Origin of the sequence: Leptolyngbya sp. BL0902 (genome assembly GCF_016403105.1) — a bacterium.
Taxonomy (GTDB): domain Bacteria; phylum Cyanobacteriota; class Cyanobacteriia; order Phormidesmidales; family Phormidesmidaceae; genus Nodosilinea.
Genome location: NZ_CP046155.1, coordinates 684,632 through 1,146,004 on the forward strand (window position 1 = coordinate 684,632; position 461,373 = coordinate 1,146,004).

407 protein-coding genes, 6 tRNA genes, 3 rRNA genes, 1 other RNA gene, 1 CRISPR repeat array and 1 riboswitch (2 of these 419 only partly in view) are annotated in these 461,373 nt (G+C 57.4%); of the genes, 210 read left to right on the top strand and 207 right to left on the bottom strand.

All coding sequences use genetic code 11. The annotated features are described in order from the left end of the window. On the top strand, positions 1-194 hold the end of the coding sequence (locus tag GFS31_RS03055) for a CPBP family intramembrane glutamic endopeptidase (protein ID WP_317135065.1). Its footprint begins 394 nt before the window's first position; the window shows 194 of its 588 coding nt (coding positions 395-588); its start codon lies off the left edge, out of view; its stop codon occupies positions 192-194. 14 nt (positions 195-208) lie between these two features. Here GFS31_RS03055 and GFS31_RS03060 read toward each other — a convergent pair whose 3' ends face one another. Continuing rightward, entirely contained in the window at positions 209-1,204 is a 996-nt protein-coding gene (locus GFS31_RS03060; RefSeq protein WP_198806814.1) for an ABC transporter ATP-binding protein, read from the bottom strand. 98 nt (positions 1,205-1,302) lie between these two features. On the opposite strand from GFS31_RS03060, the gene GFS31_RS03065 reads away from it, so the two are divergent. The 6 genes from GFS31_RS03065 (at position 1,303) to GFS31_RS03090 (ending at position 6,677) form a co-directional block, all read left to right on the top strand. After that, on the top strand, positions 1,303-1,452 hold the full coding sequence (locus GFS31_RS03065) for a hypothetical protein (RefSeq protein WP_198806815.1): 150 nt from the start codon (positions 1,303-1,305) through the stop codon (positions 1,450-1,452). A gap of 330 nt (positions 1,453-1,782) precedes the next feature. Beyond that, complete coding sequence (locus tag GFS31_RS03070) at positions 1,783-2,484, top strand: aldehyde oxygenase (deformylating) (RefSeq protein ID WP_263974891.1); 702 nt, start codon at positions 1,783-1,785, stop codon at positions 2,482-2,484. 277 nt (positions 2,485-2,761) lie between these two features. Next, complete coding sequence (locus GFS31_RS03075; protein ID WP_198806816.1) at positions 2,762-3,814, top strand: long-chain acyl-[acyl-carrier-protein] reductase; 1,053 nt, start codon at positions 2,762-2,764, stop codon at positions 3,812-3,814. A gap of 4 nt (positions 3,815-3,818) precedes the next feature. Next, a complete protein-coding gene (locus GFS31_RS03080; RefSeq protein ID WP_225907548.1) occupies positions 3,819-4,733 on the top strand; it encodes a lysophospholipid acyltransferase family protein in 915 nt (304 codons plus the stop codon). A 78-nt stretch (positions 4,734-4,811) separates the two neighbouring features. Next, positions 4,812-5,723: an alpha/beta hydrolase gene (locus tag GFS31_RS03085; RefSeq protein ID WP_198806817.1), complete on the top strand. Its 912-nt coding sequence runs from the start codon at positions 4,812-4,814 to the stop codon at positions 5,721-5,723. A gap of 252 nt (positions 5,724-5,975) precedes the next feature. After that, positions 5,976-6,677 carry a nuclease-related domain-containing protein gene (locus GFS31_RS03090; RefSeq protein WP_198806818.1) on the top strand — a complete coding sequence of 234 codons (702 nt, stop codon included), beginning with the start codon at positions 5,976-5,978 and terminating at the stop codon, positions 6,675-6,677. A gap of 119 nt (positions 6,678-6,796) precedes the next feature. On the opposite strand, the gene GFS31_RS03095 is transcribed toward GFS31_RS03090, so the two are convergent. Continuing rightward, positions 6,797-9,397 carry a chloride channel protein gene (locus GFS31_RS03095; protein ID WP_198806819.1) on the bottom strand — a complete coding sequence of 867 codons (2,601 nt, stop codon included), beginning with the start codon at positions 9,395-9,397 and terminating at the stop codon, positions 6,797-6,799. A gap of 168 nt (positions 9,398-9,565) precedes the next feature. Between GFS31_RS03095 and GFS31_RS03100 the strand changes: the two genes are divergently transcribed. From GFS31_RS03100 to GFS31_RS03160, 13 genes are all read left to right on the top strand, one after another. Further along, positions 9,566-9,961, top strand: coding sequence for a resolvase (locus GFS31_RS03100; protein WP_225907549.1), 396 nt, complete (start codon positions 9,566-9,568; stop codon positions 9,959-9,961). Between the two features lie 197 nt (positions 9,962-10,158). Further along, positions 10,159-11,862: a SulP family inorganic anion transporter gene (locus GFS31_RS03105; protein WP_198806820.1), complete on the top strand. Its 1,704-nt coding sequence runs from the start codon at positions 10,159-10,161 to the stop codon at positions 11,860-11,862. 131 nt (positions 11,863-11,993) lie between these two features. Then, positions 11,994-13,409 (top strand): cation:proton antiporter, encoded by a 1,416-nt coding sequence (locus GFS31_RS03110; protein WP_198806821.1) that lies wholly within the window; start codon positions 11,994-11,996, stop codon positions 13,407-13,409. 242 nt (positions 13,410-13,651) lie between these two features. After that, the gene (locus tag GFS31_RS03115) at positions 13,652-14,662 is read left to right on the top strand and encodes a hypothetical protein (protein ID WP_198806822.1); all 1,011 of its coding nucleotides are present in this window, start codon (positions 13,652-13,654) and stop codon (positions 14,660-14,662) included. A 196-nt stretch (positions 14,663-14,858) separates the two neighbouring features. Next, on the top strand, positions 14,859-15,215 hold the full coding sequence (locus GFS31_RS03120) for a cation:proton antiporter subunit C (RefSeq protein ID WP_263974892.1): 357 nt from the start codon (positions 14,859-14,861) through the stop codon (positions 15,213-15,215). Continuing rightward, positions 15,212-16,699 carry a cation:proton antiporter gene (locus tag GFS31_RS03125; RefSeq protein WP_263974893.1) on the top strand — a complete coding sequence of 496 codons (1,488 nt, stop codon included), beginning with the start codon at positions 15,212-15,214 and terminating at the stop codon, positions 16,697-16,699. Before GFS31_RS03120 ends, GFS31_RS03125 begins: the two co-directional genes overlap by 4 nt. A 73-nt stretch (positions 16,700-16,772) precedes the next feature. Beyond that, complete coding sequence (locus GFS31_RS03130) at positions 16,773-18,227, top strand: cation:proton antiporter (protein WP_198806823.1); 1,455 nt, start codon at positions 16,773-16,775, stop codon at positions 18,225-18,227. Further along, positions 18,212-18,601: a Na+/H+ antiporter subunit E gene (locus GFS31_RS03135; RefSeq protein ID WP_198806824.1), complete on the top strand. Its 390-nt coding sequence runs from the start codon at positions 18,212-18,214 to the stop codon at positions 18,599-18,601. Before GFS31_RS03130 ends, GFS31_RS03135 begins: the two co-directional genes overlap by 16 nt. Then, positions 18,598-18,879, top strand: coding sequence for a hypothetical protein (locus GFS31_RS03140; RefSeq protein ID WP_317135066.1), 282 nt, complete (start codon positions 18,598-18,600; stop codon positions 18,877-18,879). The genes GFS31_RS03135 and GFS31_RS03140 overlap by 4 nt, the downstream gene beginning before the upstream one ends. A 100-nt stretch (positions 18,880-18,979) precedes the next feature. After that, positions 18,980-20,149 carry a radical SAM/SPASM domain-containing protein gene (locus GFS31_RS03145; RefSeq protein WP_198806825.1) on the top strand — a complete coding sequence of 390 codons (1,170 nt, stop codon included), beginning with the start codon at positions 18,980-18,982 and terminating at the stop codon, positions 20,147-20,149. Positions 20,150-20,363: 214 nt separating this feature from the next. Next, the gene (locus tag GFS31_RS03150; protein WP_198806826.1) at positions 20,364-21,269 is read left to right on the top strand and encodes a hypothetical protein; all 906 of its coding nucleotides are present in this window, start codon (positions 20,364-20,366) and stop codon (positions 21,267-21,269) included. Between the two features lie 73 nt (positions 21,270-21,342). After that, complete coding sequence (locus tag GFS31_RS03155; protein ID WP_198806827.1) at positions 21,343-21,687, top strand: hypothetical protein; 345 nt, start codon at positions 21,343-21,345, stop codon at positions 21,685-21,687. Between the two features lie 361 nt (positions 21,688-22,048). Continuing rightward, positions 22,049-22,846 (top strand): hypothetical protein, encoded by a 798-nt coding sequence (locus GFS31_RS03160; RefSeq protein ID WP_410503854.1) that lies wholly within the window; start codon positions 22,049-22,051, stop codon positions 22,844-22,846. 29 nt (positions 22,847-22,875) lie between these two features. On the opposite strand, the gene GFS31_RS03165 is transcribed toward GFS31_RS03160, so the two are convergent. From GFS31_RS03165 to GFS31_RS03185, 5 genes are all read right to left on the bottom strand, one after another. Then, a complete protein-coding gene (locus GFS31_RS03165) occupies positions 22,876-24,135 on the bottom strand; it encodes a hypothetical protein (protein WP_198806829.1) in 1,260 nt (419 codons plus the stop codon). Positions 24,136-24,289: 154 nt separating this feature from the next. Next, complete coding sequence (locus GFS31_RS03170; protein WP_198806830.1) at positions 24,290-25,063, bottom strand: precorrin-2 C(20)-methyltransferase; 774 nt, start codon at positions 25,061-25,063, stop codon at positions 24,290-24,292. A gap of 4 nt (positions 25,064-25,067) precedes the next feature. After that, positions 25,068-26,132 (bottom strand): 3-deoxy-7-phosphoheptulonate synthase, encoded by a 1,065-nt coding sequence (locus tag GFS31_RS03175; protein WP_198806831.1) that lies wholly within the window; start codon positions 26,130-26,132, stop codon positions 25,068-25,070. Between the two features lie 255 nt (positions 26,133-26,387). Further along, positions 26,388-26,882, bottom strand: coding sequence for a GNAT family N-acetyltransferase (locus tag GFS31_RS03180; protein ID WP_198806832.1), 495 nt, complete (start codon positions 26,880-26,882; stop codon positions 26,388-26,390). Positions 26,883-27,286: 404 nt separating this feature from the next. Further along, positions 27,287-27,772, bottom strand: coding sequence for a DUF4079 domain-containing protein (locus tag GFS31_RS03185; RefSeq protein WP_198806833.1), 486 nt, complete (start codon positions 27,770-27,772; stop codon positions 27,287-27,289). A 177-nt stretch (positions 27,773-27,949) separates the two neighbouring features. Between GFS31_RS03185 and GFS31_RS03190 the strand changes: the two genes are divergently transcribed. After that, positions 27,950-28,867, top strand: a complete 918-nt coding sequence (locus tag GFS31_RS03190) for an ATP adenylyltransferase family protein (protein WP_198806834.1) — start codon at positions 27,950-27,952, stop codon at positions 28,865-28,867. Here the strand turns inward: GFS31_RS03190 and purN are convergent. From purN to minD, 6 genes are all read right to left on the bottom strand, one after another. Continuing rightward, positions 28,864-29,487 carry a phosphoribosylglycinamide formyltransferase gene (purN, locus tag GFS31_RS03195; RefSeq protein ID WP_263974895.1) on the bottom strand — a complete coding sequence of 208 codons (624 nt, stop codon included), beginning with the start codon at positions 29,485-29,487 and terminating at the stop codon, positions 28,864-28,866. The genes GFS31_RS03190 and purN overlap by 4 nt on opposite strands. 139 nt (positions 29,488-29,626) lie before the next feature. Continuing rightward, positions 29,627-29,767 (bottom strand): DUF2256 domain-containing protein, encoded by a 141-nt coding sequence (locus tag GFS31_RS03200; RefSeq protein ID WP_198806835.1) that lies wholly within the window; start codon positions 29,765-29,767, stop codon positions 29,627-29,629. 3 nt (positions 29,768-29,770) lie between these two features. Further along, positions 29,771-30,478 (bottom strand): GUN4 domain-containing protein, encoded by a 708-nt coding sequence (locus GFS31_RS03205; protein ID WP_198806836.1) that lies wholly within the window; start codon positions 30,476-30,478, stop codon positions 29,771-29,773. A 76-nt stretch (positions 30,479-30,554) separates the two neighbouring features. Next, positions 30,555-30,992: a (2Fe-2S) ferredoxin domain-containing protein gene (locus GFS31_RS03210; RefSeq protein ID WP_225907550.1), complete on the bottom strand. Its 438-nt coding sequence runs from the start codon at positions 30,990-30,992 to the stop codon at positions 30,555-30,557. After that, positions 30,985-31,563, bottom strand: a complete 579-nt coding sequence (gene minE, locus GFS31_RS21560) for a cell division topological specificity factor MinE (protein ID WP_263974896.1) — start codon at positions 31,561-31,563, stop codon at positions 30,985-30,987. Before minE ends, GFS31_RS03210 begins: the two co-directional genes overlap by 8 nt. Before the next feature lie 144 nt (positions 31,564-31,707). Beyond that, entirely contained in the window at positions 31,708-32,505 is a 798-nt protein-coding gene (gene minD / locus GFS31_RS03220) for a septum site-determining protein MinD (protein ID WP_198806837.1), read from the bottom strand. Between the two features lie 328 nt (positions 32,506-32,833). On the opposite strand from minD, the gene GFS31_RS03225 reads away from it, so the two are divergent. Both GFS31_RS03225 and GFS31_RS03230 read left to right on the top strand, forming a co-directional pair. Beyond that, entirely contained in the window at positions 32,834-33,430 is a 597-nt protein-coding gene (locus GFS31_RS03225) for an SRPBCC family protein (protein ID WP_198806838.1), read from the top strand. Next, positions 33,417-33,782 (top strand): hypothetical protein, encoded by a 366-nt coding sequence (locus tag GFS31_RS03230; protein WP_198806839.1) that lies wholly within the window; start codon positions 33,417-33,419, stop codon positions 33,780-33,782. The genes GFS31_RS03225 and GFS31_RS03230 overlap by 14 nt, the downstream gene beginning before the upstream one ends. Here the strand turns inward: GFS31_RS03230 and GFS31_RS03235 are convergent. From GFS31_RS03235 to GFS31_RS03250, 4 genes are all read right to left on the bottom strand, one after another. Beyond that, entirely contained in the window at positions 33,779-33,970 is a 192-nt protein-coding gene (locus tag GFS31_RS03235) for a hypothetical protein (protein ID WP_198806840.1), read from the bottom strand. The two genes, GFS31_RS03230 and GFS31_RS03235, sit on opposite strands and share 4 nt — an antisense overlap. Before the next feature lie 184 nt (positions 33,971-34,154). Continuing rightward, positions 34,155-34,466 carry a carbon dioxide-concentrating mechanism protein CcmK gene (locus tag GFS31_RS03240; protein WP_198806841.1) on the bottom strand — a complete coding sequence of 104 codons (312 nt, stop codon included), beginning with the start codon at positions 34,464-34,466 and terminating at the stop codon, positions 34,155-34,157. 61 nt (positions 34,467-34,527) lie between these two features. Continuing rightward, on the bottom strand, positions 34,528-35,115 hold the full coding sequence (locus tag GFS31_RS03245) for a hypothetical protein (RefSeq protein WP_198806842.1): 588 nt from the start codon (positions 35,113-35,115) through the stop codon (positions 34,528-34,530). Positions 35,116-35,308: 193 nt separating this feature from the next. Next, positions 35,309-36,244, bottom strand: a complete 936-nt coding sequence (locus GFS31_RS03250) for a nucleoside hydrolase (RefSeq protein WP_198806843.1) — start codon at positions 36,242-36,244, stop codon at positions 35,309-35,311. 164 nt (positions 36,245-36,408) lie between these two features. Here GFS31_RS03250 and GFS31_RS03255 point away from each other — a divergent pair, with 164 nt between their 5' ends. Beyond that, positions 36,409-37,401 (top strand): S-layer homology domain-containing protein, encoded by a 993-nt coding sequence (locus GFS31_RS03255; protein ID WP_225907730.1) that lies wholly within the window; start codon positions 36,409-36,411, stop codon positions 37,399-37,401. A 172-nt stretch (positions 37,402-37,573) separates the two neighbouring features. On the opposite strand, the gene psaK (GFS31_RS03260) is transcribed toward GFS31_RS03255, so the two are convergent. Beyond that, entirely contained in the window at positions 37,574-37,849 is a 276-nt protein-coding gene (psaK, locus tag GFS31_RS03260; protein WP_198806845.1) for a photosystem I reaction center subunit PsaK, read from the bottom strand. A 202-nt stretch (positions 37,850-38,051) separates the two neighbouring features. Here psaK (GFS31_RS03260) and GFS31_RS03265 point away from each other — a divergent pair, with 202 nt between their 5' ends. The 4 genes from GFS31_RS03265 to thiD all read left to right on the top strand — a co-directional run bounded on the left by GFS31_RS03265 (position 38,052) and on the right by thiD (position 41,945). After that, positions 38,052-38,480, top strand: a complete 429-nt coding sequence (locus tag GFS31_RS03265; RefSeq protein WP_198806846.1) for a hypothetical protein — start codon at positions 38,052-38,054, stop codon at positions 38,478-38,480. Positions 38,481-38,687: 207 nt separating this feature from the next. Further along, a complete protein-coding gene (locus GFS31_RS03270) occupies positions 38,688-39,353 on the top strand; it encodes a cell division protein FtsQ/DivIB (protein ID WP_410503868.1) in 666 nt (221 codons plus the stop codon). A 542-nt stretch (positions 39,354-39,895) separates the two neighbouring features. Continuing rightward, a complete protein-coding gene (ftsZ, locus tag GFS31_RS03275; RefSeq protein ID WP_198808017.1) occupies positions 39,896-41,026 on the top strand; it encodes a cell division protein FtsZ in 1,131 nt (376 codons plus the stop codon). A gap of 91 nt (positions 41,027-41,117) precedes the next feature. Next, positions 41,118-41,945: a bifunctional hydroxymethylpyrimidine kinase/phosphomethylpyrimidine kinase gene (gene thiD, locus GFS31_RS03280; RefSeq protein WP_198806848.1), complete on the top strand. Its 828-nt coding sequence runs from the start codon at positions 41,118-41,120 to the stop codon at positions 41,943-41,945. A gap of 24 nt (positions 41,946-41,969) precedes the next feature. Here thiD and GFS31_RS03285 read toward each other — a convergent pair whose 3' ends face one another. The 3 genes from GFS31_RS03285 to GFS31_RS03295 form a co-directional block, all read right to left on the bottom strand. Beyond that, the gene (locus tag GFS31_RS03285; RefSeq protein WP_198806849.1) at positions 41,970-42,341 is read right to left on the bottom strand and encodes a hypothetical protein; all 372 of its coding nucleotides are present in this window, start codon (positions 42,339-42,341) and stop codon (positions 41,970-41,972) included. Between the two features lie 151 nt (positions 42,342-42,492). Beyond that, complete coding sequence (locus GFS31_RS03290; RefSeq protein WP_198806850.1) at positions 42,493-43,143, bottom strand: DUF3386 domain-containing protein; 651 nt, start codon at positions 43,141-43,143, stop codon at positions 42,493-42,495. Between the two features lie 130 nt (positions 43,144-43,273). After that, complete coding sequence (locus GFS31_RS03295; protein ID WP_198806851.1) at positions 43,274-44,014, bottom strand: WecB/TagA/CpsF family glycosyltransferase; 741 nt, start codon at positions 44,012-44,014, stop codon at positions 43,274-43,276. A 254-nt stretch (positions 44,015-44,268) separates the two neighbouring features. Here GFS31_RS03295 and GFS31_RS03300 point away from each other — a divergent pair, with 254 nt between their 5' ends. The 6 genes from GFS31_RS03300 (at position 44,269) to GFS31_RS03325 (ending at position 51,111) form a co-directional block, all read left to right on the top strand. Further along, positions 44,269-44,631 carry a hypothetical protein gene (locus GFS31_RS03300; RefSeq protein ID WP_198806852.1) on the top strand — a complete coding sequence of 121 codons (363 nt, stop codon included), beginning with the start codon at positions 44,269-44,271 and terminating at the stop codon, positions 44,629-44,631. A 248-nt stretch (positions 44,632-44,879) separates the two neighbouring features. After that, positions 44,880-45,953, top strand: coding sequence for an Mrp/NBP35 family ATP-binding protein (locus tag GFS31_RS03305; protein WP_198806853.1), 1,074 nt, complete (start codon positions 44,880-44,882; stop codon positions 45,951-45,953). 127 nt (positions 45,954-46,080) lie between these two features. After that, positions 46,081-47,337, top strand: a complete 1,257-nt coding sequence (gene rodA / locus GFS31_RS03310; RefSeq protein WP_198806854.1) for a rod shape-determining protein RodA — start codon at positions 46,081-46,083, stop codon at positions 47,335-47,337. A 79-nt stretch (positions 47,338-47,416) separates the two neighbouring features. After that, positions 47,417-49,174 carry a DUF3352 domain-containing protein gene (locus tag GFS31_RS03315; protein ID WP_198806855.1) on the top strand — a complete coding sequence of 586 codons (1,758 nt, stop codon included), beginning with the start codon at positions 47,417-47,419 and terminating at the stop codon, positions 49,172-49,174. Between the two features lie 117 nt (positions 49,175-49,291). Further along, a complete protein-coding gene (ccsB, locus tag GFS31_RS03320) occupies positions 49,292-50,308 on the top strand; it encodes a c-type cytochrome biogenesis protein CcsB (RefSeq protein WP_198806856.1) in 1,017 nt (338 codons plus the stop codon). 125 nt (positions 50,309-50,433) lie between these two features. Then, a complete protein-coding gene (locus GFS31_RS03325; protein ID WP_198806857.1) occupies positions 50,434-51,111 on the top strand; it encodes a hypothetical protein in 678 nt (225 codons plus the stop codon). 153 nt (positions 51,112-51,264) lie between these two features. On the opposite strand, the gene patD is transcribed toward GFS31_RS03325, so the two are convergent. Beyond that, positions 51,265-51,621 carry a heterocyst frequency control protein PatD gene (gene patD, locus GFS31_RS03330; protein WP_198806858.1) on the bottom strand — a complete coding sequence of 119 codons (357 nt, stop codon included), beginning with the start codon at positions 51,619-51,621 and terminating at the stop codon, positions 51,265-51,267. A 114-nt stretch (positions 51,622-51,735) separates the two neighbouring features. Here patD and GFS31_RS03335 point away from each other — a divergent pair, with 114 nt between their 5' ends. From GFS31_RS03335 to GFS31_RS03350, 4 genes are all read left to right on the top strand, one after another. Further along, entirely contained in the window at positions 51,736-52,764 is a 1,029-nt protein-coding gene (locus GFS31_RS03335) for a LysR family transcriptional regulator (RefSeq protein WP_198806859.1), read from the top strand. Between the two features lie 137 nt (positions 52,765-52,901). Continuing rightward, positions 52,902-53,852 (top strand): YihY/virulence factor BrkB family protein, encoded by a 951-nt coding sequence (locus GFS31_RS03340; RefSeq protein ID WP_198806860.1) that lies wholly within the window; start codon positions 52,902-52,904, stop codon positions 53,850-53,852. 388 nt (positions 53,853-54,240) lie between these two features. Next, positions 54,241-54,831 carry a DUF3611 family protein gene (locus tag GFS31_RS03345; protein WP_198806861.1) on the top strand — a complete coding sequence of 197 codons (591 nt, stop codon included), beginning with the start codon at positions 54,241-54,243 and terminating at the stop codon, positions 54,829-54,831. A gap of 277 nt (positions 54,832-55,108) precedes the next feature. Continuing rightward, on the top strand, positions 55,109-55,813 hold the full coding sequence (locus GFS31_RS03350) for a Uma2 family endonuclease (protein WP_198806862.1): 705 nt from the start codon (positions 55,109-55,111) through the stop codon (positions 55,811-55,813). 67 nt (positions 55,814-55,880) lie between these two features. On the opposite strand, the gene GFS31_RS03355 is transcribed toward GFS31_RS03350, so the two are convergent. Beyond that, entirely contained in the window at positions 55,881-56,330 is a 450-nt protein-coding gene (locus GFS31_RS03355) for an SRPBCC domain-containing protein (protein WP_198806863.1), read from the bottom strand. Between the two features lie 271 nt (positions 56,331-56,601). Here GFS31_RS03355 and GFS31_RS03360 point away from each other — a divergent pair, with 271 nt between their 5' ends. The 3 genes from GFS31_RS03360 to GFS31_RS03370 all read left to right on the top strand — a co-directional run bounded on the left by GFS31_RS03360 (position 56,602) and on the right by GFS31_RS03370 (position 60,006). Further along, positions 56,602-57,993: an NAD-dependent malic enzyme gene (locus GFS31_RS03360; protein WP_198806864.1), complete on the top strand. Its 1,392-nt coding sequence runs from the start codon at positions 56,602-56,604 to the stop codon at positions 57,991-57,993. 117 nt (positions 57,994-58,110) lie between these two features. Then, on the top strand, positions 58,111-58,461 hold the full coding sequence (locus tag GFS31_RS03365) for a hypothetical protein (protein ID WP_198806865.1): 351 nt from the start codon (positions 58,111-58,113) through the stop codon (positions 58,459-58,461). A 219-nt stretch (positions 58,462-58,680) separates the two neighbouring features. Then, positions 58,681-60,006, top strand: a complete 1,326-nt coding sequence (locus GFS31_RS03370; protein WP_198805430.1) for an IS4 family transposase — start codon at positions 58,681-58,683, stop codon at positions 60,004-60,006. Positions 60,007-60,146: 140 nt separating this feature from the next. Here GFS31_RS03370 and crtD read toward each other — a convergent pair whose 3' ends face one another. Beyond that, positions 60,147-61,673: a C-3',4' desaturase CrtD gene (gene crtD / locus GFS31_RS03375; RefSeq protein WP_198806866.1), complete on the bottom strand. Its 1,527-nt coding sequence runs from the start codon at positions 61,671-61,673 to the stop codon at positions 60,147-60,149. Between the two features lie 354 nt (positions 61,674-62,027). Here crtD and GFS31_RS03380 point away from each other — a divergent pair, with 354 nt between their 5' ends. Beyond that, positions 62,028-62,867 carry a hypothetical protein gene (locus GFS31_RS03380; RefSeq protein ID WP_198806867.1) on the top strand — a complete coding sequence of 280 codons (840 nt, stop codon included), beginning with the start codon at positions 62,028-62,030 and terminating at the stop codon, positions 62,865-62,867. Positions 62,868-63,296: 429 nt separating this feature from the next. Then, entirely contained in the window at positions 63,297-64,433 is a 1,137-nt protein-coding gene (locus tag GFS31_RS03385; RefSeq protein ID WP_198806868.1) for a hypothetical protein, read from the top strand. On the opposite strand, the gene GFS31_RS03390 is transcribed toward GFS31_RS03385, so the two are convergent. Then, positions 64,434-65,201, bottom strand: coding sequence for a helix-turn-helix transcriptional regulator (locus tag GFS31_RS03390; protein ID WP_315865627.1), 768 nt, complete (start codon positions 65,199-65,201; stop codon positions 64,434-64,436). A gap of 59 nt (positions 65,202-65,260) precedes the next feature. Here GFS31_RS03390 and GFS31_RS03395 point away from each other — a divergent pair, with 59 nt between their 5' ends. The 5 genes from GFS31_RS03395 to GFS31_RS03415 all read left to right on the top strand — a co-directional run bounded on the left by GFS31_RS03395 (position 65,261) and on the right by GFS31_RS03415 (position 70,207). Continuing rightward, entirely contained in the window at positions 65,261-65,809 is a 549-nt protein-coding gene (locus GFS31_RS03395) for a hypothetical protein (RefSeq protein ID WP_198806870.1), read from the top strand. Between the two features lie 154 nt (positions 65,810-65,963). Continuing rightward, a complete protein-coding gene (locus GFS31_RS03400; RefSeq protein ID WP_198806871.1) occupies positions 65,964-66,455 on the top strand; it encodes a hypothetical protein in 492 nt (163 codons plus the stop codon). Positions 66,456-66,550: 95 nt separating this feature from the next. After that, complete coding sequence (locus GFS31_RS03405) at positions 66,551-66,961, top strand: cell division protein SepF (RefSeq protein ID WP_198806872.1); 411 nt, start codon at positions 66,551-66,553, stop codon at positions 66,959-66,961. Positions 66,962-67,166: 205 nt separating this feature from the next. Further along, positions 67,167-69,302 carry an NACHT domain-containing protein gene (locus GFS31_RS03410; protein ID WP_198806873.1) on the top strand — a complete coding sequence of 712 codons (2,136 nt, stop codon included), beginning with the start codon at positions 67,167-67,169 and terminating at the stop codon, positions 69,300-69,302. Next, positions 69,299-70,207 (top strand): hypothetical protein, encoded by a 909-nt coding sequence (locus GFS31_RS03415; protein WP_198806874.1) that lies wholly within the window; start codon positions 69,299-69,301, stop codon positions 70,205-70,207. Before GFS31_RS03410 ends, GFS31_RS03415 begins: the two co-directional genes overlap by 4 nt. A 267-nt stretch (positions 70,208-70,474) precedes the next feature. On the opposite strand, the gene hetR is transcribed toward GFS31_RS03415, so the two are convergent. After that, the gene (gene hetR, locus GFS31_RS03420) at positions 70,475-71,401 is read right to left on the bottom strand and encodes a heterocyst differentiation control protein (RefSeq protein ID WP_198806875.1); all 927 of its coding nucleotides are present in this window, start codon (positions 71,399-71,401) and stop codon (positions 70,475-70,477) included. Between the two features lie 1,056 nt (positions 71,402-72,457). Beyond that, a complete protein-coding gene (locus GFS31_RS03425; protein WP_198806876.1) occupies positions 72,458-72,808 on the bottom strand; it encodes a hypothetical protein in 351 nt (116 codons plus the stop codon). 289 nt (positions 72,809-73,097) lie between these two features. On the opposite strand from GFS31_RS03425, the gene GFS31_RS03430 reads away from it, so the two are divergent. The 3 genes from GFS31_RS03430 (at position 73,098) to GFS31_RS03440 (ending at position 75,613) form a co-directional block, all read left to right on the top strand. Further along, complete coding sequence (locus GFS31_RS03430) at positions 73,098-73,784, top strand: ATP-dependent Clp protease proteolytic subunit (protein ID WP_198806877.1); 687 nt, start codon at positions 73,098-73,100, stop codon at positions 73,782-73,784. Between the two features lie 165 nt (positions 73,785-73,949). Continuing rightward, positions 73,950-74,585: an ATP-dependent Clp protease proteolytic subunit gene (locus tag GFS31_RS03435; protein WP_198806878.1), complete on the top strand. Its 636-nt coding sequence runs from the start codon at positions 73,950-73,952 to the stop codon at positions 74,583-74,585. Positions 74,586-74,878: 293 nt separating this feature from the next. Beyond that, on the top strand, positions 74,879-75,613 hold the full coding sequence (locus GFS31_RS03440; RefSeq protein ID WP_198806879.1) for a J domain-containing protein: 735 nt from the start codon (positions 74,879-74,881) through the stop codon (positions 75,611-75,613). A gap of 43 nt (positions 75,614-75,656) precedes the next feature. On the opposite strand, the gene GFS31_RS03445 is transcribed toward GFS31_RS03440, so the two are convergent. Continuing rightward, entirely contained in the window at positions 75,657-77,312 is a 1,656-nt protein-coding gene (locus tag GFS31_RS03445) for a B12-binding domain-containing radical SAM protein (RefSeq protein ID WP_198806880.1), read from the bottom strand. A 375-nt stretch (positions 77,313-77,687) separates the two neighbouring features. Here GFS31_RS03445 and GFS31_RS03450 point away from each other — a divergent pair, with 375 nt between their 5' ends. The 5 genes from GFS31_RS03450 to GFS31_RS03470 all read left to right on the top strand — a co-directional run bounded on the left by GFS31_RS03450 (position 77,688) and on the right by GFS31_RS03470 (position 83,028). After that, on the top strand, positions 77,688-78,647 hold the full coding sequence (locus tag GFS31_RS03450; protein WP_198806881.1) for a tetratricopeptide repeat protein: 960 nt from the start codon (positions 77,688-77,690) through the stop codon (positions 78,645-78,647). Between the two features lie 228 nt (positions 78,648-78,875). Further along, the gene (locus tag GFS31_RS03455; protein WP_225907551.1) at positions 78,876-80,288 is read left to right on the top strand and encodes a trypsin-like peptidase domain-containing protein; all 1,413 of its coding nucleotides are present in this window, start codon (positions 78,876-78,878) and stop codon (positions 80,286-80,288) included. A 144-nt stretch (positions 80,289-80,432) separates the two neighbouring features. Continuing rightward, positions 80,433-80,975: an LptA/OstA family protein gene (locus GFS31_RS03460; protein WP_198806883.1), complete on the top strand. Its 543-nt coding sequence runs from the start codon at positions 80,433-80,435 to the stop codon at positions 80,973-80,975. 95 nt (positions 80,976-81,070) lie between these two features. Beyond that, positions 81,071-81,799, top strand: a complete 729-nt coding sequence (gene lptB / locus GFS31_RS03465) for an LPS export ABC transporter ATP-binding protein (RefSeq protein WP_198806884.1) — start codon at positions 81,071-81,073, stop codon at positions 81,797-81,799. A gap of 50 nt (positions 81,800-81,849) precedes the next feature. Continuing rightward, positions 81,850-83,028 carry an LptF/LptG family permease gene (locus tag GFS31_RS03470; protein WP_317135067.1) on the top strand — a complete coding sequence of 393 codons (1,179 nt, stop codon included), beginning with the start codon at positions 81,850-81,852 and terminating at the stop codon, positions 83,026-83,028. A gap of 114 nt (positions 83,029-83,142) precedes the next feature. On the opposite strand, the gene GFS31_RS03475 is transcribed toward GFS31_RS03470, so the two are convergent. After that, positions 83,143-84,207 carry a metal ABC transporter solute-binding protein, Zn/Mn family gene (locus GFS31_RS03475; RefSeq protein WP_198806885.1) on the bottom strand — a complete coding sequence of 355 codons (1,065 nt, stop codon included), beginning with the start codon at positions 84,205-84,207 and terminating at the stop codon, positions 83,143-83,145. A 282-nt stretch (positions 84,208-84,489) separates the two neighbouring features. Then, positions 84,490-84,562 (bottom strand) — tRNA-His (locus GFS31_RS03480). Between the two features lie 289 nt (positions 84,563-84,851). Here GFS31_RS03480 and GFS31_RS03485 point away from each other — a divergent pair. Together GFS31_RS03485 and cobA are read left to right on the top strand one after the other, a co-directional pair. Further along, entirely contained in the window at positions 84,852-85,796 is a 945-nt protein-coding gene (locus GFS31_RS03485; protein WP_198806886.1) for a sirohydrochlorin chelatase, read from the top strand. Positions 85,797-85,907: 111 nt separating this feature from the next. Further along, positions 85,908-86,711 (top strand): uroporphyrinogen-III C-methyltransferase, encoded by an 804-nt coding sequence (cobA, locus tag GFS31_RS03490; protein ID WP_225907552.1) that lies wholly within the window; start codon positions 85,908-85,910, stop codon positions 86,709-86,711. A gap of 7 nt (positions 86,712-86,718) precedes the next feature. On the opposite strand, the gene GFS31_RS03495 is transcribed toward cobA, so the two are convergent. Next, positions 86,719-87,114: a response regulator gene (locus tag GFS31_RS03495; RefSeq protein ID WP_198806887.1), complete on the bottom strand. Its 396-nt coding sequence runs from the start codon at positions 87,112-87,114 to the stop codon at positions 86,719-86,721. Positions 87,115-87,467: 353 nt separating this feature from the next. Here GFS31_RS03495 and GFS31_RS03500 point away from each other — a divergent pair, with 353 nt between their 5' ends. Next, complete coding sequence (locus GFS31_RS03500; protein ID WP_198806888.1) at positions 87,468-88,118, top strand: molybdenum cofactor guanylyltransferase; 651 nt, start codon at positions 87,468-87,470, stop codon at positions 88,116-88,118. Positions 88,119-88,226: 108 nt separating this feature from the next. Here the strand turns inward: GFS31_RS03500 and rsmI are convergent, their stop codons facing one another. From rsmI to GFS31_RS03525, 5 genes are all read right to left on the bottom strand, one after another. Then, positions 88,227-89,090 carry a 16S rRNA (cytidine(1402)-2'-O)-methyltransferase gene (gene rsmI / locus GFS31_RS03505; protein WP_198806889.1) on the bottom strand — a complete coding sequence of 288 codons (864 nt, stop codon included), beginning with the start codon at positions 89,088-89,090 and terminating at the stop codon, positions 88,227-88,229. A gap of 219 nt (positions 89,091-89,309) precedes the next feature. Continuing rightward, positions 89,310-90,062, bottom strand: coding sequence for a 3-oxoacyl-[acyl-carrier-protein] reductase (fabG, locus tag GFS31_RS03510; RefSeq protein ID WP_198806890.1), 753 nt, complete (start codon positions 90,060-90,062; stop codon positions 89,310-89,312). Between the two features lie 166 nt (positions 90,063-90,228). Beyond that, positions 90,229-90,471 carry a DUF2283 domain-containing protein gene (locus GFS31_RS03515; RefSeq protein ID WP_198806891.1) on the bottom strand — a complete coding sequence of 81 codons (243 nt, stop codon included), beginning with the start codon at positions 90,469-90,471 and terminating at the stop codon, positions 90,229-90,231. Next, positions 90,462-90,764, bottom strand: a complete 303-nt coding sequence (locus GFS31_RS03520) for a hypothetical protein (protein ID WP_198806892.1) — start codon at positions 90,762-90,764, stop codon at positions 90,462-90,464. The genes GFS31_RS03515 and GFS31_RS03520 overlap by 10 nt, the downstream gene beginning before the upstream one ends. Positions 90,765-90,848: 84 nt before the next feature. Beyond that, positions 90,849-92,051: a DUF4336 domain-containing protein gene (locus GFS31_RS03525; protein WP_198806893.1), complete on the bottom strand. Its 1,203-nt coding sequence runs from the start codon at positions 92,049-92,051 to the stop codon at positions 90,849-90,851. 232 nt (positions 92,052-92,283) lie between these two features. Between GFS31_RS03525 and GFS31_RS03530 the strand changes: the two genes are divergently transcribed. Together GFS31_RS03530 and GFS31_RS03535 are read left to right on the top strand one after the other, a co-directional pair. Then, positions 92,284-95,418, top strand: coding sequence for a UPF0182 family protein (locus GFS31_RS03530; RefSeq protein ID WP_198806894.1), 3,135 nt, complete (start codon positions 92,284-92,286; stop codon positions 95,416-95,418). Positions 95,419-95,655: 237 nt separating this feature from the next. Beyond that, the gene (locus GFS31_RS03535; RefSeq protein ID WP_198806895.1) at positions 95,656-96,795 is read left to right on the top strand and encodes an extracellular solute-binding protein; all 1,140 of its coding nucleotides are present in this window, start codon (positions 95,656-95,658) and stop codon (positions 96,793-96,795) included. 95 nt (positions 96,796-96,890) lie between these two features. Here the strand turns inward: GFS31_RS03535 and GFS31_RS03540 are convergent, their stop codons facing one another. Further along, positions 96,891-97,712, bottom strand: a complete 822-nt coding sequence (locus GFS31_RS03540; protein ID WP_225907553.1) for a DUF3598 family protein — start codon at positions 97,710-97,712, stop codon at positions 96,891-96,893. 685 nt (positions 97,713-98,397) lie between these two features. Between GFS31_RS03540 and GFS31_RS03545 the strand changes: the two genes are divergently transcribed. The 8 genes from GFS31_RS03545 to GFS31_RS03580 all read left to right on the top strand — a co-directional run bounded on the left by GFS31_RS03545 (position 98,398) and on the right by GFS31_RS03580 (position 107,697). Beyond that, a 16S ribosomal RNA gene (locus tag GFS31_RS03545) occupies positions 98,398-99,885 on the top strand. 156 nt (positions 99,886-100,041) lie between these two features. Then, positions 100,042-100,115 (top strand) — tRNA-Ile (locus tag GFS31_RS03550). Between the two features lie 6 nt (positions 100,116-100,121). Then, positions 100,122-100,194: transfer RNA gene (locus GFS31_RS03555), tRNA-Ala, on the top strand. A 198-nt stretch (positions 100,195-100,392) separates the two neighbouring features. After that, positions 100,393-103,276: ribosomal RNA gene (locus GFS31_RS03560) — 23S ribosomal RNA — on the top strand. 95 nt (positions 103,277-103,371) lie between these two features. Beyond that, a 5S ribosomal RNA gene (rrf, locus tag GFS31_RS03565) occupies positions 103,372-103,488 on the top strand. Together the 16S, 23S and 5S rRNA genes with 2 tRNA genes alongside form the textbook arrangement of a ribosomal RNA operon. 159 nt (positions 103,489-103,647) lie before the next feature. Continuing rightward, the gene (locus GFS31_RS03570) at positions 103,648-105,309 is read left to right on the top strand and encodes a Ppx/GppA phosphatase family protein (protein WP_198806896.1); all 1,662 of its coding nucleotides are present in this window, start codon (positions 103,648-103,650) and stop codon (positions 105,307-105,309) included. A gap of 69 nt (positions 105,310-105,378) precedes the next feature. Further along, a complete protein-coding gene (gene leuD / locus GFS31_RS03575; RefSeq protein WP_198806897.1) occupies positions 105,379-105,966 on the top strand; it encodes a 3-isopropylmalate dehydratase small subunit in 588 nt (195 codons plus the stop codon). Positions 105,967-106,116: 150 nt separating this feature from the next. Beyond that, positions 106,117-107,697, top strand: a complete 1,581-nt coding sequence (locus tag GFS31_RS03580; RefSeq protein ID WP_198806898.1) for a hypothetical protein — start codon at positions 106,117-106,119, stop codon at positions 107,695-107,697. Here GFS31_RS03580 and GFS31_RS03585 read toward each other — a convergent pair. From GFS31_RS03585 to GFS31_RS03670, 18 genes are all read right to left on the bottom strand, one after another. Beyond that, entirely contained in the window at positions 107,694-108,410 is a 717-nt protein-coding gene (locus GFS31_RS03585; protein ID WP_198806899.1) for a M15 family metallopeptidase, read from the bottom strand. The genes GFS31_RS03580 and GFS31_RS03585 overlap by 4 nt on opposite strands. A gap of 50 nt (positions 108,411-108,460) precedes the next feature. Continuing rightward, positions 108,461-108,772 (bottom strand): DUF2442 domain-containing protein, encoded by a 312-nt coding sequence (locus tag GFS31_RS03590; protein ID WP_198806900.1) that lies wholly within the window; start codon positions 108,770-108,772, stop codon positions 108,461-108,463. Between the two features lie 79 nt (positions 108,773-108,851). After that, entirely contained in the window at positions 108,852-109,070 is a 219-nt protein-coding gene (locus tag GFS31_RS03595; protein WP_198806901.1) for a type II toxin-antitoxin system HicB family antitoxin, read from the bottom strand. Next, positions 109,067-109,291, bottom strand: coding sequence for a type II toxin-antitoxin system HicA family toxin (locus GFS31_RS03600; protein ID WP_198806902.1), 225 nt, complete (start codon positions 109,289-109,291; stop codon positions 109,067-109,069). The genes GFS31_RS03595 and GFS31_RS03600 overlap by 4 nt, the downstream gene beginning before the upstream one ends. Positions 109,292-109,428: 137 nt before the next feature. After that, the gene (locus tag GFS31_RS03605) at positions 109,429-109,842 is read right to left on the bottom strand and encodes a putative toxin-antitoxin system toxin component, PIN family (protein WP_198806903.1); all 414 of its coding nucleotides are present in this window, start codon (positions 109,840-109,842) and stop codon (positions 109,429-109,431) included. Continuing rightward, positions 109,842-110,081 (bottom strand): hypothetical protein, encoded by a 240-nt coding sequence (locus GFS31_RS03610; protein WP_198806904.1) that lies wholly within the window; start codon positions 110,079-110,081, stop codon positions 109,842-109,844. Before GFS31_RS03610 ends, GFS31_RS03605 begins: the two co-directional genes overlap by 1 nt. 144 nt (positions 110,082-110,225) lie before the next feature. After that, a complete protein-coding gene (locus GFS31_RS03615; protein ID WP_198806905.1) occupies positions 110,226-113,387 on the bottom strand; it encodes an AAA family ATPase in 3,162 nt (1,053 codons plus the stop codon). A gap of 118 nt (positions 113,388-113,505) precedes the next feature. Further along, positions 113,506-114,930 carry a Ni/Fe hydrogenase subunit alpha gene (locus GFS31_RS03620; RefSeq protein WP_198806906.1) on the bottom strand — a complete coding sequence of 475 codons (1,425 nt, stop codon included), beginning with the start codon at positions 114,928-114,930 and terminating at the stop codon, positions 113,506-113,508. A gap of 220 nt (positions 114,931-115,150) precedes the next feature. After that, positions 115,151-115,384 (bottom strand): Calvin cycle protein CP12, encoded by a 234-nt coding sequence (locus GFS31_RS03625; RefSeq protein WP_198806907.1) that lies wholly within the window; start codon positions 115,382-115,384, stop codon positions 115,151-115,153. A gap of 20 nt (positions 115,385-115,404) precedes the next feature. Continuing rightward, positions 115,405-115,956, bottom strand: a complete 552-nt coding sequence (locus GFS31_RS03630; RefSeq protein ID WP_198806908.1) for an oxidoreductase — start codon at positions 115,954-115,956, stop codon at positions 115,405-115,407. Continuing rightward, positions 115,944-116,660 carry a bidirectional hydrogenase complex protein HoxU gene (hoxU, locus tag GFS31_RS03635; protein ID WP_198806909.1) on the bottom strand — a complete coding sequence of 239 codons (717 nt, stop codon included), beginning with the start codon at positions 116,658-116,660 and terminating at the stop codon, positions 115,944-115,946. The genes GFS31_RS03630 and hoxU overlap by 13 nt, the downstream gene beginning before the upstream one ends. Before the next feature lies 1 nt (position 116,661). Then, positions 116,662-117,687 (bottom strand): medium chain dehydrogenase/reductase family protein, encoded by a 1,026-nt coding sequence (locus GFS31_RS03640; RefSeq protein WP_198806910.1) that lies wholly within the window; start codon positions 117,685-117,687, stop codon positions 116,662-116,664. A gap of 166 nt (positions 117,688-117,853) precedes the next feature. Continuing rightward, entirely contained in the window at positions 117,854-119,494 is a 1,641-nt protein-coding gene (locus tag GFS31_RS03645) for a NuoF family protein (protein ID WP_198806911.1), read from the bottom strand. A gap of 155 nt (positions 119,495-119,649) precedes the next feature. Further along, on the bottom strand, positions 119,650-120,180 hold the full coding sequence (gene hoxE / locus GFS31_RS03650; RefSeq protein ID WP_198806912.1) for a bidirectional hydrogenase complex protein HoxE: 531 nt from the start codon (positions 120,178-120,180) through the stop codon (positions 119,650-119,652). Positions 120,181-120,700: 520 nt separating this feature from the next. After that, on the bottom strand, positions 120,701-120,916 hold the full coding sequence (locus GFS31_RS03655; RefSeq protein WP_198806913.1) for a hypothetical protein: 216 nt from the start codon (positions 120,914-120,916) through the stop codon (positions 120,701-120,703). Between the two features lie 232 nt (positions 120,917-121,148). Beyond that, complete coding sequence (locus GFS31_RS03660) at positions 121,149-122,648, bottom strand: DEAD/DEAH box helicase family protein (protein WP_198806914.1); 1,500 nt, start codon at positions 122,646-122,648, stop codon at positions 121,149-121,151. Positions 122,649-122,663: 15 nt separating this feature from the next. Next, on the bottom strand, positions 122,664-123,404 hold the full coding sequence (locus GFS31_RS03665) for a Tic22 family protein (RefSeq protein ID WP_198806915.1): 741 nt from the start codon (positions 123,402-123,404) through the stop codon (positions 122,664-122,666). 223 nt (positions 123,405-123,627) lie between these two features. Beyond that, complete coding sequence (locus tag GFS31_RS03670; protein WP_198806916.1) at positions 123,628-124,635, bottom strand: aspartate carbamoyltransferase catalytic subunit; 1,008 nt, start codon at positions 124,633-124,635, stop codon at positions 123,628-123,630. Between the two features lie 505 nt (positions 124,636-125,140). Between GFS31_RS03670 and GFS31_RS03675 the strand changes: the two genes are divergently transcribed. Genes GFS31_RS03675 through GFS31_RS03685 form a run of 3 tightly spaced genes read left to right on the top strand, consistent with a single transcriptional unit; the run spans position 125,141 to position 128,294 of the window. Continuing rightward, on the top strand, positions 125,141-125,995 hold the full coding sequence (locus tag GFS31_RS03675; RefSeq protein WP_198806917.1) for a hypothetical protein: 855 nt from the start codon (positions 125,141-125,143) through the stop codon (positions 125,993-125,995). 26 nt (positions 125,996-126,021) lie between these two features. Next, positions 126,022-127,686: an NAD(P)H-hydrate dehydratase gene (locus tag GFS31_RS03680; protein ID WP_198806918.1), complete on the top strand. Its 1,665-nt coding sequence runs from the start codon at positions 126,022-126,024 to the stop codon at positions 127,684-127,686. Next, positions 127,686-128,294, top strand: a complete 609-nt coding sequence (locus GFS31_RS03685; RefSeq protein WP_198806919.1) for a rhomboid family intramembrane serine protease — start codon at positions 127,686-127,688, stop codon at positions 128,292-128,294. The genes GFS31_RS03680 and GFS31_RS03685 overlap by 1 nt, the downstream gene beginning before the upstream one ends. A gap of 91 nt (positions 128,295-128,385) precedes the next feature. Here the strand turns inward: GFS31_RS03685 and rppA are convergent, their stop codons facing one another. Together rppA and cax are read right to left on the bottom strand one after the other, a co-directional pair. Next, the gene (rppA, locus tag GFS31_RS03690) at positions 128,386-129,066 is read right to left on the bottom strand and encodes a two-component system response regulator RppA (RefSeq protein WP_198806920.1); all 681 of its coding nucleotides are present in this window, start codon (positions 129,064-129,066) and stop codon (positions 128,386-128,388) included. A gap of 71 nt (positions 129,067-129,137) precedes the next feature. Beyond that, complete coding sequence (gene cax / locus GFS31_RS03695; protein ID WP_198806921.1) at positions 129,138-130,217, bottom strand: calcium/proton exchanger; 1,080 nt, start codon at positions 130,215-130,217, stop codon at positions 129,138-129,140. Positions 130,218-130,418: 201 nt separating this feature from the next. Here cax and rpmI point away from each other — a divergent pair, with 201 nt between their 5' ends. The 5 genes from rpmI to GFS31_RS03720 all read left to right on the top strand — a co-directional run bounded on the left by rpmI (position 130,419) and on the right by GFS31_RS03720 (position 133,037). Continuing rightward, positions 130,419-130,616: a 50S ribosomal protein L35 gene (rpmI, locus tag GFS31_RS03700; RefSeq protein ID WP_190493521.1), complete on the top strand. Its 198-nt coding sequence runs from the start codon at positions 130,419-130,421 to the stop codon at positions 130,614-130,616. 116 nt (positions 130,617-130,732) lie between these two features. Continuing rightward, positions 130,733-131,086 carry a 50S ribosomal protein L20 gene (rplT, locus tag GFS31_RS03705; RefSeq protein ID WP_198806922.1) on the top strand — a complete coding sequence of 118 codons (354 nt, stop codon included), beginning with the start codon at positions 130,733-130,735 and terminating at the stop codon, positions 131,084-131,086. A gap of 119 nt (positions 131,087-131,205) precedes the next feature. Beyond that, positions 131,206-131,922, top strand: a complete 717-nt coding sequence (locus GFS31_RS03710) for a transporter substrate-binding domain-containing protein (protein ID WP_225907554.1) — start codon at positions 131,206-131,208, stop codon at positions 131,920-131,922. 109 nt (positions 131,923-132,031) lie between these two features. Then, complete coding sequence (locus tag GFS31_RS03715) at positions 132,032-132,571, top strand: tetratricopeptide repeat protein (protein ID WP_198806924.1); 540 nt, start codon at positions 132,032-132,034, stop codon at positions 132,569-132,571. A 307-nt stretch (positions 132,572-132,878) separates the two neighbouring features. Beyond that, on the top strand, positions 132,879-133,037 hold the full coding sequence (locus tag GFS31_RS03720; RefSeq protein ID WP_198806925.1) for a hypothetical protein: 159 nt from the start codon (positions 132,879-132,881) through the stop codon (positions 133,035-133,037). Between the two features lie 188 nt (positions 133,038-133,225). Here GFS31_RS03720 and chrA read toward each other — a convergent pair whose 3' ends face one another. From chrA to GFS31_RS03750, 6 genes are all read right to left on the bottom strand, one after another. Next, entirely contained in the window at positions 133,226-134,488 is a 1,263-nt protein-coding gene (gene chrA, locus GFS31_RS03725; protein WP_225907555.1) for a chromate efflux transporter, read from the bottom strand. 191 nt (positions 134,489-134,679) lie between these two features. Further along, positions 134,680-138,459 carry a CAAX protease gene (locus GFS31_RS03730; protein WP_198806927.1) on the bottom strand — a complete coding sequence of 1,260 codons (3,780 nt, stop codon included), beginning with the start codon at positions 138,457-138,459 and terminating at the stop codon, positions 134,680-134,682. Continuing rightward, on the bottom strand, positions 138,449-139,294 hold the full coding sequence (locus GFS31_RS03735) for a PHP domain-containing protein (RefSeq protein ID WP_198806928.1): 846 nt from the start codon (positions 139,292-139,294) through the stop codon (positions 138,449-138,451). Before GFS31_RS03735 ends, GFS31_RS03730 begins: the two co-directional genes overlap by 11 nt. A gap of 42 nt (positions 139,295-139,336) precedes the next feature. Beyond that, positions 139,337-139,819 (bottom strand): hypothetical protein, encoded by a 483-nt coding sequence (locus tag GFS31_RS03740; RefSeq protein ID WP_198806929.1) that lies wholly within the window; start codon positions 139,817-139,819, stop codon positions 139,337-139,339. A 197-nt stretch (positions 139,820-140,016) separates the two neighbouring features. Further along, positions 140,017-140,271 (bottom strand): DUF4327 family protein, encoded by a 255-nt coding sequence (locus tag GFS31_RS03745; RefSeq protein ID WP_198806930.1) that lies wholly within the window; start codon positions 140,269-140,271, stop codon positions 140,017-140,019. A gap of 364 nt (positions 140,272-140,635) precedes the next feature. Then, positions 140,636-140,709: transfer RNA gene (locus tag GFS31_RS03750), tRNA-Pro, on the bottom strand. Between the two features lie 105 nt (positions 140,710-140,814). Between GFS31_RS03750 and GFS31_RS03755 the strand changes: the two genes are divergently transcribed. From GFS31_RS03755 to xisF, 4 genes are all read left to right on the top strand, one after another. After that, positions 140,815-141,216, top strand: coding sequence for a DUF4332 domain-containing protein (locus GFS31_RS03755; RefSeq protein WP_225907556.1), 402 nt, complete (start codon positions 140,815-140,817; stop codon positions 141,214-141,216). A gap of 142 nt (positions 141,217-141,358) precedes the next feature. Continuing rightward, entirely contained in the window at positions 141,359-143,068 is a 1,710-nt protein-coding gene (locus GFS31_RS03760) for an FAD-dependent oxidoreductase (protein WP_198806931.1), read from the top strand. A 279-nt stretch (positions 143,069-143,347) separates the two neighbouring features. Beyond that, the gene (locus GFS31_RS03765) at positions 143,348-144,268 is read left to right on the top strand and encodes a YifB family Mg chelatase-like AAA ATPase (protein ID WP_317135068.1); all 921 of its coding nucleotides are present in this window, start codon (positions 143,348-143,350) and stop codon (positions 144,266-144,268) included. 21 nt (positions 144,269-144,289) lie between these two features. Beyond that, positions 144,290-145,765, top strand: coding sequence for a fdxN element excision recombinase XisF (xisF, locus tag GFS31_RS03770; RefSeq protein WP_198806932.1), 1,476 nt, complete (start codon positions 144,290-144,292; stop codon positions 145,763-145,765). Here xisF and GFS31_RS03775 read toward each other — a convergent pair. From GFS31_RS03775 to GFS31_RS03805, 7 genes are all read right to left on the bottom strand, one after another. Beyond that, complete coding sequence (locus tag GFS31_RS03775) at positions 145,762-146,097, bottom strand: hypothetical protein (protein ID WP_198806933.1); 336 nt, start codon at positions 146,095-146,097, stop codon at positions 145,762-145,764. The genes xisF and GFS31_RS03775 overlap by 4 nt on opposite strands. Before the next feature lie 115 nt (positions 146,098-146,212). Next, complete coding sequence (locus GFS31_RS03780; RefSeq protein WP_198806934.1) at positions 146,213-146,914, bottom strand: hypothetical protein; 702 nt, start codon at positions 146,912-146,914, stop codon at positions 146,213-146,215. Further along, the gene (locus tag GFS31_RS03785; RefSeq protein WP_198806935.1) at positions 146,911-147,249 is read right to left on the bottom strand and encodes an HNH endonuclease; all 339 of its coding nucleotides are present in this window, start codon (positions 147,247-147,249) and stop codon (positions 146,911-146,913) included. The genes GFS31_RS03780 and GFS31_RS03785 overlap by 4 nt, the downstream gene beginning before the upstream one ends. Then, positions 147,236-147,442: a hypothetical protein gene (locus GFS31_RS03790; RefSeq protein WP_198806936.1), complete on the bottom strand. Its 207-nt coding sequence runs from the start codon at positions 147,440-147,442 to the stop codon at positions 147,236-147,238. The genes GFS31_RS03785 and GFS31_RS03790 overlap by 14 nt, the downstream gene beginning before the upstream one ends. Continuing rightward, positions 147,414-147,866 (bottom strand): hypothetical protein, encoded by a 453-nt coding sequence (locus tag GFS31_RS20920; RefSeq protein WP_225907557.1) that lies wholly within the window; start codon positions 147,864-147,866, stop codon positions 147,414-147,416. The genes GFS31_RS03790 and GFS31_RS20920 overlap by 29 nt, the downstream gene beginning before the upstream one ends. 749 nt (positions 147,867-148,615) lie before the next feature. After that, positions 148,616-148,801, bottom strand: a complete 186-nt coding sequence (locus GFS31_RS03800) for a hypothetical protein (protein ID WP_198806938.1) — start codon at positions 148,799-148,801, stop codon at positions 148,616-148,618. Between the two features lie 156 nt (positions 148,802-148,957). Beyond that, positions 148,958-149,122 (bottom strand): toxin-antitoxin system HicB family antitoxin, encoded by a 165-nt coding sequence (locus GFS31_RS03805; protein ID WP_198806939.1) that lies wholly within the window; start codon positions 149,120-149,122, stop codon positions 148,958-148,960. A 238-nt stretch (positions 149,123-149,360) separates the two neighbouring features. Here GFS31_RS03805 and GFS31_RS03810 point away from each other — a divergent pair, with 238 nt between their 5' ends. After that, a complete protein-coding gene (locus GFS31_RS03810; RefSeq protein WP_198806940.1) occupies positions 149,361-149,687 on the top strand; it encodes a helix-turn-helix transcriptional regulator in 327 nt (108 codons plus the stop codon). Between the two features lie 190 nt (positions 149,688-149,877). Here GFS31_RS03810 and GFS31_RS03815 read toward each other — a convergent pair whose 3' ends face one another. From GFS31_RS03815 to GFS31_RS03855, 9 genes are all read right to left on the bottom strand, one after another. Next, positions 149,878-150,162, bottom strand: coding sequence for a hypothetical protein (locus tag GFS31_RS03815; RefSeq protein ID WP_198806941.1), 285 nt, complete (start codon positions 150,160-150,162; stop codon positions 149,878-149,880). 49 nt (positions 150,163-150,211) lie between these two features. Then, a complete protein-coding gene (locus GFS31_RS03820) occupies positions 150,212-152,557 on the bottom strand; it encodes an AAA family ATPase (RefSeq protein ID WP_198806942.1) in 2,346 nt (781 codons plus the stop codon). 31 nt (positions 152,558-152,588) lie between these two features. Further along, positions 152,589-152,777 (bottom strand): hypothetical protein, encoded by a 189-nt coding sequence (locus GFS31_RS03825; protein WP_198806943.1) that lies wholly within the window; start codon positions 152,775-152,777, stop codon positions 152,589-152,591. 58 nt (positions 152,778-152,835) lie between these two features. Next, a complete protein-coding gene (locus GFS31_RS03830; protein ID WP_198806944.1) occupies positions 152,836-153,687 on the bottom strand; it encodes an ATP-binding protein in 852 nt (283 codons plus the stop codon). A 90-nt stretch (positions 153,688-153,777) separates the two neighbouring features. Beyond that, on the bottom strand, positions 153,778-154,224 hold the full coding sequence (locus GFS31_RS03835) for a hypothetical protein (protein WP_198806945.1): 447 nt from the start codon (positions 154,222-154,224) through the stop codon (positions 153,778-153,780). Positions 154,225-154,283: 59 nt separating this feature from the next. Then, positions 154,284-154,556, bottom strand: a complete 273-nt coding sequence (locus GFS31_RS03840; protein WP_198806946.1) for a hypothetical protein — start codon at positions 154,554-154,556, stop codon at positions 154,284-154,286. 102 nt (positions 154,557-154,658) lie between these two features. Further along, the gene (locus GFS31_RS03845) at positions 154,659-155,573 is read right to left on the bottom strand and encodes an ArdC family protein (RefSeq protein WP_198806947.1); all 915 of its coding nucleotides are present in this window, start codon (positions 155,571-155,573) and stop codon (positions 154,659-154,661) included. Between the two features lie 386 nt (positions 155,574-155,959). Next, positions 155,960-156,433 (bottom strand): hypothetical protein, encoded by a 474-nt coding sequence (locus tag GFS31_RS03850; RefSeq protein WP_198806948.1) that lies wholly within the window; start codon positions 156,431-156,433, stop codon positions 155,960-155,962. 89 nt (positions 156,434-156,522) lie between these two features. After that, entirely contained in the window at positions 156,523-157,044 is a 522-nt protein-coding gene (locus GFS31_RS03855) for a hypothetical protein (RefSeq protein WP_198806949.1), read from the bottom strand. A gap of 338 nt (positions 157,045-157,382) precedes the next feature. Between GFS31_RS03855 and GFS31_RS03860 the strand changes: the two genes are divergently transcribed. Both GFS31_RS03860 and GFS31_RS03865 read left to right on the top strand, forming a co-directional pair. Then, positions 157,383-157,541 (top strand): hypothetical protein, encoded by a 159-nt coding sequence (locus tag GFS31_RS03860; protein ID WP_198806950.1) that lies wholly within the window; start codon positions 157,383-157,385, stop codon positions 157,539-157,541. Between the two features lie 1,060 nt (positions 157,542-158,601). Then, positions 158,602-158,937 (top strand): hypothetical protein, encoded by a 336-nt coding sequence (locus GFS31_RS03865; RefSeq protein ID WP_198806951.1) that lies wholly within the window; start codon positions 158,602-158,604, stop codon positions 158,935-158,937. Between the two features lie 49 nt (positions 158,938-158,986). On the opposite strand, the gene GFS31_RS03870 is transcribed toward GFS31_RS03865, so the two are convergent. The 6 genes from GFS31_RS03870 to GFS31_RS03895 form a co-directional block, all read right to left on the bottom strand. Further along, the gene (locus GFS31_RS03870; protein WP_198806952.1) at positions 158,987-159,289 is read right to left on the bottom strand and encodes a hypothetical protein; all 303 of its coding nucleotides are present in this window, start codon (positions 159,287-159,289) and stop codon (positions 158,987-158,989) included. A gap of 212 nt (positions 159,290-159,501) precedes the next feature. Then, complete coding sequence (locus tag GFS31_RS03875) at positions 159,502-159,870, bottom strand: hypothetical protein (RefSeq protein ID WP_198806953.1); 369 nt, start codon at positions 159,868-159,870, stop codon at positions 159,502-159,504. After that, complete coding sequence (locus GFS31_RS03880) at positions 159,867-160,082, bottom strand: hypothetical protein (RefSeq protein WP_198806954.1); 216 nt, start codon at positions 160,080-160,082, stop codon at positions 159,867-159,869. Before GFS31_RS03880 ends, GFS31_RS03875 begins: the two co-directional genes overlap by 4 nt. 85 nt (positions 160,083-160,167) lie before the next feature. Next, complete coding sequence (locus GFS31_RS03885) at positions 160,168-160,866, bottom strand: hypothetical protein (RefSeq protein WP_198806955.1); 699 nt, start codon at positions 160,864-160,866, stop codon at positions 160,168-160,170. A gap of 355 nt (positions 160,867-161,221) precedes the next feature. Further along, a complete protein-coding gene (locus GFS31_RS03890; RefSeq protein WP_198806956.1) occupies positions 161,222-161,536 on the bottom strand; it encodes a hypothetical protein in 315 nt (104 codons plus the stop codon). Positions 161,537-161,634: 98 nt separating this feature from the next. Next, the gene (locus GFS31_RS03895) at positions 161,635-162,264 is read right to left on the bottom strand and encodes a hypothetical protein (RefSeq protein ID WP_198806957.1); all 630 of its coding nucleotides are present in this window, start codon (positions 162,262-162,264) and stop codon (positions 161,635-161,637) included. 236 nt (positions 162,265-162,500) lie between these two features. On the opposite strand from GFS31_RS03895, the gene GFS31_RS03900 reads away from it, so the two are divergent. From GFS31_RS03900 to GFS31_RS03920, 5 genes are all read left to right on the top strand, one after another. Beyond that, on the top strand, positions 162,501-162,656 hold the full coding sequence (locus GFS31_RS03900) for a ribbon-helix-helix domain-containing protein (protein WP_198806958.1): 156 nt from the start codon (positions 162,501-162,503) through the stop codon (positions 162,654-162,656). Between the two features lie 151 nt (positions 162,657-162,807). Then, a complete protein-coding gene (locus GFS31_RS03905) occupies positions 162,808-163,374 on the top strand; it encodes a hypothetical protein (protein ID WP_198806959.1) in 567 nt (188 codons plus the stop codon). Between the two features lie 2 nt (positions 163,375-163,376). Next, complete coding sequence (locus GFS31_RS03910) at positions 163,377-163,628, top strand: DUF4258 domain-containing protein (protein WP_198806960.1); 252 nt, start codon at positions 163,377-163,379, stop codon at positions 163,626-163,628. A gap of 2 nt (positions 163,629-163,630) precedes the next feature. Continuing rightward, on the top strand, positions 163,631-163,837 hold the full coding sequence (locus GFS31_RS03915) for a DUF2283 domain-containing protein (RefSeq protein WP_198806961.1): 207 nt from the start codon (positions 163,631-163,633) through the stop codon (positions 163,835-163,837). 13 nt (positions 163,838-163,850) lie between these two features. Beyond that, positions 163,851-164,171 carry a hypothetical protein gene (locus tag GFS31_RS03920; protein ID WP_198806962.1) on the top strand — a complete coding sequence of 107 codons (321 nt, stop codon included), beginning with the start codon at positions 163,851-163,853 and terminating at the stop codon, positions 164,169-164,171. Here the strand turns inward: GFS31_RS03920 and GFS31_RS03925 are convergent. From GFS31_RS03925 to GFS31_RS03945, 5 genes are all read right to left on the bottom strand, one after another. After that, positions 164,168-164,431: a hypothetical protein gene (locus GFS31_RS03925; protein ID WP_198806963.1), complete on the bottom strand. Its 264-nt coding sequence runs from the start codon at positions 164,429-164,431 to the stop codon at positions 164,168-164,170. The two genes, GFS31_RS03920 and GFS31_RS03925, sit on opposite strands and share 4 nt — an antisense overlap. A gap of 69 nt (positions 164,432-164,500) precedes the next feature. Further along, on the bottom strand, positions 164,501-165,343 hold the full coding sequence (locus tag GFS31_RS03930; protein ID WP_198806964.1) for an endonuclease domain-containing protein: 843 nt from the start codon (positions 165,341-165,343) through the stop codon (positions 164,501-164,503). A 95-nt stretch (positions 165,344-165,438) separates the two neighbouring features. Beyond that, entirely contained in the window at positions 165,439-166,347 is a 909-nt protein-coding gene (locus GFS31_RS03935) for a competence protein CoiA family protein (RefSeq protein WP_198806965.1), read from the bottom strand. A gap of 2 nt (positions 166,348-166,349) precedes the next feature. Beyond that, the gene (locus GFS31_RS03940) at positions 166,350-166,847 is read right to left on the bottom strand and encodes a hypothetical protein (RefSeq protein ID WP_198806966.1); all 498 of its coding nucleotides are present in this window, start codon (positions 166,845-166,847) and stop codon (positions 166,350-166,352) included. Between the two features lie 13 nt (positions 166,848-166,860). Further along, on the bottom strand, positions 166,861-167,433 hold the full coding sequence (locus GFS31_RS03945; protein WP_198806967.1) for a tyrosine-type recombinase/integrase: 573 nt from the start codon (positions 167,431-167,433) through the stop codon (positions 166,861-166,863). A 360-nt stretch (positions 167,434-167,793) separates the two neighbouring features. On the opposite strand from GFS31_RS03945, the gene GFS31_RS03950 reads away from it, so the two are divergent. Continuing rightward, positions 167,794-168,084, top strand: a complete 291-nt coding sequence (locus GFS31_RS03950; RefSeq protein ID WP_198806968.1) for a hypothetical protein — start codon at positions 167,794-167,796, stop codon at positions 168,082-168,084. A gap of 294 nt (positions 168,085-168,378) precedes the next feature. Here GFS31_RS03950 and GFS31_RS03955 read toward each other — a convergent pair whose 3' ends face one another. Next, entirely contained in the window at positions 168,379-169,140 is a 762-nt protein-coding gene (locus GFS31_RS03955; protein ID WP_198806969.1) for a hypothetical protein, read from the bottom strand. A 403-nt stretch (positions 169,141-169,543) separates the two neighbouring features. Between GFS31_RS03955 and GFS31_RS03960 the strand changes: the two genes are divergently transcribed. Beyond that, positions 169,544-170,380 (top strand): thermonuclease family protein, encoded by an 837-nt coding sequence (locus GFS31_RS03960; RefSeq protein WP_198806970.1) that lies wholly within the window; start codon positions 169,544-169,546, stop codon positions 170,378-170,380. Between the two features lie 35 nt (positions 170,381-170,415). Then, positions 170,416-172,520: a CRISPR direct-repeat array (repeat unit 35 nt; unit sequence GTGCTCAACGCCTTACGGCATCAGAGGTTCGGCAC). Positions 172,521-172,769: 249 nt separating this feature from the next. Here GFS31_RS03960 and cas2 read toward each other — a convergent pair. From cas2 to GFS31_RS04005, 9 genes are all read right to left on the bottom strand, one after another. Further along, positions 172,770-173,063, bottom strand: coding sequence for a CRISPR-associated endonuclease Cas2 (gene cas2 / locus GFS31_RS03965; protein ID WP_198806971.1), 294 nt, complete (start codon positions 173,061-173,063; stop codon positions 172,770-172,772). A gap of 4 nt (positions 173,064-173,067) precedes the next feature. Continuing rightward, positions 173,068-174,735, bottom strand: a complete 1,668-nt coding sequence (locus GFS31_RS03970; protein WP_198806972.1) for a type I-MYXAN CRISPR-associated endonuclease Cas4/Cas1 — start codon at positions 174,733-174,735, stop codon at positions 173,068-173,070. A gap of 253 nt (positions 174,736-174,988) precedes the next feature. Further along, the gene (cas5, locus tag GFS31_RS03975; RefSeq protein WP_198806973.1) at positions 174,989-175,660 is read right to left on the bottom strand and encodes a type I-MYXAN CRISPR-associated protein Cas5/Cmx5/DevS; all 672 of its coding nucleotides are present in this window, start codon (positions 175,658-175,660) and stop codon (positions 174,989-174,991) included. Then, complete coding sequence (cas7i, locus tag GFS31_RS03980; RefSeq protein ID WP_198806974.1) at positions 175,660-176,520, bottom strand: type I-B CRISPR-associated protein Cas7/Cst2/DevR; 861 nt, start codon at positions 176,518-176,520, stop codon at positions 175,660-175,662. The genes cas5 and cas7i overlap by 1 nt, the downstream gene beginning before the upstream one ends. Before the next feature lie 34 nt (positions 176,521-176,554). Then, positions 176,555-178,015 carry a type I-MYXAN CRISPR-associated Cas8a1/Cmx1 gene (cas8a1, locus tag GFS31_RS03985; protein ID WP_198806975.1) on the bottom strand — a complete coding sequence of 487 codons (1,461 nt, stop codon included), beginning with the start codon at positions 178,013-178,015 and terminating at the stop codon, positions 176,555-176,557. Between the two features lies 1 nt (position 178,016). Next, complete coding sequence (locus GFS31_RS03990; RefSeq protein ID WP_198806976.1) at positions 178,017-178,292, bottom strand: hypothetical protein; 276 nt, start codon at positions 178,290-178,292, stop codon at positions 178,017-178,019. A 240-nt stretch (positions 178,293-178,532) separates the two neighbouring features. After that, positions 178,533-180,713 (bottom strand): CRISPR-associated helicase Cas3', encoded by a 2,181-nt coding sequence (cas3, locus tag GFS31_RS03995; RefSeq protein ID WP_225907558.1) that lies wholly within the window; start codon positions 180,711-180,713, stop codon positions 178,533-178,535. A gap of 40 nt (positions 180,714-180,753) precedes the next feature. Further along, positions 180,754-181,410, bottom strand: coding sequence for a type I-MYXAN CRISPR-associated protein Cas6/Cmx6 (gene cas6, locus GFS31_RS04000; RefSeq protein WP_198806978.1), 657 nt, complete (start codon positions 181,408-181,410; stop codon positions 180,754-180,756). A 37-nt stretch (positions 181,411-181,447) separates the two neighbouring features. Beyond that, on the bottom strand, positions 181,448-182,437 hold the full coding sequence (locus GFS31_RS04005; RefSeq protein ID WP_198806979.1) for a helix-turn-helix transcriptional regulator: 990 nt from the start codon (positions 182,435-182,437) through the stop codon (positions 181,448-181,450). A gap of 580 nt (positions 182,438-183,017) precedes the next feature. On the opposite strand from GFS31_RS04005, the gene GFS31_RS04010 reads away from it, so the two are divergent. Continuing rightward, positions 183,018-183,653, top strand: coding sequence for a hypothetical protein (locus GFS31_RS04010; protein ID WP_198806980.1), 636 nt, complete (start codon positions 183,018-183,020; stop codon positions 183,651-183,653). Between the two features lie 78 nt (positions 183,654-183,731). Continuing rightward, on the top strand, positions 183,732-185,558 hold the full coding sequence (locus GFS31_RS04015; protein WP_198806981.1) for a hypothetical protein: 1,827 nt from the start codon (positions 183,732-183,734) through the stop codon (positions 185,556-185,558). Positions 185,559-185,677: 119 nt separating this feature from the next. On the opposite strand, the gene GFS31_RS04020 is transcribed toward GFS31_RS04015, so the two are convergent. The 7 genes from GFS31_RS04020 to GFS31_RS04050 form a co-directional block, all read right to left on the bottom strand. After that, the gene (locus GFS31_RS04020; RefSeq protein WP_198806982.1) at positions 185,678-186,958 is read right to left on the bottom strand and encodes a hypothetical protein; all 1,281 of its coding nucleotides are present in this window, start codon (positions 186,956-186,958) and stop codon (positions 185,678-185,680) included. Positions 186,959-187,189: 231 nt separating this feature from the next. Further along, positions 187,190-188,164 (bottom strand): hypothetical protein, encoded by a 975-nt coding sequence (locus tag GFS31_RS04025; protein WP_198806983.1) that lies wholly within the window; start codon positions 188,162-188,164, stop codon positions 187,190-187,192. Continuing rightward, positions 188,064-188,939, bottom strand: a complete 876-nt coding sequence (locus tag GFS31_RS04030; RefSeq protein WP_198806984.1) for a hypothetical protein — start codon at positions 188,937-188,939, stop codon at positions 188,064-188,066. Before GFS31_RS04030 ends, GFS31_RS04025 begins: the two co-directional genes overlap by 101 nt. A gap of 71 nt (positions 188,940-189,010) precedes the next feature. Continuing rightward, entirely contained in the window at positions 189,011-190,033 is a 1,023-nt protein-coding gene (locus GFS31_RS04035) for a metal-dependent hydrolase (protein WP_198806985.1), read from the bottom strand. Beyond that, on the bottom strand, positions 190,030-190,206 hold the full coding sequence (locus tag GFS31_RS04040) for a hypothetical protein (protein WP_198806986.1): 177 nt from the start codon (positions 190,204-190,206) through the stop codon (positions 190,030-190,032). The genes GFS31_RS04035 and GFS31_RS04040 overlap by 4 nt, the downstream gene beginning before the upstream one ends. Next, positions 190,203-191,096 (bottom strand): ATP-binding protein, encoded by an 894-nt coding sequence (locus tag GFS31_RS04045; protein WP_198806987.1) that lies wholly within the window; start codon positions 191,094-191,096, stop codon positions 190,203-190,205. Before GFS31_RS04045 ends, GFS31_RS04040 begins: the two co-directional genes overlap by 4 nt. After that, complete coding sequence (locus GFS31_RS04050) at positions 191,063-191,641, bottom strand: hypothetical protein (RefSeq protein WP_198806988.1); 579 nt, start codon at positions 191,639-191,641, stop codon at positions 191,063-191,065. Before GFS31_RS04050 ends, GFS31_RS04045 begins: the two co-directional genes overlap by 34 nt. Positions 191,642-191,770: 129 nt before the next feature. Here GFS31_RS04050 and GFS31_RS04055 point away from each other — a divergent pair, with 129 nt between their 5' ends. Then, positions 191,771-192,394 carry an ATP-binding protein gene (locus tag GFS31_RS04055; RefSeq protein ID WP_317135069.1) on the top strand — a complete coding sequence of 208 codons (624 nt, stop codon included), beginning with the start codon at positions 191,771-191,773 and terminating at the stop codon, positions 192,392-192,394. Positions 192,395-192,441: 47 nt separating this feature from the next. Here GFS31_RS04055 and GFS31_RS04060 read toward each other — a convergent pair whose 3' ends face one another. Next, the gene (locus GFS31_RS04060) at positions 192,442-193,839 is read right to left on the bottom strand and encodes an IctB family putative bicarbonate transporter (RefSeq protein ID WP_198806989.1); all 1,398 of its coding nucleotides are present in this window, start codon (positions 193,837-193,839) and stop codon (positions 192,442-192,444) included. Positions 193,840-194,063: 224 nt separating this feature from the next. Here GFS31_RS04060 and GFS31_RS04065 point away from each other — a divergent pair, with 224 nt between their 5' ends. Next, complete coding sequence (locus tag GFS31_RS04065; protein ID WP_198806990.1) at positions 194,064-194,312, top strand: hypothetical protein; 249 nt, start codon at positions 194,064-194,066, stop codon at positions 194,310-194,312. Between the two features lie 112 nt (positions 194,313-194,424). Here the strand turns inward: GFS31_RS04065 and GFS31_RS04070 are convergent, their stop codons facing one another. From GFS31_RS04070 to upp, 4 genes are all read right to left on the bottom strand, one after another. Continuing rightward, positions 194,425-194,697 carry a YggT family protein gene (locus tag GFS31_RS04070; protein ID WP_198806991.1) on the bottom strand — a complete coding sequence of 91 codons (273 nt, stop codon included), beginning with the start codon at positions 194,695-194,697 and terminating at the stop codon, positions 194,425-194,427. Positions 194,698-194,830: 133 nt separating this feature from the next. Further along, a complete protein-coding gene (locus GFS31_RS04075) occupies positions 194,831-195,115 on the bottom strand; it encodes a YggT family protein (RefSeq protein ID WP_198806992.1) in 285 nt (94 codons plus the stop codon). Positions 195,116-195,232: 117 nt separating this feature from the next. After that, entirely contained in the window at positions 195,233-195,523 is a 291-nt protein-coding gene (locus GFS31_RS04080) for a hypothetical protein (RefSeq protein WP_198806993.1), read from the bottom strand. A 63-nt stretch (positions 195,524-195,586) separates the two neighbouring features. Continuing rightward, on the bottom strand, positions 195,587-196,237 hold the full coding sequence (gene upp / locus GFS31_RS04085) for a uracil phosphoribosyltransferase (protein WP_198806994.1): 651 nt from the start codon (positions 196,235-196,237) through the stop codon (positions 195,587-195,589). A gap of 209 nt (positions 196,238-196,446) precedes the next feature. On the opposite strand from upp, the gene GFS31_RS04090 reads away from it, so the two are divergent. Continuing rightward, positions 196,447-196,803: a YkvA family protein gene (locus GFS31_RS04090; RefSeq protein WP_263974898.1), complete on the top strand. Its 357-nt coding sequence runs from the start codon at positions 196,447-196,449 to the stop codon at positions 196,801-196,803. Here GFS31_RS04090 and GFS31_RS04095 read toward each other — a convergent pair. The 6 genes from GFS31_RS04095 to GFS31_RS04120 form a co-directional block, all read right to left on the bottom strand. Then, positions 196,778-197,452: a phosphatase PAP2 family protein gene (locus tag GFS31_RS04095; protein ID WP_198806995.1), complete on the bottom strand. Its 675-nt coding sequence runs from the start codon at positions 197,450-197,452 to the stop codon at positions 196,778-196,780. The two genes, GFS31_RS04090 and GFS31_RS04095, sit on opposite strands and share 26 nt — an antisense overlap. Before the next feature lie 39 nt (positions 197,453-197,491). Then, the gene (gene cutA, locus GFS31_RS04100) at positions 197,492-197,851 is read right to left on the bottom strand and encodes a divalent-cation tolerance protein CutA (RefSeq protein ID WP_198806996.1); all 360 of its coding nucleotides are present in this window, start codon (positions 197,849-197,851) and stop codon (positions 197,492-197,494) included. 105 nt (positions 197,852-197,956) lie between these two features. Further along, on the bottom strand, positions 197,957-198,904 hold the full coding sequence (locus tag GFS31_RS04105) for an isoaspartyl peptidase/L-asparaginase (protein ID WP_198806997.1): 948 nt from the start codon (positions 198,902-198,904) through the stop codon (positions 197,957-197,959). Between the two features lie 143 nt (positions 198,905-199,047). After that, a complete protein-coding gene (locus GFS31_RS04110) occupies positions 199,048-201,213 on the bottom strand; it encodes a glycoside hydrolase family 10 protein (protein WP_198806998.1) in 2,166 nt (721 codons plus the stop codon). Between the two features lie 187 nt (positions 201,214-201,400). Beyond that, positions 201,401-201,748: a translation initiation factor gene (locus GFS31_RS04115; RefSeq protein WP_198806999.1), complete on the bottom strand. Its 348-nt coding sequence runs from the start codon at positions 201,746-201,748 to the stop codon at positions 201,401-201,403. Positions 201,749-201,832: 84 nt separating this feature from the next. After that, the gene (locus GFS31_RS04120) at positions 201,833-203,926 is read right to left on the bottom strand and encodes a cation:proton antiporter (protein WP_198807000.1); all 2,094 of its coding nucleotides are present in this window, start codon (positions 203,924-203,926) and stop codon (positions 201,833-201,835) included. Positions 203,927-204,506: 580 nt separating this feature from the next. On the opposite strand from GFS31_RS04120, the gene GFS31_RS04125 reads away from it, so the two are divergent. Continuing rightward, positions 204,507-205,289, top strand: a complete 783-nt coding sequence (locus GFS31_RS04125; RefSeq protein ID WP_198807001.1) for an MOSC domain-containing protein — start codon at positions 204,507-204,509, stop codon at positions 205,287-205,289. Positions 205,290-205,365: 76 nt separating this feature from the next. Here GFS31_RS04125 and GFS31_RS04130 read toward each other — a convergent pair whose 3' ends face one another. Next, entirely contained in the window at positions 205,366-206,550 is a 1,185-nt protein-coding gene (locus GFS31_RS04130) for an aminotransferase class V-fold PLP-dependent enzyme (protein ID WP_198807002.1), read from the bottom strand. 540 nt (positions 206,551-207,090) lie between these two features. Between GFS31_RS04130 and GFS31_RS04135 the strand changes: the two genes are divergently transcribed. Next, positions 207,091-207,564, top strand: a complete 474-nt coding sequence (locus GFS31_RS04135) for an anti-sigma factor family protein (protein ID WP_198807003.1) — start codon at positions 207,091-207,093, stop codon at positions 207,562-207,564. A 161-nt stretch (positions 207,565-207,725) separates the two neighbouring features. Here the strand turns inward: GFS31_RS04135 and GFS31_RS04140 are convergent, their stop codons facing one another. Then, positions 207,726-207,887 carry a hypothetical protein gene (locus GFS31_RS04140; RefSeq protein ID WP_198808023.1) on the bottom strand — a complete coding sequence of 54 codons (162 nt, stop codon included), beginning with the start codon at positions 207,885-207,887 and terminating at the stop codon, positions 207,726-207,728. Positions 207,888-208,188: 301 nt separating this feature from the next. On the opposite strand from GFS31_RS04140, the gene GFS31_RS04145 reads away from it, so the two are divergent. After that, positions 208,189-210,840: a diguanylate cyclase gene (locus GFS31_RS04145; protein WP_198807004.1), complete on the top strand. Its 2,652-nt coding sequence runs from the start codon at positions 208,189-208,191 to the stop codon at positions 210,838-210,840. A 60-nt stretch (positions 210,841-210,900) separates the two neighbouring features. On the opposite strand, the gene GFS31_RS04150 is transcribed toward GFS31_RS04145, so the two are convergent. Then, positions 210,901-214,194, bottom strand: coding sequence for a valine--tRNA ligase (locus GFS31_RS04150; RefSeq protein ID WP_198807005.1), 3,294 nt, complete (start codon positions 214,192-214,194; stop codon positions 210,901-210,903). Positions 214,195-214,635: 441 nt separating this feature from the next. On the opposite strand from GFS31_RS04150, the gene GFS31_RS04155 reads away from it, so the two are divergent. Both GFS31_RS04155 and GFS31_RS04160 read left to right on the top strand, forming a co-directional pair. Then, positions 214,636-215,463: a response regulator gene (locus GFS31_RS04155; protein ID WP_198807006.1), complete on the top strand. Its 828-nt coding sequence runs from the start codon at positions 214,636-214,638 to the stop codon at positions 215,461-215,463. A 263-nt stretch (positions 215,464-215,726) separates the two neighbouring features. After that, positions 215,727-216,035 carry a TIGR03792 family protein gene (locus GFS31_RS04160; RefSeq protein ID WP_198807007.1) on the top strand — a complete coding sequence of 103 codons (309 nt, stop codon included), beginning with the start codon at positions 215,727-215,729 and terminating at the stop codon, positions 216,033-216,035. A gap of 471 nt (positions 216,036-216,506) precedes the next feature. Here the strand turns inward: GFS31_RS04160 and GFS31_RS04170 are convergent, their stop codons facing one another. The 6 genes from GFS31_RS04170 to GFS31_RS04195 form a co-directional block, all read right to left on the bottom strand. Beyond that, positions 216,507-218,117, bottom strand: coding sequence for an NAD(P)H-quinone oxidoreductase subunit 4 (locus GFS31_RS04170; protein WP_198807009.1), 1,611 nt, complete (start codon positions 218,115-218,117; stop codon positions 216,507-216,509). A gap of 585 nt (positions 218,118-218,702) precedes the next feature. Continuing rightward, on the bottom strand, positions 218,703-219,668 hold the full coding sequence (locus tag GFS31_RS04175) for a hypothetical protein (protein WP_198807010.1): 966 nt from the start codon (positions 219,666-219,668) through the stop codon (positions 218,703-218,705). A 235-nt stretch (positions 219,669-219,903) separates the two neighbouring features. Then, on the bottom strand, positions 219,904-220,305 hold the full coding sequence (locus GFS31_RS04180) for a fasciclin domain-containing protein (RefSeq protein ID WP_198807011.1): 402 nt from the start codon (positions 220,303-220,305) through the stop codon (positions 219,904-219,906). A gap of 80 nt (positions 220,306-220,385) precedes the next feature. Further along, entirely contained in the window at positions 220,386-221,681 is a 1,296-nt protein-coding gene (locus tag GFS31_RS04185) for a CO2 hydration protein (protein ID WP_198807012.1), read from the bottom strand. A gap of 39 nt (positions 221,682-221,720) precedes the next feature. Beyond that, positions 221,721-223,307, bottom strand: coding sequence for an NADH-quinone oxidoreductase subunit M (locus tag GFS31_RS04190; RefSeq protein WP_317135070.1), 1,587 nt, complete (start codon positions 223,305-223,307; stop codon positions 221,721-221,723). A 219-nt stretch (positions 223,308-223,526) separates the two neighbouring features. Then, complete coding sequence (locus GFS31_RS04195) at positions 223,527-225,395, bottom strand: NAD(P)H-quinone oxidoreductase subunit F (protein ID WP_198807013.1); 1,869 nt, start codon at positions 225,393-225,395, stop codon at positions 223,527-223,529. A 421-nt stretch (positions 225,396-225,816) separates the two neighbouring features. Here GFS31_RS04195 and GFS31_RS04200 point away from each other — a divergent pair, with 421 nt between their 5' ends. Beyond that, positions 225,817-230,826 (top strand): adenylate/guanylate cyclase domain-containing protein, encoded by a 5,010-nt coding sequence (locus tag GFS31_RS04200; protein ID WP_198807014.1) that lies wholly within the window; start codon positions 225,817-225,819, stop codon positions 230,824-230,826. 137 nt (positions 230,827-230,963) lie between these two features. Here the strand turns inward: GFS31_RS04200 and GFS31_RS04205 are convergent, their stop codons facing one another. Next, entirely contained in the window at positions 230,964-231,620 is a 657-nt protein-coding gene (locus tag GFS31_RS04205; protein ID WP_198807015.1) for an L-threonylcarbamoyladenylate synthase, read from the bottom strand. 137 nt (positions 231,621-231,757) lie between these two features. Here GFS31_RS04205 and larC point away from each other — a divergent pair, with 137 nt between their 5' ends. Next, on the top strand, positions 231,758-233,383 hold the full coding sequence (gene larC, locus GFS31_RS04210) for a nickel pincer cofactor biosynthesis protein LarC (protein WP_198807016.1): 1,626 nt from the start codon (positions 231,758-231,760) through the stop codon (positions 233,381-233,383). Between the two features lie 109 nt (positions 233,384-233,492). On the opposite strand, the gene sigC is transcribed toward larC, so the two are convergent. After that, on the bottom strand, positions 233,493-234,887 hold the full coding sequence (gene sigC / locus GFS31_RS04215; protein ID WP_317135071.1) for an RNA polymerase sigma factor SigC: 1,395 nt from the start codon (positions 234,885-234,887) through the stop codon (positions 233,493-233,495). A 364-nt stretch (positions 234,888-235,251) separates the two neighbouring features. On the opposite strand from sigC, the gene GFS31_RS04220 reads away from it, so the two are divergent. After that, positions 235,252-235,422, top strand: a complete 171-nt coding sequence (locus GFS31_RS04220; protein WP_198807017.1) for a PCP reductase family protein — start codon at positions 235,252-235,254, stop codon at positions 235,420-235,422. 13 nt (positions 235,423-235,435) lie between these two features. Here the strand turns inward: GFS31_RS04220 and GFS31_RS04225 are convergent, their stop codons facing one another. The 6 genes from GFS31_RS04225 to GFS31_RS04250 form a co-directional block, all read right to left on the bottom strand. Continuing rightward, positions 235,436-236,620, bottom strand: coding sequence for a glycosyltransferase family 4 protein (locus GFS31_RS04225; RefSeq protein WP_198807018.1), 1,185 nt, complete (start codon positions 236,618-236,620; stop codon positions 235,436-235,438). Positions 236,621-236,698: 78 nt separating this feature from the next. Next, positions 236,699-237,649 carry a prolyl aminopeptidase gene (gene pip / locus GFS31_RS04230; RefSeq protein ID WP_198807019.1) on the bottom strand — a complete coding sequence of 317 codons (951 nt, stop codon included), beginning with the start codon at positions 237,647-237,649 and terminating at the stop codon, positions 236,699-236,701. A 412-nt stretch (positions 237,650-238,061) separates the two neighbouring features. Beyond that, a complete protein-coding gene (gene prfC / locus GFS31_RS04235) occupies positions 238,062-239,699 on the bottom strand; it encodes a peptide chain release factor 3 (protein WP_198807020.1) in 1,638 nt (545 codons plus the stop codon). 268 nt (positions 239,700-239,967) lie between these two features. Continuing rightward, the gene (gene tgt, locus GFS31_RS04240; RefSeq protein ID WP_198807021.1) at positions 239,968-241,104 is read right to left on the bottom strand and encodes a tRNA guanosine(34) transglycosylase Tgt; all 1,137 of its coding nucleotides are present in this window, start codon (positions 241,102-241,104) and stop codon (positions 239,968-239,970) included. Between the two features lie 378 nt (positions 241,105-241,482). Then, on the bottom strand, positions 241,483-242,655 hold the full coding sequence (locus GFS31_RS04245; protein WP_198807022.1) for a GNAT family N-acetyltransferase: 1,173 nt from the start codon (positions 242,653-242,655) through the stop codon (positions 241,483-241,485). A 195-nt stretch (positions 242,656-242,850) separates the two neighbouring features. Beyond that, positions 242,851-242,924, bottom strand: a tRNA-Pro gene (locus tag GFS31_RS04250). A 143-nt stretch (positions 242,925-243,067) separates the two neighbouring features. On the opposite strand from GFS31_RS04250, the gene GFS31_RS04255 reads away from it, so the two are divergent. The 3 genes from GFS31_RS04255 (at position 243,068) to GFS31_RS04265 (ending at position 246,965) form a co-directional block, all read left to right on the top strand. Beyond that, positions 243,068-244,423: an MATE family efflux transporter gene (locus GFS31_RS04255; RefSeq protein WP_198807023.1), complete on the top strand. Its 1,356-nt coding sequence runs from the start codon at positions 243,068-243,070 to the stop codon at positions 244,421-244,423. Positions 244,424-244,544: 121 nt separating this feature from the next. Beyond that, entirely contained in the window at positions 244,545-245,507 is a 963-nt protein-coding gene (locus GFS31_RS04260) for a histone deacetylase (protein WP_198807024.1), read from the top strand. A 249-nt stretch (positions 245,508-245,756) separates the two neighbouring features. Beyond that, positions 245,757-246,965, top strand: coding sequence for a hypothetical protein (locus tag GFS31_RS04265; protein ID WP_198807025.1), 1,209 nt, complete (start codon positions 245,757-245,759; stop codon positions 246,963-246,965). 105 nt (positions 246,966-247,070) lie between these two features. Here GFS31_RS04265 and GFS31_RS04270 read toward each other — a convergent pair whose 3' ends face one another. Then, entirely contained in the window at positions 247,071-247,547 is a 477-nt protein-coding gene (locus tag GFS31_RS04270) for a CRR6 family NdhI maturation factor (protein ID WP_198807026.1), read from the bottom strand. A gap of 121 nt (positions 247,548-247,668) precedes the next feature. Here GFS31_RS04270 and wecB point away from each other — a divergent pair, with 121 nt between their 5' ends. The 3 genes from wecB to GFS31_RS04285 all read left to right on the top strand — a co-directional run bounded on the left by wecB (position 247,669) and on the right by GFS31_RS04285 (position 250,777). Further along, complete coding sequence (wecB, locus tag GFS31_RS04275) at positions 247,669-248,781, top strand: non-hydrolyzing UDP-N-acetylglucosamine 2-epimerase (protein ID WP_198807027.1); 1,113 nt, start codon at positions 247,669-247,671, stop codon at positions 248,779-248,781. Between the two features lie 170 nt (positions 248,782-248,951). Further along, the gene (locus tag GFS31_RS04280) at positions 248,952-249,731 is read left to right on the top strand and encodes a Uma2 family endonuclease (protein WP_317135072.1); all 780 of its coding nucleotides are present in this window, start codon (positions 248,952-248,954) and stop codon (positions 249,729-249,731) included. A gap of 326 nt (positions 249,732-250,057) precedes the next feature. Beyond that, on the top strand, positions 250,058-250,777 hold the full coding sequence (locus GFS31_RS04285) for a response regulator transcription factor (protein WP_198807028.1): 720 nt from the start codon (positions 250,058-250,060) through the stop codon (positions 250,775-250,777). Between the two features lie 159 nt (positions 250,778-250,936). Here GFS31_RS04285 and GFS31_RS04290 read toward each other — a convergent pair whose 3' ends face one another. Next, positions 250,937-252,193 carry a hypothetical protein gene (locus GFS31_RS04290; protein WP_225907559.1) on the bottom strand — a complete coding sequence of 419 codons (1,257 nt, stop codon included), beginning with the start codon at positions 252,191-252,193 and terminating at the stop codon, positions 250,937-250,939. 692 nt (positions 252,194-252,885) lie between these two features. On the opposite strand from GFS31_RS04290, the gene GFS31_RS04295 reads away from it, so the two are divergent. The 3 genes from GFS31_RS04295 to GFS31_RS04305 all read left to right on the top strand — a co-directional run bounded on the left by GFS31_RS04295 (position 252,886) and on the right by GFS31_RS04305 (position 256,637). Continuing rightward, a complete protein-coding gene (locus tag GFS31_RS04295; protein ID WP_198807029.1) occupies positions 252,886-253,578 on the top strand; it encodes a response regulator in 693 nt (230 codons plus the stop codon). A 51-nt stretch (positions 253,579-253,629) separates the two neighbouring features. Next, positions 253,630-255,354, top strand: coding sequence for a putative bifunctional diguanylate cyclase/phosphodiesterase (locus tag GFS31_RS04300; protein WP_198807030.1), 1,725 nt, complete (start codon positions 253,630-253,632; stop codon positions 255,352-255,354). 146 nt (positions 255,355-255,500) lie between these two features. Further along, positions 255,501-256,637 carry a response regulator gene (locus GFS31_RS04305; protein WP_198807031.1) on the top strand — a complete coding sequence of 379 codons (1,137 nt, stop codon included), beginning with the start codon at positions 255,501-255,503 and terminating at the stop codon, positions 256,635-256,637. Between the two features lie 255 nt (positions 256,638-256,892). Here GFS31_RS04305 and GFS31_RS04310 read toward each other — a convergent pair whose 3' ends face one another. The 3 genes from GFS31_RS04310 to GFS31_RS04320 all read right to left on the bottom strand — a co-directional run bounded on the left by GFS31_RS04310 (position 256,893) and on the right by GFS31_RS04320 (position 260,987). Then, a complete protein-coding gene (locus GFS31_RS04310) occupies positions 256,893-258,794 on the bottom strand; it encodes a transketolase C-terminal domain-containing protein (RefSeq protein ID WP_198807032.1) in 1,902 nt (633 codons plus the stop codon). Between the two features lie 328 nt (positions 258,795-259,122). Then, positions 259,123-259,479 carry a hypothetical protein gene (locus tag GFS31_RS04315; RefSeq protein ID WP_263974899.1) on the bottom strand — a complete coding sequence of 119 codons (357 nt, stop codon included), beginning with the start codon at positions 259,477-259,479 and terminating at the stop codon, positions 259,123-259,125. Between the two features lie 314 nt (positions 259,480-259,793). Continuing rightward, positions 259,794-260,987 carry a ferrochelatase gene (locus tag GFS31_RS04320; RefSeq protein ID WP_198807033.1) on the bottom strand — a complete coding sequence of 398 codons (1,194 nt, stop codon included), beginning with the start codon at positions 260,985-260,987 and terminating at the stop codon, positions 259,794-259,796. A 249-nt stretch (positions 260,988-261,236) separates the two neighbouring features. On the opposite strand from GFS31_RS04320, the gene rpmF reads away from it, so the two are divergent. From rpmF to GFS31_RS04345, 5 genes are all read left to right on the top strand, one after another. Further along, positions 261,237-261,413, top strand: a complete 177-nt coding sequence (rpmF, locus tag GFS31_RS04325; RefSeq protein WP_198807034.1) for a 50S ribosomal protein L32 — start codon at positions 261,237-261,239, stop codon at positions 261,411-261,413. 170 nt (positions 261,414-261,583) lie between these two features. Beyond that, on the top strand, positions 261,584-262,660 hold the full coding sequence (locus GFS31_RS04330) for a YgfZ/GcvT domain-containing protein (RefSeq protein WP_198807035.1): 1,077 nt from the start codon (positions 261,584-261,586) through the stop codon (positions 262,658-262,660). Positions 262,661-262,730: 70 nt separating this feature from the next. Further along, entirely contained in the window at positions 262,731-263,792 is a 1,062-nt protein-coding gene (gene gmd / locus GFS31_RS04335; RefSeq protein ID WP_198807036.1) for a GDP-mannose 4,6-dehydratase, read from the top strand. Between the two features lie 229 nt (positions 263,793-264,021). Further along, the gene (locus GFS31_RS04340; RefSeq protein WP_198807037.1) at positions 264,022-264,480 is read left to right on the top strand and encodes a DUF2996 domain-containing protein; all 459 of its coding nucleotides are present in this window, start codon (positions 264,022-264,024) and stop codon (positions 264,478-264,480) included. A gap of 33 nt (positions 264,481-264,513) precedes the next feature. Beyond that, the gene (locus GFS31_RS04345; protein WP_198807038.1) at positions 264,514-265,299 is read left to right on the top strand and encodes a class I SAM-dependent methyltransferase; all 786 of its coding nucleotides are present in this window, start codon (positions 264,514-264,516) and stop codon (positions 265,297-265,299) included. A 178-nt stretch (positions 265,300-265,477) separates the two neighbouring features. Here GFS31_RS04345 and GFS31_RS04350 read toward each other — a convergent pair whose 3' ends face one another. Continuing rightward, complete coding sequence (locus GFS31_RS04350; RefSeq protein WP_198807039.1) at positions 265,478-266,755, bottom strand: cyclic nucleotide-binding domain-containing protein; 1,278 nt, start codon at positions 266,753-266,755, stop codon at positions 265,478-265,480. A gap of 94 nt (positions 266,756-266,849) precedes the next feature. Between GFS31_RS04350 and GFS31_RS04355 the strand changes: the two genes are divergently transcribed. After that, positions 266,850-267,389, top strand: a complete 540-nt coding sequence (locus GFS31_RS04355) for a hypothetical protein (RefSeq protein WP_198807040.1) — start codon at positions 266,850-266,852, stop codon at positions 267,387-267,389. A 161-nt stretch (positions 267,390-267,550) separates the two neighbouring features. Here GFS31_RS04355 and GFS31_RS04360 read toward each other — a convergent pair whose 3' ends face one another. The 3 genes from GFS31_RS04360 to GFS31_RS04370 form a co-directional block, all read right to left on the bottom strand. Beyond that, the gene (locus GFS31_RS04360; RefSeq protein WP_198807041.1) at positions 267,551-268,294 is read right to left on the bottom strand and encodes a COP23 domain-containing protein; all 744 of its coding nucleotides are present in this window, start codon (positions 268,292-268,294) and stop codon (positions 267,551-267,553) included. A 305-nt stretch (positions 268,295-268,599) separates the two neighbouring features. Next, entirely contained in the window at positions 268,600-272,088 is a 3,489-nt protein-coding gene (locus GFS31_RS04365; protein ID WP_198807042.1) for an AAA-like domain-containing protein, read from the bottom strand. A gap of 327 nt (positions 272,089-272,415) precedes the next feature. Then, complete coding sequence (locus GFS31_RS04370; protein ID WP_198807043.1) at positions 272,416-273,600, bottom strand: NAD(P)H-quinone oxidoreductase subunit H; 1,185 nt, start codon at positions 273,598-273,600, stop codon at positions 272,416-272,418. A gap of 757 nt (positions 273,601-274,357) precedes the next feature. Between GFS31_RS04370 and hpsA the strand changes: the two genes are divergently transcribed. The 4 genes from hpsA (at position 274,358) to GFS31_RS04390 (ending at position 282,146) form a co-directional block, all read left to right on the top strand. Further along, positions 274,358-279,535 carry a hormogonium polysaccharide biosynthesis protein HpsA gene (gene hpsA / locus GFS31_RS04375; protein WP_198807044.1) on the top strand — a complete coding sequence of 1,726 codons (5,178 nt, stop codon included), beginning with the start codon at positions 274,358-274,360 and terminating at the stop codon, positions 279,533-279,535. Between the two features lie 38 nt (positions 279,536-279,573). Further along, positions 279,574-280,371: a prepilin-type N-terminal cleavage/methylation domain-containing protein gene (locus GFS31_RS04380; protein WP_198807045.1), complete on the top strand. Its 798-nt coding sequence runs from the start codon at positions 279,574-279,576 to the stop codon at positions 280,369-280,371. A 96-nt stretch (positions 280,372-280,467) separates the two neighbouring features. Continuing rightward, the gene (locus GFS31_RS04385) at positions 280,468-281,538 is read left to right on the top strand and encodes a type II secretion system protein J (RefSeq protein WP_198807046.1); all 1,071 of its coding nucleotides are present in this window, start codon (positions 280,468-280,470) and stop codon (positions 281,536-281,538) included. A gap of 59 nt (positions 281,539-281,597) precedes the next feature. Then, the gene (locus tag GFS31_RS04390) at positions 281,598-282,146 is read left to right on the top strand and encodes a GspH/FimT family pseudopilin (RefSeq protein ID WP_198807047.1); all 549 of its coding nucleotides are present in this window, start codon (positions 281,598-281,600) and stop codon (positions 282,144-282,146) included. On the opposite strand, the gene GFS31_RS04395 is transcribed toward GFS31_RS04390, so the two are convergent. After that, positions 282,143-282,802, bottom strand: coding sequence for an esterase/lipase family protein (locus GFS31_RS04395; RefSeq protein WP_263974900.1), 660 nt, complete (start codon positions 282,800-282,802; stop codon positions 282,143-282,145). The genes GFS31_RS04390 and GFS31_RS04395 overlap by 4 nt on opposite strands. 62 nt (positions 282,803-282,864) lie before the next feature. On the opposite strand from GFS31_RS04395, the gene GFS31_RS04400 reads away from it, so the two are divergent. From GFS31_RS04400 to GFS31_RS04420, 5 genes are all read left to right on the top strand, one after another. Continuing rightward, positions 282,865-283,518 carry a LysE/ArgO family amino acid transporter gene (locus GFS31_RS04400; RefSeq protein ID WP_225907560.1) on the top strand — a complete coding sequence of 218 codons (654 nt, stop codon included), beginning with the start codon at positions 282,865-282,867 and terminating at the stop codon, positions 283,516-283,518. A 58-nt stretch (positions 283,519-283,576) separates the two neighbouring features. Continuing rightward, on the top strand, positions 283,577-284,803 hold the full coding sequence (locus GFS31_RS04405) for a murein hydrolase activator EnvC family protein (RefSeq protein ID WP_225907561.1): 1,227 nt from the start codon (positions 283,577-283,579) through the stop codon (positions 284,801-284,803). 52 nt (positions 284,804-284,855) lie between these two features. Beyond that, positions 284,856-285,905: an LD-carboxypeptidase gene (locus GFS31_RS04410; protein WP_198807048.1), complete on the top strand. Its 1,050-nt coding sequence runs from the start codon at positions 284,856-284,858 to the stop codon at positions 285,903-285,905. A gap of 182 nt (positions 285,906-286,087) precedes the next feature. Then, entirely contained in the window at positions 286,088-286,735 is a 648-nt protein-coding gene (hisH, locus tag GFS31_RS04415) for an imidazole glycerol phosphate synthase subunit HisH (protein WP_198807049.1), read from the top strand. 202 nt (positions 286,736-286,937) lie between these two features. Further along, positions 286,938-288,950: a hypothetical protein gene (locus tag GFS31_RS04420; RefSeq protein ID WP_198807050.1), complete on the top strand. Its 2,013-nt coding sequence runs from the start codon at positions 286,938-286,940 to the stop codon at positions 288,948-288,950. A gap of 36 nt (positions 288,951-288,986) precedes the next feature. On the opposite strand, the gene GFS31_RS04425 is transcribed toward GFS31_RS04420, so the two are convergent. The 3 genes from GFS31_RS04425 to ftsY form a co-directional block, all read right to left on the bottom strand. Next, positions 288,987-289,259, bottom strand: coding sequence for an HNH endonuclease (locus GFS31_RS04425; protein ID WP_198807051.1), 273 nt, complete (start codon positions 289,257-289,259; stop codon positions 288,987-288,989). A gap of 98 nt (positions 289,260-289,357) precedes the next feature. Continuing rightward, positions 289,358-289,987, bottom strand: coding sequence for a precorrin-8X methylmutase (locus tag GFS31_RS04430; RefSeq protein ID WP_198807052.1), 630 nt, complete (start codon positions 289,985-289,987; stop codon positions 289,358-289,360). A gap of 243 nt (positions 289,988-290,230) precedes the next feature. Further along, positions 290,231-292,129: a signal recognition particle-docking protein FtsY gene (gene ftsY / locus GFS31_RS04435; RefSeq protein WP_198807053.1), complete on the bottom strand. Its 1,899-nt coding sequence runs from the start codon at positions 292,127-292,129 to the stop codon at positions 290,231-290,233. 333 nt (positions 292,130-292,462) lie between these two features. On the opposite strand from ftsY, the gene GFS31_RS04440 reads away from it, so the two are divergent. Continuing rightward, a complete protein-coding gene (locus GFS31_RS04440; protein ID WP_198807054.1) occupies positions 292,463-292,666 on the top strand; it encodes a hypothetical protein in 204 nt (67 codons plus the stop codon). Positions 292,667-292,888: 222 nt separating this feature from the next. Here the strand turns inward: GFS31_RS04440 and GFS31_RS04445 are convergent, their stop codons facing one another. Together GFS31_RS04445 and GFS31_RS04450 are read right to left on the bottom strand one after the other, a co-directional pair. After that, the gene (locus tag GFS31_RS04445; protein ID WP_410503855.1) at positions 292,889-293,320 is read right to left on the bottom strand and encodes a YlqD family protein; all 432 of its coding nucleotides are present in this window, start codon (positions 293,318-293,320) and stop codon (positions 292,889-292,891) included. Between the two features lie 26 nt (positions 293,321-293,346). Beyond that, positions 293,347-295,314 carry a long-chain fatty acid--CoA ligase gene (locus GFS31_RS04450; protein ID WP_198807056.1) on the bottom strand — a complete coding sequence of 656 codons (1,968 nt, stop codon included), beginning with the start codon at positions 295,312-295,314 and terminating at the stop codon, positions 293,347-293,349. Positions 295,315-295,586: 272 nt separating this feature from the next. Between GFS31_RS04450 and GFS31_RS04455 the strand changes: the two genes are divergently transcribed. Beyond that, on the top strand, positions 295,587-296,792 hold the full coding sequence (locus tag GFS31_RS04455) for an argininosuccinate synthase (RefSeq protein ID WP_198807057.1): 1,206 nt from the start codon (positions 295,587-295,589) through the stop codon (positions 296,790-296,792). Positions 296,793-296,851: 59 nt separating this feature from the next. Here GFS31_RS04455 and GFS31_RS04460 read toward each other — a convergent pair whose 3' ends face one another. Further along, a complete protein-coding gene (locus tag GFS31_RS04460; protein ID WP_198807058.1) occupies positions 296,852-298,054 on the bottom strand; it encodes a site-2 protease family protein in 1,203 nt (400 codons plus the stop codon). A gap of 106 nt (positions 298,055-298,160) precedes the next feature. Further along, positions 298,161-298,433, bottom strand: coding sequence for a photosystem I reaction center subunit PsaK (gene psaK / locus GFS31_RS04465; RefSeq protein WP_263974901.1), 273 nt, complete (start codon positions 298,431-298,433; stop codon positions 298,161-298,163). Positions 298,434-298,536: 103 nt separating this feature from the next. Here psaK (GFS31_RS04465) and GFS31_RS04470 point away from each other — a divergent pair, with 103 nt between their 5' ends. Then, positions 298,537-299,205, top strand: coding sequence for a phosphoribosylanthranilate isomerase (locus tag GFS31_RS04470; protein WP_198807059.1), 669 nt, complete (start codon positions 298,537-298,539; stop codon positions 299,203-299,205). A 243-nt stretch (positions 299,206-299,448) separates the two neighbouring features. Here the strand turns inward: GFS31_RS04470 and GFS31_RS04475 are convergent, their stop codons facing one another. After that, positions 299,449-299,592, bottom strand: coding sequence for a chlorophyll a/b-binding protein (locus tag GFS31_RS04475; RefSeq protein WP_198807060.1), 144 nt, complete (start codon positions 299,590-299,592; stop codon positions 299,449-299,451). A gap of 294 nt (positions 299,593-299,886) precedes the next feature. Here GFS31_RS04475 and ilvC point away from each other — a divergent pair, with 294 nt between their 5' ends. Beyond that, complete coding sequence (gene ilvC / locus GFS31_RS04480; RefSeq protein ID WP_198807061.1) at positions 299,887-300,882, top strand: ketol-acid reductoisomerase; 996 nt, start codon at positions 299,887-299,889, stop codon at positions 300,880-300,882. Positions 300,883-301,156: 274 nt separating this feature from the next. Here the strand turns inward: ilvC and acnA are convergent, their stop codons facing one another. Further along, positions 301,157-303,838 (bottom strand): aconitate hydratase AcnA, encoded by a 2,682-nt coding sequence (gene acnA / locus GFS31_RS04485; protein WP_198807062.1) that lies wholly within the window; start codon positions 303,836-303,838, stop codon positions 301,157-301,159. 515 nt (positions 303,839-304,353) lie between these two features. Here acnA and nrdR point away from each other — a divergent pair. From nrdR to trmFO, 8 genes are all read left to right on the top strand, one after another. Beyond that, positions 304,354-304,899 (top strand): transcriptional regulator NrdR, encoded by a 546-nt coding sequence (nrdR, locus tag GFS31_RS04490; RefSeq protein WP_198807063.1) that lies wholly within the window; start codon positions 304,354-304,356, stop codon positions 304,897-304,899. 214 nt (positions 304,900-305,113) lie between these two features. After that, a complete protein-coding gene (locus GFS31_RS04495) occupies positions 305,114-306,085 on the top strand; it encodes a 30S ribosomal protein S1 (protein ID WP_198807064.1) in 972 nt (323 codons plus the stop codon). 15 nt (positions 306,086-306,100) lie between these two features. Next, positions 306,101-306,865, top strand: coding sequence for an HAD family hydrolase (locus GFS31_RS04500; RefSeq protein WP_198807065.1), 765 nt, complete (start codon positions 306,101-306,103; stop codon positions 306,863-306,865). Between the two features lie 190 nt (positions 306,866-307,055). After that, complete coding sequence (locus GFS31_RS04505) at positions 307,056-308,738, top strand: DUF697 domain-containing protein (protein ID WP_198807066.1); 1,683 nt, start codon at positions 307,056-307,058, stop codon at positions 308,736-308,738. A 26-nt stretch (positions 308,739-308,764) separates the two neighbouring features. Continuing rightward, entirely contained in the window at positions 308,765-310,168 is a 1,404-nt protein-coding gene (locus GFS31_RS04510) for a GTP-binding protein (protein WP_198807067.1), read from the top strand. Between the two features lie 122 nt (positions 310,169-310,290). Further along, positions 310,291-315,021 (top strand): EAL domain-containing protein, encoded by a 4,731-nt coding sequence (locus tag GFS31_RS04515; protein WP_198807068.1) that lies wholly within the window; start codon positions 310,291-310,293, stop codon positions 315,019-315,021. 56 nt (positions 315,022-315,077) lie between these two features. After that, on the top strand, positions 315,078-316,505 hold the full coding sequence (pyk, locus tag GFS31_RS04520; RefSeq protein WP_198808032.1) for a pyruvate kinase: 1,428 nt from the start codon (positions 315,078-315,080) through the stop codon (positions 316,503-316,505). 135 nt (positions 316,506-316,640) lie between these two features. Continuing rightward, positions 316,641-318,017: an FADH(2)-oxidizing methylenetetrahydrofolate--tRNA-(uracil(54)-C(5))-methyltransferase TrmFO gene (trmFO, locus tag GFS31_RS04525; protein ID WP_198807069.1), complete on the top strand. Its 1,377-nt coding sequence runs from the start codon at positions 316,641-316,643 to the stop codon at positions 318,015-318,017. Between the two features lie 106 nt (positions 318,018-318,123). Here the strand turns inward: trmFO and GFS31_RS04530 are convergent, their stop codons facing one another. Both GFS31_RS04530 and GFS31_RS04535 read right to left on the bottom strand, forming a co-directional pair. Next, complete coding sequence (locus tag GFS31_RS04530) at positions 318,124-318,423, bottom strand: HigA family addiction module antitoxin (RefSeq protein ID WP_198807070.1); 300 nt, start codon at positions 318,421-318,423, stop codon at positions 318,124-318,126. A gap of 9 nt (positions 318,424-318,432) precedes the next feature. Continuing rightward, the gene (locus tag GFS31_RS04535; RefSeq protein WP_198807071.1) at positions 318,433-318,714 is read right to left on the bottom strand and encodes a type II toxin-antitoxin system RelE/ParE family toxin; all 282 of its coding nucleotides are present in this window, start codon (positions 318,712-318,714) and stop codon (positions 318,433-318,435) included. A 289-nt stretch (positions 318,715-319,003) separates the two neighbouring features. Here GFS31_RS04535 and GFS31_RS04540 point away from each other — a divergent pair, with 289 nt between their 5' ends. The 8 genes from GFS31_RS04540 (at position 319,004) to GFS31_RS04575 (ending at position 328,993) form a co-directional block, all read left to right on the top strand. Then, positions 319,004-319,663: an alpha/beta hydrolase gene (locus GFS31_RS04540; protein WP_198807072.1), complete on the top strand. Its 660-nt coding sequence runs from the start codon at positions 319,004-319,006 to the stop codon at positions 319,661-319,663. A gap of 103 nt (positions 319,664-319,766) precedes the next feature. After that, positions 319,767-319,979 (top strand): DUF2555 domain-containing protein, encoded by a 213-nt coding sequence (locus GFS31_RS04545; protein WP_198807073.1) that lies wholly within the window; start codon positions 319,767-319,769, stop codon positions 319,977-319,979. Beyond that, positions 319,976-321,286 (top strand): bifunctional phosphopantothenoylcysteine decarboxylase/phosphopantothenate--cysteine ligase CoaBC, encoded by a 1,311-nt coding sequence (gene coaBC / locus GFS31_RS04550; protein WP_317135073.1) that lies wholly within the window; start codon positions 319,976-319,978, stop codon positions 321,284-321,286. Before GFS31_RS04545 ends, coaBC begins: the two co-directional genes overlap by 4 nt. Before the next feature lie 374 nt (positions 321,287-321,660). Continuing rightward, positions 321,661-325,476 (top strand): response regulator, encoded by a 3,816-nt coding sequence (locus tag GFS31_RS04555; protein ID WP_198807074.1) that lies wholly within the window; start codon positions 321,661-321,663, stop codon positions 325,474-325,476. Beyond that, positions 325,473-326,600, top strand: coding sequence for a response regulator (locus GFS31_RS04560; protein ID WP_225907562.1), 1,128 nt, complete (start codon positions 325,473-325,475; stop codon positions 326,598-326,600). Before GFS31_RS04555 ends, GFS31_RS04560 begins: the two co-directional genes overlap by 4 nt. Beyond that, complete coding sequence (locus tag GFS31_RS04565; RefSeq protein WP_198807075.1) at positions 326,597-327,691, top strand: two-component system response regulator; 1,095 nt, start codon at positions 326,597-326,599, stop codon at positions 327,689-327,691. Before GFS31_RS04560 ends, GFS31_RS04565 begins: the two co-directional genes overlap by 4 nt. Before the next feature lie 82 nt (positions 327,692-327,773). Continuing rightward, complete coding sequence (locus tag GFS31_RS04570; protein ID WP_198807076.1) at positions 327,774-328,454, top strand: histidine phosphatase family protein; 681 nt, start codon at positions 327,774-327,776, stop codon at positions 328,452-328,454. 77 nt (positions 328,455-328,531) lie between these two features. Beyond that, positions 328,532-328,993, top strand: coding sequence for an OsmC family protein (locus GFS31_RS04575; RefSeq protein ID WP_198807077.1), 462 nt, complete (start codon positions 328,532-328,534; stop codon positions 328,991-328,993). A gap of 24 nt (positions 328,994-329,017) precedes the next feature. Here the strand turns inward: GFS31_RS04575 and grxC are convergent, their stop codons facing one another. Together grxC and radA are read right to left on the bottom strand one after the other, a co-directional pair. Further along, positions 329,018-329,290 (bottom strand): glutaredoxin 3, encoded by a 273-nt coding sequence (gene grxC, locus GFS31_RS04580; RefSeq protein ID WP_198807078.1) that lies wholly within the window; start codon positions 329,288-329,290, stop codon positions 329,018-329,020. A 139-nt stretch (positions 329,291-329,429) separates the two neighbouring features. Then, on the bottom strand, positions 329,430-330,947 hold the full coding sequence (gene radA, locus GFS31_RS04585) for a DNA repair protein RadA (protein ID WP_198808035.1): 1,518 nt from the start codon (positions 330,945-330,947) through the stop codon (positions 329,430-329,432). 254 nt (positions 330,948-331,201) lie between these two features. Here radA and rpaB point away from each other — a divergent pair, with 254 nt between their 5' ends. Together rpaB and GFS31_RS04595 are read left to right on the top strand one after the other, a co-directional pair. Then, entirely contained in the window at positions 331,202-331,930 is a 729-nt protein-coding gene (rpaB, locus tag GFS31_RS04590) for a response regulator transcription factor RpaB (RefSeq protein ID WP_190494548.1), read from the top strand. Between the two features lie 57 nt (positions 331,931-331,987). Further along, entirely contained in the window at positions 331,988-332,545 is a 558-nt protein-coding gene (locus GFS31_RS04595; protein ID WP_198807079.1) for a hypothetical protein, read from the top strand. A gap of 39 nt (positions 332,546-332,584) precedes the next feature. On the opposite strand, the gene GFS31_RS04600 is transcribed toward GFS31_RS04595, so the two are convergent. After that, positions 332,585-332,962, bottom strand: a complete 378-nt coding sequence (locus GFS31_RS04600; RefSeq protein WP_263974902.1) for a DUF433 domain-containing protein — start codon at positions 332,960-332,962, stop codon at positions 332,585-332,587. A gap of 318 nt (positions 332,963-333,280) precedes the next feature. On the opposite strand from GFS31_RS04600, the gene plsX reads away from it, so the two are divergent. Next, positions 333,281-334,315, top strand: a complete 1,035-nt coding sequence (gene plsX / locus GFS31_RS04605; protein WP_198808037.1) for a phosphate acyltransferase PlsX — start codon at positions 333,281-333,283, stop codon at positions 334,313-334,315. Positions 334,316-334,330: 15 nt separating this feature from the next. After that, positions 334,331-335,314: a beta-ketoacyl-ACP synthase III gene (locus GFS31_RS04610; protein ID WP_198807080.1), complete on the top strand. Its 984-nt coding sequence runs from the start codon at positions 334,331-334,333 to the stop codon at positions 335,312-335,314. 119 nt (positions 335,315-335,433) lie between these two features. Here GFS31_RS04610 and GFS31_RS04615 read toward each other — a convergent pair whose 3' ends face one another. After that, the gene (locus GFS31_RS04615; RefSeq protein WP_198807081.1) at positions 335,434-336,525 is read right to left on the bottom strand and encodes a hypothetical protein; all 1,092 of its coding nucleotides are present in this window, start codon (positions 336,523-336,525) and stop codon (positions 335,434-335,436) included. A 269-nt stretch (positions 336,526-336,794) separates the two neighbouring features. Between GFS31_RS04615 and hemW the strand changes: the two genes are divergently transcribed. The 5 genes from hemW to GFS31_RS04640 all read left to right on the top strand — a co-directional run bounded on the left by hemW (position 336,795) and on the right by GFS31_RS04640 (position 344,012). Next, the gene (gene hemW / locus GFS31_RS04620; protein WP_198807082.1) at positions 336,795-338,015 is read left to right on the top strand and encodes a radical SAM family heme chaperone HemW; all 1,221 of its coding nucleotides are present in this window, start codon (positions 336,795-336,797) and stop codon (positions 338,013-338,015) included. Between the two features lie 144 nt (positions 338,016-338,159). Beyond that, positions 338,160-339,740, top strand: coding sequence for a phosphoglycerate dehydrogenase (gene serA / locus GFS31_RS04625; protein ID WP_198807083.1), 1,581 nt, complete (start codon positions 338,160-338,162; stop codon positions 339,738-339,740). Between the two features lie 183 nt (positions 339,741-339,923). Continuing rightward, complete coding sequence (gene prmA / locus GFS31_RS04630; RefSeq protein WP_317135075.1) at positions 339,924-340,856, top strand: 50S ribosomal protein L11 methyltransferase; 933 nt, start codon at positions 339,924-339,926, stop codon at positions 340,854-340,856. Positions 340,857-341,172: 316 nt separating this feature from the next. After that, on the top strand, positions 341,173-341,697 hold the full coding sequence (locus GFS31_RS04635; protein ID WP_198807084.1) for a peptidylprolyl isomerase: 525 nt from the start codon (positions 341,173-341,175) through the stop codon (positions 341,695-341,697). Between the two features lie 284 nt (positions 341,698-341,981). Then, positions 341,982-344,012 carry an elongation factor G gene (locus GFS31_RS04640; protein ID WP_198807085.1) on the top strand — a complete coding sequence of 677 codons (2,031 nt, stop codon included), beginning with the start codon at positions 341,982-341,984 and terminating at the stop codon, positions 344,010-344,012. Between the two features lie 383 nt (positions 344,013-344,395). Here GFS31_RS04640 and GFS31_RS04645 read toward each other — a convergent pair whose 3' ends face one another. Together GFS31_RS04645 and GFS31_RS04650 are read right to left on the bottom strand one after the other, a co-directional pair. Further along, the gene (locus tag GFS31_RS04645; protein ID WP_198807086.1) at positions 344,396-345,334 is read right to left on the bottom strand and encodes a LysR family transcriptional regulator; all 939 of its coding nucleotides are present in this window, start codon (positions 345,332-345,334) and stop codon (positions 344,396-344,398) included. A gap of 4 nt (positions 345,335-345,338) precedes the next feature. Continuing rightward, the gene (locus GFS31_RS04650) at positions 345,339-346,676 is read right to left on the bottom strand and encodes an efflux RND transporter periplasmic adaptor subunit (RefSeq protein WP_198807087.1); all 1,338 of its coding nucleotides are present in this window, start codon (positions 346,674-346,676) and stop codon (positions 345,339-345,341) included. Positions 346,677-346,844: 168 nt separating this feature from the next. Here GFS31_RS04650 and GFS31_RS04655 point away from each other — a divergent pair, with 168 nt between their 5' ends. The 3 genes from GFS31_RS04655 (at position 346,845) to GFS31_RS04665 (ending at position 348,239) form a co-directional block, all read left to right on the top strand. Further along, entirely contained in the window at positions 346,845-347,150 is a 306-nt protein-coding gene (locus GFS31_RS04655; protein ID WP_198807088.1) for a nucleotidyltransferase family protein, read from the top strand. Beyond that, positions 347,147-347,491, top strand: coding sequence for a DUF86 domain-containing protein (locus tag GFS31_RS04660; protein ID WP_198807089.1), 345 nt, complete (start codon positions 347,147-347,149; stop codon positions 347,489-347,491). The genes GFS31_RS04655 and GFS31_RS04660 overlap by 4 nt, the downstream gene beginning before the upstream one ends. Before the next feature lie 277 nt (positions 347,492-347,768). Beyond that, positions 347,769-348,239, top strand: coding sequence for a hypothetical protein (locus tag GFS31_RS04665; RefSeq protein ID WP_198807090.1), 471 nt, complete (start codon positions 347,769-347,771; stop codon positions 348,237-348,239). A gap of 78 nt (positions 348,240-348,317) precedes the next feature. Here GFS31_RS04665 and GFS31_RS04670 read toward each other — a convergent pair whose 3' ends face one another. Further along, the gene (locus GFS31_RS04670; RefSeq protein WP_198807091.1) at positions 348,318-348,470 is read right to left on the bottom strand and encodes a hypothetical protein; all 153 of its coding nucleotides are present in this window, start codon (positions 348,468-348,470) and stop codon (positions 348,318-348,320) included. Between GFS31_RS04670 and GFS31_RS20925 the strand changes: the two genes are divergently transcribed. The 6 genes from GFS31_RS20925 to GFS31_RS04695 all read left to right on the top strand — a co-directional run bounded on the left by GFS31_RS20925 (position 348,469) and on the right by GFS31_RS04695 (position 353,912). After that, positions 348,469-348,612, top strand: coding sequence for a hypothetical protein (locus GFS31_RS20925; RefSeq protein ID WP_225907563.1), 144 nt, complete (start codon positions 348,469-348,471; stop codon positions 348,610-348,612). The genes GFS31_RS04670 and GFS31_RS20925 overlap by 2 nt on opposite strands. After that, a complete protein-coding gene (locus GFS31_RS04675) occupies positions 348,606-348,785 on the top strand; it encodes a hypothetical protein (protein WP_225907564.1) in 180 nt (59 codons plus the stop codon). Before GFS31_RS20925 ends, GFS31_RS04675 begins: the two co-directional genes overlap by 7 nt. 154 nt (positions 348,786-348,939) lie before the next feature. Next, positions 348,940-349,140 carry a hypothetical protein gene (locus GFS31_RS04680; protein ID WP_198807092.1) on the top strand — a complete coding sequence of 67 codons (201 nt, stop codon included), beginning with the start codon at positions 348,940-348,942 and terminating at the stop codon, positions 349,138-349,140. A 240-nt stretch (positions 349,141-349,380) separates the two neighbouring features. Beyond that, positions 349,381-350,472 (top strand): Gfo/Idh/MocA family protein, encoded by a 1,092-nt coding sequence (locus tag GFS31_RS04685; protein ID WP_198807093.1) that lies wholly within the window; start codon positions 349,381-349,383, stop codon positions 350,470-350,472. Between the two features lie 80 nt (positions 350,473-350,552). Beyond that, entirely contained in the window at positions 350,553-351,128 is a 576-nt protein-coding gene (locus GFS31_RS04690) for a hypothetical protein (protein WP_198807094.1), read from the top strand. Between the two features lie 135 nt (positions 351,129-351,263). Then, positions 351,264-353,912: a DEAD/DEAH box helicase gene (locus GFS31_RS04695; protein ID WP_198807095.1), complete on the top strand. Its 2,649-nt coding sequence runs from the start codon at positions 351,264-351,266 to the stop codon at positions 353,910-353,912. Positions 353,913-353,934: 22 nt separating this feature from the next. Here the strand turns inward: GFS31_RS04695 and GFS31_RS04700 are convergent, their stop codons facing one another. From GFS31_RS04700 to GFS31_RS04710, 3 genes are all read right to left on the bottom strand, one after another. Further along, positions 353,935-354,618, bottom strand: coding sequence for a type 1 glutamine amidotransferase domain-containing protein (locus GFS31_RS04700; RefSeq protein WP_198807096.1), 684 nt, complete (start codon positions 354,616-354,618; stop codon positions 353,935-353,937). A 185-nt stretch (positions 354,619-354,803) separates the two neighbouring features. Beyond that, entirely contained in the window at positions 354,804-356,108 is a 1,305-nt protein-coding gene (locus GFS31_RS04705; protein ID WP_198807097.1) for a YegS/Rv2252/BmrU family lipid kinase, read from the bottom strand. Between the two features lie 229 nt (positions 356,109-356,337). Next, positions 356,338-356,661 carry a DUF6679 family protein gene (locus GFS31_RS04710; RefSeq protein WP_198807098.1) on the bottom strand — a complete coding sequence of 108 codons (324 nt, stop codon included), beginning with the start codon at positions 356,659-356,661 and terminating at the stop codon, positions 356,338-356,340. A gap of 122 nt (positions 356,662-356,783) precedes the next feature. Here GFS31_RS04710 and GFS31_RS04715 point away from each other — a divergent pair, with 122 nt between their 5' ends. Next, entirely contained in the window at positions 356,784-357,533 is a 750-nt protein-coding gene (locus GFS31_RS04715) for a creatininase family protein (RefSeq protein WP_198807099.1), read from the top strand. 22 nt (positions 357,534-357,555) lie between these two features. Here the strand turns inward: GFS31_RS04715 and rnc are convergent, their stop codons facing one another. From rnc to mutL, 3 genes are all read right to left on the bottom strand, one after another. Then, positions 357,556-358,305: a ribonuclease III gene (rnc, locus tag GFS31_RS04720; RefSeq protein ID WP_225907565.1), complete on the bottom strand. Its 750-nt coding sequence runs from the start codon at positions 358,303-358,305 to the stop codon at positions 357,556-357,558. A 164-nt stretch (positions 358,306-358,469) separates the two neighbouring features. Beyond that, an RNA gene (gene rnpB / locus GFS31_RS04725) (RNase P RNA component class A) lies at positions 358,470-358,842 on the bottom strand. A gap of 129 nt (positions 358,843-358,971) precedes the next feature. Beyond that, positions 358,972-360,810 (bottom strand): DNA mismatch repair endonuclease MutL, encoded by a 1,839-nt coding sequence (mutL, locus tag GFS31_RS04730; protein WP_410503869.1) that lies wholly within the window; start codon positions 360,808-360,810, stop codon positions 358,972-358,974. Positions 360,811-360,961: 151 nt separating this feature from the next. Here mutL and GFS31_RS04735 point away from each other — a divergent pair, with 151 nt between their 5' ends. Next, positions 360,962-361,336, top strand: a complete 375-nt coding sequence (locus GFS31_RS04735) for a rhodanese-like domain-containing protein (protein WP_198807102.1) — start codon at positions 360,962-360,964, stop codon at positions 361,334-361,336. Positions 361,337-361,386: 50 nt separating this feature from the next. Here the strand turns inward: GFS31_RS04735 and GFS31_RS04740 are convergent, their stop codons facing one another. Next, the gene (locus GFS31_RS04740; protein WP_198807103.1) at positions 361,387-361,626 is read right to left on the bottom strand and encodes a 2Fe-2S iron-sulfur cluster-binding protein; all 240 of its coding nucleotides are present in this window, start codon (positions 361,624-361,626) and stop codon (positions 361,387-361,389) included. 11 nt (positions 361,627-361,637) lie between these two features. Then, positions 361,638-361,928 (bottom strand): DUF2470 domain-containing protein, encoded by a 291-nt coding sequence (locus GFS31_RS04745; protein ID WP_198807104.1) that lies wholly within the window; start codon positions 361,926-361,928, stop codon positions 361,638-361,640. 131 nt (positions 361,929-362,059) lie between these two features. On the opposite strand from GFS31_RS04745, the gene GFS31_RS20935 reads away from it, so the two are divergent. Continuing rightward, positions 362,060-362,551: a hypothetical protein gene (locus GFS31_RS20935; protein ID WP_225907566.1), complete on the top strand. Its 492-nt coding sequence runs from the start codon at positions 362,060-362,062 to the stop codon at positions 362,549-362,551. Between the two features lie 2 nt (positions 362,552-362,553). Further along, positions 362,554-362,648, top strand: a riboswitch (TPP riboswitch). 339 nt (positions 362,649-362,987) lie between these two features. Further along, entirely contained in the window at positions 362,988-364,487 is a 1,500-nt protein-coding gene (locus GFS31_RS04755) for a sodium:solute symporter family transporter (protein WP_198807105.1), read from the top strand. Here the strand turns inward: GFS31_RS04755 and GFS31_RS04760 are convergent. From GFS31_RS04760 to GFS31_RS04785, 6 genes are all read right to left on the bottom strand, one after another. Continuing rightward, positions 364,484-364,945 (bottom strand): hypothetical protein, encoded by a 462-nt coding sequence (locus GFS31_RS04760; RefSeq protein ID WP_198807106.1) that lies wholly within the window; start codon positions 364,943-364,945, stop codon positions 364,484-364,486. The genes GFS31_RS04755 and GFS31_RS04760 overlap by 4 nt on opposite strands. Positions 364,946-364,948: 3 nt before the next feature. Then, positions 364,949-366,334: an alkaline phosphatase family protein gene (locus GFS31_RS04765; protein WP_198807107.1), complete on the bottom strand. Its 1,386-nt coding sequence runs from the start codon at positions 366,332-366,334 to the stop codon at positions 364,949-364,951. Positions 366,335-366,455: 121 nt separating this feature from the next. Continuing rightward, the gene (locus GFS31_RS04770; protein ID WP_198807108.1) at positions 366,456-367,391 is read right to left on the bottom strand and encodes a methyltransferase domain-containing protein; all 936 of its coding nucleotides are present in this window, start codon (positions 367,389-367,391) and stop codon (positions 366,456-366,458) included. Positions 367,392-367,483: 92 nt separating this feature from the next. After that, on the bottom strand, positions 367,484-367,663 hold the full coding sequence (locus GFS31_RS04775; RefSeq protein ID WP_198807109.1) for a hypothetical protein: 180 nt from the start codon (positions 367,661-367,663) through the stop codon (positions 367,484-367,486). A 239-nt stretch (positions 367,664-367,902) separates the two neighbouring features. Further along, on the bottom strand, positions 367,903-368,304 hold the full coding sequence (locus GFS31_RS04780) for a DUF3110 domain-containing protein (RefSeq protein WP_198807110.1): 402 nt from the start codon (positions 368,302-368,304) through the stop codon (positions 367,903-367,905). Between the two features lie 91 nt (positions 368,305-368,395). After that, a complete protein-coding gene (locus tag GFS31_RS04785) occupies positions 368,396-368,902 on the bottom strand; it encodes a hypothetical protein (protein WP_198807111.1) in 507 nt (168 codons plus the stop codon). Positions 368,903-369,089: 187 nt separating this feature from the next. Between GFS31_RS04785 and GFS31_RS04790 the strand changes: the two genes are divergently transcribed. The 7 genes from GFS31_RS04790 (at position 369,090) to GFS31_RS04820 (ending at position 380,551) form a co-directional block, all read left to right on the top strand. Beyond that, complete coding sequence (locus GFS31_RS04790) at positions 369,090-374,765, top strand: translocation/assembly module TamB domain-containing protein (protein ID WP_198807112.1); 5,676 nt, start codon at positions 369,090-369,092, stop codon at positions 374,763-374,765. A gap of 144 nt (positions 374,766-374,909) precedes the next feature. Then, positions 374,910-375,746, top strand: coding sequence for a metallophosphoesterase (locus GFS31_RS04795; RefSeq protein WP_198807113.1), 837 nt, complete (start codon positions 374,910-374,912; stop codon positions 375,744-375,746). Between the two features lie 267 nt (positions 375,747-376,013). After that, a complete protein-coding gene (locus GFS31_RS04800) occupies positions 376,014-376,343 on the top strand; it encodes an RNA recognition motif domain-containing protein (RefSeq protein ID WP_198807114.1) in 330 nt (109 codons plus the stop codon). Positions 376,344-376,730: 387 nt separating this feature from the next. Beyond that, entirely contained in the window at positions 376,731-378,134 is a 1,404-nt protein-coding gene (locus tag GFS31_RS04805) for a sensor histidine kinase (RefSeq protein WP_198807115.1), read from the top strand. 101 nt (positions 378,135-378,235) lie between these two features. After that, on the top strand, positions 378,236-378,781 hold the full coding sequence (pyrR, locus tag GFS31_RS04810; protein ID WP_198807116.1) for a bifunctional pyr operon transcriptional regulator/uracil phosphoribosyltransferase PyrR: 546 nt from the start codon (positions 378,236-378,238) through the stop codon (positions 378,779-378,781). A 137-nt stretch (positions 378,782-378,918) separates the two neighbouring features. Further along, positions 378,919-379,980, top strand: a complete 1,062-nt coding sequence (gene fni, locus GFS31_RS04815; protein WP_225907567.1) for a type 2 isopentenyl-diphosphate Delta-isomerase — start codon at positions 378,919-378,921, stop codon at positions 379,978-379,980. A 16-nt stretch (positions 379,981-379,996) separates the two neighbouring features. Continuing rightward, on the top strand, positions 379,997-380,551 hold the full coding sequence (locus tag GFS31_RS04820) for a GNAT family N-acetyltransferase (protein WP_198807118.1): 555 nt from the start codon (positions 379,997-379,999) through the stop codon (positions 380,549-380,551). Between the two features lie 156 nt (positions 380,552-380,707). Here the strand turns inward: GFS31_RS04820 and GFS31_RS04825 are convergent, their stop codons facing one another. The 8 genes from GFS31_RS04825 to GFS31_RS04860 all read right to left on the bottom strand — a co-directional run bounded on the left by GFS31_RS04825 (position 380,708) and on the right by GFS31_RS04860 (position 392,671). Next, the gene (locus GFS31_RS04825; protein ID WP_198807119.1) at positions 380,708-380,872 is read right to left on the bottom strand and encodes a hypothetical protein; all 165 of its coding nucleotides are present in this window, start codon (positions 380,870-380,872) and stop codon (positions 380,708-380,710) included. Positions 380,873-381,008: 136 nt separating this feature from the next. Continuing rightward, positions 381,009-381,233, bottom strand: coding sequence for a type II toxin-antitoxin system HicB family antitoxin (locus GFS31_RS04830; RefSeq protein ID WP_198807120.1), 225 nt, complete (start codon positions 381,231-381,233; stop codon positions 381,009-381,011). Further along, positions 381,226-381,435 carry a type II toxin-antitoxin system HicA family toxin gene (locus GFS31_RS04835; RefSeq protein ID WP_198807121.1) on the bottom strand — a complete coding sequence of 70 codons (210 nt, stop codon included), beginning with the start codon at positions 381,433-381,435 and terminating at the stop codon, positions 381,226-381,228. The genes GFS31_RS04830 and GFS31_RS04835 overlap by 8 nt, the downstream gene beginning before the upstream one ends. Before the next feature lie 9 nt (positions 381,436-381,444). Continuing rightward, positions 381,445-384,066 carry a M1 family metallopeptidase gene (locus tag GFS31_RS04840; protein WP_198807122.1) on the bottom strand — a complete coding sequence of 874 codons (2,622 nt, stop codon included), beginning with the start codon at positions 384,064-384,066 and terminating at the stop codon, positions 381,445-381,447. Between the two features lie 246 nt (positions 384,067-384,312). After that, the gene (gene aroB, locus GFS31_RS04845) at positions 384,313-385,425 is read right to left on the bottom strand and encodes a 3-dehydroquinate synthase (protein WP_198807123.1); all 1,113 of its coding nucleotides are present in this window, start codon (positions 385,423-385,425) and stop codon (positions 384,313-384,315) included. A 239-nt stretch (positions 385,426-385,664) separates the two neighbouring features. Beyond that, positions 385,665-386,960: an adenylosuccinate lyase gene (purB, locus tag GFS31_RS04850; protein WP_198807124.1), complete on the bottom strand. Its 1,296-nt coding sequence runs from the start codon at positions 386,958-386,960 to the stop codon at positions 385,665-385,667. A 49-nt stretch (positions 386,961-387,009) separates the two neighbouring features. Further along, on the bottom strand, positions 387,010-391,581 hold the full coding sequence (locus tag GFS31_RS04855; protein WP_198807125.1) for a hypothetical protein: 4,572 nt from the start codon (positions 391,579-391,581) through the stop codon (positions 387,010-387,012). 625 nt (positions 391,582-392,206) lie between these two features. Continuing rightward, entirely contained in the window at positions 392,207-392,671 is a 465-nt protein-coding gene (locus GFS31_RS04860) for a peroxiredoxin (RefSeq protein ID WP_225907568.1), read from the bottom strand. Between the two features lie 244 nt (positions 392,672-392,915). Here GFS31_RS04860 and dtd point away from each other — a divergent pair, with 244 nt between their 5' ends. After that, positions 392,916-393,368, top strand: a complete 453-nt coding sequence (dtd, locus tag GFS31_RS04865) for a D-aminoacyl-tRNA deacylase (RefSeq protein WP_198807127.1) — start codon at positions 392,916-392,918, stop codon at positions 393,366-393,368. Positions 393,369-393,400: 32 nt separating this feature from the next. Here the strand turns inward: dtd and GFS31_RS04870 are convergent, their stop codons facing one another. Continuing rightward, complete coding sequence (locus tag GFS31_RS04870) at positions 393,401-394,198, bottom strand: nuclear transport factor 2 family protein (protein WP_198807128.1); 798 nt, start codon at positions 394,196-394,198, stop codon at positions 393,401-393,403. Between the two features lie 213 nt (positions 394,199-394,411). Between GFS31_RS04870 and murG the strand changes: the two genes are divergently transcribed. From murG to GFS31_RS04890, 4 genes are all read left to right on the top strand, one after another. Next, positions 394,412-395,503: an undecaprenyldiphospho-muramoylpentapeptide beta-N-acetylglucosaminyltransferase gene (gene murG / locus GFS31_RS04875; RefSeq protein WP_225907569.1), complete on the top strand. Its 1,092-nt coding sequence runs from the start codon at positions 394,412-394,414 to the stop codon at positions 395,501-395,503. A gap of 273 nt (positions 395,504-395,776) precedes the next feature. After that, the gene (locus GFS31_RS04880; RefSeq protein ID WP_198807129.1) at positions 395,777-396,298 is read left to right on the top strand and encodes a photosystem I assembly protein Ycf3; all 522 of its coding nucleotides are present in this window, start codon (positions 395,777-395,779) and stop codon (positions 396,296-396,298) included. Between the two features lie 130 nt (positions 396,299-396,428). After that, positions 396,429-396,722: an Asp-tRNA(Asn)/Glu-tRNA(Gln) amidotransferase subunit GatC gene (gene gatC, locus GFS31_RS04885; protein ID WP_198807130.1), complete on the top strand. Its 294-nt coding sequence runs from the start codon at positions 396,429-396,431 to the stop codon at positions 396,720-396,722. 90 nt (positions 396,723-396,812) lie between these two features. Then, a complete protein-coding gene (locus tag GFS31_RS04890; protein ID WP_198807131.1) occupies positions 396,813-397,592 on the top strand; it encodes a Uma2 family endonuclease in 780 nt (259 codons plus the stop codon). A gap of 132 nt (positions 397,593-397,724) precedes the next feature. Here GFS31_RS04890 and GFS31_RS04895 read toward each other — a convergent pair whose 3' ends face one another. Beyond that, positions 397,725-398,798, bottom strand: coding sequence for an anthranilate phosphoribosyltransferase family protein (locus GFS31_RS04895; protein WP_198807132.1), 1,074 nt, complete (start codon positions 398,796-398,798; stop codon positions 397,725-397,727). Between the two features lie 108 nt (positions 398,799-398,906). Next, entirely contained in the window at positions 398,907-399,845 is a 939-nt protein-coding gene (locus tag GFS31_RS04900; RefSeq protein ID WP_198807133.1) for a LysR family transcriptional regulator, read from the bottom strand. A 380-nt stretch (positions 399,846-400,225) separates the two neighbouring features. On the opposite strand from GFS31_RS04900, the gene trxA reads away from it, so the two are divergent. Together trxA and GFS31_RS04910 are read left to right on the top strand one after the other, a co-directional pair. After that, positions 400,226-400,576, top strand: a complete 351-nt coding sequence (gene trxA / locus GFS31_RS04905) for a thioredoxin (RefSeq protein WP_198807134.1) — start codon at positions 400,226-400,228, stop codon at positions 400,574-400,576. 130 nt (positions 400,577-400,706) lie between these two features. Beyond that, a complete protein-coding gene (locus GFS31_RS04910) occupies positions 400,707-401,732 on the top strand; it encodes an ABC transporter permease (RefSeq protein ID WP_198807135.1) in 1,026 nt (341 codons plus the stop codon). Positions 401,733-401,837: 105 nt separating this feature from the next. Here the strand turns inward: GFS31_RS04910 and GFS31_RS04915 are convergent, their stop codons facing one another. Both GFS31_RS04915 and GFS31_RS04920 read right to left on the bottom strand, forming a co-directional pair. Then, positions 401,838-402,257, bottom strand: coding sequence for a tetratricopeptide repeat protein (locus tag GFS31_RS04915; protein ID WP_198807136.1), 420 nt, complete (start codon positions 402,255-402,257; stop codon positions 401,838-401,840). 12 nt (positions 402,258-402,269) lie between these two features. Continuing rightward, the gene (locus tag GFS31_RS04920; RefSeq protein WP_198807137.1) at positions 402,270-402,626 is read right to left on the bottom strand and encodes an iron-sulfur cluster assembly accessory protein; all 357 of its coding nucleotides are present in this window, start codon (positions 402,624-402,626) and stop codon (positions 402,270-402,272) included. Positions 402,627-402,964: 338 nt separating this feature from the next. On the opposite strand from GFS31_RS04920, the gene GFS31_RS04925 reads away from it, so the two are divergent. Both GFS31_RS04925 and argJ read left to right on the top strand, forming a co-directional pair. Next, positions 402,965-404,617: a DUF6930 domain-containing protein gene (locus tag GFS31_RS04925; RefSeq protein WP_198807138.1), complete on the top strand. Its 1,653-nt coding sequence runs from the start codon at positions 402,965-402,967 to the stop codon at positions 404,615-404,617. A 94-nt stretch (positions 404,618-404,711) separates the two neighbouring features. Further along, a complete protein-coding gene (gene argJ / locus GFS31_RS04930; RefSeq protein ID WP_198807139.1) occupies positions 404,712-405,953 on the top strand; it encodes a bifunctional ornithine acetyltransferase/N-acetylglutamate synthase in 1,242 nt (413 codons plus the stop codon). A 165-nt stretch (positions 405,954-406,118) separates the two neighbouring features. Here the strand turns inward: argJ and clpB are convergent, their stop codons facing one another. Continuing rightward, entirely contained in the window at positions 406,119-408,821 is a 2,703-nt protein-coding gene (gene clpB / locus GFS31_RS04935) for an ATP-dependent chaperone ClpB (protein WP_198807140.1), read from the bottom strand. 304 nt (positions 408,822-409,125) lie between these two features. Here clpB and GFS31_RS04940 point away from each other — a divergent pair, with 304 nt between their 5' ends. The 3 genes from GFS31_RS04940 to cimA all read left to right on the top strand — a co-directional run bounded on the left by GFS31_RS04940 (position 409,126) and on the right by cimA (position 415,911). After that, positions 409,126-410,277, top strand: a complete 1,152-nt coding sequence (locus tag GFS31_RS04940; protein WP_198807141.1) for a DUF3095 domain-containing protein — start codon at positions 409,126-409,128, stop codon at positions 410,275-410,277. Positions 410,278-410,465: 188 nt separating this feature from the next. Further along, positions 410,466-413,954, top strand: a complete 3,489-nt coding sequence (gene recJ, locus GFS31_RS21565; RefSeq protein WP_317135076.1) for a single-stranded-DNA-specific exonuclease RecJ — start codon at positions 410,466-410,468, stop codon at positions 413,952-413,954. A 211-nt stretch (positions 413,955-414,165) separates the two neighbouring features. Further along, the gene (gene cimA, locus GFS31_RS04950; RefSeq protein ID WP_225907570.1) at positions 414,166-415,911 is read left to right on the top strand and encodes a citramalate synthase; all 1,746 of its coding nucleotides are present in this window, start codon (positions 414,166-414,168) and stop codon (positions 415,909-415,911) included. An 80-nt stretch (positions 415,912-415,991) separates the two neighbouring features. On the opposite strand, the gene GFS31_RS04955 is transcribed toward cimA, so the two are convergent. Then, the gene (locus GFS31_RS04955; protein ID WP_263974903.1) at positions 415,992-419,009 is read right to left on the bottom strand and encodes a glycerol-3-phosphate acyltransferase; all 3,018 of its coding nucleotides are present in this window, start codon (positions 419,007-419,009) and stop codon (positions 415,992-415,994) included. Positions 419,010-419,063: 54 nt separating this feature from the next. After that, positions 419,064-420,527 (bottom strand): DASH family cryptochrome, encoded by a 1,464-nt coding sequence (locus GFS31_RS04960; RefSeq protein ID WP_198807142.1) that lies wholly within the window; start codon positions 420,525-420,527, stop codon positions 419,064-419,066. A 255-nt stretch (positions 420,528-420,782) separates the two neighbouring features. Here GFS31_RS04960 and GFS31_RS04965 point away from each other — a divergent pair, with 255 nt between their 5' ends. The 8 genes from GFS31_RS04965 (at position 420,783) to rsmH (ending at position 426,918) form a co-directional block, all read left to right on the top strand. Continuing rightward, on the top strand, positions 420,783-421,235 hold the full coding sequence (locus GFS31_RS04965; protein ID WP_198807143.1) for a peroxiredoxin: 453 nt from the start codon (positions 420,783-420,785) through the stop codon (positions 421,233-421,235). A gap of 28 nt (positions 421,236-421,263) precedes the next feature. After that, positions 421,264-421,665: a nuclease A inhibitor family protein gene (locus tag GFS31_RS04970; RefSeq protein ID WP_198807144.1), complete on the top strand. Its 402-nt coding sequence runs from the start codon at positions 421,264-421,266 to the stop codon at positions 421,663-421,665. Positions 421,666-421,961: 296 nt separating this feature from the next. Next, complete coding sequence (locus GFS31_RS04975) at positions 421,962-422,105, top strand: hypothetical protein (protein ID WP_198807145.1); 144 nt, start codon at positions 421,962-421,964, stop codon at positions 422,103-422,105. Between the two features lie 188 nt (positions 422,106-422,293). Further along, complete coding sequence (locus tag GFS31_RS04980) at positions 422,294-422,644, top strand: antibiotic biosynthesis monooxygenase (protein ID WP_198807146.1); 351 nt, start codon at positions 422,294-422,296, stop codon at positions 422,642-422,644. 100 nt (positions 422,645-422,744) lie between these two features. Beyond that, on the top strand, positions 422,745-422,987 hold the full coding sequence (locus GFS31_RS04985) for a hypothetical protein (RefSeq protein WP_198807147.1): 243 nt from the start codon (positions 422,745-422,747) through the stop codon (positions 422,985-422,987). A gap of 563 nt (positions 422,988-423,550) precedes the next feature. Continuing rightward, the gene (locus GFS31_RS04990) at positions 423,551-424,867 is read left to right on the top strand and encodes an AAA family ATPase (RefSeq protein ID WP_198807148.1); all 1,317 of its coding nucleotides are present in this window, start codon (positions 423,551-423,553) and stop codon (positions 424,865-424,867) included. Next, on the top strand, positions 424,864-425,721 hold the full coding sequence (locus GFS31_RS04995) for a Rho termination factor N-terminal domain-containing protein (RefSeq protein WP_198807149.1): 858 nt from the start codon (positions 424,864-424,866) through the stop codon (positions 425,719-425,721). Before GFS31_RS04990 ends, GFS31_RS04995 begins: the two co-directional genes overlap by 4 nt. Positions 425,722-425,991: 270 nt before the next feature. Continuing rightward, positions 425,992-426,918: a 16S rRNA (cytosine(1402)-N(4))-methyltransferase RsmH gene (gene rsmH, locus GFS31_RS05000; RefSeq protein ID WP_198807150.1), complete on the top strand. Its 927-nt coding sequence runs from the start codon at positions 425,992-425,994 to the stop codon at positions 426,916-426,918. A 106-nt stretch (positions 426,919-427,024) separates the two neighbouring features. Here the strand turns inward: rsmH and ffh are convergent, their stop codons facing one another. Then, entirely contained in the window at positions 427,025-428,515 is a 1,491-nt protein-coding gene (ffh, locus tag GFS31_RS05005) for a signal recognition particle protein (protein WP_198807151.1), read from the bottom strand. 571 nt (positions 428,516-429,086) lie between these two features. Between ffh and GFS31_RS05010 the strand changes: the two genes are divergently transcribed. Beyond that, entirely contained in the window at positions 429,087-431,486 is a 2,400-nt protein-coding gene (locus tag GFS31_RS05010; protein WP_198807152.1) for a GAF domain-containing protein, read from the top strand. On the opposite strand, the gene cobJ is transcribed toward GFS31_RS05010, so the two are convergent. Then, the gene (gene cobJ / locus GFS31_RS05015; RefSeq protein WP_198807153.1) at positions 431,483-433,339 is read right to left on the bottom strand and encodes a precorrin-3B C(17)-methyltransferase; all 1,857 of its coding nucleotides are present in this window, start codon (positions 433,337-433,339) and stop codon (positions 431,483-431,485) included. The genes GFS31_RS05010 and cobJ overlap by 4 nt on opposite strands. Positions 433,340-433,642: 303 nt before the next feature. Here cobJ and GFS31_RS05020 point away from each other — a divergent pair, with 303 nt between their 5' ends. Next, positions 433,643-433,918 carry a hypothetical protein gene (locus GFS31_RS05020; protein WP_198807154.1) on the top strand — a complete coding sequence of 92 codons (276 nt, stop codon included), beginning with the start codon at positions 433,643-433,645 and terminating at the stop codon, positions 433,916-433,918. 46 nt (positions 433,919-433,964) lie between these two features. On the opposite strand, the gene dacB is transcribed toward GFS31_RS05020, so the two are convergent. Continuing rightward, a complete protein-coding gene (gene dacB, locus GFS31_RS05025; protein WP_198807155.1) occupies positions 433,965-435,446 on the bottom strand; it encodes a D-alanyl-D-alanine carboxypeptidase/D-alanyl-D-alanine-endopeptidase in 1,482 nt (493 codons plus the stop codon). A 153-nt stretch (positions 435,447-435,599) separates the two neighbouring features. Between dacB and GFS31_RS05030 the strand changes: the two genes are divergently transcribed. Together GFS31_RS05030 and GFS31_RS05035 are read left to right on the top strand one after the other, a co-directional pair. Continuing rightward, the gene (locus tag GFS31_RS05030) at positions 435,600-436,448 is read left to right on the top strand and encodes an alpha/beta fold hydrolase (RefSeq protein ID WP_198807156.1); all 849 of its coding nucleotides are present in this window, start codon (positions 435,600-435,602) and stop codon (positions 436,446-436,448) included. A gap of 8 nt (positions 436,449-436,456) precedes the next feature. After that, the gene (locus GFS31_RS05035) at positions 436,457-438,205 is read left to right on the top strand and encodes a CocE/NonD family hydrolase (RefSeq protein WP_198807157.1); all 1,749 of its coding nucleotides are present in this window, start codon (positions 436,457-436,459) and stop codon (positions 438,203-438,205) included. 201 nt (positions 438,206-438,406) lie between these two features. Here the strand turns inward: GFS31_RS05035 and ppk1 are convergent, their stop codons facing one another. Both ppk1 and GFS31_RS05045 read right to left on the bottom strand, forming a co-directional pair. Then, complete coding sequence (ppk1, locus tag GFS31_RS05040; protein ID WP_198807158.1) at positions 438,407-440,605, bottom strand: polyphosphate kinase 1; 2,199 nt, start codon at positions 440,603-440,605, stop codon at positions 438,407-438,409. Positions 440,606-440,676: 71 nt separating this feature from the next. Continuing rightward, positions 440,677-441,423, bottom strand: a complete 747-nt coding sequence (locus GFS31_RS05045) for a DUF3592 domain-containing protein (protein WP_198807159.1) — start codon at positions 441,421-441,423, stop codon at positions 440,677-440,679. Positions 441,424-441,673: 250 nt separating this feature from the next. On the opposite strand from GFS31_RS05045, the gene GFS31_RS05050 reads away from it, so the two are divergent. The 3 genes from GFS31_RS05050 to atpC all read left to right on the top strand — a co-directional run bounded on the left by GFS31_RS05050 (position 441,674) and on the right by atpC (position 444,468). After that, on the top strand, positions 441,674-442,297 hold the full coding sequence (locus GFS31_RS05050) for a Uma2 family endonuclease (protein WP_198807160.1): 624 nt from the start codon (positions 441,674-441,676) through the stop codon (positions 442,295-442,297). A gap of 128 nt (positions 442,298-442,425) precedes the next feature. Then, the gene (gene atpD, locus GFS31_RS05055) at positions 442,426-443,877 is read left to right on the top strand and encodes a F0F1 ATP synthase subunit beta (RefSeq protein ID WP_198807161.1); all 1,452 of its coding nucleotides are present in this window, start codon (positions 442,426-442,428) and stop codon (positions 443,875-443,877) included. A 183-nt stretch (positions 443,878-444,060) separates the two neighbouring features. Further along, positions 444,061-444,468: an ATP synthase F1 subunit epsilon gene (atpC, locus tag GFS31_RS05060; RefSeq protein ID WP_198807162.1), complete on the top strand. Its 408-nt coding sequence runs from the start codon at positions 444,061-444,063 to the stop codon at positions 444,466-444,468. A 314-nt stretch (positions 444,469-444,782) separates the two neighbouring features. On the opposite strand, the gene GFS31_RS05065 is transcribed toward atpC, so the two are convergent. Continuing rightward, on the bottom strand, positions 444,783-445,082 hold the full coding sequence (locus GFS31_RS05065) for a 30S ribosomal protein PSRP-3 (RefSeq protein ID WP_198807163.1): 300 nt from the start codon (positions 445,080-445,082) through the stop codon (positions 444,783-444,785). A gap of 85 nt (positions 445,083-445,167) precedes the next feature. Here GFS31_RS05065 and GFS31_RS05070 point away from each other — a divergent pair, with 85 nt between their 5' ends. Continuing rightward, positions 445,168-445,983 carry a TIGR01548 family HAD-type hydrolase gene (locus GFS31_RS05070; protein WP_198807164.1) on the top strand — a complete coding sequence of 272 codons (816 nt, stop codon included), beginning with the start codon at positions 445,168-445,170 and terminating at the stop codon, positions 445,981-445,983. On the opposite strand, the gene GFS31_RS05075 is transcribed toward GFS31_RS05070, so the two are convergent. From GFS31_RS05075 to GFS31_RS05100, 6 genes are all read right to left on the bottom strand, one after another. Next, positions 445,980-447,569 (bottom strand): ABC transporter ATP-binding protein, encoded by a 1,590-nt coding sequence (locus GFS31_RS05075; protein WP_317135077.1) that lies wholly within the window; start codon positions 447,567-447,569, stop codon positions 445,980-445,982. The two genes, GFS31_RS05070 and GFS31_RS05075, sit on opposite strands and share 4 nt — an antisense overlap. Then, a complete protein-coding gene (cobD, locus tag GFS31_RS05080) occupies positions 447,566-448,765 on the bottom strand; it encodes a threonine-phosphate decarboxylase CobD (protein ID WP_317135078.1) in 1,200 nt (399 codons plus the stop codon). The genes GFS31_RS05075 and cobD overlap by 4 nt, the downstream gene beginning before the upstream one ends. Before the next feature lie 6 nt (positions 448,766-448,771). Then, positions 448,772-449,065, bottom strand: coding sequence for an HU family DNA-binding protein (locus GFS31_RS05085; RefSeq protein ID WP_198807165.1), 294 nt, complete (start codon positions 449,063-449,065; stop codon positions 448,772-448,774). Positions 449,066-449,546: 481 nt separating this feature from the next. Then, positions 449,547-450,131 (bottom strand): NADPH-dependent FMN reductase, encoded by a 585-nt coding sequence (locus GFS31_RS05090; protein WP_198807166.1) that lies wholly within the window; start codon positions 450,129-450,131, stop codon positions 449,547-449,549. A gap of 78 nt (positions 450,132-450,209) precedes the next feature. Beyond that, a complete protein-coding gene (locus GFS31_RS05095) occupies positions 450,210-450,446 on the bottom strand; it encodes a CDGSH iron-sulfur domain-containing protein (protein ID WP_198807167.1) in 237 nt (78 codons plus the stop codon). Positions 450,447-450,591: 145 nt separating this feature from the next. Next, entirely contained in the window at positions 450,592-451,296 is a 705-nt protein-coding gene (locus GFS31_RS05100; RefSeq protein ID WP_198807168.1) for a pirin family protein, read from the bottom strand. Between the two features lie 190 nt (positions 451,297-451,486). Between GFS31_RS05100 and GFS31_RS05105 the strand changes: the two genes are divergently transcribed. The 4 genes from GFS31_RS05105 to GFS31_RS05120 all read left to right on the top strand — a co-directional run bounded on the left by GFS31_RS05105 (position 451,487) and on the right by GFS31_RS05120 (position 458,700). Next, entirely contained in the window at positions 451,487-452,413 is a 927-nt protein-coding gene (locus GFS31_RS05105; RefSeq protein WP_198807169.1) for a LysR family transcriptional regulator, read from the top strand. A gap of 102 nt (positions 452,414-452,515) precedes the next feature. Continuing rightward, positions 452,516-454,105 carry a mercuric reductase gene (locus tag GFS31_RS05110; RefSeq protein ID WP_198807170.1) on the top strand — a complete coding sequence of 530 codons (1,590 nt, stop codon included), beginning with the start codon at positions 452,516-452,518 and terminating at the stop codon, positions 454,103-454,105. An 815-nt stretch (positions 454,106-454,920) separates the two neighbouring features. Continuing rightward, a complete protein-coding gene (locus tag GFS31_RS05115; protein ID WP_225907571.1) occupies positions 454,921-456,177 on the top strand; it encodes a winged helix-turn-helix domain-containing protein in 1,257 nt (418 codons plus the stop codon). After that, complete coding sequence (locus GFS31_RS05120; RefSeq protein ID WP_198807172.1) at positions 456,178-458,700, top strand: PAS domain-containing protein; 2,523 nt, start codon at positions 456,178-456,180, stop codon at positions 458,698-458,700. Positions 458,701-458,768: 68 nt separating this feature from the next. Here GFS31_RS05120 and GFS31_RS05125 read toward each other — a convergent pair whose 3' ends face one another. Beyond that, a complete protein-coding gene (locus tag GFS31_RS05125; protein WP_225907572.1) occupies positions 458,769-460,763 on the bottom strand; it encodes an FAD-dependent oxidoreductase in 1,995 nt (664 codons plus the stop codon). A gap of 164 nt (positions 460,764-460,927) precedes the next feature. Continuing rightward, a tRNA-Arg gene (locus GFS31_RS05130) sits at positions 460,928-461,000 on the bottom strand. A gap of 120 nt (positions 461,001-461,120) precedes the next feature. On the opposite strand from GFS31_RS05130, the gene GFS31_RS05135 reads away from it, so the two are divergent. After that, a protein-coding gene (locus GFS31_RS05135; RefSeq protein WP_198807173.1) for an oxygenase MpaB family protein crosses the window boundary here: on the top strand, positions 461,121-461,373 show its 5' portion. It continues 614 nt past the right edge of the window; only the first 253 of its 867 coding nucleotides appear in the window; it begins with the start codon at positions 461,121-461,123; its stop codon lies beyond the right edge, outside the window.

Here is a 461,373-nt window from a genome sequence, read left to right on the forward strand (position 1 = left end):
CCAGCTTTGGGGTGCTGCACCTCAGCAGTTTGCAACAGTGGCCCTACGTGGCGTGGGCCACTGCCATTGGGGTGTTATTGGCCATCAGTGCCGTGGCAACCGGAAACTTATTGGTGCCCATTGTGGCCCATGTGATGACAAATTTGGTGTCTAGCGTGGTGTGGAAACTGCGCCAGACTGGCCCAACTTTGTAGATGCGACACTGCGCTTAAGGCTGGGGAGAATGGCTGGACGATGCCTGTTTCCGGCGCTGATGAATTTGAGCCATAAAAAATTCCTCTAGGCTAGGGCGGGCCTGCTGTAGAGAAATGAGTTCAGCCCCCATTTGGGCAAGCTGCTGCACAAATGGGTAGGGGTTGCCGCTGAGATGACCATGCCACAGATTTCCCTGCACCTCTAGGTTGTCTAGCCAAGGATCAAGCTGACTGAACTGTCCGCCCCGACCCTTCACCTGATATTGGTCGGCTGTACCGAGCAGGTCACTGAGGTGGCCTACACAGACCAAATTCCCCTGATCCAAAATGGCGATGCGATCACAAATTACCTCCACATCCGACAAAATGTGGCTGTTGAAAAAGATGGTTTTGCCCTCCCGTTTGAGAGCCAAAATAATTTCCCGTACCTGGAAGCGTCCGGTGGGATCAAGGCCCGACATCGGTTCATCTAAGAAAACCAAATCTGGGTCGTTAACAAGGGCTTGGGCAATGCCAATGCGTTGCAGCATCCCTTTGGAATATTGCCGCAGTTGCTTCTTCTTGGCCGCCTCCTGAGATAGTCCAACTAGGTCTAAAAGTTCGACGATGCGCCGCTGACGGGCAGCGGCAGAGAGGCCAAACAGTCCGGCGGTGTACTGCAAAAATTCCCACCCGGTTAAAAAGTCGTAGAAGTAGGGATTTTCGGGGAGATAGCCCAACCGTCGTTTCACGGCTTGATCGCCCAGGGGGTGCCCAAACAACTGAGCCTGCCCTGTGGTGGGGCGAATAATGCCCAGCAGGGTTTTGAGCAGCGTCGTCTTCCCAGCCCCGTTGGGGCCAAGCAGGCCAAAGGTTTCTCCCTGGTAAATGGTGAGGGAACAGTGCTGGAGCGAGGTAATCCGCTGGTTCAGCCAAAACCCGGTGCGATAGGCTTTGCCCAAATCCTGGGTTTCAATTACCACGGCCTGTGGCTGGGAATTGGCCGCAGGAGAGGACACAACGTTGCTCATAAAACCGCCAGCCCAACAAGGACATCAACACCTGTCCTAGAATACACAGACAACCCCCTAGGCGTGCCCCTAGGGGGAAATATCTTGGGAAAACCGCCATGGATCGCTCAAAAATCGTTGCCATTGTTACTGGGGCTGTCTCGCTGCTGCTGGCCGTAGGCTATTTGCTGCTGGTGCAACTGTTAGACTTTCGAGGGGAAATGATTCCCGCCCCGCTGTCTCTGGTGGCTGCTCGACTGATCGGGTAGGGGGTGAGTGACCCAGCCTGCTCATGGCCCTGGGCGTTCCCCATAGAGTCATCTTGGGGAGAACCCCAGCATGAAATCTATCGCCCCCACGGCCTTGAGGATAAATTGACTGAAAACAGCCCCAAGGATTAGAAAAATCTATCTTAGGCTAGAAATCTTGCTCTCATCTCCCAAAGGGCTGAACTGGCTAAGACTAGCGGCGTCTGAGTCCACCATTCTTCTCCGTTAAAGCCATCGCCCAGTTCCAAAACTGCCATCGGGTTAACTTTCCCATAGTATTATTGCGATTAAAATCGAAAAGTTTATTCCTTAGCAAACTAGCAGGACACCATGGCTATGCAATCCTTAGAGACTGAAACCATCTTTGACTATCAGTCTGAGAGCTATAAAGACGCCTACAGCCGCATCAATGCGATTGTGATTGAGGGTGAGCAGGAGGCCTACGACAACTACCGCAAGCTGGCGGAAAGCCTGCCCGACCATGGCGAGGAACTGCTGCGTTTGGCCAAAATGGAAAACCGCCACATGAAGGGCTTCCAAGCCTGTGGCAAGAATCTCGCTGTCACCCCAGATATGGACTTTGCGCGGGAGTTCTTCGCCCAACTGCACCGCAACTTTCAGCAAGCCTGGGCCGAGGGCAAAATTGTCACCTGCCTGCTGATTCAGTCCTTGATTATCGAAACCTTCGCCATTTCGGCCTACAACATCTATATCCCGGTAGCCGACGACTTTGCCCGCAAAATCACCGAGGGCGTGGTGAAGGACGAATACATGCACCTCAACTTTGGCGAAGAGTGGCTGAAGGCCAACTTTGAAGCCTCCAAAGCCGAACTGGAGCAGGCCAACCGCGAGAATCTGCCCCTGGTGTGGGCCATGCTGAACCAAGTGGCCGACGATGCACGGGTGCTGGGCATGGAAAAGGACGCCCTGATCGAAGACTTCATGATCACCTACGGCGAAGCCCTCGCCAACATCGGCTTCTCCAGCCGCGAAGTGATGAAGCTCTCCGCCCAAGGGCTTGCTGCCGCCTAGATCCTACGGTCATGTCACACGCCCTCGCCCTAACTCCCTCTCCCTAAGGGCGAGGGACTTTGAAAACAGTTTCCGGCCCCCCTCTCCTCCCTGGGAGAGGGGCTGGGGGTGAGGGTCACAGAAATTGCATCCCATCCGCCAACCCTACCCCACGGGCTTCTTCCTCCCTGGGGTTTCCGCCGCCTAGTTTCCATTAGGTCGGTGGCGGTTTATTCTAGGTAAATTGATCCCCTGCACCAATTCCCCTGGCGCACCCTACGCAGTAACGTAATTTGCAATGTTTGGCCTAATCGGACACCTTACTAGCCTCGACCATGCCCAATCCGTCGCTCGTGATCTGGGCTACCCAGAATACGCAGACCAGGGAATTGATTTTTGGTGCAGTGCGCCGCCCCAAATTGTAGACACCATCCGCGTCACCAGCGCCACGGGGCAGCAGATCGAAGGCAAGTATGTGGAGTCCTGCTTTTTGCCGGAGATGTTGGCCTCCCGGCGGATCAAAGCGGCCACCCGCAAAATCATCAACGCCATGGCCCACGCCCAAAAGCACGGCATCGACATTACGGCCCTGGGCGGATTTTCCTCGATTATTTTTGAAAACTTCAACCTGAACCAAATTCAGCAGGTGCGAAACGTCACCCTCGAGTTTGAGCGCTTTACCACGGGCAACACCCACACCGCCTACATCATCTGTCAGCAGGTGAAAGCGGCCTCGGCCATGCTGGGGATTAACCTATCCGACGCCACCGTGGCCGTCTGTGGAGCCACCGGAGACATTGGCAGTGCCGTGTGTCGCTGGCTGAATGCCCGCACGGATATCAAGGATCTGCTGCTCGTCGCCCGCAACCAGGAGCGTTTGCAGAACCTCCAAGAGGAACTGGGCCGGGGGACGCCGATGGATTTGGATTCGGCCCTGCCCAAGGCCGACATTGTGGTGTGGGTGGCCAGTATGCCCAAGGGCGTCACCGTTGACCCCACCACCCTGAAGCGCCCCTGCCTGATGATTGACGGCGGCTATCCCAAAAACCTCGATCAGCAGTTCAGCTTCGAGGGCGTCCACGTCCTCAAGGGCGGCATCGTTGAGCACTCCCTCGACATCGACTGGAAGATCATGAGCATCGTCAACATGGATGTGCCCGCCCGCCAGCTCTTTGCCTGCTTTGCCGAGGCCATGCTGCTGGATTTTGAGAAGTGGTACACCAACTTTTCCTGGGGCCGCAACCAAATCACCCTCGACAAAATGGACATGATCGGCCAAGCCTCGGTGAAACACGGTTTCCGGCCCCTGCTGGATCTCAACCGCCAGCCCCTCACCGCCCAAGCCTCCTAGGGTGATGCCCCCAACCCCCCAGACCCGTCTCCACGACCTAGGGCCTGTGTTGGCCACGATGGCGCAGGTGGCCAGGGAAGCCACCCAACAGCCAGCGGGGTCGCTGGATGGTCGTTCCATCGCAGATCGCGACCCGGCTCAAATTGACCGGATGCTGCCCTTCTTCGACTGGGTGTATCACCACTACTTTCGGGTCAAAACCGACGGTTGGGAGCACATCCCCACCCAGGGGCCAATGCTGATCGTGGGCTCCCACAACGGCGGATTGGCTGCGCCCGATACCCTGATGATGACCTACGACTGGCTCCGCCGCTTTGGCAGTCAGCGCCCCTCCTACGCCATCATGGATCCTCGCATTTGGCGCGTTTCCCCCATCCTAGGCCGCATGGGAGCCTGGATGGGCTGCCTGCGGGCCGATTCTCCCGCCGCCGTCCGTGCCCTACGAAAAAAAGCCTCGCTGCTGGTCTACCCCGGTGGCGCAAGGGACGTCTTTCGGCCCCATCGCCTGCGCGACCAAATTTGTTTCTTTGGCCAAAAAGGCTTCATCAAACTGGCCCTGCGGGAAGAAGTCCCCCTTGTGCCCGCCATTTCCTACGGTGCCCACGATACCCTCTGGGTGCTGGAAGACTTCTACGATCTGGCCAACACCTGGCGACAACAACAGGGCTGGAACTGGCCCCTAAACCTCGATCCGGGCACCCTTCCCCTCTACCTCGGCTGGCCTTGGGGTGTCGCCTTTGGCCCCCTGCCCAATCTCCCCTGGCCCAAGTTTCTGCACACCCGCGTCTGCCCCCCCATCACCTTTCCCCGCTATGGCCTCGCCGCCGCCCAGGATGAGGATTACGTGAACACCTGCTACGAGCAAGTCTGCGGCACCATGCAGAAGGAACTTGACCAACTCTTCGCCCTTTACGAATAACCCTATTCCCCACTCCCTATTCCCCACTCCCTATTCCCCACTCCCTATTCCCTACTTCCCACTTCCCACTGCTGACCCATGACCATGACCAACCCCACCCTCCCCACCGCTGCCGCTGGCCTCACCGAAGCCACCTCCGTCGCCATGGCCGAGGCGATTCAGTCCGTTGAAATCCAAACCTCCCTGGCGGAAAATCCCATCCCCACGGCCTATGCCCTAGCGGGAACTGGGGACGCCCCCATCCTGCTGATCCACGGGTTCGATAGTTCTCAACTGGAATTTCGGCGGCTGTGGCCCCTGCTGGCCCAATCTCATCAAACCTGGGCGGTGGATTTGCTGGGGTTTGGCTTTAGCGACCGTGCCCAGTGCCCCCAACTTTCCCCAGCGGCGATTAAGCAACACCTCTACGCCTTCTGGCAGCAGATGATCCGGCGTCCGATGGTGCTGGTGGGAGCCTCCATGGGGGGAGCCGCCGCCATCGACTTTGCCCTCACCTACCCCGATGCCGTGGCCTCCCTGGTGTTGATTGACAGCGCGGGCTTTGCCGCTGGCCCCGCCATGGGCAACCTCATGGTGCCACCCTTGGATAGCCTCGCCACAGGCTTTTTGCGCAGCGCCTGGGTGCGTCGCAGCATCAGCAAATCCGCCTATTTTGATAAAGCCTTCGTTACCCCCGACGCCGAACTCTGCGCTGCCCTGCATCTGGAATGCCCCCGATGGAAAGAAGCCCTAATTGCCTTCACCAAAAGCGGCGGCTACAACTTCCTCGACGACAAAATTGCCCAAATTACCCAGCCGACTCTGGTGATTTGGGGCAAGCAGGATCGGATTTTGGGGACTCGCGATGCAGGGCGTTTCCAGCAAGCTCTCCCCCACAGTCATCTGGTGTGGATCGACGCCTGCGGCCATGTGCCCCACCTCGAAAAACCTCAGGACACCGCTGAAGCCATCCAAACCTTCCTAGCCCGCCTCTGCCCCACCCGCGCCTAGTGTGGGAAGGGCAGAATGAGCCGAGCGTTGGCGCTTATGCCGCGCCTCGGTTTCTTCACACCGTCTTTGTCTGGTAATCGGGATGAGATAGCTCTAGATCATCTAACGGAGAAAACGATACCCTAGAACCTCATGGAATTTTTAAAGACTATCGCATGGAGTATTCATAAAAAATACACTTCAGTAGCACTTTAGTGGTCAATTTATAACTTTGCCTGGTGACGCTGTACCTCAGTCCATAACAGAAAGCTCATGTCGAACCGATCCCGTCGAGCTGGCCAGAACATACGTGAACTTGCCCTAAGGAGGCGCTTTAAGGCGGTAGCATCCTTCATCGGTGCAGGTTTACTCATTACTTTGCCATTTCTCCTAGTTGAAATTTTCAATAACTTCTTCAACCAAATTGCACTTGGCAATCCCGATCAACCACAGACATCGCTTGATATGCCACTTGTTTTCTACTTGGCATTTGTAGTTGCAGCTCTGAGCCTAGTGGTTAATGGCGTCTTCATATGGCAGCAAGCTAATCGTGCTGACCAAGGTGCTAAGGGAGAAGAGGAGATTGGTCGCGAACTATCTTCCTTAGAACATGATGGGTGGAGCATTGAGTATGGAATGCGTTTAGGTAATAAGCTCGGTGATGCTGATATAGTGTGCATCTCACCTCGGGGCAAAGCCTATGTCATTGATTTTAAATCCCATAAAGGTGAGGTTATAGCTGATGGAGATCAGCTCCGTCGTCGCATGGGGAAAGAAAAATATCCCTTTGAAAAGGATTTCATCAATCAGGTGATGAAGCAAGCTCTACAGGTTCGGAAGCAAAAAGACCTGAAATTTGTTACCCCAATCTTAGCCTTCTCCTCAGCTAGGGTATCTGTACCATCAAATAAGTTGCGTAACGTTTATATAGTTGAAAAGGTGAAATTAGTTTCTTTCTTAAGATCTCTAGGTTGATTTTGGCTGGTTATTGAGTTTCCAGAACCGCATGTCAATCGTGAACGAGGAAACTGTTTAATCGAACAATAGTTGTATTAGCTGATGGTGAATTTTTGCAATATCATTGCAAACCTTCTTTACTCGCTCTCGTCCTCTACTTGGCGCAGGAGGATGATGGTGATGTCGGTTTGTTGGGCAATTTCTAGGGGCACGTTGCCTTTTAGCACCTGGCTGAGTAGGTTTTCGCGGGACGCGCCTAGGAGAATTGCGTCGCTTTGGCACTGGTGGGAGAGGTCAATGATGGCCTCAGAAACGGAGGTGTGGGTAACAACGTGGGTACGGACGGGCCGATGCAGAGCGGTTTCGAGGTCGTCGGCCAGAACCGAGAGGTATTGCGGCGTCAGGCACTTGCCCTGTTCGGGGTGGCAGATGGTGCAGAGGTGAATGTCGGGGGTTTTGCCGAGGGTGATCAATCCCGGCAGCAGACGGTGGGCACTTTGGGCATTGGGGCCACCCGCCGTGGGCAGCAGCCAGTGGTTAAAGGTGAGGTTGCGCCCTGGACGGACGACCAGGACTTGGCAAGGGGCTTGGCGAATCAGGGTATCCACCACGCTGTTGATGACGCGACCGGGGGTGAGGGTGGGGTGGTGCCAGCCCATGAGGACAAGGTCGATGTGGCGGTCGCGGATGATTTCCAGCAGGGTGCGGCCAATTTCGTGGGCGGCACGGACTTGGAAATGGACGGATAGGCCGCTGTGTTCGGCGTAGGAGAGGGCCAGTTGGCGCAGGGGTTCCGCCGCTTGCAGGTCTACCTTGGCCTCGGCGGGAGCCACGCTGCGCGGCACCCGCACCACATGGACGCACTCTAGTTCGTAGTGCAATCCGTGGGCGATGGCGGCGGCGATTTTGATGAGATCAGGGGCGGTGTTGGGGTCGGCGAGGGGGACGAGTAAGCGACCCTGCCCGGTGGCCGGAGCCCGTTGTTGGAAAACCACATAGGAGGGTTCGGCCTGGGGGCCAAGTTCTGGCAGGTCGCCGCTGACCTGATCGGACTCGGCCCGGATGATGTCGGCGCGGGTGATGATGCCCACCAGTTTGTTGCCCTCGGTGACGGGCAAACGGCTGAGCTTGAGGCGGTTCAGCAGGTGCAGCACCCTGGGCAGAGGCGCATCGGGGGAAACGGTGACGGGGTGAGGCGTCATCAAATCCTTCAGGGTGAGGTAGGGTTCGAGGCCGCTGGCCTCGCCTAGGTCGCTTTGGGTGACGATGCCCACCAGTCGGCCTTCTTCCAGCACCGGGAAGCCGCGATGGTGGGATCGAGAAAAGGCTTGGACAACTTCCGGCAGAGTGATTTGGCTGGAGAGGGTTTCTACCCGCCGCTGCATCAAGTCCGCCGCTGTGAGGTGCGCCCAGGGGTTGTTGGCCTGGGCCACGGGTTCGAGGTGAATGCCCTTCATTTCTAGCAGGCGATTATATATAGAGCCTTGATTGGCTCGGTCGGCAATCAGGTAGGCGATGCCGGAACCAATCATCAGGGGCAGCACCAGGTTAAAGTTGGCGGTCATCTCAAAGACGATGACGATGGCGGTAATGGGCACCCCCGTCACCGCACTAAAAAACGCGCCCATTCCGGTGAGGGCGTAGGTCGTCGTGCTACCTAGCGCTTCTGGCATGGGCCAAGCCCCGAACCCTGTGTAGGCTGCCTGAGCCAGGAAACTCACTAGGCACCCCAACGCCGCCCCCAGCACCAGGGACGGGGCAAAAATTCCCCCCGCTGCGCCTGATCCGTAGGCCAGCAGCGTCAGCAAAAACTTGACCACAAAGGCCACGGCGATCAACTGCCAACCCGCCGATCCGGTAACGAAAAATTCCTGAAGGCCCGTGTTATCCACCGCCGCCACGGGCACAAACACCCCCACCAGGCCCGTGATCAACCCCGCCAAGCCAATGCGCCCCGGCAAACCCAGGGTTTTGAACTGCCGAAAAAAGGCCAAACTGCCGAAGATACCCCGCCGAAACAGCGACCCCAGCAGTCCGGCCAGCAGCCCCAACACCACCAAAAACGGCAGGTCATAGACCGACAGGCTGACGGGCTTGGCTTCCATCACCAGGTTGAGCCCCTGGCCCCCCAACAGCCGCGACACCACCGCCCCAATAAACGAGGCCAAAATGGCGCTGCCCAGGGTGAGGTCAGAGAAATCCTGGAGCAGTTCCTCCACCACAAACAGCACCCCGGCAATGGGTGCATTGAACCCCGCCGCCAGCCCCGCCGCCGCCCCCGCCGAAATGAGTTGCCGTCGATACTCCGGTGAGGTGGGCACCCAACGGCTGAGCTGCGCCGCTAGGGCCGCTCCAATCTGCACCGTTGGCCCCTGGCGTCCCAAGGATAGGCCCGACCCCAGGGCCAGCAGCGTACTGCCCAGTTTCACTAGAGCCACCCGCAAATTTAGGGGCATTTTGGCAAACCCCAGCGCCGCTTTTACCTGGGGAATGCCGCTGCCCGACGCCTCCGGGGCCAGCCGCTCCACCAGCCAGCCCGACAGGTAGCCGCCACCCAGGCCAATCAACGGCAGCGCCAGCCAGAGCGGTAAGGTGGTGTGGGTGCGCCACAGGGTCAGCCATTCCACCCCCTGCTTTAGCAGCACCGCCGCCAACCCCGACACCAGCCCAATCACGCAGGCTTCGACCACGGCTACGCGCTTTCGACTGAGGAACGGCTCTAGGCGCTTTTGTAACATTACAGATCGGCGGACTGGCCTAATTTTTCTAAGGAAATGCCCTCAAAATAGTAGCCCGTCCTGGCTAGGATGACAGGCCAGAGGACTGTTTTAGCCTTGAGACTCACTTGCCTGAACTCGATACTGAACCTGGTAAAGTAGCCAATGTACGGTTATGGTCTGGCAGCCATGAATGACCCCAATGTTTCTATGAGCGGCTGTTCCACCTTCGCGAGCCCCGATCCAGGAATCTCCTTCTCAACCCCAGAACCAGGGCTCACGATTGACGATGTGCAGCGCCACCTCAACCGCTCGCGGGCCTCGGTTTACCGCTACGCCAACACCGACCCCGCCCTGCTCAACCCGCCCTACAACCCCCAAAAGCTGAATCCTGAACTGCGTCAGAATAAGGACGAACCGCTGCTATTCCGTGCCCAGGAAGTGCGCCGCTTTGCCGAGGAAGTGCTGGGGCTTCAGCCCATCATTCAGGTGCAGCCCGCCCCTGAAACTGCCACCAACGACCTGCTGCGGCAAATTCTGGCGGAACTCAAGGCCATTCGCCAGCACCTAGAGCGGCAAGATTAGGGCCAGAACCAGATCGCCACCGCCTCCATTGGCCCAGGGATAAGGTTATTCAAGCTTTTCACCCCTATCAGGAAAATCAATCGTAAATCTGGTGGGATTTACCGAACAGAGATGTTATCGTTTTATTCATAGACTTTTGTCGATGCAAAAGTTTTCAACATTTATTAACTTCAATAAAAGGATTTACGGTGATGGCGATGGGCATCACGAATCGGATTAGCTTCCGCCACTGGCGGGGCGACTTGTTTGGGGGCGTCACCGCTGCGGTGATTGCGTTGCCGATGGCCCTGGCCTTTGGGGTGGCCTCTGGGGCTGGCCCTGCATCGGGTCTCTATGGGGCCGTGATTGTGGGCTTTTTTGCGGCGTTGTTTGGGGGCACGCCGACCCTGATTTCCGAGCCTACGGGGCCGATGACAGTGGTGTTCACTGCCGTTATCGCTCAACTGGTGGCGGCAAATCCCGAAAACGGCTTGGCGATGGCCTTTACGGTCGCCATGCTGGCGGGTTTCTTCCAGATTATTTTTGGAGTTCTCAAACTGGGGCGCTACGTCACCCTCATGCCCTACCCGGTGATTTCCGGCTTTATGTCGGGGATTGGGGTAATTCTGATTATCCTGCAACTGGGGCCATTTTTGGGCCATGCCACCCCCAAGGGCGGCGTGGTCGGCACCCTCACCAGTTTGCCAGAACTGATCAGCACCCTGGATCCGGCAGAGGTGGCTCTGGGGGTGTTCTCCCTGGCGGTGCTGTTTTTAATGCCGAAGCAGATGAAGCGCTGGGTTCCCCCCCAGTTGCTGGTGCTGGTGGCTGGGACGATTCTGGCGCTCACCGTATTTGCGGGGTCTGACCTGCGGCTGATTGGGGAAATTCCCACTGGATTGCCTATCCTGCAACTGCCCATCTTCAGCGCTGACCAACTGCGGGTGATGCTGGTGGATGGCCTGGTGCTGGGGATGCTGGGCTGTATTGATGCCCTGCTGACGGCGATGATTGCCGACAGCATTACCCGTACCCAAAGCGACCCCAACAAGGAACTGATCGGCCAAGGGATCGGCAACCTGATGTCGGGTCTGTTTGGCGGTATGCCCGGTGCCGGGGCCACCATGGGTACGGTGGTCAACATCCAGGCTGGGGGGCGCACGGCGCTATCGGGGCTGATTCGGGCCGCGATTCTGCTGGTGGTCGTCCTCTGGGCGGCTCCGCTGACCAAGGTGATTCCCCTGGCGGTGCTGGCGGGGATTGCCGTGAAAGTTGGCTTTGACATTCTGGACTGGAGCTTCCTGAAACGGGCGCACCATGTGTCTTGGAAGGGCACCGCCATCATGTATGGGGTGATGTTCCTCACCGTGTTTGTAGACTTGATTGTGGCCGTGGGGGTGGGCGTGTTCATCGCCAATATGCTCACCATCGACCGCCTCAGCAGCCTGCAATCGGAGGGTGTGCGCACCATCACCGACTTTGACGGCGACTTTCCCCTCAACGAGGAAGAAAACGCCCTCATGGATCGGGCCAAGGGTCGGATTCTGCTCTTCCACCTAGATGGCCCCATGATCTTCGGCGTGGCGCGGGCCATTTCCCAAGAGCACACCGCCATGGAAGACCACGATGTGCTGATTGTGGACTTGCAGGATGTGCCTCACCTGGGCGTCACCGCTGCCCTGGCGCTGGAAAACGCCATCCAGGACGCGGCAGATGCCGGACGCCAGGTGTTCCTCGTTGGTGCCAAGGGCAAAACCCTGAAGCGTCTGGAAAAACTGGGTGTGCTGCGGTTTGTTCCCGCTGAGCACCTGGTCCAAACTCGCGCCGAAGCCCTGAAGGCATCTCTCAAGGTGCTGGCGACCATCGACGGCATCGACTCCTCCAGCGACATGGCCGAATCGGAAGTCCCCCGCATGGTCTAGGGTTCCCTCCCAACCTAGGGTGGGCACTAACCACCCTACACTTCCGGCTTCCTTCTCCTGGGGGAAGAGGCGCTGGGGGTGAGCGTCAGCCCGCCAATTTTCAACCATTGTGTTAGAAGGTATCCACACTGATGACTGAGATTCTATCCAGCCTATCCTGGCTATCCTGGGCCGACACGCCCCTGACCTCCACCCTGTCGCCCCTGCTGGCGGCGGCAACCGAAACCGACGCCGAAACCGGGCCGATTGTCCTGGCTGGGGTGTTGCTCAGCCTGGTGGTGATCTACATCGCCAGCAAACTCGGTGGCGAACTGTCTCGCCTGGTAGACCTGCCCCCGGTGTTAGGGGAACTGGTGGCCGGGGTGATTGTGGGAGCCTCCGCCCTACACCTGATTGTCTTCCCCGAAAGCGGGGCCGTTGCGGCAGATTCCCAATTGATGAGCCTGCTGCAATGGCTGGGTGGATTGTCCCCCGAAGCCGTCACCGAGGTGTTCAAAAGCCAGAGCGAAGTGGTCTCGGTGCTGGCAGAACTGGGCGTGATCATTCTGCTGTTTGAAATCGGCCTAGAATCCGACCTGCGCGAATTGCAAAAGGTGGGCTACCAGGCGGCAATTGTGGCCGTTGTGGGTGTGGTTGCTCCCTTTGCTCTGGGCACCGTTGGGCTGATGACTCTGTTCCATGTGCCCACCATTCCCGCCATTTTTGCGGGTGCTGCGTTGACCGCCACCAGCATCGGCATTACCTCCAAGGTGCTGTCGGAAATTGGCCAGCTCAAATCCGCCGAGGGCCAAATTATCGTCGGTGCAGCGGTGATTGACGACGTACTGGGCATCATCGTCCTAGCCGTGGTCGCCAGCTTGGCCAAAACGGGCGAAGTAGACGTGATGAACGTCATCTACCTGATCGCTAGCGCCACCGGGTTCCTGCTAGGCGCTATCTTCCTGGGCAAATTCTTCAACACCTCCTTCGTCGCCATTGCCGACAAACTGCAAACTCGCGGCAACCTGGTGATTCCGGCCCTCACCTTCGCCTTTTTGATGGCCTTCCTCGCCAACGTCATTCACCTAGAAGCCATTCTGGGGGCCTTCGCCGCTGGTCTGGTGCTGGATGAAACCGACAAGCGCAAGGAGCTTGACCTCCAAATCATGCCCATCGCCGACATCCTAGTGCCGATCTTCTTCGTCACCGTGGGGGCCAAGGCCGACCTAGGCGTGCTCAACCCCGCCGTTCCTGCCAACCGCGAAGGTCTGGTCATTGCCCTCTTCCTGCTGGCCGTCGCCATCCTGGGCAAAGTGGTCACGGGCTGGACCACCTTCGGCCAAGCTCAGCTCAACAAGCTGGCCATCGGCATCGGCATGGTGCCTCGCGGCGAGGTAGGCCTGGTGTTTGCGGGCATCGGCTCCGCCAGCGGCGTGCTGTCCAAACCCCTGGAAGCGGCCATCATCATCATGGTGATCGCCACCACCTTCCTGGCTCCGCCCTTCCTCCGCATTGCCTTCAAGGGCTCCGAGGAAGAGACCACGGCCAAAGCCGACCCGGCCTCCTAACCTAGCGCTAGGGCCAACCCGTAGGGGCGAGGTCTCCTCGCCCTGGGCATCCCCCCATCATCCTTACCCTATCGTGGCTCACCTGGTTTCCTAAAACCCAACCCAAAGCGTCAACGCTGAGACGATGGCTCCTACGGTAGGGGCGCTAAACTGACACCATTTCTCTTTGGGCGTTGGCGATGCATCTGTTTCCATTTCGGCGATGGTCTGAGGTGACAGGGAACTTTCCAAAGGCCCTGTCAATGCTATTGATCTTGGGGGCAGGCATTCTCCTACTTAGCCTCAAAGTTGGTCTAAATCAGTGGTCATTGGTACCCCAAGCCTCTCTGAGTCAGCCTGCCGCCCTGCCCACCCAGATCGAGCGAGTAGAAACCGGAATTTTTGCCATCAGCGTTTACGATATTGACCTCACAAGCAACTCGTTTTATGCCGATTTCTATGTGTGGTTTAAGTGGAGAGGAGCCATTGATCCCATTACCTATCTAGAAGTCACCAACAGTATCAGCGATTGGTCAATGATGTCTGTCCCGGCCCACCCTGAACCAGAGCAATTACCCGACGGGCGCTTTTACCAAATCTCACGGGTGGAGGGTCGTTTCCTCCAACCCTTTGACCTCAAACGCTATCCCCTCGATCAGTACAACCTCAGCATTTTCATGGAGAACTCGGCCTACACCACGGATCAACTGGTCTATGTCGCGGATAACGAGGCATCGGGCTATTCCCAGTTTTTGACCATTCCCGGTTGGTCAATTATGGGATCTGCCATCGATAGTCTGGTGCGAACCTACGACACCAACTTTGGCGATCCGCGTCTGTCGAGTCAGTCGGAACATTCGGTGCTGTGCTACTCCCTCAACATTGCCCGCCCCTGGAGCTTTTTTGTTTGGAAACTGCTGTTGCCGCTGTTAATTGTGCTGGCCTCAAGCTGTGCCGCTTTGTTGCTGGCTCCCCAGCACATTGATTCGCGGGTAGCGCTTCCGGTAACGGCTCTGTTGACGGCGGTTTTTCTGCAAGAGACCTACGCAGACGCCCTACCAGACCTAGGCTATCTAGTGCTGATGGATAAAATCTACGTGATTGCCTACATCCTAATTTTTGCCTCCATTGTAGAGGTGATCATCACCGCCTACTGGATGGATAAAAACGATGCCACCTGGACAAAGCGAGTGATGTGGGCAGACTGGGTTCTGCTAGGTTTACAAATCGTTGTGATGACCACTGGATTAACCTGGTTAGTGACACAATCTTAAAAGCATCTGAAGCATGATGAGCGGCCATGGCAGATTCCAATTGATGCAATATTCACAATAACCAAAGGGCTTAGGTGTCCTGTCTCTAGATCGGGGCAATGCCATCTACGGGGATGGCATTCTGGCAAGATAAAGTTAATCTAGAAAGTTATTCAATTGTCATTGAAGAAAGTTATTTGGGGAGGCAAAGAAAAGAATGGAAATCGGGGGAAGTACGATACTCTATGCCTGTGTCTATGCCACCATTTTGATGGGCTTTTTCGGCATCATCTTTAAAGAACACTTGGTCATGAAAATCATCGCCATGGATGTGATGAGTACCGGAGTGGTCGCCCTATTTGTGTTGGTGGCAGCAAGAACTGGGGTACGTACTCCCATTTTGACCGAGGGCGCAAGTTCTAGCTATGCCGATCCGGTGCCCCAGGCGGTAATTTTGACCGCCATTGTGATTGGTTTCTCCATCCAAGCCTTGATGCTGGTGGGGGTGATGAAACTGGCGAGGGATAACCCCACGCTAGAAGCTCGCATTATCGAAAAGGGGTATGAGCCATGACTCCCCTAGCAACACCCCCCTTGACGATGACGCCCTTTACCATCCTGTGGATTACGCTGCCCTTTGCGGTGGGTTTCAGTATTTACCTGCTGCCCCAGGTAGATCGCATTCTCACCCTGGCGGTAACGCTGGTCTCGGTGGCCTACGCGAGTGCGCTGGTTTTTCAGCCTGAAGCCCTCACCATCGATCTGCTAGATAGTTTTGGCGTATCGCTGCTGGCAGATAAACTGAGCGCCTGGTTCATTTTGACCAATGCCCTCGTTACCGCCGCCATTGTGCTGCACGGTTGGGATAGCCCCAAAACCGAGTTTTTCTACACCCAGTTAATTATTCTTCACGGCAGCGTCAATGCCACGTTTATTTGTGCAGATTTAATCAGCCTCTACGTGGCCCTAGAAATGGTTGGGATCACCACGTTTTTGCTGATTAGTTATCCCCGTACCGATAAAACCCTGTGGGTGGGGCTGCGCTATTTATTTGTCAGCAATGTGGCCATGCTGTTTTATCTGATGGGGACGGTGTTGGTCTATCGCACCCATCAGTCCTTTGCCTTTGAGGGGCTGCGGGGTGCCCCCATCGAAGCGCCTGCTCTCATTTTGATGGCCCTATTGGTGAAGGGTGGCATTTTTGTCTCTGGGCTGTGGTTGCCGCAGACCAACGTCGCCGCCGATAGTGCGGTATCCGCCATGATGTCGGGGGCGGTAGAAAAAGCGGGGGTGTTTCCGCTACTCCGTATCGCCCTGACCCTGGAGGAGTTGGAACCTGTGATCCAAACCTTTGGTATGGGGACAGCCCTGCTAGGCGTGACCTATGCCTTGGTCTCCACTGATGCCAAGCGGGTGCTGGCCTGTAGCACGCTGTCCCAACTGGGCTGGCTGCTGGTGGCCCCAGCGGTAGCAGGGTTCTATGCCCTGGCCCATGGGTTGGCCAAGGCAACGATGTTTCTCACCGTGGGGCAGTTGCCCCAGCGAGACCTGGCCCAACTGCGCCAGCGCCCCATCCCCACCGCCCTGTGGATTCCCCTCACGGTGGGGAGTTTGTCCATTTCGGGGGCTCCCTTTCTGGCGGGGTTTGGGGCCAAGGTGCTGACCCTTGATGCCCTACTGCCTTGGCAGGCCACGGTGATGAATACTGCTGCCTTGGGCACAGCGGCCACCTACGCCAAATTTATCTTTTTGCCCCATCGGCCCACCCTGGTGATGGCTGGGGACAATGCCCCTAAAAAGGGATTCTGGCTGGCGATCTGGCTGTTGTTGTGCAGCGTCATTATCGCCAGTGCCGGATACCGGGATGCCTATACCTGGGCCAACGCCCTGAAGGTTCTGGCCTTTTTAGGGGGGGGCTGGCTGGTCTATGGGCTGCTGCGTCGTCATCTGACGATGCCCGTGCCTCGGGCTGCTGAGGAGTTTGAACCGTTAATTGGAGGAATGAGCGTCATGTTAGTGGTGCTGTTTTGGATGGTGTGGTCATGGTCGGTGGCCTAGGGCAAAAACGGGGTAGCCCTATCACCCCAAGGAAAAGCGCGTCCCCAATCTGGCTTGGCCAAGGGGGGTGGCGATGACTCTATTCACCGTTGTGTGGATGGTTCTACCGTTCTTGGTAGGCTTCAGTATCTACCTGCTGCCCCGGCTAGATCGGCCCTTGGCCTTGGGTGTCACCCTGGTGTCTTTGGCCTACGGTATCAGCCTATTTTTTCAGCCCGGTGGTTTTGATATCCGCTTGATGGACAGCTTTGGGGTGACGCTACTCGCGGACAACCTCAGCGCCTGGTTCATCCTCACCAACACCCTGGTGACGGCGGCGGTCGTGATCTACTGCTGGCCTACGGCTAAATCGGCCTTCTTTTATACCCAGGCCATCATTCTCCACGGCAGCATCAACGCCACTTTTATCTGTGCCGACTTCATTAGCCTCTACGTGGCCCTTGAGGTCGTTGGTATTGCGGCCTTTTTGCTGATTGCCTACCCCCGCAGCAACAAAACCCTGTGGGTAGCCTTGCGCTATCTGTTCATCAGCAACACCGCCATGCTGTTCTACCTGATCGGGGCGATTTTGGTCTACCAAACCCACCAGTCCTTTGCCTTTACTGGGCTGCGCGGTGCCCCCGTCGAGGCTGTAACACTGATTATCGGTGGGTTGCTCACCAAGGGCGGTATCTTCGTATCTGGGCTTTGGCTTCCCCTCACCCACTCCGAGGCAGAAAGCCCGGTGTCGGCCCTGCTGTCTGGGGTCGTGGTAAAGGCGGGGGTGTTTCCCCTGGTGCGCTTTGCCCTAATGATGGAGGAACTCACCCCGCTGATGGCTGTGCTGGGGGTAGCCTCTGCCCTGCTAGGGGTGATCTACGCCCTCTGCCAAACCGATGCCAAGCGGGTGTTGGCCTGTAGCACCCTATCCCAACTGGGCTGGATTTTGGCCGTGCCCCCGGCGGCGGGGCTCTTTGCCCTGGCCCATGGGCTGGCTAAGGCAACCCTGTTCCTCACCGTGGGCAACTTGCCCAGCCGCGACCTACCCCGCCTGCGCCAACAGCCGATTCAGACGAGCCTGTGGGTGCCCCTCACCCTGGCCAGTCTCTCCATTTCTGGCTTTCCAGGGCTGGTGGGCTTTGGCTCCAAACTGGCAACCCTCAAAGCGGCCCTGCCCTGGCAACCGCCGCTGCTCAACCTCGCGGCAGTGGGTACGGCGGTGCTCTATGCCCAATTTATTTTTCTACCCCATCAGCGAGACGACAAGGACAACTGGCTGTCGGCCAAGCCAGGATTGTGGTGGGCATTGGGGCTTCTGATTGGGGCGATGGTCGTGGCCAATGGAGCCTATGTTGGAGCCTACACCCTAGCAAACCTAATCAAGGTGCTGGTCATTCTTGGGGTGGGTTGGCTGCTTCAACAATGGCTGTTGGTGCGGATGTCGGTAGGTTTTCCCCGTGGCCTAGAAGCCTTTGAGCACCTAATTGGAGGCATGAGTTTGGCCTTAGTTGCACTGTTTTGGATGGTGGGATCATGGTTGGCAATTTAAATATTCTGCTGCGGCTGACAATCTGGTTTTTGCTGACTGCCGATTTTAGTATTGCGAATATTTTGATTGGCCTTGCTGTAGCTTTCTTGCTGCCCAGGGGCATTCCTCGCCCCAGCAATATTAAGCAGTGGTTGCACGTCCTGGGGGAGGTGATAGTGGCCATTCCCCAGGCTTACAAAGAAGCCATTGAAATCATGATCTTTCCCCACAACCATGAAGTAGTGACGGTAGATCGGGCGAAACGACAGCAAACCCCTAGTCTGTTATTTTTAGATATTTTTCTGATCACCTTCACCCCCAAAACCATCGTCCAGCGCTACCGCGAACAGGGCTGGTACGAAGTCCATCGTGTTACCCGGAGGCCCAACCCATGACCGTACAGCCCATGGTCTTGCTGCTCATTGCGATGATTGGCGCTCTGCTGATCCCGATGATCGAAGCCTTCCTCGATGACGACATTTGGCAGCGAATGCTGGCCTTTGCTAGCATTGCCACTAAAACCTCCGTCATGATTTTGGTGGTGTCCGTCCTGCGCGACGACTGGATGATCGGCGTGGTGGGTATCCTCATCCTCAGCGTGGGCAATGCGGCCCTAATGCTGTTAGCCCAGGTACTCAAGCGCCTGAGTGCGGTCATGGATGGGGAGGGCTGAGGGCAAGCTATCCCAAACGCAAAGACTTATTGAAAAAATCCCACGTCTGGGGAGGGACTACCTACAATAGGCCACAATCCTTTGGTGGTAGCAAGTAGGTATGAGATCCTGGCTGAATCAACTGCGGCTCCGCTGGTTTTTGGCCACAAAATCCCTGGGCTACGGCACAGATTTTGTGGAAGTTCTGTACCGTATTTACCTCAACCACAGCAAAATCATTCACTTTCGGGATGGCTATCCGGTTTACTCGCTTTCTACCCCAGCGCTGTTTAGTAAGCCCGCCGCCCACTTCATCGCCCGCACCCTATACCGAGGCATCCAAAACCGCAACCTGCCCAATTTAATGAGCCTTGCGGTGAACGACACCTGCAATGCCCACTGTGGACACTGTAGCTTTTACGATGGCGTAGACGATCCCCACCGCCAGCCCATGACCCTGTCCCAGTTTGCCCAGGCCATTGCGGCGGCTCAAGACTTGGGGGTTTCGGTGATTAATATTGTCGGCGGTGAGCCCCTACTGCGGCCCGACCTAGCGGGGATTATCCGATCCGTAGACAAGGATCGCTCCACCGTACTACTCTTTACCAACGGCTGGCACCTGGCCGACCGGGCGGCAGAATTGCGGCGGGCTGGACTAGATAGCGTCTACGTCAGCCTGGATGCGGCGGACGCCCAGCGCCATGATATTCTCCGGCAAACCCCTGGATTATTTGAACGGGCCGTATCGGGGCTGAAGGTGGCCCAAAAGTTGGGTTTTTCCATCGGTATTTCCGCCACCCTAACCCCAGAAGCCTACCAATCTGGCGAACTCAAACGCCTGGTAGAACTGGGTAAATCCCTCGGCGTCCATGAAGTTCTTGTCTTCGATGCCCTGCCCAGCGGACGACTTCAGCACCGAGAAGACCTGATCGACAACGGCGACTGGGTGGAGGCCATGATCCAATCGGCGGTGCCCTACAACCAGGATGATCGCTATCCCGGCGTCGTTTTTTCGGCCTATATCAGCAGCCATCGGAGTGTTGGGTGTTCCTGCGGCACTAGCTATTTCTACTTATCACCCTACGGCGATGTGATGTCCTGCGACTTTAACCACGCTATCTTTGGCAACGTGCTAGAAGAACCACTCTGGAAGGTGTGGCAACGATTGAGCAGCAACCCCGATTTTGCCCAGGCCAAGTGGGGCGGATGTAAGGTAAAAGACTCCGACTTTCTACAGAAAGAAACGGTACAGATTGGCAGCAGAGTGCAGCAGGTCTGGCCTGATGATTAACCGCTGGGTTAGACGGGCATTAGAGCAATCTTGCAGAACCCCATAGACTGACGCAGCGTAGCAAGGTTTAGTGTATGAACCAGGATGGGCCATCAAAATGTTAATCAACTCTCTCTGGTTATTGGGCCATTGTGCCTTTGAAAGGACAGCAACCCCAGCGACCTTGATTTTTCAGGCCGTTGTGTTTCTAACGGTAGGATTTGGGCTGTGGTTTTTGAGTAAGGTTCAAACCCAGATTCTAGCCCGCTTCGGCATTATGGCCGTGGGTGTCCTCATTTTTGAACTGTTTACTGCTCCCATGTGGCGAAATGCTCACCTGGGAGAATGGGCCTACCTATACCATGACGTCAGCTGGATTCTGACCATCGGCTGGAGTATTTTGTTTCTCGGCGTCGTCGAAATTGTCGATAAGCTCCTCCCTAGCTGGCGAGAATGGAAACGGTTTTTGACATACTTAGGGGTGCTAATTGTTCTGACCTTACCCCTAGAAATTTGGGTGGTGAACATCGATATTCGCAGCTATGCACCCGAAGTATTAGACTCCCTGAGTGGGCTCACCATGGCTAGTGTTCCCATCGAGCTAATTTACTATGTCCCTGTCTTTGCTGGATTGGTCATTGGCTTTTACAAATACTGGACGTTTGTCCTAGAAGATAAACTGTTGATTCCCCTCAAGAAAATTCGCTGGGCGAGGGGTATTGCCATGACAGCCCTCGCTATCTTCATGTTTGAGGTGATGGTGGAACCTATGGTGGTGAATGCAGGCTTTCCGAGCTGGTCTTTTATTTTCCACGACATTAGCATCATTATGACCGGAATTTGGGTGGGCGTAATTGCGATAACAGCCCTGTTTGTCTATCGCTTTTTTCCCCATTATCCCATTGCCACTCGATACGCCCTTGCGCTCTCTATTTGTACGGCCATAGCACTGCCTATTGAATACTATCTGTTCGTTAACGATATTCGAGTTTATGGGCCTAGTGCCATCGCTAATTTTTCAGGATTCACCATCCCAATTATCAATGCCCCCATCGAAATTGCCTTTGCCATTCCCTGCTATATGGCTTTGGTGATTGCCCTAGTGCGCTACTGGGAAATTGCCCTCGATAATCGCCTGTGAGGATTCTATGACCTTTCCTAAAATTGCTCTGAATACGCTGATAGGTAGTCTTGTGATAGCTGTGGGCTTAGCGATGACTCTCGGCCCTAGTACCGCTGGCATTTTATTCCTCTACTCGATTATTTGCACCCTAGGTATTGGGGCGGTTTTTTGGGCGGCCCTAGCCTTTATCGTTGGCTGGTTAATGACGACCCTTGTGGCGGCAGTTCGGGGAGAACATGCCCCCACCCAGCCTACCTCCAGCCCTCAATCCGATGCCCTCACAGCCTACGTCCGCCGCGCCCTACAAGCGGGGGCCAACGATGACCAACTTCTGCGCCGCCTAGAACGCCAGGGCTGGACAGAGGACGAAATTATCCAGGCGATCCAGCGTGTTCAGGAGATCCCCGATGCGCCCAATGCTTCAGGGGCGGCTTAAAGACTGTCCTAGGGATGCGGCTATGGTAGACGAATCCATTTACCTTGGGGCTGTATGTCGTCAATCTTGCTGAACTATGCCGCCTGATCCCCAGGAAACGAACGCTTTTCCACCACAGCAGCCCAGGGATAGATTCCCTACGCCTACCCCTAGCAATGTAGGTGAACCTAGGGCGAATCTAGGTCTACTTAAACGGTTTTGGATCTACCAAAAAGAACGCTTTCCCCTGGTTAAGCATGGTTTCTTGATAGCTATTTTTAGCGGGTCGGCTGTGGGCTATGGGGCCAGACTTACCAATACTTCCCCAACCTTTGCTTCGGCGCTTGTTGCTTTTTTAAGCACCTTTGCTTTTTTCTGGCAGATGCGAGTTGCCGATGAATTTAAGGATTTGACTGACGATGCCCAATATCGCCCCTATCGTCCGGTGCCGCGAGGCCTGGTGAGTTTGCGGGAGTTGGCTATTGCAGGAGTTATCAGTGCAGTTCTTCAGGCCAGTTTAGCGCTGTGGTTAGCGCCTGCTTTGCTAGGGTTTATGGTGTGCGTTTGGGCCTACTTTGGTCTGATGTGCAAAGAATTTTGGGTGCGAGACTGGCTGAAAACCCGCCCCGTTTTCTACGTCCTCAGCCACATGGTCATTGTGCCAATGATTGGCGGCTATGCCATAGCAGTTCAAACCGTTCCTGCGACAGGAATTGCCCTGAATTGGAACCTGATTCCTTTTCTGCTCACCTGTTTTTGCAATGGTTTAGTGATTGAAATAGGCCGCAAAACTCGCCTCCCTGCCGGAGAAGAAATCGGCGTCGAAACCTATAGTGCTCTGTGGGGCTTGGCGATGGCGGTGCGGCTGTGGCTAGGGGCTGTTGTCTTGACCGCGATCTCTTCGCTGTGGGCCGCTGGACAGATTCAGACCCTAGGGGTGGTGGTTCCCCTCTTGATGGCACTGTTGGGATGGGTGGGGTTTAAGGCATGGCCGTGGCTAGGGGCATCTGCCGCTGGCTTGGCCATGCAACCGTCCTCGCCCTCGTCTGCGACACCGGAGCCGGAGGCAACTGCCAGAACGCCCGCAGCCTATGACCTGCTAGATGGGCCAACAGCCCTGTGGACGCTGGGAGTCTACCTAGGGCTGGGCTGGCTACCGTGGTTCTGGGGAGGGGGGTAGTCGCTGCTGTTACTACGGTGTGGAGAGTATCAATCCTCTGATGTATCCTCTAGCGCTGGTTCAGCGGGCGACCGTTGGGGCGCTGGGGACTGGGGAGCCTCGTCTTCAGCGCGTTTGAGTAGCGTGTCGGTGGCGATGCAGTCATCGTCGCTGTAGAGAACCCTGACCACGGCGCGGTAGAGGGTGCCGGGGGCGAGGGGGGTTTCGGAATTGGCTGCTAGGGTCTGGAGATTTTGGGCCGCGGCCTGGTTGAGGAAGGGATAGCCCGTACTCTTGAGAACGGTGGTGGAAATGTTGAGGGTGTCAGCGTCTTCTCCGGGCAGCAGCACAAAGCCTAGCATCCCGTCGCTGGGCTCAGGTTGAAGGCAGATACGCAGGTCGTAGGGCACCTCCAGGGAAAAGGTTTCCTCGGCCAGGGTGGGAGGTTCGCCAAGGACTTCAGCCACGGTGCGTCGCCATGCGGTGAGGGCCGTTTCGGCTTCGGTGGTTGTGGTGAGGGTAGGACTATACTCCACCCTGGCAATGAGGTCGCGAGCAGACTGCGACGGGCCTAGGTCGGCGGCTTCCTGGCGGGGGCTCCGGGAGGCTGCATCACCCGAACTAGCCGCCACTTCGCCATTTCTGGGTCGCGATGGTTCCTCAGCCCTGGGCGCTGGGTTCTCCCGGCCATTCTGGCTGGTGGGGGTAGAGGCGGCGGTTTCCTCCGAGGGGCTGGCCTCCTCGTCCTCTGCTAGATCGGTTGGGATGGGAAGGTTGGGCCGATTTCCGGGCGTATTGGGAATCACGATGGGACTGCGACTTCCCAAACGGGACGGGAAAGGGCTGACCGTGAGGGGCGCACCTAGCCCAGAGGAGGGAATGCGGGGCAGGGAACTGAGCCCACCGGGCAGGGGCGGCAGCGGAGTAGCGCGGGAGGTGACGGGCGGAAATAGATCGTTGAGATCACGGCCAGCGGAAAAGTCGCCCGATGGGAAATCTCCCGGCAGCCCATCTCCCGGCTGAAAGGAATAGGCGGGGCTGTTGAAATCGGGAAGACGGCTTTGCTCTTCAGCGGAGAGCTCGATGATGGGCACCCGGCGCTCGGCCTCGCGGTTGCCCGGTGCCCCCATCGCCATGCTCTGCAAATTAGCAAAGGATGGCCCCACCGCAAACAGCGCCCCATGGAAACCCACCGAGGCGATGGCGGCGATCCACTGAGGTTGACGCAGGACAGCAGGAATCCCCTTGAGCGCTGCGGGGTTAGGTTTGAGCGCCGCTAGGTTGATGGGTAGCCCTTTCAACAGTTTCATCGTGCTTCTAAATCCCTCACCCATGGGGTGAATTCAGTGTGTGGCGCGTTGGCGATCCCCATCCATGGACGGGGCTCCGGTGGCCAAGTTCCTGCCCTAGCCTAGCGAATCATGCCCCCCTTTGGGGTGGGTTTAGCGGCCAATTAGGCGCTGGCTAGGGGCCAATTAGGGGCCAAGCCTTGCCAACGCGAATTACCATCAGCGAGAAGTAGGGCAGATCTAGGTCGGGATAGGCGGCTAGGTCGCGATAGATGATTTGATCGGGCTGGCTGGCCCGCACCACCACGGAGCTGGTAGATAGCAGATCCCGCTGTTTCAGCACCGCCCACACCGAGGCATAGACAGAACGCACCTTCATCAGCACCACCACATCGGCCCAATCGAGGGTGCGTTCGAGGTCGTCCACGCCGTAGAAGGCAGGTAGCACCGCCAGTTTTTCCGCCTGCACCGTGAGGGGAATCCCCAGGGCACTGACCGCCGCCATGGGGGAACAGACCCCCGGAATCCGGTGAATGGTGACGTCAGAATGGGCGAGACTTAGGGCATCGGCTAGGTAAGTAAAGGTGCCGTAGAAACTAATGTCGCCCTCGCAGGCAAAGACCACATCCTGCCCGGTTTTCAGCACTTCCCACACCTGATCCGCCGCCCGCCGCCATGCTGCCTGGAGCTGGTCATCCTCCACTACAAAGGGGAAGTCTAGGGGCAACTGCCGCTGATGGGCTTGCAGGTGAGGGGTCACAATGCGTTGGGCCACTCCTATTTGTCCCGGTCGCCCCTGGGGAAAGGCCACTACCGGAGCGGCCTGCAATGCCTTCAGGGCCTTGAGGGTAATCAGGTCGGGATCGCCGGGGCCAATGCCCAGACCCGTGAGGGTGCCTAGCTTGGGGGCAAGCCCTTCGGAAGCCAGACCTTCGGGAGCAAACGCCATAGACCTAGGATGCCGCCACCAGGGAAGGCTCTACGGCGCTGGCCAACTGCCGCAGCATGGTGGCCGTGGTCTCGAAGTCCACACAGGCATCGGTGATGCTTTGGCCGTAGGTGAGTTCCCGCAGGTTGTCGGGGATGGGCTGGTTGCCCGCCTTCAGGTGGCTTTCAATCATCACCCCCAGAATGTGGCGGGAGCCACCCCGCACCTGGCTGGCTACGTCCTCCAGCACCGACACCTGGCGGGTGTGGTCTTTGTTGGCGTTGGCGTGGCTGCAATCGATCATCATGCGGTGGTTCAGCTTTAGCTTGGCCATTTCTTCGGCGGCTTTGTCCACGTGGGCTTGGCTGAAGTTGGGGCCACCCTTGCCGCCCCGCAGGACGAGGTGACAGTCGGGGTTGCCCGTGGTGGTGACGATACTGGCCAACCCATGGTGGTTGATGCCCAGGAAATGGTGGGGCTGGCTGGCGGCGACCATGGCATTCTCCGCCGCTTGCAGACTGCCGTCGGTGCTGTTTTTGAAGCCGATGGGCATGGATAGACCGGAGGCCATTTCTCGGTGGGTTTGGCTTTCGGTGGTGCGGGCTCCAATGGCTGTCCAGGCAATCACGTCCGCGATGTACTGGGGCGTGACGGGATCCAGCAATTCCGTGGCCGAGGGCAGACCCAGGTGGGCCAAATCTAGCAGCAGCTTGCGGGCGAGGCGTAGCCCGGTGTTGATGTCGTAGCTGCCGTCGAGGTGGGGATCATTAATCAAGCCCTTCCAGCCCACGTTGGTGCGGGGTTTTTCAAAGTACACCCGCATGATAATTTCGAGCTGGCCCGATAGCTCGTGGCGCAGGTTCACCAGCTTTTGACCATACTCGTAGGCGGCATCCACATCATGGACAGAGCAGGGGCCAACAATCACCAGCAGGCGGCGATCCTCGTTGTAGAGAATGTGGCGAATCCGATCCCTAGCCTCAGACACCAGCGCCGCCGCCTCATTGGTCATCGGTAGCTCGTGGTGCAGCAGGGCTGGGCTAACGAGGGGACGGGTCTCAACAACATGAAGATCTTGGGTTTGCTGCATAGCCATGGCCTAGGGGAACGTGCAACGGAAAACAAATTGAGCCTAACGCACCCAGGGACCTGGAACCGTCGGGCTGATGGAAAGGTTTTTAAATAGTAACGTACGCCACTGGGTCGTCTGAGGGGATCGCTAGGTTCCTGCGGCCCTCACCCTAAATCCCTCTCCCAACTTGGGAGAGGGACTTTGAAGAATCTTCCGGCTCCCCTCTCCTTCCTGGGAGAGGGGTTGGGGGAGAGGGCTCAACCATGGCAGGATCTACTGGGCCGATGAAACTAAGGATGGGGCGGTGACGCTTTCGGGTTGGCCGAGGGCGGGGAGCATTTCTACGGCGGTGTTGTTGAACAGCACCATGGTGGTAGAGGCGTTTTCCTCGAAGCCAATGCGCTGGTAGAAGCCCTGCTGGCGTGTGGTCATCAGATAGACCCGCTCCACCCGGCTCATGTGGGGATGGCTGAGCAGGGTTTCCACCATTTTGCGGCCCAGTCCGCCACCCTGGTAGGCCGGGTCGATCACCACATCCCAGATGGTAGCCCGAAACACGCCGTCGGAGGTGGCCCGCGCAAAGCCCATCAGTACCTCACCATCCCAGGCTGTGACCACCGGAAAGCTGTGGGCAATGGCGGTGGCCATGTCGGCCTCCGTGCGATCCTGCGCCCAAAAGGCCGCTGTCCGAAACAGGCGAATGACCTGGGCCATGTCGGCCTCAGAGAACTGGTCGGCATACTTGAACTGAATGGTGCTGCAATCCATCAGAAACCTGCTGTTCCCGGTACGGGCTATGGGTGGGTAGACGAAAGACTATAGATGGACAGAGAACTGCCAAGGGTCGTTTCCTCAGGGCAAGCCAGGGAGTAGAGAAGATTGGCAGTGGAATCACAGAGGCGGACAGGGGAAAGCTGAGAAACGTGAACTTTCTCTAGTCAGAATAAACAGATTTTCTGAATAGTGGTATACCAAAACGGAAATTTTCTTGACATTGTCAGGGCTTCCTTATATCGACCTGGCATTGCATGGGCTCCTAGATCCCCCAGAGAGGATGGGCTTGGGGTGTAGATGGGTGCTCGCGAACCCAGCCTTGGGAGGAGAAGGCACTCCCGCTAGACGCAGGGCACGGGCGGGAGATGCTGCGGTGAGGCTGATTGTGGGGGAGTAGGTTAGATGGCCAAGCCAAGCTGTAGGCCCAGGAATGCATGGATGAACATGATGCCCAGGGCAACGGTGCCTAGGTAGGCGTGGACGGTGCGGAGAATGGGCTGTCCGCCGCCAAACTTGGTGATGGAGATGGCTCCATTGGTGCCCAGCAGCCCAATGACTAGGGTACCTGTCCAAAAGTGGGCGCTTTCAAACAGGGGTTGACCCTGCATCACCAAGGACAGCACGCCCCCGGTATATCCCAGGGTGATGAAGGTAAACATCCACAGGGCAAGGCGCTTGTGAATGGTGCGCTGCTCGGCCATTTTTTCGGTGTCGCTGCCCAGCCGCCCCTGCCAGCCTGCCCAGGCCGTGTAGGAACCCATCACAAAAATCACAATGCCCATCATCAGGGGGTGGCCCCAGTGAACAATGGGTTCGGGGGTGCCAAATCCGGCAAACCAGTCGGCAATGGGCTGTAAAACGCCGCGAATCGTCTCAACCATCATGGTCTCCTAACTCCTAAACTGCATTCAGTGCATGGTGCAGTGAACTCTCTTACCGTGCCATATTTTGGGGTTGCTAGGGATGATTTGGCCCCCAGGATGGGAACCCTGATGCCCGTGGGAGAGGTCGGGTAGGGCAGGGGTTTGATACAGTCGATACAGACATTCCCCAAGGGTTCTATGGCTGGTTCTGACACGCATTCTTTGGATCCGGGTGTGTTGTGGAGCAAAATCCAGCACCAGACCCGCCACGCCCTGGCCTGTGGGGCACTTCAGCCGATCCACACCGAGTATGAGTTTGTGGAGCAGGGCGGTATGCGGTTTTTGGTGCGGGTGCTGGCTAATTTAAAACTCAAGGAGCAATACAACCGCACCCAAATGGTGCAGCATCGGCAAGGAAAGCCCGTCAATCCGTTTTTGCCCTACGACCCGGATTTGTTTGTGGCGGATTTATCCGATAGCCACCTGTGCCTGTTGAATAAGTACAACGTGGTAGATCACCACATCCTGATTGTGACGCGGGCCTTTGAGGAGCAGGATACCTGGCTCACCTCGGCTGACTTTGAAGCCCTGGCCCTGGGCATGGCGGAAATCGACGGCTTGGCCTTCTACAACGGTGGTCGCCTCGCCGGAGCCAGCCAGCGCCATAAGCACCTGCAACTGGTGCCCCCGCCCCTCTGCCCGGATGGTAGTCCTCTGCCCGTAGACCAGGCTATTGCTCCCCTGCTCTTGGGGGCTAGCGGCGATCCCCAGACCATCGCCGTCTACCAGCATCCCCAATTTCCCTTCCCCCACGCCATTGCCAGACTCGAAGGCCCAACGCCCAACGCCCAAGGGTTGCTGGCCACTTACCATGCCCTGCTCGACCATCTGGGGGCAGACCGCCGCGCCGCCGCGACAGAATTTCCCTACAACCTCCTCGCCACCCGCCGCTGGATGATGGTGGTGAGCCGCCGCCAGGAGCATTACCGATCTATTCCGGTGAATTCCCTAGGATTTGCCGGGTCGCTGCTGGTGAAGAGCCATGAACAACTGGCTCTGCTCAAAACCCTTGGCCCCATGACGATTTTGCAGGGGGTGGCGGCAGCGGCGAATTAGGCCATTTGGCTGGCGGCGAGGGCAATGGCCGCAGGATAGATCCGGTGCTCCTGCACTTGGATGCGGGCCTGGAGGGTGTCTGGGGTATCGTCTGGCAGTACGGGCACTACCGCCTGGATAATAATCGGGCCACTGTCCACCTTCAGTTCGACATGGTGAACCGTGCAGCCCGACACTTTGACCCCCGCCGCTAGGGCTTGATCAACAGCGTGGATACCCGGAAAGCTGGGCAGCAAGCTGGGGTGAATGTTCAACACTTTGCCAGGAAAGGCATCAATCAACACCTGGGTGACGCAGCGCATCCAGCCCGCCATAATCACCCAATCGGCCCCGTGGGCCTGGACGGTGCTGATGATGTCCTGGTCGAGGGCTTCCCGGCTGGGGTAGTGGCGATGGTTGAGCAACACCTTGGGCAGGCCCAGTCGTTCTGCCCGCTCGGCTACCTTAGCCTTGGGGTTGTTGTAGATCACCACCTGCACCTGGGCGTGCAAATCGCCTTGGGCAATGGCCGTAGCGATGGCCTCCAAATTGCTGCCATTGCCCGACGCCAGCACCGCCAGCTTCAGCGGTTCTGAAAAACGAGGCCAGGGCGAGGGCGGCAGCGGGGACAGAAGAGCCAAATCGGGGTCAAGCATCATCAGGGCCTTGGGCGCATGAAAAGTAAGCCATTTACGGCCATCATCCTAGCGGGAATAGGGGCCAGACGCGAGTTTTCTACGGATTCCGGCTAGAAGCAAGCGTTCCGAACGACCGGACGACCTAACGGCGGCGACGACAACGCTCCGAGCAGTATTTCACCTCGTCCCAGCAGTCGGCCCACTTTTTGCGCCAGGTAAAGGGCCGCTGGCAGACGGGGCACAGTTTCGTGGGTAGATCGGCCTTAGCACGCTGTTTTGCCATTGGTTAGCGGTTGTTTTCGTCCCAGGCAGGGTGAGACAGCAGAGAGGCCATCATCCGCACGCCGCGCAGTTGGTTAGACAGGGGCAAGTGGCCATCGGGGGCGCTGAGATCCCAAATAAAGCCGCCGGGATAGCGCGTCCAAATGTTGTCGTCTTTCCAGGCGATACGAGGCCAGAGTTTATCCCAGTTTTGGCCCAGCCCCAGCCACAGGCGACGCTGCACCGAAAAGCCAAACTTGCCTTCGGAATAGATTTGCCAGAGCCGATCAAGGGTCTGCAAGTCTAGGTTGGGGAACATCTCCACTTCGGTGAAGTAGACCCATTTGCGCTTGACGGCGGTGGGGCCAGCCAACTCACACATTTTGACCAGGGTGAGGCGGTCGGCTTCCTGAAAATCTTGGGCGATCAGGCAATCTTGAATGGGGGAATAGTCGATCTCGGCGGCGGAGGGCATAGGTACGCGACCGTCCGGCCAGGTTTCGGCCAAAAAGTCTTGCAGGTCTTCCTGTTGGGTGGCGTAGAGCACCTGCACCATGCGGCCATCCAGCAGGGTGGGCGGCGCGTCTTTGCGGTTTAACAGGGTGGTTTTGAGGGTGTCTAGACCGTCTGCGCCTAGGGCCACCAGTTCGTGAACCGCCGAGAGTTGCCGCTTAAGGGAATCGCCCTGAAGCTGTTGTCGCAAGTCCTCCAATGTGCCGCTTTCCGAAACCATAAATCCTTAAATGCCATGCACTGTGAAACTGCCCTTTTCAATGATATGGCAATATCGGCGGTTTCTGGGGTTGGGCCTAGGGTTGGGGCAGGTCGGGCAGGGGATGGCTGAGGAAGGCGTATTCTTCGACCACTTGGCCACCGATTAGGTGTTCTTGAATGATGCGCTCAATCACCGATGGGGTGGCGCTGTGGTACCACACGCCATCGGGATAAACCAGCAGAATTGGCCCCTTTTGGCACACCCGCAAACAGTGAACCTTGGTGCGAAAGATGCTGGTGGGCCGCTCGGCGGTGGGAATGTCTAGCTTTAGTTCCTTGAGGCGGTTTTTCAGGTAATCCCACGCCTCCAAGCTGGCGGCTTTGTCGCAGCACTTGGGGATGGATTGATCGGCGCAGATCAACACATGGCGCTGAATGCTGGTGAGGGCCAGGGCATCGACACTCTGCTGGAGAACACCTTGCTGGAGGGCCGTTTCCGAGGTTGAGGAAGCGGGGATAGGAGAATTAGTCATCGCGGTTAGGATCGTCGGACGGGATGGGTGATGGGGAATCGTCGGGGGTGGTGGATTCGACGACATCGGAGAGTTCGACAGAGTTCTTGGACTTGGCAGCACTCTCCGAAGGGGCGTCCTTAGTGGCGGACGGGGTCGCCTCTACCGTCGCGGCTTCTGCTTTTGCGTCTACTGCAGCGGAACTGAGGACGGGGGCTGAACCTGAATCGGTCTGAGGTGTGTCGGATTCCTTGGCCGCTGCTTTAGGAGCGGTATCCAGATTTTCGGGCACCACGGGGGAGGTGGGCCGCACCCGACGGATGGGTAGGTTAGCAATCAGGGCGGTCATGCGCTGGTCGCTTTCTAGGTTAAATTCCAGGTGCTCCTGATCCAGTTCCACGTAGCGCGACACCACCTCCAAAATTTCCTGGCGCATTTGCTCTACCAGGTCGGGGCTGAGGTCGGTGCGGTCGTGGGCGAGGACAAACTGAAGCCGTTGCTTGGCCGACTCCCGGCTGGTGGGGGTGCGGTTGCGGTTAAAGAGTTTATCGAGCAGGTCGCTGAGCATGGGGACGGGGGCTGTGAATGACATCGAACACCGAGGGCAGGGGCGGAAGCGGGTTTGTGGGACGTTCTAGATGGGGGAACACTAGACTACAGCTACAGCTTGCAAGCGATGGATTCCAGGGGATGGCCTCTGCGCTACAGGCTCCAAACCTAGGACGATTCCCGGAACTTATCCCCGCAAAAAACGACGAATGCGGCTAAAGATGTCGTCGTGGGTGGCGGTGAGATCGAGCAGGGGCACCTCTTCCCCCAGTAGCCGCCGAGCAATGTTTTGGAAGGCCATCCCCGCCATGGAGAGCTTCTCATCCAGCACCAGGGGTTCGCCCCGGTTGGAGGACACAATCACCCGCTCGTCGTCGGGAATCACCCCCAACAGCGGCACCGCTAGGATATCTAACACATCGCGCACGGACATCATTTGGTCTTCCTGCACCATGGCGGGTTTGAGGCGGTTCACCAGCAGCTTGGTGTATTTCACGTCGCTGGCCTCCAGCAGGCCCACCACGCGGTCGGCATCGCGCACGGCGGACACCTCCGGCGTCGTCACCACAATGGCTTCGTTGGCGGGGGCAATGGCGTTCTGAAACCCCAGCTCAATCCCCGCCGGACAGTCGATGATCACAAAGTCGTACTGGCCCTTCAGCCCCGCCACCAGTTCCTTCATTTGGTCGGGGGTGATGGCTTCTTTGTTGCGGTTTTGGGCCGCTGCCAGCAGGGCCAAGTTGGGCTGGCGCTTGTCTTTTACTAGAGCTTTTTCGATGGTGCAATCCCCTGCCAACACATCCAGGGCGGTGTAGACAATGCGGTTCTCTAGCCCCAGCAGCAGATCGAGGTTCCGCAACCCAAAGTCGGCATCGATTACCACGACCTTTTGGTTGCGCTGCGCCAGGGCCATGCCCAGGTTGGTGGTGCAGGTGGTTTTGCCTACCCCGCCCTTGCCAGAGGTCATTACAATGATGCGCGTCATAGGCTAACCCAGCGTTCTACCGTCTAAACTTTACAACTCCAACGAATTTTACGAGGAATTTACACAACCGAGACATCCGGTTTCAGAATCCTTCGTTGTATGAAGTTTGGCCCCGCGCCTGGGGGAATGTGCGTAAAGGCACCGCAAGAATTGTATCTAAAGGGTTAGATAGCTCAGGAATTTGGGTACACCAAAGGTAGACCCGCTATCCTTAGCCAACGAACAACAGCCAACGAACAACGGCGGCGGTCGGGGGGGGATCCGGGGCCAAAACCAAGGGATAGCCGATCAGCCGTAGTCCATCAACCGTAGGGATCAGGAGTGAAGTATGGTGGTTAGCCTTGATGGAGAGCTTGTTCCTTCTAAATCTCAGGGCGTGGTAGATCTCGCCCGGTTCTCAGCCCACGAACAGCTTGTCCTGCGGCAGGGGGAGGTGTTAATTGTGCCCCAGTCTCGGCCCCAGGAACCCGCAGCGGTGATGGCCCATATGTACGTCCCGCTAGATCGCTCCCACATTTGGCCGCAAATCACCAGCTATCGGCGCTGGACGCAGTTTTTCCCGAATATTACCCACAGTGAAGTGCTGGAGTCCGTCAAAACCGCCGGACAGCGCTACCGCCGCCTGTACCAGGTGGGACGCAAGGGGTTCATGATGATGACGGCCCAGGTGGAAATCTACCTTCAAGTATTTGAAACCGCCTGCGAGCACGTTCAATTTCGCCTAGAGCAAGGCACCTTCTCCTACTTTGACGCCGATCTGCACCTGCAAGACATGGGCGAGGGTACCCTGCTCACCTACCGCGTACAGGCGGCTCCTACCATCCCCGTGCCCACCTTCCTGATCGAGCAGGGCATGAAGATCGACCTACCCGGTAACATGAGACAGATGCGGCAGGTATTGTGTCAGGGCTATGGCGTGGGTTAAGCGGCTACGAGGTACGTTTTGGCTGGGGTTGGGCTACTTGCTGTCGCCCCTCTCCTGGTGGAATGACCTGATTTTTAACTTTCCCTTGGCCTACGGCTTTGCCTATCTAGTAACCTGGGGCCATCGCGATGGGTTTTGGGCGGCCACGGTGGTGGGCTACTGGCTGTCCAACGTGCTGGGCATGGTGATGATGCAGTGGGGCACCACAGATATTCTGTTCACCGACCAGCCCCGCAACTGGAAACGAGGTCTGTGGGTAGGCTTGGCAAGCTCCACCGCCTATACCTTGGCGATTGCAGGGCTGGTGTATTTTCACATCCTCAATCTGCCGGATTTTCTGGCTGTGGACTAGTGGTAGCGTTCCACAAAGGCCCGTCCGGCAGACATGGCCGCACTGCTGGTGGTATAGAAGGTGCCATCGCTGAGGACGTCTAGGGTGGGGTTCACCAGCCAGCATTGGTAGCCGTTATCCTTGGAGTGGCTAACGCCGATGATCCAGCCCGCCATGGCCGATAACTGCACCACTGCCTGGTTGTCCATAGTTGTCTCCTCCGCCCGACCTCGGCCATAGCGCTGTGCGAAGGCTATGGTTCAGACGCTTAGGGCGATTGTGAACTACCCGTATTAAGCCAGGTTTTTGCTTAAACGACCAGGATCGTCTACTTTTATTTGGTTTTATGGGGATATTGGGTTGGATGGGGAGCCTTGCGGAGTCACGTCTGCCCTACACCCGGAAGGGTTCAGATTCGGGGGTAAATTCGATGGGCAGCACCGCTTCCACGTTTTCTTGGGGGTTGGGAATGATGACGTGGGTGGTGACTTCGGCGTAGCCCGGACAGGCACTCGCCGCTTCTAGCCCTGCGGCCACCGCCCGATGCACTTCACCAATGGGGCCGCGCACCGCCACAAACTGCCGCCCACTTTCCGAGCGGTCATACTTGGTCAATGTCACCCGTCCGGCCTTGACCATGGCATCGGCAGCGGCCAGCACCGCCGGAAAGGTTTGGGTTTCAATTACGCCAACCGCAATGGTCATGGGAGGTGTCCTTGGTGGGTAGGTGGATTAACAAAACGGTATACAAACTATACCCTGAGGGCTAGACCTTAATACCGCTGGGTTCTCCGGGGGCGGCGATGATCCGATCACAGCCAGATTCGGGCTTGGCCCAGTCGCAATGGCAGTCCTTGGGATCGCCCCAGCAGAGGGTGAGGTACAACTCTGTTTGCGCCGCCGCTATCTCGGCCCATTCACAGGTCGCTATCAGGGGGTCTACCTGGTCGAGGTCGGTGGGCTGGGGTGGACGCCCCGCCAACCACAGATGTAGGTTGGGGATGGCATTGCGCCAAAATTGGATGATGGCAGGCTTGGCAGCGGTGAGGGCCAGCTTGTCGTCGGGGATGGCAATCAGTTGGGGATGCAACTCTGGTACCCGCAGGCTATGACCCTGGAAATGGCAGGTGTTCCACACTAAACCCGACACGCCATGCTGACGCTGGTAGCTGTGGATCTGCGACCGAAAGTCTTGAATGGCAAACACCTTACTGAGCTTGTCGGCCCCTAGTGCCTTGGCAATCACCGGGTTATCCAGCCGCTCATGGGAAGACAGCACCACCCGCTCCCCTCGCCAGGTGGCCCGCAGTTCTTGATCTAAAAATGCCAGCAGTTGTTCGGTGGTGTAGGTCATGGTTGGCCTTTGCCGTGGTGATACCAGGGGAGCGATCTGCCTCGCTGGGTATGCCCATCCTAACAAGGGATCCAGGGTAGTTTTGTTCTCCTCCTGTTGTTTTGCCTCCGACGTTGGCGGTTCGCACCCCCTGTTTGGCGATCAATCGCTATCTCACCAGCGCCATCCCACCAGCACCCCCTCAAGCTCAGCCCTACAATCGGGCCAGTCGCTCGGTTAACAGCCGATAGACACCATCCCCATGGACGGCTTCGAGAATGGTGGCATTGGCTGGGGTGGACTCGGTGGGGTGGGGGTTGGCCACGGTGCGGCCCAGGCAGAGGGGGCTGTCGGTTTCAATGGCCAGGTGCATGGGGCGACCGGAAAACAAATCGGGATTGAGAAGATAGGCAATCACGCAGGGATCGTGGAGGGGCGCACCTGCAACGCCATTGCCTTCGCCCTCCCGCTGACCGTAGTAGCGCAGCAGCCCAGCGGCAGCTTGGCCCACGGGGGTACCGAGGCTTTCCAGGGCGGCGAGGCGTTCTGGGGTGGTGATCACCTGGTGAGTCACGTCCAGGGGAATCAGGGTGAGGTTGAGCCCCGCTTCTACCACGATCCTGGCGGCGTGGGGGTCGGCATAGAGATTGAATTCGGCGCTGGGGGTGACGTTGCCCCGGCCTAGGGCACCGCCCATGGTGACAACGTGATCGATGGTTTGGGCGATCTCAGGGGCCTGAACCAGCGCCACCGCCAGGTTGGTGAGGGGGCCGAGGGTGGCCAGGGTGATGGGCGCTGGGGCAACTTTGCACTGGTGAATGAGGAAATCAACGGCGTGCTGGGGCAGCAAGGGCTGGGTGGGCTCTGGCAGGGTTGCGCCATCCAGCCCCGTTTGGCCATGGACATGCTCGGCGGTGACGGGGGCACGCAGGATGGGCCGAGGACATCCTGCGTAGATAGGAACCTCCCAGCGCTGGGCCAGTTGGCCAATGCGGCGGGCGTTGTACTGGGTCAGGTGTAGGGGCACGTTTCCCGCCACGGTGGTAATGCCCAGCAGGTCAAACTCATCGGGGCTGGCCAGGGCCAGGAGCAGGGCGATGGCATCGTCAACACCCGGATCGCAGTCAATAATGAGGGGTCGCCGTACCATGGGTTCGCTCCAATGCAGGATGATTGCCCCGTCGGGGAAAGGCGGTCTTCCACCCTCCGCAACGTCGATGGGCGGCTGCTACCGTAAGATAATCCTACGTTGTGTTGGGGGTTGCCTTGGCCCGGTTTGCGTCGTCCCGATTGGTATGGCTTGCGTTGGCGAGTGTGGCTCTAACGGGCTGTGCTGGCGGTTCCTTGGGAAATTCTCTGCAAAAATCCCTGGAAGCGGATCCCCAACTACAAACTCAATTTCCTGCCGACAATGAGGCCGCCCAGGCAGAATCGACCCCCACGATAGATGGGGCTGGCCCCTTGGCGGAGGCAGAACCCAACGCCGCCACAACGGCCCGACCCCAACCGGGGGATACGGCCTTTATTGGCCCTGCTGCCCCCCCAGGAGAGCGTGTGCCCAATGGCAATGGCGCTGCCGCTAGCCCAGGATCACAACCCGCCCAGATCGCCGATGCCAGTACGCTGCTTGACGACGTTCCTGCCGATCTCAAACCCTACGTGCAGGACTGGCTAACCCTAGGGAACACCGCTGGGGAGGGCTTTGCCGACATTCCCTTTCAGCCCAGCCGCACCATTAGCCGGGGGGAATATGCCCACTGGCTCTTTGCCGCCAATAATCAGTTCTACAGCGATCAGCCCACCAAGCGGATACGGCCCGGATCGCCCACCAGCACCCCTGCTTTTCAGGATGTGCCTCCCAGTCATCCCTACTTTGCCGCCATTCAGGGCTTAGCCGAGGCCGGAATCATCCCCAGCGCCCTCAGCGGTAATGCCGTCGCCGTCACCTTTCGCCCCGACGATCCCCTCACCCGCGAAAACCTGCTGCTGTGGAAGGTGCCCCTGGATACTCGCGCTGTTCTGCCCGTGGCCACGGTGGAGGCGGTGCAATCGGCCTGGGGGTTTCAGGATGCCGCCGACATTGAACCTCTGGCCCTGCGGGCGGTGCTAGCGGATCGTCAAACCGGAGACTTTGCCAATGTGCTGCGGGCCTTTGGATTTACCACGCTATTTCAGCCGAAACGGGCTGTATCCCAGGCCGAATCCGCTGCGGTACTCTGGCGCTTTGGCCACCAAACCGAAGGCGTCTCGGTACCGGATGTGATTCGCCGCACTGCCACCGATGCTCCCTCGGAGGCGGCCCGCTAGCCCCTGCATTTATCCCCCATCCACGGGAGCGTTTCGCGTTGCACACCCCACAAAAGAACGAACCTTTCTAACCCTAGGGTTTCCCTAGAAAATGTCAGAAAAGTTCGTTGTGAAATCGTTTTTTAGGAAACAGCTTGCTTGATAAAACTCGGCAAACTAAAGACCCTAGCTATTACAAAGCGCCCAGGTTAGCAAGGCCCAAAATCACCCCGGCTCCTAGCAAGTGGCCAAAGCTGGTGGTGCCTAGCACCGCGCCCACGCCAAAGCCGCCAAACAGGTTGGAGGAGGGCATCGCTGGCCCCACGCTGGGATATTTAATCGTGAATTTGCCAATGGCGATGGCCAAAATATTGCAGACAATCATCACCGCAGCCACCTTGGGGCTCCAGGTGAGGGTGGTGGGAACCACCGCGAGGACAGGGGCCGTTAGAACAGGTAGAAATGCCACAGGAATAACCTCCAAAACACAACCGAGATGAGCAGACGGCGATCACCCAGGGGGGGAAGGCCGATGGGTCAGGGTCGTCTATCCCCGGCTGGCTGGGCTACCAGGGGCATGACCGCTAGGCTTACTTTTCCACGGAGCTATGGATTTCGGTGAAGGGATGTTGCAAGAATTTACAATCTTGGAAAGTACCGACGGTAGATCTATGGAACATGCCTTAACCTGGTTCCCCCTGCTAGGAACGTTTATCTGGCTGGCCTGGGCGGGCTGGAATGAATATCAAAAGGTGCAAACCTACGAAGCCTGGGCCACCGGGGCCGAACGTAGCAAGTACGACATTCGCGCGGTCTTAGCCCAGCGGGGTACCACCCTCACCTGGGGTAAACCCACTCGCCAAGGCCCCATTGATCTGACCAGCGTTGCCCTAGAGAACATCGACACCATTACCCTGCATATCAACGGTGCGCCCGCCCCAGCAAACACCTTCGTTAAACGGGGGCAGCGGATTGAGCTAGCGCTGATTGACCGCCAGGGCACGACCCATCGGGTTCCCTTCATTGAGTTTCCTATGGCCCAACAGTGGAAAAAAGCCTTGCAGGAATCGCTACAGGCGCTAAAATCGGCATCATCTTAATGGCTCTGAGGCGCTGCCGACGCTGCTATGTCTGACGTTTCTTCTGTTTCCCGCGACCAACTTCAGGCCCGTCGTAAAACCCTACGCCGCCGCCGCCGCTTGTCCCTCAGCCAATCCCTTTGGCGCTGGTTGGCCATGGCAGGGCTGACGGGAGCGGCATTTTGGGGAGCTACCCGCCCCATTTGGCTAATCTACGGCCCCCACCAAATCCAGGTCAGCGGCAATGAGCGGCTCAGCGATGAAGCATTGCAGGCCCTAGTTCCCATTGACTATCCCCAGTCGCTCCTGAAGCTAGAGCCCGAGGCCCTGGCCCAGCAACTCCGCCACCGTGCGCCCTTGGTGGAGGTCAAGGTAAGTCGTCAAATGCTGCCGCCTCGGCTCAATGTGCAGGTGCGAGAGCGGGTTCCGGTGGCCGTTGTATTGCCAGCCCTAGGCTCCGAGGGAGAAGCCTCCGAGTATTTGCAGGCGGGCTTGATTGACGCCCAGGGCGCTTGGATGCCCACCTCTAGCTTTGGTTTACAGACCGCCAGCGCCGCCAACCTTCCCACTTTGCGCCTGCGAGGTCTCCAGCCCCACTATCAACGCTACTGGCCCCAGATCTATGCCACCATCCGCACCAGCCCCGTGGCTGTCCAAGAGTTAGACTGGCACGACCCCAGCAACCTGGTGCTCCACACGGATTTAGGTGTGGTCTACCTCGGCTCCTATGGCCCCGATCTTGAGCGCCAACTTGCCACCCTCGACCAAATGCGCCACCTACCAGATCAGGTACCCCCCGCTGAGGTGGCTCATATTGATCTGACAAATCCTGACCGTCCGTCTCTGTCCCTCGCGGCTCCCTCAGAGACCGAACCCAGCCCCGCAACGCCCTAAACGCCACCCAGAAAACAGGTCTAGCAATGAGCCCCAGGATAGACCCTCTACCTGGTGCTCTCGGGACTCGGGGGATCCTGTCTCAATCAGCGAAGATGCGATGGACTGCAACCGTCACAGATTGCATCACAATGACCTGGATCACCATCCCCCTGGATGATTTCGCCCACCGTACCGCCAATAATCTATTGCCTTCGGGGGCTACTTTTAGATTTTCTTTAGAAATTAGACAAAGCGGTCCGATTTTTGATTTCGTTTGTTTTTTTTAACTGAAGTAATCTATAGTTGTCTAGAATCAGCCAGGGTTAGCCAGAGTAGACCTCAGGGCTATTGTTCATCCTCTGTATTCAAAATTGCCTATGATTTTTGAGCCCCCAAGTTCTGGCGATTTTCCCAGTGGCAAACCTCGCTCCCACACCGACAACCACCTTGTCTCTAGCCCCGCCGACGATGGTACTTCGGTCGATGAACAGCCCGATGCTACCGTTCCAGTTTTTCACCCCATTGGAAGCCAGCCTAGTCAACCCAACGATGCTACCGCTATGCCCGGAGATACGCTAAACCACAACACCGCATTGCCCAGTAGCGTTGCTCGTATCAAAGTGATCGGGGTCGGTGGCGGTGGCTGCAATGCCGTCAATCGCATGGTTCACAGTGGGCTGACTGGGATTGAGTTCTGGTCGGTCAACACCGATGCCCAAGCCCTGGACATCGCCGCTGTTTCCAATACCTTGCACATCGGCCAGAAGCTCACCCGTGGGTTAGGGGCGGGTGGCAACCCCGCCATTGGTCAAAAGGCCGCTGAGGAGTCTCGGGAGGAAATCGCCGCTGCCCTCGAAGAGTCTGACCTCGTCTTTATTACCGCTGGTATGGGTGGAGGGACGGGCACCGGGGCCGCTCCCATTGTGGCCGAAATTGCCAAGGAAGCCGGAGCGCTCACCATTGGGGTTGTGACCCGTCCGTTCACCTTTGAAGGTCGGCGACGGATGACCCAGGCTGATGAAGGCATTGCGGCCCTCCAGGGGCGTGTTGACACCTTAATTGTGATCCCCAACGATAAACTTCTCTCCGTTATCTCCGAGCAAACCCCCGTCCAAGAGGCTTTCCGCACCGCCGACGACATTCTGCGCCAGGGGGTACAGGGCATCTCAGACATCATTATGATTCCTGGCCTGGTCAACGTGGACTTTGCCGACGTCCGAGCCGTCATGGCCGATGCGGGCACCGCCCTGATGGGGATTGGCGTGGGTTCCGGCAAGTCGCGGGCCAGGGAAGCAGCCATTGCGGCTATTTCCTCGCCTCTACTGGAAGCCTCCATTGATGGCGCGTCTGGGGCGGTCTTCAACGTGACGGGTGGTTCTGACCTCACCCTCCACGAAGTGAACGCAGCGGCGGAAATCATCTACGAAGGAGTGGATCCAAACGCCAACATCATCTTTGGGGCCGTCATCGACGAACGCCTGCAAGGGGAAGTGAGAATTACCGTCATCGCCACGGGCTTTAATACCCGCCCTGGGGTGCCGCCAGCAGTAGAAGCCGAGCGGGTTACACCCTTTAAGCGCAACCTTACCCCTCCCCCTCCTCCCCCTCCCCCTCCCTCTGGTGGTGGTGGCCTAGGCTCAGGGCTGGATATTCCAGACTTTCTCCAGCGACGACGCCCCAACAACCGCTAGGCGTTCGCCCCCACGAACGCGCCTTCAGAAAAGTAACGCCCCCGTAAACCGTCACGGCTTCTAGACTGTGACCTCGTTGAGCTGTGATCCGATGACTTCGTCTTCTAGGTACCCAGTCGCCCTCACTATCGCGGGTTCCGACAGCGGTGGTGGGGCGGGCATTCAGGCCGATTTGCGAACCTTTGCCTTCCATCGGGTTCACGGTACCAGTGTGCTCACCTGTGTTACCGCCCAAAATACCGTGGGCGTCACCCGAGTGGATGCGCTGTCTCCTGAGGCGGTGGTGGCCCAGATGGAAGCGGTGACGAGCGACATCACGGTGAACGCAATCAAGACGGGAATGCTGCTCAACGATGGCATCATTCACGCCGTGAGTGACCTGATTGGGCAACTCCCGCACCCCATTCCTACGGTGGTGGATCCGGTGATGGTGTCCCGCGCCGGGGCTCAGCTCATTGATGATGCTGCTGTTGCGACACTGACCGAGCGGCTGATCCCCCAGGCCACTATCCTGACCCCCAACCGCTACGAAGCCGAACTGCTGACGGGGCTTACCTTGGCTACCCTAGCTGACATGGAAGCCGCTGCCCGCCAAATTTATCAGCTTGGCCCCCAAGCGGTGCTGGTCAAAGGCGGCGGCATGGCCGACGACCTCAAGGGTACCGATGTGTGGTTTGATGGCCAGACTCTGGAGGTGCTCACCACCGAAATCGTCCACACCCCCAATACCCACGGCACCGGATGCACCCTTTCCGCCGCCATCGCCGCCAACCTGGCCCTGGGAAAACCTGCCCTAGATGCTGTGCGAGCCGCCAAACAATACGTCACCCAGGCTCTACACCATTCCCTCACCATTGGCCAGGGCCAAGGCCCAGTGGGGCACTTCTATCCCTTGCTAAGTCTAGATTCACAATCCTGAAGAGACTGTGAAACGGGAGCTATTCTAGGATGCCTCAACCCCCAACAGCCGCGCCACCACAGTTTCGATAGCGGGGGCGAGGGCTTGCAGCACGGGGGACAATATCACCACCGTACCTGCCGTGATGATGATGGTGCGGGCAATCATCAGGTTATCCCGCGAAAGCTGGAAGAACCGATCATCCCAGCGTTTAATTTCCTCCGCCAACTGCTGATCCCGGCGCTTCCCATCCTCCGTGAGTTGGTTCACATCAGTTGTGAGTTGATTGACATCGGCAGTGATGCGGTTTACATCGGCAGTGATGCGGTCTACTTTGATGCCGATGCGATCAATAGTTTCGCTGTTTTTAGCCACGAGGGCTTCGATGCGGTCTAGGCGGTCGTTGCTTTGGGTCATGGTTAAATCGCAGAAAACCCCGTGCCTACAGTATGCCAAAGGAACCTACGACCGAGGGATGATCCATCCTGGCAGAGGCTCCGACGTGCTTGTCTCGCGGGGCACTGCATGACAAAGACGCTACCGACCAGGATGGCGAACTGGCCCTTGCCTAGGCTTTTTCCATCAGCGCGATGTTGGAGAAGACAAAGTCTTGCACTTGGGGGCCGTTGTCCGTGGTGGTCTCGATGTGGCGGTGGGAGAGGATGTGGTAGCCACCCACGGCGTCGTAGTTGTCCTCGAAGGTGCTGAGGCCACCCTTTTGGGCTCCGGTTTGGGGATCGTGGTAGACAGAATCGTAGCGGTGGGAGAGGTAGCCCGCCCCGGTGTCGTGGCTGCTGAAGGTGTGGATGGTGACGACCACGCCGTGGATATGGCGATGCACCATGGAAACCTCGTTATCGCGGATGTGGTACTTGTCGCCCTCGGCTTTGCCGCCCATCAGGATTTCGATGGATCCATCGGCGAGGGTTTCGCCATAGCGGAAGGTGTTGGCCCCGTGGGTCGCTTCAAAGCTGCGGCGAACCCGGTGAATGGCCACTTCAAAAAGCTGGCCGTGGATGGCTTTTTGGGCGGCTTCATCCTCAATCCCGGTGACTTCCGGTTTTAGATCCGCGCCCACCTTGGCCTTGCCTGTGTAAACCTGGCCGTTGTCGGTAAAGGTGACGTCGGCGGTGTAGCCTGGAAAATCTTGATCCCAGGTGTAGCGGTTTTCGTAGGCGGCGCGAAACAGTTCCTGAGCCGCAATTTGGGTTCCAACCATGAAAAATCTCTCCGGTTAAAGCGTCGGGGCACCTAGGTCTTGAACAACGGTCTTAGCCACCGTTGCCTAGGTGGTGTGTTCCCTTAGCATAGCGAGATTTGCCCCCGGTCGCCGCCGTTGCGCCCTTGGCTTAGCGGCTGGAATAGGTGAGGGAACGCCACGCGAAATGGGGCAGGGCCAACATCCGTCGCCAGCGCCAGGGTTCTTGGTAAAGCCGATAGAGCCACTCTAGGTTGTAGCGGCACATCCAGCCTGGGGCGCGAGTTTTGACGCCTGCCCAAATGTCAAAGCTGCCGCCCACGCCAATCCAAATGCTGTTGGGGCACAGGTGGCGATGGTCGCGGATCCAAAGTTCCTGCCGGGGGACGCCCAAGCCTACCAAAATCACGCTGGGTTGCAAATCCGCCAGCCGTTGCAGAAAAGCGGGCTGTTCTTCGGGGCTGAGGAAGCCGTGCTGGGTGCCCACGATGCGAATTCCCGGTGCCTGACGCTGCCAATACAGGGCGGCGTGATCGGTAATGCCGGGGGCACCGCCATAGAAAAAGGCAGTTTCTGGCGCGGCCAACCGTTGCAACACTTGTCCAGCCATCTCAATGCCGGGGGTGCGCTCGACACGTTTGCCCTTGGCCCGAAAATAGAGGACGACCCCTGCGCCGTCGGGAATGACTAGGTCGGCCCCCAAAATAATCTGGCGGAGGGTTGGGTTGCTATCGGCCTGCATGGCCATTTCAGCGTTGAGGGTGACAACATGGGATCCTTCCCCCGCCCGATACTGGGCTAGCAGCCAATCTGGATAGTCTGCGCCCACATGGACAGGCAGCCCCATCACCTTCAGGGTTTTTACCGCATCCGACCGATTTGCCAGCACCATGGCCCTTTTCCTCACTCTGCCAGTGTTCTTGCCCCAGCCATCGCCCCAACGTCTTCCTAGAAGCGACGGAACCACCCTGGGAACGATGTCGATTAATCAATGTCGATTAACCATAGAGACCATACCTCGGAAGCGATCTGATTTGTTGCATTTCTCAACGATTTCCTGGGAATTTCATCATAGCCCTGCAACGGTGCAAGGTAGGATGAAACTCAACTAGACTCGATCCTCGGTTGGGAGAGGTTTTTAGCGCCATGACAGACCCCCTTGCTCCCCTTCCTATTACTTTGCCCCTGCCCGACGACGCCCAGCAGGAGGGGGAATGGTTGCGCTCGGTGCTGCTGCGGTGGCTGAATGCCGAATATCTGCCCGAACCCGCCAATGAGGCCATTGCCGAACGGGTGGCCCAGGTGTTTACCCGGCAGCGCATGGAGGGCGAAGACGACCTGGGTTCCCTGGTGATGGCCATTTTGACGGAACTGCAAGCCTTTGATTTTTCCCAAAGCTTCTATGGCGAGTTTGCGGTAGCCAATGCGGTGGGAGATTTAATTTGTGACCGCCTGGGCATTGATCGCTGCTGTGGTCGATCCAGCACCCTAGATGTCAACGAGGTTTGAGGCCAAAACCTTACGGAACGACACCGATTCCTCGGTGGTGCATTGCGACTCATCAGTCTCGTCAAGCCCTAACCGAGGCGCGATCTAGCCGCGAGCGCACCCTATAGTTCTGACTGTTGTCACGATAAATCTCACCTTATGCGGGTTGGGGTCTATGGTGCCTCTCGATCAAGACAACGCCCAAATCGGGGACGGTGGCCCTTAAGATAGGTTAGGTAAAAGACTGTTAAGCGCCTGCCATCAACCCCATGAGCCTAACCCTAAGTCCCGATTCCGTGCTAGAGGTGTTGCGTCCGGTTCAAGACCCAGAGCTGCAAAAGAGCCTGGTGGAACTGAACATGATCCGCAATGTGGCCATCCAGGACGGTGAAGTGAGTTTTACCCTGGTGCTTACCACCCCTGCCTGTCCCCTGCGCGAGTTTATTGTGGAGGACTGCGAGAAGGCGGTGAAAACCCTGCCGGGGGTGACGGCGGTGAAGGTGGATGTCACCGCTGAAACGCCTCAGCAAAAATCCCTGCCCGACCGCACGGGCATCGACGGCGTGAAGAATATTGTGGCGGTCTCCAGCGGCAAGGGGGGGGTGGGCAAAAGCACCGTGGCGGTGAACCTGGCCGTTTCCCTCGCCCAGGCCGGGGCCAAGGTGGGCTTGATTGATGCGGATATCTACGGCCCCAACGCGCCGATGATGATGGGCCTGAGCGATGCCAACGTGATGGTGCGCCAAGGGCCGCAGGGAGAAGTCCTCGAACCCGCCTTTAACCATGGGGTGAAGATGGTTTCCATGGGCTTTTTAATCGACCGCGACCAGCCTGTGATTTGGCGCGGCCCCATGCTCAATGGCGTGATTCGCCAGTTTCTCTACCAGGTGCAGTGGGGCGAACTGGATTACCTGATTGTGGATATGCCCCCCGGCACGGGCGATGCCCAACTCACCCTGGCCCAGGCGGTGCCCATGGCGGGGGCGGTAATTGTCTCCACGCCTCAGGATGTGGCGATTTCCGATGCCCGTCGGGGTTTGCGGATGTTCCAGCAGCTTCAGGTGCCTGTCCTGGGCGTGGTGGAAAACATGAGCTATTTCATTCCGCCCGATGCCCCGGAAAAGCGCTACGACATTTTTGGATCTGGCGGGGGCGAGAAAATTGCCGCCGACCTAGGCGTACCACTGCTGGGCTGCGTTCCCCTCGAAACCGCCGTGCGCGAAGGGGGCGATCAGGGGGTGCCGATTGTGGTGCAGTTCCCCGAATCCGCCTCGGCCAAAGCCTTGAAGGCGATCTCCCAACAACTGGCGGCAAAGGTGTCGGTGGCGGCGTTGGCTAGCTAAGGTATGGGGTCTAGCCTGGGAGCCCTAGCCTGTAGGGACTCGGTAGGCATTGCTCACCCTACCCCTCGCCGTTATTTGTCTGTCCTTGTCTTTCCTGTTTCCTACTCCCCACTCCCCACTCCCTTCCATGGTCAATCTGCAATTTTCACGCAACTGGCGGTCTTGGTTCAGCCCTTGGCAGGGGGTGGACTGGATACTGATGGTTTTGGTGGTAGGGCTGACGGGGTTTGGTGCCCTGGTGATCAACAGCACCCAACTGCACCTAGATACCTCCTACGGCCTGAATCACCTGGTACTGGGGGGCATCGGCCTGGGTATTTGCCTGTGGTTTGCCCGCTGCCGCTACGAAAATCTGCTGAACTGGCAGTGGGTGATCTATGGTGCGGTTAACCTGTCCCTGCTGGCGGTAATTTTTATCGGCACCGTGGGCCTGGGGGCGCAGCGCTGGATTACCATCGGTGGGTTCAACATTCAGCCCTCGGAGTTTGCCAAGCTGGGGATGATCATCACCCTCGCCAAACTGCTCAGCCAGCGAGACGCCTCTACCTTGGGGGGCGTGTTCAAGGCCGTGGCCATTACGGCAGTGCCCTGGGCGCTGGTGTTCATTCAGCCCGACCTCGGTACCTCCCTGGTGTTTGGGGTGGTGGTGATGGGGATGCTGTACTGGGCCAACTGCAATCCGGGCTGGCTGGTGCTGTTTATCTCCCCCTTGGTGGCGGCGATTATGTTCCACCTGCTGTTTCCGGGCTGGCTGGTGTGGAGTGTGCTCATGGGGCTGATTGCCTGGAACACCCTGCCCTGGCGCTGGTTTAGCAGCATTTTGGCCACCGCTGTCAACCTCGTTTCGGGCAAGCTGGGGGATATCTTCTGGGGGCTGCTGCAAGACTACCAAAAGGATCGCCTCATCCTGTTCCTCGACCCCGACAAAGACCCCCTCGGCGGCGGCTACCACTTGATCCAGTCTCGCATTGCCATTGGGGCGGGCCAAATTTGGGGCCAAGGGATAGGGGAAGGGAGCCAAACCCAGCTCAACTTCATCCCCGAACAACACACCGACTTTATCTTTTCCGCCGTGGGGGAAGAACTGGGGCTGGTGGGCTGTGCGGCCCTGCTCATTACCTATCTGCTGATCTGCTTTCGGATTTTGATCATCGCCCAAAACGCCAAGGATGATTTTGGATCCTTGATTGCCGTGGGGGTGTTCTCCATGCTGGTGTTCCAAATTTCCATCAACATCGGCATGACCATCGGCCTTGCCCCCATTACCGGGATTCCCCTACCCTGGATGAGCTACGGACGCTCTGCCCTACTGACGAACTTCATGGCCCTGGGCATTGTGCAATCGGTGGCCAACTATCGACACCGCCTGAAATTTACCGATTAGCCCCTGCGCCATCTGGGCGGTTGTTTGCTACAGTGGCAGGGCAAAATTCCGTTCTGGCTGGGCTATGGTGTTTCAGAGGTTGAAGGCAAAGCCGCTGGCGTTAGCCGTGGGGGTTGCCCTGTTTGTGGGGGGCGGGGCACTGGCCTTTTGGGCGCTGGGGCGTCGCAGCAGTCTGATGCAGGGGCTTCCGGCGGGGGCCAATGCCATCCCCAGCAATGCCGTTGTGGTGGCCTCCCTCTCCACCGACGAAGGCCAGTGGCGACGGCTGCGTCAGTTTGGCACCGCCGAAACCCAAGCCCAGTTTGACCAAGCCCTGGTGGACTGGCGAGATCGTCTCCTCACCGACGCAGGGCTGAATTTTAACGCCGATCTTCGCCCTTGGGTGGGGTCAGAAATTACCCTAGCTGTGCTGCCGTCAGATCGCCCTGGGGCCTCTCCCCTCACGGATCTTGAGGGATCCTTGGCCTCTAATGTGGTGGTGGCGCTGCCCATTAATAATGTTGGACAGGCCCAGCAGGGTTTAGGCAATCGCTTGGTGCAGGCGGAGGGCATTGGCGACAACCCCTATCGCGGCATCACCATTCAGCAGATGGAGAGCGGCGAGGGAGAACCGATCTACGGGGCGGTGCTGAGCCCGGAACTAGCCCTGGTTAGCCCCCAAGTGGCGCTACTGCGGCAGTCCATCGATGCTTTTCGGGATAATCAATCGGTGGTGGAACGGCCTGGATTTACGCGGGCCTTTGAGCAGGTGGAACGCTCCCGCGCCCTTGCCCGCCTCTATGTGGATGTGCCCTCGGCGGTGCAGGCGTTGGCCAATACCGCCGATCCCGCCATTCCCGCCAGTCGGCTAGAGGCCCTGCGTACCCCTCGATCCTTGGTGGCGGCGGTGCTGGTGGAAAACCAAGGGGTCGCCATTCAGGCAATTAGCTGGCTGGATCAGGGGCCTGTGGTCTTCAACACCAGCAACCCGGCGGATCAGATGCCCCAGCGCCTCCCGGCCAGCACTCTGATTATGCTGTCCACCGGAAACTTCCAGCAGTTTTGGGAAGATTTCAAGGCGGGAAGACAACTCTCGGCGGCCTTTCCCCTCCGGCCAGAGGAAATTGCCCTAGGCATCCAGTCCAGCACGGGCCTGGTGATGGAGGAAGACCTGGTGCCCTGGATGGGGGGCGAAATGACCCTAGGCATTCTAGAACCGCCAGCCCCCAGCGGCTCGGATGCCCCGGCCATGCCCAATCCGGCCCTGGTGATGATGGTGAAAGCCAGCGACCGAGACGCCGCCACCGCTGCCCTCAATCGACTGAATGCGGTGATGGCCGACCGCTACCGCTACCGCGTGGAAACCGTGGATCAGGGCGGTGTAGCCATCACCCAGTGGGTGGCCCCCTTCGATTCCCTCACCATGGCCCACGGCTGGCTGGAGGGAGATGTGGTCTTTTTCACCATTGGGCAGGGCATCACGGATTTGATTGTGCCCCGGCCCAACCGGGCGTTGGCCACCGCTTCCGCCTTCCAAGCCACCACCGGACGGGCTCCTCGGCCCAACAATGGCCACTTTTTTATCAACCTGCGGGACATGGCCACGGTGGAAAATAGCCTGCTGCTGCCCCCGCTGCCCACCGAAGGCTTGATCAGTGCCGCTGCCCTAGAGGCCATTGGTGTCACCGCCACGGTGCTGAGCGACCGCCAAGTGCGCTACGACATCACCACCACCCTGCGCCGAGGCAACCGCCCAGGGCCACTACCCGCCCCCGCCGGAGCCGCCGCCCCAGAGGTCGAACCCAGCCCAGACCCCGAACCATCCCCAGAACCCGCTCCAGAGGCCAACCCCCAATAACGCCCCCAACCCCAACTTCCCATTCCCGACTCCCCAGTTCGCCATAGACATGACCCCAGGTTTGCAGTCGGCAAAAGTCGGTAGGATAGAAACAGACCCTTCCTTCACAGAACTCCTATGGATTTGATCGCGCTCCAGGGCTGGCTGGATAATGCCTCCTTTGCGGTGCTGTTTGTCACCCTACTGCTCTACTGGTGTGGCGTGGCGTTTCCCCAAGCCCGCCTCTTGCCCAGCCTCGGCACGGCAGGCATGGCCGTAGGCAACCTCACCATCGCCGCCCTGCTGATCGCCCGCTGGATGGAGGGGGGCTACTTCCCCATGAGCAACCTCTACGAGTCGTTGTTTGCTCTGGCCTGGGGTATCACCGCCATGCACCTAGTGGCGGAACGCATGAGCCGCAGCCCCCTGGTGGGGGCCGTCACCGCTCCCATCGCCATGGCCATCACCGCCTTTGCCACCCTCACTCTGCCCGACAATATGCAGGGGTCTGAGCCATTGGTGCCCGCCCTCAAATCCAACTGGCTGATGATGCACGTTAGCGTCATGCTGATTAGCTACGCCGCCCTGTTGGTGGGGTCGTTGCTGGCCATTGCTTTCCTTGTCGTCACCCGTGGCCAAGCGGTGGAACTGAAGGGGAGTTCCGTCGGCACGGGCAGCTTCCGCAACCTCAAGGTGCAGCGGGCCAAGCAAGCCGAGGCCGTTGCCCTGGGCAGCGAGACCGCCAACGATGTTCTCCTGGGCAGCGGTGGCACCGCAGTCATAGAAAAGCCTGCGGTACTCGCCAGCCAGACCGTCACCCTCTCGCCCCAGCGCCTCACCCTGGCCGACACCCTCGACAATATCAGCTATCGCATGATTGGCCTGGGCTTTCCGCTGCTCACCATCGGCATCATCGCCGGGGCCGTGTGGGCCAACGAAGCCTGGGGCTCCTACTGGAGCTGGGATCCCAAAGAAACCTGGGCGCTAATTACCTGGCTGGTGTTCGCCGCCTACCTCCATGCCCGCATCACCAAGGGCTGGCAAGGACGCCGCCCCGCTATCCTTGCTGCTACAGGGTTTGCGGTGGTTTGGATCTGCTACCTGGGGGTGAATATCCTCGGCAAAGGGCTGCACAGCTACGGCTGGTTTTTCTAGGCAGCCTCAATTGTCTGAGCGGTCAGCCAAAGCACCTACAAGATAAACTTTTCCCAAAACTTTGACGTGGCTTAAGGCAGAACCGATAGGCTAATGGCAATCTCCCTAGAAAATGGAGGACTGTCATGAGCAGTTTTAACGCGGATCTTTTGAATCGAGACTACGAAGTGAAAATCGGTGAGTATTTTGGTCGTGGCTGGGCCATCTTTAAAGAATTTGCCTGGGGCTATATTCTATTTACCCTAGTCATCGGGATTATCAGCGGGCTCCTTTCCCAACTGCCATCGCCTCTTGGTATGAGAGCACCTGAAGGTGAACTGGGCGGCGGCAACTTGCTTTTCAGTATTATTTCCCCCGCTTTAGGAGCGGGCTTTTATTTTGTTTCCTTTCAAATTGCCCGTAATCGACCGAAGAACTTCAGTGATTTCTTTGGCGGCTTCAAGAAGTTCTTGCCCCTATTCCTGACTTCCCTGGTCTCAGGCATCCTGATTTTCCTGGGCCTGATTGCTTTAGTTATTCCTGGTATTTACTTAGCCGTTGCCTACATGTTTGCTCAGCTCTTTGTGATTGACAAAAACATGAGCTTTTGGTCAGCCATGGAAACCAGCCGCAAGCTGATTAGTAAGCGATGGTTTTCCTTCCTCATCTTGAGTTTTGCGTTGGGTCTGCTTGTGCTGGCAGGTTTCCTGTTACTGGGAGTTGGGGCGCTAGTGACCATTCCTCTGTCTACCTGTGTGCTAGCCGCTGCCTACGAAGATATTGTGGGGCTGAACTCCGTGTCGGAAGAGAGTTCCTGGAGCTAGCCTACGGCTGATCCAACCTTCGACTTCGGACGCGACAACCGTGTCCCAACCGTCTTGGAATCATGCAGGGGTCAGGTCTCCTGACCCTTTGATAGGTCCGAGTTCTAGCAGGTTTTGTCCGTGAAATGGGAACAAGGACTTGAGCATCGATGTCTAGCCTTGGCCCTGGCTTAGGGTTTGCTGAAGGTTGGTAGTAAAGGCTTCCAGTTGGGTGAGCTTGGTCAGCATTTGGTGCTGGCGCTGGTGGCGGGTATGGGGCTGGCGGGCGGTTTGCAGAAAGGCCACATCCATGGCAATCAGGCGTAGGGTGCGGCTCATCTCGGTTAGAACGGGCTGTAGATTGGGGCCGTTGGGGGCGTCATCGGTGCCGAGGGGGAGAATCTGCTGCTGAAAAAGCTGCTGCACCGTCAGAAAGTGGCCTTGGAGGTCTCTGGGGTTGGGGTTGGCCCGTTGGCAGAGGTCGCTGACGGTGGATAGGTGCGACTGGAAGGCTTGGACAGCGGTAGACATGGCAGAAGTGACAGCGGCTATGGCAAAAATCATAGAATATTTATGGCAAATGGTGATATTTTGATAGAATGAAATCTATAGAAAAGTTCGTGTGCCCACCAGGGAGGCAGAACGTTGATCCACGCCACGCTACACCAGCTCAAAGTCTTTGAAGCCACCGCCCGCCACGGCAGCTTTACCCGCGCTGCGGAAGAACTCTACCTCACCCAGCCTACGGTATCCATTCAGGTGAAGCAACTCACCAAGGCGGTGGGGCTTCCCCTGTTTGAGCAAATTGGTAAGCGTCTCTATCTCACCCAGGCGGGCCAAAAGCTGCTGGAAACCTGCCAAGAAATCTTCAGCGGTCTAGATCAGTTTGAGATGGCCATCTCAGACCTGAAGGGGCTCAAGCAAGGCCAGCTTCGCCTTGCCGTCATTACCACCGCAAAATACTTTGTGCCGCGCCTGCTGGGGCCATTCTGTCAACGCTTCCCCGGCATTGATATCTCCCTCAAGGTGACGAATCACCAAAACATCCAGGAGCGCATGGCCAACAACGATGACGACCTCTACATCATCAGTTCGCCGCCAGAGCAGCCCGACCTGAATATCCATCCCTTTTTAGAGAATCCCCTGGTGGTGATTGGGCCGAAGGATCACCCCTTGGCAGGCAAAACCAAGGTGCCTATTCAGGCCCTCAATGGCGAACAATTCATCATGCGCGAACCTGGTTCTGGCACTCGCCACGCAGTGCAAAAACTGTTTGCCGAGCACAATGTAGACGTGAAAGTGCGCCTAGAACTGGGCAGCAATGAAGCCATTAAGCAGGCGATTGCAGGCGGGCTGGGGGTGTCGGTGTTGTCCCTCCACACCATCATTTCCGAGGGCACCAGGGGCGAATTCACCATCCTCGACATCGAGCATTTCCCCATTGAACGCCATTGGTATGTGGCCAGTTTGGCGGGTAAGCAATTGTCCGTTGTTTCCCAAGCCTTCCTCACCTACCTGATGGAAGAAAGTCATGCCATGGTTGAAAAATGCCTCCCTGGCATCAGCCTCACGGGCCATGCGATTTCTCCCGTCGGTCTTACCCTGCCCGCCAAACTGGAAACGGCCCAAGGACAAGCACGGGATCGCGCCACTGTTCAAGCCACGACAAACTAGGCGTCCTAGAGTAAGCATCTTAGAGTAGGCGTCTTAGATAATGGAGCGACGTTGGGCTGTTGGTTAGTTCGTCCTCAAGCCCTAAACTGGCCTAGCGTCATCTGCTATAACTGGATGCATCTTCCTGTGATGCATCCATGCTTTCCTACGTTAAAACTACGGTTTTCCCCTACTTAAAAAATCAAGTTCTGCCCTCACGGCCTGTTCAGTTATTTCTACAAACGGGGCTGAAGTGGGATCGAGATAATGTGCCTGGCATGGCAGCGGCGCTTTCGTACTATGCCCTCTTCTCAATGTTCCCACTGTTGTTAGTGCTGCTCAGTATCTTTGGTGTGCTGATTGGCCCTAATACGGAGGCTTTCCTGATGATTCAAGACGTTGTTGAGCGCTTTCTGCCCGTAGAAGTCCATGAGTTAATCAAAGAAACTGTCATTGCTCTAAACCGCAATAGTGTTGGTGCTGGTCTCGTCGGATTTGTGCTCTTGCTTTTTATGGCGAGCACAATTTTTGTCATTCTCAAACGCTATGTGAACCAAATTTGGCAATCTCCTAGTCGCGTTACGGAAGTAGGATCACCTGTGAAGATGGTTGCTTTCTTTATCGCTAACAAGCTGTCTGGATTCCTGCTCGTTTTTGGAACAGCACTGCTGTTAGTAGTGTCGCTACTCTCGAATATTATTATCAAAATTATCTTGAAAACCGTAAATGAGTTTCAGGCTCTCTTGCCATTTATTCAGGTGGATGAAATACAGCTTACGCGAGGATTGCAAGTGAGCTCATCCTTCTTTATTCTATCCATTGCCTTTTGTGTTCTGCTAAAAATTTTGCCAACCGTTCGTGTTAGTTGGAATGATGTTTGGCTGGCGGCAATTATCACCGCATCAGCTCTGGTTGGCTTGCAGCAGCTTGTGAGTAATAGCGTCATCTCGATTGGCAGTCGTTTCCTCTCCTATGGCGTCATTGGCAGCGTCATGATTTTGATGCTGTGGATATTTTTGACCTGCCAAATTTTCTTCTTCGGCTGCGAATTTTCCTATGTCTATGCCCATTTATTTGGGAGTCGCCGTTCCCGCTCTCTGAATGAGTAGCGCTCCTGATAACGGCTATCAGTCGGGCACCTGGATTAATTACTTTATTGCGAATTCCTAGGGCCTGAAATCGTTGGAATTTTGTTGCCATTCTCAATAAGATTTGTATTTTTCGAGGTGCCCAGTCACAACTTCACCCCGGCTATCGCTGCCAGATGGCATCCGTAAGTAAGTGGTCACAATTATGGGTAAAACGCATTTTGACTTCGCTCAATGCCCCCCCACAAGGCCGCAAGAGGGTTGAGCGCAGTCGAAACCCGGAGCCAAACTTAATTTGGCTATTCTACTTATCCATTGCCCAAAGTTAACAAATCTTGTCGGATATTCAGGATTGGCTAAGGGGAAATGCTTTAATGCTGGCTACCCCCCATTTTTACCGCTGACACCGATGAGCTTCTTAAATCTGAAATCCACAAACCCCAGCCCCGAAGATATTGCCCGCTGGTGCCGTTGGTTGGGCTGGACGGGCCTGGTGATGCAGGCAATGTTGGGCTTTATTCCGTTGCTGGTGGTGGTCACGCGCATCTTTACGGGGCAACAGATTGGCCGTTTTGGCTGGGGGCTGTGGTTGGCCATGGCGTGCTTGCTCTTGCTGCTGTTCAGCATTTACTGGTGCTTCCGCTATACCCGCATCGCGGCCCGCCTGGTACTAGCCGAGCGGCGTCCCTCCAAGCCAGCGGTGAAGCGTGCCATCAAACTGGGGCTGCTCTCCAACCTCGCCATTGTCACCCTGGCCACCGTCATTGCCCTTTGGCAGGTGAGCGCCATGACCCTGCGCCTGTTATCGGTTCCTCAAGGGGCTACGGTGATTGCGCCCAATGCGGCGGTGCCTGCTGCTGCTGCCCTGATCACGCCCTCCAATATGATCACAATCTATGCCATGATCAGCACGATTGCGGCGGGGTTGGTGGGGTTAATAGTGGCGCTATTGCTGATTTATCTGATTGGTCGTCATCGTGTTTCCCAGGATTCCTTTTAGTTGGGAAAACTTGGGCAAGCTATACCAAGGGGTGAGGGAAAATTATGGAATCAAGTCGTTGGCAAGAGTGGATATTTGTGGCGGGCTATGTCTCTTTTTTGGTGACGGTGACTTGGCTGGTTGTGCGGCCAAGGTCTGAGGATTGAGCTGCGCTATGATGAGCAAGTACCTGCCGAGCACATGAGAAACATTAGATCTGAGAATACAGACCTGAAACGATAGGCGCTACCAACATCGGTTCCGAAGATAAACCTGCTGAACGTAGGGGAGGCACGTAATGGTACTAACTGCTCAGCAACTGGCCGACTTAATGCCAGATGCTACCCAATTAGACAGTGATGAGCCGGAGATGGAAAGTTCGCTACACTACGCCCAATTGGCTTTATTGGTGGCCTGTCTAGAATGGCTTTGGCGAGATCGGGATGACTTTTTTATTGGGGCCAATCTCACCATTTACTTCAGCCGGGAGCAGCTTAAAAATCGGGATTTTCGTGGCCCTGACTTTTTCCTAATTAACCAGACCCAGCGGCATCCCCGTCGATCTTGGGTCGTGTGGGAAGAGGGTGGACAGTATCCTGACTTAATCATTGAGCTACTCTCTCCCGCCACCGCCAAAACTGACCGCAGCCTGAAAAAGCAGCTTTACCAAGATCGCTTTCGCACCCCAGAATATTTCTGGTTCTCCCCAGAAACCCTGGAATTTGAAGGTTATCGGCTGGTTGGCCAACACTACGAACCCATTGCGCCATCCCCCACAGGCCAGCGCTGGAGCGAGGTTTTGGGTCTTTACCTAGGTGTGCGAGATGGCGTGTTGCGCTATTTTTACCCCACTGGTGAGCCAGTTCCTACCCCAGAGGAAGCCGCCGCCGCCGCCATAGCCCAAGCGGAGCAAGCCCAGGTTCAGGCTAGGCAGGCCCAAGAGCGAGTCGCTCGTTTGGCAGAACAATTGCGGGCGCTGGGCATTGAACCGGAGGATGGGTGAGCTCGCCAAATTCCTGCTCTCTACGTCGGCATCCATGGCGGCATCCAGAGAGACACCGGACAACATCTCACCACTGGCGACGATAATCGTGCTCGACATAGCGCTTGATTTGGCGAGTCATGCGGCGGATGCCTTCCTTTTCGTCGCGGCGGATGAAGGGCAGAAAAGCGCGGGAAAGCAGCCCAGAGATGCGTTCTTGGTGGATATATTTGGTACGGTTAGGGCCGATGTCTTCTAGCTCAAAGACGTGCTCGCTACGGAATCCAGGCACTTTGGCAATCCAGCGCAGACAGCGGTTGGGCTGGACTACCAAAATGCGGGGTTGAAATTCGGTTTCGTCTTCCCCTTCTAGGCGGCGCAGGGCCAGAAGGATATCTCCGCCCGGACGGATGGGGCGGCTGGGGTCGCAGTCGTAGAGAAAGGTATTCCAGCGATGCCATTCTTCTTTACGAATCAGGGCATCCCAAACGGCAAACCGGGGCGCGTCAATGGTGACTTCACTGTAGAGGCTGGGCATGGCAAACCGGGAACGAGGCGAACTGGGGAACCGTGCGCCAAAAACGGTAGCTCTATTTTCCCACAGAGGTTTCCCCTTGGTGGATCGGCCACGGAGGGGCGCTTTTGGATAGCTAAAGCGGAGGAAAGGGCTGGATCACGTCAAGAAAGCTTGTGATTGACCGTGTTGGGCGGTGAGATTTTGGTGCGCGGGAGTAAATTCGGCTTAAGATTCCCTACGTAACGCCTTCGTGCATAGCGTTTATACCCAGCGATTGTCTACAGGTTTTGGCATGGCACAACTCACCCCCAACTCTAGCTACAGCCTCAATTTGCGATTGAAAATTCCCAACCGGGCGGGGATGTTGGCCCGCATTACCCAGGCCATTGCCGATGCGGGGGGGAATCTTGGGGACTTAACCCTGATCAGCCGCAGCCGCCACGATGTAGTGCGCGAACTCCATGTGGATGCCTCCGGGGAAGACCATGTGGAAGCCATTGTGCAGGCGGTGAAAGCCGTTGAAGATATTGAAGTTCTAGACATTTGCGACCGCACCTTCCAAATCCACGAGGGCGGCAAAATTAGCGTGGAAAGCAAGCTGGAACTCAACAACCAGGACGACCTCGCCATGGCCTACACCCCTGGGGTGGGGCGGGTGTGCTTAGAAATTGCTGAGCATCCCGACCGTGTGTTTGACCTGACAATTAAGGGCAACACCATTGCCATCGTCACTGACGGTAGTGCCGTGCTGGGCCTGGGCAACCTTGGCCCCGCCGGAGCCCTGCCCGTGATGGAAGGCAAAGCCCTGCTGTTCAAAAAGTTTGCCGGACTGGATGCCTTTCCCATTTGTTTGGATACCCAGGACACCGATGCGATTGTGACCGCTGTGAAGCAGTTGGCCCCGGTGTTTGGCGGCGTCAACCTGGAGGACATCAGCGCTCCCCGCTGCTTTGAAATCGAGGCCCGCTTGCGGAAGGAACTGGATATTCCCGTCTTCCACGACGACCAGCACGGCACCGCCATCGTCACCCTCGCGGCGCTGATGAACGCCCTGAAGCTGGTGAACAAAACCCTGCCCACGGTCAAAGTGGTGATTAACGGGGCCGGAGCCGCCGGGGTGGCCATTGCCAAGCTGCTGCAACGGGCGGGGGCCAGCCGCATCGTCCTGTGCGATTCCAAGGGCATCCTCTCCCACAGTCGCGATGATCTCAATGAGCAAAAGCGGGAGTTTGCCGTTGAAGAATCCGGCACCCTAGCCGACGCCATGGCAGGGGCCGATATCTTCCTGGGCGTGAGTGCGCCGGGGGTAGTCTCGGTGGCGATGGTGGAATCGATGGCTAAGGATCCCATCGTCTTTGCCATGGCCAACCCGATTCCCGAAATCCAGCCGGAACTGGTGGCCGACAAAGTGGCGGTGATGGCCACCGGACGCAGCGACTACCCCAACCAAATCAACAACGTGCTGGCGTTTCCCGGTGTGTTGCGCGGTGCCCTCGACTGCCGCGCCCGCGAAATTACCCCCTCCATGTACCTAGAAGCGGCCTTGGCCATTGCCGATCTGGTCAGCCCCCAAGATCTCAACCGCGAACACATCATTCCCTCGGTGTTTGATGACCGGGTGGCCAATGCGGTGGCTTCTGCCGTCAAACACGCCGCCCGCGTGGATGGGGTGGCCGTTAAGTAGCCTCTAGGGGGCTTCTCGCCTACGATACCTGTCCTGGAGGCAACTCCAGGACGCCTCTCTACTACGGGCAATCGCTTGCCCGTAGGGCGGTTCAGCCTGAAGCTATCCGGTTCTGTCATGAAACTCGCTACCGTCCACCTCACCCATGAATTAGCCCAAACTTCAGCCGATCTGCCTTGGGCAGCGTGTGGCAAAGTGGCGCTTGATTTAGCCCATACGCTAGACATCCAAAGCATTACCTGTAAGGCTTGCCTGAAATCAATAGCAGGAAAGAAACTCCTCGGTGAACCGCTCAAACCTGTCACTGTTCATCTCATTCACGAGTTAGCCCAAACGTCAGATGATCTCCCGTGGATGGCCTGCGGAAAACTTGTGCTCGACGGAAGCCATACTTCAGACATTCGAGACGTTACCTGCAAAGCTTGCCTCAAATCGGTGGCAGGTCAGAAACTTTGGCAGGATGAGTAGATCACAAACGCACTCTTTTGCTACGATCCAGCCCTCACCCTAAATCCCTCTCCCAAGCTGGGCTACTAAGTACACACAAGTCAGGTTGGAGTAGGATGCGGTTAGTAATCGTGGGGGAATTGCGGTGGAAAATCCTATCCTAATTCACGCTGAAGTATCACAGGGCAGTGCTTTTGGGGATCGCCGCCTGGAAAAAAGGGGGCGGCGCTGTATGACTCTATGCGTGAGTCGCTATCGGTGAACATCCGGGCGATGAGCCGCAACCGAGCGGAACAGGTAGGGTACTATCGCTTTCTGGAGAATCAGAATGTGAGCGTCTCAGAACTGGTCAGGAGTGCCGCAGACCACTGCCAGCAACAGGTGGCGGGGCGTCATGTGTTGGCTATCAGCGACAGTAGCGAAATTAACTTGCAGGCTCAGGCGAAGCATCTCAAGCCTGAGGACGTCGGGGTGGTCGGCAATCATCGTGATATCGGGTTTTTCGTCCATCCGACCCTAGTGGCCGATGCGGAGAGTGGCTTTCCCTTGGGCTTGAGTGCGATTCAACGATGGCATCGTGACCCGAAACGACCCGACAAACATCAGCGGCACTATCCTCAGTTGCCGATTGAGGAGAAAGAATCCTATAAGTGGCTGCGCTCTGCCGAGGACAGTCGAGTCCCCTTGATGGCTGGGGATGCTGTGTGTGTGACCCATGTGGGTGACCGTGAGAGCGATATCTACGAAGAGTGGGTTCGGGTGCCTGATGCCCACACGCACCTGTTAGTGCGCGCTTGCCGTAACCGACGACTGCACGATAAGTCCACGATGCTCTACGAGACACTGGCTCAGCAACCCGTTGAGGGCACCTATGCCGTTGAGGTGCTGGCCGACCCTCGTGGTCACCGAGAGTCCCGTGAAGCTTGGCTAGCGGTGCGCTTTACGCCCGTTACCCTTCGCCGCCCCCGGAAGGTCGATGCCCACGACTATCCCGAATTGGTTTCCCTCTATGCCGTGGAGGCCAAAGAGGTCACGCCACCTGCCGGAGTCAAGCCCATTCATTGGCGCTTACTGACGACCCATCCCGTCACGACCGTGGAGCAAGCGTTACAAGTGATTCAGTGGTATCGGTGGCGCTGGCAGATTGAACAGTTCTTTGCGTTGCTTAAGCGAGTCGGCCTTGACCTTGAATCCACCCGCCTGGAGTCGGTTAAGGCCATTGAACGCCTCACCATCCTGGCCTTAATGGTGACCTTGAGGCTGCTCCAACTGAAAACCGGTCGAGCCGATGAATCTCTCTCCGCCTCGGTGACCTTTAGCGAACCGCAACAGCAATGCCTGGAGCAGTTGATGCCGACGTTGCAGGGGCGAACCCGAAAACAGCAGAATCCCTTCTCCCCAGGCTCCCTACCTTGGGCCACTTGGCTCATTGCACGCCTGGGGGGATGGTCGGGCTATCGCTCCCAACCGCCACCCGGCATTCGTACCTTGAGCCAAGGACTTAGAAAATTTGAGGCCATCTTTGAGGGATGGTCACTCGCCCAAAGCTCAGTTGTGTGTACTTAGTAGCCCAGGGAGGAGAGGAACTTTGAAGGATTTTCCGGCTCCCCTCTCCTTCCTGGGAGAGGGGCTGGGGGTGAGGGCCATAAAAGATTTGTGATCTACTGATGGTGCCTATTCCCAAAGGGCTGGGCTAAGTGCTGTGCCTAACTCGCCTCAATTTGCTGTACCACCGTGCGGGCCGAGTAGCTCACCCCAGCGGTACCTTCGCCGGGATGGGTGGAATCGCCCACCAGCCAGAGGCCGTTGATGGGGGTGCGGTTGGCAAAGCCAAAAGGGCCATAGCTGCTGACCCGCATTCCCAGCCCGCCGACGATGCCCTGCTGACGGGCGGTGAAGTGGGCGAAGGTGCGGGGGGTGGCGGCTTCGACGTGGATGATGTGCTTGGGATCTAGATCGAAATAGCTGGAGAGGCGGCGAAGGGCTCCATCGGTGTAGGCTTGCTTGAGGGCGGCGTAGTCCTGGGTTTGCCACCAGGGGCCAACCTCGGTGAAGGTGGAGGCGATAATGGTGGCCTGCCCCGCCGGAGCCCGACCATCCCCAGGATGGCTGACGGAGACAAAGAGGGAGTTGTTTTCGCCGATGGGGCCGTCGTAATTATAGAGAAATTGCAGGTGGGGCGGGCAGTTGGGGGGGATGGCCTCGGCTTCCACGCCCAAGTAAATGACGAAAGCCCCGCTGCTGGGGGGCAGGTTTTTCACCCGACGACGGTAGCCCTGGGGAGCCTGATCGCCCAGAAGTTCCACCAAATTTTGCACCGTGACATTGGCGACGACGTGATCCGCAGGCTCGACCCAGGTTTTGCCGGATTTCTGCTCCTGCACCGTCACCTCTGTAACCCGTCCCCCTTGGGTGTGAACCTGCTGGACGGTGTGGCGCAGTTGCAGCAGTCCACCATCTCGCGCCAGGGATTTTTCTAGGGCATCGCTCAGCGTCTGCATACTGCCCTTGAGGTGAAACAACCCCTGGGGCGCTTGGGACACACTGAGGGCGGTGGCGGCGTAGAGCAGGGCGGTTTCGTCGGCGTTGACCTGGGAATAAAGCTTGAGTTGCAAATCCAAAAAGGTCTTCAGGCGGCGATCCTGGGCCAACCCCAAGGATTGAAGCGCTTGGCCCACGGTGGCAAAGGTGTAGGGCACAGTGCGGAGGGTGTCGGGTCGCAGGGATTGGAGCAATCGGCCCAGATCCCACAGATTACGGGGGGGCAACACCGGATCGCGCCCCTGGAACCGCCAGCTTGGGGCAAACAAATCCCGCAACAACTGCCATAGGGGTTCGCTGCCGGGAAATTGCCGCTGCCGTTCCGCCTGCCATGCGTCGGGATCGCGCCACACCTGGATCGGCTCGGTTTCCCCCGGTAAAAAGACCGCACAGGCCGGATCGCAGAAGGTGGCCTCCGGTAGGGGAAGGTCTAACTCGGTAAAAATTTGGTGATGGATGCCCCCCGGCTCTAGGCCAGCGACTTGGGTGGCTCCCACATCAAAGGTGAAGCCTCGTCGCCGAAAGGTGGAAGCGCAGCCCCCGGATACTAGCGCCTGATCAAACACGCGTACTGCATAGCCCCGTTTGGCCAGCAACGCCGCCGCTGTGAGGCCGCCAATGCCCGCCCCAATCACCACTACACGTTTGCCGTTCGCCGTTGGATTGCCGCCTGCCACCGTGGGGCTTGCCATAGTCGTTACAGTTCTTAACCATTGTTCTCAGTTTACGACCTTGGGGGCCTCCCGAACCCATGGGGCTAGCGGCTATCCATGCAGATCTGTCGATGTCTGGCCTATGGTAATTTTGTACTAAAAAGTGCGATTTCCGTGAGGGCCTATGGGCAATTTGGGGGTGCCAATTGGGCTCTCTGGGCTGCCTTTTGAGGGCAAAAGCTAACCATTCTAATCTTGCTTCTCTAGAAGTCAAGGATTTTCTGCTAAATCGGTCACTTTTGGCCTTGTGCTTTAAGGGCGTCGGTATAGTCCTCTCCATTCAGCCCGCTGAACGAGGGCTGATGCCTACCCATTCAACGAAGAGGACTTGCTATGTCACTGTCATTGTGCTCCCAATGCAAAAACTATTCTGAGGAGGTTTGTCTACTGGGGCAGAGCTATGTCGATGTGTTTGGCACGATTCAGACCATTGTGGACGACCAAGATCGCCAGCGGTTGACCAGCTATCTGGCCAGCTGTGCCTATTGGGAAGAATCAGACCTATCCAAGCTGTTTAGTCAGGATGTGACGCTGAGCTACCACGCCTGGAGCCGTTTGGCCTACATGAAGATCCACAATGGGGATCAGGAGTTGTTCCAAAACCTCATCAAGGCGGCAAGGACGGTGATGGTGCAACAGCGTCAGATGACGGATCCTGTTGGTCAAGATCAGCCCACGCCCAGCGAACTTTTGACGCCCAGCCCCAGCCAGTCCCCAGAACCAGACGCCCTTGAACCAGAAGCTGCGGCGCTTGAAGACCCTCAGCCTACTCCCCTGGAAGACCCTCAGCCTATCCCCCTGGAAGACCTGGCCGAGGATACGGCGATGACCTCCGGTGAGGAGCCGATTGCCCTACCGCCCTTGGTTGAGGTGCCCCCCGTCGAAAGCCTGTCGTCGCTAGTGGTAGCGGAGGTGGGATCGTCGTCACCCACATCGGTGATGCCGCTGCCTGCTCCCGTGGCGCTGCCCTCTGCTCCGCCCGCCTTTCATCCTGAAGTCACTGGCCAGCCTGGGGTTCCCGTTGCTACCCAGCCTGGGGCTGATCCCATTGAAGTAGCCATGCAGGAACTTTGGACCATGGCAACTTCCGGTCATCTGCACCACGGGCAGGGGCTTGGCACCATGGCGGACGCGAATCGCGGTACCGGACGCATTGATCCGCTGACCCGCTAGACAGAAGCGGTAATGGGGTGGGCCAGACCCTACGGTTTTGCCGACGCTAGGACAAAAAGCCCTCTCTGCCAAGGTGCTTTTCCATGGGCGAGGAGTCTATTTTAGGCGACCTCGCTTTTTTGTCGTCGGGTTGAGCCCCAGACTGGCCGTAACCCCAAATGCCCTCGCCCTGGGGTTTTGGGCCTAGAAGCTTGGGGCAGCGACGGCCTCCATCGGTGGCGGGCCTCTGTGTCCATAGGGGGTGAGATACCTGATGCCGTAGAGGGTGAGATACCTGATGCCGTAGAGGGTGAGATACCTGATGAAATGTGTTGTATAGCACCCTTGCTCCGTCCCAGTCCGTCGGCCAAGATGAACCTAGGGCATCCACCAACACCAGCATCAGGGATTGGCCCCAAGGAATTTCCTATCACCATCAAGGAGTGCACTATGCGCCGCCATGAGAAGAGCCAGCGGGTTGACATCGACGAATATTTTCAAGGATTTGAAGATGGGGCAGATTTTCGCGCTATCGAGGCAAGCTTGCCCATGGAAGCCTTCCTGACGGCCCAGCCGTTTAAGGCTATCCTGACAGGCAAAGTGGATCAGGCCTCCTCCGTCTTAGCCCCTTACCATCGCCAAAGCCGTGGGGGCAGTGGGCCTAAATTGCTGAATTCCTTGGAGCTAGAATCTGCCCATCGTGCGGTATTCAGCATCAAAAGCCAGCTCGTTGGCGATCCCGATCCCTCCATACCCACCCAAGTCTATCCTCCCGATGCCTGGGACGTGACCCCGGAGAATAGCTCAGGGGCCGAGGCCGAGGCCACAACTCCGGTGAGTTCAGCATTTGCCAAGTTTTTCCACCTCCGTCCCCACGGGAGGACGCAAGGACTGTCACGCCTTTGGCGAGGCAGCCTGATAACGCTGGCGGGCACCACGGTGGTGGCGATGGCTCTCTATGCCTACAGTCCTGCATACCTCCAACCCTATCTCACCCAGGCGCAAACCCTGAGCCGCCTTTCCCTCGTGCAAGTCCGTCACCTGGGCCGTCAGCTCTTGGCCCAGGCCGACCGCGCCACCGCTAAATCCCCCCTGGGCATTATGGCCCACCGTAGCGAGGATCACGGGGCTATGGCGCAGGCGATGGAACTAGCCTACACCGCCGCAGAGTTGACCCAATCGGCTACTACCCATGAGGACTGGCTACAAGTGATCACCTTTTGGCGGCGGGCCATCGACGAGCTACAGCCCATTCCGGCCCAGAGTCATCTCTTTCCCTCGGCCCAGGCGCGTCGTCAGCTCTACCAAAGCAACCTAGCCTATGCCCAGGGTGAGCTTGAAATGGCTCCCTTTCGGTTAGCGGTAAACGCTGCCGAATCAGCTTCCCAAATGGCCGCCAGCGCCTCCACCTTGGAGGATTGGGCTGACGTAGCAGCCACTTGGCAGGACGCCCTGCGCCATATGGAGTCGGTGTCTACCCAGAGTTCTCGCCACGGGGTAGCTCAGGAAAAACTCGCGGAATACGCCGCCAAGTTTGCCTACTCCCAGGGACGCTACCTCACCCTGCAAGCTCAAGACCTCCGATAGCTAGGCTCTGTAGCTGAGGGCAAAGCACTCTGGCGGCGACTTGGGGCCAATGAGCGTCAATACCCCATAGTCGGTTCTCGAATAGTCGGCATCTTTGTAGTACAACACCACCGCCGATACTTCTGGATTATTCTGCTCAATGGCACCAATGCAGTGCGGATCGGTCAAGTTTTGCTGCTCCACGAAGGCCAGCTTTGGCCCCGTAGCCAAATCCGTAAACACGACAGCCCCTGGGCCATATTCCACAAACCCCTGCCAAGCCAAGGCCAGAATCGGCTGGTAATACTGAGTTAATCGCTGCAACGTCACGGTTGAAACCGCTTTGGGGCTGGGCTGGGTATGCTGCAAAATCACCGCATTAGACGAAGGTTCTTCCCTGACCGTACTTCCTAGAGACTCCTGGCGACGCAAGTGCCCAGACAACGGTTGATCCTCCGCCACCCATTCCAGCAGTTCCCCAGGCTGACAGTTCAGCACCTCACAAATACCCTCTAGGCGCTGGGGCGTGAGCCGAGGCATATCCTCCGCCTTCCGCAAGCGGTAGACAGAGTTTTCAGTGATGTCCAACGCCTCCGCCAGATCCTTGTTGCGAATCCGCCGTCTAGACATGACCTCATGCAGCTTCCATCGGATAGGCATGATTTTCAGGAAGGGAACCGTAGATAGTCTTACCACAAAATCAGAATCTACGTCTCGTGTAGATTTATGGCCCTGAGGTGTTGACTTTAATCTACGTCTCGTGTAGAGTAAAGTCAGGTTGGCAACCATAGCGCCGCTCCACTGTTCCCAGCCCGCTCTACATCTCACCGCTCAGGCAGGTATTGACTATGAACCATCGTGAAATCGCCCCCCGCACCGCCTCGCGTCGATCCAGCTTTACCCCCCTTCGTCCGTCTCAGTCTGAGGGACTGCCCCTCGGCACTCGGTTCTTCCAGGCTGGCCACTGGTGGGAAGTCGATGGCCTCATCCATGGACGAGCCACCAGCTACTACAAATGCAAGCCCGTGTGCGGTGTAGAAAGCCGCTTCTACACCGAATCTGAAATTCGACAAGCTCTAAATACCCAATTAACCGCCATGAACATCAGCCATAACTTCCAAGATTCCGACGGTCGAGGCACTGGGCGCTTTGCCACCGAATCAAGCCACGTCGCTCTCCGGCCTGCCGTTGCAAGACGTCAACTCGGCCCGAGCACGAGACAATCCTCCGCTAAAACAGACACGCTGAAGGTTTTGTTAGTGGGTACCCGAGATGCCGTGAAAAAGGCTATTGCTGCTTTCCATGCAACGGGCTATGCCAACACGGCAGACTGGAGCCCATTTCAAATTCGCCCCAACAGCAAAGAAGTGCTCAGTATTTTAGTGCAGAAGATCTAACGATTACCCAATGTCCTGTCCCAGCTAACGGAAATAGGACTGGATTCTGTGAAAACTTCCTTGCAAAGCAATGCTGAAAGCCATAAATCTATGGGCCTAGATGCATCCTATTAACCCTATCAAGCCTAATTTCAACAGGCTACCGAGAAACGCTATGCGAAAGAATCCGGCTGCTGTTACCTTTGCTTTGCTCATTAACTACAGCTTTGAGCTTGGTGGAACTAATCTAGTCGATCTCATCTATTCCTGGTTGAATTTATATCCCGGTAAATGGGTCATTACCGCTACTGTAGAAGCCATTTATCAGGGACGCTATAAGGTCAACTCTGTATCCAGAATCCTAGAATTTTGGAGTCTTAAGGGATACCCCGTCCACCACTTCGACTATGACTTTGCTGACGTAGTGTGTAAAAAGCTTATCGAGCTAGATGTCAGCGAAACAACACTCTCTACCTTTCAAGGAGCCCTCACCATGGACAGCACCACGACTAAATCTGCCAGCACCTACCCTGTAGCAAAGCCATCTTTGGTTAATTCTGCTGCTGCTCAAGCTAACTCTAAGCCTAAGCATCATGCTGTCGCCATCAATAATGCGAATACCAATATTGATCAGTGTGAGCGACTAGTTGTCCATCTTTCTGCCTAACATCTGTTTGGATTATCTCTCGCTTTCATGACCTTGATGGATGTAATGCCTGTTCTTGCCTCTTCTATCTTTCTTCTTTCAGCACGAGGATCGCCATGAATTTCCAGGCCCCAGCCTTCCACTGCGATACATTTAGCCATTACCCGTCAGATTCATTCTTTTCATCCCCGGTCAATTTGAGTCATCAGCAATCCTATCCCTATAGAACAACTTCTGTCCGAGAAGGCTATATCCAAGCATCAGAAGTTGTCATCCTTGAGCCCCAATCCTTTGAGGAAGTGCCCCCCGCTGTTCAGATTTTACGCAATAACAAAGTAGTCGTTCTGAATCTCGCTCATATGATGAATGCAGAAGCTCAACGATCCATCGACTTCATAGCAGGTGGTGCCTATATGTGCCAAGGTTCCCTAGAGAAAATAGATGCCAATATCTTCTTGCTCACACCTCAAAGCACCAACATTCGCGTTGAAGCAAGTCAGGCTCAAACCGCAACTGACCTGGAGTAAGAATCACTATTTTATAATCCTCAATCTACCTTTCCTATGGCTTGCCTCCCTTGATGATCGATGAATTTTACTTATTCTGAGTTGTGATAATAGGTCATCATCCTAATCGTTCCAATTGCCTAAGGATAAGCACATCAGCTCTATGGCTATCTTCTCTTATCCATGAAGACTTCCTATTAGTTCATTTCATAGCTTAGTGACTGTCATGATTCCAGTTGGTGCTATTCAAGGTATTTCAATCATCATCTTTAAGTCGCTCTGGGAGACAAAGGATGAAGCCTATAAATTACTTAGTCAAAGACTGAGCCATGCAATTTTCTATGCGTCAGAAGAATACAAAGAGAATTTTGTTCTTCGGCATGGCTTCATACGACAGGAAGAGTTTAGACCTTCTGTATCCCTTGAAGATATCTATGTGAATCCTCATTTCACTGATCAGGCAACTTTTCTAGAGAGATCTCAAAAAATAATGTTGCCCTATGAAGAAATCAATTACCTAGTAAACTTAAACTCAGTTTGTGATGGACTAGAGCTAAGTCAGAAATATTCCCATTTAGTAATCAAAGGAGAACAAGGAATTGGCAAAACGACGTTTCTCAAAAAAATTGGCCTATCAGCTCTAGATGACCGGGATTCGTTGCGAATGATGAAGCGACATATTCCCGTTTTCATTCAAATTTCTCAACAATTGAATGAAGACATTAATATCAAATCAATGATCAGCCAGGAATTTCAAGCCTGTGGCTTTCCAGAGCATGAGGAATTCGTTGAGTCAGCCTTGAGAAAAGGAAGACTTCTTATTCTCATTGATGGCCTAGATGCTGCTCCTCCCGAACTTCAGGATCAGCTTTTGCTCAGAATCAAAGATTTTTCTGATAGCTATGCAATGAATCGATTTATTGTTACCTGTCGAACTTTCAGAAAAACTCAAGCTCTCAGTCGATTCCATGAAGCGTTAATTTTAGGGTTTGATCATCAAAGGATTCAGGAATATATTCGCAAGTCTATCAAGGGAAAAAGTCCTGACTTGAAAGATGAAAAAAGAATCTCAAAGTATTTGATCAGTGAATGTAAGGCTACAAAATATGTTATTCATAACCCCTTTGCTTTAAGCATTGCTTTGTCTTTGTATCAACGCAGTGAGAATCGCATTCTAGGTCAAACTTTTTTGTACGATAAAATCCTCTCCAGGCTGATTTCCAATGATGAATCTGTAAAAGTATCTCCTTGCCACACTCAAAACTTTGAAAACTCTTTTAGCCTAAGACTAAAGGTCTTAGCTGAAATGGCTTACCTGTGCTTTAAAAGTGGCAGAAGTAAGTTTCATAAAATGGAAATATACCGCTTATGCAGTGCAATATTTGAGCGGCACTCAATGCTTCGTGATCTAACTCATATTGAGCGATTCAAAGAAGAAAGTTTGTTTGATATTATCGTTGTTTCTGGTGATGTCTGCCAGTTCAAAAATCCCATGATTCAGAAAATACTGATAGCTTACCACTTGATGGAAAGTATAAAGCTTCAGAATGATGTGATTGAGAAGTATTTTCATGAATCTGCCTGGAAGGATGTATTTATCTTTCTGGCAGGGATCCAAGGGACAGATTATTTAATTGACGCTGTTCAACCCCATCTAAGTCGATATCTTTGTACTGCACGGCTTTCTTCTTTTATGCATTTGACTGCTCAGCTTGCTGCAAAAGTAACGCTATCGAGCGATAGAACGATCAATTACTGCCACGTTAATTTTATGATCTTGGATATTGTTTTTCTATTTGGTCATCGCCAATATGAACAGAAGTTGATTGCTAAGGTTCTAAGAAAAATCAGGAAAATTATTGAACTAATAGGACCAGAATCTAAACTTTTATCATCTTCAGAGCATCCTTCTAGTTATAGAGGCGTTTTGGGCGATCAATATCTTATTGATCCTAGAATTGTTCGAGGTTTATCGATAGATAGACTTTTTGATCTGGCGCTTGTTCTAGCAAGTAAAAATAAAGACTATGGATTAATTGAAGATCAGGAGTGCCAAGCTTTGATGTCAACCATATCTCGACTAAAAAAACAATTGAAGAATAAATCAATGTCATCCTATCATCGAAGAGTTTGTGAGAATAATCTCTATAAACTCTGGCTTAAGGCGTTAAAAATTAACGATCAGGATCTCAATTTTACTGTTGATGAATTGCAAGCAATCTTTCTCTACTATCAAAGTGTCTGTTTGATTTTTTATTGTATGAAAGAGGCTTTTTACATTTCAGGTCGAATGTCCAGAGAAGTGAGTGAAATATTTTTGAGTCCTCAGTTGACGGCCAATTGCCCAGTGGCACACCCATGAATGACATTAACCTGCCTGCTCAACCTCCAGTCCAAGATCACGTAGGAGATTTCCAGATGATTGAAAATGATTTGCTTCAGTTGAGTTTTGAACAACTTGAAGAAATTAAAAGTCGAGTTAGTCAGATCATTTTGAATAAGCGATCTGCACGAATTTCTTCGGCAATTAAAGACGTGCTTTGCTTGCTTAATACTCATTATCCAGATGTCAATCTATGGGACTTTCTGAATGAACTAGCGGATGTATATCAGGAGTGTGATCTTACAGAAATTTCTGTAGCAGTAGACTTAGAGAAGAATGACGACCTACAACACGAAGGCAAAAATTCTCAAACGACTAACGACTATATGGCGCCTACCACTGCTAATCCTTTTAAGGATGTCGTTAACCATCAGCAATTTAGTGAAACTCCGCAAATTCAATCAGAGCCTTCTGTCAATCTGCCACTTGATACTGCGAGTTTATTGAATCAGCAACATGATGTCCTTCTTCTTCAGGATCCTGATGCATTTTATGAACGATTGAAAACTATTAGAAGTGAGATTTTACAGCACGAAAATGCTCGTTTGTTGTGGTTAACGAATGATGGCAGCCAAAAAACCTCTAGGGTATCAGGAAAGGCTCTTGCTGATCTGCTGCAAGAAACCCTCAAGAAGCTAGATCGTCTCTGTGATTCTGAGACGGAACTAGATATTGAAACCTTGAACCGAGAGGTGTTGCGAATTAGTGAGTGGAGTGAGTTTCACTTAGGTGTTTCTTTACGCAAAGGAACGCTAACTGTGATTACGCCTTTTGCTACTCGGGAACTTGCCTCCTCAGGACAACCATCTATGCTGACCATTGCTGATATGCAAAAACAGGCTGGCAACGGTGATGTGCATATTCCCTTTTCCTATCATCGCTAGATTGATGATGTCTAGATCTCTGCAAAGAATATCAGAAATATAATCTAGAGAACTTCTTCCTTATTAACCTATAAGGAAGAAGTTTTTAAGTCTTGTTGATAAAGCTAACTCGTATCTTTCCTATTCGAAATATTTACAGCATTATGATTAGAAGAAACTAGCCTTAACTACGATGCTTCTCTTTGCTTGAAAGAAAAGCATCGTAGTCGTATTGCTAAACAGGTACTAGGTATTTAATCCATAAATATCAGTACCTGAACCCAATTCTCAGATTTGTAGAATATCCATGTGGCGAGAAAGTAAAAATTGAAGTGCAACTTGATTAGTTGCACTCTCGGAGTGATACTTGTCTGCCCAGTCTCGCACTAATTGATCGAGTTCCTGAAAAGCAGCATCTTTATTTTCAGGAAGAATTCCCAGGGTTTCAATGCCACGCATAACTTCAGGCTCTTCATCAACCCAGGCATACATTCCCTCGAAATAACGAGTTAAATCCTGAATCATCATATGGATCCGGGCCTGTCGATCACGAGGAGAATAATCTGTCTTAGCTAAGATGTAGGCCGATGGCCCTTGAGCTAATTTGACTTCCTGCACTGTGCCAGATTCTAAAAGCCGAAACTTGGCATGTTCGCCTAGCGCATCACTAAAAGCAATGCGTTTTTCTAAAGGTAAGGAAGCCTGCGACTTTTCATGGAGCTCCTTGATGAGAAAATGTAGGTCTTCCTCCTTAATCGCTAAGCATTTGGGAATATTTGTGGTAATACTAGCCTCTATGATCAGACGCTCACTCATGGTTAAGTTGAAGAGCTTGAGTCTTGACTCCCCCGGATGCATGGGAAATTTTTCAGCCCATATATAAGAAAAACCAATGAGATAGGAAGGCTCTACGCTGCCCAGTAAATGTAGAGTTTCTCCATTTTCAACTAAAGCCTCAAACTCGCTGACAATCTCCTTGACTCGACGAGGCTCAACATGATGAAGAAATCCAGTTCTTCTTAAATTTTTTCCTTCTTCTAAATAGGTTAGATAGACTGTGAACTTGGCAGCCATAGAAACGGCATCAATGACACGGCCATAGCGATGACCTAAATTCTTAATCAAGTTCACCACTAGCACAATCAGCAGAAAGTCAATATCGCTAACCTTCATTGCTTTTGCTAGTTGCTGATGATTAATCTTAATCCCGACCATGATGCAACGAACCTCGAAATCAATAAATGTACCCTGGAGAACTGACGCAATAGGATTCTTTTTTGCCCCTTGAGAAGACGACCGTCACTCAAAGTAGCATTCTCGAACTAGACCAATCACCTAAAATAGATTCAGTGGACTTTAGATGATTAGGAAGAGAGAAAACACTACGTTGTGAGTTTAAGACTGCGATTACTCAAGAGTAAAAGCGATGCTCCTTAAATTATACATCCCTAATAGGATAATTGAATACCTTGCATAACGTTTTCATGGTGTTAGTGATGCTCTTGGAATGGAAATATGAAAGGATGATCAGTGTGATTGGTCTTTTGGGGATGGTCTGAAAAGTTTTAAGCTTCACAAAAATCTTAAGGTTTCTTCCTAAAAGTAGTCTAGGGGGAATAAGCATATCGCAATTCTTCCTTTGCAGAGATCTTTGGCTTGGTGAGACGAGCTCTTGAACATAAGGTATGACTATAATTAAAATCTGAAGCTGAAGCTCTTTTTGTGTCTCAGGGAAATGCTTTCTGTTGCATTATTAAAGGGAAATTATCTGTTGTGACAGTAGGCCACTTGAAGCATATTTCTGATTCTTTCAACTGTTATTTTGCAGAGCAATCGCCGTCAAAATATGTAGAATCAGAAGGATTTTCGGAATTCTGAATTCAGCTATTCTATAAAGCTTATTTGCCCTAAAATCATTTCTTTGAGAGTGTTGATATTTTTCCGGCTCATGAATTATAGTCACTTCAATTAAATTTGAAATGGTCGCGGGATTGCTTCACAAGGTTTGTAGCCGATTAAGCTGTCTTATCCTTGTCGGAAACGACCATAAGGATTCTAGGAAAGTGGGTTTTGAAAATAGGGCGGCAGTCTGTTGACCCAGGGTGAATGACTTTTTGGTGGGTGATGATGAGCCAATTTTTTGCCTAGGCACAACAGAATGTTCAGTCTCGCGGAAAAGCAGGCTATAAGCATCATGTAACTTATATCGTGATCTCAGAGGAGTCTGACGCATTTGTGTGTGGCCTTTGTGAGGTTTCTGAGGTGTCAAGATTATGTATCTATAGTTACTTTTAAGTCTCCCTTTATGCCTTTTTGAGATTGAGAAGTGATGACTGCAAAAAACTGCTTCAAGGTGGGCTGCTGTGGAGTAAGCTTTGGGTAAGTAAGGATGATCTTGATTCCCGATGGAAATGCTTCTGTTGTCATTACGCTTGGATAGCCATGCAGTGTCCTCTGATCTGATCTACCTGATATAGCTTCCGCGCAGGTTGGGTTCGGCGAAGGGAAACCCAGCACTTGTTGAGGGTTTAGGCTATGGTGGGATCTGCCCGTCACATCTTGCCACTCACGAGTCATCGGGCTTTGGCTAACCCTGTCGTTGTCCATCATGTCGTTGTTCATCACGATGTACGGTTTGGACTTGGGCTGGACTGCGGCGGTTCATTTCAGTGACCTAGACCTGCTGAACCCGGGTCGAGCGGTCTGTGCGGATGCCCAAAGGGCTGCCCAGTGAAGCCGCCCATCATAGCTCTAAAGCTTTCTTAGGAGATCGTCGGCTTTCCCAGATTCCCCATGGCCAGATGAGTGACTACGGGAATAGACGGGTGGGGAGATCCGCCATGCCCCAGGTAGAACCCGGTTCGCCAGCGCGTTACACTGTTAAAAACCCGTATTTGGGCAGGTTTGGTCTATGAGTATGGAAATTAAAGCTGTGCAAGCCCCCTACTATGGCGATGCCATGTATCGCACGCCGCCCCCAGATTTGCCCTCTCTGCTGCTGAAGGAGCGAATTGTGTATCTGGGGTTGCCCCTGTTTTCGGGGGACGACATCAAGCAGCAGGTGGGCATCGACGTGACTGAACTGATCATCGCCCAGTTGCTCTACCTGCAATTTGACGACCCCGACAAGCCCATCTTCTTCTATATCAACTCCACGGGCACCTCTTGGTACGACGGCAATATGATTGGCTACGATACCGAAGCCTTTGCCATCTGCGACACCATTAATTACATCAAGCCCCCCGTCCACACCATTTGTATTGGTCAGGCGATGGGCTCGGCGGCGGTGATTTTGGCGGCGGGTACCAAGGGCTATCGAGCCAGTTTGCCCCATGCGCGGATTGTGCTGAACCAGCCCCGCAGCGGTGCCCAAGGCCAAGCCACCGACATCGAAATTCGCGCTAAGGAAGTGATCGACAACAAGCGATCCATGATGGAAATTCTGGCCCGCAGCACCGGTAAATCCATGGATGAGGTGATGCGCGATTCCGACCGGATGTTCTACATGAACCCCCAAGAGGCCAAGGAATACGGCATCATTGACCGGGTGCTAGAAAGTCGCAAAGAACTGCCGAAAATGCCTGCCGGAGTTGCCTAATGGGTGGCTGCTTCTTGATGTATTAGGCTCAGCCACCATGCATCAAAAAATGGTTTGAAATGGGTTACATCGTACTAACTCATCCTACCGAAACCGGACTATCAACATTTTCAAAAGCCTACCAAGCCTACGTTGTTTCTCATTAGTGAAGGTTGCAAAAACGCTATGCCCATCGGTACTCCCAAGGTTCCCTATCGTCTTCCCGGCAGCCAATACAGCCAGTGGGTTGATATCTACACCCGCCTCAACCAAGAGCGCATCATTTTTCTTGGTCAAGAAGTCACCGATACCCTGGCCAACTCTATTGTGGCGGCCATGCTCTATCTCGACTCCGACGACAACAGCAAGCCCATCTACCTCTACATCAACTCCCCCGGCGGCTCGGTGACGGCAGGCATGGCTATCTACGACACCATGCAGTACATCAAGTCCGACGTGGTGACGATTTGCCTGGGTCTGGCCGCTTCCATGGGCGCGTTCCTGCTGGCAGCAGGTAGCCCCGGCAAGCGGTTGGCCTTGCCCCACTCCCGGATTATGATCCACCAGCCCATGGGCGGCACCGGACGGCAACGCCTCCAGGCCAGCGACATCGCCATCGAGGCCAAGGAAATCCTGCGGGTGCGCCAGGAACTGAACGAAATGATGGCTCGCCACACGGGCAAACCCATTGAGCAAATCGAAAAAGACACCGACCGCGACTACTTTATGTCGGCCGAAGAAGCCGCTGCCTACGGCCTCATCGACAAAGTGATTGAAGACCGCAATCAGGAACTTGCCACCGCTGCGGCCTCGACGATTTAGTCTGACGATGACCTAGCCTGATAGGGCTGATTGGTTTTGCGATGGGTCTGCGTTTGTCTCAGCCCACCTATCGTCATCTTGAACTAGGGTGCGCTCCTATCTCAGAAAAAAACTGGCTGTTCTAGCTGTGTTTTTTAGGGGCGCACCTTTTTTGTACCCATTTGCTCCTTTGCCCTAGTAGAAAAAAGTGCGCTATTTCCCCTGAAAGTTGGCAGAATAGGGGCGACCTTCACGACTCTGCGTTCCCTAGGCTAGAATCCAGTCACCGGGGCGATTACCAAAGGTAGGATTCCATGGCGGCGGCACACTACTATCGAATTTTGGGTCTGCGCACCGGGGCCGATTTTGAGGCGGTGAAGCTGGCCTATCGTAATTTGGCGCGGCTATATCACCCTGATGTAAATCCGGGGGATCACCTCGCCAAGGAAAAGTTTGTTCAAATTACCCAGGCCTACCAGGCTATTGTCGATGCGCTGCCCGCCGGGGCGTCTAAGGTTAGGCCGCGAACTGCGGCCACAGCAGACTCTCAAACCTCAAAACCTACTCCCCCATCTGCGGCCACTGCGACCCCCTCAACGCCCAGTGCTGCGGTATCCGGTCGTGGGACGACTACTCGATCAGCGACAACGCCCTCAGCTACGCAGAAGAACACGGCCTCAACGCCACCGCCGCCGCCCATTCAGCAGCCCCCCGGTGGATCTAACGCCGACCAAGATTTGAAACAGAGTAGCTTCATTCAGCTTCAAACGTTCCTGCAAAACCAGCGCTACCCTAGGGCCGTCGCTTTGGTGGAAGGCTTGGCCCATCGTTTCCCCAACGACGTAGAAATTCGTCAGTGGCACGCCATTACCTACTACCGCTGGGGGCAGGCCGTCATCGGCGAGGGCAATTTCACCAAGGCATCGGCCTGTCTGAAAAAGGCGGCGCGGTTAGATCCGCTGAATCGTTCGCTGCAAAAATCCCTTCAGCAGGAATGGCAGCGGTTAGCCGAGGCCAGCCAGCGTCCGGTGGTTGGGGGGCGTCGTTAAGGGGTACGGCAAGGGACTGGGCCGTAAGGTTTGTCGCAAAAGATTAGGCCACGGGCTGGGGAACGGCCATTAGGGACTGAGCTTCCGCCAAGTGTTTGACCAGGGTAGCCTTGGGGATTGGGCCTTGCAGGTGATCCCAGGGCAGGGGCTGGTCGGTGGGCCAGGTGTCGTGGACGTAGAAGTCCAAGGGCGGAAGCTGGCCTTTCATGTCCTTAAAGGCGCGTTTGTAGCTGCCGAGGGAGTCGCCGTAGTGGCGCACCTGCTCCAAAAGCGGGGTGAGGCGGCGATCTCCCCTGGAAATGAGGGCTTGGATCACCGACCAGTTGTAGCTTTCGGGGCGAAAGTCTGCGCCGATTTTGCCCAGTTGTTTTTGCAGAAACTTCAGCCGTTTTTCCGCCTCGCGGTTGATGCCATACCACTGGAAGGGGGTGTGGGCCTTGGGTACAAAGGTGCTGCATCCGAGGGTGAGGCGCAGGCCGGGGGCGGCTTTTTTGAGGCGCTGCATCATGGTGGCGGTTTGTTCTAAATCCTCCATGTCTTCACCAGGAATACCCGCCATGCCGTAGAGCTTGAGGGCACTTAGCCCCCCGGCCTTGGCGTTGATGGCGGCGGCTTCGATCTCCTCCGTGGCCAGCTTTTTGTTGACGATCTGGCGTACCCGTTCCGAGCCACTTTCCACCGCAATGGTGACGGATCGGGTGCCGTGGCGGGTGAGGGTTTCCGCTAGTTTGGGGTTGACGGTGTTGGTGCGTACCGAGGCAATGCTGAGCCGGATGTGATCGAACTGGGGCTGGTTGAGGTAGTCCAGCAGGGTATCAAATTCGGGGTGCTGGGTCACAGACGCGCCCAGCAGGCCCAGGCGGTCCGTCACCGCTAGGCCGCGCTCGATGGCGGGGATGAGGGAGCCCTCTAAACTGGCGGTGCGAAAGGGCAAGGTGAGGTAGCTGGCGAGGCAAAAGCGGCACATTTCCGGGCAGCTTCGCACTACTTCCACCATAAAGATGTTTTCCCAAGCGGCCAGGGGCGTCACCACGGTAGAGGTAGACAGCACATTGCCCCGGTAGGTCTGTTTTTGCACCTGGGCGGGGATGCCATCGTCGATGGGTTCCATCGCCACCATCGGCCCAGTGGGGTCATCGTAAATGGGGCGATACAGCGCAGGCACATACACCCCCGGCATTTGGGCGAGGTGGCGCAGCGTTTCGGAGCGAGAAGCCGTTTTCAAAGCGTTGAGCTGATCAAAAAAATCATCCAGCAGGGTTTCGCCATCCCCCAGCAAAATCACGTCGAAAAAAGCGGCAAAGGGCTCTGGGTTGGCCGTCAGCACTGGGCCACCGCCAAACACTAGGGGATGCGTCTCCTCCCGATCTGCTGCATGGATGGGCACATGCAGGTTCTCTAGGTGGGTCAGCACATTGCCGTAGTCCAATTCCCAGGACAGCGAAAACCCCACCACATCGGGCCGAGCGGGCAACGGTTCCTGGTGATCCATAAACAAACGGCTTACCGTTACATCGGCCCGCCGCGCCAGGGTGGCCCACACCACTTGGTAGCCTAGGCTGGTAATGCCGACGCTGTAGGTATTGGGAAAGGCAAAAATGACGGCGAGGGCGTCCTCCGTGGCGGGAGTGGAATCAAACAGCAGGGTTTCGTCGGAGAAGGGAGAATCAGCCACGGGGTCGGTTAGGGATAGCGCCATTTCCTATAGTAAGGGCTATCGCTGGGGGACGAAGACCGTGACAGCCGCGATACGGTGGGCTAGGGTGAGGGCTTTCAAAGATTTATCTGCCAGGTTTTGTCAGTCAATCAGCCCAAGCCCTACCGCGTCCGGGTGTGATGCCTAGCAAAAACTAGAAAACTTGCTGATAATGGGGGGCGATCTCCGATGATTTTCTGAGCCCAAGCCCTGGCTATTGTGTCGTTAAGATGTGTGGTTGCACGGTGTTCGCGGATAGCTTTGCAAAGCTACGATGAAGGCATCGTCGCTACCCTCAGCTAACGCGAATCTCCAAGCTGGTTGAGGAACACTGTATCGGCAGTCGGCCTGTCTCCACAGCGTCGCTGTGTTTTAGCCATGCAACCCCTGCCCCCGTCTCGGCCCAGGCCCCTCCTCACCATTGAGGACGAAACCCTCCGCATTCCGCAACCTGCGGCCCCGGTTGCGCTGGCCGCTGAGGCAGATCGCCCCCGACTCGCAGCCGTGGCCCATCAATCCCTGCGCCAGGGCCTAGATCGATTTCGGCGGGGCCAGTATCCAGAGGCGCTAACTCGTCTACAGCAAGCCCTAGCTGGGTTTCAGCAAGCGGACGACCAACTCAACAGCGCCAAGGCGTTGCTGGTTTTGGCCAGTGCCTACTACCGTTTGGCGGATTACCTCTGGGCCGCTGACTATGGACGCCAATGCCTTAATTTGGCCGAGAAGATGGGCGACCTGTCGTTGCAGCAGCAGGTTTTAGAGCACTTGGGCAACTGCCATCGCCACCTGGGCGATCCGCAAACGGCCCTAGACTATATGGGCCAAAGTCTGCAACTGGCTAAGGACTTGGAGGACACCCCATCAGAAATGCGGGTGCTCAATAATTTGGCTATGATCTACCGGGCTAAGGGGCTCAATCGCCAAGCGGCCACCCTCTACGAAGCTAGCTGGGTGATGGCCAAAAGCCTAGGAGACAAGAAGGTACAACTGCAAGTGCTGCAAAACCTGGGCAATACCTACCAAACTCTCCACCACTACGCCCAGTCCATCGAGTGCTACGAGCGGTTTTTGCAGCTGTACGAGACGACTCCTGACGATGTGGCCAGCAACCAGACAACGCGCCGTGTGCTAACTCAATTAACCCGCGCCAGCCGCGCCATCCAAGACTACAGCCGCGCCATTGTGTATCTTCAGCGCCACCTCGACTTAGCCTGCACCCTGGGCGATGCCAAGGGGTCAGCCCTGCTCATTGATGAACTGAGCCAGTGCTACATTGCCTTGAACCAGGTGCGATCCTTTCAGTCGCCGCCCATGGTGTCTATGGAGTTTAGCCATTGACGCCCTGCCCCCTCCATATCCGTATCGATATCCATATCCGTCGCCCATGCCATATCCGTCCGATGGAGTTGTGGCTATGGCTCAAACGATACCGAGTTTGGGCGGGGTTAGCTAGGATAAATCCTAGGGGAACTCATGGGGTGGCTGATGCAGTCCTAATTTCCTAGCCGTCCTCGCTGACGGCCCTTTCTTAACAGCATGGCTATGGCACACACGGTTCTAACACGATTGGCTTCAGGATCTCTCATTCTGGGTACTTTGCTGGGGGGGTTGCCCCTCTCGCTGCCAAGGGACGGCGGGCGCGTCCTTGGCCCCCAAGCAGCCCTGGCCCAATCTACGCTGGATGAAGCGACGACGGTGCGGGTCTATGACCGCGTCAGTCCGGCGGTGGTGTCGATTCAGACGCGCACAGGAGGAGGCAGCGGCAGCATTGTGGATGCCGATGGCCTGATTCTCACCAATGCCCACGTAGTCGGGAGTGAACGCGTGGTGACGGTACGCCTGACCGATGGGCGCACCTTTCAGGGCGATGTGGTGGGCTATGGAGCCAACCGACTCGATTTGGCTGCTGTGCGCCTGCGGGGCAATCCTCGTAACCTCCCGACCGTAACGATAGCGCCGCCTAATTCGGTGCGGGTGGGCCAAAGTGCCCTGGCCATTGGCAGCCCCTTTGGCCTCCAGGGTACTCTCACGGTGGGTATCGTCAGCCGCATTGACACTGAGCGCAACCTGATTCAAACCGATGCCGCCATCAACCCCGGCAACTCCGGCGGGCCGCTGCTGAACCGAGACGGCCAACTGATTGGCGTCAACACCTCCATTTTCACCACCGGGCAATCGGGGGGCAACGTGGGGATTGGGTTTGCCATTCCCACCGATGCCGTCCAGCAATTCCTGGCCTCGGTGCGGTCGGGGCAGGCAAGCACCACGGCCCAGGGTGGGCGCACCGACCGAGAGCCTGTCGCCATTGCCCTCAACGGCTCCCCCGTCCAGGGAAGGCTCGACAGCAGCAGCAACATCCTCCCCGACGGCAGCTACTACAACCCCTACAGCTTTCAGGGGCAGGCCGGGCAGCGCATTACCATTGATATGGTCAGCAACGAAATTGACGCCTACCTGATTCTGATCTCCGCTGACCACGACGACTTTTTTGTGCAGGATGACGACAGCGGCGGCAACCTCAATGCCCGTCTGTCGGTGCAGTTGCCCCATACCGGAACCTACGTGATTTTGGCCAACGCCTACGCTGAGGGCGAAACTGGGCGTTACCAACTGCGCCTGAGCAGCCGCGACACCGGGGCCACCCCCAGCGTTCCCCAAGGGAGTGGGGCGATTCTGCGCCAGCAGGGCACCCTAGCCCCCGGCGATGCCACCCTCAGCGATGGGTCTCTGTACCAGGAATATCGCTTCCAGGGGCGAGCGGGCCAAACCGTGCGGATTCAGCTCAACAGCGATGTCTTCGACACCTACCTGATCCTGCTGGATGACCAGGGCAATCGCCTCGGCGAAAACGACGACCGCGCCCCCGGCGACACCAACGCAGAACTGGTGGTTACGCTGCCCCGCAATGGCTCCTATCGGGTCATTGTCAATGCCTTTGACCGCACCGGACAAGGGCCTTTTCTGCTGACGGTAGACTAGAATCCTGTCTCTGGCTGGCCTTTTCCCCCTGGCCCTTGGCTCCCAACCCAGCGGCCTGGGCCAAGGGTGAAGCAGGCTGGGTTAGAGTAGGGAAGCGCCAGAATCCTACGGGGTGGTGATGTGTTTCAAGCGAAGGATAGGGCGATGAGGAATAGCCAAAATCAACGCAGATGGCTGCTGCCTGGAGTGGGCGGCTTGGCCTTGGCGATTAGCCTGGGGTGGGGGCATCCCTGGGTGCAGGCCCAAGATACGATTACCCTGCGATCCGACATCCAGGAAGCCAACACCACCACGGGCATCATCACCGCCCGTGGCAACGTCCAGATTGACTACCCCGCCCAGCAAATTCGGGCCACGGCGGCCCAGGCCAACTACTACAGCAACGAGCGGCGCATCGTCCTGAGTGGAAATGTGTTGGTCAATCAGCAGGGCAACACTCTGCGGGCCGAAGTCGTCACCTATCTCATCGATGAGGGGCGTTTTGTGGCAGCCCCTCGCCCCAGCAACCAGGTTGAAACCATTTACCAAATCCCGGCCTCCCAGGCCCCGGCCCTGGCGATCCCAACGCCCACGCCCCCCCGCGTACCACCGACGCCCCCCGCTGCCGTGCTGGAGGTCAGCCCAGTGGAGCGTGGCCCTGGGGCCGATCCCTCCCTTGAGGTCGATACCTTGCCCCTCGGTCGGTAGCGATGGCGGCTTTGGCCCTACCCTTTGCTCGTGGGGCCTATGGGCCTTTGATACAATCACTCCAGACTGCTTTGCCCTTTACTTGCCTAGGCCCTTTGAAAATCGTTCTAGACAATGTGCAAAAAATCTATGGCAAACGCCAGGTGGTGAACCGAGTCAGTTTGTCGGTGGCCCAGGGAGAAATTGTCGGCCTGCTGGGGCCAAACGGGGCTGGCAAAACCACCACCTTCTACATGGCTACGGGGCTCGAACGGCCTAACTACGGCAAGGTTTGCCTCGACCAGATTGACATTACCGATCTGCCCATGCACCAGCGAGCGCGGTTGGGTATTGGCTACTTGGCCCAGGAGGCCAGCATTTTTCGCAACCTCTCCGTGGCCGATAATATTCGCCTCGTGCTGCAACAAACCCGCGTCCCCGTTGAGGAGCACGAGGAACGGCTGCACCATCTCCTCAAAGAATTTCGGCTGGAGAAGGTTGCCAACACCCTGGGCATTCAGGTCTCTGGGGGTGAGCGGCGACGGACAGAGCTAGCCCGATCCCTAGCTTCGGGAGCCGATGGGCCAAAGTTCCTCTTTTTGGATGAACCCTTTGCTGGGGTCGATCCCATCGCCGTGGCCGAAATCCAAGACATCGTGGCCAAGCTGCGGGATCGAGACATGGGCATTCTGATTACCGACCACAACGTGCGCGAAACCCTGCGAATCATCGACCGAGCCTACATCATGAGTGACGGCCAAATCCTCGCCTCCGGCAATGCCGAAGACCTCTACCAAAACCCCCTCGTGCGCGAGCATTACCTCGGCCAGGATTTTTCCCTCTAGGCCCGCCCCCGCCCTGTCTCCCTTGACTGTCGTTCTACCTTTTCCCTGCCATGGCTACGGTCTCGTCTCCGCCCCAATCCCTTGTTCGGCCTCGGCCCTCCTGGTGGCCCCACATCGCCATCATGGATCGCTACATTGCCAAGGAGCTGACCCTACCCTTTTTGTTTGGGGTGGGAGCCTTTTCCTCCATTGGTATTTCCATTGGGGCGCTGTTCGAGCTAATTCGACGCATCACCGAATCGGGGCTATCCATTACCCTGGCGGCGCAAATTTTCCTGCTGAAGCTGCCGGAATTTGTGGTGCTGGCCTTTCCCATGTCCACCCTGCTCTCCACGATGATGACCTACAGCCGCTTCTCTAGCGACAGCGAGCTGATTGCGCTGCAAGGGGTGGGGGTCAGCATTCGGCGGATTATTGCCCCGGCGGTGGTGCTGAGCTTCTTGGTAACGGGGCTCACCTTTGTGTTCAATGAGTTGATTACCCCCGCCGCCAACTATCGCGCTGCCGTCACCCTTGAGACGGCCCTCAATTCTGAGCGGCCCCCCTTCCAAGAGCGCAACATTTTCTACCAAGAATTTCAGCCCGCCGCCGATGACCCCAGCGCCCAAGAACTCAAACGCCAGTTCTACGCCCGCCGCTTTGACGGCACCACCATGCACGGGCTGACGATTTTAGACTTTTCCCAGCAGGGACTCAACCAGGTCGTTAGTGCTGAAAGCGCCACCTGGGACGTGCAAAATAACGTCTGGACGTTCTACAACGGCACCATCTACGTGGTGGCTCCCGATGGGTCGTTCCGCAATATTGTCACCTTTGAAAGTCAGGCATTACAACTGCCCCGCACTCCCCTCGACTTGGCCAATCGCACCAAAAACGACACCGAAATGAACATTGCCGAGGCCACCGAGCAACTTGAGCTGGTGCGCCAAAGCGGCGATGAACGGAAAATCCGGCGCTGGCAAATTCGGATTCAGCAAAAGTATGCCCTGCCCTTTGTGTGCGTGGTGTTTGGGCTGGTGGGTTCCTCCATTGGCGTGCTGCCCCAGCGCACCAGCCGCGCCACCAGTTTTGGTATCAGCATTGTGATTATCTTTGGCTACTACCTGCTGTCCTTCATCACCAATGCCATGGGCGAAGTGGGCCTAGTGTCGCCCTTCGCCGCCGCCTGGATTCCCACCTTCCTGGGCCTCGCCATCGGCCTATACCTGCTCTTCCGGGCCTCTAAATAAGCCCAGCAGAGCCGCTTAGGAAATCCTCCCCCAAAAAGCCAGGAGCGGCAAAAGTGCTTCAAAGTCCCTCTCCCAAGTTGGGTGAGGGATTGAGGGTGAGGGCAAGTCGTTAGCCTAGGAACTGAGGGGCGAACCCGCCTCATCGCAAGTGCCCCCCAGGGCGTTGACAATGGTGCAGGTGTTGATCACCAGCATGGCCTGGGTCGTAGCCGCAGGGCTATCTGGGCCTTCTGGCCCCTCCACAATGAGGGGAACCTCGGCCACCGTCACCCCCGCGTTGTTGGCCACCGTTTGAATGAGAGCTGGATTGGTGGTGGACTCAGCAAAAATAGCAGGCACCGTGGCGGCTTTGATTTGATCCACCAGGGCCGTCAAGGCTCTGGGTGACGGTTGAGCATCGGTATTGAGGCCACTCAACGCTCCCTTGACCTCAAACCCATAGGCTTCAGCAAAGTAGCGAAAGGCATCATGGGGCGTAACCAACCGCCGATTGGGAGAGGGCACCGTCGCCACCTGGGCCTGAATCCAGGCGTCGATCTCGGTAAACTCGTCGGCCAACTGATCGGCCCTAGCCCGGTAGCGACTGGCCTGATCAGGGCTCACCTCCGAGAGGGCATCAGCAATGACAGCGGCCATAGCGGCGTTGTGACGGGCATTGTGCCACACATGGGGATCGGGCACCGTCTCTTCTGCCACGAACTCTGAGGCTGAGGAATCGCCGTGATCGTGGTCGTGCTCATGGTCGTGGCTGTGATCATGGTCGTGGCCGTGATCATGGTTGTGCCCCGCCCCCAGGATGGGATTCGGTACTGCCAGTTCCAGCACCGCCACCCTTGGAGCCGGATTTTGGCTCGCCATCACCACATTGAATACCGATGGCGCAAAGTTGTAGCCGTCGTACAGCACCAAATCTGCGCTATCCACAGCCTGTCGATCTGAGGGGCGGGCCTGATAGGTGTGGGGGTCTTGCCCCGGAGCTAACAGACAAACCAGGTCTACACTATCCTCGGCGACCTGCTGAGTTAAATCGCACAGCACACGACTGGTGGCCACCACCTGAAGACGATCTCCATCGACCCCACCCCCAGCGCTGTTTTCCCCGCTGCTGGCACAGCCGCCTAGAGCCGCCGCCACTAACGTTAACCCCAGCGCTACAAAACTTCGATACTGCTTCACCATAACGTCTTGAGTGAATGATAATCGTTATCATTCTAGCTGAAGGCTAGCCCTAGTGACGGTGAACGACGGTGATCAATCCGCTAAGCTCAGCCTGAGCGGGATTAGTTTTTCAGTTGGAGGTAAACGGCTGGGATGTAGTGTGACACAGCGCCAACCAACGCTTATTTCTTCTGGGTGAGGTGGCGCGGTGATCGAGCCCCAAAATCCTAAAACCCTCAGCCAACTCAGGGCACTGCTGTGCTACACCCAAGCTACTTTAGAGCAGGATTAGATTGAATACAGGGCGGATGAGGAGACTCGAACTCCCGAATGGTGGAACCACAATCCACTGCCTTAACCACTTGGCTACACCCGCCATATTTGCGTTTCCGCGTTTTTTACTCTAGCACATGGAAGGTCACACTGTAGGGAATATTCAAGGGTAAGTTTTTAGACCCGCTGGATGAGGGTTAGCCCAAGGGGCATCGTTGCTTTGGGTGCAGGAAGCTGTGGATGGGTCGAGAAAGTGGCGGTTGGTGTGAATAACAATGCTGGATTGCTGCATCGGATACCAGTGATTCCTGGCGCAGTTTCTATAATAGGTAAACATTCGTTGCCCTAGGATCTCTAGATTGAAGGTAGCGTGAGCTTAGGAGGTATCTGCGGTGTCCACCAACTTGTTTCCAGCAACGGCCTATCTGCTGGTGTACCACGGCAGTCGCGATCCTCGGCCCGGTCAGGCGGCAGAACGACTGGCCCAGCTCGTGCGTGAACAACTCAACTCTCCCCATGGGACAACGGTTTCTAGCTCACCCCCCCTCCCAGGTACGCCCCTGAGCCCCTTTGAACGCTTGCCTGCCGCAATGTATGGTAGCGGTCTGGCCGCCGCCAGTCAGCCGCGTCGGGCTATGGCAGATCCCATCCTGGTGGGCACCGCTTGCTTGGAAACAGGGGCACTGCCGCTGCACCAGCAAATCGTAAAATTCGGGCGGCGGGCGGCGGCGGCGGGGGCAACGGCGATTCGCATCGTTCCCATCTTTTTGCTGCGAGGGGTGCATGTGCTGCGCGACCTTCCTGCTGAGATGCAGATGGCCCAGCGGTCTCTGCCAGATCTAGCGCTGTCCCTCACGCCTTCCCTGGGTGATCATCCAGGGCTGCGCCATCTGGCACAAGAACGTCTACAGACGACGACGGCAGAGGCGTGGCTGTTGCTAGCCCACGGCAGTCGGCGGCCAGAGGGCAACCGCGCCATTCAAACCCTGGCCCAGTCTTTAGGGGGAGCCGTGGCCTATTGGGCGGTGCCGCCTCACCTAGAGACCCAAATCATTCATCTGATCCAGCAGGGCGTACAGCGGCTGGCTATTTTGCCCTATTTCCTGTTCACGGGCACAACTACCGACGCCATCACCCAGCGCACGGAGGAACTGGCGGAGCGGTTCCCAGGCTTGGGGATTCACCTGCTGCCTCCCCTTGGCCCTTCTCCGGCCCTGGCTCAACTGGTAGCAGACTTAGCCCTAGGACAGGGTGCTGTTGCCCCTGCTCAGCCTGCGGTATCACTCAAGCGGATGGCCCGTCGTTCGCTGTTGCAGCCGTCTTCGATGGTGTCTTAGCGGCTTCCTAGGAGTGTGTTTTGCCCCAATTATCCAGGGCTCAGCAACGATAGATCACATCTATGGAGCTGGCCCGGTTCGGTGGCATGATGAAGGTTCAGTAGTTTGGCGATGACCTTGACACCTTCTTCAATGGATGCGGCCTCGATTCCAGGCAAAGTCTATCTGGTGGGGGCTGGCCCCGGCGATCCGGGGTTGTTTACCCTGAAGGGCAAAAGTTTGCTGGAGTGCGCCGATGTGGTAGTACACGATGCCTTGGTGAGTGCGCCGATTTTAGCCATGATCAACCCCCAGGCGGAGGTGATCAATGCGGGTAAGCGGCAGGGCAGCCATTCCATGCTCCAGCCAGATATTACCCAGCTTTTGATTGACAAGGCCACTGATCACGCCATTGTGGTGCGGCTGAAGGGGGGGGATCCCTTTGTGTTTGGCCGGGGTGGTGAGGAAATGGCTGGGCTGGTGGCGGCGGGCATTGCCGTGGAGGTGGTGCCGGGGATTACCGCTGGAGTGGCGGTGCCTGCCTATGCGGGCATCCCTGTCACCCATCGAGAGGACAGTTCCTCCGTGGCCTTTGTGACGGGGCACGAGTCGGCGGGGAAGTATCGGCCCCAGGTGAACTGGCGGGCCTTGGCCCAGGGCGTGGAAACCCTGGTGATTTATATGGGTATTCGCAATCTGGACACGATTACCGCCGAACTGTTGGCCGCTGACCTCAGACCAGAAACCCCCGTGGCGCTGATTCGCTGGGGCACCCATCCCCAACAAGAAACGTTGCTAGGCACCCTGGCCACCATTGCAGATCGGGTGGAAGCCACGGGGTTTAAGGCTCCAGCCATTGCGGTGATTGGCCAAGTGGTGCGTTGGCAAGCGCAGTTTCAGCACTGCCGCCCAGGGCCTAGGGATTGGGGGAAATGAACCTAGCCTAGGAGGCACCTTTATTGAGGAGCTTCCCCATCACGGCTTTTAACCGCTCTGGCTCGCAGGGCTTGGTCAGATAACCGGAGGCTCCGGCGAGGCGGGCTTCTTCGCGATCTCGCTGGGTATCGCGGGATGTGACCATGACAATCGGGATATTTTTGAACCGGGGCAGGCTGCGCACGGTGCGACACAGCTCAAAGCCATCGATACCGGGCATGGAAATATCTAGCAGGAGGGCTTTGATGGAGGTTTCCTGATAAATCACCGAGAGGGCATCCACGGCATTGTCCGCCAGCAAGACACGGTAGCTGGAGTCCAGCGCGCGCTTAATCATTTGCTGGCTGATCAAACTGTCGTCTACCGATAAAACAGTTTCTTTCGACGCGACATCGGTGGACATGGTGGGCAACCTCTTGGGGCTAACAGACAGACACTGGAGCGCTCAATGCCAGAAAAACTCGTTTTTTGAGCTTTTATGACCAACGACAGAAACGATGCACCCCCTTCCACCTAGATCATTCCCCATTCTATTTTCAGGGACCCTAAATGTTATGGTTTTTAACGCATCGCCCCTAAGAACTCCACATTCTGGCTACCCCTCTATTTTAGGGGAAAGGGCCAAAACCGGAGTTGTCCTACCGATCTGACGCCATCTACCCGGATTTACCCCCGATGGCTCGGAATGGGGTGGGCCAAGCCTGTCTCCGGGCTTGGTCTGTTTGCCCTGACCCGTTGTCATCTGTGGGGGTTGCTGTGAGTTCTGCCTTAGCCACCCTGAAACCGCTTCCTTCTCTCGTGGCGCTGGTGCTGGCGGGGGGGCAGAGCCGCCGGATGGGAACGGACAAGGCGCTGCTTCCGTGGCAGGGAGAGCCATTACTAAGCCGCACCTGTCGGGCCGCGCTGGCCTGTACATCCCAGGTCTATGTGGTCACACCCTGGAGGGAGCAGTACCGATCCATCCTGCCTGCCACGGTGGATCTGTGGCCAGAACCGCCCACCCTGGAGCCGGATGGCAAGCGCCCTGGCCCTTTGATGGCCTTGGCGTCGGTAGTGGCAGAACTGGCGAATTGTGACCTAGCCCATCGCCCCCAATGGGTGCTGGCCCTTGCCTGCGACTTGCCGAACCTGGATGGGACGGCGTTGCAGCGGTGGGCGGAGCATCTGGCAACCTTGTCCCCGTCGGTGATGGCCTACCTACCTCAAAGCCAGGGCCGATGGGAGCCCCTGTGTGGGTTTTACCGTGTGGCCTGTGTTGCCAGTTGGAATGCCTACCTCGCCACCGGAAAACGGTCTTTTCAGGGCTGGCTGCATCAGCAGTCGGTGGCGATGATTCCCGATGTGAATCCGGCCTGGTTGATGAACCTCAACACCCCAGATGACCTGGCTGACGGACAGGGCTCTTAGAGCCCCCCTGGATCGGCATCGACAGAGCCTCTAGATCCTCTGTGAATTGGTGCGGCCCTCTAGCTCTGGTTTGGAGCACGTTTGCCCGTGGTTGTGGGAATGGAGTCGTTACACATCCAGCTCTAGGGAAAGCTGGTAGATTCGCTTTTTGGGTTGCCCAGTGGCTTGGGCCAATTGGCGGCTGGCGTCGGCGCGGGAAAGCCCTTGGCGGATGAGGCGTTCTAGCTCGGTGCGGAGGGCGTCGTCGGTGAGGGTGATTTCGCCCTGGGGGGCACCCTGAATAATCACAGTAAATTCGCCCTTTGGATCCTGGGTTTGGTAGTGGGCGAGGGCTTCTGCCAGGGTGCCGCGCCAAAATTCTTCAAACCGTTTGGTGAGCTCACGACCTAGGGTGATGGGACGAGCTGGGCCGAGACGCTCCTGCAAATCCGCCAGGGTTTTGACCAGTTTGTGGGGCGCTTCGTAGAGAATCACCGTGCGATCTTCCCGCTGGATAGCCTCTAGGCGGGCGGTGCGCCCTGTGCCCTTGAGGGGCAGAAATCCCTCAAACACAAAGCGATCCGTCGGTTGCCCGGAAACACAAAGCGCCGTCATTGCCGCCGTGGGGCCAGGGATCGGCACCACGGGAATATCCGCTTCTACACAGGCTGCGACGAGTTCGTAGCCCGGATCGGAAATTCCGGGCATTCCGGCATCGGAGACCAGCGCCACGGAATGCTGCCGTTCTTGCAGGTGGTGCAGCACTTCCCCCAGACGGCTTTGGCGGTTGTGTTCGTGGTAGCTAATTTGGGGCGTGGTGATCTGAAAATGTTGCAGCAGCTTGCCCGTGTGGCGGGTGTCCTCCGCCGCAATCAAATCCACCGATTGCAGGATACGCACGGCCCGAAAGGTCATGTCCTCCAGGTTGCCGAGGGGCGTCCCCACCACGTAGAGATATCCCGGCTTTGGATCCGATGGTGCGGCGTCAGGCATAGTGTGTGTCGTCTTAGTGCGTTAACAGACCGATTTATCAGAGAATCGCAAAGTTCTTGACGCCCTCACCCTAAATCCCTCTCCCAATTCGGGAGAGGGACTTTGAATCTCTTCTAGCTCCCCTCTCCTTCCTGGGAGAGGGGCTGGGGGTGAGGGCCAGATCGCGCTAAAGGAGAACGTCTGCCATCCGCGAAGTATCCCAGGTTTTCGGGCAGAACCCTAGGCCATCACCATGCCGCCATCGACATTGAAGACCTGCCCGGTGATGTAGGCGGCGGCGGGGTCGGCGGCGAGGAAGCGCACCATGCCTGCGATGTCTTCGGGTTTGCCAAAGCGCCCTAGGGGAATGAACTTGAGGATATCTTCGGTGTTGGGCAGGTCGCCCGTCATGTCGGTTTCAATGAAGCCCGGAGCCACGGCGTTGACGGTGACGCCTCGGCTGGACATCTCCTTAGCCACGGTTTTGGTGAAGCCGATCACCCCGGCCTTGGCGGCACTGTAGTTAGCCTGTCCGGGGTTGCCCATTTGCCCCGCCACCGAAGCAATGTTGATAATCCGCCCAGAGCGCTGCTTCAGCATCCCCTTAGCCACAGCCTTGGTGCAGAGGAACACCCCGGTGAGGTTGAGGTCGATCACCGCCTGCCAGTCCTCTAGCTTCATCCGCAGCAGCAGGGTGTCGCGGGTGATACCTGCGTTGTTCACCAAAATATCAATGCGGCCAAAGGCTTCTAGGGTTTGACTGATCAGCGCATCGACCTGATCGGCCTGGGAGACATCCGCTTGCAGGGCCAGGGCTTGGCCACCCTCAGCGGTAATTTGGGCCACAATTTCCTCGGCGGCGGTGGAGGATCGGGCGTAGTTCACGACTACCTTGGCCCCTTCCGCCGCTAGGGCCAACGCCACGGCGCGACCAATTCCCCGGGATGCCCCCGTGACCAGTGCAACCTGTCCCTCAAGCTGTTGTGCTGCCATCGCCAACTGTCTCCTTCGTCCCTGTAATTCTCATAGGCCTGTTTGGGATCGGTGTGGCCTGAGCCTGGTCGGCCCCAGTGCCGTTGGTATTGCTCCATCGATCCGCCCAATGGTTGTATCACGAAATTGGCCTTGAATAGCCTGGAATAAAGGTTGTGAATAGGACTTACCGCTGACTGGCGTTGAGCACTGTCAGCCCAATGATGGCATTAGCCCCGTTGTAGCGAATTACAATATTTTCGTCAGTTAGCTCACTATCCTCTGCGGATTGGGGGGGGTAATGAAAGTCGATATAAAGCACATCAGCTTCGTCATCATAAACCATAAAAAAGGGCTGTTTAGGCAAATCATGGAGCAGGGGCAAGACATTCAGATAGGATTGCGCCTCTTGATAGCTAGCTACGGCCATAGTTGTTGCCTCCGATTTAGGGAATTGACTTTCCGGGTCGAGAACGCTGTAATCACAAAACCGTCGTTTTCTTCTTCCTTATAGACTACAACTAGCCACTTTCCAGGCTGAATTTCTCGCAGGGCCATCAAGGCTTCTTGGTCGCCAGATATAATCCGAGTGGGTGTAGCAATGGTTTCTAGGAGTTGCTGTTTTGCACTGTCAAGATCAGCATGGCGCTGAATAATATGATTCCAACGCTCATCCGGCAAGCGAATGGCAACGCCGTTGATGGAGATAGCAATACTGACCATGGTGAAAAATTAGACGAAAATTCCCTAACTGAGAGCAATTAAATGAGTTTTCTCAAGCGGTATTTACTCTGAAAAGGGCGAGCATTAGTCGCCTGTCTGAAGCACCTGGCTGGGCCGAGAAATGCCCCGTTGGGTTAGTCCTGCATCAATGTCGCGCAAAAGTTGGGTGTCGGCGTCGCCCATGGGGGAATGGAGAGCAGCACCAGGCCGTAGAAAGTCGAACGCCGCGAGGACTTCCTGCGGATTGGCGGCGATGGGGGCGTCCATGTGGGCCGGAATCACCCGTTCAAACTGCCAGGTGGTGATTTGTTTGGCCCAGTCCATTACTTCCCTTGGCCCTCGGTTAAAAATCAGGGTTTTGAGGATGGGGGCGACGGAGAGTTTGCCTTGGTTGTGCAGGGCGTTGAACGAGGCGGGCCAGTTGGCTTGCCAGCGGAAGGGGTAGAGGCCGAAGTAGTTTTGGCGAGAGCGATCCGGGGCTTGCTTGGCTTCGCGGAACATTTCCCCGGTGGTGGCCACTTCCAAACTGCTGGGCCGAAAGTAGAAGGCGAATAGGGCGATGCGCTGCCAGCCTTTGCGACGGTTTTCCGGCGTATCCACGATGGCATCGGTGGGGCTGTCCTTGGCGTGGAACAGCAGCGGAAAAGGGTTGAGCTGCACAATGGCGGGGGGCTCGGCGGGAATGGACACCAGGGCATCCGTCACCATCAGCGTCCGGCTGGGGCGATGGAAGCAGGCGGTTTCCCCAAAGGGGCCAAGGCCAAGGGGAATGGGGGGCAGAATGGCGCAATCCACCTGGTCGGCAAAGGGCAGACGAGAACAGTCCTGGGGCAAGAGCTGGGTGCGATCCGCAGGCAAACCCAGCCAGGGCAGGGGCAAATTAAGCGGGAAGCTCCACTGGTTGGGGGTGACGTAAACCTGGGCCTGGGGGAAACGGCGGGCAAAGGGGCCAACAAAAACCTTGTGCTCAATCCCCGTCACGGTGGACAAAATAATGTGGCGTACCGGGCCGTGGCGATCCTCCAGTTCCCGCAGCAGGCGAACGCATTCTGCCGTCGGAGCCACTGGAGAATAGACCAGCAGGCCACGGGGATCTAGCCGCACCACCGTCATCCGAATCGGCACCACCACGTAGAAAATGCCCTGGAATTGGTCAAAGGTCCACACCGTATCTTTGACCACCTCGGTACGCAGGGTGGGCCGCTGGCCGTAGGGATAGAGGGGCACCAGGGGCCAAAAGGGCCAAGCGGTGTCATGGGAACGGGACGAAGCAGGAGCGACGGTCATGGACAGGATTTTGATGGACAGTTGATGGTTCGCAAAAATGTTGTGAGGCCGTTTTTGGCCCCTTCTCCTGCCTGGAAGAGGAGCCAGGGGTGGGCGTTAGCGATGGCAAGATAGGCTAGACCTTGTTTATTTTAGGGCTGCTTCCCACTTCCGCCCATCTTCATTCTCCCCGAGCACACCGGGGCTGGGGCGATAGAATTTGGGCAGACCCGCTGTTCATTTTCTAAAAACTATGCTGAAGGATGCAAAACACTGGCTGTCGGCCTACTGGCCTTGGTGCGTCCTATCGATAGCGGGGCTGTTGACCGTGGATGCGGGCATTCGCTTGCTGGCGGAGCATCTGTGGTTTGTGGAGGTGAACTATGTGGAGGTGTTTTGGCTGCGGCTGCGGTCTCAACTGCTGCTGGGACTGGTTCCCATTGGCCTGACGCTGCTCTTTACCTGGGGCAACCTAGCCCTGGCCGACCGGACGACGCCCCTGCCGCCGCCCCCAGAGCGAGCCTCGAAAACCCAAGGATTAGACCTGCGGGGAGTGCTGCTGCTGTCGGGGCTGCTGAGCTTTTTGGTGGGGCTGCAAGTGGTCTATCAAGGGCAACTGGTCGCCAACTTTTGGCGTGAAACCACAACGCTCTACCAATCCAGTTCACCCCTACCCCTGTGGCCCACGCTGCAACTGTTTTGGGTCATCAGCGAAATTTTGCTGACCCAGCCTTGGCTGATTGGGGCACTAGGGATCAGTACGGTGGCCTTCGTGGTCTACCCCCGGCAGTTGGGGCGGCTGGCAGCGGGGCTAATGAGCCTGGGTTGTGGCCTGATTTTGGCCCAGCAGTGGCCGACGGTGCTATTGGCCTTTGATCCTGTGGCTTTCAACGAAACGGAGCCCATTTTTAAGCGGGACATTGGCTTCTACATCTTTCAACTACCGCTGCTGAATTTGGTGGAATTTTGGCTGATTGGGATCCTTTTTTTCACCTTTGTGGTCGTTTGCCTGGTCTATCTCCTGCGGGGAGGAACCCTAAGCCGGGGTCGGTTCTACGGCTTTTCCGCCTCCCAGCAGCAGCATCTCTATACCCTGGCGGGGCTCCTGTTTGTCATTACCAGCTTTAGCCACTGGTTAGGCCGCTACGACATCCTTTATTCCCAGGAGGGCGTAGTTTATGGGGCAGGCTATACCCATGTCCATGTGCTGCTGCCCGTCAACGGGGTGCTGATGCTGCTAACCCTGGGCCTGGGCCTGGTGTTTCTGTGGCGGGGGCTGCTGTGGCGACCCAGCTACTTCAATCCCCTAGGTAAGGTATCGCGACGGCAGAGCCGCATCTGGGGCTGGTTTGATCTGGGCTGCACCAGTTTGCTGGTCAACGGTATTAGCCTGTACCTGGTGCTGGCCCTGGTGGGGTTGGTGTTGGCTCCGGCGGTGGTGCAGCGGTTGGTGGTGCAGCCCAATGAATTGCAGCGGGAACGCCCCTACATTACCAACTCCATCGCCCTGACGCGGGCCGCCTTTGACCTAGAGGCAATTGATTCAGAACCCTTTGACCCCAGCGGCGACCTGACGGTGGAGGATTTAGAACGCAATGATTTGACCCTAGAAAATATTCGCCTGTGGGATACGCGCCCGCTGCTGGAAAGTAACCGCCAGCTTCAGCAAATCCGGCTGTACTACGAGTTTAAAGACGCCGACTTCGACCGCTACAGCATCCTCAACCAAGAGCGCCGCTCGGAACGGCGACAGGTGATGATCTCAGCGCGGGAACTCAACTACGAACGGGTGCCCGACATCGCCAAAACCTGGGTGAACGAGCACCTGGTCTACACCCACGGCTTTGGCTTCACCCTCAGCCCCGTCAACACCGCTGGCCCCGATGGTCTACCTGTCTACTTTGTACGCGGGATTGAAAACATTCCCAGCAGCGAGGAGGTGCGCCAGAGTATCCCCATCGGCGATCCGCGCCTGTATTTTGGGGAACTCACCGACACCTACATCATGACCAACACCAAGGTGCTAGAGCTGGACTACCCCAGCGGCAACGAAAACATCTACACCACCTACCTGGGGCGGGGGGGCATTCCGTTAGATGGCCCCTGGCGACGGCTGCTGTTTGCCCGCTATCTCAAAGATTGGCGGATGCTATTCACCGAAGACTTTACGCCCGATACCCGCCTGCTGTTTCGCCGCAACATTGCTGAACGAGTTCGCACTATCGCTCCGTTCCTGCGGTTTGATACCGACCCTTACCTGGTAACGGTAGATATTGGCGGCCAATCCCGCCAGTGGGGCACCGGAATCGCCCACGGCAGCGCCCCGCCCGAACAGGTCGATCTCCAAGCCTTTCGGGATCGCGATCCCAGCTTTATCCAGTCCAACTTCAATACCCAAACCGGGGAAAACTACCTGTATTGGATCATCGACGCCTACACCGTCAGTAGCCGCTACCCCTACTCCGATCCGGGCGACAAGACCTTCAACTACATCCGCAACTCGGTCAAAGTGGTGGTAGATGCCTTTAACGGATCCGTTTCCTTCTTTGTGGCAGAGCCCGACGACCCCATCATCCAGGCCTGGAGCGGCCTATTGCCCGGTATGTTCGAGCCTCTAACCGCTATGCCGGAGGATCTCCATGCCCACATCCGCTACCCCCAGGACTTATTCTCGGTGCAGGCCGATGCCTTGATGACCTACCATATGACCGACCCCCAGGTGTTCTACAACCGGGAAGATCAGTGGCGTGCCCCCACCGAAATCTACGCCAGCGAAACCCAGCAGGTGGAACCCTACTACCTGATCATGAAACTGCCTGAGGAGGACAACGAAGAATTTATCCTGCTGCGGCTGTTTACCCCGGCCCAGCGCAATAATCTTGTGGCTTGGCTGGCGGCGAGGTCAGATGGCGACCGCTATGGACGACGCCTACTCTATCGCTTCCCCAAACAGGAACTTGTCTTTGGCCCCGAGCAAATCGAAGCCCGCATCAACCAAGACCCAGAAATCTCCCAGCGCATCTCCCTCTGGGATACCCAAGGATCCCGGGCGCAGCAGGGCAACCTCCTCGTCATCCCCATCGAGCAGTCGTTGCTTTACGTCGAACCCCTCTACTTGGTGGCCGAACAAAACCAGCTGCCCACCCTCACGCGGGTGATCATGGTCTACCGCAACCGCATCGCCATGGCCCCCACACTGGCCGATGTGCTGTCCGCCATTTTCCTGGAAGAACCGCCCCCCACCTTGCCCATCCTGCGGGAACTGGAAGAGGAATTACCTGACAATGTTCTCCCCGCTTCGCCCTCAGAGGGAGACGACGCAGGTGCTCTTTCTGTAGAACTACTATCGGCTAATGGTTCCTTGGCCCCCACAGCTCAGCCTCGTTAAGGGCTTACAGATTCACGCCATACAACAGCGATAGGATCCCCTGGCCCTACAGCAGGTTTTGGCTGTGGAGGAAAAAGTAAACTAAGCGGGCCAAACTGAGGCCAATAAATGCCATCAAAATAACCGCCGTGGCTACACTGACGATCTCACGTAGGGTCTTCATCAAAATCGGCCTCGGTAAAGCGCTAAGGTGGACTAGTATTTTCTCGTTTTTGGGGCGATCTCGCTCCTTTTTCCATGCATCGTCGCACGTTCTTGGCGAGTACCGTTGGTGTTACCCTGGCGAGTCTGGCGGCAGGCTGTCAGCGCTGGCCGTCTGGCTCTCTGGTGCTGGCCACGTTGACGGGGTCTGTGCCAGGGCAGTTAGTGCAAGCCTTTCAGCGCCAAATCCAGTCTTCCTCTGGGGATCAAGTCTCGGTGGTGGCTAGAGATTCCCTGTTAGAACTCTATGGCCTGCTGCAAACCTGGCATGGGACGACTCAGGCCAATCCAGCCCCTTCCACGGCCCCTCCCATAGCGGCCCAATGGGTGACGCAGGCCGATACTTGGCTGGCCCCCGCTATTCAGCAGGAATTGATCCAGCCCATCACCACCGACACCCTAGAGCGCTGGCCTCAACTGCCGGATACCTGGCCTGCCCTAGTGCGCCGCAATGCCCAAGGGTTGCCCGATGCCGCAGGTGAGGTGTGGGGGATTCCCTACCGCTGGACCCCGCTGGCTATCCTCTATGACCGTCGTACCCTGGGGGCTAGGGTTGCTCCAGTACAGGGCTGGGCCGATCTTCTGCGCCCAGAGTGGAACCAGCGGTTGATGCTGCCCAACGACGAGCGCCTGGTGATTGGTTTGGCCCTCAAAGCCTTGAACCTCTCGGCCAATACCCTCGATTTGGCAACCATCCCTGAACTAGACGCCTTTCTTACCCAACTCCATCGCCAGGTGCGCTGGTATAACGCCACCCAAAGCCTCAAAGCCTTGATCATAGGAGATGCTGCCGCTATCGTTGGCTGGCTCGATGCCCTGCTGCCCGTAGCCCAGCGCTACCGCCACCTCACCCTAGCCATTCCCACCGAGGGCACCCTCGCCAGCGCCGATCTGTGGGTGCAGCCCAGCGCCGCCCCAGCCCCCAGCCCCCTCGCGATAGACTGGCTCAACTTTTGCCTCAGCGATTCGTTCACTGAGCAAATGGCCATCTACAGCCAAGGACTCACCCCTTGGCACTGGAAGGCAGCGTCCTCGGAACTGCCCCCTGCCTTTCAATCGGCGGCAGACTTGATCCGCAGCCTAGATGGCCTCGCCCAAAGCGAGTTTCTCTCGCCCCTGCCCAACGATGCCCAAGCTCAATACGCCGATCTCTGGCAGCGCCTCAGAACGGGATAGGGACAGCCGCTGGTTTGTGAACGGAATGGAGACTGGCCCCTTGACCTCAACACCTTTGGGTAAAGGCATCCACCTGCGGTCATCTATCCCAACTGCTAACCCAGCTTTTCTTCCATTACCTGGGTCAAACTCACCCATGTCCCGCGCTCGTCATAGGTACGAATCAGGCGCTGCCGTAGGGTGGGGGTAATCAGCCAGCCCACCTCTAGGAAAAACGGCTGTCCCGGCACAATCGCCGTCGGAAACGTTGCCGACGCCCCACTGGGTAGCAGCAGCACCGTCACAGGCTGCCGCCCCTGACTAAACTGAATCGTTGAACCTACCCGCTGGCCCTGACTTTGCAGCGTTGCCCCAGAATCGAGGCTCAGGGTTTGAGTCACAGTGTCGCCGCTATCCGTGATCATTAGGCGGCTGGCCAGTGCCGTCTCCGGCTGATAGTCCGGGTAAACCGTCGTGCCTCGCCCCACCCAAGTCCCCAATAATGAATCCACCGAGAGCGGTGAGCGCAAACTAGGACGTTCCCCCTTCAAATGCTCCCGAATCAGCGTCAGCCGACCCAAGCTCGCCTGCCGAGGAAACACCAGCGCCAGCCGCAGCCGTTCCTGACCATAGATCAACCCCAGCTCCGCCCCAAACTCACTCACCGGGCTCCACTGAATCGACCCTTGGGAAAATGCCCCATCCTCACAGAACAGCACCCCTCGTCCCAGGGAGCGATACTCCAACACCGTCTCTTGTATCGGTTGGCCTGTTGGCCACTTCCGAATCTCCTGACGCATGAGACTGCCCCCGTCCTGGGCCAGCAACGCTACCTCCGTCGGCACATCCTCCAATATCTCCCCCCCTGGAGATACCTGGGTGAACGATCCCACCCATACACCCTGATTTTTCAGCAATCGTTCCCACTGTGACGCCAACGCGATAACTCCCCTACGTCATGCTTCCCCATCTTGCCACGGGCGAAACGCCACCAACCCCCAAGCCTCCATCTCAACTCGGCCCCACATTGTCCCCATCCCTTCTATATAGACGGCATCAATTGTCTGGCCCTCGGAACCGCCCCAAACCCTGATGCCATCAGGGTTTTCCCTCAACGCCAAGAACCGCCCACCGTCCACCACAGCGTAAAGATCAGCTTTTCCAAAAAAATTGAAACAACGGAAAGCCTTGCCAAATAAGGGATTCAGCCCTATTGCTAACGTCTCTTCAAGCCTTCTCGAAGAAAAAAATCAAAAAAAATCTCAACTCAAGCCACTTTTCTCGCCCGCCCAAAGCCCAAAACCCTTGATTTGCGAGGCTTTCAGGGCTCAAAAATATTTTTGAGGAAAACTGTTGACAACCCTATGGAATCTAGCTATATTGATTAAGCGCCTGAGGGAAACGCGCTGAGCGCGCCACTCCCGAGGGAATCGCACTGAACCTCGACAATTACATAGCTTAGAAACAAAGCCAAGGTTCCTGTCAATGAAATTGGACTGATGATAACCTGAGGGTTACTGAAAGTCAAGCAAGACAGAACGGATACTGAGGTATCCGGGATACAAACACCGGACTCTAATTTCACGGAGTCTAATTGAGGCTGGTCTTTCGAGATTAGTCACTAACATGGAGAGTTTGATCCTGGCTCAGGATGAACGCTGGCGGCGTGCTTAACACATGCAAGTCGAACGAAGTCTTCGGACTTAGTGGCGGACGGGTGAGTAACGCGTGAGGATCTGCCCTTAGGTTGGGGATAACTACTGGAAACGGTAGCTAATACCCAATGTGCCGAGAGGTGAAAGGTTTACTGCCTAGGGATGAACTCGCGTCTGATTAGCTAGTTGGTGGGGTAAGGGCTCACCAAGGCGACGATCAGTAGCTGGTCTAAGAGGATGATCAGCCACACTGGGACTGAGACACGGCCCAGACTCCTACGGGAGGCAGCAGTGGGGAATTTTCCGCAATGGGCGAAAGCCTGACGGAGCAACGCCGCGTGAGGGAGGAAGGCCTTAGGGTTGTAAACCTCTTTTCTCTGGGAAGAAGACCTGACGGTACCAGAGGAATAAGCCTCGGCTAACTCCGTGCCAGCAGCCGCGGTAAGACGGAGGAGGCAAGCGTTATCCGGAATTATTGGGCGTAAAGCGTCCGCAGGCGGTTTCTTAAGTCTGTTGTTAAAGCCCACAGCTCAACTGTGGATCGGCAATGGAAACTGGGGAACTTGAGTGTGGTAGGGGTAGAGGGAATTCCCGGTGTAGCGGTGAAATGCGTAGATATCGGGAAGAACACCAGTGGCGAAGGCGCTCTACTGGGCCACAACTGACGCTGAGGGACGAAAGCTAGGGGAGCGAAAGGGATTAGATACCCCTGTAGTCCTAGCTGTAAACGATGGATACTAGGTGTTGCGCGTATCGACCCGTGCAGTACCGTAGCTAACGCGTTAAGTATCCCGCCTGGGGAGTACGCACGCAAGTGTGAAACTCAAAGGAATTGACGGGGGCCCGCACAAGCGGTGGAGGATGTGGTTTAATTCGATGCAACGCGAAGAACCTTACCAAGGCTTGACATGTCGCGAATCTCTTGGAAACGGGAGAGTGCCTTCGGGAACGCGAACACAGGTGGTGCATGGCTGTCGTCAGCTCGTGTCGTGAGATGTTGGGTTAAGTCCCGCAACGAGCGCAACCCTCGTCTTTAGTTGCCAGCATTGAGTTGGGCACTCTAGAGAGACTGCCGTGGACAACACGGAGGAAGGTGGGGACGACGTCAAGTCATCATGCCCCTTACGTCTTGGGCTACACACGTCCTACAATGCTACGGACAGAGGGCAGCAAGCTAGCGATAGCAAGCAAATCCCATAAACCGTGGCTCAGTTCAGATTGCAGGCTGCAACTCGCCTGCATGAAGGCGGAATCGCTAGTAATCGCAGGTCAGCATACTGCGGTGAATACGTTCCCGGGCCTTGTACACACCGCCCGTCACACCATGGGAGTTGGCCACGCCCGAAGTCGTTACTCTAACCGTTCGCGGAGGAGGGCGCCGAAGGCAGGGCTGATGACTGGGGTGAAGTCGTAACAAGGTAGCCGTACCGGAAGGTGTGGCTGGATCACCTCCTTTTAGGGAGACCTACCCTTGATAACTCTGAACACTTTTTATTAGGAGTATCGAGCGGTCACTCTAGGTCGTTCAGGAACTTGAGTGGAATTTCTAAGCTATGGTTGAGGTTTATTTTTCATTGCTCATCTAAGGATGACGTGATGGGATTAAACACACGGGCTATTAGCTCAGGTGGTTAGAGCGCACCCCTGATAAGGGTGAGGTCCCTGGTTCGAGTCCAGGATGGCCCACTGCGTGGGGGTTTAGCTCAGTTGGTAGAGCGCCTGCTTTGCAAGCAGGATGTCAGCGGTTCGAGTCCGCTAACCTCCACTGAGAGCACACATTCAGCACAGTATGTACTGATTTTTGAATCACGTATATAGTCTGCTGGGTGAAAGCCTAGCAAAGAACCTTGAAAACTGCATAGTTAGAGAAGTGTAAGGTAGTACACACAGATATTGAGTCGAGAGAAAAGCGCGATTCCAATCTGTTACCGAGTCTGCAAGGACGAAGTAATGGTGAGGACAAGGTCAAGCTACAACGGGCTCACGGTGGATACCTAGGCACGCAGAGGCGAAGAAGGACGTGGTTACCGACGATACGCCTCGGGGAGCTGGAAGCAAGCATTGATCCGAGGATTTCCGAATGGGGCAACCCTATATACGGCCACCTGAATCCATAGGGTGGCGCGAGCGAACCCAGCGAACTGAAACATCTTAGTAGCTGGAGGAAGAGAAAGAAAACTCGATTCCCATAGTAGCGGCGAGCGAAGTGGGAAGAGCCTAAACCAGGGGTTTTTACTCCTGGGGTTGTGGGACAGCGACATGGATTCGAGCGGCTAGACGAAGCATTGGAATGATGCACCAGAGAAGGTAAAAGTCCTGTAGTCGAAAGCTTAACGATACTAGCTGAATCCCGAGTAGCACGGGGCACGAGAAATCCCGTGTGAATCATCGAGGACCACCTCGAAAGGCTAAATACTCCTGCGTGACCGATAGTGAACCAGTACCGCGAGGGAAAGGTGAAAAGAACCCCGGGAGGGGAGTGAAATAGAACATGAAACCGTGAGCCTACAAGCAGTTAGAGCCCGATTAAACGGGTGATAGCGTGCCTGTTGAAGAATGAGCCGGCGACTTATAGGGTCTGGCAGGTTAAGGCGGGAATGCCGAAGCCAAAGCGAAAGCGAGTCTGAATAGGGCGATAGTCAGATTTTATAGACCCGAACCCGGGTGATCTAACCATGGCCAGGATGAAGCTTGGGTGATACCAAGTGGAGGTCCGAACCGACCACCGTTGAAAAGGTGGCGGATGAGCTGTGGTTAGGGGTGAAATGCCAATCGAACCCGGAGCTAGCTGGTTCTCCTCGAAATGTGTTGAGGCACAGCGGTATCGATTATATACGGGGGGTAAAGCACTGATTCGGTGCGGGCTGCGAGAGCGGTACCAAATCGAGTCAAACTCAGAATACCCGTAGCACACGATGCCAGTCAGACGGTGGGGGATAAGCTTCATCGTCGAAAGGGAAACAGCCCAGACCACCAGCTAAGGTCCCCAAATGGATGCTAAGTGATAAAGGAGGTGGGATTGCAGAGACAACCAGGAGGTTTGCCTAGAAGCAGCCATCCTTAAAAGAGTGCGTAATAGCTCACTGGTCAAGCGATCCTGCGCCGAAAATGAACGGGGCTAAGCATCCTACCGAAGCTGTGGACTTGCTTTATGCAAGTGGTAGAGGAGCGTTCTATGTGAGTTGAAGCGTTAGCGAGAGCAGGCGTGGATTGCATAGAAGTGAGAATGTCGGCTTGAGTAGCGAAAATGTGGGTGAGAATCCCACACCCCGAAATCCCAAGGGTTCCTCCGGAAGGCTCGTCCGCGGAGGGTTAGTCGGGACCTAAGGCGAGGCCGAAAGGCGTAGTCGATGGACAACAGGTTAATATTCCTGTACCTGATTTGGATTGTGGCGGGGGACGGAGAAGGCTAAGACAGCCGGGTAATGGTAGTCCCGGTTTAAGTGTCCGAGGTGATGAGAGACGGCGAAAACGTCTTGAGCTGAGGCACGAGTACGACCCGCTACGGCGGGGAAGTGTCTGACGTCAGGCTTCCAAGAAAAGCCCGAACCACGTTAATTCAAATGAGCCCGTACCCTAAACCGACACAGGTGGGAAGGTAGAGTATACTAAGGGGCGCGAGATAACTCTCTCTAAGGAACTCGGCAAAATGGCCCCGTAACTTCGGGAGAAGGGGTGCCACTGAAAGGTGGCCGCAGTGAAGAGTCCCAGGCGACTGTTTACCAAAAACACAGGTCTCCGCTAAGTCGCAAGACGATGTATGGGGGCTGACGCCTGCCCAGTGCCGGAAGGTTAAGGAAGTTGGTCAGATTCTTCGGAGTTGAAGCTAGCGACTGAAGCCCCGGTGAACGGCGGCCGTAACTATAACGGTCCTAAGGTAGCGAAATTCCTTGTCGGGTAAGTTCCGACCCGCACGAAAGGCGTAACGATCTGGGAGCTGTCTCGGAGAGAGGCTCGGCGAAATAGGAATGTCTGTGAAGATACGGACTACCTGCACCCGGACAGAAAGACCCTATGAAGCTTTACTGTAGCTTGGTATTGGGTTCGGGCTTGTCATGCGCAGGATAGGTGGGAGACTATGAAGCAGTCCTTGTGGGGGTTGTGGAGTCACTGGTGAGATACCACTCTTGACAGGCTAGAATTCTAACGTTGACCCGTTATCCGGGCAGCGGACAGTATCAGGTGGGCAGTTTGACTGGGGCGGTCGCCTCCTAAATGGTAACGGAGGCGCGCAAAGGTTCTCTCAGGCTGGTTGGAAATCAGCCATCGAGTGTAAAGGCATAAGAGAGCTTGACTGCAAGACTGACAAGTCGAGCAGGTACGAAAGTAGGCCTTAGTGATCCGACGGTTCCGCGTGGAAGGGCCGTCGCTCAACGGATAAAAGTTACTCTAGGGATAACAGGCTGATCTCCCCCAAGAGTTCACATCGACGGGGAGGTTTGGCACCTCGATGTCGGCTCATCGCAACCTGGGGCTGTAGTCGGTCCCAAGGGTTGGGCTGTTCGCCCATTAAAGCGGTACGTGAGCTGGGTTCAGAACGTCGTGAGACAGTTCGGTCCATATCCGGTGCAGGCGTAGGAACATTGAGAGGAGTCTTCCTTAGTACGAGAGGACCGGGAAGAACGCACCGCTGGTGTACCTGTTATCGTGCCAACGGTAAACGCAGGGTAGCCAAGTGCGGAGTGGATAACCGCTGAAAGCATCTAAGTGGGAAGCCCACCTCAAGATGAGTGTTCCCATGGCATAAGCCAGTAAGGTCACGGGTAGACCACCCGTTAATAGGTTCTAGATGGAAGTCCAGTAATGGATGCAGTCGAGGAATACTAACAGACCGAGGGCTTGACCTTATCTCATTCGCAGCACTCAGACTCATTCCCTGAGTGTTCAATCAACATCACTTCTCTAACGTGTAGTCCAAGGACACAACCAACATTTCACCTTTCCTGGTGTTTATGGCGGTGTGGAACCACTCTGACCCATCCCGAACTCAGACGTGAAACGCACCTGCGGCGAAGATAGTGAGGGGGTTGCCCCTCGTCAAAATAGCTCAATGCCAGGGTATTACTGAATTCCCCCTGCTTTCCAGAGTGAAAGTGGGGGGAATTTGATATGAAGGCTGTTAAAAAAGTTTCTATATGAATACAAATAAAAGAGTAGGCTATCTCAATCGACAGCGCGGTAGGCGGGTAAGATTGGAGTAGAACGGTTGAGGTCGGCAATGGTGACAACGACAGGCGTGACGAATAACCCTGAGAAGCAGATAACGGCCTTTTCGAGCTTTGCCCCGGAGGAGATTAAGGGAGATCGCATCCTTGCGGCTATCGATGTCGGCACGAACTCAATTCACATGGTGATTGTCAAAATTCAGCCGGATCTGCCAGCTTTCAGCATCATTGACCGGGAAAAAGAGACGGTGCGCCTCGGCAACTTTGATGAAACGACTAAGACCTTAACCTCAGAGGCGATGGATCGGGCGGTGTCGGCCCTGAAGCGCTGTTGTGCTATTGCAGCTAGTCTTCAGGCGGAAGACGTTATTGCGGTGGCGACCAGTGCAGTGCGTGAAGCCACTAATGGGGCAGACTTCATTGACCGGGTTTATCAAGAGGTTGGGCTGACGGTTAATGTTATTTCGGGCACTGAAGAAGCCCGTCGAATTTATTTGGGCGTGCTGTCTGGGATGGAATTTCATAGCCAGCCCCATGCAGTGATTGACATTGGCGGAGGATCTACAGAGTTAATTTTGGGAACAGGGGAACCCCACCGCTGTCTTAGCAGCACTAAGGTAGGTGCGGTGCGGTTAACCGCCCAATTTGTGAAGACTAATCCCATTAGTAACTCAGAATTTATCGCTCTAAGAGCCTATGTGCGGGGGATGTTGGAACTGCCGATTCAAGAACTAAAAGCAAAGCTTGAAAGTCAGGAAACTATTCGCTTAATTGGGACTTCTGGGACGATTGAATGTTTGGCGGCGCTGGTGGCCTATAAGCGCTTAGGCCTGGTGCCCGATCCTCTCAATGGCTATCAAATGACCTATGAGGATTTGTCGAAGCTCGTGGAGGAATTACGGCGGGCTAGCTATAGCGAGCGACTAGCGATGCCGGAAATGTCGCCTCGACGGGCAGAAATTATTGTGGCGGGGGCGGTGATTCTCCACGAAGCCATGGGGCTGCTAGGGGCGAAGTCCATCACAATTTGTGAGCGAGCCCTGCGAGAAGGGGTGGTGGTGGACTGGATGATCACCCATGGTCTAATTGAAGACCGAATGCAGTTTCAAAAGTCTGTCCGTCAGCGTAATGTGCTCAAAACAGCCCATAAGTATAAGGTTCACCTTAACCGGGCGGAGCGAGTTGCTCAGTTTGTGATGGATTTGTTTGATCAAACCTACGGTAGCTTGCACACCTGGGGACCCCTAGAAAAGGAACTGCTTTGGGCCGCAACTATCCTCCACAACTGTGGACACTTTATTAGCCATTCGGCCCACCATAAGCATTCCTATTACCTCATTCGCCATGGGGAACTTTTGGGCTATACAGAAACAGAGCTAGAAGTCATTGCCAACATTGCCCGCTATCATCGCCGCAGTGGGCCTAAGAAAAAACACGATAACTTCCGCAGTTTGCCGACCCGTTATCACCGTCAAATGGTGAGTCAATTAAGCGCATTGCTACGGGTGGCGGTGGCTTTAGACCGACGGGGAATTGGAGCGATAAAAAGTATTCACTGCCATTTTGATAGTGAAGCCCATGCATTGCATTTAGAAGTTTTACCCTCCCATGCGGGGGAAGATTGTGCTTCCGAACTGTGGAATCTGGGCTACAAAAAGCAGTATTTTGAAGAGGTCTTTGAAACCCAACTCATTGCCCGGTTAGTGAGTGGTTAATGATGTTTGTTCGTCTTTGGCGACCGAAAAACTAGGACACCATTGTTGAAATAACGTGAGGATAGCGCGATGTCAAAAATTCAGCATATTGCCGGAACTGGAATCCCCTTGGTTGGCAACGATATTGATACGGATCGGATTATTCCAGCTCGGTTTCTGAAGTGTGTCACCTTTGATGGACTCGGTGAACAGGTGTTTGCGGATGATCGCCTTTCCCTGGCGGGTCGGCATCCTTTTGACCAAGAACCCTATCAAAACGCCTCTATTTTGGTGGTGAACCGCAATTTTGGCTGCGGATCTTCCCGTGAACATGCGCCCCAAGCCATTGCCCGATGGGGAATTCGCGGCATTGTGGGGGAAAGTTTTGCAGAAATTTTCTTTGGTAACTGCGTAGCCATCGGCGTTCCCTGCGTGACGGCAACGGCGGAGGCTGTCACCCAGATGCAGCAAGCGCTAACCGCCGACCCCACCCTTGAGGTGACGCTGGACTTGGATAATCTGCGGGTTCACTATGGCGATCAATCGGTACCTGTGGAAATGCCGGAGGGGGTGCGTCAGGCATTTTTGGCCGGAACCTGGGATGCCTGCGGTCAGTTGGTGGCCAATGCTGAAAAAATCGGGGCAACGGCGCGACAGTTAGCCTACATGACCTGGTAGGGTGCGGCGATCACTTCAGCGGTTGATTCTATCCATGGGTTAATCCCATAGATTTGCTAAGCATTTGTCGCCTTTTGGGGTTCATCTAGGCATTCTCTAGGAGTAGCCCTTTGTGTTGGGGCAATGGTGATTGCGATGGTTGCAACGGTGATGCCTGCCTTATCCCCCTGGCCCCCGACTGGATCCTGGTCTGTGGGGGCCACCGCTGCGCTGCTGCGGCAATCGATTTGTGACCTGTCGCCCCTGACGGGAGAGTTGGCGGCGGCGGCTCCAGATCTGATGCTAGCCTTGGATCAGCTCACTGCCATTGTGATGAAGATGCGGTCGCCCACCGTGGGTTGGCCTGCGGATACCATTCTCACCCCCAATCTTTTGGCCCCCTACATTAGCGAGGAAGTGTGGAATGTGCTGGAGCGCTTGTCTCAGGATGGCCTGGGACAGCGGTTGGCCCCTACCTTGCCGACCACCATGCTGCCGATTCCTTCCCTCATTCCCCGTTTGCTGTGGATGTTAGCCAGCAGCGGCTATGAGGTGATGCACCTGGTTGAGGGGGGACGAGCAACGGTGCGCCGACCGGGGGAAGCAGGGAGCGTGAGCGTTATTCGCCTGGTGCCTGTGCTGACCTTGGCCACCGAGCAGGATACCTACGCCCTAGACTTAGTGACCCAGGCAGATCCCTCCCCCTCCCTCTGGCTCACACCGGAGACCACAATTTCCCTGCTCGATTATGACCTGGATGGGTCTTGGATCTCGATAGAAACCCTAACATCGGGAGTGCTGGAGGTGGTTGCCCAAACCCAGCCCGCCCTTTATGAGGGGCTCACCACAGGATGGCGGGTACAAGCGCTATGCCCGTTCCAGCCCTGGCAAACGGCACTTCTGCGCCTACATTTGTTTGTGGCGGATATGGGCGTCCAAGGGGGAAGAACGGCCCTAGCCACAGATCCCAGTGCGGCCCTGGTGCCCGCAGAAAAGCCGGACTCCACCGCGTTTACCCTCGACGACTTTGCTAATACCCTGATGGATGAGGCTGCTCCTTCCACAGAGGGTATTTTAGGCAACTGGCTCACCTTCACCGATGAAGCCTGGGTGCGGCGGTTTCTCCATAGCCACGCCCAGCGGGTGTTGGTGCAGGGGCTGCCCAAACTCATCTCTAGCGACGAGGCGATTCTCGACGAAGACCGCGAACTTGCCTGTGCCACCTTGGCCTACCAGGCTACCCAGAGCATCGATGGGCCAAAGGCGCTGTTCAAACACACCTTCGTGCGAGTTCCGGTGCTGGTGGCAGATCTGTGGCCTCGGTTCCGCTGGTACTTGGCCCAAAGCTCAGAGCGGGTCATGCAGCTGATGGGAGGACTCCCTGCCCAGGTCTTGTCTCCTGGTCGAGGCTGGCAGCAGGGAATTTTGTCGTTACGACCGCTAATGCAGCTCACCACGTCCTCAAAAACCTGGATTATTGATCTGGGGAGCGGTCGGCTGCTGCCCACCCTGCCGCTAGCTCTGCCGGGGGATGCCGTAATTGAAACCACCCAAGCTGGAGACTGGGCTAACCACCAGACCATTGCGACACTGATTGCCCTAGTGAATCAGGACTTAGCCCAGTATGCGCCCGCGATGGCAGAACTGGCCGAGGGAACTGACGTCCACCTGCGCGATCTCGCTGTGGAGGAAGCGGAATCCCTCGTCCGACTGACCCTACATTGGTGCTTCACCTGGGCCTATGAGAGCTAGGCCCCATCCTCAGCTCGACCGTAGCAGGCAATGGCAGGCTGGCTGGGGTTAGCCTCTCGCTGAAGCCATGCCCAAAGTTGATCGCCCAAGGAAAAATGCCACCATTCCTTGGGATGGCGACAGAAGCCAGCCGTAGTCATCGCCTGGTGAAGAACCTGGCGATGGTGGTGAAAGCGCTGGGCCTCGGGGTCGGCCTTATCTGCAAAAAAGTCGGGCCAAGATCGCTCAGAAATTTCATCAATGGGCGACCCCATGGGGATAGGGTCGCCTGTGGCATCTACGAGACAGATATCAACCGCCGCCCCGGTGCTGTGGGGCGGTGGCGTGCGTGGGTCATTGCTGGGAATCGCCCAAAACTGAATGACCTCAGCCATCAGCGTACGGTGCTGATCCTCGCTAAGAGATGCCTGATTGGGATAGCGCCGCTGCCGCAGTTCCTCTAAGGTGTGGTTAACCATAAACTGCTGCACCGCAATGGGACGGTAGGCGTCAAAAATTTGAATCCGCCACCGGGGCTGTTGCCGCTGAAGCCAGCCTTGGGCATTCTGAAGAGCCCGTAAAACCCCAGCCCTTAATTGATAGGGAGACTGATGGCCGTAGGGTGCCCCAAGCCGCTGGTAGGGGTGAGGATAGACGAGGGCAAAGCTCTCCGGTGGAATCACAACCAGCGGCTCACCGCAGTCCTTGATGGGAATGGCATGATAGGGCTTCATTGAGGGTGAGTGGTAAAAAGCATGGACAGCACAAAATGGGGCAGGTCGCGTTACTCAACCAAGGATTGACGTTGGGTAAGCCACCGTTGCAATGAGGCTTGGCTTTCCTCGGAGGGTTGGCCCAAAATAATGTTTTTAAGGCTGATATCTTCGTCGAGGTGCGGCCAGTGAATGCCTGAACCGTTGCCGATGAGTCGCCAGGTTTGGCGTTCTTCGGGAGAGCTGTGGAGGAGGCGCGGATACCAAGCTAGGGGGACAGTAATGGTACGTCCATCTGAAAGATCGACGGATAGAGAGTCGTCTGTGATTTCAATGGCTTGAATAACGGGGAGATCCATTAGATCAATCGTTAAAGAAGTCATGCCAACCCTCTAATAATTGCTTTTGGTGGGCTTCGACTAGTTTTTGCATTTAGTGCTATCCCGATTTTTGTTTATACACCTAGGCAACTTGCAGGGTTCTAGGTGCTGGAATAGGATCTCCTTCGGCTTGCCATGCTTCTAGGTACATTTCGATGACTTCTTCGCCATTACGGATGGCTTCTTCACGGGTTTTGCCGTGGGTGCAGGGCATGATGACAAGTTCGGCAAATTCTGGGATGGTGACAAGAAAAAGCTGATCTTCGTCTGACCACTGAACAATCATGCTATATCGATTCATGGGTTTTCCTCATTTCTTAGGGTTTCTAGTTCAGCAAGCAGGGTTGTGAGTTGTTTTTCTAGGTAAAGTGGTACGTCGTCGCCGTCTTTGCCGGGTATTGTTAGTGTTTTTCCGAGGAGTGGATGTCGCCAGCGTTCATGGCTTCCTCTTCCTCGTTTGGGCAGGTAGACAAATCCTTCACGAGAAATCTGGGCTTTGAATTCTCGAATTTTTCTAGGCATGGAGTGTTTTCCCTAGGGTTGAAGGATGAGAATGATAGATTCTCTCAAGTCTATCTGCTTTTTCGATGCCATTGTAGAAAAGGGGCTGGTGATGGGGTGTGGGTGGTGTTGTGGGCAATGCCCATCCTACCTACTTTCTAAAGCATATTCGATAAAGCAATGAAATCAGCAGCGTTAACGATTTCGATTGAGTCGTATTTTCCCATTGAGAGGAGATGTTTATCACCAGTGATAATGTGAGTTGCGCTACCAACGACAGCACATTCAACTATCATGTCATCATCTGGATCGGCATCGACTGCTTTTAGGGTTTGCGATATTTTGACTAATCGAGAGAAACTAGGAATTTCTGCAACGGCGGTTTGTGTCATTTCTTGAGAAAACTTGAATTTGACAAGCAATTTATCGGCAAATTCGTCCAGAATTTCTTGACAGGTGACAGACTCAATTTTGCCGATCTTAGCAAGGGCTAGGCAGCGAAATGGATTGCTCCTTGTGGATAGCAGGGCCGATATCAAGATGTTGGTATCGAAAACGACTGTGTATCGCACTAGTTTTCATGCACTAATTGATCAACAAAGGCTTCTCGCTCTTCTTCGGTCATGGTATCCCAGTTATGACCGTGGTCTTGGGCTACACGTCGGACTTTGTCTTCGCCATATTTCGATAACGAGTCCCAGGATGGCCATTGTTGAAGGAGCAAGAACTGGAATACTTCGGTTTGTTGTTCCGCAGGGAGTTGTTTTATCAGTTCTACAACTTGCTCGTTGGTTAGTGTGATGCTTGGCATTACTCACCTCACAGGTGTGACTAATAGAAATTACTCTAGATTCTAGCTCATGCAGTTTAGCCAATAATTTCCATGCCGTTTTAGAAAAGGGGCTAGTGATGGAATGTGGATGGAGTGATAGACAGTACCAAGTTACTTTAACTTTTAGAATCTTCTAAAAAGTGGCGTCCATGAGGATTCTACATTACACCATAATATTGGTAAGGAATTGTTAGGACAAGTATCATAAAAGACAATTAGAAGTTGACCACCATCGAAGCCAAGAGGCTGCTTTTTCTGAATCTTAACGCCATATCTATGTGCAATTTCTTTTGCTTTTTGCCTTTCCGCCTCGTCATCAAAAATTGATGATGCTTCAGTGAAACATCTGTTGGAATCATTAAGCGTATCACACATGTATATTTCAACTTTAAATGGTATTGCCTTTTCAACCTTGCTCTCGACTGCTTCTCTTCCCGACTCAAGGCCACAGATAGTAGAAATAACAACTTTAATGTTTCTCTCTGCAATAGTTTCTCCACATAGCTGGTTCAGTCTTTCAATTCCATCAATAATAGAACCACCCGATGCTATGATGTCGTCAATGAAGACGATTGCAGAAATTCTTCGATCATGGTCTTGTTGAAGACTCTTCGGTATATCTTCTAATGAAGCAACGTTTGTGCTAATTACCTTATTCTCAGATGCATACATGCGTGCGTAAGAAGAGCTGCTCTTCGTTGGCTTATCAAAGCTGCTTAGCAAGATCTCACGGCTATATTTCTCATCGTCTTTAATGAGGAAAGTCATTTGCTTCCTAACATTGTTATGAATGATTTTAAGTTTTTCTCGAACTTTGACCTCGCTATAAAACGTAATATTTTTTAGCAATTTAAACATGAGGCGTCGTTCTAAGTTATTTGGAAACTGATTTAACCAAGCACGTATATTTTCAGCAGTAATCTTATCGGTTCGGTATAGCCCCCAATTTTTCGCTAATTCAGTTATTTCTTGACTAGTTACAAACGCTTTATCTTCCTTATTTTTTAATTCTTCAAGAGCATTAGCATCTGAGAAACTGCTAGTCAACAGTTGACTACCTCTTTGAATAAGCCATTCATCAAAGAGATCAGGCTTTAGACGAAAATATCCTTCTTCATTGATAAGTATGCCTCTGTTGACAAAATTTTCTATCATAGAGTCAGTCGCTACATCAGTTAAAATCCGAGACTGATGTACTTCCTGATACTCTACCTTTCGATTACAGCGCTTGATCTCCGAATACGCTATTAGAAACTTCCTTCTTTGTGTCTGAGTTTGATCTCTTCGCTCAGGTTGATCTTCCCAAATACCATCAGTCCAAAAGTGATTAACATTGACCATATCTAACATTTCAATTGATTCAACTATTGATTCTTTAGCTTCATCAATCGAGATATATGAATCTTTTCTGTCACAAGCCTTTCTAAATAAATGGCCACAAATAAATTTTGTAAAAAATGGATTTCCTTCTGTCAGTTTATATATTTCATCAATAGCCTCATCGCTAAACTCAAGCACATCCTGAACAGGATGTTTTATCAGTTCCCTAAAATCCTCGAAGAATTTTCCTTTGTCGAAGTAGTCAACCTGAAACGGTGAGAAGAGATTTAGTCTATCAGTAGACTGGCGAATAATCTGCATGTTTTCTCCACCGATTAGTATAAAGCCTATCTGAGTACCTTCCTGGCTTAGACTGCGAATATTATGGAAAAATGTATTTCCTATATCAGTATAACGATATAGATCGCTAGGGATTTCATCAAATTCGTCAATTATGATAATGAACTTCAACTTTGGAGAAAGTCTTTTGATACGTTTAAAGTATGTGGCAAGGGGAGGAGATAAAACAGTATCAAAGACTGGTTTTTCAATTCTCATTTGATTAATTTCGTCACAGTAGAGAGTCTCTTCTACAATTGCCTCGCCAAGAGTTTTGACAAAATTTCTCGGAGAGGTTTTATCTAAATCTCCAACCTTTATAAATACAGAAATAAAGTTTTCTTCTTTCTGAATTTTATTTGAAATGGCTTGTGCAATAGATGTCTTTCCGACGCGCTTTTGCCCAAATATTATCACTGACTGAATGGTATCTGAAATCAATTTAGTATATATATTAGCTACCAGTTCTTTGCGACCTACAAGTTCTTCTTCTGTTGTAACAGCTTGCAAGCTATAAGGAGTTCTTAGCTTTAAGTTGTCCCAGTCAACATCTTCTTTCTGAGCTTCAATTTCAAATAGATATTCCTCAGTAGTACAATGGCCATCATAATTCATCCATGAATATTGGATGAGTAAACTCGGAATATTAGTTTTTTGAGATAAAATAGTAACTGGTACAATAATAGCAATTTGCTCAACCTTCATTTCTGTTGCTATAATTTGACTAAAGTCCGAACTTACCCCATCTGAGTCTAAGACTTCGACTTCGACGTTAAATGCATGTCCAGGGCCTTTATTTTCCAGAAGAAATTTTAGTTCGATTGCTTCACCAATCTTATGGAGTGGATACTTTCGACTGGGGTGATCAAAAGTGATATTGGCTGGTTTTATAATGTCGTTATTACCAAAATCATCGCGGATTAATTCATGAATTCTAGAGAATATGTTTTTTAGGCAGATTGATGCAAGCTGCGAATGGCACTGATTGACATCACTTTCATACGCCAAAAAAATGCTGTCTACATTTTCAAAAACTTCTACGCGAGAAATTCCAGATGCTTCATTGTAAGATTGAAGGGCATCAAATAATTCTTTTAGTCTCTCTTCTGAAAGAAAAGAAGAGTTAATAAAATTTCCCAGAAAAAACCTATTCATAGGCTTTCTCAAGGTTTTCATGATTGTCTGTTGATAATCAATTGCAAGGTTTAAATTTTTTAGGTTTGATTTAATGTCGCTAAACTCCCGTATTATTCCCTCTTCGATGCTTTTGAGTTTAGAAAGTTTTTCATGATTTTCTAGCCTCTTGTCAATTTTTAGACTGAGGTAAATCTTATCTTCAAATTGCTCGTCAAAAAGCTCGAAAGTTTTATTGCGAAAATCCATGTCCTCCCATATGACATCTTCATTATGACAAAGCAGTCTTAGTAAACACGCCGTAATAAACTGTTTTTGGTGAGGAGTATTCGTTAGCCTAAATAAAACCTTTGTTGAAAAGTCTGAATTGGAGAGATTTTGAGCTTGAATAATGTTCCGCACATATTCATTTCTTTTTTTGCGCATTTCTTTGCCTTTCAGATTTTCTATTTCTGAAAGTATTTTTTCAAGATCATCAATTATTTTTTCCATAGCTTAAGCCTGATCAAATAGCAATTATGTCTTGCTTTTGACCAAGGCGGATAAAATGACAAACCCGCCTTGGATGATGTAATGCAAGGAGCTAGACGTGAAATTTCTTCACGCTTACCTACCGATACACCTCCCGAATCACGCCCCCATCGGCAGCGACCAACTGCACATGGAGGGGCATTTGCCCTGCGGCGTGGGTGGAGCAGGAGAGGCAGGGGTCGTAGCAGCGGATTCCGGCTTCGACGCGGTTGAGGAAGCCTTCGGGGATATCTTCGCTGTGGATGTAGTGTTTGGCGATTTGGGTGACGGTTTTGTTCATGGCCAGGTTGTTTTGGCCCGTGGCGATGATCAGGTTTACCTTTTCGATCAGGCCGTTGTCGTCTACTTTGTAGTGGTGGAAGAGGGTGCCACGGGGGGCTTCGCTGACGCCGACCGCTTCTAGGGCATTCACTCCGGCGTGGGCGCGGACGCGGGTGGAGAGGATATCGGGGTCATCCATCAGGATTTGGATGTGCTCTAGGCAGGCGAGGATTTCCACCAGGCGGGCGTAGTGGTAGAGGAAAGAGGAGGTGGGTACGCCGCCCGCGTAATCGCGCAGGTTTTGCAGTTCGGCGTCGGCTTGGGGGGTGCCGATGCGGTCGCACACGTTGAGCCGTGCCAGGGGGCCGACGCGGTAGATGCCGTCGGGGTAGCCCATGGGTTTGTAGTAGGGAAACTTGAGGTAAGACCAGCTTTCCACCGCTTCGCCGAGGAAGGTTTGGTAGTCGTCTTCACTCAGGTTATCGGCGACGATGTTGCCGCTGCTGTCGGAGAAGCGCAGGTGGCCGTCGTAGTGTTCCCACAGGCCGTCCTTGCTGACGAGACCCATGAACAGGGAGGGAAATTCGCCGAAGACCTCCACTTCTTCCTTCATGGGGCCGTTGATGAGACCTTTGAAGATGTCCAGGGCTTTGCGGATGGTCTCGAAGGATTCGGGCAGACGGTCTACGATCCAGGCGCGGCCTTCTGCGCTGAGGGGTTCGCGGACGCCACCGGGGACTGTCCAGGCGGCGTGGATTTTGCGACCGCCGAGGATTTCGATCACCTTTTGGCCAAACTGGCGCAGACGAATTCCGGCGCGGGCCAGGTCGGGGTCAGCGGCGATGAGGCCAAAGACGTTGCGTTTGGCGGGGTCGCTATCCCAGCCCAGCAAAAAGTCGGGGCTGCTGAGATGGAAGAAAGAAAGGGCGTGGGACTGGGTGAGTTGGCCCAGGTTCATCAGGCGGCGCAGTTTGTCGGCGGTTTCGGGGATTTTCACCGCCAGGATTTTGTCTCCGGTTTTGGCGGAGCAAATCAGGTGGCTGACGGGGCAAATGCCGCAGATGCGGGCGGTAATTCCGGCCATTTCAGTGTAGGGACGGCCTTCGCAGAACTTTTCAAACCCCCGGTATTCCACCACATGGAACTGGGCATTGGATACGTTGCCCGCATCATCCAAAAAGACCGAAATTTTGGCGTGGCCTTCAATGCGAGTGACGGGGTCGATGACTACGGTTTTTGCCATGGTGGGGTCTCCGGGGAGGGTGAAAGGTGGGTTGTGGCCCTCACCCCCAACCCCTCTCCCCAAGGGAGAGGGGGGCCGAGCCGTTCTCCGGTTTCCTCAGCGTGAGAGGGCTAGGGGGTAGGTTCTCTGGTGTTCTCTATCGGATAGGAGAACGTTAGCGTGAGAGTTTTCCGGTTCCCTCTCCCACGGGGAGAGGGAGAGGGTGAGGGCGAGCAGGGGCTTAGCTGTCGTACATCAAGCCTTCGATGGCATCGGGGTTTTCTTCGAGGTACTTGTCGAAGCCCGTTTGCTTGGGCTTTTGGTGCTGGTGAGACACTTCGGCCCGCATCTCTTCGACGGCATCCCAGGCGGCGGCGGCTTCGGGGGAGGTTTCGCCCTTCTCTGCCGTTACCTGGTGGGCATAGTCGATGGCCTTTTGCAGTTCTTCATTGAACTCTTTGCTGTCAACGCTCATGGTTGTTCCTCCTAATCGAACTATCCGAATTTAATCATTTCGCGTCCTACCATATCGGGCTGTTGCCCGTGGAGTAGCGGTTCAATGGTAGCCCGGATGCGATCGGCAGAGGGAGGACAACCGGGCATAAAGATATCCACGGGGACGATCTCGTGGACGGGGGTGACCCGATCCATCAGTTCCGGCACGATGCCCGGAGCATGGGGAAGCTGGGCGTTTTCGTCCGCCAGTTCCAGGTAGCCGCGCTTGAGCACGCCCTCAGCACTGTTGCGCAGCATATTCCGCATGGCGGGCACGTTGGCCGTTACCGCACAATCCCCAAAGGAGATCAAAACCTTGGTTTTGCGGCGCACTTCGTAGATCAACTCCAGGTTGTCTTCGTTGGCCACCGCCCCTTCTACTAGGCACACATCCACATTGTCGGGATAGTCCTTCAGGTCGCAGCCCACGGGGCTATAGACCACCTCCACCAGGTCGGCCAGGTCAATTAAAAATTCATCCAAATCCAAAAACGACATGTGGCAGCCCGAACAACCCGCCAGCCATACCGTGGCAAACCTTATCTTGTCCATTGATGCTTCTCCCGTGCGGTGGATAGAAATTCGAGCTTCTCGGCGTCGGCCTGTTTTTCGCCCGTGGTGCTGCCTTGCTTAAAGATGGCCCCCGTCGGGCAGGCATCCACGCATTTGCCACAGGAGGTACAGGCGTCCACCTCGCCCCAAGGTTGATCCAACCCGGAGACAATGTAACAAGCCGCGCCCCGATTGCCCACATCCCAAACGTGGGCACCCTCCACCTCGTCGCAAACGCGAACGCAGCGGGTGCAGAGAATACAGCGGTTGTGGTCAATGCCGAAGAGGGGATGGGAGAGATCGACGCCGCGATCCGGGAAACGGTAGGGGAAACGGCTGTGATCCATGCCCACTTCGATGGCCACATCCTGCAATTCGCAGTTGCCATTGGCCACGCAGATGGAGCAAACGTGGTTGCCCTCGGCAAAAATCAGCTCCACCGTCATGCGGCGATACTCTTGCAGCTTGGGCGTTTGGGTGTGGATCACCATGCCCTCCCACACCTCCGTCACGCAGGCGGGCAGCATCTTGTTCATGCCCTCAATTTCCACCAGGCAGAGGCGACAGGCCCCCACCGGAGTCACGCCCTCCAGGTGGCAGAGCTTGGGGATGGCCACGCCAGCTTCCTGGGCGGCATCCAAAATGCTGGTGCCCGCCTCCACGGCAATGTCTTTGCCATCAATATTTAGGGTGTTTACGGCCATATTAAGCTCCTTCGCCAGTACAAACCAAAACCAACTGTCCCGCCACCGCCCCCCGGTCGAGCAACTGGTGAGCCGCCACGGCCTCCCGCAGGGGCAACCGCTGGGCAATCACCGGACGAACGCGCCCCGCCGCCAGCCAGTCCAGCAGAATGGCGAGATCCTGCTTAAACCAGTCGGGATGGGATTGCTTCAGTCCGGTAATGCTGTAAAACGAGACCCGTTTGCCATCGGGCCGAACTTTGAGGGCGGTCATCAACCCAAAGGTCGCGGCAACCATAAGCTGCCGCTGCCGACTCTGCATCGCCGCCGAAAAGCCGTAGCTCAGCAGATGCCCACCGGGGGCCAGGGTTTGGTAGGACGGCCACAGATGCCCGCCGCCAATGCCGTCAAACACCGCATCCACGCCGTTTTGACTGAGGGTACGGACTCGCTCAACAAAGTCCTCGTGCTGGTAATCGATGGGAATGCCCCCTAACTGCCGCACGAGATCGTGCTTAGTGGCAGAGGCCGTCCCGTACATTTCTAGTCCTAGGATTTGGCCGATTTCCAACAGCGCCGTACCCACGCCGCCCCCCGCCCCGTGGATCAGCACCCGCTGTCCTGCTTGCAGTTTGGCGACCCGGTGGATCAACTGATACGCCGTGACGTATTGCAGCACCAAACAGGCCGCTTCGTTGGCATCTACCCCGTCGGGCAGGGGCACCAGTTCGTCCGCCGCCACACAGAGGGATTCGCTATAGCCCCCGGTGACAGTGAGCGCGACGACTCGTTGACCGACGGTAAAGCCCGTGACCGCTTCCCCCAGTTGGTCAATTTCGCCCACCACTTCGTAGCCTGGAGAAAAAGGCGGCTTGGGAATGCCGGGATACATCCCTTCGCGAATCAGCACATCCGTATAGGCCGCACCCACCGCCAACACCCGCAGCCGCACCTGGTCGGGCTGGGGGAAGGGCAATTCGGCCTCCTCGATCAGTTGCAGCACCTCGGCGTTCCCGTGGCGGGGGATGATCACACGCTGATAACTCATGGCGACCTCCTGGTATGGCGAAATGGTTGTTGGCGCAGCTTGGCCCTCACCCCCAGCCCCTCTCCCAGGGAGGAGAGGGGGGCCGGAGTTCTCAAAGTCCCTCTCCCATTTTGGGAGAGGGATTTAGGTGTAGCTTGCTTCCCGCAGGGTGGGCAAAACCCGGACTTCATGCGTTCACCTCTTGGGGCGCTTCCTTGCCGTTGAGGTCGCTGAGGTATTCCGGTTCGATTAGGAGTTCCTCGTACTCTTCCCGGAAGTATTTCAGGGTGCTGAGGACGGGGTTCGGCGCGGTTTGGCCCAGGCCGCAGAGGCTAGTGTCGCGCACCATTTCGCAGAGGGCTTCCATTTTGGCCAGGTCGTCCTTGGTGGCTTGGCGCTTGAGGATTTTGGTCAGCATGGCGTAGAGCTGCACCGTGCCCGTGCGACAGGGAACGCATTTGCCGCAGGTTTCCCCTCGGCAGAACTCCATATAGAACTGGGAAATGCCGACCATGCTAGTGGAATCATCCATCACCACCATGCCGCCCGACCCCATCATGGAGCCGACCTTGCGGAGGGAGTCGTAGTCCACCGGGGTATCCAGCATGGATCGCGGGATGCAGCCGCCGGAGGGGCCACCCGTTTGCACCGCCTTCACCTCGCCATCGGGGACGCCGCCGCCCATTTCCTCCACGATCTGCCGCAGGGAAATGCCCATCGGCACTTCAATCAGGCCGTTGTTGCGGATTTTGCCCGTCAGCGCAAAGATTTTGGTGCCCTTGCTGTTGTCGGTGCCAATGCTGGAATACCAGTCCGCCCCGTTGCGAATAATGGCGGTAATATTGGCCAGGGTTTCCACGTTGTTGATCAGGGTTGGGCAGTCGTACAAGCCCTTTTGGGCCGGATAGGGAGGCCGAGGAATGGGGTTGCCGCGCCCGCCTTCGATAGACTGAATCAGCGCCGTTTCTTCGCCGCAGACAAAGGCCCCCGCCCCAATGCGGATGTCGATTTTAAAGTCGAAGGGGGATTCAAAAATCTGGCTGCCCAACAGGCCGTACTTTTTGGCTTGCTGAATGCCCTTCTGCAACCGGGCAATGGCCAGGGGATATTCCGCCCGCACGTAGATATAGCCGTGGTTGGCACCCACCGCATAGCCCGCAATGGCCATGCCTTCCAGAACGAGATGGGGATCGCTCTCTAGGATGCTGCGATCCATAAATGCCCCCGGATCGCCCTCATCGCCGTTGCAGATGATGTACTTCTGGCCTTCGGGCATCTTCGCCACCGTGGCCCACTTCAGCCCGGTGGGATAGCCGCCGCCGCCCCGCCCTCGCAGGCCGCTCTTAGAAATTTGATCCACCACCTCGGCAGGGGTCATTTCGTAGATCGCCTTGTGCAGGGACTCGTACCCGCCCACGGCAATGTATTCCTCGATCCGTTCCGGGTCGATTTTGCCGCTATACTCCCGCACCACCCGCATTTGCCGCGCAAAGAAGGGATGGTTCACATCCCCCTGAATGGGCTGAGCCGTGCCACCATCCATCGCTTCAATGATGCTGGCCGCTTGGTCGGGGGTCACTTCTTCGTAGAGCAGTTCGTCAGGATCCACCTGCACCAGGGGGCCACGGCCACAAAAGCCCATGCAGCCCACGCCGACGACTTCCACCCGATCCTCCAGGTTGTGATCCGTCACCGCCTGCTTCAAATTGCCGTAGATGCCCATGGCATCCGCCGCCCGACAGCCCGTGGAGGTACAGCAATGCACCCGCACCGACTTTTGGCGTTCCTGTTCCGCCTGGGCGACGGCCTTGAGTTCTTGTAAATCCATGATGTGTCTCCTGTAGGAGGGGCGTTATTCGTTATTTGGGGGGCGTTATTCGTTATTCGTTATTTGGGGGGCGTTATTCGGGGTTAGGTTAGCGGATCAAGGACAGCAATATGGATCCACCCAGTAACCAGTAACCAACAACCAATAACCAAAATTCACCCCTCCCCTTCCCAAACCTTGACCTTGGCGACGGCTTCCTCTGGCGAGAGCTTGCCGCCCACGGTGCCGTCAAACACCACGGCGGGGGCAATGCCACAGGCTCCAAGGCAGCGGGCCGCCATTAGGGACACCTTGCCGTCGGGGGTGGTTTCGCCCAGTTCGATGCCCAGTTCCGCTTGCAGCTTTTCCACCACCTTGTCGCCGCCCTTCACATAGCAGGCGGTACCCATGCAGACCACACAGGTGTGGGCACCATTGGGCTTGAGGGAAAACAGGTGATAAAACGTGGCGACCCCATAGACCTTGCTGAGGGGCAGTTTCAGGCCGTGGGCGACGTATTGCAGCACGTCTTCTTCCAAAAAGCCAAAGGCTTCCTGGGCGACGTGGAGCACCTCAATCAGGGCATCGGGGGCATACTGCTGCCGCTTCATGGTGATATCGAGGCGTTTGAAGCGCAGATCGGGCTTGGCGGCTTTTTCCTTTTTGGCGGTGGGTTCAACGGCGGACGTGGTAGCAGTGGGTGACATGGCACAACCCTTTGTAGAGGTCGGTTATAGCCCTAGAAAGCACTACAACCAAAGTGGCAAACAAAATGGCGAGAAAGAATGGTTTAGTAATCCAAACTTACTTTCAAAATAGTTGGTGTTTGGCAGAAAACAATTTAAGAGAATCTTATGATTTTGGGTAGAGAAGTCTAAGAAATTTCAACGCAAATGGAGAATCGTGGACGCTGGATATCCGTGGATTCAGGTAGGATGAACAGAAGGACACTTAATCGGTCAGTACGCTATCTCAGTCGATGCATTTAACAACATTAGACTTTCAAAAGTCCGCCGATTCAGACCTCTAGCCCAATCTCACGTTATCTGATCCCCCCAGAAAAATCAGGGTTCTATTCACAGATCTACACCATTAGAAATTCCTGGCTTTCTTTCACCTTGCAAATTGTGAATCACTACCGTTAAAGAATAGATTTTCTTAAGCATTCAAGGCCAAGCCCACTGTTTGCGACAGATATTGTTGGCGAGAGATGCGTGGATGCCAAGCCTAAAACAGGGTCAAATCCCATTCCGCATCGCTAAATTGGTCTGGCCCTACTAGTTCAGCTCGGATGGCGAGGTAGCGGCTGCAATAGATCGACGACTGCTTGAAGCGCGGGTTGGGGCGTCCGGCCAGGGCGTCTTGCTCGGCGTAGGCTTCGAGGTATTCTGGGGCAATGGCCTGGGTTTTCACCTGGACAGAATGCGATTCAGGGGCAGACATGGGCTCCTCCCACCGTAATAGCGGATTTTCCTGCCTCTAACGATAATCCCGATGACTGAGAAGTGGGTCAGATTTTCAAAAGGTTTAAGGCGGCGGGTGGTTTGGCAGGGGGTGATGGAGCGGGGCCGCTTCTGGCCTTGGTCGGTGGCTAGCTTGGTATGCGGCTAGCTTGCGATGGGATCCGCCAGAACCTACGAAAGCCCCAGGACTTAGGGCGTGTTAACCGTCCGTGTTAACCGTCCGTGGGGGGGCTATCAGGGTAGGGGGGTGCTGAACCAGGATCGGCCACCTTGGGCAAAGGGCTGTCCTCAACGGCGTAGAGGGGTTGGTTGGGTACCAGTTCGAGTTGCCGGGGACGCCGAGGCTGAACAGCTGCCTGACGGCGTTGGGAGACATTTTCCTCGGTGGTTTCCTCCGCTACCACTTCGTAGAGGATGGCCTGTTTGTGGCCACTGCCCTTGCGAAGGATGCGGCCTAGGCGCTGCACATACTCGCGGGTGGAACCCGTCCCCGACAGCAAAATAGCGATGCGGGCGTCGGGCACGTCTACGCCTTCGTTGAGAACGTGGCTGACGACCAGGGTAGGATAGTCGCCCTGGCGGAAGGCTTGCAGGATGGCGTGGCGTTCCTTCACCGGGGTTTGGTGGGTGATGGCGGGGATGAGAAAGCTTTGGGAAATGCGGTAGACGGTGGCGTTGTCGTTTGTGAATATGAGAGTGCGCTCTGGGTGGTGCTGGGCCAGCAGGTCTTCTAAAACGCGCAGCTTGCCTTCGGTGCCGAGGGCGATGGTTTTGGCTTCTCGGTGCGCCAGCATGGCCCGCCGTCCGGCTTGGGATTGGGCGCTGGCCCGCACAAATCGCTGCCAGCCCTGGGCAGAACTCAGCCAGATGTTAGCCTCCTGCAAAAAGCGGTTGCGCTGGGCGATCCGTTGGTCGTAGCGGTGGCGTTCCTGATGGGAGAGCTTGACCTTAATCGGCACAATCTCAAAGGGGGCGAGGGCGTGGCCGGAGAGATCTGCCGCCGATTTTTCGTAGACCACGGTTCCCAGCAGGTGGGTAAGGTCTTCGTGGCGACCATCGGCGCGGTCGGGGGTGGCGGTGAGGCCCAGGCGATAGGGTGCAATGGAATACTCGGCAATCACCCGGTTAAAGTCGCTGGGCAGGTGGTGGCATTCGTCGCAGATCAGCAGGGCGTATTGGTTGCCCAGACTTTCGGCGTGGATGGCGGCGCTGTCGTAGGTGGCCACCAAAATTGGGGTGCGATCCTTTGATCCACCCCCCAACAGCCCCACCTCCACATCGGGAAACGCCGCTTCCAAATGGGCATACCACTGGTGCATCAAATCCAGGGTCGGCACGGTGATCAAGGTATGGCGCGGCGTGGCCTGCATCGCCATCTGGGCCAGGTAGGTTTTGCCGGAAGCCGTCGGCAGCACCACCACCCCGCGCCAGCGATTTCTCACCCAAGCCGCCAGAGCTTCCTTTTGGTGGGCGTAGGGTTCCATCGTCATCTTGGGGGCCAAATCCAACGGCTGAAACCCCTGGGCTTGGTCGTTAAAGGCCACTTGTTCTGCCCGCAGGGTTTCCACCAGAGCACGATACTGATGGGCCGGAATGCGGAATTTCTCTACCCGGTCGTCCCAGTGGGCAAAGTCCATCCAGCCCTTACCCCGTGGGGGCGGGTGCAAAATCAGCGTGCCCCGGTCGTAGGTGAGGGTGGAGGTGCGGCCCATGGGCGAAAACTGACGCTAGCGCGAGGGTTGGTCTTGCCGCTGGCGGATGGTCTCGATAAATTCCAACACGTCGCTGGAAGGAAAGAGACGAACCTGATTGAATTGGTTATTGGTGGTGGTGTCGTCGCTATCGGCCATGGCTGCCAGCAGCCACTCCAAGGACATCACCTCTACCTCAATGTCCTGGGCTCCGGCGGGGTTGTCCTCAAAGACCCAGTTCACGTAGGTTTGTAGGTCTTCGCGGGAGAAAAACATCGGCAGCGACACCTCATCGCCCTGCACAAAGGGGAGGTAGGAGTTGCTGTTGGCGCGTCGGGGTACAAATAGAGGTACACCCTGAAATTCAGGCTGGATAGCCACCGCCGCCGTCACTTCAGACCGGATAGGGAAGTAGAGGAGGGGAGCGACCCCGTTGCTGTCGGCCATTTCGCGGTAGACACTGCCTAGGTCAACCACTTCAATTTGAGCATCCTGACCGTTCGCTTCCACTTGGTTGAGCACAGCGGCAGCGGTGGGGCCATCCAAAAACACCACTGGGGCTTGAACGTTGGCATCGGTCTCGCTGACGGCCTTGAGGCGTTCTCCCTGGGCATCCAGAATCATAAAGACCGGGATTTGGGTAAGCTTGCTGGCAATTTGTTCGGCGGTGAGAGCCCAAGCCTGCTGGGCCATTCCAACCAGGCTCAACGCCAACCCACCTGCCACCGCCCTAACCACGGAAAGGGAGACGCCCATACCAGGGAACAATTTGCGCATAAAGCCTTCCAAGATTTTTTGAGGGATTCTACCATACCAGGTCTTTATCCTAGCCAGGGTGAGGTGAGCCTCATCGTGCCAGTGTGACAGTCTATGGCTTGGCTATAGGCAAATCTATCGTCCCTGGGGGTGTGCCGCTAGAGCCACGGTGGTTTGAGGGATGGGGGACGCTGCACGAACGCGCCAACGGACGGTCATGGGACGGGCCGCGAGGCGAACTGGCCTACTCGCCCTTGCCTACCCCCATCAGATAGAGAAGCGCCATGCGGACAGCCACGCCGTTGGTGACTTGCTCACTAATCAGGCTGAGGTTGGGGTCATCCATGAGGTCGGAGCTGATTTCTACACCGCGATTGGCGGGGCCGGGGTGCAGCACCTTCACTGTGGGCTGGCAAACTTGCAGTCGGTCGCGGGTAAGGCCGAAGTTCTCGTGGTACTCCCGCAGGCTGGGTAGCCGATGCTGGGTCATGCGTTCCTTTTGGAGGCGCAGGGTCATGACAAAATCGGCCCCTTCTAGGGCGGGGGCGAGGGTGCTGTGCTGCACTACGCGGCGGGGAATACCCAGGGGCGACTGCTGTATAAAGGCTTCGGCAAAGCCCGGTGGCAGCAGGGTGGGCGGGGCGGCGAGGTGCACTTCGGCCCCACAGGCGGTGAGGCTCCAGAGGTTGGAACGGGCTACCCTGGAGTGCAAAATATCCCCCACAATGGCGACTTTCAGCCCCGCTAGGGCTTGGCTGGTGGGTTGTTCTGGGTTGAGGGTCAGGGCCAGGGTAAACAGGTCTAGCAGGGCCTGGGAGGGATGGGCATGGAGCCCGTCGCCGCCGTTCAGCACCCCCACGCCGCTGTGGATGCGATCCATCTCATCGGCAATGGTCTGGGGCACTCCGGCGTCCTGGTGGCGGATTACCATCAGGTTGGTGCCCATGGCCAGGTAGGTTTTGGCCGTATCGAGGATGGTCTCGCCCTTGGTGAGGGAGGAGGTGCCCGGCGCAAAGTTGAGGACATCCGCCGACAGCCGTTTCGCCGCCAGTTCAAAGCTGCTGCGGGTGCGAGTGGAAGGCTCGAAGAACATATTTGTAACCACCACCCCCTGCAAGGCCGGAACCTTGCGCGTACGGCGGGACAGCACATCCCGAAAGCTTACGGCGGTCTGGGTTACGGTCTCCAGGTCTGCCGCCGTAAAATCTGCCAAGGACAATACATGCCGCCGCTCCCAGGTCGCCTCAGTCATGGCCCCGTTCCCTCTATCCCGTTATTGACCAGTCTGCCGTCCTCACCATACCCGGAAGCGTCCCCCTCCTACACCTGTTTTTTAACCTGGGATTAGAGATTGGGGCACAAGGCTGGCGGTGAGGCTGGCGACAACGTTTGGGGAGCGGTTTGAGGCGACATTTTTAGACGCTCTATTGAGACCCTTTCGACGACGGCTTGGGGAGCGGTTCTGGAACGATTTGCAATGATTCACTTTGAATAATCTGCGCTAACATCCACTTGGCTAGGAGCAGTATGGGCCGCAACACCAAGGGCTCCTAGGGGTGCTGGGTTGCCTGTTGGCCCAGGTTTGCGAGACCTGTGATGTGGGCTTGACAACCGAGCCCTGCACACATCAGTCCATGTTGTTGTGATGGGTAGGAGTGGTGAATACCATGCAGCATGATTCCCGATTAGTTCCGAGATTAGGTTGGTTAAGCCCAGGATCTCCTGCGTCTCGTTGCGCTCGCTCCCTGGGCCTTGGGGTGTTGTCGGTCTTAACCCTTGTGTCTTGGGTGGGCCACGGTGCTGCCCAGGGCCAAGACTACGACATTGTGCCGCCCCTGCCCGTTGGCGTGGTTCCGGTGCCCAGCAGCCCCATGCCCCAGGCTCCGAGCAGTGGTCAACAGTTTGTGGTGTTTGTGAATGACACCAGCGAAGCTACCCTGCGTCAGGTGCAGATGATCGAGCCTACGGCCTTTCGGACAACCTTCCAGGGCCGACCTGTGATTCAGGCGGGGCGATTTAACCATTCGGCCAATGCCCAAATGCGGGTCAATGACCTCGCGGGTCGGGGAATTTCGGCCCAGATGAGCGCCGCCCCTGCTGCCCAGCCCGTCTTTGCCCAAACCCCGGCCCTGCCCGGTAATGTCTATGCCGCCGCTGGCACCCTGCCGCCCCTGCCCGGAGTAACCGTGATCCCCCCTGCTGGGGTTGCGCCTCTGCCGATGCCCAGCCAAATGCCCCCGGTCAGCCCGTCTGGCTCCGGCAACGTGGAGTTTGGCCAGCAGTTGTCCTACACGGCCCCCGCTAGCCCTGCCAACAGCTATCCGGTGAATATGCCTCCGCCCAGCGGCACCACGGCCCTGGCTTCCCCGGCGGCATCCCCCACCAGCGCTCCCTTCTATGTGGTGATTCCCACCTCGGCAAACAACCTCCAATCCCTCAGCGCCCAGGTGATTCAGCTCGGCACCCCGCCGGATCGGGTGCAGATGCGGACGGAACCCCGTGGCCCCCATGTGGCCGTTGGCCCCTTTGCCGACCGAGGCTTGGCCAACCAGTGGAACAATTTTTATCGGGATGCGGGCTTTGGCGGCAGCCGCGTTTTCTTTCAGCGCTAGGTTGGCGTTCCTAAGGTAGCGTGGCTATGGGTTCTCCGCTGGGCTCAACGCATTCTGGCGCTGCTGTTGTTGCGGCTCCGTCGCCCGATTGGGTGGTGACAGCGGCCACCATGCAGGCCATCGAAACCGCGATGTTTGAGGCTGGTATGCCCGTCGCCGCCCTGATGGAAAAGGCGGCCCAGCGGCTAGCGGCCTGGGTGATGGCGGAATATCCTAGCGTGGCCTACCCACGGGTAGCGGTGCTGGTTGGCCCTGGGCACAATGGCGGCGATGCCCTGGTGGTGGCGCGGGAGATGGCCCATCGAGGCTATAGCGTTCAGGTGCTTGCCCCCACCGACCGCCACAAAAGCCTCACCGCCGATCACCTACGCTATGTCTGTGCCCTGGGGGTGCCGATTGCCCCAGGGCTGTCCGATGATGCGCCTTCTCAGGCCGTGGATCTCTGGATTGACGGTCTGTTTGGCTTTGGCCTAGAGCGTTCCCTAGAAGGATCCCTTGCCGACTTAGTGGCGGTGGTGAATGCCCACCCGGCTCCGGTGGTGAGTCTGGATTTGCCCTCCGGGCTCCACACCGACACCGGGAACGTCCTAGGTGTGGCTGTTCGGGCTACTCATACCCTTTGCCTGGGGCTGTGGAAGCGGGCCTTTTGCCAGGATGTCGCCCTGCCCTACCTGGGCCATCGCCATCGGATTGATTTTGATATCCCGCCCTTTGCCCTAGCCGCAGGGTTAAATAACTTGCCCCCGGTGCGCCACATCAGCACCTCAGACGCCTTGGCCCGCCTGCCCTTGCCCCGTGCGGCCAATTGCCACAAGTATCAGGTCAGTCACTTGCTGATCGTGGCTGGATCGCGCCAGTATGCCGGGGCGGCGCTGCTGGCAGGATTGGGGGCGAGGGCCAGCGGCGTGGGGATGCTCACCCTGGCGGTGCCGGAATCCCTGCGGTGGATGGTGGTGGCCCAACTGCCCGAAGCCCTGGTGATCGGATGCCCTGAAACCGACGCCGGAGCCATCGCCCAGTTTCCGACGGAATTAGCCCTCAATCGTTACGATGCGATTACCTGTGGCCCTGGCCTTTCGCGGCAGGCGGGGGCGGTGGTAGATGCAGTGTGCGCTACGGATCGCCCCCTCTTGCTGGATGCTGATGCCCTAAACCATCTCGCAGAACGGGATCCGATAGCGACCTTGGCCCAGCGCCCCGCCCCAACCCTGATCACCCCCCACCTCGGCGAGTTTCGGCGGCTGTTTCCTGATTGGTCTGCCCAGCCCTCCGAGCAATCCCTTGATTCCGGCCAATTAGCCCAAGCCGCCGCCGCCCACAGCCAGAGTATCGTCGTGCTAAAGGGAGCCTGTACCGCCATCGCCCACCCCGACGGTCGGCTATGGTTCAACGCTGACAGCACCCCCGGCCTCGCCCGTGGCGGCAGTGGCGATGTGCTGACCGGGCTCATGGGCGGACTCCTAGCCCAAGCCTTTGCCCCGTCCAGTCTTTCCCAACGCCAAGGCGATCCGCCACCCCCCAGTCATACCCTGGATTTAGCTCTAGATGCTGCCCTGGCTGGGGTATGGTGGCACAGTCAGACGGCCAAGGACATGGCAACTCGCCATACTGAACTGGGGGTGGATGGCCCCCGATTGGCTGCGGCCCTCACCGCCACCCTGGCCGCTCGTTCTCCTACCCTAAAGCTTTGATGACCGACTGGTTTGCCCTACCGCCCCTACCCGATGGCTTCCGCCAGGGGATTACCCTATTGACCTACTGGCTGCTGCTGATCTGGGCCTTGGCCATCGCCGATCTCTTCACCGGACGGCAGTTGTGGCGGCATTTAGGCATTCGGCCCCGTCGCCTGGGGGGGCTACCAGGCATCTTGGTTGCGCCCCTGCTGCACCAAGACTTTCGCCACGTCGCCGCCAACTCTGCCCCCCTGGTGATTTTGGGTAGCCTCATTTTGCTCCAAGGGCTGGAGGTGCTGGGACTGGTAACGGCTCTCTGCTGGCTACTCAGCGGCCTAGGTATCTGGATTCTGGGTCGTCGAGGCACCGTCCACCTGGGGGCCAGTGGGGTGGTGTTTGGCTATCTGGGCTTCTTGCTGCTGCGGGGCTATTTTGACCGCAGTCTGCCCGCCATGGCCCTGTCGATTTTTGTCGGGTTGCTTTACGGCGGTGCCCTGTGGGGATTGCTGCCCCTCCAGCGCGGCAAGTCCTGGGTGGGCCACGGCGCAGGATTTTTGGCCGGAGCCTGGGTGGCCCGTGATTTGGATGCCATCCAAACCTGGTGGATGCAGAATTCTGGCTGGTAAGGCAAGCCCCCGCTCCAATCTCTGAGGCTCCAGCCCGATCTCCGTGTCTCCGCGTCCCCACGCCCCCGTATCCCCGCGTCCCTAATCCCCCCTAATCCCCAATCCGATAGCCCTTGCCGTAGATGGTGTGGATCAGGGGTGGGGTGCCCTTGGGCTCAATTTTGCGGCGCAGCAGCCGCATCTGCGCCGCCAGCACATTGCTGCTGGGCAGGTCTTGGTCGCCCCACACGGCTTGGTAAATCTGCTCGTGGGGGAGGACTTGGTTGGGGTGGCGCAGCAGGTAGGCCAGCAGCGCCGTCTCCTTTTCGGATAGTTCGATGGCCTGTCCCCGACGGTAGGCGAGCTGATTGGCCTGATCTAGCTCCAGATCGCCAAAGCTAAACCGGGAGGGGGCTGGAGCAGATTCCAACGTTGCCGCCCGTCGGCCCAAGGCCCGTACCCGCGCCAGCAGTTCCCTCAGTTCAAAGGGTTTCACCAGGTAGTCATCGGCTCCGGCATCGAGGCCATCTACCCGATCATCCAGGGTGTCCTTGGCGGTGAGAAACAGCACCGGGGTTGGATCCTGGCGAGAGCGCACCTGGCGACAAATCTCTAGGCCATTGAGCTTGGGCAGCATCCAGTCCAGAATCAGCAGGTCATAGCCCCCCTGCTCGGCCATGGCGAGGCCCATCTCACCATCGGTGGCCACATCCACCTGATAGCCCTCGCGGGTCAGCAACCGACTGAGGGGGTCGGTGAGTTCCACTTCGTCATCCACTAACAGAATGTGCATGGTTTGCCCCAAGATCGTGATTCCCAGCGCCATGATTCCCAGCGCCATGATTCCCTAGAGTCCGCCGCGCCCTAGACCGGATGGAAGAAAAAGGCGGCTCCCAGCAGGGCAAAGGTGGACAGCAGCAGCACGCCCTCCAGCCAGTTGGATCGGCCATCCTGGCTGATTAGGTTCACCGTGGCGACGGCCACCGCCACCGCGACGACCTCAAACAGGCCAAAGTTTAAGTCCATGGGCTGATCGATGATTTCCCCAACAATCACGAGTATCGGGGCCACCAGCAGCGCCACCAGCAAACTCGATCCCATCGCCACCGACACCGCCAGATCCATATTGTCCTTAGCGGCCATGCGAACCGCAGTGACATATTCCGCCGCACCACCCACCAGGGGCAGCAAAATCACCCCGGTAAACAGCGGGGTTAGCCCCAGGCTTTCGGCGGCTTCCTCCACCGCCCCCACAAAAATCTCCGACATCACCGCCACGCCCAGGGTGGCCACCAGCAGCACCCCCACCCACAGCCAAATGTTGGGCTTCTCCTCATTGTGGCCCGATTCCTCGCTGTGATCACTAACGCCCACATCGTAGAGATAGCTGTGGGTTTTGAGGGAAAACAGCAGGGTGAGGGCATAGACGGCAATCATCACCACTGCCACAACAACAGACAACTGGCGAATCACCCCAGGTTCCACAATGTTGGAAGTGTTGATCACCAGGGCCGGAATCAGCACCGCCGTCACCGCTAGGCCCATGGTGGATCCGTTAATCCCCGCCACCTTTTGGTTAAAGGTTTGCTCCTTGTAGCGCAGCCCGCCCACAAACATCGACAGGCCCAGTACCAGGAGCGTGTTCGCCAAAATCGAGCCCGTAATGCTGGCCTTGACAATGTCAATCAGCCCCGCCTTTAGGGCCACCAGGGCAATAATCAGCTCCGTGGCATTGCCAAACACCGCATTCACCAATCCGCCAATGGTGGGGCCAGTCACTAGCGCCAGTTCTTCCGTGGCGGTACTGAGCCAAATGGCCAGAGGCAAAATCGCCACCGCCGACAGCCCAAACACCGTCAGTGCCCCCCATTCCAGGCGTTCCGCTACAATGGCGACGGGAATAAAGACCAGCAAACCGTAGGAAACCAGATTCTTGGTGCTCATTAGGGCCTCACGGCAAAAGAAGCCCCCAGGTCACTGTCCCAGGGGAGGTTTCCAGGATTTTAGCGGATCTTGCTGAAGGTCATCGCCCTTGTGGTTCGTGGAGAAGCCGAATTTTCCACGGACGATAGATTTTGCCGTAATGCCCAACCACAGGAATTCCCGTGATATGATTTAAGACTGTGTCGAAAATTAGGGTTAACCATGCCAAAACTGAAGTCTCGCAAGGCCGCCGCCAAGCGCTTTCGCCGCAGTGGCAGTGGCAAAATCATGCGCCGCAAAGCCTTTAAGAACCACCTGTTGCAGCACAAGAATGCTGAGCGCCGCTCTCGGCTGTCTAAGGCCGTTGTGGTCTCCGAGGAAGATGCGCCCAACGTGGAGCTGATGCTGCCCTATCTCTAGGCGGTGTCGCGGTTCAGGCTAGCTCTGATGAACGCCTATCGTCACCGCTGGTCTTGGTTGATTGGATCGAGCATATTTGATCGAGAGTAAACGTCTCCCCAAGGATTGAAAGAGTCATGGCACGTGTGAAGCGCGGCAATGTTGCCCGGAAGCGCCGCAATAAAATTTTGAAACTGGCGAAGGGCTTTAGAGGATCTCACTCGAAGCTGTTCCGCACCGCTAACCAGCAGGTGATGAAAGCCCTACGCTACGCCTATCGCGACCGCCGGAACCGGAAGCGCGATTTCCGTCGGCTGTGGATCACCCGCATCAATGCGGCGGCTCGTCTGCACGATATTAGCTACAGCCAACTGATGGGCCAACTGAAAAAGGCCAACGTCGAGATCAACCGCAAAATGCTGGCCCAAATGGCCGTGCTAGACCCGGACGGGTTTGCCAAAGTGGTTGAAGTGGCTGGCAACAAAGCCTAGATCCCAGACACAGCCTCAGTCATTGGCATGGTGATGAGGACACGGAGCAAGCGATGGCGATAGAGTTTCTCAAGATCGTATCGCTGAGTTTCGGACTAGTCCTGGGGATACAGACCGTTGTGTCCCCAGTTTTTGCTGCGGACTTAGCCACCATCCGCGCCCGAGGCTACCTGACGGTGGCCGTACGAGAGCATTGGCGTCCCCTGAGCTTTCGGGATGACACCGGGGAACTGGTGGGGTTAGAGGTCGATCTGGCCCGACAACTAGCCCAGCGCCTGTTCAACGATCCCAACGCTGTGGTGCTGGAGGTGGTGCCCAATCGGGATCGCCTGTCGGCGGTGCTAGAGGATCGGGTGGATCTAGCCATTGCGGGCCTTACCCAAACCCCTGAACGGATGCGGCTCGTCAGCTTTAGCCTGCCCTACTACCTCGACGGGGCTGGCTTTTTGGTGCTAGAAGATCGCCCCGTCACCCTTCAAAGCCTAGCCCAAGGGCGCATTGGCCTGCTCCAGGGGGCAAGTACCCTGGCGGCGGTGCGCTATCTGCTGCCCCAGGCCCAGTTGGTGCCCCTGCCCAGTTATCAAGCCGGACAGGGGGCTTTGAGTCAGGGCCAAGTGGATGTCTTTGCTGGGGATGTTAGTACCCTCGTGGGCTGGCAGCAGGAACAGACGGGCTACCGCCTCTTGCCCACGGTGATCACCGCTGATCCCTTGGCCATCGCCCTACCCCACGGATCCCAGCACCACGATCTGCGCCAGATGGTCAACCAAAGCCTGCGCGACTGGCACCAAAACGGCTGGCTGGAAGAACGCACTTCCTTTTGGGGACTACCCTAAGCCCTCGCCAGGGGCTAACTCGTGCCAAGATAGGAAGGGAGTTGGAGGGGAGCGATTCCCAGGCACAACCCTTCACCGCGCATTTAAAAAGAGGACGCTGATTTAAGCTATGGAGAACAGCAAGCTGCTTTTGACCTACCTGGCCATCCTGCTGGCGCTGCTGAGCGTAGCGGCTTTTTTTGTCGTGCGTCAGGTGCTCAAAACCCGCCGCATTGAGGGCACCCTGTCGCGCCTACAAAACAAGCTCACCAAGGAAAAGGGAACCGCCAAGGAATACTATGAACTCGGCAGTTTGTTGCTCGACAAAAAGCTCTATACCCAAGCGGCCCTCTATCTCCAGCAGGCACTCAAGCAGGTGGATGACGAGGAACTAGAGAATACCTCGTTGGTGTACAACGCCCTTGGCTACGCCTACTTTGCCCAGGAACAGTACGACCTTGCCATCCGCAACTACAAAGAAGCCCTCAAAATTGCGCCCGACTACGTAACGGCCCTCAACAACCTAGGTCACAGCTACGAGCGCAAACAACTGATGACCCAGGCCCTCGAAAGCTACGAGAGCGCCCTTGCCCTAGAGCCTAGCAACGGCACCGCCAAGCGTCGAGCGGAATCCCTCCGTAAGCGCCTGGTTCCCTCCTCAGGTCAGTAATTTCCGTGACTGGTAGATGGCCTAGCTTGGGTATCCTAACCCTATAGGATCTCAGGAATGCCCATCTAGCCAGGGTTGCCCCTGTCGCGCTGCCCTCAGCCAAGCGGCGGCGGTAACGGCGGTGGTCGATAGTTCATGGTCGGTAGTCCATAAACGCTGGACGGGTTCCGGATCCTGCTGAGTTATCAGCGTAATTGTACTTATGCCTTGGGAGGTGCCTCCGAGTATCCCCAGGCATTATGGGTTCTTTGGTGTTCCCTGCTTCGCTTCTGATTAATGCGAATTGATTAGATTAGGAGGTAGTTCAATGCGTATTGACTTTAGCCCAGCCTTTCAACAATTTGTCTCGATGGCCACGCTTGGCCTTGCGCTGGGAGCGTTTGGCTGGGTAGCCTGGACGGCGGTAGACACTTGGACAAGCGATCCCTATCTCAACCAGATCCAGCAGATTCGCGAATCGCAGTAGGTCTGGCCATGGGCCTAGGCCCAACGGTTGCGCCGACCTTTTCCCATCGGCTGGAGGCAAAAACAGGCTCTGGCATACCGCTGGGGCTACATGCTTTCGCCGTGATGGGTGTGATAATGCCCGTCTGAGGCCCATCTCGCGATACTCGTCTAGCCCTACCCATCGAGTCACACCCGTCTAGTCACAACCTAGGAGACAATGGCCCCAACGGCCAATCCTGCCAGAGCGCCCAGGGGCACGAGTTGCCAGGTGGGCCACTTGAATCGCACCAGGGCAACGAGGGCCACTAAGCTGAGGGTAAGGGCTATCAGGGTTAGGGGGAGGGTGTTGTGGATGAGGGCAGCCTGGGCAAGGGGTAGGGTGGCCGCTAGGATAGCCCCCAATACCGCTGGCAGCACCCCTTTCAAAAAGCACTTTACCCTGGGATTTTGGCGCAGTCGCATCAAAAAGGGAGAGGCCAACCCAATGAAGCCAAAGGAGGGCAGGAAGATAGCCACCGTAGCTACCAAAGCCCCAAAAAAACCTGCCACCTTGTAACCCACAAAGGCGGCAGCAATGACCACTGGGCCGGGGGTAAGCTCACCCAGGGCCACGCCATCCAAAAATTCGCTGCGGGCCATCCACTGAAAGTCGTCCACTACGGAGGTCTCTAGGAGGGGGATGATCACCAGCCCGCCGCCAAAGATGAAAGCTCCTACCTTAATGAAGAAAGACGCCAGGGGCCAAGCATAGGTCTGGATTCGGTCTAGCCCCCAAAAGCTAGAGACCGCTAAGGGTTCGCTAGGAATTTGCGCAATTAATCGAGGGAGAGACTGCCCCACGGGCCACAGCGGCCCTAACCAGGCAGGATTGAGCTTTTGGGTTGGTGGGGTTGTGGAGGTAGAAGGGTCTGACGGTGGGGCGGGTGGACGATAGACCATCAGCCCAACGACGCCCGCCAGCAAAAACAGCAGCAGGATATTGAGCTTTAGGCCCCAAGCCAGCACAAAGGCTCCGAGGGCAATGGCCACTCCGGTTCTGTCTTTGATAGATTTTTTGCTGAGTTTCCAGCTAAAGGCCAGAATGATGGCGATCACCACTGGGGAGATGCCAAAAAAAAGGTGATCAATCTGGGGCACCCCCTGGAACCGAAAATAACCCCAGGACAACACCACCATGATGATGAAGGCTGGCAAAATAAAGCTCGTCCCGGCTACCAACGCGCCTAACAATCCGGCCCGCCTATAGCCTGTGTAAATGCCTGTTTGGGTGGAGGCTGGCCCCGGCAGCATTTCGCAGATGGCTACCCCCTCTAGAAACTGTTCTTCACTGAGCCAGCCTCGCCGCACCACCGCTTCATCGTGGATCATGGCGATGTGGGCCTGGGGGCCACCAAACCCCACAGCCCCCAGTTTTAGAAACAGTTGGGCTAGCTCAATGAGCCTTGGCCCCAGGGGCGTTGGGGGAGGCACAGTTTGCGGGGTATGGGCAGGGAGCATGGTATTAGAGGCAACAAAAATGGTAGAGGTTGGCTAGATTAAGGAGCGATGCTGCTGAGAGGTACTATAGCCGCCTAGGCTGGGCAGCTAAAATCTCCGGCGATACATTTAGCCTAGGGCGTTGCCTTCTCCCCTTCCCCATGGGGGAGGGAGCTGGAAGTCCTTCATAGCGTGAAGGGGGCAACGGGTTCGATATCGGGATTTTCGCCGCCGACTTGGTTGGTACGCAAGACCCAGAGGGCGGCTCCGTGGTCGAGGCTGAGTTCGGTGATGGTGTCGCTGGCCTTCCGGGGAAGCATAGTACGCCAGCTTAGCAGTCCTCGGCCCAGGTTTTTGAGGGGATAGTCTGAAAGGTTGCTGCCGAGGGTGTCTTTGGCGGTATCCCAGTCGGCGCGGGCGCTGCCAAAGGGGAGCAGTTTCCGCTGGATGGCTTTACGGAATTGGATGAGTTGCCGTAACTGTTGAGCCTGGTGGGGGTAGCGTTTCTTCCAGGCTTTGAGTTTGGCGCGGTGTTCTAGGATGGCCTCTTCCAGATATTTGGCGCTGGCGTACATGGCTTGGTTCGAGTCTTGGGCGCAGTTGTTGGCGGGGCCGATGTAGGTAACGCCGTTGCCATCTCCGGTGCGGTAGCGGGCGGTCATAATTTCCAGTTCTAGGCACAGGTCATCCAGGGCCGACCAAGCGCTGCCGACAAAGGCAAAGGGTTCGGTGTAGGCGGGCAGTTTCACCAAAATATCCGACACGGGCCGAGTGCCCAAAAAGCCCCACTGACGGTCGCCCATGTAGAGCGTCCAGTCTAGGGTGCCCGCGATGAGTCCGCGCCGATTGTGGGTATAGACCTGGTGGTAGCGAATCTGAAACTGAAGCTCGTTAGCTATGGGTTCGCGCACCACCCGCGCCATGCCGTAGGAAAAGTGACCGAAGTAAACGGGTTTCTGCGCCGAGGGCTCTGCCTTGACCCCGCCAATGCCGCCGTAGACATGCACCAACAATGCCTGATCCCCTTCTTGCCACTGGGCGGCGGATTCCTCGGCATCGGTGCAGCGCGGATCAATCAGTACCGATTCAATGGTGTTTTGTTTGGCTGATAGATTCTGCCAAGACTCCCGCTCCAAATACTGCCGCCCCTGGCGATGGTTGCCAATAAACCGACCGGGCCGCACCTGAAGCAGCCGCCGAGGCCGCAGGGCTTGCACCACAAACTCGCCGCTGGCCGCACAGGCTCCATAGACATACCAGCCGTCCTCATTCAGGGCAGATTTTTCCAAATCCTGATTCACCGAGGCCGGAGTGTCGTTGATATCCAACACCACCGTCGGCAACCACAGGGTTTCAGTCAGCCCATCAAACTGCCCCGTAGCTGGGTTGAAATGCACCACCCGAAACCGCTCTGGCCCCACAGCCTCCACAAACCGCACCAACCCATAGAACCGCCCAGAGGTCTGAATCGGCTCCTGAGTAACCGTCAACCGCAAGACTTTCCCTGAAACCGTAGGTCTATCACCACTCCTGTCCCCCTCTCCCCACGGGCGAGGGGCTAGGGGTGAGGGCCGCACCCACTCCACCGTCACCGGATCCGGCAACTGCACCACCACATCATCCACCGGACGCGCCCCCGCCAGGGATTCCAGGGGCGACACCACCCGCCAATGGTTCAGCCGAGTTGGCAAAATCAATCCGTCCCGGTGGGACGCCTCGGCATCGGCACTGAAATGGATGTCGCGACTAACGATTTGGAACTCGCGCCGAAAGTCGGGGTCGGGTTGCCAATGAAGCTGTACCACCTGACCGATCCAGTCGGCGTATTCCGGCGGCGCATGGAGCACTTCTAAACCCACATCACCCTGGGGATGGCGGTTTTCCAGTTCGGGCAAAATCAGCCGACCCACCCAGGGGGCCACGGGGCGATACCAGGGAGCAGGGGGCGCGATGCCGGGAGGGTAAAAGCTGGGGTGATTGAAGTCGGCGACTTGGTAACGGTAGTAGTTGCCCTTGGTGAGGATTTCGTCCTTTTCCAGATCGAGCTGTTGCCGCAGATCGCCCACCAAAATATCCAGGGTCAGATCCACGGTTTGCTGAAGGTGGCTGCGGCCATCGGGCAAAAAGGCGTTGGGATCCACCACACCCCCCGGCACCTGGTGGGCCACGGGGCCAAGGGAAATGAAGCTGATATTGCCCTGACGTTTGGCCCGGTTCCAGTAGGACAGCCGCGCTACAGGCCAACGACGGGGAAACATGATTGGCCCCAGCCGCTCCACCCTGTCGCGGTCGCCCACCAGATGATAGAGTTGCTCGGCCTCCAGGGCGCGGACATTGCCGCTAATCACGCCGCCGAGGGAAATGACCTCAATGGGGGCAAACAGCGCCCGCCGGAGAAAGGGCATGATGCCCATGGCAATTTGGCCGCCGCCGCTATAGCCAATCAGGGTGAGGGGGATGCCGCCAACCAGGGGATAGCCCTGCTGCACCAGGCTTTCGTAGACCCGCTGGGCCACGCCTTGGTTGTAGATGGGGCCATAGCGCGAGTCTGCCGACACGGCCACAATCAGCAAATTACGCAGGTTAATCACCATGCCCAGCCAGCCCGCAAACCGCTTGGACATGGCCTTGGTAGATCGCCAAAAGAAGGCCAACGGTCGTCCCTGGGTGAGGGAACGGTTCAGCACCGAGTAGGGCATTAAGCCTTTCACCAGGGCCATATCGGCGGGAAGGCACTGCTCCAGTTCCACCAGGTATTGAGCCACCGCTGGCTGATAGTCTGCCGTGGCCTGGTTGATGCCATCCAAATAAACAATGTAGCGGCGCAGAGCCGGAGCCTCTGGATTAAGGGGGTTCGCATCCTCCAGCGGGGGCAGGGTTTGCACCGGATCGCCATACCAACCCGCCCACCAACCCAGGGCTTCTAGGGGAGCCAGCAACCCCGCCACCACTAGCGCCAAACTGCCAATCCACACCAATTCAAACAGTGGCCCGGTGGGCAGGCGGGTAAAACTAAGGCGGTTAAACACCCCTAGCAACACCTCCCTCACGGGTTCGAGGGCGAGGCTGATCACCAGAGTCAACAGGGCCAAGCCGCCGTAGATCACAAACAACCGCAGCCATCGCCGCAGCCACACCATGCGGGGATCGGTGGCGGCACGGGTCAGGCGACGCTGAACTGACGGGGCTAGGGCTGAATGAGCCTCGCTCCTAGGCGTGAGACTATCAGAATTGGGGAAAGCCTCGGAATTCGGGAAGTTAGGATTATAATTCGACGGATTTTCCCTAGAACTCGACTTAGACAGGTTTTCTTGCGACGGGGAACCGCCTTCTATATCACCGGATTCAACGGAACTTCCCCAGCCCTCGGTCATGGCTCGCTGGTTAATCAGCGTCCGCAACTGGTTTTGATCCACCACCAACTGCACCCCGGCCACCTTGTTAGTCAGCCAATGGCCGAAGTTCACCAGGGGTTGCCCCACGGTTTGCTGAAGCACTAGCAGCACCACCCAGCCCAGCCCCACATGGGCCACCACCAAGGGCGCGGACAAATTGGCGAAGCTTTCAAAGGCGGCGACCACCACCAGCAAACTCCACACCGCCAGCAGCCGCAGAATGGGCAACCCCAGATAGGGCAAGGCTCCCAAAAAACTCAGCGTCAGCGGCAAATAACCCAGGGTCAAACTTTGGGTCACAATCGTCCAGGGAATGGGCGCATCCAGCAGCCAAGCGCTGGCCAACCAAATGCTGAAGGCCCAGGTGCCGTAGCCCGCCACAAACAGCAGCGCCGCCAGCACCAGGCTAATCACAAACCGCAGGGGCCGCACCTGGTTGACAAACAAAATGATGCTCTGGGCGATAGCCTGGGACAGCCCTGCCAAAAACACCACCCAAAAGCCGTTGTTTTGAAAGCTATCGCTCCAGGGAAGAACCTGCCCTAGGGCATTCAACCAATTACTGACCATGGATAGCGGCATGTAGGGATGCCTTGGCCTGCCGCAGTGGTTCCAGCAAGGCCAGCGGCAACTGAAGCTGATTCAGCCGAGTCTGGCTTTTGGCCCTGGCAGCATCGGGGCTGGGGCCGTGGTAGTCGCTGCCGCCCGTCATAATTAGGCCGTAGCGCTGACAAAATTCCTCCAGCCGCCGCACATCACTGGGGCTGTGGCAGGGATGATACACCTCGACCCCCATCAGCCCCGCTTCAACGAGCTTCGGCAACACCGTTTCCACTGTCCCGCCCCGAAACAGGTAGGGATGCGCCCACACGGGCACCGCCCCGCAATCCCGCAACAGCCGAATACCATCCACTGCCGAAAAATCCGCATAGGGCACGTAGGCAGGGCCATGATCTCCTAACCAACGGTCAAACACCTCATCCATGGATTTGGCATAGCCCGCCGCCACCATCGCCGCCGCCAAATGGGGCCGACCCGGTGCGCGGTTGCCCTCCATCGCCGGGAGCGTAATTGGATAGCCCAACTCCGCCAGCCGCTCCACCATCGCCGCCGCCCGCTGCCGCCGCACCTCCAACCGTTCCTGCAACGCCGGATCCAGCGCTTCCCGATTCGGATAAAACCCCAGCACATGGAGCGACCGCCCATTTTCTGTGGTGCTCAGTTCCACCCCCGGCACAATCTCCAGAGCCTCCCCCGCCGCTGCAAATGCCTCATCCCAGCCCGCCAGAGTGTCGTGATCGGTGATGGCTAAGGCCTTGACCCCAGCTATGATTGCCTCTCTCACCAGATCGGTGGGGGATAGGGTGCCGTCGGAAAAGGTGGTGTGGTTGTGGAGGTCGAGCATGGCGGTGATGGGGAGGAGGGCGTGGGCAGGCGGAGACTTAGCCTAGGCGGTGGCAGCGGTGAGGGCTTGCGTAATCAACGCCTTGGCCTTTTCATCTAGGGTAATCCAATCCACTTCTCCATCGGCTTCTACCAAGCTTTCATCCACGGTGACGGGTTGACCTGGCTCATAATCCACAAAGCACAGGCGAAAGCAGAGTTCCCACACATCCAGCGTCGCCACCCGTTCCCCCTGGGTGAGGCGGAGGTGGTAGATCGGGGTGGGGGTGGGCAACTGGCACAGGGCTTGCTCAATCTGGGGGACGGTGTCCGCATCGGCCTGATCCAGTTGGGCGGCGAGTTCGGCCACCTGCTGCCGTTGGGCTTCGGTGGTGCCCTCTGGCCAATGTTGCGCCTGGGTATACTCGATCTGCCAGTCTAGGTTTTCCGTGGCCTTGCGCAGGTTGTCGATGATGCGAATCAGGCAGGGCTGCATCAAGTGGTTGGCGAGGGCGTGGTCGCGGTCGGTGGCAAAGGTGGGCAGCATAACGGCAAGAAATCCCGAAACTCCTGAATACCTGCTCAGGGGTCATCACCATAGCACCCTGATTGCCCTCAGCCTCCAGCGACCAAAGGCAGTTCATCCCCGCCTATCGCTGAAGGCAGAACGTTACAAGTATGCTACCGATTATCGCCCACTCGGCCAGAGAACCCGCTAGCGGCCTTCTAGAAGCCGGGGTGATGTTAGTCGTCGCTCCAGGTTTCGCAGGGGAGGAGGTCGCCGATGCAGTCGCGCAGGAGATAGTCGTATTGTTCGAGTTCAAGCTCAATGAGGGGCCATTCGCGGGCGGCGATGTGGCCACAGAGGGTGAAGATGGGCTGATGACGGCTGACAAGACCGCTTTCAATCAGTTGGCGGGCTTCGTCGCGAATCATGGCAATGGTGTAGTGTGCGGTGGCTGTTTTTGGCAATGGCGTCCTTAAGGGTGTGGTAGTCATGGGTACAGCCTCCAAGCCTAGGGCAATTATGGGAATGGAGAAGGGCAGCTAATCCTGGGGCAAAACCCTGAGAATATATGCCTAAATCCATCTCCATCGTCCCTCGGTTGGGGCTAGGGATGAGGGCTTTGCAGCGTATCATTACCTTTATTCACAGAGGTCAATATAAAGTTTTGTCTTTTGCAATACTTAGTCTGGGCGGATGCTAGGCTGAGGATCCACCAGCCCTAGAGATAGGCACGGGACAGCCCCAAGGCGAATACCCCCATCCCGCACCCACCTTGGGTTGCGACGGTCGGTTCCTGGATAAGGTGGCCCAAAGAGACTAAACACTTCAGGCCGTAGGCGTTTTATTCCAGCGATATCGGGATGACAGGATTTGAACCTGCGACATCCTGCTCCCAAAGCAGGCGCGCTACCAAGCTGCGCTACATCCCGTAGGCAATTTGCCTAGACTAGTATAGCTTGCTTTCTTGCCCCGTGGGCTACCCCAGGAGGTTCGATGGCTTGCACAAGGTTGTTCTGAGTAGGGCGGTAAACAGTTTGGCCAATTTTCCTATCCATCAGTTACCGGGGATCAGCGAACCCCAAGCCCAAGCCTTGGCCAACCTGGGCCTAGCCACAACGGAGCACCTGCGTCGGCAGGGAAAATCGGTGGCCCAACGCCAAGCCCTAGCCCAAACCCTGGCGGTGCCGGATCGCTACGTGGCGAAGTGGGTGGTTTTGGCCGAACTGGCCAGCCTGCCCTCGGTGGGCTGCACCTACAATGGCCTGCTGCTCCATGCGGGGGTGATATCCATCGCCCAACTGGCCGAAACAGCGACTTCCACCCTCTACACCCGCATCAAGCGTCTCCATGTCAAAAACATGCAGCGGGCCGACCTTTGCCCCAGCCCCGACCAGGTGAGCACCTGGATTCAGCAGGCTAAGCAGGCTAAGCGCTAGCCCTCGCGTTGGCCCTGGCCCCAGGGTTGCCCAAAAAACAGAGCTTGGAAAATCCTGAAGATTGCGGGGTTGCTCGATCCCCCGTGACACAATGGGGCCGGATCGGTATGTCCCTGGTCGGGTCAGAGTTAGGAAAATTGGTATGAAACTGGTAATTGTAGGCGGTGTGGCTGGTGGAGCTTCGGCGGCGGCGCGGGCGCGGCGGCTGGATGAACGGGCCGAAATTGTGGTGCTAGAGCGAGATCATTACGTGTCCTACGCCAACTGTGGCCTGCCCTACCACATCAGCGGGGTGATTGCTGACCGGGACAAGCTGCTGGTGCAGACCCCCGAAAAACTCAAGCGTAACCTGAACCTCGATGTCCGCACGGGCCACGAAGTCACCGCCATCGACCGAGGGGCTAAGCTCGTCCATGTCCGCAACTTAGACACCAACGAAACCTACACCGAACCCTACGACAAACTGGTGCTGTCCCTGGGGGCGGTACCCATTCGTCCCCGTCTGCCGGGGATTGATCACCCCAGCATTTTTGTGCTGCGGAACATTCCCGACATGGACGCCATTATGGCCAAACTGGGGCCGGATACCCAGCGGGCCATCGTCATCGGCGGCGGCTACATTGGCGTGGAGGTGGCGGAAAACCTGGTGCATCGCGGCCTCAAGGTGCATGTGGTGGAGATGATGGATCAGATCATGGCCACCCTGGATGCCGAGATGTCGCGGGATTTGCAGTACCACATGGCCGACCACGGCGTCCTCCTGCACCTGGGCACGGCGGCGGAATCCTTTGTGGATGTGGAGGGCAAAATCCAGGCCAACCTCTCCAACGGCGAAGTGCTGACCGCTGATTTGGTGGTGATGGCGGTGGGGGTGCGCCCCAATACGGAACTGGCCAAGGCGGCGGGGCTTCCCGTGGGGCCAAGGGGTGGCCTGGTGACGGATAAGCACATGCGGACGGTAGACCCCGACATCTACGCCGTGGGCGACATGGTGGAAACCGAGCACACCATCACCGGGGAACCCATGCTGGCGGCCTTAGCAGGGCCAGCCAACCGTCAAGGTCGCATCGCCGCCGACAACATTTGCGGGCGCAATTCCACCTACAGCACCACCCAGGGCACCGCCATCGTCAAGCTCTTTGACATGGTGGGTGGCGGCACCGGAGCCTCGGAACGAATGCTGCGACAGGCCAATATCCCCTACCGCAAGGTGTATCTGCATCCCTCCGGCCATGCTACCTACTACCCCGGCACCGTGGCCATGCACCTCAAAGTGTTGTTCGCCCCGGAGGACGGCAAACTCCTCGGTGCCCAGGTGGTGGGCTTCGACGGCATCGACAAACGCATTGATGTCCTAGCCGTTGCGATCCGTGCTGGCATGACCGTCTACGATTTAGAACACCTGGAACTGTCCTACGCGCCGCCCTTTGGTTCCGCCAAGGATGCCGTCAACATGGCGGGCTTTCTGGGGGCCAACCTGCTGCGCGGCGACTACCTGCCCTGGTATCCCGAAGACTACCCCGAAAAAACCAACCTCGGCACTATCGTCGATGTCCGCACCCAGGCGGAATACGAGGAATGGCACATCCCTGGCGCGTTCCACCTTCCCCTAGATACCCTACGGGAGCGTCACAGCGAAATTCCCGCCGATTCCCCCGTATTTGTTTATTGCCGTGTCGGATTCCGGGGCTATATGGCCGCTCGCATTCTCATGCAGAGCGGTTTTGACCATGTGTTCAACCTCTCCGGCGGTGCCCTCACCTTCAGCAGCGTCCACCCCACGGTCTATTCCACTGGCAAAGCTCGCTACCCCTTTGTGGCCCACGCCGAAGATCTCCCATTCCTGGACTAACTCATCCCGTAGGATCTATTTCCCCGGGGCGCACCGCAACTTCTAGGGGCTGCCATCTCCGTAAACCGGGCCTCTCCGTGTAGGAGGATCATCTCCCGATCCCTCTATTTTGGCTATTGTGGCGTGTCACGGTTGAGTTAGCGATCATGGCTTCTAGATTCGCTCACGTACGGGGAAAGATGGGCCTAATGGCGGATTGTCATCCCACTGTGGGGCCAGAGGGTGATGTCGGGGGCAGGGCAGGGCAAGCTAACCCTAGCATTTGCAAGGGGACGCACCATGTTGGCCAGAGTTTGGAGTGCATCATTGATGGGCATCGACGCCCTGAAGGTGGGGGTGGAGGTGGATTTATCCGGTGGGTTGCCGGGGGTGGTGATTGTGGGGCTCCCCGATACCGCCGTGCAGGAGTCGCGGGAGCGGGTGAAGGCGGCGCTGAAAAACGCTGGGTTTCCCTTTCCGATGCGGAAGGTGGTGATCAACCTCACCCCGGCGGATCTGCGGAAGGAGGGGCCAATTTTTGACCTGCCCATCAGCGTAGGCATCCTTGCCGCCGCCGAACAGGTGCAGACTGACGCCCTGAATGACCTCTTGTTTTTGGGGGAAGTCTCCCTAGACGGCAGTTTGCGGGCCGTGGCGGGGGTGTTGCCCATTGCCGCAGCAGCTCAAAAGTTGGGGATTCGGGGTTTAGTCGTCCCCGCCGACAATGGCCGAGAAGCCTCGGTAGTGCCCGGTCTGACGGTCTACGGCTTCAAACATATGTCTGAGGTGGCTGATTTCCTCAACAATCCCAGCGGCCACAGCCCCGTGGCCTACGACGACCGCAGCCTAGAAACCAACCACGCCGGAGCCCTGGATCTGCGAGACGTGAAGGGCCAAGCCCAGGCTCGCCGCGCCTTGGAGATCGCCGCTGCTGGGGGCCATAATCTAATTTTTGTGGGGCCACCGGGCAGCGGCAAAACCATGCTGGCTAGGCGACTGCCCTCCATTCTGCCGCCGTTGCAGTTTGAGGAAGCCCTGGATGTCACCCAAATTCATTCCGTCGCCGGACTGCTGAAGGAAAAGGGCACCCTGGTCAACACGCGCCCCTTCCGCAGCCCCCACCATTCTGCCTCTGGGCCGTCTTTGGTGGGGGGCGGCAGCTACCCCAAACCGGGGGAAATTTCCCTGGCCCATCGCGGCGTGTTGTTTCTGAATAGCTAGACAATGGTAAATTCATTGATTATGGCTAAACGAATTGGTTACGCAAGGGTCAGTAGTCGGGAGCAGGCCGAAAACAGCCATGCTCTGGAGCAGCAGATGCAGCGGCTGCGGGTAGCTGGGGTGGAGGAAATCTACTCCGATGTGGAGTCTGGCACCAAGGACGACCGCAAGGGCTTCAACCTGGTCATGGACTTAGTGAGGAACAAGTCTGTGGATGAGGTGGTCATTACTCGGCTTGACCGCCTTACCCGTTCCCTGATTACGCTACGCAAAGTGCTAGACGAGTTCCGCGAGAATGGGGTCAACATGAAAGCCCTCGATGACAGTGTGGACTTGTCTACGGCAGCAGGGAAGTTTCACCTCAATATGCTGGGTGCCCTAGCCGAGATGGAGGTGGATCGGCTGTCTGAGCGGGTCAGGCATGGGTGGTCACACTTAAGGAAGCGACAGGTTGCCATGAATCCGCCCTTTGGCTATGTCAAACTGGACGATAAGCATTGCCTTGACCATGAGCCATTCCTATGTCTCCTAGAGACTCAGCAGGAACGATCTAGGGCTGAGATTGCCCGTGAGATTGTAGAGACTTTTTTCCAGGAGAAAACCCTGAGAAAGTGCTTGCGGGTAATCAACCAGAAGTACGGCATCCACACCTTTGCCCACAATCAAGGCCAGCATCGCCGGGGCGGTCGAGTAGCACGGGGGGTATTCCGCTTCAGTCCGGCTGGGCTGCGAGGGTGGCTAATCAATCCTGTCCTCCAGGGGCACCTGTGTTATCTACGAATGCAGGATGGCCAGCGCGTTCCCCAGACAGACTGGATCATTCACTACAACACGCACCCCGACCAGCGGATTGTGTCGGATGAAGAGGCTCGGAGGATCGAGGCCATTTTGCAGCACAACCAGCAGGTGAGGGGCTTTGGCAGTACAGCTTTGCGGTATCCCCTGTCGGGCCTGGTATTCTGTGGTGAGTGTCGGGGTTCCTGCTACTCACTAACTGGACAGAACAACTACCATCGAGCCAAGCGCCTGGGCCTTGAACCAGAGATGAATTACTACTTCCAGTGCAAAAACTGGCGGACGCGGTCATGCAATCAAAAATCAGCCGTGCGGATGGAAAATGCTGAAGCGGCGGTTATCGAGGCGTTAGTCAATCGGGCAGAAACGATTAGTGCGACGGCTGAAGTCACTGAGGAACAGATTGATCCCCCAGGCCTACAGGCGCTGAAGGCAGAGTTAGCCTACTATCTCAATGCTCCAGGTAGCCGTGCTGAGGCGATTGTGGCAGATCTAAAACAACAGATTGAAGCGTATCGATACAACCAGCAGGCTTCCACTTCCCTCAGTTCAGAGCAGCGGGATCTCCTACTCCAGACCTTTAGTGATCCCCTGTACTGGAAAACCCTTACCCCTGAGCAAAAGCGCGAACTCTACCGAGCTTTAGTAGAGCGGGTAATTGTCAAAGATGGTCAGGTGGAACGGGTGGATCTGCGGGTTTAGGCAATCCAGCTAACCTGCCCTGCCCCGTCTAAGTCCAGACTTTCAACGATGACGACCATCTGCTGGGCCAAGTCAATGAGATCCTGGGCGGCGTCCTCGGTCGGGATGTTAAAAAACAAGCAGGCGGTACGGAGTCCCTGGAGCGAGGGATGGTAGAGGGCATAGATCCCCGAACCCTCACAACAGTAGAGTTCTAGGGCGATGTAGCCCAAGGAAATGCGGTCATGGATGAGGTATCCCTGGGTGGCCAGCCAGTCCATCCAGTTGCCGTCCCCGCTGGTGGGTAGGTCGAACTTATCCTCCGTCTGGAGGTTAATGGCCGTGATATTCATGGGTTTATCTCCTGAAGGGGCAGCTAAATGTGATGAATGAGCACTTGCGGCTGGGTTGTCCTGGGGCTATGGGCGTCTTGGCCAAAGCTGTGAGCGATGGCGGGGCGCGGATCTTTCATGGCTTCTTCTTCTCCCCAATGAAGGTCAAAATGTCCGCCACAGGTCGCCGTTGGTGGATCATCTCGTTGACCCGGTGAACTTTCCCGGCTGGCACGTAGCGTTTCCGGCAAACGCCCTCCTCCAGCCAGCCGTAGTAGTAGCTAACGCTGGGGGTCTTGCGCTTCTTGTTGCCCTGGCGTTCCTCCATCCAGCCTGAAGCCTTGCCCTTGGGACTATGGCGGCGCTGGGGCCGTTTCCGCACCACGGAACACCGCTCTAGACAATCCACCGGGAAGGGTAGCTCTATCGTCCGCTGGCTGTGGAGGATGGGCAGCTTCACCCAAACACGGGTACGACTGAGCCGATGCACCACGCCCCGCTTCCCCACCCACGCCTTCGCCTGGTGGCGCTGTACGTCTAGGATCTTCACCTCGTCCCCAATGGCAAAGGCTTGTTCTGGGGATAATGACCGTTCTGGGGATGGGGGCGGTGCTGGGGATGGGGGCTGGCCATAGCTGGGGGGTTCCTCCGCCACGACTCGGCGCAACAGATCCCGGTGGATCATGGCCAAGGGGCCAGTCAGCGGCTGTGGGGCTAGGGCATTGTCCTGGGGTGTCTCGTAGGACTGACCTGTAGGACAGGACTGGGACGGATTACTGAGCCAGCAGGGATCCACATCCGGCAGTATGGCTAACTGTTGACCAATCAGGGGTTTCATTCCATGGCCTCCATAAGGTTGAGTTGTCCAAACCATTCGCGTTTCAAAGCCCGTTGCTTCGCTCGAAACTGGCGGTCGTAGCGCAGATGACAGACCGTGCAGAGGGCTTTTAGGTTGTCCTCAGAACAATTCGTTGGGTCTTGGTCAAGGTGGGCCACCGTCAGCAAGTATTGACGGGGCTTGGCCTTGCCAATGCGTTGCTGGAAATGTTCTGGGGATTCATCGGGCCGTTGGCAGGGGCGACCGCATTCTTGACAGCACCAGTTAGCCTTTGCCTTCACCGCCAGGGCGATGGCTGGCCAGGTGTCGGGGTATCGGGCCTTAATCATCGGCATCGCACACCTCCAGGGCACTCTCTGGAAACTGCCCCGGCTGGCCAGCCACCTCGTACCACCAAGCCGTGTTGTCCCAGTCGAGCCAGCGCCGGATAACACGGGTAGCGAGGTACTGGCCATTCCAGGCCACCTCCACGGCCTCGTACAGGTCGAACTTGGGGGCTTTAACTTGAACTGGGTTCTGGGTTGTCATCGGGCTTCTCCTGTGGCCCATCGGGGCCGATAGTGAGGTTCCAATCTGGGTTGTCGTCGATGGCCTTGCGAATGCCGCTACGACAGACCGGGTTTTGCCATAGGGCTTGGTAGCGTCTGAGGCGATCATCGGGGGCTTCCTCCGTGGGGGGCGGTAGGCGGGGTGGGGGTGGTGTGCCGCTGTGGCCTGTGCTGTCCCTCTGCGGCCCAGCAAGCCAGGTCTGGTACTCCGCCTGTAGCTGTGGGCCATGTTTTTCTATCCAGCCCCTTGCAGCGCTCCTAGGCGAGGCGGGCCGCTGGGGTAGACGTGGAATTTTGTAGGTCACAACCCAATCAAAAAATTCGGCCTCGGCGGCGGCGGCGGAATTTTCAGTCCCCTCCGACGACTCCTGGGTGGGGGAAGGACTCTCGGTTGAATCTGGCAAGGGGGGACAATCTTGCGGGATCGGTTCGGGTTCGTTAACCCTGGCTGTGCCTGTGGAAAACTTCTCGCGCCTTTCTCTCTCTCTCTTCTTGTTTAAAAGAGTTTGAATAGTATGAAGAGTATGAGGGGTTCTGGAAGCCTTGCAGGACAAGGGTTTCAGAGACCAAGTGTTGTCTACAGACAACAAGTGTTGCGTCAGAACAACACTTGTTGCGTCAGAACAACACTTGTTGCGTGGAGACAACAGTGTTGCGTAGAAACAACACCCCTCTTTTGGATCCAATTCTTCTGATTTTTCAGAGATTGGATCCGTATAGGCGGGAGTGTCTGGCGGGTCTTCAGGGATGTCGGGAACCGCTTCAAGGTGAGGGTGATCCGGTCTTCGGATCCGAATCCGTACCCCAACCCGTAGCAGGTCAATGTTGATGTAGTCTTTAGCATCCAGCGATTTCAGGGCGCGACTAATGGTGCCGGGGTCATAGTCCAGGATGCGGGCTATCTCTCTCACCCCAAGCTCCAGGTAGCGATCTCCAAAGGGATCGAGGGTGCGTAGGTAGTAAAGAACGTCCTTCTCCGCAGGCTTGAGCATTCGCACCGCCTGTATCCACTCTTCATTGGTGAGGCGATAGTGTAGGCGCTGGGATTTAGCGGGGGCGGACTCCCGCTTTGATGAATTTTCTGGCATGATCGGTAAAGCATTATTACGAAAACGCCCCTGGATTTGTGGCCAGAGGCGTCTTTTTTTGGCAACTAATCAGCGGAGGTCGAGGCTAAGTCCAGGGGACTGCTCTCCTCCAGCAATTGCTTGGCCCGTTCGATGTGCTCCACAGCCGCTTTGGTGTCTGAGCGGCTAAGGGCAGCAGCAGCGGCATCTAGGCTGTCAGCGGCGATATCCTGGCGTCTTTTGCGATTGGGCGTCTGCTCGTTTTGGGTCATCGTTCTCTAGATGCACTTCCTGGGAGGCAAGACGCTTAACCGCTTCCCCTACCAGCTTGTCAAATTCCTCTTGGGGAACATCGGGATGTTCCGCCATCACCATTTCCTTGGCCTTCAGATAACGCAGGGCAGTACGACGCAGTAACTCTGACAACATCAGGCCACCATGCTTAACATCTGAAGCCGATCCCGAACCGCCATCTCCATCCAATCACTGAGGCTGACTCCCTCTTCGATAGCGGACTTCTGAGCCTTGAGCTTCAGGTCAGGATTCATGCGAATCGTGAGGTTCTGTCGTTCACCTTTGCTGGCTATAGCCATGATTGATTGACCCCTCATATTTGAGTGATTTATCTATCAATCAAATATAGTTCATCAAGTAATCATGTGATTCACAGCATTTAGGGGTGTGTGATGATCTGTTAACCTATGTACACAGGCATTTCATGCGGGATACGTATCACGCATGAAATGCGTATCACGCGGGATACACAGAGGTTGCCGCAGATCCGGTCTAGCGCTGTTCCAAGGCCCATCACCCTTTGGCTAGGTTTCTTGAGTGGATGAGCATTTTCGTCAACGATTGGCCCATATCGTCACGCAAACCCGTGGCGATATGAATCAGCGTGATTTTGGGGAAAAGCTCGACGTTTCCCAAAGCACGGTGGTTGGTTGGGAAAAGGGAAGCAATATCCCGACGCTAGAAAACCTGGCTAAGCTAGCGACCTTGCGCGGACAACTGCCGGAAGAACTGCTGGCTGACCTATACGGTAGAACTTGGGCCTCAGACTATCCCCTCGAAGAGCGGATTCTGATGATGACGAGTAAACAACTGGTAGACCTGCTCAATCTTTTATCAACGCAATTAAGAAAGATGGATTTGTAAAAACAACCATAGATGGACTAAGCCATTGGCCTTTGAGTCTATAGAGAAACCTAGGGTGATTGATCCGTTATCCTACGGACTTCGCCATACAACCCTGGATAGATCAGCCATTGAGCGGAATCAACCATTGGCCTCCATCGAAAAGACCCTACCGAGGGCGGTAGAGTCTCCTGGCTTCAAGGGCGTGGGGCTAAAAGTCAATCACCTCTGTGACGACTTTCACCATCTGAAGTTTGTGACCCACAGCGGCCACCAGCAGCAGGGCCGTATCGAGCCGACAGCCTCCGGTATCTAAAGCTCTCTGGATCTGGTTGCGGCGATTCATGTAGCTGGCTGGTTTAGCCTCACCTGACTGCTGGTTTTCCAGCCTGACATACTCCTTTACCAGTTCCTTAAACCAGTCCTCTTCTCCCCAAAGCTCGATGGCACGGGCTTTTACCGCATTGAGAAGAGAGGTACTGGTCTGGGCTTCCATGATGATCACAGGGGCGGGATAGCAACACTGGCTTGCTAATTTTAGGGCATTATTCGCTTTCGTCCCCGTGGGCAAAGGTGAGGGCGCATTTGGCGCGGGTCAGGGCCACATACTTCAGGTTCATCTCCTGCTCCTTCTCCCAGGACTTCGTCGCCTTGGGGTGGGGCATGAGGTGAGGGTGTAGCACCACCACATGGTTAGCCTCCAGCCCCTTAGCTTTGTGGACGCTCGATAACCACACCTTCGCCCGTTGGTCGCTGAACAGCATGGCGATCTCTCGCCCTAGGTCTGCAACGGTATGGGGCCGGGTGGCTTGGTAGATCGCAAGGATCGTATTCGTCCGATCCTTAAAGTTAGCCATGGCCATCTCTAGCTCGTCTGAGTCCAGCCCTGCCCGTAGTTCCCGCTGCTCGACTAGATACTTCTGCAAGTAGACCTCTAGGCGGCTCATCTGGAAGCCCTGCATCTCTTCAAGCTGGTGAAGAATGCTGATCAGGTTTTTGCCGATGTCCGTCCCACGAATCCGGGCTGGAATCCCGGCGCGGATCAGGCTAAAGCACACGGCCACCAGGGGGGCATTTGTCCGGCAAACAATCAGATCCCCGTCGTTGATGTGCTGAACAATGTCCTCCTCGTCGATGTCCTCAATGGTGCCCTTGGGTGCCCCTGGTCGGGCCTCGATGCCGGGATAGACTTCGTTAGCAAGTTCGATGTGTGAGGTGGGGCAACGATAGCAGATCGATAGGGGTAGCACCTGGGCTTGGGTGCGCTGGGTGATGTTGGCGATACTCTGGGTGTCGGCTCCCGTGAAGCCATAGATACTGTTGCAAGTCACAATGCCATCCGCTACATATTTGTGATGGGTCTCAATATCTAGACTGTAAACCTCACCTTCAAACCACTCCCTATGTACATCAAGGGTTTCCCATTGATTTAAGCTACGCAAGGAACTATCTAATCCATCCGGCGCAATTGGAACACTCATGTAGCCTGGAATGAGATTACAGGCTTGGATCTCAAATAAAGTGTTCCTTCCTTGTCGGGTTCGATTGTTTCCATTGCGGCAATAAATGGGAAAATCCAACTTCCGCCCATGGGCTTCTAAACAACGCTTAGCATTGTCCTCCTGGGGAGTAAGCTGCTCATAGATGCGTTCAACCACTAAGCTGCTGTAGTCACCACTGCGTATTGGAGAATAGAACACAACCTGGGGCAATCCAAACTTCGCAGCGACCACGGCCTCATAAACTAGGGCGTCTTCGTGGGTTTGGTGAACTTTCAGTATCCAAGCTTCATCAGCCCTTTCCTGGCGGCAACGAGCAGCTAAGCCGAAATCGAAACTTGAAGTGCTGGGTTTTAGAAATAACCGACATTTCCCGACCCGAAAGCGTGACCCTTGACGCATCAGGTAGGTACAGTAGACCTCTGGATCAAAATTGCTCCAGCGAACCAGCCATTTGTGGGAATCTGTACAACGGGTTTCCCGATCCCCTGCTTTTACCGTATAGAGGTAGCCAGCATAATTTCTAGAAGCAACTTCTTGAACCTTGGCTTGCATAATAAAGCAAGCACTATCCCTTGAATAACTAACTACGGTATCGCCCGGTTTTAGCTGCTCAATGGGAACTTCATCACATTCCTCTGAATGCCAACGACTACTCCGTTTACGGGTCATCACCATTGTCCCTGCTGGCTGACACTGTCGCTTGTCGCCCACAAACAACATTCGGCCACCCCCGGCGCGGGCCTTCAGCACTAGCTCAAGCTGGGCCTTATTCAAGTCCTGGGCCTCGTCCACAAACACCCAATCAGCGGCTTTGGGCGATAGTTGCATCACATGGGGCAACCACACCATGTCGTTGTAGTCGATCACCTGTCGGGCCTGGTCGATGCCCTGGTACAAAATCGGAGCGATGGCCTTACAGGTAAACTCCCAATCCTTGCGGTCAAGGTCAAATCTAGCCGCTAGGGCGTCTAGGCCGTCCTGGTCGTCGGGTTCTGTGAGGGTGAGCTGCACCACATTCAGCAGGGCTTTAATCCGGGCGCTGGCCTTCTGGGCGGTTTCAAAGTCAGTCACACCATGGTCTGTCAGGTATTGGCGGATCAACTGGCTGTACTTCCGGCCTTCCACCTGGGGCCGTCCTAGGGACGATAGGGCCGATAGTCCTAGGGAATGAATGGTCTGCGCTCTCATCCCTTGGAGTTTGGTCTTTAGCTCCTCGGCAATGTGCCGATTGAACGCACAAAATAGGGCGTTGCGGGACTCTAGGCGCTTTGAGGCTTCTACACAGGTGGTCGTCTTGCCGCTGCCCGGTACAGCATCCACTACGGCATCACCAGCACCGCTGGCCACAAAGTCAAAGATGGCGGATTGATACTTAGAGGGTTCAAACATGATCGTTCTGGGGATAGATAGGGGAGTCAGGTTAGGCGGCAATGTGGATGTGGTCTGTCCAGTGGACTGTCGCATGAGACGGTGAGACTCGAATCTGAGCTTTGGCAATGGTGGGCTTGGCATAGCCCAATACCCCTAGAATTGCCTCGATGTCGGCGGGGGTGATCGGGGTCTGGCGTAGGTGGTCGTCTAGCTCAATGTGAAGGGTGTAGTGGGTCATGGCCGTTCTGGGGATAGAGGGAATGCCCCTGTAGGCAGGGGCTAGGGTTTACAAGGGGCTAGGCGGTCTTCAGTTGGTCAAGGCCATGGATCATGCTCACCAGCGCATCGCATTGTTCTGAGGTCAGTTGAGCAGGGCTAGTACAATTAAACTCAACTTTCATGATCATCTTCACCTCGTCGAGGCTGACCCCTACCGCTTCACGGGCGGCGCGAATCCGTTGTCCTTTTTCCTCGGCGGTTTCTGGCGCTTCCACGCCATCACTGAGCCAAGCCATCATGGTTTCTGCAAGGGCTTTGCCGGGGTTGAGGTGGGTGGTGTTGCTCAACTCAGGGCAACGGCTTTTAGAGATCGTCAGCAGGTGGTTCAGGTCAATTTCCCCGGATAGATCGAACTCGTACTCAATCCCGCTGGACTGAATCGGGGCGGTGCCGACCTTCCTAGGCGCTACACAGGTCTTCCCAGCTTTGTTGACGTACTCTTCCATTACCCATTCGGTTTTGGTACGCATGGTGCCGATAACATGGGCGGGGCTGGCCAACATGGCATTGATCAGGGCACGCTCAAGGGGCTTAACGTTCTTCCAGCCATCAAAACCTTTCCCGGCTAGGTCTAGCTCGGCAAACCACGCATGGCTAAGGCTATCAATCACAATTACGTCATATCCTGCCTGTCCGGCGTACTGGATCGCCTCCAGGTATTTGCTGGGGTGAAAGTCGGTCAATTGGCATACATCAAAATTAAACAGATCGGCATACTTGCTGGCGCTGCCGTGTTCGGTGTCAATCACCGCAACCTGTTTACCCAGATGTTGAGCAATGGCTAGGGCGCTGTAGGTCTTCCCTGCACCACTGGGGCCACAGAGGGCTAGGCGTAGACGGGCTTGGGTCTTGGTCGCTTTTTGAAACATGATCGTTGTCCTTCTTCGTTCTGGATGGATAAAGCCCGTGTGGTCGTCACGGGGGCGGCTTTTAGGGACTTCCGCCACAGGTCGCAGGGGTTAAGCCGCTAGGTGGGCTTGAACCATGAGCTTGGCGGCTTCAAACTGATTCATCGCAAGCTGGCGGTCAATCTTGAGGGATTGGTAGTCCTCCTGGGCCTTCTGTAGCCGTTGCTGGGCCGTTTGGTAGGCTTCACCCTGCATCAACTCAGACCGTTTGGCCTTGCGCTGCTGGTCATTCTTGAGGCTGCTATCCTCGGCAATGGTGCGCTCGATCTCTGCGGTGGCGGCGTCTAGTTTGGCCTGGGCCTGGTGCATTCGGGTTTCACTCCACAGCACAGCCCTAGACAGGCGCTCGATCTTCCCTGGAAGGGGGAGTAGCAGATCCGATAGGGAAATCCGGGTGGTGCCCTTGCAGTAGGAACAATTCTCTAGATCCTCAATGGCGTGGCGGTCGGTGGTGCGTTGGGTGCCGCTGGCTTCGCAGTATAGACAGGCGTAATCCATGATTTTGCTCTCCAAAAGTAACGGGGTGGGCAGATAGGCTCTGCCCTGGCCATGGGGATCTAAAATTCGCAGTCGCAAGGGTTGGGGTCGTCGTAGTGCCCAGACAGGTAGGCGCGGCTAGGAACTGACCACTGCACCTTTGAACCGTCCTTGCTGATCCGCTCGTGGATGTCTGCAATTTCGTGAAGAATGGTCTTGATGCCCCAAGACTTGACCATTTCCTCTAGGGCTAGGCAGTCCAGCCCCCACGCTGCGGCCTGTTGGTCTTCGGCGCTCTCGCGTTGGGCCTGGTCGCGTAGATAAGCAATCTCAAAGGGTTCGCGTACAATCATGGGTAGATCCTCTACTTCGTTCTGGGGATTGAATCTCCTGCCTTGCTTGGTCGTGGGGCAGGTTTTTTGTGGGCCTTTTAAGGCCATGCCCAGGGCGCGGGATTAAGCAGCTAGGGCTTCGTCCTCGGCCAACATTCCGGCATTACTCAGCAGGAATTTAGAAGCCTTCTGGGCTTGGCTTGCAGCCTGTAGAAATGCCTTCTTGTCGGACTTGAGAATTTCAATCCAATTCGATAGATAACTCGCGTGATTTTCTAGCTGGCTGGTCATGGCCAATTCATTGCAAATAAAGGCGGCGCTTAACTCTGCAATCAACTCCTCAAAAGCGTAGGCTTGGGAACCAAACTTATTGCCCAACTTGCGGTCTAGGCGGGTGCTGTGGCCTGTCCAGTGGCTTAGTTCATGGGCAAAGGTGGCGTAGTAGGCTTCAGCACTCGTAAAGTCTTCATAGGTGGGCATTTGAATGGTGTCTTGATTGGATGAATAGCAAGCCATATCGCCGCCAAACTTGACCTTTGCCTTCTGGGCTTTGATGAACTTCTCAGCTACATCTAGGCGGGGTTCTGCGTTGTTTCCACCCTTGCGATATTTCGCTAGATAATGCTCCTTCTTGGTGGTGGCTTCACTGTCGTCGATGCAATCCAGATTGAAGACACTTAACCACTTGAACGCATTGAAGAACTTCTGGCTAACTTCTCCCGTGGCTGCATCCGTCACTTCTTTACAAGCTCGTCCGCCCCAAACGAGACAGGTGGCCTTGCTGCCTTTGATGATTTTCCAATTCAACGCCTTAGCTTGGCTAAACCCCACAAACAAGGTGCTTTGGTAGTCGTTTAGCATCACGTCAATAGTGGCAATCAGGGGGTTCATACCTTGATATTGATGCCCGGTGATCGCGTTAGCGTAGGGGGTAGAATACCAAGGCTTCACCCATGGGGTTTTCCCGGCTTCCATCAGTGTCAAAATCTTATCGGTCAATAGCTGAAACTTATCCGTAGCCTGGGCTTTCTTAGCCATAATTTTTGTCCTTCTTCGTTCTGGGGATAAACCTGTGTGGTCGTCACAGGGGACAGTTTTAGGCCATGTCCAGGGCACGGGATTAAGCGGTTTCTGCGTAGGCTGATTCAATCCTTGCGCTACATCCATCGCAGAAAAGCTGTGGATTTTCCCAGTTAATAGCGGTGGCCTTAACGCTTTCTCTGTCTTCATCTGCACAGGTGGGGCATAGTACCGAACCCTGAGCATTTAGATAGAGGATGGGATAACAACCAACTGAGCTATAGGCTCTTAACTTGCCGTTTAACAGATAGTCTTCAATGCTCATAATTTCCTCTTCGTTCTGGGTGGATAAACCTGTGTGGTCGTCACAGGGGACAGTTTTAGGCCATGTCCAGGGCGCGAAATTAAGCGGCGTATCGGGCTGGTCTTTCTGCCACATTGGGGAATGGAATAACTGTTTTGGCTTTGATGTAATCCCGTAGCGAACCAAAGCCTAGTTTGGCTAGAACGGCATAGCCATGTTTGCAACATCCCCAGCCGAAAAATTCAAGCTGGTTATTGAGGTCATCACAGGTACAAAACACACCTTCCCGGCGAACTTCCACCACGTAGGCGGTATCTTTGTGTAGATTGCGAACCGTGTAGTGATTGGCTAAATCTAGACGCTCTGTGACCTTCAACCCTTTGATCTGGGCCTTGCGAAAATCAACAAAGTGCTGCATGAATACACGCTTGCTGATAAAGGTAGGGCGCTGTCCTTTTACCCAAACCCAGATCACTTTGAAGAACTGGCGGATCTCAACTTGGGCCGATGGCCGCAACCCCAGCAGACGGCGAACGGCGGCGGCGGAAAACAGAATGTTGAATGCTGTGACCATGGCTAAACCCCCTTAATGCTTACTTGCTAATTATAGCAAGTTTACTTGGTAAATTTAGCAAGTTAAGAGAGTTTAATACAAGTGAACCATTAAAATAAGCTGGGCTGAACAATGGCGGGGGCGGCGTGGAACCATCCACCACCGAGGGACACCAAACCCCAACCAGCCGGGGCGGGGACACCAGAGGGGAGGAACACCAGACAGGGAACCCCAGAACCCAGGGCAAAAGCCAAAGAAGCCCAAGTGCCAGAACCCAGCCCAGAGAAGGCCACAGCAGACCGCCCAGAGGGCCGCAACCCAGCAGGGCAGGGCGAAGCGGGGAACGACACCCAAACCCCACCAGAGGCCGACACAGCGCGGACACAGGCCACAGAACGGGCGGCAAAAGCACCCCGCCCAGAACCAAAGCTGGACGCAAAGAACACCTGAGCGCCGGGGAACGCCACACGGGCCGCGTGATCGATGCCACGGGCACAACCCACCACCACAGCCGCACCGGGGGCCACAGCGGGAACCAGCCCAGACAGGGCCGACAGGGAAGCAGCAGCAGGGGAACGGGAACCAGAGAACCCCACGCACGGAAAACCAGCAACCAAAGCAGCAGCAGACATAGAAACCACCTAAAACACTCTCTATATTGTACTAAATTTAGTGCAGATTACTTGCTAAATTTAGCAAGTTTTAGGCTATAATAAGGACAGGCAAGGGGGCGACACCAGCGCGAAGGCCACCACACCAGGGGAACCGCTAGCGGGGAACCGGAAACCCGGCAGGGAAGGGTAGACCCAAAGTAGGCGCAAGGCAAGCCAAGCCACCTAGCAGGCGGAAACCGACCGGAGTAAATGTGAGAGCCACCCAGGGGCGCAAGGGCGGCAGCAGCAGAGCAACGGCAGCAGACGCAAGCCTGAGAGGAACGGCAACCCACCCACCCCAAAGGCCACGGGGCGGGATGCCTAACCCACCACCACCGACCGGAACCGCTACAAGGGGGACACCCTACCGGACGGATGGCCAGGGGGCCACAGACCAGATCCACCAGCCGGGGGCCGGGGCCACGATCACCGAGGGCCGCACCGGGGCCGGGGCCACCTTCTTCTCCTCTGTCTAGAAACTAGGGTGGGTGGGCGGGGGGTGGGGGCGGGCATGGTCTTTCACAGAAGAAAACTCCCACCCTGGGCGGCGGGTGCCGGGGGGTGTGGGAAACTTCCTCGCTGAATAGTTGGCAGCAGGCGTTGGTAGCCTCCATCAAGCTTGTCCGTGGGGCGTCTGTTTTCCATGCCCCCTGGCGGGTATTGAACCGAAGCCGATAACCTTTTGGGTAAGCGACCCCCGCCGCCCCGTAACGCTATTGGGCTAAGCAGATAACCCCCCTAGGCTTGCGGGTGGCTGCTGGGGGCTGGGTACACAGGATAGGTTTTTAGAGGATAGCTGGGGTGCCGGGGTGGGGGCGGCAGGTGGCACAGGGCATTTCGCCGCCTAGAGTAGGTTTCCATCGGGGCATCGCTTGTCGATGCCTGGGGTGCCGGGGCTGTGGGGCGGCACTCGCCGTAGACGCCCCAAGCGCTAAGGCGGCAATCAAAGCCCGAAGGGCAACCTTATCCCTCGCTAAGCAGATCTACGACGAATGACTTACCCCTGAGATCCTTCCCTTCATCCAGGGAACACTCAACCCGTAACTTCTAACGACAATCCCTCACCTCAGCAATGGCGTGGGGGTTTCTTTATGCCAAAACAAAGCCCCTGGCCAGTGGCAGGCCAAGGGCAGACGATTTCATAGGTGCTTCAATGTCCACTACAGATAGCTTGCCCAGAACTAAACCGTTACTACCATCTAAGTCATTTGGCTGACCAGTGGACTGTCCTATGAGACTGCCTTGGCACTATATAGAGAGTAGATAGCAGCCATTGAGAGCTTGGCCACGAATGGCGCGGAGGGAAAGGCAGGCTCACCCACGATGTAGAGCATGTTGGCTGGATGAGGGTGCAGACATAGGATAGGTTTTACCGCCTGACCCCTCGGCGGGGTGTGCGGGTGGGGTCTTGGAAGGTAGGTTTGCAGAAGGTGAGGGCGGCGTGACAGCGCGGCCCATGTTACCTCCAGAGAGGGTGTGTTCTGAGGGGGATGGGCTGAGCAATATACTAGATTGAGCCTGTCAGTGGAGTCAGCCATGATTCAGGATATTCACTATGTAGTCGATGCCTTGGGTCATCGAGTAGCCGTCTTATTGGATTTAGCCACTTATCAACGGCTGGCAACGGTCGATCATGATCCTGATTTACTGATAGGGCTAAGCCACGATGAACTCACCGCCTTGGCCAATAGCGTTCTATCTCCAGAGTCACAAGACCAACTCCATGACTTATTGAGTCGCAACGCAGAAGAAGGGCTGTCAGAAAAAGAGCTAGCCATTCTCGACCAACTGACATCACAGGTTGATCATCTCAATAACATTAAGGCGAAAGTTCGCTATACCTTGGAAAAGCTCAATCAGGTTAGTTCCTAAAAATCTAGGGCCAACGCACAAAAAAGGGGAGCCGCAGCCCCCCAGGAAACTAGCCCACCAGCCGACAGCGAACCCGACCACCCCGCACACCGCCGACCAGAGCCACCTGGCCACCGGGCACCACACAAGGAACCGACACCGCAAAGCGCCCCGGCCCAGAGGACACCGAGCGCACCAGCACGAAGTAGCCCACGACCGCCGCCCACCGAGCCGCAAAGCCCGAAGGCAACTCAGCGAACCACACCTCAGCCACGAAGCCCGTGAACGAGCGATCCGACTCCCTCCAGGCGCACTCAACCGCACCGAACTCAGCCGCCAAACCCTGAACGAACTCAAACGGAACTGCAAGCATGACAACAACCAAACGCAACAGGCTTTAAGCACGCGCTCCAGAGAGGATGTCACTCCCAAGAGTAGGCGCAAGGGCAAGGCAGACCTCAAAAACACCAGCGAAGCACCGCTCCTGCCTTGCATGGCTCCGACCCTTGCGCCGATTCCCAGCGCGTATAATAGAAAAGCCTGCGTTGGTTGGCTTACAGAGTCGTTCGCATCCCCAGGGAAGCTCTACACCGAATTATCCACCCAGCCGCAATGCTCACAGTCCCAATGCACACGGGGCGGCTCGGTCTGAAGCAAAGGCATTTCACAATGGGGGCATCGTCCCGTAAACAGGGGGTGACTATCCAGCAGCTCCAGCCGTTGGGCCTGGGTCAACCGTTGCACAGGTTCTAGCACCAGGTCATCCCCGTAGTAGCTAGCCCCCTCTGGTTGCCACGGTTCCCCATACCAAGCCACTGTCTCAGCGTCGGGAATGGTCAGGTCAAGCTCGAAGTCTGGGCAGTGGGTTTCCTCCACTCCCGTAGGATGCACACCACAGACCAGGAGAGGACTGCGGGCATAGAACTTACATCGGCTACAGCAGTCCAGCTTCATTGACCACACGCCTCAACGCCATAGGCTTCAGTAACGGTGCCATCGGGGCTTAGGGTGGCACACCAAACGCCCCCGGCCCTCCACAGTCGATACTGGTGACTCCCCGCATGGATCGCCGTCGTCAGCAGCATCACCGCCACCACACCCGCGCCGACCGCTCCCACCACTCGCAGGGGCCGTACTGTAGTTGGGGTTATTGGAGCGTCTTTCATACTGCACCTGAAGTCACTGGGCTTAGAGTGCCCAACAGGTTAGATTCTGAATCAGGTGTGGTGCCATGAGCTTTGAACAGGGCAACTAATCATCAACGTAAATCATTGATCCGCCCATCATGCCACTACCACCAACTTTCTTACCGCTCTGGGTGATTAGACGGATTCGGGCTTTGTCTGCATCAGTAACACCGCTGTACCTGACCCAAATCGTCCATAGTTGAGTAGCGACTTCTTGCCGAGTAGCTTTGTTGAGCCCTAAAAATCCAGAGGATACGGTGATGTCGATGCAGGTATCGCAGTCTGTCATAAATCGGTCTGGTGCTACGCGAGTGACCAACTGGCCACTGGGGTCAATGCGCCTTAGCTCAGCCGCGAAGTTTTGCATGGGAGCTTGTCGAACCTCTGCTCGCGCTTGTGCTAGCTTGGCTTCGTAAGCTTGACTATGATTCCGCGCTACCTCAAAGTTAGCGGTATATTCAGCGATCTTGGCCTGGGCCTCGGCGTAGTCAGGATGATCCGCAGGAACTTGGCTCAGCGAGTTAATGGCGGTGTTCCACTGCTGAGAGACAGACCGCCATTGGTTCTCAGTGGCCCCCTGCGCGGCCAATGCTGCCTCATAACCTTGCTGCTTGCCCAAGGTGAGAAAGTCTGTTTCGACGACTGGGGGGGCTTCAGCCGCAACAGCAGCAGGTGGCGCAATTTCTGGGGCGGTAGCCTGGGAAAACCCACAGGACGCTAAGGGCACGGCTAGAGCAAAGACGGTCAGATAAAGCTTGAACATGGATATCTCCGATGGTGAATGGCCTTTATGGCTTTCACGACCGTCCCCCAAGGCTTTGTAGCGGATTCTTGAGTTGATTAGGGGGTTTAGTTGGAACGATAGGCTTAGTGTGCCCAGGAATCTAACCAACACACCACCCATCCAATAAAAAACCCTCGGCAATGCCAAGGGTAATACTCTCGCAAGGTACTGAGTTTAGGATTCCCAGGGGATAGGCGCTTATTTCATCTATCGGCCATACGGCTTAGTCCGTTATTCCCCTGGCGGTAGGCAGAAGTCACTAGAAACCGGACGAATCATGCCCTTCCGCATCCAGTATTTAATTCGGGCCATGAGGGGCGCAGGAGAGCGGAGGTTACTCAGAATCTTCGTCCTCACGTCGGGCGTTATCTGCTCTAAATAGGCTCCAAAAACCCTGTTGAACTTCGGCTTCATAGTATTCGTCCTCATCGAGCCTACGGTTACATTCGTCGTGCCAAGCGTCGGGATAGTCCCCGTTATAGTAGCCTCCTGTGGGAATGCCATCCTCATCTGGGCTGGAGTCGAAGGCTTCACCTCCTTCCCGCATCGCCATAGCCTGTTCGTGGCCACGCTTCGCCCAATCCTCATCGGTCATATCGTCCTCGCCGTCTTCACCGCGCCAGGACTGTCCACCAAAGGGCCAAGCCATTTGTACTATTGCACCTCATCTTACTGGATCTAAAAACCGTTGCCTAGGGTCTGTCGGGGGTGGATGGGGTGGCCCTCGCCCCCAAGAACACCACCTAGTCATGGTTCACCCTTTCCCTGCATCCGCTGTTGCCGTAGGGCGTTGTAGGCGCTAACTTCCGCTTGGGTTTCCACCTTGAAGCGCTTCACTCCGCGCAATGCCCCCTGAGCCTTAAACCGTTGAAGCTCCGCCTCAGAGAAGTCATCCTCAGCGGTGTTCAGTTGATCCACAAAGGCTTGGATATCTGCCATCTCTTGTTGGTAGGTGGCCTGGAGAGAACTGCCTTGGGTCTGCACCAGCGCTAGGGCGTTCCCCACCTCCTCCGGCATCAACTCGCCATCCATCACCCCCACCGAACTCCACTCATGGGCATAACGGCGCTTGGCGTCCTCGACCCACGCCTTCGAGTCCATGCCATCCCGCTTCACCCGCTGGGCAAAGTCATCAAACAAATCAGCCGCGAAGTCGGTATAGCGGCGGCCATCCTTCAGCAACGGTTCGGGGGCCACCCGTCGTAACCACTCAAACCAGCGGGTGCGAACGGTGGATGCCTTCACCTCAATGTCGGGATAGCGATTCGCAATGTCCTGGGTGCTGTAGGTGCGCCCACGGTGCGGGGGGCTGTGCGACTGCACACCGGGCGTTACATCCTCAACGGGCAAGGGGGCGTACTGTGATCCGTTTTCCATCGGTGTGTCCTGCTAGGGGAATTCGGCCAACCCCTCATCAATCGGGGCTGTGAGCCTGTGCGCTGCCTGTATCCCCGCTGCACCAGAGCTGTGCGGTAGTGGGTGTATCCGGTGTGCGCTGACTTCCCTGTTCGATAGCACGGATGTACTTTAAGGTAAAGCACGTTAAGGTAAAGTACATTACCCTAGGGTACTTTCAAGCATTTAGGATGATGGCTATCCCCAGAACATCTCCCATGGCCACTACAAAAGAAGTCCTCTCGGTTTATCTCGATGCTGATCTCAAGGAAGACCTAGCCCGGATGGCTAAGGCAGAGGATCGGTCGATGGCCTACATTGCCGCCAAGGCCATTGAGAAGGCGGTGCAAGAGTGGAAAGCAGGTCAGCCTTGATGAGCTACTGCCATGAAAAAGCCCTAGGCCAAATGGCTTAGGGCTAACGTGGATGTAGTGTGATAGTACAATAATACCATATCTGTTCTGGAGTTCACAGCGGCGATTATCGTGGGTAGGGTGGCAAGACAGTCCACTGGACAGACCTGCCATGACTAGCACGATTGATATTGATGAATTGCCTCTTCAAAGCTTGCCCGACCGTTACGGGGTGGCTCGTTCCCAGGTCTTCAACCGCATCAAGGCACTGGGCATCGAAACGATTAAGCGCAAGAACAAAGCCTACGTCAATCAAGACCAGTTGGCCCTATTGGATGATCTCCATGACCTCATCCAGGATGGCAAGACCCTGGATGAAGCAGCGGCTATCGTCAACCCCACCCCAAGACAGTCCCGCGAGACTCCAGGACAGTACATCGTCCCAACAGCAGGGGCCATGCTTGGGCCGTCCTACGAGACACCTGGACAGCTAGAGCTACTGCAAGCCCTGGTGGCCACCCTTGCCCAGCAGCAGCCCTCGGCCCCCATCAATCCCCTGGCCCGATTCGAGCAGCTTCAGGCCATGGCGGATCACGACTGGCGACCTAGCACCCAAGACCTCGCAGACCTCCTAGGGCTGGCCTCGCTCTCTGGCCCATCCTTCGAGCGTTATGGATTCCGCTTCACCAGGGCTGGCAAGAATGGGTCACAAACCGCTTGGAAAGTGGAGAAGCTGTAGCGATGGACTATCGGTTGACTCGTCACGCCATCGAAGGATTGGGCGAACGCAGCATTCCGCTCCAGCTTGTGGAGATGGTCTTAGCCGATCCAGAACAGCAGTTCGAGGAAGATGGCCTCATGGTTTACCAAAGCAGATTTGAGGGGACACAGGGAAAAACCTATCTCCTACGGGTCTTCGTCAATACCGCCGTTTCCCCCGCTAGAGTTGTTACCGTTTATAGAACCAGCAAACTTAACAAATACTGGAGGTGATCATGCAAGCCAAGTACGACTCTGAAGTAGACGTTTTGAGAATCCGTTGGTCAGATGCTCCTATTGATGAAAGCGATGAGGATAAACCAGGGGTCATCCTCGACTACGACAAAGATGGCCATGTCGTTGGAATCGAGATTTTGAATGCCTCCAAACGGATTGAGGACATCGCCCAGCTTTCGATTCAGGCCACTCAGGTTTCCCAGTAATAGAAACGGCCCTATGCCTTCTAAGCCCCAAACCCTCACCTGCGGCGACCTAGTGAAGCTGAAAGACCCCTACCAAGGCCGCTACGGCTATGGCGTGGTGGTGGAAATTACCAGCCGTACCCGCCAGGGCCAGCCGCGCAACGTTAGCCTTCACCTCTACGACGATGAAGGGCAGCTTTATATCGAGCCGCTGTATGTCGCCAAGGGGCTCATGGTGCCCAGCTATGTAGACTTCCATGTATCAGAACTGACCTGGTATCGACGGGTTAGCGATCAGGGCTACCACACCATTCCCAAGCCGCCCGATTGGTCAGTGGAGCGGTATTTGGCTTAGGAGTTGTCTTGCTGGATGGCGAACGGGTCTGAGTGTATGGAGCGATACTTGGCAATCACCTGACGCATTTCCTCTCGCACTAACCGATGTAGCTTTGGGTCAGCCTTTAGGGGTTCTGTGAAGTCTGGGGCAATCAGGGAGACATTACCATCCTTGTCAAAGGCTAAATGCATCTCGGTCACATTGACGAAGGGTTCCAAGTCCTTCAAGAGGTGGTGGAACGCATTGTAGATTTGGCTAATATCCTGTCCTGAAGCCATGGAGACAATTACTGTTGGATGGTGTTGGACGGTTGCTTTGCCATTATAGGACAGTCCCACAGGACAGCCCTAGACTACCTCAACATAGGGCGTTGTGGCTTCCGGGCGGCGCTGCTCCTTGAGGATGGACACAAACTCCGCTACCACCTGCTGGGGTCGCCTTAGACAGTCCTGGGCCGTGAACCGTACCGTCGGCAGTCCTGCCCTCAGCAGCACTCGGTCACGGGCATAGTCTCGTACCGCCTGATCCTGAGCATTGTGGTGTTGTCCATCTACCTCCAAGATGAGGCCCACCCCTTGGTAGAACACCATGAAATCAGTCTCTACCCGCCCTGTAAGCTGGCTGTCGCTGACGATGGTATCTTGCAGCCCCACTCGACCCCGAACATTGGCAAAGTAAAGTAGCCCCGTTTGCTCCAGGGCTTCTGCGATGCGAATCTCGGCCTCAGAACGGAGGTATAGCCCACCCCATTCCTTGGTGTAGTTGCCCCCGGCCTGGGAGGTGGAAGGGCTAGACGTGGTGAGGATCGTCCCATGGAGGATTTGCTCGACCTGGGCCTTGTACCCTTCATTACAAAAAATGTGCCAGTGGTGCTGAGACCCGGCACCCCCCGGTTGTCCCGCATAGGCGATATGGAACACGCCTTCCTTGATGAAGCAGACAAAGCCAGGGCGTGTCCGGTTATAGAGCCACGCATTCATCTTTTGCCGTGCCTTTGTCCTCGCCGCCCGCTTCAGGTTGCGGCTCGACGCATTCAGGGCCAAGAACACATCCAGCAGCTTCCCGGTCGGCACCAGGTAGACATAGGGTAGGTTGCCCCCGATAGAAACCAAGGTATCGCTGGTGGCTGACTGGCCAGTGGTGGCAAGGTTGAACTCTAGAGTCTGGGGATCATCGACAACGGTAGGCATCGTTACCTCTTGGGCGCTTCCCCTAGCATTCCCAGCCCTTCATCAAATGAAACAGTCCTGTAGGACAGTCCTGTGAAAGGTGTCATAAGCCACCATTAGATCTGGCAATCAGGACAGTAGTAACCCGCATCTAGCTCTAGGCGCGGGTAGTCTGTCGCAACATATTCAGTGAACAGATAATGCCCACCAACAAACTTGTTACATCGACGACAGGTGTTAGCAATGTAGGATTCTCTAATTATCTTGCTGTACTGCGTTTTCATGAAGACGCCATGCTGGGCCGCTAACTTGGCATCACTGGGGCTAAAGTCTGGTTCATAGCCCATATCGCCCTGGATAGCCGCTACTTTCATGGGGGCATTACATTTCCAACATTTGCCCTCAATAATCAGCAGTCGTTTCTTAGGCATAGGTTCACCACACCTAGAACACCGAGGGTTAGGGCAAACACTGACGGTATCGGGCTTTAGGCCATCGGCGTCCAACTGGTGGATATCTTGGTCTGAGGTCAGCTTAAACGTGACTACCGCAATACGATTGGCATCATAGAAGGCTAGGGCTTCTTCCTCTGGCGCATGGCTCACAACCACCTCAATCGCTGCAACAGGCCGCTGATGTTCATCAAATAGCGTGATGTCCGGCTGTCGTTCGCCTAGGCTATGCTCCACGGCTACCGATACCGCTTTCTTGAGCAAATTCCCTGCATGAGAACCCTCGCACTTTGGACAGTCCCACGCTATCGGCAACGGTTTTCCTTCAACCAAATGACGTTGGATTTTCTCAAAGAGCAAGGTCTTAAAGCCGTGGTGTAGCGCTGTTTCGGGAGTGCAGTTGGGCGATAGCACTTTATGGGCAAAGTGAGGCCGCTTGCGAGAACCCCGGTGCTGGACAAACGGCTGCTGGCAAGATGGACACAGGTAGGAACGATTAGGTTCGGCGTCTGCAATGTGAACCAGTTCACCACTCGGCGCTTGCCCCAGAGAATAGAGAATGTCCTTTTTCATAGCTAACTCCACAAACTCCTTAGCGCCTCATCGGCGTCTGATTGGTTTACAGGAGTTCGCTCAAAGCAAGGCTTCTGACTCAGAATTCTCTGTTTTTGCCAATCACTGTAGTAAATTAGCCTTTGAGGATGTAAGGTTCCCATATCATAGAGTGTCTTGATAAATTCCTCCCTATTACTAAAATCCACATTACAGAAGACGCCATGCGCTGAATAAAGATGTCTTTCCGACATATCTTCATGGGAAGTGCCTCCATTCCAAGCAGGAAGCAAATCTTTAATCAACTTCTGTTCTAGGCGAGTTGGGGATTCACTGGACATATACCAGTAGGAAATAGCCATTTCTAGACTCAATGCCACATTGAGGGCCGGATGTCGCCGTGAAAGACGTTTCGCCAAGTTTTCAGCTTTACCAATATATAGCCAGTCTTCACGGCTCAAAAACCCATAAACTCCAGGGCACCTTGGTATTTCATCTAAATTCAAAGGCAACCACTCCACTACTGCTTTCCTCCTACCACTGAATCCGGTCAAACCGCCTGGGATTCGCCGCTGTGTACCTCACGGTGTGCTGAATGTTCTTGTGCCCTAGGTATGCCTGGATGTCGCGGGTGGGCATCCCCTGTTCCGCCAGATGGTAGCCACAGCTATGTCTCAACATATGGGGATGAACGGGCAAGGGTAGCTTAGCCACCTGGCCCGCCCTGCCCACAATCTTTGAGATCGCATCGGTGCTGAGCTTCGCCCCCCGCTCACTGACAAATACATAAAGACTTTCCGGGTATCGTTCCTTCACCTGCTCCAGAGCCTTCAGTTCATCCTCCTGCAACCGATGAACCCCTCCCTCGCCCCGCTTCAGCCGCTTAATGCTGATGGCCCCAGCGTCAAACATGATGGCATCCCACCGCAGCGCCACCGCCTCACCTGCCCGTAGGCCATGGCGAAACATCAAGAGTAATAACGTCTGATCCCGCAACCGATGACGCCCCCGCTCACCCGCTGCTTCAATCAAGCGCGTCACTTCCTCCAGGGTCAGATGCTCTCGACTCCGGTAAACCTCATTTTTGGCGCGAACAGGTACATACATAAGTATCATTCTACAAACTGTCGGTAAAATAGGCAAAAATCCGACAGTTTTAGAGCCTCAAACCCGCATTCTTTCGTAGAATGCCTACTTCAGCTTTCCTTATTGAGAATTATTCCTACAGCCTCACCAGGGGAGTTTTGGATCAGGGGTGGCCCGAATCGGGTCAGGTGCCCCGACATCATGGTTCCCAGAGTCCACCCTATCCGGTTTACCCCTATCACCCGTTTAGGTTGGGTCTACTCAGTCTCACTCAAGACAAGCTGAATCACCCGTTTAGGTGGGTGAGGTTCACCCGGATAGGGGGGTGTGAGTCTTCGCCCGATTCTGGGCACAATAGCCTCAACCCCATCAGGCTTAACCATGTACTCCGGCACCCTCACCACGATTACCGAGGCCACAGATTTCCTGGCCTACTTCCGCAAGCTGCCCAGAACTCAGCAGGATATGATTGCGCCCCACCTGGACGAACCCCAGCGCATGGCCCTGAAGGTACTGAACTGCTGTAGTGAGTTGGAAGGACAGAGCGTGGTGGCCATTGCTAGCCTTGCGGAACTGCACCAGGAATCGACCAGGGCGATCCTCAAGGCGCTGGAGGGCAAGATGGTGGCCGCTGAAGTGACGGCGATGGGTAAGCTGTGGCGGCTTGCTTAGCCTTTAGTCTTATTGACACAATAGAAGCTTTAGCCTTTTTAAAAGCTTTACATTATCTGTCCTGATAGCATTCTGCGTATAAGAAGTTGTGAGTATGACTCTTTACCTAGAGGGATACTTATGGCAAACTATGCTGGTCGCAGTAGATGCCAACTTCTAAGAGAAATCTATGCGGAAATCTACAACCTTGAAGCACTAAATCAAACACAAAGAAATAGCTTATTATCAGCAGTCCAGTCCTTACTTAACTACTACCGCTGCACTCTTTAAGGATGGCAATTATTAGGCATTGTGTTAGCCATTGAATTCATCAGGCAGTTGCATCAGGAGTTCATCAAAGAACATCTTCAAGTATTGCACCTGATTCGATGTCAAACGCTCCCAGCCACCTTGATCCCTTATATATGTTATGGCTGCCACATAGGGGTCTGCTGATGAAAGTAAAGGTTTTTCAACAAAGCGACTTAAAGGATTGTTGTCTGGATGGCCAGTGAAATACATGCAATCATAAATCCAATTCACATAGCCAGTGATATCTCTCTGAAATCTTTGAATCTTCTTCTCTCGATTCCAAGGGAGAATTTCAGGTAAGGTAACAGAGTTTTTCTTGTATTCTTTGATAGCCTGTTTAGAAGCTATTCTAGACAAATAAGGAAGCTTTCTTTGCAACTCAGTTGCTGCAACCTTGTAGTCATTCAACTCCTCATTTAATCCCTCCCAGTTTTTCAGTTTTCCTAGAATACGATTCAATCTAACAATGTCATTTGTGCTTAATTCTTGTTGATTTATGGTCTTTAGGGTTTCGTCAAGAGCTTGGTATGCTATTTCCACATCTTTAGCAGCATCGTTGGCCTTTCTTTGCCAATACTCTTTATCACGCTTCTCATGCTCTAGTTCACTTTCCAGCTTATCTTTCTGTGAACTAAGTCGATTTTCAACTATCCAACGCTCATAAGTCAGAGCGAGAGTAGCGCCAGCTATAAATACAGTGATGTGAGGCAACACATTCAATGAACCCGAAGTAGCTTGAGCAAAGAAGTAGGGCGTCTGCACCATGATCTAAATCGCTAACTAAGGTTTTTTGCTTATGTTACTACAGCCGACGAGAAAGAGCGAACACATAAATATAGTGCGATTGAACTAAACTCAGCTATGGTTAATCTCATGTCTCAGATCGGAAACGATATATCTAGCTACCATGCACTGCGCGAGAAGCAGCATGAACAGGTTGTTCGTTGGGCTTACGACTTCATAAATGGTTCTGGTACTTCTCTCTATAGAAAAACTTTAAGAGCTTTCTTAAGACAAAATCCATCTGGCTTAGAGAAATTACCTTTAGCAGACCATAAGCGACTTCAAGCGTTACTGAATGACACAGATGAATAATGTCATTGTCTTCCGAGCAGTTAGCTTAATCGTGCCATGGGTACTCTAGAAGGGCTGACATCGGAACATGGCAATGAAACACTGGCAATTTGGTCTAGCAGCCCTGCTGTTGCTGGGGGGCTGTACCACAGCGGTTGAAGCTCCTCCAGCCTCGGTCGTAATCATCGAACCATCCCCCGCCGTCGAGGCACCCCAGGCCACCGAAGACCAGGCGCTTACTCCAGAACCAGCGGCCCCACCAGTAGCAGCCACCACCACCGATCCAGCCCCCGCTGTGGCCAGCCTCAACCTTCCGGTGGCCACCGTTATCTCCGTGGGTGATGGCGACACATTACGCATGGACTACCAGGGCCAGACCGTCACCGTGCGCTTTGCCTGTATCGACGCCCCTGAAACATCCCAAACCCCTTGGGGGCCAGCCGCCGCCGAACGCCTCCGACAACTTACCCCTAGGGGTTCTACCATTCAGTTTAGAGAAGCCGATACCGACCGCTACGGGCGCATGGTGGCGGAAGTCTACGCCGGGGGCCAACTCGTCAACCTCCAGATGGTGAGGGAAGGTCATGCCGTGGTCTATACCCAATTCCTCAGCAGTTGTCCCCAGACCCAAGACCTACTGCTTCAGGCCGAAGCTGAAGCCCAACAGCAGCGCCTCAACTTTTGGAATCAGCCTAACCCCGTGATGCCGTGGGACTATCGCCGGGGAGATCGATCTGGTACAGCCCCCGCCCCCGCCCAAGCAGCCACCAAGGACAGCAGCCCGCTCCCCAACCCCAGCGGCACCCCTAGCCGTGCCCCAGTGCAGGGAAGTTGTGAATGTCCCTACGACACCGACTCAGCAGGGCGCTCCTGTGGGGGACGGTCGAGCTATAGCCGTTCTGGGGGGAGTGAGGGGGCTTGTTATTTGTAGGACAACTGCTGCTTGGTGCTGGCCTCCATCTCTACTTGCTCAACGCCTTACGGCATCAGAGGTTCGGCACATCCTTGGTTGTTGTTGCGGATGATGGCAGTGTTGCGTGCTCAACGCCTTACGGCATCAGAGGTTCGGCACATCAAATTGCTGAACCAAACGCGGGACATGGAGGCGTGCTCAACGCCTTACGGCATCAGAGGTTCGGCACAGGGCCACATCCTCGGGGCATTTATTCGGCGTGGTGTGCTCAACGCCTTACGGCATCAGAGGTTCGGCACATTCAAGACCTGGGCAGCGCCAACGGCACCTGGCTGTGCTCAACGCCTTACGGCATCAGAGGTTCGGCACTAGCTCCATGCGGATGACTGGGTAAAAGAGTCGCTGAGTGCTCAACGCCTTACGGCATCAGAGGTTCGGCACCAACTGCTGAAATTGACCTTTAGAAGCCCGCATATGTGCTCAACGCCTTACGGCATCAGAGGTTCGGCACCAGATGTGCCCCTAAACCGCTGCCAGCCAGAAGAAGGTGCTCAACGCCTTACGGCATCAGAGGTTCGGCACCCCCGCCATCGGGCCGAGGTAGGTCAACTTGCACGTGCTCAACGCCTTACGGCATCAGAGGTTCGGCACTTCCAGTTCGCCTTTGCCCTACGCCTGAGCATCCGCAAGTGCTCAACGCCTTACGGCATCAGAGGTTCGGCACAGTCGCTCAAGTGGGCCTGCCTACGCCAATCCATACAGTGCTCAACGCCTTACGGCATCAGAGGTTCGGCACTCTAACGCCTGCTGCACCAGTTGGGCTACCTCACTGTGCTCAACGCCTTACGGCATCAGAGGTTCGGCACGAGCGGATCCACTCGTCTTTATGCCTGTCTAACAAGTGCTCAACGCCTTACGGCATCAGAGGTTCGGCACACTGTACCTAACGGCCAATGTGGTGATTGACGCGGAGTGCTCAACGCCTTACGGCATCAGAGGTTCGGCACTTGCCGTTCGAGCACTGGCCCCGCTAACCCCAACCCAAGACGTCCGTGCTCAACGCCTTACGGCATCAGAGGTTCGGCACTACCCACAGAATGACCACTAATTAAAAGTTGCCTAAGTGCTCAACGCCTTACGGCATCAGAGGTTCGGCACCACAAACGTCTAGGTTGTTTCTTATCCCTTATGTGTACGTGCTCAACGCCTTACGGCATCAGAGGTTCGGCACGGCTCAATGATGTCTCTGGCATGAGTCCAATTTTGTGCTCAACGCCTTACGGCATCAGAGGTTCGGCACCCTAAACTTCGAGATGTCCAGTACCAAACGTCCGAGTGCTCAACGCCTTACGGCATCAGAGGTTCGGCACTTGTTCGTTTCTCTGGTTGTTTTTTGGTTTCTGATGTGCTCAACGCCTTACGGCATCAGAGGTTCGGCACCTTGACCTTAAACGTATGGAATATGACTTCTTCCCTGTGCTCAACGCCTTACGGCATCAGAGGTTCGGCACGGGTACTTGGTTGTTACGGATGATTTTTCTTGTTTGTGCTCAACGCCTTACGGCATCAGAGGTTCGGCACGGCTCACTCACAAACCAGGTCGGCTCGAAGTAGGTGTGCTCAACGCCTTACGGCATCAGAGGTTCGGCACCCAATCCTCATCTGGCGGGAACTTTACCCCACCATTGGCCAGTGCTCAACGCCTTACGGCATCAGAGGTTCGGCACTGCCAGGAATGCCTAGGGTGAGGGTGCCTGTTGCGTGCTCAACGCCTTACGGCATCAGAGGTTCGGCACAGTTGTGTCATTGATGCTGACGGAAGTGATCCTATGTGCTCAACGCCTTACGGCATCAGAGGTTCGGCACTTACAAGTGTTTTACAACTAAGTGAAAGAGAGGGTAATCGGTGCTCAACGCCTTACGGCATCAGAGGTTCGGCACTTCGGGCCGCAGCCTGCGCTGTTCGTCTGCGGCGTCGCGTGCTCAACGCCTTACGGCATCAGAGGTTCGGCACTCCCTCCTACAAATCAGCCCAAACCTGCCTGCGCCGCGTGCTCAACGCCTTACGGCATCAGAGGTTCGGCACTGATCGGCAGGCTGCCCACTTGCGATATCACGATAGCGTGCTCAACGCCTTACGGCATCAGAGGTTCGGCACAGCGACCCCTTGAAATCCTTGCTATACAAGCTTTTGAGAGCCTGATTTGCAAGGTGGAAAGCGGTGCATCGTGCCATTGCTCCATACTGCTGATTTTACCAACTCCTGCTGTGTTCAAACCCTTACAGCACAAAGCCTTCACGAATTGCAAGCATCTCCAGGGGGGATAACAGCATGGTAAACCTTGCTAGGTAAGCTTTTCGGCGCGAGTTCAATCAACAGGATTTACGACAATCAGAGATCCTTGCATCAGAAGATCTGGTGTAGGTTGTGATCCACATCCCAAGCTTCGGGCCGATTACAAGCCTCGATACGCTGTACGCACCGCTGGCATAGGCCAGCAATCAATAAACTATCCTCCTCAGCAAGGACTTCTTCAAGCTTCCATCGCAATTGCTCTCGATCCCGTTGACTTAGGCGACAGCGAAAGATAGAGAACTGAATACTCTCGCCATAACCCTTCAGCAGCTTATAGGCTTTCCGCCAGCGTTTAGGGTCGCGGATGTCGTAGCAGATGAGGTAGTAATTCTTGCTTTCTGCCATGTCACTACCTCACTACCAACTGAGCGAACAAACCACCCTCACCCATCCACTCCTTCTCCAGTAGCCTTACCTCCAGTTCAATGAGGCGGCGATAGGTGAGGGAATATTGTGTAACCGGATGTTTCCATTGCTCTTCCTTGCGGCGTTCGTACAGGCTAATGAACTTGCGGCGACCTGCATCACTTAGCCATACTTGATCCCGCTGCACGTTGAAATCTTCATCCACATCCCACTGGTTGCGATTTACAGAGGCCATGACGGGCATATCCACCAGGGGCACCCGAAAAATCTCCATTAGGTCGAGGGCCAAGGGTGGAGCTTGGGTGCGGGGTTGGTGATAGAACCCTAGGGCTGGCTCCAGACCAACGGTGAGAATGGCATTCATCACATCCTTCAGCAGCATAGAGTAGCCAAAGCTCAGCAGAGCGTTAAAACGATCCTTGGGTGGCCGTCGATTGCGTCCAGAGAACTTCATCCCTAGGGCCACATTATCTGAGATGAGGTGGGGGAGAGCTCCAAAGTAGAGGGCGGCCAAATTGCCCTCCAGTCCCAGGAGAGATGCCGTAGATTGGGCCGTAGATACCCCCTTCAGTGTCCTTTGCATCTGAGCAATCGTCTGCTCCAGGGCTTCCCTGTGCTCATCAGCGTTGCGCTGGCCCCGCATCAGAAACTTACGCTGGCTTTGGCCACGGCACTCCACAAGCTGCTTAGCGAGCTTGAGGCATTGCTCAGAGTCCGTTAGAGCCTTGTACTGCTGAATGCGGCGCTGGATGCTGCCCTGACGAGTATCCAAACTACCTAGGTAGCGTCCACCCCCAGAGATGAAATGAACCCCCACCTCCTGCTCAGCACAGAAGTAAATCGCCTGGGTAGATAACTGAGCAAAGCTGTGGACCACCAATTGGCTCACCTGCCGGGAAGGAAGCGTCACCACCTGGCCATCCCGCTTCGTGATTTTGAACTGGTCGCCGCTTTTGCCGATTCGAGTCCCTGCCTCAGTCACATGAATGACCTGGCGCTCATCGTCTTCAGGAAACAGCCGCACCACCTGCTCTGTAGTCCCCTGGGCCAACCGAGTCTCTTCAGGTAGACAAACTGGGGAGAGAGAACATCGGCCACATAGACGCTCGTTGGTGGCTACTGGAGGCCGCTCTGAGGACATCCGTAGTTGTCTAGCCTTATCAATGCAGTTGAGCACGTCCTGTCGTCCCTGGTCGTCGAGGGGCACATGAACTAGGACATTATCAGCATGGTAGCGAACCCGCCCCTCTGGCACGATAATTCCCAACTCAGCCTCAATGAGCAAGGCATAGGCCAAGACTTGAATGCGATCACTCTCCCAGGCTTGGGGCTTATTGTTGCTGTCTCGGTAGCAGCGGCCTCGCTTATGCTCGTAGGGAATTGTTTGGCCCCCACGGGTACGGAGAGCGTCAACTTTGCCGCGTAACCCTAGTTTCTCGCTCTCCAGAACAAACTGTTGCCAGTCGCCATCTTCATCTTTCTCAAGCTCCACATGAAGCCGCCGCCCCGCAAAGACAGAAGCATCCTGGGTATAGAGTTGTTCAACTTCTTCAAGGTAGTAAAGCCGTGGGCAATAATTCAGTGCATGGAGCGCATTAACACGAATTGTTTCTTGAGACTCTACCAAAGCCTCAGTGGAAGTGATAGTCATAGTTGAAATCCTAACTGTGTGGAATAAACCAACTATGACTACAGAAGCAGGAGAATTTATTTCCGACTTAAAAGATACGTGTAATTCGCCATCTTTTAAAGAAAGAACACTCGTACTTCAGAACTTTCTTTGAAGATCAAGTGATCTTTAGTATGGGTGCATTGGTAGACAAAATCGCCTAAAGGCATCAGAGGTTTTTATGTGGCTAATAAATATTTAATTTTCAAGGTTCAAAAACTGTAAAGAAAAAACATCAGGTTTTCTTTCGTAGCTGCTTACCCTTTTGAGAACTTAAAACAGCTTTCAAAGGGGTAGGTATTTTTGTGAAACAATCTACCTGAAACTCATCACTCCAACTAAAGCGTTGAAAGGTTCCCTGCCCTGTCTTCCGATCAATCCATATAGGAAGGCTAATTAAACCACGATTATCTCTCACTAGCCAGCGAACTGTACCATCTGTTTCTCGATACAAGCGGATACCATTGATCATCGCCCAAGATTCGCCTAGGCTCAGACCTCCAAAACGAGTAATTTGGGATGGAGTAGCAAGGGCAATTTCTACTCGGTCTGCTAGTTTTATCGTTGCTGTCTCTTCACTGGAGTCAACTTGAACGGCTATTCTCAAGTCAGTTAGAAGCTCCTGATGGTTAGGCTTTGAGAACTTACTAGTGGGATAGGTGCCCATGTGAGTCTTGCTAAACTTGTGATGACGCTGTTTCCTCACAATGCGAGAAATGGGCGGATCATCACCAATGATGCCCAAAGCTAGTTTGACTCCTCGATGGGCTTCCATATTTACCTCGCCAATTAGCGAAAGCAGCAGCCCATAGACAGTTGACGGTGGTGGATAGAGATAGGTTTCCTTATAATCCCGTGCAAAGCTTCGAGGGAAGCTAGTGCAGGGACAATCGAGGTACAACTGCATTAGGCCGTTACCTCCACCTTGAGTAGTGCTTTAGCAGTGGTGATCGCTTCTTTAACGCTACGGAAAACCCCAACGCCCAATTCCCCTAACTTCTCTCCATAGGGTGTATCAGCAATTTCACCAGCGACAATCAATTCATTAGCAGCCACATCACCGACTTCAACCAACCTAAGAAGTTTAGGGCAACCTACTGCATCACCCATGCGTTTGAAGCTATCCATAATCCAGGGACTTGGATCATTGGTGACACGAATAACAATAGATTCTGGGTGAAAGTCGTATAGGAATCGTGAGTGATTACCACCAACATGACGCACCGCCGCAATTGCATCCAAGGCTAAGGCAGCACGGGCAGGATTCTTCAAGTGCTCTGGGGTAAGGGCCACGGTGTACTGATAAGCCGTACAGTGAACCTCGGTTTGGTGAATAGAGGTTTTACCTTTCTCACCGCCTTTAGACCCAAAGGCAATGTCTCCCCAGTAAGGATCGAGACTAATAGCCCGACTAATTTCTAAAGCACCTCGCCGTTTGGTGGTAGCATCCTCATTATCTTTGCCCTTTTTGGCGTCCATATAGCCAAACAAATCATCATCAATGTAGTCTTCGGCACTAAAACGTTCATCTTTGAAGCTGTACTTATCTGTATCTGGGTTAAAGGTGCGATTCGTTACCGACTCGTTGTGATGTTGAAAATATTCGCGTAAGCCCCAACGAATAGCTTCAGCACTAATAGTCGTGTATTGATCGTTACCACGGGTAATCTTTTGCAGAGTGGAAAGGGTGCTACCGTCCCCTTCTCCTCGGTTATTGGCGGCTACAGCGGTAGCTGTGACGATAGTAGCGAAAAGATGTTGAGTCATTGTTGAGTGCTCCAAATATTGGTGAGTAAATGTATTAAAGGACGTTAGCTGTTTCTTCAGTAGAGTTTTCCTCTAGTAGCTTTTTTTCCTCCTTGGTTTTACTTTGATAGGTTGCGATTGCAAGCAAGGCTAAATCTCTAGCAGTTTTCCAGTTTCCCGGTTGATTTAGCCTTGCAAAGATTTGTAAGCCATTACCCAGTGCTGCTCCACTCCGAAAATCACTTAAGAATTTCACCAATGCAGTCGTGAACTGTTGCTGTGTTCCAGGTCGCTGTAGCCGATAAATAACCTTATCGGTAACTTGTCCGTAGTCTAAAGGTCTGCCTTGTTTCTGTGCTTGCAAAATCTGCTCTCGTAAGTAAGTGCTAAAGGCACCTTGAACAGCCTCAAAGAGTACTTTCTCATCTGCGCTTAGATGTTCAGTCATTACAACTAATCCCCTGCGATCATCTGGAAAAATAGAATTTGCCTTGCGAAACTCGAAAAATCCGTCATACCATGACTTGTTGACGATTAAGTTGTCACTAATCCAGGCTAAAACTTTGGACTCTGCTAACCATGTCCCGTTACCATCCTTTTTAAGCTGTACTCTGGGAGGTAAGAGCCTAGAAGCAACCTCATACAGTCCTAAAATCTGATCATTGATCTGTACTCGGTGTACAGCTTGCTTGAGATAGGATTGATTACCATCCCAAGGCTGGCTACCTAGACGGTATACCTCGCAATAATCGATACGAAACAAACTTGAGTCATCTGCTAACTTCTCTCGCAACAGGAAATTTAGGGCTGATTCCCCTGCACTGCTAGAGCGGAAGCTTTTATAGGTGCGTCCCGGCATCTTGCGGCGTAACTTAACCCATTCGTTGATATTGCGAATTTCAGGAATAACCAATGCTGAGCGATAGCCAGTTAATTGATAATAGCCGCAAGCAAGCGGCAAAAATAGTAAAGCTAAAAAGCCTGTGGGAGATTCAACATAAGCTCCGTTAACAAAACACTCAACCAATCCAGGAAGGTGATGCCCTTTCAAAGGAATTTCCTTTTTGAACATTCCCTTGCTATTAAAAGCATCTTGAATACCACGGGTGTAGTAGCAATCCACTACTGGACGATAATCAATCCGAATTTCAGGCTGATCATCGTCAACGGTAAAGTTCAGGGGTACAGCTTGCTTTTCACGACTGCGCTGCTTGCTGTGCTGCAAGAATGAGTTCATCACCCCTTCACTAAAGATGTAGCGCCCCTGCTCATCTAGATTCAGTGCGGGTGCTTCTAAATAGCCTTCATCAGAACGATAGGTCTGTGCTAAGAGCCATTGAATAGCATCTATGTCTTTGCCCTCCCAGGATAGGGTTACAACATCTTCTGTAACCTCCCACTGTAAAGGAGCATCGGTAGAATCGATAGCTGATAGTGCAAGCCCTAACCCAGCGATTCCGGCTCGATGCGGTAGTAGTGTGTTGGGGTCAAAAATGGAGAGTGTCAGTTCAGTCAATTCAGTTACCTCCTTCCTCATACTCCCAAATGCGCCAGTAGTCTCTGTGATTTACCTGTTCAATAAACTCAATCCGTACTCGCCCTTTGCCGTGAGGAAGGTTGTAATCGAGGCAGGAAAGCTTCTTGGCACGACGCAAAGCACTTTCTGGGATGCCTTCACGAATTGCAGATTTTGTTGTTATCCCTCTGGGCTTTAGTCCCAGGAAGGGTAGTCGCTGCGCTTTTTCCAACTCAGCAGTGGCATAACCTAGCAGGGTCAGTTGCTCAGCAGTCATGGGGAACCTCGCAGTAAGTCATCCTCCATAATATAGCCCATCATCAGAGTGAGTTGTCTACATCAGCCAAAATTACTTCTAAAGATAGCCAGCCTCATGGAGGGGATTCCTCAAAGGCTGGCTTGGTCGTGCAACGCCTTGCGGCATCAGTGGTTGGCTCCAACTTCTGTAGTTTTACTACAGAGCAGAGTGGTCTAGTGCTCAACGCCTTATGGAGCATCTGAGAGGGACACTGATACATCATACCGATCTCCTTGCTAGTTCATAGGCACCAATTTCTGATGAATAGCCCCATGACTCCGCAGGGGCTACCGGATAGCGTCTGCATTTTTGCCAGCCTTTGGTTTGCTGGTTTCTAACCACTAAGGGAACCGTGTACCGAGGAATCAGCTTGGCAGGCAATTTTTCAACGGTTGGGACATCCCGCTCCAGTAAAACGGTGGTGGTGTAACCTGCCTCCCGTAAAGAGGTTGGGTAGGTACGCCACTCACCATCGAGCCAAACCGAGTTGCGATCCGGTTGTCCTTGAGTAGCTGCCTTTTCGAGCCAAGATGCCAGATCAGCTTGGCAAACCTCGCCAGCAAAGCTCTGAACTAATTCGAGGCCAGCCTCCAAGTCTTCTTGCTCGTAGGGAAAGCCAACTTTTTCATCGGGGTAGAACAGGGCATCAAGGGCATGGCCGCAGTATTGGCGATTCAATCGACCCAGGCGCTGCACTAAGCCTGGTGGATCGGCAATTTGAGTTACGAGTAAGGTTGCAGACAGATCCAATGACATCTCAGCTACCTGGGTGGCAACTGCCATCACTGGGCCATCAGTCTTAAAACGGTCAACGACCTCTCGGTGGTGCTGGACGCGATCACCATATTTATAACGGCTGTGATAAAGCAACGGGCTTAGCCCAATCTTTTTAGCATTTTGGTAAACGTCAATAGCTGTGTTGACCTGATTACAAACCCACAGAATTTTGCCTCCTGCCTCATATTCAGCCTTCACCCGTTCCCAATTGGGTGCATCGGCATAGTGAAAGCGGTAACGGGGCTGGGTTTCAAGATCCTTTGGCCCGTGAATAACATCTAAGGGTGCGCCTACCGCTTGCTCAATGGCCTGTAGCTGCCAGGGTAAGAACGACGCTGACATGAGTAAGATTGGTGCTTTAACTACCTCCAGGAACCGCAAAAGTGCCCCAAAAAGCTTGTTGTCATAGCAGTGGACTTCATCAAATACAAAGGCTGCTTGGGCAATTGCAGGAAAGCAATACAGAGGACGGCGGTTACATTGCAGCAGTCCTAAAACTGTATCTACGGTACAAATACTGACCTTAGTGCTCCAGGCTTTGAACGATTCCAGTTTGGTTTCCAGGTCGTCATCATCTCCGGTTGAGTGCAGGTCTAAATGCTCCAAGTCAACTGCTGCACGAGTGTGGACCAGCGTTGAATCCACTTTGTCGTAGACATAATCTAAAAAGCCTTCGGTACTGGTTCCCGTCGTCGGATAGCAGAAGAATAGCTTGCGCCCGATGGCATGGCGTTTGGCCCAATTGTAAGCACCCAGGGTTTTCCCTGTTCCACACCCTGCCCGTGCAAGCGTCACTCGTTGTTCTGCTTTACCCAAATTCTCCTGAAAAGGACGTAGGGAATTACCCTCCAATCGTTCCGCTACCACATGCTGTAGTTCAGTTTCAGTCAAGGTATACCGAATTTGTTGCTCAATCCAGTCACGAATCGAAACATCGTTTGCGGGTAACGCTGAACCACTGGTGTCTCCTGCCACCAATAGGGCTTTAACAACCGCTGTGAAGACTGGATCAGTGTCCCATTCGACAAATTCCCTAATCAGTGTTTTCTGCTTTTGCTTGAGGTCTGTGATTGTCCAATGTGTAGGTAAGTTATTGGGCAAAGATAGGTTCAATCCACATAATTTCTGGCCGTACTTTAGTAGCCCGATAAAGTGTTTATGGGTGGTGTAGAGCCATAGGAGATCGCCCCTTGTCCATTGATCACAGCCAGAGTTACGGATGACTCCAATCTCATCGGTTTGCTTACCTGCTTCGCCACCCAGCTTGAAATGGTGTCCACCAGCCGCTGCTAGAGCCACATAAAAATTTCCCTGACCAGTTGAAAGCCAGTCCCGCATTTCCCAAGCCAACAAAACTGATATCACTTCATGCCGCATCAACTGCGGGTTATTCATTGGATTCTTAAACTTGCGTACTACAGCCTGGAAGTGATCATTTGCCTTGCCTAAATCATGTAGAAACGCTGCCAGTTGAACTGTCGCCTTTAGTTCTTCAAGACTTTGAGATAAGCCAAACTGTTGCAGGCAACCAATACCTAGCTCATCAACCAGTGTAGTGACAGCTTCGACGACATCAGAGGTATGGCCTGTTAGCCCATAGGCAGACTTCCAGGGCTTATCCATCGACTTCGCTAGGAGTAACTTAGGCCGTAAGGCTGGCTTCTCAGGCAGCATACGCATCTTCCTTTAGTGGATAAAACCAACCACAACCAAAGTGCTTTCGTCCACCTAAGCCATGCCACTGTAATATAAGTGAGTCTTCATTACTCAAACCCTCAACTACGACACTAAATCCTAAAACCTTCTTATCTTTTATTTGCAGAGTTCGTCGAGCTAAATCGCCATCAGGATCGCTAGGAATAAATACTTGTCCTTTAAGACCAAGACGATCTAACCCATTCTGACAAGATTGCAGAAAGTATCGAGGTACTTCTGCATGATCAATTTCTTTTAGCTTAAACGTCACAAGTCGCGACTTTAAAGTATCACTGGCTTCTGGCAAAGTAATCCTAGGCTGAATCAGTCGAATAAGATGTCCGCGAATATCCAAAACCTGATTTTGCAGGAAGCGATACCAAGTCTGCACCTGATCAGCCGGACAACGAAGTCGCAAGGATGAGCTTTGATTTAAATAAATCATGCCAGCATGATCAGGAATACCTGAAATTGTGCATAGATGTAAATCGTCTGGCAAGTCTTTAGGCATGGATGCATCTTCAACCGCTTGGAGACTTTTTTTCACTGCTGAGTAAAGCGCGTAGCCATGATCCGCAGGGAGCGTTTTACCCCTCAGAGCAAATTGAATTTCGAGAAAGTCCATATTTTCCCCCCTGTGTTGCACTTCTAAGCATGAGCAATTACTCATTAGACTTGGAAGAGTTCAAATAATTATAGTTCATTAGTTCTATTTCCTCCTTCATCACTGTGACTAACTCCGGTGGCTCCAACACTCTTGCCCCTCTCCCATAGCCCAACACCCACCGCTTCACATCATTAATGCCCCTTACTACAATCTGAAGCGTCACCGCCCCGTCCTCGTGCTCCTCTAGCTCTTGGGTAGGATGCCAGCGACGTTCCCGGATGTAGGGGGCGGTCTTGGCATCAAACCAAATTCGTACCGTGACTGGGACACCCCCCACCTCATGCTGGAAAATCATCTCCAGGTGATCCTTGGCATTGAAGTCCGGCTTGCGCTCAAAGCTATCCTCCAGCAGCTTTAGCTCGCGAATCCGGTCTACCCGGAACCAACGCACCTCATCCCGTTTGTGGCACCAGCCAATGACGTAGGGGTTCGTGCCCCGGTAGATGTGCAGTAGGTATGGGTCTAGCACCCGCTCGGAGGTGGCGTTACGGCTGGCGGTGTAGTAGCTCATCCACACCTGCTTCGATTCCCGACACGCTTCCTCTAGCTGCTGCCAAACGTCCAAATTCAGATTGGTTTCCGCCCCAGAACGAAAAACCAGGCGATCCTCAGCAATCTGTTGGAAATCTAGCCAGGTTTGTTCTGGTAGCCGCTCGGTTAATCGGGTGATGGCTGACCGCAGATCCAGGGCATAGGCCGACCCGGCACAGGCTTCCAGCATCCTAGCCCCCAAGGTGAGGGCAAAAAGTTCCCCTTTGGTGAGTTGGACGGTTGGAAGTCGCCAGGTCGGTTCTGTGTAGTGGTAGCCGTGGGTACGGTGAAATTTCACGGGCGCATGGAACCGATCCCGCATAAAGGCAATGTCATCGCGAATCGTGCGCTCACTCACCTCCAGCACATCCGCCAACGCTTGAGCCGTCTGCCGTTCAGGCTTACGGATTAGCTCATCAATTTTCAGTAGTCGCTCTAGTTGAATGCGCGACATCAGAATGCCTCAACGTGAATGACCCCAGCCTAGTTAACCAACCCGGCAAAAAAGCTTCCGGGTTGCAGGGCCACCGTCAAAATCGCTAAAAAAGTTTGTTATCCCCAGAACATCCCCAGAACATCCCCACAGCAAAACCAGGCACACGGAATGCCTGCCTATGATGGGTTTATCGAAACAACGACCAGGGGAACGACCATCTCACGGGTCTAGAACGACCTCAGACTCCGCGAGCTTCACTTCGCTTAGAGTACCCAACTCCAGCGGCGGAATCACACCATTACAAAACTAAATATCTTGCCCCTGAGAAATACCGTCGTCTCTAGGATTTCAGACTTCCACCACCGAGGACACCGGGGCTGAAAAGATAAGGATATTATCTGGGCCATGCTGGCATTTACAGTTCAGGCAAGGCCCATGAATCATTAACCTGTAGAACTACCTAGGAAATAGGAAAATCTAGATAAATGCCGTCATTTTTATAGAGAAAATCCCATAGTGTGCCTGACGCCAATTCACGGTTGGAAAAAGTACGTTAATACGAGTGTTCCCTTCCAACCCTTCAACGTAGATCCTCGGTATGAAAAAGCGTACATTCTTGGCAATAGGCGGGATTGGGCTGATAGCCGCTGGCTTCGTAGCTCCCCTGGCACTGGCGCAAACCTTTAGCGGCAATGCTGTCTACAAAGTGATGCGTTCTAATGGTACTCCCCAGGTGATTGTGGCCAATCGCACTCCTGGGGAGCGGCTGACCGTGACCTATCCAGGGGCGACCAGCACTCGACGGGTGACGGCTAATGCCTGTGGACTGGTTGTGCTGCGGGATAGTACCACCAGTCCCCTATCGAGTCTTCAGACCGTGGATGGGGCCACCATCAACCAGGCTACCTTGCCCACCCAGCTATTGCCCCGCTGTGTGAATGGTGCCCTGGAAGAAGCCCGTACCGCCAACTTCAAGACGGGGACGGGGGAAGTGGTCATCGTCAAGACACCGAACACGGTCTATGAAGCGGTCTATGGCGGTGGTCGTGAACGCAGCGTAACCGCCAATGCCTGTGGCTTTGCCGCCATCAACGAGAGTACGACCTACCCCTGGGCTTCCAACCCCACGATCATGATTGGTGGCACCACTCACACCTTGGCAACCATGCCGGATGCGGGCTCTGAACCCCTCTGTCGCAGCGGGCAACTCTACACCCCGGCGGCGTGGCCCTAGGGGCTAGGCTGGCTCCGTTCCATCTTGGTTTAATGCACCCTGATATCCAGCCTCTCTATACGGAGAGGCTTTTTTGTTATGAAACATCTGCTCCTCTCTGCCCCGTTGCTTCTACTTCTGAATGCCCCGGCGCTGGCTTCCCAGGGCCACATCTACCGAGACAGCGACGGGGCCATATCGGTCTACCGCCTAGCACCCAACGCCCAGGTGAGAATCGGCATTGACACCCCACCCAGCCGTACCCTCACCTCTAATCCCTGTGGCCTCCTGGTGGTGAGCGCATCGGAGAACTACCCAACCGCCACCATTCAAGTCAATGGGGCCACCATCAACCCCGCTAGCCTACCGACACAGATCCGGCCCACCTGTCGGCAACGGAGCGGTGGCCATGGTCTTGACGAGGAACGACCTCAACACTTCAAAACCCAGGATGGCGATATTGTCGTCGTTGGCAACCCGCCCAATACCCGCTATGAAGTCACCTATCCAGGGCAGCTTCGGATTCTGAGCCGTCGCGTCAATGACTGTGGCTTTCTGAGAATCCGGGAAACACAGACCATCAACTTCAACCAAAGCATCCTGCTACCCACCACCTCCGTCGAAACCTACGCCGAATTTCAGGTGAGCCAAATCCCAGAGACTCGGCCTTTGCTCTGCTATCGCGGGAACCTCTACTATCCCCAGCCTTGGGTTGATATCTTTGCCCCCGCCATCCCTGGTACTAACCTTCCGGCCACCGTAGTCAATACGACCCGTACCATCACGAGCGCCATCACCACCGCTGGGAGTGGAGGCACCACTGGGGGAAGTTCCACCGGAACAGGGGGCGGCAGTGGCTCAACGGGAGGATCTGGTACTACAGGGGGCAGTGGGAGCGGTTCTAGCGGCACGGGAGATGGATCTAGTGGAGGCTCCACAGGCGGATCGACAGGAGGCTCCACCGATGGATCCACGGGCGGCTCCACGGGCGGCTCCACGGGCGGTTCAACAGGTGGCTCTAGCGGTGGTAGCTCTACCGATGGATCCACGGGCGGTTCAACAGGTGGCTCTAGCGGTGGTAGCTCTACCGATGGATCCACGGGCGGTTCAACAGGTGGCTCTAGCGGTGGTAGCTCTACCGATGGATCCACGGGCGGCTCCACGGGCGGATCGACGGGGGGTGCAGACGGCTCCACTGGGGGCTCGACGGATGGCTCTGGAGGTTCTACGGGCGGATCCACAGATGGCTCCACGGGCGGATCTGGGGACTCCACAGGCGGGACGGGGGGCGGTTCGACGGGGGGCTCTACAGATGGCTCTGGAGGTTCTACGGGGGGCGGCTCGACAGGGGGAGGCTCCACGGGTGGGACGGGTGGCGGCACAGCGGCCATGAATGACTTCACCCTAGCCACCTATAACCCAACCATCCATGACTTCAATGGTGATGGCCAGGTAGACGACAGCAACGGCGATGGTATTCCCGATGACCGAGATGGGGATGGCTTTCCCGATGGGCCTTGGGGGCCAGGAGATATGCCCCGTTCCGCAGGGCCAGGGTTTACCGTGCCCACCAATGCCGAGGTTTGCATAGCCTACAACGGCAACATTGTGGCGTCCTCCTATGGCTTCATTCGCGGCTATAGTTACGGTCTATCCGCCGATGATGGCCTAGCCCCCATCTCCAATGACAATCCACTGTTCACTGCGGCCAATGCTGGATCGCTCTCTGGGCCTCCAGCCATCCGCTGGTCGGGGAATTTCAGACCACCCAACTTCCCCCATAGCTTTGAGGAAAGTCTACGGAATGGCTATATCTTGAGGGAATCAGACTACGGAGAAGTCACGTCCTTCTCCTTTGAAAACCTACGCTCCTGCCTAATGCCGCCCTGGCTGGCGAATCCGCCTGCTTGGATTACCTTTGATTAGGCGAGTTCTCACGGAAAATCGAGTCCTAGACCAATGAGCCTCACCTGCATTGAGCCAGTTGAGGCTCTTTTAGTTGCCTTTAACTTGTCCTTCTGTTTTATCCCTAAAGTGTGCCTAACCTACTCATCTTTAGGTTCTAACTCCTCATGGGAAGGTACTCTAGACACCTGATCCGCCAAGCTGGGAGCAAAGCGCTCACTAAAGCCTGCCACAAAGGCAATCGCAGCAAAGAGATAGAGCTTTTCATTTTGTTGTCCTGGCTTCTCTAGCTCTAGAAAGCTCGAAAAGATGCCAGATTCAATCAGCGACACCACAAAAATTGCAAAGGCCATTCCAATGAATGGTCTAAAAAAGCCAATATAGAAAGGATCTACTTTCTTTCTCTTCGTTTCATTTACAAGCTTATCTGAAGTCATAATCACACTGACTGATCCTCCTAACGCACCCATGGTAATCGCAATAAGTAGCGCTAGAATGCCTGTCATTGGGAGGGTGCCTGACTGAATGCCAAAGATTTCTAAGATAGCCTTATGAATCAATGCAACACTTTGCTTACTGGACTCACCGTTAAGGAGATTTTGAGTCGCTGTAGCAGCATGGGTATAGTCGAGTTGATTTTGAAGCGCTTTTGTGACATTGCCATCAATTTCACTAAGAATAGAGATTGGCACATTGATGGACTCTACGCTGTTTGTTTCTGATGGATTAGGATTCTGTTCGGCCCCTTCAGCTTTTTCCACCGGAGGAAGAATCTCGTCAAGCTGAGAATCTATGTCCCTTAAGGACTGGGTCATAACGGAATTATTGGAAATTAGGGTATTCAGATTATTTTTGATATTTTCTCCATTGACATTGTAGGTTTTTAGGGTGTAGACGACCAGAATAGAAAGTACCAGAAGTGAGGGAACCACGAAGAACAGATTGAAGAACCAAACTGTACCTGACAGTAGCCTATCCTCTAGACTGTTATATCGTGCAAGTAAGCTGGATACTGGATTAGGGAAATGCCGAGACTGAATATCAATTTTGTGGATGATTTCTCTTGAAAATATCAGCCTTTGCCGCTTATATTTTTCTTCTTCATCTAGACCTTCTGTTAATACAATAGACGTAGTTTCAAGAATCTCTAAAAGCTCTTCTCTTGGCACAGATATATCTGCATTTCCAAATAAAGAGCTAACGGCAGAATGAAGAAAACCAGGCTTTTGGTCATCAATATCCTTGGTTCTAGCAACCTGTGCCACTAAACCTAGAATTTGAGATAGTTCATAGGCCGTGGCTGGAGATACATGGTCAATTTTTTTATGAATTCTATCCCGAATTCTTCGTATAATTTCCTTTTCAGCAGGGCTCAGATTATGCTCAAAGCTATTGCCATGATAGCCAACTTGCTGTGTCATAATATCTAACCAATTTTAAGTAGTGTATTCAAGAACTTTGTCATATAAACTTACTAGCTCACTGCCATTTCACCCATGGCAAAACCATCGGATCTTCAGTTAAGAGAGTCCAAGTTATGACCTTTTGTTCTTGAATCAGGACACTACCATTTTATTTAGAATACTTATGTGAATGTGCTATTTAATACATTGCCGCCATGTCTTTTAACGAAACTTTAGCTGATTTGGCCTTTACTCTTCCTGCCCCAGCACCATCATCTGAATCCTAGCCAGCCGGGTTCTGAGCCTTGCCCAAGCTCGGTAGGTATCGGCCTTTTGGCGGTCTAGCTGGGAGAGATGGCCTAGGTAGGTGACGCTGTCGATGCGGCTACTGAAGCGATAGTCAATCTCTAGAATGCGGTGCTGTACCGTGGCGCGACGGGCAATCTCCTGGGAGATTTGGAACTCTCGGCGGGTAGCATCGAACTCCAGAACTTCGAGCATCACCTGTTCTCGCAAGGTTTCCGCCATCTTGCGCTTCTCCTGCTCAATCTGCGTCACCTTCACCTGGAGGTCACTAATGGCGAGGGCATTGGTCTGGGCAGCGGTATTGGTTTGGGTAATGCCGCGCACCAGGGGAATGCCAATCAGGCTAAGGATTTCATTGATCGAGCGTAGGGGGTCGGTAAAGATGCCAAACAGGTTATTGAGGAAGCCCCGGCCCGATGATTGGTCAAACTGAAGGTAGCGGGACATCAGGGGGTCAAGGACATCCATGCGTACCGCCTGCTGGTTGAGGCTACGGGCTTCGTCGATCCGCATCTCAATGGCATCAATGCGCTCCTGGATGATGGTGAGGGCCAAGTTATTCTCAACCGCCATGGTCTGGAGCTGGGCGATACATTCCGTGGTGGGGTCTAGGCAGGGCAAGTCTCCCATCATGGCCGCCCACAGGTCAGCATTGATCTGGGTCTGAATCAGCAGATCGAGGTTATCGCCCAAGGGATTGAGGGGATTGTCATCGAGTTGGTAGAACTCATCGGGATGGGAGATCAGGGGTTGGGTGTTGCCGCTGCCCTCATCCCCCCAGTCCTCCTCAAAGACCTCTTCCTCAAAGACTTCCTCCTCAGTCTCCTGGGCCTGGACTGGGGAGAGGCTGAATCCCAGCAGCAGGGCTAGGGCTACCGCCAATGGCCAACGTAATTTCCACCGTGAGGCGGGTGTCACTTTGGCCCAACCACTTGACCCGTCGAATCGTACCCGCATAGGGACTCCTTACCGTTGAAAGGTCTGATAGTTTGGCGTTGATGGTTTCGATCTGGGCCTGAAGCTGGGCCTCTTGAAAGGTCTTCTCCCGGCGCTGGGCCTCGGCCTGTTGCCGCTGTTGGTTGTGGGCGAGTCGCTGCTGGTTGGCCTCCTCCGCCCGTCGCGCCATGGCCAAGGAATGTTCATACTCCTGATGGGCACGGCGTTCCTGGGCCTGCTTCAGTTCCGCCTTGGCCCGTTCGAGGTCACGATACAGCCCCTCCAAAATCCGATCCTCATGCTCGCGCATGGCCGGGGGCACATCAGCGGGGGGCATCGTCGAGAGCAGGTCAATCTTGCGCTTCTGGAGGTCGATGCTGTCCTCAACGGCGGCGATGGTGGCCTCTTGGGTGCCGTAGAAGACTGGGGGTAGGCCCGACACCGGGGGTACGGGTAACGGCTCTGGGGGGTCAAGTACCTGTTGGGCCTGGATGCGCTGGAGGGAAAGGGTCGTCTGGGCAAGCTGGGTCTGGAGGGCGGTACGCTCACGGGTACGGTCGGCCAACACATCCCCCACCGCTACGGTGTCCCCCTGCCGTACCTTCAGGTCATCGGGTTCACTCAGGGTTAGGGTGAAGGTCAACACCCGTGGTTGGGTACTCACCGGGGGCGTGGTGACGAGCTGCGGCGGCTCTAAATTGGGCGTAGACGCTTGGCCCTGACTCGGTTCTGTCCGCGTCAACCATAGGATGATCATTATCCCCAGAACATTCACCAACCCAAGGAAGACAAGGAAGAGGGAGCCTTCATAGGGTCGTGTGGGCTGGGTCATGCCTTCACTTTGACGATGACGCTACCGTGGAGAATCCAGAACTCTTGCAGTAGAGAACGAATCTCTTGGGGATGAGCATTTTGTAACTCAATTTGGCCGCTACCCATGCGAATCGTAGGATAAGTTTCAAGATTGACCGGGGGTGGCACCTCTAGCAGGTCATCCAGCAGGAGGCTACCGCTGATGTAGGCGTTCTGGGGAACCGTGGTTAGCCATTCCGTCACCCCCACCTCTTGTAGGTTAAAGAACTGGGCCGCAACCTGCACTGGATCGCCCAGCCTTGCCTTAACTCGTATGGGGCGGATCTGAGCATCATTGCCCTGGCCAATTTTATAGAGGCGTTTGGTGGTTACGTCCTCAACAATCAGGTCACTGCTGCCTGCCTCCAGGACTTCATAGGTGCCGCTGACCGATTGGCGGGTGTGGGTGTGGATGCCCTCGATGTCGATGTAGATCCGCTGATTGGCTCCATGCTTATGAAATAGCTCCGCTGCTGTGGCGGCGTCATTGAAGAACGTCCGGGCCACGCTCTCGGAAAGTCCCCCGGCGCTGGTGAGGTTGACGCTGATGATGGTCAAGAAGAGAGCGGTAGAGAGTACCCAATACTCAGCCGGGGAACGAGTATCGAGTCTGGCCCTAGGGTTGCCGGGAATCACCAGCCTAGCGGGATTGGGATAGAAGGCTTCTACGCCAGACTTGGTGAAGGCATCGGCAAACCAGCCCACAAAGTAGCCCAGCACGATAGCCCCAAAGAAGGGTGGGTTAATCCACAGCAGGGGCGCGGCTAGTCCTGCCACCAGGCCCGTCGCCAGGAAGGAGTGGGTGACGGAACGATGGGGAAACCGTTGCTCTAGGAAATTGGTCAGAGGCCAAATCAAGCGACCTGAGAAGCTTTCCGTGGTGTCGATGTCGGGAAACTGGGAGGCCACCGCAGCGGTCGCTAGAACGTAGGGATCTGCGGTACTGAGGCCGATAGCCGTAGCGGCCACCGCCAGGGCGGCATGGGTCACACTCATCATGGCTCCACCTCCACTGGTTCTAGAAAGTAGTCTTCTGTGGTTAAGTCGCCCAAATGCTTGACCTGGCAGGTGTCGTAGAACTCCAGCCCCAGATCACTCACCTGCCATACATTCACCCATTCTTCTGGGGCTAACTGGCTAGATTCATCTCCCCCAATGCCTCGAATCCTCATCGTCCTAACCTCGTACTCTTGCGGTTAATCGAATAGAACAACGTCCTCAAGGTCAGAGCTAGCAGCGTGGCCACCCCACCGACGATGTAGAGGGCTTTGTCCCCTAGGCCAATGCCAATGAACCGGACAATGCCAATGGCACTGAGGCTGGCAACCAGGAAGGGGGTGCCGTCGATGTACTGCCGATGGTCGGTACTCATCTCTTCACCAATGCCCAACAATTCCTCATGCACCACCCGTTTCGCCAGGGCTGGATTGCCCCCCACCCGCTGCTGTAGGTCAGCAAATTTGGCGGGGTTGATCGCCATGCCTTGAGCGGTGGCTTCGGCATACATGAGGGTGCGGATCTGGTCAGGGGTCAAGGGTTCTAGCTCCATCCGAGGCAGCTTCAAGAAGACATCCCTTGCCGGAGGCCGATCCGCCAGCAGCAGCAGCAGCCCCTTCCCCCGTAGCAACTCCTCCATCCAGTAGCGCAAGGATGCGGGCCACCGATGGGCATCATCGGCAATCAGCAGCCGTCGGCCACCGTTCATGTCCTGGGCAATCTCCACCCGCAGTTGGTCAGCGGTCAAGGGCTTAGGTCGGTCATCGGCGGTTTCTGTGGGAACACCCAAGGCTTCGGCAATGGCAATCAGGGTTTGCTTGGCACTGCCAGAGTAGGACGCCACCGCAATGCGGTACTCAGACCCCAGACGATGCCTCACCTCCAGACCAAGGACGCTCTTACCGCTGCCCGATTCTCCCAACACCAGAATGGACTGTCCCTTCAGGAGCGAGTTAATCACCTGGGCAATGTCGTCCTCACGAAACTCCACCACCAGGGCATTGCCGTCCCGGATGGGGGGCTTGGGCGTCCCTAGGCGGCTTGAGTCCCGCGTTGACTGCGCCACTGCTGCATGATCCGGTTGGCGATCTCGGCGGGGTTGGATTTTGGGTGGGTAGCCTCCCGCACCCCCTGCACCTTGCTCTGTAGCTCCGGCGTTAGGTCGTCAAAGGTCATCTGCTGGGCCAACTGCGCCACCACCAGGTCGCCCATGGCCATGTGGTGAGCGGCTAACTCCTGGGCCTGACGAATCAGATGCTCTAGCTGAGAGGGGTCGGTACTGTCCGCTGGACTGTCCTGCGACCAGGGCGCACCACTGCTGCCTAGGCCCGACTCTTCAGCGGTGGCTAGCGCCGTTTCCTCAAAGCCCTCAATTCTGCCCGTCTCTTGTACGTGGGATCGTAGCGCCCGAATCCGATCCGCCTGGTCTGGCTCTAGGTACGCCTTGCCGTCACCGTCCCGCTGGGCCTTGATGTCGAGGTGCTTCAGGTAGGCATAGTAGGCGTCCTTCTTGATGCCCAATTCCTCCATCAGGTCATCGGGCCGCACCTGGCACTCGATCACCGCATTCTGGTCAGGCGGGATATCCGGGGCCGAAATCGGGTCTGACATAAAACTAAATTTTTTTTAGGGAACGTACATATTATGGGAAACGTAGAGAATTAAAGGGTTCCGGCACACTACCCGAATTCTGGTTAAGCCAACAAATCGTTCATTGTTGATGAATTTGCTATTGGCTATTTGTTTCTGGACGAACTCACCGAGTTTAAGCGCGACGTGCTGGAATTTCTGCGCCAGCCCCTAGAAGACGGCTACGTCACCATCACCCGCACCCGGCAATCCGTCGTATTTCCAGCCCAGTTTACCCTGATTGCCAGCACCAATCCCTGCCCCTGTGGCTTCTATGGCGACTCTGTGCAGCCCTGCACCTGCACCCCTCGCAGCCGCGAAAGCTACTGGTCTCGGCTATCGGGGCCGCTGATGGATCGCATTGACCTGCAAGTGGTGGTCAGCCGCATCAAGCCGGAAGAAATGACCCAGCACCAGCCCGGAGAAGCCTCGGAGGTGGTGCGAGATCGGGTGCAGCAGGCCCGTCAACGCGCCCACGACCGCTTCAAGGCCGAACCCAAGCTGCAATGCAACGCCGATATGCAAAGCCGCCACCTCAAAGACTGGTGCCCCCTCGACGACCCCAGCCGCACCCTACTGGAAGGCGCGGTGCGTAAACTGGGCCTCTCCGCCCGCGCCACCGACCGCATCCTCAAGGTAGGGCGCACCATTGCTGACCTGGACGGAGCCGAACACTTGCAAACCCACCACATTGCCGAGGCGATTCAGTACCGCACCATTGACCGAATGCAGTAGGCCCAGGTAGTAAGCCCAGGCCATAGAGGCAGCGGGCCGTGAGGGGTCTAGGTGTCCAACTGAAAATCCTGGCCTTTGCCCTGGCGCAGGGTGGGGTAGTAGCTAGCGACGAGGGCAATGGAGAGCCACCACAGGGTGCTAATTTGGGGCCGATACATCACCGTATCAGCAATGCCCTGGCCCAGGATACCCACCATGGAAGCCAACGCCCCCATCAGCCAATAGCCCTGCACAGACTGAAGCTCCCGCAGCTTTTGAATCTGCACCCAGCCCTGCTGAAACACCACCAGCAGCATCCACAAAAAGGCCGCAAGACCGATAATCCCGCCCTCTACCAACACCTCTAAGAAAACAGAGTAGGCGCTGAGGGCGTTGTAGCGGGGGCGCTGATAGAGAGGATAGACCGCGTTGAAGGCGTTGTTGCCGGGGCCAATGCCGAGGATGGGGCGGTCTCGAATCATTTCGATCACCGCCACCCAAACGTTCATACGGAAATTGTTGCTGCTGTCGGATCGTCCAGCAAACATACTCAGCACCCGCACCCGCAGAGAACTGACAGACAGCACCGCCAGCACCACAAAGGCCGCAACCCCGCCCAAAAGCAGGGGCATGGCCCAGCGTCGCCAAAAGGGCGTGAACCGAATGCTCCAGTAATGCACCGTCAGGCTGAGCAGCACAAAGCCGCCGAGCACGAAGCCAATCCAGCCGCCCCGGCTGAGGGTGAGCACCAGACAGAGGGTATTTAGCACCGCCGTCAAAGCGGCCAATCCCTTGGGTACCCAGCGCGGCCAAGCAAATACCGCCATCACCGCGAACATGACAGCGGGAATGAGATACCCTGCCAGCAGGTTGGGGTTGCCCAAAAAGCTGTAGACCCGCGTGGCGGTGGCCAGTTCGGAGGTGGCATCTACCCAAGTGGCGAGGGCCGTTGCCCCAAAGAAATATTGCCGCAACCCATAGATGGCAACGGGCAAGGTGGTGAATAGATAGGCCGAAATCAGCAGTGTTCTGGCTCTGGGCCGTCGGCTAATGCGGGCCGTCAACAAAAACAGCAAGATATTGAGGGTGAGGCGAATCAGACCCGTTAGGGCCGCCCCCCGCACCGGGGAGAAGGCGGTGGCGAGGGCCATGGCTCCCCAAAACACCGCCACCGTAATGTGGATGGGCGTCATGCCGACCCCGGCCTCATCGGTGAGGGTGAGCAACACCCAAAAGGCCGCCGCCGCCATCAACAGTACCCCAATCAGCGTGGTAGACACGTAGGGGGCGAGGACGTAGATCACCGCCACCAGAGCCAGCCCAATCCAATCGCCCCAGGGCAACAGCCAGCTTCCTTGCCGCCACTGCCGCAGCGGGGCCAAGAGACGATGGAGGATACTCACCTGCCGCCATTGGTCGAAGGCAAAGGTGGAGAGGGTTAGCTGCTGCCAAAAGGACGTCAACATAGATCAACCGATGGGGTCGCCAGGAAAGTCTTTCCCATCATGCCAAGGTTTGGGCGAACTGGGGTAAGCAAAGTTGATAAAAGCACCCCCCGGATCGGGGCTGTCAGCCTCCTTGACAGCCCTTCACAACTAATATCTGAATATTCCTGAACAAAATGCGATTTTCCCGCCGGGTACGGTGAACCATACTGACAATAGCTCCAGCTCGTCACCCTCGCCCCACCATGGAAACCTTCCTGATTCTCTTTGTTCTTGGGCTGATGATTTACCTCGGCCTGCCCGAAAAAAAGCCTTCCCCCAAAGACCCCTGGGAAGAAATGGGCCGAGCCATCGGCACCGCCCTCAAGACCCTCAATGCCCCTAGCGATGGGGGCAAAGGGGGTGGGGGCGGCGGCGGCAAAAAAGACGGCTTCCCCTGGTTTCTGACCCTCGCCATCCTGACCGGACTGGTGGTGTATTTGCTCAGTCCATAGCTTGGGGCCGTTCCTGAGATCGGCCCATCTTGGCAGGACTTTAGCCCGCCCTAACCCTGCGTCTGAACTGGACTAAGCTGGGGCCGAGGGGCGTTTGTTGCGGCTAGAGGGCTTAGAAGGAGTAGCCGATGCCTGCAATGCGGTCTAGAACGTTTTGGACAATGGCCAAGGCCAAGATAGCAAAGGACGCCGACAGATCCATCCCAGCGATGGGGGGAATCACGGCGCGAAAACAAGCTATGTAGGGATCCGTAAGCTGCCGCATCACCGATAGGACGGGATTCTCCCAATTCACCGTGGGAACCCAACTCCAAATGACGCGAAGCAGCAGCACCAGGAGGTACAAGGCCACAAAGTTAGCTAGGCTATCAACCCAAAGATCCATCGAGAGCTCCCCATCGCAGGCTGGGTAACACTAAGGCAATCGCATCGGCTCTGCCTCAAGACTATCGACGCAGCCATGACAATCAATGCTGTCATTCAATGCTGTCATTGGTGCGAAGAGCAGGGGTGATCCCCTAGAAGTAGGCGTAGGAAGAGGACAGCGCCAGCGCAAGGGTCATAATGCCTTGGCGCAGGAAGGACAGCAGCAAAAAGGCCAGGATAGGCGATAGGTCAATGCCGCCTAGGGGAGGAATGATGGATCGAAACAGGTTTAGGTAGGGATCCGTAAGCTGGCTAAGGACGGAGAAGGGTGGGCTGAGCCAATCCACATTGGGGAACCAGCTCAGCAAAATGCGGATGATGAGCAGGACGGTGTAGATCGAAAGGAAGGTGGAGAGGGTCTGTACTAAAATATCCATCGGAAGAGCCTCAGCTTGAGTCGTTACTCACAATACATGGAACGCGGAAACCTGTCAGTTAGTGTAACGAAATGCGGCAGGAAGCGCCCGATGCCCCATCCGCTGCCAGGTCTTGCCCTAGTTTTGTTCGGCTTGGCCATTGATGTGGCCGAGCTGCTGGCGTACGTCGTCGATGGCGTCGTTGAGCTGGGCAATCTTGGCTTCTAGCCCTAGGCGGGCCGCTTCCATGGCCTCCTCAGAGGCTCCGTCCAACTCCTCTAGGGAAAACTCATCGCCATCCGATGACCCCAACCGCGCCCCCTGGCTCGAAATGCGGGAGGCCGCTAGGGCACCCACAACGCCGCCCAAGGCCCCGCCTACCAGGGTACCCAACAAAAAACCGCCGACAAAATTGCCTTGCTCACTCATGGTGCTATCCGTAGTTCTGTTGCCGAATCTGTAAGGGGTTGAATCGTTTGGTTAGGCTAGGGGTTAAGAGCCGAAGGTGCGATCTCCGGCATCCCCCAAACCGGGCACGATGAAGCCTTGGTCGTTGACCACTTCATCAATGCCAGCGGCAAAAATGGTGAGGGAGGGGTAGGTATCGGCCAGTTTGCGGAGGGCAATGGGGGAGGCCATGATGGAGATAATCCGCACCAGGGCCGGATCTACACCTCGGCTTACCAGGTCGGCCATCATCGCCATGATGGTGCCCCCGGTGGCTAGCATGGGTTCGCTAATGATGACGCGGGTTTGGGGATCGATCTCGGCGGGCAGTTTGTTTAGGTAGCAACTGGCCTCCAGGGTTTCCTCATCGCGCACAAAGCCCACATGATAGACCGAGGCTAGGGGCAGCAAAGCTTGGATTCCCGGCATCAGCCCTAGCCCCGCCCGCAAAATGGGCACGATCATGATGGGCACGTCGGGGTTAACAAAGGTGGCATCGCAGGGGCCGAGGGGCGTGTTCACGGTGGTGTCTAGGGTGGGAAGCCACTCGCGAATGGCTTCATAGGTCAGCCAGCGGGCCAATTCCTCCATGGCCGACCGAAACAGCGGCGAGGGAGTATCTGCATCGCGGGCCACCGCCAGCCAATGCTTAATTAAGGGGTGGGGCGGAACGAAAATACGCAGTTGAGGAGCCATGAACCCAGAGAAATGCGCCAATCTGCCACATCATACTCCGTTGCCCGTCCTTTCGGCTGTTTGGGTACGGTCGATTCGGTGTAAAACACCTACTTTTTTAGGGGCAAGCCACACCTGTGCAAACCCGTCTGCTCTGACAAGATAGGGATGTCAACGACAGGGATGTTACCCCACCGGAGCGGGCCATGAGCAAGGGCATGAAGACGGGTATGAACAAGGGCACAAAGAACGGCCCCATGCAGAATGGATTTGTGAAAAACGGACTATTGAGCCAGCCCATCATGCAGGGCTATCGTCGCCTGATTCGCCACCCCAAGTATCGCTGGGCAATTCTCCTAGGCACCCTGGTCTACTTGGTTAGTCCGGTGGATATCTCCCCCGATGTGTTTCCGGTGGTGGGCTGGGTCGATGACGGCCTGATCGCCACCCTCGCCATTTCGGAAGTGACCCAGCTTTTGCTAGAGCGCAAACGCAACCTGCGCCGCGCCACCCAGGCCCCATCCTCCGCCACCGAGACTGGGCAAACCCAGGTGCTGGATGTTAATGCGGTGGTGGTTCCTCGCTAGGGGAAGGGGGGGTGAAATCTGAAAACATGGCCTGATACAGCCCCACCGTCCAGCCCACAGCCAGTAGCCAGCCCCCCACTACATCGCTGGGATAGTGCACCCCCAGGTAGGAACGACTAAGCCCGATGAGCAGCGCCAGCAGCCCCCCCAGCCCCCCCAGCCAGCGGTGATGGGGCCAGCGGTGATGGGGGCTCGTCTGGCTCAGCAGCACCACCGCTAGGACAAAGGCAGCGGAAAAAGTCGCGTGGCCACTGGGAAAACTAGGGTCAGGATAGAGCGGAATACCCTCCCAGAGGTTAGGCCGCGCCCGTTGCCACAGCCCTTTTAACAGCAAGTTCAAAACCAGGGCTCCCAGCACCGATAGGACGAGGAAGGCACTCTGGCGCGGCTGGCGACGCTGTAATAGCACAACTCCCAAAAGGACGGTTCCCGGCAGCACACCCCACACAGTGCCCAGGTCGGTAAACCCCAGGACAAAGCGATCCATCCCCGGCGTAGCATAGCGGTGTAGGGCTAACAGAAGAGATTGATCCCAACGGGTGAGCGCGGGAGAAAGCGCCACGGCCCCACCCAGGGCTATCACGCCTCCCAAGGCCAAACCGGGCCATAGCCATCTCTGCTTCCAGGCTTTCCAGGGGAGTTGTTTCACCTCGATCCTCCTTGCGCTAACAGGACGCACCCGCGTGGCCTAAGCCTCTGCTCTGGGCGGGGGCTGCGTTTGTTCGGCCAGCCAGTTTAGGTAGGCTACAGACCCCGCCACTAAGGGTAGAGCGATGATTTCTGGCACGTCGTAGGGGTGGTGCTGGGAAATAAACTGGGTGATCTCCTCTAGCCGGGTGAGGTTGGTTTTGAGGGTGAGTTGCCATTCACGCTCCTGTTGGATAGCCCCCTGCCAACGGTAAATCGACTGCACGGGGGCAAGGCTGACACAGGCGGCCAGACGAGCTTCTACCAGTTTTTGGGCCAAGGCTTGGGCGTTGGCTTCGCTGTCTATGGTGACGAGTACGAGGCCGAAGGGTTGGCCGGGACGAAGGAGGGAGGGAGGCATGGGGGCAGGAAGTCAGGAGTCGGGAGTCGGGAGTCAGGGAGTCAGGGAGTCAGGCGAACTCGTAGGGGCGAGGTCTTCTCGCCCTGCTGCTCTGGGGCTTGGGGATTAGGCCACAATGCACCCGGTTTGGGTGCCGTGGGGTTGGTCGAGGGTGTCGCCTTGGGTTTGGCCCGTGTGGTAAGCCGCGAGGAGAACGTCGCTGGTTTTTCCCCAGAGAATGTGGCCGCCTTGGGTGAGGCCGATAGCCCCAAAATCCCGCTGGTTGCGGGTTGCTTCGGTGAAGGATTTAGCCAGGGCATCGGCGGGGGGCATGCCATCGCTGATGCGGATGACCAGTCGGGCGGCGAGGCATTCGTCGATGATGTCTTCACCGATGCCCGTGCAGCTTACGGCGGCCTGGGCGTTGGCGTAGGTGCCCGCTGGCATGGCGGAATCACTCACGCGACCGATGCGCTCTAGTCCTTTACCTCCAGTGGAGGTGCCCACCGCCAAACGACCTTCTGCATCCAGCACCACGACGCCAATGGTGCCCCGTCGGGCGTTGGGATCTTTGGCATCCGAGGACTCGGCCACCACTCCGGCCATCGACCGCTGAAAATTGTTGGCCCGTTCCTGCATCCATTCCCGCAGGCGTAGGTCGGTGATCGGGTCGAACAGCGGTATGGCCAATTCTCTAGCCAGTTCCATCGATCCCACGTCTGACAACACCCGGTCATTGGCCCCCTGCAAATGGGCGGCGAGGGCAATGGGATGGGCCACCCGCGATACGTTAATCACCCCGCTCAGCCGTTGGGCTTGACCATCCATCAGCGCTGCGCTCATCCGCACTTGGCCATCGGACTGCAACACCGACCCATAGCCTGCATTGAACCGAGGGGCATCCTCCAGCAGTTGACAGCCGTAGACTACGCAATCCACAGCCCGATCTCCGGCTTGGGCGCGTTGATAAATTTGACCCACGATGGTGTGTAAATCCTGACGCACCGCCGCCAGCCCGCCTTTGTCTTGGAGGGCACTGCCCGCACCACCGTGGATGATCACCTTGGGATTCATGGCGGGCCTACCTGTGCGTCTAAAACAGCCTTCCCATTGTAGGGCCGACCGGGAGGCCGCGATTGCGCCGCTCTGCGCCGAATTCTGCCCTCCCGGCCTAGCTCCTGGGTCTAACGCTTTGAGTTAGCGCTCATCCTTCCCCCTCAATCCCCCGCACCCAAGCGACTCTGGGTGATCTGATCCCGCAGCAGACGCCCCCGCAGCAGCGGCCCTACGGTTGGCCCACTGGGACGAGAAGCCCCGCTGGCAAAGGCTTGCTGAAATCCAGCAACGCGGTCTTCGCGCCGTTCGCGGGGGGTGGGCATCCAGAGGGACTCGTAGAAGAAGAAGGACATACCGGAGAAGCGACGATCTCGGACGGCCTTGATTTGGTCGCTGATGTGATCCATCCCCACTGGGGCCGCACGGAGACCGCTGAGAATACCGACGCTGGTGGGAATTTTGCGGAGAGCGGTCTGCATGTAGGGTTTGTTCATCTCCCAGATGAAGCGGTTTTGGTCATTGCGGTAAATCTGCACAATTAGCTCATCCACAATGCCCCGATTCACCCAGGTGGGCCAGTCTTGCAGGTAGTAGGCGTAGGCAAAGGGGTGGGGGTTGGGGGAAATGGAAATCACCGCGTTGGGCCGACGGGTCTTCACCATTTGGTAGACCTCGGCTAAGAAATCGGAGATTTTGTTGGCTCGCCAAGCCATCCATTCCGGGTCTTGGTAGTTGGCTGGGGGCTCTTGGCCGTTGTGTTCAGACTTGTAGAGGTTGATCGTATAGGCGTCGTAGCCAAACTCTACGGGTATGCCCAAGTGGTCATCAAACTGAAAGCCGTCTACGTCGTAGTTGCTGACCAGTTCGTTGATGAGCTGCAACAAAAATCGCTTGGCCTGGGGATGGAAGGGGCTGAGCCAACGGCGGGGCAGTCGTCCCCCCTCTAGCCAAATGCCGGGGTCGGCCAGCACCTCTGGCGACAGACCATTCTCCTCGGGTTGGTCGCCATCCTGCTTGGTCTGAACCAGGCTTGGGACAGCCTCCTGGCCCAGGGCTAGCTTGGCCTGCCGACTGGCCTCCTCCGTGGGGGTGAGGGCTCGCCCTTTGGGGGTAGCCGCCGTTGGTGATGCCTTGGCCCTGGCCTGGGGTTCCTCTGGGGCGGGGGGCTCAACCCGCTTGTGGGTAAACCAGTCGGGGTGGCGGCGATACAGGTCGTAGGGTTCGGGGGCCATAAAGCCAAACTCAAACCAGGGGATGACAGCCATACCCTTAGCGTGGCCGAGCTCTACGGCCTCCAGCATCATGTCCCTGGCTCCGTCTACGGCTCCTCGCTGGGGTGGGCGCAGGTCGGCGTAGAGGTGTTGACTCACGCCCAACTCTCGCTCAGCGGTGATGCTGGGATATAGGGTATAGCCCCAGTTCCAAACCACGGGGTAGAGGGTGTTGAAGTTGAGGTCGGCCAGTTGTTCGACCCCTGCTGTCAGAGCCTCGGTGGAAAATAGCACCTGGCTGTCAATGTTGGTGAGCCACACCCCTCGCGTCTCGGCAAGGGGAACGGGGACGGAACCGGGGCTTTCGGCTACCGCCACCCAGGCCGGATCAATCCACCGCCGTAGGGCTAGGCTAGGATCGGCCTGACACACCAGCGCTGCCGCCTCGCCTCGGGTGAGCCGCTGGGTTGAGTGGAGCTGATTGGCTTCGGGATAGTTCACCACGAGGCCCTGGGCCAAGGCTGCGGCTACCCCCTCCCGCGCATACCCAGGCACCTGCGCCCCATCCGCTAGGCTGTTGGTTACTAGGGTATTGGCGGCAATGACGTGGTTGGCCCCTAGCTTTGCCGCCAAGGCCATGATGCCCTCGGCCCGCACCAGGGGGCGATCCGGCTGGTAATACTGGCTGGGATAGTGGGACGCCACCGTGGGCGCGGTGGTCAGCCCTAGGGCGCGTTCCAGGGGGTTGGCCCAGCCCCCCGCCACACCGGGAGGAATGAGTCGGTTGAGCAGCGCCACATAGTCGCCCCACAGAATGGGCTCATCGGGATAGAAGCGGGCGCTTGGGTCGGCGGTGATGATCTGGGCCTGGGCTAGGGCGGCCATGCAGTCTGCGGCCCAGTGTTGACGAATGTCGATGGGAATTACTGGGGGTGGGGCGACGGGCTGATCTGGGGGCAGGGCTTGGGCCAACGGACGAACGGAGGCCATCTCCCCAGTCGCCATCGCCGCCCATAGCGGGAGGCCGCTCTGAACACCCAACACCAACACCAAGGCCAGGACAAAACTGCCCAGCCGCCGCCAAATTTTCCGTTGCCCCATCCATCCCATGCCCATCGGTGCTCCTTGAAATGCTGGAAATTCTTACGGTTAACGTTTGGTCTCAATCCTGGTCGGTGAGTCCCTGAACCTGTTCCCCCCTAGCCCCTTTGTGAAGGGGGGAATAGGTTCAGCATTCCTTGAAATGTAGAAAATACCTTCACAGTCCCTCGTAAAAAGAGAGATTTATGGGGATCTCCAACCTTCATTGCCCGCCGCTGCGTTTTACCTGATAGCCCTTGGCCGCCAAAAGTTCCAGCAGTTTGGGCGCATGGTCGCCTTGGATTTCAATGCTGTCCTCCTTAGCGGTGCCCCCGGTGCCGCACTGGGCTTTTAGCTGCTTGGCCAGGGTGCTGAGGGTGTCCGGTGGGTGCTGAAAGCCGCTGATAATAGTGACAGTTTTGCCGCCCCGTCCCTTACGGCTCACTTCCACCTTGAGTTTTTGCTGGTTCGGAGGCCGATCCGGTACTGCCCGCGCCATCGGATCCGCTGGGCCAAACTCTCGATACACCGCCCGATCACCGCCCGCACCAGATGCCTTGCGTTTCCCCATCGCCCTCACCTCGAACTGCTTGATTTATATCACGCGGAGCCACCGCCTAGGGCCAACCCCCCAATTCCTGGCCCAGGGCGGCGGCTAGCTGTGGGGTTCGCCAAAGAGAATGAGGGAACAGGTGGCTTCGTCAATAACGCGGTGGGTGACATCGCTAACGGCCAAGCCCCCTACGGTGCGGCGGCGCATGGAACGCAGCACCACCAGATCAAACCCCTGAACCACCTGGAGAATCACCTCCGCCGGATCATTGCCATCCACGGTTTGGACGTTCCAGGCAATCGGTGGCCCCTCGGCCATGACCTTGGCCAGTTCGGCTTTAAAGGCATCAATGGCGGGGGCAGGGGTGTAGGGATCGTGGACGTGGAGCAGGGTAACGGCGGCGGCGTGGGTATCGGCAAAGATTTGGGCAAAGCGGGCGATACGGATGGACTGGGGAGTAATCGCCTTCATCGGCACCAGAATACGTTGGATCTCGATGGGTTCGGTCAGCAGGCGGGCCACCGCCACCGGACAGTGGGACGACCAAAACACGTCGTCAATCAGGGTGCCAAACAGCCGCGCCCGAAAGCCCCGCCGACTCCAGCCCATCAAAATCAGGTTGGCGTTTTGTTCGCGGGCGGCGCGGGTAATGCCCCCAGAGACGTCGTCATCAATCCGCAGCACTGAAAAGGCATCGGCCTTGAAGTCTTGGCTTAGCCGTTCAGCCCTTTGCAGCATTTTGCGCCCGTGGCCAATGGCGGCGGCCAAGCCCGGTTCATCCATGTGTACCTGGGCGCGGGTGATGGTGACGGGCACCACCCGACCGTGCTCATGGCTGGCCAGCAGCGCCGCCATCTCAATCAGGTAGCGCTGGGTGATGGGGTTGTAGATGGGTACCACCACCGTGAAGGGGCTGGCCAGATGGGCCTCTGGGGCTAGGTGGCCGAGGTCGGTCTCCAAGGTCTCAGGGAGGTCATCCTCTCGATGGAGAGACGCTCCACTGGCCTTCAAGACGGGAGTGGCCACCAGCTTTCCGGCAAAGCGGGCGGTGAGGAGCGGCCCAAGCACTGACGTCACGAGCATCATCACAATTACGGCATTAAACTCTAGGGCCGTGAGAATGCCCTGCTCTAGGCCCACCAGTGCCGCCGCCAAGGTGGCGGCTACCTGGGGCATCGACAGCGACCACATCGTCAGGGTTTGTGCCCAGCGGTAGCCGTAGAGGGGCTTGATGATCAGGGCGGCGAGAAACTTGCTGCCAATGAGGGCGACGGTGAGGGTCACGGTAAACGCCAAGTTTGTGGTCATCGACTCCATGAAGAGGTCGAGGTCAATCAACAGGCCCATACAGACAAAGAAAAAGGGGATAAACAGCACTCCCCCCACAAACTCCACCTTTTCCTTCACGGGGCTCTCGCCTACCACATCGTTGACCGCCAGCCCCGCCAAAAAAGCCCCCACAATCTTATCGACGTTAATCATCTGCGACCCTACCGCCGCCAGGAAGACCGCCGCCAGCACAAACAAAAACTGGTTGCCCTCCCTATCGCCGTTGTGGCGAAAGTAGCGCTTGCCCGCCCGATCTAGCCCCACCAGCACCAGCAGCGAAAAGGTGGCCAGCATAAACACCTGACTGACCACCGTTTGGGCCGAAAAATCTCCGGCCTGGGCGGCCACACACATGGCCAGCACCATCAGGGCTCCAATGTCGGTGAAAATGGTGGCCCCCACCGTCGCCCCCACCGACACCTCCTTGGCAATGCCCAACCGCATGATGATGGGGTAGGCCAGCAGGGTGTGGGACGCCAGCAGCGACCCAATTAAAATCGCCTTAACCCAGCCAAACCCAAAGGCCAAACTCAGCACCATGCCCGCCGTTAGGGGCACGGCAAAAGTGGTAAAGCCAAACCCTAGGGAGCGATTGCGAGTGTTTTTGAAGTCGCGCAGGTCAATTTCCATCCCCGCCACAAACATGAGATAAATTTTGCCCACATCGGAGAGCAGCTTTTCCAACTCTCCATCGGGGCTGAGCAAGCCCATCGCACTTGGCCCCAAAATGACCCCTGCCGCCAGCAGCCCCACCAGTCCGGGCAGCCGCAGTCGCTCAAACAAGGGTGGCACTGTGAGGGTGACGAGCAACAGAATTGTGAACCCAATGATGGGGCTATCGGGTAGGGGGCTAAACAGGTTTTGCATAGAACGCCTCAACAACGGTAGGCCCTGGCTCAGGCTAGGGTATGGCCTTGGCTATTCTCACACCCTTGGCCTAGGGCCGCGCGACCTAGCCCAGCGCAAAAAAAGGACGAGCCGAAGCCCGTCCACAGATACAGGAGATTACAAGGAGATTACGACTACAGCCAAAAGCTCCAATCACCGATGCCACCGCCTGTTCGGGCCATCCAGAAAGCGTAGCCTTCCTTTGGCTTTATCCAGGAATTATTGCGGCAAGTCAATGGTTAAAACTTTATTGATATAGCCATTTCAATGTCATATTGGAGCAGAAAAAGTCTTAAAAGTCAACCCTTCGTATCGTTTTGATAATTTTTGTCTAATCATGGCCCACTTCTCCTAGGTCTGTGGTTCATGCTGAACGTCTCAAGCGGGCCTTGGCCCTGGGAGTGACGCCCCTCGCATCGCAGATGGGCTAGGGTTCCAAGCTTTTGGGGCAGACGGCTCTAGGAAAAATCCTTTGGGGGGCTCCCTCTGGGGTAAAACGGTCTAGGGTTGAACGATACGGAAAGACTCAAAAAGAACTCAGAAAGGACTCAGAGTTGCCATGACGCCCTATCTCGCTCGGATTGATTTGTTTCCCATCAAGTCCTTGGATGGGGTATCGGTGCTAGAGGCCACCGTGCTAGACCAGGGAGCCCTCCAGGGAGACCGTACCTACGCGCTGTTTGATGCCCAAGAACGTTTCATCCACGCCAAGCGCACCGCAACCATCCATGGCCTACGGGCCAGCTATAGCCCGGATTTAAAGACTGTGACCTGCGCCAAGGCGGGCTTTGGGTCGGCCTCCTTTCGGCTGCCAGACGACTTGGCATCGCTGGCCCATTGGCTAGGGCAAGCCCTCCAGCAGCCCGTTACCCTCAAATCCAACGTCGAGGTAGGCTTTCCCGACGACACCGTTGCCGCTGGGCCAACGGTGATCAGCACCGCCACCCTCGAAACCGTGGCCCAGTGGTATCCAGGGCTCTCCTTAGAGGATGTGCGCCGCCGCTTTCGCAGCAACCTGGAAATTGGCGGTGTGCCCCCCTTTTGGGAAGATCGCCTCTTCAGCGCCAGGGGTGCCCCCGTCCCCTTCACCGTGGGAGCAGTGACGATAGACGGCATCAACCCTTGCCAGCGCTGCCCTGTGCCCACCCGCGATGCCCTCACCGGGGCCGAAACCGTCGACTTTCAGCGTCAATTTGTGGCCCAGCGGCAAGCCACCCTGCCGCCTTGGGCAGCGGCCCAGCGGTTCAACCATTTCTATCGCCTTGCGGTCAACACCGTGATCCGCCATCAAGGGGGCCAACGCTTAGCGGTAGGGGATCCGATCCGCCTAGGTCAGCCATGAGGTCGGCGGACGTGGGGGGCAAGGGCTGGACTGAACCGAGGGGGGCTGGCTGAGGAGGATCGAGGTGGAGGAGGGGCTAGGCGAGGGCTCTCAGGCGATCCGCCAGGGCATCCACCTCCGATTCTAGGGTTAGATAGTGGACGCAGGCCCGCACACAGTGGGGCGACAGCAGCGTGCGGAGAAAAATGCCCTCCGACTCTAGGGTTTCGACCAGGTGGCGATGGCGTTGGGGGGAGGGCTCGCCGTCCTGGAGCACCCAAAAGGAAATCAGGCCAGAATCGGGCGGTGTTTGCCGCACAGGGCGCAGGTGGGGCATGGCGATGATCTGGTGCCATAGCCGCTGGCTGAGCTGGCAGATCCGCTGATAGCGTTCCTCGGCAGTGCCCCAGGTGGCCTGGTGGGCGAGGGCCGCTCGCAGTCCTGATTGGAGGGCATAGTCGGAGGTGGCCACCTCAAAGCGCTGGCCGTTGGGCTGCCATCCGGTGGGGTTTCCGGCGGCATCGGTGGTAATGCTGCGCCAGCCAATGAAGGTGGGATGGATGGCCTCCATGGCTTCTGGGCGGACGTAGAGCCCCCCCAAGCCTCCTGGCCCGCACCACCATTTATGGCCCGTAAAGGCGTAGAAGTCTACCCCCAGGGCAGGCAAGTCTAGGGGCAGCGACCCCACAGATTGGGCCGCATCGACCAAGACCCGTACCGGGTGAGGGCGCTGGTGGCAGAGGTCGGCAATGGCTTTCAGGGGCAGCACTTGGCCCGTGTTCCAAAAGATATGGCTGATGACCAGTAGTCGGGTATTAGGCTGAAGGGCTTGCTCAATCACCGCCATGGAATCGCCGCCGTTCACGGTGGCCATCAGCGGACAGGTGCTATGGGTGACGCCATAGCGACGGCCAATTTCCTGCACCGCAGCAATCACGCCAGGGTGCTCACAGTCCGACAGCAGGATATGATCCCCCGCTTGCCAGGGCATCCCCCAGAGGGGAATGTTGCAGCCCACCGTGACGTCCTCGGTGAGGGTGAGGGTGTCGGCGGTGGTGCCCAGTTCCGCTGCTATTACCTGGCGAGTACGAACCGCCTCAGCCCCAATCCACTGGTTCACGGTATTGGAAAACGGCCCCACAGTTTGGATGTGGCGATGGGCCTCAGCCATGGCCTCTAGAGCCACCGATGCCATGGGGCCTTGGCCCCCATAGTTAAAATATTGCCCCCGCTGAAGAGCCGGAAAACTTCGACGGTGCTCGATCAGAGCTGCAACATCCATAGGTGCGGCAGGGGCGGGTGCGGGCTGAGAAGGATCAAGGGCAGGGGACGAAGTCACGGCGGCAGGTCTCCAAAGGCACTGATCTTTAACCCTAGCCTACCGCTGTGCCCTCCCGCAAAGCCAGATCGCCCGTGGGGTATCGGCGACTCGGGGGCTTCAGTCGGGCTGGCGCTAGCGAGGGCCATCCCCTTGGAAATTGCAGAGCGTATTTGACCTACCTACCATTGGCTCCCACCGTGGCCCAACCGTAAAAATTATGATCTCTTCCTGTAGCTCTTGCTAAGACCGCTAGGAAGGAATACCGATTTTTGAGAATTCCGACTATGATCAGTAGCGGCAGATTATTCGGTCTCCGTGGTCTACCCCCTCTGGGAACCTCAAGGGCGCTGCCTGTCGTCTAGTGTTATGACTTTAGGTGTTGTCTGCGGTATGTCTATCTCCCCTTACACACCGGGTTCACTCCAAAGTCGTGGGGGCGAACATCGCCAGTCTAGCCCCCGTTTCGGTTCCGCTGTAGCGATATGTTCGGACCTAGATGTGATGAAACGAGATCGCTTTGAACTCCTCAGTGCCTACCTCGATGGGGAAGTTACCCCAGAAGAGCGTCGCCTAGTGCAAACCTGGCTTAGCCACGACCCCACCGCCAAGTGTCTATACGACCGCCTCATGGTGTTGCGTCACGGCCTGCGGGAAGATGACGCCCCCGATACCTGCGAAGCCGATGTCACCCTGGCCGGAGTCTTTCAGTGCCTCAATCGGCGCTTTCGCATGGTGACGATGGCTGGGGCTGGCGTCGTTGTCTTGGGCGTGTTGAATGTGCTGTCAGGAACGGTAGGCCCCAGTCCGGCTCGGTGGTCCCTAGCGAACCAAGCCGCAGATGAGGTAGTCATTTCCAATACCCTACAAATCACGCTAGATCAGCCCGCCTTTCCCATTCCAGACCCCATGGCCACCCCCGCCGACGGAACGAGCCTAAAATCGCCGGGTACTTTTCCCCTAGGGACAGACCTTTAGCGGTAGGCCATAGCTCAACTTCGCCCACCCCAGCACCCCGAAGCCATGCCCCCAGGCTATTGCCAGCGTCGGCCTAGGGGCCGTAGAAAATGGTGCTCAATCTGAACCTGCATCCCAGTTCCCGGCGCTGAACCGGAGACCAGGTGTGGTCTACAGGCGGTCTACAGCAGCGCCAATTGAGACTTCAGAATTGCCGCTTGGGCTTCGGTGAGGGCATCGCGGACACCCCGCACCACATCGGCGGGGGTTTTGTCCATCAATCCAGCGTTGCTGAGGCGACCGGAGGGGGCCTTGATTTCGCCTGAATTCTTTATACTGACAATACTGGCCTAAGATTCCATACTCGACATCGTAGGCTGAATGTAGGCTGAATTTTTTCGGTTCCTTCGGCTTTAAGGGTGATACGTCAAGCTAATATCGAGGTGCAACAAGGCTGCCCGTAAATGAATAACTATTCAGTACTTGAGTGCATCGCGGCGGCACCAGACGGTTCATGGTGATCTCAACAGCAGAGAGATGCCGAAGAGATCTGGGATGCACACCTATGAAAGCACTGTAATGTCACCGCCTTTCTCGCTGACTTGGAGCAGGAAAAAGCACAACAGCTATCTCACAGTACTGGGGATGGTGCTGTTTGCGGTGCTCCTGACTCTCTTCGGGTTGATTGGTGCAGAGTTGATTCGTTTCGAGTCTGAACGGCACCAACAGCGCCAGAGAGAGCAGGTGAAACAGGATCTCGATGAGTTGGCGATGGCCCTCCAGAGTCGGATCTACGCCAATATCTTCTCTGTCTCAGGGGTGAAATCCCTGGTGGCGATGAATCCGAATCTGACCCAGGAGGATTTCAGCCGCGCCATGGCGGTGCAGTTCAAGGAGCAACAGGATCTGCGTAACATCGGTCTGGCCCGCGACATGGTGATTCGCCTGGTATACCCCATCGAAGGCAACGAAGCAGCCATTGGCCTCGATTACCGCACCGTTCCAGATCAGTATGCTGCCGTCAAATTGGCGTTGGATCTAAATCAGATCGTTCTCGCGGGGCCAGTGGCCCTGGTGCAGGGGGGGGAGGGGTTGATTGCCCGCATACCCATTCATATCCCCGATGCGGCCTCCGACCAGGAACAGTTTTGGGGCTTTGCCTCAGTGGTCATGATCGCGGACGCCGTGTTTGTGGGTGCTGGCCTCACAGACCAGCCAACCCTGCGCCTCGCCATTCGAGGGCGGGACGGCAGTGGGGCGCAGGGACCTGTCTTTTTTGGAGATTCAGGGGTCTTTAGCGATCAGCCCGTCACCCAGTTGATTGAGCTTCCCTACGGGAACTGGCAGATGGGGGCCGTGCCGATGGGCGGATGGACACAGTATCAGGCGCTATCCGACCCGACCCTGTGGCTGTACGGCTGGGTGACTGCCGCTATTCTGGCCTTTTCCGCCGCTATTGTTGGGCTGTTAGCTGCCAATCGCAAGGCCGTGGATGCGCTTCAGACGGAGCGCGATCTGTTTGCCGCAGGGCCAGTGTTTACCATCGAATGGGCTACGAAGCAATCAGGCCACTGGCCGATCAAGACGGTTTCCTCGAATGTCGAGCAAATTCTAGGATATCGTCCGGCAGAGATGTTAAAGCCTGACTTTTCCTATACTCAACGGATTCATCCCGACGATGTGGAAGCCGTTATTGGTCGGCTCGAGCACAACATTGCCCAGCACCTTGATCGCTACGAAGATTCCTATCGGCTCAAAACCCAATCTGGCCAATATCTCTGGGTTTACGACTTTACAATTTTGCTGCGCGATGGTGCAGGTCGTCTAGTGGGTATTCGCAGCTATATGTATGACCAGACGGTGCAAAAGCAGACAGAGGAGGCTCTGCGTATCGCTGAGCAACGGCTAGAAAAAACCGCCTACGAACTGACAGAAAATATCCCTGTCGGCACCTATACCATGGTCCAACCTGCCGATAGCTCCATGGCAAAATTTGCCTTTATGAGTAGTCGTTTTCTGGATCTGTTAGGTTTGGCACGAGAGGAGGTCGATGCCGACCCCCAAAGCCCCTTCGCCCGTATTCATCCCGATGACATTGATGCCTTCATGACACGCAATGTCCGGGCCTTTAAGGAGAAAATCCCGTTCTTTGCCGAAGCCAGGATAATCCCAGCTAATAATGAAGTCAGATGGATTACCGCCGAATCCAACCCGCGTCCCTTGCCGGATGGAACAACCGTCTGGGAAGGGGTAGTGACCGATATTTCCGACCGCAAGCGGGCCGAGGCTGCCCTGAGCGAAAGCTTGCAACGCTTCAATGATTTGGTGGCCTATGTATCGGTGGGGGTGTATGTATTTTGGCAGCGAGCCAATGGCACCATGGAATTTGAGTATGTCAGCGATGGTTGGTGTGAACTGAACCACATCCGCCGAGAAGAGGTGCTTAACAATCCAAGGCTGGCCTGGGACGTCATTCATCCAGACGATTTTCAGGCTTTCAACCAGTTGAATCAACAGGTTGTGCTTGAACGCCAGCCGTTTGTTTGGGAAGGGCGAATTCTGGTCGAGGGTGAGGTACGTTTTGTCCTGATTGAGTCACGTCCGATATTTTTTGAGAATGGCGATAGTCGCTGGTTCGGCTTCGAGCAAGACATTACCGAACGAAAACAAGCAGAAGCCACCTTGCATGCCACCAACCTCGCCCTCGAACAGGAGATCACCGAGCGCAGACTGATCGAACAAGAACTTAAGAACAAGACGAAAATGCTGGAAACACTGTCTATGCAGGATGGCCTGACGGGAATTTCCAATCGGCGTTATTTCGATCAATGTGCAGAGTTAGAGTGGCAGCGAGCCCGACGCAACGGCCTGCCCCTGTCGCTACTGCTAATAGATGTGGATCATTTCAAGCAATACAACGATTGTTATGGGCACGGGGCGGGTGATGACTGCCTCAAGCAGGTAGCCTTGGCGCTGTTAGACTGCTGCGAACGCCCCTTTGATCGGGTGGCGCGTTACGGCGGCGAAGAATTTGTTGCCCTACTCCCGGAAACGGATATGGAGGGTGCAGTCCGCCTTGCCGAGAAAATGCGCATCGCGGTGGAAGCACTCTCCATCCCCCATGCCCACTCTAGCGCTGGCGCAGTGGTGACTGTGAGTATCGGCGCAGCCAGCCACGGCACAGACCGAGTCAAGCGCGACCTCTGCCACCTACAAAGTTCCGCCGATCAAGCCCTCTATCACGCCAAGCACCAGGGACGCAACCGGGTTCAGGAAGACGACCCCTCCCCCCACTAACCCGTTAGGTCTTGCCTGGGGAAGTGAATGGATGAAGCACGACTATCGAGGGCAAACCCCCTACAGCAGCTCTAATCGAGACTTGAGCATCGCCGCCTGGGCTGCGGCTTCGGCGAGGGCATCGCGGGCACCCTGCACCACCTCGGCAGGGGCCTTATCCACAAAGCCAGCATTGCTCAGCCGCCCAGAGAGGGACTTGATTTCGGCTTCCACTTTGCCTAGGTCTTTTTCGACCTTGGCGCGAAGGGCGTCTACATCCACAATGCCCGTGAGGGGAATCAGGACTTGGACGGTGCCCGTTACGCCAGCAAAGAGCTTGCGAGATTCGGTGGGTTCCGAGGTCGCTGGGATTGCTTCACCTTCAGGAACCACCGCATCTGGGGCAGCACCTTCTGGGGTAACGACTTCAGCGGCAACGGGGGCCGGAGCCTTGGGCCTCTCGGCTCCAAAAATACTGATCCGCCATTGGTTAATGGTTTGGAAGGTGTGTTGACGAGCCTTCGCCGTCAGCAGGTTTTGGGCGATGAAGACTGCCGTTACCCAAACACCGATCAACTCCAATAGATGACCAATCAAAGGGGTGCTATCGATGGCGCTGATGAGACTGGTGGCTAGCTTGAGGGCAAAGAGCGCCCCTAGCACCCACAGCACACTGCGTCCGGGTCGGCTAATTTTCGCCATGGCGGTGTTGGTGTAGTGGAGGGGATCCTCCAGCAGGGGCCGGATGGCGTCCCAGAATTCCTTGAATTCACCAGCCACCTGTTCGGGGGTTGGAGTGCCCGTAGTGGCAGGAACGGTCGCCGTTGGGGACTCAGTGACCGTGATCGCGATGGCGGGAGGTGCTTCAGCGCCCTCGGGCGTGAGGATCTCCGCTGAACTCGCGGTGGCGGGGCCATTGGCAGGCGTTGATCCGGCGATGACCAGCTTCTCAATTTTGCCGAGGTCTTTGATGTAGGCGGCGGTGGATTGCAGAATGTGCCGCTCTTCTAGGTTGTCAGTTTCCAGGATGGTTTCGATGCGCAGACCCGGTTTGATGCCCGCTTCGGCCCGCAGGTTACGCACAGTGCGGACGGTGTTGAACAGCAGGGTGAACTGTTGCTCTAGGTGATCGTCGATCAGGCTGGAGACAGCGGCGGGGTAGGGTTGCACCGCCAAAAAGTCGCCCTCGGTTTGGGTGAGGGTGTGCCACACTTCTTCGGTGATGTGGGGCATGAAGGGGTGCAGCAGTTTGAGGATGCCGTCTAGCACAAAGGCGAGGGTTTGTTGGGCGGTGCGTTTGCTGGTGCCCTCGGCTTGGAATCGGGGCTTGACCAGTTCGATATACCAGTCGCAGAAGTCGCCCCAGATGAACTCATAGAGGTCTTTGGAGGCTTCGCCCATGCCGTAGGCGTCCAGGTGATTCCGCACGCTTTGCACCACCCGGTTGTAGCGGGAGAGAATCCAGCGGTCGGCCAGGTCTAGGTTGTCCAGATCCGGTGCGCCCAGATCAGCGGGGGATTGGCCCCCCAGGTTCATCATCACAAACCGAGAGGCGTTCCACAGCTTGTTGGTGAAGTTGCGGCTGGCCTCCACCGACACCGACTCATCGGTTTTACGGTCGTACTCCAGGCGAATATCCTGCCCCGCCCCGGTCACTTCGCGGATTAGGGTATAGCGCAGGGCATCGGTGCCGTACTTGTTGATCAGCACCAGTGGGTCGATGCCGTTGTTGGCGGATTTCGACATTTTTTTGTTGTTTTCGTCCCGCACCAGCCCGTGAATGTAGACGGTCTCGAAGGGCATTTTGTCGGTGAAGTGGCCTGCCATCAGGGTCATGCGGGCCACCCAGAAAAAGATGATGTCGAACCCGGTGACGAGGGTGGTGGTGGGGTAGTAGGTCTGTAAATCCTTGGCGGATTCGTCGGGCCAGCCCATGGTGGAAAACGGCCACAGACCGGAGGAAAACCAGGTATCCAGTACGTCAGGATCACGCTCTAGGCGGACGCGATCCCCAAACTGAGCTTCGGCCTTGGCGCGGGCTTCTTCCTCGGTGGCGGCGACGACAAAGGGCGTGTGGTCGGTGATTTCCCAATTGGTTTCGCTAATGGCGTACCAGGCCGGAATTTGGTGCCCCCACCACAACTGCCGGGAAATGCACCAGTCCTTCAGGTTCACCAGCCAGTCGCGGTACACCTTCGTCCAGCGTTCGGGCACAAAGCGGGGGTCTTGGTGGTTGTCGAGGTAGTCCAGCGCCTTGTCTGCCAGGGGTCGAATTTTCACAAACCACTGGGTCGAAAGCAGCGGCTCTACGGGCACCTTGCCCCGGTCGCTGTAGGGCACCGTGTGGCGATAGTCTTCCACCCGCACCAAAAAGCCATCGTCATCCAATCGCTGCACCACGGCTTTGCGGGCCTCAAAGCGATCCATGCCCTCAAAGTCTCGCGCCAGTTCGTTCATGGTGCCGTCTTTGTTCATGACGGTGATCATGGGCAAATCGTGGCGCTGGCCCATCGCGAAGTCGTTGGGGTCGTGGGCGGGGGTCACTTTCACACAGCCCGTGCCAAATTCCGCATCCACATACTCGTCGCCAATGACGGGGATTTCGCGGTTCACGATGGGCAGGCGCAGTTTTCTACCAATCAGGTGCTTGTAGCGTTCGTCGTTGGGGTTCACCGCCACCGCCGTATCCCCCAGCATGGTTTCGGGGCGGGTGGTGGCCACTTCCAGATAGCCGGATTCGTCGGTGAAGGGGTAGCGGAAGTGCCAGAGATGACCGTCCACCTCCTTTTGTTCCACCTCCAAATCCGACACGGCGGACTGGCTGGCGGGGCACCAGTTCACCATGTAGTTGCCCCGGTAGATCAGCCCTTCATCATAAAGTTGGGTGAAGGCCGTCAGCACCGCATGGGACAGACCCTCATCCATGGTGAAGCGCTCTCGGCTCCAGTCCACGGAAACCCCCAATTTGCGAAGCTGGTTCACGATGGTGCCGCCGGATTCCGCCTTCCATTCCCAGGCGCGTTTGAGGTAATCGTCTCGCCCCAGGTCTTCCTTAGCCTTGCCTTCGGCCTGAAGCTGCTTGTCCAAAATCGTGGCCACGGCAATGCTGGCGTGATCCGTCCCCGGCAACCACAGGGTATTGCGTCCGGCCATGCGTTGATAGCGCACGATGGTATCGATCAGGGCGTTCTCGAAGGCGTGGCCCATGTGCAAACTGCCCGTCACGTTCGGCGGCGGAATCACCACACAAAACGGCTCGCCGGGGTGGTCGGGGTCAGCCTTAAAGACCTGGGCCTCTTCCCAGCGGGTTTGCCACTTGGTTTCCGTTTGGGTGGGGTCATACTGTGCCGAAAGGGCGGGAGTGGGGGCCGTCATCGCAAAACCTGGACGCAAAGACTACATCATTACAGAATATCGTTACAGAACAGATTACCGTGATCGCCCATCCTCCAGCAGGGTTTTCTCGCTAACCGTCTGTTCTGTGGCACACTGATCTTTAGATAGAACGTCCTGTGAGATAAGAAATTTCACTGAAGAGCCCCTCTAGGCTGAAACTATCCTGACAGCCCAGCCGTCATCAGCTGTAATTAGCCAGGTTCCAGTCTAAAGTTTGCCAAAATCCGTAAGTAACTTGGCGGATATGTAGCCCATTTGTCATTTAGAGGCTGTCAACTCCCTTAAGGTGATAAAAGTTTGTTTCAGTGTTTTAGCTTAGGGCATCCGTAGACCGTTGAGTGACATCAACTCTCAGGCTCTAGCACAGCTCACAGATTGGGTATCCGTTGTCAGGCATCTATCAACTGAGGGTTTCTATCCGTGGACTCACCACAAAAGCTGGCGTTTGTTATCCAAGCCAATCGATTGCAGGGGCTGATCTGGCAAGCCTTACTCAAGTCGCAGTCCCTAGCCGTCATTTTGGAGCCATCCCGGACGGATTTGGTAGACTGCATTCGGCAAATTGCTGAGGCTGGGCTAACGCTCCCGGATGTCATTATTTTGGACACGGAAATCAACGACCTCAACCCCTACGAGTTTTGTCGCTGGTGCCAGCAAAACTTTCCCAGGATTGAAATTTTTCTAACCCGTACCCATCGCGGCCCCATTGCCGAAACCGAGCGACGATGGGCAATGCAGCAGGGGGCTACGGGTTTTCTGCACGGATTCCATCGAGAAACCCTGATGAGTGCAGCGACGGACAGTATGCGGTTGATCCTAGCCTCCCTGGACGCTCCCTTCCTCAACGAGAAAGCTTTGCTGTCTGTGCTGCTCAACATTCGCCGCCAGATGAGTCAGTCTACCCCCAGCAAAACCACTCTATCCTCCACAAAAGCCCAGGATACCTTCATGCCGTCTTCCGGCAATGGCAGTTCCCCAGAGCGTCAACGCTTCAATCAGGGTCAGGCGTCTCCAGGTGGAGATCTGTTCAACGATATTAGCTGGGTTTCCGCTGGGCTGCGCACTCTCAATGGGCACGCCTCATCGGGTAGTGGGGCTGCCAACGATGGCAGATCGTTGCCCGCCGCCGCTTCGTTATCGAGCGACTCTGCGCCTGCAACGCCCACCGAAGTCACCCCTTCCCTCACAGAGGCTGATTCCGGTGAGCAGCCCGGTAAAACCCGCCGCTACCGAGGAGTAACCTACTAAAGCCGTTAACGTCTCCATACCCCGTCTCCCCAAGCCTACCCGTCGCTACGAATAAACCAGGCTGCCGGAGTGTCATGGCCCATGCCTTGAGCGCTAGGGCCATGGTGTTCCTGTGCTGCGATGCCCAGCGTAAGTAGCGACTCGGGTCGCTGTTGCTTGTCATCCCTAGGCTCAGCCGGAGGGATTTCAAGCTATCGTTGATTCATAGGGACAACAAACAGCCCCTTGATCGAGCAACGACTAGGGCGTTAGGGAGTAGACCGATGGTCATTGAATGGCTCACCTTTGCGGTGGCACCCGAACACCGAGAAACCTTCATTCGGGTTGACCACGAGATTTGGACCGCCGCCCTCAGCCAATATCCCGGCTTTATCTCCAAGGAAGTGTGGATTTCTCCGGATTTGAGCGATCAGGTGATCGCCGTTATCCGCTGGCATACCCGCGACCAGTGGAAAGCCATTCCCCAAGCCGATTTAGAGCAGATAGATCAGCGTTTTCAGGCAACCCTAGGAGCACCCTACCGCCTGATTGATGCTAGGGAATACCAGGTACGCCGCTATCCGTCGCCCTAAGCGTTGGGCGAGCAACCCGGTTTCTTCAGGGTGGGCGGCGTTCTCTGGAGCCCAGGGCAGAAGTCGGGCTTCTGCATCGACTCCCTAGGCCGCTCGTTTTTTGCCGATTAACTGTTTTAGCCAGCCCTTAGAACGCAGATCTACGTAGGCTTTGCAATGGGAGCATTGGCGAATACCAGGAACCCCTAATCGGATCAGGGTCGTGCTTTGGCAGTGGGGACAGCGACGTTTGGCCATGGTTAAGAATCTGGAGTGGAGGGGAAAGCCCAGGGCAACCATTGGGCTCTAGGCCGTTGGGTTTGTGTAGGCATTAGTTTCAGTGTGACAACTGCTTTGAGGGGAGTTGGACGGCTCGTTGACAGTCTTGAAATTGTCATGCATGAGCGGTTCCCGGCCTTGGAGGCTATTCCCTTGGGCAAAAAAAGCCCAGGCTCACGACCTGGGCTCAGCGACTGATTTGAGATTTGAGACCTAATCGATTTGGCTGGTGATGAGGGCCGGAGCCTCGGCCACCGTAGCGCTGGGCAGGGTGAAGACGTGGGCATAGAGGTTCCCAGGTTGCTCAGCCACCAGCAGGGTGTTCTGGATTTGGCTGGCTACTTCCACGGTCTTCACGTCATACACCTGGGTGGCCACTTTGGGATAGAGGCCAATCCCGATGATGGGCACCAGCAGGCAAGCAGCGACGAAGGCTTCGCGGGGGCGGATGTCGATGATGTTGGGCACCTTGGCAACCACAGCCCCGGTATCTCCGTAGAAGATGCGGCGCAGCATGGAGAGCAGGTAGATGGGGGAGAGCACCACACCCACGGCGGCGGCGATGATAATCACCGTTTTGAAGGTGGTGCTGTAGACATCGCTGGTGGCCAAGCCCAGGAAGACGGCGATTTCGCTGACAAAACCGCTCATGCCAGGGAGGGCCAGGGAGGCCATGGACGCTGCCGTGAAGAAGGCGAAGGTAGTGGGCATCTTGCGAGCCATGCCGCCCATTACATCCATGTCGAGGGTATGGGTGCGCTCGTAGGTGACACCGGAGAGGAAGAACATCACCGCCGCAATCAGACCGTGGGAAATCATTTGCAGCATTGCGCCGCTCATGCCCAGGGTGGTGAAGGAGGCGCAGCCAATCAACACGAAGCCCATGTGAGCCACGGAGGAGTAGGCCATGCGGCGCTTCAGGTTGTCTTGGCCGAAGGCGGTGAGGGAGGCGTAGATGACGTTGATAACACCGAGGATGACCAGGATGGGCGCAAAGTACACATGGGCATCGGGCAGCATCTCGATGTTCATGCGGATCAGGCCGTAGCCCGCCATCTTCAGCAGCACACCCGCCAGAATCATCGACACCGCAGCGGGGGCTTCACTGTGGGCATCGGGCAGCCAGGTGTGCAGGGGGAAGATGGGCAGCTTGACGGCAAAGGCCACCAGGAACGCCGCATACATCAACAGTTGGAAGGTGAGCGAGTAGTCTTTTTGGGCCAGTTCCGTCAGGTTGAAGGTGACGGTGTCGCCGTAGAAGGCCATGGCCAGAGCGGCTACCAGAATGAAGATAGAGCCGATGGCGGTGTAAAGAATGAACTTGGTCGCTGCGTAGAGTCGCTTAGCGCCGCCCCAGATGGAGATCAGGAGGTAGACCGGAACCAGCTCCAGTTCCCACATCAGGAAGAACATGACCAAATCCTGGGCCAGGAACACGCCGACCTGGGCGCTGTACATCACTAGCAGCAGGCTGAAGTAGAGGCGAGGGCGCTTAGTGATGTTCCAGGAAGCCAGAATTGCCAGGGTCGTTACCAACCCGCTCAGCACCACTAGGGGCATGGCTAGGCCGTCAGCGGCTAGGCTCCAGGTGATGCCCACTTGGGGCACCCAGTTGTAGCTTTCTACGAGCTGTAAACCAGACTGGTTAAGGTCGTAGAAATTAGCGAAGGTGTAGAGGATTAAAGAAAATTCAATAAAGCCTATGCCCAGGGCATACCAGCGAATGGTTTGGCCATTGCGGTCGGGCAGGAAGGGAATGGGCAGAATCGCTAGAAGCGGCAGGATAACTAGGGTGGTTAGCCACGGAAATTGCTCGGTCAGCATGACAATTCTCGTGAAGGTTAGTACAAAACAGCCAGCGCACTCGGTATTCCGGTCTTGGGGGTCTGGTTCATCAAGAGCCAGACTTACTGGTGCTGTTCGCGGCGGCCTACCCTAGCGGATCAGGTCGGAGGACTTCAGCGGGCGGGGTCGAGATCGGTTAGGAGACGACCCGGTTACGAAACCGGACTGCAAGGTCGATAGAGATAAATACCTATCTTTGCGCTCCTCCATAGTATAGGAAACTTAATAAACTTTTGAGAACTACTTTTTTGATGAGACTGTGAAAATTGCCTTATCAATAGGCTGAAAGCCTTGCCCTGCAAGGCTTTAGGGTATTAAGATCTTTGATTTAATAAAACAGAGTGTTCACATTTAGGTATGTCAATGCTTCGGAAAATAATTTTTGTAACGATGGGCCTTGAACGGCCAAAGTAGCCCAATATCAGGCAATAGGGGAATTGCCTGTAGAGTTAGGTCGCCCAAAAACGTTCTTGGCGCAGAGGGGATGAGTCTCTGCGCCAAGCCATGGATCAACCTGCGGTAACGAAGCGTAACGAGATTTGCGATGGGGTGAGAGTCTTACTCCTAGCGAATCCGCACCGTCAAGGTGTAGCGGTCATTAGTGCCATAGGTGTGGACTCCCACGTAATAAACGCCATCCATGGGCAGTTGAATCGCCACGGATCCTAGGGCCTCCCGCACCATCACGACCCCGGTGGGTGCATACACCGAGAAGTAGGACACATCATCCTCCGCACTCATGTCAATTTCCATGAGTTGCCCCGCCCTAGCCTGGAGTTCGTAGCTGTGGGCTTCGATTTCGGTGATGCTGGTGCTGAAGGTAGCGCGATCACTGCCTCTAGGAAACTGCACCGGGATGGTCTCGAAATTGGTGACTTCTACGGGCACCACATCGCTGGCGGTGGGGCCACCCGTGAGATCGCTGGGCTGGAAGCGCATCACCTCAGATTCGGGAACGTTGCTGGGGGTTGGAGTGGTGCTTGGAGCAGCACTGGCGCTGGCGGTGGTGGAGCGACTGGGGGCGCTTGGAGCGGCGGCGGGGGTGGCAGCAGCGGCTTCGCTACTGGGGAAGCGACTATCCACGGTGGCACAATCTACCGCCTGGAAGGTATTCGTGCCATCGTTGAGGCGGCTACTGCTGACGTCCCAATCCCAAGGATCATCGCCTTTGTTAAGGCCATTCCACATATGCACCGTCAGGGTTTGCCCCTCCAGCACCGCGTTAAAGCTGTTCAAGCCCGGATCCTCTGGGCCACTCACCTCCGCCACAGAAATCATGCCCTCCACGGTTCCCATGGAGTCAACGGTCATTTTCACCACCTCCTGCATGGTTTCTCCGCCCACGGTGACATCTGCTGAGAAGCAGTGAGTACCTGCGCCTAGGGGGGCATCGCTGCTGGCCATGGCGGTGGGGGCGGTAGGCTCTGGGGTGACAGCAGAGGTCGTGGTGGAGGCGGCATCGCCACAGCCCAAGCTAAGCGCCGTGGCAGCGAGGCCAACGACGGCCCAAGGAGAACGGATTCTGATCATGAAAAGCATCAAAGATTAAACAGCATCGAAGCTGTACGGAGAAGCGCGGATCCGACCTGGAATACCCATTTCCTTCAGAAACCACGCTGCCGCACAGTAGGCTCTACACCATGGTAGGAAGGAATTACGGAAAACCTTGCTCAAAGGGCGATAAAAATCCCCCGATCAGTCTGTCCGACTGCCGGGAGAGTGCTGGGGGTAATGGAGCACTGTGGATCGCCTGTCGCTAAAGCCTTTACCCCATCAAAATCACGTTGTCCAGCACATGGATGATGCCGTTGTCGGCCCCAATGTCGGCGGCGAGGACGGTGGCATTTTTCACCTCAAAGCCCTCGGTGCCGTCGATAGGAATCGGTGCGCCCTCCAGGGATTCGACGGTGCCTAGTTTGATCAACTCGTCCTTGGTGTATTTGCCCGCAACCACATGGAACTTGAGGATACGGCCCAACTGGGGCGGATTTTGCACTAGGGTTTGCACGGTGCCGGGGGGCAGCTTGGCAAAGGCGGCATCGTTGGGCGCAAAGACGGTGAAGGGGCCGGGGCTTTGCAGGGCTTCCACCAGTCCGGCGGCTTGAACAGCGGCCACTAGGGTAGAAAACCCTTCGTTGTTCACGGCAATATCGACGATGGTAGGCATAGGTGATGAAGGGGTGATGGGGTGGAGGGGGTGATGGGGTGAAGACCCAGGGCTCTCTAAGAACCCTAAGATCTAGGCCACTAACGATAGTCCTGCCGCTGGATGTCGCGTAGGCGGGCTTCGGGGCGCAGGAAGCGATCCATTTGGGCCTCGAAGAATTTGCGGTTGGCGGCGAGGTGGCGGGGGTTGGGGTCATCCAAAGGATAGAGCAATGCTGTCCGCAGGGCTTGGATCACCGCTGAGGTAACGTTATACATCGACCGCTGGAAGGTGATGCCGAGCTGAATTAGCATATCGTCTTCGCCCCGGCAGTGCTTTTCGTAGTACTCCAGCAGGTAGGGCGGCAGGAAGTGCAGCATATCCTGCATGAGCAATGTGGGCGGAATCCCGGCACTGCCCACGGGGAACACATCGGCGTAGAGGATGCCGTAGTGGAAATCGTTTTGATCCATCGGCACCTGGCCCGCCTGGGCATTGTAGGATTTGGTGCCCCGGAAGGGAGCGGTGCGGTAGAAGACAGCCTCCACGTAGGGCAGGGCTGCTTCATAGAGCCAGGTAAATCCGCAGGATTTGGGAATCAGTTCAAAGCATTCATCGCCAATGTAAACATGGTGGTAAATGGGCCGACCTGCGACGGCAAAAATACCGTTGGTAATGAAATCCATGGCATCGGGTACGCCCTTAAAGCCACCCTCATCAAAGATGTCCGACATTTCAAAAAATACCGGAGCCATCACTTCCCAAAACAAGCCCAGGTTGGAATAGTAGGACAGTTCCCGACATTTTTCGTAGAACATCTCTGGGAACAGCTTGTGCAGCCCCAGCATCACCGGATTGCCCTTGAAATAGGCTTTAATCGCCCGATCACAGGCGGTTTTGTATTCATCGGTATAAAGGTAATCGTTAAACCGTCCGCCCATATCCTGGTGCCACAGCATCGCCGTCATACAGGCTTCGGCAAACTCCATATTTACCCGGTCATGCCAGAGGTGATGGAACAACTTGGGCAGCTTGCGCTTCATTTCGCCCTGTTCCATAAACTCCAGCAGTTCAGGATGGGCGGTGGCTTCCCCTCGCCAAATGCGGAGATCGGCGGTGTTCCCAGCGTAGTGATTATGGAGATCCAAATATTCCTGGGGCAGGAAGTATTTAAAGGCAGGAACCGGGTTCAAAAATACCCGCTCGGCAATGTAGAGCAGATCGCGCCAGTAGAAATCCATCGGCACCGCATAGGCTTTATAGATGCCGATGATTTGCATCAAGTTTTCCGGCGTATCCGGCAGCATCGAACCACCTGCTTCCAGGCGATGAATCACATCGGCGTGGGGATGGGTGGAGGGAGGAATGAGGGTTGGGGTTTCGGTGAGGGTGGGCATAGGTAGGTAGGGAATGGGGAGTGGGGAGCAGGGTGCGTACTACGGGAGGGTAGTGGGGATGGTAGCGACGGGGAAGGGAATGGCCTCGGCGGTAGCCGTATCCGCTGGGGTTAGATCTATCGGTAGTTGTTCGATCACCTCGTCGGCAACGACTTCGGTTAGCACCATCGGTAGGTTGGCGACCATGGCGGTGGCGGTGGGTTCGCCCCATTTCACCAGCCAGTTGGGTTGGATGCCGAGGAAGAGGATCAACCCAGCCAGGACGTAGGCGGGTAGTTTCTCGGAGAAAGTGACTTTGGGGAAGTAGGCGATGGCGTTATCGAGCTTGCCGAAGCAGGTGCGGTTCAGCAAAATCACGAAGTACACCGCCGTTAGGCCTGTGCCCACCACCCCCAGCAGGGTTTGGATGGGGTAGACCGCATAGCTGCCCTGGAAAACTAGAAATTCCGTCACAAAGCCCACCAGGCCGGGGATTCCAGCGCTGGCCATGCCACCGAGGACGAGCAGGGCACTAACCATCGGCAGACCACGCACGGGGTTCATCAGGCCGTTGAGAACATCCAGCTCACGGGTGCCGACTTTGGTTTCAATCACCCCGACCAGGTGGAAGAGGATGGCCAAAATCAACCCGTGGGAGACCATTTGGCTAACGGCTCCGGTGAGGGCCAAGTCCGTCATGGCGGCACCGCCCAGCAGCACGTAGCCCATGTGGCCGATGGAGCTATAGGCCACCATGCGCTTGATGTCCTTTTGGGCGATGGCCGTCACGGCACCATACATCAGGCTCACTGCTGCCCACACCGCCAGGTAGGGAGACAGTTCCGCCCAAGCATCAGGGAACAGCCCCAGGCCGAAGCGAAACAGGCCGTAGGTGCCCAGCTTGGCCAACACGCCCCCCAGCATCATCGCCACCGGGGTACTGGCGGAAACGTAGGTATCGGGCAACCAGGTGTGGAAGGGCACCAGGGGAATTTTGATGCCAAAGGCCACCAGCAGCAGGCTCAGCAGGATAATCTGCCAAGACATCGGTAGGCCATGGCCCATCACCGCCTGGTAGGTGAAATCTTCGGCACCGCTGAGCCACACCACGCCCAGGAATCCCGCCAGCATCAGCGCCCCAGAGAGGGCCGTATAGAGCAGAAACTTGGTGGCGGCGTAGCTTTTTTGGCCCCCGCCCCAGATGGCAATCAGCAGGTACAGGGGCACCAGTTCAATTTCGTAGAGCAGGAAGAACAGCAGCAGGTTATCCGCCAAAAACGCCCCCGCCACCCCGCTACTCACCAGCAGCAGCAGACTATAGAACAACCGAGGCCGCTCGATTTGGGGCGAACTGCTCCAGATGGCAATCCAGGTGATCAGGCTGTTGAGGGCCACCATCAACAACGACAGACCATCGAGGCTGAGTTCGTAGTTCAACCCCAGGAAGGGCAACCAGGGCAAAAATTCGTGGAACTGAAAGCCGCCAAAGGACAGATCAAACTGCGTAAACAGCCACAGCGTCCACAGCAGCGCCGCCCCCGACACCACCAAGGCCCCCTGGCGCGACCGCTGGCTAGACAGCCCCGGCCAGCAGCCAATGGCCACCGCACCAATTAACGGAATGAGCAGAAGAGGAGTGAGCAACATAGCGAAGTAACGGATAGGGATTTGTGATGGAGAAGGTTGGCCCTCACCCCCAGCCCCTCTCCCCAAGGGAGAGGGGAGCCGGAGGAATCAATAACGTTTGACTAAGCCGTACCAATTCCCTTTCAAAGTCCCTCTCCCTCTGGGAGAGGGATTTAGGGTGAGGGCTTCCGGGGATTTAGGGTGAGGGCTCCTAGGACTTTCGGGTAAGCACAACTCGGCCTAAAACAGCGCCGTCAACGATGACCAGCCCAGCAGCACGCCGATGACCGCCACACCCACGGCAATGGTGAGCACATAGAACTGAAGCCGTCCGCTGTTGCCGTATTTCAGGGTTTCGCCACCAAAGAGAGAGGCTAGACCAATGGCGTTGACGAGGCCATCCACCACGTAGCGATCTAGCCAGTCCGTGGCCCGCGAGAGTAGATCAACCCCCAGCACAAAGGTGTTGCGGTAAATCTTGGGGGTATAGAAATCGTAGGCCAGCAGGTTTTGCAGGGGTTTTTTCACCAGCTTGGCGGGGCTTTCCAGCACCCGGTTGACGTAGAGCAATGTGCCCACTGCCGCGCCCAGAATGCTCGACCAGGTGAGCAACAGCGCCATATCTTGGCTGACCTCGGCCCAGTTGGGCAACAGGTTAAACTGCGCCATCACCAGGGGCAAATGCAGGGTAAAGCCCGCCACCAGGGTCATGGGGATCACCATCAGCCAGATGGGTTCCGGGGCGCGGATGGTCATCTGTTGGGTGTTGCCTGCAAAGATGAGGCCCAGCATTCGGGCGAGACTGAAGGCCACCAGCCAGTTCACCATCAGCACAATCGCCACCAGCAGACCCCGTTGTTCCGCCCACAGGCCCGACACCAGGGACAACATCGCCCAGAATCCACCCAAGGGAGGCAGTGCCACCAAGCCAGCCGCCCCCGCCAGCATCGACATCGCCGTCACCGGACGCCGCCCCCACAGGCCGCCCATCTGGGTCAAATCCTGGGTGATGACGCTGAGGATAATCGACCCCGACCCCATCACCAGGGTCGCCATGCCGAGGGCGTAGATCAGGGCCAGCAGCAGGGCCGCGTTGGGCAGGTGGGCACCCACCGCAATGAACATCAGGCCCATGTAGGCACTGCTGAGGTAGGACAGCACCCGCTTAATATCCACCTGGGCGGCGGAAATTAGCGTGGCCCCAATGGCCGTTACGGTGCCCACTGCGATGGCAAAGGCGCTGGCGGTGGAGGACAGGGCAATCACGGGTTCCAGCTTCACCAGAATCCACACCCCGGTTGTGACAACGACCGCATTCCGCAGAATCGTGCTGGGCAGGGGGCCTTCCATGGCCTCATCCAGCCACAGGTGCAGGGGGAATTGGGCGCATTTACTCATGGGGCCAGCAATCAGGCCAATGCCGATCAGCGTCAGCAGCCCCGGTTCAATCCCGGTCGCCGTTTGTGCCCAGGCCGCCAGTTCCCGAAAGTCCCAGGTATGGGCCAGGGGATAGATGGCCAACACCCCCATCAGCAGCACCAGATCGCCCACGCGCTTGGTCAAAAAGGCATCCCGCGCCCCCGTCACCACTAGGGATTGGTTGTACCAAAAGCCCACTAGCAGGTAGGTACCGAGGGTGAGAATCTCCAGCAGCATGTAGGAAAACAGCAGGGAGTTACACAGCACCAGGGCACACAGCCCCGCCTCGAATAGGGCCATCATGGCGAAGAACCGTCCCCAGCCCCAGTCCATTTCTAAATAGCCCACCGCGTAGATTTGGGCCAGCAGGTTGAGGGTGGTAATCAATACACAGGCCCCCAGGGTAATGGCGTCCGCCTCTAAGGGAATGGTTAGATCCAGCCCCGCCACATTCAGCCAGGGGGCAAAGAAAAACTGGGGCGACGACTTGCCCCAAAAGGCCACAAACGCCAGCAGACTGTGGGTTAACGCTAGGGCCGTCATCACAATATTGATATAGCCCGCCGGACGTGGCCCGGTGCGGCGAATCATGGCGGGCGACCAGGGGATGGTCAATAGCGCCCCCATCAGGGGATAGAGCGGGATAAGCCAGCTCGTTTCGGCCAAGAGCGGTGTGAGGATGAGGGTCATAGACGGACTACTCTCTGGCAACAGGACAGCACATGAATATCACCCCCTGGCCCTAGACTAGAACCTAAAGGGATCCTAAAACGAATTGACTGTGTTCAATCGTTTTTTTGTTTCGATAGACTTAAAGCTATCTATCTTGGATAGAGTTTAACCAATGACTGCCCCAAAAAGGAAGGTGCTACTCGATTACTTATGCTTATTCATGCTATTTTCCGTAGTGCGGTTTCCTAAGCTAGGATAAGCTTCAGGTTTGCTCATCAAACCCTTGAAACTGAGTCATCCCGTAGACCAGATGGTGCGCTACAGGAGGCTAGCTGTTGGGGCTGGCCGAAATCAGGGATGAACCATTTTTTAAGGGATATTTCTACACTTACCACGTCCTCCTTATCTATTGGGCCGATTGATCAGGCCCATTTAGCCGATGGCAATACCGGGCTACGAAACCCATCAGGTTTTGCATTGCAGCGATGTATCTATCGTTGAGCGCGGTCTTTGGGATGGGCGACGGGTGGTGGTCAAGCGGTTGAACCGTCCCTATCCTCTGCCCCAGGATTTAGATCGCTATCGCCAGGAACACGATCTTCTGAGCCGCCTGGATAGCGATTGGATCATCAAAAGCTATGCCCTGATGACCGAACACCACACCCTGGCCCTGGTGTTGGAGGACATGGGCGGGGATTCCCTGCGGCAGCACTATCCAGCACAACCCCTCGACCTGGACACCTTTTTGACCCTGGCCCTAGCCATTACCCAAGGGTTGGGGGATCTCCATCGGGCCAACATCATCCACAAGGACATCAACCCGGCCAACATTATTTTTAATCCCCAAACGGGCCAACTGCGCCTGATCGACTTTGGCCTATCGAGCCAAGTGCAGCAGGAGATCACCCTCCTGCAACATCCCAACACGCTAGAGGGCACCCTGGCCTACATTTCGCCGGAGCAAACGGGGCGAGTGAACCGTCTGATTGACTACCGCAGCGATATTTACTCCCTAGGCGTCACCTTCTATGAGCTGTTGACGGGGAGCCTGCCCTTTAACTCAACGGATCCGATGACCCTGGTGCATGGCCACCTGGCCAAGACGCCCCCCAACTTGGCGGATCAACGGCCCGACTTGCCAGCGGCCCTGGTGGCCCTGGTTAGTAAAATGATGGCCAAGGGCGCTGAGGATCGCTATCAGAGCGCCTGGGGCATCCAAGCCGATCTGGAACGGCTCCAGCGGAAAATCCCGGATTTTGCGATTGCCCAGGATGATTACCCGGTGCAGTTTCGCTTGCCCCAGCGGCTGTATGGCCGGGAAGCGGATTTGAAGCGCTTGCTAGCCGGGTTTGAGGCCATGCGCCAGGGGGGGCACGGGCCGTTTGTGCTGGTGACGGGCTACGCGGGCATTGGCAAGTCTGCCCTGGTAGGGGAGCTGCATCGCCCTGTAACCGAGGCCCAGGGGTATTTTGCAGCGGGGAAGTTTGAGCAGTTTCAGCGGGTAACGCCCTACTCGGCGTGGATTAAGGCGTTGGGGGAACTGCTGCGGCAGGTGTTGGCCGAAAGCACAGAGCGGCTGGATCACCTGCGGGCCCAGCTTCTCGACGCCTTGGGCCACAATGGGCAGGTTTTGATTGAGGTGATTCCTGACCTAGGGCTGATCCTAGGGCCACAGCCTCCAGTGCCCACCCTGGCCCCCGCCGAGGCCCAAAACCGTTTTGAGAATCTGTTTCAGCGGTTTGTGCGGGTCTTTGCCCAGCCCGATCATCCTCTAGTGTTGTTTTTGGACGATTGGCAATGGGCCGATAGTGCCAGTCTGCGGCTGTTGCGCCTGGTGTTGGGAGATTCGCAGTGTCAATCTCTGCTGCTGATTGGATCCTATCGCAGCAACGAGGTTGGCCCCACCCATCCCCTGATGCGCCTGCTGACCACCCTGGCCCAAGAGGGGCTGGTGCCCACCACTCTGGATCTGCAACCGCTGGGCCTGGGCCACATTCGCCAACTGTTGCAGGATGCCCTTGCCAGCGATGGGCCTACGGTGCAGCCCCTAGCCGAACTGGTGCTGGCCAAAACCAACGGCAATCCCTTCTTTGTCAACGAGTTCATCAAAACCCTGGCCACCGATGGGCTGCTTCAGTTTGACCCCAGCCAACGGGGCTGGCGGTGGGATTTGGCCCAAATTCAGGCCCAAGACATCACAGACAACGTCGTGGTGCTGATGACCGACAAGCTGAAAAAGCTGTCGGCGGCGGTGCAGTACTTGCTTTCCATCGCCGCCTGTATTGGGACGACCTTCGAGGTGGAAACCCTCAGCCTCGTGGCCGATCAAGATCGGGAGGTGGTGCAAGTCGAACTCAGCCAAGCCACCCAAGCCGGGTTGATTTTGACCACAAAGCAGAGCCAGGAACTGCGTTTTCTCCATGATCGGGTGCAGCAGGCGGCCTACGAACTGGTGAGCCCCGACGAAAAGGCCGCGCTTCATTTACGCATCGGCCAACAGGGGCGAGGGCAGCTCACCAACCACCCAGAAAAGCTGTTTGATGTGGTGGATCACCTCAACCTAGGTCGGTCGCAGTTGCCAGAGTCGGAACATCTGGACGTGGCCGAACTGAACCTGGAGGCCGGACGACGGGCCAAACAAGCCACCGCCTACCGTGCCGCCGCCCAGTACCTAGAGGCGGGCATTCGCCTCTGCCCAGCGTGTGACACTCCGGCGGAACTGCGCTTTGCTCTCCACCGCGAGCAGGCTGAGGTGCAATACCTGCTGGGCGAACTGGCGGCATCCCAACAGGCCATCGACGAACTGCTGCGCCAGGAATTGTCCCCCCTTCAGCGGGCCGATGTGTTCAATGTGCTGATCGTCCAAAACACCATCCAGACCAACTATCAGCAGGCCCTCGCCGCTGGTCAAGAGGCGCTGGCCGCCCTAGGCATTACCCTACCGCTGACGGATTTGGATCAGGCCTTTGCGGAGGAGTACGCCAAGCTGCAAGCCGCCCTGGGGGATCGGCCCCTGGCCTCCCTAGAGCACCTGCCCGCCATGACCAACGCTGAGCAGCGGTTTGCGGTGGAGCTGCTGTCTAACCTGGGGTCTGCGGCCTATCGCTATGACCGCAAAATTTGGCAGATCATCGTGGTTATGTCCATTAACCTGTTTTTGCGCCACGGTAACGGGCCCCAGTCCTGCTACGGCTACTCCAACTATGGCACCCTGCTGGGGTCGGTGCTGGGGGACTATCCGGCGGGCTACGAGTCGGCCCTGGTGTCCCTGGGGCTGGCGGAGCGCTATGGCAACCGCACCCAGGTTTCGCGGGCCTGCTTTATTCTCAGCAACTTTGTGCAGTCTTGGGTGCGCCCCGTGGCGGAGGCCGACGCCATCAACCAGGCCGGGGTGGATGCGGGCCTGGAAACAGGGGAGTTTCAGTACGTGGGCTATACCCTCAGCTACCGCATCTCCAACCTGTTTTTTCAAAGTCGCCCCCTGGCTGAGGTTTTGACTGCCTTGCAAGAAGCGATGGCCTTTTGTCGGCAGGTGAACAACCAGTGGGCCATCGACGCCCTGCTGGGCTACCAGATCACCCTGGCCCAGCTCCAGCCCGACAGCGCTGCCGACGCCTTACCCACCGCCACGGACTATATCGAAACCTGCCGCCGCCACAACAGCCTCAGCGGATTGTGTCGCTACCACATTTTGCAGGGGCTAGTGCAATACCTCGACCACCAATTCGCCGCCGCCCTTGACCACCTCGACCAGGCTGCTCCGCTGCTGGACTTTATTCTGGGGGTGGTGTCCGTGGCGGAATACCACTTCTACACGGCCCTGGTCTTAGCGGCCCTGCCCCCCACCGCTGACCACCAGCAGCGCCTAGACCAGCACCGCACCTGGCTTCATGACCGGGCCAAAACCTGCGTCGCCAACTTCCTGCAAAAGGCCCAGCTCATCGACGCTGAGTGCGCCCACATCAACCAGCAGCCCTGGGAAGCCATCCATCACTACGATGCCGCCATTGCCAGCGCTGTAGCCCACGGGTTTCTTGCCGACGAAGCCATCGCCTGCGAACGGGCCGCTCGCTTTTGGCTGAGCCACCACAAGCCCACCCTGGCCCAACCCTACCTGCGCCAAGCCCACTACGCCTTTACCCGCTGGGGAGCCACCCACAAGGTGCAGCACCTAGAGCAGGAGTTTCCCGAATTGGCAGGCGTCCGTTCGGAATCTACCCACCGCACCCTAGCCAGCCAAGGGAGCGGCAGCCGCCTAGGCGAAACCCTGGATCTATCCAGCTTGCTGAAGGCGTCCCAAGCCATTTCTAGCCAAATTGTGCTGGGAACCCTCACCCGTGACCTGATGGATATTTTGGTGGAAAATGCTGGGGCGCAGCTGGGCTATCTGCTGCTGCAAGGGGAGGATCAACTCACGGTGCAAGCCTATAGCGGCCCCGAAGATCGCCCGATTGCCACCGAGGCCAACGACCCCACCCAGCTACCGCTTTCCCTGTTGAATTACGTGCGGCGAACGCAAACCCCTGTTCTTTTGGCCGATGCCGTCAATGGCGGTGACTTTACCCAAGATCCCTACCTACGCGCACAGAAACCGCAATCGGTGTTGTGTGTGCCCCTGCTGCACCAAGGGGATTTTATCGGGCTGGTGTATTTTGAACATCACCTTACCACCAACGCCTTTACCCTCAAACAACTCGAAATTATTAATGTATTGTCTTCCCAAGCCGCAATTTCAATTCAAAATGCCCAGCTTTATAACACCCTAGAACAAAAAGTAGCCCAACGCACCGAAGCCCTGGCGGCTGAACGGGCGAAATCAGAACGGCTCCTGCGAAATATTTTGCCCGCATCCATTGTGGAACGGCTCAAGGAAAACGAGCGAGACATTGCTGACAGGTTTGATGAAGTGACGGTGATGTTCTGCGATATTGTGCAGTTTACCTCCCTTTCCAGCCAGATTCCACCGTCCCGACTGGTGCAATTTCTCAACCAAGTTTTCTCAGAATTTGATCATCTGTGTGAAGTGCATCAGCTCGAAAAAATCAAGACCATTGGCGATGCCTACGTGGCCGTGGGTGGTTTGCCAGGGAGTGCTACGAACCATGTAGAAGCGATAGCCAATATGGCCCTAGATATGCTGAAAATCATCCAATCCGTTAGCCTACCTATTGCCGAGTTATCTCACCAATCTCCCAACCTTCGCATTGGCATTCACGTGGGGCCAGTGGTGGCCGGGGTGATTGGCAAGCGCAAATTTGCCTACGATTTGTGGGGTGATACCGTCAACGTCGCCAGCCGCATGGAATCCCATGGAGAAGCCGGAAAGATCCAGGTCACGGAGGCCATTTATCGCAAACTTGCCCACCATTACCGCTTTGAACGCCGCGCCCCCATTGAGGTCAAGGGCAAGGGCAAAATGACCACCTACTGGCTGCTGGGTCATCCCTAGCGCTGGGCCTCGCTCTCAAGGTGACAAGGCTTCCAATGCGGGGCTGGGCCAAGCTTTGAGCGCATGGGAGTGAGGAAGACCCTAGGCCCCAATCGAGGTCGCAGGCTGCGCCAGAGCGATGAATGGGCGGATGGCATCTACTCCGACATCTGGGCACCCCAGTCGAGGGCGGCTTCCCAGCCCTGACCTTGGCGCAGAATGGTGGGTTCATCGCCGATGACGTCGATAATGGTAGAGACGTCGTAGGTCATGGGCTCGTCATCTTCGATCATGATGTCTACCAGCTTTTCAAGGGCATCGAACACTTCGGCTTTGTCGATGAGGCGGGGCTTGGTGGTGGGGTGGGGCACCACGCTGAGGGCCGAGGTGGAAATAATCGGATGCCCCAGCGCTTCGATCAGGTCTAGGCAAATGGGGCTATTGGGCACCCGAATGCCTGTGGTGCGGCGTTTTGGATCCATCACGAGCTTGGGTACCAGCTTGGTGGCGGGCAGCAAGAAGGTAAACGGCCCCGGAATCAGGCGGCGGATGATGCGGTAGGCGCTGTCGTTGACGATGGCGTAGTCGGTAATGTTGGACAGCGACGAGCAGAGAAAGGTGAGAGGTTTGTCATTAGAGATCTGCTTGATCTGGCGCACCCGCTGCACCGCGCCTCGATGGTTGAGGTCGCAGCCGATGGCGTAGACTGTGTCTGTAGGGTAGAGCGCAATCGCCCCTTGGCGGAGGGCCTCGGCGATGGACTGCACCTTTCGAGCCTGGGGGGTTTCGGGATGGAGTCGATAGTGCGTTGCCATGGGGTTGCGTCCTCAAGTATCCCGAACCGTGCCGATTAAAGGGGCATACCACCGACCGATCTTGTCCTACGACAAATCAAGGTCATCCTGTGGCTCTCCTATTGTGGAAGAATTCTGGCATAGCTCAGCCGATTTGTATGAAAACGATAGCCTACCTCGACTGCCCATCCGGCATTTCTGGCGATATGTGTTTGGGGGCCGTCCTGGATGCTGGAGTGCCCCTCGACTACTTGCAAACTCAGCTCCACCGTTTGGGGCTAGAGGATGAGTTTCAGCTATCGGCAACCTCTGTTTTGCGGCAGGGGCTGCGTGCCCTCAAGGCCAAGGTGGAACTGACCGAGCCAGCCTTTGCCGCTGAGCCGGATCCTTGGGACACCGACCCAGAGTCCGAATCAGCCCCCGATTCGGCCCACGGACATTCGGCCCACGGACATTCGGCCCACGGACATCCTGGCCATCGGCGTCACGGCCCCAGGCACTCGGATCATCGCCCTGGATCGCGTCATCGCCACCAGGGCCGCGCCGATAGCCACAGCCACAGCCACGTTCATACCGATGGCCACAGCACCGTTTCAAGTTCGGCCCACAGCACCACTCGCATCATCCACAATGGCGAGGTGCAAGTGCATCACCACCATGCCTATCGCCACAGCCACAGCCCCGATCCTGCGGAGGCCCATCATCCCCCCGATAACTACGCTGAGCCGAGCCCCGATCCTTCCCATTCCCACGCCCCCGGCACCCGCCATCTCCCAGAAATTGAAGCCCTGATTACCCAGGCTGGGCTACCGGATCGGGCTTGTCGCTGGAGTTTGGCGGTGTTTCGGCAACTGGCCGAGGCCGAGGCGGCGGTGCATGGCATTGCCGTTGACCAGGTTCACTTCCATGAGGTGGGGGCCACCGACGCCCTGGTAGACATTGTGGGCACCTGTCTGGGGCTAGATTATTTGGGCATTGACGCGCTGTTTTGTTCGGCGCTGCCCACGGGCCAAGGTCGGGTAAAAGCGGCCCATGGCTGGCTTCCGGTGCCTGCTCCGGCGGTGCTGAAGCTGATGGAAATGCGAAACATCCCCCTCTACAGCAACGGTATCCAGGGCGAGTTGGTGACGCCCACCGGAGCGGCCCTCGTCGCGGCCCTGGCCCAAGGATTTGGCGATCCTCCGGCCATGACGCTGCAACGGCTGGGATTGGGGGCAGGCCAGAAAGACTTTCCCCAGGCCAACATTCTGCGGCTGTGGGTGGGCACCGACTCGGCAACAGGTTCAGCAAGCGAGACATCACCCCAGACCGAAACCATCGCTGTGCTAGAAACCCAGGTGGATGACATGGTGCCCCAAACCATGGGCTATCTCTATGATCGGCTGTTTGAGGCGGGAGCTTTGGACGTGTTTTCCCAGCCCATCGCTATGAAAAAATCGCGCCCTGGGCTGTTGATTACGGTGCTATGCCTCCCCGAGGCCGAGGCCCGCTGCACGGAGGTGCTGTTTGCCGAAACACCCACCCTAGGCATTCGCCACCGCCACCAAGCCCGCACCATTCTGCGGCGCGAGTTCCACCGCCTAGAAACCCCCTACGGCCCGGTGTCGATGAAGGTGGCCTACCACCCCCAAACCCAGGCGGTACTGAATGTTCACCCCGAATACGAGGACTGCGCGGCCCTGGCCCGTCAGCATGATGTTCCCTGGCAGGTGGTTTACCACACGGCCCTGGGGCTGTGGTATCAGACGCCCCCCTCAACGGCGACCCAGCCCGCCTCCGAATGAGCCGTACCGGGTAGCATGGGCGCATCGGATAGCCAGCCCCTATTTGGGGGCTTACTGCTGGAGAATCGGGGGTATCGAAGGTGGATTCGGTCGCCTGTGGAGGCCAACCTTAGCCGAGGGTTTCGAGGTAGTCGCGGATGCGGTTGCGGCGTTTGGGCTGACGCAGCTTTTGCAACGCCTTGGACTCAATCTGGCGCACCCGTTCCCTCGACAGTTCTAGGGCACGGCCAATTTCTGCCAGGGAGTAGGGGGTGCCGTCTGTGAGGCCAAAGCGCATGGTAATGACGTCTTGCTCGCGGGTGGTGAGGTCGGCCATGAGCTGTTTCAGGTCTCGGCGCAGGGATTCGCGAATCAGAATATCCTCCGGCGAAAGACCCTCGGTTTCTAGCAGGTCGCCCAGTTCTGTGTCGCGGTCTTTGCCCACTTTGGTTTCAAGGGACACCGAGCGCGGCACCCGCAGCAGCACCTCCCGCACCTGTGGCCCGGTCATATCCAGCTCCTTGGCGATGTCGTCCACCGTGGGAGTGCGGCCCTTTTCTTGGGCCAGTTTGCGCTGGGCCTTTTTAATTTTGTTGAGTTTTTCGGTGATGTGAACCGGGAGGCGGATGGTGCGGCTTTGGGTGGCAATGGCGCGGGTGATGCCTTGGCGAATCCACCAGTAGGCGTAGGTGCTGAAGCGATAGCCCTTGGTGGGGTCAAACTTTTCCACCGCCCGCTCTAGGCCCAGGGTGCCTTCCTGGATGAGATCCAGCAGTTCCAGCCCCCGGTTTTGGTATTTCTTGGCCACCGAAACCACCAGGCGCAGGTTGGCCTTAATCATGTGTTCCTTGGCCCGAATGCCCTCGGCAATCACCTGCTCCAGTTCGGGCACTGTCAGGTGGCTGAGATCGGCCCAGGCCCGTTTTCCTGCGGCCAACGTCGGCTTCAGTTCGGCGATGGGCACTTGGGCTTCCGTGGCCCAGCGCTCTAGGGAAGGTCGATAGCCCAACTGCGACGACAGCCGATCCCGTGTGCGCAGCAGGGTATGGTAGGTGCTGAGGATGCCGCCGTCGGCCTGGGCTGTTTCGTCAAGGGTTTGCAAGAGCTGCATATAGCTCTGAACGCACTGGGCTTCGGAGACCTCCTCATCCTTGGCCAGCAGTTTCACCCGACCAATTTCCTGGAGATAGAGCCGGACGAGATCCGTTGTGTGTCGGTTCTTCAGCAGCGCCGCCGCCTCGGCTTCAAGTACGTCGCTGTCCACGGCATCCGGCTCTAGGGCATCGACATCAGCGATGGTCAGGGTTGAAGGATCCATATCAGGGGCCTCAAGGTCTAGGGCATCATCGGTTGCGTCGTCATCATCTGTGCCATGGGGGGATCTCAGCCCAGCCGCATCGGGGGTGGATGGGGAGGCAGAGCCAGAATAGACCCCTCGAACATGGCCCCAGGCCAAGGACAAACCCAACGGATCGCTGGCCCGCAGGGCGTCGTCGTCTTGGCTATTGTGCGGTGTGAATACCATGACACTCTCGAATAACGCGTACACATAGGCCATCAGTTGGCGATGTTGTTAGTGTTCCCCCCTGGCTAAGGTTTAGAAACAGTGTTAAGCAATCCAGTCACAAAGTAGAGGGGCTAGGCCCGCCTGGGGTTGATCTCCCTTCCGTCGCCGCTCCCTGAGTGGCTGCCGGGTGAATTTACTGACACTGTAATCTACGCTAAGGTTGCCGCCGATTCCTGATCAAACGTTACGCCTTTGTCAAAACCTCATCATGAGGTTGCCTGTCCCGCGTAGGATAGGAACATCGCCCGCCTTCAGGGATCGGCGGCCATGGCTTGCCGTTGTTCCTGTGGCTTGCCGTTGTCTCCGTGATGGTCATTCGCCCATGTCAGACCTACCCGCTTGGACGCCTGCCGCCCAGGCCAAACTCAAAAATATCCCCTTCTTTGTGCGGGCTCAGGCTCGCAAACGCATTGAAGATGTGGCCCGCGAACAGGAAGCCGAGGCCATCACCGCCGATATTGTGGAGCAGGTGCGGCTAGAATTTGGCCAGTAGCCCCTGCCCAGACCTATCCCTCCACCCCCAAGGTACGGTAAAAGTCCAGCAATTGCTGGGCCAGGGCGGTGTTGGTGTAGTGGGTCATGGCTTGGCCATAGGCCCGTTCGGCCAGGGTTTGGCGCTGGCTGGGGTTATCGAGCAGCAGGCGCAGGCGGGCGGCGAGGGCCGCAGAATTGGCGGCGGGGAAACTCAAGCCAGCCTCCTCGACCACATGGGGGGCGGTGCCACCGTCTGAGCCGATAATGGGGACAGCACAGGCCATAGCGGACAGCAAGAGATGGATCGATGGCTCTGGCCAGTCGGTGGTTGGGCAGGATGGGCCGTTGTGGGTCAAGTGGGTGGGCAATACAAGGGCATCCATCAGATTGAGGTATCGCGACACCTCGCGGTGGGGAACACTCTCAACCCAGCGCACTCGGTCGGCAATGCCTGCGGCCTGGAGGTGGTGGGGCAGCGTATCTTTGAGGTCTCCTCGGCCCAGCAGCAACCATACCCAAGGTTGGGGATGATCTCTCAGGGTAGCCAGTGCCTTACAGAGGGTGAGCACCCCCTTTTCCGCGATGAATTGCCCCACAAAGCCCACCACAAAAGTACCCTCCGCAATAGGGATCTGGCGAGCGAGGTCAGGCTGAGCCTGGGGAAAAAAGCAGGTCTCATCCACCCCCACCTGGGGCATGATGCGGCATGGCCCCCGGTAGCCACGCTGGCAAAGGGCCTCCACTCCCTTGGGTCGCCCGGCTACCAGCCCGTGGGTGTGGCGCAGGTTGTAGGACTCTAGCCAGGAGACCGGAGACTGGAAATTGTCTTGGGCGGAGGGCCAGCCCGCAAACAAGACATTCTTGGCCTTCAAGTCGAGCAGGCGGTTGAGGGTGATGGTCTGGGCATAGGCGAGGGACTTAGCCCCCTCCTCCACCTGAATCACCTGGGGCTGAAATTCTCGCAGCAGCGTTACCAGGTCGGGGCCAAACCCCAGCAACCCCTGGTTATTTTGGCTAAAGTTGCCCAAGGGAATCAGCCGAAAGTTGCCGTCATCCCAAGCCTGGGACTCAATCAGGCGATATTGGGGATTGCCCACACTCCAGCGGCGGGGCACCCCCACGGCCACCTCCAGGTTGGGATCAAGGTGGGCCAAGGCTCGCAGTTTTCCGCAGTTGAGATTAACAATATAGGTATGACTCAGCACCAGCACGCGCATGGCAAAAACCGTCCGGCGGCGGCAGGGAGGGACTTATCCCTAGGGTGCCCAAGTTTGGCCCAGGGCTAGCAGGGTGAGCTAGGGACGGTGGGCAAAGGTGTCGGTGGCGGTGATGAGAGCATCGACAATGCCGGGTTCTAGGGCAGAGTGGCCCGCCTCTGGCACTAGCACAAATTCTGCCTCTGGCCATGCCCGGTGAAGTTCCCAGGCCGTTATCGCTGGACACACCACGTCGTAACGCCCCTGCACAATAACGCCTGGAATGTGGCGAAGGCGGTCTACGTTGCTCAAAAGCTGATCGTCCTGCTCAAAAAAGCCCCGATTGACAAAATAGTGGCACTCAATCCGAGCAAACGCCAGGGCAAACTCGTCGGCCCCAAAGCGGCTCATCAGGGCGGCGTCCTGGATTAGCATACTGGTGCTGGCTTCCCAAATCGACCAGGCGCGGGCTGCTTCTAGGCGAAGGTTGGCGTCCTCGTGGGTCAAACGTCGGTAGTAGGCGGCTAACAGGTCGTCCCGCTCGTTTTCTGGAATGGGCGCGAGGTAATGCTCCCAGGCGTCGGGATATAAAAAGCTGGCTCCCGCTTGGTAAAACCAGCGAATCTCCTTCTGGCGCAGGGTAAAAATGCCGCGCAGAATGAGCCCACAGCAGCGGTCGGGATGGGTTTCGGCGTAGGCCAGGGCCAGGGTGCTGCCCCAACTGCCCCCAAACACCGTCCATTGGTCAATCCCTAGGGCTTTGCGAATAGCCTCGATATCGCTGACCAAGGCCCAAGTCGTGTTCTCCTCCAGCTCGGCATGGGGAGTACTTTGGCCACAGCCTCGCTGGTCGAACAGGATCATCCGCCACTGCTGGGGGTCAAAAAACTGGCGATAAGTTGGGTTGGTGCCGCCCCCTGGCCCACCGTGCAAAAAAATGACGGGCTTGCCCTGGGGGTTGCCCGCCTCTTCAATGTAGAGGTTGTGGAGGGGAGAGACCTGAAGCCGAAAGGTGTTGTAGGGGTCGATAGGGGGATAGAGGGTACGCATGATTGCCAAGAAGAAGAACCCAGTCCTCTGCCCATACCCCTCTGAGGAAGGATGGGGAAACGGAGGGAGTGAGGGTATTCTATCGCTGGTTGCGATGCTCGAAAATGCAGAGCGGCTGGTTTTTATCCCCAGGAATTATTGACGGTTCCTGGGGCTGCTCTTTACCACGCGCCACTCTCCCGTTTGCGGATCCCGCAGGGAAATAAAGGGGTTTGCCTTCAACGGCTTATTGCAGGGGCTGGCCATGGGAAGTACCCTCCTACACTTTTTCCCATGGTATGAAATGTAACCCCTGGCGTTGGTGACATACCAGGGGTGTTAGTCGTGATTGTGATCACGCTGGTGGGTGATTTAGATCAGGTCAATGGTGGGTGTCGTAGATCAGGTCAATGTCCCAGCAACGGTGAAAGCCCTACAGGCTGGCGGGTTCCTTGCCGGAGGACACGGGGGCGATGGTGCTGAGCTTGAGTTCGGGGTGATCGCCTGCAATTTGCTGACAGTTCCACTCGTTGCGGAACAGCAGCACCGGACGTTCCCAGCTATCCTTCACTACCACGGTATTGAACAGGCGTCCGGCCTTTTCCAGGGCTTCCCAGCCGCCTTCTACCCAGCGGGCTACGGAGTAGGGCAGCAGTTCCAGGGTGGTATCGACGTTGTACTCGTTTTTCATGCGGAACTGCACCACCTCAAACTGAAGCTGGCCCACCGCCGCCAGGATTGGATCTCGCTTAGATTCGTCGGCGGAGAACATGATTTGCACCGCCCCCTCTTCCCGCAGTTCCATCACGCCCTTTTGAAACTGCTTGTATTTGGAGGGGTTGGGGTTTTTCAGGTAGGCGAAAATTTCCGGCGAAAAGCAGGGGATGCCTTCGTACTCTAGGCGCTGGCCCTGGTAAATGGTGTCGCCAATGGCAAAGACGCCGGGGTTATTCAGGCCAATCACATCGCCGGGATAGGCTTCTTCCAAGGATTCTCGCCCCTGGGCAAACAGCTTTTGGGGGTGAGATAGGCGCACGGTTTTGCCAGATCGGGCGTGGTTGACCACCATGTCCTTCTCAAACTTGCCGGAACAGACCCGCACAAAGGCGATCCGGTCGCGGTGTTTGGGATCCATATTGGCCTGGAGTTTGAACACAAAGCCGGAAAATTCCTCGTGGGTGGGGGGCACTTCGCCGATGGTGCTGTCGCGGGGGGAGGGGGGGAGAGCGTAGTCCAAAAAGGCGTCTAAAAAGAGCTGAACGCCAAAGTTGGTCATGGCGCTGCCGAAGAAGACCGGGGTCATTTGTCCGGCGTGGACGGCCTCCAAATCTAGCTCCGGCCCCAGTTCTTCAATCACTTCCAGTTCTTCCTTGAACTGGTCATACAAATCCTGCCCTAGGAGGTCTTCTAGGCGCGGATCACCCAGCTCAATCACCGTGTCCTTGGCGGCGCGGCTACCGTGGGCGGTGCGCTCAAACAGGTGAATTTGGCGAGTGCGACGGTCGAACACGCCCTTAAACCGTTCTCCCATGCCAATGGGCCAGTTGACGGCGTAGGTCTGCAAATCCAGCCGCTGCTCAATTTCGTCCAGCAGTTCCAATGGCTCACGGGCGGGCCGATCCATCTTGTTGAAGAAGGTGAAAATCGGCAGCGACCGCATCCGGCACACCTCAAACAACTTCAGGGTTTGGGGCTCCAGACCCTTGGCCGCATCCTCCAGCATCACCGCATTGTCCGCCGCCGCCAGGGTGCGGTAGGTGTCTTCGCTAAAGTCTTGGTGGCCGGGGGTATCCAGCAAATTGATGGTGTAGCCGCCGTAGGCAAACTGCAACACCGTGGAGGTAATGGAAATCCCCCGCTGTTGCTCCAGTTCCATCCAGTCCGACGTAGCGCTGCGCTGGGCCCGTTTGGCCTTCACCGCCCCCGCCTCTTGGATCGCACCCCCGTACAGCAGCAGCTTTTCCGTCAGCGTGGTTTTCCCGGCGTCGGGGTGGGAAATGATGGCAAAATTGCGCCGTTGCTCCACGGCTTTGGCAATTTCAGAGGCAGGAAGAGCAGCGGCTTGGGTCATGGAACAGGTGGCCTGGTAACAGGAAATGAAGACAAAACATTCAGGTGGAACCGCTATCTTAGCGGTCTGATGAGCGGCTTGATCGACCAGCCAAGGACGGACTCGGCCTCACAGGTTTCAATCCGTTGCAAGAATCGATGCGCAAATCGGGGATTGACCGATCATCGCCGTTCTACCCATTGTAATAAGGTAGGTTCCTGTTTTGCCCTGTCCTACGCGCTGTCCCATGCGGTGGCGCAAGCTCCTTGCCTTTGGCCCTGGGCACCCTCTAAGCGGATGATTCCGCTCCCGTGGTCGGATTGGGGGTCAACCAGGGGGCGAATTCTTCGGCGAAGCGATCCGCCAGAATGGCCTCCCGAATCCGCTGGGTGAAGCGGATCAGTTCTGTAATGTTGTGGATGGAAATGAGCGTAAACGCCAGCATTTCCTTGGCGTGGATCAGGTGGCAGAGGTAGGCGCGGGTGAAGGTTTGGCAGGTGTAGCAGGGGCAGGTGGCATCGAGGGGGGTGTAGTCGCGGCGGAATCGTTGGTTTTTCAAGTTCCAGCGTTCGCCATCCACCAGGGCCGCACCGTGGCGGGCGAGGCGGGTGGGAATCACGCAGTCGAACAAATCCACCCCGGCGGCGATGGCCTGGGCCATTTCGCGGTAGGTGCCTACCCCCATCAGGTAGCGGGGTTTGTTCTGCGGCAGGCAGGGCGCGGTGGCCTGGACGATGGTTTCAATCAGTTCCGGCGGTTCCCCCACGCTGACGCCGCCAATGGCATAGCCCGGTAGATCCAGTTCCGCCAATTCCAGGGCCGCCTGCCGCCGCAGATCGGGATAGACACCCCCCTGCACAATGCCAAACAGGGCTTGATCAGGCCGCTGATGGGCGACGATGCACCGCTTCAGCCAGCGTCCGGTGCGCTCCGTAGCGGCCTGCACCGCCTCCCGACTGCACGGGTAGGGGGGGCATTCATCAAAGGCCATGATCACATCGGCCCCCAGGGTGTTTTGGATCTCGATGGAGGTTTCGGGCCGCAGGTGAATGGTGCGGCCATCCTTAGGGGATTTAAAGGTGACGCCGTCCTCGGTGATGGTGCGAATTTGGCTGAGGCTGAAGACCTGGAACCCGCCAGAATCCGTCAGCATGGGGCCGCTCCAGCCCATGAAGCGGTGTAGCCCTCCGGCCTCGGCTACGATATCCTCCCCCGGTTGCAGGTGCAGGTGGTAGGTGTTGGACAGCACCATCTGCGCCCCGGTGGTGGCCAGTTGGTCGGGGGTAACGGTCTTCACGTTGGCCAGGGTGCCCACGGGCATAAACCGAGGCGTTTGCACCGGGCCGTGGGGGGTATGGAAGGTGCCCGCCCTGGCGTGGGTGTGGCTACAGTTTGCTTCGCAGTGGTAGGAAAAATGGGAGGACAAAGAAACCACCTCAGGCCAAGGATCAGCCGCAAAAAATCAAAACAGGGTTGGCAGGATAGCCCTCAGTCTTTGAACCCTCACCCCCAGCCCCTCTCCCAACTTGGGAGAGGGGAGCCGGAAGATTTCTCAAAGTCCTTCTCCCTTGGGGAGAGGGATTTAGGGTGAGGGCCAAATCAGATTGGGTTGGCCCTCACCCCCAGCCCCTCTCCCTCCTGGGAGAGGGGGGCCGGAAAGTTCTTCAAAGTCCCTCTCCCAGCTTGGGAGAGGGATTTAGGGTGAGGGCCAGCAAGGACTTGGTAATCTACGGAATTTGCCAAAGCGATCTTCGATAGGCAAAACCGGGGTTCAATCATACTACGGATTTCCCCTGGTTCTGCCCTAGCGTCCTTTGAGAGGGAGGTCGGCGTTGATGGCGTCCATTTCTCGTTGTTCTAGGGCGTTCACTTCTTGGATGTAGCGCACCAGCAGGGCTTGGAGGCGGGGTTCGTAGAAGCGGTGCAGGCTGTGGTTGGGCGTGGCCGGAAATCCGCGTCGTTTTTTGTGGCGTCCGCCCGCACCGGGGTCAAACATTTGGATGCCGTTGGCAATGCCCCACTCGATGGGCGCATAGTAGCAGGCGTTGAAATGGAGGTTGTTGAGTTCCACCTTGGATCCCCAGTAGCGACCGTAGAGACGATCTCCCTTGGTCAGGCAAAAGGACATCCCCACGGGGTCGTCGTCATCGTCGCTAAAGGCCGCAAACAGCACCATGCGGTGACGGTAATCGTGATGGATCAGGTTAAAAAACTTGCGGGTGAGATACTTGCTGCCCCACCAGCCAAACTTGTCGCAGGTGTCGGCGTAGTAGTCGTACATGCGGTTGCAGAGGGCGTGGGTGATGGCGTCTCCGGTGATGGCCTCCATCCGCAGGCCCGCCGTGGTCACGGATTTGCGCTCTCGCTTGATGTTGCGCCGCTGGTTGGCATTGAAGATATCCAAATAATCGTCAAAGCTTTGAAAGCCTTGGTTTTGCCAGACATAGCTGTGGTGCAGCCATTGGGAAAAGCCCAAGTTGGCCATCCGCTCCCGCCATTCTGGATCCACGTACAGAAAGTGACAGCCGGAAATATCGTTGCGGACGCAAAAGCCGTCGATGGCCTCCACCATGGCCCGCGTGACCATCGCCTCATCCTCCTCCGGGGCGATCAAAAAACGGTAGCCCTCCGCCGGGGTGAAGGGCGACATCCCCAGCAGTTTGGGGTAGTAGTTCACCCCCAGCCGATCCGCCAAGTCGGCCCACTGATGGTCAAACACAAACTCGCCGTAGCTGTGGCCCTTGAGGTACATGGGCGCGGCCCCCACCAGGGTTTTGCCCCGCCACAGCGTGAGGTGACAGGGTTGCCATCCGGCATTGGCCACTGCACTGCCCGACCGCTCCATATGGTGCAGCCAAGTCCATTCTAAAAACGGTGTGGCCAGGGGCAGCGCCAAGCGATCCCACTCCGCCTGGGGCACTTCCTCAATCTGTCGCACCCAGGTGGCCGTGAGTTGGGGCGTGGGGGGATAGCTCATGGTCGGCAATCACGGAACGCGCTGACTTCCCTGACACAGTAACGAATTCGGCCAGAGAAGACAAGGACGCCTCCCGCTAGCCGTCGCCAACTCGCGCCCCCGCCAAGTGGCGAGGTTTCGCCAACTCCAAGCTTCACCATTGCCGGGAAACCACAAAAACAACAAAACCCCGCCAAGTGGCGAGGTTTCGATTAATCGGAGCGGCGGGATTTGAACCCACGACCCCCACTACCCCAAAGTGGTGCGCTACCAAGCTGCGCTACGCCCCGAATTTCCGCGCATCAGTTGCGCTCAACTAGAATAACACAGCTCTTGGTCACAAATATCGACCTGCTAAAAAATCTCTGTCGAAAAACCTCCGCCTAAAAATCTCGGTACTTCATCTACCCCCAGCGCGTTAAGGACGTTGTCTATGAATCCCAAGACTGGCCCATCCGGGTTGAGCGAATCGCTACGGTTCAGCCGTTTCGGTCGGCTGGCGGTGGCGAATATCCTGTCGAACCTGATGGTGCCCCTGGCGGGGTTGGTGGATACCGCTTTTTTGGGCCACCTCGACGACATTCACCATTTGGGCGGCGTGGCTCTGGCGACGGCCATTTTTAACGTGGTCTACTGGAGCTTTGGCTTTCTCCGCATGGGCACCACGGGCACCACGGCCCAAGCGCGGGGGCGGGGCGATGGGGTTGGCCTCTGGCTGATTTTGCTGCGCAATGGTGCGGTGGCCCTCGGTGGTGGCCTGCTGATTTTGTTGCTTCAGGTGCCGATTCGTGAGGCGGGTTTCTCGCTGCTGCAAGCGGAGGCGGCGGTGAAGGCGGCGGGCTATGCCTTTTATAATGCCCGGATTTGGGATGCTCCGGCGGTGCTGCTAAATCTGGTGCTGCTGGGCTGGTTTTTGGGCCAGGAGCAGGGGCGGCGGGTGTTGGTGCTGTCGCTGATTGGCAACGGCAGCAATGTGTTGTTTAACAGCTTGTTTATCGGCTACCTGGGCTGGGCCAGCGCCGGGGCGGGGCTGGGGACGGCCCTCAGCCAGTACGTCACGATGCTGGTGGGGGTGGGGCTGATTCTGCGTGACGGGGGCTTTGCCAAGCTGCGCCAGGTTGCGCCCCAGGGCTGGGATAGGCAAGCCCTCAAGGGCGTTTTTTCGCTGAATCGCGACATTCTGATTCGTACCTTTGCCCTGGTGATAAGTTTGGCCCTGTTTACCAACCTCAGCTCGGCCCTGGGCACCCAAACCCTTGCTGCCAATACGCTGCTGCTTCAGGTGGTGATGCTATCGGCCTACTTCATCGACGGCATCGCCTTTGCCACCGAAAGCTTTGCCGGACGCTACTATGGCAGCGGCAACCGGGCTGAACTGCGGCGGCTCTTGTGGCTGGGCGGCGGCACCAGCGTCGGGCTGGGGCTCACCTTTGCCCTCACCTTTAACCTCTTTCCCCAAACCCTCTTTGGCCTGCTCACCAGCCACAAAACCGTCATCGACACCGTAGAAATCTACGTCCGCTGGCTGCTCCCGATTCTCTCGCTGGGGGCCATTGCCTATATGCTAGACGGCTATTTTCTGGGGCTCACCGCCGGAAAGGTGCTGCGCAATGCCACTGTCCTAGCCGCTGGCATGGGCTTTTTCCCGCTGGCGATGGTAGCCCAGCGCCTGGAGAGCCCCCACCTCCTCTGGCTGGCGCTCACGGGGCTGATGGCGGGCCGAGCCGTAACCCTGTTGTGGGCCGTTCCCAAATCGCTTCAACCCGATCCGCCACCCGGCACCCCCTAAAATGGGGTATGGACGCCGTCATCCAGATCAACAAAGCCCGACTAGATCAGGCCCGACTCAGTTTCTAGATTTTATCGATCCCCGTGCGATCCCCACATCCCCTCGGAAAGCAAGCCCCTCAATGCACCACGACTTCTCCCTGGCTGATTTTGCGATTTTCTATTCTCCCGTTTTCCTCACCCACGATACGGGGCAAATTCACCCGGAAAATGCCGGACGTCTCACGGCCATCCTGAACGCCCTCAACGCTTCGCCCTGGGCCGATCACCTCGACTGGCGCGAGCCTACCCCCGCCGATTCGCGCCAGGTGGATGAAGCGATTGTCGCCGTTCACGATCCCGCCTACATCGCCAAAATTCGGCAGTTTGCTGCAGCGGGCGGCGGCTACTGGGATGGCGATACCGCCGTGTCTCCCGCCAGCTATGAGGCGGCACGGCTGGCGGTGAGCGCGTGGCTAGACGGGGTGGATTATGTGCTGCAAACGGGGCATTCGGCCTTTGCCCTGGTGCGTCCCCCCGGCCACCACGCCATCCGGGATAGCGGCATGGGCTTTTGCCTGTTTTCCAACGCCGCCATTGCCGCCCACTATGCCCTCCAGCAACCGGGCATTCGGCGGGTTGCTATTTTGGATTGGGACGTCCACCACGGTAACGGCACCCAGTCTTTGGTAGAAGCCAACCCCGCCATCGCCTACTGCTCGCTGCACCAGTTTCCGGCCTATCCCGGCACCGGGCGCAGCACCGAAACGGGCCTCCATCACAACGTCCTCAACCTGCCCATGCCACCGGGCAGCACCAGCGCCGACTACCACAAAAAATTTGACCAGCAGGCGATTCCCTTCCTGCGGGCGTTTAACCCCGATATTTTGCTGATCAGCGCCGGATATGATGCCACCGCCGCCGATCCCCTGGCCAGCATAAACCTGCATCCCCAAGACTACGCGACCTTTACCCAATTTGCCCTGCGCGTGACCGACAAAATCCTCTTTGGCCTAGAGGGCGGCTACGACTACAACGCCCTCAGCCAATCGGTGATGGCTACCATTGGCGCAAGGCTAGGGCTAGGATCTGGCCTCCTGCCCTGACCGCCAGCCACCAAGTCCGGCCCACCCCAGGGAAGATTGGCCTGGGGTTATGCCCGGTACTGTTTAGACTGGCGGCGGTTCAAAGGGCGGGTTAGATTCGTTGACGGCAAGGTTTGCTGAGGGCGGCTAGAGTAGCAAACCCGCTAGACTGGATGGGGTGCTGTGGGTGACTGCTCATTGCCATCGCCCGCAATGTTCTGTGCTGAAGTTGATCCTAAGCCACCTTTTCCTTCTAAGTCGCCCTACGGAATGTCTGTACTAAGCCCCCTTTACCCTGCCCTCCAGGCCATCGCCACCCCGGCCCTGGTGTACGACGAAGCGCGACTTCGGGCTAATGCCGAGCGGATTCAGTCCTTGGGGCAGCGCTACGGATTTACGCCCCTGCTGGCGATGAAAGCCTCCTATGCGGGGCTGGGGGCGTTGTCGGAGGTGCCGGGGCTGGTGCCTGAAGTGGGTTCCATTGGCGAACTGCGGCTGTCCCAAACGCTCTTTCCAGAGGTGCCTGCCCACGGTTTTTTTGTCGCCATCGTTGAGGAAGAATGGGACGAAATTGCCCAGGGCGTTGGGCATTTGTCCTTTAATTCCCTCAATCAGGCGGCGCAATTTGGCCCTAGGGCGGCGGCGGCGGGTATTGCAGCGGCCATTCGGGTAAACCCCTTGGTGCAGGTCTCGTCCCACAGCGACTACGATGCCGGGGCAAAGGGCTGTCGGTTTGGGGTGCCCCTGGCAGAATTGCCCTCGGAGTTGCCGGACTCCATCGCCGGACTCCATGCCCATGTGTTGTGCGAAAACGGCGCGGCAGACTTGGCCCAAGTGGTGGAAGTGTTGCTGAAAGAGGGCGGACATTGGCTCTCCCAGGTGCAGTACCTCAACCTGGGCGGGGGCCATTTGATGACCGCTGAGGACTACGAGGATCAGCACCTAGGGGCAGCTTTGGCCCACCTCAAACAAGCCCATCCCCACCTAGACCTGTTTTTAGAGCCCGGTGCCGCCTGGTTTTGGGAGGCAGGTCAACTGGTGGTAATGGTGCGGGACATTGTGCGCCCCAGCGGCATTGCCACGGCAATTATCGACTGCTCCTTCCGCGCCCACCTGAACGATTTTTTAATTGGGTCACTGTTGGCGGATCTGCCGCTGACCATCACAGGGGCATCCTATGTCTCCCCAGAGGACTACGCCCAACTATCCGACGAAGCCCGTGCCCGTACTTACCGCATCGGTGGCCTATCCTGCGCCACCTGCGACTCTAAAGAGTATTACCAGTTTGCCCAACCGCTGCGGGTGGGCGACCGTCTGGTGATGGAAAATATGGGCCACTACGTCGATGTTACCTATAGCTGGTTCAATGGCCTGCCGCCGCCGTCGGTGTATCGCCTGACGAAAGCCGCCGCCACCCTAGAGCGAGACCACCCCTACCGCGAGTTCCTTCAGAGCAATCTCCCCTTCCATCGACGATAATCATCCCCTATTCCGGCTCCCCTCTTCCCGTGGGAGAGGGGCTGGGGGTGAGGGCCAATCCCCGCCAAAGAGGGTTTAGGGAGAGGATTGGGAAGTGAGGACTCCCTAGGAGTTCAACAGCTCAAACAGGCCGTCGTCGATGTCGTAGCCCAGCATTTGGGTCATAAATTTGAGCTTGGTGGGGTTGAAGCGGCCCTGGGATTTGAGCCATTCGGCAATCACAAAAATCTTTTGCATCACAAAGATTTCTAGGGCTTCGGGGTTGTAGCGGATGCCGTCGGTGGGGCTGAATTGGTGGGGCACCAGCATAGCGGCATAGCGACCCAGTTCACCCGCTTCCCAGTCCAGCACCAGGGGGAGCCAAGGATAGCGGCTATCCAACCGAATGAACCACAGCCGCACCTCCGGCAGTTCCGACAGTTCCCTGGGGTCGGTGGGGTCGCGGGTGATGTCGATATCAAACCGCAGGCCCGCCTCGGTGATGCCCGGTTCGCTGGAGAGCAGGGCCTCAATCACCGCTGTGGCGGGGCCAAGGTCGAGGGTTTGCAGATGGCTATCGCGGAGGGTGATGGTGTGGGCCATGGGAAATCGGGCGAAACGGGACAGCCTCTATTGTGGCAGGGGGGTGGCAGCGGGGAAAGGGCGTGCCATGATCGGGGGCGGTTTTGCGGTCTAATAGTTGGGTATTGAGTGGACTTTGGCGATGACGGCTTCTCCCCGGCGCGTGTGCATTATTCTTGGAACTCGGCCCGAGGCCATTAAGCTGGCCCCGGTGATTCGGGCCTTTCAGCAGGATGCCGAGTTTGAAACCCAGGTGGTGCTGACCGGGCAACACCGGGAAATGGTGGATCAGGTGATGACCCTGTTTGACCTGCGGGCCGATGCCGACCTGGCGATCATGCAGCCAAAGCAAACCCTCACCGATATCACCTGCCGCAGCCTCCAAGGGCTAGAGGCCCATTTTCAAACCCTGAAGCCCGATCTGGTGATTGTGCAAGGGGATACGACCACCGCCTTTGCCGCCGCCCTCGCCGCCTTTTACCAACACATCCCGGTGGGCCACGTAGAGGCCGGACTTCGCACCGACAATATCTATAGCCCCTACCCCGAAGAGGCCAACCGACGGCTGATTTCCCAGCTCACCACCCTGCACTTTGCCCCCACCACCAAGGCCGTCGATCACCTCAAAGCCTCCAGCGTGGTCGGAGCCATTCACCACACGGGCAATACCGTGATCGATGCCCTGCTCACCGTGGCCGCCCAACGGCCCGACTGCCCCATCGACGGGCTAGATTGGGATCAGTACCGGGTGATTTTGGCCACCGTCCACCGTCGGGAAAACTGGGGCGCACCCCTGGGCGACATCGCTGCCGGATTCCTCGACATCCTAGAGGCCCAGCCCGACACCGCCCTGCTGCTGCCCCTGCACCGCAACCCCCTCGTGCGGGAACCCCTCACCGCCGTTCTGGGGAGTCATCCCCGCGTGTTTTTGACCGAACCCCTGGACTACCGCGCCCTGGTGGGGGCCATGCAGCGCTGTCACCTGTTGTTGACCGACTCCGGTGGCCTGCAAGAGGAAGCCCCCGGTCTGGGCAAACCCGTCCTTGTGCTGCGCGACACCACGGAACGCCCCGAAGCCATTGACGCTGGCACCGCCCGCCTGATCGGCACCGACCGGGACGCCATCCGCGATCACGCCCTGGAACTGCTGACCAACCCCGCCGCCTACGACGCCATGGCCCAGGCCGTCAATCCCTTCGGCGATGGCCACGCCTCCGAGCGCATCCTCGCCATCGTCAAAGCTTACCTAGGCTGAGTTTGGGTTAAACCCAGGAACATTGAGTTGCTCTAGCTCCCCTCTCCCCACGGGAGAGGGGCCGGGGGTGAGGGTGCCAGGACATGGGGCCGCTGAGCTTCATGCTCCCTGAAGTTACTCCGGTGGGGGATTCGCTACCATAGACACCATCGTCATTCTGCCCTGCCGCTGTGACTGCCGCCCAGCCCCGCCCCACGGATGTGGCCCCCGCGCCCAGCCCTGACCCCATCCACTACCCCAGTTCCGACGGTGAGCCCGTGGCTGAAACCTACGTCCATTTCTATGCGCTCCTCGCGACGCTGGAGGTGCTGCGCCAGTATTTGGAGGGCCGACGAGCCACGGTGCTGGCCAACCAGTTTCTCTATTATTCCCAGGGAATGCCGAAACTGCGGGTGGCCCCCGATGTGATGGTGATTTTTGACGTGGAGCCCGGTGGTCGAGACAACTATAAGGTGTGGGAAGAGAGCCAGGTGCCCAGTGTGATTTTTGAGATGACCTCGGCGGGCACCCAAGACCAGGACAAAACCTTCAAAAGAACCCTCTACGAGCAGATGGGCGTGGCGGAATACTGGCTGTTTGACCCCAAGGGTGAATGGGTCGAAGGCCAGTTGCAGGGCTACCGTTTAGAGCATGATGTGTACTACCCCATCACCGATGGCCGCAGCGAGCCCCTCCAGCTACGGCTTCAGGCGGAGGGTTCTTTAATTGGGTTCTATCGCGAAGACACCGGGGAAAAATTGCTGATTCCCGGCGAACTGGCCCAGGCGCTCCAGCAAGAATCCGTCGCCCGTCAGCAGGCTGAACAGCGGGCTGAACAAGAACGCCAGCGAGCCGAGCAGGCCGAAGCTCGCCTCATAGAACTGCAAGCGCAACTAAAGGCCCACGGTATTGATGTGATTGATCCTTTGGATCCAGGGTCTCCGTCCCAGAGCGAGTGGTCTGAAGCCTAAAAGACCCCAAGGTTCCCTAGGCTTACGGAGCGACGTCAGGACGATATCCACCGATTGAAAGACGATCATGGGCCACAATTTGCCGTCGTCCTCTGGAAATTGACCCGAGAGCCATGTAGATTTACGGAGGCTGGCATGGCATCTTCACAAAAATCTCTAGTAAGCTAGGAAATCATCCGACTGTTTATGGCGGAAAACGTGAAGAACCGATGAAAACCATGAAGGAACCCTGACTATCCCCTCCGGGAGTGGCGATAGCGCCAGGAGGTTCAACCTCGGTTTTTCAGTCCTCACCCTTTCAGTCCCCCTAAACCCAAGGTGCGATCATGGCGGAAGCCAAAATCCTAGTTGTTGATGACGATCCTGCCATTCGCAACCTGATCTATCGATTTTTGTCGAAGCAGGATTACACCATGGAGGCGGCTGAGGACGGCAAAAAGGCGCTAGCGGCGTTTGAGCAGTTCACGCCGGATCTGGTGATCCTCGATGTGAACCTGCCCGACACCAACGGCTACGACCTCTGCAAGGAGATGCAATCTCGCACGGGGGTGTTTGTACTGATGCTGACCAGCCGCACCGACGAAGCGGATAAAATTCGCGGTTTTGCCGAAGGGGCCGATGACTACCTCACCAAGCCCTTCAGCCTGTTAGAACTGGAGGTGCGGGTGGGGGCCATCCTCAAGCGCCAGCGCCCCGTCACCGCCGCCGAGCAGCAATGCCTCTCCTTCGACAGCCTAGTGATTGACCCGGTACGGCGAGAGGTGATGCTCGATCATGACCTGGTGCCCCTCACGGCCCTAGAGTTTGACTTGCTGCACTTCTTGGCCAGTCATCCGGGCCGGGTGTGGCGACGGGCGGAGCTGATCCAAAAGGTCTGGGACTATGACTACGTGGGCGACCAGCGGGTGGTGGATGTCCATGTGGGGCAAATTCGCAAAAAAATTGAGAAGGATATCAACGAACCCGCCCTGATCCAAACCGTGCGGGGGGTCGGTTACAAATTCGAGCCTCCCCATGGCGTAACGGAAGGCCAAGCCTCTGCCTAACGCCCATGGAGCCTTTGGCCTGTCACAGCCTAGGCTGGCGGAATTGGGGTAGATTCGGGGTTAGGCCGAGCCAAACGAGTGAACCGTGCGCGGCAGGGTGGGCCTCTGGCCTGCTGGGGAGGCCGTCCAGCCGGATATTTCCTAGGAGCTTGGAATGGGCTAGGACTTGTCTCCGTCGCGACGGCTTTGGTTGCGGTAGTCCCAGGCTTGTTTGAGGACCTGACTCCAGGTGCGGTGCACCTTCTTCGACGTCCAGCCTAGACAGCGGGCCAGGGTATCTTCATCGCCCTGATCCGCTCCATCGGTCTGACGTTTGAGGTCGATGAGGCGGCGATGATCAACGGGCAAACTTGCCAAAAAGCCCTGCCATTCTTCAGGCGTCATGCCTAGGCTATCTTCTAGGTTGGCCCCTAGCCACTGGTGTACCAGCGCCCACTCGTGCTGTTGGGCGAATTTTTCGACGTGGTACTTGAACCGCTGTTGCAGGTAATCGCGCTGACGGGGGGAGAGCCCTAGGATTTCATCAATTTCGGCGGCGGAACAGTCCTCCAGCTTGAGGACGAGGTAGTCAATGCAGTCTGTTTGGTTTTGGGCTTTGAAATAGTCCACCAGGGTAGCAATGACCCGATCTCGCATCACCGCTGCCCCTGGGTCGTAGGCGTCGGTTTTCAGCTTGTCGCGCACCTCCTGCACCAGGGAACTGCGAGCGTAGGTTTCGGCTTCTTCGGATTTGGCTCCATCGCTCACCAGACCCATATCCACGGAGGTTTCGGCGGGCTGACGGCGGCTAAAGGACTGGGCTCGCAGCACAATCAACTGCTGGCTATGGCGACCGGGGAGGGTAATGCGGCGCTTGGCATACTGCTCGCTGAAGGCCATGTATTCCGCCAGTTCTAACTGGGTGCGCGGGGTGTAGGTGGCGGGTAGCTGGTGCTCTCGCCGAAAGGCATTCAGCACTTCGATATAGAAGATTTGCATGAAGTCTTCGATCAGCGCATAGCGGCCCTGAAAGCTGAGGTAGCTCTCCTTGGGGGCCACATGGCGATAGACGATGGCGCTGAGGTTGCTGTGCAGTTCCACCCGGCCCCGGCGAGACCCCATCTCATAGTAGGTCAGGCATTTGTCTACCCGATGGCGCACCAGGGCCATGGCCCAATGCTGTACATCGCCAGAGGACTGGATGCGGTCGCTGCGGTGGCAAATGCGATTGACCTCAGCCGCTAACCGTGCCGCCACTCCCTCCAGCCCCCCAGGGCGACGCTGGAGCCGTTCCTCAACGAGTTGTTCGATTCTTGGGGCCAACCCCCCGATGACGCCATCTTCCCCTGCCCTCCCAGGCTGGGACGATGAGTTGGAGGGAGGAGGTGCTCCTGGAGAGGATGCCGCCATAGTACAGGTGGTAGATGCAGTCTTCATAGATACCCAATCCTAGCAATGACACCGAAAGGAGAACCAGCGAGGCGAAAATTGCGCCGTGGTGTTCTGCTCTATCCACATCATCAGGGGAACTCAGCCGATTTCGAGGAATCTGTGTCAGTGCTTAAATTGGCTTCCGGAAATCGTCCTAAAGCCTCTGAAACCTAGTGTTTGACCCCTATTATTTGGGCCAATGGACAGATTGCCCCCGTGCCCTCGCCCGATGCTAGCCATGGCGACGAATGTATCACTTTATTACAGCCTCGGCTTCGTAGGGCTCCGTAAGGAGGGTAATCCTACGACATGGGAGCGCTGTGGGTAACGCCATCGTGATCTATCTGTCGCCACGACCTCTTCCCCCTGGCCTCTTCTACGGAGGGCCTACGGACTATCGCTGAGATTCCTGCGCAGGATGTCCTAGAAACTACGGAGCATGGCGATGGGGAAAGGTGAGGATGGCAAAGAAAGCTGAGACACGGACAATGAAGACAACTCCAAGCACAGTAATGTTTTGTGATAAACCTTTAGGGCCGAACGGTGTTTTCTTCGATTCTAACGGGCATCCTAGAGTTAGGGGAGCCCTGAACTGGCCCTCCCTAGCAAAACCTAGGTCGATGAACTAGGTTTGCCGTTAATATACCCACTCTTACCCCACCGATCCCCGATTCTATCCTGTACTGACGAGGCTAACCATGGCAAAGATTTTGGTGATTGAAGACGAGAAAGGCGTGCAGGATAATGTGGTTGACATTCTTCAACTGGAGGGGTTTACGGTCACGTTTGCAGACAATGGCCTGCTGGGGGTGTTGATGGCACGGGCAGAACAACCTGACCTCATCATTTGCGACATCATGATGCCCGAACTGGATGGCTATGGCGTTCTAGATCAACTGCGCCAGAATCCGGAGACTGCTACGATTCCCTTTATCTTTCTCACCGCCAAGGCCGACACGGTGGATTTGCGCCAGGGCATGGAATTGGGGGCCGATGACTACCTGACGAAGCCCTTTACCCCCCAGGAATTGCGTAAGGCGGTGGCTGTTCGCTTAGAAAAACAGGCCGCGATGATGGAAAAATACCAGCAGGAGCGAGAACGGGCACTGACCTATCAGCGGCAGGCCCAGGAGCGGCAAAATATCATTGACACCCAGGAAGACTTTCTGCGCAAGATGATTATGGACTTGCGGGATCCCCTGTCTAATATCAATATTGCCATTCAGCTTTTGGCCAGTAGCCAAGAAGAATCGGCGCGCCAACGCTACCTCAAGGTGCTGAGGGAGGAATGTTCTAAAGAAATTATGATGCTGAACCAAATGGCCCAGCTTCAAGACTTGATGTCTCCCCAAAATCTCAAGCTGTTGAATCAATTTAAGCTCATTCAGTAGGCGGCGCTGGATGAGCAATATGTCTTTTTCTGCACTGCCCCCAGAGGCCCCATGACTAAAATTTTAATCATTGAAGATGAAGCCTTCATCCGAGAAAATCTAGAGGATATTCTCTCCCTAGAGGGATTTGAAACCGTCACGGCTGCCGATGGAATGGCCGGGATTGCCATGGCCCAACGCGATCTCCCGGATTTGATCATCTGCGACATTATGATGCCCTACGGGGACGGCTATAGCGTCATCCAAGCTCTGCGCAACGGCCCGCAGACGAAGGCTATTCCCTTTATTTTTCTCACGGCCAAGGCTGACCGGGCCAGTTTGCGCCAGGGCATGACCCTAGGGGCCGATGACTACCTCACCAAGCCCTTCACCCCCCAGGAGGTGATCGGTTCCGTCCGTACCCGTCTGGAGAGACAGTTGGCCCAACAGGCGGCGTTCCAGACTCGGCTCCAGGATCTTTCCGCGCAGTTGAGTGATCAGCGCATCATGGATGCCGTGACCCGTCTGCCCAATCGCCTTGCCCTCACCCAGGCGTTCCATCGTCTACTGGCGGAGGACTCAGGGGCATCTCTGGCGGTTCTGTACCTAACCCTGAACCAAATGGGGTCGATTCGGGCGACCCTGGGGCCAGACCTCAACCCCACCCTAATTCGGCAGATTGGTCAGCATTTGATGGCCCTAGAGGCGGTGGGGGGGATGGCCTACCTGAGCGATCATCAGTTTGCGTTGGTGATGAGGCTAGGTGAGGGCCGTGACCTTGAAGGTCAGGTGGAGGCTGTGGCAGGAACCTTTGCGACCCCGATGCAGATATCCTCCCACGAGATTTTTCTGGCCCCTCGGTGGGGGGTAGCGGTTTATCCCCAGGATGGTGACGACCTCGATACCCTGCTGCTAGCGGCGGAACTGGCCGCGAGTCTATCGGAATTTAGCCCGAACGCCATCACCTTTTATTCCGACGACCTACAGCAGGATGCCAAGCATCGCTTTACCATCGAGGCTGACCTCTACCATGCCCTCGACCAGCAGCAGCTCCAGGTCTATTATCAGCCCCAGTTTGCCATTCAAACGGAGCAACTGGTGGGGGCAGAGGCGCTGATGCGGTGGCTGCACCCGGTGCGGGGCTACATTTCTCCGGCTCACTTTATCCCCATCGCCGAAGCCTCAAGGCTGATTATCCCGATGGGAGAATGGGTGCTGCGGGCCGCCTGTCAGCAAGTCCAGCAGTGGCCGCAGTATCCCGCTGGGGGGCACATCTCCGTCAACCTATCCACCCGACAGTTTACGGAACCGAACCTGATTGACACGGTGATCCATATCCTGGCGGAAACAGGGCTCTCTCCCCAGCGGCTGGAGCTCGAAATTACCGAAAGCATTCTCATGCAGGACGCCCACCTGGCGGAACAGACCCTAGCTCATTTGGCCGAGTTGGGGGTGCGGATTGCCATTGATGATTTTGGGGTGGGTTATTCTTCCTTTAAGTATCTCCAGCGGTTTAGCCTCAACACGTTGAAGCTGGATCGGTGCTTTGTGCAAAGTATGGCCACCAACGCCAAGAATCCTAAAATTGTGGCAGCCATGATTCACATGGCCCACGACCTGGGGCTAAGCGTAGTGGCGGAAGGCGTCGAACGCCAGGAAGAACTGGATCAACTGCGGGAGTTTGGCTGCGATATAGCCCAGGGCTATTGGTATAGCCAGCCGATTCCCCCTCACCAGTTTGAACAGCAGTATTTTACTAGCCCAGTCACGCCGTCCGCAGGGCCAACCCCGCGATGACCGCAAATGAGGGCGGTAGCCTAGGATATTGCCATCAGTGTGTTAGCTCCGCGTTTAGGTTTGATTTTTTGGCCCCGCTGAACCGTAAGACCGAACTTGGGCTCACCACTTCAGCCTCACCTTAGGAAAGACGAAGGACGTTCACCATGAAAAAGATTTTAGTCATCGAAGATGATCTCCAGGTTCAAGACAATATCTACGACATTTTAAGCCTGGAGGATTTTTATACCATCACCGCCTCCGATGGGGCCGAAGGGTTGATGCTGGCCCAAGAGGAGCGTCCTGATCTGATTATCTGTGACATTATGATGCCCCAGATGGATGGCTACGCAGTCCTCGCTGCGCTGAGGGCGGATGAGAATACGGCAGCTATTCCCTTCATTTTTTTGACGGCTAAGGCCGACCGCGACGATCTTCGCCAGGGGATGGCCCTCGGAGCCGATGACTATCTCACCAAACCCTTCACCCCCGACGAACTGCGGCAGTCCATCAACGCCCGCCTCGCCCGCCTAGAAAGCCAGCAACAGCAGACCCAGCGCCAGGTCGATCAACTGCGAGACACCATCTCCTACGCCCTGCCCTACGAACTCAACACCCCCCTCGTCGGCATCATCAACGGGGCTCACCTGCTGCGTACCAGCTACGCCTCCATGGATAAAGCCGAAATTGAAGAACTCCTCGGCGACATCGAGACCTCCGGCAATCGGCTCTATGCCCTGATCCAAAACTTCATCACCTACGCTGACCTAGAACTGGCCATTGCCAATCCCGAAACCGCCGACAAACTCCGGGCCCGAACCGAACCCTGCCTCACCGCCCCCGTTATCACCGCCGCCGCCGTTCAGCGGGCCAAGGCCGTCAACCGCGAAGCCGACCTCCATCTCGAACTTCAGGATGCCTACGTGCAAATTTCCGACTGGCGGCTGAAAAAGGCCGTCCAGGAAGTGGTCGATAACGCCTTCAAGTTTTCGCCAGCGGGCAACCCCGTGAAGGTCATTAGCCACGTCAAAGATGACCATCTGCACATCTTCGTCATCGACCAAGGCCGAGGCATGGACGCCGATCAAATCGAAGCGATTGGGGCTTATATGCAGTTCCAGCGCCGTCTCTATGAACGACCGGGAAGCGGGCTAGGGCTGGCCATCGCCAAGCTCACCATGGCCCTCTATGGTGGCGAACTCAATATCGAAAGCTTTGTGGGTCAACAAACCACCGTCCGCCTCACCCTCCCCACCGCCCAGGATATTAATATTGCCCACCGCGCAGACGACACCTCAGCCTAGGCACAAAAAGCCCCGGCGTCTGGAGGAAACCGGGGTTTTAGGTTATCTAGGTTCAGTAGATCACAAACGCACTCTTTTGCCACGATCCAGCCCTCACCCTAAATCCCTCTCCCAAGTTGGGAGAGGGACTTTGAAGGATTTTCCGGCTCCCCTCTCTTCTCTGGGAGAGGGGCTGGGGGTGTAGCTTGCTTCCCGCAGGGTGGACGGCGGGGGACTTTGCGATCCACGGAGGGTATCTCCGTGGATTCAGAACGCTTAGCCGACGAGTTCCTTCACCTTGGCCATAATGCCCACGGGATCAATGCCTTGGTGGGGATACTGTTCCCACAGACCGCCGCAGCCTTCTTCGTGGGTGCCCAGGTAGGCGAACTTGGGCGTATAGCCCCGCTCTAGCAGCCAGGAGCCAAAGCGGCTACCCAGGCCCGTCTTGCGGTTGAAGGCTTCCGTCACCAGCACAAAGGGAGCCTTGCCAATCTTGGCCATCATCTCTTCATCGACGACGTTGAGGGTGGCTTTGTTGATCAGACCCACATCAATGCCTTCCTGCTTCAGGCGTTCCACCGCATCCAGGGCGCGGTAGACGGAATCGCCAAAGGTGACGATGTAGCCAGCGGTGCCCTCACGGATGACTTCATCCTTACCGGGGGTGAAGGTGTAGTCGCCGCCGAACATTTCGTTGCCGTCGGCGTCGAGGATCATCGGCACCTTGGAGCGGGTGGAGAAGATGAAGCGCAGGCCGGGGTTGTGGAAGACCGTTTTGACGCAGGCTTTCATCTGGTTGGGGTCGGCGGGGAAGTAGAGGCGGGTTTCGTAGCCGTCATCCAGGCCGTTGTCGGCAAAGAAGTTGTTGAGGCCGAAGTGACAGGTGTTGTCGGCCATGTCGTCGATGCCGGAGTGGGAGAAGTGGCACAGCAGGTTGGAGTAGTTCAACCGGGCCATGGTGATCTCGGAAATGCACATTTCCAGGAAGGCCGCGAAGGTGGCGAAGACGCCCTGCTTGCCCTTGGCCATACCAAAGCCCGCCGCCGCCGACAGGTTGCCCCGCTCTTGGATGCCGCCGCTGACAAAGATTTCGGGGTAGGCTTTGCGAATTTGGGCCAGACCACAGGAGCCTTCCAGGTCGCTATCCACCACGAGGACGCTCTCTTTGCGGGTGGCTTCATCCAGGCCACCGAGGACTTCCACCATGGCATCGCCAAAGGTGTTGCGGTTGGCCCCGGTGGTTTTGCTAGAACCCAGGAATTCGTAGGTGCTGGGGCTGGGGGAAATGCTGTTGAGGATTTCCACCGCTGCGGTGTGGCCCTTGGCCGTGAGGTAGGCAATGGCGGCTTTGACGGAAATCACATCGTGGCCGTGGGTGCTGCCTTCGATGCCTTCGATGCCCACCGCCATGGCCCGCTTGTTGATTACCGCCACGGGGCCGGGGGTGTTGATGGCCTTGCAGATGTTGGCGTAGAGGCTGTCGATGTCTTCGCCGTCGCCCTCAAACACGGTGAGGCCGTGGCCTTCTAGGGTTTTCTTAACGCTGTAGCCGCCCATGTAGCTGGAGGGATGTCCGGCAATGGTGACGTCGTTATCGTCGATCAGCAGCTTCACATTGACGTGGTGGGCCACCGCAAAGCGGGCTGCTTCCGCATCGTTGCCCTCCTGTTGGGAACCATCGGAACCGAGGCAGAACACCGTCTTACCAGGATTGGCCATGGCCACGCCGTTGACGTAGGGCCACATGTGCCCCAAGCGGCCAGAGCTAAACTTCACGCCGGGGGTGAGGCCCAGTTCGGGGTGTCCGGGCAGCTTAGATCCGGCTTCGCGGTAGTGCATCAGTTGCTCGGCGGGCATATCGCCGTTCAGCACCGACATCAGGTATTGGGTGGCCACTCGGTGCCCCGCTTCGTCAAAAAACACAGGCACATACTTCTCGCCCGCACCCCGGAACAGGGCGTCCAAAATCACCACTTCGGGCACGGTGTCGTAGGGGCCGCCCGTGTGTCCGCCCACGCCGCGAGCGGCACCCGTGGCGGTAAAGAAGACAATGGCATCACGACAGAGCTGAATATTGGCCTTGATGGCGCTGCGCTGCTCGTCGGTGAGGGTGGGGTTAGCGGCATCTAGAGAAATTCGTTGGTACGCGCCCAGGTCAATGGGAAAGCTCGTCATAGTGATGTTGTCCTAGTGATTGGTCTAGTGGTTGGTCTAGCGGGGGAACGCCGCCACAGGGGACAGGCCACCGCCCATCTCGCCGCCGCACAGGTACGGTTAGAGATTCGTCCCTCTCCATCATTCAATACTGTGGGATCGCTGTGAAGGGCTGCATCAAGAGTTGGTTAAGGTTGGCGAGGCCGTGACCCAATGCCCTCCATCGTTCGGCGAGATCACACCAGCCTTGGCCACCCAAGCATCGTCCTTGGTACGCAGCCGCCACACCTCACCTCCAGCGCCAGATTCCCGCTCAGATATTGGGGAATTCAGCTCGGCCCTAGGGAGACTAGGCGGCGTCTTCTAGGCTGAGGTAGTCGGTGTAGCCCTCGGCCCCGCCGCCGTGCAGAAAAATCCGCCCGCCTTTTTCGTGGACGGCCTGGGTGACGGTCTTCCAGCCTTCCACTTGCTCGGTGCTGTGAATGCCGGGGGTAGCGGGGTAGCCCTGCCCTTCGGGGCACACCTGGCTGGCCTCGGAGATAATCAACCCCGCCGAGGCCCGTTGTTGGTAGTACAGCGCATTCAACGCCTGGGGCACATTGCCAGCCCCAGCCCGGTTGCGGGTGAGGGGAGCCATCACAATCCGGTTGGGTAGTTCGTAGCGCCCAAGCTGGATGGGGGTAAACAAATTCTTGTCGGTCGCCATGCCCATGATTCGCTTGTATCCAAAATGTCCTTCACTACTTTACGGACTTTGGCCTGTTCTTCGCCTCTCTCTTAATCGGTACGTTTCATTAGTACGCTGATGGGCTAATTTCATACGCCCGACTGCCGAGGTGTCCAAACGCCAATCCCCCTTCCCCTTCGCCCAAAAACATGGACGTCAGCCGCTCCCAAATTCAGGAAGATGCCAACGTCCAAGCCTGCCTTTAGCAGGGGAATGGAGGGGGATTGGCTAGCGCTAGCCGTTCAGTCCGAAGACTGCTCTGCGCCGACGATCTACGCCAATGGGGCTATCCGTTAGTGGTGGTGGCCGTGATCGTGGTGGTGACCGTGATCGTGGTGATGACCGTGATCGTGACCGTGGTGATGGCCTTGGACGGCGGCGGCTTGCACGGCGGCAAGGCTGGGATTCACGGCTAGGGCTTCGGCCTCTAGTAGGTCGGCGATGGGCTTATCGGCCCAGGTCGCGGCCATGGCCAAAAATTCGGGATGGTCGTTGACGCAGGGCATTTGCACGTAGGTCACATCCGGGCGGCGGCGGCGCAAACCGCTGATGATGTGCTCCACATCCAGCAGGGTTTCGTGGTTTTCGGTGGCAAAGCCGATGGGCATAAACACCAAGGCAGTGGCCCCCAGGTCAATCAAATTGCGGGCGGCGAGATCGGCATTGGGCTGCGTCCATTTGATGAGTGGTGTGTCGTGGTTGAGCCAGCCCACGGAAATCAGCGGATACTTTTGGATCAGCCTATCCCGCACCCGGTCATAGAGCTTTTGGCTTTCGTCGATGCCGGAGGTGAAGCCCTTGGCCTCGTGGGGGCAACCGTGGTTCATCAGCACAATGCCCGTTTGGGACGGCAGGTGGGCGACGGCCAAATCCTGGCGAATTTTGTCCTCAACGATGCGGGCCAGCAGGTCGATGTAAGCTGTTTCATCGAAAAACGAGGGAATATAGCGCATTCCCTTCACCCAGTGCTCCGTACCGTCCGCAAGCTTCGTTAAGGCTCCGTTGACCTGCTCTACCGCAATGCCGCTGGTAAAAATAGAATCCACCACCAGCAGGGGATAGATCAGCAGCTTGTCGAAACCCTCCTGCTTAACTTGCTCTAGCACCTGCTCCGGCAGAAAGGGTTTGCAGAAGTTGAAGGCCTTAAATACCTTCACCCGATCCCCCCAGCGCTGCTTCAGTTGGGCCTCAATGCCCGCCCGCTGGGCCTCAAAAATGGCGTTGTGGGGCGAAATAAAGTTGCCGTGCTGGTGGCTCCATTCGTGCAAATCAAAGGCCGCCAACAGCTTAGCCAAGGGGGGATAGACCCAGGTAGGCACCGGGGCAAACTTAGCCGTCAGCAAATTCAGCGCTTGCTCGTTGTAGTTGGCAAAGTCGTCGTAGCTTTCCACTTCGCCATAGCCCATCAGCAGCACCGCCACCCGGTTTTCGCCGGACGCCGCCGTAAAGGTCTCTGCACTTTGGATAATATCGGGGGTTGCAACCATAACGCTTTGCTCAGCTAGGAGATTTCCTCCAGGCTAACATCCCCCCCAAGGGGATCGTGTTAACAGATTATGTATCTTGCGCGCTGGATGTCATGGATCTTGATACCGTCGCGACGCGGATTTTGGGATGGCTTCACCCTTCGTCCAGGGGGCACCCACAGTTGCCCAAGGCAACCTAAACTCAGCATTGTTTAACCGCTCTGTTTTGTCGTATGCTTGTAAGGTTGTCAAGTTTAGCGTATTGCAGCCATGGCGGTTCCAAAGAAGAAAACCTCCAAACAAAAGCGCGACCAACGTCGGGCTACTTGGAGACGCACCGCAGCCCTTCAGGCCCAAAAGGCTATGTCTTTGGGTAAGTCGGTTCTCACGGGTCGTTCCACCAGCTTTGTCTATCCCTCCGATGAAGCCGACGAGGACGAAGAGTAGGTTTCCCGTTCGCCCCGTCGTAACTATGGAAATCCTGGCGTTATAGGCAGGGCAAGTTTTTGTCCTGCTTTTTGCGCGTCTAGCGTTCACGGGCCTGCGAGGGCTACGACACTTTAACCCCCTGTTCCATCCCAAAAGCGATGGATAACCGATGACGGAAAGCGACTGCCATGACCTCCAAACTGCGTGATATTCAGACGGCCCAAGGTGCTGTGTTTGAGCTACCCCAAGCGCCCCCGCTCCATTTTGGAAATGATGCGGCGGCCCTGGCGGCTGTCACAACGGGGGCGGTGCTGGTAGATCGCTGCCATTGGGGAATTTTGGAGATGACCGGGGCGGATCGGCTGCGGTTTATCCACAACCAAACCACCAATACCTTTACCCAGCGCCAGCCGGGGGAAGGCTGCGACACGGTGTTTGTCACCTCCACGGCCCGCACCCTAGATCTGGCGACGGTCTACCTGGCCGAAGAAAGCCTGTGGATTGTCACCTCCCCTGGTCAGGCTCAGCCCTTGATGGACTGGATGGATCGCTACATCTTTCCGGCGGATAAAGTGGCTTTGGCCAACGTCACCAAATCCACGGCGCTGTTTTCCCTGATTGGGCCTAGCAGTCACGCCCTTGTGCAGTCCCTCGGCGCAACCTTGGCTCCACAGGCTCCCTACGGCCAGCACGAACTTCTCGGCGACCTGGGCTGGCGGGTGGCGGTGGGCAGTGGCCTGGGCTGGTCGGGCTACACCCTATTTGGCCCGATGGACAACGCCGATGCCGTGTGGCAGCGGTGCCTACAGGGCGGGGCCATTCCCGCTGGAGAACGGCTGTGGGAACAGTGGCGCATTCAGCAGGGGCGACCGATGCCGGGGGCCGAACTCACCGACGAGGCGAACCCCCTAGAGGCGGGGCTGTGGCACACCATTTCCTTTGATAAGGGCTGCTATATCGGCCAGGAAACTATCGCTCGGCTGAATACCTATCGAGGGGTGAAGCAGCAACTTTGGGGACTGCGCCTCAGTCAGGGGGAAGAACCCGGCGCTCCCCTATACTTGGGTGACGAAAAAGTGGGACGACTTACTAGCGTGGTCGATACTGCCTCCGGGGTTCTGGGCTTAGGCTATCTTCGCACCAAGGCCGGGGGCGAGGGGCTAACCGTCACCCTAGGGTCATCCACCGCCGAAGTGGTGGAGATTCCCTTGGCTTCACGGGGCTATTTAGCGGAGGAAGCTTCGGCGTCAGCGCCCGACTCCTAGCGAGGTGTGCCCCCGCCGTCCCCGTGAGCCACTATTCCATTAACGAGTCAATTAACGAGATGAGATACTGATGAGCCAATCTAAACGCGCACTGATTACGGGGATTACGGGCCAAGATGGATCCTACCTAGCCGAGTGGCTGTTAGATCAGGGCTATGAAGTGCACGGCATCATTCGCCGCACCTCCACCTTCAATACCGACCGTCTGGATCACATCTACGTTGACCCCCACAGCGAAGACGCCCGCCTGTTCTTGCACTACGGCGACCTGACCGACGGCACCATGCTGCGCCGCATCCTCGAACAGGTACAGCCCCAGGAGGTCTACAACCTGGGGGCACAATCCCACGTGCGGGTAAGCTTTGATTCGCCGGAATACACCACCGACACCGTGGCCATGGGCACCCTGCGCCTGCTGGAGGCGGTGCGCGACTACCAGCAGCGGACGGGCCTAGAGGTGCGCTTTTACCAGGCTGGCTCCTCCGAAATGTTCGGTAAGGTGCAGGAGATTCCCCAAAAGGAAACTACCCCCTTCTACCCCCGTAGCCCCTACGCCTGCGCCAAGGTCTACGCCCACTGGCAGACGATCAACTATCGCGAATCCTACAGCCTCTTCGCCTGCAACGGCATTCTGTTTAACCACGAATCTCCCCGCCGGGGCGAAACCTTCGTCACCCGCAAGATTACCCGTGCCGTGGCTCGCATCGTGGCGGGTCAGCAGAAAAAGCTGTACCTGGGCAACCTCGACGCCAAGCGCGACTGGGGCTACGCGAAGGACTACGTGCGGGCCATGTGGCTGATGCTTCAGCAAGACCAGCCCGATGACTATGTGGTGGCCACCAACGAAACCCACTCCATCCGCGAATTTCTCGATCTCGCCTTTGGCCACGTCAACCTCGACTGGCACGACTACGTGGAGTTCGACCCTCGCTACCTGCGCCCCGCCGAAGTAGAACTGCTGATCGGCGACTCTACCAAGGCCCGCCACCAACTCGGCTGGGAGCCCAGCGTCACCTTCGAGCAACTGGTGCAACTGATGGTCGAAGCTGATCTCGCTGCTGTGGGGGTTGGCCCCGGCCACAGCGATGACATCGCCACCATCCGCCAAGATCGGCTGCACCTGCTGTCCTAGGTGCCGATTCTCTGGAGCGCTAACGCTCCCTGAACGGCCTAGACCAGTGAAGGTTCCCAGCCCCGGCGATTTTTTCTAGGGGGAACGCGCTTTTGGCCAAGGCTTTCCCTTAGTATGGAGTTGTCCCACGCGCTGGGAAGTGGAGTGGGCTTGACCAACCGTCTAGCCGCCCTCCCCGTGGTGAATCAATTCGGTTCAAGATTGGTTGTCGATTTTAGTACTACGCCCTATGGCTGACGAAAAGACCCCCCCTGCGGCTCCTGCGGCTGATGCCAAGCCCGCCGCCAAGGCCCCCAAAAAGGAAAAACCTCCGGCCCTAGAGGATAAGCCCTTCACCGAGTTCATCCAGCAGCATTTTTTGCCCAGCCTAGAAGCCGCTCTGAAGGACAAGGGCATGGGAGATGTGACGCTTAGCTTTGCCCAGCAACCCCTGACCGTGTTTGGAATCACCGACGGCGAAGCCTACTGGCAGGTTAAGGGGCAGTGGCTAGGGGATAGCCGCCAGTTCACCATTGCCTTTACCAAAGACAGCATCAGCAGTCCCAAGCTGTTTTACCTGGCCGATGGCGGCAGCGAACCCAGCACCATCGAGCAGTTCATGGGCGACGAGCGCAAAATCACCCTAGACCTGATGGTGCTCTACACTCTGCAACGGTTGAACGGCCAAAAGTGGTTAGTCCGCAACTAAGCAGGATTCGCCCCTGGGGCTGGCATGGCGGCCATGGCTAATCGCAACCAATCCGCCTACGCCCAGCCCAGCCTGGTTCGCTACTACACTCAAATTCAGCAGCTTCAGCCCGCCGAACAGGGCCTTTGGGCAGAACTACAGGCTCGTCTACCCACCCTGACGATGCTGGATCTGGGCATTGGTGGCGGGCGCACCACCCAGTATTTTTGGCCCCAGGTTGGGCAATATACAGGCATTGACTATTCCCCAGAGATGATTGCCGCCTGTCGCGCCCGGTTTGGGAGCGATGGGCCAAACATGGCCGTGATGGATGCCCGCGATCTGTCTACCTTTGCCGACAACAGCTTTGACCTCATTTGGTTTAGCTACAACGGCCTAGATTACGTCTCCCACACCGACCGTCTGCAAATTTTGCAGGAGGTTCATCGCGTTGGCAAACCGGGGGGTAGTTTTGTTTTTTCCAGCCACAACCTACAGGCCATGGCCCACGTGTTTGACTATCGTCAGCACCTTAGCCTCAACCCCATCACTACCTATGTCGATTTGGTCATGTGGGGACTCTTGCGCTGGTTTAATCGGGGTCTAACGGTTGCCGACTTAGTCAAAGCTGATCACCTCATCCTGCGCGATGAATCCCACAACTTCGCCCTGCAAACCTACTACATTCATCCTGAAGCCCAAATCAAACAGCTTGCCTTCGGCTTTCGGGACATTGAAGTCTACCCCTGGACGCGGCCCGATCCCATCGCAAGCCTCAAGGATCCAGCCCTCGCTATCCCCCTCTGGCTCTACTACCGGAGCACCATCGCTAAAGCCTAGGACATTCTCAGGGGCGGCACTCAAGGTTGGCATGGCCCTTCAACCGTAAAGGGAGTGATGGGTGGCTGACGGACAAAAGATTCTGCGTCGGGCGCAAAACCCTGCCCCTACCGGATTGGGTTCCCGTAGATGGTGCGTTTCCATACCAAGGATCCTCCTCGCTTTAGCGCAGGGAGGGTTAACGAAAGGCTGGAGAGGCCACCCAAAAGCTAATCAAAAATCCAGCAATGGTGGAGAACGTCACGGAGCCGCCGCCCATTTCGTAGGCTTCGGGCATCATGGTGCTGGCCACCATGGCGAGGATAGCACCGCCAGCGGTGGCCTGGGCCACATCCACCACCCAGGGAGTTGTAAACCCGACCATCAGGCTACCCAAAAGGGCCATGAGACCACTCAAGAGAACGGCTCCGCCCCATAGCCCAAGGATGCGTCGGGAGGAGGTTCCGGCCTGCTTCATCCCCAGGGAACTGGACATGGCTTCGGGAATGTTGGAGATAAACACTGCCAGCAAGAAGGATGATCCGGCGTGGCCCACCCCGGCATTGAACCCAATGACCAGGGCTTCGGGAATATTGTCGATGAGGGTGCCCACCAGAATAGCCAGGGGGGCAGAGCTTTGGGCAAGCTCCTGAAATTGATGTTCGGACAGCGGAATATCAACTTCTACGCTGTCTAGAACGCGCTGCCGCCAGTGGTCATCATCGGCGGGCTTGAAGCGAGCGGTGGACTGGGTGGTTTCCCGCAGGCGACGGGCCAAAATGCGGCTGAGCCCGCTAGCCATTTGGGGCGAATGGGTAATCATGGTGTCAAAGTCGCCCTTACCCAGTTCGTAGAGATCCATGGGGGTTTTAGCAATGACGGTGGCGGAGCGATCTTCCCCGGTGAGTAGGGCCATTTCCCCAAACATTTCCCCGGCCCCTAGTTCGGCCATCAGTTTGGAGTCTTTATAAATTTCGGCGTCGCCTTCCACAATTAAGAACATGGCGTTGCCCGGTGCCCCCTCCCGGCAGAGCACCGTCCCCGGCTCTACGGAGAGCGGTTTGAGCAAGGGAATAATGGCCTGCATTTCCGAAGGCGACAGGCTGTGTAAGACTTCGATGTGCTCAATGCGATCCAGCACTTCCGAGGCTTCTTCCTGGCGATGGTGGTAGAGAAAACGCCGGGAGGAGGAGGGGTGGCGGATAAACCCACCCTGGTTGTCGATGTAGTTGACCAGAACCGTAAACAGGGTGCCGCCTAGGGCAAAGCCCACCACCAGGGGCCAAAAACCGCTGCTTTGGAAGACGGGCAGCGTAATATCAAAGGCAATGGCGGAAATGAGGGTGCCACTGCCGAAGGCCATCACTGCCGCTGTGAAGGATCGTCCTGGTTGCCAGCCAATGCCAAGGACGGCCCCCACCAAGAGGCTGGAGGCAGCAAGTAACCCTTGGATCAGGGCGGTTAAGGAAGAGCTCATTGGCGAGATTCACGGGGTTGTATCAAGATTACTCCAGAACGTTACGATTCCTGGCACACTAAGTCCTAGGATTTTATTGGTTCTTTAACTTGCCATGAATCGCGTATCCCGGCGGTTGTCTCGCCCAAACTCTCCCCCCCCAGCTAAGCGTCGTCGTCCAGGAACAGGGGCAGGGCTAGTGATTCTCTGCGGTTTGATCTACAGCCTCGTCGGCTTTTTAGTAACGGCGTTGCCCCCCGTGCCTTGGCTGTGGCCTGTGGTCTTGGTGGCGCTGGGGCTGCACATTGGGGCCGTCTCTTGGATGGCAGCCTCGGCGGGGGGCTGGCTGGCTCGCCTGGGCACTGGCTTACTGCAAACCCTAGCGGCCCTGGGGCTGGTGGTTCCCCTGGCGGTGGCCTTAAACTACATCGGCAGCGACCAACTCAACGACATCGCCGTTTCCGGTGCGATGGGCCAGGTGATCCTCCTGAGCCTGGGGGCCGTGGCAGTGGCCTTGGTGTGTCGATGGGCGACCCATCGTCTCAGCCAACAGTTGCTAGCCCGTCTGCCCCGTCGCCAAATGCGCGGGGTGCTGGCCCTAGTGGGGGTCGTCGGCCTCACCCTGGGCGGCGCGGCTGGGCTGCTGCTGCCCTAGCCCCCCAGCGGGCTGAAGAATCTAGCATTTTTGCTGTCGCCATGACCCTTCTCCCCGGCCCAAAAGCGCGGGAAGGAGGGTATCCGCCCCCAAGCCTTTCCCAGAAAGGGCAGACTACGCCCAGGGAGATGAGGGAACCTTAGGTTTGAGTTGGCCCAGCCCTAGCGGAAGTTATCGGGGTTGAGGGTGCGCCCGCCCGTAGGTTGAGGGGCCGTGGAGGTACCCGTTAACCGTGCCCCCGTGCCCCCATCGGAGGGAGCCAGGAACGGCTGGAGATTAATGGCCCCACCACTCACACGGGTTCCGGTGCTTCCCGACGGTACCCCCAGAATGTTGCCAATCTGACCCAAAATACTGGAGTTGTTTCCATCGGCAAAGGTCGTGACCCCTTCGGTTGTACGACCCTGGTCGGCGCTAGCGAGATTGCCAAACACCTGATCGCGGGTGAGGGTGGGGTCTTGACCGGGCGGCACGGTGAAGACAATGCGGCAACCGGGTGTGGCCTCAGTGGTGACACAGACTGTGTTGTAGCCATTTTCCATGCCTGTATCTAGGGTAAGCAGGCCATCGGGGCGGTAGGACTCTAGACGGGCGCTGATGGCCTCACAGCGGCGCTGGGCAGGCCATGCGGTGCCCATATCCTGGGGAACAGCCCAGGGATACATTTGTCCGGGCTGGCTGCTGGGGGCATACATCACCGTGGGACGGCCCTGGTACATTTGGCAGGCAAAGGAGGAGGCCGACGTGGTTTCGGGGGTGGGTGTTTCGCCTTCTGCGGTGGGTTCAGGGGCAGGATCTGTGGTCTGCGCCAACGAGCTCAGGCTGAGGCCCGTGGCTAGGGTGACGAAGGCTAGGCTAGCGCCAACCGTGAGACGTTTAGACCAAGGGTGTGTGAGGACGGCCATGGGTTTCACTCTCTCAAGTTATAGACAAAAGCTGTGGGCGAACGGATTGCACAAATAAATTGCACAAATAAATTGCACAAACAAACTGCACAAACAGGCTGGAGGGACAGGCTAGGAGCAGGCTAGGGGCTCAAGGTCATAGACCAGGGATGACCTGGCGTTGTTTCTCCTGAAGGCATGGCTAGCCCACTTTATTTAGAACACCCCGATTGATGACCTAGGATGTCATGGTGTTAAAGAACTTGACATAAACACCTTAACCTCTCCTTGAAGTGATGTCTCTAAGCCTTGGGGGTGAGACGATACTAGGGGCAGAGATCGCGGTCGGCCTGGGGCACCTGGGGGTTGGTGCGTAAATAATCGTTCACCCAGGCACAGGCGACGGTGAGGGGATCTAGGGTCAGAATTTCATCGAGGTTCCAATGCACCAGGCTACCATCGTCGCTGATGGAGGTGAGCACCTGGCCATCGGGGCGAAAGGCCACTGCCCGCACTCCAGAGGTATGCCCCTTGAGGGTGGTTAGGGCACGACCTTCCAAATCCCAGAGTCGCACCGTTTCATCTACACTACTGGTGGCCACTAGATTCCCCTGAGGACTAAAGGCCACCCCCCACACCGCTGCCTCGTGGCCATCGAGCGTGGCTACCAGGGATCCATCTTCACTGCGCCAAAGCTTGGCCGTGTTGTCGCCGCTGCCGGAAATAATCAGCGATCCATCAGGGCTATAGGCGACTCGCCAAGCGGCGAACTCGTGACGGAGGGTGTGGAGCAGGGTTCCATCCGGTTGCCACACTTTTACTAGGCCATCATTCCCCGCCGAGGCGATCTGCGTGGCTTGGGGATGGTAGGCCACATCCCAGGCGGGGGCCGTATGGGCGTTCCAGGTTTGGAGCAAATTGCCCTGGATACTCCATCGCCGCAGGATGCCGTTGGTGGTGGTAGCCACGATCTCCTGCCCCTGGGGATGCCACGCCACCCCTAGGATGGGGCCACCGGGCTGGGAAATCGATTGCTGAAGTTGTCCAGTTCGAGCCCAAACCTTGAGAGTGCCATTTTCTCCAGCGGAAAGCAGTTCAGTTCCTGCGGGATAGAGGGCCAGGTTGGTGGTGGTCACCTGCTGGCTGTCCAGAATGTCATAGGTTAAGGCGGTGGCGGATATGCGTACGATGCCTGCCCCAGTCAGGGCTGCCATCAGCGTTTGGCCATTGTCGGCATACAACGCTTTAAGGTAGTGGCCCGCAGGTAATGACTTGAGACTGGTCTGGAAGGTATTGCGGGGCTGCCAAATCCGCACCGTGTTGTCGGCCCCCGCCGAGGCAATGATCTGACCATCGGGACTGAAGGCCACCCCCCAGACAATGGTGCGATGGCCTTGGTAGGTTTGCAGAAGATGGCCTTCGCGGCTCCAAAGCGCAAGGGTTTTATCGCTACTGGCAGAGGCGAAGGTTTGGCCGTCAGGGCTAAAGGCAAAGTCTTCCACAGAGGCTTCATGGTGCCGAATTTCCTTCAGCAGTTGGCCCCCACGGCTCCAGATGCGAATACTTTTATTGATGCTACCGCTAACAATCAGATTGCCATCGGGGCTAAAGGCCAGTCCTTGAACAGGTTCTTGGCCATGCTGCAAGGTGAGAAGACATTCCCCCTGGGCCGTCCATAGGGTAATACTGCCGTCATTTCCCCCTAGGGCAATCGCGTCCTCCACCGGGCTATGGGCTAAGGAGCGCACCCTCGATGGTACTCCCCCCGTATCAATGGCCTCCAACGGTGTCCCATCCACTCGCCATCGATCCACATGATTAGCGGATCCTGCAACCAAGATCGTTTGACTATCGGGGCTAAAGGCCATCCCCCAAATTCCCGAAATCTCCGTGGTCAAGGTTTGGAGTAGATCCCCATCACGGCTCCACAGGTTGACCGATCCATCTTCGCCGGAGGAGGCCAACCACTGGCCATCGGGGCTGAAGCGCAGGGCGCGAATGGTGGACTGGTGCCCCGCGAGGGTGTTGATCCGGGAACCATCTCGGCCCCACAGATGAATGACCCGATCTACCCCCGCCGAAGCCAGACGAGTGCCATCGGGGCTGAAGTCTACCGCCAGAACGGTGGCTTGATGACCATCGAGACGGTTGATCTGGTGAATGGTGAGGATCACTCGTTCTAGGATAGCCCTGGCCTGTTCCTTCAAGGCCGGGGGCACCCGATGCCAGCGTTCGAGCCGTCGCTGACCCCGAATTGCTTCAATCAGGGCATCAAAGTCCTGGTTGGAGGCAAACAGAGCCTCCGCCGTCCGAATGATGGACTGGGCTTCGTTGAGGGATGCCTGTCGATACTGACCCCAGGCCACCAGCCCCAGACTAATAGCCGTCACCATAGCCAACCCCATGCCCGCCAGCAGCCCCCGCTGCCGTTGCAAACTGCGCTGCTGCTCTTGGTTGCGCTGATACTCTGCCGCCAGCCGTCCCTCCATCTCCTGTAGGCGGGCGGTTTCCATGGCGGAGATGGTTTCCTGGCGGTCGAGATCCTGGCTAGCCGCCAAAAAGCGATAGTCCAAATCGCTGAGGCTTTGGCTTTGCGACCACCGCAACATTTCCTGAAGCGCCTGCCCCCGCAGCAACCAGGCGCTATCTCCCCCAGAGGCCGCCCAGGCATTTAGGGCTTGGGAATAGGGCCGCAGGTGATCCAGTTGAGTCTGAATCCAATCTAAGGAAAAGACGGCTTGATAAATCCGGTTCTTGGCTACCAATTGACCCTGGCGCTTCGTCACCAGGCCCGACAGCAGCAGTTCCGTTTGCTCCGGGCTACCGTCCACGGGTACCGAAGTCCCTGGGCTAATCACCCGTTGATAGAGGCTCAGCAACCGGGGCGCACGCTGTTCGTTGTACAGCAGACGGTTGCGAATCGTCCGCAGGTGTTCGGGAATGTCCTGGCTTTCCCAGTTGCCCAGCACATATTCCTGCACCAGGGTTTCTACCCAGGTAGCTTCCGTTCCTGGCGGCAGGCTGAGATCCTCCCTGGCGGCAGAATGACTCAGTTGGGCCACCAACCGACAGAGTTTTTGCGTCAGGAAGGGCTGGCCCCCCGTCCAGTCGAAGATGGCTTTGAGGAGGGCCGTGGGGTGATCCACTTGGTGCTGAAAGCCCACCATCAGCGGCTCAGCCTCATCCAGGCTGAAATCCTCCATGTCAATGGAGCGGCCAATGTTGAAGGGAGTGCGCTGGGGGTCTTGAATCAAATCCGACGGAGTGGCTACCCCAAACAGCACCCAGGTCACGCGGTGGTAGGCGGGCTGGGTCGGTCGTTGCTCGTGACAAGCCCGAATGAAAGCAAAAAAGTCATTGACTGGAAAATCCAGCCCCAGCACGCTGTCTACCTCATCCAGCAGGATAAACAGCCGGGTATTGGGGAGGTGGGCCAAAAGGTCATCCATCAGCAGCCGCAACTGCTGGACTGGGGGCTGATCGGCCCAATCTTGCCAGTGGGCCTTGAGGTCAATGGTGCTCAGCATTTGCAGCCTAGCTACCAGCTCCAGCATCACCCCCCGATACCATTGGTCGTGGGTCACTTGCTCGCTGCCCAGTTGGGTCATATCCAAATAGATGCAGCGATGACCCTGGTGCTCTAGCCGCCGCTGCATCCGCACCCGCAGGCTAGATTTCCCCATCTGGCGGGCGTTGAAGACGTAGCAAAACTCACCCCGATCTAGGGCTTCGTACAGTTCCCGATCCGCCTGCCGCACCACATAGACCGAGGCATCGGCGGCGAGACTGCCTCCAACTTGGTAAATGGTTTCCAAAATGCGCTGTCTCCGCGAGGTGCCTAGCCCAGCGTGATGCCCCTAGCAATTCAGCCCCCGGAGCCCTCACCCCCAGCCCCTCTCCCAACGTGGGAGAGGGGGGCCAGAAAAGGAGAGGGGGGCCGGAAGTTTTTAAAGGCCCTCTCCTTCCTAGGAGAGGGATTTAGGGTGAGGTTCTACTGATCCACCGGAGCCCTTACCCCCAGCCCCCGGAGCCCTCACCCCCAGCCCCTCTCCCAACGTGGGAGAGGGGGGCCAGAAAAGGAGAGGGGGGCCGGAAGTTTTCAAAGGCCCTCTCCCATCGGGAGAGGGATTTAGGGTGAGGGTCTACCGATCCACCGACCCCATGATGATGTCGATGCTGCCGAGGATAGCCATGATGTCGGCGACTTTGACGCCCTTCAGCAGGTGGGGCAGAATTTGCAGGTTGTTGAAGTCGGCGGCGCGGATTTTGAACCGCCAGGGGAAAACGTTGTCGTCACCCATGATGAACACGCCCAGTTCGCCCTTGCCGCTTTCTAGGCGGACGTAGTGTTCCCCAGCGGGGATTTTGAAGGTGGGGGCAATTTTCTTGCCGATGAACTGGTAATCAAAGCCGTTCCATTCCGACTTGGGGCCTTCAGCCATGCGCTTGGCTTCGAGGTTCTCGAAGGGGCCACCGGGGATTTGCTTGCAGGCTTGGCGAATGATTTTCACCGATTCGCGCATTTCCCGAATCCGCACCTGGTAGCGGGCCATGCAGTCGCCAGCAGTTTCGTAGTGGATATCCCAATCCAGTTCGTCGTAGCATTCGTAGTGGTCTACCTTGCGCAGATCCCACTTGACGCCGGAACCGCGCAGCATGGGGCCAGACAGCCCCCAGGCAATGGCTTCATCCCGCGTGATGGTGCCGATGCCCTCGATGCGGCGGCGGAAGATGGGGTTGTTGGTGATCAGCTTTTCGTACTCGTCTACCTTGGGCAAAAAGTAGTCGCAAAAGTCTAGGCACTTGTCGATCCAGCCGTAGGGCAGATCGGCAGCGACCCCACCGATACGAAAATAGTTGTTGTTGATCAGGCGCATCCCCGTGGCCGCTTCCCACAGGTCGTAGATCATCTCCCGTTCGCGGAAGATGTAGAAGAAGGGGGTTTGGGCACCCACATCCGCCAAGAAGGGGCCAAGCCAGAGCAGGTGGTTAGCAATGCGGTTTAGCTCCAGCATGATCACGCGGATGTAGCTGGCCCGCTTGGGCACTTCGATGTTGGCCAGCCGTTCCGGGGCGTTGACGGTAATGGCTTCGTTAAACATCCCCGCCGCATAGTCCCAGCGAGACACGTAGGGCACAAACATCACGTTCGTGCGGCTTTCGGCGATTTTCTCCATGCCTCGGTGCAGGTAGCCGATGACAGGTTCGCAGTCGATCACATCTTCGCCATCCAGGGTGACAATCAGGCGCAGCACCCCGTGCATGGAAGGATGGTGCGGCCCCATGTTGATCACCATGGGTTCGGTCTTAGTTTCAATAATTGACATAGGTCAAACCAAGGATCAGCGGCTATTTGGGGGATATCTTTGAGTATCTTAATGTGGATCGTCCGCCTTGGCGAGATCGTCCACGACGGAAACCGTAATCGTTCTGATAACGGAAAACGATGACGGCAACGGAAGGCAACACCGCAGGCGACGGGGCCAGGGTAGGCGTCGGGCTGGAGGGTGATCTCCCCAGGGCTAGACCGGGAAGAACGCCTATTCATTTGCCCAAAGTTTGTAAAATCTCGAAAAAATACGCAACTCTGACTGTGAAGTTCTCACTAAGATAGAACCTAGAGGTGTGTGTGAACGAGATGGTTTCGGAATGGTTTAGCTGCGTTGATCCTAGGGCCAAAAGGCCCAGGCCACAACGGCTCCGGGAATTTACGCAGGCTCGATTCGAGCTTCAATAAAAGGATGCCCTCCCCCCAGATTGATGCTAATTGTGAACCCAGGCCAACCCCTGATCGCTCCGCTACAATATCTGGGTATTTTAGGAATAGGCCTTGCCTGTTCCTAGATAGTTCTCCCCTTGACGAAAGGGGATGGGGTTTGCATCACCCCGGCAGCACACGCCCGTTCGGAACATAGGTTCAGCAAGGTTAGCCCGGTATCGGTTTCCATGGTCTGTGGTGGTGTGGCCCTTGGCTAGGGGTCACTCTAATGTGCCGCCCGGTCTGGCCATCGATGATTTCCCTGTAGGGTCTCTAGTCCAGCCGAGTCTCTGGTTTTGTCGTTTGGCGAAGCGGTTTTAAGAACTATGCATCTTCACCTGCTTAGGAAAATTTGGCAGTTTCCGAGAACTGTCCTGAAGCGGTTTATTCAAGATTTATTGCGGCTGACGCTGCTGAGCACCCGACCGAGGCGCATGGCCCAGGCCGGGTTTGTGCTGCCAACGACGGTACTGCTGGTGCTGATGGTGGTGCTCACCGCCACCGCCCTCACCTACCGCACCTTCACCCGCAGCGAGCAGGCCATTGTGCAGCGCGAACAGCAGGTGATTGCCAACGCCGCCACCCCCGCCATTGACCGCGCCAAGGCGAAGATCGAGTTTCTATTTCGCAACGACCCCCGCTTTCCGGGCGACCTACCCAGCAGCGACTTCCTCTACGACATGATGTCTACCCGGCTGGGGAACCAAGAAATTTCGGGCTTTACCGGGCAGGTGGAGCCCCTGACGGGAGGTGTGGGCACGGGCACAGGGGCAAACCGTCCGGTAGACCCCTATACCCTGGCCGATGAAACCCGGGTAGATATCAACAACGACGGTCTCCTAGACAACGCCTGGAGCTTCCAGTCTCAAGGGCGCACCATTGTCTATTCCATTCTGGTGGATGATGAAGTGGTGGCCACCGAACGCAACGCCCCCGCCGCCACCGAAACCCGCCTAGCGCGGCCCTACGCCACCGCCAACCTGAACGTGATGATGCCCGTGAACCGGGCCAAGGCCAACGCCCTGATTACCCGCACTGGCCCCCTTGCGGCTGCCGAAGCTATCCCCAACTGCCCCAACGCCAGAGCCCAAGCAGGCTGGCAACCCGTGGCCCAGGGCAACTCTTCGACTCTGCAAAAGAATTTCCAAGTTACCGCCTTTGTGGCCAATGCCAACGGTGGCCCTGGCCAAACCTTTGAAACCCTAGAATTTCAGCAGTCTCGTCAGGCGTCTACCGCCAGTAAGTGGGGGGCCTGGTTCCGCTACGACCTCGACCTCTTCCCTGGGGCCGACTTTAACTGGAACGGGGCCATGCACACCGACAGCAGCCTGTTTGTGAACCGGAATCTGGTTCACCTGCATATGGTGAGCTCCCACAATTCCTGCGTGTATAGCCAAGAAGCTTCGGAAATTACGGTGGGCCAAGACGACACCACCGGGTTCCAGGGCCAAGTGGTGAAGGGCAACGCCGTTAACGACACCTACCCGGCGGGCGATAACCCCACCATCCACGTCTTCACCAGCCTCGGCAACCCGCCCCGCACCGGAGATACCCTCACCAACGCCAACCACTCGGTACAGAATGGTCGGCCTTCGGATATTTCGGCTAACCCCATGGCCCTCTACACCCGCGACCGCATGGAGCACATGCGGAGGGATTCTTGGCAGCGGCGGGCCGGATGGGATACCGATGCCAACATCTTTGGCGTGTTGGGCGGTGGCCGTACCGTCAATGCCCTGGTGGCCCGCCCCTTTGTGGATGACTTTTTCCGCGCCGACAACCGCTGGGGGCCAAAACCCCGCTACGATGCCCGCACCCCCGCCTTTGACGTTTCTAATACGGCTGGTCGCCGCATTGGGGATGCCATTACAGAGCCTGGTACCAACAGCTTGACCGATCCCTCCATTGGTTTAGACGGCTTTTGGGAACGGCAGGCCATGCGTACCGGGCTGCGCCTGGTGGTGGGCCAACGGCTGGAACTGGGCAATAACCAAGAGTGGAACAGACCCCCCGCCGGAGTTCCCAACGAGGGCGATCCCCTCTATCCGGCCACGGCCCGTCCGGTAGCGAATGCTCGCTTTGGCGGCAACCACGAATATATGCAGCGCCGATCCTTGATGGATAACCTGGCGGCGGTGCAGGGCATGGTGGTCTACCACTACCAGAAAAACGGCGCAGCTGCCGCTACTGCAGATGCCCCAGGCGCATTCCCGGTAGCCTGCGTGGCCGCCACCGCCCATCCCGGCACCCGCCAATCTATCCTTAATAGCCGCACCTTTAGCAGGTTCCAGCGTGCCGACGGCACACCCACTACCCTTACTCGCCTAGACTTTTTCAATGGTGTGGGCACCAATGGATGGGAAGTGGCGTGGCCTACCAGCTTTGACACCGAGGGCAAGTTTGCCACCGAGATTGCCCCCAACCGCCCCCTGGGTATTGCCCTGCGCAACCTGGCCAACTTTGCCGGAGACCCCAGCGGTGGGGCACCCTCCTTCTCGGCCTTCCAGGATGATTTTGTCCACCCCTTCCCCTACCAAAGCATGTGGGGAGATTTTTCGCCCCTGCGCCGGATTCTGCTGAACATCGACTCGGCAGGAACCTACAGCACCGCCCGCTACGACGGCCTCAGCCCCGCCGACAAAACCACCCTGCATACAGCAGCCTGCACCATTAGCCTGCTCGCCTACAACCTAGGTAGTGCTTACGCCATCCTGGATAGCGAACTCGGCACGCCACTCCCTAGCAACCTCAACTTCCAGAATATTTCCACGCAGTTGAGGAATGGGATGCGGAGCATGCTGGGCTTCATCGAAACTGGCGCTGACCAAGGTGGGAAAATGCTGGCCCTATTCCGTCGCTTGGCCAACGAAGGGAGCTACAAACCTGGCCGTCCGATCCCCGGTGTGACTCCAACTACCTATCCACCCGGAACCCGGTGGGACGGCGTCTTTCCGGCGGCGGGGCCGCTCCAGACCCCGGCGGTATCTTTGGTGAATACATGGATTGACCCCAACCCCGGTACGGTGCTGAATCCACCTCTTAATCTGGATGGAACCCCCGCAACGAGGCCCAACGGCCAGCCAATCCCCAGCGTATGCCCACCCGGAACTGATGGGCCAGGCTTCCAACCCGACTGTGATGCGGCGGAGTTCTTTGCCCAGTTTACCCGGCAAGATTGGCTCATTATGCTGGATGAACTGACCCCTGCCACTCCTCAACAAATTGACCTCATTCTGTCCTATGGCACGCGGATTGATGCCGTGCGCGACACCATGCGAGATCGGGCCTTGGGCTTTAGGGAGGGACTTACGCCTGAACGGTATCGGCTGGATAGACAGGATCTGACCACAGGCAACAATGTCCGCTGGGATAAGGACAGTGGCATGACGCAGGAGTACATTCCGATCAGCAACCTTGAATATCCCTTCCAACTCGGCTGTAGCCCCAACCTATTCTCTGAGACCATTGCTAAGGGGACTGGCGGCAAGGATGACCAAGTGGCGCTTACCCTAGTGGCCTGTAGCCCAAATCCTGATCAAGAAAGGGAAGCTGTACGTTTCCCATCGCTGTTCTATCTGTTCCCCCTTGAAAACCATGGCCTAGTTGGCACGGGGCCGATTGAGCAACCGGGCGGTACTCGTACCCATCCCGGTGATCCCCGATGGATCGACCGTATGACCGCCTACAACGACAACTATATTGCTGCCACGACGAATGGTGGTCGCGGTCTGCCCAGCCTCATGGGGGCCAATACCTTCCGAGTTGTGGGCACTGGTGATCGGGGCTTCACTGCTATCTCCGCTGTGCCCCGACTGGAAAGCAACTTGCCGAACTGGCAGCTTCCAGTGGCTACCACCACAGGGGCCTTAACCGTAGACAACCTAGACGATCAAGCTTCGGCCTTTAAGATCAACACTGGGACACTGGTGTTGCAGGTTCCGTTCCTTGAGAAGGGCATCTTCAATGGCCGAGAACAAATCAACACCCGCGTGCTAGACATCGACCTCGATGCTCTCACCACCCAGCCCGTGAGGGGCACTGTCACTGGAACCGCCGACTTCTGGCTTTCCGCCGACCGGGATGGTCGCCAAGCAGAGGGGGCTGTCTACGCCTTCCGGGAAGACTCGGTGCGGGAGGACGAAATTGTCCGCCCCCGGCAACCGGGTGCCACAGATTGTACGGGCATCACAGCGGTGGTACCCCGCCGTCTGCGGATTGAAACCGAGGCCAACTGTCGGATGCGGGTGACGAATCCCTCCGAGCCTGTCTTGGCCAATAACCAAGATCCACCCCTCACACCCCAGGGCATTAGCCTCAAGCCCATCGACTTTGCCCCCGACCCTGAGCGTCGGCCCTACGGCTTCCGGCTGAGAACCGCCAGCGGCAACCCCGCCGACTTTAGCGGCCCCAACTTTGCCCGCCGGGTGGGGATGACCTTCGTCACCGACGATGCGGTCTACATTCAGGGCAACTTCAACCCCCACAGCACCACCGGAGGCCAAAACGCCGCCGGGGTGCCCAACGGCCTCGTGGAGGAATTTACCCAAACGCTGCTGGATCAAGACGCCGCCAACTTCCGCACCCGCTTCTACAACGGGCGCACCACCCTCAACATCGCCTCCTTTGCCAACCTAGCCGTAGATCGCTGGCGTCCGGTAGAAATTCTCTCCGACTCGGTTTCCATCCTGTCGAGAACCTTCCGCGACGGCGAAGTAGAAGATGCCTTCCTCAACGCCGAACCCACTGCCGAAGGGGGGGCCAATTCCTCCTACATGAACCAAAACCGACCTCGGTTTGCAGCCAACCTAGCCGCAGATGCGCTAATTCGCTATCAGCGGAACGAAGCCCCTGGGACATTGACCAACGAGGTTCGAGCCAATAGCCGTCCCCTCTACATTGACCGCAGTGGTACCTACTACCTGCCTGGGGCCGACGCTGGGGATCCCCCTCGTCCGTTCTTTGATGTCTACAACAACAACAACGCCACCAGCGGATGGATGGAGTTTACGACCGCCGACGGCACTCGGCGGCGCAACACCCAGGCGGCGGCTAATACCTTTGTTAATGCGGTGTTTGTGAGCGGCATCACCCCCAAACGACCGAACCAAAGCTATGGTGGTTTGCACAACTATCCCCGGTTTATCGAAAACTGGAATGGCCGCAGCCTGAGTATCTTGGGTTCCTTTATCCAGCTCAACTTCTCCACCGCCGCCACCGCCCCCTTCGACCAAGACGTTTGGGAACCTGGTGTGGATCCTGTAGCCAATGAGGTCATTGGCTACTACAACGCCCCTCAACGGCGCTGGGGCTATGATGTGGGGCTGCTGTATGTGCCGCCTGCCCCCGCCGCCCGACGGTTTGTTACCATCGGTGCCCCCCGTAGTGAGTACTATCGCGAGCTACCGTCCGATGATCCCTACGTCCAAAACCTGCGCTGTGCTAGGGCTGGCAATGCCTTCGTCCTCCCCGAGGCGATGCGAGCCACCGCTAACTGTCCGGCCTAGCGCCCTGTTCCTGCATCCCTCTGGAGACCCTACGGCCCATGAAACCCACCCGGTTCCTCCCCCCATCTGTCCTTAGGGATCGCGGCTCCCGTCTGGCTAGGGGCCTTCCCCTGGCCAACCATGCGGGCCTCACCCTGATTGAGTGTTTGGTGGCCATTGTGATGGTGGCGCTGGTGGCTAGCGCCATTACTCCAGCCCTGGTGCTGTCGGTGGCCACACGGGTACAAAGCCAAAAGGCCGAACAGGCCATGGCCCTGGGGCAATCAGAAATCGACCGCATCAGAACCCTGGCAGAACGGGGGCAGTTAGTGCCGCCGACCCCGTTGCCAGCCTTGACCGCCGACTCCGCGTTTCGGGGAGTTACGGAGGTGCCTGTGGCGGCTAACAATGTGCTGGATAACGACCCAGCGGCTCAGGTGGGGGCTGCCGTAGGGCTCAACAACATCGTCAACCGCAATGGCCCGGCCCTGCCCGCGACCACCAACCCCACCCAAACCCGCCAGTTTGACGTTAACAACGACGGCACCCCCGACTTTGTGGTACAAACCTACCGCACCCGTGGGCTGGTGGTGAATGGCGAACCCGTGGCCTTTGCCGTGGGGGTGCGGGTCTACGACTATAATGCCGTGGCCAATGGCACAGGCGGCAACCTAGAGCGAGAGCCCATCTCCCTGGGCATTTCTGCGGGGCAGGGGCAGCGGCTACGACGCCCCATCACCGCCTTCTACACCACCGTCTCGGTTTCCGAACGGGGAGACTCTCTCTGCGATCTCCTGCGCTATTCCCAATCCACCACGGGCGTGAATGTGACGCGCCCGCCGGGTTGTCCGCCCTAGGGTGGCTGTAGCCCCGCCGCTGGGGTAAGCCCTGCCTGCCCCATGCGCCCACCTTGTTCAACTCGCCCAATTCCTGCCGTTACCTGGCCTAGCGCTATGGCTACTTCTCCCTCCTCCCTCCCTTTCTTTCGCTGGCTGCTGCGGGCCAACCACACCAGCCAGCGCGGCTTTACGCTGATTGAACTGCTGGTAGCCATGATCATTGGCTCCCTGATTATGGGCAGTCTGCTGTTTTTGGTGGTGGAGCTGATGCAGGCCAACCGCCGCGAGGAGGTGCTGACCCAAACCCAGCAGGATATGCAGCGGGCCATCAACTACATCACCAGCGATGTGCGGGAGGCGGTGTTTGTCTACCCTAACCCCGCCGCTATTGTAGAACCTACCGTGGGCACCACGGTCGGCACCGATACCCTGCTAGACGAACTGGGAATTACGGTAAATGCGGCGGGGGTGGTGACGGCCCCAGCGGCCCTAGCGGGATCTACGCCGATTATGGCCTTTTGGCGGCTAGATCCGGTGCCTGCGGATAGTAACCTGTGGAATCGGGTGTGCTCGACGGCGTTTACGGGCAACCAGATCAATGAGTGCAACACCCTCAAACTACGCCAGAGCTTTTATACCCTGGTGCTATACTTCCAGCGGCCCAACCAGCCCAACGAGCTTTGGGGTGGCCCCTCGCGTATCCTGCGCTATTCCCTGCCTAAATACGGCACCGCCGATATCGCCACCCTCACCCAGCGCCGAGGCTATTCTGACCCTACGGTGTGTAACTCCTTTGCCACCTGGAGCGCTCCCCCAGGCCGGATTGCGGCTCAGCCCTGTGATGCGGGCAATGTTGGAGCCCCCGCCGCCGATATCGCCGTCCTGACAGACTACGTTAGCCTAGACGTGATCTCCCCAGCCCCCGCCTGTGGAACGGGGGGAACGACCACCCCAGCGACCAATGCACGGGGCTTTGCGGCCTGTGTCAATTCAGGTGCCGCTGGCGACCTGGGGGAAGGGGCTGGCGTCAACCAAACCATGCGAATCTTTTTGCAGGGCAACGCCACCCAAGGGCGTCCCGGCCTAGTCAATACCTTTAACGAGGCGGGGCGCTTGCCCGTCCTAGAGGCTGAGGTGTTGATTCGTGGGGTGTTGAACAAGCAACCTGGCATTGTTCCCCAATAGCTTGGGTCTCCCGCGTCCATAGCCTGCTTCCTTCGTCGTCCTGTCTATCCGGTTGAACCATGAAACCCGCTCTGACTGCTCTCTATCGCCTAACCGCCCGTCAGCGATCTCAATCGGGGTTTACCCTCCTAGAATTACTGGTGGTTGTGATCATTGTGGCGGTGCTAGCCGGAATTGCTGCTCCGGGCTGGTTGGGCTACCTCAACCGTCAGCGGGTGGGGGCCATCCGCAGCGATTTGGTTCAAACCCTGCGCTCGGCCCAGCAGGATGCCCAACAACGCCGACAAACCATGACCGTGGCGGTGGTTAACGAAAATGGTCGGCCTCTGCTGCGGCTAAATGGCGTTTCCCAACCCCTGGGCGGCGATAGCAACCCCAGCAATATCCGGGTAACGCCCTTCAGCTTTAACCCCGATGGCAGCCGCAACACCACCATCACGCAAATTAGCTTCAATCACCAGGGTATTCCCGTCGGCAACGTTCCCTTTGTGGTGGATATCGTTAGCGATGGATCCTCAGCCCGTCAATGCGTTCGCATCGAAACCCTCCTCGGCACCATCAAAACCTTAGACGGCGCGGCCTGCGATACCCCCAACCTCGGCATCTAGGCTAGGGCTTGCAGCACCAGGGCCTGCACCTGGGGATGGTTCATCATGAAGGTGTGCCAGACAGGCACCTGTAGGACTTTGTCTTGGGGCGTGATATAGGTTTCGGTAAGGGCCACGACCCCATCGTTGATCTCCTCCCCAAAGGGGCTGAGGGGGCCAGTGGGGCCACCCGTCCCGGCGATGATGGTGTAGGGGCTTGGCAAGGGCGGCAACTGGGCATAAAACCGCTGACAGGTGAGGTTGCGCCCGCACTGCCCGGTCAACCACTGAAAGGGCCATAGATTCCAGGCCAGGGGGGCCAACCGAGGGGGTTGGTTGGGGGTGCCCAGCATCACTACCTGGTGCGGCAGGGTGGGCACTGGCCCCATTCCCAGGGCGGCACGGGTGAGCACCCCGCCGAGGGAGTGGCCCACAATGCCGTAGGGGCCTTGGTGGGCTAGGGCTTGGATCCGCTGGTGTAGCCGTTGGGCAATGGCGTCAAAGTCTTCGGCAAAGGCAACGTAGCTAAAGGGTTCGGTGTGGTGTCCGGCATGGCGCAGTCGTTGGTCTAATAGGGCTAACGAGAGGGAGGTACGGGCGAGGCCGTGGATGAGCAGCAGGTGCATGGGGAATCGGGGTTGCAGAGGGGAAATCGGGGGTGGAGGCTGTGGATCCATTCACCATTGAGGGTAAATGGCTGGGCGTAAAATGTGAGCGGTGAATCGGAGGTAGGGCAAGGATGACGGGCTGGATGGTGGTGCTGAAGGGCATGGGCATGGGCTTGGCCATTGCCGCTCCGGTGGGGCCGATTGGGCTGCTGTGTATTCGGCGGTCGCTGGCCCAGGGGCGCTGGATGGGGCTGGCGACGGGCCTGGGAGCAGCTACGGCGGACGGCCTCTACGGGGGGCTGGCGGGGTTTGGGCTCACGGCGGTGTCGGATCGGCTGATCGATCAGGCGTGGGTGCTTCAGCTTGTGGGCGGGCTGTTTTTAGTCTACCTAGGCTGGGCCACGGCGCGATCTGCCCCCGCCACAGAACCCGCCCTACTCACCGGACGAGGGCTGCTAGCGGCCTACGGGTCTACCTTTGTGCTAACCCTGACAAACCCTGCTACTATTCTGTCGTTTTTTGCGATTTTTGCGGGGCTGGGACTGGTGGCTCCTGGCCAAGGCCCCTGGGGGGCGCTGGCCTTGGTCTTGGGGGTGTTTTTGGGGTCGGCCCTGTGGTGGCTGTGCCTAAGCTGGGGCGTTACGTTTTTTAGCCCTTACCTCACCCCTTCCCGGCTGATCTGGTTAAATCGACTGGCTGGGGCCGCAATTTTTGCCTTTGGCATAGTAGCCCTAGGATCCCTGATCGGGGCAAGAGTGATGAATCGGATGAATGGGGTGAATTGATTCAGGATTTCGTTCGCTAGGGGCAATCCATACACCGTTCTAGAGGGACACCGCGACCGTGAAACCAAGGCTGCGACAACGGGGTAAACAGGGCCGTTTCTTCTCCTGGGTACGGCTGGGCTGGGGGCTGGGGTTGGCCTGGGTCGTCATTTGGTTGGGGCTAGGCAACTGGAGTCCGGCGATGGCTCAGATGGGGCTCAGAGGCACGGGTAATTCCGCTGGCCTGGTGGCCCAGTCGGTGCAGGAATTGGAGCAGCGGCGGCAAACCCTAGAGCAACAGCGCCAGCAGCTTCAAGAGCAGCAGAACGAACTGGAGGGCCGTCAGAATGCCTCGGAGGCCAACCTCGACACCCTAGAGCGCAACATTCTCTACACCGCCAACCAAATTACCGAGACCGAATTTCGCCTCGCCCAGGCGGAACAGGAGTTGCAGCGGCTAGAGGCCAACCTGCGGCAGGCGGAAACCGACTACGAAAATGTGCGAATGGCCACCGTGGCGCGGCTTCAGTTTCTCCAGCGCCAACAGGGCAGCGAGGGCTGGGCGGTGCTGCTGCAAAGCCAAGACTTCAACGAATTTTTAGACCGCCAGTATCAGCTCAAGCGGGTCTATGCGGCGGATCGGCAGGTGCTCCAAGATTTGAAGGTGAAAGCAGACGCGATTCAGCAGCAAAAAGCGGCGGTAGAAGACCAGAAAAACCAAGTGGCCCTGCTGCGACAGCAGTTACTCTCCCAAAAACAACAGTACGAAGCCGAAGCCGACGAAGAGAAACAACTGATTACCCGCCTCCGAGATCAGCGGTCGGCCCTGGAGGCGGCGGAGGCCCAGCTTGTCCGGGATTCTGAGCAGATTGCCAACCTGATTCGCCAAAGGCTGGCGGCCCAGTCGGGGGCAGTGCGGGGCACGGGGCGGTTTGTGTTTCCGGCCAATGCCCGTATTTCTAGCGGGTTTGGCAACCGGGTTCACCCCATCCTGGGCTACAGCCGCTTCCACGGCGGGGTAGACTTTGCTGGCCCCCAGGGCACCGCTATCTATGCCGCCGACTCTGGCCAGGTGATTTTTGCGGGCTGGTATGGCGGCTATGGACAGGCGGTGATCATTGACCACGGCGGCGGTCTCACCACCCTCTATGCCCATGCCAGCCGCCTGTTTGTGCGAGAAGGGCAGGCGGTGCAGCAGGGGCAATCCATCGCGGCCATCGGGTCTACGGGCCTATCCACCGGGCCGCACCTGCACTTTGAGGTGCGCCAAAACGGCAACCCCGTTAACCCCATGGGCTATCTCTGAGGGGTTGGGGTAGGCTTAGCACAGTGAATCTGGGCTAGGAGGCTGGGGATTGATGCGTCGTCGTCGGTTGCTGATGGGGGGAGGAATGGCGGCGGTGGGCCTGGTGGGCCTGGGCGCAGGGGGATCAGGCATGGCTCAACCCTCGGTGACGGTTCAGCGTCCACCTCGGCTCAGGCCGGGGGCCACCGTTGGCATTTGCAGCCCAGCCGGGGCCACCTTCGAGCGGGATCGCCTGGATTTGGTGGTAGATGCCGTGACGGCGATGGGCTGGCGACCCAAGCTGGCTCCCCACGTCCTCGAACGCTACGGCTATTTGGCTGGCCCCGATGCCGTCCGCGCCGCCGATGTCAACGCCCTCTTTGCCGACCCCAGCGTGGATGCCCTGCTGCCCGTGCGGGGAGACTGGGGCAGCGCCCGCATCTTGCCCTACCTCGACTACGACCAAATTCGGGCCAACCCCAAGGTGATCATCGGCTTCAGCGACATCACCGCCCTGCTGCTGGGAATCTACGCCAAAACCGGACTGATTACCTTCCACGGCCCCCACGGGGTGACGGCGTGGCGCAGCGACCAGGTGGACTTTCTGCGGCGCGTGGTCGTCCAAGGCGAAACCCTGACCTTTACCAATCCCCTGCTGGGGGCCGACCAAGACCGCATCATGCGCGACCAGGGCCGCATTGACACCATCACCCCCGGTCGGGCTACTGGACGGCTTTTGGGCGGCAATTTGTCGGTGTTGTCAGGCCTGGTGGGTTCCCCCTACCTGCCCGACCTGCGGGGGGCGATTTTGTTTTTGGAGGACATTGGCGAGCGACCCCACCGGGTAGACCGGATGATCACCCAATTAAAACTGGCTGGAGCCCTAGACGGCTTGGCCGGGTTTATCTTTGGGCAGTGCCGTTCCTGCGGGCCGGGGGAAGGGTTTGGAGCCCTCACCCTCTCGGAAATTCTGCGCGATCACATTCAACCCCTCGGCATTCCCGCCTGGAGTGGAGCCTGGATTGGCCATGTGGAGCCGATGTGGACGCTGCCCCTGGGTGGACAGGTGGCCATCGACGCCAACCGAGGGGAAATTCGGATGCTGGAACCCGCTGTGATCTAGCAGGAGGGGATCTGAACCTAGATGGCCATCCTTGGGGGGCTGGGCCAGCGGCGTGGGCGATTGGTATGAGTGGTGATCTGGGCCGTGGTGGGGTGGGGCCTTCAGCGGGTGAGGGGTAATTTATCTCGGTGGCAGGCGACGAACCGGGTAGGATAAAACATGACCCTGACCTGGAGGTGCCCGTGGCGACGATTGCGGTAATTGATTACGACATGGGGAATCTGCACTCGGCCTGTAAGGGCTTGGCCATTGCCGGAGCAACACCCCACATCACCGACCGCGCCGCCGACCTAGCCGCCGCCGATGCCCTGGTATTGCCCGGAGATGGAGCCTTTGACCCAGCCATGCAGCACCTCCGGTCGCGGGATTTGGTGGGGCCAATCCAAGACGCCATCGCCAGCGGTAAGCCCTTCCTGGGAATCTGCCTGGGTTTGCAACTGCTGTTTGACTACAGCGACGAAGGCACCGAAGCTGGACTGGGGCTGATTCCTGGCCACATCAAAAAGTTCCAAAAAGAACCAGACATCACCATTCCCCACATGGGCTGGAACCAGCTCACCCTCACCCAGCCGGAAATGCCCCTCTGGCAAGGCATTCACACCGGAGACTGGGTGTATTTCGTCCATTCCTACTATGCGGATCCGACGGATCCCGCCGTGATTGCCGCCACCACCACCCACGGCCAGCAAACCGTCACTGCGGCCATCGCCAAAGACAACATCATGGCCATGCAGTACCACCCCGAAAAATCAGCCCCCGCTGGGCTCACCATGCTGTCTAATTTCGTTAACTTGGTATCGCAGGCGAAGACATCACAGGCGAATCCTTAGGGTAGGTGGCCTAGGCATGGGTTGATCGTGGCCTATGGATTACCGACTGGGGCTCCCTAGGCAACCCCGCCCGTCTGGCCCCTTGCGTTTTTGAAAGACATCGGTATACTAGGGCAGATTTTTGACCCGACTTACTTGGGTAGCTCGAAACTTCTCTGCTACTTTGAGGCAAGGCACCCACGCGCATAGGCAGGAATGGGGTATGGCTCGAAACCGAGGCCCGTCAGATCGATATGTTTACGAAGAGCCTGATCCGGGGCCAGAGGATTGGGTTCCCCAGCCGCACCCGGTGCCGCCCTATAAGACTCCTGCCCGTCCCCAGACCGAACGCTACGACCCCCTCAGCGATCTGCGGCAGCGGTCGGTTGCGCCCACGGAATTGCCCTGGCCCGTGGCAGCCAAGCCCAAGCGTTCCTTGGGTCAGCGGGTTGCCCAAAGCTGGCCCCTGTGGACGATGGGTGCCCTGGCAGCGGTGATGGGGCTGGGCGTGGCTTCGGCGGTGGCCCTGTTCCGCATCCCCAACCTGCCCAACTGTCGGGCTATTTTTTGGCCCACGGCCTCCGCCAGCACCCGCCTGCAATGTGCCGAAGCCTTTGCCGAACAGGGCACCGTAGAAGGCTACCTGGAGGCCATTGCCCTGATTGAAGCTCTGCCACCGGATCATCCCCTACGCGGCGAAATTAGCCAGCGCATTGAAACCTGGGCCGACCGAATCTTGGATTTGGCGGAACGCGCCTTCCAAGACGGGCAGATCCAGGAGGCCATCGCCATGGCGCGACGGATTCCTAACCACACCGCCGCCGCCCAGGTGGTGGGGGAACGGGTAAACGGCTGGAACCAAATTTGGCAGGAGGCCGAAGCCATCTACACCGCCGCCGAGGCCGAGCTAGAAAACCTAAAATTCCAGGAAGCCTTCACCCAGGCTACCCAGTTGCTCCAGGTGCGGAATACCTACTGGAGAACGGTGAAGTACGACGAACTGACGGCCAAAATTACCGCCTCCCGTGATCACCTCAACCAACTGGGGGAAGCCAAGCGCTTAGCTAACCAGCGCACCCTCGACGCGCTCAAGGAAGCCATTGACATCGCCCGCAAAATTCCGGCGGAAAGCCCCATCCACGGTGAAGCCCAGAAGGTTTTGGGTGAATTTGGCCAAATTCTGATCGAAATGGCCGAAGGTGCGCTAGAAAGACGGGATGCTACCGCTACCCAGCAAATCCTGTCGGCGGTGCCCTCCGAGGCCAATTTAGTCGGCGATGTGACCGACCTGCGGGTCATCCTGGAGGCCAGCCAGCTCTCTTGGCAGGGCGGCATTACGGGGCTAGAGGGCGCGATCACTCGTCTTCAAAGCATTGACAGCAGCCGTCCCCGCTATGGCTTGGCCCAGCGTCTGATGGGGCAGTGGCGAGCCGAAGTGGAAGGCCGCACCCAACTCGCCTGGGCCGAACAACTGGCCATGGCGGGCACCACCGCCGATCTCCGAGCCGCCATCGCTGAGGCCGAGCAGATTTCTCGATCTAACCCGGTGTGGAACGAGGCCAGCAGCCAGATTGATCGTTGGCGGGGGCAGGTGGAGACCACGGAAGATCGGCCTATCCTCGACGAAGCGCGGCAGTTTGCCCGCAACGGCGACCTGAATGCTGCGATCACCACCGCCCGTCGTGTGGGGGATGGCCGTGCCCTGCACAGCGAGGCCCAAGATCTGATTCGAGGCTGGCGCAGCGACCTCGAGCGGGGCGAAGACAGCCCGACCTTGGCCCAGGCTCAGCAGCTCGCCACCGCTGGCCAATTCCAGGACGCCATTGCCGTGGCCTCTCGCATTGGTCGAGGCCGTGCCCTCTACGATCAAGCCCAGGGGGATATCGCCCTCTGGCGTAGGCAAATTCAGGGACAGCAGCAACTTCAGCAGGCTTACCAACTGGCGCAGCAGGGCAGTGTCACTAGCTTGGTCAGCGCCATCCAGGCCGCTCAGCAGGTGCCCGAAAGCAGCCTCCAGCGATCTGAAGCCCTGCGCGTCCTCAATCGTTGGAGCCTTGACCTGCTGCGCATGGCCGAAAGCGAAGTCCGTCTCAACCCGGCCCGTGCCATCGAGATTGTCTCTGCTATCCCTCCCCAAACCGAAGCCTATGCCCAGGCTCAACTCCGTCTGCGCGAATGGCAAGCCCCGCCCACTATCGTCCCCTCCAGTCCTCCCCAGCCCCTCGACAGCCTGTAGCCTGGTTCCTCGATAGCTTTGATGGCCGCTAATCGGCTAGCGGTAGCTGCGGACGTGCTTATCGGGGCGCTGCTTACGAATCCAGGTCAGAAAGGATTGCATCTGGGGGTGGGCCTGGAGTTTGTCGAGGGTATTGAGGTCTTGGGCGAGGGTGTGGTTAGAAAAGAGCGTGTGGATGTGTTTGTGGCAGGGCCGACAGATCTGTACCGTGGGGCCAGGGTCAAGCTTGCGTCGCTTGGTGTATTGGCGAGGAATGAGATGATGTTCCGTGAGGTCAGAAACCGGACGCTGACACAACTGACAGGACATGGGCACCCCCGATTACAGATCAACTCATCACCTCAATCCACTGATCACCTCAATCCATTGATCACCTCAATCAACCGCTGATTAACCTCGCAGAAGGGTTAGCTGACGGATTTTGGATCTTGGCCGTAGGCTTGCCATGCCAGGTCAACTAAGCCATTGACAATGGCCGCAGCAACCACCGCACTGCCCTTGCGGCCATCAATGCGAACGTGGGGAATCATCGTATCCTGTAGTCGATCCTTCAGCGCCACGATGTCTAAAAAGCCGGAGGGCGTGCCCACCACCAGGGCCGGACGGACTTTTTGGTTCTCTATGAGGTCTACCAGGGTGGCTAGGGCTACCTCAGAATCGCCCACCACAAAGATGGCCTCTGGGTAGCGCAGGGCGAGGGTTTCAATGCCCCAGGCGGCTTGGCTTTTGCCTTTCTGGGGCCGGGTGAGGGCATCCATGCTGCAATAGACCGGGTTGGCAAAGGTAGCCTGAATGGCGGGGGTGATGCCCACCTGCACCATCGGGACATCCACTACAATGGTCGTACGAGCCGCCAGGGCCGCAGCCCCCGATTGCAGCGCTTGGTCGGAAAATCGGATGTGGGTCGCATAGTCAAAATCTGCGGTGGCATAGATGACCCGACGCACAATCTCGTACTCTGCCGGAGAAAAGCCGTGGTCGCCAATTTCGCTATCAATGACTCGCAGGCTTTGGGCGTCGCTCACATGCCATTCCATGAATTTGTCCAGACCGCATAAATTCTGTAGCTACCATAGCTCACTTTAGGCCGCAGAAAACCTGAATTTCCGACCTCACAGAGCCGCTTCCTGCTTCGTCCGATTGCTTGGGATCCGGTATAGGTGGCGAGGTACGGTTTTGGTTTGAGGCCGTGGCCGACAGCGATCCCTCACCTCCAGGAAAAGTCCTAGCGGTGACGGAATCCGATCAGGCTACTCCCGTCCAGACTGCGCCGAGGCCCATCAGCCGCTCAGCAGGGCTTCCACAAACTCGTAGCTGGAGAAGGGGCGCAGGTCTTCGATGCCTTCCCCAGCACCGATGAAGCGGATCGGCAGACCCAACTGTTCAACCACCGCGAGGGCTACGCCGCCCTTGGCCGTACCGTCCAATTTGGTTAGCACCACACCGCTAAGGTTGGCCGCTTCGGCGAAGACTTCCGCCTGACGCAGCCCGTTTTGGCCGAGGGTGGCATCGAGGACGAGGAGGGCTTCGATCTTGGCATCGGGGGCGTTTTTATCGACAATGCGGCGAATTTTGGCCAGTTCGTCCATCAGGTTTTTCTTATTTTGCAGACGGCCTGCGGTATCCACCAACAGCAGGTCAATTTGGCGAGAATTGGCGGCGGCGATGGCGTCGTAGACCACGGCGGCGGGGTCAGTGTTCTTGCCGGGATTGGCGATCACCTCCACGTCGCTGCGGGCACCCCAGGCTTTCACCTGCTCCACGGCGGCGGCTCGGAAGGTATCGGCGGCGGCGATCAGGGTGTTGTAGCCCGACTTTTTCGCCACGTGGGCCAACTTGCCGATGGTGGTGGTTTTCCCGGCCCCGTTTACCCCGGTCATCAGCCAAATGTTGAGGATCTCTTTTTCGGGCACAAACAGCAGATTGTGGGAGTCGCCCAGGGGGGCATCCAGCATATCGCGCAGAATGGTTTTGAGGTAGGCAATGGCCTGATCCGGCGGCAGCACCTGATCTCGCATCCGGTTTTGCAGGGCTTCGATCACCTTATCCGTTGCCGCCACGCCCACATCCGCTTGGAGCAGCAGCGCCTCAATTTCCATCACTGCATCGTCATTCAGCGGCCCCTGACCCACGATGGCCTTCAGTTGGTTCACCAAGCTCAGGCGGGTTTTGCTGAGCCCCTGCCGCAGCCGCTTCAGCCAGGTGATTTCCTCGGCAGAAATCTCGTCCGGTCGCCGCCCCTGGGCCGCCAACACTTCCGCTGACCACAGGAAGGCTTCATCCAAATCAATGTCCGGCAGAATTAGCTCTGGCTCGGCTACCGTCGCTACGGGTTCCGGCTCTGGCTCTGGTTCCACAATGGCGGTGGCTTCCAATCGTTCCAACCGCTGCAAGCGTTCTTCCTCGGCCCTCGCCCAAAAGGGAACACTGGCCTGGGGTTCCGGCTCGGCCACAGGTTCGGCAACGGGTTCAGAAACAGAGGCTTCCGCGACGGGTTCAGCCACGGACTCAGCGACCACTTCGGCCACGGGTTCAGCCACGGACTCCGCAACGGGGATGCCTGCCTCAGAGGAAATGTCTGCAACGACGGCAACGGGTTCTTCGGCAATAGCCTCTTCTTGGACGGATCCTTCTGATTCGGGCGCTTCAGCAGTGGATTTCTCAAGGCCGGATTCTTCTGCGATGACCGCTTCTGATGCGGTTGCCTCAAGGACGGCCTCTTCAAGGACGGATGCCTCGATGACGGCTTCCGCTTCAGGGGCGACTTCTGGCTCAACTTCAGCGGTAACGGCAGGTTCCGGTTCCGCCACGGATTCTACAGCCTCAGCAACCTGTTCCTCAACGGCTTCAGGGACGACGGATTCAACAGGTTTAATAGGTTCGGCAGCTTCGACCGGGGCTTCAGTCTCAGGTTCCACCGCTGCGGGTTCTGGGGCGGGTTCAGCGGGGGCTTCCGTCGTTTGGGCTTCGGCCTGTTGTTTTTGAATATTTTGCGCCGCTGCCTTGGCCCAGGCCAGTTTCTCCTCTGGGGTCATTTCCGCAAAGGATTTGGGCGCGGTGGGAGTCTCAGCCTTGGCTTGCTCCGGGGTCGGTTCCGGCGTCACCGATTCGGCGGGTTTGGGCTCGGCCTTGGCCGCATCGGACTTTTCAAAACCACGCCGAAACCAGTTGAAAACCATACCAGCACTACCTTGGGGAGACGTTACGCTTCTTTAATATTGATACTCTATCGCGGCACCGTCGGTAGGTATGATGCCCGTACCTTTGGCCGCATCTAGGCTAGCCACGCCGGATCCAACCCATAGCGATAGGCCAGCCACAGCAGGGCCAGCAGCGTAAAGCCCAAGATCCACAAAGGCCAGCGAGGGGGTGGTGACAGCGGGGGCGACATGGCAGCGGTGGGAATGGATTGGTGCGAGGCAGGTAATGGGGACGGGTTAGGTTGTTACAATTTTTTAAGTCAGCATAACGCTATTACCATTTAGTCGCATTTCGCAGGAGAACGAAGCACCATGGCCATTAACTGTGCGGTAGATTGCAAAGACGGCTGCATTTTGGGTGATGACTGCCCCAACCTGAAGTACACCGAAGAAGCCAGCAAATTCATCGCCGATACGTCCCTCGACAAAATGCTAGAAATGGCAGAGGAAGCCGTGCGCCGTAAGATGATGGAACGGGCTTCTCAGCCGCCGAAATGGGTTTTGCCTGAGGACTAAGCTGCTGGACTCTAGCCATTATGGAACCTCACAATTAGGAGGCTGAAATGCTTTCTTCTTTCAATGGTCTAGGTGGCTGAAAAGCTGAGTTCCATCATCCCAAAAATTCAGTGGTTCTACAGCCAAACGAAAGGGCGAGAAAACCTCGCCCCTACGGTTTTTGGGAAAATTGATCCAGCGTCGTCAGGATTCATTCAGATTGTCAGCAAATCTAGGAGACGCCTAGAGTTCGCCTCGGATGGCTTCGATGATGCCATCGCGAATCAGGATTTCGACCTGGAGCTTTTGCACCAGGTTATCTCCTTCGGAAACGTTGAAGAAGCTTTCTACTTTGCCCTGTTCCACTTCCACTTCCATCTCCAGGGTTTGCACCTGCTGGAGTTGTTGGAGGGTTTGGTTCTTTTGCTGAAGTAGTTTGCTCTTGTCCTGGTTTAGACGATTCTGCACATCAGCAATTTGCTGCTGAATGCTAACGTTTCCGGGTTCAGATTCGCCCTGCTTTTGCAGTTCGCTGACGACCCGCTGGCCCTGCATTTCCAACTGCTGAAGTTGGCCATCAATTTGATTGATTTGACCTTGCAGTTGCTTTTGGGCTTCTTCCTTCCACAGCGGTGTCACCACAGCTTTGATGTTGACAACACGCTTGAGAAGCAATGTTTTCTTGTCCTCCATAACCCCGCCTATACAAACATAGCGTCAATCATATCGCGATACCGTTCAGTCACCACGGGGCGACGAACTTTTAAGGTTTGTGTAAGCAATCCATTTTCAATGGAGAAGGGTTCGATCACCAGGCGGAAGGGGCCAATGCGGTCGTCGGGCCGATAGCCGGGACGGTTTTTCACCTGACGCACCATTTCGTCGCGCAGGAGCTTTTGGATGCGGTCGTCCTCTAGGGTGATGGTGCCCATGCCCTCGGGTACGGGGGTTTCATCCCCTGGAATGGCGATGAAGAGGGACTGGCTAGCGGCCCAGGCTTGCAGGGCGTCCACATTGGGCACCACCAGGGCACCGAGGGATCGCTGATCCTGCCCCACCACCATAATTTGGTCGATGTAGGGGCTGCGGATGCAGGCGTCTTCGATGGGCTGGGGTTCGATGTTTTCGCCGTTGGTGAGGACGATGGTGTCCTTGGCCCGTCCGGTGAGGACGACGTTACCGTCTTTGCTAATCCAGCCCAGGTCGCCCGTGTCGAACCAGCCTTCGGGGTCGATGGCCTTTTGGGTAGCTTCGGGGTTGCGGTAGTAACCCTCCATCACCTGCGGCCCCCGTGCTAGGACAAGACCTTGACTGCCCTGGGGGACTTCCTGGCGGGTTTCCAAATCCACCACCTTGATTTCGGTGAAGGGGATGGGTTGCCCCGCCGCGCCGCGCAGGTTGCTCCAGGGGCGACGGGCGGAGAGGACGGGGGCGGTTTCCGTGAGGCCGTAGCCCACCAGCAGGGGTACGCCGATAATTTCAAAGAAGCTGTCAATGTGCCGCGCCAGGGAGCCGCCGCCGCTGATCAGTTGCTTCACCTCACCCCCGGTGGCTTGGCGCACCTTGCCGTAGACCAAGGCTTTGCCCACTTGGTGCAGGGGCCACAGGGCCAGGGCGGCGATCCCCGAACTCAGTCGCTCCACGGTGGACAGGTTGGGGGCGTCGATTTTCATGTCCTGGTAGCGCCAGAGGTGGGTGACGTAGCGCTCGCTGAGGCCGAAGCAGGTGAAGATCAGCTTTTGCTTGCCAGGGCTCTGCTCCCGAAACTGCTTCTGCGCCCCTTCATAGATGGATTCCCACAGGCGAGGCACCCCCACCATGTACTGGGGTTTGGTGCTTTTTAGATCGGTTTTGAGGTGGCGAATGTTGCTGTAGATTTGGCTGCACCCATTGGACAGCAAAAAGTATTCCGCCGTGCGCTCGAAGCTGTGCCAGGAGGGCAAAATCCCCACCACTCGATCCCCTGGTTCGGGCTGCACCACCGACCGCAGGGTGTTGATTTGGTGCAGCAGGTTGCGATGGCTCAGCATCACCCCCTTGGGCTGGCCCGTGGTGCCGGAGGTGTAGATCAGCGTCGCCAAGTCCTCCGGTTTAATGGTGACGGGGGTGTAGGGGTGCTCCTGCCCTAGGGCCATCAGTTGGCTAAAATTCAGGATTTTCAGCCGTTCATCGGCGGGCGGTTCTTCGTCAGACAGCAGAATCACCAGGGGAATGGGCAGGGACTCCAGGCGATCCCCCAGGCGCTTCAGCAGGGCGACGTTCTCCACCACCAGCATCGTACTTTCGCTGTGTTCGGCAATGTAGAGCAGTTCCTCGGTGTCGGCGGTGCCACTCCGCACGGCATCCATGCCCCCGGCGGTCATAATTCCCTGGTCGGCAATGAACCAGCGGTGGCTGTTATCGGCAAACAGGGCCACATGGGTACGGTTTTCAATGCCCAAGGCCTGCAAGCCGCTGGCAAAGGTGCGGATGGCCTCCCCCAGTTGCCGATAGGTGAAGGTGGCGGCGGGTTTGTAGTGGGGGTCGTTGAGCGCCACGATGTCGCCATATTTTTCCGCCACAATGGGCCAAATCTCGTGGAGAGCCTGGAGGTGTTCGTAGGGGTTTTGGGCCGACAGATAGGCCCGATCACGCTGGCGAACTTCTTGCAGGGCGTCACTAAGGGTCATGGGGGGGCACCAATAATAACGATAAGATACCGAGGGAGTCACAAAAGCGGGTTGGGCTAATCCTACCGCAGCCTTGCTTTAGGCTAGCCATCTGTAGCCTAGCGATCTGTGGTGCCGGATAAATCCCTAAAAGAACCAGATATTCAACTGGATTGGCCTGGAAATGCCTCCCATTCCCCCAGCGATGTCATCGGATCTTGCTAAACCAGTGTGAGCCAAGGCAAGAAACCGTGGATAATATTACCCCTGTAATGCAATAGCAGGGATTGACCATGGGTCGCGCAGAGAAAGTTGTTTTAGCCTATTCCGGTGGGGTGGATACCACCGTTTGTATTCCCTACCTGATGAATGAATGGGGCGTGAAGGAGGTCATCACCCTCGCCGCCGACCTGGGCCAAGGGGATGAACTGGAACCCATTCGCCTCAAGGCGCTCACCGCCGGGGTGAAGGAGTCCCTAGTGGCCGACCTGACGGAAGAATTCATCACCGACTACGCCTTCCCCGCCATCCAGGCCAACGCCCTCTACGAAAACCGCTACCCCCTCTCCACCGCCCTGGCCCGTCCCCTGATCGCCAAGGCCCTGGTGGAGGCGGCAGACCGCTACGGTGCCGATGCGGTGGCCCACGGCTGCACCGGAAAAGGCAACGACCAGGTGCGCTTTGATGTGGCCATCGCCGCCCTCAACCCCGGCCTGAAAGTCCTTGCCCCCGCCCGTGAGTGGGGCATGGGTCGCGAAGAAACCATTGCCTACGGCGAAAAAATGGGCCTCGCCTTCCCGGTGAAAAAATCTAGCCCCTACAGCATCGACCGCAACCTGCTGGGCCGCAGCATCGAAGCTGGCCCCCTAGAAGACCCCATGAACGAACCCCTAGAAGAGGTGTTCCTCATGACCCAGGCCATCGAAGCCACCCCCGACCAGCCGGAATACATCGAGATCGGCTTTACCAAGGGCATCCCCACCCACCTCAACGGTGCCGCCCTAGCTCCGGTGGAGCTGATCACCCAAATTAACGACATCGCCGGACGCCACGGGGTAGGCCGCATCGACATGGTGGAAAACCGCCTGGTGGGGATCAAATCCCGCGAAATCTACGAAGCCCCGGCCCTGCTGGTGCTGATCGACGCCCACCGCGATCTGGAAAGCCTCACCCTCACCTCCGATGTTACCCAGTACAAGCGCGGCATCGAAGAAACCTACAGCCGCCTAGTCTACAACGGTCTCTGGTACAGCCCCCTGAAGCTGGCCCTGGATGCCTTCATTCAGCAAACCCAGGAGCGCGTGACGGGCACCGTGCGGATGAAGCTGTTCAAAGGCAACGCCCGCGTTGTAGGCCGCAAGTCTGACCTGGCCCTGTACAGCGAATCCCTGGCCACCTACAGTTCCGACGACCAGTTTGACCACAAGGCCGCCGAGGGCTTTATTTACGTGTGGGGTCTGCCCACCCGCGTGTGGTCTGAAAAAGTGCGCGAGGGCTAGACCTCCAGCCTGGATTGGCCCCCGATGGCTTGAGACCATTCGGGGGCAGAGGGAGGGGGCTAGTCGTCGGCAACGGTACGGGCAATGGCCGCTAACTGAAGGCCGGGGGGATAGGCACCCTCTTCTTTGATGCGCTGAATCATCGCTGGGGCGACGCCCAGCCCAAGGCGGTCGGCAATGGCGCGGACGATGTCTCCCCGGTCAAGCACGCCTGCCACAGCGTCGGCGGGGGTGAGGACCGTGAGGCGGGGTAGGGCAAGATCCTCTAGTTTGGCGATTACCTCGGTGAGGGGGGTGGTTTCGCGCACGGAGGGAATGGTGAGCAGGGGTTGGGCGATGTCCTGGAGGGTGCGCTGGTTCCACTGGCCGCGCTCAATGGTGCGGATGGAATCAATGCTGACCAGGCCCCGATAGCGCCCCTCGGAGGCGGCAAAGTAGACGGGGGGATGCTGATCCTCTAGCAGATAGGCTTCGGCAAAGTCGCGCAGGCTGGTGTGGGCATCCACCACCCGAAAATCGCGCCCCATGGCATCGGCGGCGGTGAGGGCTAGCATGGCCTCTTGCAGACTGGTGACTTGCTGGTAGGCGGCGGCGTTGCGGAGGGCAAACCAGCCAATGGCGGCAATCCACAGACCAGAATAGTCTTGGTTCAGCAGCACTCGTCCGAGGCCCAGGGCAATGGCCAGCCAGCCCAGAATTTGCCCCGACCGCGCCGCCCAGCGAATTCCCTGCATCCGGCTGTTGGTCATTTTCCACACCACGGCTTTCAGCACTTGGCCCCCATCCAGGGGCAGACCGGGAATGAGGTTAAACAGCGTTAGCACCAGGTTAATGTAGGCGACGTTCATCAACACGACGGTGATGGGCTGGGGTAAACTTACCCCCTGCACCAGGATGGACAGCAGTACAAAAAGTCCAAAACTCACCAGCGGCCCTGCGATGGCGACCTTCAGGGCTCCCCAGGGGGTTTTAGATTCGCGATCAATGGAGGCAATGCCTCCAAAGAGAAACAGCGTGATGGAGTTGACCCCGATGCCCTGCACCTTGGCCGCAACGCTGTGACCCAGTTCGTGGAGCAGCACTGAGCCAAACAACAGCAGCGCCATGGCAAAGCCCATCACCCAGGCCAAGTCTCCCCACGCCGTCTGCCATTCAGGGTTGATCCCGTTGGCGAGGGTAATCAAAGCCAGGATGATGAACCAAGAACGGTCGATAAAGAGGGGAATACCAAGAATAGACCCCACGCGCCAGCCAGATTGCATTGCCAAATCCTCTGAAGAACACCCCCTCACCCGGTCAACTAGGGGACAGAGGGAGGGAGAGATGTTCCTATTCTAGACAACTGCCTGGAAGAGCACGACAGACGCTCTACAATAGGCCCGCGTTGCCTAGGCCCAAAATCATCCCAGCGCCCAGGATGTGGCCCAAGCTACCGATGGCAAGTAATTCGGGCAGGCCAAAGCCCTCAAACACCATGGGCAGGCTGACGGGCAGGGCAGGCCCCACCCCAGGCCGCTGGATGGCGTATTTGCCAATGGCCAGCACAAACAAATTGCAGGTGATCATAATCAGCGCCACCTTAAAGGACCATTCGGCGGTGGTGGGGGTGGTGAAGGCCATGAGCAGTGCGGTATTCAGCAATGTTATGTCTCCCAACTAAAGCAGTTTTGAATCATTCTGGATTATAGGAAGCCGTAGAATCGAACTGGTGGAATGTTCAATAGAGTTAACATGTAGGTCGAGTATGCAGGTCAAAATTTGCGGCATCACCCAGGTCGATCAAGCCTTGGCTATCGCGCATCTGGGGGCCACTGACCTCGGGTTTATCTGCGTGGCCCAGTCTCCCCGCTACGTTGCTCCGGTTGCTATTGCCGCCCTGCTCAAAGCCCTCGCTGCCGATGGTTGGATGGGGGGTACCGTGGGCGTTTTTGCCAATGCCGAGGCTGAGACCATCCTTGAGGTGGTTCATCAAACGGGGCTCAATACCGTCCAACTCCATGGGGCTGAATCCCTGGAGTTCTGTCAGGCGCTGCGCCAAGCCCTGCCTCAGCACCGCATTATCAAAGCGATTCGTGTCCGCACCCCGGCAGATCTTGACCAGGCGCTTGCCTATGCCGACCCGGTGGACGCGCTCCTACTCGATGCCTACCACCCCGATCAGCTCGGTGGCACTGGGCTTACCCTAGACTGGCAGGCCCTTGGCACCTTTGTTGCGCCCTGTCCTTGGTTCCTGGCGGGGGGGCTGCGTCCCGATAATATTCAGCAGGCTCTCCGCAGCCTCCACCCCTACGGCATTGATCTGTCCAGCGGCGTTGAAACCTGCCCCGGCGTAAAAAACCTGGCTTTGGTAAAACAACTATTTGATCAGCTACACCGCTTGGGGATGGCTGACTCTAGGGCCACTCCTGCCTAGGGTGGGGGCCTCAATCCTTCGTTCAGCCTCCTCCCTAGGCAGCTATGCTGAACTGCGTTCGGAAGCCTTAGCCTGCTGGGGTGCTTGGCCTAGTGTGTTGCTCCCCACAAGAAAGGGTCAACGAGGATCGACGAAAAAGGGAAGCCCATCGGACTTCCCTATCATCTTTGATTATCTTAAGTGATGACCTTTCAGGAACCTATGCCATCGTCAGATCAAAACCTAGCGATGGGTAGGTGAAGATTACATCAAACCAATCTGAGACAAAATCCCTTGGCCAGTGAGCAGTTCGGTAGCTACACCGATCACGAAGCCCAGCATTGCCAGACGGCCATTCCAGGTTTCAGCAAAAGCCACAAAACCAAACTTGCTGTCGTTGCTTTCCATGGCAGATAACTCCTAATGGATAGAGGGCAAACAATTCAATATCCTTGTAAACTAAATTAACATAATTTTTCTGAAGTGGCAGGGCGTCAGCATAACTTTTTCTCGATGGTAGAAATAACAGACGCCTATGGATAGCATCGCCACCCGATGTCGGGGGCTATTCGGTGGGGCCGACGGAACGAAAGGCTAGCGCTCAGGTTTGATTCTCCTCGGTCTGACCATTCCTCATTTTGGTAAGATCATAGACTGGCAATCTCAATGCCCCAGCCTCAGAAGAACAAGGAGACTCAATCCATGGCCCGCATGTATTACGACAGTGACGCCAACCTAGACCTACTCAACGGCAAAACCGTGGCCATCATCGGCTATGGTTCCCAGGGCCACGCCCACGCCCTCAACCTCAAAGACAGCGGCGTCAATGTCATTGTGGGCCTCTACGAAGGTAGCAAATCCACCGCCAAGGCCGAAGCCGAAGGGCTAACCGTGAAGCCCGTGGCCGAAGCCGCCAAGCTGGCCGACTGGGTGATGATTCTGCTGCCCGACGAAGTGCAAAAGACCATCTACACCGAAGCCATCGCCCCCAACCTAGAGGCGGGGAACGTGCTGCTGTTTGCCCACGGCTTCAACATCAACTTCGGCCAAATTGTGCCCCCCGCCAGCGTGGACGTGGTGATGGTGGCCCCCAAAGGCCCCGGCCACATGGTGCGCCGCACCTACCAAGAGGGCCAAGGTGTCCCCTGTCTGTTTGCCGTCCACCAAGACGCCACCGGGCAGGCCCGTGATCGCGCCATGGCCTACGCCAAGGGTATCGGCGGCACCCGCGCTGGCATCCTAGAAACCACCTTCCGCGAAGAAACCGAAACCGACCTCTTCGGCGAACAGGTGGTGCTGTGCGGTGGCCTTAGCGAACTGATCAAGTCTGGCTTTGAGACCCTAGTGAACGCTGGCTATCAGCCCGAACTGGCCTACTTCGAGTGTCTCCACGAAGTGAAGCTGATTGTGGATCTCGTCGTGGAAGGTGGCCTCGCTGAGATGCGTCGCAGCATCTCCAACACCGCTGAGTACGGCGACTACACCCGTGGCCCCCGCATTATCACCGACGAAACCCGCGCCGAAATGCGCAAGGTGCTGAAGGAAATCCAAACCGGACAGTTTGCCCGTGAATTTGTGCTGGAAAATCAGTCCGGTAACGCTGGCTTTACTGCCATGCGCCGCCGCGAAGCCGAGCACCCCATCGAAGAAGTGGGCAAGGATCTGCGGGCTATGTTTAGCTGGCTGAAGAAGGTCTAAGACCAATTCCTAGACGGGTCTCTTCTGCCTTTACCCTATCGGCCAGGAGATGTGTAGCAGCAGAACCCGCTAAGGCTTGCCAAGACTGGGTTCTGCTGTCTCCGACCTCTTGCCGATATACACGTCCATGCCGGACTCAAGAACTGGTGTGATTGGGGGTGTGTCAATGTTCCTCAAGCAGCAGAACAGGTTTGCCCAACAGGTGATCAAACACAAGGGGCGCACTCTGAAAAAGTGCGCCCCTTGTGTTTCGGCTATGCAGTCCTCTGGGGCGTTAAGCGGCGAGGAGCTGGCGCAACACGTACTGCAAAATGCCGCCGTTGAGGAAGTATTCCACTTCATCGAGGGTGTCGATGCGGCAGAGGAGCGGCACGTCGGTACTGGTGCCATCGGCGCGATGAATCACCAGATTAACGGTCATCCCAGGCTGGATGCCGCCGCTGAGACCCTTCAGATCGAAGGTTTCGGAACCATCCAGGTTCAGCACCCCGCGATGGGTGCCCTCTGTGAACTGAAGCGGCAACACGCCCATACCCACCAGGTTGGAACGGTGGATGCGCTCGAAGCTCTCGGCGACGACGGCTTTCACCCCTAGCAGGCGGGTGCCCTTGGCGGCCCAGTCGCGGGAGGATCCGGTGCCATATTCTTTGCCCGCGATGACGATCAGGGGGGTGCCCTCGGCCTGATACTTCATCGAGGCATCGTAAATGGAGAGGGTTTCGCCATCGGGCATGTGCTTGGTGACGCCGCCGGAGGAGCCGGGTACCATCTCGTTTTTCAGGCGAATGTTGGCAAAGGTGCCGCGCATCATGATTTCGTGGTTGCCCCGCCGAGAACCGTAGGAGTTGAAGTCCGCCGCGACCACGTTGTTGCCCACCAGGTAGTGACCCGCCGGACTGTCGGCCTTAATCGCCCCTGCCGGGGAAATGTGGTCGGTGGTGATGCTGTCGCCCAGGATGGCTAGGGGACGGGCACCGAGGATGTCGCCGAAGCTCTGATCGCTGGTGCTGGCGGCCATCTCCACAAAGTATGGCGGATTTTGCACGTAGGTGCTTTCGCCCTGCCAGGGATAGGTTTGCTGCTCCACGGTGTCGATTTGCTGCCAGCTTTCGGTGCCGAGGAACACGTTGCTGTAGCGGCTGCGGAACATTTCGGGGGTGAGCGCCTGGGCCATGACTTCCTGGATTTCGGCGGCGCTGGGCCAGATGTCCTTCAGGTAGACGGGATTTCCGGCGGAATCTTGGCCGATGGGGTCGCTCTTCAGGTCGATGGCCAGGTTTCCGGCGATGGCGTAGGCTACCACCAGGGGCGGCGAGGCCAGGTAGTTGGCCTTGGTGTGGGGGCTGACGCGGCCCTCAAAGTTGCGGTTGCCAGAGAGGACGGCACCCACGACCAGATCGTTTTCATCAATGGCGCTGGCGATGGGGGCGGGCAGGGGCCCAGAGTTGCCGATGCAGGTGGTGCAGCCGTAGCCCACCAGGTTAAAGCCCAGGGCATCGAGATCCGCTTGCAGGTTGGCTTTTTCCAGATAGTCGCTCACCACCTGGCTCCCCGGTGCCAGGGAGGTCTTCACCCAGGGCTTCACGGACAGCCCTTTCTCGCGGGCTTTGCGGGCCACCAGACCTGCCCCAATCATCACCGAGGGGTTGGAGGTGTTGGTGCAGCTCGTGATCGCCGCAATCACCACATCGCCATCGGTGAGGGGATAGTCGGCCCCCGCCACGGGCACGGAGCGCTTCTCGGCGTAGTCCTTACCGCTGAAACCGGGGAAATCTGCGGTCTTGAACTGGTTGGCCAAGTCCGACAGACGCACCCGATCCTGGGGACGCTTTGGCCCTGCCAGGGAGGGTTCCACCGTGGCCAGGTTGAGGGAGAGGCTGTCGGTGAAGACGGGGTCGGGGGTGTTGGCATCGCGCCACATGCCCTGGGCCTTGGCGTAGGCTTCCACCAGGGCAATGCGTTCGGGGTCACGCCCGGAGAACTCCAGATACTTCACGGTTTCGGCATCGATGGGGAAGAAGCCGCAGGTGGCACCATACTCTGGGGCCATGTTGGCCAGGGTGGCCCGATCCGCCAGGGTGAGGTGATCTAGCCCGTTGCCGTAGAACTCCACAAACTTGCCCACCACGCCCTTGGCCCGCAGCATTTGCACCACGGTCAGCACTAGGTCAGTGGCGGTGGCTCCTTCCGGCAGTTGCCCGGTCAGCTTAAAGCCCACCACTTCGGGAATTAGCATGGAAATGGGTTGACCCAGCATCGCCGCCTCGGCCTCAATGCCGCCCACGCCCCAGCCCAGCACCGCCAAGCCGTTGATCATGGTCGTGTGGCTGTCGGTGCCCACCAGGGTGTCGGGGTAGGCTTGGGTTTCGCCGTCCACGTCCTTCGTCCACACCACCTGGGCCAGGTATTCCAGGTTCACCTGGTGGCAAATGCCCGTGCCGGGGGGCACCACCCGGAAGTTATCAAAGGCATTCTGCCCCCAGCGCAAAAAGGCGTAGCGTTCGTGGTTGCGCTCAAATTCCTTCTCCACGTTTTCGCCAAAGGCATGGTCGCTGCCAAAGGAATCCACCATCACCGAGTGGTCAATTACCAAATCCACCGGAGACAGGGGATTGATCTTATTGGGATCGCCGCCCAGATTCACCATGGCATCGCGCATGGCGGCGAGATCTACCACCGCAGGCACCCCGGTAAAGTCCTGCATCAGCACCCGCGCCGGACGGTAGGCAATTTCCCGATTAGAGGTCTGGGTTTGCAGCCAAGTCGCAATGGCTCGTACATCCTCCGCCGTCACCGAGCGCCCGTCTTCGTAGCGCAGCAGGTTTTCCAATAGCACCTTCAGGCTAAAGGGCAAACGGCTGACATCACCTAGGCTTTTTTCCGCTTCGGGCAGACTATAAATCGTGTAGGTTTTGTCCCCAACGGGCAGGGTGGTTTTGGCGTTGAAGCTATTCACAGGGGTGCTCTCTCCGGTTGCGATTATGCGATTTAGCGGGGGATTTAGGGTACTTGTAGCGCAGCACCTAAACCCCAAACGATGCGATCTTACCCCGTCTTCAGTAAATTACTGTAAACCCCGTGGCGAAATCCTGACGGTCTGACAAAGGATTCTGCGTTGGGTGCGAAAACCGCGCCCCTACAGCATTGGACTCCCGTAGGGGTCAGGTCTCCTGGCCCTTCGACAAATAGGGACTCTAGCAAGTTTTGTCAGTCAACCAGGACGAAATCAGTCCCCCATATCGGGCCAAAAGAAATCGAATCAGAATAACTTACCGATTTGGGCAGAATCTATTTAATATAGAGAACAAGTTATGGTTTTGTGAATCGCTAGAAAATCTGCCGTTTCGGTCAATTTCTAGGTTCTGATTCTGGATTTTGAAGGTCGCCCCGGTTTGCCATCATCAGCGTCGATGCCTCAGCCCATCGAAACTCGGGGATCAGGGCGAATTGTCCTCCCTTGGGGGTGTGTCTATGCATTGTCCTTTTTGCCAACATCCCAATAATCGCGTGCTAGAATCCCGTGCTGCCGAGTCGGGGCGCAGCATTCGGCGACGGCGAGAATGCCTCCAGTGTGAGCGACGCTTTACCACCTACGAGCGCATCGAATACGTCCCGGTGACGGTGATCAAACGCAGCGCCGATCAAGAATTATTCGACCGTTCCAAACTCCTGCGGGGCATTGTGCGGGCCTGCGAAAAAACCCCGGTTTGCTCCCAAGTGATGGAGGGCATTGTTGATGACATTGAGGCCGAACTGCAACAGCGCCACCATCGAGAAGTCAGCAGCGCCGAAATTGGCGAAATGGTGCTGACCAAACTGCGCCCCCTCAACGAAGTCGCCTTTGTCCGGTTTGCCTCCGTTTATCGCCAGTTCCAGGGCATCCGCGACTTTACCGACACCCTCAGCCAGCTCCAGGATGTTGAGTCCTCGGTGTACGAGGAAGATCGTCCCCCGTCGGAGGGGAACCAGGCCGCAGAATCTCCGCTGACCTACCCCGCTCCCGCGTTGTCTTCCTAAAATCCCCAGGCCTGCCCCGCCCGGAATCTTTCAAAACCCCTCTTCAAGATCATGGCCCCATCGGTTATAATCGTAATCCTGTGGGTTTATCGGGCTGTCTCGGGCCGATGCATTTTGTGTACGGTACGAGCCTCCATATCACTGAGTCGATTGTTTTGTACGTCTGCACAGAAAACCGCAGTATTTACGGAGAAAACCTTAGGAAAACACTAGCATGCTCAATCAGGACGTAAAGGACACGGGAATCGGGTTTACACACGAAGACTTTGCTGCACTGCTGGACAAGTACGACTACCACTTCAATCCTGGCGACACCGTGACCGGGACTGTGTTTAGCTTGGAGCCCAGAGGTGCCCTGATTGACATCGGTGCTAAAACGGCAGCTTATCTGCCCATCCAAGAAATGTCCATCAACCGCGTGGATCATCCCGAAGAAGTGCTGCGCTTCAACGAAACCCGCGAGTTCTTCATCCTCACCGACGAAAACGAAGACGGTCAGCTCACCCTGTCCATCCGCCGGATTGAGTACATGCGGGCCTGGGAACGGGTACGTCAGCTCCAGCAAGAAGACGCCACCGTGCGCTCCGGCGTGTTTGCTACCAACCGAGGCGGTGCCCTGGTGCGGATCGAAGGTCTGCGCGGCTTTATTCCCGGTTCCCACATCAGCACCCGCAAGCCCAAGGAAGACCTGGTGGGCGAAGATCTGCCCCTGAAGTTCCTGGAAGTGGACGAAGAGCGCAACCGCCTGGTGCTCAGCCACCGTCGTGCCCTGGTAGAGCGCAAGATGAACGGTCTGCAAGTGGGCGAAGTGGTGCTGGGTGCCGTGCGCGGCCTCAAGCCCTACGGTGCCTTCATCGACATCGGCGGCGTCAGCGGTCTGCTGCACATTTCCGAAATTTCCCACGACCACATTGACACGCCTCACAGCGTGCTAAACGTCAACGACGAAATCAAGGTCATGATCATTGACCTGGATGCCGAGCGCGGTCGGATTTCCCTATCTACCAAGCAGCTTGAGCCGGAACCGGGCGACATGGTGAAGAACCCCGACCTCGTGTTCGACAAAGCCGAGGAAATGGCTGCCAAGTATCGCGAGAACCTGCGTAAGCAAGCCGCCGAGAAGGAAGCCGCCCTCCACGGTGAAGAGGTTTACGAGGACGAGGAAGCCGCCCTCGCCGTTGACTAGGGTTAGCGGTTATCCGTGCTCCGTTGTGGTCAGCGGTTTCTGCCAGGGGTAAATGCCGTCATTTTTGACAAGGACGGCACCCTGGCGGATTCACGGCAATTTCTCATTAAGTTAGCCCAAGCGCGTAGTCAGCGCTGTGCGGATGTCGTCCCTCGTGGGTCACATTCAGCCCGAACATCGCCAGGGGATCTCGTTATGGATCTCTTGGCGATGTTTGGTATTACGGACACCGCCATGAACCCCGATGGGCTGATGGCGGCGGGGACTCGGCAATCAAATATTGAAGCGGCGGTTCAGGTATTGCGACGGGCGGGCATTCCAGCCAACGAAGCCTTAGAAGCTTGGGTGTCCGAGCAGTTTGACCTAGCAGATCGGGATCTGATTCCTAAGGCGCGTCATACGCCGCCCTTCCCCGGCACGGGGGCGATGCTTCAGCGCCTTAAGCAGGGTGGGCTGAAAATCGGCGTATTGTCCTCCGATGGCGGAGCTAACGTCGCGGAGTTTTTGCGTCACCATCACCTCATGACCTGGGTAGACGACTGGCAGGGCACCGAGGCTCACGAGCCGCCCAAGCCCGCCCCGGATTTGCTGTATCGCCTGGGTCAGCGGATGGGGGTGGAGGTCGCCCATACTGTAATTGTGGGGGACAGTTGGGCCGACCATGCCCTGGCCCAAAATGCCGGAATCCCTTTTATTTCAGTGTCTGACGCCTGGGGCCGACCGCCCATCGCAGGGGCAGATTTTGTGCTTCACACCTGGGACGACTTGAGGACAGCTTGAGGGACGTGGGAGCCAGCCTTGAGAGAGTCCCGCTCTGATAACCACCCCGTTCTGGTGGCGATAATGGGCGGATGACTACGCCCTCCAGGTAAGGTCGTCCCCACTGGATAGGGGGTAGACCGTCTGCCACAATGGAGAGCGGCAGCAGGTTTGGGCCAGCTTTGTGTTTCAGGTTGAGGTAGGCAGCGCCATGGCAGTGAAGCAATTCCTTTGGAAGCGCCCGTTGGTGGTGGGTGGGCTGGGCCTGTCGGCCTCCCTGTGGTTACTGGAGGCGTCCCACCTCAGCGCGTTTGATGGTTCTACCTGGCTCAGCGCCTTGGCTTTAGGGTCTGGGGTTTGGTGGTGGCGGCAGCGAACGTCTGGGTCGCCCGCCAGTCCTCGACCTGTCGCCGCTCCGGTGGTAGATCGGGCTAGGGTAGAAGCCCAGATTGGAGACCTGCGCAGCCTGATTGAGACCCTCGCAAAAGAGACCGCTTTCATCCCAGAATCAGAGGTGCCAGCCTTGGTTGTTGGCATCCCAACTCGGATGGCAACCTACGAGGCCCAGTGTCAGGCGTTGGCCCATGCTCTAGACCGTACCAACCTGACGGGTGTGGTGCTAGGGGAACGGCGCAGCGGCAAAAGTACCTTGATTCAGCACCTCACCACAACATCGACAGGCTCCCTTGCGGCCCATCGCGAGGGCGATGAGAACGTTACCAGTTGCCCAGTCGTCACCTGGACAGAAGTTCTCCCTGTTGAGTCGGCCCTCATTCCATCGGGGGCGGTGGAGCCCAGCCCGACTGAGTTCAACCCGGCTGAGTCCAACCTTGATGCAGTGCCAGCCGCCCTCGACGCTGCCGATGTGGTGCTGTGGGTGACGGATGGCGACCTGACGGCGTCGGCCCTGGGGCAGCTTCGGCAGCGGGTGATTGCCGGACAGGGCGTAATCGTAGCCTTCAATAAAACCGACCATTACGCCCCTACGGATCGGCTAACGGTGCTTACTCAACTTCAGCGCCAGGGCGAGAGCCTTCCCGGATCGGTGAAGGTGGTGGCGGTGGCGGCCAACCCTCGCCCCATCACCGTGCGGCGGCATCAGGCAGAAGGGGGCATGGAGGAATTTCAGGAGGCCGTACCGCCCCAACTAGCCGACCTGGATCAGGCATTGTCTGAGGTGCTTCAGCAGGGGCCAACCTGGGTGGCGGCAACCACGCTGCGCCAAGGGGAAGCCCTACGCCAGCGGATTCAGCAGGACATCAATCAGGTGCGTCGCCAGCGGGCGATGCCGTTGATTGATCAGCTTCAGTGGGTGGCCGCTGCCGCTGCCTTGGCCAACCCTGTGCCCACCCTAGATGTCTTGGCCACCGTGGCCATCAACGGCCAGTTGATGATGGACTTGGGCAAAATCTACGGGTTCAATCTTTCTCTGGAGGACGCCAAGGCCGCTGCCTCCACCCTGGCCGGACTCACTGTAAAACTGGGCCTGGTGGAGCTCTCGACCCAGGCGCTAACCCTGGTGCTCAAAAGCCACTTTGCCACCTACCTGGCCGGAGGCATGGTACAGGGGCTCAGCGCCGCCTACCTCACCCGCATGGCTGGGCTGAGCCTCATCGACTATTTCGAGCAAGCTGCCCTGGCAGGCACCCCCACCCAAGCCCTGTCTTGGGACGCCATTGCCCAGCGGCTATCCACCGTCATTCAGCAAAATCGCCAGATCGGTTTTCTGCAAAACCTGGTAAAACAGGGCATCAGTATCCTCCAACCCGCCCAAACCCCAGCCCTGATGACCGCGACAACCCAGGAACCCCTTTCCCTCACTGTCCCTGCCCCCGAACCCCTCACCGTCTCCGCCCAACCCGTCCAACCCGCTCCCCTTCCCCTCAACCCCTAACTCCCTTACTCCCTACTCTCCTCCCCGTGCCTCCCTCCCTCCTCCACCGCACCCAAGCCCTGCTCAGCCAAGCCGCTAGCCGCTACCAGTCCGCCCTACCCCTCGCCCGTGAGGATCGGTCAGTGGCAGTGATGAAAACCGGGCTGGAGCAACTGCAAAATCTGCAAACTCAACTGGCGGGGCGACGGCTGACGGTGGCGGTCTTTGGCCTGGTGAGCCGAGGAAAATCGGCGGTGATCAATGCCCTGGTGGGGCAGTCGATCTTGGAAACGGGGCCACTCCACGGGGTGACGCGCTGGCCTCGGTCGGTGTATTGGCAGCCGGAGGTCAGCACCTCGGACGGGGAACCCTGGCAGGTGGAGTTGGTGGATACTCCCGGACTCGACGAGATCGATGGTGCGGGACGGGCAGAAATGGCCCAAGCCGTGGCCCAGCAGGCGGATTTGATTCTGTTTGTGGTGGCGGGGGAAGTGACGGCGACGGAATACCGGGCGCTGGTGGATCTCTATCGCCAGAACAAGCCCCTGGTACTGGTGTTCAATAAGGTGGATTTGTATCCCGATCTAGACCGCCAGGGCCTTTACGACCGCCTGAACCACCTGCGCCAAACCCTAGCAACGGAACTGGGGGAGCCACCTTCCCTAGCCGTAGATGAGGTGGTGATGGTGGCCGCCAGCCCAGCCCCGGCGCTGGTGCGGACGGAGTGGCCCGATGGCCGGATGCAGGAAGCCTGGGAGACGCCGCCACCGCATATCAATGCTCTGCGGGAGGCCCTAGCGACCCTGCTTCAGCGGGATGGAGAAACCCTGGTAGCGTTGAACACGCTGCATCGGGCGCGGCGTTTAGAGGCGGATTTCGTAACTCAAGTGGCGCAGATCCACGGAGATCAAGCCGAAGCGACGATCTGGCGTTTTGCCAAATATAAAGCCGTGGCCGTGGCGCTGAACCCCATTGTGGGCCTGGATGTGGTGGGTGGCGTGATCAGCGACCTGGTGATGATTCGCACCCTGGCGCGGCTCTACGGCTTTCCCCTCACCAACCACGAAGCCGGACAGTTGTGGAAGGCGGTGCTTAAAAGTTCGGGGGTGCTGCTGCTGAGCCAGTTGGGCAGTGGCTTGCTGGGGGCCGGAAAAACCACAGCGGCCCTGCTGAGTTGGGGCGATAGCGCCACAGGGATTACCGCCCTCGCGGGAGCCATCACCGCCCAGGCCAGCGCGGCGGGCTATGGCAGCTATGTGGTGGGCAAGGCGGCAAAAGCCTACCTAGAACGGGGCTGCACCTGGGGGCCAGAGGGAATCAGCGCTACCCTCGCCGCTATTTTGCAGGAGGCAGACACCTCCCCCGCTCTGGATCGCCTACGTCAGGAGTTGACCACAAGCCTAGCGCTGGGAGACGCCTCCAACGGCGAGCCCGCAGCGAAGGTAGGCTAAGATCAAGGCCACCGAGCCCTAAAATTACCCTAGATAGACTGTCGCTTTTCCCTTAGTAACTGGGTACTCTGGGGACACAGGTAGCCCGATGTAACAAAACGTAATGGCGGCATCCATAGCCCATGTTGGCGTTATCTCCCCTCACCACTGCGTCCCCGGACATCCTAGAGGCGTTGTCCATTGACGCGCTCATCGACCCTTGTCCGCCCATCGTCACGCCCCAAACCTCCATTCTGGAGGTTGCCCAAGGGATGGAGCAACGGGGCTGTTCCTGTGTCCTTGTGATGGGGGAAGGCACCGAGGGGGGGATTGGGGTGTTCTGCGAACGGGCCGTTCTCACCGCCGTGACCGCCGGGCTGGATCTGGCAACAACCCCCGTCAGCCCATCCACGGTCATGCCCGCCCCTACCCTGCACCAGGGGGATTCTTTGGCGGTGGCCCTGGCTCTGATGTCCCGCACATCCCTGCCCGGACTGCCCGTGCTGGATCATCGCGGTCAACCTTGGGGTTTCCTGTGTCGTCATCGGTTGGCCCAGGCCCCGCTGCCCCAGGTCGAGGCCCCGCATCAGCGCACCATGGCCCCACCGGAGGCCTCTGCCGGGTTAACCCTGATTACCCACATTCACTACCAACTGCTCAGCCTGCATCGCCATAATCGGTTGCGTGTGTATCAACGCTGTCTAAAGTTGATGGGCACCACCATTGGGGCCAGTCGGGTGGCCCTATTTAAGATGCACCACCGCGATGGCAGTGATGCCTGGGTGAGCCTGCGGACGGCCTGGGAACAGCCCGGACTCCCGGCCCTCCTAAGTGAGGCGCGATTTCAAAATATTTCCCCCGACACTCTGCAACGGTGGCACCCGATTTTGGCCAAGGGCAGCGTGATCCAGGGCACAAGGGCCGATTTTCTGGGGGCGGAACAGGAATTTTTGGCCACCCTAGAGGCAGAATCCGTCCTGATTTTGCCCCTGCGCTACCGCAGCCGCTACTTTGGGTTTTTGCTATTTACCCGCTGCCCTCACCTGGGGCCGTGGGGGGCCGAAACCATTAAGATCCTGCGAACGGCGGCCATCAGCATTTCCCTCAGCTTTGAGCAAAGCTATACCCAAAAACGGTTGCGGGAAACGGAAACCGCCTTCGCTAGCCTCTTCCAGCACATTCCTGACCCGATGGCGATCACCACCTTCCCCGAGGGACGGCACCTGCTGGTGAACCAGGGCTATGCCCAGTGGATCGGCTGTGATGAGGAGACCCTTATCGGCAAGCGCCCCCAGGAGGTGGGCCTGGTTCATGATCGGCGGCAGTTTGCGCACCTACGGCGGCAGCTCCTCCAGAACGGATGGATCAAAAATGCTGAGATCGACACTCGCACCCCCGATGGCCAGGTCAAGACGCTGCTGGTGTCCTCAGAACTGACGGAGTTCCAGGGACAAACTTGCCTGCTCTCCATCGGCAAAGACATTACCGAACGCAAACAAAGTCAGGCGGTGATTAGCGCGGCTGAGGCGCGGTTTCGGGCCATTTTTGAACAGGCCAGTGTCGCCATCTGTCAGGCGGATTTGAGTGGGCAGCTGGTGGACGTCAATCCCGGCATGTGCCAAATGCTGGGCTACAGCCGCGAAGAACTGATGGAAAAAACCTTCCAAGACATTACCTACGCCGAAGATCTAGGGCGCGATCTCGTCCAGTATCGCCAGCTTTTGGCGGGGCAGGTCAGCTCCATAACCCTCGAAAAGCGCTACCTCCACCGTGATGGCCATCCCATTTGGGTAACGCTGACGGTGTGCCTGGTGTACGACAGCCAGGGCAACCCACTGTTTAGTTTGGGGGTCTCCCAGGATATTCAAGACCGCAAGGCAGCAGAAATGGCCCTGCGCCGCAGCGAGGAACGCTTTGCCCTAGCGATTCAAAACAGCAAGGTGGGGGTATGGGACTGGTACCCCGCCAGCGACGAACTTTACGTTAGTCCCAACCTAGCGCAGCTCCTCGGCTGCACGGCCAGCCCTTGCACCATGGCGTCCTGGCTGTCCCACGTTTACCCGGAGGATGTTGAGCCTCTGCGGCAGATGCTGACCCAATACCAGGCCCAGCCCGGACAGTTTGAGCACACCTATCGCATGGTGAACCATCAGGGAACCCTGAGCTGGATTCTGTCGCGGGGGCAGCGCATCGGCGATGGGGAAGACTCTCCGCTGCGGCTGGCGGGCACCCACACGGACATCACTGACCTCAAGCAGGCGGAGGCAGCGATCCAATCCTCCCACCAGCACATTGCCGATATTCTAGAAAGTATCACCGACGCCTTTTTTGCCCTGGATCGCCACAGCCAGTTTACCTACCTGAACCAGCGGGCAGAGCAGTTGTTACAGCGATCTGGCCAGGATCTACTGGGCCAAAACTTCTGGTACGAGTTCCCGGAACTGTTGGACACCGAGTTTTCCAACCAGTTTTTTCAGGCCATCACCCACCGCCAGAGCGTTGCCTTTGAGGAATATTCCGCTGCGGCTAAGCGCTGGTACGAAGTCCATGTCTACCCCACCCAAGAGGACGGGCTGGCGGTCTATTTCCAAGACATTACCGAGCGACGGCTGGTCTACCAGAAAATTGAGCACCAAATTCGGCGGGAACAGGCGCTGAATCGAGTGATCCAGGCGATTCGGCAATCCCTTGATCTCACCACGATCTTTGCCACCGCTGCCCGCGAGGTAGCCCATCTGTTGCAGGTAGACCACGTCAACATTCAGCGCTACCAGGAAACGTCTCTGCTGTGGCAGGTGGTGGCGGAGTATCGCGCCCAGCCGGATCAGGTGAGCCTGCTTAACCAGGTGAGTACGGCGGGAGAGACCGAGATTACCCAGCGGCTCAAGCAGCTTGACATTGTGATGTTGACCACCGAAGACACGACTCCGCCCCTGGTGCAAGCCCTGCCCGGCTGCTGGCTGCTGGTGCCCTTGGCCGTCAACGCGACTCAACCCTGGGGCTGTTTAGGCATTCATCGCCCCCCCCAGACCGAGGGCTTAGCTTGGCAGTCCTCGGAGGTGGAGTTGGTCGCCACGGTGGCTGACCAGTTAGCCATTGCCATTCAGCAGGCCCAAACCCTCGAACAAGCCCGCCACGATCTGGAGGAACGCCAGCGGGCCGAGGCTCGTCTGAAGGAAGCCCAGCGCATTGCCCACACGGGCAACTGGGAACTGCGCCTGCCTAGCCGCACCCTGCTGTGGTCGGAGGAAATGTTCCGCATCTACGGTCTAGAGCCTCATACCCAGCCCCTAGGGTTGGATGACCTCCTGGCCGCTCTCGATGAGGGAGACTGTCCTCAGTGGCAATATCATCTGGCAATGGCCTGCCTGGATGGCCAAACCCTCAACCTGGAGGGAACCCTTTGGCGACCAGACGGAACTCGGCGAGCAGTGCAACTGCTGGGTCGCCCCCAGCGCGACGGAGAGGGCAAGATCGTCGGTCTGGTGGGCACCCTCACCGACATTACCGAACGCAAGCAAATTGAAGAACGCCTTGCCTACGAAGCCCTCCACGACCCGCTGACGGGCATTCCCAACCGGGCCTACTTCATGGAGCAGCTCAACGCCGCCACCCAGCGGGGACAAGATGGCCCCGAACAATCCTTTGCGGTGTTGTTCATCGACCTCGACCGTTTTAAGGTCATCAACGACAGCCTGGGGCACTTGGTGGGCGATCAACTGCTGATTGAATGTGCCCATCGGCTGGGTAGCGTGGTGCGGGAGGGCGATCTGGTGGCCCGCCTGGGGGGGGATGAGTTCGCCATTCTGATCAACAGCATTGCCCATCTGGATGAAGCCGTGAAGGTGGCAGATCGTATCCATGAGGTGCTCCAGGTTCCGGTGCTGCTAGAGGGGCGCGAAGTCTTTATTAGTGCCAGTGTGGGGGTGTCGTCTAACCTCACGGGTTCGGTGGATGCTGTGGACTTTCTGCGCGATGCCGACACCGCCATGTATCAGGCAAAACACAATGGCCGAGGCCGATCCGCCCTGTTTGACCCGCACATGTACGAAGAGGTAGCCACCCAGCTCACCCTAGAGAACGACTTGCAACGCGCCCTAGAGCGGGGGGAACTAACCCTAAAGTATCAGCCCATTGTGAATCTGGCCACAGCCCAGGTGGTGGGCTTTGAGGCCCTGCTACGGTGGCACCATCCCCGTTGGGGCTACATTGCGCCGAGTACCTTCATTCCCCTGGCGGAGGAAAATGGGTTGATTCTGCCCATTGGCGAATGGACACAAAAAACCGCCTGCCATCAGCTTCAGCAGTGGCGACAGGTCTTTCCCCAGGCCCAGCATTGGATGGTGAGCGTGAACCTATCGGTGAAGCAGTTTGCCAACCCCAACCTGGTTGCCAGCATTGATGAAGCCCTTGCCTCCGCTGGCCTCTGCCATGGCGACCTGCGCCTGGAAATTACCGAAAGCGCCCTGATTGAAAACCCTGAAACCGCCGAATCGCTACTGGCCGACCTTCAGGAACGGGGCCTGCAAATCTGCATCGATGACTTCGGAACTGGATATTCCTCCCTCAGCATGGTGCATCGCTTCCCGGTGCAAATCCTCAAAATTGACCGTTCCTTCACCAACCGCCTAGGGGATGATCCTCGCGGGGTGGCCATGGTGCAGTCTATCCTGGCCCTGGCCCACAGCCTGGGCATGACCGCCATTGCCGAGGGCATCGAAACGGCGACCCAGTGGCAGGAACTTCAGCACCTGGGCTGCGCCTATGGCCAGGGCTACTACATTGCCCAGCCCTTGGCCGAGGACGACATTGAAGCCTTCGTGCAAGGCTGGCCCAGGGATCCCCTCGGTGGGAATGACACCCAGACTACATGACCATTTAGGCAACTGTGCGTATACTGAGGGCACTTTACTGCATCTCGTCCTTGGTTATGGATCCGTTTAGCCGTCGTACCAAAATTGTGGCCACCATTGGCCCCGCCAGCAGCTCCAAGGCCACTCTCAAGCGCATGATTGAGGCTGGCATGAACGTGGCCCGCCTCAACTTTTCCCACGGCAGCTACGAAGACCACGCCCGCATGATTGCCCTGCTGCGGGAGGTCTCGGCAGAACACGACACCCCCATCACCTTGCTCCAAGACCTGCAAGGGCCAAAAATTCGCGTTGGGAACCTGCCCGATGGGGCGATCCATCTTCAGGAGGGGCTGACCGTGGATCTGGTGCCCCTGGCGGAGGCGGAAAACTTCCCCGGCAGCGTCGGCATTGACTATCCCTACCTAGCCGACGAAGCCAAGGTTGGTATGCAGGTGCTGCTGGATGATGGCCTGCTGGAACTGGAGGTGGAGGACGTAGTTCCGCCCAAAATCACCTGCCGCATCATCCAGGGCGGGCCGCTGAAAAGCCGTAAGGGAGTAAACCTGCCCGACCTCAATCTGCAACTGCCCTCCCTCACCGAAAAAGACAAGCAGGACGTGGAGTTTGGCGTTTCCCAGGGCGTTGATATCATCTCCCTCAGCTTTGTGCGGCAGGCGGCGGATATTTTGGCCCTGAAGGCGCTACTGGCAGCCAAGGGCGGCGCAGACATCCCGGTGCTGGCCAAAATTGAAAAACCCCAGGCCATGAAGAACCTCGATGAAATTCTCTCGGTGGTAGACGCCATCATGGTGGCGCGGGGCGATTTGGGGGTGGAAATGCGGGCGGAGCGGGTGCCTCTGCTGCAAAAGCGCATCATCCGGGAATGCAAGGAGCGCAACATCCCGGTGATCACCGCCACCCAAATGCTGGAGAGCATGATCCATAATCCCCGCCCTACCCGCGCCGAGGCCAGCGACGTGGCCAACGCCATTATCGACGGCACCGATGCGGTGATGCTGTCGGGGGAATCCGCCGTGGGAGATTTTCCGGTGCAGGCGGTGCAAATGCTGGCCCGCATTGCCCGCGATGTTGAGAAGGAGCTCGCGTTTATCAACACCCCCGCCTTCAAAGATGACGAAACCCATGCCCTCGGCGAAGCCCTCAACGTCATTGACGATACCCTCAATCTGCGGGCTATTGTCTGTTTTACTGAAACTGGATACACCGCTAAAATTGCCGCCGGAGAACGGCCCAAAGCCCCCGTGGTGGCCTTTACCCCCAACGACAAGGTTTACCACCACATGAACCTCATTTGGGGTGTCCATCCCCTGCTGATCGACTCGCCGCCCCCCACCTTTGAAGCCATGGCCGAAACCGCCGAAACCACCCTCAAACATCGCAACCTAGCTAAGCCGGGGGATAAATTGCTGATTATGGGCGGCATTCCGGCCAAAATTTCCCAGGGCACCAACTTCCTCAAAATCCACACCGTCCACAGTGATTAGTCCACAGTGGCTCATGGGTAAATTTGTTCACGGATAACGCTACGAACTCGCTCACAGCCCCATTCGCCAGGTGGTCAGAAGTCGCTATCCTAGAGAAGCTGACTGAACCCTAGAACGGCGGAACCCTGAATTTCCATGGCGATTGAACCGATTCACGTAATTGGCGGCGGGCTGGCAGGCACCGAAGCCACCTGGCAGATTGCCCAGGCCGGGGTGCCCGTGGTGCTCCACGAAATGCGGCCCCAGCGCACCTCTCCGGCCCACCACAGCGAGGAGGTGGCAGAACTGGTGTGCAGCAATTCCTTTGGGGCGCAGGCCACGGATCGGGCGTCGGGGTTGCTCCATGAGGAACTGCGGCGGCTGGGGTCGGTGATTATCGCCAAGGCCGACGAGCATCAAGTCCCCGCTGGGGGTGCGTTGGCGGTGGATCGGGGTCGCTTCAGCCACGACCTCACCGCAACCCTGGAGCGTCATCCCCTAATTGAACTGCGGCGGGATGAAGTCCACCAAATTCCGACCGATGGGATTGTGGTGCTGACCACTGGCCCCCTCACCACCGAAGCCCTCGCCGCCGACTTGCAGCGGTTTACGGGTCAGGATTACATGAGCTTTTTCGATGCCGCCAGCCCGATTGTGGTGGGCGACAGCATCAACCGCGACGTAGCCTTCATGGCCTCCCGCTACGACCGGGGCGAGGCCGCCTACCTGAACTGCCCCATGAACCGTGAGCAGTACCTCCACTTTTGGACGGAACTCTGCAAGGCGGAACAGGCGGAACTGAAGGACTTTGAGCGCGAAACCGCCAAGTTCTTTGAAGCCTGCCTGCCCATCGAAGAAATGGCCCGCCGAGGGGAAGACACCATGCGCTACGGCCCCCTCAAACCCGTGGGGCTGTTTGATGCGCGGTTCGGAGATTTCAAAGATCCCGATAACAAAGACAAAAAGCCCTACGCCGTGGTGCAACTACGCCAGGAGGATCGCCAGGGCCAGCTTTGGAACATGGTGGGATTTCAAACCAATCTGCGCTGGGGCGAACAGGCGCGGGTGTTTCGGCTGATTCCGGGCCTGGAAAACGCCGAATTTGTCCGCATGGGCGTGATGCACCGCAACACGTTTATCAATTCCCCGGAACTGCTGCACCGCACCCTTCAGTTCAAAACTCGGCCTACCCTGCTGGCGGCGGGGCAACTGGTGGGCACCGAGGGCTATACCGCAGCAACGGCAGGCGGCTGGTTGGCGGGCACCAATGCGGCACGGCTGGCCCTGGGGCTGGAACCCCTAGAGTTACCCGTCACCACCATGATGGGAGCCCTGTTCGACTTCATCAGCACGGCGGAGCCGAAGCACTTTCAGCCGATGCCGCCCAACTTTGGCATTTTGCCCGCCCTGCCCAGCAAAATTCGCAACAAGCGCGAACGCTACGGCCACTATCGAGATCGGGGTTTAGGCGACCTAGACACCTGGGCCGCTCAGCATCGGATGCACCTAGTTGAACGGCCTCTCAGCGCCTAGGCTAGGGGGCGAAGGGATATCTGAGTTTTCGGCATTCTGGGCCTTGATTCAACAGTCTAAGAGACCGATCTCCTAGGGTGTGATGGGTTGATGCTGAACCTGCGGCTTAGGAGTTGAGGGCGACGACTTCTCTGCTCAGTCGATCACCGATCTCGTCTTCAGCCACATCGAGGTCGTAGTCCATTTGTAGCCCTAGCCAAAACCGGGGCGACATCCCAAAATAATGGGCGAGGCGGAGCGCGGTGTCGGCAGTAATGCGCCGATTGCCGTGGACAATTTCGTTGATGCGTCGGGGCGGCACCCTCAGAGCCAGGGCGAGTTGGTTTTGGCTGAGGTTCATGGGTTGAAGAAATTCTTCCAGCAAAATTTCGCCGGGATGAACGGGGCGTAGCCTTTCGTTATCCATGGGTTTACCTCAGTGATAGTCTACAATTTCCACATCAAAGGCTTCGCCAGCCTGCCAGACAAAGCAAATGCGCCACTGATCATTAATCCGAATGCTGTACTGGCCCGACCGATCTCCACTGAGCCGTTCGAGGCGATTAGCAGGCGGAATCCTAAGATCTTGAAGGGTTTCGGCACGATTTAACATTCGCAATTTGCGTAGAGCCACCTGCTGAATTTCGGATGGCACCTTACGAGAACGCCGACGCTCAAAGATAGCTTGGGCTTCTTTATCTTTGAAACTGCGAATCAATGGATAGCAATCCTCACACACATCCTATCAGCCTATAACGATTCGCGTTAAACGCCAATGGATAAAGTGGGCTGGGGCGACCGATTGGACTGGCGGGGCCGATGGCTAGGCGTTAGGCCATTCGGGTAACGCTAGACAGGCGAGGAGCGAGGGTTGGCCGGATCGCAGATTTAACCAACCTGAGGTTTTGGCTGAGGGTCGAGGTGACTTTCCTTGAGATTGCGGCTGCGGTATGGTTTGGAAATAATCGTTTGGCAATCGTGGATTTTTCCGGGGTGGGAGGTCGTCCTTGAGCCTGAATACTCTGAACTACCCAGCGGTGGCAGGAACCGCAGATTGGCATTTGGTGGCGCTCCACGGATGGGGAGCCAATGCGGCGGATTTGGCGGGGTTGGCTCCCTATCTGAAGCTGCCCCACTTTTCCATGACTTTTCCCGACGCGCCCCACGCCCATCCCCAGGTGCCGGGGGGCCGGATGTGGTACGGATTCCCTTGGGGGTACGATTTCCGCCAGCCCCACAATTTTGAGGCCCAGGACGACCTGAAAACCAGTCGGCAGATGCTGAAAGATTGGCTATTGAACCTCGCCAAAACCAGCCAAATTCCTCTGGAGCGCACCATTTTGGCGGGGTTTTCCCAGGGGGGCGCGATGGCCATTGATATTGGGGGCCAATTGCCCTTGGCGGGACAGATTATCCTCAGTGGCTACTGTCACGGGGCGCTGAATCCCCCCATCACGCCGCGCCCGGTGATGATGGTGCACGGCACCTTCGATCCGGTGGTGCCTATCGAAAACGCCTACGAGGCCAAGGACGCCCTAGAGGCGCAGAATCAGCCTGTCGCCTTTCAAGCAGTAGCCATGGGACACGAAATTTTGCCCTCGGTGATTCAGTCCATCACCGCCTTTTGCGAAGATTTACGGCGGGTTGCAGGGGATACCGAACCTTAACCTTTAGGATAAAGAAGTGAACTGTATGGCCCAAGGGGTGGTGAGAGCAGCGGCTTTCCCTTAACCCCGGTGCAATGCAGATAGCGTAAGGGGGAAACTGATCATGCTGAGCGTCCATGTTTCGCAAGAAGCGGTCTCAGAAATGACGCCGGACACCGTGGAAGAACTGGCCCGTCGCCTGGAGGCCGATGCCTACGACAACGCCTTTGAGGGGTTGCAAGACTGGCATTTGCTGCGTGCCCTCGCCTTCCAGCGGCCAGAATTGGTAGAATCCTACGTCTACCTCCTCGATCTTGAACCCTACGACGAATCGTGAGCCTCGCCCTCGTTCCAGACCCGTCTAACGCCCAACCCATCGTGCCCGTGGGGCAACCCCAGCCGGAAGTCGATCTAGAAGCCAATCTAGATCCCGCTGGCCCACGGGTGCTAATCGGCATCACCGGGGGCATCGCCGCCTACAAAGTCTGTTCCGTGATTTCTGAACTGGCTAAGGCGGGCGTTTCTGTGCGGGTAATGCTGACCGACCAGGGGCAGGCGTTTATTCCGGCCCTCACCGTCGCCGCCCTCAGCCGTCATCCTGCCTATACCGACGCGGATTTTTGGTCGAACAGCCAGGGTCGTCCGCTGCACATTGAGCTGGGGGAATGGGCGGATTTGATCGTAATTGCGCCCCTCAGTGCGAACACCCTCGGCAAGCTGGCCCACGGGCTGGCGGATAATTTGCTGACCAATACCGTGCTGGCCTCCACCTGCCCCGTGCTGTTGGCCCCCGCCATGAATACCGATATGTGGCAACAGCGGGCGGTGCAGCGCAACTGGCATTTGGTGCGCCAAGACCAGCGCTTCCATAGCGTGGGGCCAACCAGCGGCATCCTCGCCTGCGACCGCATCGGGGCAGGGCGCATGGCCGAACCGGAGGACATCCTGGCCTATGTCGAATCCCTGATGCACACCCAGGGGCAGCGGGATTTGACGGGCAAGAACCTGCTGATTAGCACGGGCAGCACCCGCGAATTTTTGGATCCGGTGCGCTTCATCGGCAACCCGTCTAGCGGCAAAATGGGCGTGGCTCTGGCCCTTGCCGCCAAGCACCGAGGGGCCAACGTTACCCTCGTCCACGGCCCCCTAGAGGGCGATCTCCAGGCCAGGTTGGGGGGCATTCGCACGGTTTCTGTCGTCACCGCCGCCGCCATGCACCGAGCCATGGTGACGTACCTACCCCAGGCCGACTGGATTTTGATGGCTGCTGCCGTGGCCGATGTGAAGCCCGCCACCCAATCCCCCACCAAGCTGGCCAAGGCCAACCTGCCCAAGGCCCTACCCCTGGCCGCCGTGCCCGACATTGTGGCTGACCTCAACCGCCGTCGCCAGCCCCGTCAGCGCCTGATTGGCTTTGCGGCCCAAACCGGAGACATTGTGCCCCCGGCCTGGGAAAAGCTCCAGCGCAAAGGGTTAGACGCCATCGTCGCCAACCCTATAGATATCCCTGGCAGTGGCTTTGGTAGTGATACTAACCAGGCCGTCCTGATCCAAGCTGACGGCGAAAAAGAGGTTTTCCCTCCCTCTCCCAAACTGGTGTTGGCCCATCGGCTGATTGATGCGCTGCTGGCCCAACAGTTTTAACTCAATGCCCTGCTGTCCCATCAGGTTATTCCAGTCGCCTGGGACTTATCGCCTGGGACTCATGGTTTGGGACTTATCGCCCAGGACTCATGGTTTGGGACTTATCGTCTGGGACTTGTCGCCTGGGACTCATGGTTTGGAACCAAGCGCCTTTCCCATTGGCAGGCACAGCGATTTTTCTCAGGATTGGGTATGATACGGCTGAGCCATAGCTCCTGGAACCCTGGCGTCCAGAGCCTTGTTCTGCTATGGAGACGTAGACTTTTCGCAAAGTTTTTTGGGCCTAATCCGTGGGGCAGAGTATAGTCCAGGTATAAGATGTGACTTCAACCTGACTTTGCCTTGACGTCAAACCACAACGGAACTCAACCACAATGCTGGCCTTTTTTCTTCCGGTAGGTGTTTCTGTGCTGGGGAGTGTCGCTGCTCGCCTGGGCCACTATCACCCTGGTTTGGTGGGGTTGTCGGTTGCCATTGCCATCTTTACTGCCTACACAGCCTTTTTGATGGCTCAATTTGCCGAACCCATCCAAGATCGGTGGCTGCGACATACGCTGCTCGGCCTGAGTGGTATAGCCATGGGCGTGGGTATTTGGGCCATGCACTTCATTGGTATGTTAGGGTTTCACCTCAATTGCCCGGTGACATACCACCTTGGCCTCACCATGGTGTCGATTCTGCCGGGAATAGGAGCCAGCATCTACGCCATGCATCTGATCACCCAGCGTCGCCCACGGGCCAGGGTGCTTTGGCTGGGAGGTGCTCTGTTTGGTTTGGGCATTGGCACCATGCACTATACAGGCATGGCCGCCATGCAAATCGATGGCCTGATTCGCTATAACCCAATTGCCGTGGTGGCCTCGCTGATAGTCGGCGTGGGGCTGTCCACCCTGGCCCTGTGGCTTCGTTCCTGGGGCGGTAGGTGGCTAGGACTAGCCCAGCGTCATCGCCTTGGGCTGTCGGGTGGGGTGATGGGCCTGGCCACAGCAGGAATGCACTACGTAGGCATGGCGGCGGTACGGTTTTTCTGCTACCCCGAGGGCATGGGCCTCAGGAGAAGCGGGCTGGCCCTGGATGAGCTGGCCACCGGGGTAACGCTCACCACAGCCCTGTTGACCGGGACGGTGCTGCTGGTGGTGCTGCGAGAAACCAACCGTCAGCGAGATCAGCAGCGTCTCTTAGCCGAAACTGAAGCCTGGTATCGGGCCATGATTGAACAGGCCCCCGATGGCATGGTGGTGGTTGATGCAGAGGGTCGGATTGTGCTTAGCAATGCGGCTATCGAAGTCCTGTTTGGCTATACCCATCAAGAACTGGTGGGACAGCCCCTAGATCGCCTGGGTTTGGAAGCTTGGTACGATGCCCGCCGTCTAGGACAGCCTGACGATCCCCACGCCTTTGCCGCCTGTGCCATAGACGAGCGTCCTGGCCGTAGTCGGTCGGGCTGGGGACGACGCAAGGATGGCCAAGAGTTTCCCATTGAGGTAGGCGTTGCACGGCTTCCGGCCATCGGTAATCATGGCGCTAGCTTGTTCGTGGCGGTGCGGGATGTCACCGAGCGACAACAGGCCGAACTAGAAATGAATCGTCAGCGGGAAATTCTGCAATCCATTCTTGATAAAGCCCCGGTGGGAGTCGCTATTACCGTAGAAGGGATTGTTCGCTTTGCCAATCCGCGAATTTTAGAATTAGTGGGCCTGGGCGTGGGTGATTCACCCCTCAAAATCTATGCTGATCCCACGGTTCGCACCCAAGTGCTGGCCACGTTGGCCGAAAGGGGTATCGTAGAAAACCAGCGATTTCAAATGTATGGCCCTACGGGTGATATTCGAGACATTATGGCTACCTTTGTGGCCACAGAATATGAAGGAAAACCGGGCGTTCTGGGCTGGCTAACAGATATTAGCCAAATAAAAGCGGCAGAGGATGAAATGCTTCATGCCAAAGAACTTGCGGAGGAAGCTAGCCAGGTTAAGGCCGATTTTCTGGCCAACATGAGCCACGAAATTCGCACCCCTCTCAATGCGGTGATTGGCATGGCTCATCTCTTGCAAAAGACTGATCTTAGTCCGCGTCAGCAGGACTACCTTCGTAAACTTCAGTCCTCTAGCCAGCACCTGCTTGGAGTAATCAACGACATTCTAGATTTCTCTAAAATTGAAGCTGGAAAACTCAATATTGAGCACATTGAATTTGAACTAGATCGCGTTCTTGATAATGTGGCTACGCTGATTACCGAGAAAGCGGCCCATAAGGGGCTAGAGGTTGTTTTTGAGATTGACCCTAACCTACCGTCCCACTTTGTGGGTGATCCCCTACGGCTAGGGCAAATTTTAATTAACTACGCCAACAATGCCGTCAAATTCACCGAGGCAGGCGAAATTGACATCATCGTAAAAGCCCAGGAATACCGAGATACTGAAGTGGTGCTGTATGTGGCGGTGCGGGACACAGGCATTGGCCTAACGCCAGAGCAACTGGGACAACTGTTTCAGGGTTTCCAGCAGGCCGATACCTCGACCACGCGCAAGTTTGGCGGCACGGGGCTGGGGCTGGTGATCTGTAAGCGCATCTCGACCCTGATGGGGGGTGATGTGGGGGTGGAAAGTGAGTATGGCCGAGGCAGCACCTTTTGGGCCACGGTGTGTGTCGGGCGCAGCACAAAACCCCCTCGCCGCCTAGTACTCAGCCGCGATCTCCAGGGCAAGCGCGTGTTGGTAGTAGACGACATCGAGTCGGCGCGGCGGGTGTTGAAGGATCTGTTGGAACCCATGAAGCTGGACGTAGATTTGGCCAGCGATGGCCCAGAAGCCTTGGAAAAGGTGAGCCAAGCCGATGCCCAGCAACGTCCCTATGACCTTGTTTTTCTCGATTGGCAGATGCCGGGGTGGGATGGTCTAGAGGTGGCCCGACGAATTCAATCATTGCCCCTGACCCACACCCCCCACCATATGATCGTCACGGCCTATGGTCGGGAGGAGGTGTTTAAACAGGCCCATGCCTTAGATATTCGCGATGTTTTGATTAAGCCTGTCAGTGCCTCCATGGTGTTTGACAGCCTAGTGCGCCTGCTGGGGGAACGGGTTCCGGGCGATGTCACCCCCAGTTACGCTCCCGCCGACGACTGGATGGATCGCCTCCGCCCCATCCAGGGAGCCAGAATTTTGTTAGTAGAAGATAATGAAATTAACCAAGAGGTTGCCACAGAACTGCTGAAGGATGCGGGATTGATCGTGGATGTGGCAGAAAATGGCCGTATTGGCGTAGACAAAGCGAAAACCGGGCACTACGCCTTAGTTTTGATGGATATGCAGATGCCAGAGATGGATGGTGTTGCGGCAACGATTGACATCCGCCGCACCCCTCAGCTTGCCAACCTGCCCATCGTTGCCATGACCGCCAGCGTCATGCAGGAGGATCGCCAGCGCTGTCTAGAGGCAGGCATGAATGATCACCTAGCCAAGCCCATCGAGCCCGATGAACTCTGGCAAACCCTCCTAAAATGGATTCCGCCCCAAACGTTCGCGGTCGATCCAGAACCCGCCTTGGCTGCGTCCCATCCTGTGGAGTCTGTGGCTATTCCCCCCACGATCCCTGGCCTAGAGGTGAAGGAGGGATTGCGGCGAGTTTTGGGCAAACAGGCACTATATCTCTCCATGCTGCGAAAATTTATGGCTGGACAGGCCGACACCCCCAGCCACCTCGTGCAGGCCCTCGCCGAAGCAAGGCGGGCTGATGCCGAGCGGTTGGCCCATTCCCTGCGTGGCGTAGCAGGTAACATTGGGGCCGTGGAAATCCATCGGTTAGCGACCGATGTGGAAACCGCGATTCGAGATCATCAGTCTGAAGAACAAACCACAGCTCTCATTCAGCAGCTACGCCTAGCCCTAGGGGAATTGATCGGCCACTTAGAGGCCCAATTGCCCCCAGAGCATCCTCCTGCCATGGTCAGTGTGGATTGGCCGCAACTGCACAGCGTCTGTAATCGCCTAGGACAACTGTTAGCCGACGATGATGCTGAAGCCGCTGATATTTTACAGGAATATGCCGGACTTCTGCACCAAGCGTTTCCTCAGAACTACAGCAAACTTGAAGCCGAAATCAATCAATTTGACTTTGAATCTGCCTACGCTACCCTCCTAGCAGCCCAAGCCCAATTACCGTCAACTTTGCCTCCAGAACAACCATGACTATGAACACCGATTATGCCTTGGATGATCTAGATCGGGCTACTATCTTAGTTGTTGATGACACCCCTGACAATCTCACTTTTATTAGCGGGCTGCTGCGGGATCACTATCGCGTCAAGGTAGCTACCAGCGGTGAAAAAGCTATGCTCATTGCCCAGGTTGAGCCCCATCCAGATTTAATTTTGCTAGATATTTTGATGCCTGGATTAGATGGCTATGAGGTCTGCCAACAACTCAAGGCTGATTCAAAGACAAAACAAATCCCTATTATTTTTCTTACTGTAAAGTCCGACATTGAAGATGAGCGTCGAGGATTAGAACTCGGTGCAGCAGACTACATTACAAAACCCGTGAGCCCACCAATTTTAATGGCTAGAGTAAAAACTCAACTTAACCTCAAAGCCTCCTACGATAGCCTCCAAAATCTCCTGCGATCTAGAGAAGATATGGTGAATATGATTATCCATGATCTTCGTAATCCAATCACTAATATTCTAATGCTGTCAGAGATTTTCTTAGAGAATACTGATCTGCCATCCCAAAAACTACGGAAACATCTGGATATTATTTGGCGCAGCGGCCAGAAACTACGCACCCTAGTCGATGATCTGTTGATCAAGGCCAAACTTGAGTCAGGACACTTTATCCTTGATCGCCAAAAGGCTGACTTGGGGGAATTATGCCAGATGGCCCTCAGCGAAGTTCAGGAAATTGCAGGACAGAAAAATCTAGCCCTCGACCTTAGCTTGCCAGCGCAAAAGGTATCCCCAGCCTATGTTGATCCGGTCTTAATTCGTCGCTCAGTGGAAAATCTTCTTTCTAACGCAATTAAATACTCCCCTAGCCATAGTACTATCCATCTTAAGTTAGTCTACGCCTCCCCCACCCAAGCCATGATTCAGGTGACTGACGAAGGGCCTGGGGTGAACGCTGAACTGCGACAACGTATCTTTGATAAGTATGAGATCGGTACGTTGATGCAGGGCGTTAGTCAGATTGGGCTAGGACTAGCCTTCTGCAAACTCGTGGTCGAAGCCCACGGAGGAACCATTACCGTAGAGGACAACCAGCCCAGGGGCGCTATTTTTAGCATCACTATTGAAACAAAGGAGCCCAACGAATGAAAAGCCTAGGGGAACGGGCAACGATTCTGGTAGTAGATGACACCCCAGAGAATCTTTCCTTTATGAGTGGCTTATTGAAAGATTTTTATCGAGTTAAGGTGGCGAACAATGGTGAAAAAGCCCTTGCTATTGTGCAGTCTGATAATCCTCCTGATTTAGTTTTACTAGATATTATGATGCCGGGGATAGATGGCTATGACGTTTGCTACTCCATCAAGGCAAGCCACCGAACTGCCGACATTCCCATCATTTTCTTGACTGCTAAGTCGGAAGTTGAAGATGAGCGAAAGGGCCTAGATTTAGGGGCAGCAGATTACATCACTAAGCCCGTTAGTCCACCAATTCTGCTTGCTAGGGTAAAAACTCAGCTTGCTCTCAAGGCTTCAGCAGATTTCCTGCGTGACAAAAATGCCTTTCTAGAACAGGAGGTTTTTCGTCGCACCCAGGAAAATCAGGCAATTCAAGATGTTACAATTCAGCTCATGGCTTCCCTCGCTGAAACTCGCGACAACGAAACAGGAAATCACATCCGACGCACTCAAAACTACGTAAAGATCTTAGCAGAACACCTCAAGGATCATCCCCGATTCTGCTACTTTCTCAGCGATGCCATCATTCAGCATCTCTATAAGTCTGCCCCCCTCCATGACATTGGCAAGGTCGGTATCCCCGATCATATTTTGCTAAAGCCTGGTCGCCTGACGCCGGAAGAATTTGAAATTATGAAAACCCATACCACCCTGGGTCGTGATGCCATTACTCAAGCAGAAAAAAGTCTGGGAATGACGGTGGATTTCCTGAAGCTGGCTAAGGAAATTGCCTATTCTCACCAGGAAAAATGGGATGGAACGGGTTATCCTGAGGGGCTGACTGGAGACAACATTCCCATCTCTGCCCGACTGATGGCCCTTGCGGATGTCTATGATGCCCTCATCAGTCGTCGAGTTTACAAAGAACCCATCCCTCACGAAGAGGCAGTGGCAATAATTCAAGGCCAACGCGGTTCCCATTTTGATCCCGATATGGTGGATGCCTTTCTTGAGATTCAGTCGGAATTCCAGGCTATTGCCCAGCGCTTTGTCGATCCTTAAGGGGGGTATTGAAATTGCACGGATGATAGCGGAGGACGCTCTGCGCTACAGTAGGCCCAGGGGAAATTCACAAAACTTGACAATGGCGGTAACGGCGTTCCGATACTGGATTGGCCTGGGTCTGGCGCTGGGGGCTCTAGGCTGTAGCGCCATGGTGCGGCATAGCCCCTCATCCGAGCCTCCGCTTGTCCCTGCACTCAAGGCTCCTACGGCTTCTGTCGCCGATTTGGCAACGTCTCTACCGCCCTCGGTGCCTGCTACGGTGTGGGATTACCTGAGGCAGGGGGATCAGCGTCTCTATGTGGTGCTGTTGCGCCATGCCCTGGCTCCCGGTACAGGGGATCCGGCTAACTTCCGACTAGGCGACTGTGCCACCCAGCGCAACCTTTCTGAGGCAGGGCGACAGCAAGCCATCGCTATTGGTCAAGCCTTTCGACAGCAAGGGGTGACGGTGGAGGGGGTACTGTCTAGCCAGTGGTGCCGCTGTTTAGAAACTGCTGAACTCCTGGGGTTAGGCCCGGTGGAGCCCTTCGCACCGCTGAATTCCTTTTTTCGAGATCGGCGCACCACCGATAGCCAAACTGCTGCGGTGGAAGCCTACCTGCGCCAGCAACCCCAAGGTGTGCTGATCATGGTGACGCATCAGGTTAACATCACGGCGCTGACGGGCATTTTCCCTCCCTCGGGCCATGGAGTGGTGGTGGCCGTAGAGGAGAATCAACCCTTCACGACTATCGGGACGTTGGAAACCCTTGCACCCTAGGACGGGGCATGGTGCGACAATGACCTTGGCTGTTGTCGCTAGAAACGGCGATGGCCCAACTGCTCTGAGGGCAACCCATGACGACGAAAACCATTGTGCTCCATCACCTTTGTGGCCATCGGTTCATTGGGCATACCGAAGCCGGAGATCGCATTCCCGTCGATGGCGATCAACCCGCCATTGGGCCTAAACCCACCGACCTGCTTCTGGCTGCCCTCGGATCGTGCACTGCCTACGATGTGATTGACATCATGGCCAAAAAGCGCCAACCCCTTGCCCACTACCGGATTGAGGTTGTTGGTACCCAGGCCGATACCCATCCTCGCCGTTTTACCCACATCACCGTTACCCACTATGGCGCTGGCCCAGCCGTGACCGAGGCCGCCTTAGCTCGATCTGCCGAGCTTTCCCACACCCGCTACTGCGCCGTAGCCGCCACCCTCAACGCCGAAATCGCTATCAAAACCGTTGTGGAACCCTGGGATCCCGACCAGGTGATGGGATCCCAGGAAGATAATTCGGGGTCGTCTAATGTCTAATTGGCTTTACTGCCTAAGGGTTTACTAAACCGCAGGGGCCGCTTCTAGCAGGGGTTCAATCCCGCCCTGGGCATTGAGGGCATGGAGGTCATCACAGCCGCCGACGTGGTGATTGTTGATGAACACTTGGGGTACCGAGCGACGACCATTGGCGCGTTTGGCCATTTCGCTGCGGGCCGTTTCATCGCCATCGATGCAGTATTCGGTGTATTCGATGCCCTTGCGATCTAGCAACGCCTTGGCGCGAATGCAGAAGGGGCAATACGTCCAGGTGTAGATTTCAACGGTGGGGGACATGGCGATACCTCCGCAATTCATGATTCTTCATATTCTAAACCACCCGACCCCTCACCGTTCCCCAATTCCCTAGGGCGAGGGGATCGCGCCCCTACCTGAATCTCTAGGGCGAGGAGACCGCGCCCCTACCTGAATCCTGTCATCCCTTCAGCGCATGGGCGATAGCATCCACCACTCGCGACACTTCCACAATGGTGAGGCCATCTACTTTTACGTTTTGGCCTTTGGGGACGATGGCTTTTTTGAAACCGAGCTTGACGGCTTCCTTGAGGCGCAATTCCAACTGGGAAATGGGACGCACCTGTCCGCCGAGACCGACTTCGCCGATGAGGACGAGTTCGGGATCTACTAGGCGATCCCGGAAGCTGGCTACTACGGAAATGGCCACGCCCAAGTCGGCGGCGGGTTCTGCAACGGTCAGCCCACCGGAGGAGGCCACATAGGCATCGAGTTTGGAGAGGGGAATGCCCACCCGCTTTTCCAGTACCGCCAGAATTTGCAGCAGCCGATTGAACTCAATCCCCGTGGTAGACCGACGCGGCGAACTGTAGCTGGTGGGGCTAACGAGGGACTGCAATTCTACAACCAGGGGGCGTGTGCCCTCGCAGGCGACGATGGTGGCAATTCCGGGCACCTGCTCATCTCGATTGCCCAAAAACAGGGCCGAGGGGTTGCTGATTTCCGCCAGCCCTCGATCCACCATTTCAAAGACGCCCAGTTCGTGGGTGGCTCCAAAGCGGTTTTTCACCGACCGCAGCAGGCGATGGCTGGCAAAGCGATCCCCCTCGAAGTACAGCACCGTATCTACCAAATGCTCCAGCACCTTGGGGCCAGCAATCGCGCCCTCCTTGGTGACGTGACCGACAATAAATAGAGAAATATTCGCCCGTTTGGCCAACTGCATCAGCGCCGAAGTACATTCCCGCACCTGGGACACCGACCCCGGAGCCGAGGTGAGTGTAGCGTAGTAAAGCGCCTGAATACTGTCAATAATCGCCACCGTGGGCCGCAGCGACTCCAATTCCATCAAAATTGTCTCTAAATCAATCTCTGGCAGCAAATACAACTGCCCTTTACCCCCAGAGACTTCCTCCAAGCCCGAATCTTCGGACTCATCCCAATCTTCTCCCCCTTTTGCCTTTTGCCTTTTGCCTTTTGCCTTCCCCCCTGACTCCCGACTCCCGCCCCCCGATTCTCCCTGCCCCAACCGCTGCCAGCGCAACTTCACCTGCTGCCCCGATTCCTCCGCGCACACATACAGCACCCGCTGTCGCATCGCCAACTGGTTCGCCACCTGTAAAAGCAAGGTCGATTTGCCAATCCCCGGATCGCCCCCCAGCAGCACCAGAGAACCGGGCACAATACCGCCCCCCAGCACCCGATCTAGTTCCCCATAGCCGGAGGGCAGGCGCATTTGGGGATGGTCTTCGATTTGGTTGAGGGTCAGCGCCAAACGGGGCTGTTGGGTCGTTTTGGTGGATGTGGCGGCACTGCGTCCACGGGAGACCCCCGGCAATCGGGCTGAGGCGGATTCCTTGGCGGGGAGTGCCTGCTCCACCAGGGAGTTCCAGCTCCCGCACACCGGGCAGCGGCCATAGTACTGAGAGGACTCGGCCCCGCACTCGTTGCAGACAAAGATCGACCGGGATTTAGGCATCGTCACCGCCCTGATTTAAAGCAATAAACCTTAAAAAACCTTGAAATAACGCTGTTACGCTTATTCATCATGGATTAATAGCGATTATAGATGGACGCCCTGGGCGCTAGGCTTTGGGAGGACGGCAAGGGGGGATCGCCCGCTCCACAGATTGACCCAGTTGTGAAGCACAGCGTCACAAACCTGGCAAAATAACGAATTAATCGTTGGATTTCTTTATAGAATAGGGCGTTATGTAGGGAGCCTGAAGAACCTTGGAAAGCAACAAAGAAAAAATTCTCGTTGTCGATGATGAGGCCAGCATTCGCCGCATCCTCGAAACCCGCCTGTCCATGATTGGCTACGATGTCGTCACCGCCGCCGATGGGGAAGAAGCCCTCGACACCTTCCGCAAGGAAATCCCCGACCTGGTGGTGCTGGACGTGATGATGCCCAAACTGGACGGCTACGGCGTCTGCCAGGAACTCCGCAAAGAGTCCGACATTCCCATCATCATGCTCACCGCCCTAGGCGACGTGGCCGACCGGATCACAGGCCTAGAACTGGGTGCCGACGACTATGTGGTCAAGCCCTTCTCCCCCAAGGAGCTAGAGGCCCGCATTCGCTCCGTGCTGCGCCGGGTGGACAAAACCGGGATGTCCGGCATTCCTAGCTCTGGCGTCATTTCCGTCAACACCATCCGCATCGACACCAACAAACGCCAGGTCTACAAAGGCGACGAGCGGATTCGGCTCACGGGCATGGAATTTAGCCTGCTAGAACTGCTGGTCAGCCGTTCCGGGGAACCCTTCTCCCGCTCCGAAATTCTGCAAGAGGTGTGGGGCTACACCCCCGAACGCCATGTGGATACCCGCGTGGTGGATGTCCACATTTCCCGCCTACGGGCCAAGCTAGAAGATGACCCCAGCAACCCCGAACTAATCCTCACCGCACGGGGCACAGGCTACCTGTTCCAGCGGATTGTGGAACCTGGGGAAGAGTAGGGTTAGCAGCTACCTTGACGGCTCATCTCCAGGGTGAGCGACCAAAGGATAAGCCAGATGAGTCTCCCATCATCACTGCCCCAGTACGTCCTAGACCTAGTTGAGATCTATGGCCCTCCTAAGCAGCGGGCCTGGGGTACGGCGGTGTTTTATGATCGGCTGGAGCCGGAGAACGCTTCAGCGGGGGAGGACGGGCTAGAAGACGGGTTAGAGACCGTGGCCCTGCGGCAATACCAGTATTTCGCGAACGCGGCAGACTGGTCTACCAAGCCCCACTGGCGGAATACGTGGCAATGCATCTATCAGCGACCCGTGGGCGTTCCGGCAGATTTCTTTCGTGATCTAAGGGATGCCACCAGGGCGGGGGGTGTCGATTACGATGATCATCTGCTGGATAGGTTGGAAATCGCCATCGTCTTTGATGATCAAACCGATAGTCGATCCGTCCAGCCCAACCCGCGCACCGCAGCAGTTTTGTCCGCCGCCTTTGATGCCCCGGAGGTGCAGGACTTTCGCGTATATCGCATCGGTGATTCTGAGGTTCTACAGGGGCTATGGATGGCGGCTCGTCGCGGCAACGGCGAAGTGGTGATGCTGGCGTTCATCCACGACTGAGGGAAACTGCGGACAAGGACGCTTACCGACGAATCACCTCTATGCCGCCTCATTTTGCTCGATGGCGCGCTGAATTTCCTCTGGATGGGCCTCGGCATAGCTCCAGGCTTGGGCTAGATGGGTGGCGGTGAGTTGGGGATAGGCTTCTAGAATCTTGGCATCGGAGGCCCCCAAATGGCGGTACTGCACCAAATCCCACACCGGAATGCGAGTCCCCACCAGGCAAGCATCTCCCCCGACCACGCCGGACACTTTTTCAATCCCTGGCCAGCTATTGCCCAAACTTTGCACCAGCAAATGGACGATTTCTGTCTTCTCCGCTGGGGTCAGCGCCAGCAAGTGAGTACGCAGTTCGTCGAGGGTCATGTTCATGGCTTGGCGATCAGGAAAGTGAAAGCTTGATTCCGGCTGACACATCGGCCCTCACCCCCAGCCCCTCTCCCATGGGGAGAGGGGAGCTAGAAGGAAGCAAAGTCCCGATCCCGTGGGGAGAGGGATTTAGGGTGAGGGCCGCCAGAGATGAGGGCTACCGAGCTTAACCCAAACTCAGATGAGTGATGTCCTAATTATGACCGATGCCTAGCGCCAGGGTAATTCCCGTGCTGCTTTGACTTGTTCCCATTGTGCCCATGAGTTAGACATGGATACCTGATGCCGTCGCGGCCATGCCCCATCCCAGATCTTGGTAGGGTAGGTAGTCTGCTAGAATTTCCTAAGGTTTTTGAGATGCAGCAGATGGGGCTCAACCGGGCACGAATTGCCATTGACGCAATGGGGGGCGACTATGCCCCTGGAGAAATCGTAGCAGGGGCCATTAGAGCCAAGGCCGAACTGGATGTGGATGTGCTCCTGGTGGGCGATCTGGATCAAATTCGCGCCTCCGTTGCCAATCCCGAACACCTCCAGGGAATTGAACTGGTGGCCGCCGAAGGCACCATTGAAATGCACGAGGAACCCCTCAGCGCCCTGCGCCGCAAGCCCCAAGCCTCCATCAACGTGGCGATGGACATGGTGAAGCAGAAGCGGGCCGATGCGGTGGTTTCGGCGGGGCACTCTGGGGCGGCGATGGCGGCGGCGTTGCTGCGGTTGGGACGGCTAAAGGGCATTGACCGTCCGGCGATTGGGGCGGTGTTCCCGACGGTGATCGCCAACAAATCCGTGCTGATTCTGGACGTGGGGGCCAACGTAGACTGTCGGCCCAAGTACCTCGAACAGTTCGCCATGATGGGCACCATCTACTCCCGCTACGTGCTGGGCGTAGAGCATCCCAACGTGGGCCTGATCAATATTGGCGAAGAACCCAGCAAGGGCGACGAGCTTTCCCTCCAGGCGCACCAGCTTTTGCAAGATAACCCCAACATTCCCTTTGCGGGCAATGCCGAGGGGCGCGATATTCTCTCTGGCCAGTTTGATGTTGTCGTGTGCGACGGCTTTGTGGGCAACGTGCTGCTGAAGTTTGCCGAGGCCGTGGGCGAGTCGGTGCTGCAAATTCTGCGGGAAGAGCTGCCCCAGGGCATTCGCGGCAAAATCGGCACCGCCATCCTCAAGCCCAACCTGCGCCGGATTAAGCAACGGGTAGACCATGCCGAACACGGCGGCGGCTTGCTGCTGGGCGTGGCCGGGGTCACGGTGATTAGCCACGGCAGTTCCCAGGCTCCCTCAGTGTTCAATGCCGTGCGATTGGCCAAGGAAGCCGTTGATAACCAAGTCTTAGACCGCATTCAGGCCCAATATCAGCGGGTGGCCATGCCCGCCGCAGACGGAGAATAGCTTGTGGAACAGTTTATGCCCGGTGTCGCTCTGGTCGGCAGTGGTTCAGCCCGCCTACCGGAGACGCTCACCAATGACGCCCTCAGCCAGGTTGTAGACACCACCGACGAGTGGATCAGCACCCGCACGGGCATCCGCGAACGCCATCTCGCCACATCAGAGGATTCCCTGGCGTCCCTCGCTGCCCAAGCCGGACGCGCCGCCCTAGGGATGGCCCAGGTATCCCCAGAATCGGTAGACATGATTCTGCTGGCCACCTCCACCCCGGATGATCTCTTTGGCAGCGCCTGCCAGGTGCAGGCCGAACTGGGCGCAACCCGTGCCGTAGCCTTTGATCTCACAGCCGCCTGTTCCGGCTTTGTGTTTGCCCTGGTGACAGCGGCGCAATATATCCGTACCGGAGCCTTCCAGACGGTGCTGGTGGTTGGGGCCGATGTACTCTCTCGCTGGACAGACTGGAGCGACCGCACCACCTGCGTCCTCTTTGGCGATGGGGCTGGGGCCGTGGTTTTGAAAGCCAGCGAACAAGACAACCTGCTGGGCTTTGAGCTTTGCAGCGATGGCTCCATGAACAGCGCCCTGCGTCTGCCCTACCAGGCCCAATCGCAACCCCTCACCGACGGCACCACCGTGCAGCAGGGCACCTTTACCCCCATCACCATGAACGGGCGCGAGGTCTACAAATTCGCCGTCAGCCGCGTCCCGGAAGTGATCGAAAAAGCTCTGTTCCGGGCCAACCTCACCACCGCTGATATCGACTGGCTGGTGATGCACCAAGCCAACCAACGCATCCTCGATGCCGTGGCCCAACGGCTGAAGGTGCCCAGCGAACGGGTGATTAGCAACATGGCCCACCACGGCAATACCTCCGCTGCCTCGGTGCCCTTAGCCCTGGATGAAGCGGTTCGTGCTGGCAAAATCAAACCGGGCGACACCATCGCCACCGCTGGCTTTGGGGCTGGTCTAACCTGGGGTTCCGCCATTGTGAAGTGGGGTTGATCACCCAACAGCACGTCTATAGCGGGTAAGCAACGCTGTCATCACTCCTCAAACTCATGAGGTGGCAATAAGGTGTTGGACGGTTCCCATGGACAGCACTTCAGGCTCAAAAGGGTGCCCTATAGCCGACGCTTCCACTGGTCTAAGGCCAAGTTGATGATAGTGGACAACTCATTAGACAAGTATGGTTGATTGGTAAGTTTTTTATACATCTCAAAGGTCATAGCAAGACCTGATGAGTGATGTGCGTTTCTATAATTTTGACCTTGAAATTTAATATGCTTCTCCTTAGCACCAGGTCGATTGTAATAGGCATCTAGCATAAAATTTACTGTGGGCAAAAGCTTCTTAATCGGCTGAAATTCCCCCGAATCCCATTCTTCAATGCTAATGGTGCGCCCCAAAAGTTTTGGTGTGTGTGCAAGCGCAGAAACTGTCTTCCAGTCTGTCCACAAACGCAAACGAGTTATTTTGTCTCTCTTTTGATATGGCGTGGCTTTGTAGGGCAACCAAAGCAGTAAGGCAACTCTGGCTCGCATGGAATCATATTTCAGTTCAGCACAGAGTTTAGATTTACCCTTGCCATAGACGATGCTGCTGCCAAGCGGTATTTCTTGCATTCTATTGTCATATCTTAAAAGAATTTCCCTGAATGCCATAACTCCTTGACGATCTTCATCAGGAGATTTAGCCAGCATATTGAGCAAACCCCTAGGCAACGCAGGAATTTCATTGGGAACTTGTGGCTTTTGGTAGGGAATTATTGCTTCCCAAGTGCTGCTCGTATCTTGGTCTTTCAGAATAAAGATAAACTTGCCTTGTCTTTGAGAGACTTGATATTCAAAGAATTCGATATTTAGTTGATTATATTTTCGATCTGTCCAGTTATCACGGTGAAAGCCTGGAGTGACAGCAATCAACTTGATGGGTTTAGAGTAGTCAACAACTTCTTGGAAAGGCTGTTCTTGTACAACAACATCAAAATAACGAGTTAACTGCTGAACAATATAGCGATCTTCACAATTTTTTAGCTCAATAATTGAAAGCTCTCCAGACGGAGAGGCTGCAATCAAATCACAAATCTGTCCGCTGATATAGTGTTGCTGACTTAAAACTTTTAGCCCTAATATTTCCTGAAGACTTGCCCGAAAGAAATCTTCTAACAGTGCTTCACTCTCGAACTGCCAACTGTCTCCTATTTGCTTTAGCAAAATTTTTCTCTCCCTTTCGCTGACTTCAGAGTGCCCACTTTTTTGCAGTAAGCAACACGTTACAAAAATAAATTTCCCCCTAGAATCTGCCTTAGCTCCCAGGCTCCGATGGCCTCTCCGAAGGCTCTACAGTTCCCCGGCAGCATCAACCCTTGCGTTGCCAGCCTCTTGGGTGCTTAACCGATCACAGGTTCAGCGGCAGCATGGTGAAGCTCAACCATGACAGGCAACATATAAGTAGATCCTTCTGCGTGTTGCTCCTCAGCCCCATGATTCCTGCTCCTCGTTCGGCCTACGTCCACATTCCCTTTTGTCGGCGGCGGTGTTTTTATTGCGATTTCCCCATTTCGGTGTTGGGCAACCAGCGCAGGGGCGAAACGTCGCTGTCTGTGGAAGGTTATGTGGAAACCCTGTGTAGGGAAATTCAGGCTACGCCGAACTTGGGGGCAAATCTGGGGGCATCGCTGCAAACGGTGTTTTTTGGCGGGGGTACGCCTTCACTGCTGTCGGTGGCTCAGGTGGAGCGGATTTTGGCGGTGTTGAATCAGCGGTTTGGGATTGATCCAGGGGCGGAAATTTCCATGGAAATGGATCCCGGCACCTTTGATTTGGATCACCTGAAGGGCTACCTGGCGGTGGGGGTGAACCGCATTAGCCTGGGGGTGCAGGCGTTGGATGACGCGATTTTAGAAAGCTGTGGCCGCTACCATCGGGTGGCGGATGTGCATCAAACCGTGGACTGGCTGCACCACGTCGCCATGCCCAACTGGAGTTTGGATTTGATTTCGGGCCTGCCCCATTTGACGATGGACATTTGGGAAGCGGGGCTGGAAAAGGCCGTTGACCTAGGGCCACATCATCTATCGGTGTATGACCTCACGGTAGAGCCGCAGACGGTGTTTGCCAAGCGCTACCAGCCGGGGGATGCGCCTCTGCCGACGGATCAGCAAACGACGGCGATGTATCGCACCGCCCAGTGCCATCTCACCGCCCAGGGCTACGAGCATTATGAGGTCTCGAATTACGCCAAACCGGGGCACCGTTGTCGGCACAATCTCACCTATTGGCGCAACCAGCCCTACTACGGCTTTGGGTTGGGGGCGACGAGCTATACGCAGCATCAGCGGGTTAGTCGGCCCCGCACCTTGGCCACCTATGGCGAATGGGTGAAGGATTTTCAGGCATCGGGCAGCGTTTACGAGGAATCTCCCACGCCCGCCCTGGAGCAGTTGTTAGATCGCCTGATGGTGGGGCTTCGGTTGGCGGAGGGCATCGGCGGCGATGAGGTGCGGTCGCTGTGTGATGCGGCCACTTGGGACAAGCTTTATGCGGCGTTAGAACCTCACATTCAAGCGGGTTGGGTGGTGATGGAGGGCGACCGTTGGGACAACGTGCAGCGCATTCGCCTCAGTGATCCCGAAGGTTTTCTGTTCTCCAATGTGGTGCTGGTGGACGTGTTTCAGGTGTTGGATCAAGACGATAGTCCCTAGCCCGCATCGCCAAAGCCTGATTGGGCAAGGCTTCCTCACGGTGGCTGCGATCTGTGGCAACGGCCCAATCCATCGCTGGTATCGTCCTCTGCCCATCCCCCTTTGCAGTAAAGTAGATCCCTGTGACATTTTTATGGCCGACCCATGCCCAAGGTTCTCGTTTCCGACCCCATCGATCAGGTAGGTATTGACATTCTTTCCCAGGTGGCGCAGGTGGATGTAAACACCAGCCTGTCCCCGGAGGAATTGGTCAACGTCATTGGCGACTACGATGCGCTGATGATTCGCTCTGGCACCCGCGTCACCAAGGCGGTGATCGAGGCTGGGAACAACCTCAAAATCATTGGTCGGGCCGGGGTTGGCGTCGATAACGTGGACGTGCCCGAAGCCACCCGTCGCGGCATTGTGGTGGTCAACTCGCCGGAGGGCAACACCATCGCCGCCGCCGAGCATGCCCTGGCCATGATGATGTCCCTGTCGCGCTATATTCCCAGCGCCGATGCCTCGGTGAAATCGGGCGAATGGAAGCGCAAGGACTTTACCGGGGTGGAGGTCTACAAAAAGACCCTCGGCGTAGTGGGTCTGGGCAAAATCGGCTCCCACGTCGCCACCGTAGCCCGCGCCATGGGCATGAAACTGCTGGCCTATGACCCCTTCATTTCCGCCGACCGGGCTGAACAGTTGGGTTGCCGTCTGGTGGAACTGGATTTCCTCTTCCGCGAGGCCGACTACATTACCCTGCACATCCCAAAAACCCCCGAAACCGCCAACCTGATCAACGCCGAAACCCTGGCTACCATGAAGCCCACGGCGCGGATCATCAACTGTGCGCGGGGCGGCATCATCAACGAAGCGGATCTGGCCCAAGCCCTGCGGGATGGCGTCATCGGCGGCGCGGCCCTGGATGTGTATGCCTCGGAACCGTTGGGTGAATCGGAACTGCGGGATCTGGGCAAAAACGTGATCCTGACCCCTCACCTGGGAGCCTCCACCGAAGAAGCCCAGGTGAACGTGGCCATCGACGTGGCCGAGCAAATTCGCGATGTGCTGCTGGGTCTACCCGCCCGCTCGGCGGTGAACATTCCCGGTCTGCGGCCTGAGGTGCTGGAAAAACTCGGCCCCTACCTGCAACTGGCGGAAACCCTGGGCAATCTGGTCAGCCAACTGGCCGGAGGGCGCGTGGAAGAGTTGACGGTCAGCATCCAGGGCGACATTGCCAGCGGCGACAGCAAGCCCATCGTGATTGCGGCCCTCAAGGGTCTGCTCTCCCATGCCCTACAAGAGCGGGTGAACTACGTCAACGCCAGCATCGAAGCCAAGGAACGGGGCATCCACGTGATCGAAACCCGCGACGAAGACAGCCGCGACTATGCCGGAGCCCTCAACCTCAAGGCCAAGGGTAGCCTGGGCGAGCATTCCACCACCGGGGTGCTGCTGGGCGGCAGCGAAATCCGCGTCACCGACATCGACGATTTCCCCATCAACGTGCCCCCCACCCGGCACATGCTGTTTACCCTGCACCGCGATATGCCGGGGATTATCGGCAAAATTGGCTCCCTGCTGGGCAGCTTCAACGTCAACATCGCCAGTATGCAGGTGGGCCGCAAAATTGTGCGCGGCGATGCGGTGATGGTGCTGAGCCTGGATGATCCTCTGCCCGAAGGCATTCTGGAGGAAATCATCAAGGTAGACGGCATCCGCGACGCCTATACCGTCAATCTCTAGAGGGTTCATCGCTGGGTAGCCTCAGTAGATCACAAACGCACTCTTTTGCCACGATCCAGCCCTCACCCTAAATCCCTTTCCCACATTGGGAGAGGGACTTTGAAGGATCTTCCGGCTCCCCTCTCCTCGCGGGAGAGGAGCTGGGGGTGAGGGCCGCGAGGATCTTTTGCTATATGATCCGGGGTGAAACAACCTAGGCAAAGTACGGTGATCATGGCGTTGGGCAATAGCTGGTGGGAAGTTCAAGTTCTGTGTGATCCGGCCCTGGAGGATGACATTTTCTGGCGGTTCGATAACTTTGGCAGTCAGGGCACCTCAACCCAGCGGCGAGGGTCGGCGAGCCTTGTCCAAGCCTACTTTCCCCAGCATCGGCTGGAATTGCTGGATCTCTCGGCCCTGGCTTTGTTTGTCAAACAAGATGCCCTGTGCAGCGACTTGGCGGTGCCCCGTGTTACCTGGAACCTGATTGACGAGGAAGACTGGTCAAAGAGCTGGAAGGAGCACTGGCGGCCCGAACCGATTGGGGATCGCTTTCTGATTACCCCGGCTTGGCTAGAACCCCCCGACGACAACCAGCGCATCGTGCTGCGGCTAGACCCCGGCGTGGCCTTTGGCACGGGCGCACACCCCACCACCCAGCTTTGCCTAGAGTCCCTCGAAATGCGGCTCACCTACGGCTCTCCCAACATCACCATTGCCGATATTGGCTGTGGGTCGGGCATTTTATCCATTGGGGCGCTGCTGTTGGGGGCCAAAAAGGTCTATGCGGCAGATATTGATGATTTAGCTGTCCACTCTGCCGCTGGCAACCGCGACATTAACCACCTGACCGCCGACGAGATGCCCATTCTCCACGGCGGTCTTGAGGCCCTCGCCCAAGCCATTGACGCCCCCGTGGATGGCGTGGTGTGCAACATTCTGGCGGAGGTGATTATGGACTTAATTCCCCAACTCCACACCCTCGTCACCCCCGACGGCTGGGGCATCCTCAGCGGCATTCTGCTAGATCAATCCAAACTGGTGGCCGACACCCTAGAACAGCATGGCTGGGTGGTGGCGACCCTCTGGCGACGTCAAGAATGGTGCTGCCTGAATGTGCGACGTTCTGGCAGCTAGCGCCTGGGCATCGTTCAGATCCCTAGTGCCCTAGCCACCACCGCCAGTCCTTTTGGGAGCATCCCAAGGCTCGACCCGGTGTTTTGTACCGTAGCTACGACGTCGCGCTAATCCACCCTTGACCGGGGCCTAGCAGGCAAGACAGCCTTTGCCCTTTTGACCCTGAACTTGGTATAACAGGGGTCTTGTCTACAACGGCACAATGCCGATCCTGTGGCTCGGTCAAGGGCGGCTTGAGGCGTGTGGCCCTAGGCCTTTTGTCTACGCCGTTGCATTGGCCATCCATTGTCCTTTATTCCTGGTTTTGAACTCACCCATGACCGAATCTACCAATCCCAAGGTTTTCTTTGATATCACCATTGGCGGTACCCCAGCGGGCCGCATTGTGATGGAACTGCGGGCCGATGTTGCGCCCAAAACCGCCGAAAATTTCCGAGCCCTGTGCACCGGAGAAAAGGGCATGGGCACCTCTGGTAAAGCCCTGCATTTCAAGGGCTCCAGCTTCCACCGGATTATTCCTGAATTTATGTGCCAGGGGGGCGACTTCACCCGTGGCAACGGCACCGGGGGCGAGTCCATCTATGGAATGAAATTTGCCGATGAAAACTTCACCCTCAAGCACACTGGCCCCGGCCTGCTGAGCATGGCCAACGCTGGCCCCAACACCAACGGATCCCAGTTCTTCCTCACCACCGTGGCCACCCCCTGGCTTGATGGCAAGCACGTCGTCTTTGGCAGCGTGGTAGAAGGTATGGATGTGGTAGAAACCATGGAGCAGGTGGGCAGCCGCAGCGGCCAAACCTCCCAGCCTGTGGTCATCGCTGATTGCGGCCAACTGTAGGCCCAAGCCGTCTGGGGGCAAAAGCGAGCTGGTTCAGCCTCCTCAGCCCCCAGGACACTTCTCTCTAGCCTAAGGAGTGATTTTTGCCACGGCCATTCGTTACAGTTTGAAAACATCCCCCACAAAACTTCAATAGATAAATTTTCTAGAACGAAACCGGGTAGGATTTTGGGGTCACGCTACTCTAAAAGAGGACAGGGTGAAGTCGCTTCATAAAAATACCTGTCTAGCCCTAGTTTTGGGGTTTACTCGATAGGCCATCAAGGGATGGCAAGGAGTTAGTGATGACCCAAAATGTCCTTTCTTCAGGTTTGCGTAATGTTGGCATTGTCGGTGCTTATTCTAGCGGTAAAACCACGCTCTTAGAAAGTATTCTTTCTGTCACCGGAGCCACCACCCGCAAGGGGAGTATCGAGGAAGGCAACACTGTTGGAGACAGCACTCCCGAAGCCCGCAATCGCAAAATGACGGTGGAACTCAATGCCGCTAGTACCGAGTACGGCGGCATTCGTTTTACGTTTTTAGACTGTCCAGGTTCGGTGGAACTTCAGCAGGAAACCTGGAATGCGTTGATCGGGGTTGATGCCGCTATCGTCGTTTGCGAAGCCGATCCCAACAAAGTTTTGACCCTCTCACCGCTGCTGCAATTTTTAGATACTTGGGAAATTCCCCACCTAATTTGGATTAACAAATTGGATCGGGCCAATGGTACCTTTGCCGATGTGTTGGCCTCGCTGCGCCAAATTTCTGCCCGTCCGGTGATTCCGCAACAATATCCCATTCGCCAAAATCACGACCTGGTGGGCTTTATTGACCTCGTAACCGAGCAAGCCTACCACTATCACCCCGGTGCCCCAGCGGATCCAGTCCCTCTGCCACCCTCGCTTCAGGCGGAGGAGCAAGCCGCCCGCACGGAAATGCTGGAAGCCTTGGCCGACTATGACGATCACCTGCTGGAGGAACTGCTGGAGGAAATCGCGCCGCCAGAGGAAGAAATCGTCAAAGACCTGAAGATGGAACTGGGGGCGGATTTAATCGTGCCCGTGTTCATCGGCGTGGCCGCCAGCGACTACGGCGTGCGGCCCTTGCTGGATGCCCTGGTGAAGGAAGCCCCAGAACCCGACGCCACCTGCGAAAATCGCGGCATTCAGGCGGGGGATGCGCCCCTGGCCCAGGTGCTCAAAACCTACTACACCCCCCAGGGCGGCAAGCTTTCCCTGGTGCGGCTGTGGCGGGGGGAACTGCGCGACGGCGACGGCCTCAACGGCGAACGCATGGGCGGTCTCTATGACCTGATGGGCACCCAGCAGAACAGCCTCTCCGTAGCCCAGGCGGGTCAGATCGTGGCCATCGCTCGATTGGAAAATGCCAAGACCGGGGATACCCTCACCACCAACGGCAACACCGTTGAGCCCCTACCCAAAGCACCCGCCATCGACCCGGTGTATGCCCTAGCCGTCACCCCCGAAAAACGCAGTGACGAGGTGAAACTCAGCGCCGCCATCGGCAAGCTGCTGGAGGAAGATCCCTCCCTGGCCTGGGAACAGCACGGCGACACCCACGAGGTCATCCTCTGGGGCCAAGGGGATGTGCACCTGAATTTGGCCATTGATCGCCTAGGCCGCAAGTACAACCTGCCCATGACCACCCATCTACCCCAGGTGCCCTACAAGGAAACCATTCGGCAATCGGTGGAAACCGTCCACGGGCGCTACAAGCACCAAAGCGGCGGCCACGGGCAATTTGGCGATGTGTACCTGTCCATCAAACCGCTACCCAGGGGCGAGGGCTTTGCCTTCAACGACACCATCGTCGGCGGTGTGGTGCCCAAGCAATACATCCCCAGCGTGGAAAACGGCGTGCGGGAATTCCTCAACCGTGGCCCCCTGGGCTATCCGGTGGTGGATGTGGCCGTTACCCTCACCAACGGCTCCTACCATACGGTGGATAGCTCCGATAATGCCTTCCGCCAAGCCGCCCGCCTTGCCATGACCGAGGGCCTCCCCATCGGTGGCCCCACCCTGCTGGAGCCCATCGCCCAGGTGGAAATCTCCGTCCCCAGCCTCTACACCTCCAACGTGCTGAAGCTGGTCAGCGGTCGGCGCGGCCAAATCCTCGGCTACGAGGGCAAAGCCGACTGGCCCGGTTGGGATGTGGTGACGGGCTATGTGCCCCAAGCCGAAATGCAGACCATGATCTTGGAACTGCGCTCCCTCACCATGGGCGTGGGCTTCTTTAAGTGGGCCTACGACCACCTCGACCCCGTGCCGGAAAAACTCACCGAGAAAATCCTAGCCACGGCGGCAGCCAGCTAACCACCGTTCCGCCCCAGGGCGGCATGGCGATCAACTTAGCCCTTAGCAACCCTCACCCTAAGTTCCTCTCGCTCTGGCAGAGCAACTGGGGTGAGGGTACACGGGTTTCTCCACCTAATCATTCTCGCTTTCTCGTTCCCCGTAATCTTTGTGTGGCCGGGGCTCTGAGAATCCTCTCGCTTTAGCTGTCTAGGGCCTGTGGATGCAGCCTGTGGGCTAAACCCGTGCAATCAGAACCTAGCATCACAAAGATATGGATACCAAGTCCGAATCCCCTAGCCCCGATTCCCAAAAGGTCAGACTGTAGAGTATATTCGTGGCGCTAACCCTACCTGAAAATACTCTGAATGCCCCGTGCTGTCAGCTTGCGACCAGCCAAGCGTTCATCTCCCCAGCTCAAGTTTTGTCCCTGTACCGTGGGGGCAGAGGGGCCACACGGTTTTCAGTCGATCTAAAAAGGCATAGACCGGGGGCGGCAGCAGAGCATCTTTCAGGATAATCACGCCGATGGTGCGCTCTAGGGGAATCGGCAATTCGGCCACTTGCAGGTGGGGCGGAATAGGCTGGGCGGCCAGGTGGGCCATGATGGTGGCCCCTAGGCCCCGCTCTACCATGCCGAGGATGGTGGAGTCTTCCCGGACGGCGTAGGCAGGTTTGAGGGTTTGGCCCTGGCGGCGCAGCAGTCCTTCTAAATGTTGACGATCCCCATCGTCGCTGGGGGGCAAAATCAGGGGATAGGCGGCGAGGTCGGCCCAACTGAGGGGGCTGGCCACAGGGGCGGGAGTAGGGGGCAGCAGCACCAGGTAGCGATCCCGCAGCAGTTCCCAGCTTTCAAAGTCGGCTTTGGTGGGCAGGTAGGTAAAGCCCACATCGGCGTGGCCCTGGCGCACGGCGTCTTCCACCATTTCGTAGTGGGATTTTTCGTCAATGGCGATGGGAATGTGGGGATACTGCTCCCGAAATTGGCGGATCACCTCCGGCAAAATGTGGGTGGCCACGCTACGAAAGGCGGCTAGACGCACTTCGCCACTTTGCAAGCCTTTGGCCAAATCGGCCTGGTGGCACAGGTTTTGCAGGGATTGCAGCACCAGACGGGCTTCCTCGGTAATCTGCTGACCGACCGGGGTGAGGACGGCCCCGTGGCGGCTACGGCTGAGCAAAATCACCCCCAGTTCGTCCTCTAGGGTGGCGATGGCATGGCTGACGGCGGATTGGGACAAGTCCATCTGCAAGGCGGCTTCGCTGAAGGAACCCGTATCGGCAATGGTGACGAGGGCGCGAAGCTGGGAGAGCTTGACGCGGTGGGGATCGGCCTTGGCCATGGGGTTAGCGCTCCTGGCGCACCGTGATGGAATTGAGGGACTGACCGGGGGGCAGATCCACAAAGACGGGGTCGCCCGCCTGTAGGCCGTTGGTGACTTGAATTTGATCGCCCACCTGGGGGCCAAGGGTCACAGGTTGAAACAGAATATCGCGACGGCTTCCCGGCACCAACACCCCCGTTTGCCCCGCCTGTGTCACCACCGCCACCGTGGGCACCACCAGCGCCTCCGCCAGTTGGTCGCCAATGAAGGCCACATCTACATTCATGTTAGACCGCAACTGCTCCTTGCCCTCCTCTAGCTCAATTCGCACCTGAAACAGGGTGACATTCAGACGACTAATCGCCTCCGGGGCCACCAGCTTCACCCGTCCGGCAAAGGTTTCGTCGGGGAAGGCATCGGCCACCACCTCCACCCGCTGCCCCACCTCAAGCAGGCTGATGTCCGCTTCGGGCACCTCCGCCAACACCTCCAAATCCTGGGCCAGGGCCACAATGGCGGTGGAGGACGCGGAGGAGGCATCGGAGGCGGTGGTCGTCGGCGTCACAAAGGCTCCCACTCCGGCAAAGCGCTGGGTAACGGTGGCGCTAAAGGGGGCACGAATTAGGGTATCCTCTAGCCGCACCAGGGCGGATTGCAACTGGGCCTGGGCCTGGGCCAACCGGGCTTCAGCCTGGGCAATGGCTTCGGGTTCCGGCAGGTTCCGCAGATCATCCGCCCGCTCCTGGGCTTCTCGCAATCGGGCCTGGGCTTGGTCTACCCCCGCCTGGGCGCTGCGCCGTTCCCGTTCGGCGTTATCCAATTCCGTCCGGGCCACCGCCCCCTGCTGCTGCAAGCGCTGAGTCCGTTGCAGATCGCTCGTGGCTAAATCTAACCGCGCCTGACTATCCCGCACCTGGGCCTGGGCCTGGGTGACAGCGGCTTCGGCCTGGGCAATTTCCTGAGGACGACTGCCCCGCCGCACATTCTGAAGGCTGGCCTCCGCTTCCGCCACCGCCGCCCGACTCTGCGCCACCTGCGCCGTCAAATCCGCACTGTCCATCCGGGCAATGGGCTGGCCCTGCACCACCCGATCCCCCTGCTCCACAAACAATTCCGCCACAATCCCAGCCGTCTTAGGGCTAAGGTTCACGGTCTGTACCGGACGCACCGTGCCGCTGGCGGAAATTCGCACCGTAATCGGCTGAAGGCTGGCTTCGGTGGTGTAGTCGGCAATGTCGTAGGCCGGACGATTGCGCCCCAGCGACCAAGCCACCCCGCCCCCGGCCACCACCAGCGCCGCCAAGCCACCCCCCAGCCACAGCCAGGGACGACGCAGTTTGCCAATCACAGGAATCTTCATCGGAGCGCACCAGGAACACGGCGGGGCAAGTCCCATTGTAGGATGGGCCATCTGGGTCAGGCGATGCAACTACCCATGCCGCCTTTGGATTCCTTGGGCTAGATTTACTGAAGAGGCGGCGTCAGAAAGCCAGGAAACGGGGAACTATAGCCGACTGTGAGTGAGCGCATGGCACGAGAGGCAGCACCGCTAGCTGAGCGGGTGAAACATCAACGAAATCGCATTTTAAGTATTGCCGAACAGTACGGTGCCTATGATGTGCGAATATTTGGGTCGGTTGCCCGTGGAGAGAGCGGCCTAACCAGTGATGTGGATTTTTTGGTAGAGATGCAGCCTGGGCATAGCTTGTTAGATCGCATTGCCCTAAAGCAAGCTTTAGAAGATTTGCTGGAATGTCGGGTTGATGTGGCAACTCCTAGGACGCTGCATGAGTGTATGAAAGACAGCGTTTTGCAGGATGCCAAACCGCTATGAGTAGGGATCAGCTTTACCTGAGCAATATTGTGGAGTGCATTGGCCAAATTGAGCAGTATGTGGCGGGTGGAAAGGAGGTGTTTTTGCGTGATCGCATGGTTCAGGATGCGGTGATTCGTAATTTTGAGGTGATGGGGGAGGCTGTTAAGCGTCTCTCGATGGAGTTGCGAAAAGTGAATGATGATGTGCCTTGGCGACAGATGGCAGGGTTTAGAGACATGCTCATTCATGATTATCTGCGTGTGGATATGACTGAGGTTTGGGCAGTAGTCGAGCGGGATTTGCCAGTACTAAAGCCCAGATTGGTTGAATTGTTAGAACAAGTTAGGCACAATATATGAACTGTCTAGCCCTCTGCAAAAACACCACTGGGCTGATGACATGGGCTAGATTTACTAAAGAGGCCGCGTTAGAAAGCGTGAAAATAGGGCGCTTGAGGGCAGAAAAGATTGATTTACCATACGGAGAATAAGCTTATGTCTAGCCTGAAAGGACTAAGGTAAAATAGAGAGAATTAGATATTAGATGGAAAATACTTCTGCCAGCTTAAAATCATTGGCAAGAACTATATTTCCCTGACAGTTTAACGGCAATAGTTATTAATTCTGATTAGCAAAAATGAAAGACAACAAGAAAAGTAGTAAATTAACTGAGCTCGTCGTGTATCCTATTCTGGTGGCTGCCTTGGTGGCAGGAACATCTCCATGGTGGCTGAATGAAATAAGAAGTTTTTTGGAGCCAAAAAATCTGCCTTTGCAAGTAGGAAATTATGAATCTGGTTCGCGTTACATCACTCTCTTTAAAAGGGGGGATAGATTCTGTTTCCTTGGATCTACAGCTCGTGGCAGTAGCATTGCTTCAATTTTTGAAGATCCAAAAGGAAAGAATGTATATCGAATTAACGGCTTCGGAAATGCTCAATTAATTCAAAAGGATTATGAAACGCTGTTTTTCGGAGGAGGTAATTACGAATTATCTGCAGATCAAAGAGAGTTGCCTACAATAGATAACACAAATGATCAGGATATTCGTCAATGCCTTGAAAGTTCTGAGCCTTTTCTTATTCGCTATGTATATGATCATGAATAATCGGCAAGTGATAAGTGATTTGGATGAAGCGAAACCCAACCACCAAAGTCCTTAAACACATCATCGATCACCAAATCCTCATTCTCCAAGATGCACTATCGCCGTGCAAACAACCCAGGGGAAACCTACTTTTTTACCGTTGTTACCCACCAACGGCAGCCCATCTTCCAAAATATCCAAATCATCCACCATCTTCGCTAAGCCTTTCATTCCGTCAATGGAAACTAGCATGAAAGTACTCGATTACCAAATCCTGCAAGAGTTTCTGCTCAAGTGCGCCAGCAATTTCCTGATGCAAAAATTTGAGCCTTTGGCTCACGCGCCAGGGGTGATGCTCAGCCCGACTCAGACTTTGATATTTGTGTTGTGGTAAACGAACTAGACCGCACCACTTGGAGAACGCTTAGCGATATTGCCTGGGAAATCGGTTTTCAGCATGGCGTAGTCATTACCACCGTCAAATATTCTCGCCAGCAATTCGAGTCTAGCCCCCACAAAGCCAGCCCCCTTGTGCATAGCATCCTGGAAGAGGGTATTGTGGCATGAGCCAAACAGACGATATTCGCACTTTGGGAAAGGCACGAATTCAGCAGGCTCAAAATTCCCTAGATACGAGCCAGATCATGCTAATGCCCACCCTATCAGTGGAGTGAGGGATGGGATAGCTACAATAAAACCAACCTCCCTAGGCAAGACACCTATGCTGATTCAAAAAATCATGCAAGAACTCCAGGGTATCCCCGAAGATAAGCTGGAAGAATTATTCGACCTTATCCACTACTTTCGTCTGGGCCTCGCCAGCGAGATTTCTCAGCCTCGTACCCCCGGTCTTCTCTCTGGCCAACTCAGCGATACTTTCTTTGAACCCCTCCCTGAAGAGGAACTTCAACAGTGGGAATAACCTACCTACTCGATACCCATATTTTGCTCTGGTGGATTTTCAACGATCCAAAACTTGACGAGACTTGCCGCACGATGATCGCCAACCCTAGCCGCACACTGGGTTAGAGCCCTGTAACAGGTCTTGGTAGGATAGACCTCTGAAAGGGAATTGCACGACGACTCATCCCCTTCTCGCCCTAGGGAAGAAGTGGGGTATTACGTCGGTTTTAGGGATCGGTTATTTGAGGAAAAAACAGCGATGGCAACCACACTAGGCGTTGGCGTTTTGGGCACTGGGTTTGGGCAAAAGGTTCATATTCCTGGCCTCCAGGCCCACCATCGCACCGAGGTTGTTGCCGTTTACCACCGAGATTTGGCCCAGGCCCAGGCGGTGGCGGCGGCTCACCACATTCCCCACGCCTGCGATAGTGTGGATGCCCTGCTGGCCCTGCCCGACGTTCAGGCTGTGACTGTGGCCACGCCGCCCTTTTTGCACCACAGCATGGCCATCGCCGCCCTCCGGGCCGGAAAGCACGTTCTGCTCGAAAAACCGACGGCCCTCAACGTCGCTGAAGCGTTGGAGATTCAAGCCCTGGCCCAGCAGCACCAGCGGGTGGTGACGCTCGATTTCGAGTTCCGCTTTGTGCCCGCATGGCAGTACTTGGCGGAATTGTTGGCCGAGGGCTATGTGGGCAACCTGCGCTTTGTGAAGGTGGACTGGACGGTGCCCGGACGTGCCGATGCGAATCGCCCCTGGAATTGGTACGCCCAAAAAGCCCTGGGTGGCGGTGCCCTCGGAGCCTTTGCCTCCCACAGTTTTGACTACATCAATTGGCTATTTGGCCCCATCGCCCGCCTCAGCGCCCGCCTCAGCACCGCCATTCCCCAGCGGCCCGACCCCGCCAGCGGCACCCTCAAACCCGTGGATGCCGACGACACCTGTAGCCTCACCCTGGATCTGGCCTGCGGTGCCCCCTGCCAAGTGGCGATTAGCTCCGTCACCTACGCCGGACGGGGCCACTGGGTGGAAATCTACGGCGACCAAGGCACCCTCATTTTGGGCAGCGATAATTTGACGGACTATGTCCACGGCTTCCGGCTGTGGGGCAGTCAGGGCGGCGCACCCCTGGCCGAACTGACGATTCCCGAACGGCTGGCCTTTTCCACGACCTACGCCGATGGCCGCATTGCCCCCTTTGTGCGGGTGGTGAACCACTGGGTCAACGACATCGACCAAGGCCAAGCGACGGCTCCCTCGATTGCGGAAGGCGTGCTGTCTCAACGGCTGATGGACGCCGCCCACCAAGCCCACCAAACCAACGCCTGGGTAGACATTGCTTCAGGGCTATGACGCCCAAGCTATTCAAGGTCACATCCGTAATCCTCACGTTTGGCGCTGATGATCACGTTAAAGCCCTTCTTCAAATTCCTATGACCTTCACTTCTTTGCCCCTAGGTTCTGCCCTTGCCGCAGGTTTGGCGCTGTCCTTCGCGACGGCCTGTGTGCAGCCCACGCCCACGGCTTCCCCAGATCTCGCGACCCCCACCGAGACCGCCCTGGCCCTGACCGGAGAAGGGCTATTTTTGGTGGATACAGAGAGCGGATCAACCACGCTGCTGCCCTTTGGTACAGAGATGGCCACCGTGCAAGCGGCGGTGAGCAATCTATTGGGCAACCCAGAAACGGTCAGCGCTAACGAGGAATGCCCCGGCGATCCCTTCATCAGTGCCCTGTGGGCCGAGGGCTTGGTGCTGAATGCCGATGATGAGACCTTTGTGGGCTGGTCGGTGCGACCTGAGGCGGGCAGCGATCAGTTCACTACCCTAGCCGGGATTGGGGTGGGTTCCAGCCGCGAGGACTTGGAAGCAGCCTATACTGTCACCGTGTTTGAGAGCACCATCGGCACCGAGTTTGCCGCTGGCCAACTGGCAGGGCTGTTGTCTGACCCGACCGCCGCCGCCGAAATCACCGACTTTTGGGCCGGAACCGTGTGCATTTTCCGCTAACCTATACCCCTCTTTCCCCCGTTGCCCCATAGAGCAGTGATACTTTCCACGGCCAGGATCCGCCGCCTTGACTCAGGCACATTAAAATAGGGACGCTGGCCTTTTGGCGTATATCCTACCTTTGGTGCCCACCCCGTGCCTGATCTTGCCCAACTGTTTCCCTTTCCGTTAGATCCCTTTCAGCTTCAGGCCGTGGCGGCCCTGGATGCTGGGAAGTCGGTAGTGGTCTGTGCGCCCACGGGATCGGGAAAAACCCTGGTAGGGGAATACGCCATCCATCGCGCCCTGGCCCACGGCAAGCGGGTGTTCTACACCACGCCGCTAAAGGCGCTGTCGAACCAAAAGCTGCGGGATTTTCGGGAAGAATTTGGCGTAGAGCGGGTGGGCCTGCTGACCGGGGATATTTCCATCAACCGGGACGCGCCCATCGTGGTGATGACCACGGAAATTTTCCGCAATATGCTCTATGGCACCCGCATCGGCGAAACCGGGACGACCCTGCAACAGGTGGAGGCCGTGGTGCTCGACGAGTGCCACTACATGAACGACCGCCAGCGGGGCACCGTTTGGGAAGAATCGATCATCTACTGTCCGCCGGAAATTCAGCTTTTGGCCCTCTCCGCCACGGTGGAAAACAGCGGCCAGCTCACCGACTGGCTCCAGCAAGTCCACGGCCCCACGGAGCTGATCTATTCCGACTTTCGGCCCGTACCGCTGGAATTTCACTACTGCACCACCAAGCGCCTAGTGCCCCTGCTGGATAGCAGCAACAAAAAAATGCACCCCCAGCTCAAAAAGCAGCGCCCCCCCCAGCGCCAGCCCGGTCGCCGCAACCAAAACCGGGTGGGCCTCGCTTTTGCCGTGGGGCAGTTGCAGCAGCGAGATATGCTGCCTGCGATCTACTTCATCTTCAGCCGTCGGGGTTGCGACAAGGCCGTGGATGAGGTCAGCGGTTTGTCCTTGGTGAATGAGGAGGAATCTCGCCGCCTGAAGGAACGCATCGACACCTTTTTGGCCCACAACCCCGATGCCGGACGGGCCGGACAGGTGGAGCCGCTGTATCGCGGCATTGCCGCCCACCACGCCGGAATTTTGCCCCTGTGGAAGGGCTTGGTGGAAGAACTGTTCCAGGAAGGGCTGATTAAAGTGGTGTTTGCCACGGAAACCCTGGCGGCGGGGATCAACATGCCTGCCCGCACCACGGTGATTTCCAGCCTGTCGAAGCGGACGGACATGGGCCATCGGCTGCTCACCGCGTCGGAATTTTTGCAGATGGCGGGGCGGGCCGGACGGCGGGGCATGGATTTGCAGGGGCACGTCGTCACCGTGGAAAGCCCCTTTGAGGGATCCCGGGAGGCCGTTCACCTGGCCACCTCCGGGCCGGATCCCCTGGTCAGCCAGTTCACCCCCAGCTATGGCATGGTGCTGAACCTGCTGCAAACCCATAGTTTAGACGAGGCCAAAGACCTGATCGAGCGCAGCTTTGGGCAATACCTCGCCACCCTGCACCTGCAACCCCAGCAGGAGGAAATTGCCCGACTGGAGAAGGAAATCGGCCACAACCAGGCCCAACTCGACACCGTGGACGAGGCCATCCTCGCCGACTACGCCAAGCTGAAAGAACGCATCAAGGAAGAGCGGCGCTTGCTGAAAACCTTACAACAACAGGCCGCCGCCGTCCTGTCCGAAGATGTGGCCAAAATGGTGCCCTTCGCCATCGCCGGAACCCTGCTTTCCCTCAAGGGCAAGAACATCCCCGTGCCGCAACCCGTCCCCGCCGTGCTGGTAACGAAGTTGCAGGGGTCGGGCCAGTTTCCTTATCTGGTCTGCCTCACCCACGACAACCATTGGTACGTGGTCACAGCGGGGGATGTGGTGGGTCTCCATGCCGATATTCCCCGCCTGCAAGCGGTGGATCGCCTTGCGCCGCCCACGGATTTGCCCCCCACCCCCGGCCAGCACCGCCGAGGGGATGCCGACACCGCCGCTGTGGTGGCTCGCATGGTGCAGCCGCCCACCCTGGAAGAACTGGCCCCCGAAGTGAAAGACCAGCTCGACCGGATGCAGCAGGTGGAGATCGCCCTGGAAAACCACCCCGCCCGCCAGTGGGAGAACCCCACCGGATTGCTAAAGCGGCAAAAATACCTGCAAAACCTGCGCGACGAACTGGCCGACCGCACCGACAAACTGGCCAAATACACGGGCCGCTACTGGCAGGAATTTTTGGACATTATGGATGTCCTGAAGCACTTCGGTGCCCTCGATACTGATAATCGCCCCACGGAACTGGGGGAAATGGCCGCCGCTATCCGGGGTGACAATGAACTGTGGCTGGCCATGGCCTTGGCTTCTGGGGAATTTGACCATTTGGATACACCCCAATTTGCCACCGCTTTTGCCGCCCTGGTGACAGAAAACTCTCGGCCCGATAGCTGGTGCCGCTACAAGCTTTCCGGCGCGGTGGAAGAAGCCCTCGGAGGCCTACACAACCTGCGCCGCCAGCTCTTTCAGCAGCAGCACCGTCGCCGTATCGATGCCCCGATTTGGCTGGAGTATGACCTGGTACCCATCGTCGAGCAGTGGGCCTTGGAGGAAGACTGGGTAACGCTCTGTGCCAACACCAGCCTGGATGAGGGCGACATCGTTCGCATTTTGCGCCGCACCCTAGATGTGCTGTCCCAAATTCCCCATGCGCCCTACTTGGCCGACCACCTGCGCCTCACCGCCCGTCAGGCCAAGGATTTGCTCAACCGTTTCCCCGTCAACGAGGAAATGGAGAATTGATGGGCTAGACGGTATTGATGGGCTAGGCGGTGCGGAGTAGGCTTAAAACGGCCTGGGCGGTGGCTTCAGATGAGGCGGGATTTTGTCCAGTCACCAACAGGCCATCGCTGACCACGTAGGGCTGCCAATTGTCGGCCTTAGAGTAAGTGCCGCCGTTGTTTTTGAGCATGTCTTCTACCAAAAATGGAACAACGTCCGTCAGGCCCACGGCTTCCTCTTCGCTGTTGCTAAACCCGGTGACGGCCTTGTTATGGACTAGGGGCGATCCGTCGGCAGCTTTGGGGTGGCGCAGGGTGGCGGGGGCGTGGCACACCGCACCCACGGGCTTGCCCGCCCCATGGAATGCCTCAATTAGGGCAATGGAATGGGCATCCTCGGCCAAATCCCACAGTGGGCCGTGGCCACCGGGGTAGAACACAGCATCGTAGTCTTCGGCGGATAGGCTGGCTAGCACCACCGTATGGGCCAGGGCGACCTGGGCCTCTGGGTCTTGGCGGAACCGTTCTGTGGCCTCGGTTTGGGCATCGGGGGCATCGCTTTTGGGGTCGAGGGGCGGCTGTCCTCCCAGGGGCGAGGCCAGGGTAATCTCGGCTCCGGCATCTTTGAACACGTAGTAGGGTGTGGCAAATTCCTCTAGCCAAAATCCGGTCTTTTGCCCAGTATTGCCAAGCTGATCGTGGGAGGTGAGAACCATCAGAACTTTCATCGATATTTCCTGGGGATGTTAATGGAGGTGGGGCACCACAGCCCTTTCTGCCCTTCTAGGGTAGGCCATCGCCCGCTGTTGTTGCTTGGGTTGGGTTGCCAGGGCCGCGCTAGGGGCGCAGGTTGATCAACGGCCTACACCTACCTTACCTGGAGGGCTGGCCTCAAGCGGTGAGTTAGCCCCCTCTAGACCGTGGGCAGGGGCGCGAAGATGGTAAGCCCCTGGGGAATACACTCAAATTCAACGGGGTTCGCTTCCACCATTTCACCATCAATCACCAGTTTTTGCGGTGGGTTCGTGGTGATTTTGAGCTTGGGGGTACGGAAGCCCAGAATATCCTCCCGCTGGTTAGGGTTGCCCCGCGTTGCCGAGGCCGCAAGGGATACTAAAGCCGTGAGGTTTTGGAGGCGCGTTTGCCCGGTGGCAATGGTGACTTCCATCAGGCCGTCGTCAGGAATCACGCGCCCCAGCCCCTGGGCTAATACGGAGGTAGCGGGGGCCACGTTGGCAATGGTGATGGCGGTAGTCGTAAATTCGGTCACTTGATCACCAAACTCCACCGTGGCGGTGAAAGGTTGGGCCGTGGCCAGTTGCTTCACCCCGGCCAACAGGTAGGCCAGGTTGCCCAGTTCGTTTTTGAGTTCGCGGCTGGCCTTATCCACCATGCCTGCCTCAAAGCCCAGCCCCGCCAGCAAAATCATGGGCGTCTCGTTGCAGCGGGCGGCATCCACCACGTGGGTGTTGCCCGCCAGGATGGTAGCGCAGGCGGCCCGGAGGTTGGTGGGAATGCCCAACCCTACAGAAAAGGCATTGGCGGTGCCGCGAGGGATGATGCCCAAGGGGATGCCAGTGCCGATGGTGGCCCCAGCTACGGCGGAGACGGTGCCATCGCCGCCAGAGGCAATGATTAAGCTCCGGCCAATATCGTTGTCCTGCTTAGATTGGATGGTGGCGATGATCTCCCGTGCCTGATCGGCTGGATCTACATGGGGCTGGGTCATCACCACGTTGACTAGGATTTGGGGCTCCAGGATTTCGCGAATGGTGGCCAGATCCACGTTGGGGTTGCCCTGTCCTGCTACCGGGTTAAAGATCAAGTAGGCCACCGGGCTTTGGGCCAGCCCCCGCAGCATCAACCGAGCCGAAGCGGCATTGAGGGCGACGGGAACATCCTGAATTTGGCAGGCCCGCAGCACCAGGGGAAAGTTGGGGGAGGCGTTCATCATCGCCTGGGAGTCGGCCCAGAAGCAGACCCCGGCCACCTCTCCGGCCAAAATTTGGTTAGCGAGCACGATATCGCCCCCCATCTCCGCGTGGGGAATGGTGGCCCAGCGAGGTCTGGCGGTGCCCCACTGCTGCTCTAGTGCGGTGAGAATGTCCGTCGTTGTCAGGAGGTCAAAGTGGTTGAGCACTTGGGGATTGTGCAAGAGCCAATCTACAAGGGGGTTGACCTGGCTGGGGTGGGCAAGGAGAGCCAACGTGCTGGACATGGCAAAACCGACTTCAACGAAAGGACTGGAGCCGCAACCGCAGCATCAGGGGCAAGTGTAGCTTACATTTGCAGGTGAGAGCCTGTCCGGGATCAAGATGTCGTTTAGCCCACCCTCACCCCTGCCCGGAGGTGGGGATGCGGCGTCCTCAGGAATGCCGAAACAGATCTGGCAGCTCCAGGGAGAAGCTAGAACCTGGCCCCCCAGGAAAGCCGTTGCCGCTGCATGATTAGTCTGCGTTGGGATCCGAGGAAGAATCGCTGAGGGGCTCACTCAGTTGCTCAGATTCGGGACAGTCATCGGCAATGGACAGTTCCACATTGCTGCGAGACACCGTGGCCAACCGCTGGGCAACAGAGCCAATGCTGTCGAGGCGAATGATCTCTTCCCAGGAAGAAATTTCGTCATCTTCTTCCATTTCGTAGCGCAGAATGACGAGATCGCCCTCAATGTCTAAAATTTGTGCCCGCTCTATCCACCGCTGTTGATCCCGCAGGTAAATCGACACCTCCCGACCGTCACAACAGAGTTGATAGATTTTGCGGTGTAGCATGTTGCGTCTCCTAGATCGGTAACATCAACGCTAGATCGAACCCAGAGAAGGCCCGTAGTGGTTCATTCTAGCTAAGATTAGCCCAGTGCCTTAGTATTTGCTGTTGCTGCTGCCTTTGCCCTATGCTGCTCCATCTCTGCACCTGGCCCGAAGTGGATGCCTACCTCACCCGTTCCCAGGGTTTGATTTTGCCCATTGGTTCTACAGAACAGCACGGCCCCAATGGTCTGATCGGTACCGATGCTCTCTGCGCCGAGGCGTTGGCCCAGGGCGTTGGGGAAGCTACCCAAGCCCTAGTTGGCCCCACCATCAACGTAGGCATGGCCCTGCACCACACGGCCTTTCCGGGCAGCATGAGCCTGCGGCCCAGCACGCTGATCGCCCTGGTGCAGGACTACCTCAAACCCCTGGTGCGCTACGGCTTCACCCGGTTCTTTTTCATCAATGGCCACGGGGGCAATGTGGCCACCCTCAAAGCCGCCTTTGCCGAAACCTACGCCACCCTGGCCGAAGCCCAACTCCCCCAGGCGGGGGCGGTGCGCTGTGCGGTGGCCAACTGGTATATGTGCCGTTCGGTGTATACCCTGGCCAAGGAACTCTATGGCGATCAGGAAGGCTCCCACGCCACCCCCAGCGAGGTGGCCCTCACCCAGTATCTCTATCCTGACTCGATTAAGCGGGTCGAACTTGATCCCCCCGTGGCCCCCAGGGGCTTCCCCATCTACAACGCCGCCGATTTTCGCCAGCACTACCCCGATGGCCGCATGGGCTCTAACCCGGCCCTCGCCACCCCAGAACACGGCCAGCAACTCTACGAAGCTGCCGTCAAAGACCTCACGAACGATTACCTGAGCTTCCTGTCCGCCGAGTGATCCTCTAGGTGAGATCCTGGATCTATCCCTTGGCGTGCCTTGATCCCTTGGCGCTTCTCGATTTTGAAGGGGCAGGATCCTGGGGCTCGGCAGCGGTGAGGGCTTCGTAGCCAAGGGCGGCAGCGGCCTGTTCGGCTTGTTTTTTGGTGGGGCCGTGGCCTGTGCCCAGGCAGCGCTCTTGGAACCACACCTCGGCCCGATAGCGCTGGGGGTCGCCATCCCGTCCGGGTTCGGTGATGCGGTATTGGGGCAGGGCGCGGTGGCGTTTTTGGGTGATTTGTTGCAGCAGATCCTTATAGTTTTGGCGGCTGGGGTCGGTTTTGAGCTGTTGGGCCAATCGCTGAAAGTGAGGATCGAGCCAGGGGCGAATCCGCCGGAGGTCGTGGGTTTCGAGGTAGACCACGGCTACCACCGCCTCCAGGGCATCGGCCAAACGCTGGGTAGGAACGCCCCTAGATTTCAAACTGGGGTCGGTCATCAGGTAGGCATCTAGCCCTAGGCGAGTCGCCAACTGGGCCAGGGTGCGATCACTAATCAACTGAGAGCGCAGGGCCGATAGCTCTCCCACCGACGCCCCAGGAAAGCACTCCTGCAAACATTCCGTGGCCGCCAGCCGCAGCACCGCATCCCCCAAGAGTTCCAACTGTTCATAGTTTTCGGTGGCATGGGCCGACTCGTGGGTGAGGGCCAAATCCAGCCGCTCCCAGTTCACCGTTAGATCGGCGGGGAGACCCAACTTTTGTAAACACCGCTGAAGAGAATGGGAAGGCACCGCTGGCATATCCTACATCGCTATTGACGATTGACCCTCACCCTACATCCCTCTCCCATAAGGGAAAAGAGACGTTGAAAGGCTTTCCGGCTCCCCTCTCCTGCCTGGGAGAGGGGCTGGGGGTGAGGGCCAATCCCAGCTTTAATGGGGGATTTGAAAAAACGGGAAGGAGTTGGGCATAAGCCGGGTTCTGTTCCCCGTTGCCGGGGGGCGGTTATCTATCTGGGACGACTGTTACCAGCCGCCTCATGCGGTACACAAAGACGGGACAGGAAAAAGACCAACCCTTGCCCCTTCGACCTTGCTCCCAACCGGGGTTTACCGAGCCAGCACCTCTCGATGCTGCTGGTGCGCTCTTACCGCACCCTTGCACCCTTACCTGTGCCTGGAGACACCCCAAGGCCATCGGCGGTATGTTTCTGTGGCACTATCCTCACGGTCGCCCGCACTGGGCGTTACCCAGCAAGTTTGGTCTTTCGGGAGCCCGGACTTTCCTCAGGCCAGCCGCAGCCAGCCCGCAACCACCTCGCCAACTCCTTCCTCACCTCTAGTTTAAATCCCAACGGCCAGGGACGATCAAGGGCTGGGCCAATCTGGATCAGTTTCCCGCGTGACCCGCGATCTAAGTAGACTTCCCGACTCCCGACTCCTGACTCCCGACTCCCGCTAATCCAACCCATGACTTTTCCCAATCACCCAATGGCGACGGAAGAACCGAGCGAGGCTAGCCTCTTGCAGGGTGAGGCAGATGGGCCGTCCGTGGGGGCAGGTGCGGGGGTGGCGGGTGCGCTGCCAATCGTTGAGCAGGGTTTGCATTTCCGGCAGGCTGAGGGGGGTGCCGTTGCGGAGGGCGGTGCGGCAGGCCACGGCTACGAGGGCGGCATCGAGGCTGTGCCCCAGACTCAGTTCCCGCAGGGCATCGGCGAGGTCGGGCCGATCTTTCAGGGGGGCAGGGGCATGGCGGATGGCCCAGCGTTGGGGGCCAAAGGGTTCTACGGCAATGCCGATGCGCTGGAGCTGTTCCTGCTGATGGTCGGTCAAGCCTTCCAGCACCACGGGCTGATCCAACGGCACCACCGCCCACTGTTCCTGAAGTCGCTCGTATAGCACCCGTTCATGGGCGATGTGCTGCTCAATCAGGCAGAGGCTGTCTCCCTGCTCCGCCACAATGTAGCGCCCTTGCACCTGGGCCACTGCCGTCAGTCCTGTCCCCAATAGCGTTTGCCCCGATGGAGTTGGCCACGGCCACGGATCCGATAGATTGACCGTTGCCGAAAAGTCACCATTTTCCCAACGCTCCGACCGTTCCTCGGTTACGCCATCCGAGGCTCCGGTGGGCGCGTTTATCCTGCCGATGTCGTCCCGACTGCTATCCGTGAGGCCGAGGCCGTAGCGCCCCCCAGCCTCGGCGGCTTTGATCAGGTGGATTACCCGTGGGTTGCCCTCGGTGGTGGGGGTTTGGCCCAGCAAGTCTTGCACACAGGCTTGGCCCTGGGCAACCCAATCCTCTAGGTGGTGGAGATAGAGGGCGGATTTGTCGGGGCTGCGGTGCCAGTCGATGGCCTGGGGCGGCAGGGAGAGATGCAGAAAACAAAGGGGGAACCGATGGCGAGGCAGGGTGTGCCGAAAGGCTTGGATTACCCCTTGCTCCACGTCGGGCAGGCTGACGACACGGCCATTCACCGCTACCTTGACCCAGTCGGGTCGCGCCCGGTGGCAGCGGTCGGGCAGGCCAATGACGCCGTAGAGACTGGGGCGGGTGGTTTCTCGCAAATCGGCCTCGGCCACACGGGGGAGGCGTTGGGGCAAGATAGCTTTGGCGGTTGGCCCAGGGGCGATAGTAAACCAAGGGCGGTCGTTGGTGTGGGCCATCCAAGCCACCTGCGGATGACAGAGGGCCAGGTCTTGAATGATGCCCTGCACAGCCCGCATCTGGCGGCTGGGGGAGGGCAAGCCCTGACGACGGGACGGCCACTGGGCAAACAGATCCGTGACCGTGGCGATGGTACCGGGAGCCATGGCGATGGGCTGTGGTGGGCGGGGGTCGCCATTGGGAGCATAGGTCATCGCCCAGCCTTGAGCCGCCAGACCCTGACGACTGCTGAGGGTGAGGGTGCCCACCTGAGCAAGGCTATGGAGGGCCTGACCCCGAAAGCCCAGGCTCATCACCTGCCATAGTTCCTGGGGAGAGCGGATCTTACTGGTGCTGTGGGGCCGAGCCGCCCAGGGCAGAGAGGCAGCGGCGATACCTCGGCCATTGTCTACCACCTGGACACGCCCCTGTTCTGGCCAAAGCTGGATGGTGATTCGGCTGGCCTGGGCGTCTAGGGCGTTTTCGGCCAGTTCGCGCACCACTGCCGCCAGAGAATCCACCACTTGCCCCGCCGCCATCTGGGCCGCCATGGCCGCTGGCAGGGGGCAAATCTGGTCAGGATCGGGGCGCGATCCGGCGTCAGTGATGGGGCTCAGCCAATTCTCGATAGCGCTGTCCTCGGCAAAGGGAATATTAGAGATAGAAACGCAGGATATTGAAAATTTTCAATCTTTTGGAATAATTTAGCCTCGCAAATGTCCATCTTTATTAACAAAAGTTTGCACAAACTAGAGGGGCTTGTTACATTGCAAATAGCTGCTGTTCTCCACCCCCTCCTCACCTATGAACCTGTTTAGCTGGTTGCCCAAACCCAAGCCCCTGCGCCCCGAATCCCGCGTCTACGATCTGAAGGAACGCCTAGACTGGGGTGAACCCGCCCTATCTATTGTGGATATTCGCGACCGAGAAGACTTCAGCGCCAGCCATGTTACCGGGGCCATCTCCATCCCCTCTCACCAACTTCTCGAAACGGCTCACCGCTGCTTTGAGCTCAATCGGGATCTCTATATCTATGGCGACACCGACGCGGATGCCACGACTGCCGCTGAGCACCTACGATCCGTAGGCTACAACTCCGTGTCTATCCTGCGGGGTGGCGTTGCAGCTTGGAAGGCGGCTGGATTTCCCGTCGAAGCGGTGCCCCAGGTGGTGGCCTAGGGGCTCGCTGTAGCCCAACAGCCTAGCTGCTAGAAGATGGAAGAGCTTAGCTACCAGGTAGGATCCACATAGAGGTTAATCACCAGCGGATCGACGCCAGCGGGCACCGCCGAGATACAGGCGCAAATGGGGTCAGCCTCGCCCTCCACCTCCACCTCACAGGCATGGCAAGACCCCATCAGGCAACCCGTGGGGATGGTGATGCCCGCCCGGTCGGCCACCTTCAGCAGGGGTTCGCCTACCTCAGCGGTGACGGTAACGTTGTCAGGCAAAAACTGAACCGTGACCATGGTTGACTTCATTACGCGGATTCAGCGGCGGCGGGACGACTTTTGAGCATGGCTACCAGGGTGTGGTGAGCGTCCTCGGCCCCGGCTAGGGTGTGGTCAAAGGCAATCCGCACGGTCTGGGGTTGTCCGTCTACCGTGGCGGTCAGATCCATGCCTTCGGGGTCGATGGCGTTGAGGGTGGCGTCGGTGGCGCTGGGCAGGTTGCCGTAGGCGGTGGCGTAGAACAGGACGGCCTCTGCGTGATCCTTATTCATGTGCTTGCAGATGCGATCACTGACGGCGCTGGTGATGGGTTCGGCCATAGGAAATCTCGTAAACTACAACTACATCCTCCTAGGATTACGCCAATCGGGCTCTCCTGCAACTCCGCAAGGGCAGATCCCGGCCCGGCATCATCCGCCAATCTCAGGTTTTGCTCCGCGTCTCCCTGCCCATGTCTTCCACGCCTCCCCCTGCCACCGCCCATCCCTGGCCCACGGGTCATCTCTTCCAGAGCCCAGGGGCGCACCTCACCTATCGCGTGATCGGCCCCTGCTGTCGATTGTTTGACCGCGAACAACTGCCCTGGCCCTGCTGTCGCATTCAATGGCGGGGCAAAGAACCCAGTTGGCGACGCATTGGCAAACGCCTGGTGCCCGATCTCGCGACCCGAAAAGCCCCCTCCTACTGCGTGGAAATTGTGGGCCAGGGCTACCACACCCAGCCCTTTGTCACCACCCTCTACACCGCCGAATTTGACGCCGCCACCCGCAACTGGTGGTACACCAAATCGGCCCACCTCACCCAGGCCAAGGAGCACGGCACCCGCGATCCATCGCCAGCGACCGACGCCACGGAAGGGAATGCACAGCCTGGGCCAGCCCCAGAAACCGCCTTGATTTTGCCCAGCGCCGCTGATTGCCGGAGCGAAGGGGCCAGTTTATAATGCCAACACGCTAGGGGTGTCCGACCATCGGACTGAGATCATACCCTCAGAACCTGACCTGGTTAATGCCAGCGGAGGGAAGCCAATCTTGAGGTCACTAGCCGTTGCCCATAGACCTAATGTAGGGCAGCCATCTTGGCTGTTTATGCCCTAGACTGACCCATTTGTTGGGTGATTCTCGTGGGAGCTATGGCAGGCTGGAAGCCCGCGCTACCTTGGGGCAAAGCTGACGTTTTGGGTGACACTTTCTAGCTTCAGTAGATCGCAAACGCGCTCTTGGGTTGTGATCTGGCCCTCTCCCTAAATCCCTCTCCCAACTTGGGAGAGGGACTTTGAAATGCTTCCGGCTCCCCTCTCCCACGGGGAGAGGGGCTGGGGGTGAGGGCCAGACCTTCGCGACTACTGAACCCTTTGTTCTAGATTAGGAGGTGTTTGGATGACGCTCGGCATAACCGCCATTGCGGTAATTTTGATCACAGCAGCCAGTTTTACCCTGCTAGGACTGTTGCAGGCCAGCCGCCACACCATCAGCCTGGAAGACTACTTGGTGAGCCGCAACCGGGTAGGCACGGGCATGGCCTTAGCCACCATCGTGGCCAGTGCTATGGGAGCCTGGATTTTGTTTAGCCCGCCGGAAGTAGGGGCCACCAGCGGCATCGCCGGAATTGTGGGCTACTGCATTGGGCAGGCCACCCCCGCCGCCCTGTTTGCCTTCATGGGCACCCGAATGCGGTTCCTCATGCCAGCGGGCCACTCGCTGAACGAGTATGTGCTGCACCGCTTTGGACAGGCCATGTATCGGCTGACCCTAGCGATTGTGGTGTTCTATATGTTCGTTTACCTGGCGGCAGAACTGACGGCCATTGCCAAGGCGGTGGAACTGATGGCTGGGGTGCCCCTCTGGCTGACAGCCCTGCTGGTGATTTCCGCCGTGTTCATTTACACCCTGGTGGGTGGCCTAGAGGCAACGATTTTCACCGATGCCGTGCAGTTTGCGGTGATTGTGCCGCTGCTGCTGTTGAGCTTTGGCATTGCCGTCTTTGCCCTGGGCGGTTGGGGCAATGCGGTGGCCCCGGTGCAGGATGCAGCCCCTCAGTTGTTGACCCTCGCCAACGGGCCGGGGCTTAAATTTGGGGCCACCTTGGTGATTGCGGTGATTTCCGCCGAAATGTTCAACCAAACCAACTGGCAGCGGGTCTATGCCTGCAAAACCGATACCGTGGTGCGTCGCTCCTTTTTGGGCTCGTTTTTGGTGATTTGGCCGATGCTGTTCATCTCTGGGCTGCTGGGCATTGTGGCCATGCACTTCGGCTTCAATGACGACCGCGCCTTTTTCTCCCTGATCCAAGCCCTGGAACTGCCTGGATGGGTGAATATTGCCGTCCTCGTCCTGGTGCTGGCCCTGGTGATGAGCAGCCTGGATTCCCTGCTGAACGGCATTGCCAGCGTCTTTACCACCGACCTGTTGCGGATCTTTCCCGAAAAGTCCACCAGCGGCATCCTCAACCTCACCCGTGGGCTGACCCTCATCATCGGCATTCCCGCCATCCTGATCGCCGCTAGGGGTTACAACGTGCTGTACCTATTCCTGCTGGCGGATTTGGTCTGTGCTGGGGCGCTGTTTCCCGTCCTGTTTGGCCTCTACTCCAGACGCCTCACCGGGCAAATGGCCCTCTGGAGTACCGTGGCCGCCATCGCCGCCGGAGCCTTGTTCTTCCCCAAACCCGACTTTAGCCCCTGGAATGGTCTACCCTTCGCCGGGGATTTGCTGGTCAGCTTTGCCGCCCCCATCGTCGTCTCCACCGCGCTTTGTCTGGGGTGGATTCAACTCCGCGCCCGCCAGAGCAAAACCGAAGCCTACGATTTTGGTCAGCTCAGCCGCGATATCCAAGCCTATGGTTGGGCCAAGGAGGACGCCCCAGAACACCGTCCCTAAAGCTCTAAAAAGCGAACCAACCGCTCGACAATTTGTCGCTGCTTGGCACAGGGTTGGTGGGACATCAAGCTCAACTGCTGACCCGATTTTAGGTCTACGCTGGCGCTACAGGGGCGTCCTCGCCCAGAAGTCCGGCGCTTTACCTGGATGGTGCGAATGTCTCGCAGATTGCAGGTAAGGTGCCGGGTTTGCCCCAGGATGTTGCGCTGGAAAATGGTTAACTGCCCTGTGCCACGGTCGATTAAACAGCCGCAGGGGATTTTTTCGATGAAGGCATAGGCTGAAATCCCCCCGGCAAAGAGCAGCCAAAGTACACTCCTCGCCGACCCCTCGACCAAGACCAACAGCACCGCCACCAAGGCGGCTACCCCTAGGAACGCCCCTACCCCAAGTTGCCACGCGCATTCTTCCCGAAACTCGATGTGTAGTCTGTAGGGCGTCTCTTCCAGGATTTTCATCGTCTACCTCCACACTTTGCCCCGCAGCCCATCGGGGGGGGTGATGCCGTAGCGATGCAGCAGGGTGGGCAACACATCATAGAGCTGTGCGCCCTCCAGTTCTCGACCCGTTTGGGGTTGGGCGGGATCGTGGAAAATCATCAGGCCGAAGGGGGCGTGGTTGGCGTCGTCGGGGCCAGTGTCGTTGTCTACGGTGTAGAGGCTGTTGAGGCCCACGCTGCCAACGGAACGCCAAGCTAAGTCATCGAAATACACAATCAAATCGGGAGCCCGTCCGCGCACCTTCTGGTAGATGTTCTGGGGTTTGAAGACCTTGATGGGCAAGGGCTTACCTGTGGGATCGGTAAGATGGCTGAGCTTTTCCGTGAGTTCCTGGCGCAGCCTTTCGTAGTCGGCCATGGTCACGGTGCCCTGGGGTTCGCGGCCCTTAACATTAAGGAAAATTCGGGCATAGTAGCCCCCGGCACCCCACACCTGGGTTTGGCCCCAATCCACCGCCGCCTGGTCGAGGGGCATTACCTGATCGGGGGTTTCTTTCAGGGTGAGATAGCCCTGGGCGATCAGCCATTCGTTGATGCAAATGCCGCCCATCAAGGGTTGCGCCCCGTGGTCAGACACCACCAGCACGGCGGTCTCCTCGTCGCAGTGGCTCAGCAATTCCCCCACCCGCTCATCTACATGGACGTAGTAATCGTGGATGGTGGTGGCAAAGGGAGAGTCCGGCTCGTACTGGGGATGGCGCGGATCCATTGGCTTCCAAAAGGCGTGGTGCAAACGGTCTACACCCATATCGACCAGCATGAGGAAGTCGGGCTGATCCCGCTGAATTAGTTTTTCAGCCAGGGTAAAACGCTGGTCGCACAGTCGATAGAGATTATCGAGGATACGGTCTTTTTCGTCGGAGCGGAAATTGGGCACATCCATCATAAAATCCGGCATCCAGGCTTTGATTTGGTCGCCCAGCTCCGGCGGATGGGTGAAGGGGACGTCCGTGCTGGGGGTGAGGAAGCAGGACACCAGAGCACCGTTAACCGCGTAGGGGGGCGAGGTTCCCGGCACACTCAGCACCGCCACCGACCAGCCCGCCTCGGCCAAAATGTCCCACAGGCGCGGAAACTTCACCGCCCGCCCGTCGGAAATGGCCATGGAGTGATAGTCCCGATCCCGTCGGTTGCGAAAGCCGTAGATGCCCAGCTCCCCCGGATCTCGCCCGGTCATCATGCAGCTCCAGGCGGGTACGGTGATGGCCGGAATACTGCTCTCCATGCGGCCATACATTCCCTGGGCCATCAGCCGACTTAGGTTGGGCAAATCCTCCCGCCACTGCTCAAATACCAGGGACGGCTCCATGCAGTCGAGGCCAATAATCACAAGGCGAGGCGTAGGCATGGCAGGGTTCGCGAAACATCCAAGACGCCTCCATTGTACGGGCGTCCCTGTAAGGACGCCTAACGACACGCCTCAGCCCCAACCCCCGACTCCCGACTCCCGATTCCCGACTCCCGACTCCCTAGCCCCTCACCGCCCGAAACATCCCAAACCGACACAGCCCCGCCCCAAAGGCCAGCCGCATCAGCAGAATGGTAGGCACTTCCCGCAGGGATTTGATGAATCCAGAAACGCCAAACTTAATCAAGCCCTTGGGCCGCACAATGCCCTGCCAGATGGAATCAATCCAGGAGGGTAGGGTTTCCTGCGTCCAGTCGGCGGTGGTAACGGTGCCCTCCACCAGGCCCGTGGCTTCGAGGTGTTCGGCAAAGCCCTCAATACTGGCAAATTGGGGGTGCGCCCACTGGTCTAAAAGCTGCTGCATGACGGGCTTTTCCCAGACATTCAGGGGCTTCTTCCGGTCATCGCGCTGGTTCCAGTCCGCCACAACTAGCACACCACCGGGCTTTAGCACCCGCATCAATTCCTTAGCAAAGATGGCCTTGTCGGGCATGTGGGGGCCAGCCTCCACCGACCACACCACATCAAAGCTGGCGTCGGGGAAGGATAAATTCATGGCGTCATCCACCTGAAACTGGGCGGTGATTCCGGCGGGGGTGAGTTCCGTGGCCCGCTGCACCTGCTGGGGGCTAATGGTCACGCCCGTCACCTTAAACCCATAGTCTCGCGCCAAAATTCGGGCACTGCCGCCAATGCCGCAGCCCACATCGAGGACGGTGGTTCCAGTCGGCAAGCGATCTAACCCGCCCCAGCGCACCATTTCGTGGACGAAATCCGCCTTCGCCGCCAAAAACGACTTGCGACGGGGCGGCGACCCATAGTGCCCTAGATGGATGTGCTCGCCCCAGTAAAACTCAAGGATGCCGTCCTGGGTCCACTGGTCGTAGGCATTGGCCACGGAATTAGCGGACTGGTAGCGGCGGGCGGTGAAAAAGTAAATCGCCAAGCCCAGCCCCAAGAGCCCGACCAGCAGCCCCAGAATCGACAGAAATCCCATGCTGAAAATGTTTCCAATACTTAACAATCCTGCCCTTCATTGTGGCAAGGTTGGGGGATTGGCGCAACGATTCTAAGGCAACGGTGCTAGGGCTAGGGCTGGGACGGGGCCGACACCCATAGGCATAGTGCTGCCGGGGGCATAGCGGACGAAGCCAAGCCGTGGGTAGCCATCTGGGCATGGGCAGCCCCGTTCAGCAAGACGGTATTCAGCAAGACGGCCAAACCACCCGATACGGCCATTAACCCAATCCACTCGACATAATCTCTCATGGGCGTTTCCAACCTAGTCCTAACTTGATGGGGCATGGTGCTAATGGGGCAGGGTGTTGATGGGGCGTTGCGTCTGGGATACAACGGCGGCGAGGTGCGTCTTGCCACGGTGGCGCTTGGGAGCATCCCCAGCCAAACCTAACCCATCATAGGACGGCTCCGGTGGCTTCGATCCCGGCCTGTGCCGCTGGGGTGAACTGTCCTGAAGATGGGTGCAGACGTTGTTCCCCAAGGACGCTTTACAGCAGATTCTCGAACTGTTGGCGGAGGCGATCCAGTTCAGACTGGGAGAGGGTCGATCCGCTGTCTTCGGCCTCCGGGGGTTGGGGAGCCGCGTCGGGATCGGCGTTGGGATCCCAGTCCAGTTCTTCCACACGCCCCTCCGGGGGGATGGCCAAGGAGCCTTCAGGGACAATTTTGCAGCCGTAGCCAGCGCTATCGCAAAAGGCTTCGATATCCTCCTGTTCCATGGCTTCCACGGTGGCTTCTGGGAAATCCTGGGCCTCTAGCATGACGGCAAAGCGGGTGGCATCGTCTTTGTTTTCAAACATCAGCACAATGTCTTCGGTGTCATCCACCCGAAGGGTGTGGATGCCCTCGTTGTCGGTGCGGGCATTGAACAACAAAACGTATACCACCATCGCCAAATTACCAATGCGGTTGCTTAGGGTTTATACCAAGTTGCGTCTAGCGCCGTCCAGTGCTGGCGGCCTACCCCCGGCCCAACGGTCTCTAGCAGCCCGTATCGCCGACGGCCTCTAACGTTAGGCTTTCACCCTCCTGCTCGATGCGGATGGTGGCCCCTTCAATGGCGAGCACCTCCTGATCGCCTGGGTCAGCGGTTTGGGTAATCTCTACCACCACCGTAGTTTGGCCATCCTGGCTGACAAAGGTTTGAGAGGCGAACTGTCCGCCAATGAGTTCTTCACCGCTGGTTTCTGTGCGAACAAAATTCACCACTTCGTCGTCTAGCTTCATGCGCATGGATCCAGTGGGGTCGGTATCATCGGGCAGGCCGCTAAACAGGTAGAACCCATCGGCACGGGCATCGGTGCCGGGGGGCAGCAAGGTGAGACCGCAGCCAAAGAGATCGATGTCGTCAAAGGCGAGGGTGCCTACGGTGGGCAAGGCGGCGGCGGGGGGTGGCGGCTCAACGGGCATTTCGGCTTGACAGCCCATCGCGAATAGGGCGGCACAGACAAGACTGGAACGGAGGATTGACGCAGAAAAAGGGGCCATGGGCGAACTCCAGAACGTTCTCGGTTGCGTTCAGATTGTCTTAGGGAGACACCCCTAAGGTATCCGAGGCAACAACTCTGTCCGAGGGCAGTTGTGACAGAACCACAGATTGGATAGGCAGAACGGCGGGAGTTCATTACACTGTTGGGTGTTTCGTGGTGTGTTGTGTCGGGTGACGGGGGCGGATATGGCTGATTCACAGGAGCCAGGATCCGAGGAGCGATCCGAAGGACAATCAGGGGAAAGGTCTGGGGCTCAATCCGAGGCTAGGCTTCATCCTCCAGCCGAGGGACGGTCGAGGGCCATTCCCCGCTGGTTGGGCCTCAGTGTGCTGGTCGGATCGACGCTGGTGCTGGTGGGGGCTGGGGCGGCTTGGCGCGGTTGGGTATGGCTTCAGAATGACCTTACCCCGTGGCTAGAGTCGGAACTAACCACCGCCATCAACCGCCCGGTGGAACTGGGCGACCTAGAACGGCTAACCCTGTCTGGGGTGCGGGTAGGGCCGTCACAGATTCCCGCCACCGCTACAGATCCCGATACCCTCACGCTTCAGGCCGTGGAGGTGCAGATCAACCCCCGCGATTTGCTGCGGCGAGAATTGACCCTCAATGTGGTGCTAGAGCAAGCGGATCTCTATCTAGAGCAAGCCGCCGATGGCCAGTGGATCGCCCTGGATGTGGAGTTGCCAGAGGCGGAGGACTTGACGCGAGATCCCTGGATTAACGTGCAACCGGGCACCCTTCGCCTGCGGGATAGCCGGGTGGTGCTGGTGCCCTACGACCGCCGTTCCGAGGCCGAGTCCTCCCAGCCGGAGCAGGGTACGACAGATCAGCCCCAGGTGGAGATCACAGCGGTACAAGGGCGCGTGCAGTTTAGCCAGGGGCCAACCGAGGCCACCACCGGGCGGCGCACTCGCCTGAATGGGCTGACCTTTGACATCAGCGGCACCTCGGTGGCGGGGGGGCAAATTCAAAGCCGAGGATCGGTGCAGTTTCCCACGGTTGGCCCAACCACCGACTCAGGGGCTACCCCAGGGGCTAACCCAGGGGCTAACTCAGGGGCTAACCCAGCGGCAGAAAACTACCCCACCTGGCGGCAGGCGTTGAGCCAGGGGCGGCCCCTGTTTGGGATGGCTCCGGCTCTAGCCCAGGACTCGGCAGCGGCGCAGCCCCTGCGGGCCAGGGCAAACCTCCGCATCCAGGAGGCCACCGTCCCAGAAATTCTGCTGATCGTCGAGTCATTTCTGGAGGAGCCGCTGCCTGTGCAGTTTCCCACCGGAACCGTGAGCGGCACCGTGGATGCGGTCATCGGAGACGGGGATCCCACCTTTACGGGCACCGCACGGGTGGAAGGGGGATCGGTCGTCACACCCGGTTTGCCAGAACCGATCCAGGATATCCAGGGCGATGTGCGGCTTCAGGGGCGCATCCTAACCTTTGAAAATGTGACGGCGCGGCTGGAGGACATCACCGCTAAGGGCGGGGGCACCCTGGATTTGGATGGGGACTACAACCTAGCGGGGCAGGTCAACCCCTTCACGGTGGATCAGGTTGCGGATCTGTTGGGGACGTCCCTGCCCGTGGCAACCACCGGGCAGTTTATCGCCGATGTGGCCATGACTGGCCCGCTAACCCAGCCCGTGTTCACCACAGAATTTCTGTCCCAGGATGCGGTTGTTGTCGATCAGGTGGCCTTTTCCCAGGTTCAGGCCCAGGCGAGCTTCCAGCGCAACAGCGTCATCATCGACGGGTTTCGTCTGATCCCCCAGGCGGGGGGCAGCGTCACTGGAAGCGGCCTCTGGACCTTGGGAGATCCCGGTCGCCTCACCCTGGCGATGACGGGAGATCGCCTGCCCGCCGACGCCCTAGGCCGCCCCTATGGCCTGCCCAACACCGTAGAAATTGGCCCGGTTTCCTTTGAGGCCAACCTGACGGGGCCACCGGATCAACTGGTGGGCCAAGGCCGCTGGCAAGCACCGCTGGGCACCTATCCCTCCCAGGGGCGGGTAGCCTGGATTGACCAAACCCTGGCCTTTACCGATACCTTTGTGCAGGTGGCGGGGGGCACCGTGGCCGGGGAGGGAACCGTGGGGTTAGACCGTCGGCAATGGCAGGCGGATGTGCGGGCCACGGGGCTATCTCTTGCGGCCCTAGGATCGGGGATAGCCGGAACGATCAACGGTCGCGGCGAACTGCGGGGCACCCTAGAGAACAACCCCCTCGCCACGATGGCGGGGCAGGGCATCGCCCAGGCGGTGCTGGCCCAGGGTGGTGTTATCAACGGTCGGGGAACGGTGGGCCAAGGCCGCTGGCAGGCCAATGTGGTCGGACGACAACTGCCGATGTCTGCCTTTTCGCCGCCGTTGCAGGGCACGGGCAGCGGTCAGGTGGCCCTAACTGGCCCGGTGAACAACCTGACGCTGGGGGCGGTGCGAGGTCAGGGACAAGTGGTGTTGTCTGATGGGTTGGCGACGGCGGCGGCTTTTGCGCCCCAACTGGCGGCGGTGCGAGAACCGCTCAGGGCAGATTTAGCCTGGAATGGACAGTCCATCCAGGTTGCCCAGGCCAGCACGGCGGGGTTGCGGGCCAGCGGCACCGTGACGCCCCAGCTATCGGGGGCGGCGGCTCCGGGGTTGGCCAATGTGGATTTGAACCTCAGCGCCAACGGCGTCAACCTAGCGGCGCTGCCCATTCCGGCCCAGGTGGTGCCTGTGCGAGGTGCGGGGTTCTTCGATGGCCGTCTGGTGGGCCGACCGGGCACCTTCCGCCTCGCCGGAAATGCCCGGTTGGATAACTTTGCCGTGAGTGAGGTCGCCTTTGCCACACCCATGGCGGGGCCAGTAATCTACGACCAACGCCAAGGCTTTACGGTGGACTTACGCGACCCCAGCCAGCGGGAAATGGGGGATCGCCTGTTTGCCAGCAGCCAGCAGGATCCCTACGACCTTGCCTTTACCCTACGGCGTAGCTCTACCCTTGCCGAGGGCCATGTTCGGGGCAGCGACCTCTTTGCCACCCTCACCAATTTGCCCCTAGATGACCTGCGCCTACCCCAGGGCGGGATTGAGGGGGTGGGGACGATCAGTGGCACCGTGGCCTCGGCGGTGATCAGCGGCAACTGGCGAGAGCCCAACCTTCAGGCGACCTTTGACATTGTCGATCCTGGATTGGGCTACCTGGCTCTTCCTGCGGCCCAGGTGATTGGCGATGGGGAAGCGCCCCTGACGGGTGCCAGACCTGCGGAGAATTTGCAGGTGAGCTATGGACGACTCCAGGGCACCCTGCGCTACGCCGATCAGGTGGTGAGCCTAGCGCAGGGACGACTCATTACCGCCCTGGGAGAAAGCCACTATCAGCTCGATGGATCCTACGCCCTAGACGGAACCCAGCAGGTGAACGGCAAGCTGACGGTCTCCAACGCTCAGATCCAGGACGTTTTAACAACCCTAAAAATCTTTGAGCTGTCAGACTTTCGGCTGAACCTGCTGCAACCCCCAGATTGGTACCGACCCGCCACCGCCGCCGATTTGGCCAACCTTGCCACCACCCAGGTGGGAGATCGCAACGCCACTTTCCTAGAGCAACTCCGACGCTTTGCCGAGGTGATGGAGCTTCAGGATATTCTCACCGCCGAGGCCGAAGCGGCGGTGCTGCCGCCCTTGGAGGGCCTAGAGGGACAGTTCTCAGGTACGGTGACGGCCCAGGGTGCCCTCCCTCGGCAGGTGCGGGTGGCCATGGACATGACCGGAGCCAACTGGCTATGGCGCGACCCCCGCAGCCCCAACGGCATTGCCTACCGTTTAGACACCATCCTGGCTCAGGCCACCTACGACGATGAGGTGCTGAGGCTGAGGCCGATTCAACTGGTGAGCACCTTTCCGAGCAGCGACCCAGAAAACCCCACGGTGGCCCAGGCGGAACTGAATGGCGAACTGAGCTTCAACGCCGAAGATACGACAAATCGCACCCTGCGCCTCAACCTCACCAACCTGCCCCTCATGGCCGTGCGGCGACCGCTGCGGATTTCCGACACCTTTGACGGCTTCATCAACGCAGACGCCGCCCTCACCGGGAGTCTGGCCAATCCCCAGGTGCGGGGGCGCTTAGCCGTCAACGACGCCACCATCAACCGCCAGCCCGTGGATGTGGCCTCGGCGGACTTCCTCTATCAGCAGGCCCGCCTCAACCTCCGCAGCAATGTGGCCATTGAGGATCAAGTTGATCCCCTCGTTCTGCTGGCGAGTGTGCCCTTGCCTATCGCTGGCACCAACCAGGTTCCCAGCCGCGACGATGTCACCGTCCGCCTGCGGATGAAGGATCAGGGTTTTGCGTTGATTAACCTCTTTACCCAAGCCGTGACCTGGGAAGAGGGCGCGGCAGAACTCGCCCTAGACGTGGATGGCACGTGGCCCGTTAACAAACCCATCGAAGAAGCCCTTACCTCTCTGGTGGTGACAGGGGCGGCCAAGTTTGACGGTGTCACCCTCAGTTCCCGCAGTTTGCCAGAACCCCTCACCAACCTGCGGGGGGATGTCACGGTTGTGCAAGGCCCAGGCAACGGCAGTCGCGACTCCCTCTATTTCAACGGCCTGGTGCTGGATGTGCAAGACCTCCGGGGCGACTTTAGCGCTGGAGAACTGGTGGCCCAGGGCAAACTCAAGGTGCTGCCCTCCATTGACGATCTGTTTCCTGGACTGGTGGGTGCAAGCCCGCTGGCCGCTGCCGACGACGGGGCCGAACCCGTGGATGACCGCTTCCGCCTCAGCCTCACCAACATTGCCCTCGACCTCCGCAACCCCGCTGGTACCTACAATGGTCGGCTGGATGGTGACGTGGTGGTAGACGGCAGCCTCTATCTACTGGAGCCCCTGATTTCTGGCAATTTGCGCCTGTCCAATGGCGTGCTCACCCTGCCCGATTCCCAGGATGAAACCACCCTAGTCGGCGGCGGCGGCGGCAGCGCTAGCCCCAGCATCTTCCAGCCCCTACCCCCGGTGATGGAGGACTTCTCCATTACCTTGGGAGACAATGTGCGGCTGGCCATTCCGGGGGTGGTGGATGTGAGGGCTCAGGGCGATCTGAAACTGGTGGGCACGGTGCCAGACATACGGCCCGATGGCCGCATCGATCTGCCGTCGGGGCGCATTAACCTGCTAACCACAGAATTTCGGCTCACGGGCAACGACAACTACGCCGAATTTAGCGCCACCGATGAAGTCATCGATCCCCTACTGGTGGCCAGCCTATCGGCAGCGGTCTCCGACACCCTGGGCAACGGCACCAGCCTATCGGCGGCCACGCCCTTTCCCCGCAACGAAGTCCTCGACTCCCCCATCAGCCAACTGGGGCTGACCCAAAACGGGATTCAAACCATCCGCATCCGTGCCAATGTCAATGGTCGGGCTAGCCGAGTGATTCAACTCCAGGGGGTAGAACTCGCTAGCACGCCCCCCCGCAGCGAAGGGGAAATCATCACCCTAATCAGCAACGAATTTCTCACCGCCCTAGAATCTACCCTGGGCAGTGTTTCCGGTGGGGGCGACAACTTCCAAGGGCTATTGGCCTTTGCCGGATCCGCGATTCTCAACCGCATTCAAAACCTGATTGGCGCTGGCATCGACAACACCGAACTGCGACTCTACTCCGCTTCGCCGCCCGGATCTCAGCAGGTAGACGTGGGCGGCGAGGTGAGCTTCAACGTTTCCCCCAGCCTGGGTCTGTCGGTACAGAAGACGTTTACCAACGTCACTCCTGCCCTGTTTGGGGTGCGCTATCGGATTACCGACCAAATTACCGTGCGGGGTGTTACCAGCTATGAACAGTTCAATGAAAATACGGGGGCCATTGTTGAATTCCGGTTTTAAACCTAGCCCCTGGAGAAACTTTTTTTGATCAGCAGGCATAAATTTTGGGGCATCTTAACCCTGCCTTAAATTAATAATAACCTGGAGCTAAAGGGGAAATTGATATAGTTAAAGTATCCTCTCTTAGTAGGTTTTTGAGCGGCTATGCGCCTCTTCGCCGTCGGTGACATTCATGGCTGTGCAACCGCCCTAGATACCGTATTAGGCGCAATTTCTCCTCGACCGACCGACCGGATTGTTACCCTCGGCGATTACATTAATAAAGGGCCAGATTCCAAGGCTGTTTTAGACTGCCTGGTGCGCCTGTCTCGCTGGGGTATTTTGGTGCCCCTGTTGGGCAACCACGAGCTCAAGTTTTTAATTGCGCGGCGCTTAGGCCAAGCCGTCATCAATGGGGAGGTCTTTGTCGATCAGCACACCCTGGCTTCCTATGCCCCAGATCGGCTCAGCCACCACCCGCTCGCAGCAGAGGTCTCGGTGGATCAGGCCGCCATCCTCCGCCACATCCCCGACAGCCATTGGCAGTTGCTGCAAGACCAAGGGCTGCGATGGTTTTCCACCGATCAGCACATTTTTTTGCACGGCACCCTCGCCACCCACCTGCCCCTTCTCCACCAGCCCGACCGCGCTATTTTTTGGGATAAGTTAAAGCACCCTGCCCCCCACCCATCCGGCAAAACGCTCATCTGTGGCCACACCCCCCAACGCAGTGGGTATCCCCTCAACCTAGGCCACACCGTCTGCCTCGATACAGCGGCCTGCGAAGGGCAGTGGCTCACCTGCCTAGAGGTCAACAGCGGTGAGATTTGGCAAGCCAACCAGGAAGGGCATTTGCGCCGTTCTCACCTAGCCGACTATGGCCCTATCCCCCCCACGTTTCCCCACCGGGCCGATCCCCAGTTCGAGGGAAATCATGGCCTGCCCGCTGGCCCGGTTCCTAGTTGGCCCACCGCTGCCTGTATGGCCACTGCCGCCCCCTAATTCCGCTCCAACCCTGGCCCGATCTGGGCCGACCAGAGGTCAGCGGAACAGCCATAGCAAAAGGGCTATAAGTCCGACTGACACTGTGTTACAAACCATTCACGACCCAATGCCTTGTGTTACAGTAAGCGGGTAACATGTTTTGCTTTCGGTAGGCTGGTTAATCACAGTCTGATCTCAGTGTCTGATCTCAGTTTTCGGGTAAATCGGTGAGTACCACTCCGAATCGAACTTGTCTACATTTCATGTCTAATTTGGAGTTGTGCCATGTCGATTTATGTAGGGAACCTAGCCTACAACGCTACGGAGGGAGACATTACCGAGGTCTTCGCCGAGTATGGAGCCGTTAGCCGAGTGACGGTGCCCACCGACCGGGAAACCGGACGTCCCCGTGGGTTTGCCTTCGTGGAAATGGAACAGGAAGCCGACGAAGACGCTGCTATCGAAGCCCTCGATGGCGCAGAATGGATGGGCCGCGAGCTGCGCGTCAACAAGGCTCGTCCCAAGGAAAAGCGGGCAGGTGGCGGCGCACCTCGGGGCAACTTTGGCGGTCGGGGCAATGGCGGCGGCGGCAACCGCGAGTTCTCTCGCTGGTAAGCCCAGGACATTTCGGTTGGCCATCTCGATGGCCCTTTAACCAATCCGTTGTTTAAAGCCATGGCAGGGGAGTGATTATCCTCTGCCATTTTTATGGTGGCCCTAGGTTAGCCCCCAGGGCTGAGGACTGGCCCTCCTCACAACGCCAACCCGTGGATGCTGCGGGGAGGCTGGGCCACCGGGCGTACCGCTGGGGAGCCCCTAGGGATCTTTCCCTCACCACACCCCGCCGCCTAGAGTGAGCCGCTCACCCGGCATAAATCAAAGAATAATTTTAGATTTTTGGCCTATTTTCAAGAATTAAACCGCCAAAATCTGGGATTCCTAGGAGTATAGCCAAGCTGCATCTGGCTTGGTGCCCCTTGTCCCTTTGATCGTCCTGTTGCTATGCGTTTTCAAAATCTTGATGACCTGCGCCTGCTTTGCCGAGATCAAGCGGCTTTCCAAAAACTTCAGCAGATCTTGGCTGAACAGGACGTCCTCTATCAGCAGTGTGCCACCCAAGTGGCCCAGCAGCTTCGAGAGCAGCAAGATCTGTCTGCCCAGCAGCGAGCTGCCGAGGCGGCCAGTCAGGCTAAAAGCCAGTTTTTGGCGATGATGAGCCACGAGCTGCGCACTCCTCTCAATGCCATTTTGGGTCTGTCATCCCTATTAACTCAGCAGGCCGTGGGGCCGTTAAACGCCAAACAGATAGAATACCTCCACTATATCCAGGCCAGTGGCGATCATTTGCTGGCGCTGATTAACGACATTCTAGACTTATCCAAAATTGAAGCGGGCCGGGAACTGCTGCGGCTCTCGACGGTGGATGTGCAGGGGCTGTGCCAAACCTGTCTCGCCATGGTAGAGCCCCGTGTAGCAGGTAAGCCGATTACCCTGGCGTACCACGTAGATGCCGCCACTGAGACCTGCATGGCCGACGAACAACGCCTGAGACAAATGCTGCTTAATCTGCTTTCCAACGCCGTCAAATTTACCGAGCGGGGGCAGGTGCAGCTCACGGTGAAGGCGGTGGGGGCGATGGTAGAGTTTGCCGTGACCGATACAGGCATCGGGATTCCCAAAGATAAGCTGAAATTGCTGTTCCAACCCTTTACCCAACTGGATGGCAGCCTTAATCGCCGCTACGGCGGCACCGGGTTGGGCCTCGCCCTAACCCAACAACTGGCTCAGTGCCACGGCGGCTATGTCACCGTAGAGTCGGTGGTTAACCAGGGGAGTTGCTTTTTGCTCTACCTTCCCCAAAAGGGCCACCCTGGTAGAGGGGCCTCATTAACGGCATCCTCTTCGTCCATTCACCCCGGCTTAACGGCTCCCGGTCTACCCTGCCCCGCCCCCTACCTCGTACTGCTGGACTCTGATCCTGAGCGTTCTCACCCCTGGCTGGTCTATTTGCAGCACTGCGGCTGGCAAGTAGAACGCCACCACCGATGGGACCAGATCACGACTCCCCAACCCCATGTGTTGGCGATTGCTGTTGGGTCTGAGGATTCTCTGATTTCCCTCGTCCCCGATAGGTGGCCCACCCCGCACCCCAAAGTTGTTGTGCTGGTAGACGCTGAGCCGCTGGAACCCTGGCCACCCAATGTTGATAACCCAAAGGTTGATGGCTCAGATGTTGATGGCTCAGATGTTGATGGCTCAGATGCCAATAGCCCAAACGCCGCTTTACCAGACGTCAACCTGCCGCCATCCCAGGCCGAGTTTCTGAAGCAGATCGCCGACCTAACGCTAACGCTACCCTTGACCATACCCAAGCTAGAGCGGTTGATTCACTTGGTTTTCCCCTGAAGACCGCTACCGCCTACAGAACCGAAAGGTCGGGTATAGTGTGGGTCGGTGACGTGCGATGTCCCGTGTGTTGAAGTCTCTCTGCTGCGTAAGTTGCCCCCATGAGTGCCAGCCCTCCCGTTGTCGAAATTTTGTCTGCCGAAGAAATGCGACGGACGCTCAACCGTCTGGCCTCAGAGGTGATCGAGCGAGGGGGCGACCTGCGCCACCTGCTGCTGTTGGGCATCTACACCCGTGGAGTGCCCCTCGCCCATATGTTGGCCCATCAAATCCAGCGCATGGAGGAGGTGAAGCTGCCCGTAGGAGCCATCGACATCACCCTCTATCGCGATGATCTAGACAAAATCAGCACCCGCACCCCTGCCCGCACCAAAATTCCCTTCGATCTCACCAACAAGGTCGTGATTTTGGTAGACGATGTGATCTACAGCGGACGCACCATTCGCGCCGCCCTCAATGCCGTGTTGGACTATGGCCGTCCTAGCGCCATTCGTCTTGCCGTGCTGGTTGATCGGGGCCATCGAGAACTGCCCATTCACCCAGACTTTGTGGGTCGCGTGCTGCCCACCGCCAAGGATGAATCTGTCAAAGTCTTCCTCCACGATACCGATGGCCGGGATGGGGTGCAGTTGTTAAAGCCGGAGTGAGGGGAGTCGGGAGTCGGGAGCCGAGATCTGGAACTTGGGAACTGGGAACTGGGAACTGGGAATCCAGATAGCTGGATGTTTCCCTCCGCATCCCGTTCTTTTTTACTATGGAACACAGACGTTACTGAGTGAACCCTGTGACCAGATTGCCCCTGGCTACCCACGAAACCCAAGTTCGTAAGGCGGATCATCTACGCATTTGCCTTGATGAGAGCGTGCAGTGCCGCCAGGTAACAACAGGCCTGGAGCGGTTTCGGTTTCGCCATTGCGCCCTGCCCGAAGTGGACTGGCAGGATTTGGCCCTAGAGACCACCTTCCTGGGCCATCGGCTGGGGGCACCGCTGCTGATTTCCTCCATGACGGGCGGCACCGAAGAAGCCCAGCGCATTAACCAACGGCTCGCTACCGTAGCTCAGCGCTATGGATTCGCCATGGGGGTTGGCTCTCAGCGGGTGGCCGTGGAAAACCCGGATCTAATGACCACCTTTCGGGTGCGGGAGGTGGCCCCCGATATCCTACTGCTGGCCAACCTGGGGGCGGTGCAGTTGAACTACGACTATGGCCTCGATCAGTGCCGTCGGGTGGTGGATCACCTCGAGGCCAGCGCCCTGATTTTGCACCTCAACCCACTCCAAGAGGCCGTGCAAACCCGAGGCGATACCAATTTCAAAGGGATCTTGAACAAAATTGAGCACATCTGCGCCGCCCTACCCGTGCCCGTGGTGGTCAAAGAGGTGGGCAACGGTATTTCTGCGCCCCTGGTGCGGCGGCTGATGGAAGCAGGTGTTGCCGCCGTGGATGTGGCCGGGGCCGGAGGCACCTCCTGGGCTAAGGTGGAAAGTGAGCGGGCAACGGATCCACTCCAGCGCCGCCTGGGTCAAACCTTTGCCGACTGGGGCATTCCCACCGCCGATTGCCTCATTGCTGCCCGTCAGGTGGCCCCCACCCTGCCGCTGATTGCCTCCGGTGGCCTGCGGAATGGCCTAGAGGTCGCCAAAACCCTCGCCCTCGGAGCCGACTTGGCCGGACTCGCCTATCCCTTCCTCAAAGCCGCCAGCGATTCCGAAGACGCCGTAGCCGCCCTAGCCGATGTCCTGATCGCCGAACTCAAAACCGTCCTCTTCTGCACTGGGCAAGCGACCCTCTCCGGCCTGTGCCAAGAGGGCGTTTTATTAGCCACTTCCATCACAGCCCCCTAACCCCCACCTATCCCCCATGGCCTTCAGCCCTCTGATTCGCGACGAGACCCCTGACGACATCCCCACCATTCGGGCCGTCACCATCGCCGCCTTTGAAACCCTTGCCATCAGCCTCCACACCGAACACTGGATTATTGAAGCCCTCCGAGCGGCAGGAGCGCTTACCGTGTCCCTGGTGGCGGTGCTGGAGGATCAAGTAGTTGGCCATATTGCTTTTTCACCCGTCACCATGTCCGACGGTAGCGCAGGATGGTATGGCCTGGGGCCGCTTTCGGTGCTGCCACCCTACCAGGGCCAGGGCATTGGTACAGCTTTGGTGAAAGCAGGGCTATCGCGCCTGCAAGACCTCAAGGCCCAGGGGTGCTGCGTGGTGGGACATCCAGCCTACTACCCACGGTTTGGCTTTGAACCGTCCTTGGTGCTGACCTGCGAAGATATTCCACCTGAGTTCTTCTTTGTGCTGTCTTTTCAGGGCCAAGTGCCCCAGGGCACCGCCACCTTCCACAGCGGATTCGAGGTCGATGACGACCCCGCCGAACCAGACGAATCGCAATCGTTTTCCTTAGGATGAACCGGAGCACAGCCTGGGCTATTCTGCATTTATCCTGTGTTCACTTGGCCGAATAGCTGGAAACACTTGAAAGAAGATCTTCTGCCTATTAACGCTAGCAAGCTGCTGGCTTGCCTGATGCTTTAGTGAGTGGATGTCTACTTTGAGCGTCTTCACCTAACCCTGTACCGTGGTTCCGGTGCGGCTGTGACGTTCTCCGCCGTATTTGCTGTGATCTGGCCCTACGATCTGCCGAGTTCGACCAGGCGCTTCAACTTTTGTCCCCGTACTGAGCGGTAGATGAGCACGCAGGGCCGCTTGAAGTCGGTTAATCTGAGTCATGGGGAGGATCCGGCTAAGGTTGTGGTAATCCCTAGCTCACCTCCCTATTCCTGATTCTGTCAACCCCCTACGGGACAAGGCTTCAGCCCTCTCTCCTCAAGTTTTGTCCCTGTACCGTGGATTCTTTTAGGCTGATTTAAGCCGCAGCATAGATCACATTTGGCTCTGGCAGTGGTTCACCTGTCGCTTCATAGGCGATCACTAGGGATTCTAACGCCTCAATACCATTAGTCACCGCCTCAGCGTAGGTATCTCCATGAGTGCGCCATTGCTGCCCTGGAAAATCAGGAAATCCTACCAAGAAGCTTTGATCTTCTTCAGACCATTGAATAACCATTTGATATTTGAGATGTTTAGTCATTATTTTGACTCCTTACAGCTTGAATCGCGTTATCGACTTCCTTTTCTTGATAGGGTTTGGCATCTGCGCCATCTTTTCCAGAAACGGTGATTTTGCCGGGATAACGAGGATGTATCCAGTTGGTATGGCTACCCTTACCTGGAACCTCCTGAAACCCGGCCTGACGCAACTTCCGTTTTAGCTCTCGGATTTTCTGCGGCATGATTTTTGGCTACTTTGCCTTGGCCTCCAACGTCTCCAACCGACTCTTGAGTTCCTGATTCGCCTTCTTCAGGTCATCCACCTCCTGGCGCAATTGCTCCACCGCCTTGTCTTTACCAATCGCCTTTTGCACCGTTTGCACGGCTTCCTGGGCGCGGCGGCGCACTCGGCCATCGGGGGTATGTTCCGCCAGGTTTTGCAGAATGCGGATGCCGCGGGCGCTTTCCACCCCTTCCAAGGCCGCCACAGCAGACACCTGGGTGAGGAAAAAACTTTCGCTGGCGATGGTTTCTAGGCGATCTAGGATGCGTTCGAGGGTGGGTTTGGTTTGGCCCTTGGAGATCGCCCCCAGGGAGCGAATCGACGCTAGGCGCAGGGCTTGGGGGGTGCCGGGTTCGGTGTATTTCAGCACCAGGTCGAGGGCTTCTTCGGAGGATTTGAACTGGCTGAGGGCGGTGATAGCTCCAGAACGCACGGTTTCGTTCCAGCCCTGGCGTTCTTTGAGGATGCTTTCTAGCAGTTTGAGGGTTTTCTTGTCCTTGGGTTTGCCCTCCAGGTCGGCGGAACCTACCGCACCGAGGGAACGAATTGCCGCCGCTTCCACGTAGTAGCTGGCATCGCCCTTTTCGGCAATGGCTTTGAGGGCTTTGTAGCTGTCGGCGGTTTTGATGTCGCCCAGGGTGCTGACCACGGCACGGCGGACGCGGGCTTCGGGGTCTTTCAGTCCTTTGAGTAGTCCTTCAGCGGCCTGATCGAGTTTGATGGAGCCGAGTTGTTCCGCCACTTCGGCCCGCACGCCCCAGAAGGGATCGTCGGTGAGGGCGGTGGTGAGGGCGGCGACGGCTTCCAGGTTGCCCTTTTTGGCCAGGGCGATGGCGGATTCGATGCGAGAGAGGGGGTCGGGGTCGTGCTGGAGTTGGGCCTTGAGTTCGGCGATGGGATACTCTAGCTCCACGGTTTTAAGGAAGTGGTTGCCGAGGTCAAAGCTAATGAAATCGGGCTTTTTGTCGAGGGGGAAATAGAGGGCTTGCTCCCGTTCGTGGATGCGGACGGTGAAGGATTTGACTTCGACTTTGGCGGTTTTGCCCTGGCTGACGAAGCCAAAACCGATGGGAATTCGTAGGTCGAACAGGCCGCTGGTGCTGCTGGTGTCGCCGTCCTTGGCCTGGGTTTGGGTGACGGTGAGCTTGGCCAGTTTGCTGTCGGCATCCCAGCTATAGGCCACTTTGTAGTCGGGGTGGCCACCGCGCAGCACGTACTGGTCGAACAGGGGCCGCAGGTTGCGTCCGGTGGCTTTGTCGATGGCGCGCAGCAGGTCGATGGTTTCCACGGTGCTATGGGCGTGGTCGTTGACGAAGGTGCGAATCGCCTTCCAGAACAGGTCATCCCCCAGTTCGGCGCGGATCATGTGGTAGACGCAGGCCCCTTTCTCGTAGATGTGGCGGTCGTAGAGTTCGATGGCTTCGCGATAGACGTGGGTCACCATGGGGCGACGGTAGCGGGTTTTGTCTTCGGTTAGGTAGCTGCGGGCTTCGCCCAGACGGTAGTAGGCGGCTTCGTCGGGGCCGTATTCCTGCTCCGTCCACATCACTTCGGAATAGGTGGCCATGCCTTCCTTCACCCAGGCGTGGCTCCAGTGGTTGATCACCAGCAGGTCGCCAAACCATTGGTGGGCCAGTTCGTGGACGACCAGGGATTCGGAACCCCGGTTATCCAGGGCGGCGCGTTCATCCAGCAGGCAGCGGTCGGTCAAAATCGTAATCGACGTATTTTCCATGCCGCCAAAGATAAAGTCGGCGGCGCAGACCTGGGCGTACTTGGGAAAGGCATATTTATAGCCATACTTGTCGCTGAGGAATTCGATCATCCGAGGGGTTTTACCCATGGTGATCTGGCCTTGATCCTTGCGGCCCTTTTCCACGTAGTAGGTGACGGGGATATCCTGCCACTGGTCTTGAATGATGTCGAATTCGCCCACTGCCAGGGCCATCAAATAGGTGGGGTGAACCTGCTTTTGGTGCCAGTGAAAAACCTTGTAATCACCGTCTTCGGTCGTGTCGATCAATTCACCATTGGACACCACCTGGTACTGCGCCGGAACCCGCACCTTCATTTCCGAGGTAGACAGCATCCCCGGATAGTCGAAACATGGGAACCAGTAGCGGGAGTCCTCATCTTCGCCCTGAGTCCACACCTGTACGGGTTTGTTGGGGTAGTGCTTGTCGGGGCCAATGAAGTAGATGCCCCGCTCCGGCTGCTCTAGACGATAGGCAATGGCCACCGTAAAGGCTTCCCCCGCCGCTGTGGGCTTTTTCAGGCGAATGTGCAACCGCTCACCATCGTAGTCAAAGGCTTGCTTGGCGCTGCCGACTTTCACCGACTCAATCTGCTGATTTACCGCATCCAGGGTTAAACTTTCTACCCCATCCCGCACGGGGTTGATGCGAAGTTTGCAGGTGCCCTCACAGATTTTCTGCTCCAAATCGAGGCTGATGTCCAAAAAAATATGCTCTACCTGCCCCGGACGGTCGGGGTTGTAGTGGGGTTTGGCCCCCGGCATTTCAAAGGATTTATAGCCGTTGTTGTCGTCTTGGAACAGTTCAATCTGGGCGATGCGATGGGCGTTGGGCATGGGAAGGAGCTGCCTTTTGGAATAGAACGATGGTGAAGCACAATGGATAGCCCCCTAGCCCTCGGCTGACGATGCTTAACCCGCTCGTTAATGAGGGCAGGGCTTTCTCATTGTATGAATTTTGAGATGCAGGAGGGTTGACGTCGCTCCTGGCAGCGGCACTAGACGGTTAATCCGGCGGGCGACCCCTGACAGGAGAACTGACCTAGGGTTCTCCTGCCATGCCTAAAGTGCTCTGAACCGACGCTACCCCCGGCTGCTAGCGAGGGCGGCGTAGATAACCTCCTGAGACACATCTCCGGTGACAATGGCGGAACCCACGCCCTGGGGCAGTACAAACCGCACTTGGCCGTCCTCCACCTTTTTGTCGCCCTGGAGCAGGCGCAAAATATCCTCATCGTTGAGGTTGGGAGGGAGGGCGGTGGGCAATCCGGTTTTTTCAATGAGGCGATACTGACGGTCGGCGTCCTCTTTGCTCCAGTAGCCTAGGCGGGTGGCGATGTGTCCGGCGGCGATCATACCAATGGCGACGGCTTCCCCATGGTTAACGCCTCGGTAGTGGGTGAGGCTTTCCACCGCATGGCCGATGGTGTGGCCGTAGTTGAGGATGGCCCGCAGTCCAGCTTCTTTTTCGTCTTGGGAGACCACATCGGCCTTAGCTTGGCAGGAACGGGTGAGGATTTGGTGACGCAGGTTGTCGCTGAGATAGCGGAACTGATCCAGCCGTTCGGCGGATTCTAGGGCGGCGAAGAGCTCCGCATCCCAAATAACGCCGTACTTGATCACCTCGGCCATCCCGGCGCGAAACTCCCGCAGGGGCAAGGTTTTCAGCACGATGGGATCGATCACCACGAGCTGGGGCTGGTGGAAGGCTCCGATCAGGTTTTTGCCCCTGGGATGGTTGACCCCAGTTTTGCCGCCAATGGAGGCATCCACCATGGCCAGCAGGGAGGTGGGAATTTGCACAAACCGAATCCCTCGCAGCCAGGTCGCCGCTGCAAATCCGGTCATGTCACCAATGACGCCGCCCCCTAGGGCCACCATGGCCGACTGGCGCTCTAGGCGAAACTCTAGGGCGGCATCGTAGAGAGACTGAATAGACTTTAGGTTCTTGTAGCGTTCGCCAGCGGGCAGGAGATGGTACTGTACGGCGTAGCCCGCCTGGGCCAGCGACTCCATGACCGTTTCTCCATAGTGGCGAAAGATGGTTGGATTGGACACCAACAGCAGCCGCTGACCGGGCTTGACTAGGGGCTGTTCGGCGGTGGCCAACCAGGAGCCAACATGGCTTAACCCTTGATCAGCCACTACGATGTCGTAGGGGGCATCGGGTAGGGGAACGGGAATTACAGTTTTCATAACGACACACCAAGACCTAAGGGAACGGAAACAACCAACCAGGAAAACAACCCCATCCGCCGAAGCTGACAGGGGGCGGAGACAACAGACAATCGGCAAGGAACAACAGAACCAGCAGAACACCTTGGGCGGCAACCGAGGGAATGCCCCGGGTTGCCAGGAGGTTATCTCATCAGGACGGTGGGGCAACCTCACCTCTGCGGGGTAGGGCGCGGGACGCAGATGGCGCAGGCGTTGGCCTAGATGCCCAGCCGCTGATAGACCTGATCGAGGTTACGCAGGTGGTGGTTGGGGTCAAAACACGCCTCGATCTCGGTCTCGGAGAGGTGGGCTTGCACCCGTTCATCCTGGCTGATCAGGTGGCGGAAGTTGCCATCATCGGTGTTCCAGGCGGTGTGGGCGCAGGATTGCACGATGGCGTAGGCTTCCTCACGGGCCAGCCCCTTTTCCACCAGGGAGAGCATCACCCGCTGGCTGAACACCACCCCACCGTAGACGTTCATATTGCGGGCCATATTCTCAGGATAGACCAGCAGATTCTTCACTAGCTCAGTGGTTTCCACCAGCATGAAGTGGGTGAGGATGCAGCTATCGGGCATGGCCACCCGCTCTACAGAGCTGTGGGAAATGTCGCGCTCGTGCCAGAGGGCGACGTTTTCTAGGGCAGCCATGGCGTTGCCGCGCAGAATGCGGGCCATCCCGGTCAGGCGTTCGGAGCGGATGGGGTTGCGCTTGTGGGGCATGGCGGAAGACCCCTTCTGCTTTTTGGAGAAAAATTCCTCCACTTCCAACACATCCGTGCGCTGAAGGTTGCGAATTTCCACGGCAAACCGCTCGATGGAGGCCCCCAGCAGGGCCAGGGCGTTCATAAAGTCGGCATGGATATCGCGGGAGATCACCTGGGTCGAGGCGGTGTCGGGCCGCAGTCCCAAATGCTGGCAGGCGAGGGCTTCGATTTGGGGGTCGATGTTGGCGTAGGTGCCCACGGCCCCAGAGATTTTGCCCACGGCGATGGTGTCTTGCAGGTGGGTGAGGCGTTCCCGGTGGCGCAGCATTTCCGCCAGCCAACCCGCCAGCTTAAAGCCAAAGGTAATCGGCTCGGCGTGGATGCCGTGGGAGCGGCCAATCATCACCGTATCTCGGTGCTCTTGGGCGCGGTAACGAATGGCCTGGATCAGGTTTTCGACGTGCACCATGATCACCTGGAGGCTGTCCACCATTTGCAAAGACAGGGCGGTGTCGAGCATGTCGGAACTGGTCATGCCTAGGTGGATGTAGCGGCCCGCATCCCCCACGTATTCGTTGAGGTTGGTCAAAAAGGCGATCACATCATGGCGCACCTCGGCCTCAATTTCTAGGATGCGCTGGGGATCGAACTTCGCCTTCGCCTTGATCTCCTCTACCGCCTCCTTCGGAATATAGCCTAGTTCCGCCTGGGCCTCGCACACGGCGATTTCTACCCGCAACCAGGTCTTAAATTTATAGTCATCCGTCCAGAGGTTGCCCATTTCGGGCAGGGTATAGCGTTCAATCAAGGCTTTGGGCTGAATACAACCGTCTTATTTTACCCGCCTTTTACTCGCCCTATGGGAACCGCTCCACATTTTGCTGGGCATAGGCCAAGTTGGGCTGGTAGGCCACCGCCCGATCCTGGGCCGTGGCGTAGTTGGGGTCAGACTCTGGCACCTGCTCCATCAGGGTGATTGCCTGCTGCCAACCCTCAGCGACGGCTTGCCACTCTTCCCTGGTGCTGGCGGTTTGGGCCAACTGGGAGGCCTGGGTGGCTGCATTCACCGCATCCCGGAACGGGTTGACCGATACGGGTGGCTCAGTGGGCAGCTCCGTCGGTGGTTCCGTCAGCTCAGTGGGCGGCTCAGTGGGCGGCTCGGTGGGCGGTTCGGTGCCGTCATCGGGAGGTGTCGGAACTTCTACCGGAGGCTGGGTTACGGGCACATCGGGCTGACGCATCCGGCCCAGCAGTGCCGTAATGCCAAACACCGCCAGCAGCAGCGCCAAGGCCGCCGCCCCAATTCCCAAAATCAGCTTGAGGCTAGACCCCGACCCCGCCTTACCGGGGGTGCGCTGGTCTACTTCCTCTGGTGATACCGGAGCGAACTTGTGAATAAAGTCGTCGGTGGCATCAGCGGTATCGGCAGTATCGGCGGTATTAGACGGTTCCTCTTGATGGAATCCGTTGGTGTCGTTGCCCGCAAAGTCATCCTCCGCAAAGGTAAACCCACCATCCTCATCGTCCGAAGTTAAGTCTGCCTCATTCCAATCAATGGGCGCGAATGCCTCCTCAGCTTCCAGGAATTCCTGCGTCGGCAACTCTGGCGGGAACGTCTCAGCCGTTGGGCCTGCATCGGGCTCCTGAACTCCGGATTCCTCCTCCCAAGCCATAGAGGCCAAGCCACCTGCCGCCAAACCGCCTGCCGCCAAACCACTCGCTAAGCCCAGGTCAACCCCCGCTTCATCTTCCTCGGAGGGCGGCTCGGAGACGCCTTCCCAGGTATCAGAACTTTCAACCGAGGACATATCACCTAACTCTTCGCCCCACCCTTCATCTAGGGGAAACTCTTCCCCAAAGGGTGATGTGTCATCCACAACATCCTCGCCAAAATCAGGTACCTCAAAGGCGAAGTCTTCATTATTCAGGGACTCTTCCTCAAAGTCCGTTGTGCTAAAGGGAGAGGCTTCGCTGGCAGCATCTTCACCAAAATCTGGCACCTCAAAGCCACCAAAATCGGGTACTTCAAAGGCGAAATCTTCCGCCGGAGAAGCCTCCTCAAAATCAGTTACATCAACCAGAGGAGGTTCATCTACTGCACCCCCTCCAAAGTTTGGTGTTTCAAATTCGCTAGAGGTGTCTTCCCCAAAGTCAGGAATATCGAAGGCGCTGTCATCGGTTAACGCCGCGTCTTCAAAGCCTTCTGTCTCAAAGCCTGCCGATTCAAAGGGGGATTCTTCTGCTAATGATTCTTCGCCAAAATCGGGGATGTCAAATTCACCACCTGCGCCCAAGCTGTCTGCTTCAGCTTCACCGATTTCAAACGGAGATGGCTCGCTGGAGATATCTTCCCCAAAGTCAGGAATATCGAAGGCGCTGTCATCGGTTAACGCCGCGTCTTCAAAGCCTTCTGTCTCAAAGCCTGCCGATTCAAAGGGGGATTCTTCTGCTAATGATTCTTCGCCGAAATCGGGGATGTCAAATTCCCCACCTGCGCCCAAGCTATCTGCTTCAGCTTCGCCGATTTCAAACGGAGATGGTTCGCTGGAGATATCTTCCCCAAAGTCAGGAATATCGAATGCACTGTCATCGCTTAATGCAGCGTCTTCAAAGCCTTCTGCCTCAAAGCCTTCTGCCTCAAAGCCTGCTGATTCAAAGGGGGATTCTTCTGCTGATAATTCTCCGCCGAAATCGGGGATGTCAAAGGATTCTTCCGCACCCGAAAAATCTTCACCTAAGTCATTGTCTTCAAACGATACGTCTTCCTCATCTTCGCCAAAGTCAGGGGAAGACTCGAAGCTAAGGTCTTCGGTGAGTGGTGTTTCCTCGAGGCCAGGGCCGCTGTCGCTAAAGGCGAAGTCATCCTCTGATGCCGATTCAGTGTCTACGCTCAGAGAAGATATCTCATCAATGACAGGCATGGAGAAGGCTCCTGCTCCAATTTCTTCATCATCTGAACTGCTCCACAGATCCTCATCCTCCAATTCAAACGATGGTGGTGCCGTAGTGCCAATGTCTAATTCAAAATCTGCACTGCTTTCTCCTTCGGCAGACTCCTCATCTAGGGCTAAATCAAGACCAAAGCCACCTTCTTCAAGGGTCTGATCTGACTCTAGACTAAAACCACTTTCCTCAGCTAATTCCGCACCCAGATCAAAATCATTTTCTTCGATAGTTGCTTCTGCGCTTAAATCTAGGTCAAAGCCACCTTCCTCGCCCGATTCCTCCCCTAAATCAAGATCAAAGCTACTTTCTTCGCTTGATTCTGCACCTAAGTCAAAATCAAAGCTGCTTTCTTCCGTCGTTGGCTCTGCATCTAAATCAAGATCGAAGCTGCTTTCTTCGGTAGCTGCTGCTGAGCCTAAATCTAGGCTGAAATTATTGTCCTCAGCAATAGGCTCTGAACCTAAATCAAGATCAAAGCCACCTTCTTCACTTGATTCTGCACCCAAGTCAAAATCAAAACCACTTTCTTCGGTAGCTGCTGAGTCTAAACCTAGATCGAAATCATTGTCCTCAGCAATAGGCTCTGAACCTAAATCAAGATCAAAGCTACCTTCTTCGCTTGATTCTGCACCCAAGTCAAAATCAAAACTACTTTCTTCTGTGACAGGCTCTGCACCTAAGTCAAAATCAAAGCCACCTTCTTCGCTTGATTCTGCACCCAAGTCAAAACCTAAGTCTGGGCCGAGATCACTTTCTTCTGTGACAGGCTCTGCACCTAAGTCCAAGTCAAAGCCACCTTCTTCGCTTGATTCTGCACCCAAGTCAAAACCTAAGTCTGGGCCGAGATCACTTTCTTCTGTGACAGGCTCTGTACCTAAGTCTAAGTTAAAGCCACCTTCTTCGCTTAATTCTGCACCTAAATCAAGATCGAAGCTGGTTTCTTCGGTAGCTGCTGCTGAGTCTAAATCTAGGCCAAAATCACTGTCTTCAGCAATAGGCTCTGTATCTAAGCCTAAGTCAAAGCTACCTTCTTCGCTTGATTCTGCACCTAGGTCAAAATCAAAATCTTCTTCAGTTGTAGCTTCTGAGTCTAAATCTAGACTGAAGGCACTTTCTTCAACAATAGACTCTGTATCTAAGCCTAGGTCAAAGCTACCTTCTTCGCTTGATTCTGCACCCAAGTCAAAATCAAAACTACTTTCTTCAGCGATAGGCTCTGTACCTAAGTCTGAGTTAAAGCCACCTTCTTCGCTTGATTCTGCACCTAAATCAAGATCAAAGCTGGTTTCTTCGGTCGCTTCTGCTGAGCCTAAATCTAGGCCGAAATCATTGTCCTCAGCAAGAGACTCTGTACCTAAGTCCAAGTCAAAGCCACCTTCTTCGCTTGATTCTGCACCTAGGTCAAAATCCAAGCTGTTGTCTTCAGTTGTAGCTTCTGCACCTAGGTCAAAATCAAAATCTTCTTCTTCAGTTTTAGCTTCTGAGTCTAAATCTAGGCCGAAGTCACTTCCTTCGCTTGATTCTGCACCCAAGTCAAAATCAAAACTACTTTCTTCGGTAGACGCTTCTGAGTCTAAACCTAGATCGAAATCACTGTCTTCAGCAATAGGCTCTGTACCTAAATCAAGATCAAAGCCACCTTCTTCGCTTGATTCTGCTCCTAAATCAAAATCAAAGTCACTTTCTTCAGTTGTAGATCCTGAGTCTAAATCAAAATCAAAGCTACTTTCTTCAGTTGTAGCTTCTGAGCCTAAATCTAGATCAAGGTCACTTTCTTCGCTTGATTCTGCACCTAGGTCAAAATCAAAGTCACTTTCTTCGGTAGTTGCGTCTGTACCCAGGTCAAAATCAAAGTCACTTTCTTCGGTAGTTGCGTCTGCACCTAAATCTAGGTCAAAGTCGCTTTCTTCATTGGCAGATTCTACGCCGAGGTCAAAATCAAAGCTACCTTCCTCGCCTAATTCTGCACCTAAGTCTAGGTCGGAATTCCCTTCTTCACTTGATTCTGATGCACCTAGGTCGAAGTCAAAATTACTTTCTTCGATAGTTGATTCTGAGCCTAAATCTAGGTCAAAGTCACCTTCTTCAGCAAGAGGTTCTGCACCTAGGTCAAACCCAAGGTCTTCTTGGGTGGTGGATGGCTCTAGGTCGAGGTCAAAATCGCTGGTGACAGCAGCAGAGTTTAGGCCTAAATCTAAATCGAAGTCACTATCATTAGTGATGTCGAGATTGAGGCCAAAATCATCGGTAATGCTGGGAGTTTCGTCGTCAAAGTTTAGGTCTGAGGGGGTGCTGTCTAGAATGGAAGCGTCAAAATCGAGATTGTCGTCGGTGGTGTTGGGGTCAAAGACGATGGACTCAAAGGCGCTATCAAAATCGCTGGTGTCGGTGTCAAGCCCCGTATCAGCCAAACCAAGATCGAGGTCGTCGGTGAGGGGAGCATCTAGGTCTAGGGCGTCAAGGTCTAGGGCCTCTGAGCCCATACCTTGACTGGGTGGCGGTGCCCCTTCTCTCATGGGGATGAGTTCTGTCCAGGCGACGGCGTTGGCCCCCTGCTGTTTGCCGCTCACGCTGAGGTGATCTACCGTAGCCAAGCCAAGCCCGGTGATGCCCATTTTGACGTAGTTGACCAGATCACTTTGGGCCGGAACGCCAGCGGCTTCGAGCACCACCTGCAACAGGTTCCCCTGCTGAGTCACATAGGCTGTGATACCTTTGCTCTCTAGGTGCTGGTTCATGAGCGCGGCGATGGCGTCAGGTTGACCTTGCCTTGCCAGTTGCAGAACTTCAGGGGGCGTTGTAGACATGGTGGTCTTAGAATTCAGTGAATTCAGCTAAGGGGCCGAAGAATTCCTTATAGTATGCCCGGAGTGTTTGATCTTGGCACATCTCCATAGCTAGACTTGTTCAGATGTAACGATGTTTGTAATAGACGGGGGCTCTCCATGACCATGGTGGGGTGATCATGGAGCAAAGGGGAGAACAGGGTCACTGTTATCGCTTGCGAGCCGCGACAGCAAATGAACTAGACCACCAACAGCGAACCCACCACGGACTGAGTTACCGGGTGGGTTCGGCTCTAAATCCCTGATTGGGAGGTAGGTTTATCTAGGTGTTGGCCTGAAGATTGTCTAGGGTTGCTAGCACTTCTTTGCTGTGGATCACTGGACGTACCCCTAGGAACTGGGCGCGAAGGATACCGTCGGGATCGATAACGTAGGTGTGGCGCAGGGAAGCTGCCCCTAGCCAAGACCCATAGGCTTTGCTGACCTGGCCATTGGGGTCAGACAACAGGGGAAACTCAATGCCCTCAGCGTCGCAGAACTCGGCGTGGGAGTCTACACTATCGGCGCTGACGCCCAGAATTTGGGCATTACGGGCCTGATAGGCGGCCAAATCCCGCTGGAAGCGCTGGGCCTCGATGGTGCAGCCGGAGGTGAAATCGCGGGGATAGAAATACAGCACCACCCACTGATTGCGGAAATCGGCCAAGGACACATCCCCATCGCCGCTGTTGGTGGGCAGGGTGAACTCTGGGGCAGGGCTACCGATGGGGGGCTGAGGGCCTCCCATGGCCAAGGCAGGGGGTGGATCGATGACCCAAGTCAACCCAACCAGGCATAGGCCCAAGAAAATCGAGAAAAAACGATGACCCATAAGGCTATATCGATAGAAGGTCAGGGTAAATGAGATAACGTTACTTAAATTAACACTCATTAGCCCTGAGCCTTCGTCTCCCGCCCACTCCGGGGTGGGAGGTAGTTACGGACACGGCGGTGGCTGGATTTAAGGATGTCGCCAGCGAAAGGGGGGAGCCATGCGAGTGGTCGTACAACGGGTCACAGCGTCCCGCGTATGGGTTGCGGGGGAAGTGGTGGGATCCATTGGCCGAGGGCTAAACCTGCTGGTGGGCATTGCCCCCACAGATACGGCGGCAGAACTGGACTGGATGGCCCGAAAATGCTTGGATTTACGGCTTTTTCCGGCCCTAGATAGGGATCGCTGGGAGCGGTCTGTCCAGGAGATTCAGGGCGAGATTCTCGTAGTTAGCCAGTTCACCCTCTACGGTGACTGTCGCAAAGGTCGGCGTCCGTCCTTCGACAAAGCGGCCCCGCCCGCCCAGGCCGAAGCCCTCTACGATCAGTTTGTGGAACGCCTGCGAGCCAGCGGATTGCGCGTCGAAACTGGGCACTTTGGGGCCATGATGCAGGTAGACATCACCAACGATGGCCCCGTCACCCTGCTGCTGGAGCGAGAAGCCCAGGATTAGGGAGCCGTCAGAGAGGGCTTGATCTAGAGTGCTTAATCCACGGGCACCCGGCGCGTTTCCACGACCATGCCGTCTTCCCGGATAATCACAGCGGAAATCCAGCGCTGGTCGGGGCTGCTGGGGGCAGTACCCACCCGATACAGCCCCCCCGCGCTGAGCACATCAAACACCACCGGGCGGGGCTCGAAGAAGTCGATAGCCGTCACCCCTTCATCCACGGCGACCCCCATCAAAGATCGGCCCTCCAGGGGTTCCATGACGATGGTATCGAAGGCAAAGGACTGGCCGGGAGACAGGCGATTGGGCAGCAGGGTTTGCAGGGTGGGCGGGTTGGTGCCGGAGGTGATGCGGCTCGTTTCCGACAGGGTGTCTTGGCGGACAATTTGGCCATTTTCTAAACGCTGCCGCGAAGTGACATCGGCGGTCAGGTTCAGCCGTCGGTCGGGCAAGACCTGCACCCCATTGACCTGCGTCCGAGTTTCGAGGGTGTAGGTGCCTGGGCCTGCTGCCTCCCAGCTCAGCAACTCTACCTCGTAGGTCAGGGTGCTGTACTGCTGCCAGAAGGTTTCCAGGGTTTGGCGCAGTTGGCTATGGTCAAAGCCCGTATCGCTGGTGAAGGTGGTGCTGTAGGCCGCCATCACGGCCTCAAGATCCTGGGCATTGGCGGCGGTTTCAATCCGCTCTAGGGTTTGGCGCACCGCTGCGGGGGCCGTTGTTGCCGTCGCGGCCCAGGCCGGAGCGCTACCTAGTCCCAAGGTCAGCACCCAGGCCGACCCTGCCAAGCCACCCATGCGCCCGATGGCCGATAAACCCACACCACACTGCCCCATACCGATCTCCTCACCAAAAATTGACGCCTGCGGGAACACGGACGCCATCGGCCCGGTTTGCGTTCCCTTAGCACAAGCTTAGGGCAAGGGACAAGGAGTTGGTATAGTGAAAAGCGTTTTTACGGGCGAGAAAAGACCGTGGCCCAAACCGATTCATCCCCTCCGTTGAATCTGCCCCATCTAGACGCCGATCCGTCGATGACAGGGCAACCGATGGCCCAACGCTCTATGGCCGATCAGCGAGGCAAAATCCTGGTTGCCGCCAGTGGCACTGGGGGGCACCTGTTCCCAGCCCTGGCCACCGCCGCCGAGCTTCAGCGCCTGGGCTATACCCTGGAATGGCTGGGGGTGCCGGATCGCCTGGAAACGACTCTGGTAGCCGATCAGTACCCTCTGCATACGGTGAAACTGGCGGGGCTTCAGGGACGGCCTGGGGTGCGGACGCTGCGGCTGCTGAGCCAGTGTGCCCTAGCCACGCGGCGGGTGCGGAAAATTTTGAAACAGGGCCAGTTTAGCGGCGTGTTTACCACCGGGGGCTACATTGCCGCCCCGGCCATCCTTGCGGCCCACTCCTTGGGCCTGCCCACGGTCTTGCACGAATCCAACGCCCTGCCAGGGAAAGTTACCCGCTGGCTGAGTTCCTGGTGCACCACCGTGGCCGTGGGGTTTGAGGCTGCTGTGTCCTATCTTCCCAAGGCCCACACCGTCACCGTGGGCACCCCCGTGCGGGACGATTTTTTGGCCGTTCCGTCCCCGGCCCTAGTCGATCCCGTCATCCCTGAAGACGTACCGCTGATCCTGATCTTTGGTGGCAGTCAAGGGGCCGTGGCGGTGAATCGTTTGGTGCGCCAAGCTGCCCCTGCTTGGTTAGAGCAGGGTGCGTGGATTATCCACCAAACCGGGAATAACGACCCTGATACCGACGCCCTCAGCCATCCCCACTACATCCACCGTCCTTTTTTCAACACCATGGCGGCGCTGCTGAACCGGGCAGATCTAGCCCTCTGTCGTTCTGGCGCGGGCACCCTCACCGAGCTGGCCATCACCCGCACCCCCTCCCTACTGATTCCCTACCCCTCGGCGGCGGAGGATCACCAAACCATCAACGCCCGTGTATTTAGCGATGCCGGAGCAGCCCAGCTTTTGCCCCAGAAGGAGCTAACGGCAGAACACCTAGCCGACACCGTCACCCAGCTTTTGCAACACCCCGACCGCCTCGACACCATGGCCACCGCCGCAGGGCGTCTGGCGGTGCGAGACAGCGCCCAAAAACTGGCAACCTTGGTGCAGCAGGTGATGGGGTAACGCCCTCCCCCCAGTTCCTCTCCCTGTGGGAGAGGAGAGCTAGAAAGGTTCAAAGTCCCTCTCCCCATGGGAGAGGGATTTAGGGTGAGGGCTAACGACGCGGCTGGGGGCAGATATCTTCACGCTTGCAGTCTTTACTTAACCCGAACTGAGGCTAGAACTACCGTTTCAAGATTCTCCTAGGCCAGACCAGCAGCCCTTTGGTAGGCTAATCTAAAGAGCAATGGTTTCCTGCACCCCTGTTTTCCTAGCCCTCATTGGTGGACGTCATCTATGCCCAGAACCCAGCGTAACGACAACTTCATCGACAAGTCCTTTACGGTGATGGCGGACATGATTCTGAAGATGATGCCCGCCAAAAAAAGTGAGAAGGAAGCCTTCGCCTACTACCGAGATGGCATGTCGGCCCAGGCCGATGGCGAGTATGCCGAAGCCATGGAAAACTACCGCGAAGCCCTCACCCTAGAGGAAGACCCCTACGACCGCAGCTTTATTCTGTACAACATGGGCTTGATCCACGCCAGCAACGGCGAGCACGAACTGGCCATGGAAAAGTACCAGGAAGCTATCGACCTCAACCCCCGCATGTGCCAAGCCCTCAACAACATGGCCGTGATCTACCACTACAAGGGCGAACAGGCCGAAGCGGCTGGGGATAGCGACTCCGCCGAAACCTACTTCGACGAAGCCGCCCGCTACTGGCTGGAGGCCATCACCATCGCCCCCAACAACTACATCGAAGCCCAAAACTGGATGAAAAACACCGGGCGTCTGAAGAACGACATCTTCTTCTAAGTCCATCCTCTTCTAAGTCCGTCCTCCAACTCCCCTCTTCCCGTGGGAGAGGGGCTGGGGGTGAGGGCCAAGGTTCTACGGGTGAGGGCCAATCCCGCATATCATCAGTTATTTTTGCGATTCCAACACCATGATTGATCTCGAACAGGTTCAGAAAGTTGCCCTCTTGGCTCGGCTGGAGCTTTCCCCCGAAGAGGAACAGCAGTTCACCGGGCAGCTCAGCAGCATTTTGGAATACGTGGAGCAGCTCAGCGAACTTGACACCACCGACGTAGAGCCCACCACCCGCGCCATTGAACTCAACAACATCACCCGCCCCGATGCGCTAGAACCCTTTGGCGACCGGGAAACCATGCTGAACTGCGCCCCCGACCGAGAAGAGGATTTCTTTAAGGTGCCGAAGATTCTTGAGGGCGAGGGCTAACGCTCGTCCGAGACGTTGTTTGGTCGCAGTTCAGAACCCTGTCAGCATTGTTATGCTCAGGGTATGGTGTCGTTCATTTGCGGGGAAACCATGACCCAGAGCCGCCTGCCGACCTACTCCCTAGATCCCGACCTACAACCGAATATCGACGATTTAGTGATTGAGGACGGTGATCCTCCCTACGAACCCCTAGACCCGGATCTCTACCCCAACATCGACGATCTGGTGATTGAAGACGATACCCCCGTGGATAACTTTTTGTCGGCGAAGCTGCAACGGCTGCTGGTGGAGATTCTGTATAGTTCCTGGGCCAGCCTGGGGATGGATCGTCCCTTTTTGGCTGATGCGGACATCGGTCTATTTTGGGCGGTGGGTCAGCCGCCCATCGTCCCCGATGTGTTCCTTAGCCTGGATGTGGAGGTACCCCAGGATTTTCGGGAAAAGCGCCATCGCACCTACCTGCTGTGGGAAATTGGCAAGTCGCCGGAGGTGGTGATTGAGATTGTCTCGAACCGGGTGGGCAACGAACTAGGCCGCAAGCTGGAGACCTATGCCCGACTGGGGGTGGCCTACTACGTCGTGTTTGATCCACTGCGCCAGTTGGGCGATGAGCCGCTGCGGGTGTTGGGCCTCCACGAGGGGCGCTATGCCCCGCTGGCAGAACCCTGGCTGGAGCAAGTGGGCCTGGGGCTCACCCTCTGGGAGGGCAGCTTTGAGGGCTTGACCACCACCTGGCTGCGCTGGTGCGACCAAGACGGCAACCTCCTCCCCACCGGAGCCGAGCGGGCGGCACAGGCCGAGGCCAAGGCGGCCAAGCTGGCGGCACGGCTGCGGGAACTGGGGCTTGATCCTGATGCCCTGGGGGAATAGCCCAACGGTTCAGCCCAAGACTACACTGGACAACCTCGACTTCCAACCCCGCCAACCGTAGGGGCGAGGTCTCCTCGCCCGCTGATACCGAAGGGCCGCAAGCCAGATTGAAGTTCAGCCTAGATCCAGGGGCTAGGCCGGAGCAACCGCCAGCGCTGCCGTGTGCCGTTGCAGTTCCTCCAATTTGGCCAGGGCTTGGCCTTGGGTGATCAGATCATCGGCCAGCGCGAGCCCCGTTTCCAGGGACTCGGTAGCGCCCCCCTGCCACAGGTAAAAGCCCGCGTTCCACTGGGCGGTTTTGAACAGTTCCGAGGGCTGACCCGCCAGCACGGCCAGCAGCGCTTCATCGAGGGTGGTTTCGTCCTCCAGGGGCACATCGTCGCCCTCAAAGCCGTAGTCGCGGGGGTGGAGCAGCAGTCGTTCCACGGGGGCATCGGGGGCGGCGTCAGCGGGATGAATCCCCACGATGGCGGTGCGGCCACGGGCTAGGTCACAACTGCCCTCCAGCCCTTTGACGGCCATCCATTCCCGCTGGCCGCGCAGGGCAAAGGTGGCCTGGGCCAAAACTTCGGTGGGGGGATGCACAAACCCCAGCACCAGACGATGGGGGCCAGCGTAGGGCGACCACATCAGTTCCACGGTGGCAAAGGGGGGACGTTTGCCAATTTGTTCCCGGTAGGGCACCAGGGCGTGGGCCTGGGGGAAATGCTGGGGCAGATACACGAAACCAAAGCCCGTTTGATTCAGCATCGCGTGGCTTTGGGCTAGGGAGAGATCCGCCAGATTTACCCCCAACTGCGCCCACAGTTCCACCAGGGGAATCCCTTCCTTGGTGGGCATCCGGTCGCCGCCGTGCAGCACCACGGGCACCCCCGCCGCCAGCAGCACCAGGGTGGTCACAGGCGTGACCGGAACCGTGCGGGAACGACCATCGTAGGGACAGCTCAGCACCAGGGCTTTGCGACCATCGGCGATGGCAGGAAGGGTTGGCCCCAGGGCGGCGTAGGCATCGAGGGTACCCGCCAGTTCTTCTGGGATGGGGCGTTTGATCCGGTGGGCAATCATAAAAGCCCCAATTTGGGCGGGGGTGGCGGTTTGGGTCAGCATCATTTGGGTGGCGGCATCGGCCTCCTCCCGGCTGAGGGGCTTGGAGGTGTGGCTACCGCTGCCCACCTTTTTGAGTAATTCCCGAAATTCCTGACTCATGCTGTCCCTCGCCATTCCGCCCTAGGTCGTTTTTATCCTACCGAGTTCACGTCCTAGAACGATATCGGCCCAGCTCATTTTTTGTCGCTGGAGGAATACAACCCCAACCTACCGTTGAACCATCGCGGCCTCCACCTGTTTCACCGAATCCAGCACCGTGGCCGACACCCCCTGCACCAGGTCGTAGAACCGCCGAATGGGGGGAATGCTCAGGCGATCCCGCGTTGTCACCATCACCACCGACCGGGTCAGGGTCGGATCCTCGGTGGGGCGCACCGCTAGGGTGGGGTCGGCGTAGCATTCCACCAGGGCCGACTGGGGCAGCAGGGCGATGAAGTTGCCCTGACGAATTACCCCCCGAAAGGCGTCTAGGGTGTTCAGTTCCAGGGCCGCATTCAGGCTTTCCCCTCGGTGTTGGAACTGCTCTTGCACCAGGCGCTGCATCCCGTAGCCGTCTTTAAAAATCACCTGGGAAAATCGAGACAGCGCCTCCCAAGACACCTGGGGCTGGCTGGCCAGGGGATGATCCGCCCCCATCAGCACCTCCACATTCTCCTCAAACAGCGGCGTCACCACCATTTCTGACTGCGACACCAAGCGAGGGTTGTGCATCACAATGGCCAAGTCCACCAAGCCATCCCGCAGCACCTTGAGGGATCGGTCGCTGCCGAGGGCCGTCACCCGGAGCTGTACCTGGGGAAATTCCGCGCAGAACCGTTGCAGCACTGGGGGCAGCAGGGTAGAGCAGACCGACTGAATCGCCGCGACGCACAGTTCTGGCTGCTTCCCGGCCATCAGGTCAGCAATGTCCCGCGCTACCTGCGTCCAATCTTGGTAAATGCGGCGGGCCTTGGGTAGGAGACGCTCTCCGGCCACCGTCAGCTTGGCCTGGGAACCTCGATGAAACAGGGGCGCGTCTAGCTCTGTTTCTAGCGCCTGCACCTGGCGGCTAACGGTGGATTGCGTCACCCGGCACTGGTGCGCCGCTGCCTGAAAGCTACCCGTGTCCGCCACCGCCAAAAATGCCTGAAGCTGTTCGATCCGCATTAAACCCCTTGTCCAGATAGAAGAATCGGCGCACCGAAGGCAGGCCACCACTTCCTTTTCGTAACAGATCACGGGTTCCCAATTCGTATCAACGGTAGCGAATGACCGGGCTGCACCCTCCCTTCCCGGGCTTAGCCCTTTCTAACTAGAGGCGGGACTCCGTAGAGTAGCGAATGACCGGGTGCATCCTCTCTTCCCCTACCCTGGATCGCCATGCCAGCGGTTGCAGCTTTGGTTAGCCGTCTTTCGGCCCGTCGCCATAACCGGATCCGCCCGCACCTAGGCCCAAAGCGCCCTGTCCATGGCGGGGTGAGAATGCAGTAATGTAGAAGACGACATCCGGGACGTTCCCCCCGACATCCTCAAGGAGATTTTTTCCCATGGCAGACGCGGCCCAGTATTTAACCCTAACGGCGGATAACTTTGAGGCCGAAGTGCTCCAGAGTGAGGTGCCCGTGCTGGTAGATTTTTGGGCGGCTTGGTGTGGCCCCTGCCGCATCATGAACCCGATTGTGGAAGAACTGGCGGAAACCTTTGCCGGACGCGCCAAAATCGCCAAGCTGAATGTGGACGACGAAGATTCCCTGGCGCTTCAGTACCATGTGATGGCCATTCCCACCCTGATTTTCTTCAACAAGGGTGAGCGAGTCGCCACTATTGAGGGGGTGGCTTCCAAGGACGACCTCACTGCCAAATTAGAAAACCTGATCACCAGCGGTGCCATTGCCTAGACCGTAGCCTAGGTCGTAGGGTGGGCACCGCCCATCACGCTGATTGATAACCCTCAGCCCCCTCATCCATGGTTGGGGTCAGCATTGTGTAACCCAATCCCCAACCCCTAACCCCCAATCCCCAACCCCCATGTCCCGCTCCGCCGCCCTGCGCTACTACGTCCTCACCCGGCTGATGCTGGCCCCGTTGATGATTTGGACGATTACCACGGTGGTGTTTTTGCTGCTGCGGGCCACCCCCGGCGACCCCGTAGATGCGCTCTTGGGGGCCAGGGCTCCGGCGGCGGCGAAGGATCAACTGCGGGCACAGTTGGGGCTCGATCAACCCCTGTGGGCGCAGTACCTAGACTATCTGGGGCAACTGCTGCGGCTGGATTTGGGCACCTCCATCGCCACCCAGGGGCAAACGGTGTGGGCCATCATCCGCGCCCACTTTCCGGCCACGGTGGAGCTGGCCCTGTGCGGCATGATTGTGGCCACGGTGGTGGGGGTGACGGTGGGCGTCATTTCCGCCTCGCGGCCCAACTCGCCCCTGGATGCGGGGGGGCGGCTGTTTGGCATCATCACCTACGCCATTCCGATGTATTGGTTTGGCATGATTTTGCAGCTTATTTTTGCGGTGCAGTTGCGCTGGTTTCCCATTGGCACCCGCTATCCCCTCCAGGGCACGCCCCCGACTGGCCTCACGGGGCTGTATCTGCTGGATAGCTTGTTGACTCTGAATTTGCCTGCCTTTGCCACCACCCTCTACTACCTAGCCCTGCCTAGCCTCACCCTCGGCGTGCTGATTAGCGGCGTGTTTGAGCGCATGGTGCGGGTGAACCTAAAGCAAACCCTCACCGCCGACTATGTGGAAGCCGCCCGCGCCAGGGGCATCCCCGAGCGGCGTATTGTCCTTGTCCACGCCCTCAAAAATGCCCTAATTCCGGTGATTACCATTCTGGGCCTCACCTTTGCCTCGATGCTGGGCGGAGCCGTGCTGACGGAAGTGACCTTCTCCTGGCCCGGTTTGGCCAACCGTTTGTACGAAGCCATCTCCCAGCGCGATTACCCCGTGGTGCAGGGGTTGATGGTGTTTTTTGGCATGATCGTGGCCATCATCAGCATCGCCATTGATATCCTGAACGCCTACATCGATCCCCGCATTCGGTATTAGAATCGGCTGCTCTGAACGGCCCAATAAAAGTCCAAAAAATAAGTCGAAAAAATAAGGTGCATTTGCCAAGCGAATGCACCTTACGGTCGTGTGTGGCACCGGGGTCTAGGCGGTGAGCCAGCCTTTCACCCGTTGTAGGCTGGCCCAGTCGGGTTTGCGGCTGAGGCCGTCTTCGATGTTTTGCAGCACTTCGGTGCGAAGCTCTTCCGCGATGGTCATCACCTGTCCGGCGATTTCAACGTGTTGGCGCACACCGGGTTTGCCCGCCTCCAGCATGGCTACGGCCAGGTTTACACGCCCCTGGGGATCTTGGGGGCTGAGCTTGACGGACTTTTGGGCGGCTTTCAGGGCGGAAGTGGGTTTGTCCGTCAGCAGGTAAAGCCAAGACAGGCAGGCCCAGGCGGCGGCACTTTTGGGGGCGCGGTCGCAGATTTCCTTGAAGACAGGGATTAGTTCAGCGGGATCTTCCCCCGCTTTATAGCGCTCAATGGCCGCATCAAAGAGGGATTCAACGGTTTGGGTCATGGTGTTTTAAGGTTAGGCCCCAAAGGATTTGCCGCAGCCGCAGGTTTGGCTGGCGTTGGGGTTGGTGAACTGGAAGCCACCGCCAATCAGGGCGTCGCTGTAGTCGAGCATCATGCCATAGAGATAGAGCAGGCTCTTTTTGTCGCAGACAACCTGAAAGCCGTCGTAGTCGTAGACTTCGTCGTGTTCGTTGATGTTGCTGAGGTCTTCAAAGTCCATGGTGTAGGACATGCCGGAGCAGCCGCCCTGGCGCACCCCCACTCGCAGACAAAGGGCTTTCTCCCCCTGCTGCTGTTGGAGCGCCTTGACGTGCTTAAGCGCCGTTTCGGAGAGCAGAATGCCTCGGGTTTGTTCGGTGACCTGTGCCATGACAACCTTATCGACTAAAAATCTTGGACGCAGACTGAGCAGAACGGGGCCGCTATAGCTTAGCGGTTAACCATTCTAGCGGTTTATGACGACCCCGGAAATGCCAAAAATGTTTTGAAATCTAACACTTTTGAGGGCCAACCTTCGCGGTTTTACCCGGAACTTTCTATAGTTTACTCTGAGGCTCTGGTTGATGGGGGAGCTGTGGGCTGTCCCTGGCGGGGTTGGCCATTAAACCCCTCAATGTTGACCGTTGTCTTTTGCCTATCTTTGGCCTAGCCCTGAGACGGCCTTGCCTAGGCTGTTATCCTTAGTTCGCCCCCCTGAGACCCTAGTCCATGACTCGATTGAACCGCATCACCATCGACCGCCTCAAGCAACTGCCTCGGGTAGCCAGCGTGTGGGAGGGAGATCGGCGACCCATGAGCGGGTTGGTGGAGGAAGACTCGAATCCTTGGGGCCGCAGCGGCCAAGGCGAACACAGCGATTGTATTCTCTGGGTAGACAGTGGCCAGGGCGCGGTGCGCGGTATTACCATGGTGCCCTCCAGCAGCGGCTACGAGCCCGTGGTGCGAACACTGATCCAGGCGATTGAGTCGCCCCAGGGGTCGCTCACTCCGGCGCGGCCCAGAAAAATTGTGGTGAGGGATCGGGAAATTCAGTTTTACCTGCGGGGGGCCATCCAGGGGCTTGATATTGAGGTGGACTATGCCCCGGAGCTGCCGTTGATTGATGAACTGTTCAACGCCCTTCAGCAGGCGGGCGGCATGGAGGAGGCGGAACTGCCCGACCGCTACGGCGACGCCATGCTCGACAAGGCCATGGAAATATGGGAGCTTGGCCCCTGGCACAGCCTTAATGAGCAGCAGGTGATTGCCATTGAACTGAACGCCTGGGACATTGAAACCCTCTACGTGTCGGTGCTGGGCATGGGCGGGGTGGAGTATGGTCTGCTAATGTATCGCACCCTAGATTCCCTCAAACAGTTTCGGGATCGGGTGCTGATGGGGCAGCAATCGCCCAAACAAATGCAGGAAGCCTTTTTGGAGCAGGACTGCCTGTTTGTGAACTTTGAACTGCTGGAGGATTCCCCCCCTAGCGGCCCCTTTGCTGCCCTGGGCTGGGCCAACGCCGCCCCCGATGCCGTGGATCCGGTCTTTGGCAGCATTCACCCCCTGGAAGGGTTACGCAGCCAACTAGCCGATGAAGAAGGGGCCATTTTTCTGGTGGCGATGGAGGCGCTTCAGCGGTTCTTGACCAAGCATCGGGCGCGGCTCGAAAAGCCTCCCTACCCAGCCCTACAAGGCAGCTACCGCATCCCTAACCCCGAAAAAAGCCAGGGATCTGCCCTCAAGGTGACAGTGAAAACTCTGCCATCGGTAACGGAAGAACTGCTAGAGCAAACGGAAAGCGCCCTAGACGACAATGACGCCCGCCTTCCCGTACTGCGGGATGACTATGTGCCGGAGGGGGCGATCATTTTGCTCACCCAAATCCAGCGTTCCTGGCTCGATCTGGTAAAACGCGACCCCCTCGTGGCCTATGTGGACAACCCCGACCACCCCCTGCCTAACCAGGCTACGATTCCGGCGGTGATTATTCAAACCTCGCGCCCCAAGGCCAAGACCCTAATCAAGAACCTTAAACAGGCCCAGGACGTGCAGGCTGTCTGCTTTAATCCCGGCAGTGACCCCTTCAGCGGTACTAGCTTTGACCTGGGGCTTTTGCAAACTGGAGATGGCGAACTGCACCTCTTCGCCGAATACGACGATGGCCCTGGCCCTGACCGCCAGCACTTGATCCGATGGGAGCAGTGGCAAAAAGCCAGCCAAGGCTGCTGCGCCGTGGTGATTACCTGCGGCATTACCGGACAGGCCAAGGGAAACCCCGGCCTTAAGGACATCATTGGCGTTTTTGAAGCCCGCCACCGCACCCCCACCGACCTCAAGTTGCCACCCCTGCTGCTGCAATACGCCGCCGAGTGGGAATGATCAGAGCCTAGGAAATGGTCATGCGGTAAGCATCCCCAGGACGGGGGGCTTGGTATAATCCCCTGCAAAACACCATCCACAAGGAAAAACGGCAATGGCGGAGTGGCAGATCATTGAAGGCGGCGTCACGGCTCCTAAGGGCTTCCAGGCGGCGGGCATTACGGCGGGGCTCAAGCCCTCCGGTGCGCCAGACTTGGCCCTGATTTACTCGGAATGCGACGCCATTGCGGCGGGGGTCTTCACCACCAGCCACGTTCGCGCCGCCTGTGTAGACTACTGCCGCCAGCGCCTAGAGGCCCGCTCCAGCAGCCGCGCCATTTTGGTCAACGCCGGACAGGCCAACGCCTGCACGGGCAACCAGGGCTGGGTGGATACGGTGGACAGTGCCGAAACCCTCGCCGCTGCCCTGAATATCCCCGCCGATGCGGTGCTGATTGCCTCCACCGGGGTGATTGGCCAGCGGATCAAAATGGATCAGCTTAAGGCGGGCATTCCCAACCTGGTGCAAGCCCTCTCGCCCACGGGGTCCGAAGCGGCAGCGTCCGCCATCATCACCACCGACCTGGTGCCCAAAACCATCGCTATGGAGACCATCCTCCACGACCGTCCGGTACGCATCGGCGGCATTGCCAAGGGATCGGGGATGATCCACCCCAACATGGCCACCATGCTGTCCTTCGTGACCTGTGACGCCACGGTTTCGCCCACCCTGTGGCAGGATATGTTGCGCCGTGCCGCCGACCGCAGCTTCAACCAAATCACCGTGGACGGCGACACCAGCACCAACGATTCCCTGATCGCCCTGGCCAATGGCGAATCCCGCACCCCCGCCATTACCGACGAAGGCCCGGAGGCCGAGCAGTTGGAGGCCATGCTCACCGCTGTGTGCCAATACTTGGCCAAGTCCATCGCCCGCGATGGCGAAGGGGCTACCTGCCTGATTGAAGTCACCGTCTCCGGGGCCGTCAACCAAGCCGCCGCCAACCAGGTGGCCCGCACCATCGCCGGATCGTCCCTGGTCAAATCCGCCATCTTTGGCCACGACCCCAACTGGGGCCGCATCGCTGCCGCCGCCGGACGGGCGGGCGTCACCTTCGACCAAGATGACCTGCGGGTGCAGTTAGGGGACTTTTTGCTGATGGAGCATGGCCAACCCCTGCCCTTTGACCGCCCTGCCGCCAGCTCCTACCTCACCCAGGCCAGCCAAGGGGAATACCTCAAAACCGACACCGTCGCCATTCAGGTGTCCATCGGCGACGGCCCCGGTTTTGGCCAAGCCTGGGGCTGCGACCTCAGCTACGACTACGTGAAAATCAATGCCGAATACACCACCTAGGGCAGACGGGAACTCCCGGCAGAGGGTGGCACCGTGAGGACGCCCAACAGCAGAGCATGAGTGAGGGTGTGCCAACACCCTCCAGGCCCTTTTCCCTGTGCGGCGGCTAGAACGTTACGTGATACCAAGTCCGAACCCCATAGCCCCGATTCCCAGAAGGTTGCGTCAGATCCCGGCAACGGATTCCGCCAGGGGGTGATCTTCAGCCTGTGGCTCTGGTTCTGGGGCCGGATCCGCAACAGCCACCTCTTGGGCGCTGAACACCAGGCCATCGTCGCCCTGATCGACGCGGATGGTGGCTCCTTCGGCGAAGGTGGTTTCTAGGATTTTGGTGGCGATGGGGTTTTCCAGTAGGCGCTGAATGGCCCGTTTGAGGGGACGGGCACCGTAGACCGGGTCGTAGCCGCTTTCGGCAATGAAGTCGATGGCGGCATCGGTGATATCGAGGCGAATTTTTTGGTCGGTGAGGCGTTTTTCCACCCGCCGAATTTGGATCGCCACAATTTTCCGCAGTTCCTGTTTCCGCAGGGAGTGGAACAGAATCAGGTCGTCCACGCGATTGAGAAATTCGGGCCGGAATTGTTTTTGTAGCGCCTTCAGCACCAGGCCGCGCATTTCGTCGTAGCGGTCGTCATCCCCCGCCAGTTCCAAAATGTGGTCGCTGCCCAGGTTGCTGGTCATGATCACCACGGTGTTGCGAAAATCCACCCGATGGCCCTGGGAATCGGTGATGCGGCCATCGTCCAGCACTTGCAGGAGGATATTGAACACGTCGGGGTGGGCCTTTTCCACCTCGTCCAGCAGCACCACGGAGTAGGGATGGCGGCGCACCGCTTCGGACAGTTGGCCCCCGTCTTCGTAGCCCACGTAGCCGGGAGGAGCCCCCACCAGGCGCGATACGGCATTTTTCTCCATGTACTCCGACATGTCGATGCGGATCAGGGCATCTTCGGTGTCGAACAGGAATTCCGCCAGGGCGCGGGCCAGTTCCGTTTTGCCCACCCCCGTTGGCCCCATGAACAGGAAGGAGCCTAGGGGCCGACCGGGATCATTCATCCCCGCACGGGCGCGACGGATGGCGGCGGCGACGGCGGAAACCGCTTCATCCTGGCCAATCACCCGGTCGTGAAGGTGGCCCTCCAGTTGCAGCAGCTTTTGCCGCTCCGAGGCCATCAGGCGATTGACCGGAATGCTCGTCCACTTGGCGACGATTTCGGCAATGTCGGCATCGGTGACTTGTTTGCGCGATAGGGTGGTGCCCTGGTCTTGGATTTCCGCCAGTTGGGATTCCAGAGCTTCCCGTTCCTGCTGTACCGCTTCTAGCCTGCCGTATTTAAGCTGGGCGGCTTTGTTCAGGTCGTAGGCCCGCTCGGCCTGGTCGATTTGGCGGCGTAGGCTCTCTTCTTCTTCCTTCAGTTGGTGGATGGCGTCGCGGGTTTGGTTTTGCCGTTGCCACTGCTCATCCAGGGTCTGCTTTTGGGGCATCAGGACGGAAATTTCCTGCTGAATGCGATCTAGCCGTTCGCGGGTGGCCCGACTGGCAGTTCCGGCCCGGTCTTCGGCCTCCAGGGAGAGCTTTTCCATCTCGAGCTGCATCAGCCGCCGCTCCATGGCCTCTAGCTCGGCGGGTTTGGAGGTAATCTCCATCTTCAGCTTGGCCGCCGCTTCGTCGATTAGGTCAATGGCCTTGTCGGGCAAAAATCGATCCGCAATGTAGCGATCCGACAGCACCGCCGCCGCCACTAGGGCGCTATCGGCAAACTCCACCTCGTGGTAGCTTTCGTAGCGATCCTTTAGCCCCCGCAGGATGGAGATGGTGTCCTCGGCGCTGGGCTGGCCGATGTAGACCTGCTGGAACCGCCGTTCTAGGGCGGCATCTTTTTCGATGTGTTTGCGGTACTCGTCCAGGGTCGTCGCCCCAATGCAGCGCAGTTCGCCCCTGGCCAGCATGGGTTTGAGCAGGTTGCCCGCATCCATGGTGCCCTGGCCCGCCCCGGCCCCCACCACGGTGTGTAGTTCGTCGATAAAGAGAATGATCTGCCCCTCGGAGTCAGTGACTTCCTTCAGCACCAGGCGCAGGCGTTCTTCAAACTCGCCTCGGAACTTGGCTCCAGCAATCAGACCGCCAATGTCCAGGGAAATCAGCGTCCGCCCCTTGAGGGATTCCGGCACCTCGCCGTTGATGATGCGCTGGGCTAGGGCTTCGGCGATGGCGGTTTTGCCTACCCCCGGTTCGCCAATCACCACCGGATTATTTTTGGTGCGGCGCGACAGCACTTGGATCACCCGCCGAATTTCCTCGTCGCGACCAATCACCGGGTCGAGCTTGCCATCCCGCGCCGATTGGGTCAGATCCAGCCCAAACCGCTCCAGCGCCTCATACTGGGCTTCGGGTTTGGGATCGGTGACGCGCTGACTGCCCCGCACCGCCTGGATCGCCGCCATTAGTTCGGCGGAATCCACATTAAAGCCCCGCAGCAACCGCCGCCCAATGCGTTCATCCTGCTGAAAGCCCAGCAGTAAATGCTCCACGGAGATGAGCTTGTCTTTAAAGTTCTCCCGCGCCTCCTCTGCCTTGTCCAGCATTCGATCCAGGCTTTTGCCCAGGTACAAGTTGCCGTCCATGGGGGCGCGTACCTTGGCCTGCCGCTGGGTAAAGGTTTCCAGTTCGTCCAGGATGAGATCCGTATCTAGCTTGGCCTTGGCCAAAATGCGGTGAGCCAGCCCGTCCTCCTCCTGGTCGAGCATGGCAATCATCACATGCTCCACTTCTAGATACTGATGTTTGAAGCGGCGGGCGACATCCTGCGCCTCAACAATGGCATCCCAGGCTTTGTCGGTAAACTGATCCGGATCGGTGGGCTGCATAATCTCCGTGGGCAGACGGTTGGCGGGAGGGGAACCGTTGGTATGTAACAAATGTTGTAACGGTTGGAGATTCAGTATATCAGGTACGGGCGGGGGGCATGGTTGGGGAGTCGGGAGTGGGGAGTCGGGGAGTCGGGGAAAGGGAAGGGGGAGAATGGTAGGGGTGGGGTCTCCCCACCTAGAGGGTAGGAGAACTGGGCGTCGGGATTAAGATCTGTGGGCTTTTTGATGGGGGCTGACGGTTACGATCCGGGAGACGTGGTTCGATGGGGGTATTCCCTGGATGTTGTGAGCCGAGATCGTCATGGCCAGTGAGGATTTTTATCAGTCGCTTCCGGTGCTGGAGCGGTTTATTGACCTGGCGGATCCGACTCATTATCGGACGGCTCCACCAGATTGGTATGTGGTGATCAGCGATGTGGCCGGGTCTACCGCTGCCATCGAGCGGGGGCAGTACAAGGCCGTCAACGTGCTGGGGGCTAGCTCCATCATGGCGGTGCTCAATGCCATCGCGCCCTTAGACATTCCCTTTGTGTTTGGAGGCGATGGGGCGGTGCTGTTGGTGCCGCCCTCGGCCTTGGGGCAGGCGCGGGCTGCTCTGCTGGGGCTGAGAACCATCGCCCGTGAGACCTTCGGGCTGACGCTGCGGGTGGGGGTGGTGCCCATCGAGGTTCTAGACCCGGAGCGGCCTGTGAAGGTCGCTAAATTTCGCCTGACGCCCACCTACTGTCAGGCCAATTTTTTGGGCGGAGGCATCAGCCAAGCGGAACGGTTGATCAAAACCGAGGCCCTGTATCGGCTGGAGCAGGATGGCGACCCCGCAGCGGCCAATTTGACGGGGTTGGAATGCCGTTGGCGGGCGATTCCCAGTCAACCCGGCCACACCCTCAGCCTGATTGTGACGGCCCCTAGGCGGGGGGTGCCCCTCTCTGCTGCCCTGTTTCGGGAAGTATTGGATACCATTCAGACCCTCTACGGTGTGCCCCCCAGCTATCATCCTGTTGCAGTAGATCGATTGAGGCTGACGCTCAGTCCGTTTCAGCTAGAGACGGAAGTTAAGGCCCGCAAACCCAGATCGGGGCAAGGGGTTTACTGGGTCAAAGCCTACCTCAAAACCCTGCTAGGCTATGGGTTGATGGCGCTGGGCCTCAAAGCTGGCGGGGTAGACTGGGGGCGCTATCGCCAGGACGTGTGGGCGGCGTCGGACTACCAAAAGCTGGATGACTCCCTGCGGATGGTGATCGCGGGCACCCCCGCCCAGACCCAGCAACTGACGGACTATCTGGAAGACCGCTACCAGCGGGGACAGCTTGCCTACGGCCTCCATATTTCCGACCGGGCGCTGATGACCTGCCTCATCCTCAACCGCCAGGATCGCCACTTTCACCTGATTGACAGCGCTGATGGCGGCTATGCCCTTGCCGCCAAGAAACTGAAGGCAAGGCTGCGTCCCTAGGCTACTGCCTGGGTATTGTGGCGGTTCCATCAAGGGCACTGCGGTTTCAAGAACACGGCGATTTCCTCCAATTGCCGGGTGCAGTCTTTAGCCATCAGACTAGGATAGGGAAACCGGGTAGCGACTTTCAGGGGTCTGGGCTAGATTCCGGGGTTGGGTAGGTTGTGATTGGATAGGTTGAGCATTTCGTGACGGCATTTTCCTCTAGGTCTACCTCGCAGCCCAGCCAGGGCGAAACGGCCCGGTTGCCACGGCAGCGGTGGCGTCTGCCCACGGTCAACGCTGGGTTAGTGGAAACCTTGGCGGCGGCAACGGATCTCTCGCCGTTGATGGCCCAAGTGTTGGTGCAGCGGGGCATTTTAGATCCACAGCAGGCGGAGGATTTTCTCAACCCAGAGCGGCTTCAGTTGCCCTCGCCACGGCTAGAGTTTGAGGATTTAGCCCTTAGCTTGGATCTGCTGACCGAGGCCATCCAGGCGGGACGGCGCATCGCCATCTGCGGCGACTACGACGCCGACGGCATGACCAGCACCGCCCTCTTGCTGCGAGCCTTGCGTACCCTAGGGGCCGAGGTGGACTACACCATCCCTAGCCGCATGAGCGAGGGCTACGGCATCAACTCGCGCATTGTGGAAGACTGCCACGCCGACGGGGTGAGCCTGATCCTCACGGTGGATAACGGCATCGCCGCCGTGGCTCCAATTCAACGGGCGCGGGAACTGGGGCTGACGGTGATTATTACCGACCACCACGATTTGCCGCCGCAACTGCCCCCGGCTAACGCCATTTTGAACCCCAAGCTCTTGCCCGAAACCTCGCCCTATCGGGGGGTGGCCGGGGTGGGGGTGGCCTACATTTTGGCCGTGTGCTTGGCCCAGGCCCTCAACCAAACCCAAGACCTGACCGCTTCGCTGCTGGAGTTGTTTACCTTGGGCACCATTGCCGACCTCGCCCCGCTGACGGGGGTCAACCGTCGCTGGGTGCGGCGGGGGCTGGGGTTGCTGCCGCGCTCCCAAATTTTCGGCATTCAGGCGCTGATTCAAGTGGCGGGGTTGTCTGACCAAAGCAAAGCCCTTAAGCCAGAGCACATCGGCTTTCGGCTGGGGCCACGCATTAACGCCGTAGGACGGCTCAGCGATCCGCAGATTGTCATCGACCTGCTGACCACCAACGACCTCGGCACCGCCCTAGAACGGGCCATGCAGTGCGAGCAAATCAACACCACCCGCCAGGAACTCTGCCAGCAGATTGAGCAGGAGGCCGTGACCTGGTGCGAACAGCAGCAGGCGGCAGGCGACCTAAATTTGCTGCAAGATCGGGTGCTGGTGGTGGTGCGGCCCCAGTGGCACCATGGCGTGATTGGTATCGTGGCCTCGCGGCTGGTGGAGCGCTACGGGGTGCCCGTGTTCATCGGCACCTATGAAGACGAAGATGGATCGGTGATTCGCGGCTCGGCGCGGGGCATTCCCGAATTTGATGTGTTTGAGGCCCTGCAAAGCTGCCGCGACTTGATGGAAAAATTTGGCGGACACCGGGCGGCAGGGGGCTTTTCCTTTCGGGCCGAAAACCTGTCGGCCATTCGTTCTCGGCTGTCTCACTACGCCTGCCAAACCCTCACCCCCGACCTGCTGAAACCGCTGATTTCCGTAGATGCCCAGGCCCAACTCAGCGACATCAACTACGCCCTCTACGAACAAATCGACCATCTCCACCCCTGCGGCATCGAAAATCCGGAGCCTATTTTTTGGACGCCCCAGGTGCAGATTGCCGAGCAGCAGGTGGTGGGCCGCAATCGGGAACACCTCAAACTCACCCTGCGCCAGGGCGATACTACAATCAAAGCCATTGCTTGGCGCTGGGGCGACTACTTTCCACTGCCCGACCGGGTGGATTTGGCCTATCGCCTGAAGCAAAACGAATGGCAGGGCGTCACCACCGTAGAACTAGAGCTGGTGGGCGTTCGCCGGGAGGAACCCACCCTGCCCCAGGCTCTATCGCGCCTGGTAGAATCAGCGGCTCGTCCCTTGACCCCCGCCCATGCCGAAGCGTCTCCCCAGGTCAGCCCTGCCACCGAAGCCCAGCTGTTCTCTCAGCCCAGTGCGCCCTCGGCCCCCGATGTCTCAGAATCCAGCGCGTCGGCCAACGGTGACGCTGATCCCAACCTAGGAACTGGCCCCAGGGTTGCGCCGAACCCGATAACGCTTCACCCCGCCACGGCTCCAGTTACCGATCTAGCCGCCGATTCAGCCCCTGATCCTTCGGTCACAGATCCAGCCGTTCCACCGACTAATCCAGCCCCAGCTTCCGATTCCCAGCCCAGCCCAGCGCCATCGGTTTCCGACAGGCTGGGGACAGCATCTCCAGCGGCGACCGATCCGCCAGGAATCACCTTTCGGGTGGGTCAGCGCGACTACCGGGTTCACCCCACGGCAGACCCCCAGCAGTTCACCATTACCAACGCCGAGGGCCACAGGCTGGCGATTAACCTCACCACCCAGCAGGGCTCCCTAACCGTGCCGGGGCAGGCGGATCAGTCGATCAACATCACGGCTCCGGGCTATGCGGCCCTGATTCAAGCGGGGGTGGATGCGCTCGATCAGGGGCTGATTCAGCGCCTGAACCAGGAAATCCAGGCCCAATCAGCGGCGTTGGCAGCGAAGGATCAGCAGCTCCAATCCCACCAAGCCCAACTGGCAGAACGAGACTGGCAGATCCAGGCCCAGGCCGCACAGATTGCTGATCTAGAGCGACAACTTCAGACCCAGGCGGAGCAGATCGCCGACCAAGCGCAGCGCATTCAAGCTCTGCAAGCTCAGGTAGCCCTGCTAAAAACAGCCCCGACCTCGCCCACCCGTGGGGCCAAGCCTGCGGCCAGGGCGTCAGCCAAAACCAATTCGGTGATCCAAACGCCGTCCTTGTTTGATCTCGATGCCTTGGCCCCCGTGGCGGAGATGGAGGGCGCTGGGCCAACAGCGCAACCCTCCACCCCAGAAGAAGCCCGCTGGCAGCAGCAGGTTCGCACCGCCCTAGGGGATGGCATCTGGTTTTGCCTGATGGAAGCGACCCAACAGGACTTGCTGCTCTCCTTTCAGCGGCGAGAACAATTGGCCCTACAACCCCACGCCGCAGACCCGTCAACCGACTATTCGGCGGTGGCTTTGCCTTTGGTGATGGCGCTAGAGCGAGAAATTTGGGCTCCCCTCGTCGCGGGCCTCGCTGACTATGGCCAGCAAATGCAGGACGACGACCTGATCCAACTGACCCAGGCTCTCCAACAGCACGACAGCTTGGGCGTGTTGCCCGGTTTGGTGGCGGAAGCCTGGAAAGTGCTTTCAGACAAAATTCTGCCCGCCGAGGAGAAGCCGCGCAAACTCAGCTACCACACCATCCAGGCCGATACCTGGGGAGCTGCTTGGCCCATCGGCGGCGACCCCCTCCACGACACCCACCGGGTACTGCTCGACGAATTTCTCCAGGGCTGGAACCACCCCGTCTCCCGCTGGCTCACCGCCCTACCCGAAGACGCCGCCACTGCCCTCGCCCAAGTGCATCAGCTCCATCAGATCGCCCTCAGCCCCGCCCCCATGCGCCCCTGGCACCAGCATCTTTTGCAACAGTGGGTGTTTGGAGAACGGCCCAAGGTGGGCATTTTGCCGCAGATTTTTCGCGAAGGATAGGGGTTACAACCGGAGTATTTTGGGGGAGCAGGGCAGGGCAATATCTACGTTTTATGACGCCCCCGCCCCAGAGCGTTAAGGGACTGGCGGTGGCTCGTTAAGCTGAGAGGGAATAGGGCGGGTGGCCATGGCTGGGTGTAGCGCCCAAGGGCGACGGGGTCTGGATTCGTCAACATGGGCCGCACCCGCAGCGACAGTGGAGAACATCATCATGGCGCAACACAGCGGTAATGGAGCAATGAACGGTAGCGACCTAGGGCAAGACTCGGCATCCCAGGGTCTGTCTCCCATCGTTTCCCCATCACGTTCCGTTACGATCTACGACACCACCCTGCGCGATGGCGCTCAGCGGGAGGGGCTGGCCCTCTCCACCGAAGACAAACTCCGCATTGCCCGCAGGCTAGATGCCCTGGGGGTGCCGTTCATTGAGGGCGGCTGGCCGGGGGCCAACCCCAAGGATGGGCAGTTTTTTGGGCAAATTCAGGAACAACCGCTGACCCAGGCCCAGGTGACAGCCTTTTGCTCCACCCGCCGACCGGGCCAAGTCGCCGCCGAAGATACCCTACTTCAGCCCGTTTTGGCCGCAGGCACCACTTGGATTACCCTGTTTGGCAAGTCCTGGGATCTCCATGTCACCGTGGGGCTAAACACCACTCTGGCGGAAAACCTGGCCATGATTGAGGACACCATCCGCTACTTTCGCAGCCAGGGCCGACGGATCATCTACGACGCTGAACACTGGTTTGATGGCTACAAAGCCAACCCTGACTACGCCCTGCAAACGCTGGCGTCTGCCGTCCATGCTGGGGCCGAGTGGCTGGTGCTGTGCGACACCAACGGCGGCACCCTCCCCCAGCAGGTGGGCGAGATCACGGCGGCGGTAAAAACATGGTTGCAGAACTTTCCAGCGCCTCGGCCCCAAGTGGGCATCCACACCCACAACGATGGCGGGGTGGCAGTGGCCAATGCCCTGGCGGCGGTGGAGGCCGGGGCCACCATGGTTCAGGGCACCATCAACGGCTATGGGGAGCGCTGCGGCAATGCCGACCTCTGTACCCTGATTCCCAACCTCCAGATCAAGCTGGGTCGCCCCTGCATTGCCCCGGCTCGCCTAGAAACCCTGGCGGAAACCAGCCGTTTTGTCAGCGAAGTGGTGAACCTCGCCCCCGACGACCACGCCCCCTACGTGGGGCGGTCGGCCTTTGCCCACAAGGGCGGCATCCATGTCAGCGCCGTCGAGAAGGAACCGAAAACCTACGAACACATCGACCCGGCCCAGGTGGGCAACCGTCGCCGCATTGTGGTGTCCGATCAATCGGGGCTGAGCAATGTGCTGGTGAAGGCGCGTCATTTTGGGTTGACTTTAGATCGCCAAAATCCCGCCTCTCGACAACTGCTCACCCGGCTCAAAACCCTGGAACACGAAGGCTACCAGTTTGAAGCCGCCGAGGCCAGCTTTGAACTGCTGATGCGCGAAGCCCTAGGCGACCGTCCCCACTTTTTCGACCTCAAGGGGTTCTACATCAACTGCCAACTCCAGGGCAACGGAGCCGACCACAGCAGCCAAGCCATGGCCACCATCAAAGTCGCCGTCGATGGTCAGGATATCCTCACCGCCGCCGAGGGCAATGGCCCCGTTGCCGCCCTCGATGCGGCCCTGCGGAAAGCCCTGCTGAACTTCTACCCCGCCATCGCCCAGTTCCACCTGTCGGATTACAAGGTGCGGATTATCGACAGCGGCGCAGGCACCGAGGCCAAAACCCGCGTTTTAGTGGAATCCAGCAACGGCCACCAGCGCTGGACGACCCTGGGCGTCTCCACCAACATCATCGAAGCCTCCTATCAGGCCGTCACCGAGGGGCTGGAGTATGGCCTGATGCTGGAAACGGGGCCAACCCAACTCCCCAAGGCCCGCGTGGAGCCGCCCCCCAGTTCGTTGACGTCCTCCTCAATCTGAGGGACGAGAATTCCCAGTCTGCCCGCTATCGACGGATTCCTGATGGGGAGAAGTTGCCGCGCTGCTGTGTCCTGGGAGAATCAGCCCTCTGAAGTGGGGGCATCGGAGGCGGCAGAGGGCGGGTCGATTACCTCCACCAGGCCGTTTTGGCCATTCAGGCGTACCCATTGGCCGTCGTGCAAACGGTCGGTGGCGTGGGCCACATCCATCACCGCCGGAATGCCGTACTCGCGGGCAATGATTGCCCCGTGGGAGAGTCGGCCCCCCACTTCGGCAATCAGCCCCTTGGCCCTGGCGAGGATGGGCGTCCACCCGGCATCGGTGTAGGGCACCACCAAAATGAAGGGAACGCTGCCCACCTCCACGGTTTCCAGGTGGGTCATCACCCGCACCGGGCCTTCCACGATTCCGGCACTGGCCCCGATACCCTTGAGTGCCTGTAACCCGTCGGCCTGGGGGGCCAACAGCATGTGCTCTAGGGCGGGGGGATCGTCGCCAAACACCAGGTAGGGAATCTGCTGCCGCTGGCGATCCTGCTGGAACTGCTCGCGGCGGGTGCGGATGCGGGCGCGAAGGGTGTCCCAACTAGGGGGATGATCGGCCTGGAGGACGGCCTGAATTTCGTCGAGGGTGAGGAAAAAGATGTCTCCGATTTGGGTGAGGTTTTCCGCCTGCATCCACTGGCTTTCTAGGGCCAAAATGCTCCAGCGCAGTTCCGCCAGCAGCCGATTGTAGAGGGTGTTGACTTGGCCTTTGAGGTCGAACCGTCGCTGGGCCAGTTCCAGCAGCGGGCCTTTGGTTTTGCCATTGGCTTTACCGTTTTTCGGCGTCTCTGGGGCGGGCTTGGGCGGGGGCGGATGGAGGACAAACTGGGCCAGCAGTTCGCGCACGGGGGCGGGGTTTTCGTGCCAGGTGGCCACGGCGATGTCGGTGCCCACGGGGCTGAGGTAGCCGTATTCTTCAATGAAATGGTTCAACTGGGCCAGAATCATCTCGCCGTCGGGGGTTTCGGCCAGAAGGGTCATCAGGGAAGCGCCGTTGGTGATGGTCTTTAGTTGGGAGACAGACAGGATTTGGCGGGTTTCCTTGGCCAGGGTAAGCAGGTCTTCCACGGCAGCTACTTCGGCGTTTTGGCGGGCATCGAGGGCGTCTTCGGGCACCCCCATCACCGCACGGCGCAGGGCAAAACTGAGGGGAGCCATGATGTTGTAGTAGGTGACGTGGCGCAGCAGCACCAGCACGTCGTCAATGCGATCCAATAGCTCCACGGGACTCAGGGTTTCCCGCCGCACCATCGTCAAGGCATTGAGGCCAGCGGCGAACAGGGTGGAATTTTCTCGCTCAAAATCCATCCACAGGCGGCGTTCTCGGTTCAGCAGGCGCAGCAGTCCGGGCAGGGCTTTGAGGGTGGTGGTCAGGGGCGGACGGCTGAACTTCGCCCCACGGGTAAGGAACTCCAGGCTTTCCGTCGGCAGGCCCATGCGGAGGAAGATTGCCCCTAACAGCGTGGCATTGAAGTAGGCGTAGGCATGGTGCAGGGTGGCGGTTTCGGTGAAGTCCAAATCCTTGGCCTGGTTGCCCAGCACCACGGTAAAAATTTCCCCCCACACGCCACAGGTGAGGGGGCGGTTAATCGACCAGGTGAGGGGCCGAATCGCGCCAGGGATCACCTCGGCGGCAATCTTGCGCGTCCACAGGGGCCGCAGGGTGGTGATGGGGCGGCTCTGCAATAACCAGAGGGTTTCGCCGTCGTAGGTCCATTCAATGTCTTGGGGCACGCCCTGGTAGCGGGCCTCTAGGTGACGGGCTAGGTAGGCGACCTGCTGCAAGAGGCGGCTGGGGGTTTGGCCTTCGCCCTCCACGGTGAGGGTCAGGGCATCGGGCAGAATCCAGCTTTCGGCGGGCTCTAGTTCCGTGGCGGAGGGAATGTCGTTGGGCTGCACCATCACCCGATACTGCTCCGGCGTTTCCTGGCCAGAGACCACCCGATCCGCCCCACCGGGCAGGGCTTCGATCACCACCGCATCGCCACAGCGGGCAATGGGATCGCGACTGAAGGCCACCCCCGAAAATTGGCCGATCACCTGCTGCTGCACAATCACCGCCATGGCCCGCTCTGGCAGGGCGTTATCCTGGCGATACTGCACGGCACGGGGGCTGTTGTAGGCCGCAAAGCAGCGCACCAGCGCCAGGGACAGTTCTTCCTTGGTGGCGATGTTCAGGTAAGACTCGTAAATGCCCGCCGCCGACACCAGGCCCGAATCCTCATCCTGGGCCGAAGACCGCACCACCACGGGTTCACGCGGCGAGGGATCGGTGATGTCTATCAAGGCCGTTGGGTCATCCCCCGCCTGCAACACATACCCCGGCGGGACAGGATAGCCCCAGGCTTTCAACTGCCCTAGGGTCGCGGCCTTGGGGCCAAACTGGGTCGGGTCGAGGGGCCGATCCAGCGCCACCAGCCCCCGATCTCCCCGAAAAAAACGAAACATGGTACGAGACTCCAAACGTCCCCCCTCGGTCGGGAGGTCTAAATCATCGGGCAGCTTTTGGTAAATCCAGGCAATCAGCCCGCTGAGGCAGGCCACCGCCAGCACCAGGGGGCCATCGTTAGTATGGCGCAGGGCCGTCAGCAAGGGCAGCAACACCAGCACCAACAGCCTCCCCTGCCGCCGCTCACGGAAGATCGTAAACCCTAGGCCGCTAATCAACCAGGTCAGCAGCGATGTGACCCAATCATGCACCACAAAGCCCCAAACGACGTTGGTGGTGCCCGCCCCCTTGGCAAACCAGTAGCGCCCCATCACCAGGCCAATCAGGGCGATAATCTCCCACACCGGGTCGCTGGGGAAATAATGCCGCGCCAACAGCACCACGGAGATCCCCTTCGCCGCCTCCAGCAGCACCGCCAGAATCCCCGCCACCTTGCCGCCGTGGTAAAACGCCGCCGACACCCCCACATTGCCCGTCCCCACCTGAGACAGCCGCTTCCCCGAAATCCAGCGCGTCACCCAGCCCGTCAGCGGCAACCCGCCCACCAGGGGCGACAACACAAAAATCAACAGCGCACCCCATACCTGGGTGAGGGTCATGGCCATGGCGGAACCAAAGGAAACATCGGGGTGACGACCGGGGCTAATCCGAGGCCAAGGCTATCGACGGGGCAGCAGTTGGGCGGCGTCGTAGATGCGCTCGTTGGCCTGGGCCGATTGGGCCAAATCTACCACCGGACGAGGATAGTCTACCCCCAGTTGCACCCCAAAGCGGCGTTGCTCGACGGGCTGGAGCTTCCAGGGGGCGTGTACCTTGGCGGCTGGGAGGGCTTTTAGTTCTGGGAGCCAGTGTTTGACGTAGGTACCGTCGGGATCGTAGTCCTTAGACTGCTTGGGGATGTTGAAATAGCGGAAACCCCGCGCATCGTTGCCCACTCCGGCGGTGTAGTTCCAGTTGCCGTAGTTGCTGCATACGTCGTAGTCAATGAGCTGCGACTCAAACCACTCGGCCCCCATGCGCCAGTCAATACCGAGGTTTTTGGTGAGGAAACTGGCCACATTTTGCCGCCCTCGGTTCGACATAAACCCCGTAGCCGCGAGTTCCCGCATATTGGCATCCACCAGGGGAAAGCCCGTCATCCCGGTGCGCCACGCCTCAAAGCGCTCCCAGTCCTGCTTCCAGGCGATCTGCAACCCCCGCAGGCCGGAGGGATAGAACAAGTAGTCGCCGTGTTTGGCCGCGATGAACCGAAAATAGTCCCGCCAGAGCAGTTCAAACACCAGCCAGTAGGTGGAGTCGTTTTTGATGCGCTCTCGCTCGTAGCGCTGCACGGTGGCGTAGATTTGGCGCGGCGACAGACAGCCCAAGGCCAGCCAGGGCGAGAATTTTGACGAATAGTTGGCCCCCACCATGCCGTTGCGGGTTTCTTTGTAAACCTTGAGGCAGTCCGCTGTCCATACATAGTCTTGCAGTCTAGCCAAGCCAGCGGCTTCGCCTCCCTGGAAGGGCAACACACCCCTCGGATCAGCCTTCGGTGCAGTCAGCCCTAAATCCGCTAGGGCAGGGATGGGGCCAGGGGTGATGGCGGGCAAGGGCGGTAGGGCTTTCGGTGTGGGTAGCGCCTCATCCACCGTGCTGCGCTGCTCCACCTGCTTGCGGAACTGGGTAAACACCTCCGGCACCCGATCCAGGTCAAAGGGCAGGTTGTCGGGGTGATACAGGGTGGCTCCCCAGTAGACCTCCGTCTTGACGCCCAGGGTGGCCAACTTGGCCTCTAGGGCCGATTCCACCGCCACTTCCTCAGCAGTGACTTCCTCGTGCCAAACCACCGTTTCAATGCCCAGTTCGCGCACTAGGGCCGGGATTTCTACCTCAGGCCGCCCCATCCGCACCACGAGGTCACTACCAAGGGACTGGAGCGATTGCCGCAGATCCGCCACGCTCTCCAGCAAAAACTGCGCCCGGAAAGCCCCGGTTTTGGCAAATCCAAAGGCGGTTTGGCCAAACTGGCGCGGGTCAAAACAGTAGCAGGGAATCACCCGCTGCCCCGACTGCATCGCCTCCCAGAGGGGCTGATGGTCGTGGAGGCGAAGATCGTTACGAAACCAAACGAGGACAGCCATAGAGAAATCAAGAAAGAGAGAAGGCTAAACCCTAGCAGGGTGATGAGGCAAGCTTCCGACTCCCCTCTCCTGAGAGGAAAGGGGCTGAGGGTGAGGTCTGTCAGTAATTTTGCGATCTGCTGCACCGAGATCACGCCCTAGGCATCGATGGACAGCATAGATAAACCGAGGGCACAAGGGGATTATTCCCCAAGAAAAGAATTACTTTATTAAGTATTCTAAAGGTCTATTCGGACTTTTTCAGGAGACGCCCCCATGCCGATTCGCGTTGGCGACCTCGCCCCCGACTTTACCCTGCCCAACCAGTCTGGCCAACCTGTCACCCTCAGCGACTTTCGGGGCAAGAAGGCCGTGGTGCTGTACTTCTACCCCAAGGACGACACTCCGGGCTGCACCATCGAGTCCTGCACCTTCCGCGACAGCTACAACGACTTCCAGACCACCGGAGCCGAGGTGATCGGCATCAGCAGCGACTCGCCCACCTCCCACCAGCAGTTTGCCGCCAAGCACAACCTGCCCTTTACCCTCGTCAGCGATGAGGGCAGCAAGGTGCGCAATGCCTACGGAGTGCCCAGCACCCTAGGGCTGCTGCCCGGTCGTGTCACCTATATCATTGACCTAGAGGGCAAGGTGCGCCACATTTTCAATTCCCAGTTCAACCCCAAGGCCCACGTTAGTGAGGCCATGAAGGTGCTCCAAACGCTCTAGTGTCCCCATTCTGTTACCCCGGTCTGTCATGGTTCAGGCGCTCTCCGACGATTCCTTTCAGGCCGATGTTGAGCACTTGAGCCTGCTCACGACAGACCTGTGGTACCCCAGCGAGACTGATGCCCCGGTGACGGTGGTGGCTTGGCCTGCCCCCTTGGCAGACCCCTGGCCCCCATTGCCGTCAGGATCCGTCGTCACTGAGCACCCGGCAGACCAGTTTTTTCGGCCCATCCTCAGCCAGCCCTTTTGGCATTCTGCCCAGGGAGAGCACCTTGCCCAGCGCTACCAAGCGCTGCAAGACTTTCTCTACACCCATCTGACCAACCTGCGTACCTACCGCGTTGGCCAGGTAGAAGTAACCCTCAGCATAATGGGGCACCACGCCAGCGGCGGATGCCTGGGGGTTCAGACCACCCTGGTTGAGACCTAGCGGCGGCTCACGACAGCCCTCTGTGCCTAGTCGCCCTTGGGCGCGGTGTGTTGCCTTGAGGCGGTGCAGGGCTAATTTATGCGGAACCCTGCGTTAACGATGCGGGATCTGCATGATGGGCCAACCATGGGATCAACAAATTTGTTAAACCAGGTATGAGCCCAAAGGTTGGCAACAATGGGCCAGCAATCCACCAATGTGAATGATTGGGGGGCCTTTAGGCTGTCTTCCTACGGTGCCTATTCCCAACTTTTAGGCTTGAAGCCTCGCTAAGTCCTTAACCATAGGAGTATCTCATGCCTGTGTCTACCCGATCTGACTACCCTACCCCATCCCAGGCCGCCCACAACGCCCTCAATAGCCGGGAAGACTTTAGCCTGTGGGCAGAAGCGGTGCGCCAGCAAATGCTCCACGCTCTGCAAAAGCGCCAAAAAGCCTGACGGTGGCCTCAGCTCTAGGCCACCCGCTGGAGAACAGCTCTGCCTCATCTCTCAAGCCGTCGCTAGGAAGCGGTCTTTCCTGAAGCCGTGGCCCAAGGAGTTGCCCTGCCCCGATAGCGATCTCAGCCAAGCTAAGGGGTTCATTTTTCGGTACCCTAGTGGCTGACCCTTCTCCCCCAGCATTGGCTATGTCTGATTTTGACGATTTTTTGAAGCATAAGTATGCCTATGTGGCTATCGGCGAATTTAAGCCCGGTTGCTTCCCCGAAGCCCGCCAGCTCTACGAAAAGGCCGTCTCTACTTTTTCCAAAGGTTTCCAAGGGGCCTACCTGTTGCAGGAACCGGGATCAGACCGGGGTATTGCCATCATCCTCTGGGAAAACATTGAGGATATGAGCGAGCACCACAACCTGATCTATGAGCAAACCCTAGCTAAAATTGCCCACCTGTTTGCCGCCCCGCCCGTCACCACCTTCTATGAGGTGTGCAGCGAGATTGGTCTACCGCAGATTCTCTCCCAAGCCCTCGACCCCAACTAACGGCAAGATGCCGAAATCGCATCCTCACACGACTCCCTTGGGATGCCACCACCAACGCTCTCGACTATGATTAAGGCTGATCTGTTTGAGTTCCACGTCCATGGCCAAGCCCAAGCACACCCAAGCCCACCTATCGCGCACGGTACCCAAAAACCAGTCTGAGTTCTTTAAAAAACGCACCCGCGATTCGATGGAATACTACATGGGCGCAAAACTGCTGGAAGTGGGGGTAAATCCCAAAAATACCGTCTATCGGTGGCGCTCTGAAATTAGGGGCGATCAAGAAGTCATTACCGTCAGCGCCTACTGGGGTGAATCTCGGCAAAACCTGGACAATGAATGAAGGTCTCTAGCGCCTAGGGTTGAACCTCATCCAATTTCCGTAAGCAGCCCAGTCTACGCCTTGTTGCCCCAGCCGCCCTAGGATCTCCTCCATGGCTGTGGCTGGCGCACCCTACCCTCAGCATTGCCACCCAATCCAACCCCAGGGCAAAATCAGGCCAGCCCTGCCATGTGAACAGCAGCGCCGCAACCTCGTTACGATTGCGGTACTGCTCGTAGGCTCAACTATCCCCAATTATCTGCCGTTTCCACAGCCAAGCAACCCTGTCGTCCCACCGCCCGCCTTGGTGAAGTGGATCCCCGCCGAGAAGTTCTACCCCTAGCGGTAGAGCTTCGACGTTTTTTGTCTGGCGCTAGGTTTTTTCTTTATCCCTACATTTTTTGCCAGCCCGGTGTTAGCCACCGTGACAATCTGGGCACCCTAAAAAAGACGATGCCAGCCTCAGTTATTTTACGTTAAGTAAGTTCGGTGAGGTTCAATTTGTCACCTTTCTTACTTTGCCTCGCTGTAATCAAGCCAAGTGACCCATGATGAATTTAGAAGAAGCTCTCAGGACTCTTCCTGTGGATGCTGCCGAAGTGGTTGTAGAAGCCAATTTCTCAAGGGTATTCCTCAATGCCCTTGGCTTTTCTGACCTAGAGATGACCCCTGGATTTAAGATAGATAAGCTTATTGTCGATCATGCTGCTAGGAAGAACGTCACTGCCGAAGATATTTTTCTTCAAACTAAGACCAATCCTTATCTGTATATGGAGGTCAAAGGGCGCACCGAAAACCTATCTAGTGAACACTGCGCTCCGCACAAAAGAGCGGCATGGCAACTCAAGCGATATATGCGTCATCCCCAATCTAAGTCTGTTCAGTGGGGTGTTCTCACCAATTCTCTCCATGTCCAGCTCTATAGAAAGCATGGGAAAATTGTTCATCCTGTTACAACCTGCTTGTCGTTAGAAGGTAACTTGAAGCAGATTGTTAAAGAGATCAAGAGTAAAATTGAGGTTCCAAGGAAAGCGCTTATTATTACGATATACAACAATAAGGGTGGAGTAGGGAAAACCACTACTGCCCTCAACATTGCGGCTACTCTGGCAACTCGCAAAAAGCGTGTTCTAGTGGTTGATTTTGATCCCAATCAAAGTGACTTGGGAGATTCCCTCAATCTCGCGCCCTTAGAAGGCCAAGTCTTTAAAATGCTCAGCAGTACCGATCCTGATCCCCGTGATATCATCACGACCTACCGATTCAAACATCCTAGACTAAAGGATACTTGGCAGTTTGATGTTCTACTGGCGGATTCTGATCTTGTCATGGGCGATATTGACGAGACTAAATTTAGGCAGCAGGTTAAGTTCACAGCCTTAAGAAAAGCGCTGGAATCTGTCCAAAATGAATACGACTATATTTTGATAGATTCACCTCCAAACTGGCGAATTTTCTCCCAGAAAGCGGTTTATGCGGCTGATGTTATCCTGATTCCAGCACGTCATGACAATCTACACTCTTTGCAGAATGCCGCTGCCGCCATTAATAAATTCATCCCAGAAGCCCAGGCTTACAGGCAAGAGAAGGCAGGCGAATATGGGCCGATTGCGCTACCGATTTTTATGAATAATGCTCCATTGCCCAGAGATCCAGCCCTTGTTCTCATGCACAAAGCCATTGATAAAATCATTCAGGAGACTAAGGCTGTCCATAAGCGTGATATCACCTATTTCTTTTATCCTAAGTGGACTCCAGGTAAAATAAACCATGAGATGATTCGGATTCCCCAGTTAGCCAATATTGCAAAGGCAGACTTTATGCATATTCCTGCTGCCTTCGCTTTCAGGCCCGCTAATGATTGCTACTACAACCTTCTGACGGAGTATTTCCTACAATGAGCTTAACTGACGTTGGCAATTTAATGCTGCTCTCCTTCGATGAAATTGAACCTGGAAAACCAACTGAGGCTCATGACTATATCATTCAGTTTGCATCTAAAAAGCTTGGGCCAGAAGGACGCAACTGGATACCTGTGATTGTTAGGGAAAATGGCCCAGATCGCTATCAGGTCATTGGTAATTCTTTTATCTATGCTGTAGCGGCTGAGGCAGGCTTGGATAAAGTGTGGTGTATTATTGCCGATGAACGGCCAGAATCCATAGAGATTACCCAGGCTTTGGCCCAGGAAATACAGCCTAAAACTAATCTATCGACAGCAAGCCGTGATGAGATAGCTTCGGCTTTAGACTATCTAATGAAGCAGCCTGGAACCCCCTTGAAAGGTATCCGAGTAGCCTCTGTTGTTGCCCGCCTAGATGAAGCCCCCCGGGAATATTGGCAAGATCTTAAGCCGATTGCTAAACTCAGTTGCGGTATTACTGGCGGCGCTAAGCTAAAGGCCCTAGAGCAAGTTTTTTATCTCACTCCTCAACCGATTCCTGAAATCACAACGGATATTCGTCTGTTGGAGATGATGTCGGCTACGGATCTAAAAACTATGGCTAAAAAACAGGGAATTGCGCTGCCTCAGAAGCCAACCAAGTCAGACTTGGTAAAACGACTCTCTAATCCTCCAGAGGCAAAGCCAGAACTAGCAAGCCAGAGCCCTTTGCCAGAGAAGAATGATTTAGCAGAACTGGAAGCTATGAACCTTACCCAACTAAAAGCTATGGCTAAGGAGAGAGGGCTAACGGGCTACAGCAAGTTCAAAAAACCAGAGATGATCAAACTTCTCGCCGCGTCTTCTGCCTAGCGACGCACAAAAGACTCACAGAATTAACGGCATACCTTTGGTCGTGGTTGTGGCTGGTTTTTCTGGCCCCAGAAACTTACACCAGCGCGTTTAACTTGGGAGTGATCTCCATAGATACTGCTGGGGTTTTTGACAGCGGGCGACAACGCTAGGGTAATGGTGATGCCACTGCGTTCCACCCGACAAGAGTTCGGTGGCTGGGTAGCCCTGTTGCTTGAGTGCGGAGAGTAGCCAAGGCGATACACTTTATAGAGTTATCGCTGTGCCCCCATGTTAGATACCGTCTTTCACCATATTCCTGTCTTGCCTGAAGCGGTGATCGAGGGGTTGCAGATTCAGGCTCAGGGGGTGTATTTGGATGCCACCGTGGGGGGCGGCGGACACAGCCAGCTCATTCTCGCTAGTGATCCAACAGTGCGGCTAGTTGCGGTGGATCAAGACCCCATGGCCCTGGCCGCTGCTCAGGAAACCCTAGCGGCGTTTGGGGATCGGGCTCACTTTTGGGCGGGTAACTTTGCCCAGTTTGATCCAAAAGGTCAACAGTTCCACGGCATCTTGGCTGATCTGGGCGTTAGCTCAGCCCAGTTTGACATTCCCGAACGGGGCTTCAGCTTCCGCCACACGGCCCCCCTAGATATGCGGATGAACCCCCACCAATCCCTCACCGCCGCCGACATCGTCAACACCTGGGACGAAACCGACCTCGCCAATCTGATCTATACCTACGGCGAAGAACGTCTGTCGCGCCGCATTGCCCGCACCCTAGTAGAACGACGGCCCCTCACCACCACCACGGCCCTCGCCGATGCCATCAGCGGCTGTGTGCCCAAAGCCTATCGCCATGGCCGCATTCACCCCGCCACCCGCACCTTTCAAGCCCTGCGAATTGCGGTTAACCAAGAACTGGAGGTCTTAGAAACACTGCTGAGCCAAGCACCTCAGTGGTTGCTGCCGGGGGGGCGGCTAGCCATCATTAGCTTCCACAGCCTAGAAGACCGCATCGTCAAACATCGCCTGAAGGATCACCCCGACCTCACGGTGATCACCAAGAAGCCCATCATCGCCACCGACGACGAAATTGAGGCCAACCCCCGATCACGATCCGCCAAATTGCGGATCGCCGAACGCCGCGACCCCAACGCCGAACCGCCCAAGGGCAAGTATCAGCGTCGGTTGGCCATGCGCCCTGAACAGTAGCAACGGTGGTCTGAGAGGCTGGGCAGCGGCCAGTCCCACGGTTGCAGGGGGGCTCCGCCTGGGTAGGCCACCCGCGAGGCGAGCACCTGGCCGTGTTGGTCAGCCCCTAGAGTTGGCCAAAGCCTTTTTTCTTTTTCTGGGCCTTCTGTTTTTTGCTGCTGGGGGCACGGAAACCAGGCATGGCCCCGCCGCCCATACCGGGCATTCCGGGCATTCCACCCATACCGGGCATTCCGCCCATACCGGGCATTCCGCCCCCCATGCCGGGAAAGCCGCCGCCCATGCCGGGTAGGCCACCGCCGCGCCCCATCTGCTGCATCATGGTACGCATTTTGGTGAAGTCGCTAATCAGTTTAGAGACGTCCTTTTCTGGGTGGCCCGATCCGGCGGCAATGCGGCGGCGGCGACTGGGGGAACTGGAGAGCAGGTTGGGGTTTTTGCGCTCCTCCCGCGTCATGGAGTTGATCATGGCTTCGCAGCGTTTGAGCTGAACTTCGCCCTGCTCCAGCATTTCGTTGGAAATTTGCTTGCCCATGCCGGGAATCAGCTTCATGATGCTGCCCAGGGAGCCCATGCTCTTCATAAAGCGCATTTGCTTGAGGAAGTCATCGAAGTCGAACTCGGCTTCGAGGATTTTTTTGGTCAGCTTTTCGGCGTCGGCAATGTCTACGGCTTCCTGGGCTTTTTCCACCAGGGTGAGCACGTCGCCCATGCCCAAAATGCGGGAGGCCATGCGGTCGGGATAGAAGGGTTGCAGGGCTTCCACCTTTTCGCCCACCCCCACAAATTTGATCGGCTGGCCCGAAATTTGCCGCACGGAGAGAGCTGCCCCACCCCGCGCATCGCCGTCCATTTTGGTGAGGATGGCCCCGGTGATGCCGATTTGGTCGTGGAAGGTGCGGGTGAGGTTGGCGGCCTCTTGCCCGGTCATGGCATCCACCACTAGCAGCACTTCATCGGGCTGGATGGCGGTTTTGATGTCGGCGAGTTCCGCCATCATTTTGGGGTCGATCTGCAATCGGCCCGCCGTGTCCACAATCACAGTGTCTACGCCCTCGGCCTTGGCCCGTTCCACCCCCTGGCGGGCAATGTCTACAGGATTTGCGTCGGTGCCCAGATCAAACACGGGCACGTTGATTTGTTTGCCCAGGGTGATGAGCTGATCTACGGCGGCAGGGCGATAGACGTCTGTGGCCACCAGCATGGTGCTGCGGTTTTCCTTGCGCAGGTGCAGGGCCAGCTTGGCAGTGGCGGTGGTTTTCCCGGTACCCTGTAGGCCCGCCATCAGGACGACGGTGGGTTTCTTGTCGGTGCTGGCTAGGGGCACGTTGGTGTCACCCATCAGCCGCACCAGTTCGTCGTGGACGATTTTGATGAACTGCTGATCGGGGCTGACGCCTTTGACCACCTCGGCCCCTAGGGCTTGTTCCTTCACTTCGGCAATGAAGGCTTTGATCACCTGAAGGTTAACGTCCGCCTCCAGCAGCGCCCGCCGTACTTCGCGCAGGGCGTCGTTGATGTTGGTTTCGCTAATTTTGTCTTGGCCGCGCAGGCTCTTCCAGGCTGACTCAAGACGTTCCGACAGGGCTTCAAACATGGTGGTTTAAGGAGAAACTAGGGGAGTGGAGACGCAGATTATGAACGACCGCCGCAAGGGCGGTTTCCTATTGTAAACCGATTGCCATCCCAGCGCCCGACCATCCCCCAGCCTCACATTTGTTGAAGTGGCTACCGATTTTTCCTGGTTTTTAGGCAGACTGGAGGTAGGGGTTGTCCTGTCCTTCTGGGGATAGATTTTTTCCCAAGAAAGAGTCTGGTGGCCGCCGTGGGGGAACTTGGCCCTTGCCCAAGCTGTCCTAGGCCCTACGATTCATCGTACAGGACTACCCAGACGGATCGTTCAACCAGCCGTGCATCTCCGTAACCGTTCGCGAGTCATCACCCTATCGCCATCTAATCAACATTGAATCTTGTTCAGATCATGCCCTGCCCTTCGGCTTGGATCACCCAAGACGTTGGCCGCGCCACTGCCACGGGTTGCCCCAAGGCCACCCTTGCCAAGGGTGTTTGGCGGGTAGATCAAGGCAGGGTAGCGAGGGGTAAGCGATGTACGGAATTCCATCAGGGAGGTCTGTATGAGTGTTTAGGGTGTTGTGGTGGCAATTGCTATGGTTACAGATCCTTTGGATAATCTGACTTTAGATAGTCTGGCTTTAAATAACCTGGCCAGTCCCTCCTACGCTGGATCGCAGTCGTTGGAGGGGCTAGGGCTAGAGGGCCAGGGATCCTCCCCAGCCGATGCTCCCGCCCTAACTGGGACGGTCTGGGTTGCCCCGGAGGGGAGCCCGCTGTTGACCTCCGAGGGTAGGGCTCCGGCCTGGTTTGACTTGCTGCAACACCACAGCCAACTGGTGGTGGCCGTGGTGGAGGTCAGCACCCGCCTCAATGCGTTGCCCCAGGCCCACCGAATTGTCTTTGCCAATGATTATTTTGGGCGGCTCACGGGGCTTGGCCCCACTGCCCATCCCGTACCCATGGGCGACCTGACCTGGCTGACGCCGTCGGCATCGCGGGCGCTGCGCCATCGGTTTCGGCTACATTTCCTCCAGGCGCTGCTCAGTCAGGTCTATGGGCCAGAGGTTTGGGTGATTCCTCGGCTGCGCCACGAACCGCTGATGGTATCGCTGAACAACCCCGCCACCGACCAAATTCGCCACATCGAACTGCGCCTCCGCACCGCCGATGAGGGGCTTCAGGTGTTGGCCATTGCCCCCGATCTCGAAACTCAGTTGCGCGACTGTTGGCCCGACGGCCCCGCGCCGTCTGAGGTAACAACCCAGCTTTTGACGAGGGGATCGGCCCTGAATCGCCTGCTGAGCAAGCTATATCCCGACCGCTACACTATCCAGGGGCAGATTTTAATAGAGGGCACCGACGTCACCGAGCGGGAAACTTCGCGGGCGCTGATTCACCTGCTGGTGGGGCGCGAGTCCGTCATGGGTACGGAGCAGTTTGTGCAGGCCAACACCCTGATGAAGCAGCTCTTTGGTGCCCAAGATAGCTTCTTGCTGATTGCCGAGCACGACCGCGCCCAGCTCTGGACGGGCCTCGATCATGCCGACTGGCAGAGCCAAGCCTATGCCCTTGGAGAATTGCAGGGGTCTTCCTTCCTGTGGGCCACAGAGCGGGGGGAGGTCTTGACTATCCCCGATCTGAATCTGACTAGCTCCACCGCCGCCGAACGGGCCTTGGTGGCGGCAGGAGCGCGGTCGTTGCTGCTGATTCCCCTGGTGATGCGCAATCCCTCCCTGGGGCGGGCGGTGAGCCAAATGTTTGGCCTGGTGGGCCTCACTAGTACCAAGCCCTACGCCTTCAACCAGTCTGACTGTAGCCTTGCCACCACGCTGATTCCGGCCCTAAACGCCTCCATGCGCCACAGTGTGCGAGATCGGTTTACCAACATTCATCCGTCGGTGCGCTGGCGGTTTGAGCAGGAGGCCGAACGCCTCAGCCTAGGGCTGCCTCCTGCCCCCATCATGTTTGAGGGCGTGTACCCGCTCTACGGCATTTCCGACATTCGCGGCTCCTCCGACGAACGCAACCGCGCCATCCAGGACGATTTGCTGGCCCAGTTCCGTCTAGCCCTGGCGGTGGTCGGTGCAGTGCGCTCAACCGCCGTTCACAACGCCCTGGTCGAACAACTTTGGCTGGATCTCCAGGATCGCATTGCCTGCCTAGAGCAGGAGGTCACGGTGGAGGCGGAAGTGACGCTGCTGCGCTACCTGCAAAGCGAAGTTGAGGCCCATTTTTCCTACTTTGCCCAGGTTTGCCCCACCGCCAAAGACGCCATTGACCACTATCGCCAAGCGATGGATGAGGAACATGGCTGTATCTACAGCACCCGCGCCGTCTACGACCAAACCATCAGCTACATCAACAACCTGCTGCGGGAGACCTGGAACCGCTGGCAGCAGTCGATGCAGGCCATCACCCCCCACTACTGCGACCTAGAGGCCACCGACGGCATTGATCATATGATCTACACCGGAAAGGCCATTGACCCCAACTTCACTGATTTTCAGCTCAAGGCCCTGCGCTACGAGCAGTTGCGGGCCATGTGCGACTGTGCTCGTCAGGGGCTGGCCCTAAAGCAAAAGTACAACACCGATATGGTGATTACCCACCTGGTGCTGGTGCAGGTGATAACGGTGGATATCGTCCACGATGAAACCACGGAGCGACTGTTTGACGTGCGCGGCACCCGCGATACCCGCTACGAAATCGTCAAAAAACGCATCGACAAGGCCCGCGACGCCGCCACCCAGGATCGTATCACCCAGCCCGGAATGCTGACGGTGGTCTACTCCACCACGGAGGAATGGGAAGAGTATCGGCAATACCTGCGCTATCTGCACCGGGAAGGGCTGGTCGGCGATGCCATTGAAGAGGGCAACGTGGAGCCACTGCAAGGGGTGAGCGGCCTCAAGTTTGGCCGTGTGGAGGTGCTGCCTGCCCCGCCTCAGCAGGAGGAGGCATCACCCTCCGAGGGGGCTGATGCCACGGCCTAGGGCGTCTCAAACCCTAGATAGCCCCTGGGGGTAATCAGCCAATCTTGGTGCTGGCGGGTGCTGGCGTTGCCAATCAGCACCACCGTCAGCATATCAATGGGGGCGTGGGGCAGGTCGGCGAGGGTGGTGAGGTGGATGTCCTGATCGGGCCGATAGACGGACTTGACTACCGCTACCGGGGTTTCGGGCGCACGATGGGCCATCAAAATCTGGTGGGCGGTGTCGATCTGATGGGTGCGGGTTTTAGACTTGGGGTTGTAGAGGGCGATGACAAAATCGGCCTGGGCCGCCGCCTCCAGCCGTTTCACAATCATCTCCCAGGGGGTGAGCAGGTCGCTGAGGCTGATGGCGCAGAAGTCGTGCATCAGGGGTGCCCCCACCTGGGCCGCTGCCGCCTGGAGGGCCGAAATACCCGGAAACACCTCCACCGCAGGACGTTTGCCGTCCCAGCCCGTGGCCTGCAACTGCTCGAACACCAGCCCCGCCATGCCGTAGATGCCGCAATCTCCCGAAGACACCACCGCCACCGACAGCCCCCAGCGGGCCAAGTCGATGGCTCGCTCAGCCCGCTGTCGTTCCTGGGTAATGGGCCAGGGCTCTACAATTTGGCCGGGACGACACAGGGCGCGAATTTGGTCGATGTACAGGCCGTAGCCAATCACCGCATCCGCCCGCCCAAGGGCCTGCTTGGCGGCGGGGGTAATCTGGTCAAGCCGACCGGGGCCAATCCCCACCAGGAAAAGCTGCCCGGTTCGCCCGATAGATTCTCGCTCGGCCTGGGCCACCGCCACGGTCACAGCCCCCGGTTCTCCTTCCAGACGAATCACCTGTTTAGGCACTCGCAGCGTCCCCCGATCCGCCGCTACCATCGCCGCCGCCTCCGCCACGCTGGGGGTTTGCACCGCCGCATCCACCACCGCCGAGGGATTGGGCACAGGAATATCCTTCAGTTCTGCCGCCGCAAAGCACCGCAACGGCCAGCGCCGAGATTCGCACAGTTCCACCAGGCCCACCTCATCGGCCTTGAGATCTAGCGAGGCCACCCCCGCCACCGATTCCAACGCCAAGCCATGGGCCTGAAATACCTGCTCTAGGGCGGTTTCAATCACATGGCGAGGGGTGCCCCGTTCGCAGCCGATGCCCACCCACAGCACCCTAGGGTGCCACTGGGCAGTGGGGATATCGTTGCTGGGGTCAACGGAATGCTGGTTAGCACTGATCCGCAGTCGGGCCGTGGGGAGGGGGGAGGCGGGAGGATCGAACCCAAAGGGGTGATCAGCAGGGAGATGATCGCGCCAGAGCGTTGTACCGCTATCTTGATCCACCGCGATGGGCTGCCCCTGGGCAAAGGCCGCACTCACCGCTGTCCAATCGCCGCTGCCTTTGACCCAGCCAAAGGGGGTGCCGAGTTGGTCGATGCCCTGGAAATGCTTGGCGTGGGAGGCTCCCGTAATCACCGGGTCAGCCTCGATGAGCTGGCTGATTTGGCGGGTCAGTCCATCGGCCCCGCCCTGGTGTCCACCGCAGAGGCTAATCACCTGTCGGCCCGTTTCTTCCACCACCACCACCGCCGGATCGGTGGCTTTATCCTGCAAGAGAGGGGCAATCAGCCGTACTACAGCCCCCGTGGCCAGGGCAAACACCAGGCCAGTCTGGGTCGGCCAAAGCTGTTCGACCACGTCCCGCAGTGGCCCATCGTAGGGTTGAACCTGATGCTGCACAGGGGCCAAGTCCGCCGCCAGGGTAGCCGCGAGGGATTGAGACAACCACAGCTTGGCTGGGAGGGCGACACAGATGGGAATTAAGGTTTTGACGCCCGCAGGGGTGGTGGCAATGGCCGCAATGCTAGACACAGAAAGCCCTCTCCAAAGTTTTTGATCCTATCATTACCGCTTCGGCTCCGTCTGCGCACCCTGGGCGGCCCAGCGACGGTAGTTGTCGGGTAGCCAATTGGTCATGGGAGCGGTTGACGACCTTATCCCCTTGCCTGCCCCCCTAGGTTTTGACCCACCCGTTGATGGGGGCTGGGCGGTTTGTAACGATTGTTGTAAGGCTAGGGCCTTGGTTGGAGGAGATGGGCACGTTGTAGGAAGTGCTGGGCCATCGGATCAATCCCAAGCCCAGGGCCTACCGATGCATTGCGAGGCACCATTGCCATGACCTTCTCCCGCAACCCCGATCAGGACGACATTCGTAAGGATGCGCTGCTGGCCTTAACCAGCGAGTTTGTGCGCCAGGGCCACCCCATCCAATACGCCAAACACATGGCTACCGCCACCATTTTTCAGGCGGATCTAGATTTGCGGAATGCTCAGTTCACGCGTTTGTTGGCCTGGTTAAAGGAAAACCACGACGATATCTATCCCCAGGCCCTAGAGATTGCCGAAGGGGTGCGCCAGGAGTTTGAACGCCGCGTTACCGATGATTTTTAGGGTAAGGCGGACGTTACCAGGAATAGCCCCAAGGGGTTGCCATGGTCTAGCAATCCGGTGAAAGCTGGGCCAGCAGCAGCAGCCACTCGTCAATTTTGGCCCGCAGGACGCTGGCGTGTTGGTTGGAGTGGTTGATGGCGATGCTGACGATCAGCGGCGGATGGTTGGGCGGCTGTACGTAGGCCGAAAGGGACACATGGCCCGTCAGCGCCCCGGTTTTGCCCATCACCCGTCCGCTGAGGGGCGTATTCACCAGGCGATTGCGGAGGGTGCCGCTTTCTCCGGCCACCGCTAAGGAATTGCGAAACACCTGGGATTGGGGATGGATGGCCATGGCTTGCAGGGTATCCACCACAGCGGCGGGGCTGATCAGGTTATGGCGAGAAAGGCCTGACCCATCGGCAATGCGTAGCGGTTCGGCATTCACCCCCAACTCTGTCAGCGCAGTTCGGATCGCGCCTGCTCCGGCTCGACTGGCATCGGCTGGAGGCTCTGTCACCCCTGCCACGCCCAAGGTTTTCAGCAGCACTTCGGCATAGATGTTGTCGCTGTCGCGGTTGGTGGGCACCAGCAACTCCGCCATGGGGGGCGACTCTATGGCTGCCAGTTCTGGCCCTAGGCTGGCGGCTGGAGTTTGGGCAATGTCTACCTGGGCGGTGGGGATGCCCTGCTGAGACAACGCTGTTTGCAAGGCAGCAGCGAACTGCTCCGCTGGGTTAAAGACGCCGAGAACCGGGCTGGCCGGATTGGCATCCGCAGCCATCTGGCCCGTCAGGTACAGGTTGAGGGAATCGCCATGGCGCTGGAGGGACATGGGTTGAGCGGCGGTGCCGGGGGCCACGGTGCGGCTGTGGTTCACCAGGGGCCAAGGGCCAGCGGGAAGCGCCTCTAGCCCAGTCAGGGCAAGGGGTTCGCCCACCTGGGTTGGGGCTACCCGCACGGGCAGGGCGTTTTGGTTAAACATCAGTCCGTTCACGGGCACCGCAAAGTAAAACTGGGCATCCTCCCATTCCCAAGTTGGATTCGTAGCCCAGCCCGGAAAGTAGCTGTCATCCATCACCAAGCGGTTGACCTGCGTTACCCCCGCATTTCGCAACTGGGTAGCGAGGGCGGTCATCTGATCGGCCCCCACGGTGGGATCGCCGCGCCCGACCACCCGCAGCGTGGCCATGCCGCCCGGATTCACCGTGCCATGCACCGAGGTACGAATGCGGTAGCTTGGCCCCAGCCGATGCAGTGCCGCCGCCGAGGTCAGCACCTTCATATTCGAGGCCGGAACAAACAGAGCGTTGGGACGCTGGGCCAAAAGCGTGCGCCGCTGCTGAGGGTTCGCCGCCTGGGTTTGCGCCAAGAGTCCCACGTAGGCCGTATCCAGGGGGGCTTGGGCGAGGTCGGCCTCAATGCGCTGGTTCACCTGGGCCGGACAGAGGGCCGCCTGCACAGCATCGCCAACGCCCACCAGCCCCAGGGCCATCACCGTTCCTGCTAAAGACGTTCGCCATCTCCGGCGCAAGGTCGTGGGTGCCATGGTTGGGTTGGTGTGGGTCATCGCCCGAAAATCCTTGGGAGCGCATCGTCAATCGTTATCCTAGTCTGGCCCCTTGGCCACCGTCACCTCCTTCAGGGTTGCCGAGGGTTCCGTTGGGGCGGTAAGCTCAGTCCACCGAGTTGGGACGATGTGGTGGGGATTTCAGAGCAAACCGTTGTGGTCAATGGGTTGACGTGGTTTTATCGGGAAGCGGCCCCGGTGGGCGAGAGCCCCAAACTTCCGGTGCTGTTGCTCCATGGGTTGGTGTCCCAGAGCTATAGCTGGCGGGGGGTGATGCCCACCCTGGCAGAACAGGGGTTCCGGGCCATTGCGCCGGATTGGATCGGCCACGGTTTTTCTGAAAAGCCCGACAAACGCGATTTTGCCTACACTCCCGCCGCCTTGGTAGAAGCCCTCGGTCAGTTTTTGGATGCCCTCGCCATTCCCAAGGTGCATTTGGTCGCGCAAGGGTTTTTGGGCCATGTGGGGATTCAGTTTGCCCTGCAAAACCCCGACCGGGTGGATCGCCTCGCCATCATCAATGCCCCCCTCAGCCCCGCCGCCAAACTGCCCTGGAAGATGAGCCAGTTCGGCATTCCCCTGGCCGGAGACATGATTACCCAGGATCCGATTTTGGTGGATCGCACCCTAGAGGGCGGTGGCCCCTACCAGATCGACGATGAGGATTTGGATATTTACCGTCGGCCCTTTTTGCAAAGCTCTGACGTGGGCCGCGCCCTGCTGGTGACGGTGCGCCGCATGGACTTGCCCGCCACCACCGCCGCCATTGAAGCGGGCCTCAAAACCTGGGATCATCCCACCCTGCTGCTGTGGGGCATTAACGATCCGTGGCTTCCGGTCAGCCTCGCGGAAACCTGCCTAAAAGACCTCTCCAGCGGCCAACTCAAAACCCTAGAAGAAGTCGGTCACTATGCCCAGGAAGACTGGGCCGAAAAGGTGGCGGATGCCCTCAGCACCTTTCTGCGACAAATGGCGGTGTAAACGACATCATGGGGCCATACGCGGTTTGTCCAAAACAAGTCCTCACCCTCACCCTGCCAGGGCCGACTCCCCACGCCCCACTCCCCACTCCCCACTCCCCACTCCCCACTCCCCACTCCCCCATCACCCTCACCGCCGACGTCTACACCCCCGACGCCCCCGGCCCCTTCCCCGTCCTGCTGATGCGGCAACCCTACGGGCGAGCCATTGCCTCCACGGTGGTCTATGCCCATCCCACCTGGTACGCCAGCCACGGCTACATCGTGGTGATTCAGGATGTGCGGGGGCGGGGCAGTTCTGGCGGCGAGTTTCGGCTGTTTGAAGCCGAGGACGAGGACGGGGCCGCCACGGTGCAATGGGCGGCCAACCTGCCCAAAAGCAGCGGCGAGGTGGGGATGTATGGCTTTTCCTACCAGGGCATGACCCAGCTCTATGCCGCCGCCCGCCGCCCAGAACCGCTGAAAGCCTTGGCCCCGGCCATGGTGGGCTACGACCTCTACGCCGACTGGGCCTACGAACATGGGGCGCTGTTGCTTCAGGCTGGGCTGGGCTGGGCCTTCCAACTGGCGGCAGAAACCGCCCGCCGTGCCGGAGATGCCGCCGCCTATCACGCCCTCTACCAAGCCGGACACCAGTTGCCGCTGGATGGCCCCATTCCCGCCGACCCGGCCCTTTTACGCGACCTCGCCCCGGATTCGTTTTTCCACGACTGGCGCAACCATCACCAGCCCGACGCCTACTGGCAGTCCCTCCAGCCCGACTTGACCGAGGTGGATTTGCCCATGCTGCACATCGGCGGCTGGTTTGACCCCTACCTGCGCGGCACCCTGCGCCTGTATCAGCAAATGCAGGCCCAAAGCCGCGCCCCCCAACACCTGTGGATTGGCCCCTGGGGGCACCTGCCCTGGAGTCGGCGGGTGGGGGCACGGGATTTTGGCCCAGCGGCAGAAAGCCCTGTGGATCGGCTGCAACTGCGCTGGTTTAACCAGTTTTTGAAAGGTCACGATGAGGGATTCGGCCAAGATTCCCCGGTACGCCTGTTTGACATGGGCACCAACCGCTGGCAAGACTGGCCTCAGTGGCCCCAGATCCTCCCTACGGCCTACGCGCTGACCAGCAGCGGGCTGGCCGGAATGCGCCTTGACGATGGCCTGCTGTTGCCCCCATCCGCCGAAGCCGCCGAAGCTGCCGAAGCCGACAACCCAGCACCGGGCTATGACGTGATCGTTCACGACCCCTGGCGTCCGGTACCTTCCCTGGGGGGCCACAGCGGCTTTCCCTCCGGCAGCTTTGATCGGGCCGCCATCGACGGTCGCAGCGATGTGTTGACCTACAGCACCTCGCCTTTAACAACTCCTTTACAAGTGGTCGGTACCCCCACGCTTACCCTCTATCTCACGGTGGATGCCCCCAGTGTAGACATCAGTGCCGTGCTGTCGGAGGTCTACCCCGATGGCCGTGCCTTCAACTTTACCCAGGGCTACGGTCGTTTTTGCCTGCCCCAACCCGATGGCGTGGAGGGCGGTGTAAGTCCTCAACCCATTGCCCTAGCTCTACAAGCGACGAGCTTTACCGTGCCCCAGGGCCATGCCCTCCGGCTCAGCCTTGCCGCCGCTGCCTTTCCGGCCTACCCCGTCAACAGCGGTACTGGGGCCACCTTAGATGACGTGCCCCAACTTCAGCACCGTATCATCACCCTTGCGGTCTGGCACGGGCCAGAATGGGCCTCCTGTTTGCATCTGCCAGTATCCCAATAACGGAGCAGAACCATCCCCAAGAGGGCGTTGGACAAGGGCGTAGGGGGTAGCCCAGTACGAGTTGTAGGGGCAGGAGACCGGGCCCCTACGTGAACCTAATGCTGTAGGGGCGCGGTTTGCGTGCCCGCCGCAGAATTTTTTGTCAGCCAGTCAGGTAAGAGGCTGGTGCAACCTCTCCGCTCAACAGACTAGGCCCCAGACCTAGCGAGCCCGATCCCGCTTGAGGGTCAAGGCCATTAGGGTATTGTGGGTGCCGCGTTCGTCCTCACCTTCGGCGGGGCGTCGTTGGGTAAAGGTGCCATCGGCAGCCATATCCCAGGCTTGGCGGTTATCGGCCAGGGAAATCTCCAGAATCTTCTGCAACTCTGCGACGAGAATTGGGTCTTCAATGGGGGTGATGGCTTCCACCCGTCGGTCTAGGTTGCGGGTCATCCAGTCGGCGCTGCCAATGTAGTATTCGGGCTGACCGTTGTTGTAGAAATAGAAAATGCGCGAGTGTTCTAAGAAACGTCCAATGACGCTGATAACTCGAATATTTTCGCTGACCCCAGGAACACCGGGACGTAGGCAGCAAATCCCGCGAATAATAAGATCAATTTCTACCCCAGCCTGAGAGGCTTCGTAGAGTAGCTTGATAATTCTACCGTCTACGAGGGAATTCATTTTGGCAATCATTTTGCCCGGTTTACCACTGCGGGCTAGGTCAATTTCTCGACGAATTAGCCCTTCCATCCGATCTCGTAGGGTAAGCGGTGCCACCAGCAATTTGCGATAGGCTTGCTGTCGAGAATATCCCGTCAAGAAGTTAAATAGATCACTCAGATCGGCTCCCAATTCCTCTTGGCAGCTAAATAAGCCTAAGTCGGTATAGAGGCTCGATGTTTTGGGGTTGTAGTTGCCTGTGCCAATGTGGACATAGCGGCGGATTTCGTTGCCTTCTTCTCGCACAACCAGGGTTGTTTTCGTATGGGTTTTTAGCCCCACCACGCCATAGACCACATGGACTCCGGCATCTTCCAGGCGCTTGGCCCAGACAATGTTATTGGCTTCATCAAAGCGGGCTTTGAGCTCTACTAACGCCACTACCTGCTTACGGTTGGCCGCCGCATTGATCAGCGCCTTCACAATCGGGGAATCCCCAGAGGTGCGATAGAGGGTAATTTTGATGGCCAACACTTTGGGATCATTCGCGGCTTGGGTAATAAATTCCTGTACCGAAGCCTTAAAGGATTCGTAGGGGTGATGCACCAAAATATCGCCCTGGCGAATAGCCACAAAAATGTTGGGAGCTTGCTCGGCATAGCCATCCTCTTCGACCTCAATCACCGGTTTGAGGCGGGGCGGTGTGAGGGCCGCCCAGGGGGTTTCCTTCAATTCCGGCAAGGGTAAAGACGCAAAGAAAAAGAGATCCTTGAGGCTCAATATTCCATCAATGTCATAGACCCGATCATCGCTGACCTCAAGCTCTCGCATTAGCCCCTGACGCAGATCTTCAGGCATCTTATTCTCAATTTCTAGGCGACAAATAAAGCCCTCTAGTCGCCGTTTGCTAATTTCCTGCTCAATGGCAATCAGTAGGTCATCGGCTTCTTCTTCTAAGACTGGAAAATCAGCATCGCGAGTAATGCGAAAGGCGTGATGTCCGGCGATGGTCATGCCTGGGAATAGGGCGTCTAAGTTCTCAGAAATAATCTGCTCTAGGGGCACCCCTACCCACACGCAATCTTTCCCTTGGTAATGGCACAGCGCCTCCGGCATTCCCACAAAGCGGGGCAAATTGCTGGGCACCTTGACCCTCGCGAACCGCTCTTGCCCATTCTCAGGATTCACCACCCGCACCGCCAGGTTTAGGCTCAGATTAGACATGCGCGGAAAGGGATGGGCCGGATCGACGCTAAGGGGAGTCAGCACCGGGAAAATGCGATTTTCAAAGTATTCTCGCAGGAATTGCTGCTGATCTATGCCGAGGTCGGCGTAGTTCAGTAAATACACCCCATGCTCAGTGAGGGCGGGGCGCAGTTCCTGTTCAAAGGTGCGGTGCTGGAGGGCAATTTTTTCTAATAAATGTGCCCGCATGGCCACCAGTTGCTTCTTGGGCGAAAGGCCATCGGGGGTTTTGGGGTGCACGTCCGCATCGGCCTGCTCCATCACACCGGAGATCCGCACCATAAAAAACTCATCGAGGTTGGAACTGAAGATGGCGAGGAACTTCAGCCGCTCGATCAGGGGCGTGCGCGGGTCAAGGGCTTCGTGGAGTACCCGCTCGTTAAAATCTAGCCAGCTTAACTCGCGGTTAACGTAGTACTGCGGATTATCCAGCCCTACATCGGCCTTTGGGGCTTTTTCTGCCGCACCCACCGCCAAATCAGAGCCGTTTTCCTTCGCCTTTGCCTTTGCCATCGCCTGCCCAATCGAACCAATGGCTGTATTCTATCCTCCCAACCTAAACCCTAGGTTAAGATCGAGACCCATCAGGCTTTCCACTCAAAGTCGCCCTGGCTCTGTCCAGCTTGACCAGCGGCGGTTTGGTGAATGTCAATCTCACCACTGTTGGCCCGTTGAGCGAGGGAGAAGACATCCTCCATCAGGCTGGTATTGTGGCCTGCAATTTGGCGATCCTGTCGTCCGGCCATGATCAACCGGACACCTACCACAATCAGCACGATGCTAACGCCCAGACTGACTAGGGAAAACACCATGACTAGGCCACCGATACCCACAAAAATCAGGTGAAAGTGGCCGTCCATGCCATCTAGGCGGCGGGCATTTTCCGGGGCCGATTCCGAGTAGCCGATGGTGACGGGATGGCCAATGCTGGGGCGATGGCTAGAGCGCACCGATGAGTTGAACTGATAATCTTGACCATTAACGGTGTAGCCATAGACGGGACGGTAGAGGGTGTCGCCGTCGCTGTCGGTCACTCGATCTACCTGTACAATTTGCCCGGTGATGACGATTTCATCCTCGAAGGTTTGGGGCGCAGCGAGCAAGCCGATGCCCACAAAAAAGCCCCCTACCACTACGCCGATGGCACTACCAAATAGGCCACTGCCGCCGTTGCTGGGGCGTCGTCCCGAGATTAGGGATCGCCCCACGCCAAAGACCCCTTCGGCGATCAAAATTGCCCCAGCGGCCATTTTAGCGGTGCCACGGGTGCTGGAGTTGTAAGACCACTGGGTTTGCAACGTATTAGTTAAATGCTGAAGACGCTGAATCATGGCGGGGTTGACCAAAACGACTTAGAAGACCCTACACAGCCCTGGGGACTGATTCCTGTAGCGTTCCCAAAATTTGTCCCCACTGCTTCATGCACTTTGTCACTTCACCGCTTCATTTTCATATTCCATCAGACCGCTAGGGCGGCATGACGCTGGGATATGTTGAGGCCCCTAGGGTAAGGCGGTGATCACGATAGACTGAGTAAAGCTAACATTCGCCCATCATACCCCCAGAGCCGTCAGAGCAACCATGGCACTTGCAAGGGATCGCTTCACCCCATCCACTTCCCTGAGCTTTGATGCGTTCCTGGCTCAGTATGGTGATGACCATCGCTACGAACTCATTGATGGAGAGTTGTTTGACTTGGAACCGACAGGGCCACACGAGCAAGTAGCGGCGACCATTGCCCGCTGGCTCAACGACGACATCATGCAGCAAGGGGCTGATTATTTCATCCCCCATCGCTGCTTAATTCAACCCCTCGCTAACCAGACCGGGTTCCGTCCCGATGTGATTGTCCTCGACCGCGCCGCTCTGGCTCAAGAGCCGCTGTGGGCGAGCCAACCCGTCGTTACTCTCGGCAGCACCATCAAATTTGTGGCGGAGGTCGTCAGCAGCAATTGGCAAAACGACTATGCCCGTAAACTCGAAGACTACGCCCTGCTGGGCATCCCAGAATACTGGATTGTCGACCATCAGGGGCTGGGCGGCGAATTCTTCATTGGGCGTCCGAAACAACCCACCTTAACCCTTTGCATTTTGAATTCAGAGGGGCGTTATGAGCGGCAACTGCTGCGCGGCGACCAACGCATTACGTCATCTATCTTTCCCAACTTGAACCTAACGGCCCAAGCCATCCTTGGGGTGGGATGAGATCGACAAAGTCCGTAGAATCATCGTGGGTCGTTGCACTCTAGTGATAATCTGAATGATGGCGCTTTGGAATGTAACAGTGACATAGAAGCCGCCAAACTAGCTGATCATACGGAATAGGCGCAAGCATGGTCACCACAGCAGAAAAAACAGTTGGCTACATTACTCAGATTATTGGCCCCGTTGTGGACGTGAAGTTCGCAAGTGGCCAATTGCCCAAAATTTATAATGCTCTAAAAATTCAAGGCACCAACCCCGCCGGGGTTGAGGTTTCCGTTACCTGCGAAGTGCAACAGCTTCTCGGTGACTCTCAGGTGCGAGCCGTGTCCATGAGCTCCACCGATGGCCTCACCCGTGGCATGGAAGTGGTCGATACCGGGGCTCCCATTAGCGTGCCCGTGGGTACTGCCACCCTGGGCCGTATTTTTAACGTGCTGGGCGAGCCCGTAGACGAAAAAGGGCCAGTCAACAACGAAGCCACCTCTCCCATTCACCGTTCTGCCCCCAAACTCACCGACCTGGAAACCAAACCCACGGTGTTTGAAACGGGCATTAAGGTGATCGACCTGCTGGCTCCCTACCGTCAGGGCGGTAAGGTGGGTCTGTTCGGTGGTGCTGGTGTGGGCAAAACCGTATTGATTCAAGAACTGATCAATAACATCGCCAAGGAGCACGGTGGTGTATCCGTGTTTGGCGGTGTGGGCGAGCGTACCCGCGAAGGGAACGACCTCTACAACGAATTTATTGAATCCGGTGTGATCAACGCCGACGACCTCAGCCAATCCAAAGTGGCCCTGGTCTACGGTCAGATGAACGAACCCCCCGGGGCACGGATGCGCGTGGGTCTGTCTGCGCTCACCATGGCCGAATACTTCCGGGACGTGAACAAGCAAGACGTGCTGCTGTTCATCGACAACATCTTCCGCTTTGTGCAAGCCGGGTCTGAAGTATCTGCCCTGCTAGGCCGGATGCCCTCCGCTGTGGGTTATCAGCCCACCCTGGGTACCGAAGTGGGCGATCTGCAAGAGCGCATCACCTCCACCCACGAAGGTTCCATCACCTCCATCCAGGCGGTGTACGTGCCTGCGGACGACTTGACCGACCCCGCTCCCGCCGTAACCTTTGCCCACTTGGATGCCACCACGGTACTTTCCCGTAACCTGGCTTCCAAGGGTATCTACCCCGCTGTGGATCCCCTGGATTCCGCTTCCACCATGCTCCAGCCCAGCATCGTGGGTGAAGAGCACTACCGCACCGCCCGCGCCGTGCAGTCCACCCTCCAGCGCTACAAAGAGCTGCAAGACATCATCGCCATTCTGGGTCTGGATGAACTGTCTGAGGACGACCGCCAGGTGGTGGCCCGCGCCCGGAAGATCGAGCGCTTCCTGTCCCAGCCCTTCTTTGTGGCTGAAGTGTTTACCGGGATGTCGGGTAAGTACGTCACCCTGGAAGACAGCATCAAGGGCTTCAATATGATCCTCTCGGGTCAGTTGGATGATGTGCCTGAGCAGTGCTTCTACCTGAAGGGCGGTATCGAAGAAGTGATTGCTGCCGCTGAAAAGCTGAAAGCTGAGAGCTAACCCCTCTCTGTTAAGGCAGGCTGCCCTCTCCCTAAATCCCTCTCCCAAGGTGGGAGAGGGACTTTGAAGGACTTCCGGCTCCCCTCTCCCTCCTGGGAGAGAGGCTGGGGGTGAGGGCCATCCTAGACTAGAGCGTCTTTGCCTTCCCCTTTTTCGACCATCCACCTCATTCGCAGTATTGCCATGGCCTTAACCGTTCGCGTGATTGCCCCAGATAAAACCGTCTGGGATTCCGAAGCTGAGGAGGTTATCCTGCCCAGCACCACGGGTCAGCTCGGTATTCTGGCTGGCCACGCCCCCCTGATGACCGCCCTGGATATCGGCGTGATGCGGGTGCGTTCTGACAAAACCTGGGTGCCCATTGCCCTCATGGGTGGGTTCGCCGAGGTTGATACCAACGAAGTCACCATCCTGGTGAACGGAGCCGAACGAGGCGAGAACATCGACCTCAACGCCGCCCGTACCGCCTATGAAGAAGCCGAAACCCGCCTGGGTCAAGTCAAGGAAGACGACAAGCAAGCCGTCATCCAAGCTCGCCAAGCCGTCAAGCGTGCTCGCGCCAAACTGCAAGCCGCCGAAGGGATTAAGTAAGCTCAGTTCGGGTTAAGCCAAAGACTGCAAGCGTGAAGATATCTGCTTCCAGCCTCGTCGTTGACCCTCACCCTAAATCCCTCTCCCAAGCTGGGAGAGGGACTTTCAAACCTATCCGGCTCCCCTCTCCCTCCTGGGAGAGGGGCTGGGGGTGAGGGCTAAATCTCGGTACAAGAGCGTTTCGTCACTGACCAAAGCCGTACCTTTTCTGGCTTCAAAACCAGTCCAATACCCAATAAAAAAGAACCCCATCCATGATGGGGTTCCTTTTTAGAAATCTATGGGCATCAACGCTGGGCGCTAACGATCCCAAATCACGAACTACCGGTGAAGGTAATTTCGGGGAAGCGGACTTGAGCATCGGTTAGGGATTTACCCTTGCCCTCTTCCTGCCAATAGTTGATGATTTCCGTGGCTTTGTTGAGGATTTCAACCCGTTCTTCTTCTTCGATCCAGGGCTTACTTTCCAGTTCGGTTTTCATTTGTTCCCAGGCATCGTTCCGTGGCCAGAAGAAATAGGACGTAAGCGGACTGGTGCCCTTGCCCACAACCTGATCCACCGCTAGCGCCACGTCATTTTCGAGCCAGAGTACTTTTAAGACAAATCTGGACAACTAGACCTCCGCCGCAACTCAGAAAATACTACAGTCTATAATCTTATCACTTCTAACGTGTTCCCTGGACAAATTGGCCTTTCCTATGACCGCATTTCCTGACCCCATGGCTCTGCTGGTGTTTGATATCGATGGTGTACTGCGCGATGTGGGCAACTCCTACCGCCGCGCCTTGGCCGATACCGTGGAGCAGTTTACCCAGGGCGGCTACCGTCCCAGCCCGGAGGACATCGACGCCCTTAAGGGAGAAGGGATTTGGAACAACGATTGGGAAGGGTCGCAGGAATTGATTTTGCGCTACTTTGAGGGCCAGGGAAAAGCCCGCGACACCGTGGCGATTACCTACGAGGAGGTGGTGGCCTTCTTCCAAAGCCGCTACCGTGGCCCCAAGCAGGGCGAAAATGACCAGTGGACGGGCTACATCACCCAGGAACCGCTGCTGGTGGACAAGACGTATTTTGACCAACTCACCACCGACGGCATTCCCTGGGGATTTTTCAGCGGGGCCACCCGTGGCTCGGCCCGCTATGTGCTGGAGCGTCGTCTAGGGTTGGCTTCCCCGGTGCTGATTGCCATGGAGGATGCCCCCGGCAAGCCCGATCCAACCGGGTTGTTCGAGGTGGTGGATCGCCTGACGGAACAGCATCAGCTTCCCCAAAACCTGCCCGTGCTCTATGCCGGGGATACCGTAGCCGATATGCAAACCCTGGGCCATGCCCAAGCCCAGCGCCCCCAACGACGGTGGATTGGGGTGGGGGTGCTGCCTCCCCACGTTACGGCCCTGGGGCAGGATTACGGCCATGCCTACCGAGAAACGCTGATTCAGGCGGGGGCGGCGGTGGTGGTAGAGACGATCATGGGGTTCACCGCCCAGGGGATGGAGCCTGTACTGTCGGCTTAGTGGCCTGCCATGCGGTGGCCAATTTCCTTCACGTCGGCGGCTTCGATGGGGCTGTCGTAGACAAACTGGCCTTCGCTGATGACGAGGATGCGGTCGCTCAGCATCAGTAGTTCATCGAGGTCTTCGCTGACGAGCAGCACCGCCACCCCTCGGTTGCGGGCTTCGATGATGGCGCTATGGATAAAGTCTACCGCCGAGAAGTCGAGGCCAAAGCAGGGGTTGGCGGCAATCAGCAGTTTGATATCTGGAGACGACAGTTCGCGGGCCAGCACGGTGCGCTGCACGTTGCCGCCAGAAAGGTTTTGGATGGGGGTATCAGGGGAAGGGGTTTTGACGGAAAAGGCGGTAATTAACTCTTGGGCTGCCTGACGGATAGACTTCAGCACCAGCCACAGGTTTCCTTTGGCATGGGGCGGGCGATCAAAATTTCGTAGGGCGAGGTTTTCCGCCACGCTCATCCCCGGTACGCAGGCATTGCGGAGGGGTTCCTCCGGCAGGGCAAACACGCCGAGGCGACTCATTTCAGCGCGGGTGGCTCCGTAGGGTTCGCCGTTGATGTGGATGTCTCCCTGGGTGGCGGGGCGCTGTCCGGCTAAGACTTCGACCAACTCGCGCTGACCGTTGCCCGAAACCCCGGCGATGCCGACAATCTCACCGCTGTGGACAGCCAAATCCAGCGGCCCAAAGGCATCTAGGCCATTGTCTCGGTGGGCAGCAAGGCCATGAACCTCCAGCCTGGGCACCGGGTCGGGATGGGCTACCTTGGCCATATCCTTGGTTTGGCGTTCTTCCCCCAGCATCATGTGAGCCATGTCGGCCACGGTCAGGTCTTTCACCTTGCCATGCCCCGCTAGGTGGCCCTTGCGCAGAACAGTAACTTCGTCGGTGAAGGCAGTCACTTCCCGGAATTTGTGGGTAATCAGCAGCACGCTCAGGTGCCCCGCTTGGACTTCCTCCCGCAACAGCCCCAGTACCTCGTCGGCCTCGTCGGGGGTGAGCACAGAGGTGGGTTCATCTAAAATTAAAATGCGGCTTTTGAGGTAGAGCTGCTTGAGGATTTCTAGCTTTTGCTTTTGTCCCGCCGCCAGTTGGGCCACGGGCAGGTCAAGATCGACCCGAAAGGGCGAGTCATCCATAAAGGCATGGAGCGCCTCGTATTCGGCTTTCCAGTGGATCACCTGACGATGGTCGTAGCGGGAGAGCACCAGGTTTTCGGCCACGGTCATCGCAGGCACGGAGGTAAAGTGTTGGTAAACCATGCCAATGCCGAACTCGTGGGCATCCTTGGGGCTTTTGATGGCGTGGGGCTGGTCGTCCACTAGAATCTGGCCAGCGGTGGGGGTATAGAAGCCCATGATGCACTTCACCAGGGTGCTTTTGCCTGCCCCATTCTCCCCTAGCAGGCCGTGAACGGTGCCCGGTGTGAGGGTCAGGCTAACATCTTGCAGCGCTACCAGAGATCCAAAGTGCTTGGTCATGTTGACCACCTTCAGCTCTGGGGGAGCCGTTTTGAGGCTGGGGGCAAGGGTGGAGGTTGTGGGGAGCATGGAACGCCGACGCTTGGGGAGAAAAGGTTCTCGCATCATAGGCACTCTACCCCGGCCAAAGCTGTTAGCAAACGCTCATTTTCGGCCTTAGATCGCACCGCCACGCGAAAATAGTGATCGCCTAGTTCCGCAAAGCTGAGGCAGTCGCGGATCAGCACCTGGCTTTGCCGCAGTAAGGCCGTTTGCAGGGGGGGAACGGGAGCCTGGGTTTTCACCAGCAGATAGTTGGCGGCACTGGGCAGGGGCGACAAACCGGGTAGCGCCGCCAGTCCATCCATCAAGACTTGTCGCGTGGGGGGTAGCCAATGCCAAGTTTGTTGTTGAAAGGCGGTATCTTGCACCGCTGCTATGGCTGCCGCCGCCGCTAGGGTATTCACAGGCCAAGGGTCGCGCCACTGCTGCCAACGACGCCAACGGTCGGGATGACCTACGGCATAGCCCAGCCGCAGCCCCGGCAAACTGTAGAACTTGGTTAGCGACCGCACTACCACCAGGTTAGGGTATGCCTCCACCCAGGGCACCAGGCTAGGAGCATCGTGGGTAGGCAGAAAGTCCATAAAAGCTTCATCCACCACCACCAGACTGAAGTGATCGAGCAGCGGGCGTAGGTTATCTAGGCAGAACAAATGCCCGGTGGGGTTGTGGGGGTTGTTAATCAGGCAACTGGCCCTAGGAGAACTGGCGGCAATCAGAGCTTCTGGTCGTAGGTCAACCCGCCTATCCGATAGCGGTGAGCCCAGCCTCTGCGAACCCGGCGTCCAGGAGTCTGATAGCCATGAACCCGATAGCGATGAGTCGAGGGTTAGCCAACCTGATGTTGACGAATCCGGTGTTAACAATGGCCAAGGAACAACCGTGACCCCAAAACCGTGGCAGGCTCGCTGATAGTCGTTGAAGGCTGGGGCCGGAATATGGGCGGTTGCATCGGGCTGGGAGGCCATGTCGCGGGCGACCCAGGTGATGAGTTCAGCCGCACCATTACCGGGCAGAATCCAGTCGGGGGAAAGCTGGTGGTGATCACCTAGGGCGTGGCGCAGATCGCCATAGGCCGGGTCGGGGTAGTGGCCCAGGGTAGCCATTGCTCCCTGAAGCGCCGCCCGCACCGAATCCGGTGGCCCCAAGGGATTAATGCTGGCCGAAAAATCGACCAGCACATCAGGGGAACAGCCCGCGATCTCAGCCGCCCAGGCTAAATTGCCCCCATGTACTGGTCTTGGTGGAATACGCTGTGGCAAAGCCCGTTACTTGGCCACTTTTTCTTTGAACAATTTGCCAGCGGAAAAGGCCGGAACGGTGGTGGCCGGAATCACCATGGTGTCTCCGGTTTTGGGGTTGCGACCTTCCCGCTCCTTGCGCTCGCGGGGTTCAAAGGAACCAAAGCCCACCAGGGTCACTTTCTTGCCCTCGGCTACCGCTTCCATGATGGCGTCGATAGTGGCCGTAATCACAGAGTCCACATCTTTTTTGGTGATGGTTTTGTCCAGGTTTGCAGAGGCTTTCTCGGCCACCTTATCAATGAGTTCGCCTTTATTCATGTCGTCTCCTAGGGGAAAAGGAACATTGTTGGGATAGATCCCAGGGGCACAGCAAAACCCACCGATAGCCTATGGACTGACTCGGTAGAATGGCTGAAACCCCCATAAACTCAGAATTTCACTGACCCATTCTAAGGGGAACTTTCCCAAAGTGGATCGCCAAAACCTTTAATTTATGTAGATTTCGGGCTTTTTTAAGAAAGTTAACGGCTTTTTTCCCAGGGCTAGATCCGTCGACGGCCTCCTTCAAAACCCCAAGACCCTTGTCCTGCTTGGCTTTGGTCAGTCTAAGGGCCTTTAGGGCGAATTTCGGATTGTCACTAAGCGTAAAGCGGCGAAAACCCCGTCTGTAGCCGTTTTCCACGGATGAGTAGAAGTGCTGACTACCACCCAGGGCCATGCCCGATTTCGGATAGCTACTAGCTGACGGGCTATCCAGTTGCCCAGTCATCCTGGAGCCCCGGCGGATAAATCCAGCGCGTTAGATCAACTTGCCCGTGGTTTGGGCCAGGGTCGCCCCTAGGTCGAGGATGCTCTGCCGCTGGACGTCGTTGGTGAGGTGGCCGCTTTCGTTGAACACCTGGAAGGCACCGGGCACCGCCTGCTGAGCCGGAATTACTAGCACGCCTACCCCTTCCAAAATTTGGCGCAGGTGGTTTAGCCCCCGCAGGCCACCCAGCCCACCGGGGGAGGTGGCCATAATCGCCGCCGTTTTGCCCACGAAGCAGCTCAGGGCTAGGGGGGCTTCTCCTTCCTCGGCACGGGAGACCCAGTCAATCATGTTTTTTAGGGCTCCGGTGAGGGAGCCGTTGTACTCTGGCGAGGCAATTAAAAAGCCATCCGCCGCCTTCATCAGCCCCTTGAGCTTTAGGACGGATTCAGGAAAGCCGTGCTCATCAAACCAGTCTTGGTCGTAGAGGGGCATGGGGAAGTCTTTGAGGTGCAGGGTGGTGACTTCAGCCCCGGCCTGGGCAGCCCCGGCGGCAGTGACCTGGACTAGGAGACTATTCAGGGAGTTTTTCCGCAAACTGCCCGAAAAAGCCAGTAATTTGGGTTGACGTGTCATAGAAAAGACCTCCTAAAGCATGGTTGACATCCAGAACAGGGGGCGACCTGGCACCGCGAAGTCACCGCAGCCCTGTTGTTATAGTTTGGTGTGGGCACCATCACAGAAGGGTGGGTTGGCCGTGCCCTTGCAGGCGCAGAGTGCTACCTGCTTCTGGGTTTCTAGGGTGAACTTCATGGGGGTGAAGTCTGTGCCCTTGTGGCCCCCATCGCAGAAGGGCTGGTTGGCGGATTGGCCGCAGGTGCACCAGTAGTAGTCGCCTGCTTCGAGGGTGGTGACAACGGGTTTGGTATCGGCAATGACAGGTTCAGCCATGGTGGTTTTTGGGGATGAAATAACTGGATTTAGCGCAATGGCCAGGTTTAAAAGCGCGGCTGGGCCGTGGGATGGAACCGCCGGACTTGGTCGCAGGATGGCCCACCTGGCGGCAGGCACATCCCATCTTCAGGCCCTCGTTCTGTTAGGCGACCATATCAAACAGCAGCAGCTCAGTTTCGGGGGCCGTGCTAGCTAAAGTGAGGTCTTGCAGGTCTTGAATCGCGGCCCCATCGCCAGCGGTGAGGGTTTGGCCGTTGAGTTCTAGCGACCCCTGGGCCACCTGAAGCCAAGCAACGCGGCCCTCGGCGAGGGTGTGGCTGACCTGATCGCCGTCGCCCAGCACCGCGCTATAGAGGCTGACATCCTGATGAATTGTCACCGATCCATCACGGCCATCCTGGGATCCAATCAGGCGCAGGTGGCCCTGCTTGTCGGCGGGGGCGATATAAATTTGCTCGTAGCCCGGTTCGATGCCGCTGGTGGCGGGCAGCAGCCAAATTTGCAGCAAATGCACCGGGTCGGTTTCCGATGCATTAAATTCGCTGTGCATGATGCCCGTCCCCGCCGACATCCGCTGCACGTCCCCAGGGCGAATGATGGATCCATTCCCCAGGCTATCTTTGTGCTCTAGGGCACCCTTCAGCACGTAGGTAACAATTTCCATATCCCGGTGGCCATGGGTACCAAAACCTTGGCTGGGGCTGATCTTATCTTCGTTGATGACCCGCAGTGGCCCAAACCCCATATATCGAGGGTCGTAGTAGTTGCTGAAGGAAAAGGAATGGCGAGTATCTAACCAGCCAAAGTTGGCGGATCCTCGTTCGCTGGACGGACGGATCGTAATCATGACGACACCTCCTAAAGAAAGGTTGAGTCAAACCCTGGGGCACTTGCCTTGGGCTTTTACCCTATTCCTACCCTAGACTGAATCCCGAATAAAGACAATAATCAATTTTATAGACATATTGTCTCCTTATCAAAGACAATCCTTCACCTACTCTCCACTCCCTACTCCCCACTCCCTACTCCCCAGCCCCATGGACAAATTCGAGAGCATCCGCGCCTTTACCCAAGTGGTGGAATCCGGCGGCTTTGCCGCTGCGGCCCGTCAGATGGGGCTATCGCGGTCGGCGGTCAACAAACTGGTCATCAGTTTGGAGGAATCGCTGCAAACGCAACTGCTGCACCGCACCACGCGGCGAGTCTCCACCACGGCGGCGGGGCGAGCTTTCTATGAGCGTTGCCTGAATATCTTGGCGGATTTAGAAGAAGCGGAGCTAGCTCTATCGCGCTTGCAGGAAGAACCTAGGGGCAGCCTGCGGGTGAATGCGCCCATGACCTTTGGGATTTTGCACCTAGGGCCGCTATTGGCAGAATTTATCACGCAATATCCTGATTTACAGGTAGAGCTAAGCCTAAACGACCGCTTTATTGACCCCATTGACGAAGGGTTTGATGTAACTGTCCGCATTGCCGCTGCCCCCGGTGCCGCCAGCCTCATTGCCCATCGTCTGGCCCCTTGTCCGATGGTGATTTGTGCGGCCCCCAGCTACCTACAGCGGCGCGGCACTCCCATCCAGCCCAGCGACCTAGAACACCACGCCTGCCTCCACTACGGCCACCGCACCCAGGACAACACCTGGACACTGACCAGCACCGATCAAGCCCCGGTCACGATCTCCATCCACGGCCCCCTGTGCTGCAACAATGGCGAAGTGCTAAAGCAGGCTGCTCTGGCGGGGTTAGGCATTGTGCTAATGCCCCGGTTTATTGTGGAAGACGCCCTCCGTCGGGGGCAGCTTCAGCCCATTTTGACGAGCTTTTGCCCCCCAGAAAATCAGATTTTTGCGCTCTACCCCATCAACCGCCACCTGTCGGTAAAGGTGAAGGCGTTGGTTGAGTTCTTGCAGCAACGCCTGTCCCACAGGCCGGAGGAATCAGCGGCGAAGGGCGAGGTGCGATGAGGATCTCCATCCCCACTCGCCCTGGTAAGCCTGCATCGGCGGCGCTGTCGATCTGGGTTAAGTTGAAGATCAATCCCAGATCCCTTCAACCCCAACGCGACGATGACCTCTCCTCCCGAACTTCAATCTCCCTCCGTTCACCCGGCCCTAGCGCCCCTGGAGGGCTACAACCTCACCCTGCAAGCGGCGGTGCAGCCCCCCGATTGGCAAAACCCCACCCCAGCGGATCGCTATGACCTAGTGGTGGTTGGGGCCGGAACGGCAGGGCTGGTAACGGCGGCGGGGACGGCGGGGCTGGGCTTGGGGCTGAGGGTGGCCCTCGTGGAAAAAAATCTGATGGGGGGCGATTGTTTAAACGTGGGCTGTGTGCCTTCTAAGGCGGTGCTGCGGTCGTCGCGGGCGGTGGCGGATATGCGGCAAGCGGCCTCCCTGGGGGTGCAGGCGACGGGGGTAAGGGTAGATTTTGCCGCCGTGATGGATCGCATGCGGCGGATTCGGGCCGACATTAGCCCCCACGATTCGGTGGAACGATTTAGCCAGCTCGGCATTGACGTGTTTTTAGGTGCAGGGCGGTTTGTGGATAGCCACACCCTTGAGGTTGCAGGCCAACGGCTGTCTTTTAAAAAAGCGGTCATTGCCACCGGGGCGAGGGCGCACCATCCCGCTGTGCCCGGTCTGGGGGAGGCAGACTTTTTGACCCACGAAACCATCTTTTCCCTAACGGATTGCCCCCCTCGGTTGCTGGTGGTGGGCGGCGGCCCCATCGGCTGCGAACTGGCCCAGGCATTGCAGCGGTTGGGCAGCCAAGTAACGCTGATCCAACGCCAGGGACGACTGCTGCCCCGCGAGGATCCCGAAGCCAGTGCCGTTCTCCAGCGGCGCTTCCAGGCCGAGGGCATCACCCTAGCCCTGGGGGCTACCCTGGATCGGGTGGAGGTGACACCCACGGGCAAGCGGGCCTGGTGCCGACCAGTGGGTGCGGCAGAGTCGCCATCCCAGGAAGAAGCTGCCCTTCAGACTATCGAGGTGGATGAGATTTTGATTGCTGCCGGACGGGTGCCCAATGTAGACGATCTCAACCTGGCGGCGGCGGGGGTGCGATACGACCCTCGGCAGGGGCTAATCGTCAACGACTATCTACAAACTAGCCAGCCCCACATTTTTGCCGCTGGCGATGTTTGTATGGACTGGAAATTTACCCACGCCGCCGATGCTGCCGCTCGCCTGGTCATTAAAAATGCCCTGTTTTCTCCCCTTGGTCTGGGGCGCAGCCGCCTCAGCCAATGGGTAATGCCCTGGGTGACGTACACCGATCCTGAAGTGGCCCACGTCGGTCTCTATGCCCACGAGGCCGAGGCCCAGGGCATTCCTCACCAAACCATTGCCATCCCGCTATCCACGGTGGATCGAGCGTTGACCGATGGTGAAACCGAGGGCTTTTTGCACCTCCTCCACAAAGCCGGAACTGACCAAATCCTCGGCGCAACCCTGGTGGCCCGCCATGCCGGAGATATCATCAGCGAACTCACCCTCGCCATCACCACCGGACAGGGACTCAATGCTCTCAGTGGCGTCATCCATGCCTACCCCACCCAGGCTGAGATCATCAAAAAAGCCGCCGATGCCTACCGCCGCACCCGCCTTACCCCGCGTACCCAGGGGCTGTTGCGGTTCCTGACCCGCCTGAGCTAGGCAGGAAGAAACATAATCCTGAATGGAGCGCTTCCCAATCAAGATTTGAGGCTGGCAGCCTGATAAAAACCTCGCTGACTGACACAACGCCGAAAAGTATTGACCTCTCGTAGGTTGGGTGGCACGGCAGCAGAACCCAACAAGCCCAAATTCTCCGTAAGTGTTGGGTTCTGCTTTGCTGCACCCAACCTACTTTGGAGATGTGTCAGACAATCAGGGCTAGATGAGGGCAGGGAATCCAGTTTTAGGTTAAGCAATGGGTGAGAAATATCCTTGAATTTGAACCCAGCAGGCGATGGGCCTACTGTGCCTTAATAGACCGGGGATTTCTCATCGTTCTCTGGATGGAAGCACTGATTGGCAGGGGCATTCTTTCCCCTGGCTGACCTTGGTTTACCTGAGACTTTATCCTAAATCCGAACGGAAAGGCCCGATAGGAACTGAGGTTTGCCTCGCTGAGAAGGCGGTATCAAGAAGTGTTCAGCCTAGATGAGATCGTTTTTTACCGAGGGTATACAATCAGGATTTAGTATTAGAGAATGACGGAAAATCAGTCTTGAGACTGCCATGAAGGAATCAAGGGCATGCTTTGTTGCAGATTATCCACAATCCTTGTAGGGATCTTGTAGAGGCGAGTAATATGGTGGGGAGATAGCTATATTTTGCAAAAGTTCGCTATAAAAGTTTCCTATAATTGAACGAATATAACTATTCGCTTCAATAATAACTTCTATAGAGTTATTTAGGTGACTTTTAAGCAGATCAATGGGTGCGAAAAGTTATTTTGTTAACCCTGAAGATCGGACACCCTGATAATGAAAAACCCTTGTCATCCTCGCGGCCCTTGGGTTTTGCGGTGGGGATCCCTATGTTTAGATTCTAGTCAGCCCCAGGCCTATTACGGAACCACTCGGCTGTCGCTCCCACCAATGCAGTATCGGCTGCTGGAGATTTTACTGCGCTGGACCACGACCACGCTGAGTGCCCGCACGCTGGCGGAGCGAGGTTGGCCCGATGGCCCTTCCCCCAGCCAGGATAAGATTCGTCAGCAGATGCAGCAACTCCGGCAGAGGCTGAAGGAGGTTGGTGCCCCGGCAGATTTTATTACCATGGTGCCTCGACAGGGGTATCAACTGAACCCGCGCTATGGCGATGGGGCTGCTGGTTTTCTGGGCGAACCACCAACAATAGGAGCGTTAGAAGGTGCGGCAGGGAAGCCAGAACTTCACCACTCCGAGGCTCATAGGGCGTTTTTGGCGGAGATGGCGAAGGACTTTTCTTGGCTGTCTACGGCCCCAGAGATTATGCAGCGCGTGGGCGAAAAGGTGGGCCATTATCTGGCGATTACCAACTGCGTCTTTGTTGAAATTGATGAGGCCCAAAATCAGGCGGTTGTCCAATACACCTGGCATACCGATGAGATGCCAGATGTGACAGGTACCTATCGGATATCTGACTTTATTACCGAAGACTTTCGGCGAACGGCGCGGGAGGGGCATCCTGTGGTCATTCACGACACCCAGAATGATGGTCGCATCGACGGCCAGCGCTACGCGGCCTTCAATATCCACACTTCTGTCACGGTGCCGTTTCACCGTCAGGGGGTTTGGAAGTATCTCTTTATGGTGAATGCGGCCCTTGCTCGTTACTGGCACAGCGACGAAGTTCAGCTTATTCAGGAGGTGGCAAACCTCACCTTTCTTCGCCTAGAACGGGCCTATGCCGAACAGGCGCTTCAGGCTTCGGAGGCCAAGTACCGGACTCTATTCAACGAAATGGATGAAGGCTACTGCATTGCCGAAATCCTATTCAATGGCGAGGGCAAACCGATAGATTACCGCATGGTAGAAGCCAACCCCCGGTTCGAGCAGTTGACGGCGCTATCGCTGGAAGTGGCCCTGAGTGGCCGTACCATGCGCGACATTGCCCCAGAGCTGGAGGAATACTGGTATGAGATCTATGGCCATGTGGCCCTTACCGGAGAATCGACCCGCTTTGAGCAGCAGGTGCGCCACTGGGGCCGCTGGTACGATGTCTACGCCTTTCGCATTGGTGCGCCGGAAAACCGCTAGGTGGCGATTCTGTTTAATGACATTACAGAGCGCAAGGCTGGCGAACTCACCCTAGAGCAGCAGATTCGCCAGGAGTATCTGCTGGGCGACATTGCCCAGGAAATCCGCGAATCCCTGGAACTGCACCAGGTGCTGCGTACGGCGGTAAATCGGGTGAGGGATTGGCTCGCCTGCGACCGGGCCATTATTTTTCGCTTCCAGCCTACCTGGCAGGGGGAGGTGGTGATGGAGTCTGTGGGGGTCGGGTGGTTGGCAATTCAGTCCACCAACATCACCGATCCCTGCCTGGAAGATCGCTTCATTGAGCCCTTTCGCCGGGGGTATGTGTCGGTCTTGAACGACATTTGCCAGCCCGATCTAGATCCTTGCTACGTTGAAATGTTGCAGGCATTCCAGGTGCAGGCCAGCCTCGCCGTACCAATTTTGAGGGGCAAAACCCTGTGGGGCTTGTTCATCGTCCATCAGTGCGATACGCCGCGCCAGTGGCAGGCCCCAGAAATTGCCATGCTGAAGCGCCTCACCACCCAGTTAGGCATCGCCATTCACCAGTCCGAACTCTATGCTCAAACCCGCAGCGAACTGTTGGCGCGGCAGGAGATGCAGGCGGTGATCGAAGCCAGTGAAGCCCGTTTTCGATCCCTCAGTACCGCTGCCCCGATTGGCATTTGCCAAACCACTGCCGAGGGGCTTTGTCTCTATGCCAATCCCCGCTGGTGTGAACTTTCGGGCCTATGCCCAGAGGATTGCCTGGGGGACGGCTGGCGGCAGGGGGTGCATCCTGAGGATAAGAAGGCCCTCACCACCGCCTGGGCCAACTACCTAGATGACCCTCGCCAGCCCATCCCAGACTTTCGCCTGCAAACTCCCACCGGAGTGATTCACTGGATTTCGATGCGCGTGGCCCCAATTTTATCCCCCAGCGGCGACACCATCGGCCATGTCAGCACCGCCATCGACATCACCCAGCAAACCCACGCCCAACAAGCTTTGTTGGCCAGCGAACAGCGGCTTCAGGGGATTTTAGACAACGCCCCCGCCGCTGTCTATATGCTAGACCCCGACAACCGCCACGTTTTGGTCAACCAGAGTTATGCCGACCTGCTGGCCTCCACACCAGCGGCCCTGGTGGGCCAGACCCTGCACGATCTGTGGCCCGCTGAGGTGGCCGATGCTTTGGTGGCCCAAAACCGCGCGGTGCTAGCGTCGGGCCAACGGCTGCAATTTGAGGACACGGTGTCCCTCGCCGACGGTCTCCACTACTACATCACCGCCAAATTTCCCCTCTACGATGGTGCAGGCAATCCCTACGCCCTCTGCGGCATCTCCACCGATATCACTGAACGCAAGCGGCTGGAGGCCCAGTTTTACCATGCCCAATGGCTAGAGAACCTGGGCACCCTATCCAGCGGCATCGCCCATGACCTGAACAACGTCCTGACTCCCATTCTGACCATGGCCCAAATCCTCCGGCTTACCCAGCCTGGAATGGATGCCAAGGGTCAAGAAAAACTGGATTTAATCGAGCGCAGCGCCAGGCGGGGGGCCAGCCTGGTGAAGCAGATTTTGGCCGTCACCCGTACCCCCAACGGCCACCCTATCCCCATCGACCCGGTGGCGCTGCTGTGGGAGGAAATTGCCCTGATGCAGCAGAGCTTTCCCAAAACCATCCAGATTTACCCAGATCTACCGCCCTCGAAGTCCCAAACTCCACCCCTCGGCACCATTAGGATAGACCCCACCTACCTGCATCAAATTATCCTCAACCTGGGGGTCAATGCTCGCGACGCCATGCCCCAGGGCGGTCTGCTCACCCTGGCAGCGGCCCTGGTTGAGGTGGATGAGGCCATGGCCCGCCGCTTTCCCGAAGCCCAGCCGGGAGCCTACCTGATGATTACCGTGGCTGATACGGGGGTTGGCATTCCCCCCGATGTGCAGCGGCAGATGTTTGATCCATTTTTTACGACCAAGGCCCCAGGCCAAGGCACCGGGCTGGGCTTGGCCACGGTGCGCGACCTGGTGAAGGCCAGCCAGGGCTTTATTCAGGTTTTGAGTCAGGTGGGCCAGGGCACCCAGTTCCAGATCTATTTCCCCTGCATCACCGAGCCGCTGCCGGAGCCTCGACCTCAGTTGAGCCCGGGAACGGGGCAACCCCAGCCGAGCGGGGCCACGGTACTGCTGGTGGAGGACGAAGCCCTGGGGCGCGATATGCTGCAAGCCCTCCTAGAAAGCCACCACTATCGCCTACTGCTCGCCCAGGATGGAGCAGCGGCTCTGGCCAAATACCACCAGCACCGCCACAGAATTCAGTTGGTGATCACCGATATTATGATGCCCGTCCTAGACGGTCTCACCTTAATTGAAAGCCTGCGAAGCCAAGACCCCCAGGTGCCTATCATCGCCTTCAGCGGTATTCCCAGCCACGCCAACTTTGCCCTCGCCGCCGGGGCCAATGTCTTCCTCGACAAGCCCTTTGATGCCGAAGCCCTGCTAAACCAGGTGGCCCTGGCCCTGGATCCAGCCTAAACCCTCCGCCCTACGGTGATGCCCTGGGCTATACCCGTGAGCAACCTCCGCCCCCAAGACTTGCCTCCTTACCAGGTGAAGCGCAGCCCTTGGGAGACGAGAAAGGCTTGCAGGGCAGGCATTTGGCCTGTGACGACAATCTGGGCAGGGGTGAGGTCAGCGGGTTTGCCTTCTCGCAGTAGCCAGCCAGCGGTGGCCCCAGCCGCTCCGCCCACGCTCCATTCACCATAATGAACGCGAGTAACGCCGTTGACGATGTGGCTGACGGCCATGCTTTTGCCGCCAATCAGCACGTTATCGACGCCCTGGGGCACGATGGCCTCTAGGGGAATTTGCAAGGGCCGCACCACAAATTCCTTGATGCTAGCCGAGGCGGCTTCGTAGGTGGGACGTCCGTCGCGGTAGCGACAGCCGTGGATGTCGATGTCGTAGTGGGCGAGGGCAACGGCGGTAGCGCTGAAGTCTCGGCCTCCGGTCATGTCTTCGCGCAGGTCGGCTTCCACGGCCATGAAGCTGTCTTGGCCGTAGGCAGGACGGCCCAAAATGCGGCGACCTTCGCGGATGTAGGGCACCATACTGAGGCCAGACTGGGTGCCGAGGGGCGCATCTTTGCCCGTCAGCAGGGTGAGGGGGAGTTTGTCGGTGGCTTCCCGGTCAATCAGCCATTCTGCGAACATCAGGGCGTGAATTTCGCCATAATTCAAGGATTCCACCGACAGTCCGCCCAGCCAGTCTTGCTTTTGTCCGGTGAGGCGAAGATCCTCTTCGGTCAGCACTAGGGGGGGATCCATAAAGTGCCAATCGTTGCCCTTGTTCCAGTTCATCAGCGTCATTTCCCCTGGTCGGGTGACGTTGACGTTGCCGCTGTCGGTGCTGTGGCTGACGATGCGGCGGTAGTTAAACACGCTGCTGCTATTGAAGAAGGGGAACCCCTCTAGGTCAAACACCTTCCAGTGTTCTTCGCGGGTGAAGGCGGGCTCGATCTTTTGCAGTTCCTTGAGGCTGGCGTTGCCGTCGTCTAGGGTGGCCAGCACAAAGGGATAGGTGTAAGCCTGGGTGCAGTCGGGGTTTTCGCGGGGGGCGGCGTTCACCTCCCCGGTGAAGGATTGGGCATCGGAGCCGACCCGATGGGGCAGGTTGGCCCAGCCCACCAGTTCTCCGGTGTCGGTGGCGTCAATCACCACCATGCGGCCACCGGGGGGCGGCTGCAATCGCACAGGAATTTTGTTGTAAATATCGCTGTCTGACCAGCTATACCATTCCTCCAGTTCGCGGGAGAGCCGCCCCGTGGGCACATAGTTGGGGTCGAGGGGAATCCGTCGCACGCCGTAGACCGCTGTGACGATACGGCCCGTGGGGTCAAAGGCCGCTCCTTTAAAGGCCGTCGAGGTGGCCCAGCGACTGTCTGGGGCACTCTGCACCGCTTGGCGCATCCACATTTCTGCCGCCGTGGCCCCGGCCCTAGGCGAGAAGCACAGTTCCCCCACCCAGCAGCTATTCACCGACGCCACCGACTGCGGACTACCCAATCCCGTCCAGGTGGGTAAATGTACAGGTTGCCGCCGAATCAGTGCCTTGAATGCCTCCCAACTGGGGGAAAAATTCCGCCGCCAGCGCATTGCCCGCGATTCATCAATGGCGGAAACGCCCTGGGAGCTAATCTGCCCGCCCAGCCAGGGGGTGAGTTCCATGACGCAGGTGGTGGCCCCGGTTTTCATGGCGTGGGCGGCGGCGGCAACCCCGCCTAGGGTGCCGCCAATCACCACCACTTCGCAGGTCCACACTTCCTCGGCGATGGGCAGTGGGTTCAGCACCGGACGCCCGTTGGCGGTCTGAATTTGGCGAATCCCCTGAGCCACCTCCGCCCGATTCACCACCTGCCCCACCGGACGCTGGGCCATCACCACTGGCCCCCGCCAGGGGCCGCTCACCGTGCGAAAGGCCGCCAGCAGCACACTACTGCCCAATACCGTCCCCATCACCAGCCCCGATAATCGGGTCATGCGGCGCTGGGTACGTCTGCGCTTGAGGGGAAGAGAACGATACCGACGACGTTCCAGCATGGACTAAGACGCAATACAACTTAGGATCTCGTCTGTGAAGTGTAGCAACGAAATCCAAAGACGACGCAGAATCTCCAAGCCCACCTTCGGAGTCCATCCGGTGCGCTTGACCCAGTAGCGACGTTGTCCCAGATATGGGTTGCCTTAGATATGGGTTGTTTTAACGAGCATGGCAGGATTCGAACCTGCGACACCTAGAACCGGAATCTAGTGCTCTATCCACTGAGCTACATGCCCTTAGGCTGAACAATCATAGCATCTCTGGTTTGGTCATGGCACAGTTGCACGGAAAATCCTTCTGAGGCGGTCGGGCTATCCTGGAGGGTGGAAAGGCGTCATCGGCAGGGAAGGGATGGCATGGATCGGTATGCAACGCTGCGCCACATTGAGCAGTTGAATCCAAAGCAGGATCACCAGCGCATTGCTCATTTGCTGGTGGGCTACGAGTTCCCTTGGGATATGACGCGGGCGCTGGAGGTGGCGCTGTTGCGGACGTTCTGTATTCCCAGCATTGCCCAACTGTTGGACAGAACGGGCGAGTTTCAGCACCATGCCCAAAAGCGCTACGACGACACGGGCATTGTGGTATCTGAGGTGTTCAAGCAGGGCT

Excerpts from the sequence above, each read along its gene's own strand:
- GFS31_RS03060 (WP_198806814.1), bottom strand. The coding sequence starts at position 1,204 with ATGAGCAACGTTGTGTCCTCTCCTGCGGCCAATTCCCAGCCACAGGCC.
- GFS31_RS03065 (WP_198806815.1), top strand. The coding sequence starts at position 1,303 with ATGGATCGCTCAAAAATCGTTGCCATTGTTACTGGGGCTGTCTCGCTG.
- GFS31_RS03070 (WP_263974891.1), top strand. The coding sequence starts at position 1,783 with ATGGCTATGCAATCCTTAGAGACTGAAACCATCTTTGACTATCAGTCT.
- GFS31_RS03075 (WP_198806816.1), top strand. The coding sequence starts at position 2,762 with ATGTTTGGCCTAATCGGACACCTTACTAGCCTCGACCATGCCCAATCC.
- GFS31_RS03080 (WP_225907548.1), top strand. The coding sequence starts at position 3,819 with ATGCCCCCAACCCCCCAGACCCGTCTCCACGACCTAGGGCCTGTGTTG.
- GFS31_RS03085 (WP_198806817.1), top strand. The coding sequence starts at position 4,812 with ATGACCATGACCAACCCCACCCTCCCCACCGCTGCCGCTGGCCTCACC.
- GFS31_RS03090 (WP_198806818.1), top strand. The coding sequence starts at position 5,976 with ATGTCGAACCGATCCCGTCGAGCTGGCCAGAACATACGTGAACTTGCC.
- GFS31_RS03095 (WP_198806819.1), bottom strand. The coding sequence starts at position 9,397 with ATGTTACAAAAGCGCCTAGAGCCGTTCCTCAGTCGAAAGCGCGTAGCC.
- GFS31_RS03100 (WP_225907549.1), top strand. The coding sequence starts at position 9,566 with ATGAATGACCCCAATGTTTCTATGAGCGGCTGTTCCACCTTCGCGAGC.
- GFS31_RS03105 (WP_198806820.1), top strand. The coding sequence starts at position 10,159 with ATGGGCATCACGAATCGGATTAGCTTCCGCCACTGGCGGGGCGACTTG.
- GFS31_RS03110 (WP_198806821.1), top strand. The coding sequence starts at position 11,994 with ATGACTGAGATTCTATCCAGCCTATCCTGGCTATCCTGGGCCGACACG.
- GFS31_RS03115 (WP_198806822.1), top strand. The coding sequence starts at position 13,652 with ATGCTATTGATCTTGGGGGCAGGCATTCTCCTACTTAGCCTCAAAGTT.
- GFS31_RS03120 (WP_263974892.1), top strand. The coding sequence starts at position 14,859 with ATGGAAATCGGGGGAAGTACGATACTCTATGCCTGTGTCTATGCCACC.
- GFS31_RS03125 (WP_263974893.1), top strand. The coding sequence starts at position 15,212 with ATGACTCCCCTAGCAACACCCCCCTTGACGATGACGCCCTTTACCATC.
- GFS31_RS03130 (WP_198806823.1), top strand. The coding sequence starts at position 16,773 with ATGACTCTATTCACCGTTGTGTGGATGGTTCTACCGTTCTTGGTAGGC.
- GFS31_RS03135 (WP_198806824.1), top strand. The coding sequence starts at position 18,212 with ATGGTTGGCAATTTAAATATTCTGCTGCGGCTGACAATCTGGTTTTTG.
- GFS31_RS03140 (WP_317135066.1), top strand. The coding sequence starts at position 18,598 with ATGACCGTACAGCCCATGGTCTTGCTGCTCATTGCGATGATTGGCGCT.
- GFS31_RS03145 (WP_198806825.1), top strand. The coding sequence starts at position 18,980 with ATGAGATCCTGGCTGAATCAACTGCGGCTCCGCTGGTTTTTGGCCACA.
- GFS31_RS03155 (WP_198806827.1), top strand. The coding sequence starts at position 21,343 with ATGACTCTCGGCCCTAGTACCGCTGGCATTTTATTCCTCTACTCGATT.
- GFS31_RS03160 (WP_410503854.1), top strand. The coding sequence starts at position 22,049 with ATGCGAGTTGCCGATGAATTTAAGGATTTGACTGACGATGCCCAATAT.
- GFS31_RS03165 (WP_198806829.1), bottom strand. The coding sequence starts at position 24,135 with ATGAAACTGTTGAAAGGGCTACCCATCAACCTAGCGGCGCTCAAACCT.
- GFS31_RS03170 (WP_198806830.1), bottom strand. The coding sequence starts at position 25,063 with ATGGCGTTTGCTCCCGAAGGTCTGGCTTCCGAAGGGCTTGCCCCCAAG.
- GFS31_RS03175 (WP_198806831.1), bottom strand. The coding sequence starts at position 26,132 with ATGCAGCAAACCCAAGATCTTCATGTTGTTGAGACCCGTCCCCTCGTT.
- GFS31_RS03180 (WP_198806832.1), bottom strand. The coding sequence starts at position 26,882 with ATGGATTGCAGCACCATTCAGTTCAAGTATGCCGACCAGTTCTCTGAG.
- GFS31_RS03185 (WP_198806833.1), bottom strand. The coding sequence starts at position 27,772 with ATGATGGTTGAGACGATTCGCGGCGTTTTACAGCCCATTGCCGACTGG.
- GFS31_RS03190 (WP_198806834.1), top strand. The coding sequence starts at position 27,950 with ATGGCTGGTTCTGACACGCATTCTTTGGATCCGGGTGTGTTGTGGAGC.
- GFS31_RS03200 (WP_198806835.1), bottom strand. The coding sequence starts at position 29,767 with ATGGCAAAACAGCGTGCTAAGGCCGATCTACCCACGAAACTGTGCCCC.
- GFS31_RS03205 (WP_198806836.1), bottom strand. The coding sequence starts at position 30,478 with ATGGTTTCGGAAAGCGGCACATTGGAGGACTTGCGACAACAGCTTCAG.
- GFS31_RS03210 (WP_225907550.1), bottom strand. The coding sequence starts at position 30,992 with ATGACTAATTCTCCTATCCCCGCTTCCTCAACCTCGGAAACGGCCCTC.
- minE (WP_263974896.1), bottom strand. The coding sequence starts at position 31,563 with ATGTCATTCACAGCCCCCGTCCCCATGCTCAGCGACCTGCTCGATAAA.
- minD (WP_198806837.1), bottom strand. The coding sequence starts at position 32,505 with ATGACGCGCATCATTGTAATGACCTCTGGCAAGGGCGGGGTAGGCAAA.
- GFS31_RS03225 (WP_198806838.1), top strand. The coding sequence starts at position 32,834 with ATGGTGGTTAGCCTTGATGGAGAGCTTGTTCCTTCTAAATCTCAGGGC.
- GFS31_RS03230 (WP_198806839.1), top strand. The coding sequence starts at position 33,417 with ATGGCGTGGGTTAAGCGGCTACGAGGTACGTTTTGGCTGGGGTTGGGC.
- GFS31_RS03235 (WP_198806840.1), bottom strand. The coding sequence starts at position 33,970 with ATGGACAACCAGGCAGTGGTGCAGTTATCGGCCATGGCGGGCTGGATC.
- GFS31_RS03240 (WP_198806841.1), bottom strand. The coding sequence starts at position 34,466 with ATGACCATTGCGGTTGGCGTAATTGAAACCCAAACCTTTCCGGCGGTG.
- GFS31_RS03245 (WP_198806842.1), bottom strand. The coding sequence starts at position 35,115 with ATGACCTACACCACCGAACAACTGCTGGCATTTTTAGATCAAGAACTG.
- GFS31_RS03250 (WP_198806843.1), bottom strand. The coding sequence starts at position 36,244 with ATGGTACGGCGACCCCTCATTATTGACTGCGATCCGGGTGTTGACGAT.
- GFS31_RS03265 (WP_198806846.1), top strand. The coding sequence starts at position 38,052 with ATGGAACATGCCTTAACCTGGTTCCCCCTGCTAGGAACGTTTATCTGG.
- ftsZ (WP_198808017.1), top strand. The coding sequence starts at position 39,896 with ATGCCCGGAGATACGCTAAACCACAACACCGCATTGCCCAGTAGCGTT.
- thiD (WP_198806848.1), top strand. The coding sequence starts at position 41,118 with ATGACTTCGTCTTCTAGGTACCCAGTCGCCCTCACTATCGCGGGTTCC.
- GFS31_RS03285 (WP_198806849.1), bottom strand. The coding sequence starts at position 42,341 with ATGACCCAAAGCAACGACCGCCTAGACCGCATCGAAGCCCTCGTGGCT.
- GFS31_RS03290 (WP_198806850.1), bottom strand. The coding sequence starts at position 43,143 with ATGGTTGGAACCCAAATTGCGGCTCAGGAACTGTTTCGCGCCGCCTAC.
- GFS31_RS03295 (WP_198806851.1), bottom strand. The coding sequence starts at position 44,014 with ATGGTGCTGGCAAATCGGTCGGATGCGGTAAAAACCCTGAAGGTGATG.
- GFS31_RS03300 (WP_198806852.1), top strand. The coding sequence starts at position 44,269 with ATGACAGACCCCCTTGCTCCCCTTCCTATTACTTTGCCCCTGCCCGAC.
- GFS31_RS03305 (WP_198806853.1), top strand. The coding sequence starts at position 44,880 with ATGAGCCTAACCCTAAGTCCCGATTCCGTGCTAGAGGTGTTGCGTCCG.
- rodA (WP_198806854.1), top strand. The coding sequence starts at position 46,081 with ATGGTCAATCTGCAATTTTCACGCAACTGGCGGTCTTGGTTCAGCCCT.
- ccsB (WP_198806856.1), top strand. The coding sequence starts at position 49,292 with ATGGATTTGATCGCGCTCCAGGGCTGGCTGGATAATGCCTCCTTTGCG.
- GFS31_RS03325 (WP_198806857.1), top strand. The coding sequence starts at position 50,434 with ATGAGCAGTTTTAACGCGGATCTTTTGAATCGAGACTACGAAGTGAAA.
- patD (WP_198806858.1), bottom strand. The coding sequence starts at position 51,621 with ATGTCTACCGCTGTCCAAGCCTTCCAGTCGCACCTATCCACCGTCAGC.
- GFS31_RS03340 (WP_198806860.1), top strand. The coding sequence starts at position 52,902 with ATGCTTTCCTACGTTAAAACTACGGTTTTCCCCTACTTAAAAAATCAA.
- GFS31_RS03345 (WP_198806861.1), top strand. The coding sequence starts at position 54,241 with ATGAGCTTCTTAAATCTGAAATCCACAAACCCCAGCCCCGAAGATATT.
- GFS31_RS03350 (WP_198806862.1), top strand. The coding sequence starts at position 55,109 with ATGGTACTAACTGCTCAGCAACTGGCCGACTTAATGCCAGATGCTACC.
- GFS31_RS03355 (WP_198806863.1), bottom strand. The coding sequence starts at position 56,330 with ATGCCCAGCCTCTACAGTGAAGTCACCATTGACGCGCCCCGGTTTGCC.
- GFS31_RS03360 (WP_198806864.1), top strand. The coding sequence starts at position 56,602 with ATGGCACAACTCACCCCCAACTCTAGCTACAGCCTCAATTTGCGATTG.
- GFS31_RS03365 (WP_198806865.1), top strand. The coding sequence starts at position 58,111 with ATGAAACTCGCTACCGTCCACCTCACCCATGAATTAGCCCAAACTTCA.
- GFS31_RS03370 (WP_198805430.1), top strand. The coding sequence starts at position 58,681 with ATGCGTGAGTCGCTATCGGTGAACATCCGGGCGATGAGCCGCAACCGA.
- crtD (WP_198806866.1), bottom strand. The coding sequence starts at position 61,673 with ATGGCAAGCCCCACGGTGGCAGGCGGCAATCCAACGGCGAACGGCAAA.
- GFS31_RS03380 (WP_198806867.1), top strand. The coding sequence starts at position 62,028 with ATGTCACTGTCATTGTGCTCCCAATGCAAAAACTATTCTGAGGAGGTT.
- GFS31_RS03385 (WP_198806868.1), top strand. The coding sequence starts at position 63,297 with ATGCGCCGCCATGAGAAGAGCCAGCGGGTTGACATCGACGAATATTTT.
- GFS31_RS03390 (WP_315865627.1), bottom strand. The coding sequence starts at position 65,201 with ATGGTTGCCAACCTGACTTTACTCTACACGAGACGTAGATTAAAGTCA.
- GFS31_RS03395 (WP_198806870.1), top strand. The coding sequence starts at position 65,261 with ATGAACCATCGTGAAATCGCCCCCCGCACCGCCTCGCGTCGATCCAGC.
- GFS31_RS03400 (WP_198806871.1), top strand. The coding sequence starts at position 65,964 with ATGCGAAAGAATCCGGCTGCTGTTACCTTTGCTTTGCTCATTAACTAC.
- GFS31_RS03405 (WP_198806872.1), top strand. The coding sequence starts at position 66,551 with ATGAATTTCCAGGCCCCAGCCTTCCACTGCGATACATTTAGCCATTAC.
- GFS31_RS03410 (WP_198806873.1), top strand. The coding sequence starts at position 67,167 with ATGATTCCAGTTGGTGCTATTCAAGGTATTTCAATCATCATCTTTAAG.
- GFS31_RS03415 (WP_198806874.1), top strand. The coding sequence starts at position 69,299 with ATGAATGACATTAACCTGCCTGCTCAACCTCCAGTCCAAGATCACGTA.
- hetR (WP_198806875.1), bottom strand. The coding sequence starts at position 71,401 with ATGGTCGGGATTAAGATTAATCATCAGCAACTAGCAAAAGCAATGAAG.
- GFS31_RS03425 (WP_198806876.1), bottom strand. The coding sequence starts at position 72,808 with ATGAACAACGACATGATGGACAACGACAGGGTTAGCCAAAGCCCGATG.
- GFS31_RS03430 (WP_198806877.1), top strand. The coding sequence starts at position 73,098 with ATGAGTATGGAAATTAAAGCTGTGCAAGCCCCCTACTATGGCGATGCC.
- GFS31_RS03435 (WP_198806878.1), top strand. The coding sequence starts at position 73,950 with ATGCCCATCGGTACTCCCAAGGTTCCCTATCGTCTTCCCGGCAGCCAA.
- GFS31_RS03440 (WP_198806879.1), top strand. The coding sequence starts at position 74,879 with ATGGCGGCGGCACACTACTATCGAATTTTGGGTCTGCGCACCGGGGCC.
- GFS31_RS03445 (WP_198806880.1), bottom strand. The coding sequence starts at position 77,312 with ATGGCGCTATCCCTAACCGACCCCGTGGCTGATTCTCCCTTCTCCGAC.
- GFS31_RS03450 (WP_198806881.1), top strand. The coding sequence starts at position 77,688 with ATGCAACCCCTGCCCCCGTCTCGGCCCAGGCCCCTCCTCACCATTGAG.
- GFS31_RS03460 (WP_198806883.1), top strand. The coding sequence starts at position 80,433 with ATGAGGAATAGCCAAAATCAACGCAGATGGCTGCTGCCTGGAGTGGGC.
- GFS31_RS03470 (WP_317135067.1), top strand. The coding sequence starts at position 81,850 with ATGGCTACGGTCTCGTCTCCGCCCCAATCCCTTGTTCGGCCTCGGCCC.
- GFS31_RS03475 (WP_198806885.1), bottom strand. The coding sequence starts at position 84,207 with ATGGTGAAGCAGTATCGAAGTTTTGTAGCGCTGGGGTTAACGTTAGTG.
- cobA (WP_225907552.1), top strand. The coding sequence starts at position 85,908 with ATGACCTTGACACCTTCTTCAATGGATGCGGCCTCGATTCCAGGCAAA.
- GFS31_RS03495 (WP_198806887.1), bottom strand. The coding sequence starts at position 87,114 with ATGTCCACCGATGTCGCGTCGAAAGAAACTGTTTTATCGGTAGACGAC.
- rsmI (WP_198806889.1), bottom strand. The coding sequence starts at position 89,090 with ATGCCTGACGCCGCACCATCGGATCCAAAGCCGGGATATCTCTACGTG.
- fabG (WP_198806890.1), bottom strand. The coding sequence starts at position 90,062 with ATGGCAGCACAACAGCTTGAGGGACAGGTTGCACTGGTCACGGGGGCA.
- GFS31_RS03515 (WP_198806891.1), bottom strand. The coding sequence starts at position 90,471 with ATGGCCGTAGCTAGCTATCAAGAGGCGCAATCCTATCTGAATGTCTTG.
- GFS31_RS03520 (WP_198806892.1), bottom strand. The coding sequence starts at position 90,764 with ATGGTCAGTATTGCTATCTCCATCAACGGCGTTGCCATTCGCTTGCCG.
- GFS31_RS03525 (WP_198806893.1), bottom strand. The coding sequence starts at position 92,051 with ATGACCGTCGCTCCTGCTTCGTCCCGTTCCCATGACACCGCTTGGCCC.
- GFS31_RS03530 (WP_198806894.1), top strand. The coding sequence starts at position 92,284 with ATGCTGAAGGATGCAAAACACTGGCTGTCGGCCTACTGGCCTTGGTGC.
- GFS31_RS03535 (WP_198806895.1), top strand. The coding sequence starts at position 95,656 with ATGCATCGTCGCACGTTCTTGGCGAGTACCGTTGGTGTTACCCTGGCG.
- GFS31_RS03570 (WP_198806896.1), top strand. The coding sequence starts at position 103,648 with ATGGTGACAACGACAGGCGTGACGAATAACCCTGAGAAGCAGATAACG.
- leuD (WP_198806897.1), top strand. The coding sequence starts at position 105,379 with ATGTCAAAAATTCAGCATATTGCCGGAACTGGAATCCCCTTGGTTGGC.
- GFS31_RS03580 (WP_198806898.1), top strand. The coding sequence starts at position 106,117 with ATGCCTGCCTTATCCCCCTGGCCCCCGACTGGATCCTGGTCTGTGGGG.
- GFS31_RS03585 (WP_198806899.1), bottom strand. The coding sequence starts at position 108,410 with ATGAAGCCCTATCATGCCATTCCCATCAAGGACTGCGGTGAGCCGCTG.
- GFS31_RS03590 (WP_198806900.1), bottom strand. The coding sequence starts at position 108,772 with ATGACTTCTTTAACGATTGATCTAATGGATCTCCCCGTTATTCAAGCC.
- GFS31_RS03595 (WP_198806901.1), bottom strand. The coding sequence starts at position 109,070 with ATGAATCGATATAGCATGATTGTTCAGTGGTCAGACGAAGATCAGCTT.
- GFS31_RS03600 (WP_198806902.1), bottom strand. The coding sequence starts at position 109,291 with ATGCCTAGAAAAATTCGAGAATTCAAAGCCCAGATTTCTCGTGAAGGA.
- GFS31_RS03610 (WP_198806904.1), bottom strand. The coding sequence starts at position 110,081 with ATGCCAAGCATCACACTAACCAACGAGCAAGTTGTAGAACTGATAAAA.
- GFS31_RS03615 (WP_198806905.1), bottom strand. The coding sequence starts at position 113,387 with ATGGAAAAAATAATTGATGATCTTGAAAAAATACTTTCAGAAATAGAA.
- GFS31_RS03620 (WP_198806906.1), bottom strand. The coding sequence starts at position 114,930 with ATGGCAAAAACCGTAGTCATCGACCCCGTCACTCGCATTGAAGGCCAC.
- GFS31_RS03625 (WP_198806907.1), bottom strand. The coding sequence starts at position 115,384 with ATGAGCGTTGACAGCAAAGAGTTCAATGAAGAACTGCAAAAGGCCATC.
- GFS31_RS03630 (WP_198806908.1), bottom strand. The coding sequence starts at position 115,956 with ATGGACAAGATAAGGTTTGCCACGGTATGGCTGGCGGGTTGTTCGGGC.
- hoxU (WP_198806909.1), bottom strand. The coding sequence starts at position 116,660 with ATGGCCGTAAACACCCTAAATATTGATGGCAAAGACATTGCCGTGGAG.
- GFS31_RS03640 (WP_198806910.1), bottom strand. The coding sequence starts at position 117,687 with ATGAGTTATCAGCGTGTGATCATCCCCCGCCACGGGAACGCCGAGGTG.
- GFS31_RS03645 (WP_198806911.1), bottom strand. The coding sequence starts at position 119,494 with ATGGATTTACAAGAACTCAAGGCCGTCGCCCAGGCGGAACAGGAACGC.
- hoxE (WP_198806912.1), bottom strand. The coding sequence starts at position 120,180 with ATGTCACCCACTGCTACCACGTCCGCCGTTGAACCCACCGCCAAAAAG.
- GFS31_RS03655 (WP_198806913.1), bottom strand. The coding sequence starts at position 120,916 with ATGTCTGCCCCTGAATCGCATTCTGTCCAGGTGAAAACCCAGGCCATT.
- GFS31_RS03660 (WP_198806914.1), bottom strand. The coding sequence starts at position 122,648 with ATGGGCCGCACCTCCACCCTCACCTACGACCGGGGCACGCTGATTTTG.
- GFS31_RS03665 (WP_198806915.1), bottom strand. The coding sequence starts at position 123,404 with ATGCGCAAATTGTTCCCTGGTATGGGCGTCTCCCTTTCCGTGGTTAGG.
- GFS31_RS03670 (WP_198806916.1), bottom strand. The coding sequence starts at position 124,635 with ATGACTGAGGCGACCTGGGAGCGGCGGCATGTATTGTCCTTGGCAGAT.
- GFS31_RS03680 (WP_198806918.1), top strand. The coding sequence starts at position 126,022 with ATGGGTTCTCCGCTGGGCTCAACGCATTCTGGCGCTGCTGTTGTTGCG.
- GFS31_RS03685 (WP_198806919.1), top strand. The coding sequence starts at position 127,686 with ATGACCGACTGGTTTGCCCTACCGCCCCTACCCGATGGCTTCCGCCAG.
- rppA (WP_198806920.1), bottom strand. The coding sequence starts at position 129,066 with ATGCACATTCTGTTAGTGGATGACGAAGTGGAACTCACCGACCCCCTC.
- cax (WP_198806921.1), bottom strand. The coding sequence starts at position 130,217 with ATGAGCACCAAGAATCTGGTTTCCTACGGTTTGCTGGTCTTTATTCCC.
- rpmI (WP_190493521.1), top strand. The coding sequence starts at position 130,419 with ATGCCAAAACTGAAGTCTCGCAAGGCCGCCGCCAAGCGCTTTCGCCGC.
- rplT (WP_198806922.1), top strand. The coding sequence starts at position 130,733 with ATGGCACGTGTGAAGCGCGGCAATGTTGCCCGGAAGCGCCGCAATAAA.
- GFS31_RS03715 (WP_198806924.1), top strand. The coding sequence starts at position 132,032 with ATGGAGAACAGCAAGCTGCTTTTGACCTACCTGGCCATCCTGCTGGCG.
- GFS31_RS03720 (WP_198806925.1), top strand. The coding sequence starts at position 132,879 with ATGCGTATTGACTTTAGCCCAGCCTTTCAACAATTTGTCTCGATGGCC.
- GFS31_RS03730 (WP_198806927.1), bottom strand. The coding sequence starts at position 138,459 with ATGGTCAGTAATTGGTTGAATGCCCTAGGGCAGGTTCTTCCCTGGAGC.
- GFS31_RS03735 (WP_198806928.1), bottom strand. The coding sequence starts at position 139,294 with ATGCTCGACCTCCACAACCACACCACCTTTTCCGACGGCACCCTATCC.
- GFS31_RS03740 (WP_198806929.1), bottom strand. The coding sequence starts at position 139,819 with ATGCTGCCCACCTTTGCCACCGACCGCGACCACGCCCTCGCCAACCAC.
- GFS31_RS03745 (WP_198806930.1), bottom strand. The coding sequence starts at position 140,271 with ATGACTACCACACCCTTAAGGACGCCATTGCCAAAAACAGCCACCGCA.
- GFS31_RS03760 (WP_198806931.1), top strand. The coding sequence starts at position 141,359 with ATGAAACTGGTAATTGTAGGCGGTGTGGCTGGTGGAGCTTCGGCGGCG.
- GFS31_RS03765 (WP_317135068.1), top strand. The coding sequence starts at position 143,348 with ATGTTGGCCAGAGTTTGGAGTGCATCATTGATGGGCATCGACGCCCTG.
- xisF (WP_198806932.1), top strand. The coding sequence starts at position 144,290 with ATGGCTAAACGAATTGGTTACGCAAGGGTCAGTAGTCGGGAGCAGGCC.
- GFS31_RS03775 (WP_198806933.1), bottom strand. The coding sequence starts at position 146,097 with ATGAATATCACGGCCATTAACCTCCAGACGGAGGATAAGTTCGACCTA.
- GFS31_RS03780 (WP_198806934.1), bottom strand. The coding sequence starts at position 146,914 with ATGAAACCCCTGATTGGTCAACAGTTAGCCATACTGCCGGATGTGGAT.
- GFS31_RS03785 (WP_198806935.1), bottom strand. The coding sequence starts at position 147,249 with ATGCCGATGATTAAGGCCCGATACCCCGACACCTGGCCAGCCATCGCC.
- GFS31_RS03790 (WP_198806936.1), bottom strand. The coding sequence starts at position 147,442 with ATGACAACCCAGAACCCAGTTCAAGTTAAAGCCCCCAAGTTCGACCTG.
- GFS31_RS03800 (WP_198806938.1), bottom strand. The coding sequence starts at position 148,801 with ATGACCCAAAACGAGCAGACGCCCAATCGCAAAAGACGCCAGGATATC.
- GFS31_RS03805 (WP_198806939.1), bottom strand. The coding sequence starts at position 149,122 with ATGGCTATAGCCAGCAAAGGTGAACGACAGAACCTCACGATTCGCATG.
- GFS31_RS03815 (WP_198806941.1), bottom strand. The coding sequence starts at position 150,162 with ATGGAAGCCCAGACCAGTACCTCTCTTCTCAATGCGGTAAAAGCCCGT.
- GFS31_RS03820 (WP_198806942.1), bottom strand. The coding sequence starts at position 152,557 with ATGTTTGAACCCTCTAAGTATCAATCCGCCATCTTTGACTTTGTGGCC.
- GFS31_RS03825 (WP_198806943.1), bottom strand. The coding sequence starts at position 152,777 with ATGACCCACTACACCCTTCACATTGAGCTAGACGACCACCTACGCCAG.
- GFS31_RS03830 (WP_198806944.1), bottom strand. The coding sequence starts at position 153,687 with ATGTTTCAAAAAGCGACCAAGACCCAAGCCCGTCTACGCCTAGCCCTC.
- GFS31_RS03835 (WP_198806945.1), bottom strand. The coding sequence starts at position 154,224 with ATGGATTACGCCTGTCTATACTGCGAAGCCAGCGGCACCCAACGCACC.
- GFS31_RS03840 (WP_198806946.1), bottom strand. The coding sequence starts at position 154,556 with ATGATTGTACGCGAACCCTTTGAGATTGCTTATCTACGCGACCAGGCC.
- GFS31_RS03845 (WP_198806947.1), bottom strand. The coding sequence starts at position 155,573 with ATGGCTAAGAAAGCCCAGGCTACGGATAAGTTTCAGCTATTGACCGAT.
- GFS31_RS03850 (WP_198806948.1), bottom strand. The coding sequence starts at position 156,433 with ATGGTCACAGCATTCAACATTCTGTTTTCCGCCGCCGCCGTTCGCCGT.
- GFS31_RS03855 (WP_198806949.1), bottom strand. The coding sequence starts at position 157,044 with ATGTCTGCTGCTGCTTTGGTTGCTGGTTTTCCGTGCGTGGGGTTCTCT.
- GFS31_RS03860 (WP_198806950.1), top strand. The coding sequence starts at position 157,383 with ATGCCTAACCCACCACCACCGACCGGAACCGCTACAAGGGGGACACCC.
- GFS31_RS03865 (WP_198806951.1), top strand. The coding sequence starts at position 158,602 with ATGATTCAGGATATTCACTATGTAGTCGATGCCTTGGGTCATCGAGTA.
- GFS31_RS03870 (WP_198806952.1), bottom strand. The coding sequence starts at position 159,289 with ATGCTTGCAGTTCCGTTTGAGTTCGTTCAGGGTTTGGCGGCTGAGTTC.
- GFS31_RS03875 (WP_198806953.1), bottom strand. The coding sequence starts at position 159,870 with ATGAAGCTGGACTGCTGTAGCCGATGTAAGTTCTATGCCCGCAGTCCT.
- GFS31_RS03880 (WP_198806954.1), bottom strand. The coding sequence starts at position 160,082 with ATGAAAGACGCTCCAATAACCCCAACTACAGTACGGCCCCTGCGAGTG.
- GFS31_RS03885 (WP_198806955.1), bottom strand. The coding sequence starts at position 160,866 with ATGTTCAAGCTTTATCTGACCGTCTTTGCTCTAGCCGTGCCCTTAGCG.
- GFS31_RS03890 (WP_198806956.1), bottom strand. The coding sequence starts at position 161,536 with ATGGCTTGGCCCTTTGGTGGACAGTCCTGGCGCGGTGAAGACGGCGAG.
- GFS31_RS03895 (WP_198806957.1), bottom strand. The coding sequence starts at position 162,264 with ATGGAAAACGGATCACAGTACGCCCCCTTGCCCGTTGAGGATGTAACG.
- GFS31_RS03900 (WP_198806958.1), top strand. The coding sequence starts at position 162,501 with ATGGCCACTACAAAAGAAGTCCTCTCGGTTTATCTCGATGCTGATCTC.
- GFS31_RS03905 (WP_198806959.1), top strand. The coding sequence starts at position 162,808 with ATGACTAGCACGATTGATATTGATGAATTGCCTCTTCAAAGCTTGCCC.
- GFS31_RS03910 (WP_198806960.1), top strand. The coding sequence starts at position 163,377 with ATGGACTATCGGTTGACTCGTCACGCCATCGAAGGATTGGGCGAACGC.
- GFS31_RS03915 (WP_198806961.1), top strand. The coding sequence starts at position 163,631 with ATGCAAGCCAAGTACGACTCTGAAGTAGACGTTTTGAGAATCCGTTGG.
- GFS31_RS03920 (WP_198806962.1), top strand. The coding sequence starts at position 163,851 with ATGCCTTCTAAGCCCCAAACCCTCACCTGCGGCGACCTAGTGAAGCTG.
- GFS31_RS03925 (WP_198806963.1), bottom strand. The coding sequence starts at position 164,431 with ATGGCTTCAGGACAGGATATTAGCCAAATCTACAATGCGTTCCACCAC.
- GFS31_RS03930 (WP_198806964.1), bottom strand. The coding sequence starts at position 165,343 with ATGCCTACCGTTGTCGATGATCCCCAGACTCTAGAGTTCAACCTTGCC.
- GFS31_RS03935 (WP_198806965.1), bottom strand. The coding sequence starts at position 166,347 with ATGAAAAAGGACATTCTCTATTCTCTGGGGCAAGCGCCGAGTGGTGAA.
- GFS31_RS03945 (WP_198806967.1), bottom strand. The coding sequence starts at position 167,433 with ATGTATGTACCTGTTCGCGCCAAAAATGAGGTTTACCGGAGTCGAGAG.
- GFS31_RS03950 (WP_198806968.1), top strand. The coding sequence starts at position 167,794 with ATGTACTCCGGCACCCTCACCACGATTACCGAGGCCACAGATTTCCTG.
- GFS31_RS03955 (WP_198806969.1), bottom strand. The coding sequence starts at position 169,140 with ATGGTGCAGACGCCCTACTTCTTTGCTCAAGCTACTTCGGGTTCATTG.
- GFS31_RS03960 (WP_198806970.1), top strand. The coding sequence starts at position 169,544 with ATGAAACACTGGCAATTTGGTCTAGCAGCCCTGCTGTTGCTGGGGGGC.
- cas2 (WP_198806971.1), bottom strand. The coding sequence starts at position 173,063 with ATGGCAGAAAGCAAGAATTACTACCTCATCTGCTACGACATCCGCGAC.
- GFS31_RS03970 (WP_198806972.1), bottom strand. The coding sequence starts at position 174,735 with ATGACTATCACTTCCACTGAGGCTTTGGTAGAGTCTCAAGAAACAATT.
- cas5 (WP_198806973.1), bottom strand. The coding sequence starts at position 175,660 with ATGCAGTTGTACCTCGATTGTCCCTGCACTAGCTTCCCTCGAAGCTTT.
- cas7i (WP_198806974.1), bottom strand. The coding sequence starts at position 176,520 with ATGACTCAACATCTTTTCGCTACTATCGTCACAGCTACCGCTGTAGCC.
- GFS31_RS03990 (WP_198806976.1), bottom strand. The coding sequence starts at position 178,292 with ATGACTGCTGAGCAACTGACCCTGCTAGGTTATGCCACTGCTGAGTTG.
- cas3 (WP_225907558.1), bottom strand. The coding sequence starts at position 180,713 with ATGGATAAGCCCTGGAAGTCTGCCTATGGGCTAACAGGCCATACCTCT.
- cas6 (WP_198806978.1), bottom strand. The coding sequence starts at position 181,410 with ATGGACTTTCTCGAAATTCAATTTGCTCTGAGGGGTAAAACGCTCCCT.
- GFS31_RS04005 (WP_198806979.1), bottom strand. The coding sequence starts at position 182,437 with ATGTCGCGCATTCAACTAGAGCGACTACTGAAAATTGATGAGCTAATC.
- GFS31_RS04010 (WP_198806980.1), top strand. The coding sequence starts at position 183,018 with ATGAAAAAGCGTACATTCTTGGCAATAGGCGGGATTGGGCTGATAGCC.
- GFS31_RS04015 (WP_198806981.1), top strand. The coding sequence starts at position 183,732 with ATGAAACATCTGCTCCTCTCTGCCCCGTTGCTTCTACTTCTGAATGCC.
- GFS31_RS04020 (WP_198806982.1), bottom strand. The coding sequence starts at position 186,958 with ATGACACAGCAAGTTGGCTATCATGGCAATAGCTTTGAGCATAATCTG.
- GFS31_RS04030 (WP_198806984.1), bottom strand. The coding sequence starts at position 188,939 with ATGATCATCCTATGGTTGACGCGGACAGAACCGAGTCAGGGCCAAGCG.
- GFS31_RS04035 (WP_198806985.1), bottom strand. The coding sequence starts at position 190,033 with ATGATGAGTGTGACCCATGCCGCCCTGGCGGTGGCCGCTACGGCTATC.
- GFS31_RS04040 (WP_198806986.1), bottom strand. The coding sequence starts at position 190,206 with ATGAGGATTCGAGGCATTGGGGGAGATGAATCTAGCCAGTTAGCCCCA.
- GFS31_RS04050 (WP_198806988.1), bottom strand. The coding sequence starts at position 191,641 with ATGTCAGACCCGATTTCGGCCCCGGATATCCCGCCTGACCAGAATGCG.
- GFS31_RS04060 (WP_198806989.1), bottom strand. The coding sequence starts at position 193,839 with ATGTTGACGTCCTTTTGGCAGCAGCTAACCCTCTCCACCTTTGCCTTC.
- GFS31_RS04065 (WP_198806990.1), top strand. The coding sequence starts at position 194,064 with ATGGAAACCTTCCTGATTCTCTTTGTTCTTGGGCTGATGATTTACCTC.
- GFS31_RS04070 (WP_198806991.1), bottom strand. The coding sequence starts at position 194,697 with ATGGATCTTTGGGTTGATAGCCTAGCTAACTTTGTGGCCTTGTACCTC.
- GFS31_RS04075 (WP_198806992.1), bottom strand. The coding sequence starts at position 195,115 with ATGGATATTTTAGTACAGACCCTCTCCACCTTCCTTTCGATCTACACC.
- GFS31_RS04080 (WP_198806993.1), bottom strand. The coding sequence starts at position 195,523 with ATGAGTGAGCAAGGCAATTTTGTCGGCGGTTTTTTGTTGGGTACCCTG.
- upp (WP_198806994.1), bottom strand. The coding sequence starts at position 196,237 with ATGGCTCCTCAACTGCGTATTTTCGTTCCGCCCCACCCCTTAATTAAG.
- GFS31_RS04090 (WP_263974898.1), top strand. The coding sequence starts at position 196,447 with ATGAACAAGGGCACAAAGAACGGCCCCATGCAGAATGGATTTGTGAAA.
- cutA (WP_198806996.1), bottom strand. The coding sequence starts at position 197,851 with ATGCCTCCCTCCCTCCTTCGTCCCGGCCAACCCTTCGGCCTCGTACTC.
- GFS31_RS04105 (WP_198806997.1), bottom strand. The coding sequence starts at position 198,904 with ATGAATCCCAAGGTGATCATCCACGGTGGTGCGGGCAGTGCCCTCCAA.
- GFS31_RS04110 (WP_198806998.1), bottom strand. The coding sequence starts at position 201,213 with ATGGGCATGGGATGGATGGGGCAACGGAAAATTTGGCGGCGGCTGGGC.
- GFS31_RS04115 (WP_198806999.1), bottom strand. The coding sequence starts at position 201,748 with ATGGGGAAACGCAAGGCATCTGGTGCGGGCGGTGATCGGGCGGTGTAT.
- GFS31_RS04120 (WP_198807000.1), bottom strand. The coding sequence starts at position 203,926 with ATGCAAAACCTGTTTAGCCCCCTACCCGATAGCCCCATCATTGGGTTC.
- GFS31_RS04125 (WP_198807001.1), top strand. The coding sequence starts at position 204,507 with ATGACGCCCTATCTCGCTCGGATTGATTTGTTTCCCATCAAGTCCTTG.
- GFS31_RS04130 (WP_198807002.1), bottom strand. The coding sequence starts at position 206,550 with ATGGATGTTGCAGCTCTGATCGAGCACCGTCGAAGTTTTCCGGCTCTT.
- GFS31_RS04135 (WP_198807003.1), top strand. The coding sequence starts at position 207,091 with ATGAAACGAGATCGCTTTGAACTCCTCAGTGCCTACCTCGATGGGGAA.
- GFS31_RS04145 (WP_198807004.1), top strand. The coding sequence starts at position 208,189 with ATGGTGCTGTTTGCGGTGCTCCTGACTCTCTTCGGGTTGATTGGTGCA.
- GFS31_RS04150 (WP_198807005.1), bottom strand. The coding sequence starts at position 214,194 with ATGACGGCCCCCACTCCCGCCCTTTCGGCACAGTATGACCCCACCCAA.
- GFS31_RS04160 (WP_198807007.1), top strand. The coding sequence starts at position 215,727 with ATGGTCATTGAATGGCTCACCTTTGCGGTGGCACCCGAACACCGAGAA.
- GFS31_RS04170 (WP_198807009.1), bottom strand. The coding sequence starts at position 218,117 with ATGCTGACCGAGCAATTTCCGTGGCTAACCACCCTAGTTATCCTGCCG.
- GFS31_RS04175 (WP_198807010.1), bottom strand. The coding sequence starts at position 219,668 with ATGATCAGAATCCGTTCTCCTTGGGCCGTCGTTGGCCTCGCTGCCACG.
- GFS31_RS04180 (WP_198807011.1), bottom strand. The coding sequence starts at position 220,305 with ATGCCTACCATCGTCGATATTGCCGTGAACAACGAAGGGTTTTCTACC.
- GFS31_RS04185 (WP_198807012.1), bottom strand. The coding sequence starts at position 221,681 with ATGCCCACCCTCACCGAAACCCCAACCCTCATTCCTCCCTCCACCCAT.
- GFS31_RS04190 (WP_317135070.1), bottom strand. The coding sequence starts at position 223,307 with ATGTTGCTCACTCCTCTTCTGCTCATTCCGTTAATTGGTGCGGTGGCC.
- GFS31_RS04195 (WP_198807013.1), bottom strand. The coding sequence starts at position 225,395 with ATGACCCTCATCCTCACACCGCTCTTGGCCGAAACGAGCTGGCTTATC.
- GFS31_RS04200 (WP_198807014.1), top strand. The coding sequence starts at position 225,817 with ATGGCAATACCGGGCTACGAAACCCATCAGGTTTTGCATTGCAGCGAT.
- GFS31_RS04205 (WP_198807015.1), bottom strand. The coding sequence starts at position 231,620 with ATGGCAACGCACTATCGACTCCATCCCGAAACCCCCCAGGCTCGAAAG.
- larC (WP_198807016.1), top strand. The coding sequence starts at position 231,758 with ATGAAAACGATAGCCTACCTCGACTGCCCATCCGGCATTTCTGGCGAT.
- sigC (WP_317135071.1), bottom strand. The coding sequence starts at position 234,887 with ATGGTATTCACACCGCACAATAGCCAAGACGACGACGCCCTGCGGGCC.
- GFS31_RS04220 (WP_198807017.1), top strand. The coding sequence starts at position 235,252 with ATGTCAGACCTACCCGCTTGGACGCCTGCCGCCCAGGCCAAACTCAAA.
- GFS31_RS04225 (WP_198807018.1), bottom strand. The coding sequence starts at position 236,620 with ATGCGCGTGCTGGTGCTGAGTCATACCTATATTGTTAATCTCAACTGC.
- pip (WP_198807019.1), bottom strand. The coding sequence starts at position 237,649 with ATGCGTACCCTCTATCCCCCTATCGACCCCTACAACACCTTTCGGCTT.
- prfC (WP_198807020.1), bottom strand. The coding sequence starts at position 239,699 with ATGACCCAAGCCGCTGCTCTTCCTGCCTCTGAAATTGCCAAAGCCGTG.
- GFS31_RS04245 (WP_198807022.1), bottom strand. The coding sequence starts at position 242,655 with ATGAGCTATCCCCCCACGCCCCAACTCACGGCCACCTGGGTGCGACAG.
- GFS31_RS04255 (WP_198807023.1), top strand. The coding sequence starts at position 243,068 with ATGAATCCCAAGACTGGCCCATCCGGGTTGAGCGAATCGCTACGGTTC.
- GFS31_RS04260 (WP_198807024.1), top strand. The coding sequence starts at position 244,545 with ATGCACCACGACTTCTCCCTGGCTGATTTTGCGATTTTCTATTCTCCC.
- GFS31_RS04265 (WP_198807025.1), top strand. The coding sequence starts at position 245,757 with ATGTCTGTACTAAGCCCCCTTTACCCTGCCCTCCAGGCCATCGCCACC.
- GFS31_RS04270 (WP_198807026.1), bottom strand. The coding sequence starts at position 247,547 with ATGGCCCACACCATCACCCTCCGCGATAGCCATCTGCAAACCCTCGAC.
- wecB (WP_198807027.1), top strand. The coding sequence starts at position 247,669 with ATGACGGCTTCTCCCCGGCGCGTGTGCATTATTCTTGGAACTCGGCCC.
- GFS31_RS04285 (WP_198807028.1), top strand. The coding sequence starts at position 250,058 with ATGGCGGAAGCCAAAATCCTAGTTGTTGATGACGATCCTGCCATTCGC.
- GFS31_RS04290 (WP_225907559.1), bottom strand. The coding sequence starts at position 252,193 with ATGAAGACTGCATCTACCACCTGTACTATGGCGGCATCCTCTCCAGGA.
- GFS31_RS04295 (WP_198807029.1), top strand. The coding sequence starts at position 252,886 with ATGGCAAAGATTTTGGTGATTGAAGACGAGAAAGGCGTGCAGGATAAT.
- GFS31_RS04300 (WP_198807030.1), top strand. The coding sequence starts at position 253,630 with ATGACTAAAATTTTAATCATTGAAGATGAAGCCTTCATCCGAGAAAAT.
- GFS31_RS04305 (WP_198807031.1), top strand. The coding sequence starts at position 255,501 with ATGAAAAAGATTTTAGTCATCGAAGATGATCTCCAGGTTCAAGACAAT.
- GFS31_RS04310 (WP_198807032.1), bottom strand. The coding sequence starts at position 258,794 with ATGACGAGCTTTCCCATTGACCTGGGCGCGTACCAACGAATTTCTCTA.
- GFS31_RS04315 (WP_263974899.1), bottom strand. The coding sequence starts at position 259,479 with ATGGCGACCGACAAGAATTTGTTTACCCCCATCCAGCTTGGGCGCTAC.
- GFS31_RS04320 (WP_198807033.1), bottom strand. The coding sequence starts at position 260,987 with ATGGTTGCAACCCCCGATATTATCCAAAGTGCAGAGACCTTTACGGCG.
- rpmF (WP_198807034.1), top strand. The coding sequence starts at position 261,237 with ATGGCGGTTCCAAAGAAGAAAACCTCCAAACAAAAGCGCGACCAACGT.
- GFS31_RS04330 (WP_198807035.1), top strand. The coding sequence starts at position 261,584 with ATGACCTCCAAACTGCGTGATATTCAGACGGCCCAAGGTGCTGTGTTT.
- gmd (WP_198807036.1), top strand. The coding sequence starts at position 262,731 with ATGAGCCAATCTAAACGCGCACTGATTACGGGGATTACGGGCCAAGAT.
- GFS31_RS04340 (WP_198807037.1), top strand. The coding sequence starts at position 264,022 with ATGGCTGACGAAAAGACCCCCCCTGCGGCTCCTGCGGCTGATGCCAAG.
- GFS31_RS04345 (WP_198807038.1), top strand. The coding sequence starts at position 264,514 with ATGGCTAATCGCAACCAATCCGCCTACGCCCAGCCCAGCCTGGTTCGC.
- GFS31_RS04350 (WP_198807039.1), bottom strand. The coding sequence starts at position 266,755 with ATGAGCTCTTCCTTAACCGCCCTGATCCAAGGGTTACTTGCTGCCTCC.
- GFS31_RS04355 (WP_198807040.1), top strand. The coding sequence starts at position 266,850 with ATGAATCGCGTATCCCGGCGGTTGTCTCGCCCAAACTCTCCCCCCCCA.
- GFS31_RS04360 (WP_198807041.1), bottom strand. The coding sequence starts at position 268,294 with ATGGCCGTCCTCACACACCCTTGGTCTAAACGTCTCACGGTTGGCGCT.
- GFS31_RS04370 (WP_198807043.1), bottom strand. The coding sequence starts at position 273,600 with ATGTCAATTATTGAAACTAAGACCGAACCCATGGTGATCAACATGGGG.
- hpsA (WP_198807044.1), top strand. The coding sequence starts at position 274,358 with ATGCATCTTCACCTGCTTAGGAAAATTTGGCAGTTTCCGAGAACTGTC.
- GFS31_RS04380 (WP_198807045.1), top strand. The coding sequence starts at position 279,574 with ATGAAACCCACCCGGTTCCTCCCCCCATCTGTCCTTAGGGATCGCGGC.
- GFS31_RS04385 (WP_198807046.1), top strand. The coding sequence starts at position 280,468 with ATGGCTACTTCTCCCTCCTCCCTCCCTTTCTTTCGCTGGCTGCTGCGG.
- GFS31_RS04390 (WP_198807047.1), top strand. The coding sequence starts at position 281,598 with ATGAAACCCGCTCTGACTGCTCTCTATCGCCTAACCGCCCGTCAGCGA.
- GFS31_RS04395 (WP_263974900.1), bottom strand. The coding sequence starts at position 282,802 with ATGGATCCACAGCCTCCACCCCCGATTTCCCCTCTGCAACCCCGATTC.
- GFS31_RS04400 (WP_225907560.1), top strand. The coding sequence starts at position 282,865 with ATGACGGGCTGGATGGTGGTGCTGAAGGGCATGGGCATGGGCTTGGCC.
- GFS31_RS04410 (WP_198807048.1), top strand. The coding sequence starts at position 284,856 with ATGCGTCGTCGTCGGTTGCTGATGGGGGGAGGAATGGCGGCGGTGGGC.
- GFS31_RS04420 (WP_198807050.1), top strand. The coding sequence starts at position 286,938 with ATGGCTCGAAACCGAGGCCCGTCAGATCGATATGTTTACGAAGAGCCT.
- GFS31_RS04425 (WP_198807051.1), bottom strand. The coding sequence starts at position 289,259 with ATGTCCTGTCAGTTGTGTCAGCGTCCGGTTTCTGACCTCACGGAACAT.
- GFS31_RS04430 (WP_198807052.1), bottom strand. The coding sequence starts at position 289,987 with ATGGAATGGCATGTGAGCGACGCCCAAAGCCTGCGAGTCATTGATAGC.
- ftsY (WP_198807053.1), bottom strand. The coding sequence starts at position 292,129 with ATGGTTTTCAACTGGTTTCGGCGTGGTTTTGAAAAGTCCGATGCGGCC.
- GFS31_RS04440 (WP_198807054.1), top strand. The coding sequence starts at position 292,463 with ATGGCCATTAACTGTGCGGTAGATTGCAAAGACGGCTGCATTTTGGGT.
- GFS31_RS04450 (WP_198807056.1), bottom strand. The coding sequence starts at position 295,314 with ATGACCCTTAGTGACGCCCTGCAAGAAGTTCGCCAGCGTGATCGGGCC.
- GFS31_RS04455 (WP_198807057.1), top strand. The coding sequence starts at position 295,587 with ATGGGTCGCGCAGAGAAAGTTGTTTTAGCCTATTCCGGTGGGGTGGAT.
- GFS31_RS04460 (WP_198807058.1), bottom strand. The coding sequence starts at position 298,054 with ATGCAATCTGGCTGGCGCGTGGGGTCTATTCTTGGTATTCCCCTCTTT.
- GFS31_RS04470 (WP_198807059.1), top strand. The coding sequence starts at position 298,537 with ATGCAGGTCAAAATTTGCGGCATCACCCAGGTCGATCAAGCCTTGGCT.
- GFS31_RS04475 (WP_198807060.1), bottom strand. The coding sequence starts at position 299,592 with ATGGAAAGCAACGACAGCAAGTTTGGTTTTGTGGCTTTTGCTGAAACC.
- ilvC (WP_198807061.1), top strand. The coding sequence starts at position 299,887 with ATGGCCCGCATGTATTACGACAGTGACGCCAACCTAGACCTACTCAAC.
- nrdR (WP_198807063.1), top strand. The coding sequence starts at position 304,354 with ATGCATTGTCCTTTTTGCCAACATCCCAATAATCGCGTGCTAGAATCC.
- GFS31_RS04495 (WP_198807064.1), top strand. The coding sequence starts at position 305,114 with ATGCTCAATCAGGACGTAAAGGACACGGGAATCGGGTTTACACACGAA.
- GFS31_RS04505 (WP_198807066.1), top strand. The coding sequence starts at position 307,056 with ATGGCAGTGAAGCAATTCCTTTGGAAGCGCCCGTTGGTGGTGGGTGGG.
- GFS31_RS04515 (WP_198807068.1), top strand. The coding sequence starts at position 310,291 with ATGTTGGCGTTATCTCCCCTCACCACTGCGTCCCCGGACATCCTAGAG.
- pyk (WP_198808032.1), top strand. The coding sequence starts at position 315,078 with ATGGATCCGTTTAGCCGTCGTACCAAAATTGTGGCCACCATTGGCCCC.
- trmFO (WP_198807069.1), top strand. The coding sequence starts at position 316,641 with ATGGCGATTGAACCGATTCACGTAATTGGCGGCGGGCTGGCAGGCACC.
- GFS31_RS04530 (WP_198807070.1), bottom strand. The coding sequence starts at position 318,423 with ATGGATAACGAAAGGCTACGCCCCGTTCATCCCGGCGAAATTTTGCTG.
- GFS31_RS04545 (WP_198807073.1), top strand. The coding sequence starts at position 319,767 with ATGCTGAGCGTCCATGTTTCGCAAGAAGCGGTCTCAGAAATGACGCCG.
- GFS31_RS04555 (WP_198807074.1), top strand. The coding sequence starts at position 321,661 with ATGCTGGCCTTTTTTCTTCCGGTAGGTGTTTCTGTGCTGGGGAGTGTC.
- GFS31_RS04560 (WP_225907562.1), top strand. The coding sequence starts at position 325,473 with ATGACTATGAACACCGATTATGCCTTGGATGATCTAGATCGGGCTACT.
- GFS31_RS04565 (WP_198807075.1), top strand. The coding sequence starts at position 326,597 with ATGAAAAGCCTAGGGGAACGGGCAACGATTCTGGTAGTAGATGACACC.
- GFS31_RS04570 (WP_198807076.1), top strand. The coding sequence starts at position 327,774 with ATGGCGGTAACGGCGTTCCGATACTGGATTGGCCTGGGTCTGGCGCTG.
- GFS31_RS04575 (WP_198807077.1), top strand. The coding sequence starts at position 328,532 with ATGACGACGAAAACCATTGTGCTCCATCACCTTTGTGGCCATCGGTTC.
- grxC (WP_198807078.1), bottom strand. The coding sequence starts at position 329,290 with ATGTCCCCCACCGTTGAAATCTACACCTGGACGTATTGCCCCTTCTGC.
- radA (WP_198808035.1), bottom strand. The coding sequence starts at position 330,947 with ATGCCTAAATCCCGGTCGATCTTTGTCTGCAACGAGTGCGGGGCCGAG.
- GFS31_RS04595 (WP_198807079.1), top strand. The coding sequence starts at position 331,988 with ATGAGTCTCCCATCATCACTGCCCCAGTACGTCCTAGACCTAGTTGAG.
- GFS31_RS04600 (WP_263974902.1), bottom strand. The coding sequence starts at position 332,962 with ATGTGTCAGCCGGAATCAAGCTTTCACTTTCCTGATCGCCAAGCCATG.
- plsX (WP_198808037.1), top strand. The coding sequence starts at position 333,281 with ATGGGGCTCAACCGGGCACGAATTGCCATTGACGCAATGGGGGGCGAC.
- GFS31_RS04610 (WP_198807080.1), top strand. The coding sequence starts at position 334,331 with ATGCCCGGTGTCGCTCTGGTCGGCAGTGGTTCAGCCCGCCTACCGGAG.
- hemW (WP_198807082.1), top strand. The coding sequence starts at position 336,795 with ATGATTCCTGCTCCTCGTTCGGCCTACGTCCACATTCCCTTTTGTCGG.
- serA (WP_198807083.1), top strand. The coding sequence starts at position 338,160 with ATGCCCAAGGTTCTCGTTTCCGACCCCATCGATCAGGTAGGTATTGAC.
- GFS31_RS04635 (WP_198807084.1), top strand. The coding sequence starts at position 341,173 with ATGACCGAATCTACCAATCCCAAGGTTTTCTTTGATATCACCATTGGC.
- GFS31_RS04640 (WP_198807085.1), top strand. The coding sequence starts at position 341,982 with ATGACCCAAAATGTCCTTTCTTCAGGTTTGCGTAATGTTGGCATTGTC.
- GFS31_RS04645 (WP_198807086.1), bottom strand. The coding sequence starts at position 345,334 with ATGGCCAAGGCCGATCCCCACCGCGTCAAGCTCTCCCAGCTTCGCGCC.
- GFS31_RS04650 (WP_198807087.1), bottom strand. The coding sequence starts at position 346,676 with ATGAAGATTCCTGTGATTGGCAAACTGCGTCGTCCCTGGCTGTGGCTG.
- GFS31_RS04655 (WP_198807088.1), top strand. The coding sequence starts at position 346,845 with ATGGCACGAGAGGCAGCACCGCTAGCTGAGCGGGTGAAACATCAACGA.
- GFS31_RS04660 (WP_198807089.1), top strand. The coding sequence starts at position 347,147 with ATGAGTAGGGATCAGCTTTACCTGAGCAATATTGTGGAGTGCATTGGC.
- GFS31_RS04665 (WP_198807090.1), top strand. The coding sequence starts at position 347,769 with ATGAAAGACAACAAGAAAAGTAGTAAATTAACTGAGCTCGTCGTGTAT.
- GFS31_RS20925 (WP_225907563.1), top strand. The coding sequence starts at position 348,469 with ATGAAAGTACTCGATTACCAAATCCTGCAAGAGTTTCTGCTCAAGTGC.
- GFS31_RS04670 (WP_198807091.1), bottom strand. The coding sequence starts at position 348,470 with ATGCTAGTTTCCATTGACGGAATGAAAGGCTTAGCGAAGATGGTGGAT.
- GFS31_RS04680 (WP_198807092.1), top strand. The coding sequence starts at position 348,940 with ATGCTGATTCAAAAAATCATGCAAGAACTCCAGGGTATCCCCGAAGAT.
- GFS31_RS04685 (WP_198807093.1), top strand. The coding sequence starts at position 349,381 with ATGGCAACCACACTAGGCGTTGGCGTTTTGGGCACTGGGTTTGGGCAA.
- GFS31_RS04690 (WP_198807094.1), top strand. The coding sequence starts at position 350,553 with ATGACCTTCACTTCTTTGCCCCTAGGTTCTGCCCTTGCCGCAGGTTTG.
- GFS31_RS04700 (WP_198807096.1), bottom strand. The coding sequence starts at position 354,618 with ATGAAAGTTCTGATGGTTCTCACCTCCCACGATCAGCTTGGCAATACT.
- GFS31_RS04705 (WP_198807097.1), bottom strand. The coding sequence starts at position 356,108 with ATGTCCAGCACGTTGGCTCTCCTTGCCCACCCCAGCCAGGTCAACCCC.
- GFS31_RS04710 (WP_198807098.1), bottom strand. The coding sequence starts at position 356,661 with ATGCTACACCGCAAAATCTATCAACTCTGTTGTGACGGTCGGGAGGTG.
- GFS31_RS04715 (WP_198807099.1), top strand. The coding sequence starts at position 356,784 with ATGCTGCTCCATCTCTGCACCTGGCCCGAAGTGGATGCCTACCTCACC.
- GFS31_RS04735 (WP_198807102.1), top strand. The coding sequence starts at position 360,962 with ATGAACCTGTTTAGCTGGTTGCCCAAACCCAAGCCCCTGCGCCCCGAA.
- GFS31_RS04740 (WP_198807103.1), bottom strand. The coding sequence starts at position 361,626 with ATGGTCACGGTTCAGTTTTTGCCTGACAACGTTACCGTCACCGCTGAG.
- GFS31_RS04745 (WP_198807104.1), bottom strand. The coding sequence starts at position 361,928 with ATGGCCGAACCCATCACCAGCGCCGTCAGTGATCGCATCTGCAAGCAC.
- GFS31_RS20935 (WP_225907566.1), top strand. The coding sequence starts at position 362,060 with ATGTCTTCCACGCCTCCCCCTGCCACCGCCCATCCCTGGCCCACGGGT.
- GFS31_RS04755 (WP_198807105.1), top strand. The coding sequence starts at position 362,988 with ATGACGCTCGGCATAACCGCCATTGCGGTAATTTTGATCACAGCAGCC.
- GFS31_RS04760 (WP_198807106.1), bottom strand. The coding sequence starts at position 364,945 with ATGAAAATCCTGGAAGAGACGCCCTACAGACTACACATCGAGTTTCGG.
- GFS31_RS04765 (WP_198807107.1), bottom strand. The coding sequence starts at position 366,334 with ATGCCTACGCCTCGCCTTGTGATTATTGGCCTCGACTGCATGGAGCCG.
- GFS31_RS04770 (WP_198807108.1), bottom strand. The coding sequence starts at position 367,391 with ATGGGATTTCTGTCGATTCTGGGGCTGCTGGTCGGGCTCTTGGGGCTG.
- GFS31_RS04775 (WP_198807109.1), bottom strand. The coding sequence starts at position 367,663 with ATGAGAGATTATGTCGAGTGGATTGGGTTAATGGCCGTATCGGGTGGT.
- GFS31_RS04780 (WP_198807110.1), bottom strand. The coding sequence starts at position 368,304 with ATGGTGGTATACGTTTTGTTGTTCAATGCCCGCACCGACAACGAGGGC.
- GFS31_RS04785 (WP_198807111.1), bottom strand. The coding sequence starts at position 368,902 with ATGGCCCCTTTTTCTGCGTCAATCCTCCGTTCCAGTCTTGTCTGTGCC.
- GFS31_RS04790 (WP_198807112.1), top strand. The coding sequence starts at position 369,090 with ATGGCTGATTCACAGGAGCCAGGATCCGAGGAGCGATCCGAAGGACAA.
- GFS31_RS04795 (WP_198807113.1), top strand. The coding sequence starts at position 374,910 with ATGCGCCTCTTCGCCGTCGGTGACATTCATGGCTGTGCAACCGCCCTA.
- GFS31_RS04800 (WP_198807114.1), top strand. The coding sequence starts at position 376,014 with ATGTCGATTTATGTAGGGAACCTAGCCTACAACGCTACGGAGGGAGAC.
- GFS31_RS04805 (WP_198807115.1), top strand. The coding sequence starts at position 376,731 with ATGCGTTTTCAAAATCTTGATGACCTGCGCCTGCTTTGCCGAGATCAA.
- pyrR (WP_198807116.1), top strand. The coding sequence starts at position 378,236 with ATGAGTGCCAGCCCTCCCGTTGTCGAAATTTTGTCTGCCGAAGAAATG.
- GFS31_RS04820 (WP_198807118.1), top strand. The coding sequence starts at position 379,997 with ATGGCCTTCAGCCCTCTGATTCGCGACGAGACCCCTGACGACATCCCC.
- GFS31_RS04825 (WP_198807119.1), bottom strand. The coding sequence starts at position 380,872 with ATGACTCAGATTAACCGACTTCAAGCGGCCCTGCGTGCTCATCTACCG.
- GFS31_RS04830 (WP_198807120.1), bottom strand. The coding sequence starts at position 381,233 with ATGACTAAACATCTCAAATATCAAATGGTTATTCAATGGTCTGAAGAA.
- GFS31_RS04835 (WP_198807121.1), bottom strand. The coding sequence starts at position 381,435 with ATGCCGCAGAAAATCCGAGAGCTAAAACGGAAGTTGCGTCAGGCCGGG.
- GFS31_RS04840 (WP_198807122.1), bottom strand. The coding sequence starts at position 384,066 with ATGCCCAACGCCCATCGCATCGCCCAGATTGAACTGTTCCAAGACGAC.
- aroB (WP_198807123.1), bottom strand. The coding sequence starts at position 385,425 with ATGAAAACTGTAATTCCCGTTCCCCTACCCGATGCCCCCTACGACATC.
- GFS31_RS04855 (WP_198807125.1), bottom strand. The coding sequence starts at position 391,581 with ATGGGCTCAGAGGCCCTAGACCTTGACGCCCTAGACCTAGATGCTCCC.
- GFS31_RS04860 (WP_225907568.1), bottom strand. The coding sequence starts at position 392,671 with ATGGGAGGCCCTCAGCCCCCCATCGGTAGCCCTGCCCCAGAGTTCACC.
- dtd (WP_198807127.1), top strand. The coding sequence starts at position 392,916 with ATGCGAGTGGTCGTACAACGGGTCACAGCGTCCCGCGTATGGGTTGCG.
- GFS31_RS04870 (WP_198807128.1), bottom strand. The coding sequence starts at position 394,198 with ATGGGGCAGTGTGGTGTGGGTTTATCGGCCATCGGGCGCATGGGTGGC.
- murG (WP_225907569.1), top strand. The coding sequence starts at position 394,412 with ATGGCCCAACGCTCTATGGCCGATCAGCGAGGCAAAATCCTGGTTGCC.
- GFS31_RS04880 (WP_198807129.1), top strand. The coding sequence starts at position 395,777 with ATGCCCAGAACCCAGCGTAACGACAACTTCATCGACAAGTCCTTTACG.
- gatC (WP_198807130.1), top strand. The coding sequence starts at position 396,429 with ATGATTGATCTCGAACAGGTTCAGAAAGTTGCCCTCTTGGCTCGGCTG.
- GFS31_RS04890 (WP_198807131.1), top strand. The coding sequence starts at position 396,813 with ATGACCCAGAGCCGCCTGCCGACCTACTCCCTAGATCCCGACCTACAA.
- GFS31_RS04895 (WP_198807132.1), bottom strand. The coding sequence starts at position 398,798 with ATGAGTCAGGAATTTCGGGAATTACTCAAAAAGGTGGGCAGCGGTAGC.
- GFS31_RS04900 (WP_198807133.1), bottom strand. The coding sequence starts at position 399,845 with ATGCGGATCGAACAGCTTCAGGCATTTTTGGCGGTGGCGGACACGGGT.
- trxA (WP_198807134.1), top strand. The coding sequence starts at position 400,226 with ATGGCAGACGCGGCCCAGTATTTAACCCTAACGGCGGATAACTTTGAG.
- GFS31_RS04910 (WP_198807135.1), top strand. The coding sequence starts at position 400,707 with ATGTCCCGCTCCGCCGCCCTGCGCTACTACGTCCTCACCCGGCTGATG.
- GFS31_RS04915 (WP_198807136.1), bottom strand. The coding sequence starts at position 402,257 with ATGACCCAAACCGTTGAATCCCTCTTTGATGCGGCCATTGAGCGCTAT.
- GFS31_RS04920 (WP_198807137.1), bottom strand. The coding sequence starts at position 402,626 with ATGGCACAGGTCACCGAACAAACCCGAGGCATTCTGCTCTCCGAAACG.
- GFS31_RS04925 (WP_198807138.1), top strand. The coding sequence starts at position 402,965 with ATGACTCGATTGAACCGCATCACCATCGACCGCCTCAAGCAACTGCCT.
- argJ (WP_198807139.1), top strand. The coding sequence starts at position 404,712 with ATGGCGGAGTGGCAGATCATTGAAGGCGGCGTCACGGCTCCTAAGGGC.
- clpB (WP_198807140.1), bottom strand. The coding sequence starts at position 408,821 with ATGCAGCCCACCGATCCGGATCAGTTTACCGACAAAGCCTGGGATGCC.
- GFS31_RS04940 (WP_198807141.1), top strand. The coding sequence starts at position 409,126 with ATGGCCAGTGAGGATTTTTATCAGTCGCTTCCGGTGCTGGAGCGGTTT.
- cimA (WP_225907570.1), top strand. The coding sequence starts at position 414,166 with ATGGCGCAACACAGCGGTAATGGAGCAATGAACGGTAGCGACCTAGGG.
- GFS31_RS04955 (WP_263974903.1), bottom strand. The coding sequence starts at position 419,009 with ATGGCCATGACCCTCACCCAGGTATGGGGTGCGCTGTTGATTTTTGTG.
- GFS31_RS04960 (WP_198807142.1), bottom strand. The coding sequence starts at position 420,527 with ATGGCTGTCCTCGTTTGGTTTCGTAACGATCTTCGCCTCCACGACCAT.
- GFS31_RS04965 (WP_198807143.1), top strand. The coding sequence starts at position 420,783 with ATGCCGATTCGCGTTGGCGACCTCGCCCCCGACTTTACCCTGCCCAAC.
- GFS31_RS04970 (WP_198807144.1), top strand. The coding sequence starts at position 421,264 with ATGGTTCAGGCGCTCTCCGACGATTCCTTTCAGGCCGATGTTGAGCAC.
- GFS31_RS04975 (WP_198807145.1), top strand. The coding sequence starts at position 421,962 with ATGCCTGTGTCTACCCGATCTGACTACCCTACCCCATCCCAGGCCGCC.
- GFS31_RS04980 (WP_198807146.1), top strand. The coding sequence starts at position 422,294 with ATGTCTGATTTTGACGATTTTTTGAAGCATAAGTATGCCTATGTGGCT.
- GFS31_RS04985 (WP_198807147.1), top strand. The coding sequence starts at position 422,745 with ATGGCCAAGCCCAAGCACACCCAAGCCCACCTATCGCGCACGGTACCC.
- GFS31_RS04995 (WP_198807149.1), top strand. The coding sequence starts at position 424,864 with ATGAGCTTAACTGACGTTGGCAATTTAATGCTGCTCTCCTTCGATGAA.
- rsmH (WP_198807150.1), top strand. The coding sequence starts at position 425,992 with ATGTTAGATACCGTCTTTCACCATATTCCTGTCTTGCCTGAAGCGGTG.
- ffh (WP_198807151.1), bottom strand. The coding sequence starts at position 428,515 with ATGTTTGAAGCCCTGTCGGAACGTCTTGAGTCAGCCTGGAAGAGCCTG.
- GFS31_RS05010 (WP_198807152.1), top strand. The coding sequence starts at position 429,087 with ATGGTTACAGATCCTTTGGATAATCTGACTTTAGATAGTCTGGCTTTA.
- GFS31_RS05020 (WP_198807154.1), top strand. The coding sequence starts at position 433,643 with ATGACCTTCTCCCGCAACCCCGATCAGGACGACATTCGTAAGGATGCG.
- dacB (WP_198807155.1), bottom strand. The coding sequence starts at position 435,446 with ATGGCACCCACGACCTTGCGCCGGAGATGGCGAACGTCTTTAGCAGGA.
- GFS31_RS05035 (WP_198807157.1), top strand. The coding sequence starts at position 436,457 with ATGGGGCCATACGCGGTTTGTCCAAAACAAGTCCTCACCCTCACCCTG.
- ppk1 (WP_198807158.1), bottom strand. The coding sequence starts at position 440,605 with ATGGCAAAGGCAAAGGCGAAGGAAAACGGCTCTGATTTGGCGGTGGGT.
- GFS31_RS05045 (WP_198807159.1), bottom strand. The coding sequence starts at position 441,423 with ATGATTCAGCGTCTTCAGCATTTAACTAATACGTTGCAAACCCAGTGG.
- GFS31_RS05050 (WP_198807160.1), top strand. The coding sequence starts at position 441,674 with ATGGCACTTGCAAGGGATCGCTTCACCCCATCCACTTCCCTGAGCTTT.
- atpD (WP_198807161.1), top strand. The coding sequence starts at position 442,426 with ATGGTCACCACAGCAGAAAAAACAGTTGGCTACATTACTCAGATTATT.
- atpC (WP_198807162.1), top strand. The coding sequence starts at position 444,061 with ATGGCCTTAACCGTTCGCGTGATTGCCCCAGATAAAACCGTCTGGGAT.
- GFS31_RS05070 (WP_198807164.1), top strand. The coding sequence starts at position 445,168 with ATGACCGCATTTCCTGACCCCATGGCTCTGCTGGTGTTTGATATCGAT.
- GFS31_RS05075 (WP_317135077.1), bottom strand. The coding sequence starts at position 447,569 with ATGATGCGAGAACCTTTTCTCCCCAAGCGTCGGCGTTCCATGCTCCCC.
- GFS31_RS05085 (WP_198807165.1), bottom strand. The coding sequence starts at position 449,065 with ATGAATAAAGGCGAACTCATTGATAAGGTGGCCGAGAAAGCCTCTGCA.
- GFS31_RS05090 (WP_198807166.1), bottom strand. The coding sequence starts at position 450,131 with ATGACACGTCAACCCAAATTACTGGCTTTTTCGGGCAGTTTGCGGAAA.
- GFS31_RS05095 (WP_198807167.1), bottom strand. The coding sequence starts at position 450,446 with ATGGCTGAACCTGTCATTGCCGATACCAAACCCGTTGTCACCACCCTC.
- GFS31_RS05100 (WP_198807168.1), bottom strand. The coding sequence starts at position 451,296 with ATGATTACGATCCGTCCGTCCAGCGAACGAGGATCCGCCAACTTTGGC.
- GFS31_RS05105 (WP_198807169.1), top strand. The coding sequence starts at position 451,487 with ATGGACAAATTCGAGAGCATCCGCGCCTTTACCCAAGTGGTGGAATCC.
- GFS31_RS05110 (WP_198807170.1), top strand. The coding sequence starts at position 452,516 with ATGACCTCTCCTCCCGAACTTCAATCTCCCTCCGTTCACCCGGCCCTA.
- GFS31_RS05115 (WP_225907571.1), top strand. The coding sequence starts at position 454,921 with ATGAAAAACCCTTGTCATCCTCGCGGCCCTTGGGTTTTGCGGTGGGGA.
- GFS31_RS05125 (WP_225907572.1), bottom strand. The coding sequence starts at position 460,763 with ATGCTGGAACGTCGTCGGTATCGTTCTCTTCCCCTCAAGCGCAGACGT.